311 protein-coding genes, 8 tRNA genes, 1 rRNA gene and 4 pseudogenes are annotated in these 349,463 nt (G+C 58.2%); 195 read left to right on the top strand and 129 right to left on the bottom strand.

Annotation, left to right across the window (positions count from 1 at the left end):
• Both rrf and ACLH1U_RS17730 read left to right on the top strand, forming a co-directional pair.
• A 5S ribosomal RNA gene (rrf, locus tag ACLH1U_RS17735) occupies nucleotides 1–101 on the top strand; the annotation flags it as partial.
• A gap of 443 nt (nucleotides 102–544) precedes the next feature.
• Complete coding sequence (locus tag ACLH1U_RS17730) at nucleotides 545–1,843, top strand: MFS transporter (protein ID WP_023290679.1); 1,299 nt, start codon at nucleotides 545–547, stop codon at nucleotides 1,841–1,843.
• A 3-nt stretch (nucleotides 1,844–1,846) separates the two neighbouring features.
• Here the strand turns inward: ACLH1U_RS17730 and ACLH1U_RS17725 are convergent, their stop codons facing one another.
• From ACLH1U_RS17725 to trxC, 5 genes are all read right to left on the bottom strand, one after another.
• The gene (locus tag ACLH1U_RS17725) at nucleotides 1,847–2,170 is read right to left on the bottom strand and encodes a YfiM family lipoprotein (RefSeq protein WP_004201811.1); all 324 of its coding nucleotides are present in this window, start codon (nucleotides 2,168–2,170) and stop codon (nucleotides 1,847–1,849) included.
• A gap of 41 nt (nucleotides 2,171–2,211) precedes the next feature.
• Entirely contained in the window at nucleotides 2,212–3,567 is a 1,356-nt protein-coding gene (gene pssA, locus ACLH1U_RS17720; protein ID WP_023290677.1) for a CDP-diacylglycerol--serine O-phosphatidyltransferase, read from the bottom strand.
• Between the two features lie 120 nt (nucleotides 3,568–3,687).
• Nucleotides 3,688–6,339: a bifunctional acetate--CoA ligase family protein/GNAT family N-acetyltransferase gene (locus tag ACLH1U_RS17715; protein ID WP_049013875.1), complete on the bottom strand. Its 2,652-nt coding sequence runs from the start codon at nucleotides 6,337–6,339 to the stop codon at nucleotides 3,688–3,690.
• Between the two features lie 34 nt (nucleotides 6,340–6,373).
• A complete protein-coding gene (tapT, locus tag ACLH1U_RS17710) occupies nucleotides 6,374–7,072 on the bottom strand; it encodes a tRNA-uridine aminocarboxypropyltransferase (RefSeq protein ID WP_032453740.1) in 699 nt (232 codons plus the stop codon).
• Nucleotides 7,073–7,141: 69 nt separating this feature from the next.
• Nucleotides 7,142–7,567, bottom strand: coding sequence for a thioredoxin TrxC (gene trxC / locus ACLH1U_RS17705; RefSeq protein WP_002914091.1), 426 nt, complete (start codon nucleotides 7,565–7,567; stop codon nucleotides 7,142–7,144).
• A gap of 203 nt (nucleotides 7,568–7,770) precedes the next feature.
• On the opposite strand from trxC, the gene ACLH1U_RS17700 reads away from it, so the two are divergent.
• Nucleotides 7,771–8,856 (top strand): tRNA/rRNA methyltransferase, encoded by a 1,086-nt coding sequence (locus ACLH1U_RS17700; protein ID WP_023290674.1) that lies wholly within the window; start codon nucleotides 7,771–7,773, stop codon nucleotides 8,854–8,856.
• Nucleotides 8,857–8,910: 54 nt separating this feature from the next.
• On the opposite strand, the gene ung is transcribed toward ACLH1U_RS17700, so the two are convergent.
• Nucleotides 8,911–9,600: a uracil-DNA glycosylase gene (gene ung / locus ACLH1U_RS17695; protein ID WP_023290673.1), complete on the bottom strand. Its 690-nt coding sequence runs from the start codon at nucleotides 9,598–9,600 to the stop codon at nucleotides 8,911–8,913.
• 311 nt (nucleotides 9,601–9,911) lie between these two features.
• Between ung and grcA the strand changes: the two genes are divergently transcribed.
• The gene (gene grcA / locus ACLH1U_RS17690; protein ID WP_032422010.1) at nucleotides 9,912–10,295 is read left to right on the top strand and encodes an autonomous glycyl radical cofactor GrcA; all 384 of its coding nucleotides are present in this window, start codon (nucleotides 9,912–9,914) and stop codon (nucleotides 10,293–10,295) included.
• 45 nt (nucleotides 10,296–10,340) lie between these two features.
• On the opposite strand, the gene srmB is transcribed toward grcA, so the two are convergent.
• A complete protein-coding gene (srmB, locus tag ACLH1U_RS17685) occupies nucleotides 10,341–11,672 on the bottom strand; it encodes an ATP-dependent RNA helicase SrmB (protein ID WP_032453738.1) in 1,332 nt (443 codons plus the stop codon).
• A gap of 132 nt (nucleotides 11,673–11,804) precedes the next feature.
• Here srmB and trmN point away from each other — a divergent pair, with 132 nt between their 5' ends.
• Complete coding sequence (trmN, locus tag ACLH1U_RS17680; RefSeq protein WP_032453737.1) at nucleotides 11,805–12,542, top strand: tRNA(1)(Val) (adenine(37)-N(6))-methyltransferase TrmN; 738 nt, start codon at nucleotides 11,805–11,807, stop codon at nucleotides 12,540–12,542.
• Here the strand turns inward: trmN and nadB are convergent.
• Nucleotides 12,527–14,146, bottom strand: coding sequence for an L-aspartate oxidase (gene nadB / locus ACLH1U_RS17675; RefSeq protein ID WP_023290670.1), 1,620 nt, complete (start codon nucleotides 14,144–14,146; stop codon nucleotides 12,527–12,529). The two genes, trmN and nadB, sit on opposite strands and share 16 nt — an antisense overlap.
• A 319-nt stretch (nucleotides 14,147–14,465) precedes the next feature.
• Between nadB and rseD the strand changes: the two genes are divergently transcribed.
• The 12 genes from rseD (at nucleotide 14,466) to acpS (ending at nucleotide 23,936) form a co-directional block, all read left to right on the top strand.
• Entirely contained in the window at nucleotides 14,466–14,570 is a 105-nt protein-coding gene (rseD, locus tag ACLH1U_RS17670) for a rpoE leader peptide RseD (protein ID WP_122975137.1), read from the top strand.
• Complete coding sequence (gene rpoE, locus ACLH1U_RS17665; protein ID WP_002914074.1) at nucleotides 14,567–15,142, top strand: RNA polymerase sigma factor RpoE; 576 nt, start codon at nucleotides 14,567–14,569, stop codon at nucleotides 15,140–15,142. The genes rseD and rpoE overlap by 4 nt, the downstream gene beginning before the upstream one ends.
• Before the next feature lie 32 nt (nucleotides 15,143–15,174).
• Complete coding sequence (rseA, locus tag ACLH1U_RS17660) at nucleotides 15,175–15,825, top strand: anti-sigma-E factor RseA (RefSeq protein WP_032453736.1); 651 nt, start codon at nucleotides 15,175–15,177, stop codon at nucleotides 15,823–15,825.
• Complete coding sequence (gene rseB / locus ACLH1U_RS17655) at nucleotides 15,825–16,781, top strand: sigma-E factor regulatory protein RseB (RefSeq protein ID WP_004201821.1); 957 nt, start codon at nucleotides 15,825–15,827, stop codon at nucleotides 16,779–16,781. Before rseA ends, rseB begins: the two co-directional genes overlap by 1 nt.
• Complete coding sequence (gene rseC, locus ACLH1U_RS17650) at nucleotides 16,778–17,257, top strand: SoxR-reducing system protein RseC (protein ID WP_004201822.1); 480 nt, start codon at nucleotides 16,778–16,780, stop codon at nucleotides 17,255–17,257. The genes rseB and rseC overlap by 4 nt, the downstream gene beginning before the upstream one ends.
• Before the next feature lie 185 nt (nucleotides 17,258–17,442).
• On the top strand, nucleotides 17,443–19,242 hold the full coding sequence (gene lepA / locus ACLH1U_RS17645) for a translation elongation factor 4 (RefSeq protein WP_023290668.1): 1,800 nt from the start codon (nucleotides 17,443–17,445) through the stop codon (nucleotides 19,240–19,242).
• A gap of 15 nt (nucleotides 19,243–19,257) precedes the next feature.
• Complete coding sequence (gene lepB / locus ACLH1U_RS17640) at nucleotides 19,258–20,232, top strand: signal peptidase I (RefSeq protein ID WP_004201827.1); 975 nt, start codon at nucleotides 19,258–19,260, stop codon at nucleotides 20,230–20,232.
• Nucleotides 20,233–20,481: 249 nt separating this feature from the next.
• The gene (gene rnc / locus ACLH1U_RS17635; protein ID WP_002914065.1) at nucleotides 20,482–21,162 is read left to right on the top strand and encodes a ribonuclease III; all 681 of its coding nucleotides are present in this window, start codon (nucleotides 20,482–20,484) and stop codon (nucleotides 21,160–21,162) included.
• Entirely contained in the window at nucleotides 21,159–22,064 is a 906-nt protein-coding gene (gene era / locus ACLH1U_RS17630) for a GTPase Era (RefSeq protein WP_023290667.1), read from the top strand. The genes rnc and era overlap by 4 nt, the downstream gene beginning before the upstream one ends.
• Nucleotides 22,065–22,075: 11 nt before the next feature.
• Nucleotides 22,076–22,813 (top strand): DNA repair protein RecO, encoded by a 738-nt coding sequence (recO, locus tag ACLH1U_RS17625; RefSeq protein WP_411299374.1) that lies wholly within the window; start codon nucleotides 22,076–22,078, stop codon nucleotides 22,811–22,813.
• An 11-nt stretch (nucleotides 22,814–22,824) separates the two neighbouring features.
• Entirely contained in the window at nucleotides 22,825–23,556 is a 732-nt protein-coding gene (pdxJ, locus tag ACLH1U_RS17620) for a pyridoxine 5'-phosphate synthase (protein WP_004201834.1), read from the top strand.
• Nucleotides 23,556–23,936 (top strand): holo-ACP synthase, encoded by a 381-nt coding sequence (gene acpS / locus ACLH1U_RS17615; protein WP_004201835.1) that lies wholly within the window; start codon nucleotides 23,556–23,558, stop codon nucleotides 23,934–23,936. The genes pdxJ and acpS overlap by 1 nt, the downstream gene beginning before the upstream one ends.
• Nucleotides 23,937–23,948: 12 nt before the next feature.
• Here acpS and ACLH1U_RS17610 read toward each other — a convergent pair whose 3' ends face one another.
• The gene (locus ACLH1U_RS17610) at nucleotides 23,949–24,209 is read right to left on the bottom strand and encodes a YfhL family 4Fe-4S dicluster ferredoxin (protein WP_023290665.1); all 261 of its coding nucleotides are present in this window, start codon (nucleotides 24,207–24,209) and stop codon (nucleotides 23,949–23,951) included.
• A gap of 56 nt (nucleotides 24,210–24,265) precedes the next feature.
• Complete coding sequence (locus tag ACLH1U_RS17605) at nucleotides 24,266–25,114, bottom strand: MurR/RpiR family transcriptional regulator (RefSeq protein WP_023290664.1); 849 nt, start codon at nucleotides 25,112–25,114, stop codon at nucleotides 24,266–24,268.
• Nucleotides 25,115–25,325: 211 nt separating this feature from the next.
• On the opposite strand from ACLH1U_RS17605, the gene yfhb reads away from it, so the two are divergent.
• A complete protein-coding gene (gene yfhb / locus ACLH1U_RS17600) occupies nucleotides 25,326–25,961 on the top strand; it encodes a phosphatidylglycerophosphatase C (RefSeq protein WP_065883071.1) in 636 nt (211 codons plus the stop codon).
• Nucleotides 25,962–26,023: 62 nt separating this feature from the next.
• The gene (gene tadA / locus ACLH1U_RS17595; RefSeq protein ID WP_023290663.1) at nucleotides 26,024–26,533 is read left to right on the top strand and encodes a tRNA adenosine(34) deaminase TadA; all 510 of its coding nucleotides are present in this window, start codon (nucleotides 26,024–26,026) and stop codon (nucleotides 26,531–26,533) included.
• On the opposite strand, the gene mltF is transcribed toward tadA, so the two are convergent.
• Nucleotides 26,530–28,146 carry a membrane-bound lytic murein transglycosylase MltF gene (mltF, locus tag ACLH1U_RS17590; protein ID WP_085551252.1) on the bottom strand — a complete coding sequence of 539 codons (1,617 nt, stop codon included), beginning with the start codon at nucleotides 28,144–28,146 and terminating at the stop codon, nucleotides 26,530–26,532. The genes tadA and mltF overlap by 4 nt on opposite strands.
• A gap of 174 nt (nucleotides 28,147–28,320) precedes the next feature.
• Between mltF and purL the strand changes: the two genes are divergently transcribed.
• From purL to glnB, 5 genes are all read left to right on the top strand, one after another.
• Nucleotides 28,321–32,208 (top strand): phosphoribosylformylglycinamidine synthase, encoded by a 3,888-nt coding sequence (gene purL, locus ACLH1U_RS17585; RefSeq protein WP_411299373.1) that lies wholly within the window; start codon nucleotides 28,321–28,323, stop codon nucleotides 32,206–32,208.
• 592 nt (nucleotides 32,209–32,800) lie between these two features.
• Nucleotides 32,801–34,222 (top strand): sensor histidine kinase, encoded by a 1,422-nt coding sequence (locus ACLH1U_RS17580; RefSeq protein WP_072420910.1) that lies wholly within the window; start codon nucleotides 32,801–32,803, stop codon nucleotides 34,220–34,222.
• A gap of 29 nt (nucleotides 34,223–34,251) precedes the next feature.
• Nucleotides 34,252–34,938, top strand: a complete 687-nt coding sequence (gene qseG / locus ACLH1U_RS17575) for a two-component system QseEF-associated lipoprotein QseG (protein ID WP_023290659.1) — start codon at nucleotides 34,252–34,254, stop codon at nucleotides 34,936–34,938.
• On the top strand, nucleotides 34,925–36,262 hold the full coding sequence (gene glrR, locus ACLH1U_RS17570; RefSeq protein ID WP_023290658.1) for a two-component system response regulator GlrR: 1,338 nt from the start codon (nucleotides 34,925–34,927) through the stop codon (nucleotides 36,260–36,262). The genes qseG and glrR overlap by 14 nt, the downstream gene beginning before the upstream one ends.
• A 65-nt stretch (nucleotides 36,263–36,327) precedes the next feature.
• Nucleotides 36,328–36,666 (top strand): nitrogen regulatory protein P-II, encoded by a 339-nt coding sequence (gene glnB, locus ACLH1U_RS17565; RefSeq protein WP_002914032.1) that lies wholly within the window; start codon nucleotides 36,328–36,330, stop codon nucleotides 36,664–36,666.
• A gap of 70 nt (nucleotides 36,667–36,736) precedes the next feature.
• Here glnB and hmpA read toward each other — a convergent pair whose 3' ends face one another.
• Entirely contained in the window at nucleotides 36,737–37,927 is a 1,191-nt protein-coding gene (gene hmpA, locus ACLH1U_RS17560; protein ID WP_411299372.1) for an NO-inducible flavohemoprotein, read from the bottom strand.
• A 325-nt stretch (nucleotides 37,928–38,252) separates the two neighbouring features.
• Between hmpA and glyA the strand changes: the two genes are divergently transcribed.
• The gene (glyA, locus tag ACLH1U_RS17555; protein WP_002914027.1) at nucleotides 38,253–39,506 is read left to right on the top strand and encodes a serine hydroxymethyltransferase; all 1,254 of its coding nucleotides are present in this window, start codon (nucleotides 38,253–38,255) and stop codon (nucleotides 39,504–39,506) included.
• 55 nt (nucleotides 39,507–39,561) lie between these two features.
• Here glyA and ACLH1U_RS17550 read toward each other — a convergent pair whose 3' ends face one another.
• Together ACLH1U_RS17550 and ACLH1U_RS17545 are read right to left on the bottom strand one after the other, a co-directional pair.
• On the bottom strand, nucleotides 39,562–39,984 hold the full coding sequence (locus tag ACLH1U_RS17550; RefSeq protein ID WP_023290656.1) for a DoxX family protein: 423 nt from the start codon (nucleotides 39,982–39,984) through the stop codon (nucleotides 39,562–39,564).
• A 101-nt stretch (nucleotides 39,985–40,085) separates the two neighbouring features.
• A pseudogene (locus ACLH1U_RS17545) lies at nucleotides 40,086–40,268 on the bottom strand (oxidoreductase C-terminal domain-containing protein); the annotation flags it as partial.
• A 30-nt stretch (nucleotides 40,269–40,298) separates the two neighbouring features.
• Between ACLH1U_RS17545 and ACLH1U_RS17540 the strand changes: the two are divergent.
• A pseudogene (locus tag ACLH1U_RS17540) lies at nucleotides 40,299–40,492 on the top strand (transcriptional regulator); the annotation flags it as partial.
• Between the two features lie 53 nt (nucleotides 40,493–40,545).
• On the opposite strand, the gene ACLH1U_RS17535 reads toward ACLH1U_RS17540, so the two are convergent.
• The 6 genes from ACLH1U_RS17535 to ACLH1U_RS17510 all read right to left on the bottom strand — a co-directional run bounded on the left by ACLH1U_RS17535 (nucleotide 40,546) and on the right by ACLH1U_RS17510 (nucleotide 48,999).
• Nucleotides 40,546–41,220 carry a DUF2057 family protein gene (locus ACLH1U_RS17535; RefSeq protein WP_411299371.1) on the bottom strand — a complete coding sequence of 225 codons (675 nt, stop codon included), beginning with the start codon at nucleotides 41,218–41,220 and terminating at the stop codon, nucleotides 40,546–40,548.
• A gap of 83 nt (nucleotides 41,221–41,303) precedes the next feature.
• Nucleotides 41,304–42,752 carry a glycosyl hydrolase 53 family protein gene (locus tag ACLH1U_RS17530; protein WP_411299370.1) on the bottom strand — a complete coding sequence of 483 codons (1,449 nt, stop codon included), beginning with the start codon at nucleotides 42,750–42,752 and terminating at the stop codon, nucleotides 41,304–41,306.
• 182 nt (nucleotides 42,753–42,934) lie between these two features.
• Nucleotides 42,935–44,005, bottom strand: coding sequence for a porin (locus tag ACLH1U_RS17525; protein WP_411299369.1), 1,071 nt, complete (start codon nucleotides 44,003–44,005; stop codon nucleotides 42,935–42,937).
• A gap of 86 nt (nucleotides 44,006–44,091) precedes the next feature.
• Nucleotides 44,092–46,287 carry a beta-galactosidase gene (locus tag ACLH1U_RS17520; protein ID WP_411299368.1) on the bottom strand — a complete coding sequence of 732 codons (2,196 nt, stop codon included), beginning with the start codon at nucleotides 46,285–46,287 and terminating at the stop codon, nucleotides 44,092–44,094.
• Nucleotides 46,288–46,320: 33 nt separating this feature from the next.
• Nucleotides 46,321–47,553: an oligosaccharide MFS transporter gene (locus ACLH1U_RS17515; RefSeq protein WP_064162342.1), complete on the bottom strand. Its 1,233-nt coding sequence runs from the start codon at nucleotides 47,551–47,553 to the stop codon at nucleotides 46,321–46,323.
• 249 nt (nucleotides 47,554–47,802) lie between these two features.
• A complete protein-coding gene (locus tag ACLH1U_RS17510; RefSeq protein WP_049013886.1) occupies nucleotides 47,803–48,999 on the bottom strand; it encodes an ROK family transcriptional regulator in 1,197 nt (398 codons plus the stop codon).
• A 115-nt stretch (nucleotides 49,000–49,114) separates the two neighbouring features.
• Between ACLH1U_RS17510 and ACLH1U_RS17505 the strand changes: the two genes are divergently transcribed.
• The 4 genes from ACLH1U_RS17505 to ACLH1U_RS17490 all read left to right on the top strand — a co-directional run bounded on the left by ACLH1U_RS17505 (nucleotide 49,115) and on the right by ACLH1U_RS17490 (nucleotide 55,937).
• On the top strand, nucleotides 49,115–52,381 hold the full coding sequence (locus ACLH1U_RS17505) for a DUF5107 domain-containing protein (RefSeq protein ID WP_411299367.1): 3,267 nt from the start codon (nucleotides 49,115–49,117) through the stop codon (nucleotides 52,379–52,381).
• Between the two features lie 69 nt (nucleotides 52,382–52,450).
• Entirely contained in the window at nucleotides 52,451–53,887 is a 1,437-nt protein-coding gene (locus ACLH1U_RS17500; RefSeq protein WP_032453728.1) for a sugar porter family MFS transporter, read from the top strand.
• Nucleotides 53,887–54,723 carry an aldose 1-epimerase gene (locus ACLH1U_RS17495; RefSeq protein WP_411299366.1) on the top strand — a complete coding sequence of 279 codons (837 nt, stop codon included), beginning with the start codon at nucleotides 53,887–53,889 and terminating at the stop codon, nucleotides 54,721–54,723. The genes ACLH1U_RS17500 and ACLH1U_RS17495 overlap by 1 nt, the downstream gene beginning before the upstream one ends.
• A 77-nt stretch (nucleotides 54,724–54,800) precedes the next feature.
• Complete coding sequence (locus ACLH1U_RS17490; RefSeq protein WP_048336304.1) at nucleotides 54,801–55,937, top strand: 3-phenylpropionate MFS transporter; 1,137 nt, start codon at nucleotides 54,801–54,803, stop codon at nucleotides 55,935–55,937.
• Here the strand turns inward: ACLH1U_RS17490 and csiE are convergent.
• Nucleotides 55,934–57,211 carry a stationary phase inducible protein CsiE gene (csiE, locus tag ACLH1U_RS17485; protein WP_411299365.1) on the bottom strand — a complete coding sequence of 426 codons (1,278 nt, stop codon included), beginning with the start codon at nucleotides 57,209–57,211 and terminating at the stop codon, nucleotides 55,934–55,936. The two genes, ACLH1U_RS17490 and csiE, sit on opposite strands and share 4 nt — an antisense overlap.
• Before the next feature lie 124 nt (nucleotides 57,212–57,335).
• Here csiE and ACLH1U_RS17480 point away from each other — a divergent pair, with 124 nt between their 5' ends.
• Nucleotides 57,336–57,974, top strand: a complete 639-nt coding sequence (locus ACLH1U_RS17480; RefSeq protein WP_064157315.1) for a DUF1007 family protein — start codon at nucleotides 57,336–57,338, stop codon at nucleotides 57,972–57,974.
• On the top strand, nucleotides 57,965–58,945 hold the full coding sequence (locus tag ACLH1U_RS17475) for a nickel/cobalt transporter (protein WP_411299364.1): 981 nt from the start codon (nucleotides 57,965–57,967) through the stop codon (nucleotides 58,943–58,945). Before ACLH1U_RS17480 ends, ACLH1U_RS17475 begins: the two co-directional genes overlap by 10 nt.
• Before the next feature lie 47 nt (nucleotides 58,946–58,992).
• Here the strand turns inward: ACLH1U_RS17475 and suhB are convergent, their stop codons facing one another.
• On the bottom strand, nucleotides 58,993–59,796 hold the full coding sequence (gene suhB / locus ACLH1U_RS17470) for an inositol-1-monophosphatase (protein WP_101862561.1): 804 nt from the start codon (nucleotides 59,794–59,796) through the stop codon (nucleotides 58,993–58,995).
• Nucleotides 59,797–59,916: 120 nt separating this feature from the next.
• Here suhB and trmJ point away from each other — a divergent pair, with 120 nt between their 5' ends.
• The 11 genes from trmJ to sseB all read left to right on the top strand — a co-directional run bounded on the left by trmJ (nucleotide 59,917) and on the right by sseB (nucleotide 68,808).
• The gene (gene trmJ / locus ACLH1U_RS17465) at nucleotides 59,917–60,651 is read left to right on the top strand and encodes a tRNA (cytosine(32)/uridine(32)-2'-O)-methyltransferase TrmJ (RefSeq protein ID WP_023290645.1); all 735 of its coding nucleotides are present in this window, start codon (nucleotides 59,917–59,919) and stop codon (nucleotides 60,649–60,651) included.
• A 256-nt stretch (nucleotides 60,652–60,907) separates the two neighbouring features.
• Entirely contained in the window at nucleotides 60,908–61,399 is a 492-nt protein-coding gene (iscR, locus tag ACLH1U_RS17460; RefSeq protein WP_002913993.1) for a Fe-S cluster assembly transcriptional regulator IscR, read from the top strand.
• 178 nt (nucleotides 61,400–61,577) lie between these two features.
• The gene (iscS, locus tag ACLH1U_RS17455) at nucleotides 61,578–62,792 is read left to right on the top strand and encodes a cysteine desulfurase (RefSeq protein WP_017900428.1); all 1,215 of its coding nucleotides are present in this window, start codon (nucleotides 61,578–61,580) and stop codon (nucleotides 62,790–62,792) included.
• A gap of 26 nt (nucleotides 62,793–62,818) precedes the next feature.
• Nucleotides 62,819–63,205 (top strand): Fe-S cluster assembly scaffold IscU, encoded by a 387-nt coding sequence (gene iscU / locus ACLH1U_RS17450; RefSeq protein WP_002913991.1) that lies wholly within the window; start codon nucleotides 62,819–62,821, stop codon nucleotides 63,203–63,205.
• Nucleotides 63,206–63,222: 17 nt separating this feature from the next.
• On the top strand, nucleotides 63,223–63,546 hold the full coding sequence (gene iscA, locus ACLH1U_RS17445; RefSeq protein WP_002913979.1) for an iron-sulfur cluster assembly protein IscA: 324 nt from the start codon (nucleotides 63,223–63,225) through the stop codon (nucleotides 63,544–63,546).
• Nucleotides 63,547–63,620: 74 nt separating this feature from the next.
• Complete coding sequence (gene hscB / locus ACLH1U_RS17440) at nucleotides 63,621–64,136, top strand: co-chaperone HscB (RefSeq protein WP_372418350.1); 516 nt, start codon at nucleotides 63,621–63,623, stop codon at nucleotides 64,134–64,136.
• 15 nt (nucleotides 64,137–64,151) lie between these two features.
• Complete coding sequence (gene hscA, locus ACLH1U_RS17435) at nucleotides 64,152–66,002, top strand: Fe-S protein assembly chaperone HscA (protein WP_023290643.1); 1,851 nt, start codon at nucleotides 64,152–64,154, stop codon at nucleotides 66,000–66,002.
• Between the two features lies 1 nt (nucleotide 66,003).
• Nucleotides 66,004–66,339: an ISC system 2Fe-2S type ferredoxin gene (gene fdx / locus ACLH1U_RS17430; protein WP_004201872.1), complete on the top strand. Its 336-nt coding sequence runs from the start codon at nucleotides 66,004–66,006 to the stop codon at nucleotides 66,337–66,339.
• Between the two features lies 1 nt (nucleotide 66,340).
• Nucleotides 66,341–66,541 (top strand): Fe-S cluster assembly protein IscX, encoded by a 201-nt coding sequence (gene iscX / locus ACLH1U_RS17425; protein WP_002913954.1) that lies wholly within the window; start codon nucleotides 66,341–66,343, stop codon nucleotides 66,539–66,541.
• A gap of 107 nt (nucleotides 66,542–66,648) precedes the next feature.
• Nucleotides 66,649–67,935 carry an aminopeptidase PepB gene (gene pepB, locus ACLH1U_RS17420; RefSeq protein WP_023290642.1) on the top strand — a complete coding sequence of 429 codons (1,287 nt, stop codon included), beginning with the start codon at nucleotides 66,649–66,651 and terminating at the stop codon, nucleotides 67,933–67,935.
• A gap of 96 nt (nucleotides 67,936–68,031) precedes the next feature.
• Entirely contained in the window at nucleotides 68,032–68,808 is a 777-nt protein-coding gene (gene sseB, locus ACLH1U_RS17415; protein ID WP_072420923.1) for an enhanced serine sensitivity protein SseB, read from the top strand.
• 66 nt (nucleotides 68,809–68,874) lie between these two features.
• Here sseB and ACLH1U_RS17410 read toward each other — a convergent pair whose 3' ends face one another.
• From ACLH1U_RS17410 to sseA, 3 genes are all read right to left on the bottom strand, one after another.
• Nucleotides 68,875–69,717 (bottom strand): hypothetical protein, encoded by an 843-nt coding sequence (locus ACLH1U_RS17410; protein ID WP_065883060.1) that lies wholly within the window; start codon nucleotides 69,715–69,717, stop codon nucleotides 68,875–68,877.
• 101 nt (nucleotides 69,718–69,818) lie between these two features.
• Nucleotides 69,819–70,469 carry a DUF5066 family protein gene (locus ACLH1U_RS17405; protein WP_023290639.1) on the bottom strand — a complete coding sequence of 217 codons (651 nt, stop codon included), beginning with the start codon at nucleotides 70,467–70,469 and terminating at the stop codon, nucleotides 69,819–69,821.
• 164 nt (nucleotides 70,470–70,633) lie between these two features.
• Nucleotides 70,634–71,491 (bottom strand): 3-mercaptopyruvate sulfurtransferase, encoded by an 858-nt coding sequence (gene sseA / locus ACLH1U_RS17400; RefSeq protein WP_023290638.1) that lies wholly within the window; start codon nucleotides 71,489–71,491, stop codon nucleotides 70,634–70,636.
• Between the two features lie 206 nt (nucleotides 71,492–71,697).
• On the opposite strand from sseA, the gene ACLH1U_RS17395 reads away from it, so the two are divergent.
• From ACLH1U_RS17395 to ACLH1U_RS17340, 12 genes are all read left to right on the top strand, one after another.
• A complete protein-coding gene (locus tag ACLH1U_RS17395; RefSeq protein WP_411299363.1) occupies nucleotides 71,698–76,647 on the top strand; it encodes an alpha-2-macroglobulin family protein in 4,950 nt (1,649 codons plus the stop codon).
• Complete coding sequence (pbpC, locus tag ACLH1U_RS17390; protein ID WP_411299362.1) at nucleotides 76,648–78,972, top strand: peptidoglycan glycosyltransferase PbpC; 2,325 nt, start codon at nucleotides 76,648–76,650, stop codon at nucleotides 78,970–78,972. It abuts the gene before it with no gap.
• 160 nt (nucleotides 78,973–79,132) lie between these two features.
• A complete protein-coding gene (ndk, locus tag ACLH1U_RS17385; RefSeq protein WP_004144312.1) occupies nucleotides 79,133–79,564 on the top strand; it encodes a nucleoside-diphosphate kinase in 432 nt (143 codons plus the stop codon).
• A gap of 290 nt (nucleotides 79,565–79,854) precedes the next feature.
• On the top strand, nucleotides 79,855–81,021 hold the full coding sequence (locus tag ACLH1U_RS17380) for a bifunctional tRNA (adenosine(37)-C2)-methyltransferase TrmG/ribosomal RNA large subunit methyltransferase RlmN (protein ID WP_002913894.1): 1,167 nt from the start codon (nucleotides 79,855–79,857) through the stop codon (nucleotides 81,019–81,021).
• A 276-nt stretch (nucleotides 81,022–81,297) separates the two neighbouring features.
• A complete protein-coding gene (gene rodZ / locus ACLH1U_RS17375; protein ID WP_023290635.1) occupies nucleotides 81,298–82,290 on the top strand; it encodes a cytoskeleton protein RodZ in 993 nt (330 codons plus the stop codon).
• A gap of 26 nt (nucleotides 82,291–82,316) precedes the next feature.
• Entirely contained in the window at nucleotides 82,317–83,438 is a 1,122-nt protein-coding gene (ispG, locus tag ACLH1U_RS17370) for a flavodoxin-dependent (E)-4-hydroxy-3-methylbut-2-enyl-diphosphate synthase (RefSeq protein WP_050533257.1), read from the top strand.
• A gap of 91 nt (nucleotides 83,439–83,529) precedes the next feature.
• On the top strand, nucleotides 83,530–84,804 hold the full coding sequence (gene hisS / locus ACLH1U_RS17365; protein ID WP_012540880.1) for a histidine--tRNA ligase: 1,275 nt from the start codon (nucleotides 83,530–83,532) through the stop codon (nucleotides 84,802–84,804).
• A gap of 34 nt (nucleotides 84,805–84,838) precedes the next feature.
• Entirely contained in the window at nucleotides 84,839–85,459 is a 621-nt protein-coding gene (locus tag ACLH1U_RS17360) for a YfgM family protein (protein WP_023290633.1), read from the top strand.
• A 10-nt stretch (nucleotides 85,460–85,469) separates the two neighbouring features.
• Nucleotides 85,470–86,648 carry an outer membrane protein assembly factor BamB gene (gene bamB / locus ACLH1U_RS17355; RefSeq protein ID WP_023290632.1) on the top strand — a complete coding sequence of 393 codons (1,179 nt, stop codon included), beginning with the start codon at nucleotides 85,470–85,472 and terminating at the stop codon, nucleotides 86,646–86,648.
• 113 nt (nucleotides 86,649–86,761) lie between these two features.
• Entirely contained in the window at nucleotides 86,762–88,240 is a 1,479-nt protein-coding gene (gene der / locus ACLH1U_RS17350; RefSeq protein WP_411299361.1) for a ribosome biogenesis GTPase Der, read from the top strand.
• Nucleotides 88,241–88,358: 118 nt separating this feature from the next.
• The gene (locus ACLH1U_RS17345; protein WP_411299360.1) at nucleotides 88,359–89,438 is read left to right on the top strand and encodes a Gfo/Idh/MocA family oxidoreductase; all 1,080 of its coding nucleotides are present in this window, start codon (nucleotides 88,359–88,361) and stop codon (nucleotides 89,436–89,438) included.
• A gap of 49 nt (nucleotides 89,439–89,487) precedes the next feature.
• The gene (locus ACLH1U_RS17340) at nucleotides 89,488–89,706 is read left to right on the top strand and encodes a zinc ribbon domain-containing protein (protein ID WP_004201901.1); all 219 of its coding nucleotides are present in this window, start codon (nucleotides 89,488–89,490) and stop codon (nucleotides 89,704–89,706) included.
• Here the strand turns inward: ACLH1U_RS17340 and xseA are convergent.
• Complete coding sequence (gene xseA, locus ACLH1U_RS17335) at nucleotides 89,690–91,081, bottom strand: exodeoxyribonuclease VII large subunit (protein ID WP_065883055.1); 1,392 nt, start codon at nucleotides 91,079–91,081, stop codon at nucleotides 89,690–89,692. The genes ACLH1U_RS17340 and xseA overlap by 17 nt on opposite strands.
• Before the next feature lie 158 nt (nucleotides 91,082–91,239).
• On the opposite strand from xseA, the gene guaB reads away from it, so the two are divergent.
• Both guaB and guaA read left to right on the top strand, forming a co-directional pair.
• Nucleotides 91,240–92,706 carry an IMP dehydrogenase gene (gene guaB, locus ACLH1U_RS17330; RefSeq protein ID WP_004151980.1) on the top strand — a complete coding sequence of 489 codons (1,467 nt, stop codon included), beginning with the start codon at nucleotides 91,240–91,242 and terminating at the stop codon, nucleotides 92,704–92,706.
• 67 nt (nucleotides 92,707–92,773) lie between these two features.
• Complete coding sequence (guaA, locus tag ACLH1U_RS17325; RefSeq protein ID WP_008803811.1) at nucleotides 92,774–94,351, top strand: glutamine-hydrolyzing GMP synthase; 1,578 nt, start codon at nucleotides 92,774–92,776, stop codon at nucleotides 94,349–94,351.
• A 61-nt stretch (nucleotides 94,352–94,412) separates the two neighbouring features.
• Here the strand turns inward: guaA and ACLH1U_RS17320 are convergent, their stop codons facing one another.
• The 3 genes from ACLH1U_RS17320 to ACLH1U_RS17310 are packed head-to-tail and all read right to left on the bottom strand — an operon-like array spanning nucleotide 94,413 to nucleotide 95,923.
• The gene (locus ACLH1U_RS17320) at nucleotides 94,413–95,162 is read right to left on the bottom strand and encodes an alpha/beta fold hydrolase (RefSeq protein WP_032453711.1); all 750 of its coding nucleotides are present in this window, start codon (nucleotides 95,160–95,162) and stop codon (nucleotides 94,413–94,415) included.
• Nucleotides 95,163–95,171: 9 nt separating this feature from the next.
• Nucleotides 95,172–95,426 carry a YdgH/BhsA/McbA-like domain containing protein gene (locus ACLH1U_RS17315; protein WP_044524334.1) on the bottom strand — a complete coding sequence of 85 codons (255 nt, stop codon included), beginning with the start codon at nucleotides 95,424–95,426 and terminating at the stop codon, nucleotides 95,172–95,174.
• Between the two features lie 35 nt (nucleotides 95,427–95,461).
• Nucleotides 95,462–95,923 carry a DUF6130 family protein gene (locus tag ACLH1U_RS17310; protein WP_032453709.1) on the bottom strand — a complete coding sequence of 154 codons (462 nt, stop codon included), beginning with the start codon at nucleotides 95,921–95,923 and terminating at the stop codon, nucleotides 95,462–95,464.
• A gap of 220 nt (nucleotides 95,924–96,143) precedes the next feature.
• On the opposite strand from ACLH1U_RS17310, the gene ACLH1U_RS17305 reads away from it, so the two are divergent.
• Nucleotides 96,144–96,869, top strand: coding sequence for an SDR family oxidoreductase (locus ACLH1U_RS17305; RefSeq protein ID WP_077255383.1), 726 nt, complete (start codon nucleotides 96,144–96,146; stop codon nucleotides 96,867–96,869).
• On the opposite strand, the gene ACLH1U_RS17300 is transcribed toward ACLH1U_RS17305, so the two are convergent.
• Nucleotides 96,866–98,047, bottom strand: coding sequence for an MFS transporter (locus ACLH1U_RS17300; protein WP_411299359.1), 1,182 nt, complete (start codon nucleotides 98,045–98,047; stop codon nucleotides 96,866–96,868). The genes ACLH1U_RS17305 and ACLH1U_RS17300 overlap by 4 nt on opposite strands.
• Nucleotides 98,048–98,120: 73 nt before the next feature.
• Between ACLH1U_RS17300 and ACLH1U_RS17295 the strand changes: the two are divergent.
• Nucleotides 98,121–99,033, top strand: a pseudogene (locus ACLH1U_RS17295) (LysR family transcriptional regulator).
• Between the two features lie 97 nt (nucleotides 99,034–99,130).
• On the opposite strand, the gene ACLH1U_RS17290 reads toward ACLH1U_RS17295, so the two are convergent.
• Complete coding sequence (locus ACLH1U_RS17290; RefSeq protein WP_017900441.1) at nucleotides 99,131–99,304, bottom strand: YfgG family protein; 174 nt, start codon at nucleotides 99,302–99,304, stop codon at nucleotides 99,131–99,133.
• A 370-nt stretch (nucleotides 99,305–99,674) separates the two neighbouring features.
• Here ACLH1U_RS17290 and ACLH1U_RS17285 point away from each other — a divergent pair, with 370 nt between their 5' ends.
• Nucleotides 99,675–101,903, top strand: coding sequence for an EAL domain-containing protein (locus tag ACLH1U_RS17285; RefSeq protein WP_236947874.1), 2,229 nt, complete (start codon nucleotides 99,675–99,677; stop codon nucleotides 101,901–101,903).
• Nucleotides 101,904–101,957: 54 nt separating this feature from the next.
• Here the strand turns inward: ACLH1U_RS17285 and ppx are convergent, their stop codons facing one another.
• The 4 genes from ppx to purM all read right to left on the bottom strand — a co-directional run bounded on the left by ppx (nucleotide 101,958) and on the right by purM (nucleotide 107,409).
• Nucleotides 101,958–103,490: an exopolyphosphatase gene (ppx, locus tag ACLH1U_RS17280; protein WP_004201914.1), complete on the bottom strand. Its 1,533-nt coding sequence runs from the start codon at nucleotides 103,488–103,490 to the stop codon at nucleotides 101,958–101,960.
• 3 nt (nucleotides 103,491–103,493) lie between these two features.
• Complete coding sequence (gene ppk1 / locus ACLH1U_RS17275) at nucleotides 103,494–105,554, bottom strand: polyphosphate kinase 1 (protein ID WP_002913838.1); 2,061 nt, start codon at nucleotides 105,552–105,554, stop codon at nucleotides 103,494–103,496.
• Between the two features lie 179 nt (nucleotides 105,555–105,733).
• Nucleotides 105,734–106,375 (bottom strand): phosphoribosylglycinamide formyltransferase, encoded by a 642-nt coding sequence (purN, locus tag ACLH1U_RS17270; protein WP_023290625.1) that lies wholly within the window; start codon nucleotides 106,373–106,375, stop codon nucleotides 105,734–105,736.
• Nucleotides 106,372–107,409, bottom strand: coding sequence for a phosphoribosylformylglycinamidine cyclo-ligase (gene purM / locus ACLH1U_RS17265; protein ID WP_004201922.1), 1,038 nt, complete (start codon nucleotides 107,407–107,409; stop codon nucleotides 106,372–106,374). The genes purN and purM overlap by 4 nt, the downstream gene beginning before the upstream one ends.
• 263 nt (nucleotides 107,410–107,672) lie before the next feature.
• On the opposite strand from purM, the gene bglK reads away from it, so the two are divergent.
• The 5 genes from bglK to ACLH1U_RS17240 all read left to right on the top strand — a co-directional run bounded on the left by bglK (nucleotide 107,673) and on the right by ACLH1U_RS17240 (nucleotide 113,032).
• Nucleotides 107,673–108,566, top strand: coding sequence for a beta-glucoside kinase BglK (bglK, locus tag ACLH1U_RS17260; RefSeq protein WP_023290623.1), 894 nt, complete (start codon nucleotides 107,673–107,675; stop codon nucleotides 108,564–108,566).
• A 9-nt stretch (nucleotides 108,567–108,575) separates the two neighbouring features.
• Nucleotides 108,576–110,006, top strand: coding sequence for a 6-phospho-beta-glucosidase (locus ACLH1U_RS17255; protein ID WP_102005552.1), 1,431 nt, complete (start codon nucleotides 108,576–108,578; stop codon nucleotides 110,004–110,006).
• 226 nt (nucleotides 110,007–110,232) lie between these two features.
• Complete coding sequence (gene upp / locus ACLH1U_RS17250) at nucleotides 110,233–110,859, top strand: uracil phosphoribosyltransferase (RefSeq protein ID WP_004201927.1); 627 nt, start codon at nucleotides 110,233–110,235, stop codon at nucleotides 110,857–110,859.
• Between the two features lie 86 nt (nucleotides 110,860–110,945).
• Complete coding sequence (uraA, locus tag ACLH1U_RS17245; protein ID WP_411299358.1) at nucleotides 110,946–112,232, top strand: uracil permease; 1,287 nt, start codon at nucleotides 110,946–110,948, stop codon at nucleotides 112,230–112,232.
• A 98-nt stretch (nucleotides 112,233–112,330) separates the two neighbouring features.
• A complete protein-coding gene (locus ACLH1U_RS17240) occupies nucleotides 112,331–113,032 on the top strand; it encodes a DnaA inactivator Hda (RefSeq protein ID WP_020947395.1) in 702 nt (233 codons plus the stop codon).
• On the opposite strand, the gene ACLH1U_RS17235 is transcribed toward ACLH1U_RS17240, so the two are convergent.
• From ACLH1U_RS17235 to bepA, 3 genes are all read right to left on the bottom strand, one after another.
• Entirely contained in the window at nucleotides 113,029–113,940 is a 912-nt protein-coding gene (locus tag ACLH1U_RS17235; protein ID WP_411299357.1) for an Rpn family recombination-promoting nuclease/putative transposase, read from the bottom strand. The genes ACLH1U_RS17240 and ACLH1U_RS17235 overlap by 4 nt on opposite strands.
• A 127-nt stretch (nucleotides 113,941–114,067) precedes the next feature.
• Nucleotides 114,068–114,427 (bottom strand): arsenate reductase (glutaredoxin), encoded by a 360-nt coding sequence (gene arsC, locus ACLH1U_RS17230; RefSeq protein ID WP_411299356.1) that lies wholly within the window; start codon nucleotides 114,425–114,427, stop codon nucleotides 114,068–114,070.
• A gap of 9 nt (nucleotides 114,428–114,436) precedes the next feature.
• Complete coding sequence (gene bepA, locus ACLH1U_RS17225) at nucleotides 114,437–115,900, bottom strand: beta-barrel assembly-enhancing protease (RefSeq protein ID WP_004201932.1); 1,464 nt, start codon at nucleotides 115,898–115,900, stop codon at nucleotides 114,437–114,439.
• A 51-nt stretch (nucleotides 115,901–115,951) separates the two neighbouring features.
• Here bepA and ACLH1U_RS17220 point away from each other — a divergent pair, with 51 nt between their 5' ends.
• Entirely contained in the window at nucleotides 115,952–116,068 is a 117-nt protein-coding gene (locus ACLH1U_RS17220; RefSeq protein WP_032429201.1) for a hypothetical protein, read from the top strand.
• A gap of 54 nt (nucleotides 116,069–116,122) precedes the next feature.
• On the top strand, nucleotides 116,123–117,187 hold the full coding sequence (locus ACLH1U_RS17215) for an AI-2E family transporter (protein WP_004201933.1): 1,065 nt from the start codon (nucleotides 116,123–116,125) through the stop codon (nucleotides 117,185–117,187).
• 60 nt (nucleotides 117,188–117,247) lie between these two features.
• Here the strand turns inward: ACLH1U_RS17215 and bcp are convergent, their stop codons facing one another.
• Both bcp and ACLH1U_RS17205 read right to left on the bottom strand, forming a co-directional pair.
• A complete protein-coding gene (gene bcp, locus ACLH1U_RS17210) occupies nucleotides 117,248–117,718 on the bottom strand; it encodes a thioredoxin-dependent thiol peroxidase (protein WP_004201935.1) in 471 nt (156 codons plus the stop codon).
• A 3-nt stretch (nucleotides 117,719–117,721) separates the two neighbouring features.
• A complete protein-coding gene (locus ACLH1U_RS17205) occupies nucleotides 117,722–118,288 on the bottom strand; it encodes a glycine cleavage system transcriptional repressor (protein WP_002913804.1) in 567 nt (188 codons plus the stop codon).
• A gap of 153 nt (nucleotides 118,289–118,441) precedes the next feature.
• On the opposite strand from ACLH1U_RS17205, the gene dapA reads away from it, so the two are divergent.
• The 6 genes from dapA to ypfH all read left to right on the top strand — a co-directional run bounded on the left by dapA (nucleotide 118,442) and on the right by ypfH (nucleotide 125,090).
• Nucleotides 118,442–119,320, top strand: a complete 879-nt coding sequence (gene dapA, locus ACLH1U_RS17200; protein ID WP_023290616.1) for a 4-hydroxy-tetrahydrodipicolinate synthase — start codon at nucleotides 118,442–118,444, stop codon at nucleotides 119,318–119,320.
• A gap of 16 nt (nucleotides 119,321–119,336) precedes the next feature.
• Nucleotides 119,337–120,371, top strand: coding sequence for an outer membrane protein assembly factor BamC (gene bamC, locus ACLH1U_RS17195; protein ID WP_023290615.1), 1,035 nt, complete (start codon nucleotides 119,337–119,339; stop codon nucleotides 120,369–120,371).
• Between the two features lie 228 nt (nucleotides 120,372–120,599).
• Nucleotides 120,600–121,313 (top strand): phosphoribosylaminoimidazolesuccinocarboxamide synthase, encoded by a 714-nt coding sequence (gene purC, locus ACLH1U_RS17190; protein WP_002913801.1) that lies wholly within the window; start codon nucleotides 120,600–120,602, stop codon nucleotides 121,311–121,313.
• 119 nt (nucleotides 121,314–121,432) lie between these two features.
• Nucleotides 121,433–122,305: a neutral zinc metallopeptidase gene (locus ACLH1U_RS17185; RefSeq protein ID WP_023290614.1), complete on the top strand. Its 873-nt coding sequence runs from the start codon at nucleotides 121,433–121,435 to the stop codon at nucleotides 122,303–122,305.
• 9 nt (nucleotides 122,306–122,314) lie between these two features.
• The gene (locus tag ACLH1U_RS17180) at nucleotides 122,315–124,318 is read left to right on the top strand and encodes a tRNA(Met) cytidine acetyltransferase TmcA (RefSeq protein WP_411299355.1); all 2,004 of its coding nucleotides are present in this window, start codon (nucleotides 122,315–122,317) and stop codon (nucleotides 124,316–124,318) included.
• A gap of 76 nt (nucleotides 124,319–124,394) precedes the next feature.
• Entirely contained in the window at nucleotides 124,395–125,090 is a 696-nt protein-coding gene (ypfH, locus tag ACLH1U_RS17175) for an esterase (RefSeq protein WP_023290612.1), read from the top strand.
• Between the two features lie 48 nt (nucleotides 125,091–125,138).
• On the opposite strand, the gene ACLH1U_RS17170 is transcribed toward ypfH, so the two are convergent.
• The 3 genes from ACLH1U_RS17170 to ACLH1U_RS17160 are packed head-to-tail and all read right to left on the bottom strand — an operon-like array spanning nucleotide 125,139 to nucleotide 126,853.
• A complete protein-coding gene (locus ACLH1U_RS17170) occupies nucleotides 125,139–125,342 on the bottom strand; it encodes a YpfN family protein (protein WP_002913768.1) in 204 nt (67 codons plus the stop codon).
• A gap of 26 nt (nucleotides 125,343–125,368) precedes the next feature.
• Complete coding sequence (gene dapE, locus ACLH1U_RS17165; RefSeq protein ID WP_023290611.1) at nucleotides 125,369–126,496, bottom strand: succinyl-diaminopimelate desuccinylase; 1,128 nt, start codon at nucleotides 126,494–126,496, stop codon at nucleotides 125,369–125,371.
• A 3-nt stretch (nucleotides 126,497–126,499) separates the two neighbouring features.
• Nucleotides 126,500–126,853, bottom strand: a complete 354-nt coding sequence (locus ACLH1U_RS17160; RefSeq protein ID WP_023290610.1) for an ArsC family reductase — start codon at nucleotides 126,851–126,853, stop codon at nucleotides 126,500–126,502.
• Between the two features lie 366 nt (nucleotides 126,854–127,219).
• Here ACLH1U_RS17160 and ypfM point away from each other — a divergent pair, with 366 nt between their 5' ends.
• Nucleotides 127,220–127,279, top strand: coding sequence for a protein YpfM (ypfM, locus tag ACLH1U_RS17155; RefSeq protein ID WP_100181659.1), 60 nt, complete (start codon nucleotides 127,220–127,222; stop codon nucleotides 127,277–127,279).
• 127 nt (nucleotides 127,280–127,406) lie between these two features.
• Here the strand turns inward: ypfM and acrD are convergent, their stop codons facing one another.
• Nucleotides 127,407–130,520, bottom strand: a complete 3,114-nt coding sequence (gene acrD, locus ACLH1U_RS17150) for a multidrug efflux RND transporter permease AcrD (protein ID WP_032453700.1) — start codon at nucleotides 130,518–130,520, stop codon at nucleotides 127,407–127,409.
• A 376-nt stretch (nucleotides 130,521–130,896) separates the two neighbouring features.
• Between acrD and aegA the strand changes: the two genes are divergently transcribed.
• The 3 genes from aegA (at nucleotide 130,897) to ACLH1U_RS17135 (ending at nucleotide 134,644) form a co-directional block, all read left to right on the top strand.
• On the top strand, nucleotides 130,897–132,879 hold the full coding sequence (gene aegA, locus ACLH1U_RS17145; protein ID WP_261902142.1) for a formate-dependent uric acid utilization protein AegA: 1,983 nt from the start codon (nucleotides 130,897–130,899) through the stop codon (nucleotides 132,877–132,879).
• A gap of 58 nt (nucleotides 132,880–132,937) precedes the next feature.
• The gene (nudK, locus tag ACLH1U_RS17140) at nucleotides 132,938–133,534 is read left to right on the top strand and encodes a GDP-mannose pyrophosphatase NudK (protein WP_032453697.1); all 597 of its coding nucleotides are present in this window, start codon (nucleotides 132,938–132,940) and stop codon (nucleotides 133,532–133,534) included.
• Nucleotides 133,535–133,597: 63 nt separating this feature from the next.
• On the top strand, nucleotides 133,598–134,644 hold the full coding sequence (locus tag ACLH1U_RS17135; RefSeq protein ID WP_023290607.1) for a DUF1176 domain-containing protein: 1,047 nt from the start codon (nucleotides 133,598–133,600) through the stop codon (nucleotides 134,642–134,644).
• Here ACLH1U_RS17135 and tkt read toward each other — a convergent pair.
• Nucleotides 134,634–136,628, bottom strand: a complete 1,995-nt coding sequence (gene tkt / locus ACLH1U_RS17130) for a transketolase (protein WP_023290606.1) — start codon at nucleotides 136,626–136,628, stop codon at nucleotides 134,634–134,636. The two genes, ACLH1U_RS17135 and tkt, sit on opposite strands and share 11 nt — an antisense overlap.
• Nucleotides 136,629–136,644: 16 nt before the next feature.
• A complete protein-coding gene (tal, locus tag ACLH1U_RS17125; RefSeq protein WP_217220447.1) occupies nucleotides 136,645–137,601 on the bottom strand; it encodes a transaldolase in 957 nt (318 codons plus the stop codon).
• A 294-nt stretch (nucleotides 137,602–137,895) separates the two neighbouring features.
• On the opposite strand from tal, the gene maeB reads away from it, so the two are divergent.
• A complete protein-coding gene (gene maeB / locus ACLH1U_RS17120) occupies nucleotides 137,896–140,175 on the top strand; it encodes an NADP-dependent oxaloacetate-decarboxylating malate dehydrogenase (RefSeq protein ID WP_023290604.1) in 2,280 nt (759 codons plus the stop codon).
• A gap of 54 nt (nucleotides 140,176–140,229) precedes the next feature.
• On the opposite strand, the gene hemF is transcribed toward maeB, so the two are convergent.
• Together hemF and amiA are read right to left on the bottom strand one after the other, a co-directional pair.
• Entirely contained in the window at nucleotides 140,230–141,129 is a 900-nt protein-coding gene (gene hemF, locus ACLH1U_RS17115) for an oxygen-dependent coproporphyrinogen oxidase (protein ID WP_032453691.1), read from the bottom strand.
• Nucleotides 141,129–142,001, bottom strand: coding sequence for an N-acetylmuramoyl-L-alanine amidase AmiA (gene amiA / locus ACLH1U_RS17110; protein ID WP_004201984.1), 873 nt, complete (start codon nucleotides 141,999–142,001; stop codon nucleotides 141,129–141,131). Before amiA ends, hemF begins: the two co-directional genes overlap by 1 nt.
• A gap of 211 nt (nucleotides 142,002–142,212) precedes the next feature.
• On the opposite strand from amiA, the gene ACLH1U_RS17105 reads away from it, so the two are divergent.
• The 4 genes from ACLH1U_RS17105 (at nucleotide 142,213) to ACLH1U_RS17090 (ending at nucleotide 144,705) form a co-directional block, all read left to right on the top strand.
• Nucleotides 142,213–142,638 (top strand): GNAT family acetyltransferase, encoded by a 426-nt coding sequence (locus ACLH1U_RS17105; RefSeq protein WP_002913637.1) that lies wholly within the window; start codon nucleotides 142,213–142,215, stop codon nucleotides 142,636–142,638.
• Complete coding sequence (locus ACLH1U_RS17100; RefSeq protein ID WP_411299354.1) at nucleotides 142,625–143,074, top strand: DUF2919 domain-containing protein; 450 nt, start codon at nucleotides 142,625–142,627, stop codon at nucleotides 143,072–143,074. Before ACLH1U_RS17105 ends, ACLH1U_RS17100 begins: the two co-directional genes overlap by 14 nt.
• Before the next feature lie 61 nt (nucleotides 143,075–143,135).
• Nucleotides 143,136–143,711 carry an RpoE-regulated lipoprotein gene (locus ACLH1U_RS17095; RefSeq protein WP_032453689.1) on the top strand — a complete coding sequence of 192 codons (576 nt, stop codon included), beginning with the start codon at nucleotides 143,136–143,138 and terminating at the stop codon, nucleotides 143,709–143,711.
• A 94-nt stretch (nucleotides 143,712–143,805) separates the two neighbouring features.
• Entirely contained in the window at nucleotides 143,806–144,705 is a 900-nt protein-coding gene (locus ACLH1U_RS17090) for a Dyp-type peroxidase (RefSeq protein WP_023290600.1), read from the top strand.
• A gap of 10 nt (nucleotides 144,706–144,715) precedes the next feature.
• Here the strand turns inward: ACLH1U_RS17090 and ACLH1U_RS17085 are convergent.
• Nucleotides 144,716–145,079, bottom strand: a pseudogene (locus ACLH1U_RS17085) (DUF559 domain-containing protein).
• Nucleotides 145,080–145,279: 200 nt separating this feature from the next.
• On the opposite strand from ACLH1U_RS17085, the gene cysP reads away from it, so the two are divergent.
• The 5 genes from cysP (at nucleotide 145,280) to cysM (ending at nucleotide 150,118) form a co-directional block, all read left to right on the top strand.
• Nucleotides 145,280–146,296: a thiosulfate/sulfate ABC transporter substrate-binding protein CysP gene (cysP, locus tag ACLH1U_RS17080; protein ID WP_032444750.1), complete on the top strand. Its 1,017-nt coding sequence runs from the start codon at nucleotides 145,280–145,282 to the stop codon at nucleotides 146,294–146,296.
• Entirely contained in the window at nucleotides 146,296–147,129 is an 834-nt protein-coding gene (gene cysT / locus ACLH1U_RS17075; protein WP_002913626.1) for a sulfate/thiosulfate ABC transporter permease CysT, read from the top strand. The genes cysP and cysT overlap by 1 nt, the downstream gene beginning before the upstream one ends.
• Nucleotides 147,129–148,004 carry a sulfate/thiosulfate ABC transporter permease CysW gene (gene cysW / locus ACLH1U_RS17070; protein WP_004201990.1) on the top strand — a complete coding sequence of 292 codons (876 nt, stop codon included), beginning with the start codon at nucleotides 147,129–147,131 and terminating at the stop codon, nucleotides 148,002–148,004. Before cysT ends, cysW begins: the two co-directional genes overlap by 1 nt.
• Entirely contained in the window at nucleotides 147,994–149,088 is a 1,095-nt protein-coding gene (cysA, locus tag ACLH1U_RS17065; RefSeq protein ID WP_004201991.1) for a sulfate/thiosulfate ABC transporter ATP-binding protein CysA, read from the top strand. The genes cysW and cysA overlap by 11 nt, the downstream gene beginning before the upstream one ends.
• 118 nt (nucleotides 149,089–149,206) lie before the next feature.
• Complete coding sequence (gene cysM / locus ACLH1U_RS17060) at nucleotides 149,207–150,118, top strand: cysteine synthase CysM (RefSeq protein WP_050533243.1); 912 nt, start codon at nucleotides 149,207–149,209, stop codon at nucleotides 150,116–150,118.
• On the opposite strand, the gene ACLH1U_RS17055 is transcribed toward cysM, so the two are convergent.
• Both ACLH1U_RS17055 and ptsJ read right to left on the bottom strand, forming a co-directional pair.
• Nucleotides 150,115–150,510, bottom strand: coding sequence for a YybH family protein (locus ACLH1U_RS17055; protein WP_023290596.1), 396 nt, complete (start codon nucleotides 150,508–150,510; stop codon nucleotides 150,115–150,117). The genes cysM and ACLH1U_RS17055 overlap by 4 nt on opposite strands.
• A gap of 164 nt (nucleotides 150,511–150,674) precedes the next feature.
• Nucleotides 150,675–151,973, bottom strand: coding sequence for a transcriptional regulator PtsJ (gene ptsJ / locus ACLH1U_RS17050; RefSeq protein ID WP_044524308.1), 1,299 nt, complete (start codon nucleotides 151,971–151,973; stop codon nucleotides 150,675–150,677).
• An 82-nt stretch (nucleotides 151,974–152,055) separates the two neighbouring features.
• Here ptsJ and pdxK point away from each other — a divergent pair, with 82 nt between their 5' ends.
• Together pdxK and ACLH1U_RS17040 are read left to right on the top strand one after the other, a co-directional pair.
• Nucleotides 152,056–152,922, top strand: a complete 867-nt coding sequence (gene pdxK / locus ACLH1U_RS17045; protein WP_023290594.1) for a pyridoxine/pyridoxal/pyridoxamine kinase — start codon at nucleotides 152,056–152,058, stop codon at nucleotides 152,920–152,922.
• Nucleotides 152,919–153,158 carry a hypothetical protein gene (locus ACLH1U_RS17040; protein ID WP_044524307.1) on the top strand — a complete coding sequence of 80 codons (240 nt, stop codon included), beginning with the start codon at nucleotides 152,919–152,921 and terminating at the stop codon, nucleotides 153,156–153,158. The genes pdxK and ACLH1U_RS17040 overlap by 4 nt, the downstream gene beginning before the upstream one ends.
• 40 nt (nucleotides 153,159–153,198) lie before the next feature.
• Here the strand turns inward: ACLH1U_RS17040 and crr are convergent, their stop codons facing one another.
• The 5 genes from crr to cysZ all read right to left on the bottom strand — a co-directional run bounded on the left by crr (nucleotide 153,199) and on the right by cysZ (nucleotide 158,067).
• Entirely contained in the window at nucleotides 153,199–153,708 is a 510-nt protein-coding gene (gene crr, locus ACLH1U_RS17035; protein ID WP_000522253.1) for a PTS glucose transporter subunit IIA, read from the bottom strand.
• Between the two features lie 42 nt (nucleotides 153,709–153,750).
• On the bottom strand, nucleotides 153,751–155,478 hold the full coding sequence (gene ptsI / locus ACLH1U_RS17030; protein WP_004201998.1) for a phosphoenolpyruvate-protein phosphotransferase PtsI: 1,728 nt from the start codon (nucleotides 155,476–155,478) through the stop codon (nucleotides 153,751–153,753).
• Nucleotides 155,479–155,522: 44 nt separating this feature from the next.
• Entirely contained in the window at nucleotides 155,523–155,780 is a 258-nt protein-coding gene (ptsH, locus tag ACLH1U_RS17025) for a phosphocarrier protein Hpr (protein ID WP_002913505.1), read from the bottom strand.
• 380 nt (nucleotides 155,781–156,160) lie between these two features.
• Complete coding sequence (gene cysK, locus ACLH1U_RS17020) at nucleotides 156,161–157,132, bottom strand: cysteine synthase A (protein ID WP_023290592.1); 972 nt, start codon at nucleotides 157,130–157,132, stop codon at nucleotides 156,161–156,163.
• Nucleotides 157,133–157,305: 173 nt separating this feature from the next.
• A complete protein-coding gene (gene cysZ, locus ACLH1U_RS17015) occupies nucleotides 157,306–158,067 on the bottom strand; it encodes a sulfate transporter CysZ (RefSeq protein ID WP_065812245.1) in 762 nt (253 codons plus the stop codon).
• A 230-nt stretch (nucleotides 158,068–158,297) separates the two neighbouring features.
• Between cysZ and zipA the strand changes: the two genes are divergently transcribed.
• The 3 genes from zipA (at nucleotide 158,298) to ACLH1U_RS17000 (ending at nucleotide 161,661) form a co-directional block, all read left to right on the top strand.
• A complete protein-coding gene (gene zipA / locus ACLH1U_RS17010; RefSeq protein WP_411299353.1) occupies nucleotides 158,298–159,356 on the top strand; it encodes a cell division protein ZipA in 1,059 nt (352 codons plus the stop codon).
• Nucleotides 159,357–159,425: 69 nt separating this feature from the next.
• Nucleotides 159,426–161,441 carry an NAD-dependent DNA ligase LigA gene (gene ligA, locus ACLH1U_RS17005; protein ID WP_044524303.1) on the top strand — a complete coding sequence of 672 codons (2,016 nt, stop codon included), beginning with the start codon at nucleotides 159,426–159,428 and terminating at the stop codon, nucleotides 161,439–161,441.
• Between the two features lies 1 nt (nucleotide 161,442).
• Nucleotides 161,443–161,661 carry a DUF3820 family protein gene (locus ACLH1U_RS17000; RefSeq protein WP_004202007.1) on the top strand — a complete coding sequence of 73 codons (219 nt, stop codon included), beginning with the start codon at nucleotides 161,443–161,445 and terminating at the stop codon, nucleotides 161,659–161,661.
• Here ACLH1U_RS17000 and ACLH1U_RS16995 read toward each other — a convergent pair.
• On the bottom strand, nucleotides 161,658–162,656 hold the full coding sequence (locus tag ACLH1U_RS16995) for a bile acid:sodium symporter family protein (protein WP_023290588.1): 999 nt from the start codon (nucleotides 162,654–162,656) through the stop codon (nucleotides 161,658–161,660). The two genes, ACLH1U_RS17000 and ACLH1U_RS16995, sit on opposite strands and share 4 nt — an antisense overlap.
• Nucleotides 162,657–162,744: 88 nt before the next feature.
• On the opposite strand from ACLH1U_RS16995, the gene ACLH1U_RS16990 reads away from it, so the two are divergent.
• A complete protein-coding gene (locus ACLH1U_RS16990) occupies nucleotides 162,745–163,671 on the top strand; it encodes a LysR family transcriptional regulator (RefSeq protein ID WP_060590115.1) in 927 nt (308 codons plus the stop codon).
• An 87-nt stretch (nucleotides 163,672–163,758) separates the two neighbouring features.
• On the opposite strand, the gene ACLH1U_RS16985 is transcribed toward ACLH1U_RS16990, so the two are convergent.
• From ACLH1U_RS16985 to ACLH1U_RS16970, 4 genes are all read right to left on the bottom strand, one after another.
• Nucleotides 163,759–163,834 (bottom strand) — tRNA-Lys (locus ACLH1U_RS16985).
• Between the two features lie 4 nt (nucleotides 163,835–163,838).
• A tRNA-Val gene (locus ACLH1U_RS16980) sits at nucleotides 163,839–163,914 on the bottom strand.
• A 46-nt stretch (nucleotides 163,915–163,960) separates the two neighbouring features.
• Nucleotides 163,961–164,036, bottom strand: a tRNA-Val gene (locus ACLH1U_RS16975).
• A 45-nt stretch (nucleotides 164,037–164,081) separates the two neighbouring features.
• Nucleotides 164,082–164,157 (bottom strand) — tRNA-Val (locus tag ACLH1U_RS16970).
• A gap of 259 nt (nucleotides 164,158–164,416) precedes the next feature.
• Between ACLH1U_RS16970 and gltX the strand changes: the two genes are divergently transcribed.
• On the top strand, nucleotides 164,417–165,835 hold the full coding sequence (gene gltX, locus ACLH1U_RS16965) for a glutamate--tRNA ligase (RefSeq protein ID WP_004202014.1): 1,419 nt from the start codon (nucleotides 164,417–164,419) through the stop codon (nucleotides 165,833–165,835).
• A gap of 52 nt (nucleotides 165,836–165,887) precedes the next feature.
• On the opposite strand, the gene ACLH1U_RS16960 is transcribed toward gltX, so the two are convergent.
• Together ACLH1U_RS16960 and ACLH1U_RS16955 are read right to left on the bottom strand one after the other, a co-directional pair.
• A complete protein-coding gene (locus tag ACLH1U_RS16960) occupies nucleotides 165,888–166,280 on the bottom strand; it encodes a MerR family transcriptional regulator (protein WP_285202809.1) in 393 nt (130 codons plus the stop codon).
• Between the two features lie 3 nt (nucleotides 166,281–166,283).
• Nucleotides 166,284–166,637, bottom strand: a complete 354-nt coding sequence (locus ACLH1U_RS16955) for a YfeC-like transcriptional regulator (RefSeq protein ID WP_004202017.1) — start codon at nucleotides 166,635–166,637, stop codon at nucleotides 166,284–166,286.
• A 219-nt stretch (nucleotides 166,638–166,856) separates the two neighbouring features.
• Here ACLH1U_RS16955 and ACLH1U_RS16950 point away from each other — a divergent pair.
• The 3 genes from ACLH1U_RS16950 (at nucleotide 166,857) to ACLH1U_RS16940 (ending at nucleotide 169,427) form a co-directional block, all read left to right on the top strand.
• Nucleotides 166,857–166,932 (top strand) — tRNA-Ala (locus tag ACLH1U_RS16950).
• A 41-nt stretch (nucleotides 166,933–166,973) separates the two neighbouring features.
• Nucleotides 166,974–167,049 (top strand) — tRNA-Ala (locus ACLH1U_RS16945).
• 206 nt (nucleotides 167,050–167,255) lie between these two features.
• Complete coding sequence (locus ACLH1U_RS16940; protein WP_064155271.1) at nucleotides 167,256–169,427, top strand: EAL domain-containing protein; 2,172 nt, start codon at nucleotides 167,256–167,258, stop codon at nucleotides 169,425–169,427.
• Between the two features lie 47 nt (nucleotides 169,428–169,474).
• On the opposite strand, the gene nupC is transcribed toward ACLH1U_RS16940, so the two are convergent.
• A complete protein-coding gene (gene nupC, locus ACLH1U_RS16935) occupies nucleotides 169,475–170,677 on the bottom strand; it encodes a nucleoside permease NupC (protein WP_012540950.1) in 1,203 nt (400 codons plus the stop codon).
• A gap of 346 nt (nucleotides 170,678–171,023) precedes the next feature.
• On the opposite strand from nupC, the gene ACLH1U_RS16930 reads away from it, so the two are divergent.
• Complete coding sequence (locus ACLH1U_RS16930) at nucleotides 171,024–172,265, top strand: Nramp family divalent metal transporter (RefSeq protein WP_004202021.1); 1,242 nt, start codon at nucleotides 171,024–171,026, stop codon at nucleotides 172,263–172,265.
• A 57-nt stretch (nucleotides 172,266–172,322) separates the two neighbouring features.
• Here ACLH1U_RS16930 and ACLH1U_RS16925 read toward each other — a convergent pair whose 3' ends face one another.
• Nucleotides 172,323–172,697 (bottom strand): DUF2502 domain-containing protein, encoded by a 375-nt coding sequence (locus tag ACLH1U_RS16925; RefSeq protein ID WP_411299352.1) that lies wholly within the window; start codon nucleotides 172,695–172,697, stop codon nucleotides 172,323–172,325.
• Nucleotides 172,698–172,827: 130 nt separating this feature from the next.
• Entirely contained in the window at nucleotides 172,828–173,820 is a 993-nt protein-coding gene (gene mgrA, locus ACLH1U_RS16920) for an L-glyceraldehyde 3-phosphate reductase (RefSeq protein ID WP_023290583.1), read from the bottom strand.
• Between the two features lie 180 nt (nucleotides 173,821–174,000).
• Here mgrA and ACLH1U_RS16915 point away from each other — a divergent pair, with 180 nt between their 5' ends.
• On the top strand, nucleotides 174,001–175,662 hold the full coding sequence (locus tag ACLH1U_RS16915; protein ID WP_032453679.1) for an alpha-keto acid decarboxylase family protein: 1,662 nt from the start codon (nucleotides 174,001–174,003) through the stop codon (nucleotides 175,660–175,662).
• Here ACLH1U_RS16915 and ACLH1U_RS16910 read toward each other — a convergent pair.
• Nucleotides 175,659–176,894, bottom strand: a complete 1,236-nt coding sequence (locus tag ACLH1U_RS16910; RefSeq protein WP_023290581.1) for an ion channel protein — start codon at nucleotides 176,892–176,894, stop codon at nucleotides 175,659–175,661. The two genes, ACLH1U_RS16915 and ACLH1U_RS16910, sit on opposite strands and share 4 nt — an antisense overlap.
• A gap of 263 nt (nucleotides 176,895–177,157) precedes the next feature.
• Between ACLH1U_RS16910 and glk the strand changes: the two genes are divergently transcribed.
• A complete protein-coding gene (gene glk, locus ACLH1U_RS16905; protein ID WP_004202027.1) occupies nucleotides 177,158–178,123 on the top strand; it encodes a glucokinase in 966 nt (321 codons plus the stop codon).
• Between the two features lie 54 nt (nucleotides 178,124–178,177).
• Here the strand turns inward: glk and ACLH1U_RS16900 are convergent, their stop codons facing one another.
• Complete coding sequence (locus ACLH1U_RS16900) at nucleotides 178,178–178,915, bottom strand: LytR/AlgR family response regulator transcription factor (protein ID WP_023290580.1); 738 nt, start codon at nucleotides 178,913–178,915, stop codon at nucleotides 178,178–178,180.
• Nucleotides 178,916–178,926: 11 nt separating this feature from the next.
• On the bottom strand, nucleotides 178,927–180,624 hold the full coding sequence (locus ACLH1U_RS16895) for a LytS/YhcK type 5TM receptor domain-containing protein (protein WP_411299351.1): 1,698 nt from the start codon (nucleotides 180,622–180,624) through the stop codon (nucleotides 178,927–178,929).
• On the opposite strand from ACLH1U_RS16895, the gene ACLH1U_RS16890 reads away from it, so the two are divergent.
• Nucleotides 180,623–180,721 (top strand): hypothetical protein, encoded by a 99-nt coding sequence (locus tag ACLH1U_RS16890; protein ID WP_032428955.1) that lies wholly within the window; start codon nucleotides 180,623–180,625, stop codon nucleotides 180,719–180,721. The genes ACLH1U_RS16895 and ACLH1U_RS16890 overlap by 2 nt on opposite strands.
• A gap of 286 nt (nucleotides 180,722–181,007) precedes the next feature.
• A complete protein-coding gene (gene alaC / locus ACLH1U_RS16885) occupies nucleotides 181,008–182,222 on the top strand; it encodes an alanine transaminase (protein WP_004202031.1) in 1,215 nt (404 codons plus the stop codon).
• A 70-nt stretch (nucleotides 182,223–182,292) separates the two neighbouring features.
• Here the strand turns inward: alaC and ypdK are convergent, their stop codons facing one another.
• The 3 genes from ypdK to ACLH1U_RS16870 form a co-directional block, all read right to left on the bottom strand.
• Nucleotides 182,293–182,364 carry a membrane protein YpdK gene (gene ypdK / locus ACLH1U_RS16880; protein WP_099119320.1) on the bottom strand — a complete coding sequence of 24 codons (72 nt, stop codon included), beginning with the start codon at nucleotides 182,362–182,364 and terminating at the stop codon, nucleotides 182,293–182,295.
• Nucleotides 182,365–182,701: 337 nt separating this feature from the next.
• Nucleotides 182,702–183,898, bottom strand: a complete 1,197-nt coding sequence (locus ACLH1U_RS16875) for a CynX/NimT family MFS transporter (RefSeq protein WP_023290578.1) — start codon at nucleotides 183,896–183,898, stop codon at nucleotides 182,702–182,704.
• Nucleotides 183,895–184,353 carry a nucleoside deaminase gene (locus ACLH1U_RS16870; protein WP_023290577.1) on the bottom strand — a complete coding sequence of 153 codons (459 nt, stop codon included), beginning with the start codon at nucleotides 184,351–184,353 and terminating at the stop codon, nucleotides 183,895–183,897. The genes ACLH1U_RS16875 and ACLH1U_RS16870 overlap by 4 nt, the downstream gene beginning before the upstream one ends.
• Nucleotides 184,354–184,485: 132 nt before the next feature.
• On the opposite strand from ACLH1U_RS16870, the gene cynR reads away from it, so the two are divergent.
• Entirely contained in the window at nucleotides 184,486–185,394 is a 909-nt protein-coding gene (cynR, locus tag ACLH1U_RS16865) for a transcriptional regulator CynR (RefSeq protein ID WP_065804880.1), read from the top strand.
• 30 nt (nucleotides 185,395–185,424) lie between these two features.
• Here the strand turns inward: cynR and ACLH1U_RS16860 are convergent, their stop codons facing one another.
• The 6 genes from ACLH1U_RS16860 to ACLH1U_RS16835 form a co-directional block, all read right to left on the bottom strand.
• Nucleotides 185,425–186,285 (bottom strand): hypothetical protein, encoded by an 861-nt coding sequence (locus ACLH1U_RS16860; protein WP_032453669.1) that lies wholly within the window; start codon nucleotides 186,283–186,285, stop codon nucleotides 185,425–185,427.
• Between the two features lie 360 nt (nucleotides 186,286–186,645).
• Nucleotides 186,646–187,128 (bottom strand): WbuC family cupin fold metalloprotein, encoded by a 483-nt coding sequence (locus ACLH1U_RS16855; protein WP_032453668.1) that lies wholly within the window; start codon nucleotides 187,126–187,128, stop codon nucleotides 186,646–186,648.
• A gap of 217 nt (nucleotides 187,129–187,345) precedes the next feature.
• Nucleotides 187,346–187,666: a GGDEF domain-containing protein gene (locus tag ACLH1U_RS16850; RefSeq protein ID WP_071997558.1), complete on the bottom strand. Its 321-nt coding sequence runs from the start codon at nucleotides 187,664–187,666 to the stop codon at nucleotides 187,346–187,348.
• Nucleotides 187,659–188,195 (bottom strand): MASE4 domain-containing protein, encoded by a 537-nt coding sequence (locus tag ACLH1U_RS16845; protein WP_223825682.1) that lies wholly within the window; start codon nucleotides 188,193–188,195, stop codon nucleotides 187,659–187,661. Before ACLH1U_RS16845 ends, ACLH1U_RS16850 begins: the two co-directional genes overlap by 8 nt.
• Nucleotides 188,196–188,618: 423 nt before the next feature.
• Nucleotides 188,619–188,693 (bottom strand) — tRNA-Arg (locus tag ACLH1U_RS16840).
• A gap of 89 nt (nucleotides 188,694–188,782) precedes the next feature.
• A complete protein-coding gene (locus ACLH1U_RS16835) occupies nucleotides 188,783–189,712 on the bottom strand; it encodes a formate/nitrite transporter family protein (RefSeq protein WP_023290545.1) in 930 nt (309 codons plus the stop codon).
• Between the two features lie 289 nt (nucleotides 189,713–190,001).
• Between ACLH1U_RS16835 and mlaA the strand changes: the two genes are divergently transcribed.
• Nucleotides 190,002–190,763 carry a phospholipid-binding lipoprotein MlaA gene (gene mlaA / locus ACLH1U_RS16830; protein WP_032453618.1) on the top strand — a complete coding sequence of 254 codons (762 nt, stop codon included), beginning with the start codon at nucleotides 190,002–190,004 and terminating at the stop codon, nucleotides 190,761–190,763.
• 58 nt (nucleotides 190,764–190,821) lie between these two features.
• On the opposite strand, the gene fadL is transcribed toward mlaA, so the two are convergent.
• Nucleotides 190,822–192,144: a long-chain fatty acid transporter FadL gene (fadL, locus tag ACLH1U_RS16825; protein ID WP_373638610.1), complete on the bottom strand. Its 1,323-nt coding sequence runs from the start codon at nucleotides 192,142–192,144 to the stop codon at nucleotides 190,822–190,824.
• A 373-nt stretch (nucleotides 192,145–192,517) separates the two neighbouring features.
• Here fadL and ACLH1U_RS16820 point away from each other — a divergent pair, with 373 nt between their 5' ends.
• The 4 genes from ACLH1U_RS16820 to sixA all read left to right on the top strand — a co-directional run bounded on the left by ACLH1U_RS16820 (nucleotide 192,518) and on the right by sixA (nucleotide 197,110).
• On the top strand, nucleotides 192,518–192,802 hold the full coding sequence (locus tag ACLH1U_RS16820; protein WP_023290542.1) for a YfcZ/YiiS family protein: 285 nt from the start codon (nucleotides 192,518–192,520) through the stop codon (nucleotides 192,800–192,802).
• A 158-nt stretch (nucleotides 192,803–192,960) separates the two neighbouring features.
• Nucleotides 192,961–194,271 (top strand): acetyl-CoA C-acyltransferase FadI, encoded by a 1,311-nt coding sequence (fadI, locus tag ACLH1U_RS16815; RefSeq protein ID WP_048336257.1) that lies wholly within the window; start codon nucleotides 192,961–192,963, stop codon nucleotides 194,269–194,271.
• Nucleotides 194,271–196,415 (top strand): fatty acid oxidation complex subunit alpha FadJ, encoded by a 2,145-nt coding sequence (gene fadJ, locus ACLH1U_RS16810; RefSeq protein ID WP_411299350.1) that lies wholly within the window; start codon nucleotides 194,271–194,273, stop codon nucleotides 196,413–196,415. Before fadI ends, fadJ begins: the two co-directional genes overlap by 1 nt.
• Before the next feature lie 209 nt (nucleotides 196,416–196,624).
• On the top strand, nucleotides 196,625–197,110 hold the full coding sequence (sixA, locus tag ACLH1U_RS16805) for a phosphohistidine phosphatase SixA (RefSeq protein WP_004201794.1): 486 nt from the start codon (nucleotides 196,625–196,627) through the stop codon (nucleotides 197,108–197,110).
• Nucleotides 197,111–197,128: 18 nt separating this feature from the next.
• On the opposite strand, the gene smrB is transcribed toward sixA, so the two are convergent.
• On the bottom strand, nucleotides 197,129–197,680 hold the full coding sequence (smrB, locus tag ACLH1U_RS16800) for an endonuclease SmrB (protein WP_004201792.1): 552 nt from the start codon (nucleotides 197,678–197,680) through the stop codon (nucleotides 197,129–197,131).
• A gap of 167 nt (nucleotides 197,681–197,847) precedes the next feature.
• Between smrB and prmB the strand changes: the two genes are divergently transcribed.
• The 6 genes from prmB to ACLH1U_RS16770 are packed head-to-tail and all read left to right on the top strand — an operon-like array spanning nucleotide 197,848 to nucleotide 202,405.
• Entirely contained in the window at nucleotides 197,848–198,780 is a 933-nt protein-coding gene (gene prmB, locus ACLH1U_RS16795; protein WP_023290538.1) for a 50S ribosomal protein L3 N(5)-glutamine methyltransferase, read from the top strand.
• 42 nt (nucleotides 198,781–198,822) lie between these two features.
• Nucleotides 198,823–199,908 carry a chorismate synthase gene (aroC, locus tag ACLH1U_RS16790; protein ID WP_023290537.1) on the top strand — a complete coding sequence of 362 codons (1,086 nt, stop codon included), beginning with the start codon at nucleotides 198,823–198,825 and terminating at the stop codon, nucleotides 199,906–199,908.
• A 2-nt stretch (nucleotides 199,909–199,910) separates the two neighbouring features.
• On the top strand, nucleotides 199,911–200,735 hold the full coding sequence (mepA, locus tag ACLH1U_RS16785; protein ID WP_023290536.1) for a penicillin-insensitive murein endopeptidase: 825 nt from the start codon (nucleotides 199,911–199,913) through the stop codon (nucleotides 200,733–200,735).
• Nucleotides 200,735–201,544 carry a sulfite exporter TauE/SafE family protein gene (locus ACLH1U_RS16780; protein ID WP_004201787.1) on the top strand — a complete coding sequence of 270 codons (810 nt, stop codon included), beginning with the start codon at nucleotides 200,735–200,737 and terminating at the stop codon, nucleotides 201,542–201,544. The genes mepA and ACLH1U_RS16780 overlap by 1 nt, the downstream gene beginning before the upstream one ends.
• Nucleotides 201,544–202,092, top strand: a complete 549-nt coding sequence (locus ACLH1U_RS16775; RefSeq protein WP_032453614.1) for an elongation factor P hydroxylase — start codon at nucleotides 201,544–201,546, stop codon at nucleotides 202,090–202,092. Before ACLH1U_RS16780 ends, ACLH1U_RS16775 begins: the two co-directional genes overlap by 1 nt.
• A 31-nt stretch (nucleotides 202,093–202,123) precedes the next feature.
• Nucleotides 202,124–202,405 carry a YfcL family protein gene (locus ACLH1U_RS16770; protein WP_023290534.1) on the top strand — a complete coding sequence of 94 codons (282 nt, stop codon included), beginning with the start codon at nucleotides 202,124–202,126 and terminating at the stop codon, nucleotides 202,403–202,405.
• Nucleotides 202,406–202,564: 159 nt separating this feature from the next.
• On the opposite strand, the gene mnmC is transcribed toward ACLH1U_RS16770, so the two are convergent.
• Nucleotides 202,565–204,553: a bifunctional tRNA (5-methylaminomethyl-2-thiouridine)(34)-methyltransferase MnmD/FAD-dependent 5-carboxymethylaminomethyl-2-thiouridine(34) oxidoreductase MnmC gene (gene mnmC, locus ACLH1U_RS16765; protein ID WP_411299349.1), complete on the bottom strand. Its 1,989-nt coding sequence runs from the start codon at nucleotides 204,551–204,553 to the stop codon at nucleotides 202,565–202,567.
• A 158-nt stretch (nucleotides 204,554–204,711) separates the two neighbouring features.
• On the opposite strand from mnmC, the gene fabB reads away from it, so the two are divergent.
• Nucleotides 204,712–205,932 (top strand): beta-ketoacyl-ACP synthase I, encoded by a 1,221-nt coding sequence (gene fabB / locus ACLH1U_RS16760; RefSeq protein WP_002913291.1) that lies wholly within the window; start codon nucleotides 204,712–204,714, stop codon nucleotides 205,930–205,932.
• A gap of 209 nt (nucleotides 205,933–206,141) precedes the next feature.
• A complete protein-coding gene (locus ACLH1U_RS16755) occupies nucleotides 206,142–207,317 on the top strand; it encodes an MFS transporter (protein ID WP_072420956.1) in 1,176 nt (391 codons plus the stop codon).
• Nucleotides 207,318–207,403: 86 nt separating this feature from the next.
• Here the strand turns inward: ACLH1U_RS16755 and flk are convergent, their stop codons facing one another.
• Nucleotides 207,404–208,381 carry a flagella biosynthesis regulator Flk gene (gene flk / locus ACLH1U_RS16750; protein WP_085551270.1) on the bottom strand — a complete coding sequence of 326 codons (978 nt, stop codon included), beginning with the start codon at nucleotides 208,379–208,381 and terminating at the stop codon, nucleotides 207,404–207,406.
• A 110-nt stretch (nucleotides 208,382–208,491) separates the two neighbouring features.
• Between flk and pdxB the strand changes: the two genes are divergently transcribed.
• The 10 genes from pdxB to ACLH1U_RS16700 all read left to right on the top strand — a co-directional run bounded on the left by pdxB (nucleotide 208,492) and on the right by ACLH1U_RS16700 (nucleotide 218,319).
• The gene (gene pdxB / locus ACLH1U_RS16745) at nucleotides 208,492–209,628 is read left to right on the top strand and encodes a 4-phosphoerythronate dehydrogenase PdxB (protein WP_032453607.1); all 1,137 of its coding nucleotides are present in this window, start codon (nucleotides 208,492–208,494) and stop codon (nucleotides 209,626–209,628) included.
• A gap of 63 nt (nucleotides 209,629–209,691) precedes the next feature.
• Complete coding sequence (locus ACLH1U_RS16740; RefSeq protein WP_023290529.1) at nucleotides 209,692–210,705, top strand: aspartate-semialdehyde dehydrogenase; 1,014 nt, start codon at nucleotides 209,692–209,694, stop codon at nucleotides 210,703–210,705.
• Complete coding sequence (gene truA, locus ACLH1U_RS16735) at nucleotides 210,705–211,517, top strand: tRNA pseudouridine(38-40) synthase TruA (protein ID WP_032453605.1); 813 nt, start codon at nucleotides 210,705–210,707, stop codon at nucleotides 211,515–211,517. Before ACLH1U_RS16740 ends, truA begins: the two co-directional genes overlap by 1 nt.
• Before the next feature lie 26 nt (nucleotides 211,518–211,543).
• On the top strand, nucleotides 211,544–212,203 hold the full coding sequence (locus ACLH1U_RS16730; RefSeq protein WP_002913221.1) for a DedA family protein: 660 nt from the start codon (nucleotides 211,544–211,546) through the stop codon (nucleotides 212,201–212,203).
• Between the two features lie 186 nt (nucleotides 212,204–212,389).
• The gene (accD, locus tag ACLH1U_RS16725; RefSeq protein WP_004201773.1) at nucleotides 212,390–213,310 is read left to right on the top strand and encodes an acetyl-CoA carboxylase, carboxyltransferase subunit beta; all 921 of its coding nucleotides are present in this window, start codon (nucleotides 212,390–212,392) and stop codon (nucleotides 213,308–213,310) included.
• A 75-nt stretch (nucleotides 213,311–213,385) separates the two neighbouring features.
• Nucleotides 213,386–214,654 carry a bifunctional tetrahydrofolate synthase/dihydrofolate synthase gene (gene folC, locus ACLH1U_RS16720; protein WP_049013210.1) on the top strand — a complete coding sequence of 423 codons (1,269 nt, stop codon included), beginning with the start codon at nucleotides 213,386–213,388 and terminating at the stop codon, nucleotides 214,652–214,654.
• Nucleotides 214,644–215,339, top strand: a complete 696-nt coding sequence (dedD, locus tag ACLH1U_RS16715) for a cell division protein DedD (RefSeq protein WP_411299348.1) — start codon at nucleotides 214,644–214,646, stop codon at nucleotides 215,337–215,339. The genes folC and dedD overlap by 11 nt, the downstream gene beginning before the upstream one ends.
• Nucleotides 215,340–215,557: 218 nt before the next feature.
• The gene (gene cvpA, locus ACLH1U_RS16710; RefSeq protein WP_023290523.1) at nucleotides 215,558–216,046 is read left to right on the top strand and encodes a colicin V production protein; all 489 of its coding nucleotides are present in this window, start codon (nucleotides 215,558–215,560) and stop codon (nucleotides 216,044–216,046) included.
• A gap of 33 nt (nucleotides 216,047–216,079) precedes the next feature.
• The gene (gene purF, locus ACLH1U_RS16705; protein WP_004180758.1) at nucleotides 216,080–217,597 is read left to right on the top strand and encodes an amidophosphoribosyltransferase; all 1,518 of its coding nucleotides are present in this window, start codon (nucleotides 216,080–216,082) and stop codon (nucleotides 217,595–217,597) included.
• Nucleotides 217,598–217,734: 137 nt separating this feature from the next.
• Nucleotides 217,735–218,319, top strand: a complete 585-nt coding sequence (locus ACLH1U_RS16700; protein WP_023290522.1) for a UbiX family flavin prenyltransferase — start codon at nucleotides 217,735–217,737, stop codon at nucleotides 218,317–218,319.
• Nucleotides 218,320–218,384: 65 nt separating this feature from the next.
• Here the strand turns inward: ACLH1U_RS16700 and ACLH1U_RS16695 are convergent, their stop codons facing one another.
• On the bottom strand, nucleotides 218,385–218,546 hold the full coding sequence (locus ACLH1U_RS16695; protein ID WP_032424512.1) for a hypothetical protein: 162 nt from the start codon (nucleotides 218,544–218,546) through the stop codon (nucleotides 218,385–218,387).
• A 40-nt stretch (nucleotides 218,547–218,586) separates the two neighbouring features.
• Between ACLH1U_RS16695 and argT the strand changes: the two genes are divergently transcribed.
• The 5 genes from argT (at nucleotide 218,587) to hisP (ending at nucleotide 222,666) form a co-directional block, all read left to right on the top strand.
• Nucleotides 218,587–219,369: a lysine/arginine/ornithine ABC transporter substrate-binding protein ArgT gene (gene argT, locus ACLH1U_RS16690; RefSeq protein ID WP_048336249.1), complete on the top strand. Its 783-nt coding sequence runs from the start codon at nucleotides 218,587–218,589 to the stop codon at nucleotides 219,367–219,369.
• A 267-nt stretch (nucleotides 219,370–219,636) separates the two neighbouring features.
• Nucleotides 219,637–220,419, top strand: a complete 783-nt coding sequence (gene hisJ, locus ACLH1U_RS16685) for a histidine ABC transporter substrate-binding protein HisJ (protein ID WP_002913209.1) — start codon at nucleotides 219,637–219,639, stop codon at nucleotides 220,417–220,419.
• A 66-nt stretch (nucleotides 220,420–220,485) separates the two neighbouring features.
• Nucleotides 220,486–221,172 carry a histidine ABC transporter permease HisQ gene (locus ACLH1U_RS16680; RefSeq protein ID WP_023290521.1) on the top strand — a complete coding sequence of 229 codons (687 nt, stop codon included), beginning with the start codon at nucleotides 220,486–220,488 and terminating at the stop codon, nucleotides 221,170–221,172.
• Complete coding sequence (gene hisM, locus ACLH1U_RS16675; RefSeq protein ID WP_002913207.1) at nucleotides 221,169–221,885, top strand: histidine ABC transporter permease HisM; 717 nt, start codon at nucleotides 221,169–221,171, stop codon at nucleotides 221,883–221,885. Before ACLH1U_RS16680 ends, hisM begins: the two co-directional genes overlap by 4 nt.
• A gap of 7 nt (nucleotides 221,886–221,892) precedes the next feature.
• A complete protein-coding gene (hisP, locus tag ACLH1U_RS16670; protein WP_002913206.1) occupies nucleotides 221,893–222,666 on the top strand; it encodes a histidine ABC transporter ATP-binding protein HisP in 774 nt (257 codons plus the stop codon).
• 5 nt (nucleotides 222,667–222,671) lie between these two features.
• On the opposite strand, the gene ACLH1U_RS16665 is transcribed toward hisP, so the two are convergent.
• Nucleotides 222,672–223,199, bottom strand: coding sequence for a GNAT family N-acetyltransferase (locus ACLH1U_RS16665; RefSeq protein ID WP_023290520.1), 528 nt, complete (start codon nucleotides 223,197–223,199; stop codon nucleotides 222,672–222,674).
• Between the two features lie 128 nt (nucleotides 223,200–223,327).
• On the opposite strand from ACLH1U_RS16665, the gene ACLH1U_RS16660 reads away from it, so the two are divergent.
• Nucleotides 223,328–223,435 carry a hypothetical protein gene (locus tag ACLH1U_RS16660; RefSeq protein WP_032429195.1) on the top strand — a complete coding sequence of 36 codons (108 nt, stop codon included), beginning with the start codon at nucleotides 223,328–223,330 and terminating at the stop codon, nucleotides 223,433–223,435.
• Here ACLH1U_RS16660 and ACLH1U_RS16655 read toward each other — a convergent pair.
• The 3 genes from ACLH1U_RS16655 to yfcG all read right to left on the bottom strand — a co-directional run bounded on the left by ACLH1U_RS16655 (nucleotide 223,415) and on the right by yfcG (nucleotide 225,384).
• Nucleotides 223,415–224,308 (bottom strand): TIGR01777 family oxidoreductase, encoded by an 894-nt coding sequence (locus ACLH1U_RS16655; protein ID WP_110211940.1) that lies wholly within the window; start codon nucleotides 224,306–224,308, stop codon nucleotides 223,415–223,417. The two genes, ACLH1U_RS16660 and ACLH1U_RS16655, sit on opposite strands and share 21 nt — an antisense overlap.
• An 18-nt stretch (nucleotides 224,309–224,326) precedes the next feature.
• Nucleotides 224,327–224,689 (bottom strand): dihydroneopterin triphosphate 2'-epimerase, encoded by a 363-nt coding sequence (folX, locus tag ACLH1U_RS16650; protein WP_072420960.1) that lies wholly within the window; start codon nucleotides 224,687–224,689, stop codon nucleotides 224,327–224,329.
• Nucleotides 224,690–224,754: 65 nt separating this feature from the next.
• Nucleotides 224,755–225,384, bottom strand: coding sequence for a GSH-dependent disulfide bond oxidoreductase (yfcG, locus tag ACLH1U_RS16645; RefSeq protein WP_023290519.1), 630 nt, complete (start codon nucleotides 225,382–225,384; stop codon nucleotides 224,755–224,757).
• A 180-nt stretch (nucleotides 225,385–225,564) separates the two neighbouring features.
• On the opposite strand from yfcG, the gene yfcF reads away from it, so the two are divergent.
• From yfcF to yfcD, 3 genes are read left to right on the top strand one after another with little or no spacing between them, the layout of a single operon-like run.
• Nucleotides 225,565–226,209, top strand: coding sequence for a glutathione transferase (gene yfcF, locus ACLH1U_RS16640; RefSeq protein WP_117132569.1), 645 nt, complete (start codon nucleotides 225,565–225,567; stop codon nucleotides 226,207–226,209).
• A 56-nt stretch (nucleotides 226,210–226,265) separates the two neighbouring features.
• Nucleotides 226,266–226,817, top strand: coding sequence for a phosphodiesterase (yfcE, locus tag ACLH1U_RS16635; protein WP_023290517.1), 552 nt, complete (start codon nucleotides 226,266–226,268; stop codon nucleotides 226,815–226,817).
• A 57-nt stretch (nucleotides 226,818–226,874) separates the two neighbouring features.
• Nucleotides 226,875–227,426: an NUDIX hydrolase YfcD gene (yfcD, locus tag ACLH1U_RS16630; RefSeq protein WP_002913197.1), complete on the top strand. Its 552-nt coding sequence runs from the start codon at nucleotides 226,875–226,877 to the stop codon at nucleotides 227,424–227,426.
• Between the two features lie 90 nt (nucleotides 227,427–227,516).
• Here yfcD and pta read toward each other — a convergent pair whose 3' ends face one another.
• Entirely contained in the window at nucleotides 227,517–229,664 is a 2,148-nt protein-coding gene (gene pta / locus ACLH1U_RS16625) for a phosphate acetyltransferase (protein WP_032453599.1), read from the bottom strand.
• Between the two features lie 199 nt (nucleotides 229,665–229,863).
• The gene (gene ackA / locus ACLH1U_RS16620; RefSeq protein WP_008803940.1) at nucleotides 229,864–231,066 is read right to left on the bottom strand and encodes an acetate kinase; all 1,203 of its coding nucleotides are present in this window, start codon (nucleotides 231,064–231,066) and stop codon (nucleotides 229,864–229,866) included.
• A 338-nt stretch (nucleotides 231,067–231,404) separates the two neighbouring features.
• Here ackA and yfbV point away from each other — a divergent pair, with 338 nt between their 5' ends.
• From yfbV to ACLH1U_RS16600, 4 genes are all read left to right on the top strand, one after another.
• Nucleotides 231,405–231,860, top strand: coding sequence for a terminus macrodomain insulation protein YfbV (gene yfbV, locus ACLH1U_RS16615; RefSeq protein ID WP_002913194.1), 456 nt, complete (start codon nucleotides 231,405–231,407; stop codon nucleotides 231,858–231,860).
• An 87-nt stretch (nucleotides 231,861–231,947) separates the two neighbouring features.
• On the top strand, nucleotides 231,948–232,442 hold the full coding sequence (locus ACLH1U_RS16610; protein WP_023290515.1) for a YfbU family protein: 495 nt from the start codon (nucleotides 231,948–231,950) through the stop codon (nucleotides 232,440–232,442).
• Nucleotides 232,443–232,453: 11 nt separating this feature from the next.
• A complete protein-coding gene (locus tag ACLH1U_RS16605; RefSeq protein WP_023290514.1) occupies nucleotides 232,454–233,113 on the top strand; it encodes a sugar phosphatase in 660 nt (219 codons plus the stop codon).
• Between the two features lie 76 nt (nucleotides 233,114–233,189).
• Nucleotides 233,190–235,022 (top strand): SLC13 family permease, encoded by a 1,833-nt coding sequence (locus ACLH1U_RS16600; protein ID WP_044524269.1) that lies wholly within the window; start codon nucleotides 233,190–233,192, stop codon nucleotides 235,020–235,022.
• A gap of 45 nt (nucleotides 235,023–235,067) precedes the next feature.
• On the opposite strand, the gene yfbR is transcribed toward ACLH1U_RS16600, so the two are convergent.
• Both yfbR and alaA read right to left on the bottom strand, forming a co-directional pair.
• Entirely contained in the window at nucleotides 235,068–235,667 is a 600-nt protein-coding gene (gene yfbR / locus ACLH1U_RS16595; RefSeq protein ID WP_002913188.1) for a 5'-deoxynucleotidase, read from the bottom strand.
• 81 nt (nucleotides 235,668–235,748) lie between these two features.
• Nucleotides 235,749–236,966, bottom strand: coding sequence for an alanine transaminase AlaA (alaA, locus tag ACLH1U_RS16590; protein ID WP_004201748.1), 1,218 nt, complete (start codon nucleotides 236,964–236,966; stop codon nucleotides 235,749–235,751).
• Between the two features lie 876 nt (nucleotides 236,967–237,842).
• Between alaA and ACLH1U_RS16585 the strand changes: the two genes are divergently transcribed.
• The 14 genes from ACLH1U_RS16585 (at nucleotide 237,843) to nuoN (ending at nucleotide 254,574) form a co-directional block, all read left to right on the top strand.
• Nucleotides 237,843–238,769: a LysR family transcriptional regulator gene (locus tag ACLH1U_RS16585; RefSeq protein ID WP_032453594.1), complete on the top strand. Its 927-nt coding sequence runs from the start codon at nucleotides 237,843–237,845 to the stop codon at nucleotides 238,767–238,769.
• A 650-nt stretch (nucleotides 238,770–239,419) separates the two neighbouring features.
• Nucleotides 239,420–239,866, top strand: coding sequence for an NADH-quinone oxidoreductase subunit NuoA (gene nuoA, locus ACLH1U_RS16580; protein WP_002913181.1), 447 nt, complete (start codon nucleotides 239,420–239,422; stop codon nucleotides 239,864–239,866).
• Between the two features lie 15 nt (nucleotides 239,867–239,881).
• Nucleotides 239,882–240,556 (top strand): NADH-quinone oxidoreductase subunit NuoB, encoded by a 675-nt coding sequence (gene nuoB / locus ACLH1U_RS16575; RefSeq protein WP_002913178.1) that lies wholly within the window; start codon nucleotides 239,882–239,884, stop codon nucleotides 240,554–240,556.
• A gap of 87 nt (nucleotides 240,557–240,643) precedes the next feature.
• Nucleotides 240,644–242,452 (top strand): NADH-quinone oxidoreductase subunit C/D, encoded by a 1,809-nt coding sequence (nuoC, locus tag ACLH1U_RS16570; RefSeq protein WP_004201746.1) that lies wholly within the window; start codon nucleotides 240,644–240,646, stop codon nucleotides 242,450–242,452.
• Nucleotides 242,453–242,454: 2 nt separating this feature from the next.
• On the top strand, nucleotides 242,455–242,955 hold the full coding sequence (gene nuoE / locus ACLH1U_RS16565) for an NADH-quinone oxidoreductase subunit NuoE (protein WP_002913160.1): 501 nt from the start codon (nucleotides 242,455–242,457) through the stop codon (nucleotides 242,953–242,955).
• Nucleotides 242,952–244,289, top strand: a complete 1,338-nt coding sequence (gene nuoF, locus ACLH1U_RS16560) for an NADH-quinone oxidoreductase subunit NuoF (RefSeq protein WP_002913158.1) — start codon at nucleotides 242,952–242,954, stop codon at nucleotides 244,287–244,289. The genes nuoE and nuoF overlap by 4 nt, the downstream gene beginning before the upstream one ends.
• A 33-nt stretch (nucleotides 244,290–244,322) precedes the next feature.
• The gene (nuoG, locus tag ACLH1U_RS16555) at nucleotides 244,323–247,049 is read left to right on the top strand and encodes an NADH-quinone oxidoreductase subunit NuoG (RefSeq protein ID WP_044524268.1); all 2,727 of its coding nucleotides are present in this window, start codon (nucleotides 244,323–244,325) and stop codon (nucleotides 247,047–247,049) included.
• Nucleotides 247,046–248,023, top strand: a complete 978-nt coding sequence (gene nuoH, locus ACLH1U_RS16550; RefSeq protein ID WP_023290510.1) for an NADH-quinone oxidoreductase subunit NuoH — start codon at nucleotides 247,046–247,048, stop codon at nucleotides 248,021–248,023. Before nuoG ends, nuoH begins: the two co-directional genes overlap by 4 nt.
• A gap of 14 nt (nucleotides 248,024–248,037) precedes the next feature.
• On the top strand, nucleotides 248,038–248,580 hold the full coding sequence (gene nuoI / locus ACLH1U_RS16545) for an NADH-quinone oxidoreductase subunit NuoI (protein ID WP_002913152.1): 543 nt from the start codon (nucleotides 248,038–248,040) through the stop codon (nucleotides 248,578–248,580).
• 10 nt (nucleotides 248,581–248,590) lie between these two features.
• Complete coding sequence (gene nuoJ, locus ACLH1U_RS16540; RefSeq protein ID WP_004201743.1) at nucleotides 248,591–249,145, top strand: NADH-quinone oxidoreductase subunit J; 555 nt, start codon at nucleotides 248,591–248,593, stop codon at nucleotides 249,143–249,145.
• On the top strand, nucleotides 249,142–249,444 hold the full coding sequence (gene nuoK, locus ACLH1U_RS16535) for an NADH-quinone oxidoreductase subunit NuoK (protein WP_004865088.1): 303 nt from the start codon (nucleotides 249,142–249,144) through the stop codon (nucleotides 249,442–249,444). Before nuoJ ends, nuoK begins: the two co-directional genes overlap by 4 nt.
• Nucleotides 249,441–251,282, top strand: a complete 1,842-nt coding sequence (gene nuoL / locus ACLH1U_RS16530) for an NADH-quinone oxidoreductase subunit L (RefSeq protein WP_032453592.1) — start codon at nucleotides 249,441–249,443, stop codon at nucleotides 251,280–251,282. Before nuoK ends, nuoL begins: the two co-directional genes overlap by 4 nt.
• A gap of 298 nt (nucleotides 251,283–251,580) precedes the next feature.
• Nucleotides 251,581–253,110, top strand: a complete 1,530-nt coding sequence (nuoM, locus tag ACLH1U_RS16525) for an NADH-quinone oxidoreductase subunit M (protein ID WP_048297929.1) — start codon at nucleotides 251,581–251,583, stop codon at nucleotides 253,108–253,110.
• Nucleotides 253,111–253,116: 6 nt separating this feature from the next.
• On the top strand, nucleotides 253,117–254,574 hold the full coding sequence (gene nuoN, locus ACLH1U_RS16520) for an NADH-quinone oxidoreductase subunit NuoN (RefSeq protein ID WP_004201737.1): 1,458 nt from the start codon (nucleotides 253,117–253,119) through the stop codon (nucleotides 254,572–254,574).
• 56 nt (nucleotides 254,575–254,630) lie between these two features.
• Here nuoN and rnz read toward each other — a convergent pair whose 3' ends face one another.
• Entirely contained in the window at nucleotides 254,631–255,551 is a 921-nt protein-coding gene (rnz, locus tag ACLH1U_RS16515; RefSeq protein WP_032453590.1) for a ribonuclease Z, read from the bottom strand.
• Nucleotides 255,552–255,608: 57 nt separating this feature from the next.
• Between rnz and ACLH1U_RS16510 the strand changes: the two genes are divergently transcribed.
• The 7 genes from ACLH1U_RS16510 to menE all read left to right on the top strand — a co-directional run bounded on the left by ACLH1U_RS16510 (nucleotide 255,609) and on the right by menE (nucleotide 263,198).
• A complete protein-coding gene (locus ACLH1U_RS16510; protein ID WP_032453589.1) occupies nucleotides 255,609–256,070 on the top strand; it encodes a GNAT family N-acetyltransferase in 462 nt (153 codons plus the stop codon).
• A 135-nt stretch (nucleotides 256,071–256,205) separates the two neighbouring features.
• Entirely contained in the window at nucleotides 256,206–257,495 is a 1,290-nt protein-coding gene (menF, locus tag ACLH1U_RS16505) for an isochorismate synthase MenF (RefSeq protein WP_255889597.1), read from the top strand.
• A gap of 82 nt (nucleotides 257,496–257,577) precedes the next feature.
• Nucleotides 257,578–259,248 carry a 2-succinyl-5-enolpyruvyl-6-hydroxy-3-cyclohexene-1-carboxylic-acid synthase gene (menD, locus tag ACLH1U_RS16500; protein ID WP_411299347.1) on the top strand — a complete coding sequence of 557 codons (1,671 nt, stop codon included), beginning with the start codon at nucleotides 257,578–257,580 and terminating at the stop codon, nucleotides 259,246–259,248.
• On the top strand, nucleotides 259,245–260,003 hold the full coding sequence (gene menH, locus ACLH1U_RS16495; protein WP_032453571.1) for a 2-succinyl-6-hydroxy-2,4-cyclohexadiene-1-carboxylate synthase: 759 nt from the start codon (nucleotides 259,245–259,247) through the stop codon (nucleotides 260,001–260,003). Before menD ends, menH begins: the two co-directional genes overlap by 4 nt.
• Before the next feature lie 14 nt (nucleotides 260,004–260,017).
• Nucleotides 260,018–260,875 carry a 1,4-dihydroxy-2-naphthoyl-CoA synthase gene (gene menB / locus ACLH1U_RS16490; RefSeq protein WP_004201730.1) on the top strand — a complete coding sequence of 286 codons (858 nt, stop codon included), beginning with the start codon at nucleotides 260,018–260,020 and terminating at the stop codon, nucleotides 260,873–260,875.
• Entirely contained in the window at nucleotides 260,875–261,840 is a 966-nt protein-coding gene (menC, locus tag ACLH1U_RS16485) for an o-succinylbenzoate synthase (RefSeq protein ID WP_117132566.1), read from the top strand. Before menB ends, menC begins: the two co-directional genes overlap by 1 nt.
• Nucleotides 261,837–263,198, top strand: coding sequence for an o-succinylbenzoate--CoA ligase (gene menE, locus ACLH1U_RS16480; protein WP_411299346.1), 1,362 nt, complete (start codon nucleotides 261,837–261,839; stop codon nucleotides 263,196–263,198). The genes menC and menE overlap by 4 nt, the downstream gene beginning before the upstream one ends.
• Here menE and ACLH1U_RS16475 read toward each other — a convergent pair.
• The 3 genes from ACLH1U_RS16475 to ACLH1U_RS16465 are packed head-to-tail and all read right to left on the bottom strand — an operon-like array spanning nucleotide 263,195 to nucleotide 266,151.
• The gene (locus ACLH1U_RS16475; RefSeq protein ID WP_023290502.1) at nucleotides 263,195–264,712 is read right to left on the bottom strand and encodes a tripartite tricarboxylate transporter permease; all 1,518 of its coding nucleotides are present in this window, start codon (nucleotides 264,710–264,712) and stop codon (nucleotides 263,195–263,197) included. The genes menE and ACLH1U_RS16475 overlap by 4 nt on opposite strands.
• An 11-nt stretch (nucleotides 264,713–264,723) precedes the next feature.
• Nucleotides 264,724–265,155 carry a tripartite tricarboxylate transporter TctB family protein gene (locus ACLH1U_RS16470; protein WP_023290501.1) on the bottom strand — a complete coding sequence of 144 codons (432 nt, stop codon included), beginning with the start codon at nucleotides 265,153–265,155 and terminating at the stop codon, nucleotides 264,724–264,726.
• Between the two features lie 15 nt (nucleotides 265,156–265,170).
• Nucleotides 265,171–266,151: a Bug family tripartite tricarboxylate transporter substrate binding protein gene (locus ACLH1U_RS16465; protein WP_023290500.1), complete on the bottom strand. Its 981-nt coding sequence runs from the start codon at nucleotides 266,149–266,151 to the stop codon at nucleotides 265,171–265,173.
• Nucleotides 266,152–266,284: 133 nt separating this feature from the next.
• On the opposite strand from ACLH1U_RS16465, the gene tctD reads away from it, so the two are divergent.
• Both tctD and ACLH1U_RS16455 read left to right on the top strand, forming a co-directional pair.
• Entirely contained in the window at nucleotides 266,285–266,962 is a 678-nt protein-coding gene (gene tctD, locus ACLH1U_RS16460) for a transcriptional regulator TctD (protein ID WP_032453566.1), read from the top strand.
• On the top strand, nucleotides 266,949–268,355 hold the full coding sequence (locus ACLH1U_RS16455; RefSeq protein ID WP_072413752.1) for a sensor histidine kinase: 1,407 nt from the start codon (nucleotides 266,949–266,951) through the stop codon (nucleotides 268,353–268,355). Before tctD ends, ACLH1U_RS16455 begins: the two co-directional genes overlap by 14 nt.
• On the opposite strand, the gene nudI is transcribed toward ACLH1U_RS16455, so the two are convergent.
• Nucleotides 268,347–268,772: a nucleoside triphosphatase NudI gene (gene nudI / locus ACLH1U_RS16450; RefSeq protein WP_102002551.1), complete on the bottom strand. Its 426-nt coding sequence runs from the start codon at nucleotides 268,770–268,772 to the stop codon at nucleotides 268,347–268,349. The genes ACLH1U_RS16455 and nudI overlap by 9 nt on opposite strands.
• Nucleotides 268,773–268,910: 138 nt before the next feature.
• On the opposite strand from nudI, the gene ACLH1U_RS16445 reads away from it, so the two are divergent.
• From ACLH1U_RS16445 to yfaU, 7 genes are all read left to right on the top strand, one after another.
• Nucleotides 268,911–269,840: an Rpn family recombination-promoting nuclease/putative transposase gene (locus ACLH1U_RS16445; protein WP_411299345.1), complete on the top strand. Its 930-nt coding sequence runs from the start codon at nucleotides 268,911–268,913 to the stop codon at nucleotides 269,838–269,840.
• Between the two features lie 283 nt (nucleotides 269,841–270,123).
• Complete coding sequence (locus ACLH1U_RS16440) at nucleotides 270,124–270,666, top strand: YfaZ family outer membrane protein (RefSeq protein ID WP_004201712.1); 543 nt, start codon at nucleotides 270,124–270,126, stop codon at nucleotides 270,664–270,666.
• A gap of 102 nt (nucleotides 270,667–270,768) precedes the next feature.
• On the top strand, nucleotides 270,769–271,965 hold the full coding sequence (locus ACLH1U_RS16435) for a nicotinamide mononucleotide deamidase-related protein YfaY (protein WP_044524253.1): 1,197 nt from the start codon (nucleotides 270,769–270,771) through the stop codon (nucleotides 271,963–271,965).
• A 203-nt stretch (nucleotides 271,966–272,168) separates the two neighbouring features.
• Nucleotides 272,169–272,954: an IclR family transcriptional regulator gene (locus ACLH1U_RS16430; protein WP_023290494.1), complete on the top strand. Its 786-nt coding sequence runs from the start codon at nucleotides 272,169–272,171 to the stop codon at nucleotides 272,952–272,954.
• Nucleotides 272,955–272,964: 10 nt separating this feature from the next.
• Complete coding sequence (gene rhmD, locus ACLH1U_RS16425) at nucleotides 272,965–274,170, top strand: L-rhamnonate dehydratase (protein WP_017899291.1); 1,206 nt, start codon at nucleotides 272,965–272,967, stop codon at nucleotides 274,168–274,170.
• Nucleotides 274,171–274,211: 41 nt separating this feature from the next.
• Nucleotides 274,212–275,501: an MFS transporter gene (locus tag ACLH1U_RS16420; protein WP_085551284.1), complete on the top strand. Its 1,290-nt coding sequence runs from the start codon at nucleotides 274,212–274,214 to the stop codon at nucleotides 275,499–275,501.
• A 14-nt stretch (nucleotides 275,502–275,515) separates the two neighbouring features.
• Nucleotides 275,516–276,319: a 2-keto-3-deoxy-L-rhamnonate aldolase gene (gene yfaU / locus ACLH1U_RS16415; RefSeq protein ID WP_023290492.1), complete on the top strand. Its 804-nt coding sequence runs from the start codon at nucleotides 275,516–275,518 to the stop codon at nucleotides 276,317–276,319.
• Between the two features lie 21 nt (nucleotides 276,320–276,340).
• On the opposite strand, the gene glpC is transcribed toward yfaU, so the two are convergent.
• From glpC to glpA, 3 genes are read right to left on the bottom strand one after another with little or no spacing between them, the layout of a single operon-like run.
• Complete coding sequence (gene glpC, locus ACLH1U_RS16410) at nucleotides 276,341–277,519, bottom strand: anaerobic glycerol-3-phosphate dehydrogenase subunit GlpC (RefSeq protein ID WP_023290491.1); 1,179 nt, start codon at nucleotides 277,517–277,519, stop codon at nucleotides 276,341–276,343.
• Complete coding sequence (gene glpB, locus ACLH1U_RS16405) at nucleotides 277,516–278,775, bottom strand: glycerol-3-phosphate dehydrogenase subunit GlpB (protein ID WP_110211932.1); 1,260 nt, start codon at nucleotides 278,773–278,775, stop codon at nucleotides 277,516–277,518. The genes glpC and glpB overlap by 4 nt, the downstream gene beginning before the upstream one ends.
• Nucleotides 278,765–280,387 carry an anaerobic glycerol-3-phosphate dehydrogenase subunit A gene (glpA, locus tag ACLH1U_RS16400; RefSeq protein WP_348890044.1) on the bottom strand — a complete coding sequence of 541 codons (1,623 nt, stop codon included), beginning with the start codon at nucleotides 280,385–280,387 and terminating at the stop codon, nucleotides 278,765–278,767. Before glpA ends, glpB begins: the two co-directional genes overlap by 11 nt.
• Before the next feature lie 272 nt (nucleotides 280,388–280,659).
• On the opposite strand from glpA, the gene glpT reads away from it, so the two are divergent.
• The gene (gene glpT, locus ACLH1U_RS16395; RefSeq protein ID WP_023290488.1) at nucleotides 280,660–282,006 is read left to right on the top strand and encodes a glycerol-3-phosphate transporter; all 1,347 of its coding nucleotides are present in this window, start codon (nucleotides 280,660–280,662) and stop codon (nucleotides 282,004–282,006) included.
• Between the two features lie 9 nt (nucleotides 282,007–282,015).
• Nucleotides 282,016–283,086, top strand: a complete 1,071-nt coding sequence (gene glpQ / locus ACLH1U_RS16390) for a glycerophosphodiester phosphodiesterase (protein ID WP_105491260.1) — start codon at nucleotides 282,016–282,018, stop codon at nucleotides 283,084–283,086.
• 71 nt (nucleotides 283,087–283,157) lie between these two features.
• Here glpQ and yfaE read toward each other — a convergent pair whose 3' ends face one another.
• The 4 genes from yfaE to ubiG all read right to left on the bottom strand — a co-directional run bounded on the left by yfaE (nucleotide 283,158) and on the right by ubiG (nucleotide 288,002).
• On the bottom strand, nucleotides 283,158–283,412 hold the full coding sequence (gene yfaE, locus ACLH1U_RS16385) for a class I ribonucleotide reductase maintenance protein YfaE (RefSeq protein WP_004201692.1): 255 nt from the start codon (nucleotides 283,410–283,412) through the stop codon (nucleotides 283,158–283,160).
• Entirely contained in the window at nucleotides 283,412–284,542 is a 1,131-nt protein-coding gene (gene nrdB / locus ACLH1U_RS16380) for a class Ia ribonucleoside-diphosphate reductase subunit beta (RefSeq protein WP_004140835.1), read from the bottom strand. The genes yfaE and nrdB overlap by 1 nt, the downstream gene beginning before the upstream one ends.
• Nucleotides 284,543–284,643: 101 nt before the next feature.
• Nucleotides 284,644–286,929 (bottom strand): class 1a ribonucleoside-diphosphate reductase subunit alpha, encoded by a 2,286-nt coding sequence (gene nrdA, locus ACLH1U_RS16375; RefSeq protein WP_032453556.1) that lies wholly within the window; start codon nucleotides 286,927–286,929, stop codon nucleotides 284,644–284,646.
• A gap of 344 nt (nucleotides 286,930–287,273) precedes the next feature.
• Nucleotides 287,274–288,002: a bifunctional 2-polyprenyl-6-hydroxyphenol methylase/3-demethylubiquinol 3-O-methyltransferase UbiG gene (gene ubiG / locus ACLH1U_RS16370; protein ID WP_023290485.1), complete on the bottom strand. Its 729-nt coding sequence runs from the start codon at nucleotides 288,000–288,002 to the stop codon at nucleotides 287,274–287,276.
• A 146-nt stretch (nucleotides 288,003–288,148) separates the two neighbouring features.
• On the opposite strand from ubiG, the gene gyrA reads away from it, so the two are divergent.
• Both gyrA and rcsC read left to right on the top strand, forming a co-directional pair.
• Nucleotides 288,149–290,782 carry a DNA topoisomerase (ATP-hydrolyzing) subunit A gene (gene gyrA / locus ACLH1U_RS16365; RefSeq protein WP_004201688.1) on the top strand — a complete coding sequence of 878 codons (2,634 nt, stop codon included), beginning with the start codon at nucleotides 288,149–288,151 and terminating at the stop codon, nucleotides 290,780–290,782.
• A 131-nt stretch (nucleotides 290,783–290,913) separates the two neighbouring features.
• Nucleotides 290,914–293,754, top strand: coding sequence for a two-component system sensor histidine kinase RcsC (rcsC, locus tag ACLH1U_RS16360; RefSeq protein ID WP_048336227.1), 2,841 nt, complete (start codon nucleotides 290,914–290,916; stop codon nucleotides 293,752–293,754).
• Between the two features lie 44 nt (nucleotides 293,755–293,798).
• On the opposite strand, the gene rcsB is transcribed toward rcsC, so the two are convergent.
• Together rcsB and rcsD are read right to left on the bottom strand one after the other, a co-directional pair.
• Nucleotides 293,799–294,449 carry a response regulator transcription factor RcsB gene (rcsB, locus tag ACLH1U_RS16355; protein ID WP_002913007.1) on the bottom strand — a complete coding sequence of 217 codons (651 nt, stop codon included), beginning with the start codon at nucleotides 294,447–294,449 and terminating at the stop codon, nucleotides 293,799–293,801.
• Between the two features lie 15 nt (nucleotides 294,450–294,464).
• On the bottom strand, nucleotides 294,465–297,122 hold the full coding sequence (gene rcsD, locus ACLH1U_RS16350) for a phosphotransferase RcsD (RefSeq protein ID WP_023290483.1): 2,658 nt from the start codon (nucleotides 297,120–297,122) through the stop codon (nucleotides 294,465–294,467).
• A 772-nt stretch (nucleotides 297,123–297,894) separates the two neighbouring features.
• On the opposite strand from rcsD, the gene ompK36 reads away from it, so the two are divergent.
• From ompK36 to mgtE, 6 genes are all read left to right on the top strand, one after another.
• Nucleotides 297,895–298,986 (top strand): porin OmpK36, encoded by a 1,092-nt coding sequence (gene ompK36, locus ACLH1U_RS16345; RefSeq protein ID WP_044524243.1) that lies wholly within the window; start codon nucleotides 297,895–297,897, stop codon nucleotides 298,984–298,986.
• Nucleotides 298,987–299,089: 103 nt separating this feature from the next.
• A complete protein-coding gene (apbE, locus tag ACLH1U_RS16340) occupies nucleotides 299,090–300,142 on the top strand; it encodes an FAD:protein FMN transferase ApbE (protein ID WP_411299344.1) in 1,053 nt (350 codons plus the stop codon).
• Nucleotides 300,143–300,215: 73 nt separating this feature from the next.
• Nucleotides 300,216–301,280, top strand: a complete 1,065-nt coding sequence (ada, locus tag ACLH1U_RS16335) for a bifunctional DNA-binding transcriptional regulator/O6-methylguanine-DNA methyltransferase Ada (protein WP_023290480.1) — start codon at nucleotides 300,216–300,218, stop codon at nucleotides 301,278–301,280.
• Nucleotides 301,280–301,933: a DNA oxidative demethylase AlkB gene (gene alkB, locus ACLH1U_RS16330; RefSeq protein ID WP_032453549.1), complete on the top strand. Its 654-nt coding sequence runs from the start codon at nucleotides 301,280–301,282 to the stop codon at nucleotides 301,931–301,933. Before ada ends, alkB begins: the two co-directional genes overlap by 1 nt.
• 74 nt (nucleotides 301,934–302,007) lie before the next feature.
• Nucleotides 302,008–303,651, top strand: coding sequence for a multidrug ABC transporter permease/ATP-binding protein (locus tag ACLH1U_RS16325; protein ID WP_023290478.1), 1,644 nt, complete (start codon nucleotides 302,008–302,010; stop codon nucleotides 303,649–303,651).
• Between the two features lie 149 nt (nucleotides 303,652–303,800).
• Nucleotides 303,801–305,237 carry a magnesium transporter gene (mgtE, locus tag ACLH1U_RS16320; RefSeq protein ID WP_023290477.1) on the top strand — a complete coding sequence of 479 codons (1,437 nt, stop codon included), beginning with the start codon at nucleotides 303,801–303,803 and terminating at the stop codon, nucleotides 305,235–305,237.
• Here mgtE and ACLH1U_RS16315 read toward each other — a convergent pair.
• Entirely contained in the window at nucleotides 305,200–306,438 is a 1,239-nt protein-coding gene (locus ACLH1U_RS16315; RefSeq protein ID WP_322358167.1) for a SulP family inorganic anion transporter, read from the bottom strand. The genes mgtE and ACLH1U_RS16315 overlap by 38 nt on opposite strands.
• Before the next feature lie 281 nt (nucleotides 306,439–306,719).
• Here ACLH1U_RS16315 and mqo point away from each other — a divergent pair, with 281 nt between their 5' ends.
• The gene (gene mqo / locus ACLH1U_RS16310) at nucleotides 306,720–308,354 is read left to right on the top strand and encodes a malate dehydrogenase (quinone) (protein WP_032453547.1); all 1,635 of its coding nucleotides are present in this window, start codon (nucleotides 306,720–306,722) and stop codon (nucleotides 308,352–308,354) included.
• A 55-nt stretch (nucleotides 308,355–308,409) separates the two neighbouring features.
• Here mqo and eco read toward each other — a convergent pair whose 3' ends face one another.
• The 5 genes from eco to ACLH1U_RS16285 form a co-directional block, all read right to left on the bottom strand.
• Nucleotides 308,410–308,901: a serine protease inhibitor ecotin gene (eco, locus tag ACLH1U_RS16305; RefSeq protein ID WP_023290474.1), complete on the bottom strand. Its 492-nt coding sequence runs from the start codon at nucleotides 308,899–308,901 to the stop codon at nucleotides 308,410–308,412.
• A gap of 174 nt (nucleotides 308,902–309,075) precedes the next feature.
• Nucleotides 309,076–310,185 carry an AI-2E family transporter gene (locus ACLH1U_RS16300; protein ID WP_048336221.1) on the bottom strand — a complete coding sequence of 370 codons (1,110 nt, stop codon included), beginning with the start codon at nucleotides 310,183–310,185 and terminating at the stop codon, nucleotides 309,076–309,078.
• 187 nt (nucleotides 310,186–310,372) lie between these two features.
• A tRNA-Pro gene (locus ACLH1U_RS16295) sits at nucleotides 310,373–310,449 on the bottom strand.
• Nucleotides 310,450–310,525: 76 nt separating this feature from the next.
• On the bottom strand, nucleotides 310,526–312,286 hold the full coding sequence (gene yejM / locus ACLH1U_RS16290; RefSeq protein ID WP_049013176.1) for an LPS biosynthesis-modulating metalloenzyme YejM: 1,761 nt from the start codon (nucleotides 312,284–312,286) through the stop codon (nucleotides 310,526–310,528).
• Nucleotides 312,287–312,304: 18 nt separating this feature from the next.
• The gene (locus tag ACLH1U_RS16285; RefSeq protein ID WP_004195346.1) at nucleotides 312,305–312,532 is read right to left on the bottom strand and encodes a YejL family protein; all 228 of its coding nucleotides are present in this window, start codon (nucleotides 312,530–312,532) and stop codon (nucleotides 312,305–312,307) included.
• Nucleotides 312,533–312,718: 186 nt separating this feature from the next.
• Between ACLH1U_RS16285 and yejK the strand changes: the two genes are divergently transcribed.
• Complete coding sequence (gene yejK, locus ACLH1U_RS16280) at nucleotides 312,719–313,726, top strand: nucleoid-associated protein YejK (protein WP_004144267.1); 1,008 nt, start codon at nucleotides 312,719–312,721, stop codon at nucleotides 313,724–313,726.
• Nucleotides 313,727–313,739: 13 nt separating this feature from the next.
• Here the strand turns inward: yejK and ACLH1U_RS16275 are convergent, their stop codons facing one another.
• On the bottom strand, nucleotides 313,740–314,507 hold the full coding sequence (locus ACLH1U_RS16275; protein ID WP_411299343.1) for a DeoR/GlpR family DNA-binding transcription regulator: 768 nt from the start codon (nucleotides 314,505–314,507) through the stop codon (nucleotides 313,740–313,742).
• An 81-nt stretch (nucleotides 314,508–314,588) separates the two neighbouring features.
• Here ACLH1U_RS16275 and ACLH1U_RS16270 point away from each other — a divergent pair, with 81 nt between their 5' ends.
• Nucleotides 314,589–315,185 carry an NUDIX domain-containing protein gene (locus ACLH1U_RS16270; RefSeq protein WP_085551292.1) on the top strand — a complete coding sequence of 199 codons (597 nt, stop codon included), beginning with the start codon at nucleotides 314,589–314,591 and terminating at the stop codon, nucleotides 315,183–315,185.
• Nucleotides 315,186–315,205: 20 nt separating this feature from the next.
• On the opposite strand, the gene ACLH1U_RS16265 is transcribed toward ACLH1U_RS16270, so the two are convergent.
• A complete protein-coding gene (locus ACLH1U_RS16265; RefSeq protein WP_085551293.1) occupies nucleotides 315,206–316,492 on the bottom strand; it encodes a serine hydrolase domain-containing protein in 1,287 nt (428 codons plus the stop codon).
• Nucleotides 316,493–316,595: 103 nt separating this feature from the next.
• Here ACLH1U_RS16265 and ACLH1U_RS16260 point away from each other — a divergent pair, with 103 nt between their 5' ends.
• A complete protein-coding gene (locus tag ACLH1U_RS16260) occupies nucleotides 316,596–317,483 on the top strand; it encodes a LysR family transcriptional regulator (protein WP_050533202.1) in 888 nt (295 codons plus the stop codon).
• 58 nt (nucleotides 317,484–317,541) lie between these two features.
• On the opposite strand, the gene rplY is transcribed toward ACLH1U_RS16260, so the two are convergent.
• On the bottom strand, nucleotides 317,542–317,826 hold the full coding sequence (rplY, locus tag ACLH1U_RS16255; protein ID WP_032453540.1) for a 50S ribosomal protein L25: 285 nt from the start codon (nucleotides 317,824–317,826) through the stop codon (nucleotides 317,542–317,544).
• 136 nt (nucleotides 317,827–317,962) lie between these two features.
• A complete protein-coding gene (locus ACLH1U_RS16250; protein WP_023290467.1) occupies nucleotides 317,963–319,720 on the bottom strand; it encodes a DEAD/DEAH box helicase in 1,758 nt (585 codons plus the stop codon).
• Between the two features lie 147 nt (nucleotides 319,721–319,867).
• Between ACLH1U_RS16250 and rsuA the strand changes: the two genes are divergently transcribed.
• The 3 genes from rsuA (at nucleotide 319,868) to ACLH1U_RS16235 (ending at nucleotide 322,455) form a co-directional block, all read left to right on the top strand.
• Nucleotides 319,868–320,587, top strand: a complete 720-nt coding sequence (gene rsuA / locus ACLH1U_RS16245; RefSeq protein ID WP_102006973.1) for a 16S rRNA pseudouridine(516) synthase RsuA — start codon at nucleotides 319,868–319,870, stop codon at nucleotides 320,585–320,587.
• Nucleotides 320,584–321,780 (top strand): Bcr/CflA family multidrug efflux MFS transporter, encoded by a 1,197-nt coding sequence (locus tag ACLH1U_RS16240; RefSeq protein ID WP_023290465.1) that lies wholly within the window; start codon nucleotides 320,584–320,586, stop codon nucleotides 321,778–321,780. The genes rsuA and ACLH1U_RS16240 overlap by 4 nt, the downstream gene beginning before the upstream one ends.
• Nucleotides 321,781–322,110: 330 nt before the next feature.
• The gene (locus ACLH1U_RS16235) at nucleotides 322,111–322,455 is read left to right on the top strand and encodes a YejG family protein (protein ID WP_002912974.1); all 345 of its coding nucleotides are present in this window, start codon (nucleotides 322,111–322,113) and stop codon (nucleotides 322,453–322,455) included.
• Nucleotides 322,456–322,458: 3 nt separating this feature from the next.
• Here ACLH1U_RS16235 and yejF read toward each other — a convergent pair whose 3' ends face one another.
• The 9 genes from yejF to ACLH1U_RS16190 all read right to left on the bottom strand — a co-directional run bounded on the left by yejF (nucleotide 322,459) and on the right by ACLH1U_RS16190 (nucleotide 334,114).
• Complete coding sequence (gene yejF / locus ACLH1U_RS16230) at nucleotides 322,459–324,048, bottom strand: microcin C ABC transporter ATP-binding protein YejF (RefSeq protein WP_032453538.1); 1,590 nt, start codon at nucleotides 324,046–324,048, stop codon at nucleotides 322,459–322,461.
• 1 nt (nucleotide 324,049) lies between these two features.
• Nucleotides 324,050–325,075 (bottom strand): microcin C ABC transporter permease, encoded by a 1,026-nt coding sequence (locus tag ACLH1U_RS16225; RefSeq protein WP_023290463.1) that lies wholly within the window; start codon nucleotides 325,073–325,075, stop codon nucleotides 324,050–324,052.
• Nucleotides 325,075–326,169 carry a microcin C ABC transporter permease YejB gene (locus ACLH1U_RS16220; protein WP_411299342.1) on the bottom strand — a complete coding sequence of 365 codons (1,095 nt, stop codon included), beginning with the start codon at nucleotides 326,167–326,169 and terminating at the stop codon, nucleotides 325,075–325,077. The genes ACLH1U_RS16225 and ACLH1U_RS16220 overlap by 1 nt, the downstream gene beginning before the upstream one ends.
• 9 nt (nucleotides 326,170–326,178) lie before the next feature.
• On the bottom strand, nucleotides 326,179–327,984 hold the full coding sequence (locus ACLH1U_RS16215; protein WP_032453536.1) for an extracellular solute-binding protein: 1,806 nt from the start codon (nucleotides 327,982–327,984) through the stop codon (nucleotides 326,179–326,181).
• A gap of 68 nt (nucleotides 327,985–328,052) precedes the next feature.
• Nucleotides 328,053–329,615, bottom strand: coding sequence for a cyclic di-GMP phosphodiesterase (locus tag ACLH1U_RS16210; RefSeq protein ID WP_023290460.1), 1,563 nt, complete (start codon nucleotides 329,613–329,615; stop codon nucleotides 328,053–328,055).
• Nucleotides 329,616–329,802: 187 nt separating this feature from the next.
• On the bottom strand, nucleotides 329,803–330,372 hold the full coding sequence (mepS, locus tag ACLH1U_RS16205; protein WP_004201653.1) for a bifunctional murein DD-endopeptidase/murein LD-carboxypeptidase: 570 nt from the start codon (nucleotides 330,370–330,372) through the stop codon (nucleotides 329,803–329,805).
• A gap of 426 nt (nucleotides 330,373–330,798) precedes the next feature.
• Nucleotides 330,799–331,512, bottom strand: a complete 714-nt coding sequence (locus ACLH1U_RS16200) for a phosphatase PAP2 family protein (RefSeq protein WP_072420984.1) — start codon at nucleotides 331,510–331,512, stop codon at nucleotides 330,799–330,801.
• Between the two features lie 37 nt (nucleotides 331,513–331,549).
• Nucleotides 331,550–332,527, bottom strand: coding sequence for a CobW family GTP-binding protein (locus ACLH1U_RS16195; RefSeq protein ID WP_023290457.1), 978 nt, complete (start codon nucleotides 332,525–332,527; stop codon nucleotides 331,550–331,552).
• A gap of 120 nt (nucleotides 332,528–332,647) precedes the next feature.
• Nucleotides 332,648–334,114, bottom strand: coding sequence for a mannitol dehydrogenase family protein (locus tag ACLH1U_RS16190; protein ID WP_032453535.1), 1,467 nt, complete (start codon nucleotides 334,112–334,114; stop codon nucleotides 332,648–332,650).
• A 207-nt stretch (nucleotides 334,115–334,321) separates the two neighbouring features.
• On the opposite strand from ACLH1U_RS16190, the gene uxuA reads away from it, so the two are divergent.
• Nucleotides 334,322–335,512, top strand: a complete 1,191-nt coding sequence (uxuA, locus tag ACLH1U_RS16185; protein WP_023290455.1) for a mannonate dehydratase — start codon at nucleotides 334,322–334,324, stop codon at nucleotides 335,510–335,512.
• Nucleotides 335,513–335,583: 71 nt separating this feature from the next.
• Here the strand turns inward: uxuA and yeiP are convergent, their stop codons facing one another.
• Nucleotides 335,584–336,156, bottom strand: a complete 573-nt coding sequence (gene yeiP / locus ACLH1U_RS16180) for an elongation factor P-like protein YeiP (RefSeq protein ID WP_002912951.1) — start codon at nucleotides 336,154–336,156, stop codon at nucleotides 335,584–335,586.
• Between the two features lie 147 nt (nucleotides 336,157–336,303).
• On the opposite strand from yeiP, the gene ACLH1U_RS16175 reads away from it, so the two are divergent.
• The gene (locus tag ACLH1U_RS16175) at nucleotides 336,304–336,558 is read left to right on the top strand and encodes a YkgJ family cysteine cluster protein (RefSeq protein ID WP_023290454.1); all 255 of its coding nucleotides are present in this window, start codon (nucleotides 336,304–336,306) and stop codon (nucleotides 336,556–336,558) included.
• A 2-nt stretch (nucleotides 336,559–336,560) separates the two neighbouring features.
• Here the strand turns inward: ACLH1U_RS16175 and ACLH1U_RS16170 are convergent, their stop codons facing one another.
• Nucleotides 336,561–337,493 (bottom strand): LysR family transcriptional regulator, encoded by a 933-nt coding sequence (locus ACLH1U_RS16170; protein WP_032453533.1) that lies wholly within the window; start codon nucleotides 337,491–337,493, stop codon nucleotides 336,561–336,563.
• Nucleotides 337,494–337,706: 213 nt separating this feature from the next.
• On the opposite strand from ACLH1U_RS16170, the gene ACLH1U_RS16165 reads away from it, so the two are divergent.
• Both ACLH1U_RS16165 and ACLH1U_RS16160 read left to right on the top strand, forming a co-directional pair.
• Complete coding sequence (locus ACLH1U_RS16165) at nucleotides 337,707–338,051, top strand: DUF3302 domain-containing protein (protein ID WP_032453532.1); 345 nt, start codon at nucleotides 337,707–337,709, stop codon at nucleotides 338,049–338,051.
• 1 nt (nucleotide 338,052) lies between these two features.
• Nucleotides 338,053–339,189, top strand: coding sequence for an HlyD family secretion protein (locus tag ACLH1U_RS16160; RefSeq protein ID WP_032453531.1), 1,137 nt, complete (start codon nucleotides 338,053–338,055; stop codon nucleotides 339,187–339,189).
• A 34-nt stretch (nucleotides 339,190–339,223) separates the two neighbouring features.
• Here the strand turns inward: ACLH1U_RS16160 and setB are convergent, their stop codons facing one another.
• Nucleotides 339,224–340,405, bottom strand: coding sequence for a sugar efflux transporter SetB (gene setB, locus ACLH1U_RS16155; RefSeq protein ID WP_121935847.1), 1,182 nt, complete (start codon nucleotides 340,403–340,405; stop codon nucleotides 339,224–339,226).
• A 336-nt stretch (nucleotides 340,406–340,741) separates the two neighbouring features.
• Here setB and fruB point away from each other — a divergent pair, with 336 nt between their 5' ends.
• The 3 genes from fruB to fruA are packed head-to-tail and all read left to right on the top strand — an operon-like array spanning nucleotide 340,742 to nucleotide 344,522.
• Nucleotides 340,742–341,872, top strand: a complete 1,131-nt coding sequence (fruB, locus tag ACLH1U_RS16150) for a fused PTS fructose transporter subunit IIA/HPr protein (RefSeq protein WP_004201642.1) — start codon at nucleotides 340,742–340,744, stop codon at nucleotides 341,870–341,872.
• Nucleotides 341,873–342,811, top strand: a complete 939-nt coding sequence (gene fruK / locus ACLH1U_RS16145; protein WP_002912941.1) for a 1-phosphofructokinase — start codon at nucleotides 341,873–341,875, stop codon at nucleotides 342,809–342,811.
• 16 nt (nucleotides 342,812–342,827) lie between these two features.
• Nucleotides 342,828–344,522: a PTS fructose transporter subunit IIBC gene (fruA, locus tag ACLH1U_RS16140; RefSeq protein ID WP_065882922.1), complete on the top strand. Its 1,695-nt coding sequence runs from the start codon at nucleotides 342,828–342,830 to the stop codon at nucleotides 344,520–344,522.
• Nucleotides 344,523–344,575: 53 nt separating this feature from the next.
• Here the strand turns inward: fruA and nfo are convergent, their stop codons facing one another.
• Entirely contained in the window at nucleotides 344,576–345,430 is an 855-nt protein-coding gene (gene nfo, locus ACLH1U_RS16135; RefSeq protein WP_023290450.1) for a deoxyribonuclease IV, read from the bottom strand.
• Nucleotides 345,431–345,501: 71 nt separating this feature from the next.
• The gene (locus ACLH1U_RS16130; protein ID WP_032453526.1) at nucleotides 345,502–346,551 is read right to left on the bottom strand and encodes a YeiH family protein; all 1,050 of its coding nucleotides are present in this window, start codon (nucleotides 346,549–346,551) and stop codon (nucleotides 345,502–345,504) included.
• A 265-nt stretch (nucleotides 346,552–346,816) separates the two neighbouring features.
• Here ACLH1U_RS16130 and yieE point away from each other — a divergent pair, with 265 nt between their 5' ends.
• The gene (gene yieE, locus ACLH1U_RS16125; RefSeq protein ID WP_004201638.1) at nucleotides 346,817–347,683 is read left to right on the top strand and encodes a DNA-binding transcriptional regulator YeiE; all 867 of its coding nucleotides are present in this window, start codon (nucleotides 346,817–346,819) and stop codon (nucleotides 347,681–347,683) included.
• 179 nt (nucleotides 347,684–347,862) lie between these two features.
• On the top strand, nucleotides 347,863–349,332 hold the full coding sequence (locus tag ACLH1U_RS16120) for an amino acid permease (protein ID WP_023290447.1): 1,470 nt from the start codon (nucleotides 347,863–347,865) through the stop codon (nucleotides 349,330–349,332).
• Nucleotides 349,333–349,463: the final 131 nt, after the last annotated feature.

The raw sequence follows: 349,463 nt of genomic DNA, 5'->3' as shown, positions 1-349,463 counted from the left end.
GCGGTGGTCCCACCTGACCCCATGCCGAACTCAGAAGTGAAACGCCGTAGCGCCGATGGTAGTGTGGGGTCTCCCCATGTGAGAGTAGGGAACTGCCAGGCATCAAATAAAGCAAAAAGCTCAGTCGAAAGACTGAGCTTTTTGTTTTTGCGTTTAAAAAGAACCCCGTCCCGAAAGGTGCGGGGGTTTTTTGCTGTGTGGGGTATATCTCCCTCGGTGGCGCTGCGCTTACCGGGGTTACGGATCCGTAGCCCGGACAAGGTGCGCAGCACCGCCTCCGGGGAAAATCCCGCCATACCCGCACCATTATCTTCATTCAAAGCAACATAAAACCCCGTCATGGCAAACCCTTCGCCATAATCCACTTTTTCCTTGCCTCTGCGCTGGCGTTGATCGCGAAAACCGTGCTTGCGAAAAAAAATGTGAATGCAATCACATATAAAGATATAACAATTATATAACATTTAGTTTACTAACTAATTTGTCTGCGTGACGTGGTACGCCCGACAAGACAGACTGCAGTCTTTGCTGGAGCAATATAACAATGACAGAGAGTAGCATTACCGAACGGGCCGCGCCGGAGCAGGCCGATACCCGTCGTCGTATTTGGGCAATTGTTGGCGCTTCCTCGGGAAATCTGGTTGAGTGGTTTGATTTTTACGTCTACTCATTCTGCTCGCTCTATTTTGCCCATATCTTCTTTCCCTCCGGAAATACCACCACTCAACTTTTACAAACGGCAGGCGTATTCGCCGCCGGATTTCTGATGCGTCCTATCGGTGGGTGGCTGTTTGGTCGGATCGCCGACCGCCGCGGACGTAAAGCTTCCATGCTTATTTCGGTCTGTATGATGTGCTTTGGTTCACTGGTGATTGCCTGCCTGCCGGGCTACGCGGTCATCGGCACCTGGGCTCCGGCGCTGCTGCTGTTGGCCCGTCTGTTTCAGGGGCTGTCGGTCGGTGGAGAATATGGCACCAGCGCGACCTATATGAGTGAAGTGGCGATTGAAGGAAAGAAAGGCTTCTATGCCTCTTTCCAGTACGTCACGTTAATTGGCGGTCAACTGCTGGCGGTATTAGTGGTCGTGGCGCTCCAGCAGGTGCTGAGCGACGAAGATTTGCATGCCTGGGGATGGCGTATTCCTTTTGCTCTCGGGGCAGTGCTGGCTATCGTCGCGCTGTGGCTGCGTCGCCAGCTGGACGAAACCTCGAAGCAGGAGACCCGGGCGCTGAAAGAGGCTGGCTCATTTAAAGGGTTGTGGCGTAATCGCCGGGCTTTCGTGATGGTGTTGGGCTTTACTGCCGCCGGATCGCTGACCTTCTATACCTTTACTACCTATATGCAAAAGTATCTGGTAAACACGGCGGGCATGACGGCCAGCACCGCCAGCGTGATCATGACCGCGGCGCTGTTCGTTTATATGCTGGTTCAACCGCTGTTCGGCGCCTTTTCGGATAAAGTTGGCCGCCGTACCTCCATGCTGTGCTTTGGCGTGCTGGCGACATTATTTACCGTGCCAATCCTGAGCGCCTTGCAAAAAGTGAGCTCACCCTATGCTGCCTTCGGCCTGGTGATCTGCGCCTTGCTGATTGTCAGTTTCTATACCTCGATCAGCGGCATCCTGAAGGCCGAGATGTTCCCGGCGCAGGTTCGCGCGCTTGGGGTAGGGCTGTCCTATGCCGTCGCGAATGCCCTGTTTGGCGGCTCGGCGGAATATGTCGCGCTGTCGCTGAAATCGGCGGGGATAGAGCACGCGTTCTACTGGTACGTGACGGTGATGGCGGCCATCGCCTTCCTGGTCTCCCTGATGCTGCATCGCAAAGGCAAAGGCCTGCGTCTTTAGCCGTTACTGGTGCGCCAGTTGCCAAACAGCGTAGCCGGTGGTCGCGCCGGCTACATCCCAGGCGAAATCCTTCCAGCTCCAGCCGCTGCCTGCCGGGCGGCTGTCCCAAAGCTCTTTTGAGGCGCCGAGGCTGACGGAAAACATCAGGCCGATAGCAGCGCTGCGGTCCCGGCTGTAACCCTGATGTTGCGCATATTCATTGCCGGCGGCAGACAGCATCGCCGAGGCCAGAAAATGCTGGGCTTTGTCCTGACCGGACCATGCATCATTTGCCATGTGGCTGCAGCCCGTTAACATCAGCGAAGCAATCACGATTATCGTACGCATAGCGCTTCCAGAAAAAAGCCCCGTCGAGGCGGGGCTGATTGTCAGAGAATACGGCTGATCAGCCGGTCAATGCGGATCCGCCGCAGTCGGCGGATCAGTTTACGCACTTTCACCGGATAGTCGGCAATACTTTGCAGATCCCGATAATGTTTCACCACCGTGGTGTGGGTGCGGATGAGCTTCAGCTCTTTCTCCCGCATGGCTCCCAGCTGCTGCTTTGGATCGTGGATCAGAATGGCATTTTCCAGATCGAGTCGCCAGGCGCGCGGGTTAAGGTTGTTGCCGGTGAGCAGCATCCACTCGTCGTCAACCCACATGCCCTTCAGGTGGTAGCTGTTATCGTCATCCTTCCACAGGCGGACGATCAGCTGATCGGTATTCACATAATACTGCAGCCGGCTGAGGAAACGCCGCAGGTTGATCTCATACAGATAAGGAAGCGCGCCGATGATTTTAAACGGCTGATCTTCCGGAATATAGAAATCGTTAGCGGTTTTATCGCCGACAATAATCTCCACCTGTTTACCGTCGCGCAGCAGCTGGATGATATTTCTTACCAGCACGGCAGGAAGGTTGAAGTAGGGGGTGCAGATCGTTAACTTGTGCTCGGCACAGGGCATCAGGTGAAAGATAGTTTTGTTCAGCAGGCTGGATTTCCCCAGGCCTACCAGCGGGGTGACGGAGAGTTCTTCGTCACCGGCGGTGCCGACAAAATGGTAGCTGCGGTCGCGCAGCTCCTGACGGTACTGGCGAATATCGTTTTTGATTTCCGGACTTTTTGGCCGATCCGGTCTGTCGAGACGATTTACGCCGCGTCCCTGAACCAGATTATTGTCGACCCAGTCGAACATGACGTCCGCCATTTTGCCGTTACGGATGCACTGATAGCGGTCATAGCGGTACTTATCATGCTGATGCAGATAAACATCGTTCAGGCTGGCGCCGCTGTAGAGGACGCAGTCATCGATAATAAAGCCTTTGAAATGGAGAACGCCGAGCGCCTCCCGGGTGTTAATCGGCACGCCGTAAACGGGGATCTCTACGCCCGGATTTTCATTGGCCATCCGACAATACCAGTCAGCATTGGTGTTGGAGGCGGCGGCGCCGATACGGCCACGTTGAGCGCGGTGCCAGTCAACGAGGACGCGAACATCCAGTTGCGGACGCTGACGTTTGGCGTCATAAAGGGCCTGCAAAATTCCTTTTCCGCCATCATCTTGCTCCAGGTAGAGCGCAATAATGCATATACGCTGAGTGGCGTTGGCAATCCGGGTCAGTAACGCTTCCCTGAAATCCGCAGGGGCGTAAAAGAACTCTACATCATCAACTGACTGAGAAAGCTTAGGGAGTTGGGCAAGGTGTTGTTGATGTTTATTACGCTTAAATTTTGACAACATCACAGTGCGTTTCTTCTCTGTTTATTGAAGGGTCTTCTGTACCATGCAGACGACGTAAGCGGGCAATAATACCATTACTACCCGCTAATGTGGTCAACAATTGCGGTCAGCGTCGCGCGATTATCCCTGATTCAGGGGCAGCGACAGACTGACAATCCCATCTTCCAGCTGAATATCAACGGTGAATCCCAGCTTTCTGGCGAGGCCGATCATGCCTCGGTTATTCGGCATCGTAATCCCATTCAGCCGTTGCAGGCCATGGCTTTGCGTATAGGCGATCAGCTTTTCCAGCAGCCTTCGCCCCAGGCCTAACCCTTTCAAATCTGAACGGACCAGCACAGCAAACTCGGCATCAATATTGTCAGGGTCGGAGATCGCCCGCGTCACGCCGAGGATCTCGCTCTGTTCCGCGGTGGTCCTGACGGCGACGAACGCCATTTCTCGATCGTAGTCGATCTGGGTCATATTGGCTAAGTCGTCATGGGTAAATTCGTTGATCTCACTAAAATAGCGATAATAGAGATCTTCTTTGGTGACCTGAGCGATAAACGCGAGCAACTGCGGTTCATCTTCCGGAAGGATCGGCCGGAACAGACAGCGATCGCCATTTTTCATCACCACCCACTCCTCCAGCTGGTGCGGATAGGGACGAATAGCGAGACGGCTTTCACTGTCGCCGCTAAAGGGAGCAAGCCCCAGGGTAACGTCCAGCGCCGTAAACTCGTTGCCGGAGGCGAGCAGGGGATGAATATCCAGCCGCTGGATCTCCGGGCAGTCGACGATCAGGTTCGAGACCTGAACCAGCAGCTGGCTTAAGCCTGCGATATCCAGCGGTCGCAATGCGCTGCGGCCGCGGATCTTCTTATTTTTGATCGCCTGGATCACCAGATAACGCGCCAGGTTCATATTCAGCGGCGGCAGCGCCACAGCGGCCTGGTCCTCGGCCCGCCACTCCACGCCGCCTTCGCCCAACATAATCAACGGGCCGAAGAGGGGATCGTGCTCAACCACCACTCTCAGCTCCTGGGCGCCGGCGCGATTGGCCATACTCTGCACCAGCAGGCCATGAATGCGCGCCTGGGGCCAGGCCAACCTGACGCGATCGATCATCGCATCCGCTGCCTGCTGTACTTCTGCCGCGGTACGCAGATACAACATGACCCCCTGTACTTCTGATTTGTGCGGAATATCCGGGGAACGCAGCTTCAACGCAACCGGATAGCCTATCTGCTCAGCGATATGCACCGCTTCCGCGCTGTCAGCGGCGATCCAGGTTGGCAGTGTGTGGATACCGTAGGCCCGGAGCACCGGGCTGACCTCGTGGGTATCCAGCGTGGTGGCGCCATCATCTATCGCTTGCTGGAGCAGAGCATGCGCTTCGCTGGTATTGGCGGTTAACGAGTCCGGCAGCACTGGAGTCTCGCGCAGCTGTTTCTGGTTACGGCGGTACTCGACCATATGCATAAAGGCGGTGATGGTGCCCTCCGGCGTACGGTAGGTGGGAAGGCCGGCATCGCTGAACAGCCGTCGCGCCTCCTGGGAAGAGAATTCGCCGCACCAGTTGGTCAGCACGGTGACATATTTGCCACGCGGATGGTGCTTCAGGGCGTCTATCAGCGCCAGGGCGCTCTCGGTGCCCGGCGCGGCGGCGCTGGGCGAGTGGATCACCAGCAGCGCGTCGTAGTCCTGACTGTTAAGCAGAATGTTCACCGCCCGCTGATAGTGTTCGCTGCTGGCGTCATCGCGTAGATCCAGTGGGTTGGCGATCTCAACGCCGCCCGGCAGCGCCTGGCGCAGGGCGTCGCGCGTCTCCTCACTGAGGGTCGCCAGCTTACCGTTACGCAACCAAAGCTCATCCAGCGCCAGCGCCGCCGGCGCCGCGCCGTTGCTGACGATCATCAGTTTTTCACCGCGCAGCGGGCGCATATGGCTCAGGGTTTCTACGGCGGAGAACAGCTCATGGGTATCCTGGACCCGCAGCAGACCAGCACGCTGGATGGCCGCATCCCATGCCGGATCCATCCCTGAATTGACGTGCAACAGTTTCTGCGCCGCGGGACTACGGCCGCTTTTGATCACCAGGATTGGCTTGTTTCGCGAGGCGCTGCGCGCGGCGGAGACAAACCGGCGCGCGTCGCTGAGATGCTCAAGGTAAAGCAAAATGGCGCTGGTTTTGCTGTCGCGGGCCAGAAAGTCCAACAGGTCATCGACATCTATATCCAGGCTATCGCCCAGTGCGATGAAGTAGGAAAACCCCATCTCGCGCTGTTGCGCCCAGTCAAGGATGGTGTTGGAGACGGCGGCCGACTGCGAGATAAAGGCCAGTTTACCGCGGTGGATCGCGACCGGCGAAAAGCTGGCGTTCAGGCCTTGCCACGGCGCCAGCAGCCCCAGGCTGTTTGGGCCGAGCAGGCGCATCTGATAGCGCGCAGCGCATTCGAGCAACGCCGGATACTGTTCCGGCTGCGAAGAGAGGATGATGCAGGTCTTGCAGCCTTTCTGCCCCAGGGCTTCGAGCAACTCGAGATTACGTCGCGCGTTGGTACAAAGCACCGCCAGATCCGGCGTAAACGGCAGCTTCTCGATGGTGGGCCACGCCAGCACCCCAAGCACCGCCTTCCAGGCGGGGGTCACCGGCAGTACCGGGCCATTGAAGCCGCCGGCTAGCAGGTTGCGCATCATGAGATAGCCAGCGCGCTGCGGCTTCATTGATGCGCCAATAACGGCGATGGATTTTGGTCGCAGCAGCGCTTCCAGGCCTCGTTGGCTCATACCGGTCTCCTTTCATCCCAGTGACCGAATGATTTTAAACGTTTTCCACCTGGCCCGCTGTGATACTGCCCTTATGCTGGGTTTTTCCCGCCAGGTAGCGGGTCCGAAAGCGGGTGAAGTGTTCGCCAAGCGCGGCGGCGGCCGGCGCATCGCCCGCCAGATCCAGCAGGGCGATGGCCACTTCCGCGGTACAATATTGTCCGTCGGCGTGCGCCTCGCGCAGATGGTAGGCTGAGATGCGCGACAGATCGACGGAGATGATCGGCAGCGCGTCCAGATAAGGGCTCTTACGGAACATTTTACGCGCTTCGGTCCAGGTGCCGTCGAGCATGATAAACAGTGGCGGTTTGCCGGACGGCGGCGCGCTCAGGACCTGGCGCTCCGGTGCGGCGTAGGAGGCGGGGAACACCACCATCGGCTGGTAATCGGGATGGGCGACCAGATCGAGCAGCCCCTGCGGTGGCTCGGTTCTCGACCATTGATAAGCCTCGGTATTCGGCAGAATATCGGCGATGAGCCGGCCGGTGTTGCTGGGCTTCATCGGCTCCGTATCAAACATCACCAGGCAGAAACGGCTGGTGGCCTGCGCCGGCGTTAACGTGGCGCACAGGCACTGCTTGAGCGGCAGCAGACAGCGCTGGCAGCGGCGGATGCGGTTGCCGCGAGCAAGGAAAGGGCGGGTGGCTCGCGCGAGACGTTCGGCGCGCAGGCGAAGGACAGCGTTATCAGTCATGGGAGTCGCTAGTGAAAAACGCTATTGTCGCAGAGGCGAAAACGGGGCACAAGCGGTGCCCCGGAGGGATTACTGCTGTCCGGCTTCGTTCAGCCAGCTATCAAATGGCGCTTTTGGCACCGCGCCATTGAGCATGTCGATCACTTCGCCATTTTTGAACATCATAATGGTCGGGATGCTGCGGATACGAAACCGTGCGCTAAGCTCACGTTCCGCTTCGGTGTTAACTTTCACAAAACGCATCTTCCCGCTACGCTCTTCCGCGACGTCTTCAAAGATCGGCGCGAAGCTGCGGCAGGGACCGCACCATGGCGCCCAGAAATCGACAACGACCGGCAGATCGTCCTTTAAGAGTTTATCCAGCGTTGCCCCGGTCGCGTTGATGACGTCGCCATCAAAAAGATCGTGACCGCAGCGTCCGCACTTTGCGCCATCCGCGCTACGATCGTCCGGGAGGCGGTTCAGAGCCTGACAACTGGCACAAACGGTATTCATAACTAACCTCTGGTGATGGGTTGCAACGTGGCACGTGGCCAATATGTTTCTGTGATGTTACATATTATCGATTAAGTGTTATTTAAGGACAATGCGTTTTGTTCGATGAGTGCAATAGAGGCCGTCTTTTAAACGAAATCATGGCGAAGCGATGACACATCGGGTAATCTGCGCGCTTCGCGCAGCGCAGGTGGAGAAAATTGATGAGCGACGAACTGAAAAATAAAAGCGGCAAGGTCAAAGTGATGTATGTCCGCAGTGATGATGATTCTGACAAACGCACCCATAACCCACGTACCGGGAAAGGGGGAGGTCGTCCAGGAAAATCTCGTGTTGACGGCCGCAGCCGCCCTGCGCGTGACGAACGAAACAGTCGCGGTGACGATCGTAAACGCGATGACCGCAAGCGTGATGAGCGCAAGCGCGATGATTTTAATCGTGACGATGCGTCCCCGTGGCGTACCGTTTCTCGCGCTCCTGGCGATGAGACGCCGGTAAAAGAGGATCACGGCGGGATCAGCGGGAAGAGCTTTATCGATCCGGAAGTACTGCGTCGCCAGCGCGCGGAAGAGACCCGCGTGTATGGTGAAAACGCCTGTCAGGCCCTGTTCCAGAGCCGCCCGGAAGCCATTGTCCGCGCCTGGTTTATCCAGAGCGTGACGCCGCGCTTTAAAGAGGCGCTGCGCTGGATGGCGGCTAACCGTAAAGCCTATCATGTGGTTGATGAAGCCGAGCTGGCGAAAGCCTCCGGGACCGATCACCACGGCGGCGTCTGCTTCCTGATCAAAAAACGCCACGGTACCTCTGTTGCCCAGTGGGTCGCGAAGGCCGCAGAAGAAGATTGCGTCCTGGCGCTGGAGGACGTGGGTAACCCGCACAACCTCGGGGCGATCATGCGCAGCTGCGCGCACTTCGGCGTGAAGGGTGTTGTGGTTCAGGATGCCGGCGTGCTGGAGTCCGGCGCGGCGATCCGTACGGCGGAAGGCGGTGCGGAACATGTTGAACCGATCACCGGCGACAGCTTCATCGATACTCTGGATCAGTTCCGTCAGGCGGGCTATGCGATTGTCTCGACCTCCAGCCATAATGGTACCCCGCTGTTTAAAGCCGAGCTGCCGAAGAAAATGGTGCTGGTGTTAGGCCAGGAGCGCGATGGCCTGTCGGATGCAGCCATCTCCAGCGCGGACCTCAGCGTCGCCATCGATGGTACCGGCAATGTCGAAAGCCTGAACGTCTCTGTGGCGACCGGCGTCCTGCTGGCGGAATGGTGGCGTCAGAACAAGGCGTAATACCTGTCCCTGAATACAAAAGCCAGCTGATGCTGGCTTTTTTATGGCTGTCGATCACTCGCTTTCGGCGGGAAGGACCGGCATCCAGTCAATCGGCGCTTCGCCGCGATCGGCCAGCCACTGATTGGTTTGCACGAAATGGTTGCTGCCAAAGAAGCCGCGATGCGCGGAGAGCGGTGAAGGGTGCGGCGCCTTCAGTACGCAGTGGCGCTGGCGATCGATAATCGCGCCTTTCTTCTGCGCATGGGAGCCCCACAGCAGAAAGACCACCCCCTCGCAGTGCTCATTGATTAACGCGATTACCTTATCGGTAAACGTCTCCCAGCCGAGGCTGGCGTGCGAGTGCGCCTGCCCGGCGCGGACGGTCAGGACCGTATTAAGCAGGAGCACCCCCTGGCGCGCCCAACTTTCCAGGTAACCATGGGTAGGGCGGGTAAAGCCAGGGATAGTGGCCTCCAGCTCTTTGTACATATTCAGCAGCGAGGGCGGGATTGCGACGCCGGGGCGAACCGAGAACGCCAGACCGTGGGCTTGTCCCGGGCCGTGATAGGGGTCCTGACCGAGAATGACGACTTTGACATCGCCCAGTTCGGTAAAGCGAAACGCATTAAAGACATCTTTTTGCGGTGGATAGATGGTGATCCCGGACTGGCGCTCTTCGGCGACGGTCTTCAGAGTATTGAGAAAATAGGGTTGTTGCTTTTCATCCGCCAGCACGTCATGCCAGGTTAAAGGGGTGGTCATCTTGCTCTCCTGCAAAGGGTCATCGCTATAGCTTAACGGCTTCTTTCTACAGAACAAAATCGGCACGGCTTGACGCGGGCCTTTATGCAAAAAAAATTGAAAATTTACAAAATTATTTATAGCAGCTAATGGCGTAACTTGATGTAAAACAATAAAATCCTTGCATACCCACTTAGAGTGAGTGGTTTTTGTTGATTTACATCAAAGAATGCCGAGGGTGCGGCTGATATATATACACTCATACAACAATGGTTTTACCAATTGGCCGCGAAGAGGCCAAAATCGAATAAACACTGCCTGGGAGGCATCAAATGATTACTGCTATCCAAATTACTAAAGCGGCAAACGACGACCTGCTGAACTCTTTCTGGCTGCTGGATAGCGAAAAAGGCGAAGCGCGTTGCCTGTGCGCCAAAGGTGGTTTTGCGGAAGATGACGTGGTGGCAGTCAGCAAACTGGGTGAAATCGAATACCGTGAAATCCCGGTAGACGTGAAACCAGAAGTTCGCGTGGAAGGCGGTCAGCACCTGAACGTTAACGTGCTGCGTCGCGAAACCCTGCTGGACGCGGTTGAGCATCCTGAAAAATACCCGCAGCTGACCATTCGTGTTTCCGGCTACGCGGTACGCTTCAACTCCCTGACTCCGGAACAGCAGCGCGACGTTATCGCTCGTACCTTTACCGAAAGCCTGTAAGGCTAACGCCAGATGTGAAAACGCCGGGATATCCCGGCGTTTTTTTTACTCTTCGCTGGACGCTGATGGCGTCCCGGTCGCGCTTGGCTTCCGGCGCTTACCGATATTTTTCGTATCGCGGTGGCGCTTCTTCACCCGCGGCTTCTCTTTTTCTTTCTCTTTTTTCTCGGCGCGTTTCGCCAGCACTTTCTTCGATGGTTTACCGGTCAACTTCTCGCTTGGCGCGCGGGTTTTGGGTCGCAATTCATCAATCACGCGAGCTTTCAGCGGCTCTTCAACGTAGCGGCCGATCTTGCCCAGCAGCAGGTGATCGTGCGCTTCAACCAGCGAAATCGCGGTGCCTTTCTTACCTGCGCGGCCGGTACGACCGATACGGTGCAGATAGATGTCGGCGGTGCGCGGCATATCGAAGTTAAAGACGTGGCTGACGTCCGGAATATCGATACCGCGGGCGGCGACGTCGGTGGCGATCAGCACGTTTACGCGGCCGTCGGTCAGACGCTTAATGGCTTCGTTACGCTTGGCCTGCACCATCTCGCCCTCCAGCCAGCAGGTGTTAATCCCCGCTTCACGCAGCCAGTTGGCCAGCTCATGCACGCGCTCGCGCTTGCGCACAAAGACGATAGCGCGGGTAGCTTCCGGCTGTTGCAGCAGATTCACCAGCAGCCTGGTCTTATGTTCGATATCGTCCGCGCGATAGTACCATTGATGGATTTTCTTACGCTCGCGAGTCGACGGGGTAGCGGAAACTTCAACCGGCTCTTCCAGCAGGCGCTCAGCGAAGTCTTTGATCGCATCGCCTTCCAGCGTCGCGGAGAACAGCATGGTCTGCTTGCGCCAGCGGGTTTCACCGGCGATGGTTTCGATATCCTGCGCAAAGCCCATGTCCAGCATGCGGTCGGCTTCATCGAGGATCAGGGTCTCGACGGCGCGGCAGTCGAAGTTCTCTTCTTTTATATACTGCAGCAGGCGACCAGTGGTGGCGACCACGATGTCCTGGTTTTCGCTGAACACTTCCGCGTGGTTCATGTAGGCTACGCCGCCGGTAATGGTGGCGATATCCAGATGGGTATGCTTCGCCAGCTCGCGGGCGTGGTCAGCCACCTGCATCGCCAGCTCACGGGTCGGCGTCAGGATAAGAATACGCGGCGGGCCGGATTTCTTACGCGGGAAATCGAGCAGGTGCTGCAACGCTGGCAGCAGATACGCCGCCGTTTTACCGGTGCCGGTCGGCGCTGAACCGAGAATGTCACGGCCATCGAGCGCAGGCGGAATAGCGGCGGCCTGAATGGCTGTCGGGCGAGTGAAACCTTTATCCTGGAGGGCTTCCAGCAGGTTTTCATCGAGTTCAAGTTCGGAAAAAGTCGTTACAGTCATGTTCTACCTCTGAGTGGGCCGCCGATTATAGACGTTACTGACGTAATGTTCATCTGTTTGTAAGGCTATCTGTTCTCCGGTATTGTGCATAGCCTTACGTTCAGGAGTTTTTTGTCGGCAAGGTTATTGAGGATGTCTCAGTCGAAGTTTGCGCTGCCGCGCAATGGTTTTACCTTCAAACAGTTTTTTGTCGCCCACGATCGTTGCGCGATGAAGGTGGGTACCGACGGCATTTTGCTCGGCGCCTGGGCGCCGATTGCCGGGGTGAAACATGTGCTGGATATTGGCGCCGGCAGCGGCCTGCTGGCGCTAATGCTCGCGCAGCGTACCGGCGATGATGTGCGTGTCGATGCGGTCGAACTGGATGAGGAGGCCGCCTCCCAGGCGCAGGAAAATGCTCTTGCGTCGCCATGGGCTTCGCGGGTTGAGGTCTGTCAGGCCGATATTCATCAGTGGCAGCCGCCGCAGACCCGACGCTATCAACTGATAATCAGTAATCCGCCCTTTTTTGCGGAAGGGGTGCCTTGCGCCACCTCGCAGCGGGAGCAGGCGCGGTATACCACGACGCTCGATCACGCTTCTCTGCTGACCTGTGCCGCTGAGCATATCACCGAAGAAGGCTTTTTTTGCGTGGTGCTGCCGGTAGATATCGGAAATGCGTTTATCGAACGGGCAACCGCGATGGGCTGGCACCTGCGACTGCGCACTGACGTGGCGGAGACCGAGATGCGGCCGCCGCATCGGGTGCTGCTGGCTTTCTCTCCGACGGCGGGGGAGTGTTTCAGCGACAGGCTGGCGATCCGCGGGCCAGAGCAGCAGTATTCAGAAGGCTTTACCGCTCTGACCGAGGATTTTTATCTCTTTATGTGAGCCAGGGGCGACAATATCGACGGACCGCTGTTCGGCAGCGGCTGCGGATAGTCGAGGGTGTAATGCAGTCCCCGGCTCTCTTTGCGCAACATCGCGCAGCGTACGATAAGTTCCGCCACCTGTACCAGATTGCGCAGCTCCAGCAGATTATTCGAGACGCGGAAGCGGGCGTAATACTCATCCAGCTCCTGCTGCAGCATGGTAATGCGCCGCAGGGCGCGCTCCAGCCTGCGGGTGGTGCGCACAATCCCCACGTAATCCCACATCAGCAGGCGCAGCTCGTGCCAGTTATGCTGGATAACCACCAGTTCATCCGGGATCTCCACCTGACTTTCATCCCACGCCGGCAGGGTGCTGACCTTCTGGGCCAGCGGCAGGCGACGGGCAATATCTTCTGCGGCGGACCAGCCGTAAACCAGACACTCCAGCAGCGAGTTCGAGGCCATACGGTTCGCGCCGTGCAGCCCGGTATAGCTGACTTCGCCGATGGCGTATAACCCATCGACGTCGGTGCGGCCATTATCATCCACCATCACGCCGCCGCAGGTGTAATGCGCGGCAGGGACGACCGGCACCGGATCTTTGGTTAAATCAATTCCCAGACCGAGCAGCTTTTCGTAAATCATCGGGAAGTGCTGGCGAACAAACGCCTCGGGTTTATGGCTGATATCAAGGAACATACAGTCAACGCCAAGGCGCTTCATCTCATGATCGATGGCGCGGGCGACGATATCGCGTGGGGCCAACTCGCCGCGTTCGTCAAAGTCCGGCATAAAGCGGGTGCCGTCCGGGCGTTTAAGGTGGGCGCCTTCGCCGCGCAGCGCTTCGGTCAGCAGGAAATTGCGCGCCTGCGGATGATACAGCGCGGTGGGGTGAAACTGGTTGAATTCCAGATTCGCCACCCGGCAGCCCGCCCGCCAGGCCATCGCGATACCGTCTCCGGAAGAGACGTCGGGGTTAGTGGTGTATTGATATACCTTGGCGGCTCCGCCGGTGGCGAGCACCACCGCCTTCGCGCTGCAGGTTTCCACGCGCTCTTTATTGCGGTTCCAGATCCATGCCCCGACCACCCGGCGCGTGCCCGGCAGGCCAATCTTATCCGATACGATCAAGTCGACGGCATTGCTGCGCTCAAGGATGCGGATATTGGGATGGGCGAGGGCTTTATCGACCAGCGTCGTCTCCACCGCTTTGCCGGTAGCGTCGGCGGCGTGAAGAATGCGCCGATGGCTGTGGCCCCCTTCGCGCGTGAGATGATAGCTCTCTTCGCCATTGGCCTGGACCTGGGTGTCAAACAATACGCCCTGATCGATAAGCCACTGGACGCATGGTCTGGCGTTGCTGGCGACGAAGGTGACCGCATGGCGATCGCATAACCCTGCGCCGGCGATCAGGGTATCTTCGACATGGGATTCAATACTGTCGGTCTCGTCGAAGACGGCGGCAATCCCGCCCTGCGCATAGAACGTCGAACCTTCGCTGATCGGCCCTTTGCTCAACACCGTCACCGAACTGTGCTCTGCCAGGCGCAGCGCAAGAGAGAGGCCGGCAGCGCCGCTGCCGATAATCAACACATCACAAGAGAAGTCAGGAGTGGTATTCATCGTCTTTGTTTAATTTACTAAACACATTTAGCTCACAATAGCACCAGCTCGTGAGGAATCGTACAATTTTTTTTAACTGGCGTTGTGACGGCTAAACAGCAGGCGAGCAGAAACGGTCTGGAGCACGGCGAAAATGAGACGCGTGGCAGGTTGATAGCATTGGATTTTATAGTGAAATAAACGCCGTGTTACGATACCCTTCAGACGGGCCTGCGCTTTTTCTTATTGACTAACCTATCGTTTAGCAACCTGGGCATATAATGATTGATAACGATCTGCCGCCGTTGCCAGACAAAAAACAAAAGCGTAACGGAACTTTATTGTTTTCATACACTCCAAGAGTCAGCTTGCTCATAATGCAGATTTTGGGTGGTGTTTTGAAGACGCATGGGAATTGGGTTTGGGGAGACATTACCTCGGATGAGCGAGCAGTTAACGGATCAGGTCCTTGTTGAACGGGTCCAGAAAGGAGATCAGAAAGCGTTTAATTTGCTGGTAGTGCGCTATCAGCATAAGGTCGCGAGCCTGGTTTCCCGCTATGTACCGCCGGGCGATATCGCTGACGTCGTTCAGGAATCGTTCGTTAAGGCATGGCGTGCGCTGGACTCTTTCCGGGGAGATAGCGCTTTTTACACCTGGTTATACCGTATCGCCGTCAATACGGCGAAGAATTATCTGGTTGCTCAGGGACGCCGTCCGCCGTCCAGCGATGTTGACGCTAACGAGGCGGAAAACTTCGAAAGCGGCGGGGCGTTGAAAGAAATTTCGAACCCTGAGAACTTAATGTTGTCAGAAGAACTGAGACAAATAGTTTTTCGTACCATTGAATCGCTTCCGGAAGATTTACGCATGGCAATTACGTTACGGGAGCTGGATGGCCTAAGCTATGAAGAGATAGCCGCTATCATGGATTGTCCGGTTGGGACGGTGCGTTCGCGTATCTTCCGGGCGCGAGAAGCTATTGATAATAAAGTTCAACCGCTTATCAGGCGTTGACGATAGCGGAATACTGGAAAAGGGTATCAGGCATGCAGAAAGAAAAACTTTCGGCTTTAATGGATGGTGAAACGCTGGATAACGAACTGCTCAACGAGCTGAGTCGTTCTTCTGAGATGCAAAAAACCTGGGAGAGTTATCACCTTATCCGCGATACGCTGCGTGGCGATACCGCAGAGGTGCTGCAATTTGATATCTCCGCCCGGGTGATGGCCGCCATTGAAAATGAGCCCGTTCGTCAGACGGCGCCGCTTATTCCTGAATCTCAGCCCGCACCGCACCAGTGGCGGCAGATGCCGTTCTGGAACAAAGTGCGTCCGTGGGCCAGCTCACTGACCCAGATGGGCGTTGCCGCCTGCGTATCGCTTGCGGTTATCGTCGGCGTCCAGCACTATAATGGGCAGTCTGATGCCGCTCAGCAGCCAGAGGCGCCGGTGTTCAATACGCTGCCGATGATGGGTAAAGCGAGCCCGGTAAGCCTTGGCGTACCGGCTGACGTATCAGCAGGTAGCGGCCAGCAGGCTCAGGTCCAGGAACAGCGTCGGCGGATTAACGCCATGCTGCAGGACTACGAACTGCAGCGCCGCCTGCACGCTGAGCAGCTTCAGTTTGGCCAGGCCCAGACTCAGCAGGCCGCAGTCCAGGTGCCGGGTTATCAAACTTTAGGAACGCAATCGCAGTAATGAAGCAACTTTGGTGTGCCATGTCGCTCATGGCAGGCAGTCTGTTGTTCTCTGTCAACGCCTCGGCTGATACATCGTCCGGGGCGTTGTTGCAGCAGATGAACCTGGCCAGCCAGTCCCTCAATTATGAGCTGTCTTTCGTCAGCATCAGCAAACAAGGCGTTGAGTCGCTGCGCTATCGTCACGCTCGACTGAACAATCAACCGCTGGCGCAGCTTCTGCAGCTGGACGGTCCGCGCCGGGAAGTGGTCCTGCGCGGTACGGAAATCAGCTATTTTGAACCCGGCCTCGATCCGTTCACCCTGAACGGCGACTATATCGTCGATTCGCTGCCGTCGTTGGTTTACAGCGATTTCAAACGTCTCAGCGCAGCCTATGATTTTATCTCCGTGGGCCGTACCCGTATCGCCGACCGCCTCTGCGACGTGATCCGCGTCGTGGCTCGCGACGGCACGCGCTATAGCTTTATCGCCTGGCTGGACGCTGAGACCAAGCTGCCGCTGCGCGTCGATTTGCTCGACCGCGACGGTGAAACGCTGGAGCAGTTCCGGGTCGTCTCTTTCAACGTTGGCGATAACGTCAGCGCCAGCATGGAGACGCTGGCGAAAGCGAATTTGCCGCCGCAGCTGTCGGTGCCTGAAGGGGGCGACAAAGCCAACTTCAACTGGGCGCCAACGTGGCTCCCGCAGGGCATGACTGAGGTCTCCAGCAGCCAGCGTCGTCTGCCCACCTTTGATGGTCCGGTAGAATCACGTCTCTATTCCGACGGCTTGTTCAGCTTCTCGATCAATATCAACCGCGCCACCGCGGCCAGCAGCGACCAGCTGTTGCGCACCGGCCGACGCACCGTCAGCACGACGGTACGCGATAACGCGGAGATCACCGTGGTGGGCGAACTGCCGCCGCAGACGGCGAAGCGTATCTCAGACAGCATTAAATTCAAGGCAGTACAATGATCAAAGAGTGGGCCACCGTGGTTTCCTGGCATAACGGCGTGGCGCAGGTGCACTGCGACGTTAAAGCCTCCTGCAGCAGTTGCGCCTCCCGCGCCGGCTGCGGCAGCCGGGTATTAAACAAGCTGGGGCCGCAGACCAGCCATACCATCAGCGTGCCCTGCGAGCAGCCGTTGACGGCGGGGCAAAAAGTGGAGCTGGGGATCGCCGAGAGCAGTCTGCTGGGTTCGGCGCTGTTGGTCTACATGGCGCCGCTGGTGGGGCTGTTTGTGATGGCGTCGATTTTCCAGGTGCTGTTTGCCAGCGATATCGCTTCGCTGTGCGGCGCGCTGCTGGGCGGCGTCGGCGGGTTTCTGGTGGCGCGCGGTCTGTCGCCGCAGCTGGCAGCGCGCCAGTCGTGGCAGCCGGTGATTCTGAGCGTCGCGTTGCCGCCGGATCTGGTGCGTATCGAAACGCCTTCCTCCGACATGGGTCAGTGATTTCACTGGCCCTTATCTTTATTTACCCTTCCTGTTACAACGCCACAATTTCTGCGGTTATGCTGGATCTAACAGCATTTCCTGGTTTCAAGGATGTAGTGTAGAATGCGGCGTTTTCGGATTAAAAAACGTCAGGCACAGTACAGCGGCCTCATGATACTCGTAAGGCATAATTAACTCTAAATATGAAGAATATACGTAACTTTTCGATCATCGCTCACATCGACCACGGTAAGTCGACGCTGTCTGACCGTATCATCCAGATTTGCGGTGGCCTTTCTGATCGTGAAATGGAAGCCCAGGTTCTGGACTCCATGGATCTTGAGCGCGAACGCGGGATCACCATCAAGGCGCAGAGCGTCACCCTGGACTATAAGGCTAACGACGGTGAGACCTATCAGCTGAACTTTATCGACACCCCGGGCCACGTGGACTTCTCTTATGAAGTTTCCCGTTCCCTCGCCGCGTGCGAAGGCGCGCTGCTGGTGGTTGACGCCGGGCAGGGCGTAGAAGCCCAGACCCTGGCCAACTGCTACACCGCGATGGAGATGGACCTGGAGGTCGTTCCGGTACTCAACAAGATCGACCTGCCTGCGGCCGACCCTGAGCGCGTAGCGGACGAAATTGAAGATATCGTCGGGATCGACGCCCACGACGCGGTGCGCTGCTCGGCGAAAACCGGCGTCGGCGTGACCGAGGTACTGGAGCGTCTGGTGCGCGATATTCCGCCGCCGGAAGGCGATCCGGACGCGCCGCTGCAGGCGCTGATTATCGACTCCTGGTTCGATAACTACCTCGGCGTAGTGTCGCTGGTACGAATTAAAAACGGCACCATGCGCAAGGGCGACAAGATCAAGGTCATGAGCACCGGCCAGGTCTATAACGCCGACCGTCTGGGCATCTTCACCCCGAAACAGGTTGACCGTACCGAGCTGAAATGCGGCGAGGTAGGCTGGCTGGTCTGCGCGATCAAAGACATCCTTGGCGCGCCGGTGGGCGATACCCTGACCGCCGCCCGCAACCCGGCAGACAAAGCGCTGCCTGGCTTTAAGAAGGTGAAACCGCAGGTGTATGCTGGCCTGTTCCCGGTAAGCTCCGATGATTATGAAGCTTTCCGCGACGCGCTGGGAAAACTGAGCCTCAACGACGCCTCTCTGTTCTACGAGCCGGAAAGTTCTACCGCGCTGGGCTTCGGCTTCCGCTGCGGCTTCCTCGGCCTGCTGCACATGGAGATCATTCAGGAGCGTCTGGAGCGTGAATACGATCTTGACCTGATCACCACCGCGCCGACGGTAGTTTACGAAGTGGAGACCACCTCCAAAGAAGTTATCTACGTCGACAGCCCGTCCAAGCTGCCGCCGCTGAATAATATTCAGGAGCTGCGTGAGCCGATCGCCGAGTGTCACATGCTGCTGCCGCAGGAGTTCCTCGGCAACGTGATCACCCTGTGCGTGGAGAAACGTGGCGTGCAGACCAACATGGTTTACCACGGTAAACAGGTGGCGCTGACCTACGAAATCCCGATGGCGGAAGTGGTGCTCGACTTCTTCGACCGTCTGAAGTCTACCTCCCGCGGCTATGCGTCGCTGGACTACAACTTCAAACGCTTCCAGGCGTCGAACATGGTACGCGTCGATGTGCTGATCAACGGCGAGCGCGTCGATGCGCTGGCGCTGATCACCCACAACGATAACGCGCCGTATCGCGGCCGCGAGCTGGTGGAAAAGATGAAAGATCTTATTCCGCGTCAGCAGTTCGACATCGCGATTCAGGCGGCCATCGGCAACCACATCATCGCGCGCTCTACCGTGAAACAGCTGCGTAAAAACGTGCTGGCGAAATGCTACGGCGGTGACGTCAGCCGTAAGAAAAAGCTGCTGCAGAAGCAGAAAGAAGGTAAGAAGCGTATGAAGCAGGTCGGTAACGTTGAACTGCCGCAGGAAGCGTTCCTCGCCATTCTGCACGTTGGTAAAGACGGCAAATAACCCTAAGGAGTTGGCATGGCGAACATGTTTGCCCTGATCCTGGTGATTGCAACCCTGGTGACGGGCGTTTTATGGTGCCTGGACAAGTTCATTTTTGCACCGAAACGTCGTGAGCGTCAGGCCGCTGCTCAGGCAGCGACCGGCGAGCAGCTGGACAAAAAGACGTTGAAGAAAGTCGGCCCGAAACCGGGCTGGCTGGAAACCGGCGCATCGGTTTTCCCGGTGCTGGCGATCGTTCTGGTGGTACGTTCATTCATTTATGAGCCGTTCCAGATCCCGTCAGGTTCGATGATGCCGACTCTGCTGATTGGCGATTTCATCCTGGTGGAGAAATTTGCCTACGGCATTAAAGATCCTATCTACCAGAAAACGCTGATCGAGACGGGTCATCCGAAGCGCGGCGACATCGTGGTGTTTAAATATCCGGAAGACCCACGCCTGGACTACATCAAGCGCGCGGTGGGGCTCCCGGGGGATAAAGTCACCTACGATCCGATTGCCAAGCAGGTCACTATTCAGCCGGGCTGCAGCTCCGGACAGGCCTGCGGCAACGCGCTGCCGGTGACTTACTCCAACGTGGAGCCGAGCGATTTCGTTCAGACCTTCTCCCGCAGCAACGGCGGCGAAGCGAGCAGCGGTTTCTGGCAGCTGCCGAAGGGCGAAACCAAAGCCGACGGCATTCGCCTCACCGAGCGTCAGGAGACGCTGGGCGACGTCACGCATCGTATTCTGATGGTGCCGATTGCTCAGGATCAGGCTGGCATGTATTACCATCAGAGCGGTCTGCCGCTGGCCACCTGGATTGTGCCGCCGGGTCAGTACTTCATGATGGGCGACAACCGGGATAACAGCGCCGACAGCCGTTACTGGGGCTTTGTGCCGGAAGCAAACCTGGTCGGGAAGGCCACCGCTATCTGGATGAGTTTTGAAAAGCAGGAAGGTGAATGGCCGACCGGCGTGCGGTTATCGCGCATTGGTGGAATTCATTAATTTCATCTGCTGAATTCACGCCGCTGCTGTTATCGCAGCGGCGCGAATTATTTAGTATTTAAATCCATTCAAACTAACGACATCCCGTGTCGTTGCGTATAGAATATCCCCCCGAAGTTTTTGGTTGTCGCTCTGCCGGGTGACACTGCACACGAAAGCGTATTGGTCTGTTTCAACTTACTGTTTGAAGCGTATGCTCAGGTCGGTTTCGTGTGCTGCATCTTTGACGCATTCATTTATTGGTAACGCATGAACCCCATCGTAATTAATCGGCTTCAACGAAAGCTGGGCTACACTTTTCATCATCAGGAGCTGTTGCAACAGGCATTAACTCACCGCAGTGCCAGCAGCAAACATAATGAGCGCCTGGAATTTTTAGGCGACTCCATTTTAAGTTTCGTGATCGCTAATGCGCTGTATCATCGCTTTCCTCGCGTGGATGAAGGCGACATGAGCCGTATGCGCGCGACGCTGGTGCGTGGCAACACGCTGGCGGAAATCGCCCGCGAGTTTGAACTGGGCGAATGCTTGCGCCTCGGGCCGGGCGAACTGAAAAGCGGCGGTTTCCGTCGCGAATCGATTCTCGCGGACACCGTTGAAGCGTTAATTGGCGGGGTTTTCCTCGACAGTGATATTCAGAACGTTGAACGCTTAATCCTCTCCTGGTACCAGACTCGTCTGGACGAAATCAGCCCGGGCGATAAGCAAAAGGATCCGAAGACGCGTCTGCAGGAGTATCTGCAGGGTCGTCATCTGCCGCTACCGTCCTACCTGGTAGTCCAGGTGCGCGGCGAAGCGCACGATCAGGAATTTACTATCCACTGCCAGGTCAGTGGCCTGAGTGAACCGGTGGTTGGCACAGGTTCCAGCCGTCGTAAGGCGGAGCAGGCTGCCGCCGAACAGGCGCTGAAAAAGCTGGAGCTGGAATGAGCGAAGAAAAAAGTTATTGTGGGTTTGTCGCCATCGTGGGTCGTCCAAACGTTGGCAAATCCACGCTGTTGAATAAGCTGCTTGGGCAGAAGATCTCGATCACCTCCCGTAAAGCGCAGACCACCCGTCACCGCATCGTCGGCATCCATACCGAAGGGCCGTATCAGGCGATTTACGTCGATACCCCGGGCCTGCATATGGAAGAAAAGCGCGCCATTAACCGCTTAATGAACAAAGCGGCCAGCAGCTCTATTGGCGATGTTGAGCTGGTCATCTTCGTGGTGGAAGGCACCCGCTGGACGCAGGACGACGAGATGGTGCTCAACAAGCTGCGCGACGCCAAAGCGCCGGTGATCCTCGCGGTCAACAAAGTGGATAACGTGCAGGAAAAAGCGGATCTGTTACCGCATCTGCAGTTCCTCGCCAGCCAGATGAACTTCCTTGATATCGTGCCGATGTCGGCGGAAACGGGGACCAACGTCGACACCATTGCGTCGATCGTGCGTAAGCATCTGCCGGAAGCGATCCACCACTTCCCGGAAGATTATATTACCGATCGTTCTCAGCGCTTTATGGCTTCCGAAATCATCCGTGAAAAACTGATGCGTTTCCTCGGCGCTGAGCTACCGTACTCCGTCACCGTGGAAATCGAACGTTTCGTGACCAACGAGCGTGGCGGTTACGACATCAACGGCTTGATCCTTGTCGAGCGTGAAGGGCAGAAGAAGATGGTGATTGGCAACAAAGGCGCCAAAATCAAAACCATCGGCATCGAAGCGCGTAAGGACATGCAGGAGATGTTTGAAGCGCCGGTGCACCTCGAGCTGTGGGTCAAAGTGAAATCCGGCTGGGCCGATGACGAGCGCGCCCTGCGCAGTCTCGGTTATGTTGACGACCTCTGAGTTAACGCAACGTGGATGGATGGCAGCGCGCCTTTGTCCTGCATAGCCGACCGTGGAGCGAAACCAGCCTGATGCTGGACGTCTTCACGGAAGAATCCGGTCGCGTGCGCCTGGTTGCCAAGGGCGCACGCTCCAAACGCTCGAATCTTAAAGGCGCTTTACAGCCCTTTACCCCCTTGCTGGTTCGCTTCGGCGGCCGCGGCGAAGTCAAAACCCTGCGCAGCGCGGAAGCTGTCTCGCTGGCGCTGCCGCTCAGCGGCATCACCCTCTACAGCGGTCTTTACGTTAACGAGCTTATCTCCCGCGTACTTGAGCACGAAACGCGCTTCTCCGAACTCTTTTTTGACTATCTGCACTGCATTCAGGCGCTCGCCGGGGCCAGCGGCTCGCCGGAGCCTGCGCTGCGGCGCTTTGAGCTGGCGCTGCTCGGACACCTGGGCTATGGCGTGGATTTTCTCCACTGTGCCGGGAGCGGCGAGCCGGTGGACGACACCATGACCTACCGCTATCGCGAAGAAAAAGGCTTTATTGCCAGCCTGGTGATTGATAACAACACGTTTACCGGGCACCATTTGAAAGCGTTGGCGTGTCGCGAGTTTCCTGATGTTGATACGTTGCGCGCCGCGAAGCGCTTTACCCGTATCGCCCTGAAGCCCTATCTCGGCGGCAAACCGCTCAAGAGCCGGGAATTGTTTCGCCAGTTTATGCCCGCGCGAAAGGCGCGAGCGGATAATACGAATAATGATTAATGAGGATTGTCATGGCTGAATTACTGTTAGGGGTCAATATTGACCATATCGCGACCTTGCGTAACGCCCGCGGCACCGCTTACCCGGATCCGGTTCAGGCGGCTTTCATTGCCGAACAGGCCGGCGCCGACGGCATAACCGTGCATCTGCGCGAAGACCGCCGCCATATCACCGATCGCGATGTGCGTATCCTGCGCCAGACGCTGCACACCCGCATGAACCTTGAAATGGCGGTCACCGAAGAGATGCTGACGATCGCCTGCGAAACCAAACCGCATTTCTGCTGCCTGGTGCCGGAGAAGCGTCAGGAAGTGACCACCGAAGGCGGACTGGACGTGGCCGGCCAGCGCGACAAGATGCGTGATGCCTGTCAACGCCTGGCGGATGCCGGCATCCTGGTCTCCCTGTTTATCGATGCGGATGAAGCGCAGATCAAAGCGGCAGCGGACGTTGGCGCGCCCTATATCGAAATCCACACCGGCTGCTATGCCGATGCTAAAACCGACGCCGAGCAGGCGAAGGAGCTGGAACGTATTGCCAAAGCGGCCACCTACGCCGCCAGCCTCGGCCTGAAGGTCAATGCGGGTCACGGTCTGACCTATCACAACGTGAAAGCGATTGCTGCGCTGCCGGAAATGCATGAGCTGAATATCGGCCACGCGATTATTGGCCGGGCGGTAATGAGCGGCCTGAAAGAGGCGGTGGCGGAAATGAAACGTCTGATGCTGGAAGCGCGCGGCTAATGGCCATCCTCGGGCTGGGTACCGACATCGTCGAGATCGCCCGCATCGAGGCGGTGATCGCCCGCAGCGGCGATCGCCTTGCCCGCCGGGTGCTGAGCGACCATGAATGGAGCATCTGGGAGCAGCACCAGCAGCCGGTGCGTTTCCTGGCGAAACGCTTTGCGGTCAAGGAAGCGGCGGCGAAAGCGTTGGGGACCGGGATCCGCAACGGGTTGGCCTTTAATCAGTTCGAAGTTTACAACGATGAGCTGGGCAAGCCGAAGCTGCGGCTATGGGGTGAGGCGCAACGGCTGGCGGAACGACTGGGGGTGAGCCATATTCATGTCACGCTTGCCGATGAGCGCCATTACGCCTGCGCCACGGTGATTGTCGAAAGCTAAGCCGGGAAGCGGTTAAATTTTATCCGCGTGGTGCATCAGGACGAATTTATCCCACAGCTGTTCTTCATTCTCGACGTGTGCCGGATCTTTCAGAATGGTATTTGGGATCGGGCACACCTTCTGGCAGGTGGGCGTGTCGTAATGGCCCACGCATTCGGTGCAGCGGTCGCTGTTAATTTCATAAATGCTGTCACCCATCGAAATGGCCTCATTAGGGCACTCCGGCTCGCACATATCGCAGTTGATGCATTTTTTGGTAATTAACAGCGCCATCAGGAAAATCTCAGAAACAACACAAACAGGGCGGGCATTATACGCCCATTTTCTGCTCAGACCAGCTTTTTCACCAGCGCTTCGCTATGGCGAATGCGCTCCGGCGCCCGCTCCAGATCCTGCTGCACCAGCCCCATAAACAGCAGGTCGGTGAGCATCATTTGCGCGCTGGTGGAAGAGATGGCCGCGCTGCGCGTCGCCTGCTCTTCGGCGATGGTGTACAGGCAGTGGGTCGCCTGCTGCTGCAAGGCGTTAGGGCTAAAGCCGGTGATCGCCAGGATCCTGGAGCCCACGCGCAGCGCTTCACCGGCCGCCATATTGATCTCCCGACGCTCGCCGGAGTAAGAGATCGCCAGCAGCAGATCGTCGCTGGACATGGCCTGCACCGTCGCCAGCAGGGCGTGCATATCCTGCTCCGAAACAGCATTAACGCCGATCTTCATCAGCTTCCAGCTAAAGTTACGCGCCACCAGGCCGGACGCGCCAATCCCGGTGACGATCACCCGCCGGGCGTTGCGCAGCAGCGTGACGGCTTCCCGCAACGTCTCTTCAGTGTTGACGTCCAGCGAGGCATGCATGGCGGCGACATTGTCTTTAATGAGTTTCTCGCCCACCAGACGCAGCGGGTCGTCACCGCGAATGTGGTTATGTACCGGAACGGAGTGCGGATCCGGGCTGCTGGCCAGCGCTTCACTCAGCGCCAGCTTCAGCGCCGGAAAGCCTTTGAACCCCAGTTTCTGGGCAAATTTAACCACGCTGGACTGACTCACACCGGCTTCCACCGCCAGCTGCTGCGAGCTGAGGTGCCGGGTGTCATCGGGTTGGCTCAGAATAAAATCGGCCAACTTTTTGTCGCTCGCCGCCAGGGTGGGATAGCGCTGACGAATACGCGTTAAACAGTTCATTAGAGCTCCGCTGGAGCCGTCCGGCTCGTGACTGACAGAATTTTTATTCGATTATAAGGGGTATACCACGAATTAAAAATTCATAAGCCACAATTTTTCCTTCGCCTGCTAATTTAATTCTTCCTTAACGGCAGGGATGTTTTCCCTCTTCATGGCATAAGACTGTTAAGCTTACCCTAACGAGAAGCGAATCCTGAGAGAAGGAGGCAGTTTGCAGCACAGTGAACGGAAAGTGGTGTTTTTCGATCTGGACGGAACCTTGCATCAACAGGATATGTTCGGCAGTTTTCTGCGCTACCTGCTGCGCCATCTGCCGCTGAACCTGCTGCTGGTGGTGGCGATGGGGCCAGCGATCCTTGCCGGGCTGGCGGTGTGCGGGCGGGCGGCGCGCTGGCCGATGAGCCTGCTGCTGTGGGCGTCAACCTTTGGCCGTCGCGAGGCGGTACTGAAGCGGCTGGAAGCGGAGTTTGTCGGCTGGTTTCGTCATCATGTGACGGCATTTCCGGTGGTTCATGCGCGGCTGACGGCCTACCTGACCAGTACCGATGCCGACGTCTGGTTGATCACCGGCTCGCCGCAGTCGCTGGTGGAACAGGTCTATCGCGATACACTCTGGCTGCCGCGGGTGAATCTGATAGCCAGCCGCACCGCGCGCCGCTGGGGCGGCTGGGTATTGACCCTGCGCTGCCTGGGCCATGAAAAGGTGGTGCAGCTGGAGAAAAAGATTGGCGCTCCGCTGCAGCTGTATAGCGGCTATAGCGATAGCGAGCAGGATAACCCGTTGCTCGGCTTTTGCCAGCATCGCTGGCGGGTCACACCGCAGGGAGAGCTGCAGCAGCTGGAGTAATAGTGTGTAATTGATAGCTCCCATGTATAATGCGCCCCGCTTTTTCTGCTGGAGTGGCCGCTGTGTCTGACCTCGAACTCAATGATGAATACTGGATGCGTCATGCCCTGACGCTGGCGAAGCGCGCCTGGGAAGAGGGCGAGGTGCCGGTGGGCGCGGTGCTGGTGCATAACAATCAGGTCATTGGCGAGGGCTGGAACCGGCCGATAGGCCGTCACGACCCCACCGCCCATGCGGAAATTATGGCCTTACGCCAGGGCGGGCTGGTGCTGCAAAACTATCGCCTGATCGACGCCACGCTGTACGTGACCCTCGAGCCCTGCGTGATGTGCGCGGGCGCGATGGTGCACAGCCGTATCGCCCGCCTGGTGTTTGGCGCCAGGGATGCCAAGACCGGCGCCGCCGGCTCGCTGATGGATGTTCTGCACCACCCGGGAATGAACCATCGGGTTGAGATTAGCGAAGGCGTGCTGGCGGGATCCTGCTCTGCCATGCTGAGCGACTTCTTCCGCTGGCGGCGGGAAGAGAAAAAAGCGCTGAAGAAAGCCCGGGAGCAGAACGGGGAAAGTTAATACAGGTGGCCGGGGAGTTTCATCCGGGCATTATCCATCTGTTTATCGGCGCGAAACTTGAAAAAGGGCAGGGTGGTCTCCTGCGGCTGTTCGAGCTCATTGGGGAGCACCGCCGGGTAATCCTCCGCCAGGGCCAGCGTTTGCTGCTGCTGGCGCTCCTTTTCTGACAAATAGCCGACAAGGCTTATCTGATATTTGCGGATGTTTTCCACATAGGCGTAGGCCTCATGGCCGCGGGCATAGCCGTATTTAAGTTTGCTGTAATAGGGTTTCTGGCTCAGCAGGGGTAAACGCAGCTTAACGTCTGCCCAGCTGTTGGGATCGCCTTTCTGTTTGCGGGTGAGCGCCATGGCGTCCAGCATATGGGCATAGCCCATATTGTAAGCGGCCAGCGCAAACCAGATGCGTTCATCTTTCGGGATCGAATCCGGCACTTTATCCATCATATCCTGTAGATAGCGCATACCGCCGTCGATACTCTGCGCCGCATCGGTCCGGTCAGTCAGCCCCAGACTCTGCGCCGTATTACGCGTAAGCATCATCATGCCGCGCACGCCGGTAGGCGAGGTGGCCTGCGGATCCCAGTGGGATTCCTGCCAGGCGATGGCGGCCAGCAGGCGCCAGTCGATCTCGCGGGCGTACTTTTCAAACAGCGGCTGCACCTCCGGAAGAATGTTTTCCACCGCGCGCAGGAAGGTGCGGGTATCGACATAATCGAAATCGTTGCCGTGGCCGAGGTACTTCTCTTCCAGGCGCGCCAGGGTGCCGTCTTCATTAATATTGTTGAAGAAATCAAGCATCGCCGCCGACAGCGAATTATCGTCGTCCCGGGCGCTGAACCAGGTGACCGGCTGTTCGTCGGTGATATCGAGGGCTACCGCCAGCTCCGGATGGACGCGCTGGAACAGGCTGACGGCCACCGAGTCGGCGATGGTGTAATCGAGTTTGCCGTCAATCACCGCCTGCATCAGCGCGGTGGTGCCGCGCTTTTCGTCCACGCGCCAGGCAAGATCCGGGTATTTCTCCGCTTTCAGTACCTGCAGGTCGTTGATCGCCACGTGACCCGGGGCGATGGCGAGCTGCTCGGCGGTCAGCGCCGCGAGGCTGCGCGGCCGGGTATTGCCGACGCGATAGACCAGCTGTTGGGAAACGGAGTAGTAGCCAGGGCCGGCCTGGTAGTTTTTCACCCGCTCCTGGTTATAGACCAGCCCGGCGGCCAGCATATCGGCCTGACCGTCGTCGAGGTCGTCAAACAGCTGGCTGATGTTCTGGCGGACGGTTATCTTAAGCGTCACGCCGAGGTAGTCGGCAAACTGCTTCGCCAGTTCGTAGTCCAGGCCGAAGGTTTTATTGTTCATGGTGGCGAAGGTCATCGGCGAGTTGATGGTGCTGATGCGTAGCTCGCCGCGAGCGATAATGCCCGCCACCCGGTTCTCCGGTTTACCGGACCAGGGGATCGACGGCCACAGGGCAGCCGCCAGCAAAAGGGTGACAATGCCGATGAGCAGATAATTAATCTTTAATTTTTTCAGCGCGTTAATCTTCTGCAGCTTCAGGTTCCTCAGCAGGCGATGTCCGGAAAAAACGCAAGGTTGTCGTCGAATGAGCGGCATTCTGCTTAAGAATGCGCCAGTTGGCAACTTATTCGCGATGGACGTCACATTTATTGATAAACAGCATCAATGATTTTATTTCTACGCAAACGGTTTCGTCGGGGCGCAGGATTCACTATAATGACGCCCGTTTCCCCCCTGGCTCACCCTGAAAGCTTCGAAGACGAGAGACTTATGATGGAAATTTTGCGTGGTTCACCTGCACTGTCGGCATTCCGTATTAATAAACTGCTGGCACGATTTCAGGCGGCCAACCTTCCGGTAAGCGCCATATATGCCGAGTATATTCATTTTGCCGATCTGAACGCCCCGCTGAGCGCTGACGATCGCGAGCGCCTGGCGCGACTGCTTAAGTATGGCCCGAGCTTAAACAGCCATACCCCGACCGGTAAATTACTGCTCGTGACCCCTCGCCCTGGCACCATCTCTCCCTGGTCTTCTAAAGCTACCGATATCGCCCATAACTGCGGCCTGGCTCAGGTTGTGCGTCTGGAGCGCGGCGTGGCGTATTATGTTGAAGCCTCGACCCTGACCGAAGCGCAGTGGGCCGCGGTGGCGGCGGAACTGCACGACCGCATGATGGAGAGCGTCTTCGACGCGCTGGAAGCGGGTGAAAAGCTGTTCGCTCACCATCAGCCGACGCCGGTGACCAGCGTTGACCTGTTGGGCGAAGGGCGTCAGGCGCTGATTGACGCCAACCTCCGTTTGGGGCTGGCGCTGGCAGATGACGAAATTGACTACCTGCAGGACGCCTTTACCCGTCTGGGACGCAATCCGAACGATATCGAGCTGTATATGTTCGCCCAGGCGAACTCAGAGCACTGTCGTCACAAAATTTTCAACGCCGACTGGATCATCGACGGCGAACAGCAGCCGAAGTCGCTGTTCAAAATGATCAAAAACACCTTCGAAAAAACGCCGGACTACGTCCTGTCGGCCTATAAAGACAACGCCGCGGTAATGGAAGGGTCTGAAGTGGGGCGCTATTTTGCCGACCACCAGACCGGACGCTATGACTTCCATCAGGAGCCGGCGCACATTCTGATGAAGGTGGAAACCCATAACCACCCGACGGCCATCTCCCCATGGCCGGGCGCGGCAACCGGCTCCGGCGGCGAAATCCGCGATGAAGGCGCCACCGGCCGCGGCGCGAAGCCGAAAGCGGGCCTGGTGGGCTTCTCGGTTTCCAACCTGCGCATCCCGGGCTTCGAACAGCCGTGGGAAGAAGATTTCGGGAAACCGGATCGCATCGTCACCGCCCTGGACATCATGACCGAAGGCCCGCTGGGCGGCGCGGCGTTTAACAACGAATTTGGTCGCCCGGCGCTGAACGGCTACTTCCGCACCTATGAAGAGAAAGTCACCAGCCATAACGGTGAAGAGCTGCGCGGCTACCACAAACCAATCATGCTGGCCGGCGGTATCGGCAACATCCGCGGCGAGCACGTGCAGAAGGGCGAGATTACCGTCGGCGCGAAGCTGATTGTTCTCGGCGGTCCGGCGATGAACATCGGCCTCGGCGGCGGCGCGGCGTCTTCCATGGCCTCCGGCCAGTCCGATGCCGACCTCGATTTCGCCTCCGTCCAGCGTGACAACCCGGAAATGGAGCGTCGCTGTCAGGAAGTGATCGACCGCTGCTGGCAGCTGGGCGACGCCAACCCGATCCTGTTTATCCACGACGTCGGCGCCGGCGGTCTCTCCAACGCCATGCCGGAGCTGGTCAGCGACGGCGGCCGCGGCGGTAAATTCCAGCTGCGCGATATCCTGAGCGATGAGCCAGGCATGAGCCCGCTGGAGATCTGGTGTAACGAATCGCAGGAACGTTATGTCCTGGCGGTCGCCCCGGAGCAACTGCCTCTGTTCGACGAGCTGTGCCGCCGCGAGCGCGCGCCTTATGCGGTTATCGGCGAAGCCACCGCCGAGCAGCACCTGAGCCTGAGCGACAGCCACTTTAACGATCAGCCGATCGATCTGCCGCTGGACGTCCTGCTTGGCAAAACGCCGAAAATGACCCGTGACGTGCAGACCCTGAAAGCCCAGGGCAGCGCGCTGGATCGCCAACCGATTACCATCGCCGATGCGGTTAATCGCATTCTGCACCTGCCGACGGTGGCCGAGAAAACCTTCCTCGTGACCATCGGCGACCGCACCGTGACCGGCATGGTCGCCCGCGACCAGATGGTCGGCCCGTGGCAGATCCCGGTGGCCAACTGCGCGGTCACCACCGCCAGCCTCGACAGCTACTACGGCGAAGCGATGGCGATGGGCGAGCGCGCCCCGGTTGCTCTGCTGGACTTCGCCGCCTCCGGCCGTCTGGCGGTTGGCGAAGCGCTGACCAATATCGCCGCCACGCAGATTGGCGAGCTGAATCGCGTGAAGCTGTCGGCTAACTGGATGGCCGCCGCCGGCCACCCGGGCGAAGACGCGGGTCTGTATGAGGCGGTGAAAGCGGTGGGCGAAGAGCTGTGCCCGGCGCTGGGCCTGACCATTCCGGTCGGCAAAGACTCAATGTCGATGAAAACCCGCTGGCAGGAAGGCAGCGAGCAGCGTGAGATGACCTCTCCGCTGTCGCTGGTGATCTCCGCCTTCGCCCGTGTCGAAGATGTTCGTCATACCGTCACGCCGCAGCTCTCGACGGAAGATAACGCCCTGCTGCTGATCGACCTCGGTAAAGGGCACAACGCGCTGGGCGCGACGGCGCTGGCGCAGGTCTATCGCCAGCTCGGCGACAAGCCGGCTGACGTGCGCGATGTCGCGCAGCTGAAAGGCTTCTGGGATGCGATGCAGGCCCTGGTGGCGCAGCGTAAACTGCTGGCCTACCACGACCGCTCCGACGGCGGCCTGCTGGTCACCCTGGCGGAAATGGCCTTTACCGGCCACTGTGGACTGGAAGCGGATATCGCCGCGCTGGGCGACGACCGTCTGGCGGCGCTGTTCAACGAAGAGCTGGGGGCGGTGATTCAGGTCCGCGCCGCAGACCGTGAGGCAGTGGAAGCCATTCTGGCGGTTAACGGCCTGGCGGACTGCGTGCATTACCTCGGTAAAGCGGTCGAGGGCGATCGCTTCGTGCTGACCGCCAGCGGTCAGACGGTGTTTAGCGAAAGCCGTACCACCCTGCGCATGTGGTGGGCTGAAACCACCTGGCAGATGCAGCGTCTGCGCGACAACCCGGCCTGCGCCGATCAGGAGCACGAGGCGAAAGCCAACGACGCCGATCCGGGCCTTAATGTGAAGCTCTCGTTTGATATTAATGACGACGTCGCCGCGCCGTACATTGCCACCGGCGCGCGTCCGAAAGTGGCCGTCCTGCGCGAGCAGGGGGTGAACTCTCACGTTGAAATGGCGGCAGCCTTCCATCGCGCCGGCTTTGACGCCATCGACGTGCATATGAGCGACCTGCTGGCGGGCCGCACCGGTCTGGGCGATTTCCATGCCCTGGTGGCCTGCGGCGGCTTCTCCTACGGCGACGTGCTGGGGGCAGGCGAAGGCTGGGCGAAGTCGATTCTGTTCAACGAGCGCGTGCGCGATGAGTTCGCGACCTTCTTCCATCGTCCGCAGACCCTGGCGCTCGGCGTGTGCAACGGCTGTCAGATGATGTCCAACCTGCGCGAGCTGATCCCGGGCAGCGACCTGTGGCCGCGCTTTGTGCGCAACCAGTCTGACCGCTTTGAAGCGCGCTTCAGCCTGGTGGAAGTGACGCAAAGCCCGTCTCTGCTGCTGGAAGGCATGGTTGGCTCACAGATGCCGATTGCGGTCTCCCACGGCGAAGGGCAGGTGGAAGTGCGCGACAGCGCGCATCTGGCCCAGCTGGAGAGCAAAGGTCTGGTAGCGCTGCGCTTCGTGGACAACTTCGGCAAAGTGACTGAAACCTATCCGGCGAACCCGAACGGTTCCCCGAACGGTATCACCGCGGTGACCAGCGAAAGCGGGCGCGCGACCATCATGATGCCGCACCCGGAACGCGTCTTCCGCACCGTAAGCAACTCCTGGCACCCGGAAAACTGGGGCGAAGACAGCCCGTGGATGCGTATCTTCCGCAACGCGCGTAAACAGCTGGGTTAATCTTCCCGAAGCGTGTCACGCGAACGTATCGGCCCCCTGCTCAGGCAGGGGGCTTTTTTTTATCTGTGACGGCCGGCACGCCAGGGTGTCGGGAATCACCGACAACTGGCATATTGCAGTGTCGCCAAAAGGCGACACTTAAGTTATTGATTTAAATGATGAGTAACCTGGGGCATATTTAGTGTCGCTAATCGGCGACATCATGGATAAAAAGTATACAGCGCTGGAATGGTTGGATTTTATGGTGAAAGTCATATATATCAACGTGTTAATAAAATGTTTTGAAAGATGGCATAGTTCATGCATAATATTAACCAGTGGCTCATTCACCTTCTTATGTCAGCCCCTTCGGGACGCGCTACATAAACTTCGAATGACGCACAAACAGGTGCCTGCCGTCCAACTCCTGATAACAGCCTGGCTTTATCAGACATCGGGCGAAACGTCGAGTAAGGCACCGCCTCATTTCTCAACAAAGCCAGGCCTTGCGCCTGGCTTTGTTGTTTCTGCGGCGCCGTGGCGACGGGTATCGCTTTTCTCCGCCGCGCTCCTCAGTTAGCATCGACCAGAGCTAATGATTGAGACCACACCCTTGAAGCGACTCTCTCTTTTTCCCCGTTCGCTGCGTCAGCTGGTGACGCTCTCCTTTGTGCTGATCCTGCTGCCGTTGCTGGTGCTGGCCTGGCAGGCCTGGCAGAGCCTCAATGCCCTCAGCGCCCAGGCGGCGCATATCAACCGCACTACGCTGGTCGATGCCCGCCGCAGCGAGGCGATGATCAATGCCGCGCTGGAGATGGAGCGCAGCTATCGCCAGTACTGCGTGCTGGACGATCCGACGCTGGCGCGCGTCTATCAAAACCAGCGGCAGCGCTACAGCCAGATGCTGGACGCGCACGCCGGCGTGCTGCCGGACGAGAAGCTCTGGCAGGCGCTGCGCCAGGATGTCAGCGATCTGGCGCAGCTGCAGTGTAACAACAGCGGCCCCGACGCCCAGGCAGCCGCCAGACTGGAAGTGTTCGCCAGTAATAACAGCGACATGGTCCAGGCGACCCGGGCGGTGGTCTATTCCCGCGGCCAGCAGCTGCAGCAGGAGATTGCCGAGCGCGGCCAGTTTTTCGGCTGGCAGGCGTTGGTGCTGTTTCTGCTGAGCCTGGCGCTGGTGCTGCTTTTTACCCGCATGATCATCGGCCCGGTGAAAGGCATCGAAAGAATGATCAACCAGCTGGGGGCAGGGAAGTCGCTGGACGACGCGGCATTGTTTACCGGCCCGCGCGAGCTGCGCTCGGTAGGCAAGCGCATTATCTGGCTCAGCGAGCGCCTGGCATGGCTGGAGTCGCAGCGGCATCAGTTTCTTCGCCATCTGTCGCATGAGCTGAAAACCCCGCTGGCCAGTATGCGTGAAGGCACCGAGCTGTTGGCCGACCGTGTCGCCGGGCCGCTGACGCCGGAGCAGCAGGAGATCGTCGAGATCCTCGACAGCAGCAGCCGCAACCTGCAAAAGCTGATTGAACAGCTGCTGGACTACAACCGCAAACAGGCCGACGGCCCGGTAGCCCGAGAAGAAGTGGACCTGGTGGAGCTGGTGGAAAACGTCGTGGCGGCGCACAGTTTGCCCGCGCGGGCTAAACTGATGCATACCGAGCTGGCGCTGCAGGCGCGGCATTGTCTGGCAGAGCCTGCGCTATTGATAAGCGTAATGGATAATCTCTACTCCAATGCGGTGCACTATGGCGCTGAATCCGGTAACATTCGTATCCATAGCTACCGGCACGGAGAGCAGGTGCGTATTGATGTCGCCAACAGCGGCGAACCGATCCCGGCCGCGGAAAAGAATATGATTTTTGAGCCCTTTTACCAGGGGAGTCACCAGCGTAAAGGGGCCGTGAAAGGCAGTGGACTGGGGTTAAGCATCGCCCGCGACTGCGTCCGTCAGATGCAAGGGGAGCTCAGTCTGGTTGACGCCCCCGCCGGGCAGGTCTGTTTTCGCATTACGCTTCCCTCAGCGCCGGAATAATCCAACTAATGAATCGATATCGGGGAACTATGTCCCAATTCCTGGCCTGGCGCCGTTCCCTTAGCGGATGGCTGCTCTCAGGCATTGCTTGTCTGACGCTGGCGGGGTGTTCCGCCGGCTTCTCGCCGCATAGTGCGGAAGGTGCCGCCGCCCCCGGGCAGGCGCAGCATCAGGTGGCCGATTTTGTCGCGGTGGACTGCGCCGATATCTGGGCGCACAGCAGCGATGCCAGCGACAAAAACCCCCTCTACTGGCTGCGGGGCATTGACTGCGCCGATCGTCTCGCGCCGGCGCAGGCGCGAGCGGAGGCGAAACGCCATACCGACGACAGCTGGCAGGACGCGTTCCGCCGCGGCATTCTGCTTGCCGATGCCAAAATTACCCCTGACGAGCGCCGCGAGCTGGTGGCGCGTCTCGACACCTTCAGCCCGCAAATCGCCGTTCAGGTCCGCCCGCTGTATCAGCTCTGGCGCGACGGGCAGGCCCGTCAGCTGCAGCTGGTGGAGGAGCGAGCCCGCTACGCGAAGCTTCAGCAGTCCAGCGATAGCGAGCTGGAGACGTTGCGCCAGCAGGAGCAGTCGCTGCGCGAACAGCTGGAGTTGACCACCCGTAAGCTGGAGAATCTGACGGATATTGAACGCCAGCTCTCCAGCCGCAAGCCGGGCGGCAATTTCGGCAGCGAAAAAGTGCCGGAGGTGATCCATGACGATCCGTAAACCGGCGCGTTTGCTGCTGGTGGATGACGATCCGGGGCTGCTGAAGCTGCTGGGCATGCGCCTGGTCAGTGAAGGCTATAGCGTGGTCACCGCCGAGAGCGGCCCGGAAGCGCTGCGCGTGCTGGGGCGTGAGAAGGTGGATCTGGTGATTAGCGATCTGCGGATGGATGAAATGGACGGTCTGCAGCTGTTCAGTGAGATCCAGAAGGGGCAGCCCGGCATGCCGGTGATCATTCTCACCGCCCATGGCTCGATCCCCGACGCGGTGGCGGCCACCCAGCAGGGCGTCTTCAGCTTCCTGACTAAGCCGGTTGATAAAGACGCCTTGTATCAAGCCATTGATGAGGCGCTGGAGCAGCGCTCGCCAGCCACCGACGAAGCCTGGCGTCAGGCCATTGTCACCCGCAGCCCGCTGATGCTGCGCCTGCTCGAGCAGGCCGGGATGGTGGCGCAATCCGACGTTAGCGTGCTGATTAACGGCCAGAGCGGGACCGGGAAGGAGATAGTCGCCCAGGCGATCCACAACGCCAGCCCGCGTCATGACAAGCCGTTCGTGGCGATTAACTGCGGCGCGTTGCCGGAACAGCTGCTCGAGTCCGAACTGTTCGGCCATGCGCGGGGCGCCTTTACCGGCGCGGTCAGCAACCGCGAAGGGTTATTCCAGGCCGCCGAAGGCGGTACGCTGTTTCTCGATGAGATTGGCGATATGCCGGTCGCCCTGCAGGTGAAGCTGCTGCGCGTCCTGCAGGAGCGTAAGGTACGCCCGCTCGGCAGCAACCGCGATATCGAGATCAACGTGCGGATCATCTCCGCCACCCACCGCGACCTGCCGAAGGCGATGGCTCGCGGCGAGTTTCGCGAAGATCTGTTCTATCGCCTCAATGTGGTTAACCTGAAGATCCCGCCGCTCTCCGAACGCACGGAAGATATTCCGCTGTTAGCCAACCATCTGCTGCGTCAGTCCGCCGATCGCCATAAGCCGTTCGTACGGGCGTTTTCCAGCGATGCGATGAAGCGGCTGATGGCCGCCAACTGGCCGGGCAATGTGCGCCAGCTGGTGAACGTGATTGAGCAGTGCGTGGCCCTGACCTCGTCGCCGGTGATTGGCGATGCGCTGGTGGAGCAGGCGCTGGAGGGCGAGAACACCGCCCTGCCGACCTTTGTGGAGGCGCGCAATCAGTTTGAGCTGAACTACCTGCGCAAGCTGCTGCAGATTACCAGGGGCAACGTCACCCATGCGGCGCGGATGGCTGGACGCAACCGCACTGAATTCTATAAGCTGCTGTCGCGCCATGAGCTCGACGCCAACGACTTTAAAGAGTAGCTCCGCAACATAGCGCAAGTTATGATACGGTAAGCAACCGGTTACGCGACTAAGACAGGAACACCATGAAAAAGATTGATGCGATTATTAAACCTTTCAAACTGGATGACGTGCGTGAAGCGCTGGCCGAAGTCGGCATCACCGGGATGACGGTAACGGAAGTGAAAGGCTTTGGCCGCCAGAAAGGGCACACCGAACTCTACCGCGGCGCGGAGTATATGGTGGATTTTCTGCCGAAAGTGAAAATTGAAATCGTGGTGACCGACGATATCGTCGATACCTGTGTGGATACCATCATCCGTACCGCGCAGACCGGCAAAATCGGTGACGGTAAAATCTTTGTCTTTGATGTCGCGCGCGTGATTCGTATCCGTACCGGCGAAGAAGACGACGCGGCGATTTAACGCTCGCCGCTCGCTGCAGTATTGCCGGGTGGCGCTGCGCTTACCCGGCAAATCCCCGCGTCGTCGGGGCTTACAGCACCTTATGCGGCCCGAAGCATTCGTAATGAATGTTGTCTTTATTCACCCCCAGCGCCACCAACTGCTGCGCCGCATACTGCATAAAGGCCACCGGGCCGCAGAGATAGAACTGCATCTGCGGGTCGCGAAGGGTTTCCGCCACCGCCGCTAAATCCATAAAACCTTCGCTATCAAAACGTCCTGCCTGACGGTCGGCCTCGCTCGGGTTGCGATACCAGACGTGAGCGGTAAACGCCGGCAGCGCCGCGCCGAGCGCCTGCACTTCATCCGCAAAGGCATGGACTTCGCCATTTTCCGCCGCATGGAACCAGTTCACCTGACCCTGATGGCGGCTCTTCGCCAGCGCATCCAGCATCGCCAGCATCGGCGTTTGCCCGACGCCGCCGGAGAGCAGAGTGACCGGCGTCTGCGGCTCAACGTTAAGGAAGAAGTCCCCGGCCGGCGCCGCCAGATAGACCACATCGCCTTCGCTGGCATGGTTATGCAGCCAGCTGGAAACCTGGCCGTCTTCCTCGCGTTTAACCGCGATGCGGTAGCCCTTGCCGTCCGCTTTGCGGGTCAGGGAGTACTGGCGAATTTCCTGATATTCGAAATCTTCCGGCTTCAGCCAGATGGCCAGATACTGGCCAGGCTGGTAATCGGCGACCGGCTGGCCGTCGACCGGCTCGAGCTCAAAGCTGGTGATAAGCTGGCTGCGCGGGGTTTTCTTCACGATGCGGAACGCGCGGGTCCCTTCCCAGCCGCCGGTTTTACTGGCGTTTTGCTGATAGATCTCGGCTTCGCGGCCGATAAAGACGTTCGCCAGCACGCCGTAAGCTTTCCCCCAGGCATCAAGGACTTCCTGACCCGGGCTGAACATTTCATCGAGGGTCGCCAGCAGATGGCTGCCCACGATGTTGTACTGCTCCGGTTTGATCTGGAAACTGGTGTGTTTCTGGGCGATTTTTTCCACCGCCGGCAGCAGGGCGGGCAGGTTATCGATATTGCTGGCGTAGGCGGCAATGGCGTTGAACAACGCTTCTCGCTGGTCGCCGTTGCGCTGGTTGCTCATATTGAAGATCTCTTTGAGCTCCGGGTTATGCGCAAACATACGATCGTAGAAATGGGCGGTTAATTTTGGTCCAGTCTCTACCAGCAGGGGGATGGTGGCTTTGACCGTAGCGATGGTTTGAGCGTCGAGCATAGCGTGCTTCCTTGTGTGTTACTTTAATGATGTATTTTAAATGCATCTTAAGGAAATAACCCTGCGTTGTAAATGGTTCTTTAACACTTTCCGCCGTTGCAGTTACAACATGAAGAATTTGCATCACAATCCTGAAAAGAAATCCGTTGATACTGAGAGAGGCGTTATTGCTCAAAGCCTTGTGTCATGCGGAGCCAAACGTTTGCGTAAAATCCTTTGTCAAGACCTGTTATCACAGAATGATTCGGTTATACTGTGGGCCGTTGTCCAATCGGACCGCCTTTTTAGGCCGAAATTTTATTGTTAGCTGAGTCAGGAGATGCGGATGTTAAAGCGTGAAATGAACATTGCCGATTATGATGCCGAACTGTGGCAGGCTATGGAGCAGGAAAAAGTACGTCAGGAAGAGCACATCGAACTGATCGCCTCCGAAAACTACACCAGTCCGCGCGTGATGCAGGCGCAGGGCTCTCAGCTGACCAACAAATATGCTGAAGGATATCCGGGCAAGCGTTACTACGGCGGCTGCGAATATGTCGACGTGGTTGAGCAGCTGGCTATCGACCGCGCGAAAGAGCTGTTCGGCGCTGACTATGCTAACGTCCAGCCGCACTCCGGCTCCCAGGCTAACTTTGCCGTCTACACCGCGCTGCTGCAGCCGGGCGATACCGTGCTGGGGATGAACCTGGCGCAGGGCGGCCACCTGACTCACGGCTCTCCGGTTAACTTCTCCGGCAAACTGTACAACATCATCCCTTACGGTATTGATGAGTCCGGCAAAATTGACTATGACGACATGGCGAAGCAGGCTCAGGAACATAAACCGAAGATGATCATCGGTGGTTTCTCCGCTTACTCCGGTATCGTTGACTGGGCAAAAATGCGTGAAATCGCTGACAGCATCGGCGCATACCTGTTTGTCGATATGGCGCACGTGGCAGGCCTGATCGCCGCTGGCGTGTATCCGAACCCGGTTCCGCATGCTCACGTCGTGACCACCACCACCCACAAAACCCTGGCGGGTCCGCGCGGCGGCCTGATCCTGGCGAAAGGCGGTAGCGAAGAGCTGTACAAGAAACTGAACTCTGCGGTATTCCCAAGCGCGCAGGGCGGCCCGCTGATGCACGTTATCGCAGCGAAAGCGGTGGCGCTGAAAGAAGCGATGGAGCCAGAGTTTAAAGTTTACCAGCAGCAGGTTGCGAAAAACGCCAAAGCAATGGTGGAAGTGTTCCTGAACCGCGGCTACAAAGTGGTGTCTGGCGGTACTGAGAACCATCTGTTCCTGCTGGACCTGGTGGATAAAAATCTGACCGGTAAAGAAGCTGACGCTGCCCTGGGCCGCGCCAACATCACCGTCAACAAAAACAGCGTGCCGAACGATCCGAAGAGCCCGTTCGTAACCTCCGGTATCCGTATCGGTTCTCCGGCAGTGACTCGCCGCGGCTTTAAAGAAGCGGAAGTCAAAGAGCTGGCTGGCTGGATGTGTGATGTGCTGGACAATATCAATGACGACGCGGTCATTGAGCGCGTGAAAGGCAAAGTCCTGGATATCTGCGCCCGCTTCCCGGTTTATGCGTAAGCGTTAGCGTTGACATCAAAAAGGCCGCGTTTGCGGCCTTTTTTGCGTCTGGGGATTAGCGGCGGTCGAGGGAGATCGCCCCGGGGCCGGTTACCGCCAGCAGCAGGAAAGCGCCGGCGATGCTGACGTTTTTCCAGAAGTTAATCATGTTCGGCAATACCGCATCGCCAGTCATATCCCAGTAGTGATGGCCAATCACCGCGGTGCCCAGGGTGTAGAAGATAAAGATGACCGCCAGCGGGCGGGTGAAAAAGCCCAGCACAATTAAAATGGCGGCAGGCACTTCCATAATGACGGCGATAATCGCCGCCAGGGTCGGCATCGGCGCGCCGGAGGCGGCCATGTACTGCACCGTACCGTCAAAGCCCAGCAGTTTGGGGTAGCCAAAAAGAATAAACAGAACTACCACGGCGATGCGGGCGATAAGCAGTAGCAGAGAGCGGGATGCGCCAAAATCAAAATAGCGGAGTGTGTTCATAATCAGCTCGTTATGAGAGAAGTGTCCTTTAAACGTAATACACGTTTTTGCTTCCCGCCACGTTAGTTCTGGCAACATCCCCGGTCCGCTGAACAGCGAAATTACCGCGTTTTTAACGGGACGCTTTCATCGCATAGCGTTTCGGCGTTCACCGCTTGACCACTCTGGATGAGCTTGCGCAGCGTGCGGATCTCGCGACCGTGATTGAGGGTGACCGCGCCGGTTAACACGCCGTCACGCAGCTGGAACCAGATCGCTTTGCGATCGGCGGGCGCTCCCCGACACCACCGCTGCCTGTTGGATGGCGCTGTTTAATTCTGGTGACAACGAATCTCATTGGCAGGGGCGGGGGCACTTTGATACCCGGTTATATGAATAATTTTAATACCGGGCAGGGGGGCGGATTAAAGGCGAAGCACCGATACTGGCGTTGTTAATGGCGTGGAAAAAGAGCGAACTAAAGCCCGCCCTAAATGATTATATTGAGCTAGTGCATCTACGGCCCATATCGGACGACAACTCAAAAAGTAGTATTTTTTTGAATGTGTCTATTGTAATCAATTATTGCTGTGATTTAAGGTATTCATTAAATTGTTTTTTCGTTTTGTCATCAGCTTTTTGATACCAATACTTAAGCATTTCAGATGTCGTAGCTTGTAACGCCGGATCATCATTTTTATATCTTTTACTGGGAACATTTTCATTATTACCTTCAATCGGTACTGTCAATAGTGCCGATTGAGAACTGATTGCAGCGGGACCGTTATGATTATTATAATTTCTGACTTCTTTTTCATAATCCCGTGCGATCTGAATTCCGTTTCCAGGAAGCGTATCTTGTGTAACCGAGAGTTGTTCGCCCTTGTCCGTTTTTATTTGCCAGGATAAGTTTTTTATCCCATCTTGTGCTTCAGTGAATGTCCAGTAGTTAGGCATAATCATTCTGGCATGCGTTGAATTGATGGTGAATTTTGCAATGATAGTGTCACTATCATAAGTTCTGAAATCATCGGTACCTTGTTTTACCGTAGTTCTGAATTTAAATACGATCTGATTTTCGCCATCAGGAAGTTTTAAGTCATTTGTAGAGCTAAAGATAAAACGATCTTTATCATAGTTCTGACCATTTACAACATAAATAGTGACATCATCTGGAATAGTTAATGTTGATTGGGCCAGGACTGGAGTGGTACAGGTAAGTAGGACGACAGTAAAGATTTTTTTTATATTTTTCATGATGGCTCCAAACTGGTATTTTTATTAAGTTCTTGAGTAAAGCTCCCTACCTGTAGCATCGTTAAGTAGGGAGTGTTTTTTTATCAATAGCTATAGAATGCTTTTAAGCTTTCAAGCGCACGATGTGGCGTCTGATAATCAAAGAAGCTGGTATCCTCAACCGCACTCGATTCCCCAACAACCCATCCAGCTCCTTTAACATCTATGGCAATGGGATCCCAGTACGAGATGCCTTCTACAACGCCTGTGTTATACATGGCTCGGAAATACTCCTTCATATATTTCAACTGTCCTTCAGGCGTAGCCCCATAGTTTTCTGGCCCATCCGGATCAAGGTTGTTAGCGACAATGAGCGATTGAATATCAGCGGCTCCGAACTGTGTTTTTAACGTCCATGGATAGCCTACCTCACAGATCATTACATGCTTATCAGAATATTTTGCGATATGGTTTACAAAGTTTGCCATTTCACCAATAGACATGTTGGTCCAGAATGGATACATGGATGCACCAATAAGGTCATAGTTGAGACCATATTTCCTGGCATCATCAATCCATCCCTCATAAAACTGTTGGTTAGGGACGGTAAGATGGATGACAACTTTCGTTTCAGGAGAAACTGCTTTCACGGCTTCATAGCCTTTCTGCAAAAGTTGGTAGTACTCTTCGCCGCGAGTTACCCCAGCAACACCATCATTAATTTCATTTCCAATGGAAATATATTCAGGCGTAACGTTATTTGCTTTAAGGGTCGTCATCACTTTATAGGTAAAATTATATAATGCTTTTTGTAGCGCGGCACCTTTAAGACCTTCCCAATCTTTTGGAACCGCCTGCTGTGCTGGATTAGTCCAGAAATCACTATAATGAAGTGACAGGAACAGAGTCATGCCATGATCTTTTGCTGCTTTGGCCGTTTTAACTGCATCGTTCAAGTCCTGAAACCCTTCCTGTAAACGATAAGAATTACCGTTAAGATCTACCGGTGTGCCAGGTTTGTTATAAATACGGATCCGCGCGAGATTGAAGGCATTATCCTGAAGAATACTGAGGACATCCTTTTCATTCCCTTTCTCGTCAGCCCATTTACCGCCAACTGAATAAGTGAGATTTCGATATGTGATATCACCACCAACGTGCATAGCGGTGGGGGGGACTCCAGGTTGAGGTTGCGGTAGTAATTCAAAATTATCTGCAAGTAACCATTGACCTGCATTTCCCTTTGAACTCACTCCAATCGTACAGTTACCTCCGGATACCTGGATTTGCTGAGATTCGACAATAGTCCAGTGATCTGTATTCCCTTCGGTTTTAGGAATAGCTGTATGTGAATCTGCCCCACCGCAATTCCGGGTGAATATTTCGGCCACTGATTGCCCGCCACTACTTTGTGTATACGCCCGCAAGTAGTATTTTCCGTCTTTAATGTTTTTCAAGACATGGAAGGATTCAACAGCATACGCACTATCAGACTTATGCCCGAGACTGGTATTATCATAATGGCCCTTAGAGGCAATATAGCTTGCATTCACATCGCCTGTCGATGTCCAGCCATTTTCTGCCAGAGTAGTCGATGATGCCTGAACACATCCCTGAAAACTGAGAAGCGCAGTTGCGAATATGAACAAACCTATTTGTTTTGACGTTTTTTGTTTGTCATTATAAATCCTCTCGAAATTATAACCGAGTTAAGGTGTGATATGTTTAGTTATGATTAAAACATGAAGATAACACCAGCTGCTGAACGATCATCATCAATGATGCGATAATTCACAAGTTCTGAATCTTCGTTAACCAGGCTAAAACGGTGATCGAACCACAGTTGTACGTTCGCAGTAAGTTTATAAAGCACACCTGCTTGTATATATTCCGCCATGTCAAAGTTACCGGCTGTTTTATCTTTTACTTTACTCTGGACATATGAAATGGAAGGGCGTAACCCGTTATCAAATTGATACTGTAATACAAACTCCATGTTCTGTGTTTTGTCTGCCGTTTTGTAATCAGCCCATGATTTATTTATGGGAGTAAGATTTCTGGTCTCTGAGTAGACCGATGCGAGGTATAGATGATCAGAAGTATAGAGTCCACCAATCCCCCACGCTTCAGCATATTTCTCCCCCTCCAACTCGAGGGTGTTTTGTTTTTGAGTGCGACGAGAATTGCTATAGGCACCCGTCAAGGTTAACCCTTGGGCGATCTGATAACTTAGAGAGTAACCATAACCCTCACCATTTTCTTTATCCGGGTCATATCCCTCACGTTTTGCTTGATACTGTAGTCCAAAATCAAGGCCAGAAAGTTTGCCAAAAAAATCCTCATTCCGATAGGTGAGCATGCCATCACCACGGCTAACCATAAAGTTGTCTGATGCATTTGTCCATGTATCACCAGAGAAGTAAGGTGCGATATCGGTATAGCGTTCAACATCGTATAAAACGCCATAGTTTCGCCCATAATCCAGTGAGCCAACATTAACCATTTTTAGGCCAGCAAATTGTTGTCGGACTCCACCATTTGAGCTCCATTCATTTTCACCGCCGGTAATACGATATTGCCAGAATCCGTAGCCAGTAATATCACTTGTGACCTTTGACTCCCCATAAAACCCCAAATCAACAAGTGATTTATCGTAATTGCCATCACTATTGAACTCTCTACGAGAATTCATTCCACCATATAAATCTACTTTCGTTCCATTCTTGTTGTAAATTTCTATCGCTTGCGCATGATCTATAAATAAGACAATAGGAATCATAACGGCTAATAGCTTAGCTTTATTCACTTTTATCTCCAGTAAAATACAGTAGGCATTGTTAGGCAAGCTGGCGTTGAGTTAATAACGCCAGCTTTATTTTTTAATTTGTTAATTTAGATTTTGAATTTATGGTCGTAAATAACGTCCAGGTGAATATCTTTTAAGTCCAGTCCGGTCCGCTCCTCTGATTCAATGTAAATATTGTCTTCCGTTTTTTTAGATATGATGAGTTTGACGTTGTTGCCAAATCGTTTTATATGTCGAAGGCTGACGAGCCATGTCGTTCCTTTATAGAAGTCATCGGCAACAAGAATATCGTCAACATATAACTGAGCAATGTCACCGATATAGTCAAGACAAATTAATGCATCAGAATTATCGGCTAGGTTGATGTTATCTATATTTAACCGCCAGGATTTAATCTGATCGGTTTTTGATAATAGGAGTTCTTCGCTACCCAGAGTTTCAGGAATCTCAGTAGTAATTTCGTGGTACTCAATACAGTTCGTGAGTGAAGGTTTATGATATTCATGTTCAATAAACTTCGAGCCGTTCCAATGAAACCAGGATAGATCACTGTTAGCTTGTCGGTAAGCAGTAAGATATTCACCATCCCGGAATAGATCTGCTGGTGAATAAAATATCTCTCCTTCGAGGACAAACAGTTGTTCAGCCTGTTGCTGTGTCAATGTAACAACGTTTATGGAAATGCCTTCGCTCTGATGTTTAAAAGTGCTATCAAGACCTGCACGAACTTTATTAGACGAACCATCGGCCCAAGTGAATTCAGCATCAATACCATCCAGAGCCATAAAGAATACTGTGTTGTCATGTTGATATAGCAACTGAGCCGTGGCATAAGCGAGCGTATTGCCGCTGATATTCAGGTTATAGGGTAGAATGAAATAGCTCCCTGACGGAACGTGCAGACCCTGGTGCGGGAATGTCAATGTACCGTTGGCAACCGGAACGACAAATTGTACGCCGTCATGTGCGGAAAGATTACTATGTCTTTGATAGTTATTAACAAAAACATAGCCACTTTGCCCGTTTGTGCGTAACCCATAGCGTAAGGAATGTGTGTCATAGCGTCCATCAAGTTCTATTGCTTGAAACTGTGGATGCATTTTTCCCAGTGAATCACCAAAGGCGTTCAGGAAATGGTGCTGAATTTTTAGCTTACCGTACTGTGGATTTATCTGCCCAAACTCACCAATAGGCGCCTGGAAGTCGTAGCTACGTACGGGCAAATCATTTGGGTAACCCGTTGCTTTTGACTCCTGCATTGTATGCTTTTGGCCAATTGGATTGGTGCCGCCACGGTACATGTAGTATCCCGGCATATTATTGCCACAACCAATCTTAACCATCGCAAGTGATGCTGCGTCATCTGGGCTAATGACAGGGCGGCGATGATGCGTTACCTGAACGCCTGGCCCAATTTCGCAAGTTGCAAAAGGATAAAGGTCGTATTTCATCTGAAATACATCATCATCCGTCTCTTTGGCGATAATGAGATCTTTTCCGATGGAGTGGTCATTTCGCGCAGGCAGGAAAAAATAGTGTGAAACCGGCTCAAGCTGCCTGGTATGCTCTTCCCAGGGGGCATCCGCGTATCCACCAAATACAGGCAGAACATCCCGTTCAGGAATTGCTGCGCCGTAGGTCGCATTCCAGCCCGTGGCAGTATAAATCGGTGCCTTTAGTCCCAGTTCGAGAGCAAGATCTTTTAGCGTTTTGATGTGGGCTGCGTTATCCGTCAGTTCGTTCTCCAACTGAATGGCGCAAATCGGGCCACCTTCCTCAAACAGGAAACCACTCATCTGGGTTTTCAATTGACGCCAGTAGCGTGTTACGTAGTTTAGGTATTCCGGATCATCAGTGCGTGTCCTGCAGCCTTTTTTCACTAACCAATCCGGGAAGCCACCGTTTCGTAGTTCTGCGTGGCACCATGGGCCTATGCGCATAACAACCTCTAATCCGCACTCCTGAATTAGGGTGAGGAAGTGCCGTAAATCATAATTTCCCGTGAAGTTAAACTGTCCTTCCTCCTCTTCATGGAAAATCCAGAAGACATAAGCAGCAATGACGGTGATGCCTCCTGCTTTTATCTTCAATAGTTCATCTTTCCATATCTCACGATTAACTCGCCCGTAGTGGATTTCTCCCATTATTGGAATCCAGCACTCGCCATTTTTCTCAAGATAATAATTAGTCACTTCTAGTGAAGTGTTTCCATTATGGCCGCCAAGATTAAGGTGTCCACGCAATAAGTTAGAGGGTTGTTCATTCTTAAAATGATAAATCATTATGCATTCTCCATATGTTTTAACTATTTTTTGTTATGCTGGCGTTGACTCTGAATATGGCTTTACTCTTTTTTTGTCTTTATCTTCTAGCATAATTGAAGAGAAAATCGTAAAGGTGCCGGCAATAGAACCAAAGATAATATAAGCGTTAACAAAGCCAACTGAATCGTAGAGATACCCTGCGAGTGGTGAGTAAATAGTGGTAGCTAATGACGCAGAAAATAACATCAGAAGATATACTGTAGAAGAGAGTTTGTTATCGAAGTTAGCTGCGATAAACTTGAAGAGTGATACGACAATTAATGGTTTTTCGATGGCATGTGCCATTTTCATTGATGCTATCCAGATTGGGCCCAGTTCAATCGCAGAACCTAAAATTCTCGCCGTCATGATTGTGCCTGCCAGGATTAATGCTTTTTTTGCACCGATGCGATTAACGAAAAACGGAACTATGGCAAGAAATACCGTTTCGAAGCACACCTGAATAGAGCCTAGAACGCCAAACCAATGGTTGCCTTCTGCTCGAGTAGTAAATTGCATAGAGAAATATTGGGCGAACTGCTGATCGTAAGTATCATATATCTGATTCACAAAAAGCATGAAAATCATCAACATCCAAAATTGCTTGTTTTTGAGCAATTCTAACGCGTTTACTACCTTGAGTGATTCCGTTGCATTAACTTCATCCTTGGTTAAATCAATGCGGGTAAAAAGAAAGCAAAACCCTGCCAGTAGGATGGCTATACTTCCCATCCAGAAAGGAATGTCAGGATTTGAGTCGATATATTTACCGGTCAACCAGGTTGCGAATGCCCAACCTAATGACCCCCACATTCTTACTCTTCCGTATTCGAATTCATACCGTCTGGATACTTTATCAAGATAACTGTCTATAACACCGCAGCCAGTATTAAATATAATGCCCAGATACACACCGCCAAGCACCGCCCCGACCCAAAAGGCATTGACCAGTAATGGTGCATAGACATAGATAAAAAATGGCCCAACAGGCAAAAGTAATAAAATTAAGAACCATACCAGCCTTTTCTTGAGGCCTAGTTTATCTGAAATATAGCCAAAGATAGGCTGCATCAGTAAAGCAATCATGGCATTAATCGAATAGATAATGCCAATGTTGGTGGCACTTATCCCTAAGTGCTGCGTGGTCCAAATCACAAAAAATGACATGGTCGCTGACCATGAAAATAGGTATAAAAAATCAAAGGCACTTAGCAATACATAATTTTTCCTGCTTGTAAGGTTCATCTTAAAGCCTCGCCCACACGAATATTTAAAATGTGCTTTGTCTGGTATTTTTCATGCAAACGACAATGCACGTTATTTATTCTATAAAGATGTATCCACAGATTATGTAAGTGCATAATCTGTTTTTATCCAGAATCAGAGTGGTAGCGTAGAGCAACAAGTGCTGGCGGACTTTGCGCCGAGATTTATATTTCAGTAAACAAAGATTACTAATCGTCTTTTATGCGGTGATGGAAAATGACCGGTCAATCAGGCGTGTGCCAACGCGGCTTCAACATATAGATAGCCAATGCCGGTGATCTGCTGCTGGCGGGTCAGATTGCCGAAGCCTATCTGCGTTTGACGCATGCGAACGGCGTCGCCCTGGTCAAAAGGTGTAAAACCAATCTGCCGATAGATAGTCTGTAGCCATCTGTCGCCGAATTCACAGCTGCGACCATAGAACCAAATTTGGTTAATATTTAGAATATTCAGGAGATTATATAGCGTTAACCCAATGGCATTCGCCGCTTCTTCAACCCACTGCACCACCTGCTCGTCGCCGTTGTGCCAGGCGTCGATGAGCTGGCTGCTGGTCATATTTTCTGGGTCTAAACCGGACGATATAGGTTGTGATTTCAACCACACTCGTGCCTGTTTTTTTAGCGCCGAGAGTGATGCGACGGTTTCCAGACAGCCGTAGCGTCCGCAATCGCAGGCAGTGCCGTCACGATCGAAAATCGTATGCCCAATCTGCCCGCTGCCGTTGAGCATCCCGCGGTAGATTTGGCCGTTGATGACAAATGATGAACCAATACCGTAGTCGACATTGACGATACAAAAGTCCTGACGATTACCGCTATTTTGCCACTTCTCAGCCAGCGCTAGCATGATGCAGTCGTTATCGACGCGAACCGATACTCCCAGACGTTCCTCCAGCAGGTACTTAATCTCAATTGGTTTTTTCCACGGTGCCTGCGGCATTGTTTGCGAGACACCCGTATCAGGATCCACCTGACCATGAACCCCAAGCGCAAGATTGATTCGCCGTCCCGGGCATTTTTTTTGCTGTTCACGCCACAATGCTTCAATGGCTGAAAGCAGGTGTTCTGGCGTGGGGGCGTTAATCTGAGTCTGGAGAAATTCGCCGACAGGCGTCATTTGCGCATCGATTAGCTGATTTTCAATGCTGGTGGGCGTGACGTTCATGCACAGAATCAGCGGTCCCTCCTTGGGGATCTGATAGTGCCCGCTGTTCATCCCACGCGAGCTGAGGTTTTCGCTGTAGTGGCTGAGTTTCCCTTCGCCAACCAGTTCGTCGAGGATCTTGCTGATCGCTGGAATAGATAACCCGGTGTGCGTGGCCAGTTGCGATTTACTCAAACGCTTATAGCGCCAAATCAGCGTCATAATTGCTCGGCGGTTGTGCTGCCTCACCGTTTGGTTATTCAGTCCTGCTATCTGCATATTACTAAACCTTGTTAATTGTAATGCGTGAGCATCGCGCAATTTACCGGAAATTAACTCCTCTACACTGCCATCCTATCGTATTTCACTGTGTTTTGTTTACTGGAGAATGATTATGTACGGAGTGGTTAAGGTCTGGAAGGAGACCCTTACGTTACCAACGTGGACAACGGGCAATGAAGACGCAAACCCGATGTTTCTCGAAAAGCGTGTGTATCAGGGGTCGTCGGGCGCGGTGTATCCCTATGGGGTGATTGACACCCTGACCGGCGAACGTGAGATGCGTGATTATCAGGCAGTATGGATGGAGAATGATTTCATTCGAATTATGCTGTTACCGGAACTCGGCGGCCGTATTCATCGTGCGTATGACAAGGTCAAACAGCGCGATTTCGTCTACTACAACGAAGTGGTGAAACCCGCGTTGGTTGGGCTATTAGGGCCTTGGATCTCCGGCGGTATCGAGTTCAACTGGCCTCAGCACCATCGTCCAACCACTTTTATGCCCGTTGATTTCACCATTACGCAGGGTGAACACGGTGAACAAACGGTGTGGATGGGGGAAGTCGAACCGATGCGCGGCTTACAGTTGATGGCTGGCTTCACGCTGTACCCGGACAGGGCGCTCGTGGAAATTACCGGCAAAGTGTTTAACGGTAACGCCACACCGCGCCATTTCCTGTGGTGGTCAAACCCAGCGGTGAAGGGGGGAGACGATCACCAGAGCGTATTCCCGCCAGACGTCACGGCGGTGTTCGATCACGGTAAACGTGCCGTCTCGTCATTTCCTATTGCCACCGGTACCTATTACAAAGTGGACTATTCCGCGGGTGTCGATATCTCTCGCTATAAGAATGTGCCAGTCCCCACTTCCTACATGGCGGAAAAGTCAGAATATGATTTTGTCGGCGCCTGGCATCACGGCGAGCGCGGTGGCTTGCTGCACGTGGCGGATCATCACATCTCGCCCGGAAAAAAACAGTGGTCATGGGGTCACGGCGAGTTTGGTCAGGCTTGGGATCGTCAGTTGACCGACGAAAACGGCCCTTACATTGAGCTGATGACCGGGGTGTACACCGATAACCAGCCGGACTTCACCTGGCTTGCACCGTATGAAGAGAAGGTTTTTGTACAGAATTTTCTCCCCTACAGTGAGCTATCGTCGGTGCAGAACGCCAGTACCCGGCTGGTGATGCGTCTTGAACGTCAGGCGTCGCAACTGGCGCTGGGGCTGTATGCCGTTGCGCCGCTGCACGACGTGCGGGTGGAAATTCGCGATGGCGAGCAAACGCTGTGGCGTACGCAGGTGACGCTGGAGCCGGGCGAAAGCTGGCAGGAGACGCTGGCGGAGGGGTGGCCGCAGCGCCTGACCATGGCGGTGTTAGCCAGCGATGGTACGCCGCTGCTGCAGTATGAGGAGCACATTCCCGAAGTGACGCCGCTGCCCAACGCCGCCAGCGCGCCAAAGCAGCCACACGAATTGCATAACCCTGAAGAACTTTATTTCATCGGCCAGCATATTGAGCAGTACAACCATGCCAGCCGTTACGCCGAGGATTATTACCGTAGGGCCATTGAACTGGACCCGGAGGACTATCGCAATAACGTGGCGCTGGGCAATCTGGCGCTGAACCGTGCCGACTGGCTGATGGCGCAGCGCTGTGCTGAATCGGCGCTGGCTCGAGCACATCGACTGAACAAGAACCCACGCGATGGAGAAGCTAGTCTACTGCTGGGGGCGGCTTTCGAGCGTCAGGGCGAAGTGAGCAAAGCATGGGATAGCTACTATAAGGCAAGCTGGAGCGGCAACTGCCGCGATGCGGCGTTTTATTCGTTGGCGCGGCTGGCGATGGTGCGCGGCGATGAGGCTGACGCGCTGGCAAAGGTTGAACTCAGCCTGCAGTTTAATGGCAGTAATAACCTCGCGATGGGGTTGAAAGCGCTGGCGCTTGCAACAACGCAGAGTCAACAGACGGCGTTGACCTACATTGACCTGGCGTTGAAAACGCACCCGCTGAGCTATGTGTTGCACTATGCGCGTTGGGCCATTAGCGGCGATGAGGCGTCGGGCGACGCATTGCGTCAGGTGACCGGGGGACGAGGTATTAACGCCAGTACGCTGGCGGGGTGGCTGGTATCGCTGGGTAAAAAGCAGGCGGCTAGCGAACTGCTGGCGCTGCTGGACTGTCAGGAAACATTGCCGCTGCTTTGGCAGGCTTCGCTCAGCGACAACCCGCAGTCATATCTACTTAATGCCCAGCGCAGTTTTGCCAAATGCGTCCGCTTCCCCAATACGCTCGATGAAGTAGTGATGCTGCAATCTCTGCAACAGGACGCCTTTGCCTGTTATCTGCTCGGTTGCTTCTGGTACAGCAAACGTCGCTATGATGATGCCATTGCCTGCTGGCAGCAGACGCTGGCACAACAGCCCGACTTTGCGCCCGTGCACCGGTTGTTGGGGATCTACGCCTGGAATAAACAGCATAACGCCCAACTGGCGAGCCGCTATTTACAACAAGCGGTGGCACTGGAGCCAGACAACGCCCGCTTCTTATTTGAGCTGGATTATCTCAACAAACAGCAGGGCCAGAGTCGGGAAGCGCGGCTGGCGTTACTGACGCCGCGTCGCGAAGTGGTGCTCAAGCGTGACGATCTCACTGCCGAGCTGCTCAGCCTGTGGAATGGCGTTGGGGAATATGCCGAGGCGGCGCAGGTGCTGCGCGAACGCGATTTCCATCCTTGGGAGGGCGGGGAAGGGAAGGTAACGGGGCAGTATCTGCTTAACCAAATCCATCGTGCGCTGACGGCGATGTCCCTGGGCGATAGCGGCCTGGCGATAGAATTACTACAGCAGGGGCTACGCTATCCGCTGAACCTGGGGGAAGGGCGCTTGCCGGGGCAGACCGATAACGACATCTGGTATCTGCTGGCGCACTGCCATCAAATGCGAGGCGAAGACGCGCTGGCCGTTCAGGCGCTGTCGCGGGCGCTGCTGGGGGATTACGGCCTGAGCGCCGGGCGTTACTACAATGACCAGCCTGCTGACTATTTGTTCTGGCAGGGTATGGCGATGCGGGCAAACGGTCAGTCTTCTGAAGCGGATGCGCATTTCCGCAGCTTCCTCGACTGGGTAGAACAACAGCGTGACTGCGTGCCGGAAACGGACTTCTTTGCCGTATCGCTGCCGGATCTGGTGGCGCTGGACGTCAGCCCGGAGCAGCAACATCAGCAGCACTGCTTGTTTATTGAAGCGCTGGGCCATCTGGGGCTGGGGAATGTATCCGCCAGCCAGCAGGCGATGCAGCGGCTTCTGCAGCTGAACCCGGCTCACGATAAGGCGCATCTGATTCGTCATGCCCTGCAAAGCGGCATTTTTTCCTGAACCTCAATGGGCGGGCCTGGCCCGCCTGAACCCTACTGTTCCCTGCGTTTCCCTTATAGAGGAATCATTATGAATAATGCGCAGACACATCTCAAAATGGGCTACGTCTGGACTATCTGTCTGGTCGCCGCCTGCGGTGGTTTACTGTTTGGCTATGACTGGGTAGTCATTGGCGGCGCAAAGCCATTTTATGAAGCCTGGTTTTCTATTACCGATCCGGCACAGTCCGGCTGGGCGATGAGTTCGGCGTTGGCGGGCTGCGTTTTCGGCGCATTAATCTCGGGATGGTGCGCCGATAAACTCGGGCGCAAGCGGCCCTTAATACTGTCCGCCGTGCTGTTCAGCGCCTCGGCGTGGGGGACGGCGGTCGCCAGCAGTTTCGATATGTTTGTGGTTTACCGCATTGTGGGCGGCGTGGGGATTGGTCTGGCTTCCGCTCTCAGCCCGCTTTACATTGCCGAAGTCAGCCCGGCAGAAAAAAGAGGGCGCTTTGTTGCGATAAACCAGCTCACTATCGTGATTGGCGTGCTGGCCGCTCAGCTTATCAATCTGATGATTGCGGAACCCGTGGCGACGGGAGCGACACAGCAGATGATTGTGGAGACCTGGAACGGGCAGATGGGCTGGCGCTGGATGTTCGGCGCGGAACTGGTGCCGGCGCTGGCGTTTCTGATACTAATGTTCTTTGTTCCCGAATCGCCGCGCTGGCTCATGAAGGCCGGGAAGCCCGAGCGTGCCCGCGCCGCGCTGGAACGCATTGGCTCCGCCGACTATGCCGACAGGATATTACGCGACATCGCGCACACGCTGGAAAAAGATAACCATAAAATCTCCTATAGCGCGCTGCTGGCTCCGCAGGTAAAACCGATCGTTATCATCGGCATGGTCCTCGCCGTCTTCCAGCAGTGGTGCGGAATTAACGTCATCTTCAACTACGCACAGGAGATTTTTGCCTCGGCGGGATTCGATATTAACAGCACGCTGAAATCGATTGTCGCAACAGGGATCGTCAACCTGGTGTTTACCCTCGCCGCGCTGCCGCTGGTGGATAAGATCGGCCGCCGTAAACTGATGCTGCTCGGCGCTTCCGGATTGACGCTGATCTATGTGCTAATTGCCGGCGCTTACGCCATGGGCATTATGGGCTGGCCGGTACTGTTGTTGGTGCTGGCGGCGATTGCCATTTACGCTTTGACCCTGGCGCCGGTCACCTGGGTGCTGCTGGCGGAAATCTTCCCCAACCGCGTTCGCGGACTCGCCATGTCTTTAGGCACCCTGGCGCTGTGGATTGCCTGTTTCTTGTTAACCTACACTTTCCCGCTGCTTAATGCCGGTCTGGGCGCGGCGGGCAGCTTCCTGCTGTATGGTGTCATTTGCGCCGCCGGCTATCTCTATATTCTGCGCAACGTGCCGGAAACAAAGGGGATCACTCTCGAAGCCCTGGAAGAACAGCTGGCGCAACGCCATACGGGCGTTAATGCGGCGAAGCAGGAGCAGATGCGCTAATGGCGGAAGCGTGGATTCTGGAGAACGCGCATCTGCGGATGTGCGTCTCTTCTCTGGGCGGCAAAGTGCAAAGTTTATTCTCGCGGCATTATCAGGCGCCGGTGCTATATGAAAATCCCGCCGGCGGCATGTTTCCGATGCTGCCGATGGCCAATCGCGTTGCCGGAAATCGCTTTATTTTTCAGGGACGCGAGATAGTCCTGCCACGTCACCACGCCGACGCGCATTTTTTTCTCCACGGCGACGGTTGGCTGCAGCGTTGGGATATCATTGCGCGCGGCGGCGATTTTTGCGTGTTACAGCTGCGTCGGCAGCATGTCTGCGGTTTCGATTACCTGGCGCAGATCCGCTATCAGCTGCAGGGTAACCAACTGATAGCGTCGCTGATGCTTACCCACTGCGGTAGCACGCCTATGCCCTACGGCGGCGGTTTTCATCCCTTTTTCTCCTTTGATAAGCGCAGCACGGCGCAGTTTGCCGCCAGTGGCTACTGGCCGGAAGGGGAACAGCACCTGCCGCTGGACTGGCAAAACCATCTTCCCGGCTATGCCGATTTCAGCCACCCGCAGTACGGTGAGGATCGCTGGCTAAACGTCGGCTATTCCGGCTGGAGCGGGCGGGCGAGGGTGATTAGTGATGTGATGGATGTCACAATTCTTTCGCAAACTCCGTGGTTGATGCTTTTCAGAATGCAGGATGAACCGTTCCTTTGCCTCGAGCCGCAAACTCACCCGGTAAACGCCCATAACATGGACGGCCAACCGGGGCTGCGGGTTTTGGGCACTGGAGATACGCTGAACTTTTCGCTAACAATAGACGTTCAGGGGCGCGGATAGCGCCATTTTTGGGGCGAGGGCCTCTTGCACCCGCCCCGCTTTATCGCCAGACTGTCGCCTCCATTCGGGAGGGAATCATGGTCTTGCACTCCACGCGCTGGCTGGCGCTCAGTTACTTCACCTACTTTTTTAGCTACGGTATTTTTCTGCCCTTCTGGAGCGTCTGGCTGGCCGGTAACGGACTGACCCCGGAAACCATCGGCATCTTGCTCGGCGCCGGTCTGGTAGCCCGTTTTCTCGGCAGCCTGCTGATCGCCCCGCGGGTGAGCGACCCCTCCCGGCTGATCGCCGCGCTGCGCGTGCTGGCGCTGTTAACCTTGCTCTTCGCGCTGGCCTTCTGGGCCGGCAGCCACGTCGCATGGCTGCTGGCGATCATTGTGGGCTTCAACCTGTTCTTTTCGCCGCTGGTGCCGCTGACGGATGCCCTGGCCAATACCTGGCAAAAGCAAATCACCATGGACTATGGCCGGGTGCGGCTATGGGGCTCCATCGCCTTTGTGATTGGTTCGGCGCTGACCGGCAAGCTGGTGAGCCTGTTTGATTACCGGGCGATCCTGCTGATGCTCAGCCTGGGCGTTGCCTCGATGCTGCTCGGCATGCTGCTGAAACCGTCGGTGATGCCCGAGGGGGCGTCGCGCCAGCAGCAGGGGGCCGGGCTGGCGGCCTGGCTGACGCTGGTGCGCCAGAGCTGGCGCTTTCTCGCCTGCGTTTGCCTGCTGCAGGGGGCGCACGCCGCCTACTACGGCTTTAGCGCCATTTACTGGCAGCAGGCAGGCTATTCGGCCTCGGCGGTGGGCTATTTGTGGTCGCTAGGCGTGGTGGCGGAAGTGGTGATCTTCGCGCTGAGTAAAAAGGTGTTCCGCCGCTTCAGCGCGCGGGATCTGCTGCTGCTCTCTGCCCTGTGCGGGCTGGTCCGCTGGACGCTGATGGGCTGGACCACGGCGCTGCCGGGGCTTATCCTCGCGCAGATCCTTCACTGCGGCACCTTTACGGTGTGTCATCTGGCGGCGATGCGCTATATCGCCGCCCGCCAGGGCAGCGAAGTGATCCGCCTGCAGGCCGTCTACTCAGCGGTGGCGATGGGCGGCAGTATTGCCATCATGACCGTCTTCGCCGGCTTCCTCTACCAACACCTGCACCAGGGCGTGTTCTGGGTGATGGCGCTGCTGACCATCCCGGCGCTGGCTATCCGGCCAAAAACGGTGGCGGCCTAGTCTTCGAGCATCGCGCAGATATGCTGCTGCTGGCGTTCAGTGAAGCAGTTCTCCGCGTGGATCAGCGGCGGTGAAAACAGCGGCAGCGCCGTCGCATAGGGGGTGACGATAAGCGTCACCCCTTTGGGCGCCCCCTCTTTCTGAAAGCGCTCTACGCTCTGGTATTTGATGTTCAGCGGCAGCAGCGTCAGTTCGCGCAACTGCTGCTCCAGGGCCGCCTCCATATTCGGATTATCATCGGTCAGCAGCAGGACCTGCTTCTCATGCAGGTCGCTTTTCTGCATCAGCCAGGCGCCAAAGATCACCGCGATTAAGCCGGTCTCTTCCTCATTAAAACGGACGTGCCAGGCCTCCTCGAATTCGCTCAATGCCGCCTGGGTGGTGCGCAGTAAGCGAGGATAGAGCCGGCTCACTTCCTCTGTGAGCGTGTTATCGATGCCGATAGCAAACACGCTGCGGATCAACGCCTGCGACAAGTGAATATAAAGCTGATCGCTCAGCCCCTGCTCGTCACTGAACGACCTGCCGGCGAGCATCTGGAAGCGGTGGATCAGGCCGGAAATAGCCATCCGCAGGCGTCGATCCTGCGGGTGACCATCGCGAAGCGGATCGGGGGTTTTGAGCATCATAAACAGCAGCGAGAGGAAAAAAGGCTCTCCGACATGCGGCGTCGCGCCGACCCGACGCTGCCAGTGGCGGACAATCTCCTGCGCCAGGGTGAACTCGGCGGCGGTCTGCGCCCAGCGTTGCTGTTCATCATTGAAGTCGGGTGAATATCCCCGGTGATGCTCAAGCAGACAGTACTGCAGGTACAAGCGCAGAAACTGAACGTCCCGGCAGTCGAACTGGCGATTGAGCGCTCGCGCGCAGCGGTTCACCAGCGCCTGCAGGTTAGTATCATCGTACAGAGTACGGGCGATGCCTTCCTGTTTAAGCTGCGTTTTCAGCGCCGGGGTAAAATGATGGTTAACGAACTGCGGGCACAGGCGCAGGCCCCGCCGCAGCGCATGCAGCAGGCATAAACGTTGGTCGAGCGCGGCGCCTTCAATCCGATAGCTGCCGTCCACCTGTGACCGAAGGGTCAGGCGGTGGTAACGCTGAATTTCGCGTCCGGTCTCCTCAATATCCTGCCGGGCCGTGGTCTCATCAACGAGGTTGATTCTGCCAAGCCGTTCAGTCGTTACCGACTGTCCGGGCAGATAAAACATCAGGAGCACCTGGCTACGGCGCTGTGGACTGGAAAGCGCAGATGGTGGTTCAATGACGGTCATCATCTGGTAAGTTCCAGTTAGGGTTTCCGCTAAGAATAGACAATGACAGCGGCGGGGGCAGGGAAGTGCGCCCGCTTTAGCTCAGGATTGCTGGCGAAGTTCACAGAATTTTTCACGTGAGGAACAGATGAACAGAGTGAAACAATGCACCAGCGCGGCGTTTTTCATGGTTTTATCATGGACAGCCGCCGCGCATCCGCATAGCTTCATCAGTTTGCAGAGCGAGCCGGTGGTCAAAGACGGCCTGCTGAGCGGGTTTAAAATGCGCTGGACGATGGATGAAATTACCTCATCGGATCTGCTCTACGACGCCGGAAACGCTAAACCAGGCAGCGAAGTATGGAAAAAACTGGCGGCGGAGGTGATGGCCAACGTGCTCGGCCAGCACTATTTCAGCGAGCTGTGGCACAACGGCCAGCGGGTGAAATTTGAAAATCGCCCCGACGGCTACGGCCTTGAGCGCGACGGCCTGCAGGCGGTACTGACCTTCACCCTGCCGCTGGCGACGCCGCAACCCGTTGCCGGACAGACATTTACCTTTTCCACTTTCGACCCGACCTACTATGTCGACATGTTTTATGACAAAGATAGCGATTTTTCCCTGCCCGCAGCGCTGCAGGCCGACTGTAAGGCAACGGTAATGACGCCAAAACCGAATGACAAAATGCTCTCATACGCCCAGTCGCTGGATAAAGCGGATGCGCCGCCGGAGGATATGGCGCTGGGCAGCTATTTTGCCCAGAAGGTGACCCTGACATGTCAGTAATTTTTACCCCGCGCACGCGCGCGTCGCGCTGGAAAGCGCTGTGGCCGTTGGCGCTACTGCTGGCCGTGAGCGTCACGGGCGGCTTCTGGCTGTGGCAGGCCTGGCCGCAGGTGCTGATGCAGAGCGCGGTCTGGCAGCGCGCGCTCAATCTGGAGCTCAGCCGCCTGCTGCAGGCGGTGGCGAAGAACCCGGCGGCGGCGGGGCTGTCGCTGCTTGGGTTCAGCTTCGTTTACGGGGTGCTCCATGCCTTAGGGCCCGGCCACGGCAAAATTGTCATTACCACCTGGCTTGCCACCCATCCCTCGAAGTTGAAATCGAGTATTAACCTGACGCTGGCCGCCTCTTTATTGCAGGGGCTGGTGGCTATCGCGCTGGTGGTAGTGGTGCTGGCGCTGCTGCAGCTGCCGGCGCGCCAGCTGCATCTCAGTAGTTTCTGGCTCGAGAAGGGGAGCTATTTGCTGGTGGGCGCGTTAGGTCTGCTGCTCTGCTGGCGGGCGCTGAAAAAGCTGCGTCTGCTGCTGAGCCGGCCAACGTTTACCGCGTTTACCCCGCATCATGTTCATAACGAACACTGCGGCTGCGGGCATCAGCATCTCCCGGCCCCGGAGCAGCTGCAGGCCGGCGACGACTGGCGGGCTCGCACCGTGATTGTCCTGTCGATGGGCATGCGTCCCTGCTCGGGGGCGATCATGGTCCTGCTGTTCAGCAAGGTGATCGGGGTGTTCAACTGGGGGATGGCGGCGGCGCTGGCGATGGCGGCAGGGACCTCATTAACTATCACGGCGCTGGCGCTGCTGGTGCACAGTTTTCGCCAGCTGGCGGTGAAGCTGGGTCGGCATCAGGCGCCGCCGCTGTGGCGTCAGGTGGGCTGGCTGACGCTGGCGCTGGCCGGCGGCGTGGCGCTGCTGGTGGCCGCTGTCGTGATGTGGAGTAGCGCGATCGCGCCAAGCGGCGGTTTGCGACCGTTTTAGAACATAAAAAAAGGAAGCCGCGGCTTCCTTTTTACATCTGCAAGAGATTAACGCTTCAGCGCGTCGCTCAGCTGCTCGCGCATATTCGCCAGCATCGCTTTCACCACACGCGGGTTACCGGCAACGATGTTGCCCGTCAGCATATAGTTATGACCGCCGGTGAAGTCGCAAACGATAGCGCCTGCTTCACGTGCGATCAGCTCGCCTGCGGCGAAATCCCATGGTTTCAGGGCAATTTCAAAGTAACCGTCAACGCGGCCGGCGGCAACGTAGGCCAGATCCAGCGCGGCGGAGCCGGTGCGGCGGAAATCGGCGCATTCGGCGAACATGTTGCCGAGAATATTCATGTAAGTGGTGGCGTGCTGCTTCGCCTTGAACGGGAAGCCGGTCGCGATGATGGTGCCGTCGAGGTCGCGAGCGTTGCTGCCGCGCAGACGGTAGCCGTTCAGCTGCGCGCCCTGGCCGCGGGTCGCGGTGAACAGTTCGTTACGCATCGGATCGTAAACCACCGCGACTTCAGTACGGCCTTTGATGCGTACGGCAATGGAAACAGAGAAGTGCGGCAGACGTTTAACGAAGTTGGTGGTGCCATCCAGTGGATCGATAACCCATTGAACATCCTGCTCTTCACCAGCGTGTTCACCGCTTTCTTCGGTGATAATGGTGTGCTGCGGGTAAGATTTGCGAATGGTTTCGATAATAATCGCTTCAGCGGCTTTATCGACGTTGGTCACAAAATCATTGCTGCCTTTCTGGCTGGTTTCTACGGTGTCTGGCGTTTCGTAGTGTTTGGCAATTAAATTACCCGCCTTGCGCGCGGCGCGCACGGCGATGTTCAGCATCGGATGCATCGGTCTCTCTCACTGGATGTTAAAGAACGGGAAAAAACGGCGCATATAATAACAGCGAATTCTGCTTATGTCTCCGTTTTATGGTAGCATGCCCGAATAATCTTTAGCCGAAGAACCATAATGCTGCAAAATATTCGAATCGTACTGGTAGAAACCTCCCACACCGGCAATATGGGCTCCGTTGCCCGCGCGATGAAAACCATGGGCTTAACCAACCTGTGGCTGGTCAATCCGCTGGTGAAACCTGATTCCCAGGCCATTGCGCTGGCCGCGGGCGCCAGCGACGTCATTGGCAACGCGCAGATCGTCGATACCCTTGATGAAGCGCTGGCGGGCTGTAGCCTGGTGGTTGGCACCAGCGCGCGCTCCCGCACGCTGCCGTGGCCGATGCTCGATCCCCGCGAATGCGGCCTGAAAAGCATCGCCGAAGGCCAGCATGCGCCGGTGGCGCTGGTGTTTGGCCGCGAGCGCGTTGGCCTGACCAACGACGAACTGCAGAAGTGTCACTACCATGTGGCCATCGCCGCCAACCCGGAGTACAGCTCGCTGAACCTGGCGATGGCGGTGCAGGTTATCGCCTACGAAGTGCGGATGGCCTGGCTGGCGGCGCAGGAGCAAGCGCAGCCGGCGGTTGAGCACGAAGAAGCGCCGTACCCGCTGGTAGATGACCTGGAGCGTTTCTACGGTCATCTTGAGCAGACGCTGCTGGCGACGGGCTTTATTCGCCCGAATCATCCGGGGCAGGTGATGAACAAACTGCGTCGTCTGTTCACTCGTGCGCGCCCGGAAAGCCAGGAGCTGAACATCCTGCGCGGCATGCTGGCCTCGATTGACCAGCAGAATAAAGGCAAGTAACCGCGTTGATGCCGGATGGTGCTGCGCTTATCCGGCATGCAAATCACGCGGGCCTTGCTATCTCCTGGTGGGTGAGAGCCGGGGTGAGGGCGCCCGGCAACGCGGAAGGAAAACGGCACGGAAAGCCAAATACCTGACTAAAACAGTCAAGTAAATAGTTGACCAAATTACTCGGGAATGTCAGACTTGGCCCTGCTATGCAATACCCATATTAATAAAAAGCCCGGCCAGGGGCGAGTTTGAGGTTAAGTAAGACATGAGACTGACATCTAAAGGGCGTTATGCCGTGACCGCGATGCTTGACGTTGCGCTCAACTCTGAAACGGGCCCGGTGCCGTTGGCAGATATTTCAGAGCGTCAGGGAATTTCGCTTTCCTATCTGGAACAGCTGTTCTCTCGCCTGCGTAAAAATGGCCTGGTTTCCAGCGTTCGTGGCCCAGGCGGCGGTTATCTGTTAGGTAAAGATGCCGGCAGTATCGCCGTCGGCGAAGTCATTAGCGCCGTGGACGAATCCGTTGACGCTACCCGTTGCCAGGGCAAGGGCGGCTGTCAGGGCGGCGATAAATGCCTGACTCACGCGCTGTGGCGCGATCTGAGCGAACGCCTGACCGGCTTCCTGAACAATATCACCCTCGGGGAACTGGTGAATAACCAGGAGATCCTCGATGTTTCCGGTCGTCAGCATCAGCACGAAACCCAGCGCAATGCGCGCACCCAGGACGCGATCGACGTTAAACTGCGCGCCTGAGTGACCCGTCCCGTTTCGGGCTGCGGCTGACAGGGCGAGGCAGCGCGAAACGGCGGGACAACGATTATAAAGAGCTTTCAGAATCAGGCCGGGATGCTCCGACATTCCGTGTACTCGGTCGTACATCAAGCCGGTTGCCTGATTCCTTGCATTGAGTGATGTACGGAGTTTAAGAGCAATGAAATTACCGATTTACCTCGATTACTCCGCAACCACGCCGGTGGACCCGCGTGTTGCCGAGAAAATGATGCAGTTCCTGACCATGGACGGGACCTTTGGTAACCCGGCCTCCCGTTCCCACCGTTTTGGCTGGCAGGCTGAAGAGGCGGTTGATATCGCCCGCAATCAGATTGCCGAGCTGGTCGGTGCCGACCCGCGCGAAATCGTCTTTACCTCTGGTGCGACTGAATCCGACAACCTGGCGATCAAGGGTGCAGCCAACTTTTATCAGAAAAAAGGCAAGCACATCATCACCAGCAAAACCGAGCATAAAGCGGTTCTGGATACCTGCCGTCAGCTGGAGCGCGAAGGCTTCGAAGTGACCTACCTGGCGCCGCAGAGCAATGGGATTATCGATCTGAAAGAGCTGGAAGCGGCGATGCGTGACGACACCATCCTGGTTTCCATCATGCATGTGAATAACGAAATCGGCGTGGTGCAGGATATCGCTACCATCGGCGAGATGTGTCGCGCCCGCGGTATCATTTACCACGTTGACGCCACCCAGAGCGTGGGCAAGCTGCCTATCGATCTGAGCCAGCTGAAAGTTGACCTGATGTCCTTCTCCGGTCACAAAATCTACGGTCCGAAAGGCATCGGCGCGCTGTACGTGCGTCGTAAGCCGCGTATTCGTATCGAAGCGCAAATCCACGGCGGCGGCCACGAGCGCGGTATGCGTTCCGGTACTCTGCCTGTTCACCAAATCGTCGGCATGGGTGAAGCTTACCGTATCGCCAAAGAAGAGATGGAAAGCGAGATGGCGCGTCTGCGCACGCTGCGCAACCGTCTGTGGAACGGCGTGAAGGATATGGAAGAAGTGTACCTCAACGGCGACCTCGAGCAGGGCGCGCCGAACATTCTTAACGTCAGCTTCAACTATGTTGAAGGCGAGTCGCTGATTATGGCGCTGAAAGACCTGGCGGTTTCCTCCGGTTCAGCCTGTACTTCCGCGAGCCTTGAGCCATCCTACGTGCTGCGCGCGTTAGGCATGACTGATGAACTGGCGCACAGTTCTATTCGTTTCTCTTTAGGTCGTTTCACTACCGAAGAAGAGATTGACTACGCCATCAACCTGATTCGTAAATCCATTGGCCGTCTGCGCGAGCTTTCTCCACTGTGGGAAATGTTCAAACAGGGCGTGGATCTGAACAGTATTGAATGGTCACATCACTAATTCGGCACCAATAAGGAGAATTCATCATGGCTTACAGCGAAAAAGTTATCGATCATTACGAGAACCCGCGCAACGTCGGCTCTTTTGACAACAGCGACGAGAACGTCGGCAGCGGCATGGTCGGCGCGCCGGCCTGCGGCGACGTGATGAAGTTGCAGATTAAAGTCAACAATGAAGGTATCATTGAAGACGCGCGCTTCAAGACCTACGGCTGCGGTTCCGCTATCGCTTCCAGCTCTCTGGTCACCGAGTGGGTGAAGGGTAAATCCCTGGACGAAGCGCAGGCGATCAAGAACACCGATATCGCCGATGAACTGGAGCTGCCGCCGGTGAAAATTCACTGCTCTATTCTGGCGGAAGACGCGATTAAAGCCGCGATTGCGGATTACAAAAGCAAACGTGAAGCAAAATAATTAGTTGAGGTTTTGTTATGTCGATTACTCTTAGCGACAGTGCAGCAGCGCGAGTCAATGCCTTCCTGGCAAACCGCGGAAAAGGGTTTGGCCTGCGCCTGGGCGTGAGAACCTCCGGCTGCTCAGGTATGGCCTATGTACTGGAGTTTGTTGACGAGCCGGCGGCTGAAGACACCGTGTTTGAAGACAAAGGCGTGAAGGTCGTGATCGACGGCAAAAGTCTGCAATTCCTCGACGGCACGCAGCTGGACTTCGTCAAAGAAGGCCTTAACGAAGGGTTCAAGTTCACTAACCCTAACGTCAAAGATGAGTGCGGCTGCGGCGAAAGCTTTAACGTATAATCGGTACTCCCCAACCCCACCGCGGTCACGCCGCGCGTGGGGTTTTCGTTTAGATGCATGACCCTGAGGTTACTATGGACTATTTCACCCTCTTCGGGTTACCAGCCAGCTATACCCTCTCGCTTGAACAACTGGCTGTCCGGTATCAGGATCTGCAGCGCCAGTACCATCCGGATAAATTTGCCAGCGCGCCCGCTGCGGAACAGCTTGCGGCGGTTCAGTATTCCGCCACCATTAACCAGGCCTGGCAGACGCTGCGCCATCCCCTGACCCGCGCAGAATACCTCCTCTCGCTGCATGGCTTCGATCTGGCCAGCGAGCAGCATACCGTTCGCGATACCGCGTTCCTGATGGAACAGCTGGAACTGCGCGAAGAGCTGGATGAGATCGGCCAGGCGAAAGACGAAGCGTGGCTGGAAGGCTTTATCAAACGAGTGAAAGCGCTGTTTGATACCCGCCATCAGCTGATGGTTGACCAATTGCATAATGAGAGCTGGGAGGCGGCGGCGGACACGGTTCGTAAGCTCCGTTTCCTCGATAAACTGCGCAGCAGTGCTGAAGAACTCGAAGAAAAACTGCTCGATTTTTAATTTTCGGAAGCAATTATGGCCTTATTACAAATTAGTGAGCCCGGCCTGAGCGCCGCGCCGCACCAGCGTCGTCTGGCGGCCGGTATCGACCTGGGCACCACCAATTCTCTGGTGGCTACCGTGCGTAGCGGCCAGGCCGAGACTCTGCCCGATCATCAAGGCCGCTATCTGCTGCCATCGGTGGTGAATTACCACGCATCGGGGCTGACCGTCGGCTATGACGCCCGGCTGAACGCCGCCCAGGATCCCGCCAATACCATCAGCTCCGTGAAACGGATGATGGGGCGCTCCCTCGCCGATATCCAACACCGCTATCCGCATCTGCCGTATCAGCTGCAGGCCAGTGAAAACGGCCTGCCGATGATCCAGACCGCCGGCGGCCTGCTGAACCCGATTCGCGTCTCCGCCGATATCCTGAAAGCGCTGGCCGCCCGGGCCACTGAAGCGCTGGCCGGCGAGCTCGACGGCGTGGTCATCACCGTCCCCGCTTACTTTGATGACGCCCAGCGTCAGGGGACCAAAGACGCGGCGCGCCTGGCGGGTCTGCACGTGCTGCGCCTGCTTAATGAACCGACCGCGGCGGCTATCGCCTATGGCCTTGATTCCGGCCAGGAAGGGGTGATTGCGGTCTACGATCTCGGCGGCGGCACCTTTGATATTTCCATTCTGCGCTTAAGCCGCGGGGTGTTTGAAGTGCTGGCCACCGGCGGCGACTCGGCCCTCGGCGGCGATGATTTCGATCATCTGCTGGCGGACTACCTGCGCGAGCAGGCGGGCTTCAGCGACCGTAGCGACAACCGCCTGCAGCGTGAGCTGCTGGATGCCGCCATCGCGGCGAAAATCGCCCTTAGCGATGCCGAGGTGGCGCACGTTGAGGTCGGCGGCTGGCAGGGCGATATCACTCGCAGCCAGTTTAACGATCTGATCGCCCCGCTGGTAAAACGCACGTTAATGGCCTGCCGCCGGGCGCTGAAAGACGCTGGCGTTGAGGCGCAAGAGGTGCTGGAAGTGGTGATGGTCGGCGGTTCCACCCGCGTGCCGCTGGTGCGCGAGCGCGTCGGCGACTTCTTCGGTCGCACCCCGCTGACCTCCATCGACCCTGACAAAGTCGTCGCCATTGGCGCGGCGATCCAGGCCGATATTCTGGTCGGCAACAAGCCGGACAGCGAACTGTTGCTGCTCGACGTTATCCCGCTGTCGTTAGGGCTGGAAACCATGGGCGGCCTGGTGGAGAAAGTGATCCCGCGTAATACCACCATTCCGGTGGCCCGCGCCCAGGAGTTCACCACCTTCAAAGATGGCCAAACGGCGATGTCCATTCATGTGATGCAGGGCGAGCGTGAGCTGGTGCAGGATTGCCGCTCCCTGGCGCGCTTTGCGCTGCGCGGTATCCCGGCGCTGCCGGCGGGCGGGGCGCATATTCGCGTCACCTTCCAGGTGGACGCCGATGGCCTGCTGAGCGTCACGGCGATGGAAAAGTCGACCGGCGTGGAAGCCTCTATTCAGGTGAAACCGTCTTACGGTCTGACCGATGGCGAAATCGCCACCATGATTAAAGATTCGATGAGCTACGCCGAACAGGATATTCAGGCGCGCATGCTGGCTGAACAGAAAGTGGAAGCCGCACGCGTCCTGGAGAGCCTGACAAGCGCGCTGGCCGCCGACGCCGCGCTGTTAAGCGCCGCGGAGCGTCAGGCTATCGATGCCGCTGCGGAGCAGGTACGCGCCGCCGCGGCAGGCGACGACGCCGACGCCATTAAAGAAGCGATTAAAAATATCGACACACAAACCCAGGAATTCGCCGCCCGCCGTATGGATCAGTCGGTCCGTATCGCGCTGAAAGGCCAATCCGTGGACGAGGTTTAAAATGCCAAAAATTGTATTTCTGCCCCACCAGGACCTGTGTCCGGATGGCATCGTTGTGGAAGCTGAGACCGGTGAAACTATTCTGGATGCGGCGCTGCGTAGCGGCATCGAGATTGAACACGCCTGCGAAAAATCCTGTGCCTGCACCACCTGCCACTGCATCGTGCGTGAAGGCTTTGACTCGCTGGCGGAAAGTACCGAAGATGAAGACGATATGCTGGATAAAGCCTGGGGACTGGAGCCTGACAGCCGCCTGAGCTGCCAGGCGCGCGTCACTGACGAAGATCTGGTCGTTGAGATCCCGCGTTACACCATCAACCACGCACGCGAGCACTAATATGGCACTGAAATGGACCGACAGTCGTGAAATCGGCGAAGCGCTGTATGACGCTTACCCTGACCTCGACCCAAAAACCGTTCGCTTTACCGACATGCATCAGTGGATTTGCGATCTGGAAGAGTTTGATGATGACCCGAACGCATCCAATGAAAAAATTCTCGAGGCGATTCTGTTAGTCTGGTTAGACGAAGCCGAATAATTTTCGCATCATGATTTATGCGGCGGTATAAAGTCGGATGAATCATTGAGCGAGAGAACGTTACGGGCTGCCATACGGTGGCCCGTTTGCTAAGAAGGATAATGATAATGACCGAAGCCATGAAGATTACGCTTTCCACTCAGCCAGCCGATGCGCGCTGGGGAGAAAAGGCGTCTTACAGCATTAATCATGACGGCATCGCCCTGCATCTCAACGGCAAAGACGACCTGGGCTTGATTCAGCGCGCGGCGCGTAAAATTGACGGCATGGGAATCAAACATGTCGCGTTAAGCGGCGAAGGCTGGAACACCGACCGCGCGTGGGCGTTCTGGGCGGGTTATAAAGGCCCGAAAGGCACTCGTAAAGTTGAATGGCCGACGCTGGACGATGCGCAGAAAAGCGAGCTGGATAACCGTCTGACCATTATTGACTGGGTGCGCGACACCATCAATGCGCCGGCGGAAGAGCTGGGCCCGGAACAGCTGGCGCAGCGCGCCGTCGACCTGCTGTGCAGCGTGGCGGGCGAGAAGATGAGCTATCGCATCACCAAAGGCGAAGATCTGCGTGAGCAGGGCTATCTCGGCCTGCACACGGTGGGCCGCGGCTCCGAGCGTCCGCCGGTTTTGCTGGCGCTGGACTATAACCCGACCGGCGATAAAGAAGCCCCGGTATACGCCTGTCTGGTAGGTAAAGGCATCACCTTTGATTCCGGCGGCTACAGCATCAAACAGAGCGCCTTTATGGATTCAATGAAATCCGATATGGGCGGCGCGGCGACTATCACCGGCGCCCTGGCCTTCGCTATTACCCGCGGGCTGAACAAGCGCGTGAAGCTCTATCTGTGCTGCGCCGACAACCTGATCAGCGGTAACGCTTTCAAACTGGGCGATATTATTCATTATCGCAACGGCAAAACCGTCGAAGTCATGAACACCGACGCCGAAGGTCGTCTGGTGCTGGCGGATGGCCTGATTGACGCTTCGGCGCAGAAGCCGGAGCTGATCATCGATGCCGCCACCCTGACCGGCGCGGCGAAAACCGCGCTCGGCAACGACTACCACGCGCTGTTCAGCTTTGACGATGCGCTGGCGAATCGCCTGCTGGCGAGCGCCCAGGCGGAAAATGAAGCGTTCTGGCGTCTGCCGCTGGCCGAATTCCACCGTCATCAGCTGCCGTCTAATTTCGCGGAACTGAACAATACCGGCAGCGCTGCCTATCCGGCCGGCGCCAGCACCGCGGCGGGCTTCCTGTCCCACTTCGTGGAAAACTACCACCAGGGCTGGCTGCATATCGACTGTTCGGCAACCTACCGCAAATCTGCCGTTGAGCAGTGGTCGGCGGGCGCGACGGGGCTTGGCGTACGTACTATCGCCAATCTGCTGACGGCTGAGTAATGGCCTTGCCGGGTGGCGCGACGCCTACCCGGCCTGGAAAATCCGCAGGCCCGTGCGGACGTAGCGCCGCCGGGCGATTTTTGAAGTAGCCAAACTATGTCCGAAACCAAAAACGAATTAGAAACCCTGCTGGAAAAAGCGGCTACCGAACCCGCTCATCGTCCGGCATTTTTCAGCGCGCTGCTTGAGGCCACCGTCTGGGTACCAGGCAGCGCAGCCGATGGCGAGCAGATTGTCGAAGATAGCGCGCTGGATCTGCAGCACTGGGAAAAAGATGACGGCACGTCGGTCATTCCGTTCTTCACTTCGCTTGAGGCCCTGCAGCAGGCGGTGGAAGACGAACAGGCTTTCGTGATGATGCCGGCCCGCACGCTGATGGCGATGACTCTCGGTGAATCGCTGTTCCTCAACCCGAAGCTGCCGAACGGTAAAGCGTTCACCCCGCGCGAAATCAGCCATCTGCTCGGGGAAGAGGGCAGCCCGCTCAGCACCCAGACGGTGCTGGAAGGGGGGGAAGCGCTGCTGCTGTCTGAAGTCGCCGAGCCGCCGGCGCAGATGGTGGATTCGCTGACCACGCTGTTCAAAACGCTGAAAACCGTCAAGCGGGCGTACCTGTGCTCGATCAAAGAGCACGCCGACGCGCCCGCTAATCTGCTGATCGGCATTGAAGCGGAAGGGGATATCGAGTCCATCATTCAGACCACCGGCAGCGTGGCCACCGATACCCTGCCCGGCGATGAGCCGATCGATATTTGCCAGGTGGTGGAAGGCGAGAAGGGCATCAGCCACTTTATGATTGCCCATATCACGCCGTTCTATGAAAAGCGCTGGGGCAGCTTCCTGCGCGATTTCAAACAAAACCGTATTATCTGACAGCGGGGGCGGCTGCCCCCGGTTTCAGTATGCTTACAGCTCGATGCAAAAGCGGAGTTGCAAAGGTTAATGCAGGGCGGCAACGATCCGCGGATAGGCTGACACCATGTTATAGAGCAGAAATCCCGTCACGCACAGCGTGACGACGCCGTTGAAGAGCGCCATATCCCCGCGCAAGGCCCGGCACCTTTCCTCTCCCAGCAGATAGCGTAGCGCTGCTACCAGCCCGGCGACCAGCATAAACGCCAGTAACACCCCCGCCATCTGCGCAATGACAATATACCAGCCCAGCGGTGTATTCACGCCCCGGGCGCTCATCAGCGCGATCTGCGCCGGCAAAATCGTCTGGAACCCGAGGGTGAGGAGCATCAGAAGGCGCAGATCCGCCAGCTGAGCGTCGAACGTGCGGGCCAGACGTCGGGCGTCACGCAGCAGCAGCACCCCTGATGCCACTGCCGCGGCAACGCTGACGTGCTGGAGAATAAAAATATAAAACGCCAGGGTTCCGGATCCGACCCGGGACAAAAAGAACAGATTGCAAAAGACCATGACCAGCAGGCCAAATTTCATCGCCCAGGCACGGAGTACCTCGCCGGGCCAGCGGCGGCTTGACGCCGGGTTGTGCATCATCCATGCGGCAAGCGTCGATTTACCGTAACCGGGCGCGAGCAGCACCATCAGAAAACCCAGCAGCGCCTGATGACCATAGGTGATCAGCGGGACGTCTTCCAAAGTGACGCCGAGAAAGCGGGTATAAACGGAAACGGGCGCAGGAACCAGGCTTAACCATGTCCGGTTCCATTGCGGCCAAAAATAGAGGATTGCGCCGCCGACCAGAAGGCCAGCTATGCCTCCCAGCCAGGGAAGGCGCGGGGAATAAGCAGAATGTGGGTTGGAGACTAATGCCATTTTCACTCCTTGTGGTGCCATCAGGTTATAGATTAAACGCTCAATCCTGGCGCTGGCCCCGACGGCGCGCGTTAATCGCGCTATCGGTGGGCGATGGTGAATTAGTCAGGACAACCTTCGAGCCTGGCGTAAAGATCCTCATGAATATATTCCAGCTCCAGCAAGGCGCCATCGCGTGACTCGTTGAGGGCTTGTTGATGCTGCCATTCGTCGTGGCTCTCCTTTCCACCGGTAAAAATCCCCTGCAAATATTCAATCAGCGACGATTCTGCCAGCCAAAGCTCATTCTCTTTACCCTCGAAACGGACGACAGGATATTCACCCTGTTCATCACGCTCGGTGACATAGATAAATACCTGCTGATCCCCGGGATGGCAGAGGCGAATCAGGGCAGGAAGACGCGGATCGTCGTTCCAGACGGGCATTAGCTCTTCAAAATCCAGCCCGATCATATCAAGGCCATTCATATAATAAGCCTCTTCATCCAGTGAGTCGGAAAGCAGGACGCCATGTTCATCAATGGCGTTCAGAACCGATTCCAGCACCCGTTGACCGTAGGGGCTTGTCAGCTGGCAATCGTAGGCCAGCAGCGCTTTCAGACTCTCCGGAAGCGCCACGGTTTCGCTATTTTGCGGATCACGGTATTTCCGGACGCGCAGGCGATCCACTTCGTCTACAGGCATCGGTTTCGGGGTGGGATTGCGGTTGTGCTTGTGTACGACATCCATGAGATCCGCTAATGAAAAAGCCATCATTCAATTTCCTTATATAGTGGGCGGCAGTAAAGCCAACACGGCAGGCGCAAGCCCTGCGGCAGCACAGAGTAGCTGGTTTAGCGACTGGCAGGAGAATGAAGCGGAGAAAATCAGAAATTATTTAGTGGCCGCGGGACGGGACGTCCGCGGCCATGCGGCGTTTACTGAGCGGCAGGAGCCGGTTCAATCGGCAGATCGCTGCGCGCCCCCCATTCGCTCCATGAGCCGTCGTACAGACAGACGCCGTTTACGCCAAGCGTGGTGAGCGCCAGCACGACCACCGCCGCCGTCACGCCGGATCCGCAGCTGGCGATAATGGGCCGATCAAAATCGACGCCCTGACGCAAAAAGATGTCGTTCAGCTCGTCGACGGTCTTCAGCTCGCCGTTAATCACCAGCTCTGTCCACGGGACGTTCAGCGCGCCGGGGATATGCCCGCGCCGCAGGCCCGGGCGCGGTTCGTCAGCCTGGCCGTTAAACCGGGCCGCCGGACGCGCATCGACAATCTGCGCCGATCCTTCATGGCTGACCAGCAGCACGTCGGTCAGGCGCTTAATTTGCTGAGGATCGAACCGCACGTCGAATTCTCCTTCGGCCACCTCCGGCACCCCTTGTTCCAGCGGCAGCTCGTCGCGACGCCAGCCCTCCAGCCCACCGGCCAGAATCGACACTTTCTCCACGCCAAAGGCGCGCAGCATCCACCAGGCGCGCGGGGCGGAAAACAGATTGCCTTCGTCATAGACGACCAGGTGCTTATCGCTGCAGACGCCCAGTTCGCGCATGGCCACGGCAAACGCCTCGGCGCGCGGCATCATATGCGGCAGCGGGCTGGTGTGATCGGACAGCGCCTCGATATCGAAAAACAGCGCGTTCGGCACGTGGCCGGCGCGGTACTCCGCGGCCATATCGCGCAGGGCCTCCTGCCCGGCGGGCGCCATGCGGGCGTCGATAATCTGGATCTCCGGGTCATCAATATGTTCCGCCAGCCAGTCGGCGGCGACAAAAAACGAGGTGGACATAGGTGCCTCCGTTTTACTATTCATGACTGAATTGTCGGCGTTTTATCGGGTGCTGACAAGTTAAGGACGCCAGAGTGGGGACGACGTCACGGCACTTTTCTGATTAATCGGCAGAAACCCGCGTCATCACTGTTGAGAAGCGCCGCCTTAACGCATAATAAAAAGTGATAATTTGCATCAGGCTCACCGGCCGAGGGGTTAGAAGGATGAAACCATTTCGTTTAGCGGCGCTGTCACTGGCGCTCCTTACCGCATTTTCATTAACCGGGTGTGATGACAGCGGTACACCGCAGGCTACGGCCCCGACGCCGGCCGCCGATAGCGGCCCTGGCGCGGCGGCAAAACCGGACAGCGCCCAGCTGGCGGCGCTGGCGGAAAAAAGCCAGGGCAAAGCGCTGACGCTGCTCGACGCCTCGGAGGTGCAGCTGGATGGCGCCGCGACCCTGGTGCTGACCTTTTCCGTACCGCTGCAGCCGGACCAGGATTTCTCCCGCCGCGTGCACCTGGTGGATAAGAAGAGCGGTAAGGTAGATGGCGCCTGGGAGCTGGCGCCGAACCTGAAAGAGCTGCGTCTGCGTCACCTTGAGCCAAAGCGCGAGCTGATTGTCTCGGTCGACCCGACGCTGACCGCCCTGAACAAGGCGACGCTCGATAAACCGTTCGAGAAGATCCTGACTACCCGCGATATCGCGCCAAGCGTCGGATTTGCCAGCCGCGGCTCGCTGCTGCCGGGCAACGTGATCGCCGGTCTGCCGGTGATGGCGCTGAACGTCGATAACGTCGACGTGAACTTCTTCCGCATTAAGCCGGAATCGCTCTCGGCCTTCGTCAGCCAGTGGGAATACCGCAATTCATTAAGCAACTGGGAATCCGACGAGCTGCTGAAGATGGCCGATCTGGTATACAGCGGCCGCTTTGACCTCAATCCGGCGCGCAATACCCGCGAAAAGCTGCTGCTGCCGCTGAGCGACATCAAGCCGCTCCAGCAGCCTGGCGTCTACGTGGCGGTCATGAACCCGGCGGGTCATTATAGCTACAGCAACGCGGCGACGCTGTTTACCCTTAGCGACATCGGCGTGTCGGCGCATCGCTACCACAACCGGCTGGACGTCTTTACCCAGAGCCTGGAAAACGGCGCCGCCCAGTCTGGTATCGATGTCCAGCTGCTCAACGCCAAAGGGCAGACCCTGGCGCAGGCGAAAAGCGATAGCCAGGGCCACGTCACCCTGCAAACCGATAAAGAAGCCGCGCTGCTGCTGGCGCGCAAAGAGGGACAGACCACGCTGCTCGACCTCAAACTGCCGGCGCTGGATCTGGCGGAGTTCTCCATTGCCGGCGCGCCAGGCTTCAGCAAACAGTTCTTTATGTTTGGCCCACGGGATCTCTATCGTCCGGGCGAAACGGTGATCCTCAATGCGCTGCTGCGCGATAGCGACGGCAAGCCGCTGGCGGAACAGCCGGTGAAGCTGGAGGTGGTCCAGCCGGATGGCCAGGTGATCCGCTCGGTGATGAGCAAACCGGTTAACGGCCTGTACCAGTTTACTTATCCGCTCGACAGCGGCGCGGCCACCGGAATGTGGCACATTCGTGCCAGCACCGGCGACAACCAGCCCCGCGAGTGGGATTTCCACGTCGAAGACTTTATGCCGGAACGCATGGCGCTGAAGCTGACGCCGCAGGCGGCGCCGGTCGCGCCGAATGCCGATGTCGCCTTTGACGTCAGCGGCGCTTATCTCTACGGCGCGCCGGCCAGCGGCAACCCGCTGCAGGGCAAACTGTTCCTGCGCCCGCTGCGCGACGCCGTCGCCGCGCTGCCGGGCTTTGAGTTCGGCGATATCGCAGAAGAAAATCTCTCCCGCAGCCTTGATGAAGTCCAGCTGACGCTGGATGAAAAAGGCCATGGCGAAGTGACCACCTCCAGCCAGTGGCAGGATAGCCATTCGCCGCTGCTGGTGGTGTTGCAGGCGAGCCTGCTGGAGTCCGGTGGGCGTCCGGTCACCCGTACGGTTAAGCAGCCGATCTGGCCTGCCGAGGCGCTGCCGGGGATCCGCCCGCAATTTACCCTGAAGGACGTTTACGACTACCGCACCGACACCACGGTGAAGCAGCCGGTGGTGGATGAAAACAGCAACGCCGCGTTCGATATCGTCTATGCCGACGCCAAAGGCGAGAAAAAAGCCGTTTCCGGCCTGCAGGTGCGGCTGATCCGCGAGCGCCGGGATTATTACTGGAACTGGTCCGATAGCGAAGGCTGGCAGTCGCAGTTCGATCAAAAAGATCTGCAGGAGGGCGAGGAGTCGCTGGATCTGCAGGCCGGCCAGATCGGTAAAGTGAGCTTTCCGGTAGAGTGGGGCTCCTATCGCCTGGAGGTGAAAGGACCGGACGATGTCGTCAGCAGCGTGCGCTTCTGGGCGGGCTACAGCTGGCAGGATAACAGCGAAGGCACCGGCGCAGCGCGCCCGGACCGGGTCACCATGAAGCTGGATAAACCGAGCTATAAGCCGGGCGACACCATCAGGCTGCACATCGCCGCCCCGGCGGCGGGTAAAGGCTACGCGATGGTGGAATCCAGCGAAGGGCCGCTGTGGTGGCAGGAGATTGACGTACCCGCCGAGGGGATGGACCTGTCGATCCCGGTGGATAACGCCTGGAATCGCCACGACCTCTACCTCAGCACGCTGGTGGTTCGCCCCGGCGATAAATCCCGCTCGGCGACGCCGAAACGCGCGGTGGGCCTGCTGCATCTGCCGCTGGGCGATGAAAACCGTCGCCTGACGCTGGCGCTGGAGGCCCCGGATAAAATGCGCCCCAACCAGCCGCTGACGGTGAAAGTGAAAGCCAGCGTCAAAGAGGGAGAGGCGCCGAAGCAGGTTAACGTTCTGCTCTCTGCTGTCGATAGCGGGGTGCTGAATATTACCGATTACGCCACCCCGGATCCGTGGAACGCCTTCTTCGGCCAGAAACGTTATGGGGCGGATATTTATGATATTTACGGCCAGGTGATTGAAGGGCAGGGGCGTGTGGCCAGTCTGCGCTTCGGCGGCGATGGCGACGAGTTAAAACGTGGCGGTAAACCGCCGGTTAACCATGTGACCATCATCGCCCAGCAGGCGCAGCCGGTGGTACTGAACGATCAGGGCGAAGGGACGGTGACGCTGCCGATCGGTGATTTTAACGGCGAGCTGCGGGTGATGGCTCAGGCCTGGACGGCGGATGACTTCGGCAGCAGCGAAGATAAAGTGGTGGTGGCCGCCCCGGTCATCGCCGAGCTGAATACCCCGCGCTTCCTCGCCAGCGGCGACACCACCCGTCTGGCGCTGGATCTCAGCAACCTGACCGATAAACCGCAAACTCTGCAGGTACACCTTGCCGCCAGCGGACTGGTGACCTTGACCGAGGGTCAACTGCCGTCGGTGCAGCTGGCGCCGGGGGCGCGCAGCACGCTGTTTGTGCCGGTGAGCGCGCTGCCGGGCTTTGGCGATGGCCAGGTGAGCGCCACTATCAGCGGCCTGAGCCTGCCGGGGGAAACCTTCGCCCCGCTGCAGAAGCAGTGGAAAATCGGCGTTCGTCCGGCGTTCCCGGCGCAGACCGTCAACAGCGGCGCCGTGCTGCAGCCCGGCGAAAGCTGGCAGGCGCCAGCGGCGCAATCGGCAGGTTTCGCCCCGCAGACGCTGCAGGGCCAGCTGCTGCTCAGCGGCAAGCCGCCGCTGAATCTCGCGCGCTATATCCGCGACCTGAAAGCCTATCCTTACGGCTGCCTTGAGCAGACCGCCAGCGGCCTGTTCCCGTCCCTGTATACCAGCGCGGCGCAGCTAAAAGCGCTGGGCATCAGCGGGGACAGCGACGAAAAACGTCGCGCGGCAATCGATGTCGGGATCTCGCGCCTGCTGCAGATGCAACTGGAAAACGGCGGCTTTGCGCTATGGGATAAAGAGGGGCCGGAAGAGTACTGGCTGACCGCTTACGCCATGGATTTCCTTGTTCGCGCGGGCGAGCAGGGCTATAGCGTACCGGTCAACGCCATTAATAAAGGTAACGAACGCCTGCTGCGCTATCTTCAGGAGCCGGGGCTGATGACCGTGCGCTACAGCGACGACGCCCAGGCCAGCCGCTTTGCCGCTCAGGCCTATGCCGCGCTGGTGCTGGCGCGTCAGCAAAAAGCCCCGCTCGGCGCATTGCGTGAAATCTGGAGCCGTCACGACCAGGCGCGATCCGGCCTGCCGCTGCTGCAGCTCGGCATTGCGCTGAAAACCATGGGCGATGCGCCGCGCGGCGATGAGGCCATGAAGCTGGCGGTTGTCACGCCGCGCCATGATGAGAATCGCTGGCTGGGCGATTACGGCAGCTCGCTTCGCGATGACGCGCTGAAGCTGGCGCTGCTGGAAGAGAACAAGCTGCTGCCGGAGGCGCAAAACACGCTGTTGAGCACGCTGTCGGAAGAGGCCTACGGCCAGCGCTGGCTGTCGACCCAGGAAACCAATGCCCTGTTCCTTGCCGGACGTACGCTTGCCGACCTGCCGGGCGACTGGCAGGCGCAAACCTCGCTGCAGGCTGAGCCGCTGGCCGGCGATAAAGCGCAAACCCGTAACCTCGACGGCGATCGGCTGGCGACGTTGCAGGTGAGCAACACCGGCAGTCAACCGCTGTGGCTGCGTCTGGACAGCAGCGGCTATCCGCAAAGCGCGCCGCAGCCGGGCGGCAACGTCCTGGGAATTGAACGCGCCGTTTTCGATACCCAGGGGCGGCAGAAGTCGCTGTCGTCGCTGCGCAGCGGCGAACTGGTGCTGGTCAAGCTGGAGGTGACCGCCAGACGCAACGTGCCTGACGCGCTGGTGGTTGACCTGCTGCCGGCGGGACTCGAGCTGGAAAACCAGAATCTGGCCAACAGCAGCGCCAGCCTGCAGGAGAATGGCGAAGCGGTGCAAAACCTTCTTAACCAGATGCAGCAGGCCGATATTCAGCATATCGAGTTCCGCGACGACCGCTTCGTCGCCGCTGTCGCGGTCAATGAAGGTCAGCCGGTGACGCTGGTCTACCTGGCGCGGGCGGTCACGCCGGGCACCTACCAGGTCCCGCAGCCGCAGGTGGAATCGATGTATGTGCCGCAGTGGCGGGCGACCGGGACCGCCAGCGGTCCGCTCACCGTGACGCCGTAAATGCGCGTAGTGCATCGGGTAAAACGCCGCTGGCGCTGGCTGGCGGCGTTTATTTTTCTGCTGTGGCTGGCGGTTCTGACCGCCGATCGCCTGTGGCCGCTGCCGCTGCATGACGTCACGCCTGCCCGGGTGGTCGTGGCGGAGGACGGGACCCCCCTGTGGCGGTTTGCCGACGCGCAGGGCGTCTGGCGTTATCCGGTGACTCTCGCCGACGTGTCGCCGCGCTATCTGCAGGCGCTTATTCAGTATGAGGACCGCTGGTTCTGGCGCCATCCGGGGGTCAATCCCTTCGCTGTAGTGCGCGCCGCCTGGCAGGATCTCACCTCCGGGCGGGTCATTTCCGGCGGCAGTACCCTCACCATGCAGGTGGCGCGCCTGCTCGATCCCCACCCCCGCACTTTCGGCGGCAAGCTGCGCCAGCTGTGGCGGGCGCTGCAGCTGGAGTGGCATCTGTCAAAGAGCGAAATTCTGACCCTGTATCTGAATCGTGCGCCCTTTGGCGGCACCCTGCAGGGGATCGGCGCGGCCAGCTGGGCTTATCTCGGCAAGCCGCCCGCGCAGCTCAGCTACGGCGAGGCGGCGCTGCTGGCGGTGCTGCCCCAGGCGCCCAGCCGTTTACGTCCGGACCGCTGGCCGCAGCGGGCCCAGGCGGCGCGGGATAAAGTCCTTGCGCGCATGGTCAGCCAGGGCGTCTGGCCGAGACTGGCGGTAAAGGAGGCGATGGAGGAGCCGGTGTGGCTGTTTCCGCGGCAGATGCCGCAGCTGGCGCCGCTCTTCGCCCGCCGGACGCTGGCGACCAGTCGTGAGGAAAAAGTGGTGACGACCCTCGATGCAGGACTGCAGCGGCAGCTCGAGGATCTGGCGCTGAACTGGAAGTCGCGCCTGCCGCCGCGCAGTTCGCTGGCGATGGTTGTCGTCGACCACACGGATATGAAAGTCCGCGGCTGGGTGGGGTCGGCGGATATTACGGACGACAGTCGCTTTGGCCACATTGATATGGCGTCGGCGGTCCGTTCGCCTGGGTCGGTGCTGAAACCCTTTATTTATGCGCTGGCGATGGATGAAGGGCTGATCCATCCGGCGTCGTTATTGCAGGATGTGCCGCGGCGCTTTAGCGATTATCGCCCCGGTAACTTTGACAGCGGCTTTCACGGCCCGGTGAGCGCCAGCGACGCGCTGGTGCGCTCCCTGAATCTGCCGGCGGTCCAGGTGCTCGAAGCCTACGGGCCCAAACGTTTCGCGGCGAATTTGCGCAATGCCGGGTTGCCCCTGATGCTGCCCTCTGGCGCCGAGCCGAATCTGTCGTTGATCCTCGGCGGCGCCGGGGCGAGGCTGGAAGATATCGTCGCGGCGTACAGCGCCTTTGCCCGCCACGGGAAGGCGGCGCGGCTGCGCATGACGCCCGGAGACCCGCTGGTGGAAAGGGCGCTGATATCCCCGGGGGCGGCGTGGATCGTCCGGCGCATCCTGGCCGGCGAAGCGCAGCCGGTTCCCGATGCCTCACTCCCGCAAGTGGTGCCGCTGGCCTGGAAGACCGGCACCAGCTACGGGTATCGCGATGCGTGGGCGGTGGGCCTCAATGCGCGTTATCTGATTGGCATCTGGACCGGGCGTCCGGACGGTACGCCGGTGGTGGGGCAGTTTGGCTTCGCCAGCGCGGTGCCGTTGCTCAATCAGGTCAATAATCTGCTGCTCGCCCGCCCGGCGATGAGCCGCGGCGGCCTGCCGATCGATCCGCGACCGGCAACGGTTAGCCGCGGGACGCTCTGCTGGCCCGGCGGCCAGGCGCTGCCGGCGGGCGACAGCAACTGCCGTCGTCGCCTGGCCAGCTGGCTGCTGGAAGACAGCCAGCCGCCGACCCTGCTGTTGCCGGGGCAGGAGGGCGTGCGCGGGATCCGCTTCCCGGTGTGGCGCTATGAACACGGCGAACGGGTGGCGGCGGATTGTCCCGGGGCGCGCGAAAGTGTGGTGGAGGTCTGGCCGCTGCCGCTGGATCCCTGGCTACCGCCGGGGGAACGTCGCTCCGCGCGTCTGGGGCCGGCATCGAAGGCATGCCCGCCGTTGCAAACTCAGGATGCCGCGCCGCTGGTGCTCTCCGGGGTTCGCGAGGGGGCGGTGATTAGACGTCTGCCGGGGGAGGCGCGGGTGATGTTGCCCCTGCAAACCAGCGGTGGTGAAGGGCGGCGCTGGTGGTTTATCAACGGCCAGCCGATAGATGCCGCCGGCGCGAGAACCACGCTAACTCTGGATAAGCCCGGCGAGTGGCAGCTGGTGGTGATGGATGAGGCAGGACAAACGGCGGCCGCGCGTTTTACCCTGCAATAACCAGGGTAAATTTGTTGTTGGCGGTTTGTGTTTTCAATACTCATCTTATTTTAACAAAATGTTACCTTCAGCCGTAGGCAGGGGCGGGGATGCTCATTATAATGCGCGCCAGGCCATACGATCGTATGCGCAACAACAGAACATTTAATTAGAGGTAATCATGGCTATTGAACGTACTTTTTCCATCATCAAACCAAACGCGGTGGCAAAAAACGTTATTGGCAGCATCTTTTCCCGCTTTGAAGCTGCAGGGTTCAAAATCGTCGGCACCAAAATGCTGCACCTGACCGTAGAGCAGGCTCGTGGTTTCTATGCTGAGCACGAAGGTCGCCCGTTCTTCGACGGTCTGGTTGAGTTCATGACCTCCGGCCCGATCGTGGTTTCCGTCCTGGAAGGCGAAAACGCCGTTCAGCGTCACCGTGACCTGCTGGGCGCCACCAACCCGGCAAACGCCCTGGCGGGTACCCTGCGCGCTGACTACGCTGACAGCTTCACCGAGAATGGCACCCACGGTTCCGACTCTGTAGAATCCGCTGCACGCGAAATCGCGTTCTTCTTTGCTGAAGGCGAGGTTTGCCCGCGCACTCGCTAATCCTCGTCGTCTTTTCGACCGTCGCGGCGTTGGCTACGCGCGTTCACCCCGGTCACATAGTTATCTATGCTCCCGGGGATTCACTTGCTTGCCGCCTTGCGACAATCGAAAAGCCATAGAGGATTAAGCACACGGTTACGATTTTTTTATCATTGACTGCGTGCAGGCATGGCTTCCATGCGCCAGAATTTGTAGAATATAGCGCCCCTGGACGAGCTGTCGCTCTCCGGGGCGTTTCTTTTTCAACCCACCTGGGGCCATAACGTGTAATAACGAGGCCGGAAAACATTATGTCTGAACAAATTGTCACGCCTGATACCGCCGCTCTGACGGTGCCGAACAAAGATGCCAAAATCAACCTGCTGGATTTAAACCGTCAGCAGATGCGCGAGTTTTTCAAAAACATGGGCGAGAAGCCTTTCCGCGCCGATCAGGTGATGAAATGGATGTATCACTACTGCTGCGACGACTTTGATGAGATGACTGACATCAACAAAGTCCTGCGCAGTAAACTGAAAGAAGTGGCGGAGATCCGCGCCCCGGAAGTGGTTGAAGAGCAACGCTCAACCGACGGGACCATTAAATGGGCGATTGCCGTTGGCGATCAGCGCGTCGAGACCGTCTATATCCCGGAAGAAGACCGCGCCACCCTGTGCGTCTCCTCCCAGGTAGGCTGCGCGCTGGAGTGTAAATTCTGCTCCACTGCCCAACAGGGCTTTAACCGCAACCTGCGGGTTTCCGAAATTATCGGCCAGGTCTGGCGCGCGGCGAAAATCGTCGGCGCGGTGAAGACCACCGGCGTACGTCCGATCACCAACGTGGTGATGATGGGCATGGGCGAGCCGCTGCTGAACCTCAACAATGTCGTTCCGGCAATGGAAATCATGCTCGACGATTTCGGCTTTGGCCTCTCCAAACGTCGCGTCACCCTGTCGACTTCCGGCGTGGTGCCGGCGCTGGATAAACTCGGCGATATGATCGACGTCGCGCTGGCCATCTCCCTGCACGCGCCGAACGACACCATTCGTGACGAAATCGTCCCGATCAACAAAAAGTACAACATCGAGACCTTCCTCAACTCGGTGCGCGGCTATATTTCGAAGTCCAACGCCAACCAGGGCCGGGTGACCATCGAGTACGTGATGCTGGATCATGTCAACGACGGTACCGAGCACGCCCACGAACTGGCGGCGCTGCTGAAAGATACGCCGTGCAAGATCAACCTGATCCCATGGAACCCGTTCCCGGGCGCGCCGTATGGCCGCAGCTCCAACAGCCGCATCGACCGTTTTTCCAAAGTCCTGATGGAGTACGGCTTTACGACCATCGTGCGTAAAACGCGCGGCGACGATATCGATGCCGCCTGCGGTCAGCTGGCGGGCGACGTCATCGACCGTACCAAGCGCACGCTGCGTAAGCGGATGCAGGGCGAAGCGATTGACGTAAAAGCGGTCTGACAAATGATGACCCGTGCAGCGCAGGCGGCACGGGTCATATTTATGACCAATAGCCAGGCGAAATACGCTGATTCGGTTAATAATTACGGTGCGTTTTTGTCGACTTTGAGGCAGTATGTAGCGGCACAACAACCGCTTAGCATTCAATTTTGATTCGTCTCTGTGATCGCGCGGCTGACAGTCCTATACTGTGAGGCTGACGTACCACAGATGTCTCGCGGCGCCGGCTTTTTCCCGCGCTGAACTTTAAATTTCACGTACCAGTAGTTGTAGCGAATGAATACTGAAGCCACTCAAGATCATCAAGAAGCAAACACCACGGGCGCGCGTCTGCGTCACGCCCGCGAACAACTCGGACTTAGCCAGCAAGCGGTGGCAGAACGCTTATGCCTGAAGGTGTCCACGGTTCGTGATATTGAAGACGATAAGGCGCCTGCCGACCTCGCTTCCACCTTCCTGCGCGGGTACATCCGCTCCTATGCTCGCCTCGTACATATCCCGGAAGACGAGCTGCTGCCGATGATGGCCAAGCAAGCGCCCATCCGCGCGGCGAAAGTCGCGCCAATGCAGAGCTTCTCTTTAGGTAAACGTCGCAAAAAACGCGACGGCTGGCTGATGAGCTTCACCTGGCTGGTGCTGTTTGTGGTTATCGGCCTGAGCGGCGCCTGGTGGTGGCAAGACCATAAGGCGCAGCAGGAAGAGATCTCCACCATGGCCGATCAGTCTTCCGCTGAGCTGAACAGCGGCGACACCAGCAGCCAGAGCGTGCCGCTGGATACCAGCGCCCCGGCAGCCCCGACCGCCGATAGCGCTGCGAACAGCGCGCCAACCGATACCGCCAGCGCCCCGACCACCAGCGCCCCGGCCCAGACGCCGGCGGACAATAACGCCGTTGTCGCGCCTTCCCAGGCCAATGTCGATACCGCAGGCGCGGCGCCGACGGCGCCGGCTACCCCGGCCTCGCCATTGCCGACCGATCAGGCGAACGTGACGAACCCGGCGGCGGCGGCGCAGGATCTGGTGATGAACTTTTCCGCCGATTGCTGGCTGGAAGTGAGCGATGCCACCGGCAAAAAACTGTTCAGCGGCCTGCAGCGTAAAGGCGGCAACCTGAACCTGAGCGGTCAGGCGCCGTATAAGCTGAAAATTGGCGCCCCGGCTGCGGTAGAGATCCAGTATCTGGGCAAGCCTGTCGATTTAAGTCGTTTTATCAGAACTAACCAGGTTGCGCGTCTGACCCTTAATGCCGAATCATCACCGGCGCAGTAACAGACGGGTAACGCGGGAGATTTTTCATGCATAACCAGGCTCCGATTCAACGTAGAAAATCTAAACGTATTTACGTTGGTAATGTGCCAATTGGCGATGGGGCTCCCATCGCCGTTCAGTCAATGACTAATACGCGCACCACTGATGTGGCGGCAACCGTAAGTCAAATCAAAGCGTTAGAGCGCGTGGGCGCGGATATTGTCCGCGTCTCTGTTCCGACGATGGACGCCGCCGAGGCGTTCAAACTGATCAAACAGCAGGTCAACGTCCCGCTGGTCGCCGATATCCACTTTGACTACCGTATTGCGCTGAAAGTCGCGGAATACGGTGTCGACTGCCTGCGTATCAACCCGGGCAACATCGGCAACGAAGAGCGCATCCGCATGGTCGTAGATTGCGCGCGCGATAAAAATATCCCGATCCGCATCGGCGTTAACGCCGGCTCGCTGGAAAAAGATCTGCAGGAAAAATATGGCGAGCCGACGCCGCAGGCGCTGCTCGAATCCGCCATGCGCCACGTCGATCATCTCGATCGCCTCAATTTCGATCAGTTTAAAGTCAGCGTTAAAGCCTCCGACGTCTTCCTGGCGGTAGAGTCTTATCGCCTGCTGGCGAAACAGATCGATCAACCGCTGCACCTCGGGATCACCGAAGCGGGCGGCGCGCGCAGCGGCGCGGTGAAATCGGCGATCGGTCTTGGGCTGCTGTTGTCCGAAGGGATCGGCGATACGCTGCGCGTCTCGCTGGCGGCGGATCCGGTGGAGGAGATCAAGGTCGGCTTCGATATCCTCAAATCGCTGCGTATTCGTTCCCGCGGTATTAATTTCATCGCCTGCCCGACCTGTTCGCGTCAGGAGTTTGACGTTATCGGGACGGTGAACGCCCTGGAGCAACGTCTGGAAGATATCATCACTCCGATGGATGTTTCGATCATCGGCTGCGTGGTGAACGGCCCGGGCGAAGCGCTGGTTTCCACCCTCGGCGTGACCGGCGGCAACAAGAAAAGCGGCCTGTATGAAGACGGCGTGCGTAAAGATCGCCTGGACAACAACGACATGATCGACCAACTGGAAGCGCGGATCCGCGCCAAAGCCTCGATGCTCGATGAAGCCCGTCGGATTGACGTTCAACAGCTTGAAGCAAAATAACGTGTTGGGAAGCGATACGCTTCCCGTGTATGATTGAACCTGCGGGCGCGAGGCGCCGGGGTTCATTTTTGTATATATAAAGAGAATAAACGTGGCAAAGAACATTCAAGCCATCCGTGGCATGAACGATTATCTGCCGGGCGAAACCGCTCTCTGGCAGCGCATTGAAGGCTCACTGAAGCAGGTGCTCGGTAGCTACGGTTACAGCGAAATCCGTTTGCCGATTGTAGAGCAGACCCCGTTATTCAAACGCGCGATCGGCGAAGTGACCGACGTGGTTGAAAAAGAGATGTACACCTTTGAGGACCGCAACGGCGACAGCCTGACGCTGCGTCCGGAAGGGACGGCGGGCTGCGTACGAGCCGGCATCGAACATGGTCTGCTGTACAATCAAGAACAGCGCCTGTGGTACGTCGGGCCGATGTTCCGCCACGAGCGTCCGCAGAAAGGCCGTTACCGCCAGTTCCATCAGATCGGCGCCGAAGTTTTCGGCCTGCAGGGGCCGGACATCGATGCGGAGCTGATCATGCTGACCGCGCGCTGGTGGCGTGAGCTGGGCATCTCCGATCATGTCAGCCTTGAGCTGAATTCCATCGGTTCTCTGGAAGCCCGCGCCAACTACCGCGACGCGCTGGTGGCTTATCTCGAGCAGTTTACCGATAAGCTTGATGAAGACAGCAAACGCCGGATGTATACCAATCCGCTGCGGGTGCTGGACTCCAAAAACCCGGACGTGCAGGCGCTGCTGAACGACGCGCCGGCGCTCGGCGATTATCTCGACGAAGAGTCGAAAGCCCACTTTGCCGGCCTGTGCGCGTTGCTTGACGATGCCGGGATCCGCTATACCGTCAACCAGCGCCTGGTGCGCGGCCTCGACTACTATAACCGCACCGTGTTTGAGTGGGTGACCACCAGTCTCGGTTCTCAGGGCACCGTCTGCGCCGGCGGCCGTTACGACGGTCTGGTTGAGCAGCTTGGCGGTCGTGCCACCCCGGGCGTGGGCTTCGCCATGGGTCTGGAACGTCTTGTTTTACTGGTCCAGGCAGTGAATCCGGAATTTAAAGCCGATCCTGTTGTCGATATATACCTGGTAGCCTCCGGGACCGATACTCAGTCCGCCGCCATGCGTCTGGCTGAGCAGGTTCGCGATGCGCTGCCCGGCGTGAAACTGATGACCAACCACGGCGGCGGCAACTTTAAGAAGCAGTTCGCCCGTGCCGATAAATGGGGCGCACGTATCGCCCTGGTGGTGGGTGAGTCAGAGATTGCTGACGGAAACGTGGTAGTGAAGGATTTACGCTCAGGTGAGCAAACTACCGTAACGCAGGAGAGCGTTGCCGCGCATTTGCGCACACTTCTGGGTTAATCTCCCGGGAATTATTAGTCAGGAGAAGGACTGCGTGGAAACTTTTAACAACGAGAACGATCAGGTCGATGCGCTGAAGCGCTTCTTTGCCGAAAACGGCAAAGCGCTGGCGGTCGGGGTGATTTTAGGGATTGGCGCGCTGGTTGGCTGGCGTTACTGGACCTCCCATCAGCAGGATACCGCCAGAGACGCGTCGCTGGCTTACGAAAAGGCGACTTCCGCGCTGAAATCAAATACGCCAGACGTGCTGTCAGGGGCGGAGAAGTTCGCGGCTGACAATAAAAATACCTACGGCGCCTTCGCCTCTCTCGAGCTGGCACAGCATTTTGTTGAACAGAATGATCTGCCGAACGCCGAAAAGCAGCTTCAGCAGGGGCTGGCGGCCGCGTCTGATGATAACCTGAAATCGGTTATCAGTATGCGTCTTGCCCGCGTTCAGCTGCAGATGAAGCAGGCTGATGCGGCGCTGAAAACCCTCGACAGCATTAAAGGCGAAGGTTGGACCGCGATTGTGGCTGATTTGCGCGGCGAAATTCTGTTGAGCAAAGGCGATAAGCAAGGGGCCCGTGCGGCGTGGGAAGCTGGCGTGAAAAGCGATGCTTCTCCTGCGCTCAGCGAAATGATGCGTATGAAAATGAATAATTTGTCCATCTGAGAGGGACTCGATGCAATTGCGTAAATTACTTTTGCCAGGGCTGCTTTCCGTTACCTTGCTGAGCGGGTGTTCGCTGTTTAATAGCGAAGAAGATGTGGTGAAAATGTCACCGCTGCCGACGGTAGAAAACCAGTTTACGCCGTCCACGTCCTGGAGCACCTCGGTTGGCGATGGTATCGGCGAATTTTACTCTAACCTTCATCCGGCCTTCGCCGACGGCGTAGTCTATGCCGCTGACCGTAAAGGCACCGTCAAAGCGCTGAGCGCTGACGACGGCAAAGAGGTGTGGTCGGTGAATCTGGCGGAGAAAGATGGCTGGTTCTCGCGCACCCCGGCGCTGCTTTCCGGCGGTGTGACCGTCTCGGGCGGCCATGTTTATATCGGCAGTGAGAAAGCGCAGCTGTATGCGCTGAATACCAGCGATGGTACCGTGGCCTGGCAAACCCGCGTCGCCGGCGAAGCGCTGTCGCGCCCGGTGGTGAGCGATGGCATGGTGCTGGTTCACACCAGTAACGGCCAGCTGCAGGCGCTGAATGAGACCGATGGCGCCGTGAAGTGGACGGTTAACCTGGATATGCCTGCGCTCTCCCTGCGCGGCGAATCCGCTCCGGCCACCGCCTACGGCGCGGCGATCGTGGGCGGCGACAATGGCCGCGTCAGCGCGGTATTGATGCAGCAGGGGCAGATGATTTGGCAGCAGCGTATTTCCACGGCCACCGGGCCGACGGAAATCGACCGTCTGAGCGACGTCGACACCACGCCGATTATCGTCAACGGCGTTGTCTATGCGCTGGCTTACAACGGTAACCTGACCGCGCTGGATCTGCGCAGCGGCCAGATTATGTGGAAACGCGAGCTGGGTTCGGTGAATGATTTCATCGTCGATGGCAACCGTATCTATCTGGTTGACCAGAATGACCGCCTGCTGGCGCTGACTACCGATGGCGGCGTGACCCTGTGGACACAAAGCGATCTGCTGCACCGTTTGCTGACCGCGCCGGTGTTGTATAATGGCAATCTGGTGGTCGGCGATAGCGAAGGCTATATGCACTGGGTGAACCCGGAAGATGGCCATTTTGTGGCGCAGCAGAAAGTGGACAGCTCCGGTTTCCTGACCGACCCGGTTGTGGCCGATGGTCGACTGCTGATCCAGGCGAAAGACGGTACGCTGTACGCGATTACGCGTTAATTACCGCTGTCGTGAGTGATTAAGAAACGGCCCCTGGCAGACAGGGGCCGTTTTGACTTTTTTAAAAACGTCGTTATGACGATGTTGCTTAGTGATTGTATGAGGCATTTAACATGATACCTGTGGTCGCGCTTGTCGGGCGCCCTAACGTTGGAAAATCCACGCTCTTTAACCGCCTGACGCGCACTCGTGATGCGCTGGTTGCGGATTTCCCGGGGCTGACTCGTGACCGTAAGTACGGTCGGGCCGAAGTCGAAGGCCGCGAATTCATCTGTATCGATACCGGTGGTATTGATGGTACGGAAGAGGGCGTGGAAACCCGGATGGCGGAGCAGTCGCTGCTGGCAATCGAAGAGGCCGATGTGGTGCTGTTTATGGTCGATGCGCGCGCGGGCCTGATGCCGGCGGACATCGCGATCGCTAAACACCTGCGCTCTCGTGAAAAGCCCACCTTCCTGGTGGCTAACAAAACCGACGGCATCGACGTCGACCAGGCGATAGCGGACTTCTGGTCGCTCGGCCTGGGCGATATCTATCCTATTGCCGCTTCGCACGGCCGCGGCGTGACCAGCCTGCTTGAGCAGGCCCTGCTGCCATGGGTCGATGAGGTTAATCCTCAGGAAGAAGTGGATGAAGACGCCGAATACTGGGCAAAATTCGAAGCTGAGCAGAACGGTGAAGCGGAAGAAGAGCCGGAAGACGATTTCAATCCGCAGGATCTGCCGATCAAGCTGGCGATTGTCGGACGTCCTAACGTCGGTAAATCGACGCTCACCAACCGCATCCTCGGCGAAGATCGCGTGGTGGTCTACGATATGCCGGGCACCACCCGCGACAGCATTTACATCCCGATGCAGCGTGACGAGCGCGAATACGTGCTCATCGATACCGCCGGGGTGCGCAAGCGCGGTAAAATTACTGACGTGGTGGAGAAATTCTCGGTCATCAAGACGCTGCAGGCGATTGAAGACGCCAACGTCGTGCTGCTGGTGATTGATGCCCGCGAAGGCATCTCCGATCAGGATCTGTCGCTGCTGGGCTTTATCCTCAACAGCGGCCGCTCCCTGGTGATCGTCGTCAACAAATGGGACGGCCTGAGCCAGGAAGTGAAGGAGCAGGTGAAAGAGACCCTCGACTATCGTCTGGGCTTTATCGACTTTGCCCGGGTGCACTTCATCTCCGCCCTGCACGGCAGCGGCGTCGGCAACCTGTTTGAATCGGTACGTGAAGCCTACGATAGCGCAACCCGCCGCGTAAGCACCGCGATGCTCACCCGGATCATGAACATGGCGGCGGAAGATCATCAGCCACCGCTGGTTCGCGGCCGTCGCGTGAAGCTGAAATATGCCCACGCCGGGGGCTACAACCCGCCTATCGTGGTGATCCACGGTAACCAGGTGAAGGATCTGCCGGATTCCTACAAGCGCTATCTGATGAACTATTTCCGTAAATCCCTGGACGTGATGGGTACGCCAATCCGTATCCAGTTCAAGGAAGGGGAAAACCCGTTCGCCAACAAGCGCAACACCCTGACGCCGAACCAGATGCGGAAACGTAAGCGCCTGATCAAGCATATCAAGAAAAGCAAATAATCATTAAACCCGCTTCGGCGGGTTTTTTTGTGGCCGCCATGCCGGTAAATGTCAAAACCATCCGCCATAATCCCGCGATACTTCGCCGGGAACAGATCGGCTCAGGGGTGGACTAAACATGCAAATAGGATTTATCGGCCTCGGCGCGGTGGTGGAAACCGCCTATTTACCCGCGCTGCGTCGCCTCGGATACCGTATTGACAGCTGCCAGGGCTATGACCTGGACAGCAGCAGAGCGCTGCCGGGGATCCAGCGCTGCAGTTCGCTGTCGGCGTTGCTAGCCAAACCCCTGGATACGCTCTTCATCACCACGTCATCCCTCCAGCACCTGCCCGTGCTGGAGAGGGCGTTAGCCAGCGCCATTCCCCGCATCGTGGTGGAGAAACCGATAGTGGCCAACCTTGAGCAGGCCGCGCGGCTGCGGGCGCTGCTGGCGCCGGTGGGGGAGGCCGGTCGGGTGCTGGCCCTCGACCACTGGATGGCGCGTGGGTTAGCCCTGAACGCTCTTGCTCCGCCGTGGCAGGCGGAAGAGGAGGGCAGCGGCCTGCCGCCGCCGCACCTTTCAGCGCAGGATATCGCCTGGATAGAAGGCTATTTGCAGGAGCCAAGCGGCTTTAACGCTGCCGGAGAACCGGTCGCGCTTAACTTTGCCACCGGCGAGCTGGATAGCCGGCGGCTGCGTCATCCTGACGGCGTGATCCTCGATATCGGTACCCATGTCCTGGCGATGCTGCGGGAAACGCTGCTCGACTGCGGGGGCGATGTGACGCTGGACCTCGCCGTTCGGGCGGCGAAAGACCGTCTCGGCCGAGATATTGCTCATGGGGATACGGTCACTGCCGAGGGAGAGGCGCATCTGCAGGGACGCCTGGGCGATATCCCGCTGAATATCTGGCTTAACAAATATGCCGGTCCCGCGGGCGGGCAAAAGGGAATGCGGATAGGGCTGCGGGACGGGCGACTGCTTGCCCTCGATCGCGCCCCTGATGGCGAGGTGGCGACGCTACAGGACGGCGAGCGGATCCAGCGCTGGACCCGGCCCGGAGCGATCTATGCGCACTGTCTCGATGAGCAGATCCTTGGCGCGGAGAATGTGTTTACCCGGGCGCCCGAAAGCGTGGCCGGGCTGACGCGGCGTCGGCTTGAGGAAGTGGAATGGCTGCTCAGGTTGCAGCAGCAATTACGCGGCCCTCATTAAACCCGGAACATGATAAAATAGGTGCAGATAAACGTTGAAAGGAATGGTTATGGAACTTGATTGCCCTCTGTGCCACGCGCCGTTAGATGTCAAAGGCAGCAGCGCGCATTGCGCTCAGTGCGAAAGGGTATTTGCCCTTGAGGCGCGCTGCCCGGAATGCCACCAGCCGCTGGAGGTGCTGAAGGCGTGCGGCGCGGTGGATTACTTTTGCCAGCACGGGCACGGCCTGATCTCGAAAAAACGGGTGGAGTTTATTCCGCTGGTTTAGGCGGCGATGGCTTTCTGGCCCGCGTTTTTTTCACCGGCGCAATCTGCCTCACTTCGCTTTCGACCCAGCCGTCTTTCAGGCGGGTGGTGAGCAGATCGCCGGTTTTGACCTGTTTTGTCTGCTTCAACACCGTGCCGTCGCTCACCGAAGTGACGCTATAGCCGCGCGCCAGGGTGGCTAAGGGACTCACCGCCTCCAGATGGGTCACCGCGTGACCAAACCGTTCACGCCGCTCGCTGAGGCGGCCACGCATCGTTTCCGCCAGCCGGTATTCCAGCTGCTGGACGCGCGATTGCGCCCGGTGGATGCGCGGCTGCGGGTTATAGTGATTCAGGCGCTGAACAGTGCGCTTTTGCCGCTGCTCGGCGCGTTTAAGCTGCGATTCCACGGCGATGCGCATCCGCTGGCGCAGGCGTTCCAGTGCGGTCTGCTGGCGGGCCAGCCGCAGCTGCGGGTGCTGCTGCTGCAGACGATGGAACAACTGGGTAAAACGGCGCTGGCGACTGGCGAGGAAATAGTCCATCGCCATCTCCAGCCGCTGCTGCCCGGCCTGTAGCTGGCGCAGCAGCTCCTGCTGATTACGGCTGACGATCTCCGCGGCGGCAGAAGGGGTCGGCGCTCGCAGGTCGGCAACAAAATCAGCGATAGTGACGTCGGTTTCATGGCCGACGGCGCTGACGATAGGGATCTGGCTGGCGAAGATAGCGCGCGCCACCCGCTCATCGTTAAAACTCCACAGATCCTCCAGCGAACCGCCGCCGCGTCCGACAATCAGCACGTCACACTCCTGACGCGCGTTCGCCAGCGCGATGGCGCGCACAATCTGCCCGGGGGCATCGTCACCCTGGACCGCGGTCGGGTAGACGATCACCGGCAGCCCGGGGTCGCGGCGTCTGAGGACATGAAGAATATCGTGCAGCGCGGCGCCGGTTTTCGAGGTGATGACCCCGACGCAGCGGGCGGGGGAGGGGAGCGCCTGCTTATGTTTTTGATCGAACAGCCCTTCCGCGGTTAACTGCGCTTTCAGCTGCTCATACTTCTGCTGCAGCAACCCTTCGCCGGCGGGCTGCATGCTTTCGACGATAATCTGGTAGTCGCCGCGCGGCTCATACAGGGTGATGTTGGCGCGAACCAGCACCTGCTGTCCATGCTGTGGGCGAAACGTGACCCGGCGGTTGCTGTTGCGGAACATCGCGCAGCGCACCTGGGCGTTATCGTCTTTTAAGGTGAAGTACCAGTGGCCGGAAGAAGGCTGGCTGAAGTTAGAGATCTCGCCGCTGATCCAGACCTGGCCCATTTCGCGCTCAAGCAGCAGACGCACCGTCTGATTGAGGCGGCTAACGGTAAAAATTGCGGGGGATTGAGAGGGTAACATGTGAGCAAGATCAAACTTTAAATCAGCAGGTTATTCAGTCGATAGTAACGCGCTCAGAGGGGATGGCAAGTATTATTTGCAAAAAAGGGTAGATGCAATCGGTTACGCTCTGTATAATGCCACGGCAATATTTATCCACCCTGGTCGAGATATTGCCCATGCTACGTATCGCTAAAGAAGCCCTGACGTTTGACGACGTCCTCCTCGTTCCCGCTCATTCTACCGTTCTGCCGAATACAGCCGATCTCAGCACTCAGCTGACGAAAACCATTCGTCTGAATATTCCTATGCTCTCCGCAGCCATGGATACCGTAACGGAAGCGCGTCTGGCTATTGCCCTGGCACAGGAAGGCGGCATCGGCTTTATTCACAAAAACATGTCCATCGAGCGCCAGGCGGAAGAAGTTCGCCGCGTGAAGAAACATGAGTCCGGCGTGGTCACCGACCCGCAGACCGTTCTGCCGACCACCACCCTGCGTGAAGTGAAAGAGCTGACCGAGCGTAACGGCTTCGCCGGCTACCCGGTGGTTACCGAAGAGAACGAGCTGGTCGGCATCATCACTGGCCGCGACGTGCGTTTCGTCACCGATCTGAACCAGCCGGTCAGCGTCTACATGACCCCGAAAGAGCGTCTGGTTACCGTTCGTGAAGGCGAAAGCCGTGAAGTGGTCTTTGCGAAGATGCACGAAAAACGCGTTGAGAAGGCGCTGGTTGTGGATGAGAGCTTCCACCTGCGCGGGATGATCACCGTAAAAGACTTCCAGAAAGCGGAACGTAAACCGAATGCCTGTAAAGATGAGCAGGGCCGTCTGCGCGTAGGCGCTGCGGTCGGCGCCGGCGCGGGCAACGAAGAGCGCGTTGACGCGCTGGTGGCTGCGGGCGTTGACGTCCTGCTGATCGACTCCTCTCACGGCCACTCCGAAGGCGTTCTGCAACGTATTCGTGAAACGCGCGCGAAATACCCGGACCTGCAAATCATCGGCGGCAACGTCGCCACTGGCGCAGGCGCGCGCGCGCTGGCGGAAGCCGGCTGCAGCGCGGTGAAAGTGGGCATCGGCCCGGGCTCCATCTGTACTACCCGTATCGTGACCGGCGTAGGCGTGCCGCAGATCACCGCGGTTTCCGACGCGGTGGAAGCGCTGGAAGGCACCGGTATTCCGGTTATCGCCGACGGCGGTATCCGTTTCTCCGGCGACATCGCTAAAGCGATCGCGGCCGGTGCGGCGGCAGTGATGGTCGGCTCCATGCTGGCCGGTACCGAAGAATCCCCGGGCGAAATCGAACTCTACCAGGGGCGCTCTTACAAATCCTATCGCGGGATGGGCTCCCTCGGCGCGATGTCGAAAGGCTCCTCTGACCGCTACTTCCAGAGCGATAACGCCGCTGACAAACTGGTGCCGGAAGGTATCGAAGGCCGCGTGGCCTATAAAGGCCGCCTGAAAGAGATCATTCACCAGCAGATGGGCGGCCTGCGCTCCTGTATGGGGCTGACCGGCTGTGGTACCATTGACCTGCTGCGTACCAAAGCTGAATTCGTACGCATCAGCGGTGCGGGCATTCAGGAAAGCCACGTTCACGACGTGACCATCACCAAAGAGTCCCCGAACTACCGTCTGGGCTCCTGATTTCTTCGCCCGACCTTGCGTCGGGCGATTTATTTACTCTGTTTCACTTGCCTCGGAATTAGCGTCAATGACGGAAAATATTCATAAACATCGCATTCTCATTCTCGACTTCGGGTCACAGTATACTCAGCTGGTGGCGCGTCGCGTGCGTGAGCTGGGCGTCTACTGTGAGCTGTGGGCATGGGATGTCACGGAAGCACAGATCCGCGAATTTAATCCAAGCGGCATCATTCTTTCCGGCGGCCCGGAAAGCACCACCGAAGAGAACAGCCCGCGCGCGCCGCAGTATGTGTTCGAAGCCGGCGTGCCGGTATTTGGCGTCTGCTACGGTATGCAGACCATGGCGATGCAGTTGGGCGGCCATGTAGAAGGCTCTAACGAGCGTGAGTTTGGCTACGCGCAGGTTGAAGTGGTTAACGACAGCGCGCTGGTGCGCGGTATCGAAGACTCTCTGACCGCGGACGGCAAACCGTTGCTGGACGTGTGGATGAGCCACGGCGACAAAGTCACCGCCATCCCGTCTGACTTCGTCACCGTCGCCAGCACCGACAACTGCCCGTTCGCCATTATGGCCAACGAAGAAAAACGCTTCTACGGCGTGCAGTTCCACCCGGAAGTGACCCATACCCGCCAGGGGATGCGTATGCTGGAGCGCTTCGTGCGCGACATCTGCCAGTGCGAAGCCCTGTGGACCCCGGCGAAAATCATCGACGACGCCGTTGAGCGTATCCGCCAGCAGGTTGGCGATGACAAAGTGATCCTCGGCCTCTCCGGCGGCGTGGACTCTTCGGTGACCGCGATGCTGCTGCACCGCGCCATCGGCAAAAACCTGACCTGCGTATTCGTGGATAACGGTCTCCTGCGTCTGAACGAAGCCCAGCAGGTGATGGACATGTTCGGCGACCACTTTGGCCTGAACATTGTTCACGTTGAAGGCGAGCAGCGCTTCCTCGACGCGCTGAAAGGCGAGAACGATCCGGAAGCGAAACGTAAGATTATCGGCCGCGTCTTCGTGGAAGTGTTCGACGAAGAAGCGCTGAAGCTGGACGACGTCAAATGGCTGGCGCAGGGCACCATCTACCCTGACGTTATCGAATCTGCCGCTTCCGCTACCGGTAAAGCGCACGTCATCAAATCTCACCACAACGTGGGCGGCCTGCCGAAAGAGATGAAGATGGGGCTGGTTGAGCCGCTGCGCGAGCTGTTCAAAGACGAAGTGCGTAAGATCGGTCTGGAGCTGGGTCTGCCGTACGATATGCTCTACCGTCATCCGTTCCCGGGTCCGGGCCTCGGCGTGCGCGTGCTGGGCGAAGTGAAGAAAGAGTACTGCGACCTGCTGCGTCGCGCCGACGCTATCTTCATCGAAGAGCTGCACAAAGCTGACCTGTACAACAAAGTGAGCCAGGCGTTCACCGTGTTCCTGCCGGTTCGCTCCGTCGGCGTGATGGGCGATGGCCGTAAATACGACTGGGTGGTTTCCCTGCGTGCGGTGGAAACCATCGACTTCATGACCGCGCACTGGGCGCACCTGCCGTATGATTTCCTCGGCCGCGTCTCTAACCGCATTATCAATGAAGTGAACGGTATCTCCCGCGTGGTGTATGACATCAGCGGTAAGCCGCCAGCAACGATCGAGTGGGAATAACGCCCGCCCGTTAATCGTTTTTGATTTAAGCCCGCATCCTGCGGGCTTTTTATTGCCTGTCTCATTTCACCGCTTGCTCAATCACCCGGGCAATCTCCTCCGGTTGGCTCACCATCGACACATGGCTTGCCGCCACCTCAGTGGTTTTCGCATCAATCGCCTTCGCCATCGAACGCTCCAGATCCGGATTGATCATCCGGTCATTCTTGCTGACCACATACCAGCTCGGCTTATCATGCCAGGCCGCATGCGTGACCTTTTCGGTAAAGGCCTCCGCGCGGATCGGGCCCTGGGTGGCGATCAGCCTGTTTTGCTCAGCAGCCTTAATATCTGGCGCAAAGTCCTGGCGTACCGATTTTTCAGGTAACCAGAGAAAACCCTCTGCGGTTTTAGCAATACCTGCGCTGCCCGGTGGGGCAGGGTAGCTCCCCGCCAGATCCGCCGTCGACTGGCCCGAGTCCGGGGCAAACGCCGCCACGTAAACCAGCGATTTGACCCGCGCAGCGTTACCCGCCTCGCTGATCACCGTCCCGCCCCATGAGTGGCCTACCAGCACCACATCCCCGTGGGCCCGGGCGATGGCGCGCTGGGTTGCGGCGACATCCTCTTTCAGCGAGTTGAGCGGCAGCTGAACGGCAATGACCTCGGTATGCTGGCGTTGCAGTCTGTCGATCACCTGGTTCCAGCTGCTGCCGTCGGCAAAAGCGCCGTGCACCAGCACCACGGTTTTATTGCTACTCGCCAGTGCGGTACCACTGGCGGCGGCCAGCAGCAGGCCCACCGCGAAGGTATGAAGAGACTGTTTTTTCATGGTGACGCCTCAACGGTAAATATCTGCGGTGCCCGACAGGGTGTTGTTCCCCCCGGCGGAGGTAATGCGAAACGCACCGGCGCCCGCTTTAACGGCTTTGGCCTGCAGTTTCGCCTCCAGATCCGCCAGCGACGTTGCGCCGCTGCTGTCGGAAACGGTGCCAATTTTTTGCAGCCCCTGAGGCTGGTTAATTTCCCGGGCAGCGAAAGCGGAAGACGCCATTGCGGCGGAGAAGGTCAGAACAGCAATCAGTAATGCTTTCATGGTTAAGATCCTCAAAAATAAGTGACTGGTGGCGTTCAGTGCATAACCGCAGCATGCGGCGGTACGATGAATTCGACGGTCTTGCGATCAACAGGTTTATGGGTTGGATCGGCGAGAATAAGGGTCACCTTGTGATGACCGGCAGGCAGGCCCACCAGAATAACCGGCTCGCCGCTGGCGTCGGCCCAGTGCCAGGGGTTGTCATCCACGATGACGTGGATATGGCCGATGCGCGGCGCCACTTTCAGCGCCTCGGGCCCGAACACCGGTTCAATACGCATGTTCTCGGCGCGGTATTGAATAAAGACCGCACCTTTACTCAGCGGGCCCGCCAGCGGCGGATCCACAATCAGTGTTGCCGGTGGCTGGGGCTGTTCGGGCGGTGCAACGGCGGCGGGGCCGTTAACATCCGCGGCGCTGAGTCCGCTAAGCGGTGCAGCCCAGGCGCAGCCTGATGTCAGCGCGAACAGCGTGAAGAGTAAATGTGGACGTATCATCGGGGTATCTCCTCATCGGGTCATCAATGGCGACAGCCTCATAAAACCATTTTTATGTATCGGGTCTGTTTGCTGTGGGCGGCTTTTTTGTATGGCTGCGTAAGCAGGGCGGCGTGGATACAGTGCGATACATTCCGCGCATGCGAAGGGCTGTATCTGCTGGCATGGTGTCTGCAGAGGCACCCGGGTGGGTGCTACAGCAAACAGGAGAATGACCATCATGAATCACGAAAAGGTAGCGTTGATTTTCGGCGGCGCGCGCGGTATCGGGGCGGCCATTGCGGCGCGACTGGCGCACGAGGGCTATCGGGTTGCCATCACCTGGGTATCACGCCCGGATCGGGCGCAGGCGCTGGTCTCAACGATTGAGCAACGGGGCGGTCAGGCGATAGCCATTGAAGCCGACAGCGCAGACCCCAGGGCTATCCAGGCCGCGGTGGATAAGACATTACGGCACTACGGCAGGCTGGATGTCGCGGTGGTAAATGCGGGCGTGCTGCGTCTCGGTACCCTTGAGGCCTATTCGCTGGACGATCTGGATACCACCCTGGCCGTCAACGTGCGTGGTGTCTTCCTTGCCATTCAGGCGGCGGTTAAGCCGATGGCGGAAGGGGGGCGTGTGATCACCATCGGCAGTAATACCGCGGTGCGTACCGGCCATGTGGGCAGTAGCGTGTATGCCATGAGTAAAGCGGCTGTCGCCTCAATGGTGCAGAACCTTGCGCTGGATCTGGCGCCACGGCGCATCACGATTAACAACATCCAGCCGGGGCCCATCGCCACCGATATGACTGCCGGAATGGCGGAGCAGATCGTCGGGCGCATTCCCTTGCAGCGTATGGGCGAACCGGACGAAATCGCCTCGCTGGCGGCCTGGCTTGCCGGTGAATCGTCCGGCTACATGACGGGTACAAGCCTGACCATCGACGGCGGCTTTGTGCTCTAGTCGCTAAGGGCAGGGATACCCTCAGCCTGGTGCGATGCCTGCCCCTTGACGATAGCCACCGCCAGTACGGCAATCAGCAGCGTTAACCCCCACGACAGCCACATCGCCCCGATCGTCCCTAAAGCCCGGTTCAGCCACGCATAGGCCAGCGGGGAGGCCGCCGCCATCAGCTGGGCCGGGATCAGCAGCACCCCGGTGCGTCTGGCGTACGCTTCAGGGGCAAACAACTGCAACGGCAGCGTGGCTTTGACGATGGTCACCAGCCCGTTAATCGCCCCGTAGCCCAGCACAAAACCGGCGGCTGACCAGAGAAAAAGCGAGCTACTCAGGCCGAGCATAAAGCACACCGGCATAGCCAGCGCGGTAAGCAGCGTCAGGCGAAGCGGGGTGAGCCCCGCCCCGGCCACCACCTCCAGAAACCGTGCACCAGTCTGTCCAACGCCCCATAACATGCCGACGGCAACCGGCAGACCGACGCTTATGATAAATTCCGGCAGATGGGTGGAAGTGCCATTAGAGACAAAGGTGATCAGCGCGATAAACGCGGCGTACAGCCAGCCGTTTCGCCGATCCCGTACCGCGGCAGGGGCGGCGGGTTTATTGACGATAAAGCCTGTTTTATTGGGTAGCGACAGGGTTAACGCGGCGCTTAGCAAGCCGAACAGGGCATAGATCAGCAGTGCTTCCCGCCAGCTCATGGCCGCGAGCAGAGCCTCCCCCAGCGGCCAGAACACCACCGAGGCCAGCCCACCCGTCAGGGTTATGCGGGAGATCGTCCGTCGCGCCTGCTTGCCGTAGAGATTAACCAGCGCGGCAAACAGCGCGTCATACAGCGACAAACGCATGCCGATGCCGGTCAACAGCCAGGCGCTGTACCAGGCGACAAGCGAGTGTGCGTCAGCCATAAGCAGACAACCGACGGCGAGCAGCAGGGAGCCTGCCATCACCACGCGTTGCCCGCCAGCACGCGACAGCAGCCGGGCGACAAACGGCGAGAGGGGGGCCATCACCAGCATGGCGAGCGTCAGGCCTGAGTAGATTTGTGGGGATGACCAGCCGGTATCTGCCGACATCGCCCCGGCAAAGGTGCCGGGCATATAAAAAGAGATACCCCAGTTGATCAGTTGCTGAGCGCCCGCCGTGAAGGCGAGGCGTCGGGGAATAGCCGGTGTTTCCATGGTATTTCATTCCGTTAAGACAGTTGTCCTGAGCATACCCGGCAGGCTATTGTTCTGGCAGAGCGGCCACCTTATGCGCGGTATAAGAGAAACTTTGCATGACAACACTGAACCTGGGAAACCTGGCGACCTTCCGGCTGGTCGTACAGCGCGGCAGCTTCTCCGCCGCCGCCGACGCGCTGGGGATCTCCCAGCCTGCCGTCAGCCTGCAGGTGCGTCAGCTGGAGCAATTTTTACAGACTCGGCTGCTGGAGCGCACCGGGCGTGGGATCAAGGCGACGGCGGCGGGAATGGCGCTACTGGCCCACAGCGAGCAGATCGATCGGGCGGTGAATAGCGCGGTGCAGTCGGTCAGCGCATTTAGCCAGGAAGTTAATGGCTCGTTGACGCTGGGGACCGGCGCGACGGCCTGCATTCATCTTCTTCCGCCGCTTCTGCAGCATCTTCGTCAGCAGCACCCGCTGCTGACGGTGGGGGTAACCACCGGCAACACGCTGGATATCGTCCGGGCGGTGGAGGAAAACCGGCTCGATCTTGGACTGGTTACCCTGCCCGTGCAGGGGCGCAGTCTGGCAGTGACCGCAGTGGTTGACGAGGAGTTCGTGGTCATTCATCCCAGCCACGAGGCGGGGATCCCGGCGGTGTGCACCCCTGAAGCGCTGCAGGCGCTGCCGCTCATTGCCTTCGAGGCGGGCAGCGGCACGCGGGATCTGATTGACCGCTGGTTCCGTTCGGCGGGCCTGGCGGTCACGCCGGTGATGCAGCTGGGAAGCATCGAGGCGATCAAACGCATGGTGCGGGCCGGGCTGGGCTACAGTATTGTGCCCCGCATGGCGGTGGAGCAGGCGGAGGATCGCTGTGGCTTAACGGTACATTCTCTGGCCCCGTCGCTGTACCGTCAGCTGGCGGTTGTCATGCGTCAGGATAAAGTGATTACCAAAGGAATGGCGGAAATGCTGCGTCTGCTACAGGCCGTGCGCTTATAAATCGCCAGCAGCAACATATGCCTCGTCAGGGATAGAGTCTCGAAAACGGGCGTCTCTGACAGCGGTTGGGGGCGCACCCGGCATCGGGCTCAACGGGTTACTCGCGGGCGGAAGGCTCGACGGTGAGCGTTGACTCCTGCGACGCTTTTTTATCCTGGTGATGGTACCAGGCGCCAATGGAGGAGTAGACAAAGCGTCCAAAGAAGAAGAGAAAGCTGATAAGCAGTACGATACGGGTCATGCGACGGTTAAATCGATGTCGTTTACGCATACTGGGTGCCTGACTCACAAAAGGTTCCTTGAAGTATACCCGAAGATGGGCGATGGGGGTATTAAGGCACAGGAACGAGGTGGGGTCAATTGATGCAGATGTAAAAGTGCGGCAGTGAAAACATTAATTAATGTTATATAAGATAATCGGCGTATTTACATGCTCACTTTATTAGCCAGGGAAAGGTGAAAAAATAAGTTTTATTAATGTTGGTGTCAGCATTTGTTGATTTATATCAACAGCCTCATTCTCTTGGCCACTAAAATCAGCGGACGTTACCGTATCGTAATTACTTATGCGGTCAGCATGGGGTGGTTGGATGCCTGCCTGAATATGCCTCGCAGGATCAGAGGCTCTCTGTAGAGCACCTATGAATTTATTAAAATACTATCAACAATATCGCGACAAATGGTGGGCCTTACCGCTTCTCCTGCCTGTGCTGTTATTACCCCTTGCCAGAGGGATGAATACATATACCGTGCTGAATGGTCACATGGTTTATCTTTATTATCTTCCCCTGGCGCTGGTGCTCAGCCTGATGATGTTTTTCGGCTGGGCGGCGATCCCCGGTATTATCGTTGGCCTGCTGCTTACGCTGGCCCGGGGCATGACGCCGGAACAGGCCTTTGGCGTACTGTTCCATTTTCTGATCCCCTGCGTACTCTGCTGGGGCGGATACCGCATCTTTGTTCCCCAACGGCAGCAGGTATCGCACGGTAACGTCAGACTGATGCCGCATCGTTTGTTCTGGCAAATGCTGCTCCCTTCGGTCATTTTTCTGATTCTGTCGCAGATCGCCGAGTTTCTGGGGCTGCATCCGCGCACAACGGAGATGACCGGCGTCTCGCCGTTTAGTTTACGGTCGTTAATCACCTTTCAGGCGCTGATGGTAGGGTGCCTGACCGGCGTGCCCTTATGTTATTTACTGCTGCGGGTAATTCGTAACCCTTTTTATTTGCGCGGATTTATTTCTCAGGTTCGCTTACAAATTGATCCAAAAATAAAAAAAATTGAAATCATCAGCTGGGTGGCGATATTAATCCTGCTGCTGGGGCTATTATTGATGCCGCTTAATGATAGCAGCACTATATTCAGTACAAATTATACATTATCCTTACTGATGCCGGTGATGCTGTGGGGGGCGATGCGTTTTGGCTATCGCTTTATCTCGCTGATCTGGACGCCGGTACTGATCGCCGTGATCCATTTTCATTACCGTTATTTACCCATTTATCCAAGTTATAACACTCAGCTGGCGATCACCTCGTCAAGCTATCTGGTGTTCTCGTTTATTGTCGCCTATACGGCGATGCTGGCGACACAGCAGCGGCTGATCTACGCCCGCGTCCGACAGATGGCCTTCCTCGACCCGGTGGTACATATGCCGAATCTGCGGGCGCTGAGCCGGGCGCTGAACGGCGCGAGCTGGTCGACGCTCTGTTTTTTGCGTATTCCTGAGCTTGAGCTGCTGGGCCGCCACTATGGGGTGCTGTTGCGCATTCAGTATAAGCAAATGCTGGCGAATCACCTGCGTGCGCTGCTGCAGCCGAACGAAGCGGTATATCATCTTGCCGGTCACGATTTAGTGTTTCGTCTCAACAGCGAAGGGCACCAGGCGCGCATTCACTTAATTGAGCGCTCCCTGCGACAGTTCCGTTTTTACTGGGACGGGGTCCCCCTGCAGCCGCGGATCGGCATGAGCTATTGCAACGTCCGCTCGCCGGTGAAGCATCTGTATTTGCTGCTTGGCGAGCTGAACACGATTGCCGACATGTCGCTGGCCAGCGGCCATCCGGAGAATTTGCAGCGCCGCGGCGCCGGGCATGTCCAGCAGGATCTGAAAGACAAAGTGGTGATGATGAACCGCATCCTCAAGGCGCTGGAGCAAGACCATTTTGTCCTGATGGCGCAGCCTATCCAGGGCATTCGCGGCGACAACTACCATGAAGTGTTGTTGAGGATGAAAGGGGAGTCGGGGGAGCTGACGGGGCCAAACGAGTTCCTGCCGGTGGCGCACGAGTTTGGGCTGTCCACGCGCGTGGATCAGTGGGTCATTGAGCACACCCTGGCCTTTATGGATGCCAACCGGCGGGCGCTGCCCGGTCTGCGGCTGGCGATCAACCTCTCTCCGGTCTCGCTGAGCCGCAGTCAGTTTCCCGAGGAGGTGGAAAATCTGCTGCAGGCCTATAACATTGAGCCATGGCAGATTATCTTCGAGCTGACCGAAAACTATGCGCTCAGCAACCCCGAGCTGGTTTGCCAGACATTAGAGCGTCTGCGGGCGCTGGGCTGCCGGGTGGCGATCGATGATTTTGGTACCGGCTACGCCAGCTATGCGCGGTTAAAAACGATGAACGTCGATATTCTTAAAATCGACGGCAGCTTTATTCGCAATCTGCTCGCCAGCAGTCTTGATTACCAGGTGGTGGACTCTATCTGTCGTCTGGCGCGGATGAAGAACATGCAAGTGGTGGCCGAATATGTCGAGTCGCCGGAGATACGCCAGGCGGTCATCGCGCTGGGGATAGATTATATGCAGGGCTATGATATTGGCGTTCCGGTACCTCTGGCGCAGCTGGCGGAGGGGATGAGCGCCTGAAGCGGTAAAAAGCCGGGCGCGATGGCCCGGCTCGAATGCTATCCACAGAGGCGATCAGGCGTCTGGCTCTTCTTCCGCAATTTTCAGCAGCCACTCCGGCACACCTTCCCAGTACTGCTGCTCTTTTTCCAGATCCAGCAGCACCAGCGCATTCTGGCTAAACCAGTTGTGCGGGAAGGTCAGCGTCCAGTGGTGAGCTTCCGTCTGCAGCCGTAGCGTCGGCGGCGTGGTGGTGGCCTGACGCTGGTTATTCAGCAGCACGCCGAGGCGCAGCAGCTGGATCAGCGGCAGAAACTGCTTTTTCCTGAACAGCGTAAAGCGCGGCAGGTCGTCGAGTTTTATCGCTTTGCGATGATAGCGCACCAGCGTGGCCATCAGCATCTGCTGCTCCTGGTTGAAGCCCGGCAGGTCGCTGTTCTGCAGAATGTAGGCCGAGTGGCGGTGCATGCCGCTGTGGTTAATATTCAGGCCCACCTCATGGAGCATCACCGCCCACTTCAACAGCGCCGCGAGGTGTGGATTGGCCAGCTTCGGATTCTGCTCCTGCCACTGCTCCAGCATAAGGGTGGTGGTTTCCAGCACCCGGCGCGCCTGTTCGCGATCGATGTTGTACTGATTCGCCAGACTCTGCGCCGTGCGGCTACGAATATCCTGGTGGCGGAAACGGCCTTCCATTTCGTACAGCACGCCTTCACGCAGCGCGCCATCAGACAGACGAAGCTCTTTAATGGCTAATGCGTCAAACACGCCGCACAGGATCGCCAGCCCCGGGGCAAAGACCGCTTTACGGTCTTCCGAGAGGCCGGGCAGGCTGAGCGCGTCGAAGTTTTTATGCTTTAGCAGCTCACTGACCAGCATTTCGAGGCGTTCCGGCGTAATAAACCCGTCCTTCTCGCCCATCGCCACCAGCACTTCCTGGGCGGCTTTAATGGTGCCGGAGGCGCCCAGCGCCACGGTCCAGCCCTGAATACGGAACTGCCAGGCCAGGGTTTCCAGCTTTTGCACCGCCGCCAGGCGAGCGCGCTGAAAATTTTCCTTATTGATCGTCCCGCCCGGGAAGTAGGCCTGGGAGAAACTCACGCACCCCATGCGGCGGCTTTCCACCAGGCGGGGCTCAAAATCTTCACCGATGACCAGCTCGGTCGAACCGCCGCCGATATCAATCACCAGCTTACGGCCGCGCTCCGGCTGCGTGTGCTCCACGCCCATAAATATCAGGCGCGCTTCTTCATTACCGGAGATGATCTCGATCGGGTAGGGGATCACTTTTTCCGCGCGTTTAAGAAACTCCGCCGCATTGGTCGCCTGACGCAGCGTATGCGTCCCGACGATGCAGACGCTGGAGGGAGAAAATCCCTGCAGGCGTTCGGCAAACAGCGACAGGCAGTTCAGCCCGCGGGTCATGGCTTCTTCGCTCAACACCGAGTTTTCATCGAGGCCATCGGCCAGATGTACGCGCTGTTTCAGGCGTCCGATGATCTGCATGGCGCCGTCGACGACACGGGCGATCACCATATGAAAACTGTTCGAACCAAGGTCAACCGCAGCGAACTCCTGCGGTCGAGGGGTTTTTTCGTTTATTGGCATAGGTTAGTCGGGTTGTTCGAGTGATTTGAGATAATCGTAAATCGCCATCTGAGCGCGCACTTTACGGCGATTGCCGCGCGGCACATAGCGATTACTCAGTTCTTTATCAAGATAGCGCGCTTTTACCGTATCGTTGAACAGGATATCAAAAATATCCAGCACCCGCTGTTTCAGGCGCGGGTCGAGCAGCGGAGCGGCAACTTCGATACGATAATCGATATTACGCGTCATCCAGTCGGCAGAGGAGAGCCAGACCTGCTTATCGCCACCGTTTTCAAAACAGTAGACCCGGTCGTGCTCGAGGAAACGGTCCACAATGCTGATGACGCGAATATTTTCGCTGATGCCTTCCAGACCGGGGATCAGCGAGCACATGCCGCGGATCAACAGGTTGACCGGCACACCGGAGCTGGAGGCGGCATACAGTCTGTCCACCAGCCCTTTGTCCACCAGGTTGTTCAGCTTCAGGGTAATACCGGACGGTTGCCCGTTCTGCGCATTAGCGATCTCGCGGTCGATCATCTCATACAGCAGACGACGCGAGTTCTGCGGCGACACCAGCAGGTAATCGAAGCTGACCGGGCGGTAGGGGTTTTCAATAAAGTTAAACACCCGGCGGACTTCATTGGTAATGCGCGCATCGGCGGTTAACAGCGAATAGTCGGTATAGATCCGCGCGGTCTTCTCGTTGAAGTTACCGGTGCCGATGTGGGCGTAGCGCACCACCTCATCGCCTTCTTTACGCGAGATAAGGAACAGCTTGGCGTGGATCTTCAGGCCCGGCGCGGAGAAGATCACGTGAACGCCCGCTTCCGTCAGGCGCTTCGCCCAGTGAATGTTGGCCTCTTCGTCAAAACGCGCCTGCAGCTCCACCACCACGGTGACTTTTTTACCGTTGTGGGCGGCGTGGATCATCGCGTCGATGATGCGCGAATCCTTGGCCACGCGGTAGATGTTGATTTTGATCGCCAGTACGCTGGGGTCGAACGAGGCCTGGCGAAGCAGCTCCAGCACATGCTCAAAAGTATGATAGGGGTAGTAGAGCAGCACATCGCGTTCGCGAATGGCGTCGAAGCCGTTGCGGAATTTATCAAACCACAGATGACGCAGGCGCGGCATAGGTTTATTGACCAGATTGGCCTTACCCACGTTCGGGAAGCCGATAAAGTCTTTAAAGTTGTGATAGCGGCCGCCCGGCAGCATTGAGTCATAGTTGGAGATGGAGAGCTTATCGCGCAGCATTTCGACCATCGCGTCCGGCATATCGCGCTGGTAGACGAAGCGAACCGGCTCGGCGGTCAGGCGTTGTTTCAGGCTGGAGGACATCAGCTCCATCAGGCTCGACTCCATCTCATGCACCAGATCGTACTCGGCGTCACGGGTCATTTTCATCGAGTAGGCGTTCAGCGCATCGTAATCAAAGAAGCCTTTAAAGATGTCGTCCAGGCAATATCGCAGAATGTTATCCAGCAGGATCATTGGCTTACGGCGACGAGGCGCTTCCGGCGGCAGGTTTACGAAGCGCGGGACCTTATCCGACGGAATTTCCAGCAGGGCATAGTTGATGTTTTCCCCGCGGATAATCTCCACCGCCAGATAGGTGTAATCATCTTTCAGAAACTGCACGAGGTCCGTTTCGCGGTTAATCAGGATCGGCGAGATATGCTGGCGCAAATACTGTTTAAAGTAGTTGCGCAGCCAGGCCTGCTGATTGACGGACAGCTGACGCTCATTGATCAGGAAGATCTGGTTGCGCGCCATCTCCAGCAGCAGTTCGTTATACAGACTATCGAATTCCTGATCGGCCTTCAGAACGCGGGCCTGGATTTTGCCTAACAGGTGGCGAGAATGGGCGGTACTGCCTTGTTCTTCACTGATAATAATCCGGCGCTTAAGCTCAGCGAAGCGCACTTTGTAAAACTCATCAAGGTTGTTGGAGTAGATCCCTAAGAAGCGCATGCGCTCAATCAGCGGGTTACTCTTGTCCGCCGCTTCCTGCAGCACGCGCTCGTTAAAAGACAACCAGCTGAGTTCTTTTTCGATGTATAGCTTTTCCTGGCCCATTACCGCTCACACTCCGTTTTACTCACAGGACGTAGACTATTATGACGAATTTTTCTGCATAGCGATTTACTGTGTCACAACTATATGACAGTAAGAAGAATTATTTCTGTGAGATGTTTGATTAATAAACAATTTTAATTAAAAAAAAGCCCCGCGATGGCGAAAGGCGGGGCTGTTGTTCATTCTTCAGCGGCATAGCCCTGGGGGGGAAGCTGTCGTTCATCCAGCCAGGCGTGGTTGCCCTCCATGCGCAGACGTCCCTCGACAAACCAGCTTATCACCAGCGGATAAATGGCATGTTCCTGGGTCTGAACCCGCGCCGTGACCTCTTCCTCGCTGTCGCCAGCAAAGACCGGCACTTTGGCCTGCAGGATAACCGGACCGCCGTCCAGCTCGTCGGTGACGAAGTGCACCGAGGTCCCATGCTCCTCGTCACCGTTTTCCAGCACCTGGCGGTGGGTATGCAGGCCAGGATACTTCGGCAGTAACGAAGGGTGGATGTTCAGCAGACGTCCCTGATAGTGGCTGACGAAGGCGGGGCTAAGGATACGCATATAGCCCGCCAGCACCACCAGATCCGGGGCGTAGGCGTCAATTTCATGCATCAGCTGACGATCGAACGCTTCCCGGTCGGCAAACTGACTTTGCGCCAGCGCGTGGGCCGGGATCCCGGCCGCGCGCGCGCGCTCAAGGCCGAACGCATCGGCCTTGTTACTGAATACCGCACGCAGGGTGCCGTTGATCTGTTTCCGGCCGCAGGCGTCGATGATCGCCTGCAAATTACTGCCGCTACCGGAAATCAGCACCACAATGTTTTTCATGCAATGACCACACGCTGTTCGGAATCGGAGGCTTTGATATACCCGATTTTCCACGCGTTTTCACCTTTCTCGTTCAGCAGGGCAATGGCCTTGTCTGCTTCTGCAGCCGGCAGGGCGATAACCATCCCCACGCCGCAGTTAAAGGTACGGTACATCTCATGCTGGCTGACGTTACCGGCGGTTTGCAGCCAGTTGAAGACGGACGGCCACTGCCAGGAAGACTCATCAATCACCGCTTGGGTGTTGTCCGGCAGCACGCGCGGAATATTTTCCCAGAAGCCGCCGCCGGTCAGATGGGCGATGGCGTGGACGTCAACGCTGGCAATCAGGTCGAGAACCGATTTCACATAGATGCGGGTCGGCGCCAGCAGATGGTCGGCCAGCGGTTTGCCGTCAAGGTCGGTGGTCTGCGGGTCAACGCCGCTAACTTCAATAATCTTACGCACCAGCGAATAGCCGTTAGAGTGCGGGCCGCTGGAGGCCAGCGCCACCAGCACGTCGCCGTCAGCGACTTTGCTGCCGTCGATGATTTCTGATTTTTCCACCACCCCGACGCAAAAACCCGCCACGTCGTAATCTTCGCCGTGGTACATCCCCGGCATCTCTGCGGTCTCGCCGCCCACCAGCGCGCAACCGGACTGCAGGCAGCCTTCGGCGATGCCGTTGATGACGCTGGCTGCGGTATCGACGTCCAGTTTACCGGTGGCGTAATAATCAAGGAAAAACAGCGGCTCAGCGCCCTGAACCACCAGGTCGTTCACGCACATGGCGACAAGGTCGATGCCGATGGTGTCGTGACGCTTCAGATCCATTGCCAGACGCAGCTTGGTACCGACGCCGTCGGTGCCGGAGACCAGTACCGGCTCGCGGTATTTCTGCGGCAGTGCGCACAGCGCGCCGAATCCGCCCAGTCCACCCATCACTTCCGGGCGACGGGTTTTCTTCACCACGCCCTTAATACGGTCGACGAGAGCGTTGCCTGCATCAATATCCACGCCGGCATCTTTATAGCTGAGAGAGGTTTTGTCGGTCACTGCGAAGTCTCCACGCGTTTGCGGTAAGCAAGAAAAATCGGCGCAATTCTAACAGGGAAAGCAAACGTTTGCGAGCCTGCTTTACAGTCGGCGTAAAACCGTTGGCGGATGGTCAAATTTGATACTGCTCACGAAAATGAAACCGGGTACAGCCTTGTGCTTGCCTCAGTGCCAGGGAATCCTCATCATACGACTGAAACCGGTTTCTGTGGTTGGCCGCCGTGTGGATCACCGGTGCATTATGCTCGACAGGGGAGGGATGAATGAAGATTGCGGCATTTGATATCGGCGGCACCGCGCTAAAGATGGGCGTCATGACCCGCGACGGCAGGCTGCTGGAAACCGCGAAGCAGTCAATCAATGACAGCGATGGCGATCATATCTTACAGACCATCTTGTCGTGGCTGGCGGCCCACCCGTCGTGCGAAGGTATAGCCATCAGCGCGCCGGGCTATGTCGATCCGCACAGCGGCTTTATCACCATGGGTGGCGCTATCCGTCGATTTGACAACTTCGCCATGAAATCGTGGCTCGAGACGCGAACCGGGCTGCCGGTCTCGGTGGAAAACGACGCCAACTGTGTGCTGCTGGCTGAGCGCTGGCAGGGCAAAGCGGCGGAAATGGCCAATTTTCTGGTGCTCACTATCGGCACTGGCATCGGTGGCGCGATTTTTTGCCAACATCAGCTGATCCACGGGGCGCGTTTTCGCGCCGGTGAGTTCGGCTATATGCTTACCGATCGTCCCGGCGGACGCGATCCCCGTCGCTACTCGATGAATGAAAACTGCACCCTGCGGGTGCTGCGCCATCGCTATGCGGAACATATTGGCGCGCCGCTGGATAGCGTCACTGGCGAAATGATTTTTGACCGCTACGACGCCGGCGACCCGGTTTGCCAGCGTCTGGTCGCCGAGTTCTTCAATGGCCTGGGCCATGGCCTTTATAACCTCGTCAATATCTTCGATCCGCAGACTATTTTTATCGGCGGCGGCATTGTGGAACGCCCTGGATTTCTGACGCTGCTGCGCCAGCATCTGGCCTGGTTCGGCATTGCCGACTATCTCGATACCGTCAGTCACGGCAATGATGCAGGCCTGATTGGCGCGGTTTACCATTTCAATCAGCACTATCGTTCGCCTGGCGACGATCGACCTTAGGGAGAGATTATGTCCGGATTTAAAGAAGGTTTTCTGTGGGGCGGCGCGGTGGCGGCGCATCAGTTAGAGGGCGGCTGGCAGGAGGGGGGCAAGGGGGTCAGCGTGGCGGATGTCATGACCGCCGGCGCCCACGGGGTGCCGCGGGAAATCACCGATGGCGTGGTAGCGGGGAAAAACTACCCGAACCATGAGGCGATCGATTTTTATCATCGCTACCCGCAGGACCTGGCGCTGTTTGCCGAAATGGGCTTTAAATGTTTCCGCACCTCGATTGCCTGGACGCGTATTTTCCCGCAGGGCGATGAACAGGAGCCGAACGAGGCTGGCCTGCAGTTTTATGACGATCTGTTCGACGAATGTCTGAAACACGGTATTGAACCGGTCATTACGCTGTCGCATTTTGAAATGCCCTATCACCTGGTCACCGAGTACGGCGGCTGGCGTAACCGCAAGCTGATCGACTTTTTCGTGCGCTTCGCCAGGGTCGTCTTCACCCGCTACCAGCATAAAGTGAAGTACTGGATGACCTTCAACGAGATCAACAACCAGGCCAACTACCATGAGGACTTTGCCCCCTTCACCAACTCCGGTCTGAAGTATGTGCCGGGTGAAGATCGGGAACCGGTGATGTACCAGGCCGCACATTATGAGCTGGTGGCCAGCGCCCTGGCGGTGAAAGCGGCGCGCGAGATCAACCCTGCTCTGCAGATAGGCTGCATGATCGCCATGTGTCCCATCTATCCGCTGACCTGCGCGCCGGACGATATGATGATGGCGATGAACGCCATGCACCGCCGGTACTGGTTCACCGACGTCCACGTGCGCGGCCGCTATCCGCAGCATCTGCTCAACTATTTTGCCCGCCGCGGCTTTAGCCTGGACATGACCGAAGCCGATCGTCAGGCGTTAACCGAAGGCTGTGTCGACTACATCGGTTTTAGCTACTATATGTCCTTCGCCACCAAAGCCACCGAAGATAACCCATTACTCGATTATGATGAAACCACCAGCCTGGTCTCCAACCCGTACGTGAAAAAGTCGGACTGGGGCTGGCAGATAGATCCGGTCGGCCTGCGCTATTCGCTGAACTGGTTCTGGGATCACTATCAGCTACCGCTGTTTATTGTCGAAAACGGTTTTGGCGCGATCGATGTTCGTGAAGAGGACGGCAGCGTGGATGACCAGTACCGTATCGATTATCTCTCCGCCCATATCGCGGAGATGAAAAAGGCGGTGGTCGAAGATGGTGTTGACCTGATGGGCTATACCCCGTGGGGCTGTATCGATCTGGTTTCCGCCGGCACGGGGGAGATGAAAAAACGCTACGGCTTTATCTACGTGGATAAAGATAATGAAGGCAACGGCACGCTGGACCGCAGTAAGAAGAAGTCGTTCGACTGGTATAAGAAGGTGATTGCCAGCAACGGGGAGCAGCTATAATTTCCCGATGGCGCTGCGCTTATCGAGCCTGCGTGGTTTCCAGTCCGGGTAAGCGTTAGCGCCGCCCGGCAGAACCCCGCGCTAAAACCGGAGCCTCGTCTCCGGTTTTTTTGTCTCTAAATCACTTTGCTTGATATACGTCAAGCAAGATGGGTATGGCCTAATCCGAAAAAAGCGGTATAATCCCGCGATTTTTTTTGTGGCTGCCCCTCAGAGGAGAAAGAGAATGAAGATTGTGGAAGTCAAACACCCACTCGTCAAACACAAGCTGGGCCTGATGCGCGAGCACGACATCAGCACCAAACGCTTCCGTGAACTCGCCTCAGAAGTGGGCAGCTTACTGACTTATGAAGCCACCGCCGATCTGGCAACCGAGAAAGTGACCATCGAAGGCTGGAACGGCCCGGTGGAAGTTGAGCAGATCAAGGGCAAGAAAATTACCGTCGTGCCTATCCTGCGCGCAGGCCTCGGCATGATGGAAGGGGTGCTTGAGCACGTGCCAAGCGCGCGTATCAGCGTGGTGGGTATTTATCGCAATGAAGAAACCCTCGAGCCGGTACCTTACTTCCAGAAGCTGGTGTCCAACATCGATGAGCGGATGGCGCTGGTGGTTGACCCGATGCTGGCCACCGGTGGGTCGATGATCGCCACTATCGATCTGCTGAAAAACGCCGGCTGCACCAGCATCAAGGTGCTGGTGCTGGTGGCGGCGCCGGAAGGGATTGCCGCGCTGGAGAAAGCGCACCCGGACGTTGAGCTGTATACCGCCTCTGTCGATAAGGGACTGAACGAGCACGGGTACATCATTCCCGGTCTCGGCGATGCCGGCGACAAGATCTTTGGTACGAAATAATCGAATAACGATAAATAAGCCGACTTTGAGAGTCGGCTTTTTTTTGAATAAAACACACATAACTAACCATCTCAGAGGAAAACACTATGACGCGCCGTGCTATCGGGGTGAGTGAAAGACCGCCGCTTTTACAGACTATCCCGCTTAGTTTGCAGCATCTGTTTGCCATGTTCGGCGCAACGGTGCTGGTGCCAATCCTGTTCCACATCAACCCGGCCACCGTGCTGCTGTTCAACGGTATTGGTACGCTGCTGTACCTCTTTATCTGTAAAGGCAAAATCCCGGCGTATCTGGGATCGAGTTTCGCCTTTATCTCTCCGGTGCTGCTCCTGCTGCCGCTGGGCTATGAAGTGGCGCTGGGCGGTTTCATTATGTGCGGCGTGCTGTTCTGCCTCGTCTCCTTTATTGTCAAAAAAGCCGGTACCGGCTGGCTGGATGTGATGTTCCCCCCGGCGGCGATGGGGGCCATCGTGGCGGTTATCGGTCTGGAGCTGGCAGGCGTGGCGGCCAATATGGCCGGGCTGCTGCCAGCCGACGGCCAGTCACCGGACAGCAAAACCATTATTATCTCGATGGTAACCCTGGCGGTGACGGTGTTTGGTTCGGTCCTGTTCCGCGGCTTCCTGGCGATTATCCCGATCCTGATTGGCGTTCTGGTGGGCTATGCGCTGTCGTTTGTGATGGGCGTGGTTGATACCACCCCGATCGCCGAAGCGCACTGGTTCGCGCTGCCAACCTTCTACACGCCGCGTTTTGAATGGTTCGCCATCTTCACTATTCTGCCCGCTGCGCTGGTGGTGATTGCCGAGCACGTCGGTCACCTGGTGGTGACGGCCAATATCGTCAAACGCGATCTGATCCGCGACCCGGGCCTGCATCGTTCGATGTTTGCCAATGGCCTGTCGACGATCATTTCCGGCTTTTTCGGCTCGACGCCTAACACCACCTACGGGGAAAATATCGGCGTGATGGCGATTACCCGCGTCTACAGCACCTGGGTTATCGGCGGCGCGGCGATCATTGCGATTCTGCTCTCCTGCGTCGGCAAACTGGCGGCGGCGATCCAGATCATCCCGGTGCCGGTGATGGGCGGCGTGTCGCTGCTGCTGTACGGGGTGATCGGCGCCTCGGGGATCCGCGTACTGATTGAATCGAAGGTGGATTACAGCAAAGCGCAGAATCTGATCCTCACCTCCGTGATCCTGATCATCGGCGTCAGCGGTGCCAAAGTGCACATCGGCGCCGCTGAGCTGAAAGGGATGGCGCTGGCCACCATCGTGGGTATCGCGCTCAGCCTGATTTTCAAGCTTATCAGCGTCCTGTGTCCGGAAGAGGTGGTTCTCGACGCCGTGGATAGCGAAGAGGTTAAATAACGATCGCCTGACCGGGCGGCGATCCCGCCCGGTTCTCTCCTGACCTAAATCTGTGATAAACTCTTCGCGTTTTTCTGTAAGCCTATGTTGAGGTCCATCTGAACGCACCGGCACAGCTCTCTTTGCCACTGTATCTTCCTGACGACGAAACCTTCGCGAGTTTCTGGCCGGGTGATAATCCTTCTCTACTTGCTGCCCTCCAGAACGTACTGCGCCAGGAACACAGCGGGTATATTTATATCTGGTCACGTGAAGGGGCGGGTCGCAGCCACCTGTTACACGCCGCCTGCGCCGAGCTTTCCCAGCGCGGGGATGCCGTGGGCTACGTGCCGCTGGATAAACGCACCTGGTTTGTGCCGGAGGTGCTGGAGGGGATGGAACAGCTGGCCCTGGTCTGCATCGATAACATCGAGTGCGTCGCCGGGGATGAGCCCTGGGAAATGGCCATCTTTAATCTCTACAACCGGATCCTGGAATCAGGTAAAACCCGGCTGCTGATCACCGGCGATCGGCCGCCGCGGCAACTGAATCTTGGTCTGCCGGATCTTGCCTCGCGGCTTGACTGGGGGCAGATCTATAAGCTGCAGCCGCTGTCGGATGAAGACAAACTGCAGGCCCTGCAGCTGCGCGCTAGACTGCGCGGCTTTGAGATGCCGGAGGACGTGTGCCGCTTCCTGCTGAAGCGGCTGGATCGCGAGATGCGCTCGCTATTTATGACCCTCGATCAGCTGGATCATGCCTCGATTACCGCTCAGCGCAAGCTGACGATCCCCTTCGTGAAAGAGATCCTTAAACTCTAGTCCGCCTGCGGAGTCAGTTCCTCCTCCGTCAGCCCGGTCAACCGGGCGACCAGGTCGCGCGCCAGGCCACTGTGTAGCATAGCGGCGGCGATACGCTGCGCCTCTTCTTTCCGGCCTTCCTGACGGCCCTGCGCCAGGCCCCGCTCCAGACCCTGCTGTTCCAGATATTCCGCAATTGTCATCAACGTCTCCTTGTGCTGCGGCGTACGTAACGCCAGCTCGCGAATGAACTTGATCGGCTCTCGCGCGTTGCCTGCCTGCACCAGATAGTGCATCAGGGCTTGTACCTGCGATTCCGTCGCCAGACCAGTCAATAATAATTCGCTCAGTTTGTCGAGGAGCTGCGCCAGATCGCGTTGTCGAATATGTTTTTGCAGTAACTCCAGCGTCGCCATGCGCTGGTGGGTGGCAATGTCGTCATCCGGAATGACGGTAATGTCCGCCAGCGGAAACGCCCCGTGATAAAGGTGGCTGGCCAGCTCCGGAGCGACGAATTCATCGAGCCAGCGCAGTGAGAACGGGTAGGGGCTTACCAGACCGTGGTAGAAGAGAACAGGGATCACCAGCGGCAGCCGATCGTGGCCGGCATCAAGGTGGCGCTGCATGGCGGCGATGGCGTAGCGCATCAGACGAAAGGCCATATGCCGGTCGGGCGTGCTCTGGTGTTCGATAAGCGCATAAATATAGCCGTCTCCCGCCGTGGTTTTCAGGGAATACAGAATGTCGGCGTAAAAGGGACGCAGATCGTCTTCGACAAAATGCCCGGACTCGAGATGCAGCGTACGCAGATCGCACACTTTAAGCAGCGTCTCGGGCAGGTACAGCCGCAGAAAATCGCGGGCGGTATCAGGGTGGGAGAGATAGGTCTTAAATACGGCATCGTGAGGCGTTGAGGTTGGTTTTTTCATGTTCATCCGTCCAGTGGATTGAGCGTTAGATGAACAGTAGCACTGCAAGACGGGCGGGAGGGATTGGCGTGGAAGATCTGGAATCAGCTACGTAAAAAAAGCGCCGCGTAAGCGCGGCGCGGGTGGCTTAGCTCACGATCTCGAGGACCTGCTCCGGCGGTCGGCCAATACGCGCCTGGCCGCGGCTGACGACAATTGGGCGTTCGATGAGCTTAGGGTTGTCGACCATCGCCTGTATCAGCGCGGCGTCGCTGAGCGCCGGGTCGGCAAGATTGAGCGATTTATACAGATCCTCTTTCTGGCGCATGAGCTCGCGGGGGCTCTCCATACCCAGCAGCTGCAGCAGTTGACGCAGCCTCCCGGCATCCGGTGGCGTCTCAAGATAAAGCACCACCTCAGGATCGATGCCGTGGCTCTTCAACAGGCTCAGCGTTTCGCGGCTCTTCGAGCAGCGTGGGTTATGGTAAATTTTTACCGCGTCGGTCATGGGGTCTCCTTACATTTTTTGGTAGGGGCGGAAGCGGGCCTGTAGCTCACGTAGCTGGTCGATGCGGGCATCGTAGCGGGCCTGCTGCAGACTACCGAGTTTCACTTGCGAGCTGGCGCTGCTGAGCAGGGAAATCGCCTGTTCCAGCTGGCCGACCAGCGCCATGCTTTCTGCCCGCGCCGCCAGCTCCTGATCGCGATTGCCCAAGGCGCCTTCCGCCTGCGCCAGCAGGTCCCAGCCGTTGCCATCCTCTTTATAGGTAAAGGTATAACGATTCAGGATGGTCGCCGCTTCCCCGGGCTGTCCGCCCTGCAGGAGGGCGTTGGCCAGGTTCAACTGCAGCACCGGATTGGTGCGCAGCTCACGAGCGTTTTTAAGGCGGTTGATGGCGTCGCCGGTTTTCTTCTGCCCGAGGTCGATATCGGTGGCCAGATCGAGGTACCAGGGATTTTGCGGATCGGCGCTGAGCAGCGGCTGCAGCGTTTTGCGCGCCTGGTCAAAGTTGTTGCTTTCCATCGCCAGCAGGGCGCGGCCATACTGCGCGGCATGCTGCTGGCGGATATTGCCTTTATCCCAGGCGTTGAGCAGATCGGTGCCTAGCTTATTGTCGCCGTTGGTGTACATTCCGAGGGTACGCGCCTTCGCCAGATAGAAGTCCGCTGAGGACTGTACGACAACCGGGCGCATCTGGTTGGCGCGGTTACGGGCATCGGCAAGCCGGCTTTCCGGCAGGGGGTGGGTGAGCAGCATTTCCGGCGGCCGCGTTGAGTAGCGCGACTCATCAAGCAGTTTACCCATAAACATCGGCATGGCCTGCGGGTCGAATCCTGAGCGTTGCAGAACCTGGATACCGATCCGGTCGGCCTCTTCTTCGTTCTGACGGGTGAAGCTGATCATGCCCTGTTGGGTGCCGGCCAGCGTCCCGGTCAGCGCCGCCATCCCGGCCTGCGGGCTGGCCATCGCCAGCAGAATTGAACCCAGCGCGCCGACCCAGGTCAGCGGCGCATTGCGTTTCTGATCTTCCATTGCGCGGGCGAGATGCCGCTGCGTAACGTGGGAAATTTCGTGCGCCATGACAGAGGCCAGTTCGCTCTCGTTATCGGAGTAGCGGAACAGGGCGGAGTGGAGGACCACATTGCCGCCGAAGAAGGCGAAGGCGTTAATTTGGTCGTTATTAATCAAATAGAAGTGGAACGGGGTGCGCACCGAATTCGCATGCGAGACCAGACGCATGCCCAGCCCGTTGATATATTGCACCAGCAGAGGGTCGTTGATCAGCGGCGCGCTGCCGCGCAGCTGGCGGACGTAGTAATCCCCCATCTGCATTTCCTGACCAATCGATAACGTGCTTCCTGCGGAGGTCCCCATGTCCGGCAGGGTATCTGCGGAGTCAGCAAAAGCAGGGCCTAACGAACCCAGCGTCAGCGACGCGATCACGGTCGCCACCAGCGTTTTCTTCAACTGCCTGAACATAACCTCTGTCCTGTAATGTGGGTGTGCCAGTTTGACCGATTGTGCGACGCAATGTTCCCTGGCCGCATCCCAGCGAGTTTAGCTGGCGTTAGACGCATTGAAAATAGGTTCTTCACGGCGGAGACGGGTTTGTCTGCTGCGCATCAAAAAGCGAAGTCTTTTTTGTGACATTTCGATACAATTCCCCCGTTTGTCGCCGCGTTGCGCTTCAGGGAAGGTTTTATGCTCGAGATGTTAATGCAGTGGTACCGCCGTCGATTCAGCGACCCTGAGGCGATAGCGCTGCTGGTTATTTTGCTTGCCGGTTTCGGCATCATGTTCTTTTTCAGCGGCTTGCTGGCCCCGTTACTGGTGGCTATCGTGCTGGCCTATCTGCTGGAGTGGCCGACCGTTCGCCTGGAGCGCATCGGCCTGTCGCGCACCTGGGCGACCTCGCTGGTGCTAATCCTCTTTGTGGGTATTCTGCTCTTGCTGGCCTTTGTGGTGCTGCCGGTGGCCTGGCAGCAGGGGATCTACCTTATCCGCGATATGCCGGGCATGCTTAACAAGCTCTCTGATTTCGCCGCCACGCTGCCGCGGCGCTATCCGGCGTTGATGGATGCCGGCATCATCGATGCGATGGCGGAAAATATGCGCACCCGGATGCTGACGGTGGGCGACTCGGTGGTCAAGTATTCTCTCGCCTCGCTGGTGGGGCTGCTCACGCTGGCGGTCTATCTGGTGCTGGTGCCGCTGATGGTCTTCTTCCTGCTGAAGGATAAAGAGCAGATGCTCAACGCGGTACGCCGCGTGCTGCCGCGAAACCGCGGTCTGGCCGGGCAGGTATGGAAGGAGATGAACCAGCAAATCACCAACTACATTCGCGGTAAGGTGCTGGAGATGATTGTCGTCAGCGTCGCCACCTGGATAGGCTTTATCCTTTTCGGCCTCAACTACTCGCTGCTGTTGGCGGTGCTGGTGGGCTTCTCGGTGCTGATCCCCTATATCGGCGCGTTTGTGGTGACCATTCCGGTGGTAGGGGTGGCGCTGTTTCAGTTTGGCGCAGGCACCGAGTTCTGGAGTCTGTTCGCGGTCTATCTGATTATTCAGGGACTGGACGGTAACCTGCTGGTACCGGTGCTGTTCTCGGAAGCGGTGAATCTGCACCCGCTGGTGATTATCCTCTCGGTGGTGATCTTTGGCGGTTTGTGGGGATTCTGGGGCGTCTTCTTCGCCATTCCGCTGGCCACGTTAATTAAAGCGGTGGTGCATGCCTGGCCGGATGGCCTGGTCGTCGACGACGACTAAGGCATTGAGGATAAAAAAAGACGCCGGGCGAGGTTCTCTCTCCCGGCGTCTTGCTTTGCATCAGGCGTTTTCTTTCAGCCAGTTCAACACCACGTCGTGGTGATTGCTGGTTTTGAAGTCATCAAAGACGTGTTCGATTTTGCCATCGGCATCAACGAGGAAGCTGATACGGTGGATCCCGTCGTAGGTTTTCCCCATAAAGGATTTTTCGCCCCAGACGCCAAACTGCTCGCAAACCTGATGGTTTTCATCAGACAGCAGCGTAAAGTTCAGCAGCTCTTTTTCGGCGAAACGGGAGAGCTTTTCCGGTTTATCGGTGCTGATGCCCAGCACTTCAACACCGGCTTTTTTCAGGTCGTCCATATTATCGCGCAAGCCGCACGCCTGGACGGTGCAGCCCGGGGTCATGGCTTTCGGGTAAAAATAAACCAGGACACGCTGTCCCTGGAAGTCGGTTAAATTTACTTCCTCGCCGTCCTGGTCCGGTAAGCTAAATTTCGGTGCAAGATCACCGGCTTTCAGTGGGGTCATGGGTTAAACTCCATCCTGTTCATCATGCTGTGAATAATTAACGATGTTAATACTGCCTTGTGCGTTGAGTTCTGTACATAGGGCTTTGAACGCTTGTTCGATATTTGCTGCATTTTGCGTCGCAGGGCTGTGAGCCGTTATCTGGATAAAAAGCTGCGCGGAATCGCCGTCTCCCGGCTGCGTGCGGGACACCAGTTCCGCGATATTCATATTCCATGTATCGCACAGGGCAGTGAAGCGCTCGATGATATGCGGTGAGTCCGGCACCTCAACCTGGACCCAGACGGTGTTTGGCATGGCCTGCGGCGGGCGCGCGGTGGTGCGTTTCATCACGATCAACAGCTCCAGCTCTGCGCCTTTCAGCGGCAGGGTTGATTCGATCAGGTTAATCGCATTCCACGAACCGGAAAGCAGCATGATAAACGTAAACTCATCACCGAGCATGGCCAGCCGGCTGTCTTCGATATTACAACCGCAGCTGCTGACGTGGCGAGTGATCGTATTCACGATGCCGGGACGGTCAGCCCCCAGGGCGGTAATAACCAGATAGTGTTGTAATGAGGCTGTCAAACCTGTTCTTCCTTTAAAAAGGTGAGGTAACATTAGGAAAGCATAAAAAAAACCGCCATACAACATCCCTGATGGCGTCGGGTCTCTTGCTTTTATTGCAGCTCCAAACGTAACATTGAGAATCTTGTCGCACTTCTGCTCTGAGGATGGCCCATGTTCACGGGAAGTATTGTAGCGCTTGTCACGCCGATGGATGAAAACGGTAATGTCTGCCGGACAAGCCTGAAAAAACTGATTGATTACCATGTCGCCAACGGAACCTCGGCGATCGTTTCGGTAGGGACTACCGGTGAATCCGCAACGCTGAGCCATGAAGAGCATGGCGACGTGGTGATGATGACGCTGGAACTGGCTGACGGGCGTATCCCGGTTATCGCGGGAACGGGAGCCAATGCAACCGCAGAGGCGATTAGCCTGACCAAACGTTTTAACGACAGCGGCGTAGTCGGCTGCCTGACGGTCACTCCTTATTATAACCGTCCGACCCAGGAAGGCCTGTTCCAGCACTTTAAAGCTATCGCCGAACATACTGACCTGCCGCAAATTCTGTATAATGTGCCGTCCCGTACCGGTTGCGATATGCTGCCGGAAACCGTTGGCCGTCTGGCGCAAATTAAAAATATTGTCGGTATTAAGGAAGCAACAGGGAACTTAAGTCGTGTTCACCAGATCAAAGAGCTGGTTTCAGACGACTTTATTCTGCTGAGCGGTGACGATGCGACCGGTATGGACTTTATGCAGCTCGGCGGCGTGGGCGTGATTTCCGTTACCGCCAACGTGGCGGCGCGCGAAATGGCCGACATGTGCCGTCTGGCGCTGGCGGGTCAATTTGCCGAAGCCCGGGCGATTAACCAGCGTCTGATGCCATTGCATACAAAATTATTTGTCGAACCCAATCCTATCCCGGTGAAATGGGGATGCAAGGCGTTGGGTCTTGTGGCGACCGATACGCTGCGCTTGCCGATGACGCCTATCACCGACCAGGGTCGTGAAGCCGTTACCGCCGCGCTGAAGCATGCCGGTTTGCTGTAAAGTTTAGGGAGATTTGATGGCTTACTCAGTACAGAAGTCGCGCCTGGCGAAGGTTGCGGGTGTTTCGCTGGTTCTACTCCTCGCGGCCTGTAGTTCCGACTCGCGCTATAAGCGTCAGGTGAGCGGTGATGAGGCCTATTTACAGGCGTCACCGTTGAGCGAACTTCACGCGCCGGCGGGGATGATCCTGCCGATTCAGGTGGGTGATTACAATATTCCGGTGGCCAACAGCACCGGCGCGGTCGGCAAGGCGCTGGACATTCGCCCGCCGGCGCAGCCGCTGGCATTGGTTAGCGGCGCCCGCACCCAGTTCAACGGCGATACCGCGACGCTGATGGTCGAAAACGGCCGCAGCGGTTCGCTGTGGGCGCAGGTTACCAGCATTCTTCAGTCGAAGAACTACGTTATCGCCAAGCGCGATGATGCGAGCCAGACGCTGAACACCGACTGGGTTGAGTGGAACCGTCTTGATGAAGATCAGCAGTATCGCGGTCGTTATCAAATCTCCGTCAAACCGCAGGGCTATCAGCAAGCGGTTGTGGTCAAGCTGGTGAATCTGGAGCAGGCGGGTAAACCGGTTGCCGATCCGGCGTCACTGCAGCGCTACAGCACCGCCATGCTGAACGTCATTTCGGAAGGCCTGGACATGAACGCCACCAGCGCCCAGAACGCCGCTCAGCGCAGCGCTGGCGCCACCTTCGACGTGCAGAGCGCTGCCGACGATACTGGCCTGCCAATGCTCGTCGTTCGCGCGCCGTTTAACATGGTGTGGCAGCGTCTGCCGGGCGCCCTCGAGAAAGTGGGGATGAAAGTGACCGACAGCACGCGCTCTCAGGGCAGCATGGCGCTGACCTACAAGCCGCTGTCTGACAGCAGCTGGCAGGAGCTGGGCGCACGCGACCCGCAGCTGGTCTCCGGTGACTACAAACTTCAGGTCGGCGACCTCGATAACCGCAGTAGCCTGCAGTTCATCGACCCGAAAGGCCACACCCTGACGCAGTCGCAAAATGACGCTCTGGTAGCCGTATTCCAGGCCGCATTTAACAAGTAATCAAAAGGGCTGGAGCAATCCGGCCCTTTTAATATATAGTGACGCAAACGTGTGCGTATACACATCATCCTTCAAATTGCCTCTTTGTTGGCCGCCTTCGTTCAACCCAGTCACTTACTTTTGTAAGCCCCTGGGGATTCGCTCAGTTGCCGCCTCGATGCACTTTGAATGATTTTGTGTATAGGTGGAAACGTATTTTTAGGCTCAATATCACTGGAGTAGTGAAAGATGAAAAAGCAAGCTGAGTTGTATCGTGGTAAGGCGAAGACAGTATACAGCACCGATAATCCGGACCTGCTGGTACTGGAATTCCGTAACGATACGTCAGCAGGTGATGGCGCGCGCATCGAGCAGTTCGATCGTAAAGGCATGGTGAATAACAAGTTCAACCACTTCATTATGAGCAAACTGGCAGAAGCGGGCATCCCTACCCAGATGGAAGCGCTGCTCTCCGATACCGAATGCCTGGTGAAAAAACTGGATATGGTGCCGGTGGAGTGCGTGGTGCGTAACCGTGCGGCAGGCTCGCTGGTAAAACGTTTAGGCATTGAAGAAGGTATCGAGCTGAATCCGCCGCTGTTCGATCTGTTCCTGAAAAACGATGCCATGCACGATCCGATGGTCAACGACTCCTACTGCGAAACCTTCGGCTGGGTGAGCAAAGAGAATCTGGCGCGGATGCGCGAGCTGACCTACAAAGCCAACGACGTGCTGAAAAAATTGTTCGATGACGCCGGTCTGATTCTGGTGGACTTTAAGCTGGAGTTTGGTCTGTTCAAAGGCGAAGTGGTGCTGGGCGATGAGTTTTCGCCGGACGGCAGCCGCCTGTGGGACAAAAACACCCTTGATAAAATGGACAAAGACCGCTTCCGCCAGAGCCTTGGCGGCCTGATCGAAGCCTACGAAGAAGTGGCTCACCGCCTGGGCGTTAAGCTCGACTAACTCGCCCGCCGCCAGAAGATGGTCTCATCTTCTGGCGTCTCTTGCTGTTTCCTGTGGTAATCCTGCGCTGAACCGCCTACGATCTCTGCTATTGATACATAACAGGGAATGAGGTGCTTATGCGCTGGCAAGGGCGTCGCGAAAGCGACAATGTTGAAGATCGACGCGGTCAATCGGGCTCGCCGTTTGGCGGCGGGGGCGGCGGCTTCCGGCTGCCGAGCGGGAAGGGCGGCATTGTGCTGCTGATTATTGTGCTGGTGGCAGGCTATTACGGCGTGGATTTGACCGGCATGCTGACCGGCGAACCGATGCCGCAGCAGCAGACCTCCACGCAGCGCTCCATCAGTCCGAAAGACGATGAAGCGGCGAAGTTTACGTCGGTGATCCTGGCCACCACCGAAGATACCTGGGGACCGATCTTTGAAAAGATGGGCCGCCAGTACCCCCAGCCAAAGCTGGTGCTCTACCGCGGCGCGACCCGTACCGGCTGCGGTACCGGCCAGTCGGTGATGGGGCCGTTCTACTGTCCTGCCGACAGCACGGTCTATATCGACCTGTCATTCTACGATGAGATGAAAAATAAACTGGGCGCCGACGGCGACTTTGCCCAGGGGTACGTCATTGCCCATGAAGTGGGTCATCACGTACAAAAACTGCTGGGCATTGAGCCGAAGGTCCGCCAGCAACAGCAGCATGCCACCGAGGCCGAAGCCAACCGGCTGTCGGTTAAGATGGAGCTGCAGGCAGACTGCTTCGCCGGCGTCTGGGGCCATAATATGCAGCAGCAGGATATTCTGGAAACCGGCGATCTGCAGGAGGCGCTGAACGCCGCCGAGGCCATAGGCGATGACCGTCTGCAGCAGCAGAGCCAGGGGCGGGTGGTACCGGACAGCTTTACCCACGGCACGTCAAAACAGCGCTACACCTGGTTCAAACGCGGTTTCGACAGCGGCGACCCGGCGCAGTGCAACACCTTCGGCAGCGCCCTGTAATCGCCACCGATGATGGACGCGCTGCTTGACCTCACCGCGCAGATGGCGCGGGAGGGAATTCGCCGCCTGCTGGTACTCAGCGGCGACGAGGCCTGGACGCTGCAGCAGGCGCAGGCGCTGCGGGAGAGGCTCGCCGGCGATGGCCTGTGGGTGGGCCCCGAGCCGGTTTTCGCGCCCGGGGTGGCGCCTGGCGCCCTGAAGACGCTGCTGGGGCGGGAAGTCATGCACGCCTTTTTCGATGCCCGGCGCGGATTTGATGTAGCCGCCCTGGCGGCCCTGAGCGGTACCCTGCGGGCGGGAAGCTGGCTGGTGCTGCTGACGCCCCCCTTCGCCGACTGGCCGTCCCGGGTGGATGAGGACTCCCTGCGCTGGAGCGATACGCCCGACCCGATCTCTACCCCCCACTTTGTTCTCCGCTGCTGTCGGCAGTTTATCGCCGACCCCGATGTGCTGCTCTGGCGGCAGGCGGACTCGCCGCGGCTCCCGCTGGCCGTCCCGCGCCCTGACTGGCATCCCGCCGAGGGTCACCCGCTGGCCGAACAGGCGGCGATCCTTGCGCAATTGTTGCGTCTACCGCCCGGTATCGCGGCGGTGACGGCTGAACGAGGGCGAGGCAAATCCGCCCTCGCGGGCATGTTGCTGCGCCAGCTCGCGGGCGAGGCCATCGTTACCGCCCCGACCCGCAGCGCCGTCGATGTGCTGGCGAGCTTTGCCGGCGAGGCGTTTCGCTTTATGGCGCCTGATGCGCTGCTGTCGTCGAAAGAAACGGCGTCCTGGCTGATTGTCGATGAGGCCGCGGCCATTCCGGCTCCGCTTCTCCGGCAGCTGGTAAGCCGTTTTCCCCGCACGCTACTCACCACGACGGTGCAGGGTTATGAGGGCACCGGGCGCGGGTTCCTGCTGAAATTTTGCGCCAGCCTGCCCCATCTGCAGTCGTTCAGCCTGAGCGCGCCGATCCGCTGGGCAGTGGGCTGCCCGCTGGAGTCAGCCATCAGTCAGCTGCTGATCTTCAGCGATGAGGCATTTCGCGATGCGCCGACGGGGGAGGTTGCCGTGGAAGAGGTCGATCAGTCCAGCTGGCAAACGCGGTCGGCGCTGCCGGAGGCGATGTACCAGCTGTTGTCCGGGGCGCATTACCGCACTTCTCCTCTCGATCTGCGGCGCATGATGGACGCGCCGGGCCAGGCTTTCCGCTGCGCACGCGCCGGCGGCGCGGTGGCGGGCGCCCTGTGGCTGGTGGCCGAGGGGGGACTTTCTCCTGAACTCAGCCGGGCGGTGTGGGCGGGTTTTCGCCGGCCGCGAGGGAACCTGGTCGCCCAGTCGCTGGCGGCGCATGGCGGCAGTCCCCTGGCGGCGACGCTGCGCGGGCTGCGGGTCAGTCGGATCGCCGTCCACCCCGCCCGCCAGCGCGAAGGGCTGGGGCAGCAGATGATCGCGGATATCGCCGCCGATGCCGCAGGTTATGACTATCTCTCCGTCAGCTTTGGCTATACCCCTGAGCTGTGGCGCTTCTGGCAACGCTGCGGGTTTATCCTCGTGCGGCTGGGTACTCATCGCGAGGCCAGCAGCGGATGCTATACCGCGATGGCTCTGTTCCCGCTGACTGCAGCGGGGCATCAGCTCGCGCAGCGGGAGGCACAGCGGCTACAACGCGATGAATACTGGCTGCGCCCGTGGCGGGACGCGCCCGCGCCGCTGCCGGCCGTTTCAGGGGCTATGCTTAGTGAGGAGGACTGGCTGGAAGCGGCCAGCTTTGCCTTCGCCCATCGCCCGCTGGCTGCGGCGCTGGGTTGCCTCAATCGTCTGCTGATGCAGGTCGACATGCCGTTGCCGGCGCTGCGCGGGCGCCTGCAGGGGGAAGAAGAGGCCGAACTCTGCGCCGCGCTGCAGCTAACAGGGCGTAAAGCGCTGCTGGCGAGATGGCGTCAGGAGGCCGCGGACGCCTTGCGCTTCCTCGATGCAGCGCGCGCTGAGGCGCTGCGTCAGCAGGTAGCGCACCTGCAATTTTTTTAACTAACTCATTCAGTTAAATGGCATGGTCATATCTGGCGAGCGGCGTACACTGCCCGCATACAAAAAGGAGACAGCCATGAAACACGATCATTTTATTGTTCAAAGCCCTGCGACGCCTGCGCAACAGCTGTTGCTGCTGTTTCATGGCGTGGGGGATAACCCGGTCTCCATGGGGCAAATTGGCAGCTGGTTCGCGCCGCAGTTTCCTGATGCGCTGATCGTTAGCATTGGCGGGGTGGAGCCTTGCGGTCCCAACGGCCGGCAGTGGTTTTCGGTGCAGGGAGTGACGGAAGAGAATCGTCAGCAGCGTATCGACGCCATTATGCCGACCTTTATTGACATTGTGCGCTACTGGCAGGAAAAGAGCGGCGTCAGCCCGCTGGCCACCGCGCTGATCGGCTTCTCTCAGGGGGCGATCATGTCGCTGGAGAGCATCAAAGCGGCGCCGGATCTGGCTTCGCGGGTGATCGCCTTTAATGGCCGCTACGCGACGCTGCCGGTCACCGCAACGACGGCCACCACCATTCACCTGATCCACGGTGGTGACGATCGGGTTATCGATCTGGCATGGGCGGTGTCGGCTCAGGAGGCGTTGTTGCAGGCGGGGGGCGACGTGACCTTAGATATTGTTGACGATCTGGGGCATGCCATTGACGATCGCAGCATGCAGTTTGCGATTGAGCGACTGCGCTATACCGTGCCGAAGCACTATTTTGATGAGGCGCTGAGCGGCAGTACGCCGAAAGGGGACGATATCATCGAAATGCTGTAACCCCGGCGGGCGGGGTTACAGGCGGGCGGTACCGCGATAAAGGCAAACTTACGGTTTCTTCGACTGGTCGTGCTTCGGCCAGTCGTCGTCATCGTCCCATTTATCGTTAAAATCACGGTGCGGCGGCAGATCGGGTTTGTTGTTAAGGAATTTTTTGTGGTCAACGCGGTTCAGATCTTTAATCACGTTGATAATTACCCCCACCAAAAAGACCAGCACCAGAATCCACCAGTGTTTAATAAGCCATTCCATGCGCGCTTCCTCTTTACGTCAGTACGTCAGGCGACCAGCTGTTCCATTACGCGTTGATACATCCGCGCCAGCAGCTGCAGGTCGGCGGCGTTCACACATTCATTAATTTTGTGAATCGTGGCGTTCACCGGGCCCAGCTCTACCACCTGCGCCCCCATGCGCGCGATAAACCGTCCGTCTGAGGTGCCGCCGTTGGTTAACAGCTGCGGTTTGATCTCATTATAGTGCTCAATCGCGTTGACGACCGCATCCACCAGCTTGCCCCGTCCGGTGAGGAACGGCTGGCCGGAGAGCCACCACTCCACGCTGTAACGCAGCTGGTATTTTTCCAGCAGGGCGACCACCCGGGCTTTGATCATCTCGTCCGTCAGTTCCGTACTGAAGCGGAAGTTGAACTGGACGAACATATCGCCAGGGATCACGTTGTTGCTGCCGGTGCCGGACTGCACGTTGGCAATCTGCATGCTGGTCGGCGGGAAGTATTCATTGCCTTTATCCCACTCGATAGTGACCAGCTCCGCCAGCATCGGCGCCGCGCGATGGACGGGGTTATCGGCAAGGTGCGGATAGGCGACATGGCCCTGTACGCCGTGAATGGTCAGATTGCAGGTCAGCGAGCCGCGGCGGCCGTTTTTCACCACATCGCCGACCACTTCGGTACTGGAGGGTTCGCCGACCAGACAGTAGTCCAGACGCTCGTTACGCGCCATCAGCGTCTCCACCACTTTGACGGTGCCGTTTTTGGCGCTGGCCTCTTCATCAGAGGTAATCAAAAACGCCAGCCGGCCCCGGTGGTTCGGGTACTGCGCGACAAAACGCTCAGCGGCAACCACCATCGCCGCCAGCGAGCCTTTCATATCTGCCGCCCCGCGGCCAAACAGCATCCCGTCGCGGATGGTGGGTTCGAACGGCGGATTGATCCAGCGGTCGGCGTCGCCTGCCGGGACCACGTCGGTGTGGCCGGCGAAGGCCAGCGTCTCGCCGTGGCCGCGCCAGGCCCAGAAGTTCTGCGTATCGCCGAAATCCATCGGTTCAACGGTAAAGCCGATCGCACGCAGGCGTTCAATCATTAACGCCTGGCATCCCGCATCATCGGGGCTAAGGGAAGGGCGGCGAATAAGCTGCTGAGCCAGCTCAATGACCGGGCAAGACATAGACTATACCTCGTTAAACTGCTGATAACTTGCTTCACTAAAACCCAGCAGCATAGGACGACCGGGCGCGCAGAGCAATGGGCGTTTGATAATCGCCGGCATTTCCAGCATCAATGCGGCGGCGGCATCGGCATTATCGATGCTGTTGCGCAGCGATTCGTCCAGCTTGCGCCAGGTGGTGCCGCGGGTGTTCAGCAGCGCCTGCCAGCCCAGTTCGGCAATAAAGGTATCCAGTTGCGCGCGGTCGAGGCCATCGGCGCGGTAGTCATGGAAGCGATAGTCAATCTGATGTGCTTCCAGCCAGCGGCGGGCTTTTTTAATGGTATCGCAGTTTTTAATTCCGTACATGGTGAGCATAGATAAACCTTTAACATTCAATTAAGCGGTTAACTCAGATATTTCCGAATATATAAGCCTTATTGAAATAATACGTGATTCAGATGAATAAATATAACTTTTTACCGGGTATCTTATGCCATGTTTTCGGGTGCTTAAAATTCGCCCAGTCGCGGGCATGATGTGAGGGCACTAACAATATTACGAAAATGTTGCCTGATGGTGCTCTGCATCACATAATTTTTACATACGAGACGGCATAGTGGCGGCAACCAGAGGTTTTATCTCTGTCAGCGGTCCACAAGACAATCAGAGCAATAGGGGAGTACAACTTCCCATCAGCAATGAAGTTATATAGAATCGACCATAATAATAAGAGAGGCTATTATGATTGAACATGAACTGGGGAACTGGAAAGATTTTATTGAAGGCATGCTTCGTAAATAAATTTCCGCAATGTGAGCAGGGGAATAACGCGACGTAAATAAGCGCGTCATGGTTCTGAACACATAAAGAAGGCGACCATCCAGGTCGCCTTTTCTGTTATTCCGGCTCGCCGCCGACGCCCGACGGTTTATTGCGGACGCTCCTTCAGCGGAAAGCGGCGGCGCACCAGCACAAAGAACAGCGGTACGAAAAAGATGGCCAGCACGGTGGCGGAGATCATCCCGCCCATCACCCCGGTACCGACCGCATGCTGGCTGCCGGAGCCGGCTCCGGTGCTGGTGGCCATCGGCAGGACGCCGAAGATAAACGCCAGCGAGGTCATCAGAATGGGGCGCAGGCGCTGACGGCAGGCCGACAGCGTGGCGCTGAGCAGATCCTGGCCTTTCTCGTTGAGCTCATTGGCGAACTCGACGATCAGAATGGCGTTTTTCGCCGACAGGCCGATCACCGTCAACAGGCCCACCTGGAAGTAAACGTCATTCTCCAGGCCGCGCATCCAGGTCGCCAGCAGGGCGCCAATCACCCCGAGCGGGACCACCAGCATCACCGAGAACGGCACCGACCAGCTCTCGTACAGGGCCGCCAGGCACAGGAACACCACCAGCAGAGAAATCGCGTACAGGGCCGGCGCCTGGGCGCCGGAGAGGCGTTCCTGATAGGACATGGCGGTCCATTCGAGGCCAAAGCCGGTTGGCAGTTGCGCGGCCAGTTTCTCCATCATGTCCATCGCGGTACCGGTACTGATGCCCGGCGCCGCCTCACCGACGATCTCCACCGCCGAATAGCCATTGTAGCGCTCCAGACGCGGCGAGCCGGTCTCCCAGCGCGAGGTGGCGAAGGCCGAGAACGGCACCATCGTGCCGCTGCTGTTGCGGACGTACCAGAGATTGATATCGTCAGGCAGCATCCGATATTTCGCCGCCGCCTGGACGTAGACTTTCTTCACCCTCCCGCGATCCATAAAGTCGTTGACGTAGCTCGACCCCCACGCGGTTTGCAGCGTATCGTTGATGTCGTCAATGGAGACGCCCAGCGCCTGAGCTTTACGCTGATCGATATCGACCTGCAGCTGCGGGCTGTCGTCGAGCCCGTTATGCCGGACGCGGGTCAACAGCGGGTTTTTACCCGCCAGCTCAAGCAGCGTATCGCGCGCCGCCATCAGCGCATCGTGCCCCTTACCGGCGTGATCTTCCAGCTCCATATCGAAGCCTGCCGAACTGCCGAGGCCGCTGATCGCCGGCGGGCTGCTGGCGATGACCCGGGCTTCGTTGATCTGATTAAACGCTTTGGTGGCGCGTTCAATAATGGCAAAGGAGGAGCCGGTTTGCGGATCGCGCTGGTCCCAGTCTTTGAGGCGCACGAACATACGGGCTACGTTCTGCCCGTTGCCGCCGGGGCCGGAGCCAACGGTAGCGAACACCGACTCCACGTTTTGCTTCTCGTTATTGAGGAAGTAATCTTCCGCTTTCTGCACCACTTTCAGCGTCTGCTGTTGGGTGCTGCCGCTCGGCAACTGTACCGAGGTGGTGAACATCCCCCGATCCTCCAGCGGCAGGAATGAGGTGGGCAGATGCAGGAACAGGAACACCATCCCGCCGAGCAGAACGACGTAGATCAGCATCCAGCGCAGCGAGCGATGAAGAATTTTGCCGACGAAGGTTTCATAGCGGCTGGCGCTGCGGTTAAAGGTGCGGTTGAACCAGCCGAAGAAGCCTTTTCTCTCATGAGATTCACCTGGCTTAACCGGTTTGAGCAGGGTGGCGCAAAGGGCCGGGGTGAGGATCATGGCCACCAGCACCGAGAGGACCATCGCCGCGACGATAGTAATTGAGAACTGGCGATAGATAGCGCCGGTGGTGCCGCCGAAGAAGGCCATCGGCACAAACACCGCCGACAGCACCATCGCGATCCCCACCAGCGCGCCCTGAATTTGTCCCATCGATTTGCGGGTGGCTTCCCGCGGCGACAGGCCTTCCTCGCTCATGATGCGCTCAACGTTTTCCACCACCACGATGGCGTCATCCACCAGCAGGCCGATAGCCAGCACCATCGCGAACATCGTCAGGGTGTTGATGCTGTAGCCACAGGCATAAAGCACCGCGAAGGTGCCCATCAGCACCACCGGCACGGCGATGGTCGGGATCAGGGTAGCGCGGAAGTTCTGCAGGAACAGATACATCACGAGGAAAACCAGCAGGATCGCCTCCAGCAGGGTTTTCACCACGTCGGTAATGGAAGCCTTCACGAAGGAGGTGGTCTCGTAGGCGACTTTATATTCCAGCCCGTGCGGGAAATACTGCGACAGCTCATTGAGGCGAGCGATCACGCGCTCCGCGGTGGCCATTTCGTTGGCGCCGGAGGCGAGCTTAATTCCCAGGCCAGAGGCGGCCTGGCGGTTATAGCGGCTAAGATAGTCGTACTTCTCCGCCCCCATCTCCACGGTAGCGACATCGCCGAGGGTCACTTCTGAACCATCCTGATTGACGCGCAGGGTGATATTGCGAAACTGTTCCGGGGTTTGCAGCAGAGATTGCGAGTTGATGGTGGCGTTCAGCGCCTGCTTATCGACGGAAGGCGTGCCGCCGAGCTGGCCGACGGCAATCTGGGCGTTCTGCGAACTGATGGCGTCGGTAACATCCTTGGTGGTCAGCTGGAAGCTATTGAGCTTTGCCGGATCGAGCCAGATGCGCATTGAGTATTGCGAGCCGTAGGCGTCGATATCCCCTACGCCGTTGACGCGGCTGAGCGGGTCCTGAATGTTACTGGCGACGTAGTCGGCGATATCCTGTTTATCCATACTGCCGTCGGTGGAGACGAAGGCGAGGGTCAGGATATTGGTATCGCCAGTCTTGCGCACCGTTACCCCCTGGTTTTGCACCGCCTGCGGCAGCTTACGCATCGCCGACTGCAGCTGGTTTTGCACCTGCTGCACGGCTTCGTCCGGGTCGGTACCGGCGGTAAAACTGAGGGTGATGGTCGCCTGGCCGGTGGCGCTGCTCTGGGATGACATATACATCAGGTTATCGAGGCCGGTCATATTCTGTTCGATAACCTGGGTGACGGTATTCTCCAGGGTTTGCGCGGAGGCGCCGGGATAGTTGGCCGTGACCCGCACATTCGGCGGGGCCAGATCGGGATACTGTTCAACCGGCAGCGACAAAATGGCAAGGGTGCCCGTCAGGCATAACAGGATTGCCAGCACCCACGCAAAAATGGGGCGATCGATAAAGAAATTCGCCATCAGAATAAAAACCTCATATGCACATGTTCTTGTTATTGCACAGCCTGTGCCACTTTAGCCCCAGCGCCTCCGGCAATCGTGGAGAAATTAAGGAGATAGTGTAATTTATCATGTTGCTTTTGCCGTATCGTAAAGAAACATCGAACTTTCCTGCCGCCGGGTCGGCCACTCCGCTTCGCCCGCAGCACCCGGGGACGCATTATTCCTTGCCGGTGCGAAACCTGATTTCATTTAAGTCAAAAAAATTGATCCAAAACGGATTCTTTCCAGAAAAAGGGTATCCTGGGCAAATGAACATTGTTCCGGCCTCGTCTTGTCGGGTAATAAATAGGCATGCGCATTAAGGGGTTATTCACCAATAAGACAAAAGGAAGCCATGAACCACTTTATATTGAGCGATAGCCGAAAATGTATCGGTTGCCAGGCCTGCGAAGTGGCCTGCGTAATGGCGCATAACGAGGAGCAACATGCGCTGACCCCGCAGCGCTTTTTGCCCCGTATCACCGTGATTAAAGCAGAAGGGCAGCGTAACGCCATCACCTGCCGCCACTGCGAAGACGCCCCCTGCCTCCGCAGCTGCCCCAACGGCGCCATCGCCCAGACTGGCGACAGCGTTCAGGTCTGTCAGGAGAAATGCATTGGCTGTAAATCCTGCATGGTGGCCTGCCCGTTCGGGGTGATGCAGGTCGTGGTCACGCCACAGGCCGCAGGCCAGGTGAAAGCCAGCGCGCAAAAATGCGATCTGTGCGCGGGCCGCGAGGCGGGACCGGCCTGTGTGGAAAACTGTCCGGCGCAGGCGCTGACCCTCGCCGACGATGAGACATTGACCACGCTGGCCAGGCAGCGGCGTCTGCGATCGGCCTGCCAGGAGGCGCAGCCGTGGCAGCGCGGCGCGGCCCCCGCCAGGCAGCCCGACGCCGGCGAGAAGGCCAGGCAAATGGCGATGACGCCGCCGCGCGGAGAGCCGGATAAGCTGGCGGCGGAGGCGCGTAAGAGCCACTTTGAGGAGATCTATCAGCCGTTCACCCCGACGCAGGCCCGGCAGCAGGCCGCCCGCTGCCTGAAATGTGGAGAACACAGCATCTGTGAATGGACCTGTCCACTGCATAACCACATTCCGCAGTGGGTCGAGCTGGTGAAGGCAGGGGATATCGCCGCCGCGGTCGCCCTGTCCCATCAGACCAACTGTCTGCCGGAGATCACCGGCCGCGTCTGCCCTCAGGACCGGCTGTGTGAGGGCGCCTGCACCCTGCGCGATGAAAGCGGCGCGGTCACCATCGGCAATATTGAGCGATTTATATCCGACCAGGCGCTGGCCAGCGGCTGGCGTCCGGACCTCTCGCAGGTTAAGCCGAGCGGTAAACGGGTGGCGATTATCGGCGCCGGACCGGCCGGGCTGGCCTGCGCCGATGTGCTGGTGCGCCACGGCGTACAGCCGGTGGTCTTTGACCGTCATCCGGAGATCGGCGGCCTGCTGACCTTCGGCATTCCGGCGTTCAAGCTGGATAAGTCACTGCTGGCCCGGCGGCGGGCGATTTTCTGCGAGATGGGCGTCCACTTTGAGCTCAACTGCGAGGTGGGGAAAGATATCCCCCTGGCGACGCTGCTGGCTGAGTATGACGCGGTGTTCGTCGGCGCCGGAACCTATCGCTCCATGAAGGCCGGCCTGCCGAATGAAGAGGCGCCCGGGGTCTACGATGCGCTGCCGTTTCTTATCGCCAACACCAAACAGGTGATGGGGCTGACGGAATCGGCGCTGGAGCCTTATGTCAACACCGCCGGGCTGAACGTGGTGGTGCTGGGGGGCGGCGATACGGCGATGGACTGCGTGCGCACCGCGCTGCGCCATGGCGCCCGCCAGGTGACTTGCGCCTATCGGCGGGATGAAGCCAACATGCCGGGCTCGAAAAAAGAGGTCAAAAACGCCCGCGAAGAGGGGGCGCTCTTTGAGTTTAACGTCCAGCCGGTGACGCTTGAGCTGGACGAGAACGGACGGGTGAACGGGGTTCGCTTTTTGCGCACCGAGCTTGGCGCGCCGGACGCCGGCGGAAGACGCCGCCCGACGCCGATCCCCGGCAGCGAGTTTGTTATGCCGGCAGAGGCGGTGATCATGGCCTTTGGCTTCCACCCGCACCGCATGCCCTGGCTGGAAGCGGCCGGGGTGGCGCTGGACAGCCAGGGGCGGATTAAAGCCGGAGTGGAGAGCCGTTACCGTTATCAGACCAGTCAGGAGAAGATCTTTGCCGGCGGCGATGCCGTGCGCGGCGCCGACCTGGTGGTAACGGCGATGGCGGAAGGCCGTCACGCGGCGCAGGGGATCCTTGACTATCTGGGGCTGAAAACGACGCCGCTTCACTGACGACAAACCCGGCTCCGCAGCGTAGTATGAGGGCGTCCTTTTACGCTGTGGGGTCGGTATGTCACTCAATATTCACGTCATTAAAGATAAAATCCTCTCTGAGAACTGGTTCGTACTACGCAACATGACCTATGAGCTGACGCGGGCGGACGGCAGCGTCGTGCGCCACAAACGCGAGGTCTACGATCGCGGCAATGGCGCCACCGTGCTGCTGTATAACCGCCATAAGCAGACGGTGGTCCTGGTGCGTCAGTTCCGGGTCGCCACCTGGGTCAATGGCAATCATGACGGCATGCTGATTGAAACCTGCGCCGGGCTGCTGGACAACGACGAGCCGGAGGCCTGCATTCGGAAAGAGGCGGTGGAAGAGACCGGCTATGAAGTGGGCGAGGTGCGAAAGCTGTTTGAGCTGTTTATGTCGCCAGGCGGCGTCACCGAAGTGGTGCATTTCTTTATCGCCGAGTACAGCGACGCCCAGCGAACCACCAGCGGCGGCGGGGTGGATGACGAAGCCATCGAGGTGCTGGAGCTGCCCTTTAGCCAGGCGCTACAGATGGTCGCTGATGGGGAGATCCGCGACGGGAAAGCGGTCATTCTGCTGCAGTATCTGCAAACCTCCGGCCTGATGTTGGGGAACTCTGACAAATCCGATTGAGTCAGCGGCTGCCGTTGTCCAGGATAGGCGCCGTGGTCGGGTTTATCTGGGGTCGGGCGGTTCATGCTTTTTCGCATCATTTTTTTCCTCTTTCTGGCGGTGCTGCCTTGCTCACAGGCATGGTCGGCACCGGCGCAGCAGCGCTTCAACGACTGGCAGGTCACCTGTAATAACCAAAATTTCTGCGTCACCCGCAACGTGGGGCTGCATTATGGTCTGGTGATGACCCTCAGCCGCAGCGCCGGGGCGGCTACTGACGCCAGCCTGCGTATCGAACTGGGCGGCACCGGCAATCCGGTGGCGACGCTCGCGCCGATAGCGCCGCGCCTGCTGCTGGATGGTAAACCGCTGTCCCTGACCGACAAGCGCTGGCGCATTGAAGATAAACTCATTAAAACCGACGACAGCGTGACGATCGATGCCTTCCTCCAGCGGGTCCAGGAGGGAAAAACCCTCTCGCTGGCCAACGGCCTGCAGACCATCTCCCTGCAGGGGCTGAAAGCGGCCCTGTTATTTATCGACGCCCGGCAAAAGCGGGTGGGCAGCGAAACGGCCTGGGTCGGCAAAGGGGAGGAGCCGCCGCTCAGCGTACCGCCGGCGCCGGCGCTGCGCGCGGTGGCGAGCGCGGTCACGGCGCAGTCGCCGCTGGGACGTGATGAACTCAACGATCTGATGGACTACGGCAATGAGCGGATGAGCAACAGCAACTGCTCCCTCGATCCGTTCCGCCGCGAAATTCGCGTCACTGCGCTGACGGATGACAAAGTGCTGCTGATGACCAGCTGCGAATCCGGGGCGTACAACACCGTCTGGCTGGCCTGGCTGGTCTCCCGCCAGCGCCCGTATGTCGCCCGTCAGGTGCGGCTGACGCTGCCATTTCAGCCGCCCGGCGAGGCGCCGCGGGAGATTGAGCTGATTAACGCCAGCTATGATGACCGTCGTCATGAGCTGGTGACCCTGGACAAGGGGCGCGCGTCTGGCGATTGCGGGATCCAGACCCGCTGGCGTTTTGACGGCCAGCGGTTCAGCCTCTCCCGTTACGCACAGCAGCCGACGTGCGACAACTGGCAGGGGCCAGATGCCTGGCCCACGCTGTGGATCACCCGTTAAGCACCTGTTCGGCGGTGGCGACGATATGGTCGACCGTAAAGCCAAAGAACGGGAACAGCTGCTCCGCCGGGGCGGATTCACCGTAGCCGGTCATGCCGACGATCTTGCCTTTTAAACCGACATATTTATACCAGTAGTCCGCTATCCCGGCCTCGACGGCCACCCGGGCGCTGACGTCCGACGGCAGCACCGACTCGCGCCAGGCCTCGTCCTGAGCATCAAACACGTCGGTGGAGGGGAGCGAAACCACCCGCACATTCACTCCGTTGGCCAACAGTTTTTCCGCCGCCAGGACGGTGATTTCCACTTCCGAGCCGGTGGCGATGAGGATCAGGTCGGGTTTGCCGCCGGCATCCTTCAGCACGTAGCCGCCCCGGGCGATATCCTGAACCTGTTGCGGGGTACGCGGCATCTGCGCCAGGTTTTGTCGCGACAGGATCAGCGCCGTCGGTCCGCCCTGACGCGCGATGGCCGCCTGCCAGGCGACGGCGGTCTCCACCTGGTCGCAAGGGCGCCAGGTGCTGAAGTTGGGCGTCAGCCGCAGACTGGCCAGCTGTTCCACCGCCTGGTGGGTCGGACCGTCTTCCCCAAGACCGATGGAGTCATGGGTATAGACCATGATCTGCCGGGCCTTCATCAGGGCCGCCATGCGCGCTGCGTTGCGGGCGTATTCCACAAACATCAGAAAGGTCGAGGTATAGGGAATGAAGCCCCCGTGCAGGGCGATGCCGTTGGCCACCGCGGTCATGCCGAATTCGCGCACGCCGTAGTGGATATAGTTGCCGGCGGCATCCTCTTTAATCGATGTCGAGCCAGACCAGATGGTCAGGTTACTCGGCGCGAGATCCGCCGAACCGCCCAGCAGCTCCGGGAGGTGCGGCCCGTACGCGTTCAGCGCATTCTGCGAGGCTTTACGGCTGGCGATCTTCGCCGGCTCGGCCTGCAGCTTCGCCACGTAGTCACGCGCCGTCGCGGCAAAATCCTCCGGCAGGGCGCCTGCCATGCGACGGGTTAGCTCAGCGGCCAGTTCCGGGAACTGCTGCTGGTAGGCGGCGAATTTCTCGTTCCAGGCGTGCTCGGCTTTTTCGCCGCGTGGCCGCGCATCCCAGCCCTGATAGATCTCTTTCGGGATCTCAAAGGGCGGATATTTCCAGCCCAATTGCTGGCGGGCCAGGGCCACCTCTTTTTCACCCAGCGCCGCGCCGTGCGACTCCTCTGAGCCGGCTTTGTTGGGCGAACCGAAGCCGATGATGGTCCGACAGATGATCAGCGACGGCTTATCTTTCACCGCCTGCGCTTCCGTAATGGCCTGTTTGATGGCCTGCGGATCGTGGCCGTCGATATCGCCGATCACATGCCAGTGGTAGGCGCGGAAGCGTTCCGCTGTATCGTCGGAAAACCAGCCTTCGGTTTTGCCGTCGATGGAGATGCCGTTGTGATCGTAAAAACCGATCAGCTTGCCCAGTCCGAGCGTGCCTGCCAGCGAACAGGCTTCATGGGAGATCCCCTCCATCAGACAGCCATCGCCCATGAAAACCCAGGTGTGATGGTCGATAATCTCATGACCGGGGCGGTTAAACTGCGCCGCCAGGGTACGTTCGGCAATGGCCATACCGACGGCGTTCGCCAGCCCCTGGCCCAGCGGGCCGGTGGTGGTCTCCACCCCGGGGGTATAGCCATGCTCCGGGTGACCCGGCGTTTTAGAGTGCAGCTGGCGGAACTGCTTCAGCTCTGACAGCGGCAGATCGTAGCCGGTCAGGTGCAGCAGACTGTAGAGCAGCATCGACGCGTGGCCGTTGGACAGAATAAAGCGGTCGCGGTCCACCCAGCCAGGGTTCTGCGGATTGTGCTTAAGAAAATCGTTCCACAGCACTTCGGCAATATCTGCCATCCCCATTGGCGCACCGGGGTGGCCGGAATTGGCTTTCTGCACCGCGTCCATACTGAGGGCGCGGATGGCGTTGGCAAGCTCTCTTCGGGACATAGTTTTCTCCGTGAGACTAAAGTGACAGTTTGGCGGCAAGCAGATCTTCCAGTTTGCGTTGATCGACGGCGAACAGGCGGATACCCTCCGCCAGCTTTTCGACCGCCATAGGATCCTGATTATGTTCCCAGCGGAACTCCGCCTCGCTGAGCGGCACCGGGCGCGGCAGGATCTGGCTGGCAGGGATCAGTTTGCGCACCACCGGGGCGTCGCTGGCCTGCAGCTCTTTTAATAAAGGCGGGGCGATGGTCAGGCGGTCGCAGCCGACCAGGGCGAGGATCTGCTCGGTGCGGCGGAAGCTGGCGCCCATCACGATGGTGTTGTATTTATGCTGTTTGAAGTAGTCATAGATATTGCGCACGGATTTCACTCCTGGATCTTCCTCAACCACGTAAGGATCCAGCGGTTTGCGCGCCTGATACCAGTCATAAATACGCCCGACGAAAGGGGAGATCAGATAGACCCCGGCTTCGGCGCAGGCCCGGGCCTGGGCGAAGGAAAACAGCAGCGTCAGGTTGCAGTGGATCCCCTCTTTTTCCAGCGTTTCGGCGGCGCGGATCCCCTCCCAGGTGGAGGCCAGCTTGATCAGGATCCGTGACTTATCAATGCCCATCTCCTGATACAGCGCCACCAGATGGCGCGCCTTCTCGATACTCTTCTCCCGGTTGAAGGAGAGCCGGGCGTCCACCTCGGTGGAGACACGGCCAGGAATGCTTTTGAGGATCTCCGCGCCAAAATTGACCGCCAGCTTATCGCAGGCGTGAGTTACCTGCGCTTCGCGGCTGCCTCCTTGCTTTTTGGCCCAGGCGATCGCGTCGTCGATGAGTCCGCTATAGGACCCCAGCCCGGCGGCCTTCAGCAGCAGGGAGGGGTTGGTGGTGGCATCTTCCGGATGGTAGTGGCGGATGGATTCGATGTCGCCGCTGTCGGCGACCACGGTGGTGAACTGCTTAATACTGTCTAGCTGATTCATGGATAAGTCCTCCTGGAACAAGGTGTTACATGAGTGCTTGCCGGTATGCGGTATAAATATTGATGAGGTACATAACCAAAAAGCATAGCAGACGGGGCTATTATTGGCGGCGAATCCGGGTAACATAACCGCTATAAATTGATAACAACCAGATCATAGCGATGGCCAGAGTTTGGCGGTGTTCAAAGTTTATCGCCCCGCCAGGAGGGATACTGTCTGCCACTGAAAGGTGAACGACAGGATGGTCATCACGCTTTTTCCCTACGAACGATACGTGAAAGAAAGGAATATAAAATGGATGAGCAGTTAAAACAGAGCGCCCTCGACTTCCACGAATTTCCGGTTCCCGGAAAAATCCAGGTCTCGCCGACCAAACCTCTCGCCACCCAACGCGATCTGGCACTGGCCTACTCGCCGGGCGTCGCGGCCCCCTGTCTGGAAATCGAAAAAGATCCGCTGGCGGCCTACAAATATACCGCTCGCGGCAACCTGGTGGCGGTCGTCTCCAACGGCACCGCGGTGCTGGGGCTTGGCAACATCGGCGCCCTGGCCGGCAAACCGGTAATGGAGGGCAAAGGCGTCCTGTTTAAGAAATTTGCCGGCATCGATGTGTTTGATATCGAAGTCGATGAGCTGGACCCGGACAAATTCATTAACGTCGTCGCCGCCCTCGAGCCGACCTTCGGCGGCATCAACCTCGAAGATATTAAAGCGCCGGAGTGTTTCTACATTGAGCAGCAGCTGCGCGAGCGGATGAATATTCCGGTGTTCCATGACGATCAGCACGGCACGGCGATCATCAGCACCGCGGCGATCCTCAACGGCCTGCGTGTCGTTGAGAAGAATCTGTCCGACGTGCGGATGGTGGTCTCCGGCGCGGGGGCGGCGGCTATCGCCTGCATGAACCTGCTGGTGGCGCTGGGGATGCAAAAGCACAACATCGTGGTCTGCGATTCGAAAGGCGTTATCTATAAGGATCGTGAGCCGAACATGGCGGAAACCAAAGCGGCCTACGCAGTGGAAGACGACGGCAAACGCACCCTCGATGACGTGATCGACGGCGCGGACATTTTCCTCGGCTGCTCCGGTCCGAAAGTGCTGACCCCGGAGATGGTGAAGAAGATGGCGCGCGCGCCGCTGATCCTCGCCCTGGCCAACCCGGAGCCGGAAATTCTGCCGCCGCTGGCGAAGCAGGTCCGCGATGACGCCATCATCTGCACCGGCCGCTCCGACTACCCTAACCAGGTCAACAACGTCCTCTGCTTCCCGTTCATCTTCCGCGGCGCGCTGGACGTCGGCGCGACGGCGATCAACGAAGAGATGAAGCTGGCGGCGGTGCATGCCATTGCCGAGCTGGCCCACGCCGAGCAGAGCGAAGTGGTGGCCTCCGCCTACGGCGATCAGGATTTAAGCTTTGGCCCGGACTACATTATTCCGAAACCGTTCGATCCGCGGCTGATCGTCAAGATCGCCCCCGCGGTGGCGAAGGCGGCGATGGACTCCGGCGTGGCGACGCGCCCGATCGCCGATTTTGACGCCTATATCGAGAAGCTGAGCGAGTTCGTCTATAAGACCAACCTGTTTATGAAGCCAATCTTCTCTCAGGCGCGCAAAGAGCCGAAGCGCGTGGTGCTGGCGGAAGGGGAGGAGACCCGGGTGCTGCACGCCACCCAGGAGCTGGTGTCGCTGGGGCTGGCCAAACCGATTCTGGTGGGGCGCCCGAGCGTGATTGAAATGCGCATCCAGAAGCTGGGCCTGCAGATCAAGGCCGGCGTTGACTTCGAGATCGTCAATAATGAATCCGACCCGCGGTTTAAAGAGTACTGGAGCGAGTACTACCAGCTGATGAAACGCCGCGGCATTACCCAGGAGCAGGCGCAGCGGGCGGTGATTAGCAACACCACGGTGATTGGCGCCATCATGGTTCACCGTGGCGAAGCGGATGCGATGATCTGCGGCACCATTGGCGAGTACCACGACCACTACCGCGTGGTGCAGCCGCTGTTCGGCTATCGCGACGGCGTCAGCACCGCCGGGGCGATGAACGCGCTGCTGCTGCCGAGCGGCAACACCTTTATCGCTGACACCTATGTCAATCACGATCCATCGCCGGAAGAGCTGGCGGAGATCACCCTGATGGCGGCGGAAAGCGTGCGTCGCTTTGGTATCGAACCGCGGGTGGCGTTGCTGTCACATTCCAACTTTGGCTCTGCCGACTGCCCGTCCGCCAGCAAGATGCGCAGAACCCTTGAGCTGGTGAAGGCGCGCGCGCCGGAGCTGATGATCGATGGCGAAATGCATGGCGACGCCGCGCTGGTGGAAAGCATTCGCAACGATCGCATGCCGGACAGCCCGCTGAAGGGGTCGGCCAATATTCTGGTGATGCCGAATATGGAAGCCGCCCGGATCAGCTATAACCTGCTGCGCGTCTCCAGTTCGGAAGGGGTCACCGTCGGGCCGGTGCTGATGGGGGTAGCGAAGCCGGTGCATATCCTGACGCCGATCGCCTCTGTGCGTCGCATCGTGAATATGGTGGCGCTGGCGGTTGTCGAAGCGCAAACCGAACCGCTGTAAACGTCATAAAAAAGCCCCGGTACTCCGGGGCTTTTTGGTCTGATTTGGCGTCGCTCAGATCCAGGCTTTCACTTTAATAAACTCGTTCAGCGCCGCCTCAGGGCTGCCGGCCTCCGGCTGGTAATCATATTCCCAGCGTACCAGCGGCGGCATCGACATCAGAATAGATTCCGTCCTACCGCCGGTCTGCAGACCGAACAGGGTACCACGGTCCCAGACCAGATTGAATTCGACGTAGCGGCCGCGGCGATAGAGCTGAAAATGGCGCTCACGCTCGCCGTACGGCGTGGCTTTTCGGCGTTCGACGATGGGTAAATAGGCGTCAGCGTAACCGTTACCCACTGCCTGCATAAAGGCGAAGCAGTGGTCAAAATCCGGGGTGTTCAGGTCGTCAAAGAACAGACCGCCAATCCCGCGCTGTTCCTGGCGGTGCTTCAGATAGAAATAATCATCGCACCATTTTTTATAGCGCGGATAGACGGCTTCGCCGAACGGCAGACACAGATCGCGGGCGGTACGATGCCAGTGGACGGCATCCTCTTCAAAGCCGTAGTAGGGGGTTAAATCAAAGCCGCCCCCGAACCACCACACTGGCTCGGCGCCAGGCTTTTCGGCAATAAAGAACCGCACGTTGGCGTGGCTGGTGGGCACATAGGGGTTCAGCGGATGGACCACCAGCGAGACGCCCATGGCTTCAAAGCTGCGTCCGGCCAGCTCCGGGCGGTGGGCGGTGGCGGAGGCTGGCATGGCGTCGCCATGGACATGGGAAAAGTTGACCCCCGCCTGCTCGAACACATTGCCGTCGCGCAGCACCCGGCTGCGTCCGCCGCCGCCGCCTTCCCGCTGCCAGGCGTCTTCAATAAACGGCGCGCCATCCACGGCGCTTAGCTGCTGACAGAGGCTGTCCTGCAGCTGGAGCAGAAAAGTTTTAACCTGCGCGGCATCGGGTTTCATTAACGTCTCTTCGAATGGGCTTTCTGGTTATCGAACCAGTGGAAATAGCTGATAATGCCGTTGGCAATCGCGGTGGCGATTTTCTGCCGGAAGGCGGTGGTGCCGAGCAGTTTTTCCTCGTTCGGGTTCGTAATGAACGAGGTTTCCACCAGCACGGACGGTATGGACGGCGACTTCAGCACCACGAACGCCGCCTGTTCGGTATTCCGGCTGTGCAGCTTATGCACCGGCTTGATCTTTTTCAGGATATGCGAGCCCAGCGTCAGGCTGTTTTTAATGGTGTCGGTCTGTACCAGATCGAACAGCACCTGCTGCAGCAGATGGTCTTTATCCGTCGCTTTCTTACCGGCGACCTCGTCGGCGCGGTTTTCGCGATCGGAGAGGTATTTCGCCATGGCGCTACTGGCGCCGCGGTTTGACAGAGCGAACACCGAGGCGCCGGCAGCGCTCGGGTTGGTGAAGCCATCGGCGTGGATCGACATAAACAGATCGGCGCCGTGCTGATGGGCAATCTCCACGCGGTCATACAGCGGGATAAAGGTATCGCCGGTGCGGGTCAGGCGGGCGTCAATGCCGTTGCTGCGCAAGATGCTGCGCACGTTCTTAGCGATGGCCAGCACCACATGCTTCTCTTTCGAGCCGTTATGGCCGATAGCCCCGGTGTCGATGCCGCCGTGGCCCGGGTCGAGCATCACAATGCGGCGTGCGCCGGCCTTTTTGGCGGCGGGTTTGCTGTGTCCATTTGATGTTTTCAGTGGCTGCTCTTTTGCGCTGACCTGTGCAGTGACGCCGCTCAGCGTCATGGCAGCCAGCCCGGCTTTCAGCACCTGACGGCGCGAAGCAAGTATTTTTAAGGGTTTAAAAGTGCTCATTCGGCCTGAATTGTAAACAAGTGATGTCCAATGTTATATCGTATCGCGTTTGCCGTTACGACCATTCAAAATAAGAATTGTTTTACTTTTCATTTCAATACATGACAAAGTCATATTATGCCATTTTTTGTCGCTGATTTCGCCTGATATTGGCTATCAGTCATATTCGCGCCATAATCACTGTTTTTAACCGTCAATGGTGGGGAATACCATGGAGATTCGCGTTTTTCGCCAGCAGGATTTCGAAGAGGTTGTGACGCTGTGGGAGCGTTGCGATCTGCTGCGTCCCTGGAACGATCCGGAGATGGATATTGAGCGCAAGCTGAATCACGATGTCAGTCTGTTCCTGGTGGCGGAAGTGAACGGCGAAGTCGTCGGTACGGTGATGGGCGGATATGACGGCCATCGCGGGTCGGCCTACTATCTGGGCGTCCATCCGGAATATCGCGGTCGGGGGATCGCGAACGCGCTGCTCAACCGTCTGGAGAAAAAGCTGATTGCTCGCGGCTGCCCGAAAATCAATATTATGGTCCGCGAGGACAACGACGTGGTGCAGGGGATGTACGAGCGGCTGGGCTATGAGTACGCCGATGTTCTGACCCTGGGCAAACGCCTGATTGAAGATGAAGAATACTGAGTTTATCCCCGCCGATTTTGATGCCCATGGCCGTCTGCGTCTGCCTTTCCTTTTCTGGTGCGTGCTGTTGTTACAGGCCCGCACCTGGGTGCTGTTCTTGATGGCCGGCGCGTCGCGTCAGCAGGGCGACGCGATTCTAAATCTGTTCTATCCCGATCACGACCGCTTCTGGCTCGGTCTACTCCCCGGCGTGCCGGCGGTGCTGGCCTTTCTGCTTAGCGGCTATCGTCAGCGCCTGCCGCGCCTGTGGCGGGCGATGCGCTGGCTGCTGGTGTTATCGCAAGTGCTGCTCTTGCTGTGGCAGCCGATGCTATGGCTGAGCGGCGAATCTCCCTCCTCGCTGACCATCGCACTGCTGGCGGCGGATGGTTATGCCCTGTGGTGGCTGGCGACCAGCCGTCGCCTCGGCGCCTGTTTTCGCCAGACCACCTTTTAATGGCACTTTTTGCCGATCGTGAACTCCAACATGCGTTGAATGACTCAGAAAGGATTGTGATATGAAATCGCTACGTGTAATGCTCTGCGCGCTTCCGCTGGCGCTGACCGGCTGCTCAACGATGAGCGCGGTCAACTGGTCGGCGGCCTATCCGTGGAACTGGTTTGGTTCTTCCACCGAGGTGACCGAGCAGGGGGTGGGGAAACTGACGGCGTCCACGCCGCTCAACGAACAGGCCATTAGCGATGCGCTGGGGAGCGACTACCGTTTGCGCAGCGGAATGAAGACCGATAAGGGGAATATCGTCCACTACTTTGAAGCGCTGAAAGACAACAGCGTGGCGCTGACCATCAATGGCGACAACGGCGCCATCAGCCGGATTGACGTGCGCGATGCCGAAATCAAAACCGCCAGCGGCGTGAAAATCGGCACACCGTTCAGCGACCTGTACAGCAAAGCCTTCGGCAACTGCCAGAAAGGCAGCAATGACAATGGCGCGGTCGTCGAGTGTCAGGCCGAGGGGAGCCAGCATATCAGTTACGCCTTCACCGGTCACTGGAGCGGCCCGGAGGAGCTGATGCCCTCCGACGATACGCTGAAAAACTGGAAGGTCAGCAAAATTATCTGGCGTCGCTAAATTGATCTGAAGAGACACGATGGCCCTGAAAAACGGTTACAATGGCGCGTTAGCAACGCGACAGCGTTGTAGTTGCATCATTTCAGGAGGAGCGATGTCTCAGGTTCAGAGCGGCATTTTGCCGGAACATTGCCGCGCGGCGATTTGGATTGAAGCCAATATCAAAGGGGACGTTAACGCCCTGCGCGAAGCGAGCAAAAATTTTGTCGATAACGTGGCCACCTTCCAGGCTAAATTCCCTGACGCTAAACTCGGTGCGGTGGTGGCGTTCGGCAATACCGTCTGGCGTCAGCTGAGCGGCGGCGAAGGGGCGGAGGAGTTAAAAGATTTTCCGGTCTACGGCAAAGGGCTGGCGCCATCCACCCAGTATGACCTGCTGATTCATATTTTATCCGCCCGCCATGAAGTGAACTTCTCGGTGGCGCAGGCCGCGCTGGCCGCCTTTGGCGACGCTATCGAGGTGAAAGAAGAGATCCACGGCTTCCGCTGGGTGGAAGAGCGTGACCTCAGCGGCTTCGTCGACGGCACCGAAAACCCGGCGGGGGAAGAAACCCGTCGTGAAGTGGCGGTGATCAAAGACGGCGTGGACGCGGGCGGCAGCTACGTATTCGTCCAGCGCTGGGAGCATAATCTCAAACAGCTGAACCGCATGAGCGTGCCGGATCAGGAGATGATGATTGGCCGCACCAAGGATGCCAACGAAGAGATCGATGGCGACGCACGTCCGGTCACGTCTCACCTGAGCCGCGTTGACTTAAAAGAAGATGGCAAAGGGCTGAAAATCGTCCGCCAGAGCCTGCCGTATGGCACCGCCAGCGGTACCCATGGCCTCTATTTTTGCGCCTACTGCGCGCGTCTGTACAACATCGAGCAGCAGCTGCTGAGCATGTTCGGCGATACCGACGGCAAACGCGACGCGATGCTGCGCTTCACCAAACCGGTGACCGGCGGCTATTACTTCGCGCCGTCCCTGGAGCGTATTCAGGCGCTGTAATGCTTTCCCTTCACCCTAACCCTCTCCCTGAGGGAGAGGGCCGGGGTGAGGGGGAAAGTTGCTCGTGCGTGCGCAGGATCACCTGCAGCACGCCGGTTTCGTTCCGGTCATACTCGATTTTCCAGAAGCGTAAACGGTCCAGCCTTGCTGCTTAAGCCATGTTGTGCGGCGGGCATCGTATTCAGTCCGGCTGTCATCCTGGCCGCCGTCGAGCTCAATCACCAGGCGAAATCTTGAATATAGGGTCCAGCGGGATGCTGGCGGTGAAACTTGTAGCTGGCAAAACGGCGATCGCGCAGCTGGTGCCACAGGCGGCGCTCCTGCGGCGTCAGGTGGCGGCGCAACTGCCGGGCGTAATTTGTGCTGTTTTCCATTAACAAAGTGTGCCACGCTGTTCGCCCCTCGTCCGATTTCATCACCTTATTTGCCAGCCGCTTTCAGCTAAGCTTTGCCAGGTGCTTATTCCCTTTTCGACTTCCAAATCGCCAAACGGTATATAAAACCGTTACTCCTTTCGTACCCGTTATAAATATGATGATCATCAGTAAATGATCATTTTTGATAAGGGTGCGCAATGGCCGTTAAATCACTGAAAAAAGGATATCTGGCGCTGGCGGCTTCCATGCTGCTGGTGGCGCAGGCGCAGGCGACGGAGCTGCTGAACAGCTCCTATGATGTCTCCCGCGAGCTGTTTGCCGCCCTTAACCCGCCTTTTGAGCAGCAGTGGGCGAAGGACAATGGCGGGGACAAGCTGACCATCAAGCAGTCGCATGCTGGCTCGTCCAAGCAGGCGCTGGCGATCCTGCAGGGCCTGAAGGCGGACGTGGTGACCTACAACCAGGTGACGGACGTGCAGATCCTGCATGACAAAGGCAACCTGATCCCGGCCGACTGGCAAAGCCGCCTGCCGAACAACAGCTCGCCGTTCTATTCGACGATGGGCTTCCTGGTGCGCAAAGGCAACCCGAAAAACATTCATGACTGGAACGACCTGGTCCGCTCTGACGTTAAGCTGATCTTCCCGAACCCGAAAACCTCGGGCAACGCGCGGTACACCTACCTGGCGGCCTGGGGCGCGGCGGATAAAGCCGACGGCGGCGATAAAGCCAAAACCGAACAGTTTATGACCCAGTTCCTGAAGAACGTCGAAGTCTTCGACACCGGCGGACGCGGGGCGACCACCACCTTCGCTGAGCGCGGCCTGGGCGATGTGCTGATCAGCTTCGAGTCGGAAGTGAACAATATTCGCAAGCAGTATGAGGCGCAGGGATTTGAAGTGGTGATCCCGAAAACCAACATTCTGGCGGAGTTCCCGGTGGCCTGGGTGGATAAAAACGTCAAAGCCAACGGCACGGAAAAGGCGGCGAAGGCGTATCTGAACTGGCTCTACAGTCCGCAGGCGCAGACCATCATTACCGACTACTACTATCGGGTAAACAACCCGAAAGTGATGGATTCGCTGAAGGATAAATTCCCTCAGACCGAACTGTTCCGCGTGGAGGACAAGTTTGGCTCCTGGCCTGAGGTGATGAAAACCCACTTCGCCAGCGGCGGCGAACTGGACAAACTGCTGGCGGCGGGGCGTAAGTAATGTTTGCTGTGTCGTCCAAGCGCGTGCTGCCGGGCTTTACCCTGAGCCTCGGCACCAGCCTGCTGTTTGTCTGTCTGATTTTGTTATTACCGCTCAGCGCGCTGGTGATGCAGCTGGCGCAGATGAGCTGGGCGCAGTACTGGGATGTGATCACCAACCCGCAGGTGGTGGCGGCCTATAAGGTGACGCTGCTGTCGGCGTTCGTGGCCTCGATTTTTAACGGCGTCTTCGGCCTGCTGATGGCGTGGATCCTTACCCGCTATCGTTTTCCGGGCCGCACGCTGCTGGATGCCTTAATGGATCTGCCGTTTGCGCTGCCGACGGCGGTGGCCGGCCTGACCCTGGCTTCGCTGTTTTCGGTTAACGGCATTTACGGGGAATGGCTGGCGAAGTTCGATATTAAAGTGACCTATACCTGGCTCGGTATCGCCGTGGCGATGGCGTTCACCAGCATCCCCTTCGTGGTACGTACCGTGCAGCCGGTGCTGGAAGAGCTGGGACCGGAATATGAAGAAGCAGCGGAAACGCTGGGCGCTACGCGCTGGCAGAGCTTCCGCAAGGTGGTGCTGCCGGAGCTGTCGCCAGCGCTGCTGGCGGGCATTGCCCTGTCGTTTACCCGCAGCCTCGGCGAATTTGGCGCGGTGATTTTTATCGCCGGCAACATCGCGTGGAAGACGGAAGTGACGTCGCTGATGATCTTTATTCGACTGCAGGAGTTTGACTATCCGGCGGCGAGCGCCATCGCCTCGGTGATCCTGGCCGCCTCACTGCTGCTGCTGTTTTCCATCAATACCCTGCAGAGTCGCTTTGGTCGACGCGTGGTAGGTCACTAATGGCGGAAGTTACTCAATTGAAACGCTACGACGCGCCCCGCATCAACTGGGGAAAATGGTTTCTGATTGGCGTCGGGATGCTGGTCTCCGCCTTCATCCTCGTGGTGCCGATGCTTTACATCTTTATCCAGGCCTTCAGCAAAGGGTTAATGCCGGTGCTGGAAAACCTGGCCAATCCGGATATGCTCCACGCCATCTGGCTGACGGTGATGATCGCCTTGATTACCGTGCCGGTGAACCTGGTGTTCGGGACCTTGCTGGCCTGGCTGGTCACGCGCTTTACGTTCCCGGGACGCCAGCTTCTATTGACGATGCTGGATATCCCGTTCGCTGTCTCGCCGGTGGTAGCCGGTCTGGTTTATCTGCTGTTCTACGGCTCTAACGGTCCGCTGGGCGGCTGGCTTGATGCGCATAACCTGCAAATCATGTTCGCCTGGCCGGGCATGGTGCTGGCGACGATCTTTGTCACCTGTCCGTTTGTGGTGCGTGAGCTGGTGCCGGTGATGATGAGTCAGGGCAGTCATGAAGATGAGGCGGCGGTCTTGCTGGGCGCTTCCGGCTGGCAGATGTTCCGCCGGGTGACGCTGCCCAATATTCGCTGGGCGCTGCTGTACGGCGTGGTGTTGACCAACGCCCGCGCCATCGGCGAATTCGGCGCGGTGTCGGTGGTCTCCGGTTCGATCCGCGGAGAAACGCTGTCGCTGCCGCTGCAAATTGAATTACTGGAGCAGGATTACAACACCGTCGGCTCGTTTACCGCCGCGGCCCTGCTGACGTTAATGGCTATTCTGACCCTGTTTTTAAAGAGTATGTTGCAATGGCGTCTGGCCAATCAGGAAAAACGCGCGCAACAGGAGGGAAATCATGAGCATTGAGATTGCCAATATTAAGAAATCGTTTGGTCGCACCCAGGTGCTGAATGATATCTCGCTGGATATCCCTTCCGGACAAATGGTTGCGCTGCTGGGGCCTTCCGGCTCCGGGAAAACGACCCTGCTGCGGATTATCGCCGGGCTGGAACATCAGACCAGCGGTCATATCCGCTTCCACGGTACCGACGTCAGCCGGATGCACGCCCGCGACCGTAAAGTGGGCTTCGTCTTCCAGCACTATGCGCTGTTCCGCCATATGACGGTGTTCGATAACATCGCCTTTGGCCTGACCGTGCTGCCGCGCCGCGAACGACCCAACGCCGCGGCGATTAAAGCCAAAGTGACCAAACTGCTGGAGATGGTGCAACTGGCTCACCTGGCGGATCGCTATCCGGCGCAGCTGTCCGGTGGTCAGAAACAGCGCGTGGCGCTGGCGCGCGCCCTGGCGGTAGAGCCGCAAATTCTGCTGCTGGATGAACCTTTCGGCGCGCTGGATGCGCAGGTGCGTAAAGAGCTGCGCCGCTGGCTGCGTCAGCTGCATGAAGAGCTGAAATTTACCAGCGTGTTCGTCACCCACGATCAGGAAGAGGCGATGGAAGTTGCCGACCGGGTGGTGGTGATGAGCCAGGGCAACATCGAACAGGCCGATGCGCCTGAACGCGTGTGGCGTGAGCCGTCGACCCGCTTCGTGCTGGAGTTCATGGGGGAAGTGAATCGCCTGCAGGGGGTTATCCGCGGCGGACAGTTCCACGTTGGCGCTCACCGCTGGCCGTTAGGCTATACCCCGGCTTACCAGGGGCCGGTGGATCTGTTCCTGCGTCCGTGGGAAGTGGACATCAGCCGCCGAACCAGCCTGGATTCGCCGCTGCCGGTGCAGGTCCTGGAGGCCAGCCCGAAAGGCCACTACACCCAATTAGTCGTCCAGCCTCTGGGGTGGTATGACGAACCGCTGAGCGTGGTGTTAACGGGCGATGAGGCGCCGTCCCGCGGCGAACGGCTGTTCGTCGGGCTGCAAAACGCGCGCCTGTACAACGGTACCGAGCGTATCGAGCCGCGCGGCGAGCTTGCTCTGGCGCAGTCGGCCTGATAGCTTAAATCCATGTGCTTTTGCCGGGTGACGCTGTGCTTACCCGGTCTGGAATTATCACGCGTCTGGTAGGCCGGGTAAGCGAAGCGCCGCCCGGCTTTTTTATTGAGTAAAAATCGTGAATACACTCGAACACACCATCGGCAATACCCCTCTGGTCAGGCTTCAGCGTCTGGGGCCGGACAATGGCAGCGAAATCTGGGTCAAACTTGAAGGCAATAATCCAGCCGGTTCGGTGAAAGATCGCGCTGCGCTGTCGATGATCGTTGAAGCGGAAAAGCGGGGCGAAATTCAGCCCGGTGACGTGCTAATTGAAGCGACCAGCGGCAACACCGGTATCGCGCTAGCGATGATCGCCGCGCTGAAAGGCTACCGGATGAAGCTGCTGATGCCCGACAACATGAGCCAGGAGCGCCGGGCCGCGATGCGCGCCTATGGCGCCGAGCTGATCCTGGTCACCAAAGAGCAGGGGATGGAGGGGGCCCGCGACCTGGCCCTGGAGATGGCTCAGCGCGGGGAGGGCAAACTGCTCGATCAGTTCAACAACCCGGACAACCCCTACGCCCACTACACTACCACCGGGCCGGAAATCTGGCAGCAGACCGAGGGGCGTATCACCCACTTTGTCTCCAGTATGGGGACCACCGGCACCATTACCGGCGTGTCACGTTTTCTGCGCGAACAGAGTAAACCGGTGACCATTGTCGGCCTGCAGCCGGAGGAGGGCAGCAGTATTCCCGGGATACGCCGCTGGCCGGCAGAGTATATGCCGGGGATCTTTAACGCTTCGCTGGTGGATGCGGTGCTGGATATTCATCAGCAGGATGCCGAGAACACCATGCGTCAGCTGGCGGTACAGGAAGGCATTTTCTGCGGCGTCAGCTCTGGCGGCGCGGTAGCCGGGGCGTTACGTATCGCTCGTGAAAATCCAGGCGCGGTGGTGGTGGCGATCGTCTGCGATCGCGGCGATCGCTACCTCTCCACCGGCGTGTTCGGCGAGGAACACTTTAGCCAGGGAGCGGGTATTTAATCATCGAGCAGGTCGGTGCCGTAGGAGTTATCGACGGTGCACAGCCAGCGCTCGCCCTGCTTCTGAAAGACATAGGTTGCGCGTCGCGTAACCTGTGTTATCCCCTGTGCCGTCGGGATATCCAGCCGGGTCTCCATAATCACCAGCGCATTGCCGCCGCCCTCGATGACCTCCATTTTCCCCTGAGTCACGATCAGCCGGTGCTGGAAATAGTCGGCAATGGCGATAAACGCTTTGCGGATATTCTCTTTCCCTCTGACCACCATGCCTGGTTTGACGACCAGCGCGGCGTCTTCCGCGTAATAGCCCATCAGGGTATCGTAATCTTCCTGCGAGATAGCGCGGTCGCAGGCCTCAATGACTGTTTTTAGCGTCAGGTCAATGTGATGCATCTCTGGTGCTCCTTATTGTAAGCGATTTGTCAGCCACCGAGAGCGTTGTATCCGTCTCGACGTTCCGGTCATGCAGGTAAGACTACGCCTGTTTTCGTTTATTTTTTTCAGTAATTTGTCGACAGCTGCCATCCCTCCCCGATGCGTTCGGCGCACTGCCTGTATCAGGGGGCGTTTAAGACCTGGGCTATATCGGCCGCCAGGCGGGCAATTTCAGCATCGCTCAGGCGGCCCAGCGACAGGCGTAGCCCGTGGGAGGGCGTACGGATGCCAAACACCTCTCCCTCGCGGACCAGCCAGCCGGCTCGGGCCAGGCGTAAGGCGTAGGGTTGGCTCGCCGTTGGCAGCGGCAGCCAGAAATTGAGGCCATCGCCAGGCGCAGCATGACTGTCGCCGTGCCGGGCCAGCGCTGCCGCCAGTTTCTCATTCTGTTGCCGATAGTGACGGCGGGTCTCCGTCATCGAGGCGATAAACGCCTTATCGGTGAGACAGGCCAGCGTCAGATCCTGCAGCAGATGGCTGACCCACTGGCTGCCGGCGTTAAGCCGCAGACGCAGCGCGGAGGAGGTGTCGACATCGCTGGCGATAAAAGCCAGCCGCAGGTCTGGCCCGAGGGTTTTTGACATCGAACGCACCACCGCCCAGCGTTGGGTGCTCGCTGGCAGAGGAGAAAACCAGGGCGTGGCCGACAGCAGGGCAAAATGGTCATCGACGATCGCCAGCACCTGCGGATAGCGGGCCAGCACCTCCCGCAGGGCATGCGCCCGGGTTTCCGTCAGGCTACAGCCGGTAGGATTGTGCGCGCGCGGGGTCAAGATCACCGCCCGCGCGCCGTTGCGTAACGCCTCCTCCAGCCCGTCTGGATCCATCCCCTCGGCATCCACCGCCACCGGGCAGGGGGTAAAGCCAGCGTAACGCACCATATTGATGCTGCTGAGAAAACAGGGATCTTCAACCACCACGCCGTCGCCGGGGAGCAGCAAGGCGCACAGCAGACGCTCCAGCGCGTCAATCGCCCCGCTGGCGAGATTCAGGGCAAAGGGAACGGTTATCTCCCTGGCAAACCATGCCTCAGCCCATTCTCCTAGCCGCGGCTCGATGGGGGCATCGCCGTACAGGCGGGGCGTGCGGGCAATTTGGCCCAGATAGCGTGGTAAATCAGGCAGTCTGGCTGGATCCGGATTGCCGCTGGAAAGATCGTTCAGCGGCGTCGTGGGGTCACCGCCTTCCAGCGCCGGCAGCGGATCCCGTGCTTTGATAGCTGTGCCGTTTCGTCCCTGGCTGACGGCCAGCCCGGAGGTGACCAGCCGTTTATAGGCGGCGGCGACGGTATTGCGATTCACCGCAAGCTGGCTGGCGAGCTCGCGGACCGGCGGCAGAACCTCTCCGGGCTGCAAGCCACCGCTCTGCACCAGATGGCGGATATGATCGAAGATATCGCTGGCGGTTTTTCCGGCAAACATTATTGACCTATGACAAAATGAAATTTAGCATAGGACGAATCATAATCAGTGCGTGACCCGCTGTCCAGCGGGGGGAGAAAAGATGGGCCAGCAAGATGACATACAATCAGTGCTCTTTCACGACAAAAGCCGGGCGTCGGAAGTCGATATCGTCGCCGTGCAGTCGCAGGTAGTCTACGGCAGCGTCGGCAACAGCATCGCGGTACCGGCGATTAAACAGCACGGTCTGCGCGTGCTGGCGGTGCCGACGGTGCTGTTCAGCAATACGCCCCATTATGAGACGTTCTATGGCGGCATTATCCCGGAGGAGTGGTTTGTCGGGTACCTGCAGGCGCTGGAGGAGCGCGACGCGTTGCGCGAACTGCGTGCGGTGACCACCGGTTATATGGGCAACGCCGTGCAAATTGAACGTCTGGCGCAGTGGCTGACGCGGGTCCGCGACCGCCATCCCGATCTCTGTATTCTGGTGGATCCGGTGATTGGCGATGTCGACAGCGGCATCTACGTCAAGGCCGAGATCCCGGACGCCTATCGTCAGCACCTGCTGCCGCTGGCGCAAGGGATCACCCCTAATCTGTTTGAGCTGGAGACGCTGAGCGGCCAGCGCTGTCGCAATCAGCCGGAGGCGGTCGCCGCGGCGCGTAGCCTGCTGTCGGACAGCCTCAAATGGGTGGTGATCACCAGCGCGCCGGGAGAGGCTGATTCGACGATCAATGTGCTGGTGGTGACGGCCGATGCGGTGGAGGTGGTGGTTCACCCGCGGGTGGAGACGGATTTAAAGGGTACCGGCGATCTGTTCTGCGCCGAGCTGGTGAGCGGGTTGCTTTCCGGCCTGGCGCTGGGTGCTGCGACGGAGGCAGCCGCCCAGCGCGTGCTGGAGGTGATGAACTGGACTGCCGCGCAGGGATGTGACGAACTGATCCTGCCGCCGCTGGAGAAACAGAGATGAAAAGCTATCGGTTAGTGATCCGTCAGCAGGGACGCATTGTTGGTCATTTTGATACTTCAGGAGAGGCGGCGCTGGAGGATGCCTGCGTGGCGCGGTCGCTGTTCGGCCTGGCCGGTGGATATCAGTGTGAACTGCTGGTCTCTGACAGCGAGCGGCGAATTCTGGAGAGCACTCCGGAAGGATTGCGTATCTTATCCCGCGAAAAATGCTATCAGCCGGTGACCCACGCGATATAAAAAAATGGCGCCTTTCGGCGCCATTTTTATGCAGCAGATATTACTTCTTGATGCGGATTACCGGGGTTTCACCCACGGTCACGCTACCGGACAGTTTGATCAGCTCTTTGATCTCGTCCATGTTGGAGATAACCACCGGAGTCAGGGTCGACTTGGCTTTCTCTTCCAGCAGCGGCAGATCGAATTCGATAACCGGGTCGCCGACTTTCACGCGCTGGCCTTCTTCAGCGATACGCTTGAAGCCTTCGCCTTTCAGTTCAACGGTATCAATACCGAAGTGAACGAACAGCTCGATGCCGCTATCAGATTCAATAGAGAACGCATGGTTGGTTTCGAAAATTTTACCAATGGTACCGTCTACCGGCGCGACCATTTTGTTGCCGGTCGGTTTGATGGCAATCCCATCGCCCACAATTTTTTCCGCAAAAACCACATCCGGCACGTCTTCAATGTTGACGATCTCACCGGAGAGGGGAGCAACAATCTCAATAGTTCCGGTGTCTTTCTTGTCATCAGAAACCAGAGATTTCAATTTATCAAACAAACCCATGATCTTCTCCTAAGCAGTAATTTGGGCCGCGCATCTCGTGGATTAGCAGATTGTTTTTTCTTCAATGAACTTGTTAACCAGCGTCATTAACTCGTCCGTTGTCGGTTGAGCAAGAGCCTGCTCTGCTAATACTTTCGCATCTTCGAAGTTCGTGTTACGAATAATCTTCTTGATGCGCGGGATGGAAATGGCGCTCATAGAGAATTCGTCCAGCCCCATACCCAGCAACAGAAGTGTAGCACGTTCATCGCCCGCAAGCTCACCGCACATGCCAGTCCATTTACCTTCAGCGTGAGAAGCATCAATAACTTGCTTAATCAGATTCAGTACAGACGGTGACATCGGCTGGTAAAGATGTGAAATCATATCATTACCACGGTCAACTGCCAGAGTATATTGCGTTAAATCATTGGTGCCGATACTAAAGAAATCAACTTCTTTGGCCAGATGACGAGCAATGGTCGCCGCAGCCGGTGTTTCCACCATCACGCCGATCTCAATGGATTCGTCAAATGCTTTACCTTCGTCACGCAGTTCCTGTTTGTAGATTTCGATCTCTTTCTTCAGCGCACGCACTTCTTCAACAGAGATGATCATCGGGAACATAATGCGCAGCTTACCGAAAGCGGAGGCACGCAGGATGGCGCGAACCTGATCGCGGAGGATCTCTTTACGATCCATCGCGATACGCACAGCACGCCAGCCGAGGAACGGGTTCTCTTCTTTCGGGAAGTTCATGTACGGCAGCTCTTTGTCGCCGCCGATGTCCATGGTACGCACGATAACGGCCTGAGAGCCACAGGCTTCAGCCACCGCTTTATAAGCCGCAAACTGCTCTTCTTCGGTTGGCAGCGCGTCGCGATCCATGAACAGGAATTCAGTACGATACAGGCCTACGCCTTCGGCGCCGTTGCGCTCAGCACCTTCGACGTCGCGAACGGTACCAATGTTGGCGCACACTTCAACCTGATGGCCGTCGAGAGTAATCGCCGGCAGATCTTTCAGTTTCGCCAGTTCGGCTTTTTCTTCCGCAACCTGAGCCTGCAGATTACGCAGCGCTTCAATTTGCTCGTTGGACGGGTTGATCAGAACCTGGTTGTTCACCGCGTCGAGAATCAGATAGTCGCCGTTTTTCACCTGCGCCGTGATGCTGCCGGTGCCCACGATGGCCGGCAGTTCGAGGGAACGCGCCATGATGGAGGTGTGGGAGGTACGGCCGCCCGCGTCGGTGATGAAACCCAGCACTTTTTTCAGGTTCAGCTGTGCGGTTTCTGACGGGGTCAGATCGGCGGCGACGAGGATGACTTCATCCTGAATCGCGCTCAGATCGATGATGGCCAGACCAAGGATGTTGCGCAGCAGGCGCTTACCGATATCACGTACGTCAGCCGCACGTTCTTTCAGGTATTCATCGTCCAGCTCTTCCAGGGCAGTGGCCTGACCGTCGATAACTTCATTGGCTGCCGCGTCGGCAGTCATATGCTTATCTTTAATCAGGGCTATGATTTCCTGCTCAAGCTCCTCATCTTCCAGCAGCATAATATGCCCTTCGAAGATGGCTTCTTTTTCTTCACCGAAAGTTTCACCAGCTTTGGTTTTGATGACCTCCAGCTGGGCGGAGGCCTTGGCGCGGCCGCTCAGGAAACGTTCGACTTCCTGATCAACCTTATCGGCAGAAATTTTCTTCCGGTCGATGACAATTTCATCTTCCTTCAGCAGCAGTGCTTTGCCGAAGGCGATACCCGGGGATGCTAAAATGCCTGAAATCATAACCCTACCTTACTTGTGACTGATATGAAAAAGAACCCGTGAACTTACTCGAGTTCAGCCATCAGTTTAACCAGATGCTCAACCGCTTTCTGTTCATCTTCGCCTTCCGCGGAGAGGGTTACTACGGTGCCCTGGGTCAGGCCCAGAGTCTGCAGTTTGAACAGGCTTTTGGCGCTGGCGCTTTTGCCGTTGGAGGTTACAGTGATCTCAGAAGTGAAGCCTTTAGCTTCTTTAACAAACTGAGCAGCAGGGCGGGTGTGCAGACCGTTCGGAGCGGTAATGGTAACTTCTTGCTGGAACATTATATTTCCCCAACTTATAGGTTTAGTGTTGTGGACCTAAAGTCTAGTCTAACGACTCGACTTTAGCCTGTATTGTTAGCGCCGGCGTTACGTTTCCGGCCTTGGCGTCGGCAGCGCCTGGCGCTGCGAAGACCTGCGGGCCATTGACGTCTAGCACGTCATTAAACATTATGCCGCGAAAGGAAGACTTGAACCAAATCATAAAATCGATTCAGCTGGCGGAAATCCTCTTCTGAATAATTTCGCGCATCAAAATAAATGTGCTGGTTAAATACCAGACCCTACGAGGTGAATCAATGCCAGGAGGGGTAAAACTTTGACGTATGCCACAAAAAAGCACCTGAAAAGGTGCTTTTTTACACATTATTTACAAGCTGGCACTACTGTTGCAGTTCTTTCTCGGTGAAGAGATCGGCAAACAGCGCGGTGCTTAAATAACGCTCACCCGAGGAAGGCAGGATAACCACAATATTCTTATTGGTAAAGGCTTCATCTTCCTGCAGCTTCAGCGCCGCGGCAACGGCGGCCCCGGAAGAGATACCCGCGAGGATGCCTTCTTCTTCCATCAGGCGGCGTGCCGTGGAGATCGCTTCATCATTGGTAATGCCGATCACTTTGTCCACCAGCTTCAGATCCAGGTTACCAGGAATGAAGCCGGCGCCGATGCCCTGAATTTTGTGCGGGCCCGGCTTGAGCTCTTCACCCGCCAGCGCCTGGGAGATAACCGGCGAATCGGTCGGTTCAACCGCGACAGTGAACAGATCTTTTTTGCCCTTGGTGTTTTTAATGTAGCGGCTGACGCCGGTCAGCGTACCGCCGGTACCTACGCCGGAGATGAAGACATCCACCTGACCGTCGGTGTCTTCCCAGATTTCCGGGCCGGTGGTCTTTTCGTGGATTTCCGGGTTAGCCGGGTTGCTGAACTGCTGCAGCAACAGGAATTTTTCCGGGTTGCTGGCGACAATCTCTTCCGCTTTCTGAATGGCGCCTTTCATGCCTTTGGCGCCTTCGGTCAGCACCAGGTTGGCGCCCAGCGCTTTCAGAAGCTTACGACGCTCGATGCTCATGGTTTCCGGCATGGTTAGCGTTAGCTTGTAGCCGCGAGCCGCCGCCACGTAGGCGAGGGCGATACCGGTGTTGCCGCTGGTCGGTTCGACCAGTTCCACGCCAGGTTTCAGTACGCCGCGCTTTTCAGCATCCCAGATCATATTGGCGCCGATACGGCATTTTACGCTAAAGCTCGGGTTACGAGATTCTACCTTTGCCAGGATACGGCCGTTACCAATGCGGTTCAGTCGTACCAGAGGCGTATGACCGATAGTCAGGGAGTTGTCTTCAAAAATCTTACTCATGGCCCGTCCTTAACTGTATGAAATTTGGGGGTACGGCATCAGCATACCCGCTTAAAGAATATGCGGAAGTAAGGATTTAGCATATCTATATGCGGAAGGGAAATAATGATGATCAAGAAGGAATAAGTGAGATATAAGGAGCGGCTTTCGCCGCTCCAGGGGAGGTGCTGCTGTTACTTCCAGCTGGCGTGTCTGTCGCGATAGCAATCGACCCACATGGCGGTGGCGCCGCAGATAGCCACCGGGAGGATCACCAGGTTTAACACCGGGATCATGGTGAACAGGCTGGTGAGCGCGCCAAACTGCATATTCATCACCTTGCGGCTGCGCAGCGCTTCGCGCATGGTCCTGAAGGGGACTTTGTGGTTATCGAAGGGGTAATCGCAGTATTGAATCGCCAGCATCCATGCGCTGAACAGGAACCAGAGTACCGGGGCCACCGTCTGGCCAACGCCGGGTATAAAGTAGAGCAGCAACAGCACGATGGCGCGGGGCAGGTACCAGGCCAGCTTCTGCCACTCACGCTTCATGATGCGCGGAATATCCTTCATGATGCCAAAAATGCCGACGTCCGGCGGGGTGGCGCCAGTCAGACGCGCTTCCAGTTGTTCCGCCAGCAGGCCGCTGAACGGGGCGGCAATCCAGTTGGCAATAGTAGAAAAGAAATAGCCAAACACCAGCAGGATCGACAGCACCACCACCGGCCACAGCAGGTAGTTTAGCCACTGCAGCCAGTCAGGCACATGGCTCATCAGCGAAGGGATCCAGCTGTCGAGACGGGTAAACAGCCACCAGAAAGCACCGCCCATCAGCAGCACGTTAACCAGTAAAGGCAGGAAGACATAACGACGTATGCCCGGCAGCCTGATGAGTTTCCAGCCCTGCGAAAAGTAGTATACGCCGCTACGCGGGGTCGGTGCGGATGATGAAACCATAGCCAGGCATTGCTCCTTTTTGAACATCCAGTGTGAATGCTCGCTTATTTTATCGGGTCGTCAGACAATAACCAGTTAGGAAATGTTCGAAAAAACAGCAAAAAGCACGATTTAGTTCATCTTTATGTGGTGAAAGCGACCGACGCACTTGCACTTGAGGTAATCGGCAAATACTCTTAGTGAGTAAATGTTTGCCGTGGTGGCAAGGTGTTAGAACAACAGAGAATATAATGATGCAGGATTTGCGTCTGATATTAATCATTGTTGGCGCGATCGCCATAATCGCTTTACTGGTACATGGTTTCTGGACCAGCCGTAAAGAACGTTCTTCGATGTTTCGCGATCGCCCACTGAAACGTATGAAGTCGCGCGACGATGAGTCGGAAAACGACGACTTTGATGATAATGTTGAAGGCGTAGGTGAAGTCCGCGTTCATCCGGTGACTCACGCTCCGCACGGCGCGCATGGGGAGCATGAAGCCCCTCGTCAGGCGCCGCAGCACCAGTACCAGCCGCCTTACGAGCGCCAGATGCAGCAGCCTGTGCGTCCTGAGGAACCGGTTCGTCAGGCGCCGCCGCGCCAGGCCCCGGCACAACCGCAGGGACAACCGTCTGCGCCGCATGCGGCTCCGCAGCCTGGCTGGCAACAGCCGCAACCCGCGCAGCCGCCCGCGCAGCCGCAACACCAGCCGCAACCTGCTGTGCAACAGCCTGTCGCGCCGCAGCCAGTGACCCCGGCCGTCGCCCAGCCGCAGCCGGCCGCTCCGCAGCAGCCTGCGCCCCAGCCTGTTGCCGCGCCGCAGCCCGCGGTTGCTGAACCGCAGCCGACAGAGCCGCAGCAGCCTGCAGCGCCCCAGCCGAAAGAGCGTAAAGAGACGGTCATCGTGATGAACGTTGCCGCGCACCATGGCGCGCAGCTTAACGGCGAGGTGCTTATCAATAGCATCCAGCAGGCCGGGTTCAAGTTTGGTGAAATGAATATTTTCCACCGCCATCTGAGCCCGGACGGCAGCGGCCCGGTACTGTTCAGCCTGGCCAACATGGTGAAGCCGGGGACCTTCAATCCGGACAGCATGGCGGATATGATGACCCCTGGGGTGACTATCTTTATGCAGGTCCCTTCCTACGGTGATGAACTGCAGAACTTCAAGCTGATGCTGCAGTCTGCGCAGTATATCGCCGATGAAGTGGGCGGCGTGGTGCTTGACGATCAGCGTCGCATGATGACGCCGCAAAAACTGCGTGAATACCAGGATCGTATTCGCGAAGTGAAAGACGCGAACGCCTGACGTCCCGCGTTATCTCAACTCCTTCACAACCCCCGCCTGTCGGGGGTTTTTTATCATTGATGGTGTGATATGGAACCGATCGAACAACAACTGACTGAACTGCGAACCACGCTTCGCCATCATGAATACCTGTACCACGTTATGGACGCACCGGAAGTGCCCGATGCGGAGTATGACCGGCTGATGCGCGAGCTGCGCGAGCTGGAGAGCCAGCATCCGGAGCTGATTACCCCGGATTCACCGACTCAGCGCGTGGGGGCGGCGCCGCTGACCGCCTTTAGCCAGATCCGCCATGAAGTGCCGATGCTGTCGCTGGACAACGTGTTTGACGAAGAGAGCTTTCTGGCCTTCAACAAGCGGGTGCAGGATCGCCTGAAAAGCACTGACCCTCTCATCTACTGCTGCGAGCTGAAGCTCGACGGCCTCGCGGTGAGCATTCTCTACGAAAACGGCGTGCTGGTGCAGGCGGCGACACGCGGCGACGGCACCACCGGCGAGGACATTACCTCTAACGTGCGAACCATCCGCACCATCCCGCTCAGGCTGCATGGCGATAATATTCCCGCACGCCTGGAAGTGCGCGGGGAAGTGTTCCTCCCGCAGGCCGGGTTCGAAAAAATCAATGAAGAAGCTCGACGCACCGGCGGAAAAGTGTTTGCTAACCCGCGCAATGCGGCGGCGGGCTCGTTGCGCCAGCTGGACCCGCGCATCACCGCGAAGCGACCGCTTACTTTCTTCTGCTACGGCGTTGGGGTGCTGGAGGGCGGTGAGCTGCCGGCCAGCCACTCGGCCCGTTTACAGCAGTTTAAAGCATGGGGATTACCGGTGAGCGATCGCGTCACCCTATGTCATACCCCCGAGGAAGTGCTCACTTACTATCGTAAAGTCGAGGAAGATCGTCCCCATCTGGGCTTTGACATTGATGGCGTGGTGATCAAAGTCGATTCGCTGGCGCTGCAGGAGCAGTTAGGTTTCGTGGCCCGCGCGCCGCGCTGGGCAGTGGCCTTTAAGTTCCCCGCCCAGGAGCAGATGACTTTCGTCCGGGACGTGGAGTTCCAGGTGGGCCGCACCGGGGCGATTACGCCGGTGGCGCGCCTGGAGCCGGTCCATGTCGCCGGCGTGCTGGTGAGTAATGCCACGTTGCATAATGCCGATGAGATCGAACGCTTAGGCTTGAAAATCGGCGACAAGGTGGTGATTCGCCGGGCAGGCGACGTGATCCCTCAGGTGGTCAACGTGGTGCTTTCCGAACGCCCGGCAGATGCCCGGGATGTTGAATTCCCGACCCACTGCCCGGTCTGTCAGTCCGACGTTGAGCGAGTGGAAGGCGAGGCGGTAGCCCGCTGTACCGGCGGCCTTATCTGCGGCGCGCAGCGTAAAGAGTCGCTCAAGCACTTTGTCTCCCGTCGCGCGCTGGACGTTGACGGCATGGGCGACAAGATAATCGACCAGCTGGTGGAGAAAGAGTACGTCCATACCCCGGCGGATCTGTTCCGACTGACCGCAGGGAAACTGACCGGGCTGGATCGGATGGGGCCGAAGTCCGCGCAAAACGTGGTCAACGCTCTCGAGAAAGCCAAAGAGACAACCTTTGCGCGTTTCCTCTACGCCTTAGGCATTCGCGAGGTAGGAGAAGCGACGGCGGCGGGCCTGGCGGCGCATTTCGGCACCCTCGAGGCCCTGGAGCAGGCTTCCATTGAGGAGCTGCAGAAGGTCCCTGATGTCGGCATTGTGGTCGCCACCCATACCTTCAACTTCTTTGCCGAAGAGAGCAACCGCGATGTCATCGCGCAGCTGCTGACGGAAGGGGTTCACTGGCCGGCGCCGGTGGTGGTGAAGGCGGATGAGATTGACAGCCCGTTTGCAGGCAAAACCGTCGTCCTGACCGGCAGCCTCAGTCAGCTGTCGCGGGATGACGCCAAAGCGCGTCTGGTGGCGCTGGGGGCGAAGGTGGCGGGCAGCGTATCGAAGAAGACCGATCTGGTGATTGCTGGCGAAGCGGCGGGTTCTAAGCTGGCGAAAGCGCAGGAGCTCGGCATCGAGGTGATTGACGAAGCCGAAATGATGCGTCTGCTGGGAGAATAACGTGGATAAAGCGCAGCTGGTCGAGATCGCCAATACTGAGATGCCGTTCGGTAAATACAAGGGGCGTCGTTTAATCGATGTCCCGGAGGAGTATTTATTGTGGTTCGCGCGCAAGGATCAATTCCCTGCCGGCCATCTCGGCGAGCTGATGGCGCTGACCCTGCTGATTAAAAGCGAGGGGCTGAGCGATCTGGTCCAGCCCCTGAAGAAAGCGCGTTAAGCCTTGGCGGCGTTGGCCTTTTCCTGAGCGAGACGCGCATCGGTTTGCTGTTTATAGCGCCGCGCCAGCACCGCGCAGACCATCAGCTGGATTTGATGGAAGATCATCAGCGGCAGCACCATGATGCCGAGGATGGAGGTCGGAAAGAGAATATTGGCCATCGGGATGCCGTTGGCCAGGCTCTTTTTCGAACCGCAGAAGACGATGGTAATTTCATCGGCTTTGTTAAAGCCGCAGCGGCGGGCGACGAACACATTGACCGCGATGACGATGGCCAGCAGCACCAGGCTGACCACCACGATAAACAGTAGCGATCCCAGACCCACTTTATGCCAGATGCCGTTCACCACCGCCTCGCTAAAGGCGGAGTAAACCACCAGCAGAATCGAGGTCTGGTCGGTCTTACCAATCCACTTCTTATGCTTCGCCACCCAGTTGCCGATCCACGGCCGCGATAAATGGCCGAGCACGAAAGGCAACAGCAGCTGCAGCATGATCTTTCCGACCTGCTCGAGGCTACCGCCTGCGCCATGAAGGTTCATCAGGGCACCCACCAGCAGCGGTGAAACAAAGATGCCCAACAGGCTGGAGGCCGAGGCTGAGCAGACCGCCGCCGCGACGTTGCCTCCGGCCAGCGAGGTAAAGGCGATGGCGGATTGCACAGTGGCCGGCAGAATGCACAAATAAATAAAGCCGCTGTAGAGCATCGGATCGACCTTCACCGGCGCCCACCAGGCAAACAGAACCCCCAGCACCGGAAAGAGAATAAAGGTGCTGCACATCACCCACAGATGCAAACGCCAGTGGCTGCCGCCGGCGATAATTGCCTCCCGGGAGAGTTTGGCGCCGTGCATAAAGAACAGCAGGGCGATGGCGGCAGTGGTCAGATGTTCAAAGAAGGGGACGAAAGCGCCACGGGCCGGGAAGAATGAGGCCAACAGGACAACGGTGACCAGGGTTGCCGTAAACGGATCGAGAATGCGGAAAAGTTTCATAAACGCTCCTGAAAAGAGATGCGTTATTGTGCTTTTTTTGATTTGAGAAATAAAATTGATTTATTGCATCTATTCATGAATAAAAAAGATGAATTACTCTCTGCGTCAGTTAAAAGTATTTGTTACCGTCGCCCGCGCCAGGAGCTTTAGCCGGGCGGGGGAGATGATTGGCTTAAGCCAGTCGGCCGTCAGCCACAGCGTCAAGGAGCTGGAGCATCAGACCGGGGTCCGTCTCCTCGACCGTACCACCCGGGAGGTGGTCCTCACCGAGGCGGGTCAGCAGCTGGCAGGCAGGCTGGAGCGTTTGCTCGATGAGCTGGCGGTGACGCTGCGCGATGCCGGTCGGGTAGGCCAGCAGCTGAGCGGCACCGTCAAGGTTGCCGCCAGTCAGACGATTTCCGCCCACCTTATTCCCCAGTGTATTGCCCACAGCAATCGTCGCTATCCTGATATCGATTTCGTCCTGCACGACCGGCCCCAGCAGTGGGTGCTGGAGAGTATTCGCCAGGGGGAAGTGGATTTCGGCATTGTGATTGACCCTGGCCCGGCGGCGGACCTGCAATGTGAAGTGGTCCTGGCGGAACCTTTTTTGCTGCTCTGCCGGGAGGATCATCCTTTTGCCAGCCTGACTGAAGTGCCATGGCAGGCGCTACAGAATGAGAGACTGATCCTGCAGGACTATGCCTCCGGCAGCCGTCCGCTGATTGATGCGGCTCTCAGCAGGCTGGCTGTGCGGGCGAACATTGTGCAGGAGATTGGCCATCCGGCAACGCTGTTTCCGATGGTGGAGTCGGGAATTGGCATCAGCGTACTGCCGGCGCTGGCGCTGCCGTTACCGCAGGGAAGCCATCTGGCGGTGAAGCGACTCACTCCGATAATGGAGCGGCAGCTGATGCTGGCATGCCGGAAAAATCGCTCGCTGTCGACCGCCGCCCAGGCCTTATGGGAAATCGTGCGAGAAGAAGGGGAGAATCTCACCGCCGCCAGGGTTGAAGATCCGCTGTATCAGCGTTGATAGCGGTTTATCGCCACGGGGAGGCTCGTGGCCAGAGCGTGCGTTCCGCGCATAGCAAAAAGGCGCCTTTAGGGCGCCTTTTTACATTGGTGGGTCGTGCAGGATTCGAACCTGCGACCAATTGATTAAAAGTCAACTGCTCTACCAACTGAGCTAACGACCCGAAGTGGTGGGTGATGACGGGATCGAACCGCCGACCCCCTCCTTGTAAGGGAGGTGCTCTCCCAGCTGAGCTAATCACCCACTTCGGTACTTCACATTTTGACAGAAAATCCAGCTGGCGAGAAAGTGGTGGGTGATGACGGGATCGAACCGCCGACCCCCTCCTTGTAAGGGAGGTGCTCTCCCAGCTGAGCTAATCACCCACTTCTCAATTTTCTGTTCTACACGGCGGAGACTACGTTAAGTAGTGGTGGGTGATGACGGGATCGAACCGCCGACCCCCTCCTTGTAAGGGAGGTGCTCTCCCAGCTGAGCTAATCACCCCCGCTGTGTGGAGTCGCATTATAGGGAGAGTTGAAAATGAGTCAACGCCTTTTCTAAAGAATTCGTTCGTTCGTCGTAAAATTAAACAAAGCGATCGCAAAAGCGGCGTCATAGCATGATTTATAAACAAAAACGGCAAACCGCGACGTTCCGACGGGAACAACATTGAGGAATCAGCCCACGGTGTTAGAATATTGACCCATAATTTCCACCGGACATTGCCGGCTATCGGCATCTTTATTAAACGTAAGGCCAATTCATGAAAATCAAAACTCGCTTCGCGCCAAGCCCAACCGGCTATCTGCACGTTGGCGGTGCGCGTACTGCTCTCTATTCCTGGCTTTTTGCCCGTAACCACGGCGGTGAGTTTGTACTGCGTATTGAAGACACCGATCTCGAACGCTCCACCCCGGAAGCAATTGAAGCCATCATGGATGGCATGAACTGGCTGAATCTGCAATGGGACGAAGGTCCCTATTACCAGACTAAACGTTTCGATCGTTATAACAACGTGATCGATGAGATGCTGGAAGCCGGTACCGCTTATAAATGCTATTGCTCAAAAGAGCGTCTGGAAGCGTTGCGCGAAGAGCAAATGGCGAACGGTGAGAAGCCGCGTTACGATGGGCGCTGCCGCCATAGCCACGAGCATCATGCCGATGATGAGCCGTGCGTGGTGCGTTTCGCCAACCCGCAGGAAGGGTCGGTTATTTTTGACGATCAGATTCGCGGACCTATCGAGTTCAGCAACCAGGAGCTGGACGATCTGATCATTCGCCGTACCGATGGTTCCCCGACCTACAACTTCTGCGTCGTAGTGGATGACTGGGACATGGCGATCACCCACGTGATCCGTGGTGAAGATCATATCAACAACACGCCGCGCCAGATCAACATCCTTAAAGCGCTGAATGCGCCGGTGCCGGTATACGCGCACGTATCGATGATCAACGGCGACGATGGCAAGAAACTCTCCAAACGCCACGGGGCGGTCAGCGTGATGCAGTATCGCGACGATGGCTACCTGCCGGAAGCGCTGCTGAACTATCTGGTGCGTCTGGGCTGGTCCCATGGCGATCAGGAGATCTTCACCCGCGAAGAGATGATCGAGTTCTTCTCGCTGGGGGCGGTCAGCAAATCCGCGAGTGCGTTCAACACCGACAAGCTGCTGTGGCTGAACCATCATTACATCAATACGCTGCCGGCGGAGTATGTGGCGACGCATCTGCAGTGGCATATTGAGCAGGAAAATATCGATACCCGCAACGGTCCGCAGCTGGCCGAGTTGGTGAAGCTGCTGGGCGAGCGTTGCAAAACGCTGAAAGAGATTGCCCAGAGCTGCCGCTACTTCTATGAAGAGTTCGCTGAATTCGACGCCGACGCGGCGAAGAAACATCTGCGTCCGGTAGCGCGTCAGCCGCTTGAAGTCGTCCGCGACAAGCTGGCGGCGATTAGCGACTGGACGGCGGAAAACGTCCACCACGCGATTCAGGCGACCGCTGATGAGCTGGAAGTGGGCATGGGTAAAGTCGGTATGCCGCTGCGCGTGGCCGTTACCGGTGCAGGGCAGTCTCCTGCGCTTGACGTTACCGTCCATGCAATCGGCAAGTCCCGTAGCGTAGAGCGTATCAATAAAGCGCTGGCTTTTATCGCTGAGCGCGAAGGCCAGGCGTCCTGACGGGGACCTGGATGATAAAACGGCAGGATACCCCTGCCGTTTTTTTTGTCTGTTACGCCAGGCTGGCGATGCCGAGGCGGGCAAGAAAACCGCTAATCCCTTCCCGGGCCAGCAGGTCGCGGAGCTGCAGCTGTTCTGCCGGAGTCATCAGTTGCAGGGTTTCTGTGATTTGCCGCCAGATCGCGTCCGCTTCATTGACCAGGTAAGCGCCTGGCGATTCCGCGAGATGATTCTCGCTAAACAGATGGCGTCTGGCGGGAATGTTCGTCAGAAACTCGCGCACCGGTTGGTCGATGACCACCAGCCGCGCTCGGCCTCCTTTGACGCCGGGTATTGTTTCCGTGCGCCATTTCTTCTCACGAACCCAGCGATTGATCGTTTGTCTCGCCAGCCCCAGGCAGTCGGCAAGCTCTGCGGGCGTCATTTTATCTTTTAGTTTCATCATGGTTTACCGATCGCGGATCCCTAACCGAAGCAGTAACCCGGTGATCCCCTCGCGTAACAGCAGCGACATAAGCTGCTTCTGCTCGCTGGGAGTGAGTTCTTTACAGAGGGTCAGCAGCAGCGATTCCAGATCGCTGTCGTGGGGAGAATAGGTGCCGGGCGTCTCCGCCACGCGCTGGGCGCTGCGGATAAACTCCCTGACTTGCTCATTGACATGGACCAGGCGCGCCTTACCGCCCTGGACGCCAGGCCGCGGAGAGGTCTGCCAGCCTTCTTTCCGCACCCACTTATTGATAGTTTGCCGGCTGTAGCCGGTCAGATGGGCGATTTCTTCAGGTGTCATTCGTTCCTTGAGCATACTATTTCCTGAGTAAATGTATGGGAATTAGCTGTCCATGTTATAGCATCCTTTTACTGGAAAAGGTGACCTGTTTAACTTCTGGCTGCGATAAGGCTCGCAATCTCAGCAGGTTGCCTGCTTTTTCAGCGATTGAATCGAGAAGGATAATTTTGCCGTTGACACCTGAGCGAGGAATTCATATTATGCCGCCCGTCAACACGACACGCTTTACGTTACGGGGCTATAGCTCAGCTGGGAGAGCGCTTGCATGGCATGCAAGAGGTCAGCGGTTCGATCCCGCTTAGCTCCACCAAATTCTGCACCCAGCGGATTTGGTTCGTAAAGAGGTCCTGTGGGGCTATAGCTCAGCTGGGAGAGCGCTTGCATGGCATGCAAGAGGTCAGCGGTTCGATCCCGCTTAGCTCCACCAAAATTCAGAAACCTCGCTTCGGCGGGGTTTTTTTTTATCTATTTTCATGTAAAGCACTTTCTGGTTACGTCAGTTAATCTCCAGCTATTAAAATCGAAAGTAATTTCAGACTTTTTCCTGATAATTCACCTTGCTTGCCCTAAATAAGCAACATAACATTTCCCCCATTAAACGTAATGAGGTTGCCGGAGTTTTAATTAACAATAATGGTTGATAAAATTAACATTAATATCAAAAAAACTCTGTTGGCCTTTATCGTCTGTTTAGTCGCTATTCCGCTGGCTCGTTTTATTTCACCGCAAACGGTTATAGATGGCAATCTTATTTATATTGCCTGGCTGCCAATCAGCGTAATGTTTTCTGTTATTTTTATCTTTGGTCGCTATGCGATTGCGCCATTAATTCTCGCATTTGCCATTACCAATAGCCTGATAATTAAATTAACGCTACCGCAGGCGTTTATCTTACTCTTTTGTCAGCTGTTTGCGGTGTTCGTCTCCTGCGCTATTCTAAGACTGTTGGTGGGTAAGCGCTGGCGCTGTGGTCCAACGGCGAAACATATGGGGGCGCGGATCTTCTGGGGCGGGTTCTTCGCGCCGGTGCTGCTGAAAATCACCATGTACCTCGCCGGACAATATTTTGCGTTTCCCCTATCTATTACCAGCTATTTTGGTAGTATGCCGTTGATTTACACCGTAATAGATATTCAAAGTTTAATCAGCGCAGCATTAATTTTTACCACCTTTTTATATTATCCAATGCGGATGATTATCAATCCACGCTACGCTCGACGATTCTGGCGGCAGGAATGTTTACCGTGGCTGGCAGCAAAATATCGTTCCTTTACGCTATATTGGTTTATCGCGCTGGCGGTGATATTAACGCTATTGTGTGCGCCGTATCAGTCTGAATTTATTGCCGGTTATTTAGTTCCGGTGATTTTTATCGTCTACTTTATCGGGATTAGCCGGATTGGTCATGCGCTACTGCGTATTTCATGGTCGGTCTCGGCTTTTTTACTGGTGGTGTATAACAAAAACTTTCTCCAGGGCGTCCAAAGCGAGTATTCATTATCCTTTGTGCTGTCAGTGTTGATCTCCTTTACTATCTGTTTGTTTTATATGGCAGACACCTATGCCCGCAGCGATCGCAATAAACGCCGCTGGCGTAGTCAGGCGGAAGAAGATCCGCTGACTGGCTTGCCTAACCTGCGCGCGCTGGAGAGCCATTTACAAAGCTGTCCGCAGCAGGTTATCTGCAGCCTACGTATTCATAATCTCGACTTTCTCAGCAGGCATTATGGCCTGATGATGGGGGTGGACTGTAAACGGCAGATTATTCGGGCGCTGCAACCGCTGCTGGGGGCGGCGGATAAAGTTTTCCAGGTGCCGGGCAGCGAACTGATCCTCGTGCTTGACGGACCGGAGCCTTCATCCCGTTTGCATCATATGGTCGCGGTTCTCAACCACAAAAAATTCAGCTGGCACAATCAGCCGCTGGATCTGGAGTTTGGCGCGGCCTGGGGCCGCGACGACGGTCAGCGCGAGGGACTTCACCAGATGCTGGGTCAGCTAAGCTGGCTTTCCGAACAGGCGGGCAGCGAACGTCGGGTGCTGGCGCTGGATGAGGAGCAGGAGCTGGTGGTGGATCAAACCACCGAGCAGGTGCGCCTCCTCATGCGCGTCAAGCAGGTGCTCAAAGAGCGGGCGCTCATGCTCTATGCGCAACCGATTCAGAACAGGGAAGGGGAGGGATATCATGAGATCCTCACCCGGATGCGCTGTGGCGATAGCGTCATTATGCCCGATCAGTTTATCCCGTTGATTGTGCAGTTTAACCTCAGCCAACGTTTCGACATGCTGGTGCTGGAGACCTTGTTCAGCGTGCTTCATCAGCACGCTGGCCAGCGATTCTCGGTCAATCTGCTGCCTGCAACCCTGATGCAAAAGGATAGCGCCGCGCAGATTATCGCGCTGTTTCAACGCTATGCGGTCTCACCAGACCTTATCACTATTGAAGTCACTGAAGAGCAGGCCTTTTCCAATGCCGACATCAGCCGGCAAAATCTTGAAGCGCTGCGCGCGTTTGGCTGCGCCATCGCCATTGATGACTTTGGCACCGGATATGCGAACTATGAACGACTGAAGCATCTCCAGGCCGATATCATCAAGATTGACGGCTGCTTCGTCCGCGACATCCTCACTGACCCGCTGGACGCCATTATGGTGAAATCGATTGTCGAGATGGCGCGGGCGAAACGGATGAGCGTGGTGGCGGAATATGTCGAAAGCGAACCGCAAAAAGCGCGCTTGCTGGAGCTGGGGGTGAATTATCTGCAGGGCTACCTGGTGGGCAAGCCTCAGCCGCTGGGCGAATGACGGGTAAAAAAAGCCGGGCATCGCCCGGCTCAGATGACTGGCGCCTGTTACAGAACCAGAGCCGCAATAGAAGCAGACAGGACGCTGACCAGCGTGGAGCCATAAACCAGCTTCAGACCGAAGCGAGAAACCACGTTGCCCTGTTCTTCGTTCAGACCTTTGATCGCCCCGGCTATGATGCCGATAGACGAGAAGTTCGCGAAGGAGACCAGGAAGATAGAGATAATGCCTTCCGCGCGCGGGGAGAGCGTCGAGGCGATTTTCTGCAGATCCATCATGGCGACGAATTCATTGGAGACCAGCTTGGTAGCCATAATACTGCCCACCTGCAGCGCTTCGCTTGCCGGCACGCCCATCACCCAGGCGACCGGGTAGAAGATATAGCCAAGGATCCCCTGGAAGGAGATGCTGTAGCCGAACCAGCCGGTCACAGTGGCGAACAGGGCGTTCAGCGCGGAGATCAGCGCGATGAAGCCGATCAGCATCGCCGCCACGATAATCGCGACTTTAAAGCCCGCCAGAATGTACTCGCCCAGCATCTCGAAGAAGCTTTGACCTTCGTGCAGATTCGACATCTGCAGATTTTCTTCACTCTCTTCCACACGGTACGGGTTAATCAACGACAGAACGATAAAGGTGCTGAACATGTTGAGCACCAGCGCCGCGACGACGTACTTCGGCTGCAGCATGGTCATGTATGCGCCAACGATGGACATCGATACGGTGGACATCGCGGTCGCCGCCATGGTGTACATACGGTTGCGCGACATTTTGCCGAGAATATCTTTATAGGCAATAAAGTTTTCCGACTGGCCGAGGATCAGCGAGCTGACGGCGTTGAAGGACTCCAGCTTGCCCATGCCGTTGATTTTCGACAGCACGGTACCGATGGCGCGAATAACAATCGGCAGGATGCGAATATGCTGCAAAATACCGATCAACGCGGAAATGAAGACGATAGGGCACAGAACCTTAAGGAAGAAGAAGGCCAGACCTTTGTCGTTCATGCTGCCGAACACGAAGTTTGTCCCTTCGTTGGCAAAGCCGAGAAGTTTTTCAAACATCTCGGAGAAGCCTTTCACAAAACCCAGACCAATATCGGAGTTCAGGAAGAACCAGGCCAGCAGGACTTCAATGACAAGCAGTTGAACAACATAACGAATACGGATCTTTTTACGGTCATGACTGACCAACAGGGCCAGTATAGCCACCACAACGATCGCGAGGACAAAATGCAAGACGCGGTCCATAGTTGCTCCAAATATGAGGCAGGTTAAATTTCCGTGCACATTCTATGCAACGGCTTTAAAGAAAACGAGATCAATTGCACACTATTGCAAGGAACTGTGACCAATGGCAAAAATAGTGATCAAACATCCACTTTTGTTATGTTACGTAAAGGTTTTAAAAGTTGCATTCTTGTACTACTCTTAATAGCGGGCGCGATCGGGTTTACTGACGCCCGTTTTTCATTTCCGGCCAGCAATTGTTCCCTCCTATCACAGCAATCATTATCTCCATTTCAAATGAACTTGATAATCATTCGCATTTTGATAGCATGAAACATAGCAAAGGCTATATTTCCAGAGGCAGAAGATGACTAGCAGTCGCGTTGAGAATAGCAGTAGTCGCGCCGCGCGCAAGGTGAAGCTCGCCTTAATGGGGCCAGCTTTCGTCGCTGCCATTGGCTATATCGATCCGGGTAATTTCGCCACGAATATTCAGGCTGGCGCCAGCTTTGGCTATCAGCTGCTGTGGGTGGTGGTATGGGCCAACCTGATGGCAATGCTGATCCAGGTGCTCTCTGCCAAACTCGGCATTGCCACCGGTAAAAACCTGGCCGAGCAGATCCGCGACCATTACCCGCGCCCGGTAGTGTGGTTTTACTGGGTGCAGGCGGAAATCATCGCCATGGCCACCGATCTGGCCGAATTTATCGGCGCTGCGATTGGCTTTAAGCTGGTGCTGGGCGTATCGCTTCTGCAAGGGGCGGTGCTGACCGGGGTGGCGACCTTCCTGATCCTGATGCTGCAGCGGCGCGGACAAAAACCGCTGGAGAAGGTGATTGGCGGCTTGCTGCTGTTTGTTGCCGTCGCCTATGTCGTTGAATTGATCTTTTCCCAGCCCGCGCTGGCTCCCCTGACCAAAGGGCTGGCGATCCCTACGCTGCCCAACGGCGAGGCGGTATTCTTAGCCGCCGGGGTGCTGGGGGCCACCATTATGCCGCACGTGATCTACTTACACTCCTCGCTTACCCAGCACCTGCACGGCGGGACGCGAAAAGAGCGCTATAACGCGACCCGCTGGGATGTGGCGATCGCCATGACCATTGCCGGGTTCGTCAACCTGGCGATGATGGCGACCGCCGCGGCGGCATTCCATTTCAATGGCCATACCGGCGTCGCCGATCTTGATCAGGCTTACAGAACGCTGGAGCCGCTGCTGAGCCATGCGGCGGCGACCATCTTTGGCCTCAGCCTGGTCGCTGCAGGTTTATCATCGACGGTGGTGGGGACTCTCGCAGGTCAGGTGGTTATGCAGGGCTTCATTCGCTTTCATATTCCGCTGTGGTTTCGCCGGGCGGTCACTATGCTGCCGTCGTTTGTCGTCATTCTGCTGGGGCTGGATCCAACGCGCATCCTGGTGATGAGTCAGGTGTTGCTGAGCTTTGGTATTGCGCTTGCCCTGGTACCGCTGCTGATATTTACCAGCAATGCAAAGCTAATGGGAGACCTGGTGAATACCCGCTGGGTGAGAGGCATCGGCTGGGCGATAGTCGCGATTGTGGTGAGCCTGAACGGCTGGTTAATTGTGGGATCGCTGCTCGGGGTGGATTAATGGCCTCCTGATGCGGAATAAAGCGAAGGGGAGCCGATGGGCTCCCCTTTTCGTCTGTTAGTGATGGCCATGTCCATGACCGTGACCACGCCCGCCGGGACCACGCCCGCCGGGACCACGTCCCCAGCCGCCGCGGCGATCGTCGCGGTCGCTCCAGCCCGCGCGATAGCCGCGCTCCCAGGCTTTATCTCTGCCTTTGTACCAGCCTTTGTGCCAGCCGTTGTCATGACGATGCCAACGGTTATCACGCCATTCATAGTGACGACGCCAGTAATCACGGTCGCGCCAGCTGCCACCGTCCCAGTAGTTACCGTAATTGTCACGATCGCCAATTTGTAATTTTATCGATGGCAACAGGGTGATTTCACCAGCGTTAGCGACTAATGGCGCTGCGGCCAGCAGTACTGCTGCCAGAATCAGTGACCTGAACATACTCTTCTCCTTCACGATCGGGGCCCTAAGCGGCCTGTTAACGTGATATTACGGGCCGGTAAAGACCTATCGCATCGGACGAACTCCGAAAGCACAGAAAAGAGCACTTTTTGCTAAAGTAACATTTGCTTTACAGCGCCAGGATGGCATCAATCGCGGCGCACTCTTCGGCGCTGAAATGACGATGTTTCAGCATTCCGACAGCGTCATCCAGCTGGGCGGTTTTGCTGGCGCCGATCAGCACGGAGGTGACTTTCTCCTCACGCAGCACCCAGGCCAGCGCCATCTGCGACAGCTTCTGCCCGCGTGCTTCCGCCAGCGTATTCAGCTGACGAATTTTTTCTAATCTGGCGCTGGTCAGCTGCTCCGGCTGCAGAAAACGACTGCTGCTGGCGGCACGTGAGTCTGCCGGAATGCCGTTGAGATAGCGGTCGGTGAGCTGTCCGCCGGCCAGCGGTGAAAACGCTATACTTCCCACCCCTTCCGTCTGCAAAAAATCCAGCAGCCCCTCTTCCACGCCGCGTTCAAACATGGAGTAGCGGGGCTGGTGAATGACGCAGGGGGTGCCGAGATCGTTAAGGATCTTCACCGCCTCCCGCGCCTGGGCCAGCGGATAGTTGGAGATGCCGACGTACAGCGCTTTACCCTGGCGGACAAGGTGATCAAGCGCGCGCATCGTTTCCGTCAGCGGTGTCTCCGGGTCCGGGCGGTGATGATAAAAAATATCGACATATTCCAGCCCCATGCGCTGCAGGCTCTGGTTAAGGCTGGCCACCAGATATTTGCGTGAACCCCAGTCGCCGTAAGGGCCGTCCCACATGGTGTAGCCCGCCTTGGTGGAGATGATCAACTCATCGCGATAGGGCAGGAGCGCCTCTTTGAGGATGCGGCCAAAATTGCTTTCCGCCGAGCCCGGCGGCGGCCCATAGTTGTTGGCCAGGTCGAAATGGGTAATGCCGAGGTCAAATGCGTGCTGGAGCATCTGCCGGCTGGTTTCCACCCGCGTTTCATCGCCAAAGTTATGCCACAGACCGAGAGAAATTGCCGGCAGCTGAAGGCCGCTGCGGCCGCAGCGACGATAGGCCATCGTTTGATATCGCGTGGTACTTGCCTGGTAAACCATTCTTCCTCCGCAGATAAAACAGGATGTGTATACGTTTACACTAATCAATGTTCTGCGTGGAGTACATCGCTTTTTCGGCGTAATTATTGCTTTACACTGCCTTTATCGCCCCCTTTCTGGACAGGCGGATCGCTTATTCAATACTCAAATTACACCTGCGCCAAAATGAGGAAAATGGATATGCAACCGACTTACACTATTGGGGATTATCTGCTGGATCGCCTCGTCGACTGCGGTATTGACCGCTTGTTCGGCGTGCCGGGAGATTACAACTTACAGTTTCTCGACCGGGTCATTGCGCATAATGCGTTGGGGTGGGTCGGCTGCGCCAACGAGCTCAATGCGGCCTATGCTGCTGACGGTTATGCACGCATTAAGGGAGCCGGTGCGTTACTTACAACCTACGGCGTCGGCGAACTGAGCGCGCTGAACGGCGTGGCGGGCAGCTATGCGGAGCATATTCCGGTATTACATATCGTCGGCGCGCCCTCCACTGGCGCTCAGCAGCGCGGCGAACTGCTGCATCACACCCTGGGCGACGGCGATTTCCGCCATTTTGCGCGGATGAGCGAGCAGATCACCTGTAGCCAGGCGCTGCTGACCGCCGGCAACGCCTGCCATGAGATCGACCGTGTTCTGCGCGATATGCTGACGCATCATCGGCCTGGCTATCTGATGCTGCCGGCCGATGTCGCCAGAGCGGCAGCGATTGCCCCAGCGCAGCGCTTGCTGGTGGAGGCCGCTCCGGCGGATGAAAACCAGCTCGCCGGATTCTGCGAGCATGCCAGCCGCCTGCTGCGGGGCAGTCGACGCATCTCCCTGCTGGCGGACTTCCTCGCGCAACGCTATGGCCTGCAAAACACGCTCCGGGAATGGGTAGCGAAAACCCCCGTCGCCCACGCCACCATGCTAATGGGCAAGGGGCTGTTCGATGAGCAGCAGAGAGGTTTTGTCGGCACCTACAGCGGTATCGCCAGCGCGCCGCAGACCCGGGAGGCCATCGAAAACGCCGACACCATCATCTGCATCGGCACGCGCTTCACCGACACCATCACCGCGGGATTCACCCAGCATCTGGCGCGGGATAAGACGATAGAGATCCAGCCCTTCGCGGTCAGGGTGGGCGATCACTGGTTCAGCGGCGTGCCGATGGATCAGGCACTGGCTGCGCTGATGACCCTTTCCGCACCGCTGGCGGCGGAGTGGGCTGCGCCTCAGGTCGTGGCGCCGGAAGTGGAGGAGGGGGCCGACGGCGAACTCACGCAGAAAAATTTCTGGGCGACGGTGCAGGGGGCGCTGCGTCCCGGCGATATTATTCTCGCCGACCAGGGGACGGCCGCCTTCGGCATTGCCGCGCTGAAGCTGCCGTCAGAGGCGTCGCTGATCGTCCAGCCGCTGTGGGGCTCGATTGGTTTTACCCTCCCGGCCGCCTATGGCGCGCAAACCGCGGCGGCAGAGCGGCGGGTGGTGCTGATTGTCGGCGATGGCGCCGCCCAGCTGACGATTCAGGAGATGGGCTCTATGCTGCGCGATAAGCAAAAGCCGCTTATTCTGCTGCTGAATAACGAAGGGTATACCGTGGAACGGGCGATTCACGGCCCGGAGCAGCGCTACAATGACATTGCCCTGTGGGACTGGCGACGCCTGCCGGAAGCCTTCGCCCCGGACGTTGCCTCGCGCTGCTGGCGGGTTACGCACACCGATGAGCTACGAGAGGCGATGGCGGAGAGCATCACCTCCGATACGCTCACCCTGGTGGAAGTGATGCTGCCGAAAATGGATATTCCCGATTTCCTGCGCGCGGTGACGCAGGCGCTGGAGGAACGAAACAGCCGCGTTTAGTCGGTATGGTGTCTGGCAATCATCAAGGGCCTCCCGGCCAGCAGCAGCCAGGCCGGGAGCATCACAATGCACAGCAGCGGCAGCAGCGTGGTGTCCGGCACCACCACGGCGGCCATAAACAGGCTCAGCCAGCCGTCGCGGGTGACGACCAGCACCATGCCGAGGATCGCGCAGGAGACGGTGATCGCCGCCGGCACGGCGTCCACGTGGGCATGCAGCATCAGCCCCAGCGCCACGCCGACGAAGACCGCGGGGAAAATCCGCCCGCCGCGAAAGCCGCAGGCCGAGGCGAGAACCAGCGCAGCCAGTTTAACCAGCGCGATGAGCAGATAATCCGAGGCGGTCAGCGTCTGGCTGAAGGCCAGCTGCTGCATCTCATCCAGCCCCTTAAACAACGTTAAATGTCCGCCAATGGTCCCGAGGATCCCTAACAGCAAGCCGCCGAGGCCCAGCGTCAGGATCGGGTTTTTCAGGCGGTGCATCAGCGTGTGCAGGCGCGGCAGACACCAGACGGCGACCATACCGACGGCGATAGCGATCAGGGCGACGATCATGCCGCTGATAATATCGACGAAGTGCATCTGGCTATAGTGTGGGAGCGGCAGCGTGAAGTGGGGGTGGAAAAACAGCCCGGTCGTCAGCGCGCCCGCTGCGGCGGCAAGCATCGGGGCAAACAGACGATCCCATAGCGGCGACTCGTTGCTGCTGTTGAGGGTTTGCGAAAAAATCAGCGCGGCGGCCACCGGGGTGCCGAAGAGGGCGCCGATGGTGCCTGAGGCCGCGAGAATGGTCCAGTCAAGAGAGCTGACCCGCGGGAACAGTCGGGAGCCGACGGCGACGGCCAGCGCAATATTCACCACCATAATCGGATGCTCCGGGCCGAGGCTGACGCCGCCGGCGAGGCCAAGGATCAGCGCCGCCAGCAGCCCGGGCAGCGCGCCGGTGGCAATGGGCGCGCCGATTAACGACTCGGTCGCCGGGTCCGGCCCGGCATGCCCCGGGCTGTAACGGACGACCAGGCCCACCGCGATCCCCGTCGCCGTGAGAATGGCGATGATCCACAGCGGGTTCTCGGCGCTTACTCCAAACTGCACTGGCAGATTGCTCCACAGGATGCGCTGCAGCAACGCGGCAATCTTCATCGCGCCGATCAGGATCAGACTGGAGGCGATGCCAATCAGGATAGCCGGCACCGACAGGATCAGCATTGTTCTGGCGCGAGGATGGAGCATGAAAATGTCCTTGTTAAAGTTCAGGAGCACTACTTTGCCTTTGTCGGCGGGGACCGTCGATGCAAATGGTGCTGAAACGATAAAGTTAAGGCGGCGTCTGATACCCGTGGCCTCGTTAATAGGCTACTTTGCATTGATTACAAACTAAATGTGACCTGTGTCGCTAAACAAGGGGCGTCCGCGAGTTGGACGTTGTTGTTAAGCCGCCATGAATTTACAGTGTGCCAAAAGATTTATTTTGACTTTAGCGGAGCCGTAACGGAATGACAAAATTTGCTTTAGTAGGAGATGTCGGGGGGACCAACGCCCGCCTGGCGCTGTGTGATCTGGCGAGCGGAGAGATCTCTCGTGCAAAGACCTATTCCGGGCTCGATTACCCCAGTCTGGAGGCGGTGGTACGCGTCTATCTCGAAGAGCATCAGGTGACGGTCAGCGAAGGCTGTATCGCTATCGCCTGCCCGATCACCGGCGACTGGGTGGCGATGACCAACCATACCTGGGCCTTCTCCATCGCCGAGATGAAGCGCAACCTTGGCTTTGCGCACCTGGAGATTATCAACGATTTCACCGCCGTTTCAATGGCCATCCCGATGCTGAAAGCCGAGCACCTGATTCAGTTCGGCGGCAGCGCGCCGGTAGCCGGCAAACCGATCGCCGTTTATGGCGCCGGAACCGGGCTGGGCGTAGCCCATCTGGTACACGTTGATAAACGCTGGGTCAGCCTGCCGGGCGAAGGCGGCCATGTCGATTTTGCGCCGAACAGCGAAGAAGAGGGCATTATTCTGGAAGAGCTGCGCGCTGAGCTGGGGCATGTCTCCGCAGAACGCGTCCTCTCCGGTCCTGGTCTGGTCAACCTTTATCGCGCGATAGTCAAATCGGATGGTCGACTGCCGGAGAACCTGCAGCCGCGTGAGGTCACCGAGCGGGCGCTGGCGGATAGCTGCACCGACTGTCGCCGGGCGCTGTCGCTGTTCTGCGTCATTATGGGGCGCTTCGGTGGAAACCTGGCGCTGACCCTGGGGACGTTTGGCGGCGTCTATATCGCTGGCGGCATCGTGCCGCGCTTCCTGGAGTTCTTTAAAGCCTCCGGCTTCCGCGGCGGTTTTGAGGACAAAGGCCGTTTTAAAGCCTATGTCCAGGATATCCCGGTTTACCTGATCGTGCATGACAACCCAGGCCTGCTGGGCTCCGGGGCGCATCTGCGTCAGACGCTGGGTCAGGTGCTGTAAGCGCATTCCTCCCGGGCTACTGTTGTAGCCCGGCCAGGCGGGGCTCCCCGCCGTCTACAGATTCATCAGCTGGCGAAACTCTTTCACTTTACTGCGACTGACCGGAACCTGAAACTCCAGGTCGCGCAGGCGTAGCACATAGGTATTGTTAAACCACGGCTCAATTTCCCGAATTTTGCTGAGATTCACACAGTACGAGCGGTGACAGCGAAAGAAATGTGCGGTGGGCAGTTTGCTGCAGAATTCGGTAATGTTCATCGGCATGACGAATGACTCCCGGCGAGTGTAGACGAAGGTCATCTTCTCGTGCGCCTCGGCATAATAGATATCATGAATGCTGGTGACGATGATCCGCTCATCTTTTATCAGATTGATGGTGTCGTTTTCCCGAGGCGCCACGCTGGTTAACCCGGAAGCGGCGTTATTCTGCTGCTGCCAGGCGGCGGTCAGCTTCTGCAGCATATTGATGATGCGCGACTCCTGGTAGGGCTTCAGAATGTAGTCAAACGCCTCCAGCTCAAAGGCTTCCACGGCGTGTTCTTTCCACGCGGTGATAAAGACGATAAAAGGCTTATGGGCGAACTGGCTGATGTTCTGCGCCAGCAGAACGCCGTCCAGCGATGGAATATTGATATCGAGAAAGATGGCGTCGACCTTGTTGTGCTGGAGAAATTTCAGCACGTCCAGTCCGTCGTCAAAGCTGCCGACGATCTCCATCTGGCTGTGGGTGTTGATAAGCCAGGAGAGTTCCTGTTGGGCCAGAAACTCATCCTCCACAATGATAACTTTCATCTTTTCTCCGCTCATGACAACAGAGACTCCGTCAGCGCCTGCGGCGTAGAGTGATTGGGGACATAAAAAGCGATCTCCGTTCCTGGCGTCAGGGTGCGGATATGCAGCCCCTCGCCATAGAGAAGTTTCACCCGATGATGAACGTTGAGCAGGCCGATTTTGTTACCCGGCATTTCATCGGCTTCCACGCGGGCGACCACGGCGGGATCGATGCCGTTGCCGGTGTCGCGAACGCTGATGCGAACCCGATTACCGCACTCATTGACGCCGATCGTCACCACGCCTTTCCCTTTACACGGCTGAATGCCGTGCACAATGGCATTTTCCACCAGAGGCTGGATAAGCAGGCTTGGGATCACGCAGCTGACGTCGTCGTCAATATCATAGATAACCGTCAGTTTGTCGCCGAATCGCGCCTGTTCAATGGCGATGTAATCTTTGATCTGATACAGCTCTCGTTTGATATCAATCTGCTCATCGTCTTTTAATTCGATGTTATAGCGCAGATAGCGCGACAGATTAAAAATGAGCTGGCGCGCGGTGTCCGGATTAAGGCGAATCGAGGAGGAGATCGCGTTCAGGGCATTGAATAAAAAGTGCGGGTTAATCTTGCTTTGCAGAGCGCGCAGCTCCGCTTTGTTGGCCATCTCCCGTAGCTGTTCGGCGCGGGAAACCTCCAGCTGGGTGGAGATGATTTGTGACAGGCCTATCGCCATCTCCTGCAGCGTCGAGGTGATGCGATGGGCGTGGCAGTAATAGATTTTTAGCGTACCGGTGACCACCCCTTTTTCCCACAGCGGAATGACCATCAAGGAGTGGATCTCCGGCGTACGGTGGGCTTCATCATTGTTTTTAATAATGATTTTTCCATAACGGATGGCCTGTCGGGTGGTGGGACTGATGACATCGTTATGATGTTGATAGTTGGCTTCACCGACGCCCACGTAGGCCAGCACGTGTTCCGTATTGGTGATCGCCACCGCGTCGGCGGTAATGTGGCGGCGGATAATGTCGCAAACCTGGCGCAGAGAATCGCTGTTGACCTGACGGAACAGCGGCAGGGTTTTGTTGGCAATGTCGAGCGCCAGTTTCGCCTGCCGCGCGGCGCTGGCCTCCTTTTCCCCTTCCACGCTCTGCACCAGCAGCACGATAAAACCGATGCAGACGCTGCCGAGGATCATCGGGATACCAATTTTCGAAACAATATCCACGCCGAGGCTGAGGGAAGGGGCCCAGATCACCACCAGGATCATGGTCAGAGTCTCGCAGACCATTCCGGCCAGAATGCCGATTTTCCAGCGTTGATCGCGGGCCACTTTGCGGTTAATCAACCCCGACAGCAGGCCGGCGATGATACTGGTGATAAAGCAGGGCACGGCGGTCACGCCGTCAATATCAATCAGATAGCGGTGCACACCGGCAATCACCCCGACAATGGCCCCCACCCAGGGACCAAACAGGATCCCGCCGGACATCACGGCGATGATGCGCACGTTTACCAGCGATCCTTCCACCGGCACACCGGACCAGGTACTGAAGAGCGCGAACAGCGAGAAAATGGCGGTGACAGCCAGCAGCTCTTTCGGCGTATGCGCCGACTTATGCAACAGTTCGCGGAACAGGCGCAGGCGAATGAGAAAAAACAGGCAAATAAGCATCAGGGCCGCACGATCATAGACCGCCAGCATCATAGTAAAGATTTCGTGCATGGGTGCGCCGCGTCAGTGGCCAGAAAAGGACATGATAAAAAACCTGACGACAGAAGACCAGCCGCAGAAAAATAATGAGGAAAAGGCGCACTTTTAAAAGGGGATTGAGGGGTGGGGAGGCGATGTACCGCCAGACGCCAGAAGAAACGATAAATACCCGTGATAGAAAAGATATCAATATGTTACCACTTGCAGACAAAACGGTATTCATCCCGCAGCGTACTGCCGTATTTAGCGCAGACGATACCCGTTTTTAACGCCAGTGATTATTTTTCGTCAGGGCACTCGACAACGTGATTTTTTTCAGGTTATTTTCTAAACGAGCCGCAACAGCGGCAGCGTCGCTCGGACGGTCCGGGCGCTAACGTTAATCAGAGGAACCTATGGCTGAATCCAGTCCTGAACGCCGTTTTACGCGTATCGATCGTCTCCCTCCGTACGTTTTTAATATTACTGCCGAACTGAAAATGGCTGCGCGCCGGCGCGGCGAAGATATTATTGATTTCAGTATGGGCAATCCCGATGGCGCGACGCCGCCGCATATCGTGGAAAAACTCTGCACCGTCGCCCAGCGGCCTGACACCCATGGTTACTCTACCTCGCGGGGGATCCCACGCCTGCGTCGCGCTATTTCGCGCTGGTATGAAGAACGCTATAACGTCGATATCGATCCGGAATCGGAAGCGATCGTCACCATTGGTTCGAAAGAGGGGCTGGCGCACCTGATGCTGGCGACGCTGGATCATGGCGACACCGTGCTGGTGCCGAACCCCAGCTACCCGATCCATATCTACGGCGCGGTGATTGCCGGGGCGCAGGTGCGCTCGGTGCCGCTGGTGGAAGGGGTGGATTTCTTTAACGAACTGGAACGCGCCATCCGCGAGAGCTATCCGAAGCCGAAGATGATGATCCTTGGCTTTCCCTCGAATCCGACCGCGCAGTGCGTCGAGCTGGATTTCTTTGAAAAGGTTGTCGCCCTGGCGAAGCAGTATGACATCCTGGTCGTCCACGATCTGGCCTATGCCGATATCGTGTATGACGGCTGGAAAGCGCCCTCCATCATGCAGGTGCCCGGCGCACGCGATGTCGCCGTCGAGTTCTTTACCCTGTCGAAAAGCTATAACATGGCCGGCTGGCGCATTGGCTTTATGGTCGGTAATAAGACCCTGGTGAACGCCCTTGCCCGCATCAAAAGCTACCATGACTACGGCACGTTTACGCCGCTGCAGGTGGCGGCGATCGCTGCCCTGGAGGGCGATCAGCAATGCGTGCGGGATATCGCTGAACAGTATAAGCGCCGCCGCGATGTGCTGGTGAAAGGGCTCCATGAGGCCGGCTGGATGGTGGAGTGTCCGAAAGCGTCCATGTACGTCTGGGCGAAAATTCCGGAACCTTATGCCGACATGGGCTCGCTGGAGTTTGCGAAAAAGCTGCTTAACGAAGCGAAGGTTTGCGTTTCTCCGGGGATTGGCTTTGGCGATTATGGCGATACCCATGTCCGCTTCGCGCTGATCGAGAACCGGGACCGGACGCGTCAGGCGATCCGCGGCATTAAGGCGATGTTCCGCGCGGATGGCTTGCTGCCCGCCGCGAGCTAGCGCTTCGGCGAATACGCTATAACAAAAACGGGAGCCTCTGGGCTCCCGTTTTTTTTGACACCGCTGCAGTCTAGATCATCAGGGCAAAAGTACCGGCCCAAACGATGACCATAAAAGAGAGGCCCATAAAGAAGTATTTCACGACTCATCACTCCACGCGCTTATGCGACGTTCAAATGAATTAATTGTTCTGTTTTTCAAGGGCTGTCGCTGGTGAAATCTCACCCTGCGGCAGCTCGCAATTCTGTGCGTTAAGTGCTCCAGATGGCGCTAATGTACGCCTAAAAAATCAGGGAAACAAGAGGCATTTTTTTATTAATTTTTAGTTACTTACGAGTGTCGTGATTCGGCGACACATTAATTTCGCCCGGTAATAAATTTAGCGCCAGCGACGCTGCGAAAACGGGTTTCTCGTCAGGGCGATTAGCGGAGCTAGTCAGGCTTGGCGCGCGGCATCCACGTTGCCACGCGCCACCGGTTTAATGCAGATCAGAGGCGCGCTGTCGCCACTCGGCAGGGTAGTGTGCCGGGATAAAGCGCAGCGTGATCGCCATGAGTAACAGGACACAGAGCGCATGCCAGGACCAGTCAAGGGTGTAGTTCCCGCTCAGGCTACGCAGCAGGCCGGAAAGCCAGGGCGACAGGCCGGCGATAATAAATCCGATACCCTGCATAAAGGCTACCAGCCGGCCGGCCACCGTCGGTTGTCCGGCATGATCGAGGGCCAGCACCAGGCACAGGGGAAACGCGCCGCCCAGACCGACGCCGCAGGCGAGAGCCCAGAGCGCGGAGAAGTGCTGCGGCAGCCAGATGAAGCCGCAGAAGCCAATCAGCTGGAGCGCCAGAGCACACAGCAGAAGCTGGCGCCGGTCATCCTGGCGAGCCAGCGCCGGCAGCAGCAGCGCGCCCGCGGTTTGCCCAACCGTCAGCAACGCCAGCAGCGAGCCGCTGTACTGGGCGCTGTCGCCAAGCTGCATATAATAGGGCGGCAGCCAGGCGATCAGACTGGCGTAGCCAGCATTGATCAGTCCGAAATAGAGCCCCAGCGTCCAGGCGCGGCGCTGGCCAATAATCGCTACCCGGGGGGCGGCGCTGGTCTGATGCGGAGCACGGGGCAGGTGCCGGCAAATCGCCAGCCAGCTGAGCAGGGCGAGGAGGGCGGGGAGCGCCCACCAGGCCAGCGCATCCCGCCAGGCTGTGCTGTGCGACGCCAGCCACGGCGTTAACGCGGCGCCTAACCCGCCACCGCCCATTAGCGCAGCTGACCATAGCCCCATTACCAGCGGCGTCCGTCGGGCGAATAAGCGCTTAATCACCGCCGGGATGGCAGCCTGGATGATGCCGATGCCAACGCCTCCGGCCAGGGCGCTGGTGAGCAGTAGGCCGCTATTCGGGGCGATTTCCCGCAACAGGGCGCCCGCCGCGATAATCAGCAGGCTTAGCGCAATGCTACGGTTTTGACCGACATGACGATCGACCCAGCCGCCGGCCAGCGCCAGCACGCCCATCGCTACCACCGGCAGGGCGGTCAGTAGCGCGGCCAGGGTATAGCTCATCCCACTGGCGGCGCGGATCTCCGGAAGCAAAGGGCCGATGGAGGTGAGCAGCGGCCGCATATTTATGCCGATCAGCACCAGGATCCCCAGCGTCAGATTCTGTCGCAACACGGCTTTCATGGCTGCTGTTCCGCCCACCGCTGATAAACTGCCAGCCCCTCCGGCTGGGGGCGATGATGGATCGGCAACGTCTGCTGCGCCAGCGGCTGCTGCAACTGCTGATAAATCGCGGCGGTAGATAGCTGAAAAGGCTCTCCGTCCTGATTGCTGTTGGCGAAAAATACTTCCCGCACGCCGGTTAAATAGAGTGCGCTAAGACACATCGGACAAGGCTGTCCGCTGGCGTAAATAACGCATTCGCGCAGAACTTCGCTTCCCAGCCTGGCGGCAATATCGCGAACGGCATTCAGTTCGGCATGCGCCGTTGGGTCGCCGCTCAGATGAAAGGTGTTGACGGCTTCGGCGACAACCTCGTTATGGCGCACCATCACGGCGCCAAAGGGGCGACCGCCGTGGGTTGTGTTGTGTTTTGCCAGCGCTAAGGCGCGCTGGAGATAGCGATCGTGAGCGGACATAGTCACTCCTGCATAAGATGATGTTCAAGGTAAAAGAGGCAACGGGTCGTGCGTAGAGGGTACGTAACTTGTTTCATAAGTTAAAAGACTTATTTATGATGAACCCTAGTTGAATTACTTATAGGTAAGCGGATGCTCCTGCGCCATCTTTCCTACTTTATCGCTGTGGCAGAACACCGTGGCTTTACCCGCGCCGCCGCGGCGCTGCACGTCTCCCAGCCGGCGCTGTCACAGCAGATCCGCCAGCTGGAAGCCATGCTGGAGGTTCAGCTTTTCGACCGCTCTGGCCGTTATATCCGGTTAACCGATGCCGGAGAGATCTGGCTGGAGTATGCCCGCCGGGCGTTACGCGATCTTGAGGAGGGGCGGCGCGCTCTGCATGACGCTGAAGATCTGCAGCGCGGCAAACTCCGCATTGCCATGACGCCGACCTTCACCACCTATATGCTGGGACCGCTGGTGGAAAACTACTATCGACGCTACCCCGGCGTGAAATTGCTGATCCAGGAGATGAACCAGGAGCGCATGGAAATGATGTTGCTGAAGGATGAACTGGATGTCGGCATCGCCTTTGACGACAGTCGTTCCCCGGATATTGTCGTTCAGCCGCTGCTGACGGAAACCCTCGCGCTGGTGGTGAGCCGCACGCATCCTCTGGCCAGAGAGAACGCGCTCAGGCTGCAGGCGCTCGACGCGCAGCCGCTGATTTTACTGAGCAGCGAGTTTGCCACCCGGGAGCAGATCGATCGTTATTGTCGTCGTCATCGGCTCGAACCTGACGTGCAGATGGAGGCCAACTCTATCGGCGCCGTTCTGTCGGTCATTCGGCGAACGCCCCTTGCGACACTGCTGCCGGCGGCGATCGCCGGGCAGTATGATGATGTGGTGGCGATTGAGCTGGAACCCGCGCTGCTGCAGCGAACGGCCTGTTTGCTCCAGCGCAGGGATGCGTGGCAGAGCGCCGCGGCACGCGAATTTATCGCCCTGGCGCGGGAGATTGCGCTAACGCTTGAGCAGGAAAACCGCCTGCCTCCTGCCTGAAGGCGTGCGTCGCTCGGCGGCGAGCCAGGATTAACGGTGGGCTGCGTTGCTGGTGTCGGCCTCGTCGGGCAGGGCATTCTCTCTAAGCATGACTTCCTCCTTCAGCCTTTCCAGCACGTGATGAAAGAGCTGGGTCTTGTCTGGCTCAGCCATGGTCTGCAATTTCACATTAAATAAACTATGGGACAGAATAAGATCGTGGATAAATTCCAGCAGTACCTCACTTTGCGGAAGTGAGGTTAATTCCTGATGGATATAACCGGTTTGTTGCCGTAGCGGATTTTTTGTGACATCCATCGGTCGGGCGCTAATGCTATGGGCAAATATTTTCTCAATTGCCTGACTGGTAATATAGAGCCGACTCAATGACAGGATGGGGTTTTCGGCTTCCTGCGGAATGAAGTGACAATAAACAAACGGTTTCTCAGGCAGCATCATGCTGAACCTGTTTTCACGATGAATATCGTTAGGCGCCTCCAGCAACGCCATTAAATTCCGGCTGTGCGGATGCCAGAGTCCTGAAGCTGTGACCTTGACGTTGAACTGCGTGACGGTATTCCCGCTCTGGGTTTCCATGACGGGAATATCGCCATCAATCCGCAAAATGCTATGGATATGGGAGTGTGGCGACCAGTAGGTTTCCAGCGTCTCAGATGAATTGAGTGGATTAAATGTGTTGGTTACCTCTTTTTCCTGATGAGAAAGGACGGCGAGTTTTAGTGTTCCCCGCGTCGGGTTAAGCTTCAGGCATAGATTGATCGCACCGATATCATGCCAGTGAAGAATGTCTTCAATTTCACAGTTTAATAATTTTTGCGCCCGGGAAAGGGAACAATACTCCATTGGCGGTAAATTATTTAATTTCCAGATATTCCGTTCTGTTATATTCATAAGGATTGTTTATTGCAGAAAAATAGCGGTCAGTATTAGCAATGAAAATCTGATGGTCATGTGCTTTTTTTTGTTAACGTCGCTGGTCTGATTGATGAAATTCATTCATGTTGAGAATATTATATCAATAAGATGATTATTCTTATTGTTACGTCAGCCATTCACTTGATGGTGTAATCCTATCATTAATTTCGCTCGAGAAAAATAGTTTGCTTAGCGCCTGAATACAACACTTTTTTTTATTAACGACCTCGACGAGAGGGAACGCATCATGAAGAGAATGTGGTTCTTGAAATCAATGCCTGGACGACAGGGATAACGCAAACGGATGCTCGCGGCATCCGTTTGCGGCGGCCAAGCTTACCGGGTTACAGAGGGATAGCGATCTCCTGGCTGCGCGATGGCATACCAGGACATCATCTCCGCGGTACCCGGCTGACCTTCTGCTGGCGCCCAGTCCATAGTGTCGATTTCAGCAAGCGGTTGATAAGCGCCTTGTTTGACTTCAAATACCATTCCACCAGCGTCGAGTGAGAGCACCGTATGCCAGGTGCCAGGCTCCATTTCCAGCGCCATGCAGGTTTCACCCAGCACCACCCGGTTAGTGATCGCGCCATGATCATCAAAATTTAGCACCACAAAGCGACCTTTCAGCGGCAGCAAAAGTTCAAAGGTATGTCGGTGCCGGTGCGGGCGGATATAGGTGCCGGGTTCCATAGCGATAGCCAGACGCTGCACCGGGTCGCTCAGCTCAGGGTGAAAATTGCGATGGGCACGTAAGCGCGGGGAACTGGCCGCCGCTTCGCTCTGCTGCTGCATATCGCTAAGGGTGATCTGTTTCATATCAACGCCTGGCTCCTTTGTTGTCCAGAGAGTGTTGCATCGGCTGGGCGGCAGGTTGACGACCAGGCCACGCGATATTGTACGCATAAAGCGTGTTGCTGTTGGTTAATTGTCGAGGCTATAGAGTGCAGGAGGGCTTCTGCCAGGCAACCGCGCAATTCCTACCTGCTTTTTTTGCCTGGTACAGGGCGCCGTCGGCACGGTTAAGTCATTCATTCTATACCGTTTTAGGATCCTCCGTTGTGGCAAGACCGATACTGATCGTGACGCTTTCGGGCAGTTTAACCCTGCTGCTGACGTCGCCTGGGTTGATAATGGTCTGGCGGGTCCGCTCGGCGATGAGTTGCGACTGCTGTTGGCCCACGTCAGACAGTAATAGCGCAAATTCCTCGCCGCCTGTTCTGGCCACAATATCATCTCTGCGAACCTGATCCTGAAGTACCCCGGCCACATACTGAATAACAAGATCTCCCTGAAAGTGACCATATTTGTCATTGATGCGCTTGAAATGTTCGATGTCGCATAACAATTTAGACAATGGTTTTGCACAGAGACCCGTTGCATTTTTTTATCAGCACAAGGTAAAAATAACGGCGGTTATACAGCTGCATCAGATAATCACGAATCGAGTTCTGATAAGCATTCTCATATTTATTGTTGGATAATTGATAAAGATTAAACGCATTAAGGAAAATAATGATAATAAAGATCAGAGTGCCCAGCGTTTCGAAAAGCCTCGCTTTATACCCTGTGTTCTCGCTAGCGACATCTGCGGTTGTTAAGAAAGAGAAGGTTAATATATAAACGAAGTAGTAAAAATAGATTCCTGTCCAGAATATATTTCTGAAGCGGGTTAATGCCATCGTCGTGAAAAAAAAGAACGTCCATATGTAAACCATTATATTACTGGCTAAGCGAATCGTTGGTTCATACAGGTGGATTGAGGAAAATCCAACAATCAGGACGATAGCTAAGGTCAGGCTTATACAGGCAAAGGTAATAATAATGTGATTATGGGAGGCCAGCAGGCGATGCGAACGAAACTTGAATACTAATGCCGCGGTGATGATTTAGGTGAGTGTTAACGCGTTGCGGTAAAAATAGATGAGTCTGATGGCCTGTTCATTAGGTCATACCTGTCAGGGCAAGAAAACTATGTTTTTATGATCGTGAATATCAATATTTTGAATGTCTGTCGGGAGTGAGCAGTATGCTTTTCGTGCGGTCGCTGCTGACGATGTCATTACGTTTTACAACTCGTCTTTTCCTGTGAGTTGTTCATTTTAGTCGCAAAATTATAACTGGTGTTTTCATCTTTTTAAAAAGAGGAATGGCGCCACGGGTTTTATATCTATAAATAAATCACTTTGTGCGTTAACAGGAAGGGGGCATTGATGATCAGGTCGGTACCACCTTGAGTAGACAGTCTACAGGAGCTGCAGAAAAACCATCAAAAGTCGGCGTGGATCCGACATAAAGCAGGAGGGTTATGGTGTCCCCTGCAGGAATCGAACCTGCAACTAGCCCTTAGGAGGGGCTCGTTATATCCATTTAACTAAGGGGACAAGGCGGCACGAGTATAGCGTTTTTCGCCCGCCTGAGTAAGAGCTATACCGTCTGACTGCTTAAACCCTCGCCATTCTAAGCGCTTTTTTTATGCCCGGTCGGCATTTTTGGCTTTTGCAGCGGCCTGCGCGCGGGCTTCCGCTTTTCGCTTGTTGCTCATGTCGTTACGGATCTGCGCATGGCTCAGCAGTGCGAAGATGAAGGTCCCGCCGCAGATATTACCCGCCAGCGTCGGCAGGGCGAAAGGCCAGATGAAGTCGCTCCAGGGCAGGCTTCCATTAAACACCAGATAGAGGATCTCCACCGAGCCCACCACGATATGGGTGGTATCCGCCAGGGCGATAAGCCAGGTCATCAGAATGATCACTACGATCTTGGCGGCGCCGGCGAGGGGAAACATCCAGACCATGGTGGCGACCAGCCAGCCGGAAATAATCGCATTGGCGAACATCTCCGTCGGGCTGTTTTTCATCACATCTTCGGCGATGCTGACGAAGGCCTGGCGGGTCGGCTCATCAAAAACAGGCATATAATTGAAGGCCCATGCGGCCACCGCGGTGCCGATGAGATTGCCCGCCAGCACCACAGACCATAGCCGCATGAGTAAACCGACGTTTCCGGGGGTGGGATTGTGCATCACCGGCAGTACGGCGGTGACCGTATTTTCCGTGAACAGCTGCTGGCGGGCCATAATCACGATAATAAAGCCGAAGGTATATCCGAGGTTCTCGAGTAAAAACCCTCCCGGGATCCCTTCCAGCTTGACGTGAAAAATCCCTTTCGCCAGCAACGAGGCGCCCATCGACAGACCGGCCGCAATCGCAGACCACAGCAGGGCCAGCGCATCGCGCTCCATCTCTTTTTCCCCTTCCTGACGAATATGTTCATGGATCGCCATCGCCCGCGAGGGAAGACGGTCTTCATCCACTTCTATCTCCTCCCCGCGCTGCTTTTCTTCACTTTCGACCTCACGTTCGTCGTCCGCTGGCTTTAATTTGTTATCATCAAGTTCATCCATTTCGTGGCCCTCGCTATCACTCTGTATAGTAATAGCGTAGCGGCTTTACCTGGCATCTGGCTGGGCATACTCTGAAATCGCAAAAATGGTAACGTCAGATTTTTGTCGCTCCGCTAGAATAGGAGCCCCGCGATCTCGTTATTCCCAGGCTATGATCAAATCAACAACTTGGGTGATATAGACATCGTTCAACGTGCTGTTACAATCGCTCACATCTGTACGGGCGGAAACGTTGTCTTTCCGTCATGGATGGCAACTCGCGATAGCCATAAAAACCAGGGAGACATCTATGAATTATCGCCTGTCGGCGCTTGCGCTTGGCGCCACATTGCTGGTGGGATGTGCCAGTTCCAGCTCTGGCGATCGGCCGCAGGGGCGCTCAGACCCGTTAGAAGGGTTTAACCGCACGATGTTTGACTTCAACTTTAACGTGGTTGATCCTTACGTGCTTCGTCCCGTCGCGGTGGCATGGCGTGATTATGTTCCGCAGCCGGCGCGCAATGGCTTAAGCAACTTCACCAGCAACCTGGAAGAGCCGGCGGTGATGGTGAACTCCTTCCTGCAGGGCGACCCGTATAAAGGTATGGTCCACTTTACCCGCTTCTTCCTGAACACCATCCTCGGGATGGGGGGTCTGATCGATGTCGCCGGGATGGCTAATCCGCAGCTGCAGCGCGTTGAACCGCATCGTTTCGGCAGTACGCTCGGCCACTATGGCGTCGGCTATGGTCCGTATGTGCAACTGCCATTCTACGGCAGCTTTACCCTGCGTGACGAAGGCGGCGATATGGCCGATGGCCTCTATCCGGTGCTCTCCTGGCTGACCTGGCCGATGTCGATCGGCAAATGGGCGGTAGAAGGGATTGAGACACGCGCTCAGCTGCTGGATTCCGACGGCCTGCTGCGTCAGTCTTCCGATCCTTACATTCTGGTGCGTGAGGCTTACTTCCAGCGTCATGACTTTATCGCCAACGGCGGTAAGCTGACCCCGGCGGACAATCCGAACGCCCAGGCCATTCAGGATGAACTGAAAGATATCGATTCACAGTAATCTGCGAATAAAAAAAGGGTGAACATGATGTTCACCCTTTTTTGTTGCGCGCTGCTTATCAGAAGCGGTAGTTGAAGTTGGCGCCGTACAGCCAGGCGGTCCCTTCGGAGCGGAAGGTATACGGGCCTTCCTTGATTTCCACATGCTGCCCGTGCATATAGGAAATCCCGACGTCAACCGACGCATCCTTGTTGAACGCGTAGGTGGTACCCGCGCTCAGCCACAGGCGATCCTGGTCCGGAATGGAAATGGAGCGATTGTTGGCCGGTACCGGGCTGTCGTCGAAGGCGATACCGGTGCGGAAGGTCCAGTTATCGTCGTAATAATAGGTCGTCCCCAGCGCTACGCGGTAGGCGTCCTTAAAGCCTTCCTCTTTATAGAACAGCGTCTGGCCGTTGCTGCCGGTGGCTTTCAGCTCCTGGAACTGGCTCCAGCTGGTGTAGGTCAGACTGTAGTGGACCGCCCACTGCGGCGCCACGCGGTTATAGCCCGACAGTTCCCACATTTCCGGCAGGTTAAGGGTCAGTGAACCGCCGGTGGTCTGGCCGTTAGTACCCGCCGGCAGACCGAAGTTGCCAAGGATCTGGTTATAGGCCGCTGGCAGACTGCTGCGATAGTTACCGTCGAAATCGATCTTGACCTCGGAACGGTAGGTTAAACCGTAGCGGTTGTTCTTATCCAGCTCATAGAGGATACCGGCGTTCCAGCCAAAGCCCCACGCATTGCCGTTAAGATGGGCGATCTGCGTGTCGGCTGGGATCTGCGCCACCTGGCCTGCCAGCGCCGGCGGCAGCGCGCCAGAGCCAGCGACAATCTGGCCCAGATCGCCTGCATAGCGCTCGATCTTCGCCTTAGCGTAGACCGCATCGAAACCTAAGCCAAAGCTCCAGTTGCTGTCGAGGCGATAGGCGCCGCTCAGGTTGAAGTTAGCCGTAGTCAGGTCGGTTTTACCGCCCATGCTGCCGGCCGCATAATCATCGTTATACTCTGTTGCCAGGCCGTAGTTGGAGGTGATGGACGCCCCCCAGCCGAACTGATCGTTAATCGGCGCGACAAAGTGGAAGTTGGGTACCCACGCCGTCGGGGCGATATTGTCCGCATTCAGGCTTTTGCCGGTGGGGGAAGTCCCGGAGACATTGACGCCCGGGTCGACAAAAACGGCGCCCGCCGACATAGTCGGACGGTCAAACATCATAATTAATGCCGGGTTACGACTGGCATTGCCTGCATCGTCTGCGATAGCCCCTTCACCGGAATAGGCCCGACCCAGCCCTGATGAAGAGAATTCGTTGAGCTGGAAGCCTGCTGACCAGGCCTGGGTGGAAACAAGTGCGACAGCCACTGCAAGGGCAGATTGGGTAAAGCGGGTTTTCTGGCTCATGCCCATAACCTCATTGAGTTATTTTTTTTTAAACTATGTTACATGCCGTAACAGAAGCGCGGAAGTGTAGGGTCTGCGGTACAACAGAGAAATCAGACCAGTGCGCTGAGTATAGGTCTGACCAGATGAGTTGTTGCAAGTTTGTTTATGAAGTTTTTCAATTGTGATAACAGAAACGCGATCCAGCTGGCAAAATTGTCGGGGGGAAGGCGACGGAGAAAAGGTGATTTTTGTTTTAGATCATTTTTAAGTGTGATTTCTGTCACTTAACGCCGTGATAGCGATTCTCGGCTGGAGGCAAACCGGAGGGCGGGCGTAAAATAGGCACATTAATTGTCTGGCACCGCAGGTGCATATCCAGAGGAAATCTACGATGAGTAAATGTAGCGCTGATGAAACCCCGGTTTGCTGCTGTATGGATGTTGGGACCATTGTCGACAACACCGACTGCACCGCCTCATACAGCCGCGTATTCGCCAACCGTGCGGAAGCAGAGCAAATGCTCGCCGCGCTGAGCGAAAAAGCCCGCAGTGTGGAATCTGAACCGTGCAAAATTAATCCCGTCTTCGCCGACGTTGACGGCGGCGTAAAGCTGGATATCGATTTTGTGTTTAGCTGTGAAGCCGAATCCCTCATCTTCCAGCTGGGTCTGCGTTAATCCCTCCGCTTAGCGCCCCGTGAAAGGGGCGTTATCTTTTCTGTTCAATGTGTTTTGGCTCGCAATTTTTCGCTTCCCCGATTGGCTTAATGTAAAAAATTAGTTAACAATGCTATCAGGTCAGACCACTTGGTTGTCTTGGTTAACAGGGGAGAGTTATGAGTCAGGCATTACCGCTTATCACCCGTCAGGGCGATCGCATTGCCATTGTCACAGGGTTACGCACGCCGTTTGCGCGTCAGGCGACGGCATTTCATGGCGTTCCTGCCGTTGATTTAGGAAAAATGGTGGTTGGCGAAATGCTGGCGCGCAGCGACATTCCTGTGGAAGCCATTGAGCAACTGGTCTTCGGTCAGGTCGTGCAGATGCCGGAGGCGCCGAATATCGCCCGGGAAATTGTGCTCGGTACCGGAATGAGCGTGCACACCGACGCCTACAGCGTCAGTCGCGCCTGCGCCACCAGCTTCCAGGCCGTGGCGAATGTCGCTGAAAGCCTGATGGCCGGCACCATCCGCGCCGGTATCGCCGGCGGTGCCGATTCCTCCTCTGTGCTGCCTGTCGGCGTCAGCAAAACGCTGGCCCGCGCGCTGGTAGATGCGAACAAAGCCCGCACGCTGAGCCAGAAACTGAAGCTGTTTTCCCGCCTGCGGCCGCGCGACCTGCTACCGGTCCCCCCGGCGGTGGCGGAATATTCAACCGGCTTACGGATGGGCGATACCGCCGAACAGATGGCGAAAAGCTGGGGGATCAGCCGGGAACAACAGGATGCGCTGGCGCATCGTTCACATCAGCTGGCGGCTAAAGCCTGGGAAGAGGGAAAGTTGTCCGCGGAGGTGATGACCGCCTATGCGCCCCCCTTCCGCCAGCCGCTGGAACAGGACAACAACATCCGTAAAAATTCAACCCTCGCAGATTACCAAAAGTTACGCCCGGCCTTCGACCGTAAACATGGCACCGTTACCGCCGCCAACAGCACGCCGCTGACGGATGGCGCGGCGGCGGTGATCCTGATGACCGAGTCGCGGGCCAAAGAGCTGGGTCTGACGCCGCTGGGTTATCTGCGCAGCTATGCCTTTACCGCCATCGACGTCTGGCAGGATATGCTGCTGGGGCCCGCATGGTCCACGCCGCTGGCGCTGGAGCGCGCTGGCCTGACGCTGGCGGATCTCACGCTTATCGATATGCATGAAGCTTTCGCCGCGCAGACGCTGGCTAATCTTCAGTGTCTGGCAAGCGACCGCTTTGCCCGCGAGGTGCTGGGCCGCGCGCAGGCCACCGGTGAGGTGGATGAGAGTAAATTTAACGTCCTCGGCGGCTCTATCGCCTACGGTCATCCCTTTGCCGCCACCGGCGCGCGGATGATCACCCAGACGCTGCATGAGCTGCGGCGACGGGGAGGGGGATTTGGTCTGGTGACGGCCTGCGCGGCAGGCGGTCTGGGCGCGGCGATGATTGTGGAGGCTGAATAATGGATACGGTTTCCGCTTTTAAGCTTGAGGTACGTGCGGACAACATCGCGGTGATTACCATCGATGCCCCGGGTGAAAAAATGAATACCCTGAAGGCCGAGTTCGGCAATCAGGTGCGGGGACTGATACGCCAGATACGCGACGATAAGTCGGTGCGCGGCGTGGTATTTATCTCCGCCAAAGCCGATAACTTTATCGCCGGCGCAGATATCAACATGATTGCCCGCTGCCGCAGCGCGCAGGAGGCGGAAGCGCTGGCCCGCCAGGGGCAGCAGATTATGGCCGAGATCCATGGCTTGTCGATTCCGGTCATTGCCGCCATCCATGGCGCTTGTCTGGGCGGCGGACTGGAGCTGGCGCTGGCCTGCCATGGCCGCATTTGTAGCGATGACGAAAAAACCCGACTCGGGTTGCCGGAGGTACAGCTTGGCCTGCTGCCGGGTTCCGGCGGGACGCAGCGTTTACCGCGGCTGATCGGCGTCAGCACGGCGCTGGATATGATGCTCACCGGCAGGCAGTTACGGCCGCGCCAGGCGCTGAAGGCCGGTCTGGTGGACGAGGTGGTGCCGCAGACAATTTTACTGCAGGCGGCGGTGGAGCTGGCGCTGAAGGGGCGCCCGGCCAGCCGCGAGGTGCCTGTTCGCGAACGCGTGCTGGCGGGCCCCCTGGGTCGCCATCTGTTATTCCAGTACGTCGGCAAGCAAACGCAGCGCAAGACCCAGGGCAACTACCCGGCGGTGAAGCGAATTTTGCAGGTCGTCGAGAATGGTCTGGCCCATGGCTGCAGCAGCGGTTACGCCGAAGAGGCCCGCGCGTTTGGCGAACTGGCGATGACCCCGCAGTCGCAGGCGCTGCGATCGATCTTCTTTGCCAGTACCGATCTGAAAAAAGACCGTGGCGCCGAGGCGGAACCCGCTCCGCTGAGAAGCGTTGCCGTCCTGGGCGGCGGCCTGATGGGCGGGGGGATCGCCTATGTGACTGCCTGTAAAGGCGGACTGCCGGTGCGAATCAAAGATATTCAGCCGGGCGGGATCAACCACGCCTTAAAGTACAGCTGGGATCTGCTGAACAAACAGGTTCGCCAGCGTCGACTGCGCCCCAGCGAGCGCGATCGTCAACTGGCGCTGATCACAGGCACTACCGACTATCAGGGCTTTACCCATCGCGACGTGGTGATTGAGGCGGTATTCGAGGACCTGGCGCTGAAACAGCGGATGGTCAGTGAAGTGGAGCAAAACGGCGGGCCGCAGACTATCTTTGCCTCGAATACCTCGTCGTTACCGATAGGCGATATAGCCGCCCATGCCAGCCACCCTGAGCGGGTGATCGGCCTGCACTTTTTCAGTCCGGTGGAGAAAATGCCGCTGGTTGAGGTGATCCCGCATAAGGGAACCGATCCGCAGACCATCGCCACGGTGGTGCAACTGGCTAAACGTCAGGGGAAAACGCCGATCGTGGTGGCGGACAAAGCGGGCTTCTATGTGAACCGCATCCTCGCGCCTTATATAAATGAAGCGATGCGCCTGCTGGTGGAGGGAGAACCGGTTGAGGTGATTGATAAGGCGCTGGTGAAATTCGGCTTCCCGGTGGGACCGATTCAACTGCTGGATGAAGTGGGTATCGATACCGGCACCAAAATTATTCCCGTGCTGGAGAATGCCTTTGGAGAGCGTTTCAGCCCGCCTGCAAACATCATTGACGCGATTTTGAAGGACGATCGCAAAGGTAGAAAAAATAATCGTGGTTTCTATCTTTATGAGACAAAAGGGCGTAAAAGCAAAAAACGGCCCGACCCGGCAGTCTATCCGCTGCTGGGCATCGACTGCCCCCAGTCGCGGTTGTCCGCGCAGCAGGTGGCGGAGCGCTGTGTGATGATGATGCTTAACGAGGCGGCGCGCTGCTTTGATGAGCAGATTATCCGTAGCGCGCGCGATGGTGATATCGGCGCCGTATTTGGTATAGGGTTTCCGCCATTTCTTGGCGGCCCGTTCCGGTATATGGATACTATCGGCGCGGGTGAAGTTGCCGCGATCCTGCAGCGCCTGGCCGCCCAGTACGGCCCACGTTTTACACCCTGTGACACTTTATTACGCATGGCCGAACAGGGGACCACCTTTTGGCCAGCGGATGAACGGATGACCTAAGTTATGGTCAAAGAAGGTAAATCCGGCTGCGGATGACGCTGTTGATTGGCTGTTTTGTAAACAATCATTGACTATACTTACGCCATTGAGGTAAAAAACAGCGTTTCATTCGTTGAATGGATCAGGCACAATGCCCGGCCACCGGGTCACCTGCGTATTGTCTTCGCAGGCCAAACTACGGTGCTTCTGGTTAACAAAAGCGGTGCAATATGCAAGTTTTTATTATGCGTCACGGCGACGCTGCCCTCGATGCAGCCAGCGACTCGGTTCGTCCATTAACCGTATGCGGTTGTGATGAGTCTCGTCAGATGGCAACCTGGCTGAAAGGTCAAAAAGTGGATATTGAGCGCGTTCTTGTCAGTCCCTATCTGCGTGCGGAACAGACGCTGGATATTGTTGGGGAGTGCATGAACCTGCCGAAACATGTCGACGTGATGCCGGAACTCACGCCGTGCGGCGATGTGGGAATGGTGAGCGCCTATCTGCAGGCGCTGGCAAATGAAGGCGTGGCGACGGCGCTGGTCGTCTCCCACCTGCCGCTGGTGGGGTACCTGGTCTCAGAGCTGTGCCCGGGGGAAACGCCCCCGATGTTCACCACCTCGGCTATCGCCTGCGTTAATCTGGACGCCGACGGCAAGGGTGAATACCTCTGGCAGAAAAGCCCCTGCAATCTCAAGATGGCCAACGCCATCTGACGACCCCGGAGCTCGCCGTCAAGGCAGCTCCGGCGGTTGCCACTCCTCGACCTCAATCAGAATCAGCAGTGCGGCGTCACCGCCGTACTCTTTTGGCGCCTGATGAAAAGCCATGATGTGCGGATGCTGCGCCAGCCACAGCGGGGTTTGCTGTTTGAGAATGTGCTTACCGTGCCCGTGCATCACGCAGGCGCAAAACACATGCTCGCGGCGGCAGGCGGCAATCAGCGCGCCCAGTTCCTGTTTGGCCTGCTGCTGGGTGAGCCCATGCAGATCGAGAAACAGTTCCGGCGAATAATCCCCACGGCGCAGCTTTTTCAGCTCAAAATGGCTGACGTCGGCGCGGACATATTTTGTCGAGCCTTCGGTATTCAGTAACGGCTGAAACTCATCGGAAAAATAGTGGCTGTTGTCGGCCTGTTCCTGCAGCAGACGCTTAGGGGCAACCTCGGTGATTTTCTTGCGCTGCGGGCGGTGAACGATGGTGTCCTGTTTGATCTTCCGCGTGCCGGTCATCAGCTGACGGAACAGCGCCTGATCCTCCTCGCTAAGCGATGTCTTCTTTTTCATTGTCCGCTCTCATTAATACTTTGCGCTAGTTTACCCGACTCAATATCCCTTCGGGCAAGGAAAACCTGTTTTTTCCCCCGCCACCCCACGCAAGAATGCTGATTTATCGCCGTCTTCATGGCACACTAGCCGCCGAATTTATAGCAGAGTGTGCCCTGGAGGATGTCGTGGATAAAATTTTTGTTGATGAGGCAGTCAATGAGCTGCATACCATTCAGGACATGCTGCGCTGGGCGGTAAGCCGTTTCAGCGCTGCTAATATCTGGTACGGCCACGGGACTGATAACCCATGGGACGAGGCGGTACAGCTGGTGCTGCCTTCGCTGTATCTGCCGCTGGATATTCCGGAAGATATGCGCACTGCGCGCCTGACCTCCAGCGAGAAACACCGCATTGTAGAGCGGGTGATTCGCCGCGTGAACGAGCGTATTCCCGTCGCCTATCTGACCAACAAAGCGTGGTTCTGCGGCCATGAGTTTTACGTCGATGAGCGAGTGCTGGTGCCGCGCTCCCCGATCGGCGAACTGATCAATAACCAGTTTGCTGGGCTGATTACCCATAAGCCGCAGCATATCCTTGATATGTGCACCGGCAGCGGCTGCATCGCCATTGCCTGCGCCTATGCCTTCCCGGAAGCCGAAGTCGACGCCGTGGATATCTCCCCGGACGCGCTGGCCGTCGCCGAGCACAATGTGGAATCCCATGGCCTGATCCATCACGTGACGCCGATCCGTTCCGACCTGTTCCGCGACCTGCCGAAGCTACAATACGATCTGATCGTCACTAATCCGCCGTATGTCGATGAAGAGGACATGGCCGATCTGCCGGAAGAGTATGAGCATGAGCCGGTTCTGGGTCTGGCCTCCGGAAGCGATGGCCTGAAGCTGACGCGCCGCATCCTCGGCAATGCGCCGGATTATCTCAGCGACGACGGGATTCTGATTTGTGAAGTCGGTAACAGCATGGTACATCTGATGGAGCAGTATCCGGACGTGCCGTTTACCTGGCTTGAGTTTGATAACGGCGGCGACGGCGTCTTTATGCTGACCAAACAGCAGCTGATTGACGCTCGCGCGCACTTCGGTATTTATAAAGACTAAAAAAAACAACACGCCAACATAACGACAAAGAATGGAGCCGTGATGGCAGGAAATACAATTGGACAACTCTTTCGCGTCACCACCTTCGGCGAGTCGCACGGCCTGGCGCTGGGCTGCATCGTTGACGGCGTGCCGCCGGGCATTCCGCTGACCGAAGCCGATCTGCAGCACGACCTCGATCGTCGTCGCCCGGGTACCTCGCGTTACACCACGCAGCGTCGCGAGCCGGATCAGGTCAAAATCCTCTCCGGCGTCTTCGAAGGCGTCACCACCGGGACCAGTATCGGGCTGCTGATTGAGAACACCGATCAGCGCTCGCAGGATTACGGCGCGATCAAAGATCTGTTCCGTCCTGGCCATGCGGATTACACCTACGAACAAAAGTATGGTCTGCGCGACTATCGCGGCGGCGGTCGCTCCTCCGCCCGCGAAACCGCGATGCGCGTGGCGGCCGGGGCGATTGCCAAAAAATTCCTCGCCGCGAAGTTCGGCATCGTCATTCGCGGCTGCCTGACGCAGATGGGCGACATTCCGCTGGCTATTAAAGACTGGGATCAGGTTGAACAGAATCCTTTCTTCTGCCCGGACCCGGAGAAAATCGACGCTCTCGATGAACTGATGCGCGGTCTGAAAAAAGAGGGCGACTCCATTGGCGCCAAAGTGACCGTCGTCGCCGACGGCGTACCGCCGGGCCTTGGCGAGCCGGTCTTTGACCGCCTTGACGCCGATATCGCCCACGCGCTGATGAGCATCAACGCCGTGAAAGGCGTGGAGATTGGCGACGGTTTCGACGTGGTGAAGCTGCGCGGCAGCGAAAACCGCGATGAGATCACCAAAACCGGATTCCAGAGCAACCACGCCGGCGGCATTCTTGGCGGCATCAGCAGCGGTCAGCAGATCGTTGCCAACATCGCGCTGAAGCCGACCTCCAGTATTACCGTTCCCGGTCATACCATTAACCGCTTTGGCGAAGAGGTGGAGATGATCACCAAAGGGCGTCACGATCCGTGCGTCGGCATACGCGCCGTACCGATCGCTGAGGCGATGCTGGCGATTGTCTTAATGGATCACTTTATGCGTCAGCGCGCGCAGAATGGCGACGTGACGACGACAATTCCACGCTGGTAACCATGAAAAACACCGTTATCGCCCTGCTGGCGCTGCTGGCCAGCGCCGGCAGCCTGGCCGCCACGCCATGGCAGAAGATATCCCAGCCAATCGGCGGCAGCGCGCAGTCGATTGGCGCGTTCTCCAATGGCTGTATCGTTGGCGCCGAGGCGCTGCCGCTGAACGCCGCCGGCTATCAGGTGATGCGTACCGATCAGCGTCGCTACTTCGGTCATCCGGATCTGGTTCAGTTTATTCAGCGCCTGAGCAATCAGGTGCACAATAAAGGCATGGGGACCGTGCTGATTGGCGACATGGGGATGCCGGCAGGCGGCCGCTTTAACGGCGGCCACGCCAGCCATCAGACGGGCCTCGATGTCGATATCTTCCTCCAGCTGCCGCAGACGCGCTGGACTTCGTCCCAGTTGCTGAAGCCGCAGGCCCTGGATCTGGTCGCCAGCGATGGCAAACGCGTGGTGCCGTCGCTGTGGAGTCCGCAAATCAGCCAGCTGATCAAGCTGGCGGCGGAAGATAGCGAAGTGACCCGCATCTTCGTCAACCCGGCGATTAAACAGCAGCTGTGTCTGGATGCGGGCAACGACCGCCAGTGGCTGCGCAAAGTTCGTCCCTGGTTCCAGCATCGCGCCCATATGCACGTCCGTCTGCGCTGCCCGGCGGGCAGCCTGGAGTGCGAAGATCAGGCGCCGCCGCCGGCCGGCGATGGCTGCGGTGCGGAGCTGCAGAGCTGGTTCGAACCACCTAAACCCGGGTCTACCCCACCTGTGAAGAAGACGCCGCCGCCGTTGCCGCCTTCCTGTCAGGCGCTACTGGATGAGCATGTGCTGTAATGGATAGTTTTATCGAGTTGTTTTCCGTATCGCCGCTGGTGCTGGTGGTGCTTTTCTTTGTCGCCATCCTGGCCGGTTTTATTGACTCACTGGCCGGGGGCGGGGGCTTACTGACAGTGCCGGCGCTAATGGCCGCCGGTATGCCGCCGGCCCAGGCGCTGGCGACCAATAAGCTGCAGGCCTGCGGCGGATCGCTGTCGGCGACCCTCTATTTTGTCCGCCGCAAGGTGGTCAATCTCGCCGATCAGAAGCTGAATATTCTGATGACTTTTATCGGTTCAACCGCCGGCGCGCTGCTGGTCCAGCACGTGCAGTCCGATATTCTTAAGCAGATCCTGCCGTTGCTGGTGATCGGCATCGGTCTCTATTTTCTGCTGATGCCGAAACTGGGCGAAGCGGACCGACAGCGTCGGCTCTACGGCCTGCCGTTTGCGCTGGTCGCCGGCGGCAGCGTCGGGTTTTACGATGGCTTTTTCGGCCCCGGCGCCGGTTCGTTTTATGCGCTGGCGTTTGTCACCCTGGCCGGGTTTAACCTGGCGAAGTCGACGGCCCACGCCAAACTGCTCAACGCCACCTCGAACGTCGGCGGCCTGCTGCTGTTTATTATCGGCGGAAAGGTTATCTGGGCCACCGGCTTTGTGATGATGGCCGGCCAGTTTATTGGCGCCCGCGCCGGCTCCCGGCTGGTGCTGAGCAAAGGGCAATCGCTGATCCGACCGATGATCGTTATCGTTTCGGCGGTGATGAGCGCGAAACTTCTCTACGACAGCCACGGGGCTGAGATTTTGCAGTGGTTGGGAATTCATTAATGCAACAGCAACACCATTATCAGCAGCTTATTGACCTCTTCGACAGCTGCTTTGCCGCAGATTTTAATACTCGCCTGGTGAAAGGCGACGATGAGCCGATTTACCTCCCGGCGGACGATGACACGCCATATCACCGTATCGTCTTCGCGCACGGTTTTTTTGCCAGCGCTCTGCACGAGATCTCCCACTGGTGCATCGCCGGCAAAGCCCGCCGCGAGCTGGTGGATTTTGGCTACTGGTACTGTCCGGACGGCCGCGATGCGATGACCCAAAGCCAGTTTGAGGACGTGGAGGTGAAACCTCAGGCCCTGGAGTGGCTGTTCTGCGTGGCGGCGGGATTTCCGTTTAACGTCAGCTGCGACAATCTGGAAGGTGACGTTGAACCCGATCGCATCGCCTTTCAGCGCCGGGTACATGCCCGGGTGATGACTCTGCTTGAGCAAGGGATCCCCGAACGTCCGGCGCGTCTTATTCGCGCATTACAACACTATTATCAAACGCCGCCATTGACGGCAGAACACTTTCCGTGGCCGGAAGACCTGCACTAAGGCCACACATTACATGACAAGAGGTAAGATGATGATCGCGGAGTTTGAATCACGCATTCTGGCGCTGATTGACAACATGGTAGACCACGCCAGTGATGATGAACTGTTTGCCGGCGGTTATCTGCGCGGCCACCTGACGCTGGCGGTGGCTGAGCTGGAAGGTGAGGGCGAACATTCAGCGGAAGCGGTACACAGCAAAGTCAGCCATAGCCTGGAGAAAGCCATCGGCGCTGGCGAACTGTCGCCGCCGGACCAAATTCTGGTGCAGGGCATGTGGGAAAACCTGTATCAGCAGGCGAAAAATCAGGCCTGATCCATGATGTAGGTCGGATAAGCGTAGCGCCATCCGACACGCTAACGGCGCAACCAGGATTTACCCTGTTTGCGCTGTGCTTCGCCGGGCTACCGTGTTGGTCGCCCGGATGAGGCCGGGAATGTCGCGCTTCCCAGGGATTTTTCTCCCCTTGCGCTGTTACTTCACCGCTTTTCCCTTCAGCAGTTTTCTCACCCATAGCCGATTCGGATTCAGCGCCGCCAGGGTGCCGCTATCCAGCGGCAGCGGTTCAGCGCTCATCTGCGCCGCCAGCAGCTCAGCGCTTAACGGCGCGGTGCAAATGCCTCGCGATCCGAGGGCGCCAAGCATAAACAGGTTATGAAAGACCGGCGCGCTACCGGCGTTATCCTGCCGTTCGTGGAGGCTGGCGTATTGCGTCAATGTCGCCGCATAGTCCGGCACGTTGCCGACCATCGGCAGATGATCGCGGGTGGCGCAGCGCACGCCGCAGCGGGCGTCACTGGCGCTAATATCCACGTCCTGCGGCCACTCCGCGCCCGGGAAGCAGTCGATCAGCCGTTGCCGGTTGTGCTGCTGATCTTCTTCGCTGAAGGTGGTGTCGGTTTTGCCGCGATGGTAGCTGGCGCCAATGCAGTGCTGCTGATTTTGCGGATTCTGCGGCGTCAGGTAGCCGTCGTAGCACAGCACCTGGCGCAGGGCGGAAAGCCGTGGGGTGGTGGGTATATGGCTTACCTGGCCGCCAACGGGGTAGACCGGCAACGGCGCGGTTTGCGCAAAATCCGATATGCGGTGGCCGTTGGCCAGCACGACCGCCTGATGATAGCGCTGCTGGTTGAGCAGCCAGCCATCGCCCTCCGCGCTCAACGTCTCGACCTGATAACCATAATGCACGTGCAGTCCGCGAGTCGCCGCCAGCGCCAGCAGCTCGGCGGTGAGCTGCTGCGGGCACAGCCAACCGCCGGCCGGATAGGTTATGCCGCCGCAGCCGGTCTCGACGCCGGTCAGCTCTGCGGTCTGCTCCGCCGTCACCGCGCAGGCGATATCAGGGGGCAGCTCCAGGGCCAGCATCTGATTGATTTTGTGTGCGCTTTTTTCATCCCAGCCAAGCTGGGTGACCCCGCACCATTGATGATCGAACAGCACCGGCAGCGCGTCGTAGGTGCGGCGGGCGAAGGTAAAGGCGGCTGGGAAAAAGCGCGCCAGCGCCGGATCGTGCTGGCTTAACAGCGGGTAGAGCGCGCCCTGGCGATTACCGGAGGCGCCCTGCGCCGGGGCGTCGTCCGCACAGTAAAGGGTCACCTGCCAGCCGCGACGCAGCAGCGCCAGGGAGAGCAGGGCGCTGGCGATACCGCCGCCGACGATGGCCGCCTCGCGGGCCTCGCTCCCGCGGCGGGCGAACCAGGGCGCGCGCGCCGGAAAGGTCAGCGTTTGCGCCATCTCGCCGGTCAGCATCTCACGTTTGCGGCCGAAGCCTTTGGTTTTACGCAGGGTGAACCCGGCTTCCTGCAGGCCGCGGCGGACAAAACCGGCGGAGGTAAAAGTGGCCAGCGTCCCGCCGGGACGCGCCAGGCGCGCCATGGCATTGAACAGATCCTGGGTCCACATGTCGGGATTTTTCGCCGGGGCAAAGCCGTCGAGAAACCAGGCGTCCACCTGCTGATTCAGCGAATCATCCAGCTCTCTGGTCAGCTCGTTGATATCGCCAAACCACAGATCGAGCGTGACCCGTCCGCCGTCGAGCAGCAGACGATGGCATCCGGCGAAGGCCGAAGGCCACTGCGCCTGCAGCTGTTCCGCCCATGGGGCCAGCTCTGGCCAGCGCTGGTGCGCCAGGCGGAGATCTTCCGCCTTCAGCGGATATTTCTCAAAACTGATGAAATGTAACCTTTGCAGGGTAACGTCCGGGTTATCGCGAACAAAAACGTCAAACGCCTGCCAGAGGGTGAGGAAATTGAGCCCGGTGCCGAAGCCGCTCTCCGCGACGATCAACAGCGGGCGAGGGTGGCTGGAGAAGCGCTCCGGCAGATGATTTCCGCCGAGAAAGACGTAGCGTGTCTCTTCCAGACCGTTGTCATTGGAAAAGTAAACATCGTCAAAATCTCGGGAAACAGGTGTACCCTCAGCATTGAATTCCAGGTTGGCGGGTTGTATAGCGTTTTGTTTCACGTAAGTTACTCGAATCACAAGGCGTAGCGCGATCTTAGCGATGTGTGCCTGAGGGCGCAAATTTATACACAAAATGTCTGATCGGACTTGTTCGGCGTACAAGTGTACGCTATCGTGCGACACGAAACTTAAAATAGTGCGACTTACAGAGGTATTTAATGAAACGTGCAGTGATTACTGGCTTGGGCATCGTTTCCAGCATCGGTAATAACCAGCAGGAAGTCCTGGCATCTCTGCGTGAAGGACGTTCAGGGATCACTTTCTCTCAGGAGCTGAAAGATTCAGGGATGCGCAGCCACGTATGGGGCAACGTCAAACTGGATACCACTGGCCTCATTGACCGCAAAGTAGTGCGCTTCATGAGCGACGCCTCCATCTATGCTTACCTGTCCATGGAACAGGCCGTTGCCGACGCAGGTCTGGCGCCGGAAGCATACCAGAATAACCCGCGTGTCGGCCTGATCGCAGGCTCCGGCGGCGGCTCCCCGAAATTCCAGGTCTTCGGCGCCGATGCCATGCGCAGCCCGCGTGGTCTGAAAGCCGTGGGTCCGTATGTGGTCACCAAAGCGATGGCTTCCGGCGTTTCCGCCTGCCTCGCCACGCCGTTTAAAATCCACGGCGTTAACTACTCCATCAGCTCCGCCTGCGCCACTTCCGCACACTGCATCGGTAACGCGGTAGAGCAGATCCAGCTGGGCAAACAGGATATCGTCTTTGCCGGCGGCGGCGAAGAGCTGTGCTGGGAAATGGCCTGCGAGTTCGACGCCATGGGCGCGCTGTCCACCAAATACAACGACACGCCGGAAAAAGCCTCCCGCACCTATGACGCCAACCGTGACGGCTTCGTTATCGCCGGCGGCGGCGGTATGGTCGTGGTGGAAGAGCTGGAACACGCCCTGGCGCGTGGCGCGCACATCTATGCGGAAATCGTCGGTTACGGCGCAACCTCCGATGGCGCAGACATGGTAGCCCCATCCGGTGAAGGCGCAGTGCGCTGCATGCAGATGGCGATGCACGGCGTTGATACCCCGATCGACTACCTGAACTCCCACGGTACTTCCACGCCGGTCGGCGACGTGAAAGAGCTGGGCGCGATCCGCGAAGTGTTCGGCGACAACAGCCCGGCTATCTCGGCGACCAAAGCAATGACCGGTCACTCGCTGGGCGCTGCTGGCGTGCAGGAAGCTATCTACTCCCTGCTGATGCTGGAGCACGGCTTTATCGCGCCGAGCATCAACGTCGAAGAGCTGGACGAGCAGGCTGCCGGCCTGAACATCGTCACCAAACCGACTGACGCTAAGCTGACCACCGTGATGTCCAACAGCTTCGGTTTTGGCGGCACCAACGCCACGCTGGTGATGCGTAAATACAACGCCTAATCGGCACGCGATGCACTGAGGGGAGCCACCGGCTCCCCTTTTTTGTCATCTTGACAGGGTAAGAGCCCGCAGGCACACTGCTGGCGGATCCATTAGTCTCTCCACTAATGCGTAAGCGTTTAACGTCAACCAACGCGCCTTAACCCTGATAGTCAGGTGGAGGGGGCGTGTCGCTTTGCTCGCCTTACTCTGCGAATCTGGAGTAATGCATGTCCGCAGTCACTGAAACAACATCTCATTCATCCGCGAATTTGTCGCTTTTTCGCATTACGCTCGCCGTCTTTTTGACCTATATGACCGTCGGTTTGCCGCTGCCGGTGATCCCGCTGTTTGTCCATCAGGAGCTGGGATTGGGTAACACCATGGTCGGCGTAGCGGTGGGGATCCAGTTCCTCGCCACCGTTCTTACCCGCGGCTACGCCGGGCGCCTGGCAGACCAGTACGGCGCCAAACGCTCCGTCCTGCAAGGGATGCTGGCCTGCGCCCTGGCCGGCGCGGCCTGGCTGGCCGCTGCGCTGCTGCCGCTGCCGGTGTTCGCGAAGCTGGGCCTGTTGCTGCTGGGCCGCCTGATCCTCGGGTTTGGCGAAAGCCAGCTGCTGACCGGCAACCTGAGCTGGGGGATGGGGCTGGTGGGGCCGGCCCGCTCCGGCAAAGTGATGTCATGGAACGGCATGGCGATGTACGGCTCGCTGGCGGTGGGCGCCCCGCTGGGATTGTTAATTTACAGCCACTTTGGCGTGGCGGTCCTGGCCTGCGTCACCATGGGACTACCGCTTGTCGCCTTGCTCATCAACGGCACGGTGCGCAAAGTGGCGGCGCACGGCGGTGAGCGGCCTTCACTGTGGAGCGTCATCGGCATGATCTGGCGGCCGGGTATTGGCCTGGGCCTGCAGGGCGTCGGTTTTGCGGTGATCGGCACCTTCGTTTCTCTCTATTTTGCCAGCCAGAACTGGCCGATGGCCGGATTTACCCTGACGGCGTTTGGCGGCGCCTTTGTGCTGATGCGGGTGCTGTTTGGCTGGATGCCGGATCGGTTTGGCGGCGTTAAAGTGGCGATGGTCTCGCTGCTGATAGAGGCGGTCGGTCTGACGCTGCTGGGGCTGGCGCCCGGCGTCTGGGTGGCGCTGGCCGGCGCGGCGCTGACCGGATGCGGCTGTTCGCTTATTTTCCCCTCGCTTGGCGTGGAGGTGGTGAAGCGCGTCCCGGCGCAGGTGCGCGGCACTGCGCTCGGCGGCTATGCGGCCTTTCAGGATATCTCTTATGGCCTGACCGGGCCGCTGACCGGTCTGCTGGCCACTTCGCTGGGCTACTCGTCGGTATTCCTTGCCGGCGCCCTCTGCGCGGCGCTGGGGATCCTCGTCACCCTCATCTCATTTCGCCGCTAGGTTGTTGTCAGACCAGAAACCGCCGTAGTAAACACTGCGGCGTTTGGCATCAAAGGGTGCCGTGAACGCCGCCAGTGCCTGCTGGGCTACAGCAGGAGCCACAGCACCAGGAGCAGGACAACCGCGCCCAGCGCCAGCTGCCAAGGCTTAGCGGCCCATGTCCGCCGGGTCGCGGGCTCCTCCTGCGGGATCGCCAGCGTCTCCTGGGCGCGGGCTACCCGCAGCACAAACACCTTATTCAGCAGCGCCAGGATCTGCGCCGGGCTCAGCGTGGTCTGCGGCGTCACCTGCCAGTTGCGACGGGCAAAGTCGACAATCTTCTGCCACTCCGCGGCCTCCAGCGGCTGCTTGAGCGCCCCCTGCAGCGAGGTAAGCGTGGGCGCGCTTTGCGCGCTGAGCGTCTGCCGCGCCTGCAGCCAGTACGAAAGCGGCGTGAAGTGCGTCGCCGGGATCAGCTCCCCGGACTTGACGCCGCAAAGTTCCAGCATGGACTGCCAAATCAGTTTGCTTGGTTCGCCGGTGGCGGCCGCCAGCTTAGTCACCAGCTGATTGAGCGTGTTGTGCTCGGCCGGCAGCAGTGGACGAAGGGTCGGCGGGCGCTGCTGCGGCTGCGGGATCGACAGCTGACCACGCTGCAGCAGATGCAGAATGTTCTCCAGTTGCGACTGGCTGAGGGCATGCAGCGCCGTTTGCCCATAATGCTGACGAATATAATCGCTCACCGCCTGGCGGTTATTGCCCTGGCCGAGCAGATCGCTGAGCTGCGCCAGGGTCTGGCGATGATGATGATTGTCCTGCGCGGCGGTCAGACGCTGGTTGAGACTGGCCTCGGCGGCGCTGAAATGGCGGGCCAGCAGGGGCGTGTCGCCTTTCAGTCCGAGGTCATGTTTGACGCAGGCCCACACTTCCGCATTCTGCTGCGAGGTCAGCGCCACCAGGCGCGTGATCAGTCGCTCCAGGACGGTGCGTTGCTGCATGGAAAGCGAAGGTTCGCCGGTGGCGGCAGTGCCTGATGGGCCTCGCCCTGGAGGACGGTCTGGCATATCTGCAAGGGGGTGCGTCATGATTCATCCTTTCGATATCGCGGTGCTGGAACCAGGTGATGAGTATGCCTGGCGGCCAGATTATGGCACACTTCCCCGGTTAACTCTCGTTCTCAGACAGGTACTGAACTGTGAAAATCCTCGTTGATGAAAATATGCCCTATGCCCGTGAGCTTTTTAGCCGTTTAGGCGACGTGCAGGCGATCCCGGGCCGCCCGGTCCCGGCCGATGCCCTGACCGATGCGGATGCCTTAATGGTGCGCTCGGTCACCCGGGTCAATGAAGCATTGCTTGCCGGCAAGGCCATCAGGTTCGTCGGCACCGCGACCGCAGGCACCGATCATGTCGATCAGGCGTGGCTGCAGCAGGCGGGGATTGGTTTCTCCGCGGCGCCAGGCTGTAACGCCATTGCGGTGGTGGAGTATGTCTTTTCATCGCTGCTGATGCTGGCCGAACGTGACGGCTTCGCACTGCGCGATCGCACCGTCGGGATTGTCGGCGTCGGTAACGTCGGCGGGCGGCTGCAAAAGCGTCTGGAGGCGCTGGGCATCAAAACTCTGCTCTGCGATCCGCCGCGCGCTGACCGCGGCGACGAAGGCGACTTCCGCTCCCTTGACGATCTGGTCCAGCAGGCCGATGTCCTCACCTTCCATACCCCGCTGTATAAAGAAGGACAATATAAAACGTTGCATCTGGCGGATGAGGCGCTGATTAGCCGCCTGAAGCCCGGAACGATTTTGATCAACGCCTGCCGCGGGCCGGTGGTGGATAACGCCGCGTTGCTGAAACGCCTGGAAGCCGGTCAGTCCCTGAGCGTGGTGCTGGACGTTTGGGAGCCGGAGCCGGATCTCAACATAGCGCTTCTCAAGCGGGTGGATATCGGCACGGCGCATATCGCCGGCTACACCCTTGAAGGGAAGGCGCGCGGGACGACGCAGGTATTCGAAGCCTATAGCGCCTTTATCGGTCATCCGCAGCAGGTGGCGCTGGACACCCTGCTGCCGGCCCCGGAGTTTGGCCGCATCACCCTGCATGGCCCGCTCGATCAGCCGACGCTGAAAAGACTGGTTCATTTGGTGTATGATGTGCGCCGCGATGATGCGCCGCTGCGGAAGGTGGCGGGCGTCGCCGGTGAATTCGACAAGCTGCGTAAAAATTATCAGGAACGTCGCGAATGGTCTTCGCTGTACGTGCAGTGCAGCGATGAGCAGGCGGCGACGCTGTTGCGCCAGCTCGGTTTTAACGCCGTGCATCATCCTGTTCGTTAATGTCTTCTTAATGCCCCTGCCGGATACTCCGGCAGGGCCGCTTTATTTCTGGAGTAAACCACCATGTCTGAAGGCTGGAATATTGCCGTACTGGGCGCAACGGGCGCCGTAGGCGAAGCCCTGCTCGAAACTCTCGCTGAACGCCAGTTCCCGGTGGGGGAGATTTTTGCTCTGGCGCGCAATGAAAGCGCGGGCGAACATCTGCGTTTTGGTGGCAAGTCGGTGATCGTCAAGGACGCCGCCGAGTTTGACTGGACCCAGGCCCAGCTGGCTTTCTTTGCCGCAGGCGTCGAAGCCAGCGCAGCGTATGTCGAAGATGCGACAAACGCCGGATGTCTGGTTATCGATCTCAGCGGCCTGTTTGCGCTGGAGCCGGACGTACCGCTGGTGGTGCCGGACGTGAACCCGTTCGTGTTAGGCGATTACCGCAACCGCAATCTGATTGCGGTGCCCAATAGTCTGACCAGCCAGCTGCTGACGGCGCTGAAGCCGCTTATCGATCAGGGTGGACTGTCGCGCATTAGCGTCACTAACCTGCTCTCCGCCTCAGGGCAGGGGAAAAAAGCGGTGGATGCGCTGGCAGGGCAGAGCGCCAAGCTGCTGAACGGCATCCCCATCGATGAAGACGATTTCTTTGGCCGCCAGCTGGCCTTCAACATGCTGCCGCTGCTGCCGGATCGTGAAGGTAGCGTGCGAGAAGAGCGCCGTATCGTCGATGAAGCGCGCAAAATTCTTCAGGATGACGGGCTGATGATCTCCGCCAGCGTCGTCCAGTCGCCGGTCTTCTACGGCCATGCGCAGATGGTGAACTTTGAAGCGATGCGTCCGCTGGCGGCGGAAGAGGCGCGTGACGCCTTTACCCGCGGCGAGGAGATCGAACTTTCTGAAGAGGGCGAATTCCCCACTCAGGTTGGCGACGCCTCCGGCAACGCCCGTCTCTCCATCGGCTGCGTGCATAATGATTACGGCATGCCGGAGCAGGTCCAGTTCTGGTCGGTGGCGGATAACGTCCGCTTCGGCGGCGCGCTGATGGCGGTGAAGATCGCCGAGAAGCTGATTGAGGAGTACCTGTACTGATGTCTGAGATGGAGCAACAGCCGGTCTGTAAAATCGCGCTGGGCATCGAGTACGACGGTAGCAAATATTACGGCTGGCAGCGGCAAAACGAAGTACGCAGCGTGCAGGAGAAGCTGGAAAAGGCGCTCTCGCAGGTGGCGAACGAACCCATTACCGTCTTTTGCGCTGGCCGCACCGACGCCGGTGTCCATGGCACCGGCCAGGTGGTGCATTTCGAAACCCGGGCGCAGCGTAAAGATGCCGCCTGGACGCTGGGGGTAAATGCGAATTTACCTGGTGACATCGCGGTGCGTTGGGTCAAACATGTCCCGGCGGATTTTCACGCCCGGTTCAGCGCCACGGCGCGCCGCTATCGTTACGTCATCTATAATCATCGCCTGCGTCCGGCGGTATTAAGTCAGGGCGTCACGCATTTTCACCAGCCGCTCGACGCCGCGCGCATGCAGCGTGCCGCACAGTGTCTGCTGGGGGAGAATGACTTTACCTCGTTTCGCGCGGTGCAGTGCCAGTCGCGTACCCCGTGGCGCAACGTAATGCACATTAACGTTACCCGCTACGGCGCTTATGTGGTGGTGGATATCAAAGCGAATGCCTTTGTACATCATATGGTCAGGAATATTGTGGGCAGCCTGATGGAAATCGGGGCCGGAAACCAGCCGGAGAGCTGGATGGCAGAACTGCTGGCAGCAAAAGACAGGACGCTCGCTGCGGCAACGGCAAAAGCGGAAGGGTTGTATCTGGTGTCGGTGGATTACCCGGCCCATTATGATTTACCGGTGCTGCCAATGGGCCCGCTGTTTCTGGCGGACTAATAGGGTCATTAAGGGTAAAGACAAACATGGACTTGATTCACTTTTTAATTGATTTCATCCTGCATATTGATGTGCACCTGGCCGAGCTGGTCGCCCAGTATGGCGTCTGGGTTTATGCCATTCTGTTTTTGATTCTGTTCTGCGAAACCGGGCTGGTGGTAACGCCGTTCCTGCCGGGGGATTCCCTGCTGTTCGTCGCGGGCGCGCTCTCGGCCCTGCCCACCAACGATCTGAATGTCCACCTGATGGTATTGCTGATGGTCATCGCGGCTATCGTCGGCGATGCGGTCAACTACACCATTGGCCGGCTGTTCGGCGAAAAGCTGTTCAGCAACCCGAACTCGAAGATTTTCCGTCGCAGCTATCTGGATAAAACCCATAGCTTCTACGAACGTCACGGCGGAAAAACCATTATCCTGGCGCGCTTTGTGCCGATAGTCCGAACCTTCGCGCCGTTTGTGGCGGGAATGGGGCATATGTCCTATCGTCATTTTGCGGCCTATAACGTCGTCGGGGCGCTGCTGTGGGTGCTGCTGTTCACCTACGCCGGCTATCTGTTTGGCGATCTGCCGGTGGTGCAGGAGAACCTGAAGCTGCTGATTGTGGCGATCATCGTGCTTTCCGTCCTGCCGGGCGTGATTGAGATTATTCGCCATAAGCGGGCGGCGGCGAAGCAGGCGAAGTAGTTTAGCCTGCGTTGCGCGTGACGGTGCACGAGCGTCACGCGCAGCGGTTTGACCACTTTTTTATCCCATGTTCCGGGATGATATGATTTAATGTGCAACATTCATGGTCTGTAAGAGGCAAAAATGGCATTATGCGCCCCTTACGACAAAACTGGCATCGACCAGGTTCAGGCAGAAAGGTTATCAATGAGCTGGATTGAACGAATTAAAAGCAACATCACTCCCACCCGCAAGGCGAGCATTCCTGAGGGTGTATGGACCAAGTGCGACAGCTGCGGTCAGGTACTCTACCGCGCCGAGCTGGAGCGCAACCTGGAGGTTTGTCCTAAGTGCGATCACCATATGCGCATGTCGGCGCGTAATCGCCTGCATAGCCTGTTGGATGAAGGTTCCCTGGTGGAACTGGGTAGCGAACTTGAGCCAAAAGATGTGCTGAAGTTCCGCGATTCAAAAAAATACAAAGACCGCCTGGCGTCCGCTCAAAAAGAGACGGGCGAAAAAGACGCGCTGGTGGTGATGAAAGGTACGCTCTACGCGATGCCGGTGGTGGCCGCGGCCTTTGAATTCTCCTTTATGGGAGGATCGATGGGTTCCGTCGTTGGCGCACGCTTTGTGCGCGCGGTGGAGCAGGCGCTGGAAGATAACTGCCCGCTGATCTGCTTCTCCGCCTCCGGTGGCGCCCGTATGCAGGAAGCGCTGATGTCGCTGATGCAGATGGCGAAAACCTCCGCGGCGCTGGCAAAAATGCAGGAGCGCGGATTACCGTACATCTCTGTGCTGACCGACCCGACCATGGGCGGCGTATCGGCGAGCTTTGCGATGCTGGGCGACCTGAACATTGCCGAGCCGAAAGCGCTGATCGGCTTTGCCGGTCCTCGCGTCATTGAGCAGACCGTACGTGAGAAGCTGCCGCCGGGATTCCAGCGCAGTGAGTTCCTGATTGAAAAAGGGGCGATCGATATGATCGTTCGCCGTCCGGAAATGCGTCTCAAGCTGGCCAGCATTCTGGCGAAGCTGATGAACCTGCCGGCGCCGGTTGCCGCTTCGGAAACGCCTCATGAAGGCGTGGTGGTGCCGCCGGCACCGGATCAGGAACCCGAGGCCTGATAAAGCAGAGGGCAGGGCCTGGCGGCGCTGCCCTTTTTTATTCAAACGCGTTAACCGTCAATTCTTGCGGGCATCATGGAAAAAGATCCTATTCCTCAGGCCACGTCGCCCCTGGCTACGTGGCTTTCTTATCTGGAACATCTGCACAGTAAAACCATCGACCTGGGGCTGGCGCGCGTCAGCGAGGTCGCGCGGCAGATGGATATCGTCAAACCGGCGCCGTTCGTCTTTACGGTCGCGGGCACCAATGGCAAAGGCACCACCTGCCGCACGCTGGAAACGGTCCTGATGGCGGCCGGCTATAAAGTGGGGGTCTACAGCTCTCCGCATCTGGTGCGCTACACCGAACGCGTGCGCATTCAGGGAGCGGAACTGCCGGAGGCAGCGCATACGGCCTCGTTTGCGGAGATTGAAGCGGCGCGGGGCGACATCTCGCTGACCTATTTTGAGTACGGCACGCTCTCTGCGCTATGGTTGTTTAAGCAGGCGCAGCTGGATGTGGTGATCCTGGAGGTGGGCCTCGGCGGCCGTCTCGACGCCACCAATATCGTGGATGCCGACGTCGCCGTGGTCACCAGCATCGCCCTCGATCATACCGACTGGCTGGGACCGGATCGCGACAGTATCGGCCGGGAGAAAGCCGGTATCTTCCGTGCCGGTAAACCGGCGGTGGTAGGGGAGCCGGATATGCCGCACACCATTGCTGAAGTGGCGCGCGAGAAGGGCGCGCTGCTCCAGCGCCGCGGCGTCGACTGGCGCTATGAGGTGGAAGGCGAGACATGGTCCTTCCGCGACGCGGGCGGGGCGTTAAGCCGCCTGCCTCTGCCTCAGGTGCCGTTGCCGAATGCCGCCACGGCCGTGGCGGCGCTGCGCGCCAGCGGCCTTGCCGTGGATGACGCTATCCTGCGCGCGGGGATCCGCGACGCGATGCTGCCGGGACGCTTTCAGATAATCAGCGACGCCCCGCGGGTGATCCTCGATGTGGCGCATAACCCGCACGCGGCGGCTTATCTCGCCGGGCGTCTCAAAACGTTAGCGAAAACGGGACGCGTGCTGGCGGTTATTGGTATGCTGCATGATAAGGACATCGCCGGTACGCTGGCCAATCTGACGCCGGAAGTTGACGTCTGGTACTGCGCGCCGCTGGAGGGTCCGCGCGGGGCGACGGCGGAGCAACTGGTGGAACATTTGCGTGGCGGCACAGTCTATAGCAGCGTGGCGCAGGCATGGCGCGCGGCCATGGCTGACGCTAAAGCGGAAGATACAGTGCTGGTGTGTGGTTCATTTCACACGGTAGCGCAGGTAATGGAAGAGATTGACGCGGGGAGAATCGGTGGCGAGTAAGTTTCAGAACCGTTTAGTCGGGACAATCGTGCTGGTGGCGCTGGGGGTGATTATCCTGCCAGGGCTGCTGGACGGGCAGAAAAAGCATTATCAGGATGAGTTTGCCGCGATCCCGCTGGTGCCGAAACCCGGCGATCGCGATGAACCGGATATGCTGCCGGCGGCGACTCAGGCGCTGCCTTCGCAGCCGCCGGAAGGGGCGGCGGAGGAGGTGCGGGCTGGCGATGCCGCTGCGCCATCGTTAGATCCGTCGCGTATCTCGGTGAACAGCAACAGCTTCGATGACGTTCAGGAGCCGGTGGTTGCCGCGAAACCGCAGCCTAAACCCCAGCCGAAGCCGCAGCCGAAGCCGCAACAGCAGGCTGCGACGCCTACCCCTCCGCCGGCTAAGCCTCAGCAGCAGCAACCACCGCAGCAGCAGGCGGCCCTGCCGGCGCCGACCGGCAAGGCCTATGTGGTCCAGTTGGGCGCGTTGAAGAACGCCGATAAGGTGAACGAGATCGTCGGTAAGCTACGGGCATCGGGCTTCAAAGTCTATACGTCGCCTTCGACGCCGGTACAGGGTAAAATTACCCGTATCCTCGTCGGCCCGGATGCGTCAAAAGACAAGCTGAAGGGCCAGTTGGGCGATCTGCAACAGATCTCCGGGCTCAGCGGGGTGGTGATGGGCTTCACCCCGAACTGATGGTTTTTTTCCGCCATGCGGAGAGAACGCGGCGGGGCTAAACGCCCCGCAAACCCTGTCTCAGCCGCCCTGAAGAGGCGAAAGGCAGTCTGGCGTTGAATGTTTTTTCAGCGCCATTTTTATTTCTGTAGGGCAAGGAAATCCCTACGCAAACGTTTTCTTTTTCTGTTAGAATGCGCCCCGAACTGGACGACAGGGCGTAAAATCGTGGGACGTATATGGTCTGGATTGATTACGCCATTATGGCGGTGCTGGGTCTTTCTTGCCTGGTCAGCCTGATCCGCGGCTTCGTTCGCGAAGCTTTATCGTTAGTCACGTGGGGTTGCGCGTTTTATGTCGCCAGCCACTACTACGCTGACCTGTCTGTCTGGTTTACGGGCTTTGAGGATGAACGGGTTCGAAATGGGATTGCTATTGCGGCGCTGTTTATCGTGACGCTCATCGTTGGCGCTATCGTGAACTATGTGATAGGCCAACTGGTGGAGAAAACCGGTTTGTCAGGTACCGACAGGGTATTGGGGATCTGCTTCGGCGCGCTACGTGGGGTGCTGATCATCGCCGCTATCCTGTTCTTCCTTGACACCTTTACCGGGATGGCGAAGAGCGATGACTGGCAGCAGTCGCAGTTTATTCCCTATTTTACCCCCGTCATCAGATGGTTTTTTGAATACCTGCAAAGCTCGTCAAGTTTCTTGCCTAAAGTATAGACTTTGGGTCGTTGCTGAACGAGGAAAAGACGTATGTGCGGTATTGTCGGTATCGCCGGTGTTATGCCGGTTAACCAGTCGATTTATGATGCGCTAACGGTGCTCCAGCACCGTGGACAGGATGCCGCTGGCATCATCACCATTGATGCCAACAACTGCTTCCGGTTGCGTAAGGCTAACGGGCTGGTAAGCGACGTATTCGAAGCCCGCCATATGCAGCGTATGCAGGGCAATATGGGGATTGGCCACGTGCGTTACCCCACGGCGGGCAGCTCCAGCGCCTCCGAAGCGCAGCCGTTTTACGTCAACTCGCCGTATGGCATCACGTTGGCGCATAACGGCAACCTGACCAACGCCCATGAGCTGCGTAAAAAGCTGTTTGAAGAAAAACGCCGCCATATCAATACCACCTCAGATTCCGAAATCCTCCTCAATATTTTCGCCAGTGAGCTGGATAACTTCCGTCACTACCCACTGGAAGCGGACAACATCTTTGCCGCGATTGCGGCGACCAACCGCCTGATCCGCGGCGCGTACGCTTGCGTGGCGATGATCATCGGTCATGGCATGGTGGCCTTCCGCGACCCGAACGGCATTCGTCCGCTGGTGCTGGGCAAACGTGACGTAGGCGATGGCCGCACCGAGTATATGGTGGCCTCGGAAAGCGTGGCGCTTGACACCCTTGGCTTTGAATTCCTGCGCGATGTGGCGCCGGGCGAAGCGGTTTATATTACCGAGAAGGGCCAGCTGTTTACCCGTCAGTGCGCCGATAACCCGGTCAGCAACCCGTGCCTGTTCGAGTATGTCTATTTTGCCCGTCCGGACTCGTTTATCGACAAAATTTCCGTCTACAGCGCCCGCGTCAATATGGGGACCAAGCTTGGCGAAAAGATTGCCCGCGAGTGGGAAGATCTGGATATTGACGTCGTTATCCCGATTCCGGAGACCTCCTGCGATATCGCGCTGGAGATCGCCCGCATCCTTGACAAGCCTTATCGTCAGGGCTTCGTGAAGAACCGCTATGTCGGCCGCACATTTATCATGCCGGGTCAGCAGCTGCGTCGTAAGTCTGTGCGCCGCAAGCTCAACGCCAACCGTGCGGAGTTCCGCGATAAGAACGTGCTGCTGGTGGACGATTCCATTGTCCGCGGCACCACCTCGGAGCAGATCATCGAGATGGCGCGCGAAGCAGGGGCGAAAAAAGTGTATCTCGCCTCAGCCGCGCCGGAAATTCGTTTCCCGAACGTGTACGGTATCGATATGCCGACCGCCAACGAACTCATCGCCCATGGCCGCGAAGTGGATGAGATCCGCCAGATCATCGGCGCCGATGGCCTGATTTTCCAGGATCTCAACGATCTGATCGAAGCGGTGCGCGCGGAAAATCCGGATATTCAGCAGTTTGAATGCTCAGTGTTCAACGGCGTATACGTCACCCGGGATGTCGACCAGCAGTACCTCGATTACCTCGATTCCCTGCGTAACGATGATGCCAAAGCGGTCCAGCTGCAGAACGAAGTCGAAAACCTCGAGATGCACAACGAGGGTTAAGCCGTTCGCGCGTCGCGGGCCCGCCGTTTCTGATGGACGGCGGGCCTTTTTTTCGCCCGGCAACCGTGCGTCAATGGTTGCGCCAACGGCTATAATCCGGCAAAGTCTGCGGCACGACGCGCAAGGGGTAACTGAACGTGAAACGACTGATTATTGGCATTTCCGGCGCCAGCGGCGCCATCTATGGCGTGCGGATGCTGCAGGTGCTACGGGATGTGCCGGATATTGAAACCCATTTGATCCTCAGCCAGGCGGCGCGCCAGACGCTGGCGATGGAGACCGACTTTACCGTGCGTGAAGTACAGGCGCTGGCTGATGTGGTGCATGATGCCCGCGACATCGCCGCCAGCATCTCCTCCGGCTCGTTTAAAACCGCCGGGATGGTGATTTTACCCTGCTCAATGAAAACGCTCTCGGGTATTGTCCATAGCTACACGGATGGTCTGCTGACGCGGGCGGCGGATGTGGTGCTGAAGGAGCGTCGTCCGCTTGTGCTCTGCGTGCGGGAGACCCCGTTCCATCTTGGCCATCTGCGCCTGCTGGTGCAGGCCGCGGAGCTGGGGGCAGTGATTATGCCGCCGGTGCCGGCCTTCTACCATCGGCCGCAAAGCCTGGATGATGTTATCAACCAGACCGTCAACCGGGTGCTCGATCAGTTCGACATTAGCCTGGAACAAGACTTGTTTACTCGCTGGCAAGGGGCCCAGGATTGCACCAAATAGGTGCGTGAAATGTACGCTTGCGCTGCGGTGGTGCAAATTTGTCGCCCCGATCAAATCCTCGACATTTATTTCGTCTTTTTGCGCTCAGGCGCTGCGGTTTCGCCAGTAATGCTGGTATCTTCCCTTTTAAGACAATCCTGCAACTTTATTTTAACAAATTTAACCCTGTTCCCGGCACGCACCGGGAAGATGGCACAAAAACTGCAGGATTGCTCGGCAATCACCATAACAAGCAACGCACCACATCACGACACTTAAGGGTACTGTATGAAGAAGACGATTCTGGCTCTCTCTTTACTCGTGGGAATGAGCAGCACGGCCAGCGTGTTCGCTGCTCTGCCGCAGAGCATTCGCATTGGCACTGACGCGACCTATGCGCCGTTTTCGTCGAAAGACGCGAAAGGGGACTTTGTTGGCTTTGATATCGATTTAGGCAATGAACTGTGCTCCCGTATTAAGGTGAAATGTACCTGGGTCGGCAGTGATTTTGACTCCCTGATCCCCTCCCTCAAGGCGAAGAAAATTGACGCCATCATCTCCTCGCTCTCCATCACCGAGAAGCGCCAGCAAGAGATCGCCTTCTCTGACAAGCTTTATGCCGCCGACTCCCGTCTGATCGCGGCCAAAGGCTCGCCGATCCAGCCGACGCTGGAGGCGCTGAAAGGTAAACACGTCGGCGTGCTGCAGGGCTCCACGCAGGAAGCCTATGCTAACGATCGCTGGCGCAGCCAGGGCGTTGACGTGGTGGCCTATCAAAACCAGGACCTGATCTATTCCGACCTCTCCGCGGGTCGTCTGGATGCGGCGCTGCAGGATGAAGTCGCCGCCAGCGAAGGCTTCCTCAAACAGCCCGCCGGGAAAGATTTCGCCTTCGCCGGTCCGTCGGTTAAAGACAAAAAGTACTTTGGCGACGGCACCGGTATCGGCCTGCGTAAGGACGACGTCGAGCTGAAAGCCGCGTTTGATAAAGCGCTGGGCGAGATGCGCAAAGACGGCACCTACGACAAAATGGCGAAGAAATACTTCGATTTTAACGTCTACGGCGACTAAGACTGCCGCAGGCCCGCGCTATCGGGTGGGCCTGCCGCCATGCTCGTGTAAAAGCCCCGAAAAGGTGCATCGCCAGACGCTGTGGATCATTTTAGTGCAAAGGCGGCCGCTTTTGTGGCTAAAAAATGCATAGTTAAGCGTTTGTGATGCAAAAAAATGGCCTTTCTGGTGCATAAATCTTTGCCCTCAAGGGGCGAATAATGGCACGATAACTGGTGTTAATAGTTCTAATAAACCCGTTAGAATGACAGTCTGTCGAGGATAGTTATGAAAAAACTGGCGTTGTCTCTCTCTTTAGCGCTGGCCCTTTCCAGCGTTTCCACGGTCTTTGCCGCTATTCCGCAAAAAATTCGTATCGGTACCGATCCGACTTATGCTCCCTTCGAATCGAAGAATGCGCAGGGGGAATTGGTGGGTTTTGATATCGATCTGGCAAAAGAGCTGTGTAAGCGTATTAATACCCAATGTACCTTTGTGGAAAACCCGCTGGATGCGCTGATCCCCTCTTTAAAAGCGAAGAAAATCGACGCGATTATGTCTTCGCTGTCGATTACCGAAAAGCGTCAACAGGAAATCGCTTTCACCGACAAACTGTATGCGGCTGATTCGCGTCTGGTGGTGAAAAAGGGCAGCCCCGTGACGCCGGACCTCGCCACCCTGAAGGGGAAGCGCGTGGGCGTGCTGCAGGGCACGACGCAGGAAACTTATGGTAATGAGCACTGGGCGCCGAAAGGTATCGAGATTGTCTCTTATCAGGGACAGGACAATATCTATTCCGACCTGACCGCCGGCCGTATTGATGCCGCTTTCCAGGATGAGGTCGCGGCCAGCGAAGGATTCCTGAAACAGCCTATCGGTAAAGATTACCAGTTTGGCGGTCCGTCGATTAAAGACGAAAAGCTGTTCGGCGTTGGCACCGGTATGGGGCTGCGTAAGGAAGACAACGAACTGCGTGAAGCGCTGAATAAGGCGTTTGCAGAGATGCGTAAGGACGGCACCTACGACAAGCTGGCGAAAAAATATTTCGATTTTAACGTATACGGCGAATAATTCTCACGCCTCACCACTGCGCGTCCGATTCACGCGCAGTGGTGGATGACAGACAGGGTAGGCAGCATGCTGTATGGGTTTTCACAGGTTATTTTGCAGGGTGCGCTCGTCACCCTGGAGCTTGCGCTCAGCTCGGTCGTTCTCGCCGTCCTGATCGGGCTGGCGGGCGCGGGCGCAAAGCTATCGAGCAACCGTCCTCTGGCGCTGGTGTTTGAAGGCTATACCACACTGATCCGCGGCGTCCCCGACCTGGTGCTGATGCTGTTGATTTTCTACGGCCTGCAAATTGCGCTCAACAGCGTCACCGACGCGTTGGGCATGTCGCAGTTTGATATTGACCCGATGATCGCCGGGATAATTACCCTTGGCTTTATCTATGGCGCCTATTTTACGGAAACCTTCCGCGGCGCCTACCTGGCGGTGCCGAAGGGGCATATCGAAGCGGCCACCGCCTTTGGCTTCAGCGGCGGGCAGACGTTCCGGCGCATCCTGTTCCCGGCGATGATGCGCTACGCGTTGCCGGGGATCGGCAACAACTGGCAGGTTATCCTCAAGGCGACGGCGCTGGTCTCGCTGCTGGGGCTGGAGGATGTGGTCAAAGCCACGCAGCTGGCGGGCAAAAGCACCTGGCAGCCGTTCTACTTCGCCATCGTCTGCGGTCTGATTTATCTGGTGTTTACCACCCTGTCTAATGGCGTACTGCTGCTGCTCGAACGCCGCTATACCGTTGGCGTGAAGAGGGCTGACCTGTGATTGAAATTATTCAGGAGTACTGGAAATCACTGCTGTGGACCGACGGGTATCGCTTTACCGGCGTGGCGATTACCTTATGGTTGCTGATCTCTTCGGTGGTCATGGGGGGCATCCTGGCGGTCTTTCTGGCAATCGGCCGCGTTTCGAGCAATAAGTTCATCCAGTTTCCCATCTGGCTGTTTACTTACATATTTCGCGGCACGCCGCTGTACGTGCAGCTATTGGTCTTTTACTCCGGCATGTACACCCTGGAAATCGTCAAAGGCACTGAACTGCTGAACGCCTTTTTCCGCAGCGGGTTAAACTGTACGGTGCTGGCGCTGACCCTGAACACCTGCGCCTATACCACCGAAATTTTCGCCGGCGCGATCCGCTCGGTACCGGCGGGCGAAATTGAAGCGGCGCGGGCCTACGGCTTCTCTTCGGTCAAACTGTACCGCTGCATCATCCTGCCTTCCGCGCTGCGGATTGCGCTGCCGGCCTACAGTAACGAAGTGATCCTGATGCTGCACTCAACGGCGCTGGCGTTTACCGCCACGGTGCCGGATCTGCTGAAAATCGCCCGCGATATCAACTCGGCCACCTATCAGCCGTTCACCGCCTTCGGTATCGCCGCGGTGCTCTATTTAATTATCTCGTATGTGCTGATTAGCTTGTTCCGCAAAGCGGAAAAGCGCTGGTTGCAGCATATCAAACCTTCTTCAACGCATTGAGAACGCCATGTCCGACAATAAATTAAACGTTATCGATCTGCATAAACGCTATGGGGAACACGAGGTGCTGAAGGGCGTCTCGCTGCAGGCGAAAGCCGGGGACGTTATCAGTATCATCGGTTCATCGGGCTCCGGGAAAAGTACCTTTTTGCGTTGTATTAACTTCCTTGAAAAACCGAGCGAAGGCACGATCGTCGTCAGCGGCCAGAATATTGGCCTGGTACGGGATAAAGATGGCCAGCTGAAGGTAGCCGACAAGAACCAGCTGCGCCTGCTGCGCACCCGGTTGACCATGGTGTTTCAGCATTTCAATCTGTGGAGCCATATGACGGTGCTGGAGAACGTCATGGAGGCGCCGATTCAGGTGCTGGGCTTAAGCAAACAGGAAGCGCGCGAACGGGCGGTAAAATACCTGGCCAAGGTCGGGATAGACGAACGTCAGCAGGCGAAATACCCGGTGCATCTTTCCGGCGGCCAGCAGCAGCGTGTCTCTATTGCCCGAGCGCTGGCGATGGAGCCGGAGGTGCTGCTGTTTGATGAGCCGACCTCCGCGCTGGATCCGGAGCTGGTGGGCGAAGTGTTACGCATTATGCAGCAGCTGGCGGAAGAGGGGAAAACCATGGTGGTGGTGACCCACGAAATGGGCTTTGCCCGCCACGTCTCTTCGCATGTCATTTTCCTGCATCAGGGAAAAATTGAAGAAGAAGGGCATCCGGACGCGCTGTTCGGCGCGCCGAAAAGCCCGCGCCTGCAGCAGTTTCTGAAAGGTTCGCTGAAATAAACGGCTCACCCGGCGTCCGCGGGCGCCGGGTGGGATCCACGCTCCAGCCGGTAGATCCAGTCATCGTAATCGACGCCGTTCAGATGATAGGCTTTCTCCAGCACCTGCGTGCGTACAAAGCCCTGCTTCTCCAGCAGGCGCGATGAGCCACGATTCTCTGCCAAAACCCAGGCATTGATAGCCCGCACCCCCAGCGTACTGAAACCATAATCGCAGATCGCCCGCAGCGCTTCGCTGGCATACCCTTTTCCCTGAGCCTCGGGCAGCAGCGCATAGCCGACGTCGGCCTCGTGCGGATTTTTAGGGCTGACGCGAAGCCCAATATCGCCCAGCGCATCGCCGCGCTGATTACGCAGAACATACACGCCGGGATCGGCGCAGCGACTGGCGAACACGCTGCGCAACGCCTCCTCGCTTAACATTTCGCCCATAAAACGCATCACCTGCGGATCCTGGCGCAGGCGCAGAAAAAAGGGCCAGTCATCGGTAACAAAGCGGGTAAGCGAAAGGCGAGGCGTGGTGATGGTCGTCATAAAGCAGTCAATACAAAGAAGGAAAGGCCTACCTTAGCACTTTACTCCGCCTGTTAACACCGGCGAACCGGCCCGCTGGCGATGAACTCAGGCGCTTCAGGGCGCGGGTTGTCCGGGATAGGGCGACGCTGCAGCGCCAGGCTGAGACCATCCTGGCGTGGGGCATTAGCCAGCAGAATGGAATCAGGGGAGCCAATGCTCCCCCGTGTCAGCCATTAACTCAGCACATCCTTTAGCGCTTCGTCGAGATCGTACCAGCGGAAGGCGAAGCCGGCGGCTTCCAGCCGCTTAGGCAGCGCGCGCTGACCGCCGAGCACCAGGACGGCCGATTCGCCCATCAGCAGGCGGATGGCGGCGGCGGGGACGCGGAAAATCGCCGGTCGACTGAGCGCATGACCCAGCGCGTGGGCGAACTGCTCGTTATGCACGGGATAGGGCGAAACCATATTGAACGGGCCGCGCAGATCGTTATCCAGCAGCCACAGAATGCCGTTAACCATATCGTCGATATGGATCCAGGCCAGGTACTGTCTGCCGCTGCCGATAGGCCCGCCGAGGCCGAGCTTAAAGGCTGGGGTCATTTTGCCGAGAATACCGCCCCGCGGCGCCAGTACCACGCCGGTGCGCAGCAGACAGACGCGAGTGCGCTCGCTTTGCGCTTCGCAGGCAATTTGCTCCCAGCGGGCGCAGAGCTTATGGGTAAACTCATTGTGCGGCGGCTCTTCTTCGGTCACCACCACTTCGCCGAGGTCGCCGTAATAGCCGGTGGCTGACCCGCTGATCAGCACGGAGGGAGGGGTGTCGCTGGCGTGGATCAGGCCCACCAACCGCTGAGTGAGATCCCAGCGACTATAGCATAAGCGCTGTTTCTGTTCGGCGGTCCAGCGTTTATCGGCGATGGGCTCGCCCGCCAGATTGATGACGGCATCGATGTCATTGAGGTGGTGATGGCCCTCGAAATCGCGCCACAGCGTGACGCGCGGATCGAGACGGGCGCGGGCGGTATCCGGATGTCGGGTGGAGACCGTGACGCTATGCCCGAGCTCCAGCAATCTGGGTATCAGATGTCGGCCAATCAGGCCGGTACCACCAGTAAGCAGGATCTTCATACCACCTCCCTGACATGGTTAGCGCCGCCAGCTCATGGTCATGGATACCGAGTCGGCATAGCGCAGCGCGTGAAGTTTATCGATCTCCACTTCAGCATATGTGACCCAGTGATGTTCGCATGCGATATTCAGCACATCCTGAGTTAATTTTTCCAGCAGTGAAAAACGACCATTCTCAAGATGGCTGATGATGCGTTTGGTAATGGTGCGGTAGTTCAACGCATCATTAATGTCCTCGCTGTCGCGCGCTTTTTCGGCAGGGTAGTGAATGGCCACATTCACCACCACGTCCTGGCGGTTGGCGATCTCTTCCTCTTTAATACCAATAAAAGTACGCAGGCGCAGGTTCTTAATACGAATAATGGCGTCTGGTTGAGACATTGCAGGCTTCCTCCGTGGTGTAAGTCCTGCAATCATACAACAAAGCGCGACGGGCGAGCAGGGGGTTAATAAGACTGAATTTTTAGCATCGCTTCCACCGTCGCCGGCCGCTGCTTAATGCGCTCATACCAGTTATGCACCGCCGGATAGTTCGCCAGATCGATCCGCTGGCGGACATGGCAGTTCACCCAGGGCCAGGCGGCGATGTCGGCGATGCTGTAGTGGTCCCCGCCCAGCCACGGGCTGGATCCCAGGCGGTGATTCAGTACCCCGTAGAGTCGCTGGGTTTCCACCTGAAAACGCTCAATCGCGTAGGGCACGGTTTGCGGCGCTGAGTGGGAAAAATGCTGATTTTGCCCCAGCATCGGTCCCAGGCCGCCGACCTGCCAGAACAGCCACTGCAGGGTGGTATAGCGCGCCCGCAGCTCGCCGCTCAGCAGCTTGCCGCTTTTTTCCGCCAGATAGAGCAGAATGGCGCCGGACTCAAAGACGCTCAACGGCGCGCCGCCGTCGGCAGGCATGTGGTCGACGATAGCCGGAATTTTGTTATTCGGCGAAATCGCCAGAAACTGCGGATGAAACTGCTCCCCTTTACCGATATCGACCCGGATTAGCCGATAGGCCAGCTGCGCCTCTTCGAGAAAGAGGGTGATTTTGTGGCCGTTTGGGGTGGGCGCATAGTAGAGATCGATCATAATATTTCCCGCCGTCGTGGGTCGCAAACTGATCGAGTATAGGTGAAGCTGCGCGACCCGGGAGAAAATCCGCGAGCGGCGCGTCGGTCTGTCGCCAGCCACGCAGCGGGCGAGCAGTGACATCGCCTGTAAGACAGGCTATGTTGGTTTATTGCCCTGTCTACCAACCCTGAGGAAGCTATGAGCCAGCCTGTGATTACCCTGTGGTCCGATGCCGATTTTTTCTCACCGTACGTGATGTCTGTCTATGTCGCGCTGCAGGAAAAGAGCCTGCCTTTTAGCCTTAAAACCATCGACCTGAACCGCGGCGAACATCTGCAGGCCGGCTGGGCGGGCTATGCCGCCACCCGTCGCGTACCGCTGCTGGAGGTTGACGATTTCGCGCTGAGCGAGTCTTCGGCGATTACCGAATATCTGGATGAACGTTTCGCGCCGCCTGAGTGGGAGCGCCTTTATCCACACGATCTGCAAAAGCGGGCCCGCGCCCGGCAGATCCAGGCCTGGCTGCGCAGCGATCTGGTGCCCATTCGTGAAGAGCGATCCACCTCCGTGGTGTTTGGCGGAGTGAAAATGCCGGCGCTCAGCGAGGCAGGCAAGCGGTCGGCGGAAAAACTGTTTGCCACCGCGACCACGCTGCTGGCCCACGGCGGGCAAAATTTATTCGGCGAATGGTCTATAGCCGACGCCGACCTGGCGCTGATGCTCAATCGTCTTGTTCTCAATGGCGATGAGGTGCCGGAGGCGCTGGCGGATTATGCGGCGTTCCAGTGGCAGCGGGCCTCAATCCAGCGTTACGTGGCGCTTTCCGCCAAACGCGGAGGCTGATAACCCGCTGCGCTTCCGCTATCATAGAGGCATCGTAACCAGTGGAGATGGAACCTATGAAGCTGATGTTTGCCTCCGATATTCATGGTTCGCTGCCCGCCACGGAACGCGTGCTTGAACGTTTCGCGCAAAGTGGCGCCAGGTGGCTGATCATCCTCGGCGATGTGCTTAATCACGGACCGCGCAACGCGTTGCCGGAAGGCTATGCGCCGGCGGAGGTGGCCGAGCGGCTGAACAGCGTGGCGGAGCGCATCATTGCCGTCCGCGGTAACTGCGACAGCGAAGTGGATCAAATGCTGCTTCGTTTTCCCATGACCGCACCCTGGCAGCAGGTGCTTGGCGAAGGCTATCGCCTGTTTCTGACCCACGGTCATCTGTATAGCCCGGACAATTTGCCGCCACTTGCCGCTGGCGATGTCCTGGCGTATGGCCATACTCATATTCCGGTTGCTGAAAAACGCGGGGCGATCTCTCTGTTTAATCCAGGCTCAGTGAGTATCCCGAAAGGGGGATATTCCGCCAGCTATGGGCTACTGGATGAGGGGCGTCTGCAGGTTTTAGCACTCAATGATAATCAGGTTATTGCAGAGGTCGCAATTTACCCGTAATTTAGCCCTCAATCATAAAGACGCGCCGCAAGAGCGCTTTTAAAGTAAGGTTTCCTGATGGCGGAACAGAATCATTTGGCAAGCACAGAATGGGTCGATATTGTTAATGAAAACAATGAGGTGATAGCACAGTCCAGCCGCGAGCAGATGCGCGCGCAGTGCCTGCGCCACCGGGCGACCTATATCGTCGTTCACGACGGAATGGGGAAAATTCTGGTGCAGCGACGCACCGAGACAAAAGACTTTCATCCGGGCATGCTGGATGCCACCGCCGGCGGCGTCGTGCAGGCTGATGAGCAATTGCTGGAGTCGGCCCGCCGCGAGGCGGAAGAGGAGTTAGGCATCGCCGGGGTGCCGTTCGCCGATCACGGCCAGTTCTACTACGAAGATAAATTCTGCCGCGTCTGGGGAAGCCTGTTCAGCTGCGTTTCCCACGGGCCGTTTGCCCTGCAGGAAGAAGAGGTAAGCGAGGTGTGCTGGTTAACGCCGGAAGAGATCACCGCCCGCTGCGATGAGTTCACGCCCGACTCCCTGAAAGCGCTGGCGCTGTGGATGACCCGCAACGCCGGTAACGAGTATGATGACGCGGAAGAGAGCGAGCGCGAATAATCGCGCGAACGCGTGGCAGCAAACGCTGTTCGCCTCCTGACAAAAAAAGGCAGCCATCTGGCTGCCTTTTGCTTTCCTCTCAGCGAGCGATTACTTCTGCTGCTGAGCTGACTGGATCGCGGTCAGTGCGATGGTGTAGACGATATCGTCTACCAGCGCGCCACGAGACAGATCGTTGACCGGCTTGCGCATACCCTGCAGCATCGGCCCGATGGAGATCAGGTCGGCAGAGCGCTGTACCGCTTTATAAGTGGTGTTACCGGTGTTCAGATCCGGGAAGATGAACACGGTCGCGCGGCCAGCTACCGGCGAGTTCGGCGCTTTGGATTTCGCGACGTCAGCCATCACCGCGGCGTCATACTGCAGCGGACCGTCGATCATCAGGTCAGGACGTTTTTCCTGCGCCAGGCGGGTCGCTTCGCGGACTTTTTCTACATCGCTACCCGCGCCGGAAGTACCGGTGGAGTAGGAGAGCATCGCCACGCGCGGTTCGATGCCGAAGGCAATCGCGGAGTCAGCGGACTGAATCGCGATTTCCGCCAGCTGCTCTGCGGTCGGATCCGGGTTGATCGCGCAGTCGCCGTAAACGTAAACCTGTTCCGGCAGCAGCATGAAGAACACCGAAGAGACCAGCGAGCTGCCCGGTGCGGTTTTGATCAGCTGCAGCGGCGGACGAATGGTGTTGGCGGTGGTGTGTACCGCGCCGGACACCAGGCCGTCGACTTCGTCTTGTTCCAGCATCAGGGTGCCGAGAACCACGTTATCTTCCAGCTGCTCGCGGGCGACCGCTTCGGTCATGCCCTTGCTCTTACGCAGTTCGACCAGGCGAGCCACGTAGCTTTCGCGTACCACTTCCGGGTCGACGATTTCGATACCGGCGCCCAGCTCAACGCCCTGCGCTGCCGCAACGCGGTTGATCTCATCCGGGTTACCCAGCAGCACACAGGTGGCGATCCCGCGTTCGGCGCAGATAGCGGCGGCTTTCACGGTACGCGGCTCGTCGCCTTCCGGCAGAACCACGCGTTTGCCGGCTTTACGCGCCAGCTCGGTCAGCTGGTAGCGGAAGGCTGGCGGGGAGAGACGACGGCTGCGCTCGGAGGTCGCGGTCAGCGATTCGATCCAGTCGGCGTTGATGTAGTTGGCGACGTATTCCTGAACTTTCTCAATGCGCTCGTGATCGTCAACCGGTACTTCGAGGTTGAAGCTCTGCAGGCTCAGGGAGGTCTGCCAGGTGTTGGTGTTGACCATGAATACCGGCAGGCCGGTGGCGAAGGCGCGTTCGCACAGTTTGCTGATGCGCGCGTCCATTTCATAGCCGCCGGTCAGCAGGATGGCGCCGATTTCCACGCCGTTCATCGCTGCCAGGCAGGCGGCAACCAGCACGTCAGGACGATCTGCGGAGGTCACCAGCAGCGAGCCCGCGCGGAAGTGCTCCAGCATGTGCGGGATGCTGCGCGCGCAGAAGGTCACGGATTTGACGCGGCGGGTGTTGATGTCGCCTTCGTTGATGATGGTCGCATTCAGGTGATGGGCCATGTCGATCGCGCGGGTGGCGATCAGATCGAAGCTCCACGGTACGGCGCCCAGCACCGGCAGCGCGCTGCCGTTTTGCAGCTGAGCCGGGTCGATCTTCACGACTTTCGCTTTGGATGAGTCGTCGAAGATTTCTGACAGGTCAGGACGGGTACGGCCCTGCTCGTCGACCGGCGCATTCAGTTTGTTGATGATAACGCCGGTGATGCTGGTGTTTTTCGCGCCGCCAAAGCTATTGCGGGTCAGTTCAATACGCTCGTTCAGCTGTTCTGGCGTATCGGTGCCCTGCGACATCACGAAGACGATTTCCGCGTTCAGGGTTTTGGCGATTTCAAAGTTCAGCGCCTGGGCGAACTGATGCTTACGGGTCGGCACCAGGCCTTCCACCAGTACCACTTCCGCGTCCTGAGTGTTCGCGTGGTAGTTGGCGATGATCTCTTCCATCAGCACATCTTTCTGATTGCTGGAGAGCAGAGACTCAACGTGGTTCATCTTCAGCGGTTCAGCAGCGGTGGTGGTGGAGGAGCTGGCGCGAACGATGGTGGTGGTCTGGTCCGGGGCATCGCCGCCGGAGCGTGGCTGGGCGATAGGTTTAAAGACGCTCAGACGAACGCCTTTGCGTTCCATAGCGCGGATCACACCGAGGCTGACGCTGGTCAGGCCTACGCTGGTACCGGTAGGAATTAACATGATAGTACGGGACACGGTATATCCTCTTTCGTTACCGCCAGTATCAGGCGGGATACAAAACAGCACCACCAGCGACCCGTCATACTCCACGTTGCACGTGCGTTGGCTCTACTTGCTCACCCCGGTCGCGTACGCGCTGTACGTGCCGGGGATCTGCTGTGTCGCCGCCTTCCTGCAGCTCGAAGTATTGCGGGTCAGGGCTGGCGGTGTGGAATTATGCGGTCAGACGGCTGGCGTCTTGCGCGATGACCAGCTCTTCGTTGGTCGGGATAACCACGGCAGGACGGGTGCCTTCTTTGTTGATGAAGCCAGACTTGCCGAAGCGGGCAGCCAGGTTACGCTCATGGTCAACTTCAAAGCCCAGTACGCCCAGTTTGCCCAGCGACAGCTCACGCACCATCGCGGCGTTTTCACCGATGCCACCGGTGAAGATCACGGCGTCGAGACGGCCATCCATCAGCGCAGTGTAGGAGCCGATGTATTTCGCCAGGCGGTGGCAGTAGACGTCCATCGCGCGTTTAGCGTCGGCTTTTTCCTGGTAGTTGTCTTCCACGTAGCGGCAGTCGCTGGTGACTTCGGTCAGGCCCAGCAGGCCGGACTCTTTGGTCAGCATTTTGTTGATGGCGTCAACGCTCATGCCCAGGGTGTCGTGCAGATGGAAGATGATGGCCGGATCGATATCGCCGGAGCGGGTACCCATCACCAGGCCTTCCAGCGGGGTCAGACCCATGGAGGTGTCAACGCATTTGCCGTTACGAATAGCGGAAACCGAACCACCGTTGCCGAGGTGGCAGGTGATGATGTTCAGCTCTTCAACCGGCTTGTTCAGGATCTTAGCGGCTTCCTGAGTCACGTAGAAGTGGCTGGTGCCGTGCGCGCCGTAACGACGAACGCCGTGCTCTTTGTACAGGCTGTACGGCAGGGCGTAGAGATAGGATTCTTCCGGCATGGTCTGGTGGAACGCCGTATCGAATACTGCCACGTTTTTGTCTTTCAGGTGCGGGAAGGATTTCAGCGCTTCAGCGATGCCGATCAGGTGTGCCGGGTTGTGCAGCGGGGCGAAGGACGCGGCGTCTTTAATGCCCTGAATCACGGACTCGTCGATGACTACGGAGCTGGTGTATTTTTCGCCGCCGTGGACGATACGGTGGCCGATTGCGGTCAGCTGAGCAGACAGTTCTGGTTTTTGTGCCAGAATAGTGTTAACGATAAAGTTCAGTGCTTCGCTGTGCGCGGCGCCCGCGCCTAATTCGGCTTCTTGTTTGCCGCCGTCAATTTTCCATTTGATACGGGCTTCCGGCAGGTGGAAGCATTCCGCTAAACCGGACAGGTATTCGTCGCCGTTCACGGCGTCAAGGATAGCAAATTTCAGAGAGGAGCTACCGCAGTTCAGAACCAGTACTAACTTACTCGACATGGAAGTACCTTTTTATGATACGTGGCTAAAAAAACGTCAGTGTGTCATTAGCGTAGCGCAGGATGACCTCGACATTTATGATTAACATCATGCCTTGTTCTGTTTTCAGGCACGATGAGATAAGTACATTTGATTTTATGCCATTTTGCATAATTTTCAGCCAATGGCAGAATATGCGATAATTTGACTAGCCTGGCAAAAGAGTCTATCCGCCCTTTCAGGCGGGCACAGGATACCTGATTGCGGCATCCTTTGCCAAAATCTTTTGAACGATGTCATGCATAGTTGGTGTTTTGCACGAATTTTTTAAGTTTTATATGTAAAGTTGAGGTAAAGCCATGTCGACCCCTGAGAAACGCCCCGTTAGCTTCTTTAGCTTGTTCAACCGCGGGCAGCACTACGCCAAGACCTGGCCTCTCGACAAGCGCCTCGCGCCGGTATTTATTGAAAACCGCATCATTCGTGCCACCCGCTACGCCATCCGCATCATGCCGCCGATCGCCATTTTCACCCTCTGCTGGCAGATAGCGCTGGGCGGCCAGCTGGGTCCCGCCGTGGCCACCGCGCTGTTTGCATTGAGCCTGCCGATGCAGGGGTTATGGTGGTTGGGTAAACGTTCAGTGACGCCGCTGCCGCCTTCCATTCTTAACTGGTTCTACGAAGTACGCGGCAAACTGCAGGAGGCGGGGCAGGCGCTGGCGCCTGTCGAAGGCAAGCCCGATTATCAGGCGCTGGCTGACACGCTTAAGCGCGCCTTCAAACAACTCGATAAAACTTTCCTTGATGATTTGTAATTCACTACGGAAAACGCATATAAAAGAAGGCGCATGATTTATGCGCCTTCTTTATTTCACGCCCTACCGTGCTACAGGAGTCACAACATGGAAATGACCAATGCGCAGCGTCTGATTTTATCCAATCAGTACAAAATGATGACGATGCTCGACCCGGACAATGCGGAGCGCTACCGTCGTCTGCAAACCATCATTGAGCGTGGGTATGGGCTGCAGATGCGTGAACTGGACCGCGAGTTCGGCCAGTTGACGGAAGAAACCTGCCGTACCGTTATCGACATCATGGAGATGTACCACGCGCTACACGTCTCCTGGACCAACCTGAAAGACGCGGAGGGTATCGACGAGCGTCGGGTTACCTTCCTCGGCTTTGATGCCGCCACCGAAGCGCGTTTTCTCGGCTACGTGCGCTTTATGGTCAATGTTGAAGGCCGTTACAGCCACTTTGACGCCGGTACCCATGGCTTTAACTCGCAGACCCCGATGTGGGAGAAATATCAGCGGATGCTGAGCGTCTGGCACGCCTGCCCGCGCCAGTATCATCTGAGCAGTAACGAAATTAACCAAATCATCAATGCCTGAGGGAGGTGCCCGTGCAGTGTAAAGGTTTCCTGTTCGATTTAGACGGGACGCTGGTGGATTCCTTACCGGTGGTGGAGCGTTCATGGTGCAAGTGGGGGGATCGTTTCGCCATCGACCATGATGAAATTCTCAGTTTTATTCACGGCAAGCAGGCCATTACCTCCATTCGCCATTTTATGCCGGGTCGCAGCGAGGAGGATATCCAGGCCGAATTCCGTTATCTCGAGCAGATGGAAGCCACTGATATCGAAGGCATCGTTGCCCTGCCGGGGGCGTTAGCCCTGCTGAATTCGCTCAATGAGGCTGGGATCCCGTGGGCGATTGTCACCTCCGGCTCGATTCCGGTTGCGCACGCGCGTCACCGCGCGGCGGGCCTGCCGATGCCGGAGGTGTTTGTCACCGCTGAGCAAGTGAAGCACGGCAAGCCGGCGCCGGACGCCTATCTGCTGGGCGCCGAGCGGCTGGGGCTGCCTGCCGGGGAGTGCGCGGTGGTGGAAGATGCGCCGGCGGGGCTGCTCTCCGGGCTGACGGCAGGCTGTCGCACCATCGCGGTCAAGGTGCCTGCCGATGCCCCCCGTCTGGATGAAGCCGACCTCGTGCTGAGCAGCCTGGAAGATCTGCTGGTTGAACGCCAGGCCGACGGCGTGGTGAATGTGCGTCTTAAAGCGTAAACCCATGATTTCGCCCCGCGTCGTCGGGGCTTTTTTATGCCACTATGTCGACTCCCACTTGTGACAAGGAAACGTTGTGAACGGTGAATTGATTTGGGTTTTATCCCTCCTGGCCATCGCGGTTGTGCTGTTTGCTACCGGCAAGGTGCGCATGGATGCTATCGCCCTGATGGTCATTGTCGCCTTTGTCCTCAGCGGTACGCTGACGCTGACCGAAGCTTTTTCCGGGTTCAGCGATCCTAACGTGATCCTGATTGCCGCCCTGTTTATTATCGGCGACGGCCTCGTGCGTACCGGGGTAGCCACCAAGATGGGCGCCTGGCTGGTGAGCGTAGCAGGCAACAGCGAAACCAAAATGCTGATCTACCTGATGCTCACCGTCGCCGGGCTGGGCGCGTTTATGAGCTCCACCGGCGTGGTCGCCATTTTCATTCCGGTGGTCCTTAGCGTCTCGGCGCGGATGAATACCTCCCCCTCGCGGCTGATGATGCCGCTGAGCTTCGCCGGGCTTATCAGCGGGATGATGACCCTGGTGGCGACGCCGCCCAACCTGGTGGTCAACAGCGAACTGCTGCGCGAAGGGCTGCACGGCTTCAGTTTTTTCAGCGTCACGCCGATTGGCCTGGTGGTGCTGATCCTGGGCATCGTCTATATGCTGGCGGTGCGCTTTATGCTGAAGACGGATAATGGCGAATCCGCGCGCGATGGACGAAAAAGAAGCACCTTCCGCGATTTGATTCGCGAATATCACCTCACCGGCCGCGCCCGCCGGCTGGCGATCCGACCCGGTTCGCCGATGATCGGTCAGCGGCTGGATGATTTAAAGCTGCGTGAGCGCTACTGTGCCAACGTTATCGGCGTTGAGCGCTGGCGGCGGTTCCGTCGGGTGATTGTTAACGTCAACGGGGTATCGGAATTTCGCGCCCGCGACGTCCTGCTGATCGATATGTCCGCCTCCGATGTCGACCTGCGCCAGTTCTGCGGCGAGCAAATGCTCGAGCCGATGGTGCTGCGCGGCGAGTATTTTGCCGATCAGGCGCTGGATGTGGGGATGGCGGAGGTGGCGCTGATCCCGGATTCAGAGATGATAGGCAAAACGGTGCGTGAGATAGCCTTCCGCACCCGGTTTGGTCTCAATATCGTCGGCATGAAGCGCGATGGCAAAGCGATGGATGGTTCCGTAGTCGATGAGCCGCTGCAGCTCGGCGATATCCTGCTGGTGGTCGGCAACTGGCGGCAAATTGCTCTGCTGGCGAAGCGCGGTCGGGATTTCGTGGTGCTCAATATGCCGGTTGAGGTCGATGACGCTTCGCCGGCCCACAGCCAGGCTCCGCACGCGATTTTCTGTTTGGTGCTGATGGTGGCCCTGATGCTGACGGATGAAATCCCCAACCCCATCGCCGCGATCATCGCCTGTCTGCTGATGGGCAAATTCCGCTGCATCAACGCCGAAAGCGCCTACAAGGCGATCCACTGGCCGAGCATTATTCTGATTGTCGGGATGATGCCGTTTGCCCTGGCCTTGCAGAAAACCGGTGGGGTGGATCTGGTGGTCAAGGGACTGATGGACGTTGCCGGAGGCGAGGGGCCTTATCTGATGCTCGGCTGCCTGTTTGTGATGTGCGCGGCGATAGGCCTGTTTATCTCTAACACGGCCACCGCAGTGCTGATGGCGCCTATTGCCTTAGCGGCGGCGAAGTCGATGGGCGTGTCGCCCTATCCCTTTGCCATGGTGGTGGCGATGGCGGCTTCGGCGGCGTTTATGACCCCGGTCTCCTCGCCGGTCAACACTCTGGTGCTTGGCCCGGGTAAGTATTCCTTCAGCGACTTTGTAAAGATTGGCGTGCCCTTTACCGTGCTGGTAATGGTGGTCTGCGTCCTGCTGATCCCGGTGCTCTTCCCGTTTTAAGGTATGCAGGCCGGGTAGGGGGCGACCGCTGCCCGGCCTGAAAAATTACAGCGGCGAATCCTGGCTGATTTCATCCAGCGACAGCTGGAAGCTCGGGACAAACACCTGCATAAAGTAATCCATCTCCGCGCTGCGCCGCGACGCCAGCGTTTTTTCCAGACGGCCTTTGGCCAGCAGAAATTCGTTGTTGCCCGCCGACAGCTCTTCGAGGCATTTCAGGTAGGCGCAGAGGGCGTCAGCCTGTTTGACGATCGACTGCTCTTCCTCACTGTAGTGATGCTCGTCAATCAGCGGTTCGAAAATATCGCGCAGCTCGTCAGGCACCATATCCACCAGCTTCTGCTGGGCGATTTTCTCAATCGCCTTATATTCCTGGGCAATCTGCGAATTGAAATATTTCACCGGGGTAGGGAGATCGCCAGTTAAGACTTCCGAGGCGTCATGGTACATCGCTAACAAGGCGATACGCTCGGCGTTGACCTGGCCGCCGAATTTGCGGTTTTTGATCGCCGCCAGCGCGTGGGCGACCATCGCCACCTGCAGGCTGTGCTCGGAGACATTTTCAGTGCGCACGTTGCGCATCAGCGGCCAGCGGTTGATCAGTTTCAGACGGGAGAGGTGGGCAAAGAAATGACTCTGACTCATAGGAACCCTTAATCAGTGACAACATCGGGTTCCATTGTGCGCAGGGATCGCCGCCGGATGCAAATGCCGGCGGCGGCACGATTACAGCTGATGGTAGCCGGAGAGGAAGCGGCCGAAGCGGGAGATCGCCATCTCCAGGTCGTCTTCGCGAGGCAGGGTCACAATGCGTACGTGATCCGGCCACGGCCAGTTAAAGGCAGTACCCTGCACCAGCAGCACTTTCTCCTGCAGCAGGAAATCGAGCACCATTTTCTGGTCATCGTGAATATTGAAGCGTTTGGCGTCGATTTTCGGGAACATGTACAGCGCGCCTTTTGGCTTCATGCAGGAGACGCCCGGAATATCGTTGATCAACTCCCAGGCGCGGTTGCGCTGTTCATACAGACGCCCGCCGGGAATGATGAATTCGCTGATACTCTGGTAGCCGCCCAGCGCCGTCTGGATAGCATGCTGGGCCGGCACGTTGGCGCACAGACGCATCGACGCCAGCATTTCCAGTCCTTCGATATAGCCTTTAGCATGTTTTTTCGGGCCATTCAGCACCATCCAGCCCTGACGGAAGCCGGCGACGCGGTAAGTTTTCGACAGTCCGTTGAAGGTCACCGTCAGCAGATCGGGCGCCAGAGCGGCAATGGAGTGATGCTGGGCTTCGTCGTAGAGGATCTTGTCGTAGATCTCATCGGCGAAAATAATCAGGTTGTGCTGGCGGGCGATCTCCACGATCTCCTGCAGCAGCTCTTTGGAATAGACCGCGCCGGTGGGGTTGTTGGGGTTGATGATCACGATCCCGCGGGTGCGAGGCGTAATTTTAGCGCGGATATCGTCAAGATCCGGGAACCAGTCAGAGGATTCGTCACACAGATAGTGCACTGCTTTACCGCTGGAAAGGGACACCGCCGCCGTCCACAGCGGGTAGTCCGGGGCGGGAACCAGCATCTCATCGCCGCTGTTTAACAGCGCCTGCATCGCCTGGACAATCAGTTCGGACACGCCGTTGCCGATGTAAATATCTTCCACGGTGACATCGCGCATTCCCCGCGCCTGGTAATGCTGCATGATGGCTTTACGCGCCGAGTACAATCCTTTCGAATCGCAGTAACCCTGGGCGGTAGGCAGATTGCGGATGACGTCGACGAGGATCTCGTCAGGGGCTTCGAAGCCGAAGGGCGCCGGGTTGCCGATGTTCAGTTTCAGAACTTTATTGCCTTCTTCTTCAAGACGTTTCGCTTCTTTCAGAACCGGGCCGCGGATGTCATAACAGACGTTCTCTAACTTGCTGGATTTTTCGATGGGGGACATGAATCTTGACCTTTTAGCTGTTATCGCCACTCCCTGCCGTGGAAGTCAGCACGGAACAATGTACTCCGCCTCCCCGCTGTTTTGAAGGCTTTGCAGGAGAAGATTTTGCTAACGCAGGATTTTAAGCGTAATTGATTTATCTGCTGCTTGCTGATTTTTCCTGTGGTTTATGCCTTTTCATGGCATTTTTTCGGTCGTCTATGTTGAGGTAGTGCCTTTTTTACCATCATTTATCTGGTTTGTTTGTCGGGTAAACGGGGGGCTGAAGAATGGATGGCCGCAAAAAAACGCTATCCTTAATGTAATAGCGGTTGATTTGTAATCTTGATGTTAAGTAATTTTAATAAAAAACTGTGCGCAAGCGCATTATTATTATTTTTGACAGGTAATAATCTGAGGTTTGTTAATTTATATTAAATGTTGAAAAAAATTTAAAATTAACTCAGTTAATCCTTATTAAGGCTTATAAAAAGGATGGGAATCGGTTAGAATATCGCCGTTAATATCAGTGGTAGTCGGTATGATTTACGGCTGAATTGGTATTTAATATATTGTTATTACAGAATTTTATTGTTCGTTTTTCGCCAAAAAAGAAGTCCGGCGAAAGAGAGGCTTTCTCACCACCACTGTGCGATTTCCCGGGGCGATGTATGACGCCTTGCTGGCCGTGGTAATTAATAATAATGAGGAATACGAACAATATATTACTCCGGTGTTCTGCGCATTTGCTCAGATGAGTACTTTGGCATGTAATAACGTTCGTCCAGTTGTTCATCCGCCATCTGACGGTGAGCACAAGGCTCAGGGAATAGCCGGAAACCTGGCGTAAAGCATCAACAAGGCAGGTCAGCGTTAGCCACCTGTAAGTGAAGAAAGATGATTAACACAACACGTCCGATACTCAACCTCGATCTCGATCTGCTGCGCACCTTTGTAGCCGTCGCTGATTTGAACACCTTCGCCGCCGCCGCCGCTGCAGTGTGCCGTACCCAGTCCGCGGTCAGCCAGCAAATGCAACGCCTGGAGCAGCTGGTTGGCAAGGAGCTTTTCGCTCGTCACGGACGCAATAAACTGCTGACCGAGCAGGGCATTCAGCTGCTGGGCTATGCCCGCAAAATCCTGCGCTTTAACGATGAAGCCTGCATGTCTCTGATGTATGGCAGTCTGCAGGGGGGACTGACTATCGGCGCGTCGGAAGAAACCGCTGATACTATCCTGCCGTTTCTGTTAAACCGCATCGGCTGCTTCTATCCCAGAATGACGCTGGAGATTAAAGTCCATCCCCACGCCGTCATCATGGCGATGCTGAGCGGGGGAGAGGTCGATCTGGCATTAACCACCCATCAGCTTCCCGGTTTTACCGCTTTTACGCTGAGAACGTCGCCTACCCTCTGGTACTGTGCGGCGGACTACGTGCTGGCGAAAGGGGAGTCGATCCCCCTGATCCTGCTCGAAGAGCCTGGCCCGTTCCGTGAGGACATCATCGCCGCGCTGGAGGCTGCCCGCGTCTCCTGGCATCTGGCCCACGGCGCCTCGTCGCTCTCTGGGGTGAAAGCGGCAGTGAAAGCCGGGCTGGGGGTCACCGCGCGTCCGGTCGAAATGATGAGCCCGGATTTGCGCGTGGCCGGCATTAGTGATGGCCTGCCGGTCCTGCCGGATACCCGGTACGTCGTCAGCTGCAATCCGCAGACGGTGAGCGAACTACCGCAGGCGATTTTTCAGTCTCTGAGCCAGGAGAGCGATCCCTGGCGCGCGGGGCCGGCACTTACTCCGGAAGAGGGAGGAAGCACCTTCATTTTGTGAGGTTATTTTGCTAACAAAGATCACAAAAACTGGTAACAGAATGTAAGTGTCCAAAAAGAGCCTCAGGGGTGGGTTTCTCGTCTGGTGGCTCTTTTTTTTGCACTCTTATTGATGTTTTGAATCTTTTTTTTATTTCTTTGCAGAAAAATCAGCATATTGGCGTGACCGGACGCTCACCTTGCCGACTTTTTCCTGCACTTTCAACACTTCCTGCTAATGTTAAAAAACCGGATGGATTGTTGCCGATTTCCTGGGGTAATTAACAAAACCGTGTCGCAGATCAAGAAAATACCCCTCTTTGGGGGGAGGAATCGAGGCTAAATCCTGTCAAAATAGCAGGGATTTTTGATTTACGACGGAAACGGACACGATTCAACAACACTAAAACCGAACAGTATGCAAGGTTATTTCGCATAAAAGGGCATTTAATGTTAATGAAAAGATTCCAATGTAAATTAATGTTATGAAAACTTTTGTTAAAGTTGACAAAAGGTTAAAGAAAGGGGTAAAAAGCCACGGCATCTGGGCTTCTCACATCTTCCAGGGACGCTTTTTTGCACGGTTATTTTTTATTCCTCCCGTGAAACGCTGTGGCGTTCATCTGCCAGTAAGAGCAGAGGGTTTTGGCGCTACACTTTTTTGGTTAAGCAATGCGTATGTCAACATCCACTGAAGTCATCGCTCATCACTGGGCATTCGCTATATTTCTCATCATCGCTATCGGTCTGTGCTGCCTGATGCTCGTCGGCGGCTGGTACCTTGGCGGTCGCGCGCGCGCGCGTAGCAAAAACACGCCGTTTGAATCGGGGATCGACTCCGTTGGTTCGGCCCGCTTACGTCTTTCTGCGAAGTTTTATCTGGTTGCCATGTTCTTCGTGATCTTCGACGTGGAAGCCCTGTATCTCTACGCATGGTCGACCTCCATCCGCGAGAGCGGCTGGGTCGGCTTTGTGGAAGCCGCAATTTTCATTTTAGTGCTACTGGCTGGTCTGGTTTATCTCGTTCGCATCGGCGCACTGGACTGGACGCCTGCGCGTTCCCGTCGCACGCTGGTTAACCCGGAAACAGACAGTCCCACTAACCGTCATATGCAGTAAAAGCGAGGCAATAAGATGGATTATACGCTCACCCGCATAGATCCTAACGGTGAGAACGACCGTTACCCCCTGCAGAAACAGGAGATCGTTACCGACCCCCTGGAGCAGGAAGTCAACAAAAGCGTGTATATGGGGAAACTCGAACACGCGCTGCATGACATGGTGAACTGGGGCCGTAAGAACTCAATTTGGCCGTATAACTTCGGCCTTTCTTGCTGTTATGTGGAAATGGTGACGTCATTCACTGCGGTGCATGACGTTGCGCGCTTTGGGGCCGAAGTTCTGCGCGCCTCTCCGCGTCAGGCGGACCTGATGGTGGTCGCCGGAACCTGCTTCACCAAAATGGCGCCGGTTATTCAGCGTCTCTATGATCAGATGCTGGAGCCGAAGTGGGTGATCTCCATGGGCGCCTGCGCGAACTCCGGCGGCATGTACGACATCTATTCCGTCGTCCAGGGCGTGGATAAGTTTATTCCGGTCGATGTGTACATCCCGGGCTGCCCGCCGCGTCCGGAGGCCTATATGCAGGCGCTGATGCTGCTGCAGGAGTCCATTGGTAAAGAACGTCGTCCGCTCTCATGGGTGGTTGGCGATCAGGGCGTCTATCGCGCCAATATGCAGTCGGAACGCGAGCGTAAACGCGGCGAACGTATTGCAGTGACCAATCTGCGGACGCCGGACGAGATTTAATTTGCGCCTGCGGGCGGGAGAACCACTTCGCAAATCAATCTACAACAGCGCGAAGTCTCGCCCGGCAGTCACCACGGACCTTTTGCAATGGTGAACAATATGACCGATTTAACCGCGCATGACGCCGCACCAGCCTGGCAAACCCGCGATCACCTTGATGACCCGGTGATCGGCGAACTGCGCAACCGCTTTGGGCCGGATGCCTTTACCGTTCAGCCAACCCGTACCGGCGTACCGGTGGTATGGGTCAAGCGCGAGCAGCTGCTTGAGGTGGGTGATTTCCTGAAGAAATTGCCGAAGCCTTACGTGATGCTGTTTGACCTGCACGGCATGGACGAACGTCTGCGCACGCACCGCGATGGCCTGCCCGCCGCGGATTTTTCCGTTTTCTATCACTTGATTTCCATCGACCGCAACCGCGACATCATGCTCAAGGTGGCGCTGTCTGAAAACGATCTGCATCTGCCGACCTTCACCAAACTGTTCCCCAACGCCAACTGGTATGAGCGTGAAACCTGGGAAATGTTTGGTATTACCTTCGATGGCCACCCGAATCTGCGTCGCATCATGATGCCGCCGACCTGGGAAGGTCACCCGCTGCGTAAAGACTACCCGGCGCGCGCCACCGAATTCGATCCGTTTGAGCTGACCAAAGCCAAGCAGGATCTGGAGATGGAAGCGCTGACTTTCAAACCGGAAGAGTGGGGCATGAAGCGCGGCACCGACAACGAGGACTTCATGTTCCTCAACCTCGGTCCGAACCACCCCTCCGCGCACGGTGCGTTCCGCATTATTCTGCAGCTGGATGGCGAAGAGATCGTCGACTGCGTGCCGGACATCGGTTACCACCACCGCGGCGCCGAGAAGATGGGCGAGCGCCAGTCCTGGCACAGCTACATCCCGTACACCGACCGTATCGAATACCTTGGCGGTTGCGTCAACGAGATGCCGTACGTGCTGGCCGTGGAAAAACTGGCCGGGATCACCGTGCCGGATCGCGTCAACGTGATCCGCGTAATGCTCTCCGAACTGTTCCGCATCAACAGCCACCTGCTGTATATCTCTACCTTTATTCAGGACGTCGGCGCGATGACCCCGGTCTTCTTCGCCTTTACCGATCGGCAGAAAATCTACGATCTGGTGGAAGCGATCACCGGTTTCCGTATGCACCCGGCGTGGTTCCGCATCGGCGGCGTCGCGCACGATCTGCCGCGCGGCTGGGATCGTCTGCTGCGTGAGTTCCTCGAGTGGATGCCGAAGCGTCTGGACTCCTATGAAAAAGCCGCCCTGCGCAACACCATTCTGAAGGGCCGTTCCGTCGGCGTGGCAGCCTATACCGCTAAAGAGGCGCTGGAGTGGGGCACCACCGGCGCAGGCCTGCGCGCCACCGGTATCGGCTTCGACGTGCGTAAATGGCGTCCTTATTCTGGCTATGAAAACTTCGACTTCGAAGTCCCGACCGGGGGCGGCGTCTCTGACTGCTACACCCGCGTGATGCTGAAAGTCGAAGAGCTGCGCCAGAGCCTGCGCATTCTTCAGCAGTGCCTCGACAATATGCCGGAAGGGCCGTTCAAAGCGGATCACCCGCTGACCACGCCGCCGCCGAAAGAGCGCACGCTGCAGCATATCGAAACCCTGATCACCCACTTCCTGCAGGTATCGTGGGGCCCGGTCATGCCGGCCAACGAATCCTTCCAGATGATTGAGGCGACCAAGGGGATTAACAGTTACTACCTGACCAGCGACGGCAGCACCATGAGCTACCGTACCCGCGTCCGCACGCCGAGCTTTGCGCACCTGCAGCAGATCCCGTCGGCGATCCGCGGCAGCCTGGTATCCGACCTGATCGTCTATCTGGGTAGTATCGATTTTGTTATGTCAGACGTGGACCGCTAATTATGCACGAGAATCAACAACCACAAACCGAGGCTTTTGAGCTGAGTGCGGCAGAGCGTGAGGCTATTGAGCACGAGAAGCACCACTACGAAGACCCGCGTGCGGCGTCCATCGAAGCGCTGAAAATCGTTCAGAAACAGCGCGGCTGGGTGCCGGATGGCGCGATCTACGCCATTGCCGATGTGCTGGGCATCCCGGCCAGCGACGTCGAAGGCGTGGCGACGTTCTACAGCCAGATTTTCCGCCAGCCGGTTGGCCGTCACGTGATCCGCTACTGCGACAGCGTGGTGTGCCACATTACCGGCTATCAGGGGATTCAGGCCGCCATCGAGAAGAAGCTGAACATCAAGCCAGGGCAGACCACCTTTGATGGCCGCTTTACTCTGCTGCCGACCTGCTGCCTGGGCAACTGCGACAAGGGACCGACCATGATGATTGATGAGGACACTCACAGCCATCTGACGCCGGAGGCAATTCCTGACCTGCTGGAGCAGTACAAATGAAAACCGTAATTCGTACTGCGGAAACGCATCCGCTCACCTGGCGCCTGCGCGACGACAAGCAGCCGGTCTGGCTGGACGAGTATCGCAGCAAAAATGGCTATGAAGGGGCGCGAAAAGCGCTGACCGGCATGGCGCCGGACGAGATCGTCACGGCGGTAAAAGACGCTGGCCTGAAAGGGCGCGGCGGCGCGGGCTTCTCCACCGGTCTGAAGTGGAGCCTGATGCCGAAAGACGAGTCCATGAATATCCGTTACCTGCTGTGTAACGCCGATGAAATGGAGCCGGGCACCTATAAAGACCGCCTGCTGATGGAGCAGCTGCCGCACCTGCTGGTGGAAGGCATGCTGATCTCCGCGTTTGCGCTGAAGGCCTACCGCGGCTACATCTTCCTGCGCGGAGAGTATATCGAAGCGGCCCAGCATCTGCGCCGCGCGATTGCCGAAGCCACCGAGGCGGGCCTGCTGGGGAAAAACATCCTCGGCACCGGTTTTGACTTCGAGCTGTTTGTCCACACCGGGGCAGGGCGCTATATCTGCGGCGAAGAGACGGCGCTGATTAACTCCCTGGAAGGTCGCCGCGCTAACCCGCGCTCCAAGCCGCCGTTCCCGGCGAGCTCCGGCGTGTGGGGTAAGCCGACCTGCGTCAACAACGTGGAAACCCTGTGCAACGTGCCGGCGATTTTGGCCAACGGCGTTGAGTGGTACCAGAACATCTCCACCAGTAAAGATGCCGGCACCAAGCTGATGGGCTTCTCCGGCCGCGTGAAGAACCCGGGCGTCTGGGAGCTGCCGTTCGGCACCACTGCCCGCGAGATCCTGGAAGATTACGCCGGTGGCATGCGCGATGGCCTGAAGTTTAAAGCCTGGCAGCCGGGTGGGGCAGGGACCGACTTCCTCACCGAAGCGCACCTCGATCTGCCGATGGAGTTCGAAAGCATTGGTAAAGCGGGCAGCCGTCTGGGCACCTCGCTGGCGATGGCCGTTGACCACGAGATCAACATGGTCTCGCTGGTGCGCAACCTCGAAGAGTTCTTCGCCCGCGAGTCCTGCGGCTGGTGTACGCCGTGCCGCGATGGGCTGCCGTGGAGCGTGAAGATCCTGCGCGCCCTGGAGCGCGGCGAAGGCCAGCCTGGCGATATCGAAACCCTTGAGCAACTGTGTCGATTCCTGGGCCCGGGTAAAACCTTCTGCGCGCACGCGCCGGGCGCGGTTGAGCCGCTGCAGAGCGCGATTAAATATTTCCGCGAAGAATTCGAGGCTGGCATTAAGCAGCAGTTCAGCAATACCCATGCAATCAACGGGATTCAGCCGAACCTGCTTAAGACGCGCTGGTAATCTAAAGGTTTTTTTATTTTTGGAAGCACGCTAATGGCTACGATTCATGTAGACGGCAAAGAATACGAGGTCAACGGAGCGGACAACCTGCTGGAGGCTTGTCTCTCTCTTGGGCTTGATATTCCCTACTTTTGCTGGCACCCGGCGCTAGGGAGCGTCGGTGCTTGCCGCCAGTGTGCGGTGAAGCAATATCAGAACGCGGAAGACACGCGTGGTCGCCTGGTGATGTCCTGTATGACTCCGGCATCCGACGGCACCTTTATTTCTATCGACGATGGCGAAGCGAAGCAGTTCCGCGAAAGCGTGGTGGAGTGGCTGATGACCAACCACCCGCACGACTGCCCGGTCTGCGAAGAGGGCGGCAACTGCCACCTGCAGGATATGACGGTGATGACCGGCCATAGCTTCCGCCGCTATCGTTTTACCAAGCGTACCCACCGCAATCAGGATCTGGGGCCGTTTATTTCTCACGAAATGAACCGCTGCATCGCCTGCTACCGCTGCGTGCGCTACTACAAAGATTATGCCGACGGCACCGATCTGGGCGTCTATGGCGCCCACGACAACGTCTACTTCGGCCGCCCGGAAGATGGCACCCTGGAGAGTGAATTCTCCGGCAACCTGGTGGAAGTCTGCCCGACCGGCGTCTTCACCGATAAAACCCACTCCGAGCGCTATAACCGTAAATGGGACATGCAGTTTGCGCCGAGCATCTGCCAGCAGTGTTCCATCGGCTGTAACATCAGTCCGGGCGAACGCTATGGCGAACTGCGTCGTATCGAAAACCGTTATAACGGGACCGTTAACCGCTACTTCCTCTGCGACCGCGGTCGTTTCGGCTATGGCTACGTGAACCTGAAAGACCGTCCGCGTCAGCCGGTTCAGCGCCGCGGCGACGATCTGATTACCCTCAACGCCGAGCAGGCGATGCAGGGCGCGGCGGATATTCTGCGCCAGTCGAAGAAAGTGATCGGCATCGGCTCCCCGCGCGCCAGCATTGAAAGCAACTTCGCGCTGCGCGAACTGGTGGGCGCCGACAACTTCTACACCGGCATCGCCAAAGGCGAACAAGCGCGCCTGCAGATGATGCTGAAAGTGCTGCGCGAAGGTGGGATCCACACCCCAAGCCTGCGCGATATCGAATCCTACGACGCGGTACTGGTGCTGGGCGAAGACATTACCCAGACCGGCGCGCGCGTCGCGCTGGCGGTGCGTCAGGCGGTGAAAGGGAAAGCACGCGAAATGGCGGCGGCGCAGAAAGTGGCCGACTGGCAGATCGCCGCGATCCTCAACATCGGCCAGCGCGCCAAACACCCGCTATTCGTCACCAACATCGATGACACCCGCCTGGATGACATCGCCGCGTGGACCTACCGCGCGCCGGTGGAAGATCAGGCGCGTCTCGGCTTCGCCATCGCCCATGCGCTGGACGACAGCGCGCCGGCGGTTGACGGCCTGAGCCGCGAACTGCAGGGTAAAGTCGATGTCATCGTCCAGGCGCTGGCCGGGGCGAAAAAACCACTGATTATTTCCGGAACCAACGCCGGCAGCATGGAGATCATCCAGGCCGCCGCTAACGTGGCGAAAGCCCTGAAAGGCCGCGGCGCCGACGTCGGCGTGACGATGGTTGCCCGCGCGGTGAACAGCGTCGGTCTGGGTATGATCGGCGGCGGCTCGCTTGAAGAGGCGCTGGACGAACTGGAAAGCGGCGCCGCAGACGCGGTTATCGTGCTGGAAAACGACCTTCACCGTCATGCTTCCGCCGCCCGCGTCGACGCAGCGCTCTCCAAAGCGCCGCTGGTGATGGTGGTTGACCATCAGCGCACGGCGATTATGGACAAAGCGCACCTGGTGCTCTCCGCGGCAAGCTTTGCGGAAAGCGACGGTACCGTGGTCAACAACGAAGGCCGCGCTCAGCGCTTCTTCCAGGTCTACGACCCGGCCTACTACGACGCGAAAACCGTCATGCTGGAAAGCTGGCGCTGGCTGCATTCCCTGCACAGCACCGTTAACAACCGTCAGGTTGACTGGACGCAGCTGGACCACGTCATCGATGCCGCGATTGCCGCCCTGCCGCAGCTGGCGGGCATTAAAGACGCCGCGCCGGATGCGACCTTCCGCATTCGCGGGCAGAAGCTGGCGCGTGAACCGCACCGCTACAGCGGCCGCACAGCGATGCGCGCCAACATCAGCGTCCACGAACCGCGTCAGCCGCAGGATAAAGACACCATGTTCGCCTTCTCCATGGAAGGGAACAACCAGCCGTCCGCCCCGCGTTCGCAGATCCCGTTCGCCTGGGCGCCGGGCTGGAACTCCCCGCAGGCATGGAACAAGTTCCAGGATGAAGTGGGCGGGAAACTGCGCCACGGCGATCCGGGCGTCCGTCTGTTTGAAGCGTCCGCCAGCGGGCTGGAATACTTCACGGCGGTGCCGGCCAGCTTCCAGGCGGAAGACGGGAAATGGCGTATCGCGCCGTACTACCACCTGTTTGGCAGCGATGAGCTGTCACAGCGCGCGCCGGTGTTCCAGAGCCGGATGCCTGAGCCGTACATCAAGCTGAACCCGGCGGATGCCGCGAAGCTTGGCGTCAACGCCGGGGCGATGCTCTCCTTTAGCGTGGAAGGCCAGACCCTGCGTCTGCCGCTGGTTATCTCTGAAGGTCTGACCGCAGGACAGGTTGGCTTACCGATGGGCATGCCGGGCATTGCGCCGGTACTGACCGGATCGCGTATTGATTCACTGCAGGAGGCGAAAGCATGAGCTGGTTAACGCCGGATCTAATCGACATTCTGTTAAGCATCCTGAAGGCCGTGGTCATTCTGCTGGTGGTGGTCACCTGCGGCGCGTTCATGAGCTTCGGCGAGCGTCGTCTGCTCGGTCTGTTCCAGAACCGCTACGGGCCAAACCGGGTAGGCTGGGGCGGTTCGCTGCAGCTGGTCGCCGACATGATCAAAATGTTCTTTAAAGAGGACTGGGTTCCGCGCTTCTCGGATCGCGTGATCTTTACTCTGGCGCCGGTGATCGCCTTTACTTCGCTGCTGCTGGCCTTCGCCATCGTGCCGGTCAGCCCGACGTGGGTGGTGGCCGATCTGAACATCGGGATCCTGTTCTTCCTGATGATGGCAGGCCTGGCGGTATACGCGGTGCTGTTCGCCGGTTGGTCGAGCAACAACAAATACTCCCTGCTGGGGGCGATGCGTGCTTCCGCGCAGACCCTGAGCTACGAAGTGTTCCTCGGCCTCTCCCTGATGGGCGTGGTGGCGCAGGCGGGGTCATTCAACATGACCGATATCGTCAACAACCAGGCGCATCTGTGGAATGTCATCCCGCAGTTCTTCGGCTTCGTGACGTTCGCCATCGCCGGCGTGGCGGTGTGTCACCGTCACCCGTTCGACCAGCCGGAAGCGGAGCAGGAGCTGGCCGATGGTTACCACATTGAATATTCCGGCATGAAGTTCGGTCTGTTCTTCGTCGGTGAATACATCGGTATCGTCACCGTTTCAGCGCTGATCGTCACGCTGTTCTTCGGCGGCTGGAATGGCCCGTGGTTACCTCCTTTCATCTGGTTCGCGCTGAAAACCGCGTTCTTCATGATGATGTTCATTTTGATCCGCGCATCATTACCGCGTCCGCGCTATGACCAGGTAATGTCCTTTGGCTGGAAGGTATGCCTGCCGTTAACGCTGGTCAACTTGTTGGTAACGGCGGCTGTCATTCTCTGGCAGGCGCAATAAGGGGTGAATTGAACATGACCTTAAAAGAATTATTGGTGGGGTTCGGCACCCAGGTCCGCAGTATCTGGATGATTGGCCTGCATGCCTTCGCCAAACGTGAAACCCGGATGTACCCGGAAGAGCCGGTCTATCTGCCGCCGCGCTATCGCGGTCGCATCGTGCTGACGCGCGATCCGGACGGTGCAGAGCGCTGCGTCGCCTGTAACCTGTGTGCGGTAGCCTGCCCGGTGGGCTGTATTTCGCTGCAGAAAGCAGAGACGGTAGACGGCCGCTGGTACCCTGAGTTCTTCCGCATCAACTTCTCACGCTGCATTTTCTGCGGTCTGTGCGAAGAAGCGTGCCCGACCACGGCGATCCAGTTGACCCCGGACTTTGAGCTGGGTGAATACAAGCGTCAGGATCTGGTGTACGAAAAAGAGGATCTGCTGATTTCCGGTCCGGGCAAATACCCGGAATATAACTTCTACCGGATGGCGGGTATGGCAATCGACGGCAAAGATAAGGGCGAAGCGGAAAACGAAGCTAAGCCGATCGACGTCAAGAGCCTGTTACCGTAAGGAGAGGGCAATGGAATTCGCTTTTTATATCTGTGGCCTGATCGCCATCCTCGCAACCTTGCGGGTCGTCACCCACACCAATCCGGTGCATGCGCTGCTGTACCTGATCATTTCGCTGTTAGCGATTGCCGGGGTGTTCTTCTCGCTGGGCGCTTACTTCGCCGGGGCGCTGGAGATTATCGTCTACGCCGGGGCCATTATGGTGCTGTTCGTCTTCGTGGTGATGATGCTCAACCTGGGCGGCAGCGAAATCGAACAGGAACGCAAATGGCTGCAGCCGGGGATCTGGATTGGCCCGGCCATCCTCTCCGCGGTGCTGCTGGTGGTTATCGTTTACGCCATCCTGGGGATTAACGACCAGGGTATCGACGGCGCGGCGATCAACGCCAAAGAAGTGGGTATTGCGCTGTTTGGGCCGTACGTCCTGGCGGTGGAGCTGGCCTCCATGCTGCTGCTGGCGGGCCTGGTGGTCGCCTTCCATATCGGCCGCGAAGAGCGCGCCGGCGAGGTGCTGAGCAACCGCGTGAACGACAGCGACAAAAGAAAAACGGAGGAACACGCATGATCCCCTTAACACATGGACTGATCCTCGCGGCCATCCTGTTTGTGCTTGGTCTGACGGGGCTGGTGATCCGCCGCAATCTGCTGTTTATGTTGATCAGCCTGGAAATCATGATTAACGCCGCCGCGCTGGCCTTTGTGGTGGCGGGCAGCTACTGGGGCCAGACTGATGGTCAGATTATGTATATCCTCGCTATCAGCCTCGCGGCTGCGGAAGCGAGTATCGGTCTGGCGCTGCTGCTGCAGCTCCATCGTCGCCGCCAGAACCTGAACATCGATTCAGTAAGTGAGTTGCGTGGATGAACATGCTTGCCTTAACCATTCTTTTGCCATTGATTGGCTTTGTGCTGCTGGCCTTTTCCCGCGGGCGCTGGTCGGAAAACCTTTCCGCCACCGTTGGCATGGGCTCGGTAGGCCTGGCGGCGCTGGTCACCGCCTACGTCGGCGTTGACTTTTTCGCTAACGGCAAACAGGCGGTCAGCGTGCCGCTGTGGACCTGGATGTCGGTTGGGGATTTCAACATCGGCTTCAACCTGGTGCTGGACGGCCTGTCGCTGACCATGCTCTCCGTGGTGACCGGCGTCGGCTTCCTGATCCATATGTTCGCCTCCTGGTATATGCGCGGTGAAGAGGGCTATTCCCGCTTCTTCGCCTACACCAACCTGTTTATCGCCAGCATGGTGGTTCTGGTACTGGCCGATAACCTGCTGCTGATGTACCTGGGTTGGGAAGGGGTGGGTCTCTGCTCTTACCTGCTGATCGGTTTCTACTACACCGATCCGAAGAACGGCGCCGCAGCGATGAAAGCGTTTGTGGTGACCCGCGTCGGCGACGTGTTCCTCGCCTTCGCGCTGTTCATTCTTTATAACGAACTGGGTACCCTCAACTTCCGCGAAATGGTTGAGCTGGCGCCGCAGCACTTCGCTAACGGCAGCACCACGCTGCAGTGGGCGACGCTGATGCTGCTCGGCGGCGCGGTCGGTAAATCCGCCCAGCTGCCGCTGCAAACGTGGCTTGCCGATGCGATGGCGGGTCCGACGCCAGTCTCCGCGCTGATCCACGCCGCCACCATGGTTACCGCGGGCGTCTACCTGATCGCCCGTACCCACGGTCTGTTCCTGATGACGCCGGAAGTGCTGCATCTGGTCGGGATCGTCGGGGCGGTTACCCTGGTGCTGGCGGGCTTCGCCGCGCTGGTGCAGACCGACATCAAACGCGTTCTCGCTTACTCCACCATGAGCCAGATTGGCTACATGTTCCTCGCGCTGGGCGTGCAGGCATGGGATGCGGCGATTTTCCATCTGATGACCCACGCGTTCTTTAAAGCGCTGCTGTTCCTGTCGTCGGGTTCGGTGATTCTCGCCTGCCATCACGAACAGAACATCTTCAAGATGGGCGGCCTGCGCAAATCTATTCCGCTGGTGTACGTCTGCTTCCTGGTGGGGGGCGCGGCGCTGTCCGCTCTGCCGCTCATTACCGCAGGCTTCTTCAGTAAGGATGAGATTCTGGCGGGGGCGATGGCCAACGGCCATATCAACCTGATGGTGGCGGGCCTGGTCGGCGCCTTTATGACCTCGCTTTACACCTTCCGCATGATTTTCATCGTGTTCCACGGTAAAGAGCAAATTCACGCGCACGCAGGGAAGGGGATCACCCATCATCTGCCGCTGATTGTGCTGCTGGTGCTGTCCACCTTCGTTGGCGCGCTGATCGTGCCGCCGCTGGAAGGCGTCCTGCCGCAGACCACTGAACTGGCGCACGGCAACGTGATGACGCTGGAGATTGCCTCCGGGATCATCGCCATTGCCGGCATCCTGATCGCCGCATGGCTGTGGCTGGGCAAACGCACCCTGGTGACCTCTATCGCCAACAGCGCGCCTGGCCGCTTCTTCGGTACCTGGTGGTTCCATGCCTGGGGCTTCGACTGGTTATACGACAAAGTCTTCGTTAAGCCATTCCTCGGCATTGCCTGGCTGCTGAAGAGCGATCCGCTGAACGCATTGATGAACATCCCGGCGATCCTCTCCCGCTTCGCAGGTAAAGGCCTGCTGGTGAGCGAGAACGGCTATCTGCGCTGGTATGTGGCGTCAATGAGCATCGGCGCGGTGGTGGTGCTGGCGCTGCTGATGGTATTGCGTTGAGTTTGAGAACCATTGTGTTGCCCGGCGGCGCGCTGCTTGCCGGGCCTACGGGACCGTAGGTCGGGTAAGCGTTAGCGCCACCCGACAAAACAAGCCTCAAACCGAAGTGAATTTTCTGTGAGAATTCGTTGAAAATCAGGTCGTAAAGGACAGGCATTATCGACGAAGTCAACGTGGACGCCGCCTGCGCGGAGCAACCGGAGCGTATTAAAGTACGTGAGGATTGTGAGCGCAGCCGGAGTTCGCTATGACGAGTAAGATAGCCTGAACCGGACTTAAATAAGGAATAAAAATCACCATGTTATTGCCTTGGTTGATATTAATCCCCTTTATCGGCGGCTTCCTGTGCTGGCAGACCGAACGCTTTGGCGTGAAAGTGCCGCGCTGGATCGCGCTGATTACTATGGGACTGACGCTGGCGCTTGGCCTGCAGCTGTGGATGCAGGGCGGCTATTCTCTGACGCAATCCGCGGGTATTCCGCAGTGGCAGTCTGAGTTCGTGCTGCCGTGGATCCCACGCTTCGGCATTAGCATTCATCTGGCGATCGACGGCCTGTCGCTGCTGATGGTGGTGCTGACCGGCCTGCTCGGCGTGCTGGCGGTGCTCTGTTCCTGGCGCGAAATCGAAAAATACCAGGGATTCTTCCACCTCAACCTGATGTGGATCCTGGGTGGCGTCATCGGCGTGTTCCTCGCCATCGACATGTTCCTGTTCTTCTTCTTCTGGGAAATGATGTTGGTGCCGATGTACTTCCTGATCGCGCTGTGGGGCCACAAAGCCTCTGACGGTAAAACGCGTATCACGGCGGCCACCAAGTTCTTCATCTACACCCAGGCGAGCGGCCTGGTGATGCTGATCGCCATTCTGGCGCTGGCATTCGTCCACTTCAACGCCACCGGCGTGTGGACTTTCAACTATGAAGAGCTGTTGAAAACCCCGATGTCCCACGGCGTGGAATACCTGCTGATGCTCGGCTTCTTCATCGCCTTCGCGGTGAAAATGCCGGTGGTGCCGCTGCACGGCTGGCTGCCGGACGCCCACTCCCAGGCGCCGACCGCCGGTTCCGTCGACCTCGCGGGGATCCTGCTGAAAACCGCGGCCTACGGTCTGCTGCGCTTTGCGCTGCCGCTGTTCCCGAACGCCTCCGCCGAGTTTGCGCCCATCGCGATGTGGCTGGGCGTGATCGGGATCTTCTACGGCGCGTGGATGGCCTTTGCGCAGACGGATATCAAACGTCTTATCGCCTACACCTCCGTGTCCCACATGGGCTTCGTGCTGATTGCTATCTACACCGGCAGCCAGCTGGCGTATCAGGGGGCGGTGATCCAGATGATTGCTCACGGTCTCTCCGCGGCGGGTCTGTTTATTCTCTGCGGCCAGCTGTACGAACGTCTGCATACCCGTGACATGCGTCAGATGGGCGGTCTGTGGAGCAAAATCAAATGGCTGCCGGCGATGTCGATGTTCTTCGCCGTCGCCACCCTGGGGATGCCGGGTACGGGTAACTTCGTCGGCGAATTTATGATCCTGTTCGGCAGCTATAAAGTGGTGCCGGTGATCACCGTGATCTCGACCTTTGGTCTGGTATTCGCGTCCGTTTACTCGCTGTCGATGCTGCATCGCGCTTATTTCGGTAAAGCGAAAAGCGAAATCGCGGCGAAAGCGCTGCCGGGGATGTCCCTGCGTGAACTGTCTATCATCCTGCTGCTGGTGGTGCTGCTGGTGCTGTTGGGCTTCTTCCCGCAGCCGATCCTCGACACCTCGCATGCTGCGATGAGCAACATTCAGCAGTGGTTTGTTAATTCTGTTTCTACTACAAGGCCGTAATTCGCCATGACAATAACTCCACAACAACTGATCGCACTGCTACCGCTGCTGATCGTCGGCTTGACGGTGGTGGTTGTGATGCTCTCCATTGCGTGGCGACGCAATCATTTTCTCAATGCCACGCTGTCGGTTCTCGGGCTTAACGCCGCGCTGGTCTCGCTCTGGTTCGTCGGCCAGAACGGGGCGATGGACGTCACGCCGCTGATCCGCGTTGACGGCTACGCTATGCTCTATACCGGGCTGGTGCTGCTGGCGAGCCTCGCAACCTGTACTTTCGCCTACCCGTGGCTTGAGGGTTACAAGGACAACAAAGAAGAGTTCTACCTGCTGGTGTTGATTGCCGCCCTGGGCGGCATTCTGCTGGCCGGTGCGAATCATCTGGCGGCGCTGTTCCTCGGCATCGAGTTGATCTCCTTGCCGCTGTTCGGCCTGGTCGGCTACGCCTTCCGCCAGAAGCGTTCGCTGGAAGCGAGCATCAAATACACCATCCTCTCCGCGGCAGCCTCCTCTTTCCTGCTGTTCGGTATGGCGCTGGTGTATGCGAACTCCGGCAACCTGTCCTTCCTTGCGCTGGGCAAGAGCCTGGCGGACAACACCCTGCACGAGCCGCTGCTGCTGGCAGGGCTCGGCCTGATGATCGTCGGTCTTGGCTTTAAGCTGTCGCTGGTGCCGTTCCACCTGTGGACGCCGGACGTTTACCAGGGGGCGCCTGCGCCGGTCTCCACCTTCCTGGCGACCGCCAGCAAGATTGCTATCTTCGGTGTGGTGATGCGTCTGTTCCTGTACATGCCGGTGGGCAACAGCGAAGCGGTGCGCGTGGTGCTGGGGCTGATCGCCTTCGCCTCTATCATCTTCGGTAACCTGATGGCGCTGAGCCAGACCAATATCAAACGTCTGCTCGGTTACTCTTCTATCTCCCACCTCGGCTATCTGCTGGTGGCGCTGATCGCCCTGCAAAGCGGCGAAATGTCGATGGAAGCCGTGGGCGTCTACCTGGCCGGCTACCTGTTCAGCAGCCTCGGCGCGTTCGGCGTGGTCAGCCTGATGTCCAGCCCATACCGTGGCCCGGACGCGGACTCGCTGTTCTCCTACCGCGGTCTGTTCTGGCACCGTCCGATCCTGTCGGCGGTGATGACGGTGATGATGCTCTCCCTGGCCGGTATCCCAATGACTCTCGGCTTTATCGGTAAGTTCTACGTGCTGGCCGTCGGTGTTCACGCCCATCTGTGGTGGCTGGTTGCCGCGGTGGTTGTCGGCTCGGCGATCGGTCTCTACTACTACCTGCGCGTGGCGGTGAGTTTGTACCTGAGCGCGCCGGAGCAGCTGAACCGTGATGCGCCGTCGAACTGGCAGTACAGCGCGGGCGGTATCGTGGTGCTGATCTCTGCCCTGCTGGTGCTGGTGCTCGGTATCTGGCCGCAGCCGCTGATTAGCATCGTGCAGCTGGCGACGCCGCTGATGTAAGTTGATTGCCTCAATAAAAAAACCGCCGGAATGGCGGTTTTTTTATGCCCGGAATGTTACGCCACCCTGTAGACCATAAAGTCTTCCGCCAGCAGGGTGTCCGGGAAAATCTCCCGGCATTCCGCCAGCATCCGCAGGCAGCCTTCGGCATCGTAGCGAGAGCTAAAGTGGGTGGCGATTAGCGTGCCGACCCCCGCTTCTTTGGCAAGCGCTGCGGTTTGCTGACTGGAAGAGTGGCCGCGGCTATTGGCTTTCTCCGCCATCGCCTGCTCCAGCGTGGTTTCGTGCACCATCACATCCGCCCCGCGCGCCATTTCCAGCGCCTGCGGGCAGGGGGCGGTATCGCCGAAGATGGCCAGCGTTTTACCCGGCGTAGCGGGCCCCAGGTAGCGGCTGCCGTCGATCGTCCGGCCATCCGCCAGCGTGACCTGTTCACCGCGCTTAAGCCGGTGAAACAGCGGTCCGGGGGGCACGCCGTCGGCAATCAGCTGGGCGGCGTCGAGGGCGCCGGGCTTGTCATGCTGCTCAATGCGATACCCGTAGCACTCCACTGGATGGCTGAGCGGGAACGCGGTGACCCGATAGCCCTCTTCGTCGAACACCAGACCGGGGCCGACTTCGATGATGGTCAGGGGATAATCGGTCCACGAACCGCTGAGGCGCAGCGCGGTGTCAATGAATTCCTTTATTCCTTTTGGTCCGTAGACCGTCAGCGGCAGCGAATTCCCCTGCATCGAGCGGCTGCACAGCAGGCCGGGCAGGCCGAACAGATGGTCGCCGTGCAGATGGGTAATAAAGATCTTATTCAGTTTGCCTGGATGATGGGGCGTATGCAGAAATTGATGCTGGGTCCCTTCGCCGCAGTCAAACAACCACATTTCGGCGCGGGTTGGCTGTTGCAAATTGAGTATTATCGACGTCATATTACGCGTGCGGGTCGGCACCCCGGCGGATGTCCCCAAAAAAGTTAATTCCATCGTCCAGTGTCCTCAGGGCGAGTCGCAAAGTATCAGTATATCAATAAGGAGCAGCAGATGATGACCTGGCAGGATCTCCATCATAGTGAACTGACCGTTGCCCAGCTGTATGCGCTGCTGAAGCTGCGCAGCGAAGTCTTTGTCGTGGAGCAGCAGTGCGCCTATCAGGATGTCGACGGCGATGATTTGGTCGGGGAAAATCGCCATCTGCTCGGCTGGCGCGATGGCGAACTGGTGGCCTATGCGCGGATCCTTAAAAGCGAAGAGACGTACGATCCGGTGGTGATTGGCCGGGTTATCGTCAGCCCCGCCGCGCGCGGCGAAAAGCTCGGCCATCAGCTGATGGCGCAGGCGCTGGCCAGCTGTCAGCGGCACTGGCCGCAAAAGGCGATTTACCTCGGGGCGCAGGCGCATCTGCAAACCTTTTACGCCCACTTCGGTTTTACGCCGGTGACTGAGGTCTATGATGAGGACGGCATTCCGCACATCGGCATGGCGCGGGAAAGCCGCGCTCTCTGACCCCTGAACACTCGCGTCCCAACCTTGTTCCGGGCCGGCGAGCGGGGGAGTTAAAACCCGCTCCCTCGTCATGGGTACTGCTATTCCGCCGTTGAACCCCTTATAATGTGGGGTTTTACTATCGTGGAGGTTTGCGTGCTGTCTGTTTCCACTGCGCTGGCCCGTTTACGTGACGGCCTGAGTGAGCCCTTTCCTGACTCACCCGGCACGCGAATTATCGATATTGCCTTTCCGCTGAATGATGCCTTCGATCCGCTGCTATGGTGCGGCCAGCAGCCGCAGTGGCCGCAGTTCTACTGGCAGCAGCGCAATGGCGACGAGGAGCTGGCGGCGCTGGGGGCGGTAAAAAGCTTTCCCTCGCTCGACGCCGCAAACCGCTTTTTACACCAGGCCGGGCGGCAGGATCTGCGCATCTGCGGCCTGAATGCGTTTGCCCCGCAGCAGGGCCGGCTGGTGCTGCCGCGTCTGGAGTGGCGTCGGTGCGGCGGCAGGGCCGTGATGCGGCTGGTGCTGCACAGCGACCTCTCCCTGCGCGACGATGCCCTGACGGCGGGTGATTTTCTCGCCAGTCTGAGCACCGCCCAGGCGACCCCTTGCGGCGTACCGCCGCTGCTGAGCGAGCGCCACTCCTCCGATTATCCCCAGTGGCAGGCAATGATAGACCAGGCGACGCAGGCCATCGCCGCCGGCGACATGGATAAAGTGGTGCTGGCGCGGGCAACCGACCTGCAGTTTGCCGCCCCGCTGGATGCCGTGAGCATCATGGCCGCCAGCCGCAGCCGCAATCTTAACTGTTTTCATTTCCTGATGGCGTTCAATGCCCGGCAGGCGTTTTTCGGCTCCACGCCGGAGCGGCTGTGGCGCCGGCGCGGCGCGCTGCTGCGCACCGAAGCGCTGGCGGGCACCGTCGCTAATCATCAGGATGACGCGAAGGCGCAGCAGCTGGCCGACTGGTTGATGAAAGACGACAAAAATCAGCGGGAAAACATGCTGGTGGTGGAGGATATCTGCCAGCGCCTGCAGAGTGAGGCCTCGACGCTGGACGTTCTGCCGCCGCAGGTGGTGAGGCTGCGCAAGGTGCAGCATCTCCGACGCTGCATCTGGACCGAGCTGGCGGAGCCTGACGACAGCCGCTGTCTGCTGCAGCTCCAGCCCACCGCCGCGGTGGCCGGCCTGCCGCGGCGGGCGGCGCTGGCATTCATTCAGCGCTATGAACCTTTTTCCCGTGAATGGTACGCCGGCTCCGCCGGGTATCTGTCGCTGGCGCAAAGCGAGTTTTGCGTGGCGCTGCGTTCGGCGAAAGTGGACAACGACACTCTGCGACTGTATGCCGGGGCGGGGATCGTCAGCGGCTCCGATGCGCAGCAGGAGTGGCAGGAGATTGACAACAAAGCGGCCGGGCTGCGCTCGCTGCTGTGTCCATAAGACGGGAATGACGATGCATATCAAAACGCCGTCACTTTGCCTTATCTATACTTAGCATCAATATTTGATACCGGACAATTTCATGTCAGTAAGCGCATTTAACCGACGCTGGGCGGCGGTGATCCTGGAAGCTTTAACGCGCCACGGCGTGCAGCATATCTGCATTGCGCCGGGCTCGCGCTCGACACCCTTAACCCTGGCGGCGGCGGAAAACCGCGCCTTTATCCATCATACCCATTTTGACGAACGCGGCCTCGGCCACCTGGCGCTCGGTCTGGCGAAAGCCAGTCGTCAGCCGGTGGCGGTTATTGTGACCTCCGGGACCGCCACCGCGAACCTATATCCGGCGCTGATTGAGGCGGGGCTTACCGGGGAAAAGCTGATTCTCCTGACCGCCGACCGTCCGCCGGAGATGATCGACTGCGGCGCCAATCAGGCGATTCGTCAGCCGGGGATGTTCGCCTCCCATCCGTCGCAGACGATTTCTCTGCCGCGTCCCTCGCAGGATATTTCCGCCCGCTGGCTGGTCTCGACCCTCGACCAGGCCTTGGGCGAGCTGCACGCCGGCGGGGTGCATATCAACTGCCCATTCGCCGAACCGCTGTATGGCGATATGGATGATACCGGCGTGGAGTGGCAGCAGCAGCTCGGCAACTGGTGGCAGAGCGATAAACCCTGGTTACGTCAGGCGCTGCAGATGGAAAGTGAGAAACAGCGCGACTGGTTCTTCTGGCGGCAAAAGCGCGGCGTGGTCGTGGCGGGCAGAATGAGCGCCGCCGAAGGGAAAAAAGTGGCCGAGTGGGCGCAAACCCTCGGCTGGCCGCTGATCGGCGATATCCTGTCACAGACCGGGCAGCCGCTGCCGTGCGCTGACCTGTGGCTGGGCAACGGCAAAGCGGTGAGCGAGCTGGCGCAGGCGCAGATCGTGGTTCAGCTCGGCAGCAGCCTGACCGGCAAGCGGGTCCTGCAGTGGCAGGCCACCTGCGAGCCTGATGAATACTGGCTGGTGGATAATCTGCCCGGCCGTCTCGATCCGGCGCAGCACCGCGGCCGTCGTCTGCTCGCCAGCATTGACCGCTGGCTTGAGCTTCACCCGGCGGAGAAACGCCAGCCGTGGGCGACGGCTATTCCTGAGCTGGCCCGACAGGCGTGGGAGGCGGCGGTCGCCAGCAACGAACCCTTTGGCGAAGCGCAGCTGGCGCAGCGAATTCGGCGCTATCTGCCGGAACAGGGGCAACTGTTTGTCGGCAACAGCCTGGTGGTGCGCCTGATCGACGCCCTGGCGCAGCTGCCGGCTGGCTACCCGGTTTACAGCAACCGCGGCGCCAGCGGCATTGATGGCTTGATCGCCACCGCCGCCGGCGTCCAGCGCGCCAGCGCCCGGCCAACCCTGGCTATCGTCGGCGATCTTTCGGCGCTGTACGATCTCAACTCGCTGGCCCTGCTGCGCCAGGCGTCGGCGCCGCTGGTGCTGATCGTGGTGAACAACAACGGCGGGCAGATTTTCTCCATGCTGCCGACGCCGCAGGACGAGCGGCGCCAGTTCTACTTAATGCCGCAGGACGTTGATTTCAGCCACGCGGCGGCGATGTTCGGCCTGGTCTATCATCGCCCGGCTGACTGGCAGGCGCTGGATGAGGCGCTGGCCGGCGCCTGGCGCAGGGCAGGGGCGACGGTGATTGAGCTGGCGGTCAATGAGACCGACGGCACGCAGACCCTCCAGCAGCTGCTGGCGCAGGTAAGTCGCCTGTGACCCTCAGCGCTGCTGTCGAACATGGCCAGCCGGGTTATCCCTGGCTGGTCTTTCTGCACGGTTTTTCCGGCGACCGCCATGAGTGGCGGGAAGTAGGCGACGCGTTTCGCGCCTGGCCGCGGCTGTATCTCGATCTGCCGGGCCACGGCGGCTCGGCGGATATCGCGGTGCAGGACTTTGCCGGGGTCAATATTCTGCTGCAGGCTACGCTTAATAGTTACAACATACTTAACTACTGGCTGATCGGTTACTCGCTGGGGGGCCGGGTGGCGATGAACTTCGCCTGCCAGCCGCGCGCGGGCCTGCGCGGCCTGATCGTTGAGGGCGGCCATCCGGGGCTGCAGGATGCCGAAGCGCGGCAGGCGCGGCGCAGCAACGACAGCGCCTGGGCGGAACGTTTTCGCCATGAGCCGTTGGCGCAGGTCTTTGCCGACTGGTATCAGCAGCCGGTCTTCGCTTCACTGGATGCCGGGCAGCGCGCGGCGCTGGTCGCCTTACGCAGCCGGAACAACGGCGCGACGCTGGCCGAGATGCTGCAGGCGACCTCCCTTGCCGGGCAGGCCGATCTGCGCGCGTCCCTGCAGGCGCGCGATTTCCCCTTTCATTACCTGTGCGGCGAGCGCGACGCGAAGTTTCGCGCCATCGCGCAGGCGCTCGCGGCGGATCTCCATCTTATTCACCATGCCGGACACAACGCGCACCGGGACAACCCGGCGGCGGTGATTGCCTGTCTGGCGCAGATTCTGGCAAGTTAACTGAAGGACATTCTATGATCTCTCTTGATGAAGCAATGCTCTATGCCCCTGTTGAATGGCACGATTGTTCCGAAGGCTATACCGATATTCGCTATCACAAATCGGCCGACGGCATTGCCAAAATCACAATCAATCGCCCGCAGGTGCGCAACGCCTTCCGCCCGCTGACCGTCAAAGAGATGATCCAGGCGCTGGCGGATGCTCGTTATGACGACAATATCGGGGTGATTGTCCTGACCGGGGAAGGTGAGAAAGCCTTTTGCGCCGGCGGCGATCAGAAAGTCCGCGGCGATTACGGCGGCTATCAGGACGACTCCGGCGTGCATCATCTCAACGTACTCGACTTTCAGCGCCAGATCCGCACCTGCCCGAAACCGGTGGTAGCGATGGTGGCCGGCTACTCTATCGGCGGCGGCCACGTGCTGCACATGATGTGCGATCTGACCATCGCGGCGGAAAACGCCATCTTCGGTCAGACCGGGCCGAAAGTCGGCTCCTTCGACGGCGGCTGGGGCGCCTCCTATATGGCGCGCATCGTCGGGCAGAAAAAAGCGCGCGAAATCTGGTTCCTCTGCCGTCAGTATGACGCGCAGCAGGCGCTGGATATGGGGCTGGTGAACACCGTGGTGCCGCTGGCGGATCTGGAAAAAGAGACGGTGCGCTGGTGTCGTGAAATGCTGCAGAACAGCCCAATGGCGCTGCGCTGTCTGAAAGCGGCGCTGAACGCCGACTGCGACGGCCAGGCCGGTCTGCAGGAGCTGGCGGGCAACGCCACTATGCTGTTCTACATGACGGAAGAGGGACAGGAAGGCCGCAATGCCTTCAACCAGAAACGTCAGCCGGACTTCAGCAAATTTAAACGGAATCCCTAATGCGCGTTTCGCAGGTTTACCGCTGGCAGATACCGATGGACGCGGGCGTGGTGCTGCGAGAACGGCGGTTAAAAACCCGCGACGGGCTGTTCATCCACCTGCGGGAGGGTGAGCGGGAGGGCTGGGGGGAAATTTCTCCCCTGCCGGGATTCAGCGCAGAGACCCTGGCGGAGGCGCAGGCGGCGCTGCTGCCCTGGGCTCAGGCCTGGCGCGACGGCGCGGAGCCGGCGCTTCCTGCGCTGCCCTCTGTCGCGTTTGGCATCAGCTGCGCGCAGGCGGAGCTCAGCGGCGAGCTGCCGCAGGCCGCGGATTATCGCGCGGCGCCGCTCTGCTCCGGCGATCCGGATGAGCTGTTCGCCAGACTGGCGGCGATGCCCGGCGAGAAAGTCGCTAAGGTGAAAGTGGGGCTCTGGGAGGCGGTCCGCGACGGCATGGTGGTTAATCTGCTGCTGGAAGCCATCCCCGACCTGCAGCTGCGTCTGGACGCCAACCGGGCCTGGACGCCGCTGAAAGCGCAGCAGTTTGCGAAATATGTCGATCCGGCGTATCGCCAGCGCATTGCCTTTCTTGAAGAACCTTGTAAAACGCGGGAGGACTCGCGGGCCTTTAGTCGCGAAACCGGGATCGCTATCGCCTGGGATGAAAGCCTGCGCGAGGCGGATTTTCGCTTCGTCGCCGAGCCGGGCGTGCGCGCGGTGGTGATCAAGCCGACGCTAACCGGCAGTTTACACCGGGTTCAGCAGCAGGTCGCCGCGGCCCATGCGCTGGGGCTGAGCGCGGTGATCAGCTCGTCGATCGAGTCCAGCCTCGGGTTAACCCAGCTGGCGCGGGTTGCCGCCTGGCTGACGCCGCAGACCATCCCCGGACTGGACACCCTGTCGCTGATGGGCGCCCAGCTGGTGCGGGCGTGGCCGGAAAGCCCCCTGCCGATGCTCAGCATCGATACGCTGGAGCCGCTGCTGTGACCTTTCGCGACTGGCCCTGGCGCCACTGGCGCCAGCGGCGCGGAGAGGCGCAGGCGCTGCGCCTGAATGACCAGCCGCTGACCTGGCGCGACCTGTGCGCCCGCGTTGACGCGCTGGCGGCCGGGTTTGCCGCGCAGGGCGTAACCGAAGGTCACGGGGTGGCGCTGCAGGCTTTTAACCAGCCGTCGACGCTGCTGGCCTGGCTGGCGCTGCTGCAGTGCGGCGCGCGGGTGCTGCCGCTGAATCCGCAGCTGCCGACGGCGTTGCTGCAGGAACTGCTGCCAGCGTTGACCGTCCAGCATCAGCTGGTGCTTAACGGCGATGCGCTGCCGGGGGATTTACCGGCGTTAACCCTGCAGGCGACAGCGGGAACCCATGCTATGCCGTGGCGTGGGGATCGTTTCGCCTCAATGACGCTGACCTCGGGGTCGACCGGTTTGCCGAAGGCGGCAGTGCATCATGCCAGCGCCCATCTGGCCAGCGCCGCCGGCGTGCTGGCGCTGATGCCGTTTGCCGCAGAAGATGACTGGCTGCTGTCGCTGCCGCTGTTTCATGTCTCCGGCCAGGGGATTATGTGGCGCTGGCTGCTGGCCGGCGCGCGGCTGACGGTGCGCGATAAACAACCGCTGGCGCAGATGCTGCAGGGCTGTACCCATGCTTCGCTGGTGCCGACTCAGCTGTGGCGCCTGCTGAATGACGATGCTGCGCTTTCCCTCAAGGCGGTGCTGCTCGGCGGCGCGGCGATCCCGGTCGAATTGACCGAGCGGGCGCGGGGGCAGGGGGTACGCACCTACTGCGGCTACGGCCTGACCGAATTCGCTTCCACCGTCTGCGCTAAAGAGGCCGACGGCGCGGCGGATGTGGGCGCGCCGTTGCCGGGACGAGAGATGAAAATCGTTGCCGGCGAGGTCTGGCTGCGGGCGGCGAGCATGGCCGCGGGCTACTGGCGCGACGGTCAATTGTTGCCATTGACCAACGACGAAGGGTGGTTTGCCACCCGCGATCGCGGCGAGATCATCGATGGACGGCTCACTCTCCTCGGGCGTCTGGATAATCTCTTTTTCAGCGGTGGGGAAGGGATCCAGCCGGAGGAGGTGGAACGGATCATCGGGGCGCATCCGCAGATACAGCAGGCGTTTGTCGTGCCGCTGGACGATGCGGAATATGGCCAGCGTCCGGTAGCGGTGGTGGAATGCGATGACGGCTGCGAAATGAGCGTGCTGGCGGCATGGAGCGCGGAACGGCTGGCGCGTTTCCAGCAGCCGGTGCGTTGGCTGCGGCTGCCGGAAACGTTAAAGAACGGTGGGATTAAGATCTCGCGCCGCGCGCTGCGCGAATGGGTCAATTCGCCGGCTTAGCCGATATTGGCTTCGGCGCGACGCTGGCGCTGTTTACGCCGCAGACGCAGCAGCGGCGGCACCACCAGCACGGCGATAGCCAGCACCAGCAGCGTTTTGGTCACCCCGCTTTGCCACAGGATCGCCAGATTGCCGTTGCTGATCGACAGCGCGCGACGCAGGTTCTGCTCCAGCATCTCCCCCAGCACGAAGCCAAGGATCAGCGGCGACATCGGGAAGTGCATTTTGCGCATGATGTAGCCGAGCACCCCGAGCCCCACCATCAGCAGCAGGTCAAAAGTGGTGCTGTGTACCGCGTAGACGCCGACGGCGGAGACCGCGGCGATGGCCGGGACCAGAAACCACAGCGGAATGGTCAGCATACGGGTGAACAGGCCGATCAGCGGAATGTTCATAATAAGCAGCATCACGTTGGCGATCAGCAGGGCGGCAATCAGCCCCCAGACGATATCCGGCTGCTCGGTGAACATTGCCGGGCCGGGGGTGATGTTATACAGCGTCAGCGCGCCCATCATCACCGCGGTGGTGCCGGACCCCGGCACGCCGAGCGTCAGCATGGGAATAAAGGAACCGCAGGCGGAGGCGTTATTGGCCGCTTCCGGCGCCGCCACGCCGCGAATATCGCCCTTGCCGAAGTTATCGCTGTTACCGCTGAGTTTTTTCTCCGTCATGTAGGTAATGGCGCTGGCGATGGTCGCCCCGGCGCCGGGCAGAATGCCGACGAAGAAACCCACCACCGAAGAGCGCAGGGTCGCGCCGACGCACTGCGCGGCCTCTTTGGTGTTAAACAGCATCCGTCCGGTTTTCCGCACCAGCGTTTGTCCGCCGCTGGTGCTCTCCAGCATCAACAGGATCTCTGAAACCGAGAACAGGCCGATCACCACCACAATAAACTGTACGCCGTCCGAGAGATGGACGCTGTCGAAGGTGAAGCGGTAAACCCCGGTATTGGCGTCCACCCCTACCGTCGCCAGACCCAGGCCGATTAACGCCGCGAGGAACGACTTCAGCGGGTTCTGCGCCATCATGCTGCCAAGACAGGCGATGGCGAAGACCATCAGCGCGAAGTACTCCGCCGGACCGAACGCCAGCGACCACTGGGCGAGCAGCGGCGCGAACAAAATAATACCGCCGATGGCGATCATTGAGCCAAAGAAGGAACTGACGGCGGAAATCGACAGCGCAACGCCGCCGCGACCCTGCTGGGCCATCGGATAGCCGTCGAGGGCGGTCATAATGGCGGCGGCATCGCCGGGCACGTTCAACAGAATTGATGAAATACGCCCGCCGTATTCGCAACCGATATAGACCGTCGCCAGCAGGATCAGCGCCGATTCCGCGGGTAAATGCAGGGCGAAAGCCAGCGGCAGCAGAATCGCCACGCCGTTGATAGGCCCCAGCCCCGGCAGGAGGCCGACGATAGTCCCGACAAAGCAGCCGATCAGGGCGATCAGCAGGTTCTCCGGCGTCATGGCGACGGCGAAGCCCTGCGAGAGATAGATCCAGGTATCCATAAACGCCTCCGTTAATTAAACCAGATGCCAAGGGGCAGGGTGACATCGAGCAGGGTGTCGAAGGCGTACCATAACGACACGCCCATCGCGACGCCGGCAATGCCCGCCGCCGGCAGCGTCGCGCCGAACAGCAGACCAATGATCGCCGTCAGCAGCGCGGTGGCCAGCGGAAAACCGAGCCATTCAAACCCCCAGGCGTAGACCACCAGCACCACGACCATGGTCAGCAGACGCTGCAGCACATGCCGTCCCGGCCACTCGACGGCGTCCGGGCGACGTAGCAACATTAACGCCGAGCACAGCAGCATCAGGCCGATGATCCCGAGCGGGAAGGGACGCGGGCCGACGGGTTCATAGGCGTATTCGCTGTGGATCTGCCAGGCGATAAACAGACCGCCAATACATAACAACAGCCACACTCCGGCAAAAATACGATCGCTCATTAGCGCCTCCGCGGATTATTTTGCCAGGCCAAAGGCTTTCGCCTGTTCGCGATAGTCGTTGACCTGCTGCTTAACGTAGGTATCGAGCTCCTTGCCGTTCATGTTGAATTCAAACAGGCCGCGCAGTTCACGTTGCTTTTTGAACGCTTCGGTTTGCTGCAGTTTAGTGAATTCATCGACCCACCACTGGTACTCGGCGTCGCTGACTTTCGGGCCCATAAAGAAGCCGCGAATAATCGGCCAGACCAGGTCGTAGCCCTGCTCTTTAGCGGTGGGGACATCGGCGAGCGCGCCCGGCAGTCGTTCACTGGAGAAGACCGCCAGCACGCGGATTTTATTGCCCTGCAGATAGGGCACCATCTCGCTGAGATCGCCGGAGACCGCCTGCACATGGTTACCGAGCAGCGCGGTCACCGGCTCGCCGCCGCCCTCAAAGGCGACGTAGCGCATTTTATGCGGGTCGACGTTGGCTTTTTGCGCCAGCAGCGCCGCTTTCATCCAGTCCTGGCTGCCGATGGAGGCCCCGGCGCCAATCACGATGCTGGAGGGATTTTTCTCCATCGCGGTCATAAACGACTTCAGATCTTTCCATGGCGAATCGGCGCGCACGGCGATCATGCCGTAGTCGGTGCCGACGCTCGCCAGCCAGCGCACGTCATCGACGCTGTAACGGCCGAATTTACCCTGCGACAGGTTCAGCAGCGAGCCGCCGGAGAAGGCGACGACGGTCCCCGGCTCTGCCGGGCGCTGGGCGACAATGGCGTTGTAGGCTACCGCGCCCACGCCGCCGGGCATATAGGTGACGCGCATCGGTTTCTCGATAGCGCCGGTTTCCATCAGGCTCACCTGAATCAGCTTACAGGTCAGGTCAAAGCCGCCGCCGGGTTTAGCGGGCGCGATACATTCAGTGCGGGACGGGGCCTCTGCGGCGAAGGCGGATGTGGTGCAAAGGCACAGCGCGATGGCGCTCAGATGGCGGAAAAATGGCGTTTTCATAGGCTTCCTCAGCAGGTACAGGGCAGGTTTTTTTGATTATGTGAACCGACATATGGCGATTCGGTTGCATGATTGTTAAAACAGTTACCTTTCATTTCCCTTTCAATGCAGCAGCAACGTTACAGGATGTGATATGCGTCTCTTATTAGCCGAGGATAATCGTGAGCTGGCTCACTGGCTGGAAAAAGCGCTGGTGCAGGGCGGTTTTGCCGTAGATTGCGTCGCTGACGGGCGTGCGGCCGACCATCTGCTGCAAAGCGAGCAATATGCGCTGGCGGTGCTGGATATCGGTATGCCGGGGTTCGATGGTCTTGAAGTGGTGCAGCGGCTGCGCAAGCGCGGGCAGACCCTGCCGGTGCTGTTGCTGACCGCCCGCAGCGCGGTAGCGGACCGGGTGAAGGGCTTAAATGCCGGCGCGGATGACTATTTACCCAAGCCCTTTGAGCTGGAAGAGCTCGACGCCCGCCTGCGGGCGCTGCTCCGGCGCAGCGAAGGGCAGGTGCATGAGGTGCAGCAGCTTGGCGAGCTGGCGTATTGTGACGAAGGCTATTTTTTACTCCGCGGCCAGATGTTGTCTCTGACGCCGCGCGAGCTGGCGCTATTGAAAGTGCTGATGTTTCGCCGCACCCGCCCGGTTTCCCGTCAGCAGCTGTTCGAACAGGTGTTCAGTCTCAGCGATGACGTCAGTCCGGAAAGCATCGAACTCTACATTCATCGTCTGCGCAAGAAACTTCAGGCGAGCAATGTGCGTATAACCACCCTGCGCGGTTTAGGCTATCTGCTTGAGTGCGAGCGCCATGAGATGGAGTAAGCCGCAATCGCTCTATGCCCAACTGTTGCTGTTTCTCGGCCTGCCGCTGGTCCTGCTGTGGGGACTCTCCGCGTTTAACAGCTACGTCAGCGCGCTGCAGGCGGCGACGCAAGCCTACGATCGTACCCTGCTGTCGTCGGCGCGGACGGTGGCCGAGCAGCTGGTGGTTCGCGGAGGGCAACTGGAGGTGAATGTGCCCTGGGTGGTGCTGGACAGCTTCGAGCTCAATATGAACGATCGTCTCTATTACAAGGTGCTCGACCCGCAGGGGAAGGTCATTTCCGGCTATGACGATCTGCCCGCGATGCCGCCCTCCACCTCGCGAACTCAGCTCTATCCGGCGCTGGCGTGGTTTTATCATACCGAATATCGCGGTCAGGCAATCCGCGTGGCGCGCCTGCTGCAGCCCATCAACGAAGGCGGCATCGTTGGCATGGCGGAGATATATATTGCCGAAACGCTGCAGTCCCGCCGCTGGCTGGCCGGACAATTACTCTTCTCATCCTGGGTGTCGCAGGGGTTACTGGTCCTGTTGACGCTGGTGCTGGCAGCCTGGCTGCTGCGCCGCGTGCTGCGGCCCATGCGTCAGCTCTCCGCGCTGATGGTGCGCCGTGAACCCGGTCTGCTGACGCCGCTGCCGGAGCTGCTGCCCTGGTCGGAAACGCGGCTGCTGATTGTCGCGTTCAACCGCTACATCGACCGCCTGCGGGTGATGATCTCCCGCCAGGAGCGCTTCAGCGCCGATGCGTCCCATCAGCTGAAAACACCGCTGGCGGTGCTGAAAACGCAGGCTTCGGTAGCCCTGGCCAGCGACGATCCGCAACTGTGGCGCGAAAGTCTGCAGGCGATGCGCGCCACGCTGGACGATACGGTCTTGTTAACGGAGCGGTTGCTGCAGCTGGCGACGGTAAAACAGCGGGAGCAGGCGTTTGCGGTGATTAACTTGCCGGAGATTGTGCGCAACAGCTGCTTTTCACGTATCGCGCAAGCGCGGAGCAAACATATCGATCTTGGCTACGAGGGCGAGCAGTCGGCGGTATATGTGGCAGGCGATAGCGTTCTGCTGGGGGAGCTGTGCGCTAACCTGCTCGACAATGCCATTCGCTATACCCCGGAATATGGAACGGTCACGCTTAGCCTGCATCGCGACGGCGACGCCGTGTTGCTCAGCGTGGAAGACAGCGGTCCGGGAATTGACGACCACCAGGTACACCAGGCGCTGATGCCGTTTCGCCGCCTCGATAACGCGGGCGCGATTCCCGGCGCCGGGCTGGGCCTGGCGCTGGTTAACGATATCGCACGTTTGCATCGTAGCCACCTGCAGCTTTCGCGCAGCGAAAGCCTGGGCGGACTGAAGGCGACGCTGCGCCTGCTGACCGTGGCGTCAGAGTAGCCCCTTCATGCTCAGGGTGAGGCGGGTGGCGGCATTGAGATCGTAGTTTTTAAGCTCATCCGCTTTCACCCAGGCGTAATCGTCAAACTCCTCGTTGATCGTTACGTCGCGATTGGCGCTAACGCAGTCGAAGATCAGATAGATCATATAGATCGTTTCCTGGCGCCCGTCGGGATAGGTTTTCACGCGGGTATCGTCGCGGAAGCTCCATGGCGTGATACAGGTCAACTGCAGTTTTTCGCCAAGCTCCTCGCGGACTTCGCGTCGCAGCGCCTCTTCAATACTTTCCCCCGACTCCACGCCGCCGCCGGCCAGCGCCCACTGTCCGGGAAAAACCCCGCGGTCGGCAGCCATCTTGCACAACAGGTAATGGCCATCATTTTGGATTAGCGGGCAAACAATCGTCCTTTGACGCATGATTTTTCTCCTTCGCAGTAAGTCGGGCCGGGTATCGAGGAAACAGTTTGCGAGGCGCCTCGGCAAACCGCAAGGGAAATACGGCGCTGGCTTTACAGAGTGATAAGTTAAGCGAAAATTATCGTATGGAGAGCCACCATGGAAAGGACCACCCATTCCCCACATGACGCCGTGTTTAAACACCTACTGTCGCATCGGGCGACGGCGCGGGATTTTCTGGACATTCACCTTCCTGAACATTTGCGAGAATTATGCAATCTGCAAACGCTGCAGTTGGAGTCCGGAAGTTTTATCGATGAAGACCTGCGCGCCAGCCATTCCGATATTCTTTACTCGCTGCAAACCCAGGCGGGGGACGGATATTTCTATCTGCTTATCGAACATCAAAGCTCTGCGGACCGTCATATGGCATTTCGCCTGATGCGTTATGCGATAGCAGCGATGCAGCGCCATCTGGATAAAGGACATACGCAACTGCCATTGGTGATCCCGCTGCTTTTTTATCATGGGCAAGTCTCGCCCTGGCCGTATCCCATGTGCTGGCTGGAAGGATTTGCTCATCCGCAAACCGCGCGGCAAGTATACAATCAGGATTTTCACTTAATCGATATCACGGTGCTTCCTGACGATACAATAATGCAGCACCGACGGGTCGCGATGCTTGAGTTACTGCAAAAGCATATCCGGCAGCGCGATATGATGGAACTGCAGGAGCAACTAGCCAGCCTGTTGGCGCTGGGATACACTAGCCGCAGACAGCTCAGGACGCTGCTTCACTATTTATTGCAGGCAGGAAATGCCGCCGATCCGGTCGCCTTTTTACGTAATCTTGCGCAAAATGTCCCCAGACGGCTGCATAAGGAGACGCTAATGAACATTGCCCAGTTTCTGGAACAACGCGGCCATCAGCAGGGCCTTGAGCAGGGCCTGCAGCAAGGTCTTGAACAGGGAGAACAATTGGCTGCGCAACGTATTGCCCAGGCGATGCTGGAAAACGGGCTTGATCTGGCGCTGGTGGCGAAGCTGACGGGGCTTGCGCCGGAGCGCCTGGCCCTGCTCGCCCATTAATTTTTCTGCTTCCTTCAAACAGCCTGCGCGACGGCGATTGCGCAGGTAAATATAGATTTATTTAATCAATACAACCTAATTAAATATAATTCCACTGAATATGAATGCGGTGAAATTTACATTCTTTCGCAAATGCGCGGCGGTATTGCTGTAAAAAGACGCAACTGGTTACACTCTTGTGAAAAATCATTTCGCCAGGTCATTGATTCCTGACGAGTGCGCAGTAGAATTTTCAGGTTTTTTCGGGACTTCTTTGATTTTAATTTTCTGGATAGAGTAAATAATGAAAAAAAGCATTTTTATGGCGCTGGCTGGCGTCATGCTGGTCTCTTCGGCGGCCCATGCGATCAGCGTTACCGGCGAAGCAGGCGAGCATTACACCAACCTTGGGGTCGGCTTCGGCACCGAGTCCACCGGTCTGGCTGTTTCGGGTAACTGGCTGCACAGCGATAACGATGGCGACGCCGCGGGTTTAGGCCTGGGCCTGAATATTCCGCTGGGGCCGTTCCTGGCGACCGTGGGCGGTAAAGGGGTATACACCAACCCGAAACAGGGTGATGAAGGTTATGCGGCCGCGGTCGGCGGCGGCCTGCAGTGGAAAATCGGCGACAGCTTCCGTCTGTATGGCGACTACTACTACTCTCCAGATTCCCTCTCCAGCGGCATTGACAGCTATCAGGAAGCCAACGTCGGCGCCAGCTGGACCATTATGCGTCCGCTCAGCATCCAGGCAGGCTATCGCTATCTGAACCTGGCGGGCAAAGATGGCAACCGCGATAACACCATCGCCGACGGCCCGTACATCGGCGCCAGCGCCAGCTTCTAATCTCCTCCGGCGCGGTCTCTTCTTGCCGCGCCAGATTTTCCTCCTCGTCAGCCTCCCGCTTTGCGTTATAGTATTTGCCACCTGGCAGGCAAGGAGTGAGCAATGTTGAATGTGGAAATGCTGTCCACTGGCGATGAAGTGTTGCATGGTCAAATCGTTGACACCAATGCAGCATGGCTGGCGGATTTCTTTTTTAATCAGGGTTTACCATTAACGCGCCGTAATACCGTCGGCGACGATCTCGATGCGCTGGTGGCGATTCTTCGCGAACGCAGCGAACAGGCGGATGTGCTGATCGTCAATGGCGGCCTCGGCCCAACCAGCGACGACCTGAGCGCGCTGGCCGCGGCCACCGCGAAAGGCGAAGGACTTATTTTGCATCCGGAGTGGCTGGAAACCATGACCCGCTTTTTTGCTGAACGCGGGCGGCCGATGGCGGAAAGCAACCGTAAGCAGGCGGAAATCCCCGCTAGCGCCGAGATGATCAATAACCCGGTGGGCACGGCCTGCGGCTTTGCCATCCAGCTCAATCGCTGCCTGATGTTTTTCACCCCCGGCGTTCCCTCTGAATTCAAAGTGATGGTCGAGCAGGAGATTTTACCGCGCCTGCGCCAGCGCTTTACGCTGCCGGAACCGCCGGTATGCCTGCGGCTGACCACTTTTGGCCGCTCGGAAAGCGAGCTGGCGCAAAACCTCAATCCGCTGACGTTACCGCCTGGCGTAGTGATGGGCTACCGCTCGTCGATGCCGATCATTGAGCTGAAGCTGACCGGACCGGCTGAGCAGCGTGACGCCATGCTGGCCCTGTGGCCGGAAGTGCGTAAAGTGGCTGGCGACAGCCTGATTTTCGAAGGCACTGAAGGGTTACCGGCGCAGATTGCACGCTGCCTGCAGGAGCGGCAGCTGAGCCTGACGCTCAGCGAGCAGTTTACCGGCGGTCTGCTGGCGCTCCAGCTGTCCCGCGCCGGCGCGCCGCTGCTGGCCAGCGAAGTGGTCCCGGCGCAGGAGGAGACGCTGGCGCAGGCGGCCCGCTGGGCGGCCGAGCGGCGCATTAACCATTTTGCCGGCCTGGCCCTGGCGGTGAGCGGCCAGGAAAACGATCATCTTAACGTGGCCCTGGCCACCCCCGACGGCACCTTCGCGCTGCGGGTGAAGTTTAGCGTCACCCGCCACAGCCTGGCGGTACGCCAGGAAGTCTGCGCCATGATGGCATTAAACCTGCTGCGTCGCTGGCTGAATGGCCAACCGCTGGCCAGTGAACATGGCTGGATTAACGTGGTGGATTCCCTCTCAATGTAAGTCGTTTCCCGGCGCGCGGGCTTCTCCCGGGCGCCGGTTGTCCAGCCTGTTGTACTCTCCTGAAAAAATTCTGTGCGTTAAGTCGCAATTTTCCGCTGCGAACGGTCCAGCATACGGGAAAGCGATTGCCCCGCGATGTCGCTCACACTTTACCGCCCGGACAACCGCAACACTGATTCCAGTATTCAGGATTGGAGTCCAGTATGTTGGAATCAACGAAAGTCCCGGCGCTGACCCGCGCGATTGAGATCCTCAATTTAATTGGCCGCATCGGACCCTGCAGCGCGGCGACGATAATAGCGGAGCTGGGGATCCCGAAAAGCACGGTTTATCTGCTGCTGGGCGAGCTGAAAAAGCAGCGCTTCATCAGTATGGATAATCAGGATAACTACTGCCTGTGGACCAAACTGGTGGAGCTGGCCGGGCAGGCGCTAAGCAAAATGGACCTGCGCGAGCTGGCGCGGCCGCGCCTGACCCGGCTGATGGATGAGTGCGGCCTGCTCTGCCATCTGGGCATTATCGATCACGGTAACGCCTACTACATTCTGAAAATTGAATCACCCGCCACCATTAGCGTGCGTTCACACGAAGGCAAGAGCCTGTCGCTTTACCGCTCCGGGATCGGCAAATGTCTGCTGGCCTGGCAGCCCGCCGGGGTTCAGGCATCGATTATCGATGAACTGCAGTGGGAGCGGGCTACGCCAACGACCATCAGCAATGCTCAACAGCTGCGGGAGGAGCTGGGGCGGATCCGCGCCCGGGGCTGGAGCTTTGATAATGGCGAGGACTATCCGGACGTGCGCTGCGTGGCCGCCCCGGTTTTTAACGCCAATAACGACCTGACCGCCGCCATCTCGGTGGTGGGTACCCGTCTGCAAATCAATGAAGACAATCGCGATTACCTTGCCGGTAAGGCGATTGCCTGCGCGAAAGATATTTCACGACTGCTGGGGTGGAAAAGCCCCTTTGAACAACTCGCCTCATCATAAGGAGAACACCATGACCCTACCAAAAATTAAACACGTCCGCGCCTGGTTTACCGGCGGCGCCACCGCAGAACAGGGCGCCGGCGGCGGCGATTACCACGATCAGGGGGCTAACCACTGGATTGACGATCATATCGCCACCCCGATGAGCAAATACAAACAGTATGAGCAGTCCCGCCAGTCGTTTGGCATCAACGTGCTGGGCACGCTGATTGTGGAAGTGGAAGCCGACAACGGGCAGACCGGCTTTGCCGTGTCGACGGCCGGAGAGATGGGCTGCTTTATCGTGGAAAAACATCTCAACCGCTTTATCGAAGGCAAATGCGTCAGCGATATCAAACTGATCCACGACCAGATGCTCAACGCCACCCTTTACTACGCAGGATCCGGCGGTCTGGTGATGAACACTATCTCCTGTGTCGACCTCGCGCTGTGGGATCTGTTCGGGAAAGTGGTTGGCCTGCCGGTCTACAAACTGCTGGGCGGAGCGGTGCGTGACGAAATCCAGTTCTATGCCACCGGCGCTCGTCCGGATCTGGCGCAAGAGATGGGCTTTATCGGCGGCAAAATGCCCACCCACTGGGGGCCGCACGATGGCGACGCCGGGATCCGCAAAGACGTCGCCATGGTGGCGGACATGCGCGAAAAATGCGGCCCGGATTTCTGGTTAATGCTGGACTGCTGGATGAGCCAGGACGTTAACTATGCCACCAAACTTGCCCATGCCTGCGCCCCTTACAACCTCAAGTGGATCGAGGAGTGCCTGCCGCCGCAGCAGTATGAAGGTTATCGCGAGCTGAAGCGCCAGGCGCCGGCCGGGATGATGGTGACCAGCGGCGAGCACCACGGCACCCTGCAGTCCTTCCGCACCCTGTCGGAGACCGGAATCGATATTATGCAGCCCGACGTCGGCTGGTGCGGCGGCTTAACCACGCTGGTGGAGATAGCGGCTATTGCTAAAGCGCGCGGGCAGCTGGTGGTGCCGCACGGCTCGTCGGTTTACTCACATCATGCGGTGATCACTTTCACCAACACGCCGTTCAGCGAGTTTCTGATGACCAGTCCTGACTGCGCCACGCTGCGTCCGCAGTTCGACCCGATCCTGCTCGGCGAGCCGGTGCCGGAGAGGGGGCGCATTCATAAATCGGTACTGGATAAACCCGGCTTTGGCGTCGAGCTCAATCGCGACTGCAACCTGAAACGTCCTTATCAACACTGATCCCCCGGGCCGCCCGGCGGCCCACGCCTGAGGATATTATGATGAGCAACACTCTGCTGGAGAGCGTGGTGAAGAAAAACCGCGCCCGCTTAATCCCCTTTATGCTGGCGCTGTACGTGCTGGCGTTTCTTGACCGTTCGAATATCGGTTTCGCCAAAGAGACCTACCAGCTGGACACTGGCCTCAGCAACGAAGCCTATGCGCTGGGGGCGGGGATTTTCTTTGTGGTCTATGCCTTTCTTGGGGTGCCGGCCAACCTGCTGATGCGTAAATTTGGCGCCAGAAAATGGATCGGCTGCACCACGCTGCTGTGGGGCGTGCTGTCGGCGGCGATGGCGTGGGCGGATACGGAAGCGAAATTCCTGCTGGTACGTACCCTGCTGGGCGCGGCGGAGGCGGGCTTCTTCCCCGGAATGATCTACCTCACGTCTCAGTGGTTTCCCCAGCAAAACCGCGCCAGCATTATGGGGCTTTTTTATATGGGGGCGCCGCTGGCGCTGACCCTCGGTTCGCCTTTATCCGGCGCGCTGCTGGAGATGCATGGGTTTATGGGCCATCCCGGCTGGTTCTGGATGTTTGTGATTGAAGGCCTGCTCGCCGTCGCCGCAGGAGCGTTCACCTTCTTCTGGCTGGACGATTCGCCGCAGCATGCCCGCTTCCTGAGCGCGGCGGAGAAACAGGCCCTGATAAGCGAGCTGGCACGAGAGGAGGAGAAAAAGGTCACTTCGCGTCTGTCCGATGCGCTGCGTAACGGGCGGGTCTGGCAGCTGGCGCTGATCTACATGACCATTCAGGTGGCGGTCTATGGCCTGATTTTCTTCCTGCCCACTCAGGTCGCCGCGCTGTTGGGCACCAAAGTCGGCTTCATTGCCTCGGTGGTGACGGCTATTCCGTGGGTGGCGGCGCTGTTCGGCACCTGGCTTATCCCTCGCTACTCCGATCGTACCGGCGAGCGGCGCAATATTGCCGCGCTGACGCTGCTGGCGGCAGCGGTCGGGATTGCGGTTTCCGGGCTGGTGGCGCCGGTGCTGGCTATCATCGCGCTGTGCGTGGCGGCGGTTGGGGTGATTGCCGTGCAGCCGGTCTTCTGGACGATGCCGACGCAGCTGCTCTCCGGCACGGCGCTGGCCGCCGGGATTGGCTTCGTTAACCTGTTTGGCGCCATCGGCGGCTTTCTGGCGCCGATCGTTCGCGTGCAGGCCGAAACGCAGTTCGCCAGCAGCGCCGCTGGACTGTTAACCCTGGCCGGCGTGGCCATCATCGGGGTGATCATCATCTTCTCATTAAGCCTCACCCGCGCGGTTCCTCAGCGCGGCGGCGTACAGCATTGATTAAAGGAATCGCTATGAACGCACTGTTATCTAACCCCTTCAAACGTGGATTATTACGCGGTGAGACGCAAATAGGCCTGTGGCTGAGCTCGACCTCCTCCTATCTGGCGGAGATTGCCGCCACTTCCGGATATGACTGGCTGCTGATCGACGGCGAGCATGCCCCGAACACTATTCAGGACCTTTATCATCAGCTCCAGGCTATCGCCCCTTACGCCAGTCAGCCGGTGATCCGTCCGGTGGAGGGCAGCCGCAGCCTGATAAAACAGGTGCTGGATATTGGCGCCAGAACGTTGCTGGTGCCGATGGTCGATACCGCCGAGCAGGCGCGGGAAGTCGTCTCGGCAACCCGTTATCCTCCCGTCGGTAGCCGCGGCGTTGGCGCCGGCGTGGCCCGGGCGGCGCGCTGGGGCAGAGTGGAGAATTATATGGCGGAGGCGAATGACGAACTCTGTCTGCTGATTCAGGTGGAGAGCCGAACCGCGCTGGAAAATCTGGACGCTATCCTCGAGGTGGAGGGCATTGACGGGGTGTTTATCGGGCCGGCGGATCTCTCCGCTTCGCTGGGACACCCGGACGATGCTGGCCATCCTGACGTGCAGCGGGTGATTGAGCAGAGCATCCGGCGCATTCGCGCGGCGGGAAAAGCGGCTGGATTTCTGGCGGTCGACCCGGCGATGGCGGAAAAATGTCTCGCCTGGGGGGCCAATTTCGTCGCCGTCGGGGTCGATACCATGCTGTACACCCAGGCGCTGGACCGCCGGCTGGCAATGTTTAAATCCGCCAGCGCTCAGCCGCAGGAGAAAGCGAGCTATTGACGGCGCAGGCTGGCGCCGGACTCAGGCGAGCGCCTGCGCCAGCACCGTCAGCGGATGTTCGCAGCGTTTGCTGGTGGACATTTCTATCTGCCATTTACAGGTCTCGCAGTCGGTGACGACGATGTCGGCGCCGCTCTCCTCAATCTGACGGAACAGCGGGGCGCCGATAGCCTGGGATACCGCGTAATTCTCAGTCTTAAACCCGTAGGTGCCGGCGATGCCGCAGCACTGCGAATCCAGCACTTCCAGCTGCAGGCCAGGGATCAGCCGCAGCAGTTCGAGGGTATACAGCGACCAGCCCATTTTCTCCATGTGGCACGGCGTGTGATAGACCACCTTCAGCGGCAGCGGGCGCAGCGGCAGCGTTTTGCCACTATCCAGTTGTTTCCAGATCCAGCGAGTGGCCAGCTCCACCCGGTCGCGGAGATCGCTGTTGTCGACATCAAGGAGATGCGGGTATTCATCGCGCAGCGTAAAGGTGCAGGTCGAGGAGGTGGCGATGATCGGCAGCGCGTTTTCCCGCATCGCGGCGACGTTGCTCTGCGCCTGCTTACGCGCTTTGTCAAAAAAGCCGTTGGCGATCAGCGGCACGCCGCAGCATTTTTCCCGTGATAACAACTGCACGCCGGTGCCCAGCGCATTGACGACGCGAATCAGATCCTTGCCCAGCTGCGGGTGGTTATAGTTGACGTAGCAACCATGAAAGAAGGCCACCTGCTCAGGGTACTGCGCCTGTCTGGCCGCGAGCTGGCGGTAAGCGCGGCGGAAGGTGCCGAAGCCATATTTTGGCAGCGTGCGGCGATGATCGATATTGAGCGCCGCGTCGAGCAGGCGGCGTACCGGTTTTAAGCCGGTGGTGGCGTTTACCAGTGGGGCAAAGGGGGTGGAAAGGGTGCCCATCAGGTCGGTATGGCTGAGAATAGCGTCGCGCAGGGTCGGTTTTTGCTGGCCATACTGTGCCCGGGCGCGCTGAATGATATCGCCAATTTTCACATCCGACGGGCAGGCGACCTCACAGCGCTTGCAGTTAATGCAGTACTTGAGCGCCTCATCGTACAGCGCGCCATCCTTCAGGCGCAGGCGTTCGCCGTCCGGCCCCGCCTGTTTCGGCCCGGGATAGCGCGGATTGACCCGGCTGACCGGACAGGTGGTGGTACAGACCGTGCACTTAATGCAGCTTTCAAAACGGGTATCGTTCATGGTCGGCCTCCGGCGAGGGCGTGGATCTGTCTGGCGGCGTGCAGTGCGGTGACGGCGCAGACCCCGCCGCCGCAGCCGAGCTGAATGGCATCGAACCCGCCGAGCAGCGAACCGATGGCGAAAAGATTGCTGAACGGCTGCCCGCCCAGCATGGGGCGCAGCAGGGCATCGGTTTTCACCCCGAAGCGCTGCCACGGCTGGGAGGCAAAGAAGTCGCGCTGGTACCAGTCGTCGCGCGGCAGGGTCTGCTGTAGATCGAGACCGAGAATGGGTTCGCGCACGCTATCCCGCGTGGCGACAAGACCGTTACTGAAAAAGCTGCCGCTGGCCAGCACGGTAAAACGCGGACGCAGCGCAATATCGCCGTGATTTCGCGTCCAGACGGCCTCGACGGCACCCTGTCGATGGCTGATGTTCACCACTTCATCGCCGGCAAGCCAGGTGCCGCCGCCGCGAATAAACTGCCGCTGCAGCAAACTGTGCAGGCGCATCCCGGGAACCGAAGGCGGCAGCGTCGGCAGCAGACGCAGCGGGCAGGGCAGGCGCGCCTGCAGCCAGTGGTACAGGCGATCGTCGGCGAGGCCAAAGCAGGCGGGCATGATCAGCAGCTCATGCTGTTGCGCCAGCGGCAGCAGCGCCGCATGCAGGGCAGGCCAGTGGTTTTCATCGTCGAGGAGGCGGGCGATATTGGCGGCGCGAAACTCGGTGGGGTTGTCACGTAAAACATCCAGCAGCGGTAACTCGATTTCCACCGCCACGGCGGTGACGCCGGTTTGCCCGAGCGCGGCGGCGGCGAGATGCGGCTGAAAATCGGCAAAGCCGCTGATCCCCACCAGGCAGACCCCCTGTCGGGGGAGTGGCGCGACAGGAACCTCCTGCGGCGATAGCCACGCCGCGCGCAGCGTCCCCAGCGGTGTTACCCGCCGGTGCGGGCGGTGCGCGTCGCCCTGCATCACCGCGCCGCAGGCGGCCAGCAGGGCTTCAGTCTGTTTAGCGTATTCGAGCACCGCCCCGGCGCCGAGCCGGGAATAAGGGTGCTCAGGAAGCAGTTCAGCGAGCTGCTGCAGACCTTGCGCGAGGTCAGTGACGTTATCGCCGTTCGGCAGCGCCGAGAGCAGATCTAACGACGCGGAGGAAAAATGCAGCGCGCTTTGCCCGCGGCTGATGATAACGCTGCGCAGGCCGGACTGATTCAGCGTCAGGCCGCACAGCAGGCCGGCCAGTCCGCCGCCGATAATCGCGCAGTCAAATTTCATCCTGATGCTCCTGTGGTAGTCCGCACAGGCCGAGGTAGACCCAGCGGGTGAATTCGCTTTCGCGCAGCGCGTCGCCCCAGGCGATGGGCTGCACGCCCTTCCAGCGCTCATTGAGAAACGCCGATAGCTGGGTCAACGACTGCGAGGGGGTGGTGACGTTAAAGCGCTGCAGCAGACCGGCGGCGCGGCAGGCGCAGAGTTCCCCCTGGCAGGTCCCCATGCCAATCCGGGTACGGCGGCGCAGGTCGAGCAGGGTGTGGACCGCCAGATTTTCCACCGCGTATTTCACTTCACCAGCGGTGACGGCTTCGCATTCGCAGACCAGACTACGGTGCTGGCGGCTGTCGCCAAGCCAGGCCGGCGTGCGATCGCCATGGCGGTAGACAGCAGAGCCGCGCAGCGGGCCCGGCAGGGAGATAATTTTTCGCAGGGTGCTTTCCGTCGGCTCCTGCGACCCGGGCAGCGGGCTCTCGGCCGTGGAACAGGGGGTGGTGTTGCCCAGTTTACGACAGACGGCGTCGGTGGCCCACTCGGCCATCAGGCGATAGGTCATCAGCTTGCCGCCGGTGATGGTAATGAAGCCTTCCATGCCGTCGCGCTGAGCATGGTCGAGCAGGACGATGCCGCGGCTGACGCTGCGTCCGCTGGGATCGTTGTCGCTGGCCACCAGCGGGCGCACGCCGGAGTAGGCGCGGAGGATCCGGGTGCGGCCCATGACCGGCGCCAGCTTTTCACCTTCGCGCAGCAGGGTTTCGACTTCCGCGGTCGTTACCCGGTTGTCGTCAATTTCGTCATAAGGAATATGCATCGAGGTGGTGCCGATCAGCGAGATGGTATCCCCGGGCACCAGAATATCGGCATCGGCCGGCTTACGGCAGCGGTTGATCACCAGGTTGTTAATCCGGTGGTCAAGGATCAACAGCGATCCCTTCGCCGGGAACATGGTGATGCGCAGGTCGGCATATTCCGCAATGCGCTGCCCCCAGATCCCGGCGGCATTGACCACTACCCCGGCGTACAGGGCGCGGGTCTGGTGAAGCTGACGATCGTATACCTGGACGCCACAGACGCGGTCGCCCTGGCGCAGCAGGCCTGTCACTTCGCAGCCGGTGAGGATCTGCGCGCCGTGTTCGCGGGCGTCGAGCATATTGGCCGCGGTGAGGCGAAACGGGTCAATGGTGCCATCCGGGACCTGCACCGCCCCCAGCAGCGTCGGGTTGACGGCGGGCTCGCGGCGCAGCGCCTCCTGCGCAGAAAGCGGCGTGGCCTCTATGCCAGCCTGCTGGCAGGCGGCGATAAAGGTCTGCTGCCAGGCCAGATCGTCTTCAGGCAGGGTAATGAACAGACCGCCGGCCGGTTCGATACAGTGACGGGCGATGCGGCGCAGGATGCGGTTCTCATTGATGCATTCGCGGGCGGATTCGTTGTCGGTCACCGCATAGCGGGCGCCGCTGTGCAACAGCCCATGATTACGGCCGGTGGCCCCGGTGGCGATATCATGGCGCTCAATGAGCACTGTGCGTAATCCGCGTCGGGCGCAGTCGCGGGCGATGCCAGCGCCGGTTGCTCCGCCGCCGATGATGATGACCTCGCTATCAAGACGTCCCGTCATCTTCAGCTCCTCTGTTTTCGTTTACCGCCATTTAGCCACAATCAATAAGGGTATTGTTTGATTTCGAGCATATTCGCGCGTTATTTGAGCGAATTATGTGATTTTGTGCTCACAATGGAACCTTTTGTCATATTTATGTAACAAATTGTGCGATGTTTCACAGTATCAGCTCTACGTATTGCCTACCATCGCGGCCAGATTCGAAGTTGGTGATTAATCTGGGATTGTTGTCGTGACGTCAGTAAAAAACAGCAAGGGCCACGGAGGCTGATATGTTAAGTATTTTTAAACCCGCCGCGCATAAAGCGCGTTTGCCAGCCGCGGAGATCGACCCGCTCTATCGTCGGTTACGCTGGCAGATTTTTATCGGCATCTTCTTTGGTTATGCCGCTTACTATCTGGTTCGTAAGAACTTTGCCCTGGCGATGCCCTATCTTATCGAGCAAGGTTTCTCCCGCGGCGATCTCGGTTTCGCCCTTTCCGGCATCTCCATTGCCTACGGATTTTCGAAATTCATCATGGGATCGGTCTCTGACCGTTCGAATCCGCGCATTTTCCTGCCGGCGGGGCTGATCCTCGCCGCGCTGGTGATGTTGGTGATGGGCTTCGTACCGTGGGCCACCTCTAGCATCATGATCATGTTCGTACTGCTGTTCCTCTGCGGCTGGTTCCAGGGAATGGGCTGGCCGCCGTGCGGCCGTACCATGGTCCACTGGTGGTCGCAGAAAGAGCGCGGCGGAATTGTTTCAGTGTGGAACTGCGCGCATAACGTCGGCGGGGGGATTCCGCCGCTGCTGTTCCTGTTGGGTATGGCCTGGTTTAACGACTGGCATGCGGCGCTCTATATGCCGGCTTTCGGCGCTATTCTGCTGGCGATTTTCGCCTTCGCGATGATGCGCGATACGCCGCAATCCTGCGGCCTGCCGCCGATCGAAGAGTATAAAAACGACTACCCGGACGATTACAGCGAAGAGCATGAACAAGAGCTGACGGCGAAGCAGATCTTTATGCAGTACATTCTGCCGAACAAGCTGCTGTGGTACATCGCGGTCGCCAACGTCTTCGTTTATCTGCTGCGCTACGGCATTCTCGACTGGTCGCCGACCTACCTGAAAGAGGTGAAGCACTTCGCGCTGGATAAATCCTCCTGGGCCTACTTCCTGTACGAGTACGCGGGGATCCCGGGCACCCTGCTGTGTGGCTGGATGTCGGATAAAGTGTTTAAAGGCAACCGCGGCGCCACCGGCGTGTTCTTTATGACCCTGGTGACCATCGCCACCGTTGTCTACTGGCTGAACCCGCCGGGTAACCCGGGCGTCGATATGGCCTGTATGATTATTATCGGCTTCCTGATCTACGGCCCGGTGATGCTGATTGGTCTGCATGCGCTGGAGCTGGCGCCGAAGAAAGCCGCTGGCACCGCCGCAGGCTTCACCGGCCTGTTCGGTTACCTCGGCGGTTCCGTGGCCGCGAGCGCCATCGTCGGCTACACCGTCGATTTCTTCGGCTGGGACGGCGGCTTTATGGTGATGATCGGCGGCAGCGTGCTGGCGGTTGTCCTGCTGGTTATCGTGATGCTCGGTGAACGCCGCCATCATCAACAGCTGAAGCAAGCCTAAGGAGCGGCGATGAACATGAAACTCACCACGCTAATGAGCGGCATGATGTTGGCCAGTTCTGCGCTGTGCTTCAGCGCGGCAGCGGCGGATAAAATGGTTATCGCCCACCGGGGCGCCAGCGGTTATCTGCCGGAACATACCCTGCCGGCGAAAGCGATGGCTTACGCTCAGGGGGCGGATTACCTTGAGCAAGACCTGGTGATGACCAAAGACGACCGACTGGTGGTGTTGCACGACCACTATCTGGATCGGGTGACCGACGTCGCTCAGCGCTTCCCGCAGCGGGCGCGTCAAGATGGCCGTTTTTACGCCATCGACTTTACCCTGGCCGAGATCAAGTCGCTGACGTTTACCGAAGGCTTTGAGCCGAAAGATGGCAAGAATGTGCAAACCTATCCCGGGCGTTTCCCGATGGGCAAATCCGATTTCCGCATTCATACCTTTGAAGAAGAGATTGAGTTTGTCCAGGGGCTGAATCATTCCACCGGCAAAAACATCGGTATTTACCCGGAAATCAAAGCGCCGTGGTTCCACCATCAGGAAGGCAAAGATATTGCCGCCAGCACGCTGAAAGTGCTGAAAGAATATGGCTACACCAGCAAGCAGGATAAGGTCTATCTGCAGTGCTTTGACGCCAACGAGCTCAAGCGTATTAAGCATGAGCTGGAGCCGAAGATGGGCATGGATCTCAAGCTGGTGCAGCTTATCGCCTATACCGACTGGAATGAAACCCAGCAGCGGCAGGCTGACGGCAAGTGGGTGAACTACAGCTATGACTGGATGTTCAAGCCGGGGGCCATGGCGCAGATTGCGCAGTACGCCGACGGCATTGGTCCGGATTATCATATGCTGGTGGCGGAAGGCTCAAAGCCGGGGGCGGTGAAGCTGACGGCGATGGTGAAGGAGGCGCACGCCAGCCATCTGCAGGTGCATCCGTATACCGTGCGCGCGGATCAACTGCCGGAGTACGCCAGCAACGTCAATCAGCTCTATGACCTGCTGTATCGCCAGGCGGACGTCGATGGCTTGTTTACCGATTTCCCGGATAAAGCGGTGCAGTTTCTGGACGCTAAGCAGTAAAAAGCCGGGTTTACCCGGCCTGTGAACGGCAGTTTTGTCGGGCGCATAAGCGTTACGCCGCCCGACAAAACTTACATCTCAATTTCGATATCGCCCTTCGCCCGGCAGCAGCAGGGCAAAATTTCTCCCGGCTGGATAAAGGCCAGCGGCTCGGTCAGCCAGTCAACCTGGCCGGAGACCAGACGAGTACGGCAGGAGCCGCAATAGCCTGCGCGGCACTGATACTCGACGTCGATATTATGCGATTCAAGAGCAGCCAACAGGGAAGGGTGTTCATCCTGACACTCAAGGCGAGTGTCAGAGATTTTCAAGAAGATCCGCTTCATTACAGCTGGAAGTTGCTCAGGTCGTCGGCATCGACTTCAGAGTCGATCTGGCCGACCAGGTAAGAGCTGACCTCTACTTCCTGCGGCGCCACCTGGACGTTGTCGGAGACCAGCCAGGTGTTGATCCACGGGATCGGGTTGGAGCGGGTCTGGAACGGCAGATCGAGGCCCACCGCCTGCATGCGGATATTGGTGATGTACTCGACGTACTGGCAGAGAATATCTTTGTTCAGGCCAATCATCGAGCCGTCGCGGAACAGGTAGTCCGCCCACTCTTTCTCCTGCTGCGCCGCCAGCACGAACAGGTCATAGCACTCCTGCTTGCACTCTTCGGCGATTTCCGCCATTTCCGGATCGTCGCTGCCGGAGCGCAGCAGGTTCAGCATATGCTGAGTGCCGGTCAGGTGCAGCGCTTCATCGCGGGCGATCAGGCGGATAATTTTGGCGTTGCCTTCCATCAGTTTGCGCTCGGCAAAGGCGAAGGAGCAGGCGAAGCTGACGTAGAAGCGGATCGCTTCCAGGGCGTTGACGCTCATCAGGCACAGATAGAGTTTCTTTTTCAGCTCGCGCAGATTGACGGTCACGGTCTTGCCGTTGACGGTGTGGGTGCCTTCGCCCAGCAGGTGCCAGTAGCTGGTCATCTCGATCAGCGAATCGTAATAGTGGGAGATCCCCTCGGCACGCTTCTGGATCTGTTCGTTGGTGACGATATCGTCGAACACGGTCGCCGGGTCGTTGACGATGTTGCGGATGATATGGGTGTACGAGCGCGAGTGAATGGTCTCGGAGAAGGCCCAGGTTTCCACCCAGGTCTCCAGCTCCGGGATGGAGATCAGCGGCAGCAGCGCCACGTTCGGGCTGCGGCCCTGGATGGAGTCGAGCAGCGTCTGGTACTTCAGGTTGCTGATGAAAATGTGTTTTTCATGTTCCGGCAGCGCCTGGTAGTCAATGCGATCGCGGGAGACGTCAACCTCTTCCGGGCGCCAGAAGAAGGAGAGCTGTTTTTCAATCAGCTTTTCAAAGATATCGTATTTTTGCTGATCGTAGCGGGCCACGTTAACCGGCTGGCCAAAAAACATTGGCTCAAGCAGCTGATCGTTTTTCGTCTGTGAAAAAGTGGTGTATGCCATTGAAGTGAGTCCTGTTGAACTGTACTGCCCGGCGGCGATGCGTTGGCCGGGCCTACAAAATCGTAGGCCGGGTAAGCGTAGCGCCACCCGGCAAAAATACCTTAGATCTTACAAGCGCCGCTTTCGCAGCCGTCGTCCTGGATGGACGGGGCCAGGTCATCCTGAGCGTCTTCAGCGCCATCACGGGTGTTGTGATAGTACAGCGTTTTGACGCCGAATTTATAGGCGTTGAGCAGGTCTTTCAGCAACTGCTGCATCGGCACTTTTCCGGAAGGGAAGCGCGTCGGATCGTAGTTGGTATTCGCAGAGATCGACTGGTCGATAAACTTCTGCATGATACCCACCAGCTGCAGGTAGCCGTCGTTGTTCGGCATTTCCCACAGCAGTTCGTAGGCGTTCTGCAGGTTTTCGTAGTCCGGCACCACCTGGCGCAGGATCCCATCCTTCGACGCTTTGATACTCACGTGGCCGCGCGGCGGCTCGATGCCGTTGGTGGCGTTGGAGATCTGCGACGAGGTCTCGGACGGCATCAGCGCGGAGAGCGTGGAGTTGCGAAGGCCGTGGGTTTTGATGGACGCGCGCAGCGCTTCCCAGTCGTAGTGCAGGGATTCGCTGACGATGCCGTCCAGGTCTTTTTTATAGGTATCGATCGGCAGGATACCCTGCGCATAAGTGGTTTCGTTGAACCACGGGCAAGCGCCCTGTTCGATAGCCAGTTCGTTGGAGGCCTTCAGCAGGTAGTACTGAATCGCTTCGAACGTTTTGTGGGTCAGGTTGTTGGCGCTGCCGTCGGAGTAGCGTTTGCCATGCTTCGCCAGATAGTAAGCGAAGTTGATCACGCCGATGCCCAGCGTACGGCGGCCCATTGCGCCGCGTTTGGCGGCCGGGATGGGGTAATCCTGATAGTCGAGCAGCGCGTCCAGGGCACGCACCGCCAGCACCGCCAGCTCTTCCAGCTCGTCGAGGCTGTCGATAGCCCCGAGGTTAAAGGCCGACAGGGTGCACAGCGCGATTTCGCCGTTTTCGTCGTTGACGTCTTCCAGCGGTTTAGTCGGCAGGGCGATCTCCAGGCACAGGTTAGACTGGCGCACCGGGGCGACCACTGGATCGAACGGGCTGTGGGTGTTGCAGTGGTCGACGTTCTGGATGTAGATGCGGCCGGTGGAGGCGCGCTCCTGCATCATCAGCGAGAACAGCTCAACCGCTTTAATGCGCTGCTTGCGAATGCTGTCGTCCTGCTCGTACTGGGTGTACAGGCGCTCAAATTCGTCCTGATCGGCGAAGAAAGCGTCATACAGGCCCGGGACGTCGGAAGGGCTGAACAGGGTAATGTCGCCGCCCTTCAGCAGACGGGTGTACATCAGCTTGTTGATCTGCACCCCGTAGTCCATGTGACGAACGCGATTGGCGTCGGTCCCGCGGTTGTTTTTCAGCACCAGCAGGCTTTCCACTTCCAGATGCCACATTGGGTAGAAGAGGGTCGCCGCGCCGCCGCGTACGCCGCCCTGCGAGCAGGACTTCACCGCGGTCTGGAAATGTTTGTAGAACGGAATGCAGCCGGTGTGGAAGGCTTCGCCGCCGCGGATCGGGCTGCCCAGCGCGCGAATGCGGCCGGCGTTGATGCCGATGCCGGCGCGCTGGGAAACGTATTTCACAATCGCGCTGGAGGTGGCGTTGATGGAGTCCAGGCTGTCGCCGCACTCGATCAGCACGCAGGAGCTGAACTGACGGGTTGGGGTACGCACGCCGGACATGATCGGCGTCGGCAGCGAGATTTTAAAGGTCGACACCGCATCGTAGAAACGCTTGATGTAGTCCAGACGCGTTTCGCGCGGGTAGTTAGAGAACAGGCAGGCAGCCACCAGAATATAGAGGAACTGCGCGCTCTCATAAATTTCGCCGGTGACGCGGTTTTGTACCAGATACTTGCCTTCCAGCTGCTTAACGGCAGCGTAGGAGAAGTTCATGTCGCGCCAGTGGTCGAGGAAACCGTCCATCTGCTGGAACTCTTCTTCCGTGTAGTCTTCCAGCAGATGATGATCGTATTTACCCTTCTCGACCATCTTCACCACGTGATCGTAAAGCGCCGGCGGCTCAAACTGGCCGAAGGCTTTTTTACGCAAATGGAAAATCGCCAGACGCGCGGCGAGGTACTGGTAATCCGGCGCCTCGCGGGAGATCAGATCCGCAGCGGCTTTGATAATGGTTTCGTGGATGTCCGCGGTTTTAATGCCGTCATAGAACTGGATGTGCGAGCGCAGCTCTACCTGGGAAATCGAAACGTTATTCAGTCCTTCTGCCGCCCAATCCAGTACGCGATGGATTTTGTCGAGATTGATGCGCTCGGTGGTTCCGTCGCGCTTTGTCACCAGCAGACTCTGATTCATGTGGATTTTACCTGTCCGTGAAAGAAAATATCCCCCGTTTATCCACAGAAGGCCGTTGTGACTAACTCTGTGGATAAATACTATATGTAGGGGGTTGTCGATAAAAGGAACGCTATATGGTGAGTATTTTAGTAAGGAATCTTTTGAGTACAAGGGTTGATTTTGACGTTAAATTGAGGTTGCGGAAGGGTAATAATCCGCAAGTCCACGTCGCATAAGGCCTGGAGAAGAAGTCAATAAAACAGAAAAAAAAATGAAAATTTGATCGAGTGCTGATTTCTTCATCGGAAGAAATAATCACGCGGCTTGATGCCGCGCAATCATCATAAGCGCAGGTGCTGACGTCACGCTTTTTTGGCGCTGGTATGCAACATATAGTTAACATCAACCCCCGGCGCCAACTTGAAGGTGTTGGTCAACGGATTGTAATGCAGGCCGATGATATGCTGCTCTTTCAGAGAAGTCTGATCTACCCAGCCCAGCAGTTCGGCCGGCTTGATAAACTTTTTCACATCATGAGTGCCTTTGGGCACCATCTTCATGACATATTCCGCGCCGACCACCGCCATCAGCCACGCTTTACCGTTACGGTTGATGGTGGAGAAGAAGACCTGGCCGCCAGGCTTCACCAGCCGCGCGCAGGCGTGGACGACCGACTGTGGGTCAGGGACGTGCTCCAGCATCTCCATGCAGGTGACGACGTCATACTGCTGCGGATGCTTCGCGGCATGTTCTTCAACCGTTTCCTGAACATACTCCACCTGAATTCCGCTCTCCAGGGCGTGCAGTTTCGCCACCTGCAGCGGCTCGGCGCCCATGTCCAGCCCGGTGACCGTCGCGCCTTCGCGCGCCATGCTCTCGGCGAGGATGCCGCCGCCGCAGCCGACATCGAGGACTTTTTTACCGAACAGGCCGCCAGAGCGTTCGGCGATATAGCCCAGCCGCAGGGGGTTAATGCGGTGGAGCGGTTTGAACTCGCCCTCCAGATCCCACCAGCGCGAGGCGACGGCTTCGAATTTGGCGATTTCAGCATGATCGACGTTAGGGGCTACCGACGTTTTTTCGGCATTCATGGGCGCTTTTACTCCTTTTCTGTTCAGACCTGCGAGTATATCAGCAGCGCGCCATGAATAAACCGTATTGCTTTACCTCTCTTAGCGCGGCTGTGTTATAATTTGCGACCTTTGAATCCGGGATACAGTAGAGGGATAGCGGTTAGATGAGCGACCTTGCGAGAGAAATTACACCGGTCAACATTGAGGAAGAGCTTAAGAACTCTTATCTGGATTATGCGATGTCGGTCATTGTTGGCCGTGCGCTGCCGGATGTCCGAGATGGCCTGAAGCCGGTACACCGTCGCGTACTTTACGCCATGAACGTATTGGGCAATGACTGGAACAAAGCCTATAAAAAATCAGCCCGTGTCGTTGGTGACGTAATCGGTAAATACCACCCGCACGGCGACTCCGCGGTATACGACACCATCGTACGTATGGCGCAGCCGTTCTCGCTGCGTTACATGCTGGTGGACGGCCAGGGTAACTTTGGTTCCATCGACGGCGACTCCGCTGCGGCGATGCGTTATACCGAAATTCGTCTGGCGAAAATCGCTCATGAGCTGATGGCCGATCTTGAAAAAGAGACGGTCGATTTCGTTGACAACTATGACGGCACGGAGCGTATTCCGGACGTCATGCCGACCAAAATTCCTAACCTGCTGGTAAACGGCGCCTCCGGGATCGCCGTCGGGATGGCCACCAACATACCGCCGCATAACCTGACGGAAGTGATCAACGGCTGTCTGGCCTATGTCGACGATGAAGACATCAGCATTGAAGGGCTGATGGCGCATATTCCTGGCCCTGATTTCCCGACCGCCGCCATTATCAACGGCCGTCGCGGCATTGAAGAGGCCTACCGCACCGGTCGCGGTAAAGTCTACATCCGCGCGCGCGCGGAAGTGGAAGTGGACGCGAAATCCGGCCGCGAAACCATCATCGTGCATGAAATTCCCTATCAGGTGAACAAAGCGCGCCTGATTGAGAAAATCGCCGAGCTGGTAAAAGAAAAACGCGTGGAAGGCATCAGCGCGCTGCGTGACGAGTCTGATAAAGACGGGATGCGCATCGTGATTGAAGTGAAGCGCGACGCGGTAGGGGAAGTGGTGCTCAACAACCTCTATTCCCAGACCCAGCTGCAGGTCTCCTTCGGCATCAACATGGTTGCGCTGCACCATGGCCAGCCGAAGATCATGAACCTGAAAGACATCATCGCCGCCTTCGTGCGCCACCGCCGCGAAGTGGTGACCCGTCGCACCATTTTCGAGCTGCGTAAAGCCCGTGACCGCGCGCATATCCTCGAAGCGTTGGCCGTGGCGCTGGCCAATATCGACCCGATTATCGAACTGATCCGTCGCGCGCCGACTCCGGCTGAAGCGAAAGCGGCGCTGGTTGCCCAGGCGTGGGATCTCGGTAACGTCGCGGCGATGCTGGAGCGTGCCGGTGATGACGCCGCGCGTCCGGAATGGCTGGAGCCCGAGTTCGGCGTGCGCGAGGGTAAATACTACCTGACCGAGCAGCAGGCCCAGGCGATTCTGGATCTGCGTCTGCAGAAACTGACCGGCCTTGAGCATGAAAAACTGCTCGACGAATATAAAGAGCTGCTGGAGCAGATCGCGGAACTGCTGCACATCCTCGGCAGCGCCGACCGTCTGATGGAAGTGATTCGCGAAGAGCTGGAGCTGATCCGCGACCAGTTCGGCGACGAACGTCGTACCGAAATCACTGCCAACAGCGCTGATATCAACATCGAAGATCTGATCAACCAGGAAGACGTGGTGGTCACCCTGTCGCATCAGGGCTATGTGAAGTATCAGCCGCTGACCGACTACGAAGCACAGCGTCGTGGCGGTAAAGGCAAATCGGCAGCGCGCATTAAAGAAGAAGACTTTATTGACCGCCTGCTGGTGGCCAACACCCATGACACCATCCTCTGCTTCTCAAGCCGCGGTCGTCTGTACTGGATGAAGGTCTATCAGCTGCCGGAGGCCAGCCGCGGCGCGCGCGGTCGTCCGATCGTCAACCTGCTGCCGCTGGAAGCCGATGAGCGTATCACCGCTATCCTGCCGGTCCGCGAGTATGAAGAGGGCGTCAACGTCTTTATGGCCACCGCCAGCGGTACCGTGAAGAAAACCGCGCTGACCGAGTTCAGTCGTCCGCGTTCCGCCGGCATTATCGCGGTGAACCTGAACGAAGGCGATGAGCTGATCGGCGTCGATCTGACCTCTGGTCAGGACGAAGTGATGCTGTTCTCCGCGGCCGGCAAGGTCGTGCGCTTCAAAGAGGATGCCGTTCGCGCCATGGGCCGTACCGCCACCGGCGTACGCGGCATTAAGCTGGCGGAAAACGACAGCGTCGTCTCGCTGATTATTCCGCGCGGCGAAGGCGCGATCCTGACGGTGACGCAAAACGGTTACGGTAAACGTACCGCCGCGGCTGAGTATCCGACCAAGTCGCGTGCCACCCAGGGCGTTATCTCGATCAAAGTCACCGAGCGTAACGGTTCCGTGGTCGGCGCCGTACAGGTGGATGATTGCGATCAGATCATGATGATCACCGACGCCGGGACGCTGGTGCGTACCCGCGTTTCCGAAGTGAGCATCGTGGGCCGTAACACCCAGGGCGTGATCCTCATCCGCACCGCGGAAGATGAAAACGTGGTGGGGCTGCAGCGCGTCGCTGAGCCGGTAGACGACGAAGAACTGGACGCCATCGACGGTAGCGCGGCGGAAGGCGATGACGATATCGCCCCGGAAGCGGATACCGATGACGACATCGCCGAAGACGAAGAGTAATCGTCCCAGGTAAATGTTCTGAAAGGGCCGGGTATTCTCCCGGCCCTTTTTGCATTAACATTGCGGCAAAGCCGGTTTACCGCTACTTTAACCCCATTCTGTTGAGTCCCTGACGGCCGAGCATCGCCACATTGAAATATCTTGCCTCTTTTCACACAACCCTGAAGGTTTCACGTTATCTGTTCAGAGCGCTGGCGGTATTGCTGTGGCTGCTGATTGCGTTTGTCTCTGTGTTTTATATCGTCAACGCGCTGCACGAGCGGGAAGCCGAGATCCATCAGGAGCTCAATCTCAACGCCGATCAGGCCCAGCGCTACATTCAGCGTACGGCGGATGTGATTAAAGAGCTGAAGTACGTCGCCGGTAACCGGCTGTCGGCAGGGGATGCGGTAGCGCAAGGGCAAAGCGGCGATATTGCGATCCCCAGCTTTGAACCCCTGTATCCTGACTCCGACTGCAGCGCGATGAGTAGCGCCTGGCGTAATTCGCTCCAATCGCTGGCGTGGTTTATGCGCTACTGGCGGGATAATTTTACCGCCGCCTACGACCTTAACCGCATCTTTCTCATCGGCAGCGATAATCTCTGTATGGCCAACTTTGGCCTGCGTGACGTGCCGATTGAGCGCGATCAGGCGCTGAAAGTCCTGCATCAACGCATTGAGCAATACCGCAATGCGCCGCAAAACGAGCGCGGCAACAACCTGTTCTGGATAAGCCAGGGCATGCGCCCCGGGGTGGGCTATTTTTACGCCCTGACGCCGATCTATATGGCCAATCGCCTGCAGGCGATGCTCGGCGTTGAGCAGACCATCCGCATGGAAAGCTTCTTTACGCCGGGCAGCCTGCCGATGAGCGTGACTATCTTCGACGATAACGGCCAGCCGCTGATCTCGCTGGCCGGCGCGGAAAGCAAAATCCAGAGCGAAGCGAAATGGATGCAGGAGCGAATGTGGTTTGGCTACAGCGCGGGTTTCCGCGAGCTGGTGCTGAAGAAAAGCCTCGCGCCGTCCTCCCTGAGCATCGTCTATTCCGTCTCGGTAGACCAGGTGCTGGAGCGGATCCGTATGCTGATCATCAACGCCATCGTTCTCAATATCCTCAGCGGCGCGATGCTGTTTGCGCTGGCGCGGATGTATGAGCGGCGCATTTTTATCCCTGCGGAAAATGACGCTCAGCGGCTGGAAGAGCATGAGCAGTTCAACCGCAAAATCGTGGCCTCCGCCCCGGTGGGGATCTGTATTCTGCGCACCCTCGACGGGACCAACATTCTCAGTAACGAGCTGGCGCACAACTATCTGAACATGCTGACCCATGAGGACCGCCAGCGGCTGACGCAGATCATCTGCGGCCAGCAGGTCAACTTTGTCGATGTGCTGACCAGCAACCATACCAATCTGCAGATTAGCTTTGTCCACTCGCGCTATCGCAACGAAAACGTGGCGATTTGCGTGCTGGTGGACGTTTCCGCCCGCGTGAAGATGGAAGAGTCGCTGCAGGAGATGGCCCAGGCGGCGGAGCAGGCCAGCCAGTCGAAATCGATGTTCCTTGCCACCGTCAGCCATGAGCTGCGTACTCCGCTGTATGGCATCATCGGCAACCTCGATCTGCTGCAGACCAAAGCGTTGCCGAAGGGCGTCGATCGCCTGGTGACGGCTATGAACAACTCCTCAAGCCTGCTGTTGAAAATCATCAGCGATATTCTCGATTTCTCCAAAATCGAGTCCGAGCAGTTGAAGATCGAGCCGCGGGAATTTTCACCGCGCGAGGTCATGAACCATATCTCCGCCAACTATCTGCCGCTGGTGGTGCGCAAGCAGCTGGGTCTGTACTGCTTTATCGAACCGGACGTTCCGGAACAGATGTCCGGCGACCCGATGCGCCTGCAGCAGGTGATCTCCAACCTGCTGAGCAATGCGATCAAGTTCACCGACACCGGCTGCATTATCCTGCACGTCCAGTGCGCGGGGGATTATCTGCAGATTAGCGTCCGCGACACCGGGGAGGGGATCCCGGCGAAAGAGGTATTGCGCCTTTTCGACCCCTTCTTCCAGGTGGGGACCGGCGTGCAGCGCAACTTTCAGGGCACCGGCCTTGGCCTGGCGATCTGTGAAAAACTGATCAGCATGATGGATGGCGATATCGCCGTGGAAACGGAGCCGGGAATGGGCAGCCGCTTTACCATCCGCATCCCGCTGTATGGCGTGCAGAACACGCCGCAGATGACGGCGAACGGTTTCGCTGGCAAGACCTGCTGGCTGGCCATCCACAACACCTCGCTGGCGATGTTCGTCACCTCGCTGCTCAGCTATCACGGCCTTACGGTACGTCGTCATGCCGGAGAAACCCCGGAGGCCGAGGATGTCTTACTCACTGACGATGAAGCGCTGAGCGGCTGGCAGGGAAGGGCGATGGTCATCTTCTGCCGTCGTCATATCGGTATTCCGCAGGAACGGGCCGCCGGCGAGTGGTTGCATAGCGTGACGACGCCGCATGAACTGCTGCCGCTGTTGGGGCGTATTTTCCACGTCGCGCTGGCCAGTGCGGATAATAGCCGGGCGCTGATGGCGCCGGAGGCGCAGGCCGGCAATAACGACGACATGATGATCCTCGTGGTCGACGATCATCCGATCAACCGGCGCCTGCTGGCGGATCAGCTGGGATCGCTCGGCTACCAGTGCGTGACCGCGAACGACGGGGTCGACGCGCTCAACGTCCTCAGCAAGCAGCACATCGATATCGTGCTCAGCGACGTTAACATGCCTAATATGGATGGTTATCGCCTGACGCAGCGCATTCGTCAGCTTGGCCTGACGCTGCCGGTGATTGGCGTCACGGCCAATGCCCTGGCGGAAGAGAAGCAGCGCTGTCTGGAATCGGGGATGGACAGCTGTCTGTCCAAGCCGGTGACGCTTGACGTGCTGAAGCAAACGCTGACGGTATATGCGGCGCGGGTACGTAAAGGGCGGGAATAACGGGGAACTCCGTCTCGCCGGGGCGAGACGGAGAGAGCGTAGGGTTACTCTTTGTCCGTCGCGCTCAGCGAGACGGAGGAGAGGTAGTTCAGCAGGGCGATGTCGTTTTCGACGCCCAGCTTCATCATCGCCGACTTTTTCTGGCTACTGATGGTTTTGATGCTGCGGTTAAGCTTTTTGGCGATCTCGGTCACCAGGAAGCCTTCGGCGAACAGACGCAGCACTTCGCTCTCTTTCGGCGACAGGCGTTTATCGCCATAGCCGCTGGCGCTGATTTTTTCCAGCAGACGAGAGACGCTTTCCGGGGTGAATTTCTTCCCTTTCTGCAGCGCGGCCAGCGCTTTTGGCAGATCGGTCGGCGCCCCCTGCTTGAGGACGATCCCTTCGATATCCAGATCCAGCACCGCGCTGAGGATCGCCGGGTTGTTGTTCATGGTCAGAACAATGATCGACAGATCCGGGAAGTGGCGCTTGATGTATTTAATCAGCGTGATCCCGTCGCCGTATTTATCACCGGGCATGGACAGATCGGTGATCAGCACATGGGCGTCCAGCTTCGGAAGATTGTTAATAAGGGCCGTGGAGTCTTCAAACTCGCCAACGACGTTCACCCACTCAATTTGCTCAAGTGACTTACGAATACCGAACAGTACGATCGGATGGTCATCGGCAATAATTACGTTCATAGTGTTCATGTATAAGGCTACCTTCTACAGCAAGCTCTTGACGTAAGCGTCAATGTCGCTGATATATTTTTCTATGCCTTGCGCATCCTTTTCGCGAATCAGATGCTCAAGCGTTTCACATAACTGCTTGCCGGGTATCAGATTAAGCATAGCAAATGCCCCTTTGAGGCGGTGGGCGGTTTGTGCCAGAGCAGCAAAATCGCCCGCTTCGATTTCAGTATACAATCTCTGAACATCATCCGGTACCGTATCGGCAAACAGTGCGTAATAGCCGCTGGCATGGAGTTCGGCGTTACTCTCGTTTCCTGAGGTGGCGGGCTGAACCGCCTCCTCCGCCAGCTGCTGCTCAATAAGCTGCAGGATAGCCTCCTGCATCGCCGTGCTAATATTAAAGTTGACCCGCAGTTGGCCCGGGCCGATTTTGCGTATCCCAACCTCATCATCGCTTAAAAGCAAGCCCGAAGCAGTAAGATTAGACGGATTATCCGTTAAATACAGATCGAACGCTTGACTTGTCGCCCGATCGTCCGGCGTGATGCAGGACGCCCCCCAGCTCTCCAGCTGGCGGGTGACAATCCGCCGCACTTCGCTGGAGGTCACATCCAGCAGGACGATAACGTCATCCAGCAGATGTTCTCCCGCCTCTGGCGCCTCTTCGCTGGCCGGCATTTTCAGATGCAGGCTATAGCGAGTCCCCAGCGACTCCCGCGCTTTGATGGTCAACTGCCCGCCCAGCTTGCGCGTCATGCGGTCACATAACCAGAAGGTGAGGGCGTTCGCTTTGCCGTACAGATCGCTCTGGGTCTCATTGAGATACGGGAAGTGCATATTGTCGATCTCGTTAGCCGAGACCCCGTTGCCGGTATCGAGAATGCGGAAGGTCAGGCGATCGCTGGCCGACTCTTCCTGGCAGACGTCGAGGGTGATCTTGCCGATCGGCGTGGTGGTGACGGAATACTGGATCAGCAGCACCAGCGTGCGCCGCAGCGCTTCACGGTCGCCATAGCGTTGCTCGCCGGCAGGCAGCGCGTTATTGATAAGCAACTGCAGCCCCTTGCGCTTCATCGCCGGCAGCACCTCCGGTACGACGTCGTCGATCAGCTCCTGCACCGAGAACAGCGACTGGCTGGTTTTCCAGGCATCGCTTTCCAGCAGGTTAGCCAGCTGAATGTCATCGATCAGTGTGACCAGCTCATCGGCATGCTGCGCCAGCGTCCGGTTCTCCGCGCCGTCGAGCGCCGCTGCCTCGGCCGCCAGGTTCAGTGCGGGCTGCTTCAGGGCGCTGCCGATATGCTGCATAAAGGCCGCCCGGCCCTGCTGGTTTTTCTCATACAAGCGCTGGGCCTGTTTGAGCTTTTTATTGACCAGCACTTCGCGGTCCTGGTCTCGGATGATCAGGATCTGCGTGCGCGGCGCTACCTGGCTGCGATACTGGCGGATCTCATACTGTTCGTTGTTGACGGTGGCCTGGATCACCCCCTGATGCTGGTCCGCCATGTTGGTGATGTTCTGCAGGTTCAGGTGCGGAAGCAGATGGTCGGCAATCGGGTTGCTGATCACCGTTCGGTTGGCTTCCTGATCGTGGACGAGCAGCCCCAGCGGCAGCAAAGACACAATTTCTTCATTAATGGCGCGCAGTAAACGCAGTTCGCTATTGGCGGCGGAGGGGAGCCCGGCGCCCGAGGCGCTGCTGCGTCCTTTATAATGCCGAAAGGTGGTGAAACCGAACAGGGCCAGCGCCAGCAGGCCAATGTTAAGCAGCAGCGGCAGAAGAATGTTTTGCAGGGACTCCAGCAGCATGGTGCTCATCGGGACCGTCCACAGCACCTGCATACCGGTGGTGCTGATGTCGGTGGCGATGTCAATCTGCATGCCGTTGAAGGTGATCCCGATATGATCGCTAGCCTCTTTCTCGGGGCTGGCGGCAACATTTTGCGAGGGATCAGGCTCGATACGGAAGCTGTCCAGCGCCATGCCCGGCGGGATCAGATCGTTAATCGGCAGGTCGAAGGCGACCACTGTCGCCAGGTGTCCTGGCTGATTGAAGGTAGTACGTAACGTAAAGTAGTGCGCGTTCTGCCAGGCAAGATGGCGCAGCGGCGAGAAGGTCTCGCGCTCATCAAGGGTGTTGGCCTGCAGCAGCATTTCCGCGCGCCGGGATTCCACCACGCTGCTGATGGTTGACTCTTTAAAGCTTGAGGAGAGGTCCTTCAACGGCAGGGTGGAGATGAGAATCAGGCTATTATCCAGACCATTGAGATAGTACATCGACCACGGAATGGTCTCCGCGCCCCACAAAATATCCAGATAATCGGACATTTTCTGCGTCATCTCGAGGGTCGAGCTGTCGTGGGAGCCAAAGATCAGGGCTTCGGTTTTACGTCGGGGCTTCTCCAGATAGTACACGTCCTGCTTTAAACGCGTCTCCTGCAGGCCGCCGCTGGCGGTGTTGGAAGAGGTGGCGGCGATATTGTCGTAGATTTGCCAGGTGGCATAGCGCCAGGTATCAATGCGCTGGTGCAGGGCATGGGAGACATCAACCACCTGATAGCTTTTCTCTTTCAGCCAGGCATTGACGGCGCTTTGAATCATCACCCCCATCGTCGCCAGCAGGACAATAACCATCAAAATGAAGAAGCGGCTGATGTTGCCGGGGATCAGAGAGAATTTTTTCGGGGTCATCTTGTGGCTGAACGACTCATCATTGTTTATAAACAGGATGTAGCGCCAGAGTAACTGGCAACAAAGCAGATGCTGCAGGCAGTATAAAGGCTAATGGCGTAAATCCATACTACAGATTGGCGCCAGCGGCGCGATACCGCCCAGGAATTATCTTAGAAACGAAGCGTAAATGAAACCGCGTCCGCAAGGCTGACAGCTGACGATATTGGCAGAAACAAAAGCGAAGAATCGCACGAAATAACAAGACATTGGCAGAATAAGCACGAAAGGCGGCCTAATTGATTGATTAATAGTCGTTAGGGAATCATTGGCTGTAGCACAGATAAATTAAAGTTGTGTAAAGAAGGGTAAAAAAAACCGGATGCGAGGCATCCGGTTGAAATAGGGGTAAACAGACATTCAGAACTGAATGACGGTAATAAATAAAGTTAATGATGATAGCGACTCTTATTTTAGTCACCAATGATCATTTTGTTTTACCATTCAGTGCTATAGGCTTGGTTTTGTATATCATATTGATTTTGAATGGCTAAATAATTTTTTTGATTATTAGTGCGTATTTCCCTGGCCATTTTGGGGTGAAAAAAAGTTCCGCTACATTTACAAATTGAAACATCTTGTGGGAACTTTGAAACATCTTAGAAGTTTTAGTATCATATTCTTGTTGGATTATTCTGCATTTTGCAGCACAATGAAATAGCCGACTGATTAGAAGGGTAATCAGTAAGCAGTGGCATAATAAAAGGCATATAACAAACAGAGGGTTAATAACATGAAAGTTAAAGTACTGTCCCTCCTGGTACCGGCTCTGCTGGTAGCAGGCGCAGCAAATGCGGCTGAAATTTATAACAAAGACGGCAACAAATTAGACCTGTACGGTAAAATTGACGGTCTGCACTACTTCTCTGACGACAAGAGCGTCGACGGCGACCAGACCTACATGCGTGTAGGCGTGAAAGGCGAAACTCAGATCAACGACCAGCTGACCGGTTACGGCCAGTGGGAATACAACGTTCAGGCGAACAACACTGAAAGCTCCAGCGATCAGGCCTGGACTCGTCTGGCATTCGCCGGTCTGAAATTTGGCGACGCGGGCTCTTTCGACTACGGTCGTAACTACGGCGTAGTATACGACGTAACGTCCTGGACCGACGTTCTGCCGGAATTCGGCGGCGACACCTACGGTTCTGACAACTTCCTGCAGTCCCGTGCTAACGGCGTTGCAACCTACCGTAACTCTGACTTCTTCGGTCTGGTTGACGGCCTGAACTTTGCTCTGCAGTACCAGGGTAAAAACGGCAGCGTCAGCGGCGAAGGCGCGACCAACAACGGTCGTGGCGCTCAGAAACAGAACGGTGACGGCTTCGGTACCTCTGTAACTTATGACATCTTTGATGGCATCAGCGCTGGTTTCGCGTACTCTCACTCTAAACGTACCGACGATCAGAACAACCTGGTTCTGGGTAACGGCGACAACGCTGAAACCTACACCGGCGGTCTGAAATACGACGCGAACAACATCTACCTGGCCACTCAGTACACCCAGACCTACAACGCGACCCGCGCTGGTTCTCTGGGCTTTGCTAACAAAGCGCAGAACTTCGAAGTGGTTGCTCAGTACCAGTTCGACTTCGGTCTGCGTCCGTCCGTCGCTTACCTGCAGTCTAAAGGTAAGGATCTGGAAGGCTACGGCGACCAGGACATCCTGAAATATGTTGACGTTGGCGCGACCTACTACTTCAACAAAAACATGTCCACCTATGTTGACTACAAAATCAACCTGCTGGACGACAACAGCTTCACCCGCAACGCCGGTGTTTCTACCGACGACGTGGTTGCCCTGGGCCTGGTTTACCAGTTCTAAGTTGCAAGCTGTATAACAAAAAGGCGCCTCTGGCGCCTTTTTTTATGTCTGGTTTAACCTCGCTGGTATACTCTTGTCGCCCTGGTAAGAGGAGCCTCGATTAATGGATATGACTTTCTTTCGCGCCGCGCTGTTGGGCGCCTGCGTACTGTTCTCTGGCTGCGATTCAGCCACCACTCCCGCGACACCCGCCTCAACGGCCACCGTACTGGATGGTAAAACGATGGGCACCTTCTGGCGGGTCAGCGTTATCGGCGTGGATGAGGCAAAGGCCCAGGCGCTGCGCGCCAAGGTTCAGGCCCAGCTGGACGCCGAGGATCGCCTGCTGTCGACCTGGAAAAACGACTCGGCGCTGATGCGTTTCAACCACGCGGCGGATACCCGGCCCTGGCCGGTGAGCGAAGCGATGGCGGACATCGTGACCCTGTCGCTGCGGATTGGCGCCAAAACGGACGGCGCGATGGACATCACCGTGGGGCCGCTGGTCAATCTGTGGGGCTTTGGCCCGGATAAACAGCCGGTCGCCACCCCGGATGCGCAGGCGATCGCCGCGGCGAAAGCGCGCACCGGCCTGCAGCATCTGCAGGTTATCAATCAGAGCGGCAGGCAGTTCCTGCAAAAAGATATTCCCGATCTGTTTGTCGACCTCTCCACCGTGGGGGAAGGCTATGCCGCCGACCACCTTGCGCGCTTGATGGAGCAGGAGGGGATCTCCCGCTATCTGGTGTCGGTGGGCGGGGCGCTGGTCAGCCGCGGGATGAATGGCGAAGGCAAGCCCTGGCGGGTGGCGATCCAGAAACCGACCGACCGGGAAAACGCCGTTCAGGCGATTGTCGACATCAATGGCCACGGCATCAGCACCTCCGGCAGCTATCGCAACTACTATGAACTCGACGGGAAACGTATCTCTCACGTCATCGACCCGCAGACCGGGCAGCCGATAACCCATAAGCTGGTCTCGGTGACCGTTATTGCGCCAACGGCGCTGGAGGCGGACGGCTGGGATACCGGGCTGATGGTGCTGGGGCCGGAAAAAGCGCAGCAGGTGGTGCGCGAGCAGGGGCTGGCGGTCTACATGATCGTCAAAGAGGGGGAGGGCTTTAAAACCTGGATGTCGCCGCAGTTCCGTACCTTCCTCGTCGGCGAAAAAAATTAAAAAGCAAGATTGCGGGTTTTTTGCGGCGGGCTTTACCGCAGACTGAGGATACACTTACAGCAGGAGACCCGTGATGAAACCGATAGTTGCCGATACCGATGACCGCCGCTGGCAGGCGGTCTGCGAGCGTGATACCCGGGCCGATGGTCAGTTCGTCTTTGCGGTACTGACCACCGGCATCTGCTGCCGTCCCTCCTGCCGCTCGCGGCGCGCGCGGCGGGAAAACGTGCGCTTTTTTGCTGACGTCGCTGCTGCCGTGGCGGCGGGATTCCGCCCCTGCAAACGCTGCCAGCCGGATAAAGACTGCCCGCAGCAGCAAAGGATCGATAAAGTGGCGCAGGCCTGTCGCTTGCTGGAGCAGGAGGCGCCCCTGACCCTCGAGGCGCTGGCGCGCGAGCTGGCGGTCAGCCCGTTTCATTTCCACCGTTTATTCAAATCCGTGACCGGTATGACCCCCAAAGCCTGGCAGCAGGCGTGGCGCGCGCGACGCCTGCGCGAGGCGCTGGAGCAGGGGAAACCGGTGACCCGCGCCGCGCTGGCGGCCGGCTTCCCCGACAGCAGCAGCTATTATCGCCAGGCCGATGCCGCCTTAGGGATGACCGCCAGCCAGTTTCGCCGCGGCGGCGCCGCCGCCGTGGTGACCTGGACGACGGGCGACTGCGCGCTGGGCCGCTGCCTGGTGGCGCAAAGCGAACGCGGCGTCTGCGCCGTGCTGCCGGGTGATAACGATGCTGCATTGCTCGACGATCTGCGCCAGCGCTTTCCCCGCGCCGAGCTGCGCCAGGGCGACCCTGAGTTTCGTCGTCAGATGGCGGAGATTTTCGCCCACCTCGACGACAGCCGGCGGCCGGTGTCGCTGCCGCTGGATCTGCAGGGCACCGCGTTCCAGCTGCAGGTCTGGCAGGCGCTGCGGCAGATCCCGGCGGGTGAGACCCGCAGCTACCGCCAGGTGGCGGAGCATATTGGCCAGCCGCGGGCGGTAAGAGCCGTGGCCGGCGCCTGCGCGGCGAATTCGCTGGCGGTGATCGTTCCCTGCCATCGGGTGGTGCGTGAGAATGGCGCGCTGTCCGGTTATCGCTGGGGAACCGCGCGAAAAGCGCAGCTGCTGGCGCGCGAGGCGCAACGAGAGGAGGAGTAATGCTCGATCTGTTTAGCGATACCCCACCGTGGCAGGAGCCGCTGGCCCCCGGCGCGGTGGTCCTTCGGCGCTTTGCCCGCGAGCGCGCTCCGGGGCTGCTGCAGGCGATTGCCGACGTCGCCCGTCAGTCGCCGTTTCGCCAGATGGTCACGCCGGGCGGGTACACCATGTCGGTGGCGATGACCAACTGCGGCCGGCTGGGCTGGACCACCGATCGCCACGGCTACCTCTACGCCCCGGTCGACCCGGTAACTCATCACACCTGGCCGCCGATGCCGGCCGTATTCCGTGAACTGGCGCTGGCGGCAGCCGCGGCCGGCGGCTACCCGGGCTTTTCCCCCGACGCCTGTCTGATTAACCGCTACCAGCCCGGCGCAAAGCTGTCGTTGCATCAGGATAAAGATGAACAGGATCTGCGGGCGCCGATCGTCTCGGTCTCGCTGGGGGTGCCGGCCATCTTTCAGTTTGGTGGGTTGCAGCGCAGCGACCCGCTGCAGCGGCTGCTGCTGGAGCATGGCGATGTGGTGGTCTGGGGCGGGGAGTCGCGCCTGTTTTATCATGGCGTTCAGCCGCTGAAAGCGGGCCATCATCCCGAGACCGGAGACTGTCGATATAACCTCACCTTTCGGCAGGCGGGCCGTCCCGGCGATTAAAATAAGAATTATTCTTGATGTCACCGGCGAGCCGTTTAAACTGCTGGCTGTTTTGCTTTTCCGGATAGCCTGTTATGGAACTTCTTTCTCTCGTCTGGCGCCAGTATCGCTGGCCGTTTCTGGGCGTTATTGCCCTCAGCCTGCTCAGCGCCGCGCTGGGTATCGGCTTAATCGCTTTTATTAACCTGCGCCTGATCGCCACTGTCGATACCTCGCTGCGGGTGCTGCCGGAATTTCTTGGCCTGCTGGGGCTGTTGATGGCGGTGACCCTGGGCTCGCAGCTGGCGTTGACCACCCTCGGCCATCATTTTGTTTATCGCCTGCGCGGCGAGTTTGTGAAACGCATCCTCGATACCCAGATTGAACAGGTGGAGAAGATCGGCAGCGCGTCGCTGCTTGCCGGGCTGACCAGCGATATCCGCAATATTACCATCGCCTTTGTACGCCTCCCTGAGCTGGTGCAGGGGATCATTCTCACCTTCGGCTCCGCCGCTTATCTGGCCTGGCTGTCAGGAAAAATGATGCTGGTGACGGCCCTGTGGATGGCGCTCACCATCTGGGGCGGTTTTGTGCTGGTGTCGCGGGTCTACAGACATATGGCCAGCCTGCGCGAAACGGAAGATAAGCTCTATCACGACTACCAGACGGTGCTGGAAGGGCGCAAAGAGCTGACCCTCAACCGCGAGCGCGCGGAGTATGTGTTTAATCAGCTCTACCTCCCGGACGCCCGTGAGTACCGGCATCACATCGTTCGCGCCGATACCTTCCATCTCAGCGCGGTCAACTGGTCGAATATTATGATGCTTGGCGCCATCGGGCTGGTGTTCTGGATGGCCAACAGCCTCGGCTGGGCCGATACCGCCGTGGCGGCGACCTACTCCCTGACGCTGCTGTTTTTGCGCACGCCGCTGCTCTCCGCCGTCGGCGCGCTGCCCACGCTGCTGAGCGCCCAGGTGGCGTTCAACAAGCTGCGCCAGTTCTCCCTCGCCCCTTACCGGGCCGATTTCCCCCGGCCGCAGCCGCAGGCTGACTGGCAGACGCTGGAGCTGCGCGATGTCACTTTCCATTATCCGGACCATCGCTTTGCGGTAGGGCCGCTTAATCTGACGCTAAACCGCGGCGAGCTGGTGTTTCTGATCGGCGGCAACGGCAGCGGCAAGTCAACCCTGGCGATGCTCCTGACCGGCCTGTATCAGCCGGTTTCCGGTCAGATTCTGGTGGACGGCCAGCCGCTGGCGGCGGATAAACCGGAGGCGTACCGCAAACTGTTCTCCGCCGTGTTTACCGACGTCTGGCTGTTCGACCGTCTGCTCGGGCCGCAGGGCGAGGAGGCCGATCCGGCGCTGGTGGCAACGTGGCTGGAGCGTCTGCAAATGGCCCACAAGCTGCAGCTGGAAAACGGTAAGATCGGCGACCTGCGGCTGTCGAAAGGGCAGAAGAAGCGCGTGGCGCTCCTGCTGGCGCTGGCCGAGTCCCGGGATATCATTCTGCTGGATGAATGGGCGGCGGATCAGGATCCGCATTTCCGCCGCGAGTTCTACCAGGTCCTGCTGCCGTTGATGAAGCAGATGGGGAAAACCGTGTTCGCCATCAGCCATGACGATCACTACTTCCAGCACGCCGATCGCCTGCTGGAAATGCGTGCCGGCCAGCTGTCAGAGCTCACCGGCGAAGAGCGGGCGCAGGCCTCCCGCGATGCGGTGGCCCGCACGGCCTGATTCACGCTGTGCGCCCGGGGAAAGCCCGGGCGCCGCTGAAATTTTCAGCGTCTACATTGCTGACGGTTATTATTTCCCCCTCCTCGCGCTATGCTTAAGGCTTCCGGCCCGCAGGCCGGCTCACTATTCTCAAAAGGATTGCCCGACCGATGTCCGTTTTGCATAAAAAAAGCGCCCGCTTGCGTGACGAAGAGCGCGCCCGTCTGATTTGGCTGTTGAGCACCGATAAAGCGGTGACCTCTGCGCTGCTGGGCAAACTGACGCTGGCAGAACGTTACGATGAAGGTACGCTCGCCGATGACCTGGCCGAAGTGGAAATCCTGGTCTCGCATCTGCCGCCGCCGGATCTCGCCGATGCGCTGGAAGCGCTCCCCTATGACGCCCGCACCGCGCTGTGGTGCCAGGTGCCCGACGATAAACGCGGCGAAGTGCTGCTGGAAGCCTCAGAAAACGTCTGGGGCGACCTCATCGATAAGATGAGCGACCACGAGCTGCTGCAGGCGATGCAGCCGCTGGATATCGATGAACAGGTTTACCTGCTGCAGCATCTGCCGCGCAACCTGACCGGACGGTTGCTGGCGACCCTGCCGGCCGAGAAGCGCGCCCGTATTCGCCAGATCATGCGCTACGCCGACAACAGTGTCGGGTCGATCATGGAGTTTGAGGTCATTACGGTGCGGCCGGAGGCCACCCTGGCGGCGGTCCAGCGCTATTTGCGGCGTCTCGGTAAAATGCCGGAGAACACCGACAAACTGTTTGTCACCACCCGCAATAAGCTGTTGCTCGGCGAGCTGGAGCTGCAGACCATTCTGCTCAACGATGCGCAGAAGCGGGTGGGGGAGGTGATGGAGGGCGATCCGGTCACCTTTCAGCCGCACGAAGAGGCGGAGAAGGTGGCGCGCACCTTCGAACGTGATGACTTGCTCAGCGCCGCCGTTATCGATGCCGATGGTAAGCTGATCGGCCGTCTGACCATCGATGAGATCGTCGATGTGGTCTATGAAGAGACCGACAACGATCTGCGGCGGATGGGCGGTCTGAGCGATGAAGAAGATGTCTTCGCCCCGGTCAGCAAGGCGGTGAAAACGCGCTGGGCGTGGCTGGCGGTCAACCTGTGTACGGCGTTTATCGCTTCCAGGGTCATCGACGGCTTCGAACACACCATTTCTCAGCTGGTGGCGCTGGCCTCGCTGATGCCGATCGTCGCCGGGATCGGCGGCAATACCGGCAACCAGACGATCACCATGATCGTCCGGGCGATGGCGCTGCAGCAGATCCAGCCCGGCAGCTTTACCTTCCTGATCCTGCGTGAAATGGGCGTTGCGCTGATTAATGGCCTGGTGTGGGGCGGGATCATGGGGGGCATCACCTGGTGGCTGTATGACGATCCGCAGCTTGGCGGAGTGATGACGCTGGCCATGATGCTCAACCTGCTGATGGCGGCGATGATGGGCGTCATAATCCCGATGGTCATGGTGAAGCTGGGGCGCGACCCGGCGGTCGGCTCCAGCGTGATGATCACCGCTATCACCGACACCGGCGGCTTCTTTATTTTTCTGGGGCTGGCGACGCTGTTTCTGATGTAGCCTGCGCTTTTGCCCGCAGGCGGCGGGGGATGATCGCCATCGCGACGATCCCCGCCAGCACGCCAATCGCCAGATTGCTGGTTCCCACCGTCGCGCCGACGGTCACCAGCATCACCAGCGTTTCCGGCCACGGATTGCGCGCCAGCTCGCCCGGGCGAATGCTGTGCCAGCTAAAGGTCTTCACCGCCACGATCACCATCACCCCGGCCAGGACCGCCATCGGGATCTTCGCCATCACCTGGCTGAGCGCTGTCACCAGCAGGAGCAGCACCAGACCGGCGATCGCCGTAGAGAGACGGCTGCGGGCTTTGCCCATTTCCACGTTAACGATGGTCTGGCCGATCATCGCGCAGCCCGCGATACCGCCATAACAGCCGGCGAGGATGTTGGCGATACCCAGCCCGGCGCTCTCCCGCGATTTATTCGACGGCGTATGGGTCAGGTCATCCACCAGCTTAGCCGTCAGCAAAGACTCCATCAGGCCGACAAAGGCGATGCTGAGGGCGCACGGCCAGATAATCTGCAGCGTGGCAAGATTGAGGGGAACGGTCAGGGCGGTGAATCCCGGCAGGCCGCCGCTCATCGAGCCTTCATCGCCGACGGTCGGCAGCAGCTGGCCGGTGGTGACGGTATAGAGAGTGAGCGCGACGATGGCGATCAGCGGCGCCGGGATAGCCTTAATAAAGCGCGGCGCCCACAGGACGATAAGCAGCGTCAGGACAAACAGGCCGACGATGAGCGGCTGGCGGCTCCAGAAGTGCGGCACCTGGGCAAAGAAAATCAGGATCCCGAGGGCGTTGACGAACCCGGTCATCACCGCCGGGGGGATAAAGCGCATCAGGCGCGCCATGCCGCACAGACCAAACAAAATTTGAATAATACCCGCCAGAATGACGGCTGGCAGAATGTAACCCACGCCGTGCTGATGCACCATCGGGCCAATGACCAGCGCTACTGAGCCCGCGGCGGCGGTGACCATCGCCGGGCGTCCGCCGAGTAGCGACATCGCCAGACAGAGCACCACGGAAGCAATCAGGCTCACCTGCGGGTCAACGCCGGCGATGACAGAAAACGAAATCACTTCCGGGATTAACGCCAGGGCGGTGAGCACGCCGGCCAGGGCTTCGCGCGTCAGCAGCGACGGAGAATGGAGGATCGGGCGCAGGTTGCCGGAAGCGGCGGAGTCAGAAACTGGAGGCATAAAAAAAGTTCGCAGCTTATAAAAAAAGGAGGAGCGGTGTCAGACCCAGCTTCCGTGCGGTCTGTCACAAAACCAGGGATGATAGCGCGGAATCTACCAGCGCACCAGTACAAAAAGTGATTTGCTGTATACATTTATTAAACATTTTTATAACGGATCTCAAAACAGAACTTAAAATTTAAACAATATTTAAATTTTTGAGCTTCGGTGGTAACGTGAGGGGTGAGAATCGTATCACCTGCGCTAAATAAAAACAGCGAGTAAAGTAAGGCTCAAATCCGATGAATAAAAAGATGGCCGTACCACGCTCACAGGCGGTTGGTCCCAACAGCACTCGGACCAACACCCGCCATGAGCAAGAGACGGATGTATTGTTGATTGGCGGCGGCATTATGAGCGCCACACTGGGAACCTGGCTGCAGGAGCTTGAGCCAGACTGGTCTATTACCATGGTTGAGCAGATGTCCAGCGTGGCGGAAGAGAGCTCAAACGGGTGGAACAATGCGGGGACCGGCCACGCGGCGCTGATGGAGCTGAACTACACGCCGCAGACCGCCAACGGCATCAATATCGACAAAGCGGTCGACATCAACGAAGCCTTCCACATCTCGCGTCAGTTCTGGGCGCATCAGGTGACGCGCGGCGTCCTGAACAAACCAAAATCATTCATTAACAGCGTGCCGCACATGAGCTTTGTGTGGGGCGAAGATAACGTCAACTTCCTGCGCGCGCGCTATGCGGCGCTGCAGCAGAGCGAACTGTTCCGCGGCATTCGTTACTCTGAAGACCATCAGCAGATCAAAGCCTGGGCGCCGCTGGTGATGGAAGGCCGCGACCCGCTGCAAAAAGTGGCCGCCACCCGTACGGAAGTGGGAACCGACGTCAACTATGGCGAAATCACCCGCCAGCTGATCGCCAGCCTGCAAAAGCATGATAATTTCTCCCTCCAGTTGGGCACCGTGGTGCGTCGCTTCAAGCGCAACGCCGACAAGAGCTGGACGGTCACCCTGGCGGATGCCGACAACCGTCGTCAGAAGCGGGTTATTAAAGCCAAATTTATCTTTATCGGCGCCGGCGGCGCGGCGCTGACCCTGCTGCAGGAAACCGGCATTCCGCAGGCCAAAGAGTATGCGGGCTTCCCGGTCGGCGGCCAGTTCCTGGTCTGCGAAAATCCGGAGGTGGTAAACCACCATCTGGCGAAGGTTTACGGCCAGGCCGAAGTGGGCGCGCCGCCGATGTCGGTGCCGCATATCGATACCCGTATTATCGACGGTAAACGCGTGGTGCTGTTCGGGCCGTTCGCGACCTTCTCGACCCGCTTCCTGAAGAACGGTTCGCTGTGGGATCTGCTGGCCTCGACCAATACCTCGAATATCCTGCCGATGCTCAACGTCGGCCTGGACAACTTCGATCTGGTGAAATATCTGATTAGCCAGGTGATGCAGAAAGATAAAGATCGTCTGGCCGCGCTGTGCGAATACTATCCGGAAGCGCGGAAAGAGGACTGGCGGTTGTGGCAGGCCGGTCAGCGCGTGCAGATCATCAAGCGCGATGCGAAGAAGGGCGGGGTACTCCGCCTGGGCACCGAAGTGGTCAGCGATGACGAAGGCACCGTCGCGGCGCTGCTCGGCGCATCGCCAGGCGCCTCCACCGCGGCGCCTATCATGCTGCAGCTGATGGAAAAAGTGTTTAAGGACAAAGTTAATTCGCCGGAATGGCAGGCCAGGCTGAAGGCGATCATCCCGACCTACGGTATTCGCCTTGATGGCAACCCGGCGGAGATTGAGAAAGCGCTGGCGTGGACCAGTGAAGTGCTGGAGCTGAAATATGAGCCAGCCGCCGCGATGGATGAAGCCCCGCAGGCGGAGCTGAAGCCGCTGAGCGGCGGCAAGCCGATAGCGGATATCGCGCTCTGACAAAAACGGCAGCCTGCGGGCTGCCGTTTTTTTATTGCCGTTTTAATGGCGCGCCTTAGCGGACCTCGGCGTTACCGATAGTCTCCTCCGCGCGCCAGATGCGATATTTCACATCGACATTGGTCGGCGTGTAGACGACGATCGGCAGCTTGCTGTTGTAGCGCAGCATGGCGTCATCGCCGAGGCCGGCAGTCACAAATTTCTTCGTTTTCTTGCCGTCCGGGCAGGCCATCATGGTGGATACCGGGCCGCTCAGCTTATCAAAAACATAGTAGTCATAACCCCAGCCTTCCAGGGTTTTGCTTTCCAGCTCCCCGCCAAGACGATGGTGGTTGCAGTCAACTTCCAGCGTCTGGCCGATCATCAGCTCAACCTTCAGCGCCGATTCATCCTGCTGCTGCGGCAGCTGAATAACCTGACGCTTCATGCCTTTTTCCGCTTTCGGGAACGGCGCGACTTTTTCCAGCGGCTGGTCTGCGGCCAGGGCGCCGGCAGACATGCAGGCGGCGGTCAGCAGAGAAACGGCTAGCGTAGTGATTTTTTTCACGGTTGATCATCCTTTATTTTCGTTCCTGACAGAGATAGCCTATCATCACTTTGCTAAATGTTAAGATTTATTTACCAATTTTTGCAAAATGAATAGTGTTATCTACTGGTAAGGCGTCGGCCGCGCAGAGCGCAACAGGGGCGCTGGCAGGCCGCCAGAGGCCAGCCGGTGAAATTATTCATTACGGCTATTTTTCGCTTCCTCAATAAATTCTTCATCGATTTCATCGGTGTTGCCAGCGTGTTCCCGCCCCGACAGCAAATTCCAGCAGGCGATAAACAAGGCGGCGATCAGCGGGCCGATAACAAAGCCGTTAATACCGTAGATCTCCATGCCGCCGAGGGTGGCGATGAGGATCAGATAGTCCGGCATCCTGGTATCCTTGCCCACCAGCAGCGGACGCAGAATGTTGTCCACCAGGCCAATCACAATGACAAAGAAGCCGACGATAAAGGCGCCCTGCCACAGCTGGCCGGTGGCAAACAGGTAAATCGCCGCCGGCACCCAGATAATGGCCGAGCCTACCGCCGGGATAAGCGACAGGAACGCCATCAGCGCGCCCCAGAGAATGCTGCCGTCCAGACCGGCGATCCAGAAGGCAAAGCCGCCCAGCGCCCCCTGCGCCAGCGCCACGGCGACGGTGCCTTTTACCGTGGCGCGAGCCACCGCGGCGAACTTAGCGAACAGGTGCTGCTTCACGTAGCTGGATAACGGCAGAGACTCGAGGATCAACAGCACCAGGTGAGGGCCATCCTTCAGCAGGAAGAACAGCAGGTAGAGCATAATGCCGAAGCTGACGGTGAAGCCAAAGGTGCCTTTACCAATCAGAAACGCGCTGCCGGCCAGATACTGGCCGCCTTTCAGGGCGACATCGGAGAGCTGCTGCTGGATCTGCTGCGCGCTATCCAGGTTATGTTCGGCGAGGAAGCTTCTGGCCCAGCCGGGGAGGTGGGCGATCAGGCTGGCGACCACCGTCGGGAACTGGGTATCGTTATGCTGCAGTTTGCTGTACACCACGTTCAGCTCGTAGGCCAGTGACGACAGGATAATCGCCAGCGGCGTGAACACGATAAGGCAGATAATGACGATGGTCATCAGCGCCGCAAGGCCGTTACGTTCGCCGAGGCGGGTGCGCATCTTGTTTTTGACCGGATTGAAAATCACCGCGAGGATGGCGGCCCAGAGGATGGCGGAATAATAGGGTGAGAGAACATCAAAAAAGGCCAGGGTTACAATGAAGACGATAAGGATGAAAAATCCTTTGGTAAGTCCATTAACTCTCATGTCATCCGCTCCTGCTTATGAGTCATACGGTCGAATAATAGATGCTACGACGTAATTTACCATCAGGATAGTCGTACTCTATACGCTGTGGCGCGGAAAGGGCACAAATTCAACGAGCTGAGGGGAACAGGCGTAAAAGAGGGGCATAAAAAAACCAGCCTTAAAAGGCTGGTTTCTCAGGGATTTTTGGTCGGCACGAGAGGATTTGAACCTCCGACCCCCGACACCCCATGACGGTGCGCTACCAGGCTGCGCTACGTGCCGACGCGTGGGGAACAATATTACCCGTTCCCCAGGCGAATGCAAGCGGGTCGCGCGCGATTGATTCATAATTAATCAATCAGTTAGCGATAAAGCGTTTTTCATCGGTCAGGACCTGCAGCAACAGGCTGAGCTGCGGTTTCTGATCTTTGATTTTCTCACCGTCGCGGCTCCAGGTGGTATAGGTGCCGTTATGGTTGAGGACCACGGTGATAGCCGGGGTGGTAATGGCCAGCGTATCGCCGTTGGCCGCGGTGACCCAGTTCCGACGCCGCGCGGCGCTGAACAGATCTTCCCCCTGCGAATACTCATTGGCCGGCGTCGACACGTGAAGCAGGCGCTGCATCAGCGTGGTCATCACATCTTTGTTATCGGTCAGGGTGGCAATTTCCTGGGCCGGCGTGCCCGGCCAGTGAATAACCAGCGGCACCTGCAGCTGCTCGCGCGACCAGTCGAACGGGTCGTGTTTGACGTTAAGCGGCTTGCCGTGGCCGCCGGTGATAATGACCACCGTATTATCGAGCTTGCCGGCTTCGCGCAGCGCGGTCAGCACCCGATCGATCTGGGCATCAACGTCGCCTGCCGCCTTGCTATAACGGCGGACAAAGCCCTGCTGCTGCGTATCGTCGAGGGTGGTGCCATTGAGCGAGACCCACGAGAACCAGCGATTCTCATCCTGCGCGTAACGGTCCAGCCAGCCGATCCACTGATTGGCGGTCTGCTCGTCGCTCTGGGTCTTCGCGCTCGGCAGCGAGAAGTCGGAGAGCAGCGCCTGGCGATACAGCGGGCTGCTAAACCCATCGGAAGAGAACAGGCCCAGCTGGTAGCCCTGCTGGTTGAGAGCGGTGATCAGCGCCGCGGGAATACGCGCCGAGAGGACACCGTCCATATAGCCTGGCGAAATGCCGTAGAACAGGCCAAACAGGCCGCTGTCGGCGGTATTGCCCGAGCTCATATGCTGGGTAAAGTTCACGTTTTCTTTGGCAAACGCCGCCAGCGCCGGCATCGTTTTTTCAAACCGCGAGTAGTTCAGGTTGTCGACGGTGATCAGTAGCACGTTATAGCCCGCGCCAAGGTCGCGGTAGCGCAGGTTACTGAGCGGATACTGGACCGATACCGCCTCCGGCGCCCCTTGCTCCACCAGGCGACGCTGATAATCCTGGGCGTCGAGCAGGCCATGTTTCTCAAGGAAACGTCGGGCGGTCATCGGATAAGAAAGCGGTAGATTCGCTCGCTGCATGGTGATCGGGCGATAAAAATTGGCATCCGCCCAGATATAGACCAGGTGGCTGCTGATGAACGACAAAAAGAAGAACCAGGCGACCGGGCGGGCATAATGGCGGCGACGCGTCAGGCTGCGCAGCTTTTGCCAGCTCCAGGTGGCGAAGAGCATTTCAATCAAAAAGATGACCGGGACGCTGATAAACATCAGCTGCCAGTCGCGCGCCATCTCATTCTGGTCAGGGTTGATGACCAGCTCCCAGACCACCGGGTTTAAATGAAGATGAAAGCGGGTAAAGACCTCGCTGTCTATCAGCAGCAGCGTCATCCCGGCGGTGGCAAGGATCACCGACAGGAAGCGCATCAGGCGCTGCGAGACCACGATAAAGGTCAACGGAAAGAGGATCAGCACATAGCTGGTAAACACCAGGAAGCTGAAGTGCCCGACGAGACTGACGTACGAAAAGAGTCGTCCGGCAAGCGTCGTCGGCCAGTCGGCGACAAAAAGGTAGCGGCTGCCGAGCACCATGGCCAACAACATGTTGAACAGGGCGAACCAGTGCCCCCAGCTAACCATCTGGGAGACTTTTTCTCGGTAGGGCTGACGTAGAGTCACCATATACTGTTGCTGTTATCCTTAATGCGCTGGATCGTCGTTAATCGAAGATTGCAAAGCCTGCGCGAAAGAACGGGCGATGGCCTGACGCTGCGCCGGCGCGACGCTACTGTTGATCAGGTTGGTCACCATATTGCCTAACACCATCAGTGAAAGGTCAACCGGGGCTTTGTGTGATTCCAGGACGTTCGTCAGCTCGCTGAGCAACTGTTCGACCTGTTGATCGCTATAGCGGGAAATTTGCGGCATAAACTCAAAATCTGTTTGTTCGTGAAAGGGCAACATATTACCGTAGCAGCAGCTTTTTTTCCGCATTTTTTCGCCGCGGCGCAAAAGCGCACCGATCGTCAGTCATGACGTCGAAATGTGTGGCGCCAGTTGCGTCGGCAACCCGGCGGTGGTTGAATACCGCCCGGTCTAAAAGGAGAGTTTAACATGAGTCTGGATATCGACCAGATTGCCCTGCATCAGTTAATCAAACGTGATGAACAAAATCTGGAGCTGGTGCTGCGCGAGTCACTGCTGGAGCCGAACGCGACGGTCGTCGAGATGATGGCTGAACTGCACCGGGTTTATAGCGCCAAAAGCAAAGCCTATGGCTTGTTCAATGAAGAGAGCGAACTGGCGCAGGCGCTGCGCCTGCAGCGTCAGGGGGAAGAGGAGTTTCTGGCGTTCAGCCGCGCGGCGACCGGCCGCCTGCGCGATGAGCTGGCGAAATACCCGTTCGCCGAAGGGGGCATTGTCCTCTTCTGTCAGTATCGTTACCTGGCGGTCGAGTATCTGCTGGTGGCGGTGCTCAATAACCTGAGCAGCATGCGCGTCAACGAAGAGCTGGATATCCGCTCGACCCATTATCTGGATATTAACCATGCCGATATCGTCGCGCGCATCGATCTGACCGAGTGGGAAACCAATCCGGAGTCGACCCGCTACCTGACCTTCCTGAAAGGGCGGGTGGGGCGCAAAGTGGCCGATTTCTTCATGGATTTCCTCGGCGCCAGCGAAGGTCTCAACGCCAAAGCGCAGAACCGCGGCCTGCTGCAGGCGGTGGATGACTTTGCCGCCGACGCGCAGCTTGATAAATCCGAGCGACAGAATGTGCGTCAGCAGGTCTATGCTTACTGCAATGAACAGCTGCAGGCCGGGGAAGAGATTGAGCTGGAGTCGCTGTCCAAAGAGCTTGCCGGCGTCAGCGAAAAGAGCTTCCAGGAATTCACCGCCGAGCAGGGCTACGAGCTGGAAGAGAGCTTCCCGGCGGATCGCAGCACCTTACGTCAGCTGACCAAGTTTGCCGGCAGCGGCGGCGGTTTGACCATTAACTTCGACGCGATGCTGCTGGGCGAACGCGTATTCTGGGATCCCGCCACCGATACCCTGACCATTAAGGGCACCCCGCCGAACCTGCGCGACCAGCTGCAGCGCCGGACGTCCGGCGGCAACTAAGCGCCACGCCCCGTCAGCGCGACCGCTGAACGGGGACGATCTCCATGCCGCTCTGCACCAGCCGCTGGCGCAGCGCGGCGTCGGGCTCCCCATCGACGATAAGCGTACTGGCGAGGTTCAGCTCGCCGATGGCAAAGGCCGACGCGGCGTTGAGCTTTTCCCGGGAGGCCATCACCACGGTTTCCGCGGCCCTGGCCGCCAGCGCGCGCTTGATGCCTGCCTCTTCATAATCACCGGTGGTAAAACCCGCTCGCGGGTGGACGCCGGTCACCCCCATAAAGAACACATCGGCGTTGATCCGCGCCATTGCTTCCAGCGTTTCGGGGCCGACGGCGACAACCGAATGCTTAAACACTTTGCCGCCGAGCAGGATCACCTCGATTCGCGGGTGATCGACCAGCGCCACGGCGATGCCGGGGCTGTGAGTGACCACCGTGCAGCTGAGGTCGGCGGGTAATAAGCCGATCATCGCCGCGGTGGTGGTGCCGCCATCGACAATCACCACCTGTCCAGGCTGGATCAGGCCGGCGGCAGCGCGCGCCACCGCCTGTTTGGAGGCGATTTGCATGCTTTTGCGTGTTTCAATAGGGGCGATGGCGGCAGAGACCGGCAGCGCCCCGCCGTGGACCCGCTGCAGTTTTCCTTCCGCCGCCAGCTCGCGCAGATCGCGGCGAATGGAGTCCTCAGAGACGTTAAACCGTTGGCTCAGCTCCCCGGACATTACCTGTTTTTCCTCCGCAAGGATCTGCAGGATTTGCTGTTTTCGTTGACTGGCGAGCATGATTTTTCCTTAACGAGTGATCTTGTTTGTGCACGATTATGCATGTTATGGTGCCTGCTGTCATCTGAAAGGGGATATAACATGCAAACTCACGCACCGCACGTCCGTCACGTTCGCGAGACGCTGCTCTCTGATAACTGGTACACGCTGAAAAAATATACCTTCGAACTGCAGCGCCGGGACGGACGCTGGCAGGAGCAGAGCCGCGAGGCCTACGATCGCGGCAACGGCGCGGTCATTTTACTCTACAACCGGGAAAAGCGGACGGTGGTCCTGACCCGTCAGTTCCGTTTTCCGGTGTTTACTCACGGTCACGACGGATATCTCATTGAAGCGGCGGCCGGGCTGTTGGATAACGCCACGCCGGAGGCGCGGATCGTTGCCGAAGCGGAAGAGGAGACCGGCTTTCGGGTGACGCGCATCGAGCCCCTCTTCACCGTCTTTATGAGCCCCGGATCTGTCACCGAAAAACTCTACTTTTTTATCGCCGAATATCAGGCCGATGACCGGCAGGGAGACGGCGGCGGGCTGGCGGCGGAAGGTGAGGACATTGAAGTGCTGGAGTGGCCCCTGGCGCGGGCGCTGCAGGCCATTCGCGATGGCGAGATCATGGATGCCAAAACCATTATCCTGCTGCAGCACCTGGCGCTGAATGCCGACACGCTCCTCGCCGGCTGAGCGGCAAGGAGCAGGGAGGGTTAACGCAGCTCGCGGGCAATGGCGCTGTACATCAGCGCCGCTTCCAACGGCTGGGCGTTAAAGGAGGGTTCCGCCTGCGGCCAGGTCGACCACTGGACGATCACCAGGTGTTCCGCGCGGTTCACCATGATCACCTGGCCGTAGATCCCCAGCGCCCACAGCGAGTCTTTCAGCCCTTCCTGCGGCGTCGGCTGGACGTTTTGCGCATTCGCCGGTATGGCGTTATTCCACCACTGATAGCCGTAGATACCTTGCGGATGTGCCGCCGAGACCGAGTTTAGCGCAGTGGTCCAGCTTGCGGCCTGATCGAACCAGCCCGCCGGCACCAGCTGTTTGCCGTTGCTTAACCGACCATCGCGGGCGACGAATTCTCCGAAGCGGCCCCAGTCTTCAAGGGTGGCGTTAAAGCCGTGGGCGCCGACATCGTGCTTCCCTTGCTGATAAGCATGCCATACGCCGTCGTGGGCCATCCCGGCGGGCTGCCACAGCGACTGCTCAAGCCAGGCGGCCAGCGACATGCCGGTGGCGCGCTCCAGGATATCGCCCAGCAGCCAGGCGCCGCCGGAAGAGTAGGACCACTGCTCGCCCGCCGGATGTTTGCGCGCCAGGCCGGTGACGATCTTGCGCACGCAGGCATAGGCCCCGGGCTGCGCCTCGCACTGGGTCAGGCGGGCGAAGTGCGACTGCGGGTCGGTGTAGTCTTCATTCCATTCCACACCGCTGGTGTGCTGCATCAACTGCTTCAGCGTCACGCCGTCCCAGGCGGTGCCTTTCAGTTCGGGTTCATAAACGGTAATCAGATCATCGAGGGAGTGGATCTTACCCTGCTGAATGGCGATGCCCACCAGCGTCGAGACCACCGATTTTCCCACCGAGCGTGAGGTCCACAGGGTGGTATCGGTGTTGCCGTCGCCAAGATATTTCCAGGCGACTTTGCCGTCTTTCAGCACCAGCATACCGCTGACGTTCTCGCGCTTCAGGTAATCCTGCAGGGTCCAGGTGTGGCCGTTAAGGGTATAGCGGGCATCGGTCAATGGCTTTTCAGCGCGTTCCAGCGGCGCCGAGGCGCCGTGGCGGAAAACATCGCCGGCATAGTTGCGATAGTCATTTCGAAAGCCAATCACGCGTGAAGTCTGATCCCAGCTGAGCATATCTTTGGCGGCGGGTAGCGTTTGGTCGTAAGGCGTTGGGCAGACATCCAGCGTCAGGTCGCCGCAGCGTTGTGCCATTGCCGCGGCCGGCAGCGCCGCCAGGATTAACGCCAGGGCCAGTGGTTTTCTTATCATCATCCTTTCCTCGTTTGCCATAGATTCGCATCGCAGTATATAAATCGGCGCGCGGCGGCTAAAATCAGCAAAGGGGGGATTTTCCCCCGCAAGGGAGAGAAGGATGAAAACCCTGCAGTATTCTTTCGCGCAGATTGAAGCATTCGCCACCATCGCCGAGACCGGCAGCCTGTCGCGGGCGGCTATTCGGTTAGGTAAAGACCGAACCACGCTGCGCGATCTGCTGGACTATCTGGAAGATGCGCTGGGCTATCGGCTGTTCAGCCGGGAAGGGCGTACCCTGACCTTAACCGCCGAAGGGGAGCAGCTTTTTCGTCAGGCGCATCTGCTGTTGCGCCAGGCGCAGGCTTTCGAGTCTTTTGCGCAAACGCTGCCGCAAACCGCCGGGCAGGCGCTGCGTCTGGTGTACGATCCCTTTATCCCACGTGATTTTCTCTGCGCGCTGGCCGATACGCTGGCCCGGCGGCAGATCCGGTTAAGCTGCTGGAGCGCCTCACGGCGCGAAGCCGAGCAGGCGCTGAGCGATGGCGTGGCGGATATGGCGATGTGCCAGGCCAACAACCGCACGCTGGGCAGCGAAATGGAGTGGCGGGCGCTCGGCACCGTGGATCTGCGTTTCTACGCGGCGGACCGCCTGTTCCGGGATGCCGCGCGGCCGCTGACGCTGCTGAATCTGTCGTTGACGCCGCAGCTGGTGATGCACCGGCGCAGCGACGATCAGATTGCCCGCCGGCTGCAGATCTCCGGCCATACGCTGTATATGAACGAAATTACCCTGCTGCGCCATGCGATGGAGCAGGGGAGGGGCTGGGGGTTTTTACCGGACCATTTGCGGCCAGGCGAGTGGCGGGGAGTCGGTGAAATCGCGACGGAGGTCGGCAGTCAGGGGCTGAACGTCACCATGGTGATGCTCTGGCTGCCCGGAATGAATAAGCACCGGCTGCTGAGCGACATCGTGGACGAGGCGCCGGCGCTTTGGCGGCGCGGATAACAAAACGCCCCGGAGCCGAAGACCCCGGGGCGCTTGCCATACAACTTGCTATCGGCGATTACGCGCGAACGAAGTCGATGTGAGTCAGTTTCGGCTTGAACGCGTGGCGCTGAACAGCCTGAACTTTGACTTTTTCTTCTTTGCCATCAACAACGACGGTCAGAACTTCGCCGTAAAACTCAGCTTTGCTCTGCATGTTCCATACTTTGTCGTGGTCCAGTTCGATAGCAACCGGAGCAGCTTCGCCACCGTAGATGATTGCCGGGAACTTGTTAGCTGCGCGCAGGCGGCGGCTCGCACCCTTACCCTGCTCTTTACGTACTTCTGCGTTGATAGTAAACATTGATGTCTCTCTATATATAAAGCCTGCTACAGGCGACCCAGCAACAGGCGGATTATCTGCTTTGCGAATGCAAAAGCGGGCGGCATTATAGCCGCCAAACGACACCCGGGCAATCAAAACCTCAGCTTTCGGGTGATTAACGCAGCTCGTTGGCGCGGCGAAAACGCCCCTGATAATCGAACACTTTTTCCCGCACCTGCCAGTACTGGCCTTTCATGCGGGCGACGACAAAGTCCGGATGGCGCAGCAGCGCCTGCTGGGCCACGATATCCGCCGGCGTTATCCAGCGCAGCGGCACTCCCGGCGTGCGGGTATGCGGGCGGATAAACAACTGCTCAAAGGCGGTACGCTGGGCGGGCGTTTGCAGACGGAAGCGCTCACTGACGTCGGCGCCGTCCTCATCGTAGTAGGTGATTTTCAGCCACGGGCCTTTCTCGTCGCTACCGTGCTGCAGGGCCATGCCGCTGCAGCGCAGCACCAGCGCGTCCTTCAGCTTCAGCGCCGCCTTCAGCATGTCGTCCGGGTCAACCAGAATGGTGTCGCACTCCCGGCAGCGACGGGCGGCGATATCGTTTTCCGCGTTGCACTGCGGGCAGTTTTTGAAGCGAAAGCGGAAGTCGCACTGTTCGCGGTGGCCGTCGTCGTCTTCGAACCACCCCTGGCAGCGGCGGCCAAAATGCTCAATCAAGGTGCCGTCGGCGGTGGTTTTTCCCCAGAAGGTGTTGGCGAAGCCGCAGGCCGGGCAGAAGACCTGCACCGGCACGTTGTCGCTTTTGCCCTTCGGCGTCCCCACTTCCGGGGCGTACAGGTCGTGCGGGTTGCCGGCGTAGTCGAGGATCAGGCAGTCGGTTTTTCCCGGCGCCAGGCGCAGGCCGCGGCCAACGATCTGTTGGTAAAGACTCACCGACTCGGTGGGGCGGAGGATGGCGATCAGGTCGACGTGCGGGGCGTCGAAGCCGGTAGTCAGCACCGCGACGTTCACCAGATAGCGATACGCCTGCGCTTTAAACGCCTCGATGATGCGATCTCGCTCCGGACCCGGGGTTTCCCCGGTGATCAGCGCCGCCTGGCCTGCCGGCAGCAGGCCGGTCACTTCCCGGGCGTGCTCCACGGTGGCGGCGAAGATCATCACCCCTTTGCGGCTTGCGGCGAACTCCACGATCTGGCTGACGATATGCGGTGTAATGCGCTGCTGTTTTTTCAGTTCGTGATTAAGATCGGCCTCGCTGAACAGGCCGTTGCTTTGCGCCTGCAGGCGGCTGAAATCGTACTGTACCACCGGCATATCGAGGCGTTCCGGCGGCGTCAGGTAGCCGTGCTTAATCATATAGCGCAGCGGCAGCTCATAGATGCAGTCGCGGAACAGCGCTTTTTCATCGCCACGCACCATCCCGTGGTAGTGGAACTGATAGATCCACCCCTTGCCGAGGCGGAACGGGGTCGCCGTCAGGCCGAGCAGCCGGAGCTGCGGGTTGACCTGCCGCAGGTGGCTGATGATCTGCTGATACTGGCTGTCGTCATCATCGCTGATGCGGTGGCATTCATCGACGATCAGCAGCGAAAACTCGCTGCGAAATTGCGCCAGATTACGCGCCACCGACTGCACGCTGCCGAACACCACTTTGCCGTGGCTCTCTTTACGCTGCAGTCCGGCGGCAAAGATATCCGCCTCGAGGCCAAGGGCGCAGTATTTAGCATGATTCTGCGCCACCAGCTCTTTGACGTGGGCCAGCACCAGCACGCGGCCGCGGGCCAGTCGGGCAAGCTCGGCGATCACCAGGCTTTTGCCCGCGCCGGTGGGCAGGACAATCGCCGCCGGCTCGGTATGGCGACGAAACCAGGCGAGGGTGGCATCGACGGCTTCTTGTTGGTAGGGACGTAATGTAAAAGTCATGAATTCACGGGGCTAATTAACTCGCGAATAGTATGCCATGAATCTTTTCCCTTGAGTGGTGTTAAGAGCCCGTTATACTAGCCAGTGAATTTCTTCTTTTTCGGGCGATTTGCCCGCTCCAGCACTTTGACAGGCTAAAAAAATCTCATGCGACTTGATAAGTTTATCGCTCAGCAGCTTGGCGTCAGCCGGGCTATTGCCGGGCGTGAAATCCGCGGCAGCCGCGTTACCGTGGACGGCGACATTGTAAAAGATGCTTCCTTTAAGCTTCAGCCGGAGCACGAGGTGGAGTATGACGGGAACACGCTGACCCAGCAGAACGGCCCGCGCTATTTTATGCTCAACAAGCCGCAGGGGTACGTCTGTTCCACCGACGATCCCGATCATCCGACTATCCTCTATTTCCTCGACGAGCCGGTGGCGCATAAGCTGCATGCCGCCGGTCGGCTGGATATCGACACCACCGGACTGGTGCTGATGACCGATGACGGCCAATGGTCGCACCGCATTACCTCGCCGCGACACCACTGTGAAAAAACCTATCTGGTGGCGCTGGAAAACCCGCTGGCGGAAGGGACCGCGGAGCTGTTTGCCAAAGGCGTCCAACTGCATAACGAAAAAGATCTCACCAAACCGGCGGTGCTGGAAGTTATCACTCCGACCGAAGTGCGCCTCACCATTAGCGAAGGCCGCTACCATCAGGTGAAACGCATGTTCGCCGCCGTGGGCAACCACGTGGTTGGCCTGCATCGGGAACGCATCGGCGACATCCTGCTGGATGAATCTCTGGCGCCGGGTGAATATCGTCCGCTGACGGAAGCGGAAATCGCCAGCGTGGGCGCCCCGCAGCCACGGAGCAAAACGTGACGCTGAAGCAAAATTCGTCTCTGGGGATTGTCTTTATCCTTGGCCTGCTGGCCATGCTGATGCCGCTGTCGATCGATATGTATCTTCCGGCCCTGCCGGTGATCGCTGCCCAGTACCACGTGCCGGACGGCAGCGCGCAGATGACCCTCAGCACCTATATCCTCGGCTTTGCGCTGGGGCAGCTGCTGTACGGTCCGATGGCCGACAGCCTCGGCCGCAAGCCGGTGATCCTCGGCGGAACGCTGGTCTTCGCCGCGGCGGCGGTGGCCTGCGCCCTGTCGCAGACCATCGAGATGCTGATCGCCATGCGCTTCTTCCACGGTCTGGCGGCCGCGGCGGCCAGCGTGGTGATCAACGCCCTGATGCGCGATATCTATCCGAAAGATGAGTTTTCGCGGATGATGTCGTTTGTCATGCTGGTGACGACCATTGCGCCGCTGGTGGCGCCGATGGTCGGCGGGGCGGTGCTGGTCTGGTTCAGCTGGCATGCCATCTTCTGGATCCTCGCCCTGGCGGCCCTGCTGGCGTCGCTGATGATCGGCCTGTTTATCCGCGAAACGCTGCCGGCTGAAAGGCGTCAGCCGTTCCACCTGCGCACCACGATGGGTAACTTTGCCACCCTGTTCCGCCATAAGCGGGTCCTGAGCTATATGCTGGCGAGCGGCTTCAGCTTCGCGGGCATGTTCTCTTTCCTTAGCGCCGGGCCTTTCGTCTATATCAATATTAACCACGTCGCGCCTCAGCACTTTGGCTACTATTTTGCGCTGAACATTGTCTTTCTGTTCCTGATGACCATGTTCAACAGCCGGTTTGTGCGGCGGGTAGGGGCGTTGCGCATGTTCCGCGCCGGGCTGTGGATCCAGTTTGCCATGGCGGTGTGGATGGTGGTTTGCGCCCTGCTCGACGTCGGCTTCTGGTCGCTGGTCATCGGCGTGGCGGCCTTCGTTGGCTGCGTATCGATGGTATCGTCGAACGCGATGGCGGTGATCCTCGATGAGTTTCCGCATATGGCGGGCACCGCTTCGTCGCTGGCGGGGACTTTCCGCTTTGGTATCGGGGCGATTATCGGCGCGCTGCTGTCGATGGCCACCTTTACCACCGCCTGGCCGATGCTGATCTCCATCGCCTTCTGCGCCACCAGCTCTATTTTCTTCTCCCTTTACGCTTCCCGCCGGCGAAAAATCGCACGCTAGGTCACATTTTCAGGGGCGAAATCGCCCCTTTCTTGATGCACGTCAACCGCAATGGGCTTCAGGGTTCTGCGATTTGTTTCCTTTATGTAAAATCAATTAGTGTAAAAAGTCGCATTGTTGCGATAAAAAAGTTGTTTTGGATCACAGAAACGGGTACATATAGCGCCAATCGGCTTGCCGGGTTAAAAAATAACACGCTGGAATATAAGCGCTTAACCCTGGGCCGCCGCGGCTGTAAACGTTTTCTGCGTCTGAGCAGGACTATTTGTCAACAGTGTGTTAATATTGATGTAAATTTATTGTGAAGCCTTTTGCTTCCGGGGAAACCACGTGAATACACAACAACTCTCTATCGTACACCGTCTGCCGCAGAGCTATCGCTGGCTGGCCGGTTTTGCGGGTTCCAGAGTTGAACCGATTCCGCAAAACGGCGCGCAGAACGAAAACAGTCTCGTCGCCCTGAAGTTGCTGAGTCCGGACGGTGAAAAAGCCTGGCCGGTGATGCATAAGCTCAGCCAGGCGTTAAGCGACATCGAAGTCGACTGTTCCGTTCTGGAGTGCGAAGGCGAGCCCTGCCTGTTCGTTAATCTGCAGGATGAGTTTGCCGCCACCTGTCGTCTGAAAAACTTTGGCGTGGCGATCGCCGAGCCCTTCTCCGGCAATAACCCTTTCTGACCGTCAGCTTAGCGCCAGCAGCTGGCGGGTATACTCATGCCGGGGCGCGCTGAAGACGGACTGGCACTCGCCCTGTTCGACCACCACTCCCTGCCGCAGCACCATCACCTGGTGACACAGCGCGCGCACCACGCCTAAATCATGGCTGATAAAAATATAGGCCAGCTGATGCTTCAGCTGTAACGCTTTCAGCAGATTCAGGATCTGCGCCTGAACGGTTTTATCCAGCGAGGAAGTCGGCTCGTCGAGGACGATAAGCTGCGGCTTGACGATTAACGCTCTGGCGATGGCGATACGCTGGCGCTGGCCGCCGGAGAAAGCCGCCGGGTAGCGCTGGCGGCTGGCCGGGTCGAGGCCGACCTCCTGCATGGCAAGGATCACCGCCTGTTCGCGTTCAGCCGCCGTCAGCGTCGGCTGGTGGACGCGCAGGCCCTCCTCAATGATCTGCTGCGCCGTCAGGCGCGGATTGAGCGACGAGTTCGGATCCTGAAAAACCACCTGCATCTGTCGGCGCAGCGGCAGCAGCTGTCGGCGACCGCGTCCCTGAATCGGCTGGCCGGCAAAGGTTATCTTGCCCTCGGAGGGGATCAGGCGCAGCAGCGCCAGACCGGTCGTGCTTTTGCCGGAACCCGATTCTCCCACCAGACCCAGCGTCTCGCCGGCCCGTAGCTGGAAATGGAGATCATTGACCACCCGATGGTGATCGACCACCCGACGCAGGATCCCCCGGCGAATGGGGAACGCCACCTGTAACGCCTCCGCCTGCAGCAGCACCGGGGCATCGGCGGCCAGCGGCACCGGCTCGCCGTCCGGTTCGCTATCCAGCAGGCGTTGGGTGTAAGGATGGGCCGGCGCGCTAAACAGCGCCCGACAGTGATTGTGCTCCACGCAGCGGCCGTTCTGCATCACCGCCACCCGGTCAGCCAGCTGGCGGACGATGCTCAGGTTATGGGTGATAAACAGCAACCCCATGTTCAGCTCCCGCTTTAGCTCGCGCAGCAGCTGCAGTATTTGCGCCTGCACTGACACATCGAGGGCGGTGGTCGGCTCGTCGGCAATCAACAGCTCCGGGCGCGTCAGCAGCGCCATGGCGATCATCACCCGCTGGCGCTCGCCGCCCGAGAGCTGGTGCGGATAGTCCGCCAGCCGCCGCGGCGCCTGACGGATCCCGACGCGCTCCAGGCAGTCGAGGATCTCTCCGCGCGCCGCCTCTTTGCGCATTCCCCGGTGTAACGACAGCACCTCGTAGAGCTGTTTTTCCAGGGTATGGAGGGGATTGAGCGACACCATCGGCTCCTGAAAGATCATCGCGATCCGGTTGCCGCGCACGCCGCGCAGGGTCGCCTCATCCGCATGCAGCAGCGACTGGCCATGAAAACGGATATCGCCGCTGGGGTAGCTGGCCGGCGGGGTAGGGAGCAGCCGCAGCACCGACAGGGCGGAGATGCTCTTACCGGAGCCGGATTCCCCCACCAGGGCCAGCGTTTCGCCGGCCGCCACCTCGAGCGACAGATTATGCACGACGGTCTGCGTCTCCCCCTGCTGGCGAAAGGCGATAGAGAGATTGTCGATAGCTAACAGCGGGTGGGTCATATTACACCGCCTTACTGGGGTCAAAGGCGTCGCGCACCGCTTCACCGATGAAAATCAGCAGCGTCAGCAGCACGGCGACAGAGAGAAACGCGGCAATGCCCAGCCAGGGCGCCTGCAGGTTGTTTTTGCCCTGCAGGAGCAGCTCGCCGAGGGAGGGCGAGCCGAGCGGCAGGCCGAAGCCGAGAAAATCCAGCGACGTCAGGGTGGTAATAGAGCTGCAGAGAATAAAAGGCAGGAAGGTGAGGGTCGCCACCATCGCGTTGGGCAGCATATGCCGCAGGATGATCTGCCGGTCGCTGACCCCTAACGCCTGCGCCGCCCGGATGTAGTCGTAGTTGCGGGTGCGGAGAAATTCAGCGCGCACCACGCCCACCAGCGTCATCCAGCCAAACAGGACGGTGATCGCCAGCAGCCACCAGAAGCCCGGCTGCACGACGCTGGAGAGCAGGATGATCAAAAACAGCGTCGGCATACCGGACCAGACTTCGATAAAACGCTGCCCCCAGAGGTCGATTTTACCGCCGTAATAACCTTGTATCGCACCCGCCAGCACCCCCAGCACGCTGGAGAACAGCGTCAGCAGCAGACCAAACAGTACCGAGATGCGCGTCCCATAAAGGATCCGCGCCAGCACATCGCCGCCGTTGGCGTCGGTGCCGAGCCAGTTGCTGGCCGAGGGCGGTGATGGAAAAGGAACCGTGCTGGCAAAATTGATCGTCGTCGCGCCGAAGCGCACCGGCGGCCAAAGCGCCCAGCCGTGGCTGGCCAGCTGCTGCTGCAGCCAGGGATCCTGATAGTCGGCGGCGGTGGCGAATGCGCCGCCGAAGGTCTGCTCGGTATAGTTTTTTAACACCGGGACGTACAGCTGGCCCCGGTACTGCACCAGCAGCGGCCGATCGTTGGCTAGCAGCTCAGCCCCCAGGCTGCAGAGGAAGAGGATTAAAAACAGCCACAGCGACCAGTAACCGCGACGGTTGTGGCGAAAGCGCGCCCAGCGGGCCTGATTAACGGGACTGAAGAACGACATTAGCGGCCCTCAAAATCAATACGCGGGTCGACCAGCGTATAGCTGATATCGCTGACGATATTCAGCAGCAGGCCGATCAGGGTGAAAATATAGAGCGTGCCGAACATCACCGGATAGTCGCGGGAGACCGTCGCTTCATAGCCCAGCAGCCCCAGACCATTCAGGGAGAACATCACTTCGATCAGCAGCGAGCCGGTAAAGAACATACTGATAAAGGTGGCCGGGAAACCGGCGATCACCAGCAGCATGGCGTTGCGGAACACGTGTCCCCAAAGGATCTGTTTCTCACCGACGCCTTTGGCGCGGGCGGTGACCACATACTGTTTGCGGATCTCGTCAAGGAAGCTGTTTTTAGTCAGCATGGTCAGGGCGGCAAAGCCGCCGATCACCGTCGCCAGCACCGGCAGGGTGATGTGCCACAGATAGTCGAGGATCTTTTCATACCACGGGAGGGTGTCGAAGTTTGGCGAGACCAGACCGCGCAGCGGGAAGAGGTCGAAATAGCTGCCGCCGGCGAAAATCACGATCAGCAGGATGGCGAACAGAAAGGCGGGGATCGCATAGCCAATGATAATCAGCGTACTGCTCCAGATGTCAAAGCGGCTGCCGTTGCTGACGGCTTTGCGGATGCCCAGCGGAATGGAGACCAGATAGATGATCAGCGTGCTCCACAGCCCGAGGCTCACCGAGACCGGCAGGCTGTCTTTAATCAGCTGCAGTACGGAGGCGCTGCGAAACAGGCTGTCGCCAAAATCAAAGTGCAGATAATCGCCCAGCATCTTCAGGTAGCGCTCGTGCAGCGGTTTGTCGAAGCCGTAGCGGTGGGTGATCTCGGCGATGACTTCCGGATCGAGGCCGCGCCCCCCGCGATAGTGACCCTCGCTGATATTGCCGGCGCCGGTACGGGCATGGCTGGCGCCCATCCCGCCGTCGCCGGCGCCTGGCATTCCACCGTGCTGACCAAATTCGATGGCGGCGATGGCCTGGTCGACCGGGCCGCCGGGAGCGATCTGTACAATAAAAAAGTTAATGGTAATGATGGCCCACAGGGTGGGGATCACTAACAGCAAACGGCGGATCAGGTAGCTGCCCATGGTATGTCCTTAGCGTCTGTCCGCGGGGAGGGTGGCCGCTTTGTTCGCGTCATACCACCAGGTATCAAGGCCGGACGAATAAATGGGGCGGGTTTGGGGGAACGAGAATTTATTCCACCACGCGGTGCGGTCCTGCGCCATATACCACATCGGCAACATGTAGTGGTTCCAGGTGAGGACGCGGTCCAGCGCCCGGCCAAGCGGGATCAGCTTCTGCTTATTACCCTGCCACTGCAGGATCTGCGCAATCAGTTTATCCACCACCGGACTTTGCACCCCCGGCGCGTTGTAGCTGGAGTGAATATAGTCCGACGCCCAGGAGATTTGCAGGTCAGTCCCCGGCCAGGGCATGGCGCGCCACAGGCTCGGCATCATGTCGTAATCGCGGCTGCGGCGGCGGTTGCTGTACTGCGAGTTATCCACCTGACGAATATCCATGACGATCCCCAGGCGCTGCAGGTTGTGCTGAAACGGCAGCACCCAGCGGTCATTGCTTCCGGCCGGCATCAGCAGTTCAAAGCGCAGCGGCTTGCCGGTGGCGGCGTTAACCCGGCGCTGGTTCTTCACCGTCCAGCCCGCCGCGTTAAGCAGGGCGTCGGCTTGGAGTAAGTTGGCGCGGTCGAAGCCATCGCCGCGGGAGACCGGCGGCTGGTACACCTGGCTGAAGAGCTCGGGGGGCAGTTCGTTTTTCATCGGCGTCAGCAGGGCCAGCTCGGCCGCGTCGGGCAAGCTGCGGGCGGCATATTCGGTGTTCTGGAAATAGCTGTTGGCGCGCTGATACGCGCTGTAAAACAGCGCCTTGTTCATCCATTCAAAATCAAACGCCAGGGTAATGGCCTCCCGCACCCGGCGATCGGCGAATACCGGGCGCTGAATATTGAACGCCAGCCACTGGGTATCCTGCGCCGAGGTGTTGGCATACTCCTCTTTAATGATGTAGCCGCGGCTGAAGTTGCGGCCGACGTAGCGGGTGGCCCAGTTTTTGGCGACCGTCTCTTCCCGGCGGTCGACGGCCCCGGCTTTAAAGGCTTCGAAAGCGACGTTGTCGTCAAGATAATAGTCATAGCGCAGCGTATCGAAGTTCCAGCGACCGCGGTTGACCGGCAGGTCGGCCGCCCAGTAATCGGCGACCCGGGAATAGGTAATATACTGTCCCATCCGCCAGGCGCTGATGCGGTAGGGCCCGCTGGCCAGCGGCGGCTTTGACAGCGGGTCGCTGAGTTTGTGATGACGCCAGAACGCCTCGGGCATCACCGGCAGGCTCAGCAGGCTCAGCATGTTCTCTTTACCGGGCTGGCCGAGGTCGATACGCACGGTCAACGGCGCGATGGCCTTCACGGTGGTGCCTTTATAAAAGAGGCGGAACTGCGGCACCCCTTCGGTCATAAACTTATTGAAGGTAAAAGCGACATCGCGGGCGGTGATTGGCGTGCCGTCGTGAAAACGGGCGCGCGGGTTGAGGGCGATCTCCATCCATGAATAGTCCCCGGCGTAGCGCGCCCGCTCGGCAATCAACGGATAGTAGCTGCCGGGCTCATCATCCGAGGTGGTGAACAGGGGATCGTAGAGCGCTTCAGTGCGTACCGCGGGATTGCCGCGCAGCGCGTAGCGGTTGAAGTTGTCAAAGGTGCCAATCGCCGCCAGGGTGAGGGTGCCGCCTTTCGGCGCCTGTGGATTAACATAATCAAAATGGCTGAAACCGGCGGCGTATTTCGGTTCGCCGATAATCGCGAAGGCGACGCTTTCCTGAATGGATTGCGCTTTAGCGCTCAGGCTAAACAGAGCAAGCAGAAGCAGAAAAAGTCGCGCATACATAGGCGGCAGAATACCCTGTCATAGCCGGCCCCCGTGGCCGACTTCTGTTCCCGCATCATAAGTGAGACTTAACGCGTTGTGAAATAATTCGCGGGTTCATCGTGCGCGGCCACCAGCGCCGCCAGCGACAGCGGCCGGCTGATCCAGTACCCCTGCAGGAAATGCACTCCCTGAGCGCGGAGCCACTCCGCCTGCTCCTGGGTCTCCACCCCTTCGGCAACGGTCATCAATTTCAGCCGACGGCTGAGGGTCAGCACCGCATCCAGCACTGGCGAGGTGACGGTTTCGGTGCCGATCGCCTGCACAAAGCCGCGATCGATCTTCAGATAATCGAAGTTATAGCGTTCGAGATAGATCAACGCGCTATGCCCGGTGCCAAAATCATCGATCGCGATTTCAAAACCGTGCTGGTGCAGCCAGGCGAAGTTAGCGACCGATTTTTCTTTGTCAATCATCGCCCGCTCTGTGACCTCCAGCACCACGTGAAAATGGCCGGCGGGCAGCGCGGCGGCGAAGCGCAGCATATCGTCGCGGAAGCTGTCGGCCTGCAGATGGGCGGGGGAAATATTGAGCCCCAGCTTGACGCCGTGCGGCAGAATACGCTTCAGCGCCGGCGCGTCGCGGGCGATCAGCGCCAGCAGGTGATCGGTCAGCGGCACGATCATCTGCTGGGTTTCCGCGAGGTTAATAAAGACGTCAGGCGGAATTTCGCCTACCACCGGATGGCGCCAGCGCATCAGGACCTCCACGCCGCTGATACGCAGAGTCTGGGCATTCACCACCGGCTGATAGACGACGTAGAACTGGTTGTTTTTGATCCCCAGCAGAATGGATTTTCGCGGATCGGATTTGATCGACAGCACGTAATAGCAGAGCAGCCCCGCCAGCAGGCCGCACACCACCCCGAGCAGCAGAGCAAACTGCGTATTTTCCGCCAGCCAGCTGTTGGCATACAGGTAGACCTTGAGGGGGAAACCGTCGATCTGCACTTCGCGGATCGGCACGTTATGCAGCGTTTGCGGATCCACCAGCCGGTTACTGAAGGTGGAGATAGCGGTGTGACCGATGACCAGCGCAATACCGCTGAAATCATTCTGCCGTGCGGAATAGAGGATATACGGCGTGAGATTGGCGTTAATCGACACGAAAATGCCGCTGTTTTCATCACCGGGTTTGCCTACCCATAGCGCCAGCGCCGCGCTCTTCGGCATCATCGGCGTGCCTGGCAAAATCGCCATATCAAGGGGTTTGCGGATATCAATGGCCGGGATCAGCTGGGTGAGGGGAGTATTCATGGCGCCGGTTGCCGAGGAGCAAAAGGCCACGCCGTTTTTGACCAGCAGGAAAGCGCGGACGTTGGGGCTGAACGCGGCGTGGGAGGTGAGCCCGGAGTCAATATTCTCGCAGGGCTGCTCCACCAGCGGCTGCAGGCCGTCAATGGTCTGGCGCAGGTCGTGAAAATAGCTTTTCAGATAGGTATTAACATTGTTGATAATGGCGTCGAAACGCTCGGCCCGGTTATGGTAAATCACCATAAATTGAATGCTGCCAGCCAATAGCGCGACGATAATGCCCACGCACAGGCTGGTTAGCCAGGTTTTACGCTGGGGCGAAAAGTAGCGAGTCAGCATAGCTATAGTCTTTCCGTGTTATTGATGCGCAGCAACGGGTTGTCAGTCGTCGTTTTTCTCATTCCCACTTAAAAGACATAGCTTATTTTGCGTCGTTCAGAATCAGGTGGCAAAAAAAAACACTGCCGGGGCAGTGTTTTTTATCCCGCTTCCAGCCAAGGGATAACCGGCGGCGGTAGAGGACAGTTTACGAGCGGCTCAGGACTCGACGCGCTTCGTTGTAGCGCTTTTTCCAGTATGGCTCATCCATGCTGGAGATGGTCACTCCGCTGCTGGTAGAGGCGTGAACAAACTGGTTGTTGCCGAGGTAGATCCCGACATGGCGGCCGGTAGAGCCGGCGCGGAACAGAACCAGATCGCCAGTACGCAGCTGGGTACGGGAAATCGATTTTCCGGTTTCCTGCTGTTCAGAAGTTGAACGCGGCAGTTCCAGACCAAATTGTTCGCGGAAGGTGCGCTGCACGAACGCCGAGCAGTCGATACCTTTGCGAGTGCTGCCGCCGAGGCGGTAACGCACGCCTTTCCAGCTGGCATACTGATCCATTAAACGGGACTTCACGTCCAGGTTACGGACCATCGTTTCAAATTCATCCTGAGAGGCTTGCAGTGATGATAAATCGCCACTACCCACAGCATGCGTCTCAGAATGCATATTCCTGGCGGTACTTGTTGAACTACACGCGGAAAGCAGAACCGCTACTGCAATCGCGGGGGCTACCCGCAAGATGTATCTCAAAATCGGCTGAGATTTGACCATGCTGTTTATTTTCCCTTGTTGTCCTTAACGACAATGTCGTTATAAAAAATGCCAAACGTGTTAGAGCCTAAATACCCATCCGCAATGAGACAATTCCTTAAGCTTAAATTTGTGCAGTCACGCACAATTTTATTCAGGGCCTGAATTAATGTTGCGGAAAAGGCAAAACGAGAACGAGATTACCCTATCAAACGCCGCATGGCGAGCGGTTTTGCGCGATTTCTTATAAGTATTTTGGTGACAAAAAGTGAATCATCGGGAAAGGCCAAAATTGCGGCAATTACGGGCAAAAAACAGACAATTCCTTCATTTGTCACGGGATTAATGTGACAAGAAGATGAACGTGATGTTGAAAAAAAGGACAATTGAAAAAAGGGACCCAAAAGGTCCCCTTATAGATAATGCCCCTGGCGGCGGCCCGCGGCTTTATTTGGCCGATATTCCGCCGGGTAAGTAGCGATCGAAAAAGGCGATCAGTTTATCGCTCAGCGGCGTCATCAATACCCAGGGCGCGCCAATCAGCACGGCGGTCAGAGAGCCGACGGCAATATCGCTGAACCAGTGGGCGCCAATCATCACCCGCGGGAAAGCAAAGACCACAAATATCACCAGCGCCACGGTCAGCGCGCGGCGGCCAAAATAGCGCCACATAAAGCTCGCGAAGATCAGCAGCATCATCCCATGATCGCCGGGGAAGCTGTCCTTGGAAGCATCCTTAGTGGGGAAGTTAACGACGTCGCTGACGCGGGTGACATCGCTGAAAAACAGCGACGGACTGGCGCGCTGAACCGGCATCAGGTGCTGCGCCAGCTGGTTGATGATCACCGCCGCCAGCAGCATTACCACGCCCATAATAGCGATCTGACGACGGCCTGCCGCCGGCGCCTTGAGCCAGTAGCTGAGCATCAGGCAACCCATCGCCAGCAGCGAGCAGGCGTCGAAGGCGCGATTGTTGATGATCGCCAGCAGCCAGGCGTAAGCGCGGCTGACGCTGACGCCATGGTTAAAGAAATGGAAGATCGCGGCGTCTACCGGCGCCCACGCGCCGTGGTTGGCTGGCAGATACCAGGAGCAAAATAGCGCCACACCCGCGATGTTAAGCAGCAGGATTAAAGGAATTCGGTTTTTCATCATAGCCATTGCGATTTTGTGACAGTCGGCGGCAACCTTAGCCGCCTTAACTTAAACGAAGCCTCAACAATGAGGTCTGGAGCGCGTTCCAGTCGGCTTCATGGGCGGAGATAAGCTCGATGCGGCTATCGGGCGGGGCGACGCTAAGGGTCTCGATATGCAGATCCTCGCCCTGGCGGTTGATCCGCACCGCCCCTTCGGCAATGCGCAGCACACCTTTGACGCGCGCCACCGGCGCCAGCCGGGCCCACTCCAGCAGGGCGATGGTGTCAAAGACCGTTTCCGCGTCGAAGATCCAGCCGCAGGCCTGATAGCCCTGGCCGCTGTTAAGGTGGCGGCGCCAGCGCTGGTGTTCCGCCAGACTAAGGGCGGCGAGACCGGCTGTGGGGGGATGGCGGTGGGCGTGCTCCGCGCTCGCCGGCAGCGGGGCGGTATTGCGCCGCGGTTCATCAAGCAGGGCCAGGTCGATATTACCCTGGGTCGCCGACACCTGGCGGCGATCGCCGCCCCAGCGTTGCCACCAGTCGACAAACGCCTGAGCGCTTTCGGGCGTTTCCCGATCGCTTTTATTGGCCACGATGATATCCGCCGCCGCCAGCTGGTCGCGAAAGTTGTCGTTGTTGACCGCTTTCTCGTCCAGTAGCTGACGCGGATCGAGAATGCACAGGGTCGCGCGCAGATCGATCCAGGGTTCATACACCGCCGCGGTGAGGATATCGAGGATCTGCTTTGGATGGCCAAGTCCGGTGGGCTCAATCAACAGACGATCGGGTTTCCCCTGGCGCAGCAGGGTATTCAGCCCGACCTGCATCGGCAGGCCATTGACACAGCACATGCAGCCGCCGGGGATCTCCTTGAGCAGGGCGCCGCTGTCGGCCAGCAGGGCGCCGTCTATCCCGACTTCGCCAAACTCGTTAACCAGTACGGCCCATTTTTCATCCGCAGGCTTCTGCGCCAGCAGATGAAGAATCGAGGTCGTCTTACCGCTGCCGAGAAAGCCGGTGATCAAATTGGTTCTGGTCACTCTTTTCTCCAGGATAAATGTAATGTTGTAACAGTTACGCCTATCCTGACGAAAAAAGAGGGAAAAGAGAAGTCCTGAGGCGGACAGAAGGAAATTCTGTCCGCATAAGCGCAAATATTGTTAAGAATTGAGCGCGCGGGCAACCGCCTCGCGGGCGCCGTGCATCGCCAGCTGCTGCCAGGCGGCGCGGATCCCGGCGACAAACTGCGCGTTGCGCGGCAGGTCGCGGCCAAATATTTCCTCCAGACCCAGCAGGGCGTCAACGCGCTGCTGCTCATCGCTCTGCGCCACCCGCTGCTGGATCTTGTCCACCAGCGGATCGCGGACGTCGATGGCCTGACCGGCATCGTCCGTACCGCTGACGTAGCGCATCCAGCCGGCTACGCCGAGGGCCAGCAGCGGCCAGCGGCTGCCGCGCTCAAGATGCACGCGAATACCGTCGAGCATACGCTGGGGCAGCTTCTGGCTGCCGTCCATGGCGATTTGCCAGGTACGGTGTTTGAGCGCCGGGTTGCTGAAGCGCGCGATCAGGCTGTCGGCATAGGCCGCCAGATCGACGCCGGTAATGGTCAGCGTCGGGGCCTGTTCGTCAAGCATCAGCTGGCGGGCGGCGCGGCGGAAGACCTCATCCTGCATGCAGTCGCTGACGTGCGCATGACCTGCCAGATAGCCAAGCCAGGCGAGGAAAGAGTGGCTGCCGTTGAGCATCCGCAGCTTCATCTGCTCCCAGGGCAGCACGTCGTCGGTCATCTGCACGCCCGCCGTCTCCCAGGCGGGGCGCCCGGCGACAAAGTGGTCTTCGACCACCCACTGAATGAAGGGTTCGCAGCTGATGGCGCAGGGATCTTCCACCCCCAGCACGGCGGCGATTTCCGCCAGCGACTCCGCGGTGGCGGCGGGAACAATGCGATCCACCATGGTGCCCGGGAAGCTAACGTTGTCGGCGATCCAGCTCGCCAGCGCCGGACCGCGTTTTTCCGCCATGCCGAGGACGGCATTTTTCACCACGTGGCCGTTGTCGGGAATGTTATCGCAGGAGAGCACGGTAAAGGGCGGCAGGCCCCGTTCCCGGCGGCGGGCCAGCGCTTCAACTAAAATACCGGGAGCCGACTGCGGCAGCGTCGGATTTTCCAGATCGTGAACGATACGCGGATGCGTCGGATCCAGCTTGCCGGTCGCCGGATCGATGCAATAGCCTTTTTCCGTGATAGTCAGTGAGACAATCGCTACCTGCGGCTCGCAAAATTTCTCGATAATCGCCGCCAGCGAATCGAGCCTGGCGTTCAGGCATTCGTGTACCGCGCCGATAACAATGGGCTGATTACCGTCGGCGCCTTTTTCCAGTACGGTAAACAGGTGGTCCTGTTCGCGAAGCTGGCTCATCAGCGTATCGCCGCTGAACAGACTGATTTCGCAGATCCCCCAGTCGCCGCCGATGTTATTCAGCACGCGATCGGTCAGCAGCGCCTGGTGCGCGCGATGAAACGCGCCAAAGCCGAAATGGACAATACGCGAGCGGAGCTGGCTGCGATCGTACTGAGGACGTTGCACGTTTTCCGGTAGCGTAGCGGTTGCAATTGTTGTCATTCTTTACACACCTGTTTAACTGCTTATTAACATTGCCAGTCTAAAGTTATATGACAGGAAATTAAATTGGTAAGCCGAAATTATCCGCTGACTGTGAGCTGGATCAATCAATGCGCCGGCACTGTTTGCAGCCTGACGAGAAACATGTATGGTAGTCGTCATGATTGTCGCCATTATTGGTATAACAACTTTTGTGAGGGCATAGCGATGGAGCAAACCTGGCGGTGGTATGGGCCGAACGATCCGGTATCGCTTGATGATGTACGACAGGCGGGGGCGACCGGGGTCGTCACTGCGCTGCACCATATTGCAAACGGTCAGGTCTGGCCGGTCGACGAGATTAAAGAGCGTCAGGCGCTGTTAGCGGCGAAAGGGCTGACCTGGTCGGTGGTCGAAAGCATTCCGGTGCACGAGGATATTAAAACCCACAGCGGGCAGTATGCGACCTGGATTGCCAACTATCAGCAGAGCATCCGCAACCTCGCGGCCTGCGGCATCGATACCGTATGCTACAACTTTATGCCGATCCTCGACTGGACGCGCACCGATCTGGAATATGAGCTGCCGGACGGCTCCCGGGCGCTGCGTTTCGATCAGATCGCCTTCGCCGCCTTTGAACTGCATATCCTCAAACGCCCGGGGGCGGAAGCGGATTACAGCGAAGAAGAGCAGCGCCAGGCCGAGGCGTATTACAAGGCGATGAGCGAAGCGGACATTGAGAAACTGACCCGCAATATCATCGCCGGCCTGCCGGGGGCGGAAGAGGGCTACACCCTCGACCAGTTCCGCGCGCGCCTGGCGGAATATGACCACATCGATAAAGCGCAGCTGCGCGAAAATATGGCCTATTTCCTGCGGGCCATCGTACCGGTGTGCGAAGAGGTGGGGATCCGACTGGCAGTGCATCCGGACGATCCGCCGCGGCCGATCCTGGGCCTGCCGCGTATCGTGTCGACCATCGAAGATATGCAGTGGCTGAAAGAGACAGTGGACAGCATCAATAACGGCTTTACCATGTGCACCGGATCCTATGGCGTCCGCGCCGATAACGATCTGGTGAAGATGGTGGAGACCTTTGGCGATCGCATCCACTTTACCCATCTGCGCGCCACCTGCCGCGAGGCGAACCCGAAAACCTTCCACGAGGCGGCGCACCTAAGCGGCGACGTCAATATGGTGGCGGTGGTGGATGCGATTCTGCGTGAAGAGCAGCGGCGTAAACAGGCCGGCGATCTGCGCCCGATCCCGTTCCGTCCGGATCATGGTCATCAGATGCTGGACGATCTGCGCAAGAAAACCAACCCAGGCTATTCGGCGATTGGCCGTCTCAAGGGGATGGCGGAAGTGCGCGGCGTGGAGCTGGCGCTGAAGATGACCAAATACCCTGAACTGCTGTAATCGCGGCAACGGGGATAACAAAAAGGACAGCCAGCGGCTGTCCTTTTTTCTGGTCAACTCGTCACGGAAAATTAATCCGCGCGGCCCATATAGCGGCACTCTTCGATATGAATGCGGATTTTCTCACCGGTGGTCAGGTATTCCGGCACCTGAATCACCAGGCCGGTGCTCATGGTGGCGGGCTTGGTGCGGGAGCTGGCGGATGCCCCTTTAATACCCGGCGCGGTTTCGATAATTTCCAGGTCCACGGTCTGCGGCAGCTCAAGCGCCAGCAGCTGGCCGTCCCAGGTCAACACCTGCATATCCGGCATGCCGCCTTCCGGAATAAACTGCAGCTCTTCTTCGATCTGCTCTTTCGTGAAGGTGTAAGGGGTGTAGTCTTCTTTATCCATGAACACGTATTCGTTGCCATCGACATAGGAGAAGTCAACGAAACGGCGGGTCAGGGTCACGGTATCGACGATATCGTCGCCTTTGAAGCGCTCTTCTACTTTCAGGCCGGTACGCACATCGGAGAAGCGCATTTTATACAGTGTCGCAGCACCGCGGGCGCTGGGTGACTGAATATCGATATTTTTTACAATCAGCAGCTTGCCGTTGTAATTCAGCACCATACCTTTTTTAATTTCATTCGCTCTTGGCATTGCAGTAATCCTGTCACTTAACGAGTCAAAAATATCGCGTAAAACTACTCGCGCCCGGGCGTTCAGGCAAGTGGAATTCGCGAGTTTTGCTATCTTCTGGCAAAACGTTTAGGCTGTGGTGCAAAATGAGCGTTTGGGAGCAGGGTTGTGGAATGTCGTACTGATTGTGGCGCATGTTGCATCGCCCCCTCTATATCCTCGCCGATCCCCGGCATGCCGCAGGGCAAGCCGGCCAATACCCGCTGTATTCAGCTCTCCGAGCACAATCTGTGCCTGATTTTCGGCTCCCCATTGCGTCCGAAGGTGTGCGCCAGCCTGCAGCCCTCGCCGGAGATGTGCTTCACTCATCGTGATGACGCCATCACCTGGCTGCTGGAGCTTGAGCTGGCCACCGCGCCCTGAGCTTAAAGCAGCAAATGAGACAGGTTTTTGATATGGACGCTGAGGCCGTCCAGCAGCGCCTGGACGCGTAGCGGAAGAATGTCCCGTCGCTGGTAGATAAGCCAGGCCTGCAGATCGATACAGCGCTCCTTCTTCAGACAGGGAACCAGCTGTCCTGCCGCCAGCTCGGTGGCGAGTGAATAGTAGGGCGCATAAACGATCCCCATCCCCAGCTTCGCCAGCTCCACCGCCGGCAGCGTGTTATCGCACACGAATCCCCCCTTTACCGTGAGATTGAGCGGTTTGCCGTTTTTGCTTTTGAAGGTCCAGATATTGTCGCTGCCGCCCAGCATGCGCAGGGTGATGCACTCATGATCCACCAGCGCCTCCGGCTCGGCGATAGGGTGTTGCGCCAGGTAATCCGGGGAGGCGAAGACGCCGGTGCGAAAGCGGGTGAAGGGGCGGGCGATAAGGTTTTCATTCTGTGGCTTAAAGGGGCTTATCAGCAGATCGCAGTCGCTATTGAAAATGGCGCCGTATTTCTGTTCCCGCTCGCTGGCGTTGCGAGTGACCAGATTGATCTGCAGCTCCGGCAGCGTTTTTCTTAGCGCCGGCAGAATATAGCGCCCGAGAAACTGGTGGATGCCGATGGGCGCCCCAAGGGTGACGACGCCCTGCAGCGTGTTTTTATAACGGTCGGCGAGGTTGATAAGCTGCTCATGCTGCTCAAGAACGGCGCTGCTGGCGTGAATAAACTGCTCGCCGAACTCGGTACGCACCAGTTCCCTGGCGGTGCGCAGAAAAATGGCCAGGCCGACTTTCCGCTCCACGCTGGTCAGCGTCCGCGAGACGTTAGACTGGGGCATATTCAGGCGCTGTGCTGCCCGGCTTACGCTGGCGGTTTCGGCGATGGCGCAGAGGATCCTTAGCTCATCCATTTTAAAGTCTTTCAACATCTTATCGCTGCCTGATATTGATGGTATATCAAAAATGATATACCAGTTTGGCGGAATTGCCATGTGATTTATTGATCTGCTGAACGTATGATGGCCTTTGCCGTGAACAGTCGGTTATTTAAGGAAGCCTGTGCGTTTTATTACTTCTTTTGTGGTTCTCGACGTCATTAAAAATAACGATCTTCCCGCTGGCTTACTGAGTGTATATGTACCATGCTGCTTAATTATTTTGCTTTGTTTGTATTAATACTGGTTTTTCTCATACTGTTTTATGGAGTTATTATTATCCACGATATTCCCTATCACATCGCGCAAAAACGCCAGCACCCCCATCAGGACGCGATTCATGTGGCGGGCTGGATAAGCCTGTTTACCCTGCATGCTATCTGGCCTTTCCTGTGGATCTGGGCCACGCTGTACCGGCCCGATCGTGGCTGGGGGATGGCTTCGCAGTCCGAGGGACATCAGCAGCGAGCGGAGCTGGAAAAACGCATTGCGTTACTTGAAGCGGCATTAAAAAACAGCCAGCAGGCGTCGGCGGAGAATAGCGAGAAATAATATGGATCTGTTAATTATCCTTTGCTATGTCGCCATTTCCTGGGGCGTGTTTAAGATATTTCGCATTCCAGTAAATAAATGGACAATCCCGACAGCGATATTAGGCGGAATAGTGGTCGTTGGCGCGTTAATATTAACGATGAACTATAACCACCCCTATACGATGCGAGCGCAAAAAATTGTCGTCTCCATTCCGATGGTGCCCCAGGTATCAGGCGAGGTGGTGGAGGTCACCAGTAAAACCAATGTGTTAATGAAGAAGGGCGAACTGCTGTTCCGCATCGACGATACCCGCTACCGCGCGCGGCTGAACAAGCTGAAAGCCGATCTGGCGGCCGAAGAGGCCACGCTGCGGGCGAAGCAGGCGACCATTGACGATGCCCGTGCCAGAGTACAGCAGGCGCAGGCGGAGTACGACCGGGTCACCCGTGACAACCAGCGCTATGCTCAGGGGGCGGCCATGCCGGTGAATCCTTTTTCGGAACAGGATGTGACTCACGCCAGGCAGCAGGTGCAGATCCAGGCGGCGGTCCTGCAGGCGGCGAAAGCGCAATTACAAAACGCCAGAGAGCAGGTGTCCGGCCGCTACCACGGGCTGGATGCCAATATTGCCAGCCTGAAATCGCAGATCCTTGAGGCGGAGTATAATCTGGCGCAAACCGTGGTTCGCGCGCCGAGCGACGGCTACGTCACCCAGCTTCTGGCGCGGCCGGGGATGACCGCGGTGCGTCTGCCCTTCAAGCCGGTGCTGGTGTTTATTCCCCAGCAAAAGCGCCAGGTGGTGGCGGTATTCCGTCAGAACTCGGTCCTGCGTCTGACGGCCGGGGACAGCGCGGAGGTGGTGTTTAATGGTCTGCCGGGCAGCGTCTACAGTGGTAAGGTATCGCGCGTGTTGCCGACCGTCCCGGACGGCAGTTACCAGGCCAGCGGCGCGCTGCAGGGGCTGAACGCCGGGGCGGGGAAAGAGGGCATTTACGTGCTGATCGACCTCGATCCCCATCCGGAAGTGGAACATTTACCGGACGGGGTCAGCGCCCAGGCTGCGGTATATACCGATTATTTTGCCCATGTGTCGATTATGCGCAAGGTGCTGCTGCGCATGACCAGCTGGCTGCATTATCTCTATTTGGATCACTAATCCGCACTGCCCGGCTCCGGCCGGGCAACCTTATCTATACGTCCCTGATCCGCCACAGGCAGGCCTGAGTGGCGAGCCCCATAACCAGCGCTATCCAGAACACCGCATGATAGCTCCAGATCTCTGCCACCACGCCCGCCAGTGAGCCGGCGATGATCCAGCCGACGCGGGTGGTATTGGTGTAGAGGGTGGTGGCCGCGCCCGCCTGCCCGGGCATCAAATCCTGGAAATAAAGCATGCCAATCCCGGCGAGGATCCCGATATAGATGGCGTTCAGCACCTGCATCGCCAGCAGCAGCGCCGGCGTATGCACCGTCAGCATGCCCACATAAAACAGCACCCCAGCCACCGCGGAAAGGCGCATCAGAAAGCGTTTACCGAAGCGCCGGGCGTAGTAACCGGCAATCAGCATGGTGGGAATTTCCAGCCCGGCGGCGGTCCCCATCATCAGGCCGGCCAGCTTCTCCGGCAGATGCAGCTCGTTAATGATAAACAGCGGCATATTAATGATGTACAGGCTGTTGGTGCCCCACATCAGCGTGCAGATGCTGAACAGCAGCAGCGCATCGCGGCGGTGCGTGCGCGGGGCTTCCAGCCGGCCAGTCGCCACCGCCTTGGCTTTGCGCATGCTGGGCAAGAACAGCCAGACCATGATCCCGCAGACGATAAACGCCGCCGCGGCGCTGAGGTACATCGCGGTAAAGCCAAACCCCATCGCCAGGGCATAGGCCAGCGGGGGACCAATCACCCATGCCAGGGAGACCTGGGCGCGCAAAATGGAGCTGAACATCACCGCTTCGCGGCCGGTTTTGTCGGCATGCTCGCGCGCGAGGGCGAACATCTGCGGGTTGGCGGTCGAACCAAAGCTGCTAAGGAATACGCCGATGAACAGCAAAATGAAATAGTTCCGGTTCCAGGCAAACAGCACGCAGGCCAGCACCCCCAGCAGGCAGCAGACGACAATCAGCTGCTTGCGATCGCCCTGACGGTCAGAACGACCGGCGAGGAACTGGCTGACCAGAATGCCGATGACGGCGCTGCCGGTAAAAAAGAAACCCACCATCGCCGGGCGGACATGCACTTCATTGGTCAGAAACAGGCTCAGGGTCGGCGTCTGCAACGCCCCGGCAATGCCCGTCAGAAAGGCGACGATCAGGAAGGCGGAAGAGGTGACATCGAACCCGCGTCGGGGGAGGGCGGCGCTTCGGTTTTCCATGTGTTTGGTTTTCTGTAGTTTCAGGAGACGGCGCGGAGTTTACGCCTGCTGGCTGAAAATAAACAGTAGTATGGCACGAATAATTAAAAAGGCGTTTCAAAATAGAGGGTTCAGCAAAAAGCTGACGTTTACCGCGGCCAGGCGCCAGGGCTTCAGCAAAAGTGTGCAGTACCTCTAAGTTCTGCAATCAAGTCGCTGACGTACCTTGCGCGTTGAGCAAGAAAGGTACAGAATTCTTGAAACGTTTCAGCGTCATTCGGCATATCGTTCACCGTCAGATGGCGCCTTTTTTCTCAAGTTAGCTGAAACGATTCAATTCAGCAGGAGAGGAGAACCATGTTCCAGTTATCTGTGCAGGATATTCATCCCGGCCAGCAGGCCGGTAATAAAGAAGAGGCCATCCGGCAGGTCGCCGCCGCGCTGGTCAGCGCCGGCAACGTGGCCGATGGCTACGTGAACGGCATGCTGGCGCGCGAGCAGCAGACCTCCACCTTCCTCGGCAACGGGATCGCGATCCCGCACGGCACGACGGATACGCGTGACCAGGTGCTGAAGACCGGCGTTCAGGTGTTTCAGTTCCCGCAGGGCGTCACCTGGGGCGAAGGGCAGACCGCCTATGTGGCGATCGGGATTGCCGCCAGCTCAGATGAACACCTCGGCCTGCTGCGTCAGCTGACCCATGTGCTGAGCGATGACGCGGTCGCCGCCCAGCTGCAGTCCGCCACCACCGCGGAAGAGCTGCGTGCGCTGCTGATGGGGGAGAAGCAGAGCGAAGCGCTGAAGCTGGACAACGAGACTCTGAGTCTCGACGTCGCGGCCAGCGATCTGCTGACCCTGCAGGCGCTGAACGCCGCGCGTCTGAAAGAAGCAGGCGCTGTGGATTCCGCCTTCGTTAGCCACGTCATTAACGATACGCCGCTGAACCTCGGTCAGGGCATCTGGCTGAACGACAGCGCCGAAGGCAATCTGCGCAGCGCCGTGGCGGTCAGCCGCGCCGCCACCGCCTTCACCCGCGACGACCAGCCGGTTTCCCTGTTGGTTACGGTGGCGATGACCGACGAACAGCCAACCGCGGTGCTGAACCGCCTGAGCAAGCTGCTGCTGGACAAGAAAGCTGACCATCTGCTGAAAGCCGACGCCGCCACCGTGCTGGCGCTGCTGACCAGCGACGACGCGATTGCCGAAGATGTGCTGAGCGCCGAATTCGTGGTGCGCAATGAGCACGGCCTGCATGCCCGTCCGGGCACCATGCTGGTCAACACCATTAAACAATTTTCCAGCGACGTCACCGTCACTAACCTCGACGGTTCCGGCAAGCCGGCCAACGGCCGCAGCCTGATGAAGGTCGTGGCGCTGGGTGTGAAAAAAGGTCACCGTCTGCGCTTTACCGCGCAGGGTGAGGATGCGCAACAAGCGCTGGATGCGATTGGCGAAGCGATCGCCGCAGGCCTTGGGGAGGGCGCATAAATGAGCAGACGTGTAGCAACCATTACTTTAAACCCGGCGTACGATCTGGTGGGCTTCACCCCGGAGATCGAGCGCGGTGAAGTGAACCTGGTGCGTACCACCGGCCTGCACGCCGCCGGGAAAGGCATCAACGTGGCGAAAGTGCTGAAAGATCTTGGCATTGACGTCACCGTCGGCGGCTTCCTGGGGAAAGACAACCAGGATGGCTTTCAGCAGCTGTTCAGCGAGCTGGGGATCGCCAACCGTTTCCAGGTGGTGCAGGGTCGGACCCGCATCAACGTTAAGCTGACGGAAAAAGATGGCGAAGTGACCGATTTCAACTTCTCCGGCTTTGAAGTCACCCCAGGCGACTGGGAACGCTTCGTCAACGACTCCCTGAGCTGGCTGGGGCAGTTCGATATGGTCTGCGTCAGCGGCAGCCTGCCGTCCGGCGTCAGCCCGGAAGCCTTTACCGACTGGATGACCCGTTTGCGCAGCCAGTGCCCGTGCATCATTTTCGACAGCAGCCGCGAAGCGCTGGTTGCCGGACTGAAAGCGGCGCCGTGGCTGGTGAAACCGAACCGTCGCGAGCTGGAGATCTGGGCTGGCCGTAAGCTGCCGGAGATGAAAGACGTTATCGACGCCGCCCATGCGCTGCGCGAGCAGGGGATCGCCCACGTGGTGATTTCCCTGGGCGAAGAGGGCGCGCTGTGGGTGAACGCCTCCGGCGAGTGGATTGCCAAACCGCCTTCAGTCGAAGTGGTCAGCACCGTTGGCGCCGGCGATTCGATGGTCGGCGGCCTGATTTACGGCCTGCTGATGCGTGAATCCAGCGAGCATACCCTGCGCCTGGCGACCGCCGTCGCTGCCCTGGCCGTCAGCCAGAGCAACGTCGGGATCACCGACCGTACCCAGTTGGCCGCGATGATGGCGCGCGTCGACTTACAACCCTTTAATTGACAGCAGGAGAGGCATAATGAAAACGCTGCTGATTATTGATGCCGGACTCGGACAGGCGCGCGCCTATATGGCGAAAACCCTGCTGGGTGCCGCAGCGCCAAAAGCGCACCTTGAACTGATTGATAATCCGAACGACGCCGAACTGGTGATTGTTCTCGGGTCGGCGCTGCCTACTGACAGCGCGCTGAACGGCAAACAGGTCTACCTCGGCGATATTAATCGCGCCGTGGCGCACCCGGAGCTGTTCCTCAGCGAAGCCAAAGGCCACGCGACGCCGTACGCGGCGCCTGCCGCCGCGGCAGTCCCGGCGGCCACCGGCGGACCGAAACGTATTGTCGCGGTCACCGCCTGTCCGACCGGCGTTGCCCATACCTTTATGGCGGCTGAAGCCATTGAAACCGAAGCGAAAAAACGCGGCTGGTGGGTGAAAGTGGAAACCCGCGGCTCCGTCGGCGCGGGCAATGCTATCACCCCGGAAGAGGTGGCCGAGGCGGATCTGGTGATCGTCGCCGCCGATATCGAAGTCGACCTGGCGAAATTCGCCGGCAAGCCGATGTATCGCACCACCACCGGTCTGGCGCTGAAGAAAACCGCCCAGGAGCTGGACAAAGCGGTGGCTGAAGCCAAACCGTACCAGCCTTCCGGTAAACCTCAGGCTGCTGGCGAAGGTAAAAAAGAGTCGGCGGGCGCCTACCGCCACCTGCTGACCGGCGTCTCCTACATGCTGCCGATGGTGGTGGCGGGCGGCCTGTGTATCGCGCTCTCCTTTGCCTTCGGGATCAAAGCGTTTGAAGTGAAAGACACCCTCGCGGCGGCGCTGATGCAAATCGGCGGCGGCTCGGCCTTCGCGCTGATGGTGCCGGTGCTGGCGGGCTTTATTGCCTTCTCCATTGCCGACCGTCCGGGTCTGACCCCGGGTCTTATCGGCGGTATGCTGGCGGTCAGCGGCGGCTCCGGCTTTATCGGCGGGATCATTGCCGGTTTCCTTGCCGGTTACGTGGCGAAAGCCATCAGCACTAAGCTGAAACTGCCGCAGAGTATGGAAGCGCTGAAGCCGATACTGATCATTCCGCTGGTCTCCAGCCTGATCGTGGGCCTGGCGATGATCTACCTGATTGGTAAACCGGTCGCCGGTATCCTCGCCTGGCTGACCCACTGGCTGCAAACCATGGGCACCGCCAACGCGGTTCTGCTGGGCGCGATCCTCGGCGCGATGATGTGTACCGACATGGGCGGCCCGGTGAACAAAGCGGCCTATGCCTTCGGCGTTGGCCTGCTGAGTACCCAGACCTACGCGCCGATGGCGGCGATCATGGCGGCCGGTATGGTGCCTCCGCTGGCGATGGGTATCGCGACGCTGGTTGCCCGCAATAAGTTCGACAAAGGGCAGCGGGAAGGGGGTAAAGCCGCGCTGGTTCTCGGCCTGTGCTTTATCTCTGAAGGGGCGATTCCTTTTGCCGCCCGTGACCCGATGCGCGTGCTGCCTTGCTGTATCGTCGGCGGCGCGGTAACCGGCGCTATCTCGATGGCGATTGGCGCGAAACTGATGGCGCCGCACGGCGGGCTGTTTGTTCTGCTGATCCCGGGGGCGATTACGCCAGTGCTGGGCTACCTGCTGGCGATTATTGCCGGGACGCTGGTGGCGGGCCTCTCCTACGCGGTGCTGAAACGCCCGGAAGCGCAAGTAGCGGAAGTCGAAAAAGCGGCATAATCTCTCCGCAATAAAAAAGGGCCGACTGTTCGGCCCTTTTTTTATGTCTCTATTTACGCCACTTCGGCGATCTGCTGCGCCCGCAGCCAGGCAATCTCTTCCGCCCAGATATCCGGGTTGATGGTTTCCAGAATCAGCGGAATGCCGTCGAAGCGGTTGTCCTGCATGATCCAGCTGAAGCAATCGTGGCCGATGTTGCCTTCCCCCAGACTATGGTGACGGTCGACCCGGCTGCCGAAGGCGCTCTTGGCATCGTTGAGATGCATGCCGCGCAGATACTGAAAGCCGACGATACGGTCGAAGTCGGCAAAGGTCTTCTCGCAGGCTTCGGCGCTGCGCAGGTCATAGCCGGCGGCGAAGGCGTGGCAGGTATCGATGCAGACGCCGACGCGGGTTTTATCTTCCACGCCGTCGATGATGGCCGCGAGGTGCTCGAACTTAAAGCCCAGGTTGCTGCCCTGGCCGGCGGTATTTTCGATAACCGCGGTGACGCCTTCGGTCTTCGCCAGCGCGATATTGATCGATTCGGCGATGCGCGCCAGACACTCTTCCTCCGGGATCTGCTGCAGATGGCTGCCGGGGTGGAAGTTGAGCAGCGTCAGCCCCAGCTGCTGACAGCGGGTCATCTCATCGATGAAGGCGTCACGGGATTTTTCCAGCGCCTCTTCCACCGGGTGGCCGAGGTTAATCAGGTAGCTGTCGTGCGGCAGGATCTGTCCGGGGCCAAAGTGATACTTTTCACAGGCGGCTTTGAATTCGGCGATGGTCTGGTCGCTGAGCGGCGCGGCGCGCCACTGGCGCTGATTTTTGGTGAAGAGGGCGAAGGCGGTTGCTTCGATTTCGGCGGCGCGAATGGCGGCATTGGCCAGTCCACCTGAGGCGCTCACGTGCGCTCCTACGTATTTCATAAAAAAACTCCAGTTAAAGCCGCTGGGGGGTGGGTAATGATAGCGGCTTAACTGGAGAAAGATGTAGTGCTTTATGCCATCAGGCTGTGGATGGCGACGTTAATGGCCCCGCCGCCGACAATCAACCAGACGAACAGCATAAGCGCCATCAGCAGCGGTTTCGCCCCGGCTTTTTTCAGCGCGCTGACGTGAGTGGTCACCCCAAGAGCGGCCATCGCCATCGCCAGCAGGACGGTATCCAGCGTCACCAGCATATCCACGACCGCTTTCGGCAGCAGATGGAAGGAGTTAAACACCGCCACCAGGATGAACATAATGGCAAACCACGGAATGGTGATTTTGCTTTTCTCGCCGTTACCCGCCGGGGTCAGCTGTTTAACACGCGCCGCCAGGAACAGCAGGAACGGGGCCAGCATCATCACGCGCAGCATTTTAGCGATAACCGCGGCGTTCTCCGCATCCGGGCTGACCGCATGGCCGGCGGCGACGACCTGCGCCACTTCATGCATGGTGGAACCCATATAGATCCCGTAGGTCTCCGGGGTAAACCAGTGCGCCAGCAGCGGGTACATCGCCGGGTAGAGGAAGATGGCGATGGTACCGAAGATCACCACCGTGGCGACGGCGACGGTCACTTTACTGGCTTCGGCTTTGACCACCGGCTCGCTGGCGAGCACTGCCGCCGCGCCGCAGATGCTGCTGCCGGCGCCGATCAGCCAGCTGGTGTGCTTATCGAGCCCAAACACTTTCTGGCCCAGGAAGCAGGCGATGAAAAAGGTGCTGGAGAGCGTCAGAACGTCAATCAAAATACCGCTCACGCCGACGTCGGCAATTTGGGCGAACGTCAGGCGGAAGCCGTAGAGGATGATCCCCAGGCGCAGCAGATACTGTTTGGCGAAGATCACCCCGCCGTCGCATGGCTGCCAGATTTTCGGATAGACCGTGTTACCGACGACCATCCCGAACAGAATAGCGAGGGTCAGGGCGCTGAAGCCCGCCCCGGCGATGGCCGGGAAGCTACCGGCCCACAGGGCGGCGCCGGTCAGGGCGGCGGTCAGCGCCAGGCCTGGGACAAAATGCCACAGGGAACGATGTTTGGTGGGTAAAGTGAGTGCTGTCATAACCTTCTCCTTTGTCTGCCTAAAGGTTACGCCGCGCGGGATTAAATATAAAATTGATTATATGTTTATAATCAATCGTAATAAGTGGTTAATGACCGCTTCGCTGGCGACAACGGGGCAGGGGAGTGAGGCGCGCAAGCGAGCTGCTCTTGTCAGCAAGACGATGATTTTGTGACGTAAGGGGATTTTCCTTCCGTCAGCCGCCTCGATTTGTGTCACCATAGTAAGGAAGGTTATTCAGACTGGATTACTAAACGGGTGGGTTATGCATATTACGCTGCGGCAGCTGGAAGTGTTCGCCGAAGTCCATAAGAGTGGGTCGACCACTCAGGCGTCACAGATGCTGGCGCTTTCGCAATCGGCGGTCAGCGCCGCGCTGACCGATCTGGAAGGGCAGCTTGGCGTACAGCTGTTCGACCGCGTCGGCAAGCGGCTGGTGGTCAATGAGCATGGACGGCTGCTCTATCCGCGCGCCCTGGCGTTGCTGGAGCGGGCCCTGGAGATCGAGCAGCTGTTTCGCGGCGACAACGGGGCGATTCGGGTCTACGCCAGCAGCACCATCGGCAACTATATTATGCCGGAGATCATTGCCCGCTATCGCCATGACTTCCCGGATCTGCCGGTTGAGCTGAGCGTGGGCAACAGCCTGGACGTGATCAACGCCGTTGCCGACCTGCGGGTGGATTTCGGGCTGATCGAGGGGCCGTGCCATGCCGCCGATATTATCGCCGAGCCGTGGCTGGAAGATGAGCTGGTGGTGTTTGCCGCGCCTGACTCGCCGCTGCTGGCGGGGGAGGTGACCCTGCAGCAGCTGGCCGAGGCGCCGTGGATCCTGCGCGAGCATGGGTCTGGCACCCGGGAGATTGTCGATTACGTTCTGCTGTCGCATCTGCCGGCGTTTCATCTGGGGATGGAGCTGGGCAACTCGGAGGCGATCAAACACGCTGTGCGCCATGGGCTGGGGATCAGCTGCTTATCGCGGCGGGTGATTGCCGAACAGCTGGCCTCCGGCACGCTGGCGGAGCTGAAAGTGCCGCTGCCCCGGCTGACGCGCACGCTGTGGCGGATCCACCACCGTCAGAAGCATATTTCCAAAGCATTACAACGTTTTCTGCAGTATTGCCAGGTGTAGCGATCCGGCTTTATCGCCTGATAAAGGGGGGGAATTTGCTGGCAATTCCGCAGGTTAGTGCTTTACTAATAATTTGCGGTCGATCATGAAGCTCTCTTATAACTTTGCATTTGTACCGGATGGAACCCCGATCGTCTGCTACAATCGCGCCTCATTTTTTGGATGGATAGCATTATCACATGGTTTCGGAAACTAAAACCACAGAAGCGCCCACGCTACGTCGTGAACTAAAGGCGCGCCACTTGACCATGATCGCCATCGGCGGTTCCATCGGTACGGGTCTTTTTGTTGCCTCTGGCGCAACGATTTCGCAAGCAGGTCCCGGCGGGGCGCTGCTGTCTTATATTCTGATCGGTCTGATGGTCTATTTCCTGATGACCAGCCTGGGCGAACTGGCGGCGTTTATGCCGGTGTCCGGTTCCTTCGCCACCTACGGGCAGAATTATGTTGAAGAGGGCTTCGGCTTCGCGCTGGGCTGGAACTACTGGTACAACTGGGCGGTAACGATCGCCGTTGACCTCGTGGCCTCGCAGCTGGTGATGAGCTACTGGTTCCCTGACACCCCAGGCTGGATCTGGAGCGCCTTGTTCCTCGGCATTATGTTCCTGCTGAACTGGATCTCGGTGCGCGGCTTTGGTGAGGCGGAATACTGGTTCTCGCTGATCAAAGTGGCCACCGTCATTATCTTTATCATCGTCGGCGTGATGATGATTGTCGGCATCTTCAAAGGTGCGCAGCCTGCCGGCTGGAGCAACTGGGGGATCGCGGATGCGCCGTTTGCCGGCGGCTTCTCGGCGATGATCGGCGTGGCGATGATTGTCGGCTTCTCCTTCCAGGGCACCGAGCTTATCGGTATTGCCGCCGGTGAGTCTGAGAACCCGGAAAAGAACATTCCGCGCGCGGTGCGCCAGGTCTTCTGGCGTATCCTGCTGTTCTATGTCTTCGCGATCCTGATTATCAGCCTGATCATTCCGTATACCGATCCGAGCCTGCTGCGCAACGACGTTAAAGATATCTCCGTCAGCCCGTTCACGCTGGTCTTCCAGCACGCCGGTCTGCTGTCGGCGGCGGCGATCATGAACGCCGTTATCCTGACGGCCGTTCTGTCGGCGGGTAACTCGGGGATGTACGCCTCTACGCGTATGCTGTATACCCTGGCCTGCGACGGCAAAGCGCCGCGCATTTTCTCGAAGCTGTCGCGTGGCGGCGTACCGCGCAACGCCCTGTATGCGACCACCGTTATCGCGGCGCTGTGCTTCCTGACTTCGATGTTCGGTAACCAGACGGTGTACCTGTGGCTGCTGAACACCTCGGGGATGACGGGCTTTATCGCCTGGCTGGGGATTGCCATCAGCCACTATCGTTTCCGTCGTGGCTTCGTCCTGCAGGGTAACGATATTAATAATCTGCCGTATCGTTCCGGGTTCTTCCCGCTGGGGCCGATCTTCGCCTTCGTGCTGTGCCTGATCATCACCCTCGGACAGAACTACGAAGCGTTCCTCAAGGACACCATTGACTGGGGCGGCGTGGCGGCGACCTACATCGGTATTCCGCTGTTCCTCGTCATCTGGTTTGGGTACAAACTGGCAAAAGGCACCCGCTTCGTTCGCTACAGCGAAATGACCTTCCCGGACCGCTTTAAGCGTTAATCTTCGCTATTGTGCGATAAAAGCCCTCTGAAAAGAGGGCTTCATCGTGCTGGCCAGGTGCAATCTTCAGGAATTGCCCGGCGGCGCTGCGCTTGCGCGGGCCTACAGATATTTGCGTAACTGTTTGATAT

It is taken from the genome of Klebsiella sp. 1SOBk5mer, from assembly GCF_046603115.1.
GTDB classification, from domain to species: Bacteria; Pseudomonadota; Gammaproteobacteria; order Enterobacterales; family Enterobacteriaceae; genus Klebsiella; species Klebsiella quasipneumoniae.
This window is presented reverse-complemented; position numbering and strand designations above follow the sequence as displayed.

Excerpts from the sequence above, each read along its gene's own strand:
- ACLH1U_RS17730 (WP_023290679.1), top strand. The coding sequence starts at position 545 with ATGACAGAGAGTAGCATTACCGAACGGGCCGCGCCGGAGCAGGCCGAT.
- ACLH1U_RS17725 (WP_004201811.1), bottom strand. The coding sequence starts at position 2,170 with ATGCGTACGATAATCGTGATTGCTTCGCTGATGTTAACGGGCTGCAGC.
- pssA (WP_023290677.1), bottom strand. The coding sequence starts at position 3,567 with ATGTTGTCAAAATTTAAGCGTAATAAACATCAACAACACCTTGCCCAA.
- ACLH1U_RS17715 (WP_049013875.1), bottom strand. The coding sequence starts at position 6,339 with ATGAGCCAACGAGGCCTGGAAGCGCTGCTGCGACCAAAATCCATCGCC.
- tapT (WP_032453740.1), bottom strand. The coding sequence starts at position 7,072 with ATGACTGATAACGCTGTCCTTCGCCTGCGCGCCGAACGTCTCGCGCGA.
- trxC (WP_002914091.1), bottom strand. The coding sequence starts at position 7,567 with ATGAATACCGTTTGTGCCAGTTGTCAGGCTCTGAACCGCCTCCCGGAC.
- ACLH1U_RS17700 (WP_023290674.1), top strand. The coding sequence starts at position 7,771 with ATGAGCGACGAACTGAAAAATAAAAGCGGCAAGGTCAAAGTGATGTAT.
- ung (WP_023290673.1), bottom strand. The coding sequence starts at position 9,600 with ATGACCACCCCTTTAACCTGGCATGACGTGCTGGCGGATGAAAAGCAA.
- grcA (WP_032422010.1), top strand. The coding sequence starts at position 9,912 with ATGATTACTGCTATCCAAATTACTAAAGCGGCAAACGACGACCTGCTG.
- srmB (WP_032453738.1), bottom strand. The coding sequence starts at position 11,672 with ATGACTGTAACGACTTTTTCCGAACTTGAACTCGATGAAAACCTGCTG.
- trmN (WP_032453737.1), top strand. The coding sequence starts at position 11,805 with ATGTCTCAGTCGAAGTTTGCGCTGCCGCGCAATGGTTTTACCTTCAAA.
- nadB (WP_023290670.1), bottom strand. The coding sequence starts at position 14,146 with ATGAATACCACTCCTGACTTCTCTTGTGATGTGTTGATTATCGGCAGC.
- rpoE (WP_002914074.1), top strand. The coding sequence starts at position 14,567 with ATGAGCGAGCAGTTAACGGATCAGGTCCTTGTTGAACGGGTCCAGAAA.
- rseA (WP_032453736.1), top strand. The coding sequence starts at position 15,175 with ATGCAGAAAGAAAAACTTTCGGCTTTAATGGATGGTGAAACGCTGGAT.
- rseB (WP_004201821.1), top strand. The coding sequence starts at position 15,825 with ATGAAGCAACTTTGGTGTGCCATGTCGCTCATGGCAGGCAGTCTGTTG.
- rseC (WP_004201822.1), top strand. The coding sequence starts at position 16,778 with ATGATCAAAGAGTGGGCCACCGTGGTTTCCTGGCATAACGGCGTGGCG.
- lepA (WP_023290668.1), top strand. The coding sequence starts at position 17,443 with ATGAAGAATATACGTAACTTTTCGATCATCGCTCACATCGACCACGGT.
- lepB (WP_004201827.1), top strand. The coding sequence starts at position 19,258 with ATGGCGAACATGTTTGCCCTGATCCTGGTGATTGCAACCCTGGTGACG.
- rnc (WP_002914065.1), top strand. The coding sequence starts at position 20,482 with ATGAACCCCATCGTAATTAATCGGCTTCAACGAAAGCTGGGCTACACT.
- era (WP_023290667.1), top strand. The coding sequence starts at position 21,159 with ATGAGCGAAGAAAAAAGTTATTGTGGGTTTGTCGCCATCGTGGGTCGT.
- pdxJ (WP_004201834.1), top strand. The coding sequence starts at position 22,825 with ATGGCTGAATTACTGTTAGGGGTCAATATTGACCATATCGCGACCTTG.
- acpS (WP_004201835.1), top strand. The coding sequence starts at position 23,556 with ATGGCCATCCTCGGGCTGGGTACCGACATCGTCGAGATCGCCCGCATC.
- ACLH1U_RS17610 (WP_023290665.1), bottom strand. The coding sequence starts at position 24,209 with ATGGCGCTGTTAATTACCAAAAAATGCATCAACTGCGATATGTGCGAG.
- ACLH1U_RS17605 (WP_023290664.1), bottom strand. The coding sequence starts at position 25,114 with ATGAACTGTTTAACGCGTATTCGTCAGCGCTATCCCACCCTGGCGGCG.
- mltF (WP_085551252.1), bottom strand. The coding sequence starts at position 28,146 with ATGCCGCTCATTCGACGACAACCTTGCGTTTTTTCCGGACATCGCCTG.
- purL (WP_411299373.1), top strand. The coding sequence starts at position 28,321 with ATGATGGAAATTTTGCGTGGTTCACCTGCACTGTCGGCATTCCGTATT.
- qseG (WP_023290659.1), top strand. The coding sequence starts at position 34,252 with ATGTCCCAATTCCTGGCCTGGCGCCGTTCCCTTAGCGGATGGCTGCTC.
- glrR (WP_023290658.1), top strand. The coding sequence starts at position 34,925 with ATGACGATCCGTAAACCGGCGCGTTTGCTGCTGGTGGATGACGATCCG.
- glnB (WP_002914032.1), top strand. The coding sequence starts at position 36,328 with ATGAAAAAGATTGATGCGATTATTAAACCTTTCAAACTGGATGACGTG.
- hmpA (WP_411299372.1), bottom strand. The coding sequence starts at position 37,927 with ATGCTCGACGCTCAAACCATCGCTACGGTCAAAGCCACCATCCCCCTG.
- glyA (WP_002914027.1), top strand. The coding sequence starts at position 38,253 with ATGTTAAAGCGTGAAATGAACATTGCCGATTATGATGCCGAACTGTGG.
- ACLH1U_RS17550 (WP_023290656.1), bottom strand. The coding sequence starts at position 39,984 with ATGAACACACTCCGCTATTTTGATTTTGGCGCATCCCGCTCTCTGCTA.
- ACLH1U_RS17535 (WP_411299371.1), bottom strand. The coding sequence starts at position 41,220 with ATGAAAAATATAAAAAAAATCTTTACTGTCGTCCTACTTACCTGTACC.
- ACLH1U_RS17520 (WP_411299368.1), bottom strand. The coding sequence starts at position 46,287 with ATGATTTATCATTTTAAGAATGAACAACCCTCTAACTTATTGCGTGGA.
- ACLH1U_RS17515 (WP_064162342.1), bottom strand. The coding sequence starts at position 47,553 with ATGAACCTTACAAGCAGGAAAAATTATGTATTGCTAAGTGCCTTTGAT.
- ACLH1U_RS17510 (WP_049013886.1), bottom strand. The coding sequence starts at position 48,999 with ATGCAGATAGCAGGACTGAATAACCAAACGGTGAGGCAGCACAACCGC.
- ACLH1U_RS17505 (WP_411299367.1), top strand. The coding sequence starts at position 49,115 with ATGTACGGAGTGGTTAAGGTCTGGAAGGAGACCCTTACGTTACCAACG.
- ACLH1U_RS17500 (WP_032453728.1), top strand. The coding sequence starts at position 52,451 with ATGAATAATGCGCAGACACATCTCAAAATGGGCTACGTCTGGACTATC.
- ACLH1U_RS17495 (WP_411299366.1), top strand. The coding sequence starts at position 53,887 with ATGGCGGAAGCGTGGATTCTGGAGAACGCGCATCTGCGGATGTGCGTC.
- ACLH1U_RS17490 (WP_048336304.1), top strand. The coding sequence starts at position 54,801 with ATGGTCTTGCACTCCACGCGCTGGCTGGCGCTCAGTTACTTCACCTAC.
- csiE (WP_411299365.1), bottom strand. The coding sequence starts at position 57,211 with ATGATGACCGTCATTGAACCACCATCTGCGCTTTCCAGTCCACAGCGC.
- ACLH1U_RS17480 (WP_064157315.1), top strand. The coding sequence starts at position 57,336 with ATGAACAGAGTGAAACAATGCACCAGCGCGGCGTTTTTCATGGTTTTA.
- ACLH1U_RS17475 (WP_411299364.1), top strand. The coding sequence starts at position 57,965 with ATGTCAGTAATTTTTACCCCGCGCACGCGCGCGTCGCGCTGGAAAGCG.
- suhB (WP_101862561.1), bottom strand. The coding sequence starts at position 59,796 with ATGCATCCGATGCTGAACATCGCCGTGCGCGCCGCGCGCAAGGCGGGT.
- trmJ (WP_023290645.1), top strand. The coding sequence starts at position 59,917 with ATGCTGCAAAATATTCGAATCGTACTGGTAGAAACCTCCCACACCGGC.
- iscR (WP_002913993.1), top strand. The coding sequence starts at position 60,908 with ATGAGACTGACATCTAAAGGGCGTTATGCCGTGACCGCGATGCTTGAC.
- iscS (WP_017900428.1), top strand. The coding sequence starts at position 61,578 with ATGAAATTACCGATTTACCTCGATTACTCCGCAACCACGCCGGTGGAC.
- iscU (WP_002913991.1), top strand. The coding sequence starts at position 62,819 with ATGGCTTACAGCGAAAAAGTTATCGATCATTACGAGAACCCGCGCAAC.
- iscA (WP_002913979.1), top strand. The coding sequence starts at position 63,223 with ATGTCGATTACTCTTAGCGACAGTGCAGCAGCGCGAGTCAATGCCTTC.
- hscB (WP_372418350.1), top strand. The coding sequence starts at position 63,621 with ATGGACTATTTCACCCTCTTCGGGTTACCAGCCAGCTATACCCTCTCG.
- hscA (WP_023290643.1), top strand. The coding sequence starts at position 64,152 with ATGGCCTTATTACAAATTAGTGAGCCCGGCCTGAGCGCCGCGCCGCAC.
- fdx (WP_004201872.1), top strand. The coding sequence starts at position 66,004 with ATGCCAAAAATTGTATTTCTGCCCCACCAGGACCTGTGTCCGGATGGC.
- iscX (WP_002913954.1), top strand. The coding sequence starts at position 66,341 with ATGGCACTGAAATGGACCGACAGTCGTGAAATCGGCGAAGCGCTGTAT.
- pepB (WP_023290642.1), top strand. The coding sequence starts at position 66,649 with ATGACCGAAGCCATGAAGATTACGCTTTCCACTCAGCCAGCCGATGCG.
- sseB (WP_072420923.1), top strand. The coding sequence starts at position 68,032 with ATGTCCGAAACCAAAAACGAATTAGAAACCCTGCTGGAAAAAGCGGCT.
- ACLH1U_RS17410 (WP_065883060.1), bottom strand. The coding sequence starts at position 69,717 with ATGGCATTAGTCTCCAACCCACATTCTGCTTATTCCCCGCGCCTTCCC.
- ACLH1U_RS17405 (WP_023290639.1), bottom strand. The coding sequence starts at position 70,469 with ATGGCTTTTTCATTAGCGGATCTCATGGATGTCGTACACAAGCACAAC.
- sseA (WP_023290638.1), bottom strand. The coding sequence starts at position 71,491 with ATGTCCACCTCGTTTTTTGTCGCCGCCGACTGGCTGGCGGAACATATT.
- ACLH1U_RS17395 (WP_411299363.1), top strand. The coding sequence starts at position 71,698 with ATGAAACCATTTCGTTTAGCGGCGCTGTCACTGGCGCTCCTTACCGCA.
- pbpC (WP_411299362.1), top strand. The coding sequence starts at position 76,648 with ATGCGCGTAGTGCATCGGGTAAAACGCCGCTGGCGCTGGCTGGCGGCG.
- ndk (WP_004144312.1), top strand. The coding sequence starts at position 79,133 with ATGGCTATTGAACGTACTTTTTCCATCATCAAACCAAACGCGGTGGCA.
- ACLH1U_RS17380 (WP_002913894.1), top strand. The coding sequence starts at position 79,855 with ATGTCTGAACAAATTGTCACGCCTGATACCGCCGCTCTGACGGTGCCG.
- rodZ (WP_023290635.1), top strand. The coding sequence starts at position 81,298 with ATGAATACTGAAGCCACTCAAGATCATCAAGAAGCAAACACCACGGGC.
- ispG (WP_050533257.1), top strand. The coding sequence starts at position 82,317 with ATGCATAACCAGGCTCCGATTCAACGTAGAAAATCTAAACGTATTTAC.
- bamB (WP_023290632.1), top strand. The coding sequence starts at position 85,470 with ATGCAATTGCGTAAATTACTTTTGCCAGGGCTGCTTTCCGTTACCTTG.
- der (WP_411299361.1), top strand. The coding sequence starts at position 86,762 with ATGATACCTGTGGTCGCGCTTGTCGGGCGCCCTAACGTTGGAAAATCC.
- ACLH1U_RS17345 (WP_411299360.1), top strand. The coding sequence starts at position 88,359 with ATGCAAATAGGATTTATCGGCCTCGGCGCGGTGGTGGAAACCGCCTAT.
- ACLH1U_RS17340 (WP_004201901.1), top strand. The coding sequence starts at position 89,488 with ATGGAACTTGATTGCCCTCTGTGCCACGCGCCGTTAGATGTCAAAGGC.
- xseA (WP_065883055.1), bottom strand. The coding sequence starts at position 91,081 with ATGTTACCCTCTCAATCCCCCGCAATTTTTACCGTTAGCCGCCTCAAT.
- guaB (WP_004151980.1), top strand. The coding sequence starts at position 91,240 with ATGCTACGTATCGCTAAAGAAGCCCTGACGTTTGACGACGTCCTCCTC.
- guaA (WP_008803811.1), top strand. The coding sequence starts at position 92,774 with ATGACGGAAAATATTCATAAACATCGCATTCTCATTCTCGACTTCGGG.
- ACLH1U_RS17320 (WP_032453711.1), bottom strand. The coding sequence starts at position 95,162 with ATGAAAAAACAGTCTCTTCATACCTTCGCGGTGGGCCTGCTGCTGGCC.
- ACLH1U_RS17315 (WP_044524334.1), bottom strand. The coding sequence starts at position 95,426 with ATGAAAGCATTACTGATTGCTGTTCTGACCTTCTCCGCCGCAATGGCG.
- ACLH1U_RS17310 (WP_032453709.1), bottom strand. The coding sequence starts at position 95,923 with ATGATACGTCCACATTTACTCTTCACGCTGTTCGCGCTGACATCAGGC.
- ACLH1U_RS17305 (WP_077255383.1), top strand. The coding sequence starts at position 96,144 with ATGAATCACGAAAAGGTAGCGTTGATTTTCGGCGGCGCGCGCGGTATC.
- ACLH1U_RS17300 (WP_411299359.1), bottom strand. The coding sequence starts at position 98,047 with ATGGAAACACCGGCTATTCCCCGACGCCTCGCCTTCACGGCGGGCGCT.
- ACLH1U_RS17290 (WP_017900441.1), bottom strand. The coding sequence starts at position 99,304 with ATGCGTAAACGACATCGATTTAACCGTCGCATGACCCGTATCGTACTG.
- ACLH1U_RS17285 (WP_236947874.1), top strand. The coding sequence starts at position 99,675 with ATGAATTTATTAAAATACTATCAACAATATCGCGACAAATGGTGGGCC.
- ppx (WP_004201914.1), bottom strand. The coding sequence starts at position 103,490 with ATGCCAATAAACGAAAAAACCCCTCGACCGCAGGAGTTCGCTGCGGTT.
- ppk1 (WP_002913838.1), bottom strand. The coding sequence starts at position 105,554 with ATGGGCCAGGAAAAGCTATACATCGAAAAAGAACTCAGCTGGTTGTCT.
- purN (WP_023290625.1), bottom strand. The coding sequence starts at position 106,375 with ATGAAAAACATTGTGGTGCTGATTTCCGGTAGCGGCAGTAATTTGCAG.
- bglK (WP_023290623.1), top strand. The coding sequence starts at position 107,673 with ATGAAGATTGCGGCATTTGATATCGGCGGCACCGCGCTAAAGATGGGC.
- ACLH1U_RS17255 (WP_102005552.1), top strand. The coding sequence starts at position 108,576 with ATGTCCGGATTTAAAGAAGGTTTTCTGTGGGGCGGCGCGGTGGCGGCG.
- upp (WP_004201927.1), top strand. The coding sequence starts at position 110,233 with ATGAAGATTGTGGAAGTCAAACACCCACTCGTCAAACACAAGCTGGGC.
- uraA (WP_411299358.1), top strand. The coding sequence starts at position 110,946 with ATGACGCGCCGTGCTATCGGGGTGAGTGAAAGACCGCCGCTTTTACAG.
- ACLH1U_RS17235 (WP_411299357.1), bottom strand. The coding sequence starts at position 113,940 with ATGAAAAAACCAACCTCAACGCCTCACGATGCCGTATTTAAGACCTAT.
- arsC (WP_411299356.1), bottom strand. The coding sequence starts at position 114,427 with ATGACCGACGCGGTAAAAATTTACCATAACCCACGCTGCTCGAAGAGC.
- bepA (WP_004201932.1), bottom strand. The coding sequence starts at position 115,900 with ATGTTCAGGCAGTTGAAGAAAACGCTGGTGGCGACCGTGATCGCGTCG.
- ACLH1U_RS17220 (WP_032429201.1), top strand. The coding sequence starts at position 115,952 with ATGTTCCCTGGCCGCATCCCAGCGAGTTTAGCTGGCGTTAGACGCATT.
- ACLH1U_RS17215 (WP_004201933.1), top strand. The coding sequence starts at position 116,123 with ATGCTCGAGATGTTAATGCAGTGGTACCGCCGTCGATTCAGCGACCCT.
- bcp (WP_004201935.1), bottom strand. The coding sequence starts at position 117,718 with ATGACCCCACTGAAAGCCGGTGATCTTGCACCGAAATTTAGCTTACCG.
- dapA (WP_023290616.1), top strand. The coding sequence starts at position 118,442 with ATGTTCACGGGAAGTATTGTAGCGCTTGTCACGCCGATGGATGAAAAC.
- bamC (WP_023290615.1), top strand. The coding sequence starts at position 119,337 with ATGGCTTACTCAGTACAGAAGTCGCGCCTGGCGAAGGTTGCGGGTGTT.
- purC (WP_002913801.1), top strand. The coding sequence starts at position 120,600 with ATGAAAAAGCAAGCTGAGTTGTATCGTGGTAAGGCGAAGACAGTATAC.
- ACLH1U_RS17185 (WP_023290614.1), top strand. The coding sequence starts at position 121,433 with ATGCGCTGGCAAGGGCGTCGCGAAAGCGACAATGTTGAAGATCGACGC.
- ACLH1U_RS17180 (WP_411299355.1), top strand. The coding sequence starts at position 122,315 with ATGATGGACGCGCTGCTTGACCTCACCGCGCAGATGGCGCGGGAGGGA.
- ypfH (WP_023290612.1), top strand. The coding sequence starts at position 124,395 with ATGAAACACGATCATTTTATTGTTCAAAGCCCTGCGACGCCTGCGCAA.
- ACLH1U_RS17170 (WP_002913768.1), bottom strand. The coding sequence starts at position 125,342 with ATGGAATGGCTTATTAAACACTGGTGGATTCTGGTGCTGGTCTTTTTG.
- dapE (WP_023290611.1), bottom strand. The coding sequence starts at position 126,496 with ATGTCTTGCCCGGTCATTGAGCTGGCTCAGCAGCTTATTCGCCGCCCT.
- ACLH1U_RS17160 (WP_023290610.1), bottom strand. The coding sequence starts at position 126,853 with ATGCTCACCATGTACGGAATTAAAAACTGCGATACCATTAAAAAAGCC.
- acrD (WP_032453700.1), bottom strand. The coding sequence starts at position 130,520 with ATGGCGAATTTCTTTATCGATCGCCCCATTTTTGCGTGGGTGCTGGCA.
- aegA (WP_261902142.1), top strand. The coding sequence starts at position 130,897 with ATGAACCACTTTATATTGAGCGATAGCCGAAAATGTATCGGTTGCCAG.
- nudK (WP_032453697.1), top strand. The coding sequence starts at position 132,938 with ATGTCACTCAATATTCACGTCATTAAAGATAAAATCCTCTCTGAGAAC.
- ACLH1U_RS17135 (WP_023290607.1), top strand. The coding sequence starts at position 133,598 with ATGCTTTTTCGCATCATTTTTTTCCTCTTTCTGGCGGTGCTGCCTTGC.
- tkt (WP_023290606.1), bottom strand. The coding sequence starts at position 136,628 with ATGTCCCGAAGAGAGCTTGCCAACGCCATCCGCGCCCTCAGTATGGAC.
- tal (WP_217220447.1), bottom strand. The coding sequence starts at position 137,601 with ATGAATCAGCTAGACAGTATTAAGCAGTTCACCACCGTGGTCGCCGAC.
- maeB (WP_023290604.1), top strand. The coding sequence starts at position 137,896 with ATGGATGAGCAGTTAAAACAGAGCGCCCTCGACTTCCACGAATTTCCG.
- hemF (WP_032453691.1), bottom strand. The coding sequence starts at position 141,129 with ATGAAACCCGATGCCGCGCAGGTTAAAACTTTTCTGCTCCAGCTGCAG.
- amiA (WP_004201984.1), bottom strand. The coding sequence starts at position 142,001 with ATGAGCACTTTTAAACCCTTAAAAATACTTGCTTCGCGCCGTCAGGTG.
- ACLH1U_RS17105 (WP_002913637.1), top strand. The coding sequence starts at position 142,213 with ATGGAGATTCGCGTTTTTCGCCAGCAGGATTTCGAAGAGGTTGTGACG.
- ACLH1U_RS17100 (WP_411299354.1), top strand. The coding sequence starts at position 142,625 with ATGAAGAATACTGAGTTTATCCCCGCCGATTTTGATGCCCATGGCCGT.
- ACLH1U_RS17095 (WP_032453689.1), top strand. The coding sequence starts at position 143,136 with ATGAAATCGCTACGTGTAATGCTCTGCGCGCTTCCGCTGGCGCTGACC.
- ACLH1U_RS17090 (WP_023290600.1), top strand. The coding sequence starts at position 143,806 with ATGTCTCAGGTTCAGAGCGGCATTTTGCCGGAACATTGCCGCGCGGCG.
- cysP (WP_032444750.1), top strand. The coding sequence starts at position 145,280 with ATGGCCGTTAAATCACTGAAAAAAGGATATCTGGCGCTGGCGGCTTCC.
- cysT (WP_002913626.1), top strand. The coding sequence starts at position 146,296 with ATGTTTGCTGTGTCGTCCAAGCGCGTGCTGCCGGGCTTTACCCTGAGC.
- cysW (WP_004201990.1), top strand. The coding sequence starts at position 147,129 with ATGGCGGAAGTTACTCAATTGAAACGCTACGACGCGCCCCGCATCAAC.
- cysA (WP_004201991.1), top strand. The coding sequence starts at position 147,994 with ATGAGCATTGAGATTGCCAATATTAAGAAATCGTTTGGTCGCACCCAG.
- ACLH1U_RS17055 (WP_023290596.1), bottom strand. The coding sequence starts at position 150,510 with ATGCATCACATTGACCTGACGCTAAAAACAGTCATTGAGGCCTGCGAC.
- ptsJ (WP_044524308.1), bottom strand. The coding sequence starts at position 151,973 with ATGTTTGCCGGAAAAACCGCCAGCGATATCTTCGATCATATCCGCCAT.
- pdxK (WP_023290594.1), top strand. The coding sequence starts at position 152,056 with ATGGGCCAGCAAGATGACATACAATCAGTGCTCTTTCACGACAAAAGC.
- ACLH1U_RS17040 (WP_044524307.1), top strand. The coding sequence starts at position 152,919 with ATGAAAAGCTATCGGTTAGTGATCCGTCAGCAGGGACGCATTGTTGGT.
- crr (WP_000522253.1), bottom strand. The coding sequence starts at position 153,708 with ATGGGTTTGTTTGATAAATTGAAATCTCTGGTTTCTGATGACAAGAAA.
- ptsI (WP_004201998.1), bottom strand. The coding sequence starts at position 155,478 with ATGATTTCAGGCATTTTAGCATCCCCGGGTATCGCCTTCGGCAAAGCA.
- ptsH (WP_002913505.1), bottom strand. The coding sequence starts at position 155,780 with ATGTTCCAGCAAGAAGTTACCATTACCGCTCCGAACGGTCTGCACACC.
- cysK (WP_023290592.1), bottom strand. The coding sequence starts at position 157,132 with ATGAGTAAGATTTTTGAAGACAACTCCCTGACTATCGGTCATACGCCT.
- cysZ (WP_065812245.1), bottom strand. The coding sequence starts at position 158,067 with ATGGTTTCATCATCCGCACCGACCCCGCGTAGCGGCGTATACTACTTT.
- zipA (WP_411299353.1), top strand. The coding sequence starts at position 158,298 with ATGATGCAGGATTTGCGTCTGATATTAATCATTGTTGGCGCGATCGCC.
- ligA (WP_044524303.1), top strand. The coding sequence starts at position 159,426 with ATGGAACCGATCGAACAACAACTGACTGAACTGCGAACCACGCTTCGC.
- ACLH1U_RS16995 (WP_023290588.1), bottom strand. The coding sequence starts at position 162,656 with ATGAAACTTTTCCGCATTCTCGATCCGTTTACGGCAACCCTGGTCACC.
- ACLH1U_RS16990 (WP_060590115.1), top strand. The coding sequence starts at position 162,745 with ATGAATTACTCTCTGCGTCAGTTAAAAGTATTTGTTACCGTCGCCCGC.
- gltX (WP_004202014.1), top strand. The coding sequence starts at position 164,417 with ATGAAAATCAAAACTCGCTTCGCGCCAAGCCCAACCGGCTATCTGCAC.
- ACLH1U_RS16960 (WP_285202809.1), bottom strand. The coding sequence starts at position 166,280 with ATGATGAAACTAAAAGATAAAATGACGCCCGCAGAGCTTGCCGACTGC.
- ACLH1U_RS16955 (WP_004202017.1), bottom strand. The coding sequence starts at position 166,637 with ATGCTCAAGGAACGAATGACACCTGAAGAAATCGCCCATCTGACCGGC.
- ACLH1U_RS16940 (WP_064155271.1), top strand. The coding sequence starts at position 167,256 with ATGGTTGATAAAATTAACATTAATATCAAAAAAACTCTGTTGGCCTTT.
- nupC (WP_012540950.1), bottom strand. The coding sequence starts at position 170,677 with ATGGACCGCGTCTTGCATTTTGTCCTCGCGATCGTTGTGGTGGCTATA.
- ACLH1U_RS16930 (WP_004202021.1), top strand. The coding sequence starts at position 171,024 with ATGACTAGCAGTCGCGTTGAGAATAGCAGTAGTCGCGCCGCGCGCAAG.
- ACLH1U_RS16925 (WP_411299352.1), bottom strand. The coding sequence starts at position 172,697 with ATGTTCAGGTCACTGATTCTGGCAGCAGTACTGCTGGCCGCAGCGCCA.
- mgrA (WP_023290583.1), bottom strand. The coding sequence starts at position 173,820 with ATGGTTTACCAGGCAAGTACCACGCGATATCAAACGATGGCCTATCGT.
- ACLH1U_RS16915 (WP_032453679.1), top strand. The coding sequence starts at position 174,001 with ATGCAACCGACTTACACTATTGGGGATTATCTGCTGGATCGCCTCGTC.
- ACLH1U_RS16910 (WP_023290581.1), bottom strand. The coding sequence starts at position 176,894 with ATGCTCCATCCTCGCGCCAGAACAATGCTGATCCTGTCGGTGCCGGCT.
- glk (WP_004202027.1), top strand. The coding sequence starts at position 177,158 with ATGACAAAATTTGCTTTAGTAGGAGATGTCGGGGGGACCAACGCCCGC.
- ACLH1U_RS16900 (WP_023290580.1), bottom strand. The coding sequence starts at position 178,915 with ATGAAAGTTATCATTGTGGAGGATGAGTTTCTGGCCCAACAGGAACTC.
- ACLH1U_RS16890 (WP_032428955.1), top strand. The coding sequence starts at position 180,623 with ATGGGTGCGCCGCGTCAGTGGCCAGAAAAGGACATGATAAAAAACCTG.
- ACLH1U_RS16895 (WP_411299351.1), bottom strand. The coding sequence starts at position 180,624 with ATGCACGAAATCTTTACTATGATGCTGGCGGTCTATGATCGTGCGGCC.
- alaC (WP_004202031.1), top strand. The coding sequence starts at position 181,008 with ATGGCTGAATCCAGTCCTGAACGCCGTTTTACGCGTATCGATCGTCTC.
- ACLH1U_RS16875 (WP_023290578.1), bottom strand. The coding sequence starts at position 183,898 with ATGAAAGCCGTGTTGCGACAGAATCTGACGCTGGGGATCCTGGTGCTG.
- ACLH1U_RS16870 (WP_023290577.1), bottom strand. The coding sequence starts at position 184,353 with ATGTCCGCTCACGATCGCTATCTCCAGCGCGCCTTAGCGCTGGCAAAA.
- cynR (WP_065804880.1), top strand. The coding sequence starts at position 184,486 with ATGCTCCTGCGCCATCTTTCCTACTTTATCGCTGTGGCAGAACACCGT.
- ACLH1U_RS16860 (WP_032453669.1), bottom strand. The coding sequence starts at position 186,285 with ATGAATATAACAGAACGGAATATCTGGAAATTAAATAATTTACCGCCA.
- ACLH1U_RS16855 (WP_032453668.1), bottom strand. The coding sequence starts at position 187,128 with ATGAAACAGATCACCCTTAGCGATATGCAGCAGCAGAGCGAAGCGGCG.
- ACLH1U_RS16835 (WP_023290545.1), bottom strand. The coding sequence starts at position 189,712 with ATGGATGAACTTGATGATAACAAATTAAAGCCAGCGGACGACGAACGT.
- mlaA (WP_032453618.1), top strand. The coding sequence starts at position 190,002 with ATGAATTATCGCCTGTCGGCGCTTGCGCTTGGCGCCACATTGCTGGTG.
- fadL (WP_373638610.1), bottom strand. The coding sequence starts at position 192,144 with ATGAGCCAGAAAACCCGCTTTACCCAATCTGCCCTTGCAGTGGCTGTC.
- ACLH1U_RS16820 (WP_023290542.1), top strand. The coding sequence starts at position 192,518 with ATGAGTAAATGTAGCGCTGATGAAACCCCGGTTTGCTGCTGTATGGAT.
- fadI (WP_048336257.1), top strand. The coding sequence starts at position 192,961 with ATGAGTCAGGCATTACCGCTTATCACCCGTCAGGGCGATCGCATTGCC.
- fadJ (WP_411299350.1), top strand. The coding sequence starts at position 194,271 with ATGGATACGGTTTCCGCTTTTAAGCTTGAGGTACGTGCGGACAACATC.
- sixA (WP_004201794.1), top strand. The coding sequence starts at position 196,625 with ATGCAAGTTTTTATTATGCGTCACGGCGACGCTGCCCTCGATGCAGCC.
- smrB (WP_004201792.1), bottom strand. The coding sequence starts at position 197,680 with ATGAAAAAGAAGACATCGCTTAGCGAGGAGGATCAGGCGCTGTTCCGT.
- aroC (WP_023290537.1), top strand. The coding sequence starts at position 198,823 with ATGGCAGGAAATACAATTGGACAACTCTTTCGCGTCACCACCTTCGGC.
- mepA (WP_023290536.1), top strand. The coding sequence starts at position 199,911 with ATGAAAAACACCGTTATCGCCCTGCTGGCGCTGCTGGCCAGCGCCGGC.
- ACLH1U_RS16780 (WP_004201787.1), top strand. The coding sequence starts at position 200,735 with ATGGATAGTTTTATCGAGTTGTTTTCCGTATCGCCGCTGGTGCTGGTG.
- ACLH1U_RS16775 (WP_032453614.1), top strand. The coding sequence starts at position 201,544 with ATGCAACAGCAACACCATTATCAGCAGCTTATTGACCTCTTCGACAGC.
- ACLH1U_RS16770 (WP_023290534.1), top strand. The coding sequence starts at position 202,124 with ATGATCGCGGAGTTTGAATCACGCATTCTGGCGCTGATTGACAACATG.
- fabB (WP_002913291.1), top strand. The coding sequence starts at position 204,712 with ATGAAACGTGCAGTGATTACTGGCTTGGGCATCGTTTCCAGCATCGGT.
- ACLH1U_RS16755 (WP_072420956.1), top strand. The coding sequence starts at position 206,142 with ATGTCCGCAGTCACTGAAACAACATCTCATTCATCCGCGAATTTGTCG.
- flk (WP_085551270.1), bottom strand. The coding sequence starts at position 208,381 with ATGACGCACCCCCTTGCAGATATGCCAGACCGTCCTCCAGGGCGAGGC.
- ACLH1U_RS16740 (WP_023290529.1), top strand. The coding sequence starts at position 209,692 with ATGTCTGAAGGCTGGAATATTGCCGTACTGGGCGCAACGGGCGCCGTA.
- truA (WP_032453605.1), top strand. The coding sequence starts at position 210,705 with ATGTCTGAGATGGAGCAACAGCCGGTCTGTAAAATCGCGCTGGGCATC.
- ACLH1U_RS16730 (WP_002913221.1), top strand. The coding sequence starts at position 211,544 with ATGGACTTGATTCACTTTTTAATTGATTTCATCCTGCATATTGATGTG.
- accD (WP_004201773.1), top strand. The coding sequence starts at position 212,390 with ATGAGCTGGATTGAACGAATTAAAAGCAACATCACTCCCACCCGCAAG.
- folC (WP_049013210.1), top strand. The coding sequence starts at position 213,386 with ATGGAAAAAGATCCTATTCCTCAGGCCACGTCGCCCCTGGCTACGTGG.
- cvpA (WP_023290523.1), top strand. The coding sequence starts at position 215,558 with ATGGTCTGGATTGATTACGCCATTATGGCGGTGCTGGGTCTTTCTTGC.
- purF (WP_004180758.1), top strand. The coding sequence starts at position 216,080 with ATGTGCGGTATTGTCGGTATCGCCGGTGTTATGCCGGTTAACCAGTCG.
- ACLH1U_RS16695 (WP_032424512.1), bottom strand. The coding sequence starts at position 218,546 with ATGGTGATTGCCGAGCAATCCTGCAGTTTTTGTGCCATCTTCCCGGTG.
- argT (WP_048336249.1), top strand. The coding sequence starts at position 218,587 with ATGAAGAAGACGATTCTGGCTCTCTCTTTACTCGTGGGAATGAGCAGC.
- hisJ (WP_002913209.1), top strand. The coding sequence starts at position 219,637 with ATGAAAAAACTGGCGTTGTCTCTCTCTTTAGCGCTGGCCCTTTCCAGC.
- ACLH1U_RS16680 (WP_023290521.1), top strand. The coding sequence starts at position 220,486 with ATGCTGTATGGGTTTTCACAGGTTATTTTGCAGGGTGCGCTCGTCACC.
- hisP (WP_002913206.1), top strand. The coding sequence starts at position 221,893 with ATGTCCGACAATAAATTAAACGTTATCGATCTGCATAAACGCTATGGG.
- ACLH1U_RS16665 (WP_023290520.1), bottom strand. The coding sequence starts at position 223,199 with ATGACGACCATCACCACGCCTCGCCTTTCGCTTACCCGCTTTGTTACC.
- ACLH1U_RS16655 (WP_110211940.1), bottom strand. The coding sequence starts at position 224,308 with ATGAAGATCCTGCTTACTGGTGGTACCGGCCTGATTGGCCGACATCTG.
- folX (WP_072420960.1), bottom strand. The coding sequence starts at position 224,689 with ATGTCTCAACCAGACGCCATTATTCGTATTAAGAACCTGCGCCTGCGT.
- yfcG (WP_023290519.1), bottom strand. The coding sequence starts at position 225,384 with ATGATCGATCTCTACTATGCGCCCACCCCAAACGGCCACAAAATCACC.
- yfcF (WP_117132569.1), top strand. The coding sequence starts at position 225,565 with ATGAGCCAGCCTGTGATTACCCTGTGGTCCGATGCCGATTTTTTCTCA.
- yfcE (WP_023290517.1), top strand. The coding sequence starts at position 226,266 with ATGAAGCTGATGTTTGCCTCCGATATTCATGGTTCGCTGCCCGCCACG.
- yfcD (WP_002913197.1), top strand. The coding sequence starts at position 226,875 with ATGGCGGAACAGAATCATTTGGCAAGCACAGAATGGGTCGATATTGTT.
- ackA (WP_008803940.1), bottom strand. The coding sequence starts at position 231,066 with ATGTCGAGTAAGTTAGTACTGGTTCTGAACTGCGGTAGCTCCTCTCTG.
- yfbV (WP_002913194.1), top strand. The coding sequence starts at position 231,405 with ATGTCGACCCCTGAGAAACGCCCCGTTAGCTTCTTTAGCTTGTTCAAC.
- ACLH1U_RS16610 (WP_023290515.1), top strand. The coding sequence starts at position 231,948 with ATGGAAATGACCAATGCGCAGCGTCTGATTTTATCCAATCAGTACAAA.
- yfbR (WP_002913188.1), bottom strand. The coding sequence starts at position 235,667 with ATGAGTCAGAGTCATTTCTTTGCCCACCTCTCCCGTCTGAAACTGATC.
- alaA (WP_004201748.1), bottom strand. The coding sequence starts at position 236,966 with ATGTCCCCCATCGAAAAATCCAGCAAGTTAGAGAACGTCTGTTATGAC.
- ACLH1U_RS16585 (WP_032453594.1), top strand. The coding sequence starts at position 237,843 with ATGATTAACACAACACGTCCGATACTCAACCTCGATCTCGATCTGCTG.
- nuoA (WP_002913181.1), top strand. The coding sequence starts at position 239,420 with ATGCGTATGTCAACATCCACTGAAGTCATCGCTCATCACTGGGCATTC.
- nuoB (WP_002913178.1), top strand. The coding sequence starts at position 239,882 with ATGGATTATACGCTCACCCGCATAGATCCTAACGGTGAGAACGACCGT.
- nuoC (WP_004201746.1), top strand. The coding sequence starts at position 240,644 with ATGGTGAACAATATGACCGATTTAACCGCGCATGACGCCGCACCAGCC.
- nuoE (WP_002913160.1), top strand. The coding sequence starts at position 242,455 with ATGCACGAGAATCAACAACCACAAACCGAGGCTTTTGAGCTGAGTGCG.
- nuoF (WP_002913158.1), top strand. The coding sequence starts at position 242,952 with ATGAAAACCGTAATTCGTACTGCGGAAACGCATCCGCTCACCTGGCGC.
- nuoG (WP_044524268.1), top strand. The coding sequence starts at position 244,323 with ATGGCTACGATTCATGTAGACGGCAAAGAATACGAGGTCAACGGAGCG.
- nuoH (WP_023290510.1), top strand. The coding sequence starts at position 247,046 with ATGAGCTGGTTAACGCCGGATCTAATCGACATTCTGTTAAGCATCCTG.
- nuoI (WP_002913152.1), top strand. The coding sequence starts at position 248,038 with ATGACCTTAAAAGAATTATTGGTGGGGTTCGGCACCCAGGTCCGCAGT.
- nuoJ (WP_004201743.1), top strand. The coding sequence starts at position 248,591 with ATGGAATTCGCTTTTTATATCTGTGGCCTGATCGCCATCCTCGCAACC.
- nuoK (WP_004865088.1), top strand. The coding sequence starts at position 249,142 with ATGATCCCCTTAACACATGGACTGATCCTCGCGGCCATCCTGTTTGTG.
- nuoL (WP_032453592.1), top strand. The coding sequence starts at position 249,441 with ATGAACATGCTTGCCTTAACCATTCTTTTGCCATTGATTGGCTTTGTG.
- nuoM (WP_048297929.1), top strand. The coding sequence starts at position 251,581 with ATGTTATTGCCTTGGTTGATATTAATCCCCTTTATCGGCGGCTTCCTG.
- nuoN (WP_004201737.1), top strand. The coding sequence starts at position 253,117 with ATGACAATAACTCCACAACAACTGATCGCACTGCTACCGCTGCTGATC.
- rnz (WP_032453590.1), bottom strand. The coding sequence starts at position 255,551 with ATGGAATTAACTTTTTTGGGGACATCCGCCGGGGTGCCGACCCGCACG.
- ACLH1U_RS16510 (WP_032453589.1), top strand. The coding sequence starts at position 255,609 with ATGATGACCTGGCAGGATCTCCATCATAGTGAACTGACCGTTGCCCAG.
- menD (WP_411299347.1), top strand. The coding sequence starts at position 257,578 with ATGTCAGTAAGCGCATTTAACCGACGCTGGGCGGCGGTGATCCTGGAA.
- menB (WP_004201730.1), top strand. The coding sequence starts at position 260,018 with ATGATCTCTCTTGATGAAGCAATGCTCTATGCCCCTGTTGAATGGCAC.
- menC (WP_117132566.1), top strand. The coding sequence starts at position 260,875 with ATGCGCGTTTCGCAGGTTTACCGCTGGCAGATACCGATGGACGCGGGC.
- ACLH1U_RS16475 (WP_023290502.1), bottom strand. The coding sequence starts at position 264,712 with ATGGATACCTGGATCTATCTCTCGCAGGGCTTCGCCGTCGCCATGACG.
- ACLH1U_RS16470 (WP_023290501.1), bottom strand. The coding sequence starts at position 265,155 with ATGAGCGATCGTATTTTTGCCGGAGTGTGGCTGTTGTTATGTATTGGC.
- ACLH1U_RS16465 (WP_023290500.1), bottom strand. The coding sequence starts at position 266,151 with ATGAAAACGCCATTTTTCCGCCATCTGAGCGCCATCGCGCTGTGCCTT.
- tctD (WP_032453566.1), top strand. The coding sequence starts at position 266,285 with ATGCGTCTCTTATTAGCCGAGGATAATCGTGAGCTGGCTCACTGGCTG.
- ACLH1U_RS16455 (WP_072413752.1), top strand. The coding sequence starts at position 266,949 with ATGAGATGGAGTAAGCCGCAATCGCTCTATGCCCAACTGTTGCTGTTT.
- nudI (WP_102002551.1), bottom strand. The coding sequence starts at position 268,772 with ATGCGTCAAAGGACGATTGTTTGCCCGCTAATCCAAAATGATGGCCAT.
- ACLH1U_RS16445 (WP_411299345.1), top strand. The coding sequence starts at position 268,911 with ATGGAAAGGACCACCCATTCCCCACATGACGCCGTGTTTAAACACCTA.
- ACLH1U_RS16440 (WP_004201712.1), top strand. The coding sequence starts at position 270,124 with ATGAAAAAAAGCATTTTTATGGCGCTGGCTGGCGTCATGCTGGTCTCT.
- ACLH1U_RS16435 (WP_044524253.1), top strand. The coding sequence starts at position 270,769 with ATGTTGAATGTGGAAATGCTGTCCACTGGCGATGAAGTGTTGCATGGT.
- ACLH1U_RS16430 (WP_023290494.1), top strand. The coding sequence starts at position 272,169 with ATGTTGGAATCAACGAAAGTCCCGGCGCTGACCCGCGCGATTGAGATC.
- rhmD (WP_017899291.1), top strand. The coding sequence starts at position 272,965 with ATGACCCTACCAAAAATTAAACACGTCCGCGCCTGGTTTACCGGCGGC.
- ACLH1U_RS16420 (WP_085551284.1), top strand. The coding sequence starts at position 274,212 with ATGAGCAACACTCTGCTGGAGAGCGTGGTGAAGAAAAACCGCGCCCGC.
- yfaU (WP_023290492.1), top strand. The coding sequence starts at position 275,516 with ATGAACGCACTGTTATCTAACCCCTTCAAACGTGGATTATTACGCGGT.
- glpC (WP_023290491.1), bottom strand. The coding sequence starts at position 277,519 with ATGAACGATACCCGTTTTGAAAGCTGCATTAAGTGCACGGTCTGTACC.
- glpB (WP_110211932.1), bottom strand. The coding sequence starts at position 278,775 with ATGAAATTTGACTGCGCGATTATCGGCGGCGGACTGGCCGGCCTGCTG.
- glpA (WP_348890044.1), bottom strand. The coding sequence starts at position 280,387 with ATGACGGGACGTCTTGATAGCGAGGTCATCATCATCGGCGGCGGAGCA.
- glpT (WP_023290488.1), top strand. The coding sequence starts at position 280,660 with ATGTTAAGTATTTTTAAACCCGCCGCGCATAAAGCGCGTTTGCCAGCC.
- glpQ (WP_105491260.1), top strand. The coding sequence starts at position 282,016 with ATGAACATGAAACTCACCACGCTAATGAGCGGCATGATGTTGGCCAGT.
- yfaE (WP_004201692.1), bottom strand. The coding sequence starts at position 283,412 with ATGAAGCGGATCTTCTTGAAAATCTCTGACACTCGCCTTGAGTGTCAG.
- nrdB (WP_004140835.1), bottom strand. The coding sequence starts at position 284,542 with ATGGCATACACCACTTTTTCACAGACGAAAAACGATCAGCTGCTTGAG.
- nrdA (WP_032453556.1), bottom strand. The coding sequence starts at position 286,929 with ATGAATCAGAGTCTGCTGGTGACAAAGCGCGACGGAACCACCGAGCGC.
- ubiG (WP_023290485.1), bottom strand. The coding sequence starts at position 288,002 with ATGAATGCCGAAAAAACGTCGGTAGCCCCTAACGTCGATCATGCTGAA.
- gyrA (WP_004201688.1), top strand. The coding sequence starts at position 288,149 with ATGAGCGACCTTGCGAGAGAAATTACACCGGTCAACATTGAGGAAGAG.
- rcsB (WP_002913007.1), bottom strand. The coding sequence starts at position 294,449 with ATGAACACTATGAACGTAATTATTGCCGATGACCATCCGATCGTACTG.
- rcsD (WP_023290483.1), bottom strand. The coding sequence starts at position 297,122 with ATGACCCCGAAAAAATTCTCTCTGATCCCCGGCAACATCAGCCGCTTC.
- ompK36 (WP_044524243.1), top strand. The coding sequence starts at position 297,895 with ATGAAAGTTAAAGTACTGTCCCTCCTGGTACCGGCTCTGCTGGTAGCA.
- apbE (WP_411299344.1), top strand. The coding sequence starts at position 299,090 with ATGGATATGACTTTCTTTCGCGCCGCGCTGTTGGGCGCCTGCGTACTG.
- ada (WP_023290480.1), top strand. The coding sequence starts at position 300,216 with ATGAAACCGATAGTTGCCGATACCGATGACCGCCGCTGGCAGGCGGTC.
- alkB (WP_032453549.1), top strand. The coding sequence starts at position 301,280 with ATGCTCGATCTGTTTAGCGATACCCCACCGTGGCAGGAGCCGCTGGCC.
- ACLH1U_RS16325 (WP_023290478.1), top strand. The coding sequence starts at position 302,008 with ATGGAACTTCTTTCTCTCGTCTGGCGCCAGTATCGCTGGCCGTTTCTG.
- mgtE (WP_023290477.1), top strand. The coding sequence starts at position 303,801 with ATGTCCGTTTTGCATAAAAAAAGCGCCCGCTTGCGTGACGAAGAGCGC.
- ACLH1U_RS16315 (WP_322358167.1), bottom strand. The coding sequence starts at position 306,438 with ATGCCTCCAGTTTCTGACTCCGCCGCTTCCGGCAACCTGCGCCCGATC.
- mqo (WP_032453547.1), top strand. The coding sequence starts at position 306,720 with ATGAATAAAAAGATGGCCGTACCACGCTCACAGGCGGTTGGTCCCAAC.
- ACLH1U_RS16300 (WP_048336221.1), bottom strand. The coding sequence starts at position 310,185 with ATGAGAGTTAATGGACTTACCAAAGGATTTTTCATCCTTATCGTCTTC.
- yejM (WP_049013176.1), bottom strand. The coding sequence starts at position 312,286 with ATGGTGACTCTACGTCAGCCCTACCGAGAAAAAGTCTCCCAGATGGTT.
- ACLH1U_RS16285 (WP_004195346.1), bottom strand. The coding sequence starts at position 312,532 with ATGCCGCAAATTTCCCGCTATAGCGATCAACAGGTCGAACAGTTGCTC.
- yejK (WP_004144267.1), top strand. The coding sequence starts at position 312,719 with ATGAGTCTGGATATCGACCAGATTGCCCTGCATCAGTTAATCAAACGT.
- ACLH1U_RS16275 (WP_411299343.1), bottom strand. The coding sequence starts at position 314,507 with ATGCTCGCCAGTCAACGAAAACAGCAAATCCTGCAGATCCTTGCGGAG.
- ACLH1U_RS16270 (WP_085551292.1), top strand. The coding sequence starts at position 314,589 with ATGCAAACTCACGCACCGCACGTCCGTCACGTTCGCGAGACGCTGCTC.
- ACLH1U_RS16265 (WP_085551293.1), bottom strand. The coding sequence starts at position 316,492 with ATGATAAGAAAACCACTGGCCCTGGCGTTAATCCTGGCGGCGCTGCCG.
- ACLH1U_RS16260 (WP_050533202.1), top strand. The coding sequence starts at position 316,596 with ATGAAAACCCTGCAGTATTCTTTCGCGCAGATTGAAGCATTCGCCACC.
- rplY (WP_032453540.1), bottom strand. The coding sequence starts at position 317,826 with ATGTTTACTATCAACGCAGAAGTACGTAAAGAGCAGGGTAAGGGTGCG.
- ACLH1U_RS16250 (WP_023290467.1), bottom strand. The coding sequence starts at position 319,720 with ATGACTTTTACATTACGTCCCTACCAACAAGAAGCCGTCGATGCCACC.
- rsuA (WP_102006973.1), top strand. The coding sequence starts at position 319,868 with ATGCGACTTGATAAGTTTATCGCTCAGCAGCTTGGCGTCAGCCGGGCT.
- yejF (WP_032453538.1), bottom strand. The coding sequence starts at position 324,048 with ATGACCCACCCGCTGTTAGCTATCGACAATCTCTCTATCGCCTTTCGC.
- ACLH1U_RS16225 (WP_023290463.1), bottom strand. The coding sequence starts at position 325,075 with ATGTCGTTCTTCAGTCCCGTTAATCAGGCCCGCTGGGCGCGCTTTCGC.
- ACLH1U_RS16220 (WP_411299342.1), bottom strand. The coding sequence starts at position 326,169 with ATGGGCAGCTACCTGATCCGCCGTTTGCTGTTAGTGATCCCCACCCTG.
- ACLH1U_RS16215 (WP_032453536.1), bottom strand. The coding sequence starts at position 327,984 with ATGTATGCGCGACTTTTTCTGCTTCTGCTTGCTCTGTTTAGCCTGAGC.
- ACLH1U_RS16210 (WP_023290460.1), bottom strand. The coding sequence starts at position 329,615 with ATGCTGACTCGCTACTTTTCGCCCCAGCGTAAAACCTGGCTAACCAGC.
- mepS (WP_004201653.1), bottom strand. The coding sequence starts at position 330,372 with ATGGTCAAATCTCAGCCGATTTTGAGATACATCTTGCGGGTAGCCCCC.
- ACLH1U_RS16200 (WP_072420984.1), bottom strand. The coding sequence starts at position 331,512 with ATGGCTATGATGAAAAACCGAATTCCTTTAATCCTGCTGCTTAACATC.
- ACLH1U_RS16190 (WP_032453535.1), bottom strand. The coding sequence starts at position 334,114 with ATGACAACAATTGCAACCGCTACGCTACCGGAAAACGTGCAACGTCCT.
- uxuA (WP_023290455.1), top strand. The coding sequence starts at position 334,322 with ATGGAGCAAACCTGGCGGTGGTATGGGCCGAACGATCCGGTATCGCTT.
- yeiP (WP_002912951.1), bottom strand. The coding sequence starts at position 336,156 with ATGCCAAGAGCGAATGAAATTAAAAAAGGTATGGTGCTGAATTACAAC.
- ACLH1U_RS16170 (WP_032453533.1), bottom strand. The coding sequence starts at position 337,493 with ATGTTGAAAGACTTTAAAATGGATGAGCTAAGGATCCTCTGCGCCATC.
- ACLH1U_RS16165 (WP_032453532.1), top strand. The coding sequence starts at position 337,707 with ATGCTGCTTAATTATTTTGCTTTGTTTGTATTAATACTGGTTTTTCTC.
- ACLH1U_RS16160 (WP_032453531.1), top strand. The coding sequence starts at position 338,053 with ATGGATCTGTTAATTATCCTTTGCTATGTCGCCATTTCCTGGGGCGTG.
- setB (WP_121935847.1), bottom strand. The coding sequence starts at position 340,405 with ATGGAAAACCGAAGCGCCGCCCTCCCCCGACGCGGGTTCGATGTCACC.
- fruB (WP_004201642.1), top strand. The coding sequence starts at position 340,742 with ATGTTCCAGTTATCTGTGCAGGATATTCATCCCGGCCAGCAGGCCGGT.
- fruK (WP_002912941.1), top strand. The coding sequence starts at position 341,873 with ATGAGCAGACGTGTAGCAACCATTACTTTAAACCCGGCGTACGATCTG.
- fruA (WP_065882922.1), top strand. The coding sequence starts at position 342,828 with ATGAAAACGCTGCTGATTATTGATGCCGGACTCGGACAGGCGCGCGCC.
- nfo (WP_023290450.1), bottom strand. The coding sequence starts at position 345,430 with ATGAAATACGTAGGAGCGCACGTGAGCGCCTCAGGTGGACTGGCCAAT.
- ACLH1U_RS16130 (WP_032453526.1), bottom strand. The coding sequence starts at position 346,551 with ATGACAGCACTCACTTTACCCACCAAACATCGTTCCCTGTGGCATTTT.
- yieE (WP_004201638.1), top strand. The coding sequence starts at position 346,817 with ATGCATATTACGCTGCGGCAGCTGGAAGTGTTCGCCGAAGTCCATAAG.
- ACLH1U_RS16120 (WP_023290447.1), top strand. The coding sequence starts at position 347,863 with ATGGTTTCGGAAACTAAAACCACAGAAGCGCCCACGCTACGTCGTGAA.